This is a genomic window from Bacillus sp. Cr_A10, assembly GCF_029222665.1.
Classification (GTDB): Bacteria; Bacillota; Bacilli; order Bacillales_A; family Planococcaceae; genus Psychrobacillus.
On record NZ_JARHXR010000007.1, the window covers coordinates 1 to 342758 of the forward strand.

General features: G+C 35.3%; 307 protein-coding genes, 5 pseudogenes, 2 riboswitches and 2 other annotated features. Of the genes and pseudogenes, 69 read left to right on the top strand and 243 right to left on the bottom strand.

Annotation, left to right across the window (positions count from 1 at the left end; translation table 11 throughout):
- Positions 1-755: 755 nt before the first annotated feature.
- The 5 genes from ctaF to cyoE form a co-directional block, all read right to left on the bottom strand.
- Positions 756-1088, bottom strand: a complete 333-nt coding sequence (gene ctaF, locus P2Q73_RS04155) for a cytochrome c oxidase subunit IVB (protein ID WP_056827416.1) — start codon at positions 1086-1088, stop codon at positions 756-758.
- Position 1089: 1 nt separating this feature from the next.
- Positions 1090-1716: a cytochrome (ubi)quinol oxidase subunit III gene (locus P2Q73_RS04160; RefSeq protein ID WP_053590130.1), complete on the bottom strand. Its 627-nt coding sequence runs from the start codon at positions 1714-1716 to the stop codon at positions 1090-1092.
- Between the two features lie 2 nt (positions 1717-1718).
- The gene (locus P2Q73_RS04165) at positions 1719-3581 is read right to left on the bottom strand and encodes a cytochrome c oxidase subunit I (RefSeq protein ID WP_056827418.1); all 1863 of its coding nucleotides are present in this window, start codon (positions 3579-3581) and stop codon (positions 1719-1721) included.
- A gap of 32 nt (positions 3582-3613) precedes the next feature.
- Positions 3614-4696, bottom strand: coding sequence for a cytochrome c oxidase subunit II (gene coxB, locus P2Q73_RS04170; protein ID WP_056827420.1), 1083 nt, complete (start codon positions 4694-4696; stop codon positions 3614-3616).
- A gap of 100 nt (positions 4697-4796) precedes the next feature.
- Complete coding sequence (gene cyoE / locus P2Q73_RS04175) at positions 4797-5720, bottom strand: heme o synthase (protein WP_053590133.1); 924 nt, start codon at positions 5718-5720, stop codon at positions 4797-4799.
- Between the two features lie 331 nt (positions 5721-6051).
- Here cyoE and P2Q73_RS04180 point away from each other — a divergent pair, with 331 nt between their 5' ends.
- Entirely contained in the window at positions 6052-6957 is a 906-nt protein-coding gene (locus P2Q73_RS04180) for a COX15/CtaA family protein (protein WP_481747138.1), read from the top strand.
- A gap of 737 nt (positions 6958-7694) precedes the next feature.
- Here P2Q73_RS04180 and pyc read toward each other — a convergent pair.
- From pyc to P2Q73_RS04195, 3 genes are all read right to left on the bottom strand, one after another.
- Entirely contained in the window at positions 7695-11138 is a 3444-nt protein-coding gene (pyc, locus tag P2Q73_RS04185) for a pyruvate carboxylase (RefSeq protein ID WP_275784270.1), read from the bottom strand.
- A gap of 16 nt (positions 11139-11154) precedes the next feature.
- On the bottom strand, positions 11155-12321 hold the full coding sequence (locus P2Q73_RS04190) for an FtsW/RodA/SpoVE family cell cycle protein (protein ID WP_053590136.1): 1167 nt from the start codon (positions 12319-12321) through the stop codon (positions 11155-11157).
- Between the two features lie 101 nt (positions 12322-12422).
- The gene (locus P2Q73_RS04195; RefSeq protein ID WP_053590137.1) at positions 12423-12704 is read right to left on the bottom strand and encodes an Fpa/YlaN family protein; all 282 of its coding nucleotides are present in this window, start codon (positions 12702-12704) and stop codon (positions 12423-12425) included.
- A gap of 178 nt (positions 12705-12882) precedes the next feature.
- On the opposite strand from P2Q73_RS04195, the gene P2Q73_RS04200 reads away from it, so the two are divergent.
- On the top strand, positions 12883-13380 hold the full coding sequence (locus P2Q73_RS04200; protein WP_053590138.1) for a hypothetical protein: 498 nt from the start codon (positions 12883-12885) through the stop codon (positions 13378-13380).
- A gap of 11 nt (positions 13381-13391) precedes the next feature.
- Positions 13392-13595, top strand: coding sequence for a YlaI family protein (locus tag P2Q73_RS04205; protein ID WP_053590139.1), 204 nt, complete (start codon positions 13392-13394; stop codon positions 13593-13595).
- Between the two features lie 25 nt (positions 13596-13620).
- On the opposite strand, the gene P2Q73_RS04210 is transcribed toward P2Q73_RS04205, so the two are convergent.
- Both P2Q73_RS04210 and typA read right to left on the bottom strand, forming a co-directional pair.
- Positions 13621-13947 carry a YlaH-like family protein gene (locus P2Q73_RS04210; RefSeq protein WP_231687550.1) on the bottom strand — a complete coding sequence of 109 codons (327 nt, stop codon included), beginning with the start codon at positions 13945-13947 and terminating at the stop codon, positions 13621-13623.
- A gap of 21 nt (positions 13948-13968) precedes the next feature.
- Entirely contained in the window at positions 13969-15816 is a 1848-nt protein-coding gene (gene typA, locus P2Q73_RS04215; protein WP_053590140.1) for a translational GTPase TypA, read from the bottom strand.
- A gap of 106 nt (positions 15817-15922) precedes the next feature.
- Here typA and P2Q73_RS04220 point away from each other — a divergent pair, with 106 nt between their 5' ends.
- Complete coding sequence (locus P2Q73_RS04220; RefSeq protein ID WP_056827425.1) at positions 15923-16108, top strand: YlaF family protein; 186 nt, start codon at positions 15923-15925, stop codon at positions 16106-16108.
- Between the two features lie 35 nt (positions 16109-16143).
- Here P2Q73_RS04220 and P2Q73_RS04225 read toward each other — a convergent pair whose 3' ends face one another.
- A complete protein-coding gene (locus tag P2Q73_RS04225; protein ID WP_275784285.1) occupies positions 16144-16935 on the bottom strand; it encodes an inositol monophosphatase family protein in 792 nt (263 codons plus the stop codon).
- 103 nt (positions 16936-17038) lie between these two features.
- Positions 17039-17236: a hypothetical protein gene (locus P2Q73_RS04230; protein WP_053590142.1), complete on the bottom strand. Its 198-nt coding sequence runs from the start codon at positions 17234-17236 to the stop codon at positions 17039-17041.
- Between the two features lie 158 nt (positions 17237-17394).
- Here P2Q73_RS04230 and P2Q73_RS04235 point away from each other — a divergent pair, with 158 nt between their 5' ends.
- Entirely contained in the window at positions 17395-18042 is a 648-nt protein-coding gene (locus tag P2Q73_RS04235; RefSeq protein WP_056827427.1) for a YktB family protein, read from the top strand.
- Between the two features lie 80 nt (positions 18043-18122).
- On the opposite strand, the gene P2Q73_RS04240 is transcribed toward P2Q73_RS04235, so the two are convergent.
- Positions 18123-18392: a UPF0223 family protein gene (locus tag P2Q73_RS04240; protein WP_053590144.1), complete on the bottom strand. Its 270-nt coding sequence runs from the start codon at positions 18390-18392 to the stop codon at positions 18123-18125.
- Positions 18393-18404: 12 nt separating this feature from the next.
- Entirely contained in the window at positions 18405-19364 is a 960-nt protein-coding gene (locus tag P2Q73_RS04245) for an NAD(P)H-dependent flavin oxidoreductase (RefSeq protein WP_275784292.1), read from the bottom strand.
- Between the two features lie 202 nt (positions 19365-19566).
- On the opposite strand from P2Q73_RS04245, the gene P2Q73_RS04250 reads away from it, so the two are divergent.
- Entirely contained in the window at positions 19567-21036 is a 1470-nt protein-coding gene (locus tag P2Q73_RS04250; protein ID WP_056827430.1) for an aminotransferase class I/II-fold pyridoxal phosphate-dependent enzyme, read from the top strand.
- Between the two features lie 55 nt (positions 21037-21091).
- On the opposite strand, the gene P2Q73_RS04255 is transcribed toward P2Q73_RS04250, so the two are convergent.
- The 4 genes from P2Q73_RS04255 to P2Q73_RS04270 form a co-directional block, all read right to left on the bottom strand.
- Positions 21092-21766 carry an LrgB family protein gene (locus P2Q73_RS04255; protein ID WP_056827432.1) on the bottom strand — a complete coding sequence of 225 codons (675 nt, stop codon included), beginning with the start codon at positions 21764-21766 and terminating at the stop codon, positions 21092-21094.
- Positions 21767-22150, bottom strand: a complete 384-nt coding sequence (locus P2Q73_RS04260; RefSeq protein WP_256363910.1) for a CidA/LrgA family protein — start codon at positions 22148-22150, stop codon at positions 21767-21769.
- Positions 22151-22268: 118 nt separating this feature from the next.
- Positions 22269-23084, bottom strand: a complete 816-nt coding sequence (locus P2Q73_RS04265) for a polysaccharide deacetylase family protein (protein ID WP_275784297.1) — start codon at positions 23082-23084, stop codon at positions 22269-22271.
- 87 nt (positions 23085-23171) lie between these two features.
- Positions 23172-26219 carry an efflux RND transporter permease subunit gene (locus P2Q73_RS04270; protein ID WP_275784300.1) on the bottom strand — a complete coding sequence of 1016 codons (3048 nt, stop codon included), beginning with the start codon at positions 26217-26219 and terminating at the stop codon, positions 23172-23174.
- A gap of 104 nt (positions 26220-26323) precedes the next feature.
- On the opposite strand from P2Q73_RS04270, the gene P2Q73_RS04275 reads away from it, so the two are divergent.
- Complete coding sequence (locus tag P2Q73_RS04275; protein WP_053590150.1) at positions 26324-26950, top strand: TetR/AcrR family transcriptional regulator; 627 nt, start codon at positions 26324-26326, stop codon at positions 26948-26950.
- Positions 26951-26996: 46 nt separating this feature from the next.
- On the opposite strand, the gene P2Q73_RS04280 is transcribed toward P2Q73_RS04275, so the two are convergent.
- The 6 genes from P2Q73_RS04280 to P2Q73_RS04305 form a co-directional block, all read right to left on the bottom strand.
- The gene (locus P2Q73_RS04280; protein ID WP_275784305.1) at positions 26997-27782 is read right to left on the bottom strand and encodes an SDR family NAD(P)-dependent oxidoreductase; all 786 of its coding nucleotides are present in this window, start codon (positions 27780-27782) and stop codon (positions 26997-26999) included.
- 429 nt (positions 27783-28211) lie between these two features.
- Positions 28212-29624 carry a dihydrolipoyl dehydrogenase gene (lpdA, locus tag P2Q73_RS04285; protein ID WP_053590152.1) on the bottom strand — a complete coding sequence of 471 codons (1413 nt, stop codon included), beginning with the start codon at positions 29622-29624 and terminating at the stop codon, positions 28212-28214.
- Positions 29625-29627: 3 nt separating this feature from the next.
- Positions 29628-30983 (bottom strand): dihydrolipoamide acetyltransferase family protein, encoded by a 1356-nt coding sequence (locus P2Q73_RS04290; RefSeq protein WP_275784308.1) that lies wholly within the window; start codon positions 30981-30983, stop codon positions 29628-29630.
- 31 nt (positions 30984-31014) lie between these two features.
- The gene (locus P2Q73_RS04295; RefSeq protein WP_275784311.1) at positions 31015-31992 is read right to left on the bottom strand and encodes an alpha-ketoacid dehydrogenase subunit beta; all 978 of its coding nucleotides are present in this window, start codon (positions 31990-31992) and stop codon (positions 31015-31017) included.
- Positions 31993-31995: 3 nt separating this feature from the next.
- The gene (gene pdhA, locus P2Q73_RS04300; RefSeq protein ID WP_056827444.1) at positions 31996-33108 is read right to left on the bottom strand and encodes a pyruvate dehydrogenase (acetyl-transferring) E1 component subunit alpha; all 1113 of its coding nucleotides are present in this window, start codon (positions 33106-33108) and stop codon (positions 31996-31998) included.
- A gap of 257 nt (positions 33109-33365) precedes the next feature.
- The gene (locus P2Q73_RS04305; RefSeq protein ID WP_275784314.1) at positions 33366-34013 is read right to left on the bottom strand and encodes a YkyA family protein; all 648 of its coding nucleotides are present in this window, start codon (positions 34011-34013) and stop codon (positions 33366-33368) included.
- Between the two features lie 133 nt (positions 34014-34146).
- Between P2Q73_RS04305 and def the strand changes: the two genes are divergently transcribed.
- Entirely contained in the window at positions 34147-34704 is a 558-nt protein-coding gene (gene def, locus P2Q73_RS04310; protein WP_053590157.1) for a peptide deformylase, read from the top strand.
- A 667-nt stretch (positions 34705-35371) separates the two neighbouring features.
- Here the strand turns inward: def and P2Q73_RS04315 are convergent.
- Positions 35372-36307, bottom strand: coding sequence for a carbohydrate kinase family protein (locus P2Q73_RS04315; protein ID WP_275784319.1), 936 nt, complete (start codon positions 36305-36307; stop codon positions 35372-35374).
- 16 nt (positions 36308-36323) lie between these two features.
- Positions 36324-37100: a Cof-type HAD-IIB family hydrolase gene (locus tag P2Q73_RS04320; RefSeq protein ID WP_275784322.1), complete on the bottom strand. Its 777-nt coding sequence runs from the start codon at positions 37098-37100 to the stop codon at positions 36324-36326.
- Positions 37101-37383: 283 nt separating this feature from the next.
- On the opposite strand from P2Q73_RS04320, the gene P2Q73_RS04325 reads away from it, so the two are divergent.
- From P2Q73_RS04325 to P2Q73_RS04335, 3 genes are all read left to right on the top strand, one after another.
- On the top strand, positions 37384-37593 hold the full coding sequence (locus P2Q73_RS04325; protein ID WP_275784325.1) for a DNA-dependent RNA polymerase subunit epsilon: 210 nt from the start codon (positions 37384-37386) through the stop codon (positions 37591-37593).
- Between the two features lie 3 nt (positions 37594-37596).
- A complete protein-coding gene (gene rnjA, locus P2Q73_RS04330; protein ID WP_053590162.1) occupies positions 37597-39264 on the top strand; it encodes a ribonuclease J1 in 1668 nt (555 codons plus the stop codon).
- Positions 39265-39392: 128 nt separating this feature from the next.
- Positions 39393-40019, top strand: a complete 627-nt coding sequence (locus P2Q73_RS04335; protein ID WP_056827455.1) for a LysE family transporter — start codon at positions 39393-39395, stop codon at positions 40017-40019.
- Here P2Q73_RS04335 and P2Q73_RS04340 read toward each other — a convergent pair.
- The 3 genes from P2Q73_RS04340 to P2Q73_RS04350 form a co-directional block, all read right to left on the bottom strand.
- Entirely contained in the window at positions 40004-41353 is a 1350-nt protein-coding gene (locus P2Q73_RS04340) for an amino acid permease (protein WP_056827456.1), read from the bottom strand. The two genes, P2Q73_RS04335 and P2Q73_RS04340, sit on opposite strands and share 16 nt — an antisense overlap.
- A 208-nt stretch (positions 41354-41561) precedes the next feature.
- A complete protein-coding gene (locus P2Q73_RS04345) occupies positions 41562-42221 on the bottom strand; it encodes a potassium channel family protein (protein ID WP_053590165.1) in 660 nt (219 codons plus the stop codon).
- A 72-nt stretch (positions 42222-42293) separates the two neighbouring features.
- Positions 42294-42737 (bottom strand): TlpA family protein disulfide reductase, encoded by a 444-nt coding sequence (locus tag P2Q73_RS04350; RefSeq protein ID WP_056827459.1) that lies wholly within the window; start codon positions 42735-42737, stop codon positions 42294-42296.
- A 194-nt stretch (positions 42738-42931) separates the two neighbouring features.
- On the opposite strand from P2Q73_RS04350, the gene P2Q73_RS04355 reads away from it, so the two are divergent.
- From P2Q73_RS04355 to P2Q73_RS04380, 6 genes are all read left to right on the top strand, one after another.
- A complete protein-coding gene (locus P2Q73_RS04355; protein ID WP_056827461.1) occupies positions 42932-43474 on the top strand; it encodes a helix-turn-helix domain-containing protein in 543 nt (180 codons plus the stop codon).
- 18 nt (positions 43475-43492) lie between these two features.
- Positions 43493-44599: an ABC transporter ATP-binding protein gene (locus tag P2Q73_RS04360; RefSeq protein WP_053590168.1), complete on the top strand. Its 1107-nt coding sequence runs from the start codon at positions 43493-43495 to the stop codon at positions 44597-44599.
- The gene (locus P2Q73_RS04365) at positions 44589-45413 is read left to right on the top strand and encodes an ABC transporter permease (RefSeq protein ID WP_056827463.1); all 825 of its coding nucleotides are present in this window, start codon (positions 44589-44591) and stop codon (positions 45411-45413) included. Before P2Q73_RS04360 ends, P2Q73_RS04365 begins: the two co-directional genes overlap by 11 nt.
- Positions 45397-46200 carry an ABC transporter permease gene (locus P2Q73_RS04370; protein ID WP_275784337.1) on the top strand — a complete coding sequence of 268 codons (804 nt, stop codon included), beginning with the start codon at positions 45397-45399 and terminating at the stop codon, positions 46198-46200. The genes P2Q73_RS04365 and P2Q73_RS04370 overlap by 17 nt, the downstream gene beginning before the upstream one ends.
- On the top strand, positions 46197-47270 hold the full coding sequence (locus P2Q73_RS04375; RefSeq protein WP_053590171.1) for an ABC transporter substrate-binding protein: 1074 nt from the start codon (positions 46197-46199) through the stop codon (positions 47268-47270). Before P2Q73_RS04370 ends, P2Q73_RS04375 begins: the two co-directional genes overlap by 4 nt.
- A 152-nt stretch (positions 47271-47422) precedes the next feature.
- The gene (locus tag P2Q73_RS04380; protein WP_275784343.1) at positions 47423-48607 is read left to right on the top strand and encodes an MFS transporter; all 1185 of its coding nucleotides are present in this window, start codon (positions 47423-47425) and stop codon (positions 48605-48607) included.
- A 42-nt stretch (positions 48608-48649) separates the two neighbouring features.
- On the opposite strand, the gene P2Q73_RS04385 is transcribed toward P2Q73_RS04380, so the two are convergent.
- The 13 genes from P2Q73_RS04385 to P2Q73_RS04445 all read right to left on the bottom strand — a co-directional run bounded on the left by P2Q73_RS04385 (position 48650) and on the right by P2Q73_RS04445 (position 66982).
- Positions 48650-51247: a VWA domain-containing protein gene (locus P2Q73_RS04385; protein WP_275784346.1), complete on the bottom strand. Its 2598-nt coding sequence runs from the start codon at positions 51245-51247 to the stop codon at positions 48650-48652.
- On the bottom strand, positions 51231-52988 hold the full coding sequence (locus P2Q73_RS04390) for a vWA domain-containing protein (protein WP_275784349.1): 1758 nt from the start codon (positions 52986-52988) through the stop codon (positions 51231-51233). Before P2Q73_RS04390 ends, P2Q73_RS04385 begins: the two co-directional genes overlap by 17 nt.
- Positions 52989-52999: 11 nt before the next feature.
- A complete protein-coding gene (locus tag P2Q73_RS04395) occupies positions 53000-53875 on the bottom strand; it encodes a DUF58 domain-containing protein (RefSeq protein WP_275784351.1) in 876 nt (291 codons plus the stop codon).
- Positions 53872-54864: an AAA family ATPase gene (locus P2Q73_RS04400; protein WP_275784353.1), complete on the bottom strand. Its 993-nt coding sequence runs from the start codon at positions 54862-54864 to the stop codon at positions 53872-53874. The genes P2Q73_RS04395 and P2Q73_RS04400 overlap by 4 nt, the downstream gene beginning before the upstream one ends.
- 12 nt (positions 54865-54876) lie before the next feature.
- Positions 54877-56319 (bottom strand): hypothetical protein, encoded by a 1443-nt coding sequence (locus P2Q73_RS04405; protein ID WP_275784357.1) that lies wholly within the window; start codon positions 56317-56319, stop codon positions 54877-54879.
- Positions 56320-56332: 13 nt separating this feature from the next.
- Positions 56333-57175, bottom strand: coding sequence for an ABC transporter permease (locus P2Q73_RS04410; RefSeq protein WP_275784359.1), 843 nt, complete (start codon positions 57173-57175; stop codon positions 56333-56335).
- Complete coding sequence (locus P2Q73_RS04415; RefSeq protein ID WP_053590179.1) at positions 57176-58105, bottom strand: ABC transporter ATP-binding protein; 930 nt, start codon at positions 58103-58105, stop codon at positions 57176-57178.
- Positions 58102-60507 carry a DUF7408 domain-containing protein gene (locus P2Q73_RS04420; protein ID WP_275784362.1) on the bottom strand — a complete coding sequence of 802 codons (2406 nt, stop codon included), beginning with the start codon at positions 60505-60507 and terminating at the stop codon, positions 58102-58104. The genes P2Q73_RS04415 and P2Q73_RS04420 overlap by 4 nt, the downstream gene beginning before the upstream one ends.
- 84 nt (positions 60508-60591) lie before the next feature.
- Positions 60592-61470, bottom strand: a complete 879-nt coding sequence (locus P2Q73_RS04425) for a LysR family transcriptional regulator (RefSeq protein ID WP_275784364.1) — start codon at positions 61468-61470, stop codon at positions 60592-60594.
- A 3-nt stretch (positions 61471-61473) separates the two neighbouring features.
- A complete protein-coding gene (locus P2Q73_RS04430; RefSeq protein ID WP_275784366.1) occupies positions 61474-62946 on the bottom strand; it encodes an MDR family MFS transporter in 1473 nt (490 codons plus the stop codon).
- Between the two features lie 61 nt (positions 62947-63007).
- Entirely contained in the window at positions 63008-63460 is a 453-nt protein-coding gene (cbpB, locus tag P2Q73_RS04435; RefSeq protein ID WP_053590183.1) for a cyclic-di-AMP-binding protein CbpB, read from the bottom strand.
- 608 nt (positions 63461-64068) lie between these two features.
- A complete protein-coding gene (gene fadH / locus P2Q73_RS04440; protein ID WP_275784371.1) occupies positions 64069-64836 on the bottom strand; it encodes a 2,4-dienoyl-CoA reductase in 768 nt (255 codons plus the stop codon).
- A gap of 88 nt (positions 64837-64924) precedes the next feature.
- The gene (locus tag P2Q73_RS04445) at positions 64925-66982 is read right to left on the bottom strand and encodes a sensor domain-containing protein (protein ID WP_275784374.1); all 2058 of its coding nucleotides are present in this window, start codon (positions 66980-66982) and stop codon (positions 64925-64927) included.
- Between the two features lie 204 nt (positions 66983-67186).
- On the opposite strand from P2Q73_RS04445, the gene P2Q73_RS04450 reads away from it, so the two are divergent.
- Complete coding sequence (locus P2Q73_RS04450; RefSeq protein ID WP_082355233.1) at positions 67187-67651, top strand: YkyB family protein; 465 nt, start codon at positions 67187-67189, stop codon at positions 67649-67651.
- 175 nt (positions 67652-67826) lie between these two features.
- Here the strand turns inward: P2Q73_RS04450 and P2Q73_RS04455 are convergent, their stop codons facing one another.
- From P2Q73_RS04455 to P2Q73_RS04485, 7 genes are all read right to left on the bottom strand, one after another.
- Positions 67827-68732 (bottom strand): chemotaxis protein, encoded by a 906-nt coding sequence (locus tag P2Q73_RS04455; protein WP_056833374.1) that lies wholly within the window; start codon positions 68730-68732, stop codon positions 67827-67829.
- A 129-nt stretch (positions 68733-68861) separates the two neighbouring features.
- On the bottom strand, positions 68862-69731 hold the full coding sequence (locus P2Q73_RS04460; protein ID WP_275784382.1) for an NAD(P)-dependent oxidoreductase: 870 nt from the start codon (positions 69729-69731) through the stop codon (positions 68862-68864).
- Between the two features lie 138 nt (positions 69732-69869).
- Positions 69870-71111, bottom strand: coding sequence for a hypothetical protein (locus P2Q73_RS04465; protein WP_275784384.1), 1242 nt, complete (start codon positions 71109-71111; stop codon positions 69870-69872).
- Positions 71104-72264 carry a DUF58 domain-containing protein gene (locus P2Q73_RS04470; protein ID WP_275784386.1) on the bottom strand — a complete coding sequence of 387 codons (1161 nt, stop codon included), beginning with the start codon at positions 72262-72264 and terminating at the stop codon, positions 71104-71106. The genes P2Q73_RS04465 and P2Q73_RS04470 overlap by 8 nt, the downstream gene beginning before the upstream one ends.
- Positions 72261-73199: an AAA family ATPase gene (locus P2Q73_RS04475; protein ID WP_275784388.1), complete on the bottom strand. Its 939-nt coding sequence runs from the start codon at positions 73197-73199 to the stop codon at positions 72261-72263. The genes P2Q73_RS04470 and P2Q73_RS04475 overlap by 4 nt, the downstream gene beginning before the upstream one ends.
- A 27-nt stretch (positions 73200-73226) precedes the next feature.
- The gene (locus P2Q73_RS04480; protein WP_082460677.1) at positions 73227-73397 is read right to left on the bottom strand and encodes an aspartyl-phosphate phosphatase Spo0E family protein; all 171 of its coding nucleotides are present in this window, start codon (positions 73395-73397) and stop codon (positions 73227-73229) included.
- A 94-nt stretch (positions 73398-73491) separates the two neighbouring features.
- A complete protein-coding gene (locus P2Q73_RS04485) occupies positions 73492-73680 on the bottom strand; it encodes a hypothetical protein (RefSeq protein WP_056827494.1) in 189 nt (62 codons plus the stop codon).
- 126 nt (positions 73681-73806) lie between these two features.
- Here P2Q73_RS04485 and P2Q73_RS04490 point away from each other — a divergent pair, with 126 nt between their 5' ends.
- From P2Q73_RS04490 to P2Q73_RS04500, 3 genes are all read left to right on the top strand, one after another.
- Positions 73807-73995 carry a YkvS family protein gene (locus P2Q73_RS04490; RefSeq protein ID WP_053590192.1) on the top strand — a complete coding sequence of 63 codons (189 nt, stop codon included), beginning with the start codon at positions 73807-73809 and terminating at the stop codon, positions 73993-73995.
- A gap of 62 nt (positions 73996-74057) precedes the next feature.
- A complete protein-coding gene (locus P2Q73_RS04495; RefSeq protein ID WP_082460679.1) occupies positions 74058-74669 on the top strand; it encodes a CPBP family intramembrane glutamic endopeptidase in 612 nt (203 codons plus the stop codon).
- 80 nt (positions 74670-74749) lie between these two features.
- Positions 74750-75352: a hypothetical protein gene (locus P2Q73_RS04500; protein ID WP_275784398.1), complete on the top strand. Its 603-nt coding sequence runs from the start codon at positions 74750-74752 to the stop codon at positions 75350-75352.
- 41 nt (positions 75353-75393) lie between these two features.
- Here the strand turns inward: P2Q73_RS04500 and P2Q73_RS04505 are convergent, their stop codons facing one another.
- Entirely contained in the window at positions 75394-75840 is a 447-nt protein-coding gene (locus tag P2Q73_RS04505) for a MarR family winged helix-turn-helix transcriptional regulator (RefSeq protein ID WP_056827499.1), read from the bottom strand.
- Between the two features lie 56 nt (positions 75841-75896).
- Positions 75897-76982: an ATP-binding protein gene (locus tag P2Q73_RS04510; protein ID WP_275784401.1), complete on the bottom strand. Its 1086-nt coding sequence runs from the start codon at positions 76980-76982 to the stop codon at positions 75897-75899.
- Positions 76983-77178: 196 nt separating this feature from the next.
- Between P2Q73_RS04510 and P2Q73_RS04515 the strand changes: the two genes are divergently transcribed.
- Positions 77179-78939, top strand: a complete 1761-nt coding sequence (locus tag P2Q73_RS04515; protein WP_056827502.1) for a B12-binding domain-containing radical SAM protein — start codon at positions 77179-77181, stop codon at positions 78937-78939.
- Positions 78940-78959: 20 nt separating this feature from the next.
- Here the strand turns inward: P2Q73_RS04515 and P2Q73_RS04520 are convergent, their stop codons facing one another.
- The 8 genes from P2Q73_RS04520 to P2Q73_RS04555 all read right to left on the bottom strand — a co-directional run bounded on the left by P2Q73_RS04520 (position 78960) and on the right by P2Q73_RS04555 (position 93405).
- Positions 78960-80312, bottom strand: coding sequence for a TrkH family potassium uptake protein (locus tag P2Q73_RS04520; protein WP_053590199.1), 1353 nt, complete (start codon positions 80310-80312; stop codon positions 78960-78962).
- A 106-nt stretch (positions 80313-80418) separates the two neighbouring features.
- On the bottom strand, positions 80419-81186 hold the full coding sequence (locus P2Q73_RS04525; RefSeq protein WP_275784407.1) for a TerC family protein: 768 nt from the start codon (positions 81184-81186) through the stop codon (positions 80419-80421).
- Positions 81187-81345, bottom strand: a riboswitch (yybP-ykoY riboswitch). It abuts the gene before it with no gap.
- Between the two features lie 62 nt (positions 81346-81407).
- Positions 81408-82496, bottom strand: coding sequence for an SDR family oxidoreductase (locus P2Q73_RS04530; protein WP_275784410.1), 1089 nt, complete (start codon positions 82494-82496; stop codon positions 81408-81410).
- 506 nt (positions 82497-83002) lie between these two features.
- Positions 83003-86068 carry an efflux RND transporter permease subunit gene (locus P2Q73_RS04535; protein ID WP_275784413.1) on the bottom strand — a complete coding sequence of 1022 codons (3066 nt, stop codon included), beginning with the start codon at positions 86066-86068 and terminating at the stop codon, positions 83003-83005.
- Between the two features lie 345 nt (positions 86069-86413).
- Positions 86414-87988 carry a peptide chain release factor 3 gene (locus P2Q73_RS04540; protein ID WP_275784416.1) on the bottom strand — a complete coding sequence of 525 codons (1575 nt, stop codon included), beginning with the start codon at positions 87986-87988 and terminating at the stop codon, positions 86414-86416.
- Positions 87989-88155: 167 nt separating this feature from the next.
- Positions 88156-89205: a M42 family metallopeptidase gene (locus tag P2Q73_RS04545; protein ID WP_275784418.1), complete on the bottom strand. Its 1050-nt coding sequence runs from the start codon at positions 89203-89205 to the stop codon at positions 88156-88158.
- Between the two features lie 388 nt (positions 89206-89593).
- Positions 89594-91786, bottom strand: coding sequence for a sensor domain-containing protein (locus tag P2Q73_RS04550; RefSeq protein WP_275784420.1), 2193 nt, complete (start codon positions 91784-91786; stop codon positions 89594-89596).
- Between the two features lie 230 nt (positions 91787-92016).
- Positions 92017-93405 carry an aldehyde dehydrogenase gene (locus tag P2Q73_RS04555; RefSeq protein WP_275784423.1) on the bottom strand — a complete coding sequence of 463 codons (1389 nt, stop codon included), beginning with the start codon at positions 93403-93405 and terminating at the stop codon, positions 92017-92019.
- A 314-nt stretch (positions 93406-93719) separates the two neighbouring features.
- On the opposite strand from P2Q73_RS04555, the gene P2Q73_RS04560 reads away from it, so the two are divergent.
- The gene (locus tag P2Q73_RS04560) at positions 93720-93863 is read left to right on the top strand and encodes a hypothetical protein (RefSeq protein ID WP_172794281.1); all 144 of its coding nucleotides are present in this window, start codon (positions 93720-93722) and stop codon (positions 93861-93863) included.
- A 56-nt stretch (positions 93864-93919) separates the two neighbouring features.
- On the opposite strand, the gene P2Q73_RS04565 is transcribed toward P2Q73_RS04560, so the two are convergent.
- Positions 93920-94762, bottom strand: a complete 843-nt coding sequence (locus tag P2Q73_RS04565; protein WP_275784428.1) for a DNA-3-methyladenine glycosylase family protein — start codon at positions 94760-94762, stop codon at positions 93920-93922.
- A 46-nt stretch (positions 94763-94808) separates the two neighbouring features.
- Between P2Q73_RS04565 and P2Q73_RS04570 the strand changes: the two genes are divergently transcribed.
- Positions 94809-95534: a thermonuclease family protein gene (locus P2Q73_RS04570; protein WP_275784432.1), complete on the top strand. Its 726-nt coding sequence runs from the start codon at positions 94809-94811 to the stop codon at positions 95532-95534.
- A gap of 492 nt (positions 95535-96026) precedes the next feature.
- Here P2Q73_RS04570 and P2Q73_RS04575 read toward each other — a convergent pair whose 3' ends face one another.
- Positions 96027-96614 (bottom strand): phosphatidylglycerophosphatase A family protein, encoded by a 588-nt coding sequence (locus P2Q73_RS04575; protein ID WP_053590209.1) that lies wholly within the window; start codon positions 96612-96614, stop codon positions 96027-96029.
- 167 nt (positions 96615-96781) lie between these two features.
- On the opposite strand from P2Q73_RS04575, the gene P2Q73_RS04580 reads away from it, so the two are divergent.
- The 3 genes from P2Q73_RS04580 to P2Q73_RS04590 are packed head-to-tail and all read left to right on the top strand — an operon-like array spanning position 96782 to position 98524.
- Positions 96782-97504 carry an alpha/beta hydrolase gene (locus P2Q73_RS04580; protein WP_275784436.1) on the top strand — a complete coding sequence of 241 codons (723 nt, stop codon included), beginning with the start codon at positions 96782-96784 and terminating at the stop codon, positions 97502-97504.
- A gap of 60 nt (positions 97505-97564) precedes the next feature.
- On the top strand, positions 97565-98080 hold the full coding sequence (locus P2Q73_RS04585; RefSeq protein WP_053590211.1) for a YjcG family protein: 516 nt from the start codon (positions 97565-97567) through the stop codon (positions 98078-98080).
- A gap of 3 nt (positions 98081-98083) precedes the next feature.
- Positions 98084-98524, top strand: coding sequence for a GNAT family N-acetyltransferase (locus tag P2Q73_RS04590; RefSeq protein ID WP_056827521.1), 441 nt, complete (start codon positions 98084-98086; stop codon positions 98522-98524).
- Positions 98525-98970: 446 nt separating this feature from the next.
- Here P2Q73_RS04590 and P2Q73_RS04595 read toward each other — a convergent pair whose 3' ends face one another.
- From P2Q73_RS04595 to P2Q73_RS04645, 11 genes are all read right to left on the bottom strand, one after another.
- Positions 98971-100329, bottom strand: a complete 1359-nt coding sequence (locus tag P2Q73_RS04595) for an arsenic transporter (RefSeq protein ID WP_275784441.1) — start codon at positions 100327-100329, stop codon at positions 98971-98973.
- A 275-nt stretch (positions 100330-100604) separates the two neighbouring features.
- Positions 100605-101282 carry a hypothetical protein gene (locus tag P2Q73_RS04600; protein WP_056827525.1) on the bottom strand — a complete coding sequence of 226 codons (678 nt, stop codon included), beginning with the start codon at positions 101280-101282 and terminating at the stop codon, positions 100605-100607.
- Positions 101283-101486: 204 nt separating this feature from the next.
- On the bottom strand, positions 101487-103178 hold the full coding sequence (locus tag P2Q73_RS04605) for a hypothetical protein (protein ID WP_275784444.1): 1692 nt from the start codon (positions 103176-103178) through the stop codon (positions 101487-101489).
- Positions 103179-103246: 68 nt separating this feature from the next.
- On the bottom strand, positions 103247-103723 hold the full coding sequence (locus P2Q73_RS04610) for a hypothetical protein (protein ID WP_053590216.1): 477 nt from the start codon (positions 103721-103723) through the stop codon (positions 103247-103249).
- A gap of 235 nt (positions 103724-103958) precedes the next feature.
- On the bottom strand, positions 103959-104273 hold the full coding sequence (locus tag P2Q73_RS04615) for a hypothetical protein (RefSeq protein WP_275784448.1): 315 nt from the start codon (positions 104271-104273) through the stop codon (positions 103959-103961).
- Between the two features lie 84 nt (positions 104274-104357).
- Positions 104358-104603, bottom strand: a complete 246-nt coding sequence (locus P2Q73_RS04620) for a stage VI sporulation protein F (protein ID WP_082355238.1) — start codon at positions 104601-104603, stop codon at positions 104358-104360.
- A gap of 31 nt (positions 104604-104634) precedes the next feature.
- Positions 104635-104778, bottom strand: coding sequence for a YjcZ family sporulation protein (locus P2Q73_RS04625; protein ID WP_082355239.1), 144 nt, complete (start codon positions 104776-104778; stop codon positions 104635-104637).
- Positions 104779-104846: 68 nt separating this feature from the next.
- Entirely contained in the window at positions 104847-105212 is a 366-nt protein-coding gene (gene spoVAE / locus P2Q73_RS04630) for a stage V sporulation protein AE (protein ID WP_056827533.1), read from the bottom strand.
- 2 nt (positions 105213-105214) lie between these two features.
- The gene (locus P2Q73_RS04635; RefSeq protein ID WP_056827535.1) at positions 105215-106222 is read right to left on the bottom strand and encodes a beta-ketoacyl-[acyl-carrier-protein] synthase family protein; all 1008 of its coding nucleotides are present in this window, start codon (positions 106220-106222) and stop codon (positions 105215-105217) included.
- On the bottom strand, positions 106216-106671 hold the full coding sequence (spoVAC, locus tag P2Q73_RS04640) for a stage V sporulation protein AC (protein WP_053590220.1): 456 nt from the start codon (positions 106669-106671) through the stop codon (positions 106216-106218). The genes P2Q73_RS04635 and spoVAC overlap by 7 nt, the downstream gene beginning before the upstream one ends.
- Positions 106671-107063 carry a YhcN/YlaJ family sporulation lipoprotein gene (locus P2Q73_RS04645; RefSeq protein WP_275784453.1) on the bottom strand — a complete coding sequence of 131 codons (393 nt, stop codon included), beginning with the start codon at positions 107061-107063 and terminating at the stop codon, positions 106671-106673. The genes spoVAC and P2Q73_RS04645 overlap by 1 nt, the downstream gene beginning before the upstream one ends.
- 129 nt (positions 107064-107192) lie before the next feature.
- Here P2Q73_RS04645 and P2Q73_RS04650 point away from each other — a divergent pair, with 129 nt between their 5' ends.
- The gene (locus P2Q73_RS04650; RefSeq protein ID WP_275784455.1) at positions 107193-107708 is read left to right on the top strand and encodes a CotY/CotZ family spore coat protein; all 516 of its coding nucleotides are present in this window, start codon (positions 107193-107195) and stop codon (positions 107706-107708) included.
- 101 nt (positions 107709-107809) lie between these two features.
- Here the strand turns inward: P2Q73_RS04650 and P2Q73_RS04655 are convergent, their stop codons facing one another.
- The 6 genes from P2Q73_RS04655 to P2Q73_RS04680 all read right to left on the bottom strand — a co-directional run bounded on the left by P2Q73_RS04655 (position 107810) and on the right by P2Q73_RS04680 (position 112597).
- The gene (locus P2Q73_RS04655) at positions 107810-108199 is read right to left on the bottom strand and encodes a hypothetical protein (RefSeq protein WP_275784457.1); all 390 of its coding nucleotides are present in this window, start codon (positions 108197-108199) and stop codon (positions 107810-107812) included.
- 60 nt (positions 108200-108259) lie between these two features.
- Positions 108260-109606, bottom strand: coding sequence for a magnesium transporter (gene mgtE / locus P2Q73_RS04660; RefSeq protein WP_275784802.1), 1347 nt, complete (start codon positions 109604-109606; stop codon positions 108260-108262).
- 199 nt (positions 109607-109805) lie between these two features.
- The gene (locus P2Q73_RS04665) at positions 109806-110705 is read right to left on the bottom strand and encodes an RluA family pseudouridine synthase (protein ID WP_275784459.1); all 900 of its coding nucleotides are present in this window, start codon (positions 110703-110705) and stop codon (positions 109806-109808) included.
- Positions 110702-111508 carry an NAD kinase gene (locus P2Q73_RS04670; protein ID WP_275784461.1) on the bottom strand — a complete coding sequence of 269 codons (807 nt, stop codon included), beginning with the start codon at positions 111506-111508 and terminating at the stop codon, positions 110702-110704. The genes P2Q73_RS04665 and P2Q73_RS04670 overlap by 4 nt, the downstream gene beginning before the upstream one ends.
- On the bottom strand, positions 111508-112185 hold the full coding sequence (gene yjbM, locus P2Q73_RS04675) for a GTP diphosphokinase (protein WP_053590227.1): 678 nt from the start codon (positions 112183-112185) through the stop codon (positions 111508-111510). The genes P2Q73_RS04670 and yjbM overlap by 1 nt, the downstream gene beginning before the upstream one ends.
- 28 nt (positions 112186-112213) lie before the next feature.
- A complete protein-coding gene (locus P2Q73_RS04680) occupies positions 112214-112597 on the bottom strand; it encodes a UPF0738 family protein (RefSeq protein ID WP_053590228.1) in 384 nt (127 codons plus the stop codon).
- A gap of 98 nt (positions 112598-112695) precedes the next feature.
- On the opposite strand from P2Q73_RS04680, the gene P2Q73_RS04685 reads away from it, so the two are divergent.
- The 4 genes from P2Q73_RS04685 to P2Q73_RS04700 all read left to right on the top strand — a co-directional run bounded on the left by P2Q73_RS04685 (position 112696) and on the right by P2Q73_RS04700 (position 115292).
- Positions 112696-113271 carry a CYTH domain-containing protein gene (locus P2Q73_RS04685; RefSeq protein WP_056827543.1) on the top strand — a complete coding sequence of 192 codons (576 nt, stop codon included), beginning with the start codon at positions 112696-112698 and terminating at the stop codon, positions 113269-113271.
- A gap of 6 nt (positions 113272-113277) precedes the next feature.
- Complete coding sequence (locus tag P2Q73_RS04690; RefSeq protein WP_275784465.1) at positions 113278-113925, top strand: lytic transglycosylase domain-containing protein; 648 nt, start codon at positions 113278-113280, stop codon at positions 113923-113925.
- Between the two features lie 156 nt (positions 113926-114081).
- On the top strand, positions 114082-114480 hold the full coding sequence (locus tag P2Q73_RS04695; RefSeq protein ID WP_056827547.1) for a globin domain-containing protein: 399 nt from the start codon (positions 114082-114084) through the stop codon (positions 114478-114480).
- The gene (locus tag P2Q73_RS04700; RefSeq protein WP_275784468.1) at positions 114477-115292 is read left to right on the top strand and encodes a DsbA family protein; all 816 of its coding nucleotides are present in this window, start codon (positions 114477-114479) and stop codon (positions 115290-115292) included. Before P2Q73_RS04695 ends, P2Q73_RS04700 begins: the two co-directional genes overlap by 4 nt.
- Before the next feature lie 1226 nt (positions 115293-116518).
- Here the strand turns inward: P2Q73_RS04700 and pepF are convergent.
- The 10 genes from pepF to P2Q73_RS04750 form a co-directional block, all read right to left on the bottom strand.
- Positions 116519-118339 (bottom strand): oligoendopeptidase F, encoded by a 1821-nt coding sequence (pepF, locus tag P2Q73_RS04705; RefSeq protein WP_275784470.1) that lies wholly within the window; start codon positions 118337-118339, stop codon positions 116519-116521.
- A gap of 62 nt (positions 118340-118401) precedes the next feature.
- A complete protein-coding gene (locus tag P2Q73_RS04710) occupies positions 118402-119556 on the bottom strand; it encodes a competence protein CoiA (RefSeq protein WP_275784473.1) in 1155 nt (384 codons plus the stop codon).
- 120 nt (positions 119557-119676) lie between these two features.
- Positions 119677-120345 carry an adaptor protein MecA gene (gene mecA / locus P2Q73_RS04715; RefSeq protein ID WP_053590236.1) on the bottom strand — a complete coding sequence of 223 codons (669 nt, stop codon included), beginning with the start codon at positions 120343-120345 and terminating at the stop codon, positions 119677-119679.
- 280 nt (positions 120346-120625) lie between these two features.
- Positions 120626-121021: a transcriptional regulator SpxA gene (spxA, locus tag P2Q73_RS04720; protein ID WP_053590237.1), complete on the bottom strand. Its 396-nt coding sequence runs from the start codon at positions 121019-121021 to the stop codon at positions 120626-120628.
- A gap of 391 nt (positions 121022-121412) precedes the next feature.
- The gene (locus P2Q73_RS04725; RefSeq protein WP_056827555.1) at positions 121413-122624 is read right to left on the bottom strand and encodes a putative glycoside hydrolase; all 1212 of its coding nucleotides are present in this window, start codon (positions 122622-122624) and stop codon (positions 121413-121415) included.
- A gap of 115 nt (positions 122625-122739) precedes the next feature.
- On the bottom strand, positions 122740-123681 hold the full coding sequence (locus P2Q73_RS04730) for an ABC transporter ATP-binding protein (RefSeq protein WP_275784477.1): 942 nt from the start codon (positions 123679-123681) through the stop codon (positions 122740-122742).
- The gene (locus tag P2Q73_RS04735) at positions 123681-124745 is read right to left on the bottom strand and encodes an ABC transporter ATP-binding protein (protein ID WP_056827556.1); all 1065 of its coding nucleotides are present in this window, start codon (positions 124743-124745) and stop codon (positions 123681-123683) included. The genes P2Q73_RS04730 and P2Q73_RS04735 overlap by 1 nt, the downstream gene beginning before the upstream one ends.
- Positions 124746-124761: 16 nt before the next feature.
- Positions 124762-125781 (bottom strand): oligopeptide ABC transporter permease, encoded by a 1020-nt coding sequence (opp3C, locus tag P2Q73_RS04740; RefSeq protein WP_056827557.1) that lies wholly within the window; start codon positions 125779-125781, stop codon positions 124762-124764.
- Positions 125781-126713, bottom strand: a complete 933-nt coding sequence (gene opp3b / locus P2Q73_RS04745) for an oligopeptide ABC transporter permease (protein WP_053590242.1) — start codon at positions 126711-126713, stop codon at positions 125781-125783. Before opp3b ends, opp3C begins: the two co-directional genes overlap by 1 nt.
- Positions 126714-126923: 210 nt before the next feature.
- The gene (locus tag P2Q73_RS04750; RefSeq protein ID WP_275784480.1) at positions 126924-128627 is read right to left on the bottom strand and encodes a peptide ABC transporter substrate-binding protein; all 1704 of its coding nucleotides are present in this window, start codon (positions 128625-128627) and stop codon (positions 126924-126926) included.
- A 336-nt stretch (positions 128628-128963) separates the two neighbouring features.
- On the opposite strand from P2Q73_RS04750, the gene P2Q73_RS04755 reads away from it, so the two are divergent.
- Together P2Q73_RS04755 and trpS are read left to right on the top strand one after the other, a co-directional pair.
- Positions 128964-129209 (top strand): DUF3899 domain-containing protein, encoded by a 246-nt coding sequence (locus P2Q73_RS04755; protein WP_231687572.1) that lies wholly within the window; start codon positions 128964-128966, stop codon positions 129207-129209.
- 52 nt (positions 129210-129261) lie between these two features.
- Positions 129262-129477 (top strand) — a binding site (T-box leader).
- A gap of 45 nt (positions 129478-129522) precedes the next feature.
- Positions 129523-130509: a tryptophan--tRNA ligase gene (trpS, locus tag P2Q73_RS04760; RefSeq protein WP_275784482.1), complete on the top strand. Its 987-nt coding sequence runs from the start codon at positions 129523-129525 to the stop codon at positions 130507-130509.
- A 274-nt stretch (positions 130510-130783) separates the two neighbouring features.
- On the opposite strand, the gene P2Q73_RS04765 is transcribed toward trpS, so the two are convergent.
- The 7 genes from P2Q73_RS04765 to P2Q73_RS04795 form a co-directional block, all read right to left on the bottom strand.
- Positions 130784-132637 (bottom strand): oligopeptide ABC transporter substrate-binding protein, encoded by a 1854-nt coding sequence (locus P2Q73_RS04765; protein ID WP_056827560.1) that lies wholly within the window; start codon positions 132635-132637, stop codon positions 130784-130786.
- Positions 132638-132716: 79 nt separating this feature from the next.
- A complete protein-coding gene (locus P2Q73_RS04770) occupies positions 132717-133616 on the bottom strand; it encodes an ABC transporter permease (protein ID WP_053590247.1) in 900 nt (299 codons plus the stop codon).
- A 29-nt stretch (positions 133617-133645) separates the two neighbouring features.
- Positions 133646-134608 (bottom strand): oligopeptide ABC transporter permease, encoded by a 963-nt coding sequence (gene opp4B / locus P2Q73_RS04775; RefSeq protein ID WP_056827561.1) that lies wholly within the window; start codon positions 134606-134608, stop codon positions 133646-133648.
- 1 nt (position 134609) lies between these two features.
- Positions 134610-135557, bottom strand: coding sequence for an ATP-binding cassette domain-containing protein (locus P2Q73_RS04780; protein WP_053590249.1), 948 nt, complete (start codon positions 135555-135557; stop codon positions 134610-134612).
- Positions 135554-136561: an ABC transporter ATP-binding protein gene (locus P2Q73_RS04785; protein WP_216598623.1), complete on the bottom strand. Its 1008-nt coding sequence runs from the start codon at positions 136559-136561 to the stop codon at positions 135554-135556. The genes P2Q73_RS04780 and P2Q73_RS04785 overlap by 4 nt, the downstream gene beginning before the upstream one ends.
- Positions 136562-137085: 524 nt before the next feature.
- Entirely contained in the window at positions 137086-138318 is a 1233-nt protein-coding gene (gene fabF, locus P2Q73_RS04790; protein ID WP_275784487.1) for a beta-ketoacyl-ACP synthase II, read from the bottom strand.
- A gap of 28 nt (positions 138319-138346) precedes the next feature.
- A complete protein-coding gene (locus P2Q73_RS04795; protein ID WP_275784490.1) occupies positions 138347-139282 on the bottom strand; it encodes a beta-ketoacyl-ACP synthase III in 936 nt (311 codons plus the stop codon).
- 162 nt (positions 139283-139444) lie between these two features.
- Here P2Q73_RS04795 and P2Q73_RS04800 point away from each other — a divergent pair, with 162 nt between their 5' ends.
- Complete coding sequence (locus tag P2Q73_RS04800; RefSeq protein WP_053590253.1) at positions 139445-139636, top strand: YjzD family protein; 192 nt, start codon at positions 139445-139447, stop codon at positions 139634-139636.
- Positions 139637-139930: 294 nt separating this feature from the next.
- Here P2Q73_RS04800 and P2Q73_RS04805 read toward each other — a convergent pair whose 3' ends face one another.
- The gene (locus P2Q73_RS04805) at positions 139931-142057 is read right to left on the bottom strand and encodes an ATP-dependent Clp protease ATP-binding subunit (protein WP_275784493.1); all 2127 of its coding nucleotides are present in this window, start codon (positions 142055-142057) and stop codon (positions 139931-139933) included.
- Positions 142058-142210: 153 nt separating this feature from the next.
- On the opposite strand from P2Q73_RS04805, the gene P2Q73_RS04810 reads away from it, so the two are divergent.
- Positions 142211-142906: a Crp/Fnr family transcriptional regulator gene (locus tag P2Q73_RS04810; RefSeq protein ID WP_056827566.1), complete on the top strand. Its 696-nt coding sequence runs from the start codon at positions 142211-142213 to the stop codon at positions 142904-142906.
- 622 nt (positions 142907-143528) lie between these two features.
- Here P2Q73_RS04810 and P2Q73_RS04815 read toward each other — a convergent pair.
- Positions 143529-143837 (bottom strand): metal-sulfur cluster assembly factor, encoded by a 309-nt coding sequence (locus P2Q73_RS04815; protein ID WP_053590255.1) that lies wholly within the window; start codon positions 143835-143837, stop codon positions 143529-143531.
- A 50-nt stretch (positions 143838-143887) separates the two neighbouring features.
- Positions 143888-144646, bottom strand: a complete 759-nt coding sequence (locus P2Q73_RS04820; RefSeq protein ID WP_275784496.1) for a prolyl oligopeptidase family serine peptidase — start codon at positions 144644-144646, stop codon at positions 143888-143890.
- Positions 144647-144778: 132 nt separating this feature from the next.
- Between P2Q73_RS04820 and P2Q73_RS04825 the strand changes: the two genes are divergently transcribed.
- The 3 genes from P2Q73_RS04825 (at position 144779) to P2Q73_RS04835 (ending at position 147105) form a co-directional block, all read left to right on the top strand.
- Positions 144779-145591 carry a Cof-type HAD-IIB family hydrolase gene (locus P2Q73_RS04825; protein WP_056827568.1) on the top strand — a complete coding sequence of 271 codons (813 nt, stop codon included), beginning with the start codon at positions 144779-144781 and terminating at the stop codon, positions 145589-145591.
- A gap of 16 nt (positions 145592-145607) precedes the next feature.
- Positions 145608-146459, top strand: coding sequence for a DegV family protein (locus P2Q73_RS04830; protein ID WP_056827569.1), 852 nt, complete (start codon positions 145608-145610; stop codon positions 146457-146459).
- A gap of 133 nt (positions 146460-146592) precedes the next feature.
- On the top strand, positions 146593-147105 hold the full coding sequence (locus tag P2Q73_RS04835) for a DUF3231 family protein (protein WP_275784804.1): 513 nt from the start codon (positions 146593-146595) through the stop codon (positions 147103-147105).
- Positions 147106-147159: 54 nt separating this feature from the next.
- On the opposite strand, the gene P2Q73_RS04840 is transcribed toward P2Q73_RS04835, so the two are convergent.
- The 9 genes from P2Q73_RS04840 to P2Q73_RS04880 all read right to left on the bottom strand — a co-directional run bounded on the left by P2Q73_RS04840 (position 147160) and on the right by P2Q73_RS04880 (position 160900).
- Complete coding sequence (locus P2Q73_RS04840) at positions 147160-148596, bottom strand: alpha-amylase family glycosyl hydrolase (RefSeq protein ID WP_082460694.1); 1437 nt, start codon at positions 148594-148596, stop codon at positions 147160-147162.
- Positions 148597-149013: 417 nt separating this feature from the next.
- The gene (locus tag P2Q73_RS04845; RefSeq protein WP_056827571.1) at positions 149014-149199 is read right to left on the bottom strand and encodes a hypothetical protein; all 186 of its coding nucleotides are present in this window, start codon (positions 149197-149199) and stop codon (positions 149014-149016) included.
- 42 nt (positions 149200-149241) lie between these two features.
- Positions 149242-149604, bottom strand: coding sequence for a DUF1516 family protein (locus P2Q73_RS04850; protein ID WP_053590260.1), 363 nt, complete (start codon positions 149602-149604; stop codon positions 149242-149244).
- A gap of 54 nt (positions 149605-149658) precedes the next feature.
- Entirely contained in the window at positions 149659-150555 is an 897-nt protein-coding gene (locus tag P2Q73_RS04855; RefSeq protein WP_275784501.1) for a fumarylacetoacetate hydrolase family protein, read from the bottom strand.
- A gap of 227 nt (positions 150556-150782) precedes the next feature.
- Positions 150783-151955, bottom strand: a complete 1173-nt coding sequence (locus tag P2Q73_RS04860; RefSeq protein WP_275784503.1) for a DUF418 domain-containing protein — start codon at positions 151953-151955, stop codon at positions 150783-150785.
- Positions 151956-151966: 11 nt separating this feature from the next.
- Positions 151967-155668 carry a helicase-exonuclease AddAB subunit AddA gene (gene addA, locus P2Q73_RS04865; protein WP_275784806.1) on the bottom strand — a complete coding sequence of 1234 codons (3702 nt, stop codon included), beginning with the start codon at positions 155666-155668 and terminating at the stop codon, positions 151967-151969.
- 1 nt (position 155669) lies between these two features.
- Positions 155670-159164 (bottom strand): helicase-exonuclease AddAB subunit AddB, encoded by a 3495-nt coding sequence (gene addB, locus P2Q73_RS04870; RefSeq protein ID WP_275784505.1) that lies wholly within the window; start codon positions 159162-159164, stop codon positions 155670-155672.
- 550 nt (positions 159165-159714) lie between these two features.
- Positions 159715-160266, bottom strand: coding sequence for a signal peptidase I (lepB, locus tag P2Q73_RS04875; protein WP_275784508.1), 552 nt, complete (start codon positions 160264-160266; stop codon positions 159715-159717).
- Positions 160259-160900: a TVP38/TMEM64 family protein gene (locus P2Q73_RS04880; protein ID WP_275784510.1), complete on the bottom strand. Its 642-nt coding sequence runs from the start codon at positions 160898-160900 to the stop codon at positions 160259-160261. Before P2Q73_RS04880 ends, lepB begins: the two co-directional genes overlap by 8 nt.
- Before the next feature lie 114 nt (positions 160901-161014).
- Between P2Q73_RS04880 and P2Q73_RS04885 the strand changes: the two genes are divergently transcribed.
- From P2Q73_RS04885 to P2Q73_RS04895, 3 genes are all read left to right on the top strand, one after another.
- Positions 161015-161743, top strand: a complete 729-nt coding sequence (locus P2Q73_RS04885; RefSeq protein ID WP_056827576.1) for an AzlC family ABC transporter permease — start codon at positions 161015-161017, stop codon at positions 161741-161743.
- 4 nt (positions 161744-161747) lie between these two features.
- Positions 161748-162056: an AzlD domain-containing protein gene (locus P2Q73_RS04890; RefSeq protein ID WP_275784513.1), complete on the top strand. Its 309-nt coding sequence runs from the start codon at positions 161748-161750 to the stop codon at positions 162054-162056.
- A gap of 75 nt (positions 162057-162131) precedes the next feature.
- Positions 162132-162238, top strand: a riboswitch (SAM riboswitch).
- A gap of 109 nt (positions 162239-162347) precedes the next feature.
- Positions 162348-163583, top strand: a complete 1236-nt coding sequence (locus tag P2Q73_RS04895; RefSeq protein WP_275784514.1) for a M20 family metallopeptidase — start codon at positions 162348-162350, stop codon at positions 163581-163583.
- 206 nt (positions 163584-163789) lie between these two features.
- On the opposite strand, the gene P2Q73_RS04900 is transcribed toward P2Q73_RS04895, so the two are convergent.
- From P2Q73_RS04900 to P2Q73_RS04975, 16 genes are all read right to left on the bottom strand, one after another.
- On the bottom strand, positions 163790-164047 hold the full coding sequence (locus P2Q73_RS04900; protein ID WP_053590268.1) for a CsbA family protein: 258 nt from the start codon (positions 164045-164047) through the stop codon (positions 163790-163792).
- Positions 164048-164056: 9 nt separating this feature from the next.
- Positions 164057-165229, bottom strand: a complete 1173-nt coding sequence (locus tag P2Q73_RS04905; RefSeq protein ID WP_275784518.1) for a PDZ domain-containing protein — start codon at positions 165227-165229, stop codon at positions 164057-164059.
- 75 nt (positions 165230-165304) lie between these two features.
- Positions 165305-166732: a S41 family peptidase gene (locus P2Q73_RS04910; RefSeq protein ID WP_275784520.1), complete on the bottom strand. Its 1428-nt coding sequence runs from the start codon at positions 166730-166732 to the stop codon at positions 165305-165307.
- A 71-nt stretch (positions 166733-166803) separates the two neighbouring features.
- The gene (locus tag P2Q73_RS04915; protein ID WP_275784522.1) at positions 166804-167382 is read right to left on the bottom strand and encodes a peroxiredoxin family protein; all 579 of its coding nucleotides are present in this window, start codon (positions 167380-167382) and stop codon (positions 166804-166806) included.
- A gap of 226 nt (positions 167383-167608) precedes the next feature.
- Positions 167609-168916, bottom strand: coding sequence for a murein hydrolase activator EnvC family protein (locus tag P2Q73_RS04920; RefSeq protein ID WP_056827583.1), 1308 nt, complete (start codon positions 168914-168916; stop codon positions 167609-167611).
- Between the two features lie 44 nt (positions 168917-168960).
- The gene (ftsX, locus tag P2Q73_RS04925; protein ID WP_056827585.1) at positions 168961-169848 is read right to left on the bottom strand and encodes a permease-like cell division protein FtsX; all 888 of its coding nucleotides are present in this window, start codon (positions 169846-169848) and stop codon (positions 168961-168963) included.
- The gene (gene ftsE / locus P2Q73_RS04930) at positions 169838-170524 is read right to left on the bottom strand and encodes a cell division ATP-binding protein FtsE (protein ID WP_053590273.1); all 687 of its coding nucleotides are present in this window, start codon (positions 170522-170524) and stop codon (positions 169838-169840) included. Before ftsE ends, ftsX begins: the two co-directional genes overlap by 11 nt.
- A gap of 301 nt (positions 170525-170825) precedes the next feature.
- Positions 170826-171176, bottom strand: coding sequence for a cytochrome c551 (gene cccB, locus P2Q73_RS04935; RefSeq protein ID WP_275784527.1), 351 nt, complete (start codon positions 171174-171176; stop codon positions 170826-170828).
- Positions 171177-171226: 50 nt separating this feature from the next.
- Positions 171227-172096 carry a YitT family protein gene (locus P2Q73_RS04940; RefSeq protein ID WP_275784529.1) on the bottom strand — a complete coding sequence of 290 codons (870 nt, stop codon included), beginning with the start codon at positions 172094-172096 and terminating at the stop codon, positions 171227-171229.
- A gap of 456 nt (positions 172097-172552) precedes the next feature.
- Positions 172553-174016, bottom strand: coding sequence for a methyl-accepting chemotaxis protein (locus tag P2Q73_RS04945; RefSeq protein WP_056827593.1), 1464 nt, complete (start codon positions 174014-174016; stop codon positions 172553-172555).
- An 85-nt stretch (positions 174017-174101) separates the two neighbouring features.
- Positions 174102-175203, bottom strand: a protein-coding gene (gene prfB, locus P2Q73_RS04950) for a peptide chain release factor 2 (RefSeq protein WP_156350728.1) whose coding sequence is annotated in 2 segments (ribosomal slippage) — positions 174102-175130 and positions 175132-175203 — 1101 coding nt in all. Because the reading frame shifts where the segments join, the coding sequence is not laid out codon by codon here.
- 109 nt (positions 175204-175312) lie between these two features.
- Entirely contained in the window at positions 175313-177823 is a 2511-nt protein-coding gene (gene secA / locus P2Q73_RS04955) for a preprotein translocase subunit SecA (RefSeq protein ID WP_053590277.1), read from the bottom strand.
- Between the two features lie 289 nt (positions 177824-178112).
- Entirely contained in the window at positions 178113-178670 is a 558-nt protein-coding gene (gene hpf / locus P2Q73_RS04960; RefSeq protein ID WP_053590278.1) for a ribosome hibernation-promoting factor, HPF/YfiA family, read from the bottom strand.
- Positions 178671-178778: 108 nt separating this feature from the next.
- Positions 178779-179159: a PilZ domain-containing protein gene (locus P2Q73_RS04965; RefSeq protein WP_275784536.1), complete on the bottom strand. Its 381-nt coding sequence runs from the start codon at positions 179157-179159 to the stop codon at positions 178779-178781.
- Positions 179160-179306: 147 nt separating this feature from the next.
- Complete coding sequence (locus P2Q73_RS04970; RefSeq protein ID WP_056827597.1) at positions 179307-179801, bottom strand: C40 family peptidase; 495 nt, start codon at positions 179799-179801, stop codon at positions 179307-179309.
- 221 nt (positions 179802-180022) lie between these two features.
- Entirely contained in the window at positions 180023-181711 is a 1689-nt protein-coding gene (locus tag P2Q73_RS04975; protein WP_275784539.1) for a methyl-accepting chemotaxis protein, read from the bottom strand.
- 157 nt (positions 181712-181868) lie between these two features.
- Here P2Q73_RS04975 and P2Q73_RS04980 point away from each other — a divergent pair.
- Positions 181869-182659, top strand: a pseudogene (locus tag P2Q73_RS04980) (SDR family oxidoreductase).
- A gap of 154 nt (positions 182660-182813) precedes the next feature.
- Here the strand turns inward: P2Q73_RS04980 and P2Q73_RS04985 are convergent.
- The 21 genes and pseudogenes from P2Q73_RS04985 to P2Q73_RS05075 all read right to left on the bottom strand — a co-directional run bounded on the left by P2Q73_RS04985 (position 182814) and on the right by P2Q73_RS05075 (position 205231).
- Complete coding sequence (locus P2Q73_RS04985; protein ID WP_275784542.1) at positions 182814-183662, bottom strand: VOC family protein; 849 nt, start codon at positions 183660-183662, stop codon at positions 182814-182816.
- Positions 183663-183935: 273 nt separating this feature from the next.
- Positions 183936-184832, bottom strand: a complete 897-nt coding sequence (locus tag P2Q73_RS04990) for a threonine ammonia-lyase (protein WP_481747136.1) — start codon at positions 184830-184832, stop codon at positions 183936-183938.
- Positions 184833-184979: 147 nt separating this feature from the next.
- Complete coding sequence (leuD, locus tag P2Q73_RS04995) at positions 184980-185564, bottom strand: 3-isopropylmalate dehydratase small subunit (RefSeq protein WP_275784544.1); 585 nt, start codon at positions 185562-185564, stop codon at positions 184980-184982.
- 12 nt (positions 185565-185576) lie between these two features.
- A complete protein-coding gene (leuC, locus tag P2Q73_RS05000; protein ID WP_275784546.1) occupies positions 185577-186986 on the bottom strand; it encodes a 3-isopropylmalate dehydratase large subunit in 1410 nt (469 codons plus the stop codon).
- 19 nt (positions 186987-187005) lie between these two features.
- A complete protein-coding gene (leuB, locus tag P2Q73_RS05005; RefSeq protein WP_275784550.1) occupies positions 187006-188106 on the bottom strand; it encodes a 3-isopropylmalate dehydrogenase in 1101 nt (366 codons plus the stop codon).
- Between the two features lie 18 nt (positions 188107-188124).
- Positions 188125-189669: a 2-isopropylmalate synthase gene (locus P2Q73_RS05010; protein WP_275784552.1), complete on the bottom strand. Its 1545-nt coding sequence runs from the start codon at positions 189667-189669 to the stop codon at positions 188125-188127.
- On the bottom strand, positions 189656-190690 hold the full coding sequence (gene ilvC, locus P2Q73_RS05015; protein WP_275784555.1) for a ketol-acid reductoisomerase: 1035 nt from the start codon (positions 190688-190690) through the stop codon (positions 189656-189658). Before ilvC ends, P2Q73_RS05010 begins: the two co-directional genes overlap by 14 nt.
- 98 nt (positions 190691-190788) lie before the next feature.
- Complete coding sequence (gene ilvN, locus P2Q73_RS05020) at positions 190789-191301, bottom strand: acetolactate synthase small subunit (protein ID WP_053590288.1); 513 nt, start codon at positions 191299-191301, stop codon at positions 190789-190791.
- Positions 191298-193001 carry an acetolactate synthase large subunit gene (ilvB, locus tag P2Q73_RS05025; protein ID WP_275784810.1) on the bottom strand — a complete coding sequence of 568 codons (1704 nt, stop codon included), beginning with the start codon at positions 192999-193001 and terminating at the stop codon, positions 191298-191300. Before ilvB ends, ilvN begins: the two co-directional genes overlap by 4 nt.
- Before the next feature lie 295 nt (positions 193002-193296).
- Positions 193297-193553: a binding site (T-box leader), on the bottom strand.
- A gap of 10 nt (positions 193554-193563) precedes the next feature.
- Positions 193564-195231, bottom strand: coding sequence for a dihydroxy-acid dehydratase (ilvD, locus tag P2Q73_RS05030; RefSeq protein ID WP_056827614.1), 1668 nt, complete (start codon positions 195229-195231; stop codon positions 193564-193566).
- Positions 195232-195586: 355 nt separating this feature from the next.
- Positions 195587-196018, bottom strand: a complete 432-nt coding sequence (locus tag P2Q73_RS05035; RefSeq protein ID WP_082460801.1) for a hypothetical protein — start codon at positions 196016-196018, stop codon at positions 195587-195589.
- A 282-nt stretch (positions 196019-196300) separates the two neighbouring features.
- Entirely contained in the window at positions 196301-196888 is a 588-nt protein-coding gene (locus P2Q73_RS20370) for a methyl-accepting chemotaxis protein (RefSeq protein ID WP_481747139.1), read from the bottom strand.
- A gap of 354 nt (positions 196889-197242) precedes the next feature.
- Positions 197243-197983, bottom strand: a pseudogene (locus tag P2Q73_RS20375) (HAMP domain-containing protein); the annotation flags it as partial.
- Positions 197984-198137: 154 nt separating this feature from the next.
- Positions 198138-199106, bottom strand: a complete 969-nt coding sequence (locus P2Q73_RS20380; RefSeq protein WP_481747140.1) for a methyl-accepting chemotaxis protein — start codon at positions 199104-199106, stop codon at positions 198138-198140.
- A pseudogene (locus tag P2Q73_RS20385) lies at positions 199083-199829 on the bottom strand (MCP four helix bundle domain-containing protein); the annotation flags it as partial. The gene P2Q73_RS20380 and the pseudogene P2Q73_RS20385, both read right to left, overlap by 24 nt.
- Before the next feature lie 22 nt (positions 199830-199851).
- Positions 199852-200601 carry a C40 family peptidase gene (locus P2Q73_RS05050; protein WP_275784565.1) on the bottom strand — a complete coding sequence of 250 codons (750 nt, stop codon included), beginning with the start codon at positions 200599-200601 and terminating at the stop codon, positions 199852-199854.
- Positions 200602-200848: 247 nt separating this feature from the next.
- The gene (locus P2Q73_RS05055) at positions 200849-201508 is read right to left on the bottom strand and encodes a GTP pyrophosphokinase (protein WP_053590294.1); all 660 of its coding nucleotides are present in this window, start codon (positions 201506-201508) and stop codon (positions 200849-200851) included.
- A 468-nt stretch (positions 201509-201976) separates the two neighbouring features.
- Positions 201977-202327, bottom strand: coding sequence for a flagellar protein FliT (fliT, locus tag P2Q73_RS05060; protein WP_275784570.1), 351 nt, complete (start codon positions 202325-202327; stop codon positions 201977-201979).
- The gene (gene fliS, locus P2Q73_RS05065; protein ID WP_056827629.1) at positions 202327-202725 is read right to left on the bottom strand and encodes a flagellar export chaperone FliS; all 399 of its coding nucleotides are present in this window, start codon (positions 202723-202725) and stop codon (positions 202327-202329) included. Before fliS ends, fliT begins: the two co-directional genes overlap by 1 nt.
- A 39-nt stretch (positions 202726-202764) precedes the next feature.
- The gene (gene fliD, locus P2Q73_RS05070) at positions 202765-204837 is read right to left on the bottom strand and encodes a flagellar filament capping protein FliD (RefSeq protein WP_275784573.1); all 2073 of its coding nucleotides are present in this window, start codon (positions 204835-204837) and stop codon (positions 202765-202767) included.
- A 13-nt stretch (positions 204838-204850) separates the two neighbouring features.
- Entirely contained in the window at positions 204851-205231 is a 381-nt protein-coding gene (locus P2Q73_RS05075) for a flagellar protein FlaG (RefSeq protein ID WP_275784576.1), read from the bottom strand.
- Between the two features lie 134 nt (positions 205232-205365).
- Here P2Q73_RS05075 and P2Q73_RS05080 point away from each other — a divergent pair, with 134 nt between their 5' ends.
- Positions 205366-206184 carry a flagellin N-terminal helical domain-containing protein gene (locus tag P2Q73_RS05080; RefSeq protein ID WP_275784579.1) on the top strand — a complete coding sequence of 273 codons (819 nt, stop codon included), beginning with the start codon at positions 205366-205368 and terminating at the stop codon, positions 206182-206184.
- Positions 206185-206515: 331 nt separating this feature from the next.
- Here the strand turns inward: P2Q73_RS05080 and pseI are convergent, their stop codons facing one another.
- The 25 genes from pseI to P2Q73_RS05205 form a co-directional block, all read right to left on the bottom strand.
- Positions 206516-207574: a pseudaminic acid synthase gene (gene pseI / locus P2Q73_RS05085; RefSeq protein WP_275784582.1), complete on the bottom strand. Its 1059-nt coding sequence runs from the start codon at positions 207572-207574 to the stop codon at positions 206516-206518.
- Positions 207571-208128, bottom strand: a complete 558-nt coding sequence (gene pseH, locus P2Q73_RS05090; RefSeq protein WP_275784585.1) for a UDP-4-amino-4,6-dideoxy-N-acetyl-beta-L-altrosamine N-acetyltransferase — start codon at positions 208126-208128, stop codon at positions 207571-207573. The genes pseI and pseH (P2Q73_RS05090) overlap by 4 nt, the downstream gene beginning before the upstream one ends.
- A gap of 123 nt (positions 208129-208251) precedes the next feature.
- Entirely contained in the window at positions 208252-208965 is a 714-nt protein-coding gene (locus P2Q73_RS05095; protein WP_275784587.1) for an SDR family oxidoreductase, read from the bottom strand.
- Positions 208966-208978: 13 nt separating this feature from the next.
- Complete coding sequence (gene pseH, locus P2Q73_RS05100) at positions 208979-209530, bottom strand: UDP-4-amino-4,6-dideoxy-N-acetyl-beta-L-altrosamine N-acetyltransferase (protein ID WP_275784813.1); 552 nt, start codon at positions 209528-209530, stop codon at positions 208979-208981.
- Positions 209531-209574: 44 nt separating this feature from the next.
- Positions 209575-210660 carry a UDP-2,4-diacetamido-2,4,6-trideoxy-beta-L-altropyranose hydrolase gene (gene pseG, locus P2Q73_RS05105; protein ID WP_275784589.1) on the bottom strand — a complete coding sequence of 362 codons (1086 nt, stop codon included), beginning with the start codon at positions 210658-210660 and terminating at the stop codon, positions 209575-209577.
- A gap of 12 nt (positions 210661-210672) precedes the next feature.
- Positions 210673-211416 carry a glycosyltransferase family protein gene (locus P2Q73_RS05110; protein ID WP_275784592.1) on the bottom strand — a complete coding sequence of 248 codons (744 nt, stop codon included), beginning with the start codon at positions 211414-211416 and terminating at the stop codon, positions 210673-210675.
- Positions 211409-212545 carry a UDP-4-amino-4,6-dideoxy-N-acetyl-beta-L-altrosamine transaminase gene (gene pseC / locus P2Q73_RS05115; protein WP_275784595.1) on the bottom strand — a complete coding sequence of 379 codons (1137 nt, stop codon included), beginning with the start codon at positions 212543-212545 and terminating at the stop codon, positions 211409-211411. The genes P2Q73_RS05110 and pseC overlap by 8 nt, the downstream gene beginning before the upstream one ends.
- A 35-nt stretch (positions 212546-212580) precedes the next feature.
- Positions 212581-213549 (bottom strand): UDP-N-acetylglucosamine 4,6-dehydratase (inverting), encoded by a 969-nt coding sequence (gene pseB, locus P2Q73_RS05120; RefSeq protein ID WP_275784598.1) that lies wholly within the window; start codon positions 213547-213549, stop codon positions 212581-212583.
- 17 nt (positions 213550-213566) lie between these two features.
- Positions 213567-215153: a glycosyltransferase family protein gene (locus P2Q73_RS05125; protein ID WP_275784600.1), complete on the bottom strand. Its 1587-nt coding sequence runs from the start codon at positions 215151-215153 to the stop codon at positions 213567-213569.
- 45 nt (positions 215154-215198) lie between these two features.
- Entirely contained in the window at positions 215199-216446 is a 1248-nt protein-coding gene (locus P2Q73_RS05130) for a motility associated factor glycosyltransferase family protein (RefSeq protein ID WP_275784603.1), read from the bottom strand.
- Positions 216443-216793: a hypothetical protein gene (locus tag P2Q73_RS05135; protein ID WP_275784606.1), complete on the bottom strand. Its 351-nt coding sequence runs from the start codon at positions 216791-216793 to the stop codon at positions 216443-216445. Before P2Q73_RS05135 ends, P2Q73_RS05130 begins: the two co-directional genes overlap by 4 nt.
- Complete coding sequence (locus P2Q73_RS05140; RefSeq protein WP_275784608.1) at positions 216786-218507, bottom strand: motility associated factor glycosyltransferase family protein; 1722 nt, start codon at positions 218505-218507, stop codon at positions 216786-216788. Before P2Q73_RS05140 ends, P2Q73_RS05135 begins: the two co-directional genes overlap by 8 nt.
- Before the next feature lie 100 nt (positions 218508-218607).
- A complete protein-coding gene (locus tag P2Q73_RS05145; RefSeq protein ID WP_275784610.1) occupies positions 218608-219420 on the bottom strand; it encodes a flagellin N-terminal helical domain-containing protein in 813 nt (270 codons plus the stop codon).
- Between the two features lie 134 nt (positions 219421-219554).
- Entirely contained in the window at positions 219555-219779 is a 225-nt protein-coding gene (csrA, locus tag P2Q73_RS05150) for a carbon storage regulator CsrA (RefSeq protein ID WP_275784612.1), read from the bottom strand.
- Positions 219779-220213 carry a flagellar assembly protein FliW gene (gene fliW, locus P2Q73_RS05155; protein ID WP_275784615.1) on the bottom strand — a complete coding sequence of 145 codons (435 nt, stop codon included), beginning with the start codon at positions 220211-220213 and terminating at the stop codon, positions 219779-219781. Before fliW ends, csrA begins: the two co-directional genes overlap by 1 nt.
- A 12-nt stretch (positions 220214-220225) precedes the next feature.
- The gene (locus P2Q73_RS05160) at positions 220226-220780 is read right to left on the bottom strand and encodes a DUF6470 family protein (protein WP_275784618.1); all 555 of its coding nucleotides are present in this window, start codon (positions 220778-220780) and stop codon (positions 220226-220228) included.
- 53 nt (positions 220781-220833) lie between these two features.
- Complete coding sequence (flgL, locus tag P2Q73_RS05165) at positions 220834-221760, bottom strand: flagellar hook-associated protein FlgL (protein ID WP_275784620.1); 927 nt, start codon at positions 221758-221760, stop codon at positions 220834-220836.
- 20 nt (positions 221761-221780) lie between these two features.
- Positions 221781-223298, bottom strand: a complete 1518-nt coding sequence (flgK, locus tag P2Q73_RS05170; protein ID WP_275784623.1) for a flagellar hook-associated protein FlgK — start codon at positions 223296-223298, stop codon at positions 221781-221783.
- Between the two features lie 12 nt (positions 223299-223310).
- Positions 223311-223805: a flagellar protein FlgN gene (locus P2Q73_RS05175; RefSeq protein WP_056827671.1), complete on the bottom strand. Its 495-nt coding sequence runs from the start codon at positions 223803-223805 to the stop codon at positions 223311-223313.
- A 15-nt stretch (positions 223806-223820) separates the two neighbouring features.
- Positions 223821-224084: a flagellar biosynthesis anti-sigma factor FlgM gene (gene flgM, locus P2Q73_RS05180; protein ID WP_275784629.1), complete on the bottom strand. Its 264-nt coding sequence runs from the start codon at positions 224082-224084 to the stop codon at positions 223821-223823.
- A gap of 126 nt (positions 224085-224210) precedes the next feature.
- Positions 224211-224627 carry a TIGR03826 family flagellar region protein gene (locus tag P2Q73_RS05185; RefSeq protein WP_275784633.1) on the bottom strand — a complete coding sequence of 139 codons (417 nt, stop codon included), beginning with the start codon at positions 224625-224627 and terminating at the stop codon, positions 224211-224213.
- A gap of 266 nt (positions 224628-224893) precedes the next feature.
- Positions 224894-225517 (bottom strand): ComF family protein, encoded by a 624-nt coding sequence (locus P2Q73_RS05190; protein ID WP_275784635.1) that lies wholly within the window; start codon positions 225515-225517, stop codon positions 224894-224896.
- The gene (locus P2Q73_RS05195; RefSeq protein ID WP_345798829.1) at positions 225514-226566 is read right to left on the bottom strand and encodes an ATP-dependent helicase ComFA; all 1053 of its coding nucleotides are present in this window, start codon (positions 226564-226566) and stop codon (positions 225514-225516) included. Before P2Q73_RS05195 ends, P2Q73_RS05190 begins: the two co-directional genes overlap by 4 nt.
- Positions 226567-226863: 297 nt before the next feature.
- The gene (locus P2Q73_RS05200) at positions 226864-227709 is read right to left on the bottom strand and encodes a DegV family protein (protein WP_275784639.1); all 846 of its coding nucleotides are present in this window, start codon (positions 227707-227709) and stop codon (positions 226864-226866) included.
- A gap of 108 nt (positions 227710-227817) precedes the next feature.
- On the bottom strand, positions 227818-228396 hold the full coding sequence (locus P2Q73_RS05205) for a Cif family virulence factor (RefSeq protein ID WP_275784642.1): 579 nt from the start codon (positions 228394-228396) through the stop codon (positions 227818-227820).
- Positions 228397-228526: 130 nt separating this feature from the next.
- Between P2Q73_RS05205 and P2Q73_RS05210 the strand changes: the two genes are divergently transcribed.
- From P2Q73_RS05210 to P2Q73_RS05215, 3 genes are all read left to right on the top strand, one after another.
- Positions 228527-228778: a hypothetical protein gene (locus P2Q73_RS05210; protein ID WP_275784645.1), complete on the top strand. Its 252-nt coding sequence runs from the start codon at positions 228527-228529 to the stop codon at positions 228776-228778.
- Positions 228765-228845, top strand: a complete 81-nt coding sequence (locus P2Q73_RS20390; protein ID WP_481747141.1) for a hypothetical protein — start codon at positions 228765-228767, stop codon at positions 228843-228845. The genes P2Q73_RS05210 and P2Q73_RS20390 overlap by 14 nt, the downstream gene beginning before the upstream one ends.
- Positions 228846-228951: 106 nt before the next feature.
- Positions 228952-229440, top strand: coding sequence for a hypothetical protein (locus P2Q73_RS05215; protein ID WP_275784648.1), 489 nt, complete (start codon positions 228952-228954; stop codon positions 229438-229440).
- Positions 229441-229493: 53 nt separating this feature from the next.
- On the opposite strand, the gene P2Q73_RS05220 is transcribed toward P2Q73_RS05215, so the two are convergent.
- From P2Q73_RS05220 to P2Q73_RS05230, 3 genes are read right to left on the bottom strand one after another with little or no spacing between them, the layout of a single operon-like run.
- On the bottom strand, positions 229494-229661 hold the full coding sequence (locus tag P2Q73_RS05220; protein WP_275784650.1) for a hypothetical protein: 168 nt from the start codon (positions 229659-229661) through the stop codon (positions 229494-229496).
- 49 nt (positions 229662-229710) lie between these two features.
- On the bottom strand, positions 229711-230385 hold the full coding sequence (locus P2Q73_RS05225; protein ID WP_053590324.1) for a response regulator: 675 nt from the start codon (positions 230383-230385) through the stop codon (positions 229711-229713).
- Positions 230386-230417: 32 nt separating this feature from the next.
- Entirely contained in the window at positions 230418-231563 is a 1146-nt protein-coding gene (locus tag P2Q73_RS05230) for a sensor histidine kinase (protein WP_056827685.1), read from the bottom strand.
- Between the two features lie 140 nt (positions 231564-231703).
- Between P2Q73_RS05230 and P2Q73_RS05235 the strand changes: the two genes are divergently transcribed.
- Together P2Q73_RS05235 and P2Q73_RS05240 are read left to right on the top strand one after the other, a co-directional pair.
- Entirely contained in the window at positions 231704-232339 is a 636-nt protein-coding gene (locus P2Q73_RS05235) for a YigZ family protein (RefSeq protein WP_056827687.1), read from the top strand.
- Between the two features lie 30 nt (positions 232340-232369).
- Positions 232370-233539, top strand: a complete 1170-nt coding sequence (locus tag P2Q73_RS05240) for a CAP domain-containing protein (RefSeq protein WP_275784654.1) — start codon at positions 232370-232372, stop codon at positions 233537-233539.
- Between the two features lie 266 nt (positions 233540-233805).
- On the opposite strand, the gene P2Q73_RS05245 is transcribed toward P2Q73_RS05240, so the two are convergent.
- The 21 genes from P2Q73_RS05245 to P2Q73_RS05345 form a co-directional block, all read right to left on the bottom strand.
- Positions 233806-235341, bottom strand: coding sequence for a SpoIID/LytB domain-containing protein (locus tag P2Q73_RS05245; protein ID WP_275784657.1), 1536 nt, complete (start codon positions 235339-235341; stop codon positions 233806-233808).
- Between the two features lies 1 nt (position 235342).
- Entirely contained in the window at positions 235343-236041 is a 699-nt protein-coding gene (locus P2Q73_RS05250) for an SH3 domain-containing protein (protein WP_275784659.1), read from the bottom strand.
- A 17-nt stretch (positions 236042-236058) separates the two neighbouring features.
- Positions 236059-238842 (bottom strand): N-acetylmuramoyl-L-alanine amidase, encoded by a 2784-nt coding sequence (locus P2Q73_RS05255; RefSeq protein ID WP_275784661.1) that lies wholly within the window; start codon positions 238840-238842, stop codon positions 236059-236061.
- A 944-nt stretch (positions 238843-239786) separates the two neighbouring features.
- Entirely contained in the window at positions 239787-240833 is a 1047-nt protein-coding gene (locus tag P2Q73_RS05260) for an LCP family protein (protein ID WP_275784663.1), read from the bottom strand.
- Positions 240834-240916: 83 nt separating this feature from the next.
- Positions 240917-242134: a glycosyltransferase family 4 protein gene (locus tag P2Q73_RS05265; RefSeq protein ID WP_275784665.1), complete on the bottom strand. Its 1218-nt coding sequence runs from the start codon at positions 242132-242134 to the stop codon at positions 240917-240919.
- 13 nt (positions 242135-242147) lie between these two features.
- Positions 242148-243011 carry a UTP--glucose-1-phosphate uridylyltransferase GalU gene (galU, locus tag P2Q73_RS05270; RefSeq protein WP_275784667.1) on the bottom strand — a complete coding sequence of 288 codons (864 nt, stop codon included), beginning with the start codon at positions 243009-243011 and terminating at the stop codon, positions 242148-242150.
- Between the two features lie 47 nt (positions 243012-243058).
- The gene (locus tag P2Q73_RS05275) at positions 243059-244123 is read right to left on the bottom strand and encodes a glycosyltransferase (protein ID WP_275784669.1); all 1065 of its coding nucleotides are present in this window, start codon (positions 244121-244123) and stop codon (positions 243059-243061) included.
- On the bottom strand, positions 244120-245235 hold the full coding sequence (locus tag P2Q73_RS05280; protein WP_275784671.1) for a glycosyltransferase: 1116 nt from the start codon (positions 245233-245235) through the stop codon (positions 244120-244122). The genes P2Q73_RS05275 and P2Q73_RS05280 overlap by 4 nt, the downstream gene beginning before the upstream one ends.
- A complete protein-coding gene (locus P2Q73_RS05285) occupies positions 245232-246527 on the bottom strand; it encodes an O-antigen polymerase (protein ID WP_275784673.1) in 1296 nt (431 codons plus the stop codon). The genes P2Q73_RS05280 and P2Q73_RS05285 overlap by 4 nt, the downstream gene beginning before the upstream one ends.
- 235 nt (positions 246528-246762) lie before the next feature.
- A complete protein-coding gene (gene wecB, locus P2Q73_RS05290) occupies positions 246763-247827 on the bottom strand; it encodes a non-hydrolyzing UDP-N-acetylglucosamine 2-epimerase (RefSeq protein WP_275784675.1) in 1065 nt (354 codons plus the stop codon).
- Positions 247824-249422 (bottom strand): asparagine synthase C-terminal domain-containing protein, encoded by a 1599-nt coding sequence (locus tag P2Q73_RS05295; RefSeq protein ID WP_275784677.1) that lies wholly within the window; start codon positions 249420-249422, stop codon positions 247824-247826. Before P2Q73_RS05295 ends, wecB begins: the two co-directional genes overlap by 4 nt.
- Positions 249423-249435: 13 nt before the next feature.
- Positions 249436-250851: a lipopolysaccharide biosynthesis protein gene (locus P2Q73_RS05300; RefSeq protein ID WP_056827709.1), complete on the bottom strand. Its 1416-nt coding sequence runs from the start codon at positions 250849-250851 to the stop codon at positions 249436-249438.
- A complete protein-coding gene (locus P2Q73_RS05305; RefSeq protein ID WP_053590339.1) occupies positions 250852-251583 on the bottom strand; it encodes an acyltransferase in 732 nt (243 codons plus the stop codon). It lies immediately after the preceding gene.
- Between the two features lie 12 nt (positions 251584-251595).
- Entirely contained in the window at positions 251596-252912 is a 1317-nt protein-coding gene (locus P2Q73_RS05310) for a nucleotide sugar dehydrogenase (protein ID WP_056827714.1), read from the bottom strand.
- Between the two features lie 98 nt (positions 252913-253010).
- The gene (locus P2Q73_RS05315; RefSeq protein WP_275784680.1) at positions 253011-254024 is read right to left on the bottom strand and encodes a Gfo/Idh/MocA family protein; all 1014 of its coding nucleotides are present in this window, start codon (positions 254022-254024) and stop codon (positions 253011-253013) included.
- Complete coding sequence (locus P2Q73_RS05320; protein WP_275784682.1) at positions 254021-254758, bottom strand: hypothetical protein; 738 nt, start codon at positions 254756-254758, stop codon at positions 254021-254023. Before P2Q73_RS05320 ends, P2Q73_RS05315 begins: the two co-directional genes overlap by 4 nt.
- A gap of 84 nt (positions 254759-254842) precedes the next feature.
- The gene (locus tag P2Q73_RS05325) at positions 254843-255955 is read right to left on the bottom strand and encodes a DegT/DnrJ/EryC1/StrS family aminotransferase (RefSeq protein WP_053590343.1); all 1113 of its coding nucleotides are present in this window, start codon (positions 255953-255955) and stop codon (positions 254843-254845) included.
- Between the two features lie 213 nt (positions 255956-256168).
- A complete protein-coding gene (locus P2Q73_RS05330; protein ID WP_056827721.1) occupies positions 256169-257233 on the bottom strand; it encodes a glycosyltransferase family 4 protein in 1065 nt (354 codons plus the stop codon).
- 258 nt (positions 257234-257491) lie between these two features.
- Positions 257492-257905, bottom strand: coding sequence for a hypothetical protein (locus tag P2Q73_RS05335; RefSeq protein WP_053590345.1), 414 nt, complete (start codon positions 257903-257905; stop codon positions 257492-257494).
- Between the two features lie 117 nt (positions 257906-258022).
- Positions 258023-260521 (bottom strand): phosphodiester glycosidase family protein, encoded by a 2499-nt coding sequence (locus P2Q73_RS05340; protein ID WP_275784685.1) that lies wholly within the window; start codon positions 260519-260521, stop codon positions 258023-258025.
- Between the two features lie 16 nt (positions 260522-260537).
- The gene (locus P2Q73_RS05345; RefSeq protein ID WP_275784688.1) at positions 260538-262793 is read right to left on the bottom strand and encodes a hypothetical protein; all 2256 of its coding nucleotides are present in this window, start codon (positions 262791-262793) and stop codon (positions 260538-260540) included.
- Between the two features lie 165 nt (positions 262794-262958).
- Between P2Q73_RS05345 and secA (P2Q73_RS05350) the strand changes: the two genes are divergently transcribed.
- Positions 262959-265328, top strand: a complete 2370-nt coding sequence (secA, locus tag P2Q73_RS05350; protein ID WP_275784690.1) for a preprotein translocase subunit SecA — start codon at positions 262959-262961, stop codon at positions 265326-265328.
- A gap of 38 nt (positions 265329-265366) precedes the next feature.
- Here the strand turns inward: secA (P2Q73_RS05350) and P2Q73_RS05355 are convergent, their stop codons facing one another.
- Complete coding sequence (locus P2Q73_RS05355; RefSeq protein WP_275784693.1) at positions 265367-267310, bottom strand: WD40 repeat domain-containing protein; 1944 nt, start codon at positions 267308-267310, stop codon at positions 265367-265369.
- 199 nt (positions 267311-267509) lie between these two features.
- Between P2Q73_RS05355 and P2Q73_RS05360 the strand changes: the two genes are divergently transcribed.
- Together P2Q73_RS05360 and P2Q73_RS05365 are read left to right on the top strand one after the other, a co-directional pair.
- The gene (locus P2Q73_RS05360; protein WP_275784696.1) at positions 267510-268418 is read left to right on the top strand and encodes an LCP family glycopolymer transferase; all 909 of its coding nucleotides are present in this window, start codon (positions 267510-267512) and stop codon (positions 268416-268418) included.
- 633 nt (positions 268419-269051) lie between these two features.
- Positions 269052-269386 (top strand): annotated as a pseudogene (locus P2Q73_RS05365) (IS5/IS1182 family transposase); the annotation flags it as partial.
- 165 nt (positions 269387-269551) lie between these two features.
- Here P2Q73_RS05365 and P2Q73_RS05370 read toward each other — a convergent pair.
- The 6 genes from P2Q73_RS05370 to P2Q73_RS05395 all read right to left on the bottom strand — a co-directional run bounded on the left by P2Q73_RS05370 (position 269552) and on the right by P2Q73_RS05395 (position 275427).
- Positions 269552-270625, bottom strand: a complete 1074-nt coding sequence (locus P2Q73_RS05370; protein ID WP_275784699.1) for a hypothetical protein — start codon at positions 270623-270625, stop codon at positions 269552-269554.
- Positions 270626-270746: 121 nt separating this feature from the next.
- Positions 270747-271907, bottom strand: coding sequence for an aminotransferase class I/II-fold pyridoxal phosphate-dependent enzyme (locus P2Q73_RS05375; RefSeq protein WP_275784701.1), 1161 nt, complete (start codon positions 271905-271907; stop codon positions 270747-270749).
- Positions 271908-271934: 27 nt separating this feature from the next.
- Positions 271935-273218, bottom strand: a complete 1284-nt coding sequence (locus P2Q73_RS05380) for a TRAP transporter large permease (RefSeq protein WP_056827736.1) — start codon at positions 273216-273218, stop codon at positions 271935-271937.
- Positions 273215-273724, bottom strand: coding sequence for a TRAP transporter small permease (locus P2Q73_RS05385; protein WP_275784705.1), 510 nt, complete (start codon positions 273722-273724; stop codon positions 273215-273217). The genes P2Q73_RS05380 and P2Q73_RS05385 overlap by 4 nt, the downstream gene beginning before the upstream one ends.
- A gap of 12 nt (positions 273725-273736) precedes the next feature.
- Positions 273737-274762, bottom strand: a complete 1026-nt coding sequence (locus P2Q73_RS05390) for a DctP family TRAP transporter solute-binding subunit (protein ID WP_275784708.1) — start codon at positions 274760-274762, stop codon at positions 273737-273739.
- Positions 274759-275427: a GntR family transcriptional regulator gene (locus P2Q73_RS05395; protein WP_275784711.1), complete on the bottom strand. Its 669-nt coding sequence runs from the start codon at positions 275425-275427 to the stop codon at positions 274759-274761. The genes P2Q73_RS05390 and P2Q73_RS05395 overlap by 4 nt, the downstream gene beginning before the upstream one ends.
- Positions 275428-275528: 101 nt before the next feature.
- Here P2Q73_RS05395 and P2Q73_RS05400 point away from each other — a divergent pair, with 101 nt between their 5' ends.
- On the top strand, positions 275529-276884 hold the full coding sequence (locus P2Q73_RS05400; protein ID WP_056827742.1) for an FAD-binding oxidoreductase: 1356 nt from the start codon (positions 275529-275531) through the stop codon (positions 276882-276884).
- A 298-nt stretch (positions 276885-277182) separates the two neighbouring features.
- Here the strand turns inward: P2Q73_RS05400 and P2Q73_RS05405 are convergent, their stop codons facing one another.
- On the bottom strand, positions 277183-277611 hold the full coding sequence (locus P2Q73_RS05405) for a VOC family protein (RefSeq protein WP_275784717.1): 429 nt from the start codon (positions 277609-277611) through the stop codon (positions 277183-277185).
- 116 nt (positions 277612-277727) lie between these two features.
- Entirely contained in the window at positions 277728-278711 is a 984-nt protein-coding gene (gene guaC / locus P2Q73_RS05410) for a GMP reductase (protein ID WP_275784720.1), read from the bottom strand.
- 387 nt (positions 278712-279098) lie between these two features.
- Here guaC and P2Q73_RS20325 point away from each other — a divergent pair.
- Positions 279099-279593: pseudogene (locus P2Q73_RS20325) on the top strand (thioredoxin domain-containing protein); the annotation flags it as partial.
- Positions 279594-280517: 924 nt separating this feature from the next.
- Positions 280518-281093: a glycoside hydrolase family 47 protein gene (locus P2Q73_RS20330; protein ID WP_345798831.1), complete on the top strand. Its 576-nt coding sequence runs from the start codon at positions 280518-280520 to the stop codon at positions 281091-281093.
- Between the two features lie 20 nt (positions 281094-281113).
- On the opposite strand, the gene P2Q73_RS05420 is transcribed toward P2Q73_RS20330, so the two are convergent.
- A complete protein-coding gene (locus P2Q73_RS05420; RefSeq protein WP_056827751.1) occupies positions 281114-281335 on the bottom strand; it encodes a hypothetical protein in 222 nt (73 codons plus the stop codon).
- 230 nt (positions 281336-281565) lie between these two features.
- Here P2Q73_RS05420 and P2Q73_RS05425 point away from each other — a divergent pair, with 230 nt between their 5' ends.
- The 3 genes from P2Q73_RS05425 (at position 281566) to menC (ending at position 284138) form a co-directional block, all read left to right on the top strand.
- Entirely contained in the window at positions 281566-281709 is a 144-nt protein-coding gene (locus tag P2Q73_RS05425; RefSeq protein WP_275784728.1) for a hypothetical protein, read from the top strand.
- 96 nt (positions 281710-281805) lie between these two features.
- A complete protein-coding gene (locus tag P2Q73_RS05430) occupies positions 281806-282939 on the top strand; it encodes a M20 peptidase aminoacylase family protein (protein ID WP_275784731.1) in 1134 nt (377 codons plus the stop codon).
- 89 nt (positions 282940-283028) lie between these two features.
- A complete protein-coding gene (gene menC / locus P2Q73_RS05435) occupies positions 283029-284138 on the top strand; it encodes an o-succinylbenzoate synthase (RefSeq protein ID WP_275784734.1) in 1110 nt (369 codons plus the stop codon).
- Between the two features lie 49 nt (positions 284139-284187).
- Here menC and P2Q73_RS05440 read toward each other — a convergent pair whose 3' ends face one another.
- Together P2Q73_RS05440 and P2Q73_RS05445 are read right to left on the bottom strand one after the other, a co-directional pair.
- A complete protein-coding gene (locus tag P2Q73_RS05440) occupies positions 284188-284958 on the bottom strand; it encodes a hypothetical protein (RefSeq protein ID WP_275784736.1) in 771 nt (256 codons plus the stop codon).
- A 162-nt stretch (positions 284959-285120) separates the two neighbouring features.
- The gene (locus P2Q73_RS05445) at positions 285121-287433 is read right to left on the bottom strand and encodes a 5'-nucleotidase C-terminal domain-containing protein (RefSeq protein WP_275784738.1); all 2313 of its coding nucleotides are present in this window, start codon (positions 287431-287433) and stop codon (positions 285121-285123) included.
- 282 nt (positions 287434-287715) lie between these two features.
- On the opposite strand from P2Q73_RS05445, the gene P2Q73_RS05450 reads away from it, so the two are divergent.
- Positions 287716-288696: a proline dehydrogenase family protein gene (locus P2Q73_RS05450; protein ID WP_082460719.1), complete on the top strand. Its 981-nt coding sequence runs from the start codon at positions 287716-287718 to the stop codon at positions 288694-288696.
- 420 nt (positions 288697-289116) lie between these two features.
- On the opposite strand, the gene P2Q73_RS05455 is transcribed toward P2Q73_RS05450, so the two are convergent.
- From P2Q73_RS05455 to P2Q73_RS05465, 3 genes are read right to left on the bottom strand one after another with little or no spacing between them, the layout of a single operon-like run.
- The gene (locus tag P2Q73_RS05455; protein ID WP_275784739.1) at positions 289117-290232 is read right to left on the bottom strand and encodes a PepSY domain-containing protein; all 1116 of its coding nucleotides are present in this window, start codon (positions 290230-290232) and stop codon (positions 289117-289119) included.
- A gap of 38 nt (positions 290233-290270) precedes the next feature.
- The gene (locus P2Q73_RS05460; protein ID WP_275784741.1) at positions 290271-291632 is read right to left on the bottom strand and encodes a sensor histidine kinase; all 1362 of its coding nucleotides are present in this window, start codon (positions 291630-291632) and stop codon (positions 290271-290273) included.
- Positions 291622-292329, bottom strand: a complete 708-nt coding sequence (locus P2Q73_RS05465; RefSeq protein ID WP_275784743.1) for a response regulator transcription factor — start codon at positions 292327-292329, stop codon at positions 291622-291624. Before P2Q73_RS05465 ends, P2Q73_RS05460 begins: the two co-directional genes overlap by 11 nt.
- Positions 292330-292650: 321 nt before the next feature.
- Here P2Q73_RS05465 and P2Q73_RS05470 point away from each other — a divergent pair, with 321 nt between their 5' ends.
- The gene (locus P2Q73_RS05470) at positions 292651-293256 is read left to right on the top strand and encodes a transposase (RefSeq protein ID WP_275784745.1); all 606 of its coding nucleotides are present in this window, start codon (positions 292651-292653) and stop codon (positions 293254-293256) included.
- Positions 293257-293270: 14 nt separating this feature from the next.
- Here P2Q73_RS05470 and P2Q73_RS05475 read toward each other — a convergent pair whose 3' ends face one another.
- A complete protein-coding gene (locus tag P2Q73_RS05475; RefSeq protein WP_275784747.1) occupies positions 293271-294065 on the bottom strand; it encodes a gamma-glutamyl-gamma-aminobutyrate hydrolase family protein in 795 nt (264 codons plus the stop codon).
- A gap of 42 nt (positions 294066-294107) precedes the next feature.
- Positions 294108-295184 (bottom strand): branched-chain amino acid aminotransferase, encoded by a 1077-nt coding sequence (locus tag P2Q73_RS05480; protein WP_053590370.1) that lies wholly within the window; start codon positions 295182-295184, stop codon positions 294108-294110.
- A gap of 265 nt (positions 295185-295449) precedes the next feature.
- On the opposite strand from P2Q73_RS05480, the gene P2Q73_RS05485 reads away from it, so the two are divergent.
- Entirely contained in the window at positions 295450-297087 is a 1638-nt protein-coding gene (locus P2Q73_RS05485; RefSeq protein ID WP_275784750.1) for a hypothetical protein, read from the top strand.
- An 81-nt stretch (positions 297088-297168) separates the two neighbouring features.
- Positions 297169-298617, top strand: a complete 1449-nt coding sequence (locus P2Q73_RS05490) for an S-layer homology domain-containing protein (RefSeq protein WP_275784751.1) — start codon at positions 297169-297171, stop codon at positions 298615-298617.
- A 100-nt stretch (positions 298618-298717) separates the two neighbouring features.
- Here P2Q73_RS05490 and P2Q73_RS05495 read toward each other — a convergent pair whose 3' ends face one another.
- Positions 298718-300061 (bottom strand): GntP family permease, encoded by a 1344-nt coding sequence (locus tag P2Q73_RS05495; RefSeq protein WP_275784753.1) that lies wholly within the window; start codon positions 300059-300061, stop codon positions 298718-298720.
- 15 nt (positions 300062-300076) lie between these two features.
- Entirely contained in the window at positions 300077-301207 is a 1131-nt protein-coding gene (locus P2Q73_RS05500) for a glycerate kinase (RefSeq protein ID WP_275784755.1), read from the bottom strand.
- Between the two features lie 127 nt (positions 301208-301334).
- Here P2Q73_RS05500 and P2Q73_RS05505 point away from each other — a divergent pair, with 127 nt between their 5' ends.
- A complete protein-coding gene (locus tag P2Q73_RS05505) occupies positions 301335-302426 on the top strand; it encodes a CdaR family transcriptional regulator (protein ID WP_056827781.1) in 1092 nt (363 codons plus the stop codon).
- A gap of 49 nt (positions 302427-302475) precedes the next feature.
- Here the strand turns inward: P2Q73_RS05505 and P2Q73_RS05510 are convergent, their stop codons facing one another.
- Positions 302476-302961, bottom strand: a complete 486-nt coding sequence (locus tag P2Q73_RS05510) for a C40 family peptidase (protein ID WP_056827783.1) — start codon at positions 302959-302961, stop codon at positions 302476-302478.
- A 494-nt stretch (positions 302962-303455) separates the two neighbouring features.
- Between P2Q73_RS05510 and P2Q73_RS05515 the strand changes: the two genes are divergently transcribed.
- Positions 303456-305162: a methyl-accepting chemotaxis protein gene (locus P2Q73_RS05515; protein ID WP_056827785.1), complete on the top strand. Its 1707-nt coding sequence runs from the start codon at positions 303456-303458 to the stop codon at positions 305160-305162.
- A gap of 224 nt (positions 305163-305386) precedes the next feature.
- Here P2Q73_RS05515 and gdhA read toward each other — a convergent pair whose 3' ends face one another.
- The 5 genes from gdhA to P2Q73_RS05540 form a co-directional block, all read right to left on the bottom strand.
- Positions 305387-306769 carry an NADP-specific glutamate dehydrogenase gene (gene gdhA, locus P2Q73_RS05520; protein WP_275784757.1) on the bottom strand — a complete coding sequence of 461 codons (1383 nt, stop codon included), beginning with the start codon at positions 306767-306769 and terminating at the stop codon, positions 305387-305389.
- A 296-nt stretch (positions 306770-307065) separates the two neighbouring features.
- The gene (locus P2Q73_RS05525; protein WP_275784759.1) at positions 307066-308664 is read right to left on the bottom strand and encodes a M20/M25/M40 family metallo-hydrolase; all 1599 of its coding nucleotides are present in this window, start codon (positions 308662-308664) and stop codon (positions 307066-307068) included.
- 70 nt (positions 308665-308734) lie between these two features.
- Entirely contained in the window at positions 308735-310081 is a 1347-nt protein-coding gene (locus tag P2Q73_RS05530) for an amino acid permease (protein ID WP_275784815.1), read from the bottom strand.
- A gap of 80 nt (positions 310082-310161) precedes the next feature.
- Positions 310162-310929 carry a dimethylarginine dimethylaminohydrolase family protein gene (locus P2Q73_RS05535; RefSeq protein WP_275784761.1) on the bottom strand — a complete coding sequence of 256 codons (768 nt, stop codon included), beginning with the start codon at positions 310927-310929 and terminating at the stop codon, positions 310162-310164.
- A gap of 15 nt (positions 310930-310944) precedes the next feature.
- Positions 310945-311817 carry a dimethylarginine dimethylaminohydrolase family protein gene (locus tag P2Q73_RS05540; RefSeq protein WP_481747137.1) on the bottom strand — a complete coding sequence of 291 codons (873 nt, stop codon included), beginning with the start codon at positions 311815-311817 and terminating at the stop codon, positions 310945-310947.
- Positions 311818-311954: 137 nt separating this feature from the next.
- Between P2Q73_RS05540 and P2Q73_RS05545 the strand changes: the two genes are divergently transcribed.
- Complete coding sequence (locus tag P2Q73_RS05545) at positions 311955-312692, top strand: IclR family transcriptional regulator (RefSeq protein ID WP_275784762.1); 738 nt, start codon at positions 311955-311957, stop codon at positions 312690-312692.
- Between the two features lie 141 nt (positions 312693-312833).
- Here P2Q73_RS05545 and P2Q73_RS05550 read toward each other — a convergent pair whose 3' ends face one another.
- From P2Q73_RS05550 to P2Q73_RS05625, 16 genes are all read right to left on the bottom strand, one after another.
- Entirely contained in the window at positions 312834-313280 is a 447-nt protein-coding gene (locus tag P2Q73_RS05550) for a HEAT repeat domain-containing protein (protein ID WP_275784764.1), read from the bottom strand.
- 141 nt (positions 313281-313421) lie between these two features.
- On the bottom strand, positions 313422-314228 hold the full coding sequence (locus tag P2Q73_RS05555; RefSeq protein ID WP_053590384.1) for a hypothetical protein: 807 nt from the start codon (positions 314226-314228) through the stop codon (positions 313422-313424).
- Positions 314229-314427: 199 nt separating this feature from the next.
- Positions 314428-315117: a hypothetical protein gene (locus P2Q73_RS05560; RefSeq protein ID WP_053590385.1), complete on the bottom strand. Its 690-nt coding sequence runs from the start codon at positions 315115-315117 to the stop codon at positions 314428-314430.
- Positions 315118-315162: 45 nt separating this feature from the next.
- Positions 315163-316614, bottom strand: a complete 1452-nt coding sequence (locus P2Q73_RS05565) for a ribonuclease YeeF family protein (protein WP_275784765.1) — start codon at positions 316612-316614, stop codon at positions 315163-315165.
- Between the two features lie 117 nt (positions 316615-316731).
- Positions 316732-317178 (bottom strand): DUF5085 family protein, encoded by a 447-nt coding sequence (locus P2Q73_RS05570; protein ID WP_056827804.1) that lies wholly within the window; start codon positions 317176-317178, stop codon positions 316732-316734.
- Complete coding sequence (locus P2Q73_RS05575) at positions 317175-317633, bottom strand: DUF5085 family protein (protein ID WP_275784768.1); 459 nt, start codon at positions 317631-317633, stop codon at positions 317175-317177. Before P2Q73_RS05575 ends, P2Q73_RS05570 begins: the two co-directional genes overlap by 4 nt.
- Before the next feature lie 382 nt (positions 317634-318015).
- Entirely contained in the window at positions 318016-318780 is a 765-nt protein-coding gene (locus P2Q73_RS05580; RefSeq protein WP_275784770.1) for a hypothetical protein, read from the bottom strand.
- Positions 318781-318800: 20 nt separating this feature from the next.
- Entirely contained in the window at positions 318801-320372 is a 1572-nt protein-coding gene (locus tag P2Q73_RS05585) for a ribonuclease YeeF family protein (protein ID WP_275784771.1), read from the bottom strand.
- Entirely contained in the window at positions 320369-320671 is a 303-nt protein-coding gene (locus P2Q73_RS05590; RefSeq protein ID WP_275784773.1) for a YwqI/YxiC family protein, read from the bottom strand. The genes P2Q73_RS05585 and P2Q73_RS05590 overlap by 4 nt, the downstream gene beginning before the upstream one ends.
- Before the next feature lie 18 nt (positions 320672-320689).
- Positions 320690-321043 carry a YwqH-like family protein gene (locus P2Q73_RS05595; protein ID WP_275784775.1) on the bottom strand — a complete coding sequence of 118 codons (354 nt, stop codon included), beginning with the start codon at positions 321041-321043 and terminating at the stop codon, positions 320690-320692.
- A gap of 24 nt (positions 321044-321067) precedes the next feature.
- The gene (locus P2Q73_RS05600; protein WP_275784777.1) at positions 321068-321583 is read right to left on the bottom strand and encodes a type VII secretion EssA family protein; all 516 of its coding nucleotides are present in this window, start codon (positions 321581-321583) and stop codon (positions 321068-321070) included.
- Positions 321573-324419, bottom strand: a complete 2847-nt coding sequence (esaA, locus tag P2Q73_RS05605) for a type VII secretion protein EsaA (protein WP_275784779.1) — start codon at positions 324417-324419, stop codon at positions 321573-321575. The genes P2Q73_RS05600 and esaA overlap by 11 nt, the downstream gene beginning before the upstream one ends.
- Positions 324416-328897, bottom strand: a complete 4482-nt coding sequence (gene essC, locus P2Q73_RS05610; RefSeq protein WP_275784780.1) for a type VII secretion protein EssC — start codon at positions 328895-328897, stop codon at positions 324416-324418. Before essC ends, esaA begins: the two co-directional genes overlap by 4 nt.
- Positions 328898-328934: 37 nt before the next feature.
- Positions 328935-330110 (bottom strand): type VII secretion protein EssB, encoded by a 1176-nt coding sequence (gene essB / locus P2Q73_RS05615; RefSeq protein ID WP_275784781.1) that lies wholly within the window; start codon positions 330108-330110, stop codon positions 328935-328937.
- A 13-nt stretch (positions 330111-330123) separates the two neighbouring features.
- Positions 330124-330363 carry an ESX secretion system protein YukD gene (gene yukD / locus P2Q73_RS05620; RefSeq protein WP_053590396.1) on the bottom strand — a complete coding sequence of 80 codons (240 nt, stop codon included), beginning with the start codon at positions 330361-330363 and terminating at the stop codon, positions 330124-330126.
- A gap of 367 nt (positions 330364-330730) precedes the next feature.
- A complete protein-coding gene (locus P2Q73_RS05625; RefSeq protein ID WP_053590397.1) occupies positions 330731-331024 on the bottom strand; it encodes a WXG100 family type VII secretion target in 294 nt (97 codons plus the stop codon).
- Positions 331025-331896: 872 nt separating this feature from the next.
- On the opposite strand from P2Q73_RS05625, the gene P2Q73_RS05630 reads away from it, so the two are divergent.
- A complete protein-coding gene (locus P2Q73_RS05630; protein WP_053590398.1) occupies positions 331897-332097 on the top strand; it encodes a hypothetical protein in 201 nt (66 codons plus the stop codon).
- Between the two features lie 59 nt (positions 332098-332156).
- Here P2Q73_RS05630 and P2Q73_RS05635 read toward each other — a convergent pair whose 3' ends face one another.
- The 4 genes from P2Q73_RS05635 to P2Q73_RS05650 form a co-directional block, all read right to left on the bottom strand.
- Positions 332157-333656: a class I adenylate-forming enzyme family protein gene (locus tag P2Q73_RS05635; protein WP_275784786.1), complete on the bottom strand. Its 1500-nt coding sequence runs from the start codon at positions 333654-333656 to the stop codon at positions 332157-332159.
- Positions 333657-333876: 220 nt separating this feature from the next.
- A complete protein-coding gene (locus P2Q73_RS05640; RefSeq protein WP_275784788.1) occupies positions 333877-335571 on the bottom strand; it encodes a choice-of-anchor I family protein in 1695 nt (564 codons plus the stop codon).
- 198 nt (positions 335572-335769) lie between these two features.
- Positions 335770-336384, bottom strand: coding sequence for a TetR/AcrR family transcriptional regulator (locus P2Q73_RS05645; protein WP_275784789.1), 615 nt, complete (start codon positions 336382-336384; stop codon positions 335770-335772).
- 238 nt (positions 336385-336622) lie between these two features.
- Entirely contained in the window at positions 336623-338380 is a 1758-nt protein-coding gene (locus P2Q73_RS05650) for a mechanosensitive ion channel (protein ID WP_275784790.1), read from the bottom strand.
- Between the two features lie 133 nt (positions 338381-338513).
- On the opposite strand from P2Q73_RS05650, the gene P2Q73_RS05655 reads away from it, so the two are divergent.
- Entirely contained in the window at positions 338514-338819 is a 306-nt protein-coding gene (locus P2Q73_RS05655) for a DUF3243 domain-containing protein (RefSeq protein ID WP_275784792.1), read from the top strand.
- 40 nt (positions 338820-338859) lie between these two features.
- Here P2Q73_RS05655 and P2Q73_RS05660 read toward each other — a convergent pair whose 3' ends face one another.
- From P2Q73_RS05660 to P2Q73_RS05670, 3 genes are all read right to left on the bottom strand, one after another.
- Positions 338860-339672 (bottom strand): STAS domain-containing protein, encoded by an 813-nt coding sequence (locus P2Q73_RS05660; RefSeq protein ID WP_275784794.1) that lies wholly within the window; start codon positions 339670-339672, stop codon positions 338860-338862.
- A gap of 26 nt (positions 339673-339698) precedes the next feature.
- Positions 339699-340031: a bacillithiol system redox-active protein YtxJ gene (gene ytxJ / locus P2Q73_RS05665; protein ID WP_056827836.1), complete on the bottom strand. Its 333-nt coding sequence runs from the start codon at positions 340029-340031 to the stop codon at positions 339699-339701.
- A gap of 94 nt (positions 340032-340125) precedes the next feature.
- On the bottom strand, positions 340126-340383 hold the full coding sequence (locus P2Q73_RS05670) for a hypothetical protein (RefSeq protein ID WP_275784796.1): 258 nt from the start codon (positions 340381-340383) through the stop codon (positions 340126-340128).
- Positions 340384-340466: 83 nt separating this feature from the next.
- Between P2Q73_RS05670 and P2Q73_RS05675 the strand changes: the two genes are divergently transcribed.
- Positions 340467-340964 carry a YusW family protein gene (locus P2Q73_RS05675; protein WP_275784798.1) on the top strand — a complete coding sequence of 166 codons (498 nt, stop codon included), beginning with the start codon at positions 340467-340469 and terminating at the stop codon, positions 340962-340964.
- Between the two features lie 140 nt (positions 340965-341104).
- Here the strand turns inward: P2Q73_RS05675 and P2Q73_RS05680 are convergent, their stop codons facing one another.
- Both P2Q73_RS05680 and P2Q73_RS05685 read right to left on the bottom strand, forming a co-directional pair.
- Positions 341105-341599 carry a divergent PAP2 family protein gene (locus P2Q73_RS05680; protein WP_056827842.1) on the bottom strand — a complete coding sequence of 165 codons (495 nt, stop codon included), beginning with the start codon at positions 341597-341599 and terminating at the stop codon, positions 341105-341107.
- 95 nt (positions 341600-341694) lie between these two features.
- Positions 341695-342354 carry a Dph6-related ATP pyrophosphatase gene (locus P2Q73_RS05685; RefSeq protein ID WP_275784800.1) on the bottom strand — a complete coding sequence of 220 codons (660 nt, stop codon included), beginning with the start codon at positions 342352-342354 and terminating at the stop codon, positions 341695-341697.
- Between the two features lie 159 nt (positions 342355-342513).
- Here P2Q73_RS05685 and P2Q73_RS05690 point away from each other — a divergent pair, with 159 nt between their 5' ends.
- A complete protein-coding gene (locus P2Q73_RS05690; RefSeq protein WP_275784819.1) occupies positions 342514-342756 on the top strand; it encodes a DUF5658 family protein in 243 nt (80 codons plus the stop codon).
- The last annotated feature ends 2 nt before the right edge of the window (positions 342757-342758 follow it).

Genomic DNA, 342758 nt, shown 5'->3' on the forward strand with positions numbered 1-342758 from the left:
AGCTCGTCTCAAAAAACAATGCTCCTGCGCAAAGCTCGTCGTAAAAAACAATGCTCCTGCGCAAAGCTCGTCGCAAAAAAACAATGCTCCTGCGCAAGCTCGTCGCAAAAATTAATTTCACTACGCTCAGTCCAGGGTCTTCACCTCATGCACCTGCCGCTTCGCTTTCGGTGCAGAAAACATTTGCTATTCCGGCTGGAGTCGCCGCCTTCACTACAATTAACTCTTATCCGCTTTACAATTAGGAAATCATTATGAAATTAATAGTGGAAGTTTTTATCACTTACATTCTTTCAATTAATATTTATAAAAAATCGTTGAAAAAGGCGACACTCCTGCGGAAATAGTGTTAGCCGAAGACCCCGCAGTTGAGGGGAACGCAATCTAAGTTCACCGCATCCTGGTCCTGCGCAAAGCTCGTCGCAAAATAACTTTTGCGGCAACGATTGCATGACCAACATCGTGTTGGCTTAGGAGGCTAAGGCAACGCCCGCGGAAAGGGAACCATTTCAACGATTTTCTTATTTATTGGACGATATTATGTAGTAAATTCAAATTCTATAGATTTTTTCAGTGCCCTCGCTACGCTCCTACTGGGTCCTGTCTTTCTCGTTTTTCGGCAGGAATCGAGCAGAGGGTTCTCCAAACTAATCCATATTTTTTTTTAACGTGTTTGCCCGAATGGTTCTGCGCTCGCTTTCTAAAAGTGATTATAAAAAAACGAGACTAAGCATAAACTTAGTCTCGTTTTAATATTACCACCAAATAATCGTTAAGAATGTAAGGAGCATTGTAAAGCCAATAGTGGCTGCTGTATATAAGAAGAACGTTGTAACAGCATGACCCTTTTCACTCATATGCATGAAATAATAAAGTTGCAATACTACTTGAATTGCAGCCAACAATAAAATTATTGGAACAATATAGTATTTTGAAAAACCTGCAGCAACTGAAGTAAATGAAACAAGTGTCAAGAAAATCATTATTGCAAATGTTGTTACTTGAGCACGCATATCTTCTCTTCTCTTGCGGCGAGTATATTCATACTCTGTTTGTGATTTCACATATACGTGAGCGTCGTTTGACATATTAACCAACAACTCCCATCAAGTATACTACTGTAAAGATGAATACCCACACAACATCGATGAAGTGCCAGTATAAAGAAGCAGTATAGTATTTTGGTGCATTATACAAGCTAAAACCACGTTTAGCATTACGGATAATCAATAAGATAATCCAGCCTAAACCGATTACAACGTGAAGACCATGCGTTCCTACCAATGTAAAGAACGCTGATGAAAACGCACTTTGTCCATAAGTAAATCCGATGTGTACATAATGATAAAACTCATAAATCTCTAATGCTAAGAATCCGAAACCAAGTAATACAGTAATCGCTAACCAAGTTTGCATTCCTCTAAAATTATGGTTCTTCATGTGGTACATTGCGTACACACTTGTTAGAGAAGATGTAAGAAGTAACATCGTCATAACAAAGGCAAGTGGTAATTCATATAAAGATTGAGTTGAAAACTCCATACCACTTGGCCCTTTGTTTTTAAGAGCCAAATAAGTAGCAAACAAACTAGCGAATAGTACAGTTTCTCCACCTAGAAACAGCCAGAAACCTACGAATTTGTTTTTACCTTCTAAGGTTACTTGCTCTGGATGATCTGGCCAAGATTGTGGGGTGTACTTCGTATTAAAGTCCATTATTAATTACCCCCTTTTTCATTCATTAAATCTTCTTTGTGAATATGGAAACCATGGTCATCTTTTAATGAACGTACTGCCATTGAAAGTAATGTAATTGCTAATCCAAGAACGATAACTGGAACTGCCCATGATTTTTCACCATTGTAAAGAGCACCGAATGCTGCTACGAATAATCCAAGTGACATTACAAAAGGAATAAATGAGTTATTTGGCATATGAATATCAGATAGTGGCTCTGCATATGTCATACCTTCTTTATTACCCTCTTGTTTTTCAATCCAGAAAGTATCAAGTCCACGAACAAGTGGAGTTTGTTTAAAGTTATAAAAAGGAACTGGTTGTGGAATAGCCCATTCTAATGTACGGCCATCTTCCCAAGGATCTCTTCCAACAGGAACATTCTTAACAACTGTAATGATAATATTGATTACTAAAATGATTACACCAATTGCCATGAAAATCGCACCGATTGAACTGATTAGGTTGAATAGATCCCAACCTTGATTTGCTCCATAAGTGAAAACACGACGTGGCATACCCATTAGACCTAAGAAATGTTGAATAAAGAAAGTAAGATGGAAACCGATAAAGAAGAACCAGAATGTCCATACACCAAGTTTTTCACTTAACATTTGGTTAAACATTAAAGGCCAATATAAGTGCAATGCTGCTAAGATTGCCAGTACTACCCCACCAACGATTACATAGTGGAAATGGGCAACGATAAAGTATGAATCGTGTAACTGATAGTCAAGAGGTGCTGCAGCTTGCATAACACCAGTAACCCCACCTGCTACGAATGAAGGAATGAATCCTAATGCATAAAGCATTGGAGTAGTTACTTTAATACTACCTCCCCAGATCGTAAGAAGCCAGTTAAAGATTTTCATACCTGTTGGCACAGCAATAGCCATTGTAGCAACAGCAAAAATCGCATTAGCTGTTGGTCCTAATCCAACTGTAAACATATGGTGAGCCCAAACCATGAATCCTAAGAATCCAATTAATACTGTAGCAAATACCATGGATGAGTAACCAAATAAACGTTTACGTGAGAATATTGCAAAGATTTCTGAGAAAATACCGAATGCAGGCAATATTAAGATATATACTTCAGGATGCCCAAATATCCAGAATAAATGCTCCCAAATAATTGTATTACCACCCATTGTATGGTCAAAGAAGTTTGCTCCAAACATACGGTCAAAGATTAAGAAAAATAATCCAATTGTTAAAGGTGGGAAAGCGAATAATATTAACGCACTTGCAACAAATGTAGTCCAAGTCATTAATGGCATACGCATGTATGTCATACCAGGAGCTCTCATATTAATAATTGTTACAAGAAAGTTAATACCGGCTATATATGTACCGGCACCGGATATTTGAAGTCCTAGTGCATAAAAGTCAATCCCATGACCTTCGGATGCTAGCGATAGAGATGCATAAGAAGTCCATCCAGCATCAGGTGCTCCACCCATAAACCAAGATAGGTTAAGGAAGATACCACCAAAAAGGAATAACCAAAAACCAAGTGCATTTAAGAATGGGAATGCAACGTCACGTGCACCAATTTGTAAAGGCACAACAGCATTCATATATCCAAATAATATTGGCATGGCTGCTAGAAAGATCATTGTTGTACCATGCATTGTAATAATTTCGTTAAATAAACCAGCACTTACAAAATCATTGTCCGGTTTTGCCAATTGTATACGAATAAGCATTGCCTCGATACCACCGATTACAAAAAACAATCCGCCGGCAGCGAGGTAAAGGACAGCGATTTTTTTATGGTCAACCGTTGTTAAATAGTCCCATAAAGTTGCGCCAAAGCCTTTTTTCTTAGCGATTGAACTCACAACTTTAACCTCCTTTATTTTTATCTATTGATTTACTTTTCAATAGATAATCCCATTAAATATTCCGCAAGAGCATCTAATTGCTCTTCACTAAATTTGTTGCCATTGTTGATTGCTTCAGGCTGTGGCATTAGGTTGCCTGGTTTGTGACTTTGTGGATCATTGATCCAAGCTTTTAAGTTTTCTTCGTTATGCTCCATGAATCCTGCAACACGGTTACGGTCTCCAAATGCAGCTAAGTTAGGACCTACTCCACCACCAGTACCTGCAGCAGAAGTTGCATGACAAGCGATACAACTTGTGTTAAAGATTTCTTCACCAGATTTAGCAAGTTCGCCTTCAGCAGTAGGTTCTGTTGTTTTAGCAGACTCTACCCATGCGTTAAAATCTTCTCTTTCCATAGTTTTAACTTTGAAATCCATCAAAGCATGTGAAGGACCACAAAGTTCAGCACATTTACCATAGAAAACGCCTTGTTCTAATCCAGCAGAAGCTTCATCAAATTCTAAATAGAATTGGTTTACATTTTCCACGTTTGTATCCATTTTACCACCAGCTGATGGAATCCAGAATGAGTGCTTAACATCTGCAGCTTTTAAATTAAAGTACACTTTTTCATCAGTAGGAACTACTAATTCCTGAGAAGTAACTACACCTAAATCTGGGTATTCAAACTCCCACCAGTATAATTTTGCTGTAACATTTACAGTAACTGCTGTTTTGTTACCTTCCTCATCTACTTTTTCCATTCCTGCGACATCCGCATGCTTATAAGTTAAATAAACAGTTGGAACAGCAAGTACTAATAATAGAAGAATAGGAATAACTGTCCAAATAATTTCTAGAGTATGACTTCCTTCCACTTGCTTTGGAATGACGTTTTCTCCTACTTTTTTACGACGGAATTTCACTAGTGCAAGAACATAAATAATTACTACTACTATAATAACTAAAGCCATAATAGCAGATGACAGTAATAGTAAGTTAAATTGATCCCTTCCGACTTGTCCTGCAGGTGTAAGCGTAGATAGATATTCTTCGCCACAACCCGATAGAAAAATCGTAAGAGCTGCTAACAGTGAAAAAAGTCGCCATTTTTTAAGCCCTTTCATCATAGCTAAATCAAACCCCTCTTTCATAGTTGTATTCATGTGCAGTTGGACTGTGGTTCTGTTCTATATGAATTCTTATTGATTAAAGAAAGAATTCCAGTAGTTAAATAAAGATAGAGAAGATTATCATTGATACGAACAGGATGGTCATATAGTTTAATGAATAAACAAACATACGAGTAGCCCATTTCAAATCGTCTTCAGCTCGGAAACCTTTAATAGCAAGTATGAGCCAACCTATATTAAGAGCTGTAGCTAATACGATGAAGAATGTTCCAAGTTCCATTAGCAAAAATGGTAATGGGAATAAGAATATTACCCATAAAAGCATAGAACGCTTCGTACGTTCAAATCCTTTTACAACTGGAAGCATTGGAATATTAGCTGCTCTGTATTCCTCTGTTCGTTTCATAGCTAGTGCATAAAAGTGCGGTGGTTGCCACACGAACATTATTAAGAACAGAGCTAGAGCTCCAAGGCTTAAACCAGGTTCTACTGCTCCCCATCCAATTAAAGGTGGAATTGCACCAGAAATACTGCCGACTACTGTGTTACTCACATGTTTTCTTTTTGACCACATGGAATAAAGAACTACATAACTAATGATACCAGCAAGTCCCCAAACTCCCGCAGAAGTTGAAGCCATAAATAACAAAATTTCACCTACAACTAACAAAGTAAGAGAAGTTATCAGCACGGCCGTAGGATTAAACCTTCCAGTAACAGTTGGTCTTGCTCTTTTACTCTTCATAATAGGATCTATATCACGATCAATATAGTTATTCATCGCACCTGATCCAGCGATAATTAAAGCCGCCCCAAATAGTGTGTAGAACAACAAATCTAATTCATGAAGAAAATTTCGGTTAGTAAATTGAAAAGCTAACCAAATACCAGTAAACGTCGTTATTAGATTTGAATTTACAATCCCAATCTTAATAAGTGCAAGAAAGTCTTTAATGAATGACGCTGTTTCTGGATTTTTGTCAGTCTCGGTATTCGCGGTAATTGATTGACTATTCGACATGCTGCCCCCTCCTTTCAAAGTTGTAAGCATATTCCGCTATCTTTTACTATATCGAAAATCATCTCTAATTTCTATAGCGAAATATGTTTTTCGACTTATAAGTATTAAAAGATTCTCCTAAACAATACAACAATATTAATAGTAAATCATTTCTTTTTATTATTTGTGAAGGTTAAGGCACGAATTTATGAACAATTTGTGAAATGGCATTATCATACCCTATTCATTAAATGATAAACATTGTATTTTCTTCTATGTTTCGATATTATCAAAAGGCAGATACCGTCTTTTTAAGACGATCAAGATACATAAAGTAGGTGGCATATTGCACATTCACAAAAGTTTAAAATGGTTGGCTGTGGCCTCTACAGTTGGTATGCTTCTCATTCTATTAGGTGGAGCTCTTGTAACCAAAACCGACAGTGGAATGGGTTGCGGTAGACATTGGCCAGGCTGTAATGGACAACTAATACCTGATGAAATAACGACAGAAGTACTTATTGAATTTTCACACAGACTTGTTACAGGTGCTGTTGGAATACTTATTGTAGCTTTGGCAGTTTGGGCATGGCGTGCATTGGGAAATGTTCGCGAAACAAAGTTTTTATCATTTATGGCAATTTTCTTTTTGGTTCTACAAGCTTTAATTGGAGCAGCACAAGTTAAGTGGGGTCAAGGCGATTTCATTCTAGCACTACATTTTGGAATATCACTCATTTCTTTTGCAGCAGTCTTATTATTGACCTTACTGGTCTTTGAAGTTGATAGAAAATTTGACACAGATAAAATTAGAATTGGTAAAACTTTAAAGTTTCATACAATCGGAGTCACATTATATTCATATATAGTAGTTTATACTGGTGCATTAGTAAGGCACACAGAGGCAAGTTTGGTTTGTAAAGATTGGCCTTTATGTAGAAATGACGAGTTTACACTACCTACCAATTTATATGAGTGGGTTCAGATGGGGCATCGTGCTGCAGCTGGCTTGATAATCATATGGATATTGATTATTGCTATTCATGTAATTAAGAACTATAAAGATCAACGTGCTCTTTATTGGGGCTGGATTATTGCATTAATTCTTGTTCTGTTACAAGGTTCTACTGGTATGCTAGTAGTATTAACTAAACTTAATCTTTATATCGCATTATTGCATTCTTTATTTGTTTCATTACTTTTCGGATTGCTCTGCTATATGATTTTACTTTTATCTAGAAGTCGGATGAAAAAATAATAAGCCGATTCACCTTTGTCCTTATTTGATCATTAACTGTTCGCTAGTGACAATTAAAGATACTAAACCAATTCCTATGAGCGTGGAGAGAAGAGACGTTGTCCTTCTCTCCACGCTTTTTTGGTATATCTCGTTAAGATTAGCTACTAGTCTAAACTTTAATATAATTGATATTTCCTAATAGAGATTAAGAGTTGGAAACGTATGTGCACTTGCCGCACGCTACGTCTAAGCCTCCGTTGAATGAATCGCTCATCTGTCGCTATCACAACCTTTCCGGGAAATCATTTTTCGCCTCTTGCGATGAGTAACGCGCACATCTTGGATGCATCAGTTTAAATTGAAACAATCCATTAAAAAGATAAGCCTACTCAGGATTATTGATTAACAACCATATAACAGAATCTACTTTATTATTAGAGAAGATACTGGTATTCGCGCATTGCCAGCCATATGAAACAGAGAAATACGCTAGTGCATACAGCGGCACTTGCGGACGTGCGGCCAGCGCGAATGCCAATAAAGAGTAGATTCCCCTTTCACCTAAGCCCAATGATTCCGCTCCATAGAAATTAGAAATTCGTATATGCGCTTGCCGCACGCTACCCAGTATGAATCTCTCCTTTGTCGCTCTCACATCCTTCGCGCTCTTGCGACGTCTAAGTCGTTTATGCTGGAAATAGTTTTACTCACATCAAAAAGACTGTTTGACAATTTATATCAAACAGTCTTTATAATTATTCTTTTTCTATTTCAATTAATAAATCACCAGTGGAAATAGCTTCTCCTGCGACTACATGAATCTCTTTAATTACTCCGTTGAAAGGTGCTTGAACTGTTGTTTCCATCTTCATTGCTTCCGTAATAAGTAAGTGTTGCCCTCTTTTCACTTTACTTCCAATCGAAACAGCTACTTTTAGTACAGTACCTGGCATAGTTGCACCTATATGTTGCTCATTAGTTACATCTACTTTCGGTCGAGACAAATGACTAACTTCGATTGTCAGATCTTGAATGGAAACTTCACGTGGCTGACCATTCAATTCAAAGTAGATAATTCTGTTGCCATCGTGAGTTGGCTCACTAATAGAAACCAATTTAATCATTAAAGTCTTTCCTACTTCAATCTCTACTTCGATTTCTTCTCCAAGCTTCATGCCATATAAGAAAGTGGGTGTATCTAGTACTGAAACATCTCCGAAGTTCTTTTCTGTAGTAGCATATTTATCGAATACTTTAGGATAAAGCGTATATGCTAAAATTTCTTGACTCGTTACAGGGCGTCCTAGTTTATTGAATAATTCTTCTCTCACTGCTTTAAAATCAATAGGCTCCAGTAATTCTCCAGGTCTTACTGTAATTGCCTGACGATCCTTTAATATTACTTCTTGCAGTTCTTTTGGGAACCCACCGTACGGCTGACCAATATACCCTTCAAAAAACTCGATAACAGAGTCAGGGAAATCAATCGTTTTTCCTCGTGTTATCACTGAAATTTCATCCAGATTATTTTGTACCATGAACAGCGCCATATCCCCAACAATTTTAGATGAAGGCGTAACTTTTACCACGTCTCCAAAGAGTAAGTTAACTCGAGAATACATCTCTTTTACTTCTTCCCAGCGTTCGCCTAGTCCTACACCCTTTGCTTGTTGTTGAAGATTACTATATTGTCCTCCTGGCATTTCATGTACATAAATCTCTGTATGCGGACTCATCATTCCACTTTCAAAATCTTGATAGTATTTACGTACATCTTCCCAATAATAGGATAACTTTTCAAAAGCATTTATATCACCGATAACTTCTCTGTTGCTCCCTTTTAACGCATAACTCAATGTACTTGCGCTCGGTTGAGATGTCAAACCAGCCATCGCACCTAAAGCCGTATCTACAATATCTACTCCAGCTTCTATAGCTTTTGCATACATATAAATTCCGTTTCCACTTGTATCATGTGTATGCAGATGAATTGGTAGATCCACTGTGCTTTTAAGTTCACTAATCAATCTAAAAGCCGCTTCTGGCTTTAATAGACCCGCCATGTCCTTAATCGCCAAAATATGCGCTCCTGCGGCTTCTAACTCTTTTGCCATATTTTTATAGTACTGCACCGTATATTTGGCACGTGAGTCATCTAAAATGTCTCCTGTGTAGCATATAGCCGCCTCAGCTATCTTTCCAGATTGTCGAGTAGCATCTATTGCAACTTCCATCCCTTTGATCCAGTTCAGGCTATCAAAAATTCGGAATACATCTATACCTGCTTCTGCCGACTCTTGAATAAACTCTCGAATGACATTATCCGGATAGTTTTTATATCCAACAGCATTTGCCCCTCGGAATAACATTTGAAAAAGAACATTTGGAATCATTTGTCGCATTTTTAGTAAACGATCCCATGGATTCTCTTTTAAGAAACGGTAGGCAACGTCAAACGTAGCTCCTCCCCACATTTCAAAAGAAAACAAGTCATGCATCCCATGGGCTGATTCTGTTGCTATTTCAAACATATCGTACGATCGAACACGCGTCGCGAGAAGTGACTGATGGGCATCCCTAAAAGTTGTGTCTGTTAGTAATACACCTTTTTGTTCCTTCACCCAGTTGACTACCCCTTCTGGGCCATGTTGCTCTAAAATTTGTTTTGTTCCAATTGTAGGTATTGTTGTTAAGTCAACTTTTGGTTTTCTTGCATTACTAAAAATAGGTTTAGATTTTTTCTTCTCCACACCAGGAAAACCATTAACAGAAACATTACCAATATAATTTAATAGCTTTGTTCCACGGTCTTTCCTATTAGGGAATAAAAATAGTTCAGGAGTTGAATCAATAAAACTTGTATTAAATTTTCCTGAAAGGAAGCTTGGATGCTTTACAACATTTTCTAAAAAAGGAATATTAGTTTTTATCCCTCTTATTCTGAATTCCTGCAAATTTCTGTCCATTTTAGCTGCAGCTTCTTTAAATGTCATGCCCCAAGTCGAAACCTTCACTAACAATGAATCATAATAAGGAGTGATAACAGCTCCTTGAAACCCGTTTCCAGCATCTAAGCGTACACCAAAACCACCACCTGACCGATAAACCATAAGCTTTCCTGTATCAGGCATAAAATTATTCAATGGGTCTTCTGTTGTTACACGTGACTGAATCGCAAAACCAAAGAGTGGAATATTATCCTGACTCGGAATTCCCATTTCTTCACTGTTTAAAGCTAAACCATCAGCGATTTTGATTTGTGCATGTACAATATCAACACCAGTAATCATTTCTGTTATCGTATGTTCTACTTGTATACGAGGATTTACTTCAATAAAATAAAAATCATTTTCCGTTACTAAAAATTCAACTGTTCCTGCATTTATGTAAGATACATTTTTCATCAACTGAACTGCAGCTTGGCAAATGCTATCTCGTAATTCGGAACTCAAAGAATTAGAAGGAGCAATCTCTACCACCTTTTGATGTCTTCTTTGAATCGAACAGTCCCGTTCATACAAATGGATGAGATTACCTTGATTATCTCCAAGAATTTGGACTTCTATATGTTTTGGCTGATCAATGAATTTTTCTACGTACACTTCATCTGATCCAAATGCCGCCTTTGCTTCTGATTTTGCACGTTCATATGCACTATCCAATTCCTCTTCTGTTTGAACGACACGCATTCCACGTCCTCCGCCACCAAGAGAAGCTTTAATCATTAGCGGATAGCCATGTGCTTTACCAAACGCACGAACATCTTCCAAATTTTCTACTGGACCATCGCTTCCTGGAATAACAGGTATACCAGCCTTCACAGCCTGATCACGTGCTTTAACTTTGTCTCCAAACATATCGAGATGCTCTGATGTAGGTCCAATAAAGATGATGCCTTCTTCCTCACAACGTCTTGCAAAGTCAACATTCTCTGAAAGAAAACCATATCCTGGATGAATAGCATCAGCATTACTTTTTTTCGCTATTCGGATAATATCTTCTATATCCAAGTAAGCGTCAATTGGTTTTTTTCCATCTCCAACCAAGTAAGATTCATCTGATTTAAATCGATGAAAAGAGCCAATATCTTCTCTTGAATAAATAGCTACTGTACGTAGATTTAACTCTGTACAAGCCCGGAAAATTCGAATCGCTATTTCCCCTCTGTTAGCGACTACTATTTTATTGATTTTTTTCATCCCTACACCCCTTATCTTATCCTTTGGTTTTCTCATACTTTACAAACATTGAGACATTCATCAGTATCCCCATTGCTGCGGATAACAATATAATGGAGGTCCCCCCGTAACTGATAAACGGTAAAGGCACTCCGGTAAGTGGGATTATTCCCAGCATGCCACCTAAGTTAACAAATGTTTGAAATCCTATAATACTACCAATTCCAGCAGCTATCATACGAGCCTGAGGATCTTTTGTAGTGATGGCAATCATTATTGCCTTAAATACAAGAAAAAACAGTCCTAATAAAACGATTAATACCCCTATAATCCCAAGTTCCTCGGCAATAATTGCCATTATAAAATCCGTATGTGGTTCCGGAAGATATCCAAATTTCTGATTCGAGTTCCCCAACCCTAAACCTTTTAAACCACCAGAACCTATCGCAATATAACCATTTACAATCTGATAGCCATAGCCTTGTTCATAATCAAAAGGATTAAAGAAAGCTTCTAGTCTGCCTCTTCTATGTGGAGTCAATAAAGTATCCTTCATCAAGTAAATCGCAACGAGACCTAATGTAATTACCATACCAATTAATCCAATAATTTTGGAAAATGACTTAAATTTTATTCCACTAGCAGCAATTACAGAAATTGCAACAAAGCTAATTATCATTGTATTTCCTACATCTGTTTCCATCATAATTGACACAAATACAAAAAATAACACGATGAGAGGCGGCCCAACAGATTCGTTTAGTTTATCTAATGTTCCATTTTCATATTTCTTCGTAAATATCCCTGCAAAATATAAAACTATTACAATTTTCGCAACTTCTGATGGTTGAATATTACCAAAACCTAAGTGAATCCAACTCTGTGAACCACTTTCCCCACCCGAACCAATAAAATGCACTAAAAATAAAAGCGTAAACATCACGAGTAGCATTAACTGCATTACAACTTTATTTTTATAATGTTTATACGGAAAAAAAGCAGTCAGGAAGAAAACTGGAATACAAAGTAATAAGTTTAGCTTTTGCTTGTTAAAAAAATAGTCGGGTTCCCAACCATAATTAAGAACCGACCAACCAAAACTAGCACTATATATCATTACTAAACCAAATAGGCAAAGTAACAAATAAACAAAGAATAACGGATAATCAAAGTTTTTTACATAACGTTTAATATACGGAATCATTTTAAAACCTCTATTTCATAATTTAAAACTATTATTTTAATATAACAAATAAATATTTCTAGAAAAAAAACTCAAACAGTATTTTTGTTTGAGTTTTATAATTATTTTTCTGTATGGATCTCATGTAAAATTGATAACTCTTTTTCAAGTGAAGCTATAATTTCTTTTCCTTCACTTTTCTCTAAAAGCCCTAGCTTTACCGCAAAGTCAATTTCACGTGACAAACCAAACATTTGAGTGTCCAGAACCTCTTCATAGAGAGGGCATTGAGGCATCGTTAAGTTATCCATCTGCACTTTTATAAGTTGTGCAATCTTTTCCGCATCTTTTTTCAAAAGCTCTAATGCTTTATCTTGATACGAAATTTGTATATTAGTATCCATGAGGACGCCCCCATTATTATAATTTCTAATTGTTTTACCTCCCTAAAGTGTATCTTTTGCGTAAGAAAAATGCAAGTGTTCTCTCATCTTACATTTTGATATAATTAATTATTCTTTGAGACTTTTCGATTTAAAGGTATACTTATATAGATTAGATAGTCTAGAGGAGGCAATTGTTTTGGAACAAATTATTCCTATTAAGGGTGCAGTAAAATTTAATATTACTTTAGATCCTACCGTATGGATTTTTGATGATCGTAGAATCGATTTGGATGATTTCTTTTCTGGTAAGTACGAATATAAAGATGAGTTAGAGGAGTATACAAAAGTTACTTCTGCTCATTGGTCTCGAGAAATCATTGAAGGCTCAACTAACCCACCGACATTAAAAACTGAAAAAAAATACGAGCGCACAAAAGTATTAACAAGTACTTTTGGTATTGACCTAAAGCAATTCATTTTAAATGCTGAGCCTTTAAATGATGCTACTACACTTGTTGTGGAAACTACTGATAGTGAACATACATTTTCTTTAAAAGAACTAGACTCCCTCTTATTGAAGTTTAGCCATAAAGGAAAGCCACTACGAGAAGATGGTCCTGTTCACATACTAAAAAAAGATGGATCCAATATCAATAACCCCATCAATAATATTACAGCATTTCGTATAGAATAGGAGGTAGCTTTATGAAGGTACAATGTGCCATTTGCGACCGAATTGACGAGCTTCCAAATGACTTGCCATTAGCGAAGAAATTAAGAAATCGACCTATTCACACTTATATGTGTCCAACCTGCCATGACAGAATAGAAGAAAAAACACTTGACCGATTAGCGACCGGCAAATTTATTTTTTACAAAACTTCAAAGCTTATTGAAAATGAATTTTAACTAGAAAAGAAAAAGCTCGACTACACTAAGTAGTCGAGCTTTTTCTTTTCTCAAGTCGTAAGCGAATTTTATAAATAATGAGGATTAATGCTGCAACAATTAGCCCTTCTACAACAGGAAGGAAAAAAGCTAAAAATGTTAGCATCAAACATCCGATAAATAAAAACGCATAAATGACTATATTTTGACCAATACGTAATTTTTTTGCAAATCCTAGCTTATAAACAAGGACGGATAGCAAGAAAATCACTAAAAATAATACATAACCCGCTATATCGTAGGATGGCATTGCCTCGTAAATATATCTTGCAATACTAGACATTCTACCAAATACGAATTGCTTTTCCTCCAAGGTTTTTCACCCTTTCAGTTCCTATTCCAGTTCTGCATTTTTCTTTTTCTTTGCGACACGTTCGCGTTCATTTTTATCTAAAATTTGTTTACGTAAACGAATTGATTGAGGAGTAATTTCTAGATACTCATCTTCGCCTAAATATTCTATCGCTTCTTCAAGAGTTAAAATACGAGGTTTTTTAATCACGTTTGTTTGATCTTTGTTAGCTGAACGAATATTCGTTTTTTGTTTCATTTTTGTAATATTAACAGTGATATCAGCATCACGAGTATTCTCTCCGACAACCATACCTTCGTAAATTTCAGTACCTGGTTCCACGAATAATGTACCACGATCTTCTATTTGCATCATTCCATAAGTTGATGCTTTACCAGTTTCCATTGAAACAAGTACTCCTTGGTGACGTCCACCAACACGTCCTGAAACTACTGGTTGATAACTATCAAAAGTGTGGTTAATGATACCAAATCCTTTAGTCAGAGACATAAATTCAGTAGTATACCCGATTAATCCACGAGCAGGAACCATGAAGATCAAACGAACTTGACCATTACCATTGTTGACCATGTCAATCATTTCACCTTTACGAGTACCCATAGATTCGATAATTGAACCTACACTATCTTCTGGCACATCAATTTGAACACGCTCAACAGGTTCGCATTTTACACCATCAATTTCTCTAATAATTACTTTCGGTTTGGAAACTTGTAATTCATATCCTTCACGACGCATATTTTCGATTAAAATCGATAAGTGAAGCTCACCACGACCAGAAACTGTCCAAGCATCAGGAGAGTCTGTATCTTCAACTCGTAATGATACATCTGTTTGTAATTGAGCACGTAAACGTTCTTCTATTTTACGTGAAGTAACCCATTTACCTTCACGACCAGCGAATGGTGAGTTATTTACTAAGAATGTCATTTGTAGAGTTGGTTCATCGATACGTAATGGTGTTAAAGCTTCAGGATGGTCTGTAGGACAAACTGTCTCACCTACATTAATTTCTTCCATACCAGATACCGCAATTAAATCTCCTGCTTTAGCTGACTGGATTTCTTCACGCTTTAATCCAAAGAAACCGAAAATTTTTGTTACACGGTAATTTTTCACCGAGCCATCTAGTTTCATAAGAGAAATTTGTTGCCCTACTTCAATTGTTCCGCGGAATACACGACCAATACCAATACGTCCTACATAATCATTATAGTCAAGTAAAGCTACTTGGAATTGTAGTGGTTCGTCTGAGTTATCAATCGGTGCTGGAATTGCTTCGACAATCATGTCGAATAGACATTTCATGTTTTCTTCTTGGTTAGCAGGGTCTGGATCTAATGAAGCAGTACCGTTTACACCAGAAGCATATACAACTGGGAATTCTAATTGATCTTCATCTGCACCTAATTCTATTAATAGTTCTAAAACTTCATCTACTACTTCTAGTGGACGAGCAGAATCTTTATCTACTTTGTTAACTACAACGATTGGTGTTAATTTTTGTTCTAATGCTTTTTTCAATACGAAACGCGTTTGAGGCATACACCCCTCATATGCATCGACAACTAGTAAAACGCCGTCTACCATTTTTAAGATACGTTCTACCTCACCGCCGAAATCAGCATGTCCAGGTGTATCCAGGATATTGATGCGAGAACCATTATAATCTACTGCTGTATTTTTAGCTAAAATCGTAATACCGCGTTCACGCTCAATATCATTCGAGTCCATTGCACGTTCTTCAACGTGTTCATTTGAACGAAATGTACCAGATTGTTTTAATAATTGATCGACTAGTGTCGTTTTTCCATGGTCAACGTGTGCTATAATTGCAATGTTTCGTAAATCTTGACGAATTTTTGTCATATTTCCACTCCATATTCTTTTTTTCGCGTCCATAACTGTGTTATTATAGCACAAGTGAAACTAAAGTAATAATATTTTTTATCATTATTTTTTGGAGGTAATCATTTTGGGCAACATTAAATGGATTTTTGTTCTATTTTCTCTTGGTGCAATATTATCTATGGCTTTTGTTGGAATTGCGATTGCACTTAGAAGTATCCCATTAGTAATACTAGGACTTGTCTTACTTTGCGTGGTTATGGGATATGGTTTTAAAACAAAGAAAAAAATGAGAGATCAAGGTCTACTATAATAAATCGTCGACAAGAGTTTTCTTGCCGACGATTTTTATTTTAATTTTATATAATTTGTTACTAATTCCTTATGAAGACCCGGCTTTGCAATTAAAAAAGTATTTTGTGTCAATAAATTTATTGGTTTATCTGCCAAATCCGTAACAATCGCCCCCACCTCTTTTGCAACGACCATTCCACCTGCTATATCCCATGGTGATAGCCGCATCGACATATAGGCATCCAGTTTTCCAGTTACAATATAGGCTATTTCCAATGCAGCTGACCCGTAAGATCTAGTTCCACGTACTGTTTGTAAAAGCTTAATCATCCCATCATGTTCAATGTATTTATTTGGTACTACCCAACTGGCATTAATTCCAATAATGGATTGTTCAATCCTTGCTTTCTCTACGTTTGGTATTCGTAAATCATTATAATATGCTCCTTCACCAAGCGATGCAGATATTAAATCATCTTCCATCACATTATAAATATAGCCAAGTAGCCCTACTCCATCCTTATAAATACCTAGTGAAATAGCAAAGTTCTTTTTTTGATGAATAAAATTCATTGTTCCATCTATTGGATCCAACATCCAGACATACCCATTTAAATCTTGAATATCGTCACCAAATCCTTCTTCTCCAAAGATTCGATGTTCAGGAAAATCCTTTTTTATATGGCTTATAAAAAATTGTTCCGTTTCTTTATCAATATTTGTAACCAAATCGTTTGCTTCGGATTTTGTTTCAATAATAAGCTCAGTAGTAAAAGATGCTTGTATTCTACCCGCAGCTTCTTTAATGAGCGACTTAGCATATTTATCTAACTTATGTATATCCACTGCTCCCACCCTTTCTTCCCATCTACTATTCAGTATAAAGAAAAAAACACCGGCTGTCTTTTAAATAGCAGGTGTTTTTTATCTGGTATCCGAAATTATATCATCAGTTGAGCGCATTAAGTTCTCCTAACTGTTGATGTATTTCTTTAAGTCTTTCCTTTGACTTATTAATGTCATCTTCACTCTCATCTGTCATGGCATCAAAAAGAGTCGCCAATTCATAATCCAATTCCAATTTCAAAGTTTGAATTTTTTCTTTTTCCAAGTCATTTTTACGAATAATGTGAACAACCTGTCTCATAACTAACACCCCTTCTCTTTTGAGTTGTTTCGTAATATTCGGAACTTTTTTAATAATTTATGCTGACTATAAATTATTGGCAACTTTAAAATCCTACTTACAAGATTTTTACCCATATTTGCTATAAAATAAACATAGGAATTGAAAGGAGTTATAAAATGAGCAATCAATTTTGGGAAAGTAAAGATTTTAATGTATTTCAAATAGATGGGTTAGAAAATAGAATGGAAGCACTCATCTCAAATATAAGACCAAAGTTTGAATTATTAGGTGAACGTTATAGCCTCTATTTTTCTGGTGTTCTTGGTGATGAATATTTTGCCCATGTTGCAAAACATGCAAGGCGTTCCGTCAATCCTCCAAAGGACAGTTGGGTAGCATTTTCTCCTTATAAACGAGGATATAAAGCTTTACCTCATTTTCAAATAGGACTTTGGGGAAGCCATTTATTTATTATTGTGGCTGTTATTTATGAAGCCCCAGATAAAGTTGCTATTGCTGAACGCTTATTAAAGAAAAAAGCGTTGTTCAATAAACTTCCTAAGGATTTTATTGTATCGGGAGATCATATGAAGCAGGATGCTATACCTTTAAAGGAAGCCAAGAAAACGGAACTTGAGCAATTATTGACTCGCCTTCGTGATGTAAAAAAAGGAGAGTTTCTAGTGGGTAGACATATCCCTAGGGAAGAAGCAGTTAAACTAACGGAAGAAGAATTTTTGCGAATAGTGGAAGATACTTTTGAGCAGCTTTTACCTATTTATAAAACAATGACAAATATGAAAGTAGCACGCGCTACTAAATAATTTGATAATTAGCCCCTTTTTTAAAGGGGCTTGTTTATTTTTAACTGGATGGAAAACATTTTACATAAAGTCTGTTTACATTAACCTTTTATAATGGTGCTATCATCTTTTTCTTTCATTTGTTTTATGATGGGATAACTTGCATATCCACTTTCTTTTTCAAAATCACGAAAATACGTTTTTTCTTCTGCAATAGAAGGGACTATTTCTTTAAAACGACGATACTTTTTCAATAATTCCTCTCGTTTTATACCCTTTTCATAAGCTTTTTCAATTGCCTCGAAAAACTGAACGACATCAACTATTTCTTCTGTCGACCAGTCAATGGAGAATGGATATGTATATTCCATTTCCTCAACCTCCTATAATGACCATTTTTTCCTTATTTCTGTAGCATCTGAAACCATTTGTTGAAATAATTCTTGTACAGAAGGGATGTTATTTATCAATCCGACCCCTTGACCAGCCCATCCAAATCCTTTTTCAGCGTTACCTTCATAAATGAATTGTTTGTTTGCCTCACCACTAATATAGTCCTTTAAAGCATCATATGTCGGATTTTCCTTTTCAATACTCAGAATCGTTTGGGTCCAACTACCTTTAAGCGCTCTAGCTGGAGCTCCGATCGACCTTTTAATAACTACTGTGTCTGTTTCTCCACTTTCTAATATGGCATTTTTATATACAGGAGATGCATGTACACACTCCTTAGTAGCGATGAAACGAGTACCCATTTCGATTCCCTCAGCCCCTAATGCATGTGCTGCCATCCAACCTCGTCCGTCTGCTATTCCACCAGATGCTATTACCGGAATCGATACTGCGTCTACAACCTGTGGGATTAGTACCATAGAACCTATATCATCTCTTCCAAGGTGCCCCCCACCTTCTTGTCCGACTACCATTACTGCATCAGCACCAAGCTGCTCCGCTTTTTGTGCTTGTCTTTTTGCCGCTACCAATACTAATTTTTTAATGGACGTTTTTTCCAAAGCCTCTAATATTGGAGCAGGATTTCCACCAGTCATTGAAATAACAGGAACGTTTTCATCAATTGCCACTTGCAGCATATGTTCATAAGGTCGTCCTGTTTGTCCAATAGCAAAATTTACTCCAAATGGTTTATCTGTTAACTCTCTTACTTTTTTAATTTCCTCTCTTAATTCTTCTGGTGTTTTTAAGCTCATTGCCGTCACTTGACCGAGTCCACCTGCATTTGATACTGCCGCACATAAGTCCGAATATGCCAAGTAGGCAAGTCCACCTTGAATAATTGGATATTCTATCCCTAGTAGATCTGTTACATTTGTTTGAAAATTCATCCTATTCCCTCCCTTGATTTTAAGTGTAAAATAATTAATCACTTGAATCAATTCACAAATATTTTTATAGTAATAGAATTAACGAAGTGCTATAATTCATTTGTTTTAAAAAAAGTGTTTGAAGTTGTTGTATTATGTCAAAATTTGTAGTAATTAATGTCATTAAACTAGACAAAAAATAATATTAGAGGTGGTATGAGCGTTGTCACAATTAGAAACTCCTTTGTTCGATGCATTATTGAAGCATCGTAACCGTCATCCTATCCAGTTTCATATTCCTGGGCATAAAAAAGGGAAAGGGATGGATCCTGCATTTCGAGAGTTTGTTGGAGATAATGTACTTTCCATAGATTTAATCAATATTGCTCCTTTAGATGACTTACACTCTCCTAAAGGTGCTATAAAAAAAGCACAACATTTGGCTGCTGAAGCCTTCGGAGCAGATCATACATTTTTCTCTGTCCAAGGTACGAGTGGTGCCATTATGACGATGATTCTTACTATTTGTGGTCCTGGAGATAAATTACTAGTCCCACGAAATGTTCATAAATCTATTATGTCAGCAATCGTTTTTGCAGGAGCAATACCTATTTTTATCCATCCAGAAGTTGATAAAGTGTTAGGAATTTCTCATGGGATATCTGCTGAATCTGTTGAAAAAGCGCTACAAGAACACCCGGATGCAAAAGGTTTACTTGTTATTAATCCAACTTATTTCGGATTTGCGGCTGACTTAAAAAAAATTGTAGACATCTCACATAAACATGGGATTCCTGTAGTTGTAGATGAGGCACATGGTGTCCATATTCATTTCCATCCTTCCTTACCAATTTCAGCTATGCAAGCAGGAGCAGATATGGCAGCTACATCTGTACACAAATTGGGCGGTTCGATGACACAAAGCTCTGTGTTAAACGTAAGAGAAGGTTTAGTTTCAGCAAAACGAGTACAATCCATTATTTCAATGCTTACGACAACTTCGACTTCCTATCCACTTCTAGCGTCATTAGACACTGCTAGACGCCAATTAGCGATTCATGGGGAGGATTTAATAGGAGAGGTCATAAGGCTTGCTAAAGATACACGTAAGCGTATTAATGTAATACCACATTTGCATTGTGCAGGAGAAGAAATTTTACAAACTTCCGCTACCTTTGATATGGATCCAACAAAATTATTAATAAGTGTAAAAAACTTGGGTATAACTGGTTATGCTGCAGAATCTTGGTTAAGAGAAAATGCAAATATAGAAGTTGAACTTTCCGATTTATATAATATTCTATGCTTATTTACTATTGGAGATACGAAGAAAGAAGCAAACATCTTAGTCAATGCACTCACTAGAATGGTAGCGGCATTTGAATCTGAAGCTGTTATTGTGGAGCCATCGGTTTCTTTACCAGATATACCAGGTTTAGCGATGTCCCCACGCGATGCTTTTTATGCGAAAACGGAATCCATTCCTTTAGTTAAAGCAAGTGGGCGTATTTCTGCAGAGTTCGTAATGGTTTATCCACCTGGAATTCCTATTTTTATTCCCGGGGAAATAATTACGCAAGGGAATATCGATTATATTCAAATGAACATAGAAGCAGGGCTACCTGTACAAGGCCCCGAAGATGATACGTTAGAGATGATTCATGTGATTAGAGAACAACAAGCAATAAAATAAACACAAAAAAAACAGTCTTGCCTGAGCAATAAGATCTCATTGGCAAGACTGTTTTTTATATGATTAAAGCAAATAGTGGACATATAAAAGCACCTAACACCGCACTTAGCGTCATTGATACGGAACCCATCGACAAGACCTGTTCCCCGTATTCTGATAGTTTAGCCACACCAAATCCGTGTGAAGCACCGCCTATAGAGACTCCTCTACTAATCGCTTTTTCTATATGACAAATTTTAAAGATAAAAGGTCCTAATAACGAACCTGTTAATCCTGCAACTATTACGAATACAGCAGTCAAAGCTGGATTTCCATCTATTGATTGACTTATTTGCATAGCTACAGGAGTTGTAATCGATTTTGATAGCAATGAAAGTATTAATTCATCGTCTAATCTTAATAATTTTGCAAATAATATTATACTAATAAGTCCTGAAAACATGGCCACAATAATACTAGTCATTATAGGGAACTTATATTTTTTTATAATGCCTCTTTGCATATATAGTGGATATGCAAGACTTACAACAGCTGGACCTAACATCGCATCTATCCACTTAGCTCCATGCATATATTGTTCATAAGGAATGGAAAGAGAGCTTAATAGAATAATTAATATAATCGTAGTTGTTAACACCGGGAATAAAAAAGGAGATGAAAAACGCATATATATCTTAGTCATAAGGTAATATATTAATATAGTGCCCAATATTATAGCGATTACATCCATTTACTCTTCCTCCTTTACTGCTTGCTTAGTCTCCAAGTATTGCCCTACTCTTCCAGAAATGATTATCGTAATAATAGTACTTATAATAACAGATAATATAAGCAACAAACCTTGGAAAGACAAAAGTTCTGGATAATTCATTACACCAACTGTGGCTGGTACAAAAAATAAGGTCAATACACTAAGTAAAAAACCAGCTCCATCTTTTATTAATGAAATTGGTATTAGTTTAAAATATAAACCGGCAAACAGTAATATCAAACCTATAATACTACCTGGAAACTTAATATGTAATGACTGTACAATAACTGTTCCTAAAAAAGAAAACATATATAAGATAAGAATTTGAAATACAACTCGTAAGTATTTAAATATATATATCAATTTAAAGCTCCTAACAATTAGTAATATGCAATATTTTACTCCTTTACGTTCCATCGGTCTATTAGAACAAAAAAACATCTGGGAGAATATATGTATCACCCAAATGTTTTAAAGATTTTTATTCGATTCCTTTAATAGAATGTGGGTCAATCAGGTCATAACCTTTTGCTCTAAAACCTTCCACAATACTAGGCAACGCACCTGCTGTCCATGAACGATCATGCATCAACAAGTTTGCACCATCAGTCAAATATTCTGTATTCAACATGATTTCTGTAAGGCTATCTGCATCCATATATTGTTTTTCCCAGTCATAGCCATACGTCCAGTTCATGAGTAGCATACCTTCACTTTGGACCAAGGATCTACTGTAATCTGTATTAACACCAAAAGGAGCTCTGAAAAATTTAGGCTTCTCTCCAGTTACTGCCTCCACTGTCTCATTTACTCTAATTATTTCTTCTCTTTGCTCTTCCTCTGAGCTATTTTTTAAATTTACATGTGTCTGCGTGTGATTGCCTATAGAAAAGCCCATATCATAGATCGCTTTTAAATTAGCTTTTTCTTCATCTGTTTCAATAAAATGTCCATTAACAAAAAAGATGGCAGGCGCATTCAATTCTTTCAATGTTTTCGCCATTTCTAAAGCATTTTTATCTGGTGCATCATCAATTGTTAATAAAACAGCCTTCGGATTAGCAGCTCCAATAGGTTTCAATGTCCAGTTTGCTTCGTTTAATTCATAAAGTATTTCCGGTACCTCTTCTACAGGTTCCTCTTCTTGTTTTTCTGTATCTTGTACAGTCTCTTCGTCAGCTGTTACTTCAATCTTTTCTTCGCTTTCTTTTTTTACTGTCGGTTCTTCCTTTTCTGCTCTACAAGCTGAAAGTACAAGAATCAATGCTGCAAGTATTACCCATTTTGTAAGTTTCAATATGATCACCCTGCCCTTCCATATGTATTTTACCACTAAAAAAAGGATGTTGTGTAGAGTATTTCCACACAACATCCTTCAAACTATTTAGCTATTTAAACCTTTCTTTCTTCTAAATTTTGCAAAAAACTCATATACCATTGGTACAAAAATTAGAGTAAGTAAAGTCGAACTTGTTAAACCACCTATAACCGTAACTCCTAGACCTTTTGAAATAAGTCCGCTACCTTCTGCTCCTATTGCAAGTGGAATTAAAGCTCCTATAGTTGCAAGAGCAGTCATTAGAATAGGGCGTAATCTTGTCGCTCCAGCTTCTAAAATAGCTTCTCTTGTAGGGTGGCCTTCATTTTCTTTATGAATAACACGGTCGATCAATACTATGGCATTTGTTACAACAATACCTATTAACATTAGCAACCCTAACATTGCAGACACACTTAATGTTTCTCCCGCAATAGCTAATCCTACTAATGCACCAATAGTCGTAAATGGAAGAGAGAATAGAATTGCAAACGGAGCAAGCCCTCCACCAAATGTGATGACTAAAATTAAGTAGACGATAGCAATTGCCGCTAGCATCGCCAATCCTAACTGTGTAAACGCTTCTGTAATGTCTTCTGTAACTCCAGAAGTATTAATTTCTACTCCTGCCGGTACATCTAATTTGTCAATTTCTGCTTGAATATCTTGAGATGTTTTAGCTACATCCTTAGCAGTTAATGTTCCTGATACACTCGCGAAAACTTTTCCTTCACGGCGATTTACAGTATCTGCACTTGTTCCTTCTTTCACTTGGACTAATTCAGAAATAGGCACCTCAATTCCAACTGGAGTCGCAACTGTTTCGTCTAATAAATCTTCCAACGAAGTCTGTTTTTCCTTTTGTTGATCAATGTATACATCCACTGTTTGTTCATCTTTTGTAATGGTTGTTAATACTTCTCGTTGGACATTTGGGTTTAACTTCATTCCAATTTGCGCTGTCGTTAAACCATATTGCGTTAACTTTTCTTTATCAACAACAAAAGTATACTCAGTGTATGATTTTGATAAACTTGTATCTACATCTTTTAAGTCTTTCTCGTCTTCCATAATAGCTGCGATATCTTCTACTACTGGTTGAATAGCCTCTTTGTTTTTACCGTATACAAAATAACTAATTTGATTACTCGATCCACTAGTTGAGAAATCTTGAGATTTCCATTCTCCTTTAACCTCAAATTCCTCAATTTCTTTCATTACATTCTCTTTTACTTTTGCAAATTCTTCCGTTTCTGGGTCGAATGTAACGAACATCAAAGAACCATTACTAGCTCCTGGAGCCATTGGATTTGCGCCACCGATAGATACTTGAACAATATCTACTTGTTCTTTATCTAGGAAATAATTTTCTACTTGTTCTACACTCGCACTAATATCATTAGCAGTTTCCCCAGCATCAGGCGTATAAGTTACATACATCATCTTTTGCTCTTCTTCAGGTAAGAAACTTACTCCCACTACTGGTATTAGGAATAAACTTGCTACTAGAGCTGCAACCGCTGCAATGGATGTAATCAGCTTATGATTTAATGCACCATTCAATATTTTTTTATATCCGGCTGCAAGCTTACCTTGCGACTCTTTATGAGCCATCTTTCCATTTTCCATATTCTTTCTAAATAATGTATGAGCTAGCATTGGAACAATTGTAATTGCCACCAATAAGGAAGCAAGCAATGCAAATACCATTGTTAATGCAAATGGTAAAAATAATTCCCCTACCATACCACTAACTAACCCAAGTGGTAGGAATACCGCTATTGTTACTAAAGTTGAGGATGTTATTGGAATAAACATCTCTTTTGTTGCTTCACGAATTAAATCTTTCCCTCTTAGTTTTTCTCCAGGAAGGTTCATTCGTCTGAAAATATTTTCTACAACTACGATTGAATCATCAATTACACGAGCAATAGCAACTGTCATTGCTCCGAGTGTCATCATATTTAATGTAATATCCATTTGGTTTAATAATATAAACGCAATTAATATAGACAATGGAATGGAAATAATCGAGATAATTGTAGACTTAAAGTTTCTTAAGAACAATAGGATGACAATTATTGCAAATAATGCTCCAAATAATGCTTTGCTGACCATTGTTTCTACTGAAGCCTCTATTGGTTCACCTTGATCTAATGTTATTTGAACATCTATGCCATCAAAATCTTTTTTTAACTCAGGAATCATATCTTTTACAGCGTTTGCTACCTCAACGGTATTTGCTTCTTGCGCTTTTACTATTTGAATGGCAATTGCTTCTTGCCCATTTGTACGTGAGATAGATTCTGCTTTTCCTATAAATTCGATTTTAGCTATTTCTTGTAAGGTTACTGTAGACATTCCTGTAGGACTAACTACTGGAATTTTTAGATTTTCTAAGTCTTCTAATGTAGCTACCTTTCCATCAACTACAACCGATTGTTCCTCTTTTTCAAATTGGAATAATCCTAAAGGCATCGTTATGTTAGTACCTTGCACAATTCCTTTAACTGTAGCTTCATCAAGTCCAAGTTGAGCCAATTTCTCTTGGTCGAAAACTAAACTTACTTCTTCTACTTGTTGACCTGAAACAGCAGCAGAAGAAACACCTTCAATACCTTCAATTTGTGGAACTATAATATTTTCTACGTCATCTGTAAGTGCCTCTAAATCTTTTTCACTATTAGAAACACTTAAAGCGATAATAGGAAATGCATTTATACTAATTCTAGCAACCGAAGGATCTTGAACACTTTCGGGTACTTTTGCATTAGTTAATGCTTCTTTTACTTCCGCTTCCGCTTCTTTCATATCAATTCCGTACTCATATTCAATTTGTAGGGATGATGCATTTTGATACGAAGTGGAACTTACCGTTTTAACACCTGATAAATTACTTACTGCTTTTTCAAATGGCTCTGATACATCTTTTGCCACTTGTTCTGGTGTTGCGCCAGGGTAAACAGTAGTAACGGTTACTACTGGAATTGTAATATCAGGAATAGTTTCAAGTTTCATTTGTGTTCCTGCATAAATACCTGTCGCCGTAATGATTAACGTTAATAACCATACCGCAAGTTTATTTTTCATAACAAAGTTAATGATGGAATTCATTATTTTCCCCCGTATAGATATATTTTGACCAGTCAGTCACATTACTTTATAATAGTAATTGACCAGTCGGTCATTCGTCAACTAATAAGGAAGTAGGGGTTCATTTGCCTGACAAAAAAGTTTTAATAATTGAAAAAGCGGTAGAGCTCTTTGCTAAAAACGGTTTTGAGTCTACTTCTGTTCAAGAAATTACAGAAGCTTGCGGTATTTCAAAAGGTGCATTCTATTTACACTTTAAATCAAAAGAAAGTTTACTTTTTAGCATCTTTGAAATTTTTATTGATAGAGCAATTCAAAAGATCTCAAGCGTTTTTGAAATGGAAATATCACCGAAAGATAAACTAGAACTTTTTTTATGTATCCAATTTGAAGAAATTGAACAATACTCTGACTTCATCTTGATGCTCTTAAGAGAACAAACTAAACCAGATGAGACCGAATTGTTTGTCCTTATGCAAAAGATGGATCACCAACTTAATAACGCATTGAATACACTATTAATTGAAGTCTATGGAGAAGACATCAATAAGCACGTTGCTGATATGACCGTCATAATAAAAGGAATTATTAAAGGCTATATTGAATTAATTGTCTTATCTAATCAAAATTTTAATTTGAAAAAATTGTCAAACTTTCTTCTACATCGAATTGATTCAATAGTATTAGGGTTAACAAACCCTTTTTTAGAAGAAGATTTGTTATTAAACATTTGCTATAAAAAAACTACTTGAAGATGAACTTTTCATCTGACAAGTAGTTTTATTTTGCAAATAACAATTACATAGCTGCACCAGATCCACCATCAATGTTGACGGAAGTTCCAGTTACATACGATGCTGCATCAGATACTAAAAAAGTGATGACATTAGCAGCCTCAGATGTATCCCCAATTCTCTGAAGAGGAATAGTAGGTCCTACAACACTTTTGGAATATTCATCCCAACTTAAATCTGGTGCTTCATTTTTCCAACGCTTCTCAATTTGCTCACTTCTTATTAATCCGATGCATACTGTGTTTACACGAATATTATCTTTTCCTAAATCTTTGCTCATTGCTTTTGTTAATGCCATACCAGCAGCACGGCTAACAGTTGTTGGTAGAGAAGATGCAGGAGGAGTTTTTCCTAATACGGCTGTTACATTCACAATAGCCCCTCCACCTACTTCACGCATAAATGGAATCGCTGCTTTAGATGTGTGAATGGCACCAAAAAGCTTTAAATCCAAATCTGTTTGCCATAATGCAGTTTCAACAGATTCAAAAGGATTTGCTGAAGAAGTACCCGCATTATTAATAAGAATATCAAGACGACCGTAATGATCCACTGTTTTCTGAATGATGTTCTTGCATTGTTCTTCTTTTGTAATGTCAGCAGGAACAACCAAAACCTCTTCTCCAGTTATTTGCTGGATGAAATCGGCAGCTTCTTGTAAACTTTCTTCACCTCGTGCACAAAGAGTCACTTTTGCTCCTTCTTTCACTAATTGTAAAGCTGTATGTAATCCAATGCCCTTACTAGATCCAGTAACAATTGCTACTTTACCTGTTAATCCTAAATCCATAAAATCATCTCCTTATTTTTATTACATTTCTTCTACCATAGTAACATCCTTTTAATAATTTGTTTGAAAATTACTACTATAATATCATATAAGAAAATGCTGGCTCCCTTTAAAAGCTATTCTTCTTTCAATCGTTTCCTAAGTGTTTAGGTCAGACTTTTCTTTTTAAGAGATTAGGATTTTTGTCCATTTGAAACTTTTGTAGACTCGTTGATAGGATACTAAAAAATAGATTCTATGCTTTCCTATTGTGAGGTCCCTTCTACTCTATGTTTTGGTGACTGTTTAATATTTACAACCTTCACGGAAATAAACGTAATGTTCAAAGCAACCCTAATACAATAATGATAAAAAGAGTGATCATAGACATTTCAACTAACATGAAAAAACCACTCAAAGCAAGGTTGCTTTGAGTGGTTCCGAAATAAATTATTTTGAAATGATATGAATTGGGTGACCCATAACAACTTCAGCAGCTTCCATTGCTATTTCACCTAATGTTGGATGTGCGTGAATAGTCATTGCGATATCTTCAACTGTCATTCCAGCCTCAATAGCTAAACCTAGCTCAGCAATCATATCAGAAGCTCCTTGACCTACAATTTGAGCTCCAAGAAGTAATCCATCTTCTTTACGAGAAACAAGTTTTACGAAACCTTCTGCAGCATTGAGTGCAAGTGCACGACCATTTGCACCGAATGGGAATTTCCCAGCAGCTACATCATATCCTTGTTCTTTAGCTTGCGCCTCGTTTAAACCTACTGTAGCCATTTCTGGATCTGTAAAGCAAACTGCAGGAATCGCTAAATAATCTACAACAGATGATTGACCAGCAATAGCTTCAGCAGCTACTTTACCTTCGTAAGAAGCTTTGTGTGCAAGTTGAGGTCCTGCTACGATATCACCGATTGCATAGATATTACTAATGCTAGTACGGCATTGTTTATCTACTTCTAGTAATCCGCGTTCACCGAACTTAATGCCAATTTCTTCTAGACCCATTTCGTCTGTATTAGGACGACGACCTACTGTTACTAATACATAATCAGCTTCGACTTTTTTCTCTTCTCCGCCTGCTTCATAAGTTACAACAACACCATTTTCAGTTTCTTCTACACCTTTAGCAGATGCTTTAACTGAAATCTCGACACCTTTTTTCTTAAGGCCTTTTTTAACGATTGTTGTCATTTGCTTTTCGAAGCCAGCTAAAATGTCATCGCCGCCTTCAATAATTGTTACTTTTGAACCTAGGTTAGCATATGCAGAACCTAATTCGGTACCAATATATCCTCCACCAATTACAACTAAGTTCTCTGGAATCTCAGGTAAACTTAAAGCACCAGTTGAGTTAAGTACACGTTTTGAATATTTGAATGTTGGGATTTCAACTGGGCGAGAACCAGTAGCAATAATCGCATTTTTAAATGTATACGTTTGAGCAGATTTTTCGTCCATAACACGAACAGTGTTAGCGTCTACAAAATATGCTTCACCCATTACTACTTCGATATTGTTACCTTTTAATAACCCAGAAACACCGCTTGTTAATTTTTTTACTACGCTATCTTTGAAAGCTTGTGCTTTAGAAAAGTCAATTTTCACATCAGTAGCAGTAATACCCATGTCGTCCGCATGTTTTGCTTGTTCAAAACGGTGACCAACAGAAATTAATGCCTTTGATGGAATACAACCAACGTTTAAACAAACTCCACCAATATATTCTTTTTCTACTACTAAAACTTTTTGTCCAGTTTGTGCTGCACGAATTGCAGCTACATATCCACCAGGGCCTGAACCAATTACTAAAGTATCTGTTTCAATCGGAAAATCTCCTACAACCATTTTTTACGCCTCCATTAATAATAATTCTGGACTGCTTAGCAAACGTTTAATATGGTTCAACGCATGTTGAGCAGTCGCACCATCGATCATTCGATGATCAAAGCTCAATGATAATGCTAACACAGGAGCAGCTACAATTTCACCATTTTTTATTACAGGTTTTTCTGAAATTCGACCAATTCCAAGTATTGCTACCTCTGGATGGTTAATAACTGGAGTAAACCATTGTCCACCAGCAGAGCCAATATTCGTTATAGAGCAGGAAGCACCTTTCATTTCAGAAGGTGAAAGTTTTCCTTCACGTGCCTTACCAGCAAGTGAATTAATTTCATCCGAAATAGCAAATACAGATTTTCTATCCGCATGTTTAATGACTGGAACAAGCAATCCTTTTTCAGTATCAGCTGCAATTCCAATATTAAAGTAATGCTTTTGAATTACTTCACTTGTTTCATCATCATAAGAAGTATTTAATTGCGGGAACTCACGTAATGTACTTACTAATGCTTTCACCACATATGGTAAGTAAGTTAACTTGATATTTTTTTCCGCTGCAATATCCTTAAACTTCTTGCGATGAGCAACAAGTTCCGTCACATCCACCTCATCCATTAAAGTTACATGAGGAGCAGTATGTTTTGAATGAACCATTGCTTTAGCGATTGCTTTTCGAATACCAGAGATTTTCTCGCGAGTTTCAGGGAATTCTCCTTCTATAGAAACTGGTGCAGATGTTTTTACTTCTGCTTTTGTTTCTTTTGATATTTCTTCCCCTTGTACATTACTTGAAACCTCTACAGATTTCTGATCACCAGATAAGAATGATTCAATATCCTCTTTTAGTATTCGTCCATTTTTTCCTGTTCCAGAGACATCTGCAATATTCACTTCATTATCACGAGCAAACTTACGAACAGATGGCATTGCAATCACACGTTTGTCGCCTTTTGGATCCACTCTTGGCTGTTCTGTTGTTTCTGTTGATTTCTCAGATTTTTCAGGAGCCTTTGTTTCTTCTTTATCTATAGATTGACCAGCCTCAGCTGTAGATTGTACTTGTGCTTCGGTTTTCTCGTTTGCCGCTTCGTTATCATGCCCTTTAAAATGTAGATCCTCATATCCAGGAGCATCTAATCGTATAAGCACATCTCCAACGACTGCAACTGTACCTTCGCTTACTAATACTTCCGTAACTTTCCCTTTTACAGGAGAAGGAATTTCTACTACAGCTTTATCGTTTTGGACTTCGCATAAAATATCATCTTCTGCTACTTCGTCTCCTACTTTGACAAACCATTTAACGATTTCGCCTTCATGTATACCTTCACCGATATCCGGTAATCGAAATTCAAATGCCACAGTATTCACCCTTTCTTTTAAATGCTATTTATTAAAACGTTAAGACTTTTTTAGCTGTTTCTACTATATCCTTTACTCCAGGTAACCAAACTGTTTCTGCTTGAGAAAATGGAAATACTGTATCAGGAGCAGCAACTCTTAGCACAGGCGCTTCTAAGCTTAAAATAGCTCTTTCTGTGATTTCAGCTACTACGTTTGCAGCGATACCAGCTTGTCTTTGAGCTTCTTGAACGACTATTGCACGTCCTGTTTTTTCAATAGAAGCAATAATTGTTTCAATATCAAGAGGTTGAACTGTACGTAAATCTACAACTTCTACAGAGTGACCTTCTTTTTCTAGCTCTTCCGCAGCTTTAATACTTTCATGTACCATTGCTCCATAAGTGATGATAGATAAATCTGTACCTTCACGTTTAACATCCGCTTTACCTAGTGGAATTGTATATTCTTCTTCTGGAACCTCACCACGGAATGAGCGGTACAATTTCATATGCTCTAGATAAATAACAGGGTCATTATCTCGAATAGCCGAAATCAATAATCCTTTTGCATCATAAGGTGTAGAAGGAATAACTACTTTTACCCCTGGAGTAGATGTCATTAATAGTTCTAAGCTATCTGCATGCATTTCTGGTGTGTGCACACCTCCACCAAATGGTGAACGAATTGTAACAGGGGCATTAAAAGATCCTCCTGTACGGAAACGCATACGAGATAGTTGTCCACTAATAGAATCCATTACTTCATAAACGAATCCAAAGAATTGAATTTCAGGAACAGGTCTGAAACCTTGAAGTGCTAGACCAACTGCAAGACCACCGATCCCAGACTCTGCTAGAGGTGTATCAAATACTCGATCTTCTCCAAACTCTTTTTGTAGACCTTCAGTTGCACGGAATACTCCTCCGTTAACGCCTACGTCTTCACCGAAGACTAGAACGTTTTCATCATTTTTAAGCTCAGTACGGAGTGCGTCCGTAATTGCTTGAATCATCGTCAATTGTGCCATCGGTTACTTCGACTCCTTCTCTGTATAGTAAGCTAATTGCTCATCTAAGTTATATGGGTTTTCTTCATACATAATATTAATTAAATCAGTAACTTTTTGTTTTGGTGCACTGTCTGCTTTTTTAATAGCTTCTTTAATTTCCTCTTTAGCTTTTTCGATTACTTCTGCTTCTTTTTCTTCATTCCATAGTCCTTTTCCTTCTAAGAATGTACGGAAACGAACAAGTGGATCTTTCTTTTCCCAAGCAGAATCTGTTTCAGACGTACGGTAACGAGTTGGATCATCTCCAGCCATAGTGTGTGGACCGTAACGGTAACAAAGTGTTTCAATTAGAGTTGGACCTTCTCCTCTAATCGCACGTTCTCTAGCATCTTTTGTCGCTACATAAACAGCTAAAGGATCCATTCCATCTACTAACACACTTGGAATACCTGCGGCAATACCTTTTTGTGCAATAGTTTTTGCTGCTGTTTGTAATTCACGTGGAGTAGAAATAGCATATTGGTTATTTTGAACAATAAATACTGCCGGTGAGCGAAAAGCTCCTGCAAAGTTAATTCCTTCATAGAAATCACCTTGTGAAGATCCACCGTCACCTGTATAAGTAATGGCAATCGCTTTTTTACCACGTTTTTGCATTCCAAGTGCTACCCCAGCAGCTTGGATAAATTGCGCACCAATAATAATTTGTGGTGGGAAAACGTTTACACCTTCTGGTATTTGATTTCCCATGAAGTGTCCACGAGAGAACAAGAAAGCTTGCCATAATGGTAAACCATGCCATACGATTTGTGGCACATCTCGGTACCCAGGTAAGATAAAATCTTCTTTTTCAAGTGCAAATTGGGAAGCTAGTTGGGAAGCTTCTTGCCCTGCAGTTGGAGCATAAAATCCTAAACGTCCTTGACGGTTTAAAGAGATGGATCGTTGATCTAGAATTCTCGTATACACCATACGGCTCATTAACTCTACTAATTCTTCATCGGATAGGTTAGGGTTTGCTTCTTCGTTAACGATTGTCCCTTCTTCGTTTAAAATCTGGAACAATTCAAACTTTTCTTCAATCTCTTGAAGCGTTTTCTTTGGATCTAACTGCGGTAATTTTTTTGCAGCCATAATAGCAACTCTCCTTTTCTTCTGTATTAAAATTTCTTATAAGACATAGTGATACAACAATATTTCATTTTTAGTATACTCAAGTTTAAATCTACGGTCAATCATATAAAACTAGGGTTTGTTTTTGCAAGAAAATTTAAAACCTTTCAAACTGTATCACTAACTATTTTTGTCTGTATTATATCAGTTTACTAATGTAACAGTTATATATAATACAAAAGGCTATCCTAATGTTTCCCATTAGAATAGCCTACTGTTTACTTTTTTTCTTCTTGCAAGGAAGTAAATATATCTTCCTTCACTTTGTTTAACTGTGTAGTAAGCTCATTAAACTTCTCTACCGCTTTCTTGACCACTTCATTCTGTTTATTCACTTCTGCAACTTTGTTTTGAATTGTTTTTACTTCTGCTTCTTCAGTAATTAGTAAGTTATATAATTCTTCTTGCAAGCTAGCAAGAGAATTATACTCTTCAGTTAAAGCATCATAGGCTGCATATCTATTTTTTAATGCTTCTTCCATTTTTTCTAAATTTGCTTTTTCAGATTCATCTTTTGTTTCGGATATTAGTGTTTGTAATTGTTTCAATTTTTCAGATGCTTTAGTAATGGAAGCTGCTTCTTTTTCTACTAAAACTAACCGTTCTTCCAAAAGTTTAGAAGTTTCACCTACTTGTTTTGTAAGCTCTTCTTTTTGGTCTTTAGTTAATTCCATCATACTTTGAAAATTAGCTTGCTCTTTTTTTTCGATTGCTATTAACTCTGATTGTACAGCTCTATAATCAGATTCAGATTCATATAATTCAGTTAAGATGTTAGATAACTTTTCTTCTGTTTGTTGACCAAAAGAGCATGCAGACAGAAATAAGATAGAGCATAGAATAACTAGATATTTCATTTTTTTCATAAAGCAACCTCCTATATTCTTAACACTATAATTGTTCTTACCTTTAAATTCAACAGACCAATCGGCTCTTTTTGTTTAGTTAATGACCTTTTTTCGATATAATAGCTATATGAATATGGAAAGGACGATTCAAATGATACTTATGAACGACATTATAAGAGATGGTCATCCCACTCTTCGTAAAAAAACTTCTGAAATGACTTTCCCTTTATCAGCAGAAGATCAAAAACTTGCAGCAGACTTATTAGAATATGTTATAAACAGCCAAGATGAAGAAATGGTTGAAAAATATAAGCTAAGACCAGGAATAGGCATAGCTGCACCACAAGTGAATGCTGAAAAAAGAATGTTTGCATTACACTTAACAGATGAAGAAGACAATATTGTTAGCTTTGTTGCCGTAAATCCAAAAATTATTAGTCATTCAGTTGAAAAAACCTATATTTCTGCAGGCGAGGGCTGCTTGTCAGTAGATGAAGTAATTGAAGGTTATGTTCCTAGATATGCAAGAATTACAGCAACTGGTTTTTATCCAGATGGTAAACCGTTTAAAAAACGTTTAAAAGGATTACCGGCAATTGCTTTCCAACATGAGTTAGATCATTTAAATGGAATTATGTTTTATGATCATATTAATAAAATGAACCCTTATGCAGAAATACCCGATTCTACACCTTATGATCGTGGATAATAAAATAAGCGCCTCCTTGGCACCTCTCTAGCTGTTGAAAAACTCAAAAAAGAGTTGTTACAGTTACGCTGAGGGCACTGAAAAAGTATATAGAATTTGACTTTACTAAATAATGTCGTCCTATAAATAAGAAAATTGTTGAAACGGCTCCCTTTCCGCGGGCGTTGCCTTAGCCTCCTTGGCCAACACGATGTTGGTCATGCAATCGTTGCCGCAGGAGTGACGCCTTTTTCAACGATTTTCTATAAATACTAATTGAAAAAATTTAAGTGATATAAACTTACTCTATTAATAGCGTGATGGCTTTTTAATTGAAAAGCGGATAATAGTTGATTGGAGTGGAAGGTGGAGACTCCAGCCGGGATAGCAAATGTTTTTTCTGCACCGAAAGCGAAGCGGCAGGTGCATGAGCTGAAGACCCTGGACTGAGCGTCGCGAGGGAAGCGGCTGAAGCCATGCCGGCGGAACGCGTCCGCCTGGAACGGAAATCAACGGGTCCGAAATAAAAATCTAGTATGTGAAAAACCTGTCTTTCAACTACTGTCTCTTCTGCCTCTCTTTCCCGCAGGAGTCGAGTGGACGCTTCTCCAAAATAACAAAACGCTATATTTTTCAATTTGTCTTTAATCTAAGAGGCGCCTAAAAAGGCACCTCTTTTATTTTATTGTTAACTTAATTCTTCTATTCTCGGCATTGCCGATAATGCGCCAAATTTTGTCGCACAAATTGCACCTAGCTTGTTGCCGAATGATACATATTCCTTCCATACATTTATAGTAGTAGGGGCTCCATAAAGATGAATCTGTCTTAATATCCCTGCCATAAATGCATCACCAGCACCGGTTGTATCTACAGGGTCGACTTTGAGAACTGGAATGTGAATTATCTGTTCATTCATCACAATATAAGCTCCCTCTTCTCCCATTGTAATAAGAATTGTTGGTATGGAGTAATACTGCAACTTTTCAATACCCGCTTCGAGCGTATCTGTTCCTGTTAAGAAAAAAAGCTCTTCTTCTGTTAATTTTAATAAATTTACATCTGTGAAAAAAGAAATAATTGTATCTCTACATTTTTCTTCATTTTCCCATCTTAATGGTCTAATATTGGCATCAAATGATAAGAAAGTTCCTGTCTCTTTCAATGTAGCTACTATTTCTTTTGTAGTATTAAAGGCAACGGGGTGAAATAAAGTTCCCGAACAAAAATGAAAAAGAGAAGCATTTTGAAAAGCTGATTGTTCTAACGTACAGTATTCTACTTGAACATTTGGCGTTTCATCTACATACTTATAAAAAATTCGGTCATTGTCAGTGGTCAAATGAACATATACTCCACTCACTCTTTTTTCTGGAATGATTTTTGCGTAAGTAAGATCTACACCTTCTCCCGCTAGTTCAGTTCTAACAAACTCTGATGTTTCATCTTCGCCAGTCACCGTTATAAAAGACGCTGGAGCTCCTAATCTAGAGATGCCAGCTGCGACATTTACAGTAGCCCCCCCTAAAAACTTCGTGAATTGTGTATTGCTTGAATCATTTGCAATATAATCGACAAATGCATCCCCGTATATTAGTACATGTTTATTTTGCATGTTTTTCATGTATATCTCCTTATTACTATTGTATAAGTTCTAACTTCTTCATAGCATTTATTAAACCATTTTCAGAAACATGCTCAGTGACAATTGTCGCACGATCCTTTAATGCATCTACAGAATTTCCCATTGCAACGCCTATCCCAACAAAATCGAGCATTTCTATATCATTGAATCCATCTCCGAAAGCAATACTATCATCTGGAGATTTCCCTATATGTTTAAGCAATAATTCAATACCTTTAGCTTTTGAAACTCCTTTTGGTAGAACATCACAAGATACTCGATGCCAACGAACAAATTTTAAGTTTGGAAATGCATTTTCATATTCCTTTTGTTCTTCTAAGCTACAAAATATTAAAGCTTGATGGATGTCATTTGTTAAAAAGAAGTTTTCTTCTGTTCGAGGTAGCGCCATTTTTAAAGATGAAATACTTTCAAATACATCTTCATGGTCAGGTATATTCGATACAAATTCCTTACTATCCATATAAACTACCGGTTGCTCCCTATTTTGAGCAAAATCTGTTAACTGTTGCAACTCTTCTTTTTCTAGTACTCCTTTATAGATCGTTTCGCCTTTATACTGCACGATTTGGCCATTATAGCAAACAAAGGAGTCTAGGTTTAACTGGTCTAAAACAAATTTAGCTGTAAATGGAGCTCTTCCTGTAGCAATTATAATTTCATGCCCGTTCGATTTTGCTTCATTAATAGCTTCTATTACACCTGTGGGGATATTTTTATCACCATCTAGAATCGTTCCATCAATATCAAAAAATAAAATTTTATTTTTCATAAAAATAATCCTCTTTTCATTATGCAAATAGTTTGACTTTTCTGCGAAAATCCTTTACAATTTTTCCATTCTTGTATATAATGTAGTACAAGGAGTGGGTGGCCATGTTGAAACGCCTGAAAAGGAAACTGTTGAGACGGCTCGGTGGAATGCTCAGAGAAAAAACGATAGCATAGATTTTTATGCCCTTCAAATTTTGGAGGGCTTTTCTTTATTTTAAATAAGCGTCATGATAATATAAAGAGAATTGATTTATTTTGAACGTGAAAAAGGAGAGTATAAAATGATTTATAAAGTTTATTATCAAGAAAATGCACTAGAAGTACCAGTTCGCGAAAACACTAAGAGCCTATATGTAGAAGCAGAATCAGAACGTGAGGTTCGTTCTCTTCTGAAAGATCGAAAGTATAATATTGAATTAATTCAATTGCTTGAAGGTAGTCATTTAGAATACGAACAAGCAAGTACGAATTTCAATGTTGAGAAGATATAATCTATGAAATTTGTAAAGAATGATCAAACTGCGGTTTTCGCCCTCGGCGGACTAGGCGAAATCGGCAAAAATACTTATGGCGTTCAATTTCAAGATGAAATAATTTTGATTGATGCTGGAATCAAGTTTCCAGAAGATGATTTATTAGGAATTGACTATGTTATTCCTGACTACACGTATTTAGTAAAAAATGTGGATAAAATTAAAGGCCTTTTTATCACACATGGTCATGAGGATCACATCGGTGGAATTCCTTATTTATTGAAGCAACTCAACGTTCCTGTTTATGGCGGAAAGTTAGCCCTCGGCCTACTACGCAATAAATTAGAAGAACATGGTTTACTTCGTCAAACTAAAATGAATGTTATTGAAGAAAACGATGTCATTAAGTTTAGAAAAACTGCAGTTAGTTTTTTTAGAACAACACATAGTATTCCAGATGCGTTCGGTATTGTAGTAAAAACCCCTCCAGGTAATATCGTTCACACGGGAGATTTTAAATTTGATTTCACACCTGTTGGTGAACCAGCAAACTTAACGAAAATGGCTGAAATCGGTAGTGACGGAGTGTTGTGTTTACTTTCCGATAGTACAAATGCAGAAGTCCCTAACTTTACAATGTCTGAACGTAAAGTAGGCGAAAGTATGGATTCTATCTTTAGAAAAGTAAATGGTCGTATTATATTTGCTACTTTTGCATCTAATATTCATAGACTTCAGCAAGTAACAGATGCTGCTGTACATCATAATCGTAAAATCGCTGTATTTGGTAGAAGTATGGACAATGCAATCACGATTGGGCGTGAGCTTGGATATATCACTGCTCCTAAGGAAACTTTTGTTGACGTTAGTACATTAAATCGATTACCAGCAAATGAAGTACTTATTTTATGTACGGGTAGCCAAGGTGAACCAATGGCAGCTCTTTCACGAATAGCAAATGGCACTCATCGTCAAATTCAAATCCAGCCTGGAGATACTGTAGTATTTTCTTCCTCTCCTATTCCTGGAAATAGATCAAGTGTAAATCGCACGATTAACTTACTTTATCGTGCAGGAGCAGAAGTAATTCATGGATCTTTAAATAATATTCATACGTCTGGTCATGGTTCACAAGAAGAGCAAAAGCTTATGCTACGCCTGATGAAACCAAAATTCTTCATGCCAATACACGGTGAGTATCGTATGTTAAAAATCCATTCGGAACTTGCTATCGATTGTGATGTACTTCAAGAAAATACATTTATCATGGAAAATGGAGATGTACTTGCATTGAGTGCAAACGAAGCACATGTAGCTGGTAGAATTCCTTCTGGTGATGTATACATCGATGGTAGTGGGATAGGTGACATTGGCAATATCGTACTTAGAGATCGTCGTATTTTATCTGAAGAGGGATTAGTTATTGTCGTTGTCAGCGCAGATATGGAAAAGAAAAAAATTGTTTCTGGACCAGATATTATTTCACGAGGATTCGTTTATATGCGTGAATCGGGGACGATGATTAACGAGGCTCAACAAATGTTAAACAAGCACTTACGATTAACAATTCAGGACAAGCCTGCTGAATGGTCTGAATTAAAAAATGAGATTACAGACGTTCTAAGTCCTTATTTATATGAAAAAACAAAAAGACGACCAATGATTTTACCAATTATCATGGAAGTTTAGTATGTATGCTTAAACCTCAGATTTCTATAATCTGAGGTTTTTTATTGAATAATTTTGTTTGCATTTAGTTGTACAAGACACTCCAAATGAATAAGATACAAGATATCTATTTCGATGGAGGACATACAATGAATTCAATTTTCACTTACATCTTGTTAGGAATTTCTTTAGCGGCACCAGTTGGACCTGTTAATGCGGCACAATTAGATACAGGAATCAAAAATGGTTTTTTTCATGCATTCATTTTTGGTTTTGGTGCATTAACAGCGGACATCCTCTATATGATTATGGTTTATTTTGGGGTTGGGCAATTCATAGATTCACCTTACATAAAAATATTTTTATGGACTTTCGGGTGTTTCGTTCTAACTTATACAGGCATAGAAAATTTACTAACCCTAAACAAAATTAAAATTAACATGTCATCTGGAAAGCGCATTCGTCTTAGGCAGGCATTACTGTCCGGATTCCTAATTTCCCTGTTGAATCCTCTAACGATTCTTTTTTGGTTGGGAATATACGGTTCTATCCTTGCGCAAACATCCGTCTCTCTCCAGGACGATCAATTAATTATTTTTAGCTTAGCAATTATAGTTGGAGTAATTTTGTGGGATACGATTATAGCTTTTCTTTCAAGTGGTGCAAGAAAGTACCTATCAACTAGGTTTCTTATTCTTATCTCCTTACTCTCTTCCCTATCGATGATTGCATTTGGTATATATTTTGGCATTCAAGCTTATCACACACTCTTTTGAGACTCTTCCTTTTCCCAGCGCTTACGTAACACTAAAATGACTAGTGCAATTACAGATATGAACACTAAACTGATAAAAAAACCTGGTCGACTTGTAGAATGAACAAGTGATCCGCTTACTGCAGCGACTACAAGAATTATGCCGATAGTTCTTTTTACTTTATCCGCATTAGTCAGCTCAATCAATTTGTGATAAAACATTAACATAAATAACCAGTTATAAAGCAACATTAATGCTGCAGCAGTCGTTATATATTCATACACTTTATTAGGTAACACTAAAGAAGTTACAATAGATATTACAAGTCCTAAGGAAGTTAATGCAATAGCAGGTAAAGGCATTTTGAATTTTTTTTTCGTTTGTTTACTGAATATTGCTGGAGCATCTCCCTCTTCCGATAGCGTCGTAAGGATTGTGGTGACCGAAAATAAGGAAGCAGACATTGTTGAAAACCCAGCAATAATAATAGCCGCAGTAAAAACGTGGGGAAAAAAATCTAAATTAAAATCCGCTAAAGCAGTAACAAAGGGACTTTTCTTATCTTTAAATTCTGTATAGGGAACGAGCAATAGCGCCAAAGTAAGTGAAATTACATAAATTAAGCCAAGAAGAGCTAACATTACTTTCCCTGATTTTGGTGCATCTTCTTTCTTTTTTAGATGAATAGCCATAACACCCATTACTTCTATTCCACCATGAGCGAAAAAGGCAAATAAAAGTGCACTCCAAAATCCAAAGACTCCTTTTGGAAATAATTCACCCATGGTTTTTGGAATATCTCCTTTTGGATTTCCATCAATAACACCTGTTAGAGCTAAGATAGCAATAACAATAAACATAAAGATTGCTGCAATTTTCATAATAGCAAATATACTTTCTACTTTTCCAAATGCTTTTGCTCCTATAAAAAGCACGATAAGTCCACAAATGGCGTATATTAAAGCAAAAATCCACAAACGAACACCTGGGAACCAAAGCTTTGTCAAAAGTGAAATTGCAGTCAACTGACTACCTATTATTAATATTTCAGAACACCAATAAACCCATCCACTACTAAATCCTGCCCAACGACCATATGCTTTTTTTGCGTATGTTCGAAATGTCCCCTTTTGTGGATCTTTAGCAGACATTTTCGCAAGAGCTTCAAACACAATGTATGTCGCAGTGGCTGCCAATATAAAAGCAAAAATAACGGATGGTCCGGTCATTTGAATGGCAATACTTGATGCCAAGAAAAAACCTGTCCCAATTATACAACCAACCCCGATTAAGGATAGTTGCCACCAAGAAAGATGCCCCTCACTATTATTTTTTTCAGACGTTTGTTTTGCCACAATTTCCACCTCCTTGTAATAGTCTTTCACAAGGAATTGTAATTATGATGTTTTTGTTTTTGTAAAAAAATGGTTCTGGAATGTATGAAAAAGATTGAAATATTTTATCTCTTTATAAGAAAGCTCTTGTGGGAGATTATTTAGAGGTTCCGTGCGCAAATAAAAAAGCCCACATTTGGGCTTATATTTTGGTATTTACAGCTTTTCATTAAGATAAAACTTTTTTCTCAAAACGATTAATATCGACATCTGCTCCAATAATGATGAGTACATCATTTAATTGAAGCTGCTCATCTGGAGGTGGTGAAACAAAAATATCATTTCCCCTTTTGACAGCAACAATATTTATTCCGTATTTTGCACGAATATCTAAATCGATAATAGAATGACCTGCTATTTTTTCATTTACCTTTATTTCCATAATTGAATGTTTGTCAGATAGTTCAAGATAATCGAGAACATTACTAGATATTATATTATTTGCAATTCTAATACCCATGTCTCGCTCTGGATGAACAACTTGATCTGCCCCTATTTTGCGAAGTACTTTTTCATGGTAATCATTTTGTGCTTTTACAGTAATTTTTTTGACACCTATCTCTTTAAGCATTAGTGTTGTAAGAATACTGGATTGAATATCATCTCCAATAGCAACAATTACATGTTCAAAATTCCGAATACCAAGAGATTTTAAAGCTGCTTCGTCTGTGGTATCTGCTACAACGGCTTGTGTTGCAATTGCTGCAAATTCATCTACACGCTCTGGTACTATATCGATTGCCATTACATCTGCACCTTGAGTAATCAGTTCTCGTACAATACTTCCTCCAAAACGACCTAATCCTATAACTACGAATTCCTTTTGCACGCCAATACCTCCCTACCATTCGACTGCACTTAGTTTACCATATGGAATCAAATAGTAGATAGATTTATCGTCCTATTTTTCTTTCATTAAAAGAGTCAATCGTTTTTCAAGCATATGCATCCCGTTCTCACCAGATTGGACATGTCTTAACAAACCATTTTTATCAAATAAATAAAAGGAAGGAACAATTCTATTTTGAAATGCTTTGGTAACAATTAATTGATGGTCTAAGCAAACGGGATGGCTCATGTTCCATTTCTTAGTAAGAACTTGAATTAACTGTTCATCTATATCCTCTTGTTTTCTTGGCATATGCACACTAACGATTTTAAATTTTCCATTGTATAACACTTTCCATTTATTGATTTTTTCCACTGAGGTCTTACATAAATTACAGCTTACTGACCAAAAATGGACAAGAAGGGGTACTTCACCTATCAATTGCTCCTTTGTCTGTTTGCCATTCATCCACTTTAAATCCCGAGATAAATCAGGTAACTCCTCTCTTAGCTTCAATTACTTCTCTCCTTTTTTGTATAAGTCCAAAGCTATTGTATGCAAATGAAAGTAAATTGACTGTTCCTTTTATAGGAGTACTAACAATTTTTTGATATTAATAAAATAAGTTGTTAAAGTAAACTTTAAGTTGTGTTAAAATAAACTTTGTTTAAAATAGGAATTCATTTTCGCTTAAGAAGGAGTTTCTTTATATGCAAATAGGGAAAAAAATAAAGAGGTTGCGTTTAAAAAAAGGACTAACACAAGAAGAACTTGGAGAAAGAACAGACCTTAGTAAAGGTTTTATATCTCAATTAGAAAGAGATATAAATTCGCCGTCTATTGAGACCCTTTTTTCCATATTAAGTGTGTTAGGAACAAAACCGAAAGATTTTTTTGACGATGAATACGCAAGGACAAAGGTGGTTTTCACGCAAGATGAACAGACTATTTATGAAGATGAAGATAAGAACTATGAACTAAGATGGCTTATTTCTGAATCCAATGATAATGAAATGGAGCCTGTTTATCTTAAGTTTGGAGTTGACGGTCAATTTAAACAATTTGAGCCTTCACTTTCTGAGACTTTTATTTATGTATTACAAGGAAGAGTTAAACTTACTTTAGGAAAGCAACAATACATAGCTTCAAAAGGAGAATCTATTTACTTTGAAGCGTCTGATCATCATCTGCTTGAAAATAATTCTACTGAAGAAGCACACGTTATTTACGTAGTTACAAATTCATATTTATAGAAGTTATGGAGGGATTTTATGTCGGAAACAACAATCATTCGTTTCGAGAATGTTACAAAATTCTACGATTCAGACACTACAGTACTTGATAATATTAACTTGGAATTAGAACGTGGAAAGTTTTATACTCTTCTAGGACCATCTGGTTGTGGGAAAACAACAATATTGAGATTAATAGCAGGATTTATGCAGCCTTCCAGTGGAAACATTTATTTCAATGGGAAACTAATTAATAACGTTCCTGCAAATGAACGTCAAGTAAATACCGTATTCCAAGACTATGCATTGTTTCCACATTTAAATGTGTTTGAAAATGTTGCATTTGGTCTTCGTATTAAAAAGTTAGGAAAAAAAGAAATAGAACAAAAAGTATTTGAGGCACTTAAATTTGTTAATTTGACAGGATATGAAAATAGAGAAATCGTTGAAATGTCTGGTGGGCAAAGACAGCGTGTTGCAATAGCTCGTGCAATCGTCAATGATCCTGAAATAATTTTACTAGACGAGCCTCTATCAGCTCTTGACTTGAAACTTCGCTCTGAAATGCAATACGAGCTTCGTGAATTACAACAACGGTTAGGAAAAACTTTTATTTTTGTGACACATGACCAAGAAGAAGCACTTGCAATGTCTGATGAAATTTTCGTATTAAATGCAGGTCACATTGAACAAAGCGGTACTCCTATGGACATTTATGATGAACCAATTAATCGCTACGTAGCTGATTTTATTGGGGAATCTAATATTGTATCTGGAACGATGGTTGCGGATTTTCAAGTTCGAATTGGTGGAAAAGTATTTGAGTGTGTCGATCAGGGGTTAAATACAAACGAAAAAGTTGATATTGTAATCCGTCCAGAAGATTTAGAAATCACAGAAGTTGAAAAAGGAAAAATGAAAGTAAAAGTAGATACTCAGCTATTTAGAGGGGTTCACTATGAACTTTCAACTTACGATGATGAGGGAAATGAATGGCTTGTTCACTCAACCAAAAAAGCAGAAGTCGGTGAATTTATCGGTTTAGATTTTGATCCAGAATCTATTCATGTAATGCGTCTCAATGAAACAGAAGAAGAATTCGACAAACGTTTAGAATCTTACGGAGAAGAACAGTATGCAAACTAAAAATACGAAAACTTTATATTTAGTACCGTATTTTGCTTGGATTCTATTATTTGTAATAGCTCCAATAGCATTGATTGCTTATTATTCTTTCTTTGACTTAAACGGTAACTTTACGCTTACAAATTATCAAAATTTCTTTACTTCTGTTTATTTAAAATTGACCATTAGCTCTTTCTGGTATGCTTTTTTAATTACATTGTTTTCTTTACTAATTGCTTACCCTACAGCTTATTTTTTAACAAAAACAAAACATAAACAATTATGGCTATTATTAATCATTATTCCGTCTTGGATAAACTTACTTCTAAAAACATATGCTTTCATTGGAATTTTTGGTTTATATGGACCTATAAATGCATTTTTAAATGTATTTGGAATCGGAGAGCAGCAAATATTATTTACTGATTTTAGTTTTATTTTTGTCTCAGTCTATATTTTTATTCCTTTTATGATTCTACCTATCTTTAATGCATTGGATAAGTTAAATCCATCCTTAGTTGATGCTGGTAGAGATTTAGGTGCATCAAGTTGGACGACCTTTACAAAAGTGATTTTCCCATTAACGACGAATGGTGTGAAAGCTGGTATTCAAGCAGTATTTATCCCTTCCCTTTCCCTCTTCATGATTACACGTTTAATCGCTGGGAACAAGGTAATTACACTAGGTACAGCTATTGAACAACAATTTTTAGTTACACAAAACTGGGGAATGGGTGCAACAATTGCAGTATTCCTAATTATATTCATGGTAATAATAATGATAATTACAGGCCAAAGAGATAAGGGGGCTAATTTACATGGAAAAAACAAGTAAGTCAGCAAAGCTATATTTAGCCCTCGTATTTATTGTTTTATACGCACCGATTTTTTATCTAATCTTTTATTCTTTTAATAGTGGCGGTACGATGAATTCTTTTGAGTCATTTACATGGGAACATTATGGAGCTGTCTTTTCTGACACTCGACTGATTATGATACTTATTAATACTATAATTGTTGCATTACTTTCTGCATTAATAGCAACGATTATTGGTGTGTTTGGTTCCCTTGGTATTGTCTATATGAGAAATAAATCTATCCGTAATTCCATTTTATCTTTAAATAATGTATTAATTGTAAGTCCAGATGTTGTTATTGGTGCTTCCTTCTTAATCTTGTTTACAATGGTCGGTGTTAAATTGGGATTTGCTTCTGTGTTAATTTCTCATATCGCATTTAGTATTCCTATTGTTGTACTTATGGTTCTTCCAAAGCTACAAGAGATGAACAGCTCTTTAATCGATGCTGCAGCTGACCTTGGAGCGACGAACAAAGATATATTATCTCGAGTGATTATTCCATTTATCAAACCGGGAATATTTGCGGGATTTTTTATGGCATTAACCTATTCACTAGATGATTTTGCAGTGACTTTTTTCGTTACAGGGAATGGTTTCAGTACGCTTTCTGTTGAAATTTACTCCATGGCACGTGCTGGTATAACCTTAACGATTAATGCGCTATCTGGTATCATTTTTGTAGTTACTTTGTTCCTAGTAGTTGGTTATTACTTTATTAGTCAACGTGGTAAAAACCCTGTTGGAATGGGGGTAAGAAAATGAAGAATATTATAAGAGCTACAGTAGCAATAATCGTTGTATGTATTTTATTATTTCTTGTTAATGACTATTTAAATAAAAGCTCAGGAAAAGCTGGGAATGATACCGTTACTATTTATAACTGGGGAGAATATATTGACCCAGAGTTAATCGCACAATTTGAGGAAGAATCCGGATATCGGGTCGTATATGAAACGTTCGATTCGAATGAAGCTATGATGACTAAAATTGAGCAAGGTGGGACTTCCTACGATATTGCTGTCCCCTCTGAATATGCAATAGAAAAAATGAAAGAAAATAATTTACTATTACCAATTGACCATTCCAAAATACCGAATTTAAAAAATATTGATCCATATTTTTTAGACTTGTCCTTTGATCCTAAAAATGAATTTTCTATTCCTTATTTTTGGGGAACTGTAGGAATCGTTTATAATCCGAGCTTGCTCGATGGACAAACCTTTGAAAGTTGGGAAGCACTCTGGGATCCATCTTTAAAAGGAGAAATTCTATTAGTAGACGGTGCCAGAGAAGTTATTGGAATGGGCTTGAATAGTTTAGGCTATTCTTTAAACTCAACAAACGAAAACGAGTTGCAAGAAGCTACAGATAAGTTGAAAAAACTTACACCTAATGTAAAAGCTATTATTGGAGATGAAGTAACTCAACTAATGGTTAATGAGGAAGCTGCTGTGGCACTTACTTGGTCAGGACAAGCTGCTGATATGATGTGGGAAAATGAAGAACTTGACTATGCAGTTCCACAAGAAGGATCCAATTTATGGTTCGATAATATGGTTATACCGAAAACTGCTGCTAATGTGGAAGGAGCCCATGCATTTATTAACTTTATGTTAGATGCTGAAATTTCTGCTCAAAACGCAGATTATGTAGGTTACTCTACACCAAACGTTGCAGCAGTTTCCTTAATGGATGAAGAAGTTACCTCGGATGAACGTTTCTATCCTCCAGAGGAACAACGAGACAATTTAGAAGTTTATAATAATCTCGGTCTTGAATTACTCGGTAAGTACAATGAATTATTTTTAGAGTTTAAAATGAGTACAAACTAAAAACCTAGAACCGTCTATTAATAGACGGTTCTAGGTTTTTAATTATCTAAATATAAAATTAACAATAATTCGTGTTGCGAAAGTTTTTATTATGATAAGAATGTGATAGAATCGATAGACGTATATAAGTATTTTTAGAAAGTAGGAAACGTATGAAAAAGAAATCAAATCAATATGCCCTTTACATATTAATGTTTAATATGTTTATAGCGATGGCAGGAATCGGTTTAGTTATTCCAGTTATGCCTCAATATCTTGAAACATTTGGTGTAGCAGGACAAGCACTCGGATTTATTATTGCTTCCTTTGCATTAGGTCAGTTTTTATTTTCTCCTTTAGCTGGAGATTTATCTGATTCACTGGGACGCAAGAAACTAATCATAGTTGGCCTAGTTATCTTTTCTGCTTCACAATTATGGTTCGGAATGGCTACTCATGAGTGGATGCTTTATTGTGCACGTTTTGTTAGTGGGATTGGAGGAGCCTTTTTAATTCCTGCAACGATGGCATTTGTTGCAGATATCACCTCTCTTGAAGAACGAGGAAAAGGAATGGGACTCCTTGGTGCTTCTATGTCTCTTGGATTTATGATTGGTCCAGCAATAGGAGGATTTTTAGCTAACGTTAGCTTAACTTTCCCATTCTATATGGCTGCCCTAGCAGCAATCCTATCTGCCATTGTATCTTTTTTCATTTTGCCGGATATTAAAAATGCTGTTTCGGCAAATCCTCCTGAAGAGAAAAAACGACAAGATATTTTTGTTCAAATGAAGAACTCTGTTAAAACACCTTATTTTATGATGCTTATCATCATCTTTGTTTTCTCATTTGGTATTGCCAATTTCCAAACGACCTTCTCATTATACGTAGATCATAAATACAATTATACTCCACAAGACATAGCAGTCGTATTAACAGTTGGTGGATTTATAGGTGTAATTGTTCAAACAGTCGTTGTCGATAAGTTGTTCAAGCGTTTCGGAGAAATAAATGTTATCTTAATCAATTTAGTAGTAGCTGCCTCTGCTTTATTACTATTCTTCCTAGTAGATGCTTTCTGGCTTGTATTAACAGTGGCTTCTATATTTTCTACTGCAACTACTCTTATTCGACCAGCGGTCAATACGGTTGTTTCAAAATTGGCCGGGCATGAACAAGGATTTGCTGCAGGAATGAATAATGCTTATATGAGTTTAGGAAATATGATAGGTCCAGCACTAGCGGGAATCTTTTTTGATATAAATATCAATTTTCCATTTGTCATAGGTTCAGTCATATTATTATTTTCATGGGGTTTAACTCTAGTTTGGATTAAGAAAAGGAATCCCGTAATATAACACAAAAGCTGCCAGTGAATTTCTTATCACTAGCAGCTTTTTTTATCGTTTCTTTTTCTCTTTTACAAGTTTTTCAACATTACTTGTCGAAGTCACGTTCGGTATTTTTTCTTTTCTTTTCAATTTATAGAATGGAGCTATAAGTTGTCTAAAACCAAACCTTCTAATCGTAATATCTATAAAAAACAAAATAATCGCAGCAAGTACAAGCATTTGTTGAATCGATTGTTTTTCAGAGCTTTTTATCTCTATAGGTCGAAATACATCAGATGCTTCTGTAAGCAGCTTGCCCCCTGTTTGACTTGCAATCTGCTCCAGCAAATTTGAATTTGCCTTCTGCACCTTATATTCTGCACTATATGGTATCGATATGCCTGCTTGGTATAAGGCATCTTGTTCATTTGAAACACGGAAAAATACAAGACCAGGATCACTTTCAACTGTCACTCTTGATTTTCCAGGTGCTATCGGTTCTGACGTAACAGGTAGTTCTTCTCCTTTTTCATTGACTGCAGTTACTTCAATAAACGAAGACTTCCCAGTAGGATCCGCTACAGAATAACTACCATCACTTGATTTTTGAATCGTGAAAGGTACCTCACTATATGCAGGTAAAAGTCGAGAAACTGCTGTGTTCCAAAAATCACCCCAATTATTCCAATTTGCGAAATCACCACTCCACTCTCCTATGGAATCAGATGTAAAAGCAATTGTTCTTCCTAACCCATACATCCATTCTGCTAGAACAGGATCTTCTTTTTCACTTTCCGCAATAATAGATGCTGTTTGTTTAGGAGTAGTCGCGATATACGCGTTCATTTGTGGTACACCATCGGCAAATAAACTCGTCCATGCTGCATCTCCATAAATGGTGGGATAAAACGGATTATCTTCAATATACGTGCGGGAGATCATGGCCGTTTCGGTAGACATTATGGCTGGAATAGTAGATTCATCTGCCACATCATAAAAAGATCCACCACCGATTTCAGCAATATTTTCCAATAATGCTCTGTCTGCATCCTGCCCAACTGCAACAGTAGACACTGTTATTAAATCCTGCGATCCTTCCTCAATTAATGCCTCGTAATCGTTTGAAGTAGCTGACTGTCCATCTGTTAATAAAATGATATGCTTTCTTTGCAGTTTTAAAGGAGATAGGCGTTCATAAGCTAAAGCTAAACTCGAATATATTTCTGTGCCCCCGCCTACCCCTACAGATAAAATAGTGTCTAAGGCTTCTTCTTTATTCTCTAAAGATGCTGTCTCTATAATTTCCCAAGGACGATCATCGAATGCTATGAATCCAAGCGTATCTCCTTCACGTAACATTTCTACTGAACGGGCTGCTGCTTCTTTCGCATATTCGAATTTTGAGCCACTCATACTTCCAGAACGATCCATAACAATTACTAATCCAAGAGAAGGCAATTGATGCTTACCTTTAATCTCCATCTCCACTGGAAGTAACTTTTCAATAGGAGTTTTAAAGTATCCACCTAAGCCAAAGCTATTTTTGCCGCCAACCATCATAAACCCTACACCGAAATTCTTCACTGCCTGTTCGATGACGGTCATTTTTTGCTCTCCCACAACATGCCCAGGAACACTATCAAAAATAATTGCATCATACGCCAAATAATTGGATAGATCGAACGGAAGCTCGGTAGAATCAATCACGTCCGTCTTGATAGCAGCTTGATCGATAACTGATGCAATATTAGAGTTATTTCTTTCATGTGTCACGATTAGTAGTTGTGGTGAACTTTCAACATTCGTGACACTTGTCAGTTTATTATTTTCAATTAAACCATCCCCCGCAATGACTACTTGAACCTCATACTTTAAAAGGCCCTCCCCAGCAGATGAATTTCGAAAAGTATACGTATTTGTACCTTGTTCAAGCGTTAAATGCTGATTTGATATTAACTCATCATTTTGATAAAGAAGTATTTCTCCTTTTGTATTAGTAGTGGATTCTAATTCGACGTTTAACTGTTGTTGCTCTCCTTCAAACGCAACGGGTGGCGTCTCAAAAGAGGTTATTGCAACATCTTCTGTAGCTATCCTATTCAGTTGAACTACGTCAATCGTTACATTTCCTCCAGTAATTTTAACTAACTCATCTGTAACAGAACCAGTAGTTTCGATACCGTCTGTGAAAAGAACAATACGTGTAGCTTTGTTGGGCTCCACAATACCCGTAGATAGTTGTAATGCTCTTGCTATATCTGTATCACCTGGATCTTTCATTGGCGCAAAAACAGGTAAATTTACTTCTCCACTCGTCAATGCGACTTCTGATTGAAAGTCTTCTGCAAATGTATAAACGCCTACAAGATGAGAATCCTTTCGGGTAGACATGCTTTTTTCAATCCATTCTGCCACTTGTTGATCAGTTCCTTGAACAGAAGCCGAACGATCGACTAAAAACAAAACTTGTTCTTCTTTAATAGGTAATAATAGATATGGATTTGTTAACCCTAGGATTAAACAGAAGATAGCAAGTAGACGTATAAAAAATACTACTTTTGCTTCTTTTCGAAAACTATTTTTATCTCTTCTCCATGTCCAAATTAAGTAAATCAAAATTGGAATAAATAATAGTAGCCATAGTGGTTGATCAACTCGTAAATCCACGTCGTCTTTGCACCTCCCACTCTAGGACAAATAGTAACAATAAAACAATTAATAGGTAAGGAACAAATGAATGTTGACTAAAGTTTTCCTTCGATTCTATTTGTTGTCCACTTAATGTATAAGTCTCTCCTTTTTGAATTTCTTTTTCTTTTTGAGATAGAGCAACTGAAATATTTTTTTCTTTTTCATCTGAACGGAGTACATATAAACCTGGTTTCTTAGGTGCTATAAATGCACCCCCGTTTTCAATGGAATATTCATACTCATCAGCCATCGTATAAAGCTCCCACTCATTGCTTGCACTTCCAAGCGACAAGGCTTTGCGTTCATTCGGTGAAAAAGTCCCTAAATAAGTATTACCGGCAGATAGCTGCTCTTTCACACTCCACATAAACAGAGGAAACGATGGACTCAGAGGCCAATCAGTCATTTGAATATCAGAAAGAACAACAATATCTCCTCTTGGAGAAACTTGAATGAATGGTTCTTCTCCCACTGTTGCAATTGTCGTATATCCTTCTATAGGTGGATATACACTATTCACATATATATCTGTTAGATTAGCAAAAGAAAAAAGAGGATGTTCCAATGTTTCTACAACACCATTAACTTCTATTGGTGTAACATCATTTCTACCAATAAAAAAAGATGGAAGCTCTAACTGTTCCATTAATCCGAATTGATTTGTTACGACAATACCTTCTTCTTTTAACAAACCTACTTGTTCAGGAGGTATGCTGCTTACTTCTATATCTAACGATTGAAAAGCAGTTCTAACGAGGGAATGCAAAGAACTATCAATAAATACTTTTGATAATTGGTCTTGCATAAAGACAGTCATGGAATCATCAAGAGAATAATGATCCTTTATATTTAGGTTTGCTTTTAATAAGGACGATTCTTTAAGGTCATTAAATGATAAAGTAACTGTTTCATTTGGAGGTATGGTAATCTTTTCTTTTACCATTTCTGTCTGTTCATTTGACAGTGTCAATTCAGTTACTTCTTCTTTATTTGACTGGTTTTCAACCTGAATTAAAGCGGAGATTCCAGTATTCGTTTTGGTAGCGCCAAATCTCTTCAAAGATACATTTCTTACATCCTTTGTTTGTCCAACTACATTCCAACTTACTTGCTCATATTGTAAAGGCAACGATTGCTTGTCAAGTTGATCGGTAAATATGTAAACAGAGGTCGCTTTGTTATGAAAAAATGATTGAGCAAAGTCTAATGATTTCGACATACTTTCTTCTTCATAGCTTACTTCTATATCGTTTATAATATTTTTAATTTCATTCAAGTTCGTTTCTTGGCGAGCGATAACTTCCGGTTGATTGCCAGTAGTTATTATTGTTAATGGTTTACCTGAAAGCTGTTCCAAAAGTGTTAACATATCCTTTTTATGTTGCTCAAAAAGAGATGTACCATTTGTATTCACTTCCATCGTTGCAGATGTGTCTACAATAAACAAAGCTTGTTCTCCAGCCAATGATTTTGTTTTCCAAAAAGGTTGTAGTAAGGCAATAACCAATAAAATCATTGCGAGCATCTGCAAATAAAATAAAGCATTTCGTTGTAAATGCTTCAAATAAGGAGATGCCTTTGTTTCCTTCATAGCTTCATTCCAAAAGAGAGTGGACGAAACATTCTGTTTCGCATATTTTTTACGAAAGAAATAATAAAGTAAAACCGCTAACGGAAAAATTACTGTCCATAAAAACCCTAACTGATTAAAACCCAAATAATTTCACCTCACTGTACCCAGTTTGCACGTAATAGTTGATGAAACATAGTTTGTGAAATACCATCTTCTGCATTAACCTGAAGCAGTTTTACCCCGAATTTTCTACATAACAATTCTAAAGCTTGCTGATGTAATTTTCTTTCTCGCTCATATGCTTCCAATACGCTGGTAGACATAGATATATTTAATTGATGAGTAGTTTCCACATCTTCTAATTGCACATCACCTGTATAAGTTGGCTTTAGCTCGTCTTCCGTTACTACTTGTAAAATACGTATGTCACCTGCGAATTTCGGTAATTTTTGAAGTAATTTTTCCCAAGATTCTATGGTTTCTAAGCAATCTGAAATAATAAAAAGAACAGTACTGTCCTTTGGTAGAAAAGAAATGACATTGTCAGTGAACGACTTTGTTATCATAGGTTCTTTTAAATCAGAAATTATTTGAGTAAATGCCTTTCGATATGTTGCCCCTTTTCGTCTAAATGGTGGTTTCTTATCATCTGTTACTGCAGTGAAAGATAAACGATCATCACGCTGCAAAACGAGAATTCCAATGGATATAGCTAGTTGTTTTGCAAACGTCCATTTCATTTTATCCCCCATAGATTTGGTGGAATCAAGTATTATATGTACTCGCATTTCTTGTTCATCTAGAAATCGTTTAATAAAATACTTTTCTGTTCGAGCGTATACATTCCAATCTATTTGGCGTACATCATCTCCAGGGCTATACTCTCGAAAATCTGAAAAATCGAGAGAAGCTCCAAATCGTTGGGAGCGATGGGAACCTTTATGTTGACCACGCAGTTTGGATTTGGTTGCTAAAGAAAGTCTACTCAGTTTACCAGCCCAATCTTTTGGTACTAATGGCTCTGTACTCATATTGTTTGCCCTTGTTTAATAGTTTGTAAGATTAATTCCACCATTTCGTCAGCAGTTTTACCTTCTGCTTCTCCTTCATAATTCAATAACAAACGATGTCTTAGAACAGGTCTTGCCACTGACTTTATATCCGCAATGGACACATGATATCGGCCGGCTACTAACGCACGTGCTTTTGCAAGCTTTATAAGGCTTTGTAAACCACGTGGTCCACTTCCGTATTGTACGTATTGTGCAATTTCAGGGACAATTGCCGCTTCTGGATGCGTAGCTGCAATAATATCAACGGCATATTCCAGCATATCATCTGCGATTAAAACTTCTTTCACCATTTGTTGTGCATATACAATATCTTTTGCATTCATTATTTTATTTAGTTCAATGGAATTACCACCTGTTGTCCGTTTTGTAATTTCGATTAGTTCTTCTTTTGTTGGATACGAAACAAGAATTTTACAAAGAAAACGATCCATTTGTGCCTCTGGTAAAGGATATGTCCCTTCCATTTCGATTGGATTTTGTGTAGCTAATACAAAGAAAGGTCGATCCATCTGTTTCGTATCTCCGAGTATTGTCACGGTTTTTTCTCCCATTGCTTCTAAAAGTGCACTTTGCGTTTTTGGTGTAGCACGGTTAATTTCATCTGCTAACACCATTTGACTAAATATTGGGCCTTTTTGAAAGGTGAATTGCTGTTTTCCATTTTCTAAACGTTCAATCATACTTGTTCCTGTAATATCTGAGGGCATTAAATCTGGTGTAAATTGAATTCGAGAGAAAGACAAATCGAGTACTTCAGAAATTGTTCTAATAAGCATTGTTTTACCGAGACCAGGTAGCCCTTCTAAAAGAGCATGACCATCAGCTAAAACACAATAAATTGCAAACTCAACTGCCTCTTTTTGACCCACAATAAATTGACCTATTTCTGTCTTAACTTCTTCTAAACGTTTACTCATATTCAAATAATCTTCTGTAGTAAAAGTCATAAGTATCCTCCATTAATCACTATTTTCAACTGTAGAGAAATAATCTTGAACAATTCGTTGTAAATCAGATGGTAATTGCATTCTCTCCGAGCTTTTTAAGTAAGAGTCAGCGTATTCATTTACCACTTCTTCATATGGTTTAACGGATCCCCGAGTTACAGGTACCTCACCAGATTGTTCACTTGCTGCTTCCCCCTCACCAAGTTTTCCACTATCGACGCTAGTTTCGCCATTTCCACCAATTCTTGATGGGATAGAAAGGAGGTCTCTTCCTCCGGAACCTTTACCTGCACCAGACCCTTGACCTTGACCTTGACCTTGACCTTGGCCCTGTCCTTGACCCTGTCCTTGGCCCTGTCCCTGTCCTTGGCCCTGACCTTGACCTTGGCCCTGTCCTTGACCTTGGCCCTGTCCTTGGCCTTGGCCTTGGCCCTGTCCTTGTCCTTGGCCCTGTCCCTGTCCTTGGCCTTGGCCCTTTTGTTCTGTTCCTTTATTTTCACTTGCACCTTCTTGTTCCTCGTTGCCATTCCCTGATTTTCCGGAAGTATTCGTGCTATTGTTATTTGAACTCGAGTTTCCTTGAGCTATTTCATTTGTGCTAAAGGGGAATGTCTTACCCATTTTACTTAAAGCTGTTTGAGAGGATGCCGCACTTTTTGCTAGAGTATCATTTACATCTTCCAAAGAGGCAAGCTCTTTTTGTTCTTCCGCTGATAGAGATGTTTCGGTTGTTTCCCCATTTTCCGAGAGCTCTTTCTTCTTCTCTAGCTTTTGTTCTTTCAAGGCCAATTCTTTTTGTTTTTTTACTACTTCGCGCAATGCTTCTTCCGCTGTATCTACTTCTTTCAATTTTTCCTTTAATTCCTTCAAATCTTTTTTCACAGACTTTACCATTTCTTTTTTCTCTAATTTATTTACTTCTTTCTTCATTTCATTTACAACTTGATTTTCCTTTTCTATATCCTTCGCTTCTAGCTGTGTTGCAGAAGGAAATGCAAATAGGACTAATGCAAATGCAAGCGCTAGAACGAATCCTGTTATCCATTTAGGTTGAATATAAGATTTTTTTCGTTTCTTAAATGCCTCTAAAGCTTCTTTACTATCACTTTCTGCTTTATTGACAAGCCCTGTAATAAGTTCGGTTTTCTGTTGAAGAAAGGATAAAGCAGTAATCAAAATATTGTCTGGGAAGAAAGAATCTAACCTTTCTAATGCCTCCTGTTTTGTAGGTCTTTTCCAAAAAGCATATAAAAAAACTATTAGGAAAGTAAGAAATCCAATAATTATAGAAGAGCGTAAATAATACGGAAAGACAAATAAGCGAGAAACAAATAGAACAGACGAGGCACATGTAAATCCATAAAATAAGGCTGCTTGGAAATATCTCGTATAATGCTCTAATGAAAGGCTTCGTCTAGCTTTTTGAACTAGACGAATAAGCTTTTGTTGGCTCATCAAAGGGTCCTCCCTATTTTGATCGTTTCATATTTACACGTAATTTCTTCACTGCGATAAAAAGAGATAATATCGTGATTACCACATAAAAAATGGTATAACCTGCCCATATTGGGAACTCGATCTTTGTTGTTTCCGTAATAAAGCTATCCGATCCAGGTGAAATAAGTGTAAGCATTAGCACTACAGGGTTAATACTTGCAAAAAAGTGACCGATAGGCGATGAAGTCAACGAACCGGTTGCCATACTATTCATTCCTGTAATGACAAGATAAATAAAACCAGTAACAGCTGTTAAAAAAATCATCGTTCCATACGTCGCAATCATCGCTACAATTGTTTTTCGAATAATTGTAGAGAACATGATTCCTATTCCACCTATTGTAATCATCGTAAGAAAATAAAATAAGAAAATAATTCCTAATTGACCTGGAGAAACTCCTCCAAAGAGAAATACTAAGCTATAAATTGGTAACCCTGCCAATACCATTAAGAGAAGAAATGCAATGGACGATGTTAGCTTCCCAAATATAATTTGTAAGGATGTCTGTGAAGTTGTTAATAATATATTCAGCGTTTGTTTCTCTCGCTCTGTACTAATAGCACCTGCTGTCAGTCCTGGTGTTATAAATAGAATTAGCCCTAACTGGATATAAGTTAGCATGGAAAAAAGGAAGAAGCTTTCCTCCGGACGAAAGTATCCTGTTCCTGTAAAAGAAGTGGTAAGCATTATAAAACCAAATACAAAAATACACATCGCAATTAAATAAAAAAGTATTCCCATAAAGCTTTTAAGAGAACGAAAGCGTAATTTAATCTCTTTTACTAACACTGGATTATATAAAGCCTGTTTCACTTATTTCACCCCTTTCGTGATTTCCATAAAGACATCCTCAAGATCTGTTTCGGTTTCTGAGAACGAAATAATACGTAAATTATTATCCAACGCTTTTTTCAACAAAGTAATTTGATCGTCCTCTGTACCTCTATAATGGAACGTTAAACTATTTTTCTCCAAATGCTGTTCTACTTTGAAAGCGAAAGGATCCTCTTCAAAAAAGGAAGCTGCATTGTCAAGTAAACCTTTTACTTTTACAGTAATCTGCCTTTCTCCAGCAAGTTGTGCCTGTATTTCAGCTACCGATCCGTGAGCAATCAGTTTTCCACCATCAATGACCCCAATTTCATCACACATTTCCGCTAGCTCTGGCAAAATATGCGAGGATATCAATATTGTCTTTCCCATCCCTTTTAGCTGTCTTAGTATATCTCGCATTTCTACGCGTGCACGTGGGTCTAACCCGGATGCCGGCTCATCCAAGATCAAAACTTTAGGGTCATGAATGAGTGCTCTTGCTAAACATAAACGTTGTTTCATCCCACGTGATAACAAATCCACATATTCATAGCGCTTATGTGATAAGTTAACTAGTTCAAGTAATTGTGGAATTAATGTTTTTCTATCATCATCTGATAATCCGTAGCTAGCACCATAAAAATCTAAATATTCATTTGCTTTTAACTGATCATAAACTCCAAAAAAGTCAGGCATATATCCGATTTGCTTTCTTACTTCATGTGCTTCCGTCTTAACACTTTTCCCATTAACAAATGCATCCCCAGCAGTCGGTTGTAACAGCGTTGCCAAAATAGAAAAAGTAGTAGATTTACCTGCACCATTCGCACCTACAAACCCAAATACTGTACCTTCATCCAATGTAAGATTTAAGTCATTTAATGCATAAAAAGAGCCATATTTTTTCGTTAATCCTTTAATCTCAATCATTGCTTAACCTCCCCTTTTAAACGAACTTCTGGAAGTCTTGAATAGGTATCCCCTTGAATCGCTTTTTTGGTAAGTTTATAATGCACTTCGCCATTTTTATTAATATAACTTTGTATATTATCAGTTACTGTGTATCTACTTTCATCTATAGCTTCATAAGCTTGAGTGTCATTATTCCATATTTCTATATTTTGCGAATTTCGATCAGTATTAGCTATTTGGAGTTGTGTCCACAATACTTTATCTGTTGGGATAGTATCTGGTGCTTTCCAATAAACATTATATTCTCCATCTTGTAAGTGCCACTCTAAATTACTATTTTCAACCGGTTCCATATACTTACCATATTGCTCTGTGTTGACGTTCACGGTGAAAGTATTAGCTGGTAATACAAATTCTCCTGCGAAGATTGTTTCTGCTTTAAATGGTTGAATGATAAGATGTAGTGCGGACATTTCCACCTTTTTATCTTTTAATTCAATTGGTATTAAATTATCTTCTGAAAAAGCTGTTATTGCTGGACTGGTGCCTAGTTGGCTAAACATTTGGCTGGTAGAAAATAACGATTGCTTTCTTTGCTCTAATAAATTGTCATTATTCCTAGAAGGCATACCAAAATTCCTATTAAAATATGGATTAGAAGTCGGAGTTAACATGACAGTACCTAATTCTTTGTTTACGTCCATTCTTTCTCCTGGTTGAAGATCTCCCAATGAAATTAATTTACTTCCAGACCAAACCGACACTTCTTTAAGTGCAAAAGGAAAATTATTTTGTACAGTCCCTATTAATTTACTTGACTCTACTCGTAAATCTACTCCAAAATTACCTACTTCTTGTAATTGTGTATTTCCGAGAAAAGTAGAAACTGACCAATATCCTACATCGCGAAATGTCAGCTCACTATTTGTCGCATGTTTTTCTAAAATGACTTCTTCATGTACGTTAGGAGACTGCCCAGTAAACGCATTCATACTTCTTTGAGCAATCATAGTTGTTGTGGAAGGGGCAGAGAATGCAAATTCTCCACTCTTATTACTTAATAAAGATTCGGAATAATATCCATTCAAACTATTATCTTCATTAACATATAAAAAAGAAGATTGTTGAACTTGTGGACGAGCTATTCTATCTCTCGCACCATATCCAAATATGGCCGCTGAAGCAATAATAGCAGTAAGAGGAATTATTCCCCATGCATACTCTCTTTTATCTTTTCTTTTCAATAAAATATATAAAAGCGGTCCGACTAAAATCATGTAAAAGACAACAATCCCAATCATTAACGGAGTTGAAACTTTAAAGGAGCTAAACAAGGAATTCGTACTACCTAATTCATAAACAAGTTGATCCTTACTGTTATATCCATACATATTCGAATTCTTCTTGACTTTTACTGACTGCATAACAGTAGTCAGTAAGTCGCTATATGCTGGATCCTTTGCTAACGGTTCATCGCCAAGGGAAAATGTCGTTTGAATGATGGATCCACTACCTAAAGTTTTTTTGGCTGCAATGGTAGTTCCATCCAAATTTAATAACTCAATAGCTCCCTCATTTAAAGAGGCCTCATAAACTTTTAAATCATTTGATAGTTTATTGTTTGCTGTTAACGCACTTACTTTGTCTGCTGACAAAGTAACTGTACTTGCTTGGAGATTCAAAGGCAAATTGCTTCCTAGCTTCCCAAGTTCAGCAGCTGTATTGTCTGATGCACCTACAATTACATTTCCACCAACATTCACATAGTCTACTATTGCTTGTTGTTGCTTTTCCTCTAGATCCGCAAGAACAAATTCATCAATGACAATATAATCTGCCATTTCCCAAGCTGCTGCTTCTGTTGGGAATGTAAAGTTACTTAATTGGGCAACATGTACTACTTCTCCACTTAATTGTCCCTGTTGCTTTATTTGACTAAGTACTTTTAGACGATCTGCACTATTTGTTAATGTAAGATAAAAATTACTTGCTGGATCTGTGAAGCTCGCTCTTAAATTTTTGGTTCCTTTAAAATCAATCGACTTACCTTTTTCCCATCCGCCTTCAAAGAAATGTATCAATTGTGCATTAGACCCTTGATACATATAGTCCTCTGTTAATCCCGATGCTGCTATTTGAATGGTCTTTGTCTCACCAGCTCCAATTTCAAATGGAACTGCCTGCGCATTTCCTAGATTATATGATTCAACAATATCTAGAACTATATCACCTGAAAATGCATCCCCTTTGTTCTCGACGGTAATGGTAATAGGCAATCCTTCCCCATACTTTGCTTTACCATTAAAGCCTGCTGTTGCTTTAACTTGTAAGTTAGGAGCCGCCAAGGCATCAATCGTCGGAAATAATGTTAAGTATATAAAAAGTGCTGATATAACCAACGCAAACTTTCGGATAAGCATACTTTGTCCCCCTTTTTCTTTATATGTATTAGTACGTTAATTACAGACAGAGGTTCCTTCAAAAAAATGAAAAGGAAGTTCTTCTCAATTATTGAAACTCTCCGCATGTTTGTATACAATCTCCACAAAAGCTTCTACTTGTGGAAGTTCAAAAGAGGCATCATAGCCGATCAGCCATGTATCTCGAGTCAATTCAAATTGTTCTTCTTGGTTTGTTAAAGGGATTTTATGTACATCTTCTTGTCCATTTAGCGTAATGGATGGAAGAATAGCATAACCTATCCCATTTACAGCCATTTGCTTGCAAGTTTCAATTTGATCTACAATAATTTGTCTTTTCGGATTGGTAGAAAAGTGTTTTTGCCACCATAATTGTATTTCTTGATAATAATTTGAATCACTTTTAAATTGAATAAATGGTTTCTCTGTCGTTAAAACATCGTCTATGGATGTCATCTCTTTATCCACTAAATAAAGTGTATCTCGGAACAAATGTGTCTTCTTCCCTTTCCAATCAGATTGACCACGAACTATACCAATATGTGCTTCACCGTCATAAATTGACTTAACAATCTCCGAACTCCATCCTGTGAGTAGGGAAATTTTAGCTTCTGGGTATGTTTGAACAAAATCTTTTAATACTTTCGGTAGCCAATTCTGTCCTACTATAGAGGCACATGCTATTTTTAATGTTCCATGCACTTTAGAGGATAAGGACTGAATACTTTCCATTACTTCTTCTCTTTGTTGAATCGTGTTATTGGCAAACTCTATTACTAATTCTCCTTCTGGTGTAGGAGTCAGACCTTTTTGAGAGCGTAAAAACAGTTTTGCATTCCAATCTTTTTCTATCGTTTGTAAACGTAAAGAAAGTGCCGGCTGTGACAAAAAAAGGCGCTCAGCAGCTTTACGCATATTTAATTCTTCCGCCAATACTTTAATAATTTGAAAATCAGAAGTCATAATTTATACCCCTTTCTTTTTTGGTATTCCAAATACCAGGATGAAACTAATAATCGCAATAATAAATGATGCTATAAACACAGCATGTAACGCATTATCTAGACCTGCTTGCAAAAAGGACAATTCCTCTACTGAAAAAACGTTTCTTTCTTCTGCATCTAGCAATTGATCTATAATACTCAAATCTTCAGTAGACCCATTATGTTTTAAGTATTTACCTAATGTTACATTAACAATTGTACCCAAGAGCGCAGCACCTACCGTGTTGCCAAAGTTACGCATAAATAGATTGCTTGCTGTTGCCACACCTCTCAATTCTTGTCCAACAGCACCCTGAATAGTAACGATAAAAGAAGTGCTAGTTAGTCCCATACCTATACCTACTAAGAAACTACAACAAGCAATAACAATAGGGTTAAGAGTTGGATTAATAAAAATAAACGAAAAGGTACCAATCATTAAAAATAATGTACCTACAAATGACAGTTTAGAAGCTCCGTGTTTCGTTAATAATCGACCAGCTATGGTTGATGCTATTGGCCATCCAATTGAAACTGCTGTTAGTGTAAATCCAGCAACAATAGTCTTTTGTTCCATTACCCCAGTAACATACATCGGTATATAACTAGATAAACCAATTAATATAACCCCTGTGAAAAAAGAAATTAGATTGGCAAATAATATCGTTTTATTTCTCCATATAGAAAATGGCATAAAAGGATCACTTGCTCTTTTTTCCACTTTTATAAAGAAGTAAAGTCCGACAATAACTACTAGTATCAAGCTTAAACTAGTAAGTGATTTCCATGGGAACGATTGACCACCCTCCACTAGCCAAAATAATAAGGACGAAAGGAGAGCAGTTAATAAGATAGCTCCTTTATAATCCACAGTCGTATCTTTTCTTGGACTTGTTTCATGTAAAAACAATCCAATGCCTATCATGGCAATTAGACCTAAAGGTATATTCACCCAGAACACAAATTGCCAGCCAATTGTTTCAACCAATATACCCCCTATAGCAGGTCCGGACACAGCAGATATACCCCAAACGCTTGACAAGTAGCCTTGAATCTTCGCCCGTTCCTCTCCTTGATACACATCTCCAATAATAATAGTTGCAATTGGTTGGACAGCACCAGCACCTAAACCCTGAATTAGTCGGTAAATAATAAGCTGCTCCATAGTAGTTGCGAATCCACATAACAATGATCCACTTAAAAATAAACTAACTCCAATAAAAAAGACTACTTTTCGTCCAAAAATATCAGCAAGCTTGCCATATATTAAAACAGTAATTGTACTCATTAATAAATAGGCCGAAAACACCCAACTATACCTAGAAAACCCACCTAAATCAGAAGTAATGCTCGGCATTGCAGTTGCTACAATAGTTGCTTCCACGGCTCCCATAAACATTGCTAACATTACGGATATCAGAACAAAAGGCCGTTTGGTCACTTTAGATTTCATCATAAACCCCTCACTTCAAAAAAAAGAAGACCTTCATAAAAGGCCTTCACTAATCGTAAAACAATTATACTTCAGATTCTTGCGTTTGGTATAAATACTTTTTCATTTGCTTCAATATCACTCTTCTAGTTAAGATTCCCAAAAACGTACGCTCATCATCGACCACACAAACATATGGATTATTTACAAGTAAGTCTAACCCTTTTTGAAATTTTTCTTTAATATGAATGACTGGTAAATCTGTCTTCATTATATCGTCCACTTTTAAGGAAGGTAGTCTTTCGTATTCAATATGTTCTAACCCTAAAATTTCATCTGTAATTTGCTGTGTGCTTATTAATCCTTGTAGTCTGTATTTCACATCCAATACGGGGATTGAAGAATATCCTGTTTTTGTTAAGACTAACAGCGCATGCTCTGCATTATTTCCTAATTGAACATGTGCTACTTTTTCTGCTGAAATAATATATCCCTCAATTGGAATTTGTAAAAAGTCTTTACTGCTCACCGTAATCATCGCCTTCTACTCCTTTGTTTGTTTTCATCATTTGAAAACATAACCTATAAAACTATGATAGCATATGCGAGGAATAAAAAACTATGAAATCGCTTTCAATCAAGTATAATTTTTTCTTTTCCATTGTTACTCAAAAATCATGGGTTAGTCAGCTTAATAGAATATTTATTAGCAAATTAGAGCAGAGAAAACCGATGTGCTCCTGCCTCCGATACATATGAGCCTTCATAGGATGAGTCGCTCTCCTGCGGTCTGAAAAGGTGCACATCCTTAATACAACTTACATAAAAGAATCGTTTTCTTTCATATTTTTATATATAAAAAAAGTAAAACACGGATGCTCGCTTGCCGCACGCTACGCATGAGACTCCGCAGGATGAGTCGCTCCTTTGTAGCTCCCACATCCTTTACGGGATCTTATTCTTCGCTCTCCTGCGGCTTTTAAGGCGCTCATGCTGGAAACACCCACTGTAATACAGTATAGTTTCCATAATATATTGTATTTAGTATTACATGAGACAACAAATAGTTATTACGACTTGGTATACATGGTGTATAGTGACGTGCGACTAGCGTGAATGCCTATAGTTTAGTGTGATAATTTGGAATCAAAATGGATGCTGATTTAACCATTGTCCGCCATCTAAAGTTACGATTTCTCCGTTCATATAAGAAGCCTTCTCTGACATAATGAACGCAGCAAGCTCCGCTATTTCTTCAGGCTGGCCTAGTCTTCGTAAAGGAACAGACTGAAGTGTTCTTTTCGCTGCCTCTTCAGATTCCCAAAGCTTACCCGCTCCCCCTGTACGTTCTATTGGACCTGGTGCAATTCCATTCACTCGAATCCCATACTTCGTGCCCCATTCAACAGCCAACGTACGAGTTAGAGACATTACACCGGCTTTTGCAGCAGCTGAATGAGCTACTCCAGCACCGGCACCCCAAGCATATGTCGCAAGCATATTTAATATTGAACCTTTTCTACCTTTTTCAATCCAATAGTTTCCTACTGCACTCGAACAATAGAAAGTTCCATTCAATACAATATCAATTACAGCTTTCCATCCATTTGGAGAAAGCTTCTCTGTTTCTACAATAAAATTTCCTGCAGCATTATTTACTAATCCATCAATTTGTCCATACGTATTATCTGTAAAAGATACCATTGCACCAACATGTTCCGGGTTACGGACATCCATCTGAAATATAGAAATCGTACTTCCGATAGATTCAATTTCTTCTTTTGCTTTTTCCAGTTTTTCTAAATCACGTCCAGTAATAACAACATTTGCTCCTTCTGAAACAAACTTCTTTGCCATATACTTTCCCATACCATTTGATCCACCTGTAACAATTATCGTTTTACCATTCAACATAAAAAACACCCCTTTTTGGAATTGAATGAACATTCACTCATATTTTATCATAATAATATAGAAAAAGCGTAAATCTCTAAAAAGAAATTTACGCTTTTTCTATTTTCATATAGGACTCATTAATCGCTTCAATCGGTACTGGTCGACTAAAAAAATATCCTTGTGCTTTTTGACATTTTGCAGCTTTTAATATTTCTACTTGTTTGTCCTTTTCCACACCTTCTGCCACAACTTCCATGCCTAGGCTATGCGCTAACTGGATAATAGTATTGGCAATAGCTGCATTTTTATCATCAGTTTCCATGTCCTTAATAAAAGATTGATCTATCTTAATAATATCAATTGGGTATTTTTTAAGGTAACTCAAGGATGAATAACCTGTACCAAAATCATCAATTGAAATGACAATACCAATCTCCTTCAATTCTTTTAACATTATTAACGTATCTTGTAAATGAGTCATGGCACTTTCAGTAATTTCTACTTCTAATGATGAAGGAGTAATTTGATATTTATTTATTTTTTCCCTAATTTTTATCGCAAAATTTTCTTGCTTGAACTGCTTTGGTGAAATATTTACCGCAATTCGAACTGGACGATATCCTTTTTCCTGCCAATATTTCAACTGTTTACAGGCTTCTTCTAATACCCAATCGCCTATTTGCATAATCATACCGGATTCCTCAGCAAGAGGAATAAATTGCATAGGTGACACGTATCCAAATTTTCTATTATTCCACCGTAGTAACGCTTCGAAAGAATTTATTTCCCCAGTGACTAAATTCACTTGAGGCTGAAAATGAATCGTAAGTTCATCTTTTTCAATAGCTCTTCTTAAATGTGATTCCATGAGAGCCTCATTTGGAAAAGATAAGTTCATTTGATCTTGGAAAAAACGATAATGTGCTCTTCCTCTATCTTTTGCAACGTATAATGCTTGGTCTGCTTTGATAAGTAATTCGTCTAAATTTTTTCCATCAAACGGATACATAGATATACCAATTGATGCAGTAACAAAATACTCTTGATGATCTAAGTATATAGGTTTTGATAACTCTGCTAAAATAGTTTCTGCAAAAACACTTGTTTGGTCCCTAGTTTTCCCTTTTAAGATATAAACAAACTCATCGCCACTTTGTCTATATAAATTATTTTTTTTATCAATATACAAACCAAGCCGATCAGCAATTTTCTTTAACAATTCATCCCCTGAATTATATCCCAGTGATTCATTTATCAACTTAAATCTATCTAAGTCTATACGAATAATTGAAATTTGACTTTCATTTTTTTCAGCTTGTTCTAAATTCTCTCGTAAATGCTCTTTTAATGCCCGACGGTTCCATAAGCCCGTTAAATGATCATGGTATGCTAAATAAAATAATTGGTCCTTTTCATCTACTGCAGCTGTCATATCTCGTATGAAAAGATGAAAACCGTGTATTTCTCCTAGTATTTCGTTAGGAATAGCCTTTAAATATACAGTTATGTAATGACCTTTTTCATGCAGTATTAAACAGTTATGCATTTCAGTAGGGTAACCACTTAACGTTTGTTTCATCATTAATTGAAAATTCCTTAAAGAATTTTCTTCGATAAAATGCTCCACTGGTTTATTTTTTACAAATTCTGTTTCATATCCTAGTTCTTTTAATGCAATAGAATTTGAATACGTTATTGTTCCATTTTCATTGACAAAGAAAACAGAATCCAAATTATTACTTACTAAAGATAAATATTTTTCCTTCGCTTCTATTAAAGCCCTTTTTTCAACTTCTTCATTCGATTTATTGTGCATAGTTAATCCAAATATTTTTTTCTTTTCATCAATTTGTTTTATGGAAATATCAAAAATGTATTCTACCTTTTCGAATACAATGGATTGTTGAAGGAACAGTTTTTCGTTTGTGTCCGAAACCAAATTAAAAAGACTTTGCATTTGTTTAGAAATAACCTCAGAAAGGAATTCATTTTTAGATTGTAATGTATGGGTAAAAAAACTTGCTCCAGAGTTATTTGTATATATGAGTGAGAAATTCTCACGTTCATCCATTCTTATTATGAAAGTAAATATTAAAGAATTTTCATTTATTATATCTACTATATAATTTTTTACAGCAAGTGCTATTTCTGCTGAATTATTCATTTAATCCTCCAATATATACATCAAAAATTTATATGCCCTCTGTATTTTAAAGTACTTTACTATATTTTATCGACCAATTTTTATTTATGTTTAATTTACCAATCGATATATTTTCATATGATATATTCATTGATTTTTGTATACAATTAAGCTGGAAATTGGTATGATTAAAGTATCTATATGAATAAGCGGAGGAGGGATGTTATGACTAATACAACCGATGATAAACGTATCGCTACAGCTATTTATACTGTTAATCGACATGCTAAAACCGCAATTGACAACAAGCCGCTATACGAATTAAAGAAGTTAGCACTCCATAAAATGTTAACCGAAAACAAGGCAAAAAAAATTGGACTACACTTTGTTCGAAACCCTAGATTCAGTCAGCAACAATCCTCAGTATTAATACAATGTGCAGACTATTATTTTCATGTAATTCCAGTAAAAGAGGATTTTAAGAACTTGCCACACCTCGGCCATCTTGATGAAACCTATAGAAATCCAATACGTAAAATGAATTTACGGTTAGCAAAACAATTACTAACGGAATATATAGGACCTCAGTCTATAAAAGACATAAAAAAAACCTCTAATCGAATTCCTTTATATCCTAACAAATATGCAAATACTTTTAAGAAACCATCAAAATCTTATTTAGATCAATAATAATGAAATCTTGCAATTATACATAATAAGCTAGCATGGTAAACATGCTAGCTTTTTTGTGGCAATAGGTATTTATTGTTGTATTTAATTTAAGGCACTATTACACTTACAAAATGGATATAAGCTGCAGCACCTGATGGAAAGCAATTAGATATGTATAATCTACTTATCCTTTTTATAATATAAATTGATCTATTTTTAGAACTAATTCTGCTATTTCCGGTTTACTAATTTGATCTTCAGCACCTACTTGGTCCCCTTTATGGCGGAGATCATCGGTAATTAAACTAGAGAATATTAAAACAGGAAGCTTACCTAAATTACTGTTTTCTTTAATTTTTCTTGTTAAGGTATGTCCATCCATTTGGGGCATTTCTATATCCGTGACAACTAATTGAACATGCTCCGATACATCTGGTGATACTTTTTCCAAGCTTTCTAAATAAGCAAGCGTGTCTATTCCATTTTCAAAAAATTCAATGTTTACGTAACCTGCTTCACTTAATGTGTCATTCAATAACTTTCTTAGAAGCGGTGAATCTTCTGCAACTACAATTTTCTTATTAGAACGTTCACGATTTCCAAGTTTTTTTACTGATTCTACATTAATTCCTGATTCTGGATTAATATCTACGATGATTCGTTCAAAATCAAGCAATAGAATCATTTCCTCATTTCGCTTAATTACCCCAATCACATGAGAAGCGCTACCTTGATATATATCCGAAGGTTTTTCTATTTGGTTCCAAGATATACGATGAATCTGTGTCACATTATCGACATGAAAAACAACTCTTTGTTTGTTAAACTCCGCCACTATATATTTTTCCTGTTCATTTTTAGGTCCTACAGGCAATGCTAGAACCTTTGCCATACTTACAACTGGAAGAACCTCTCCTCGTAATTGCACAATGCCCTCCACATGTGGGTGTGCATGAGGTATAAAAGTAACTTGGATTGGCTGAATAATTTCCTTAACTTTAATAACGTTTATACCAAACTTATTTGAACCAACTTGAAACTCAACGATTTCTAATTCATTCGTTCCACTTTCAAGTAAAATACCTTTTTGCTCATTCATATGACTCGTCCCTTCATCTACAAATCTTTAAATAGATTGTACCATAGAGTAGTTAATAGTTCCTATACCATTTGTATTATTTTAATTCTCTATATGAAGAAGAAGTTTGGCCTTATTAAAAATTTGATATCAAACGTACGCTTTCATTAAAGTATGAGTACCATTATTTTCATAGCCTTGTTCGACTAGTTCTTCATACATAGACTTCGCAAGTTGCAATCCAGGAAGCTGTAGATTCATTTTTTCTGCTTCATCTAATGCAATCTTCATATCTTTTACAAAATGTTTAATATAGAATCCAGGTTCAAAATTCTCCGCAATCATTCTTGGCGCTAAATTGCTTAATGACCACGATCCTGCTGCTCCCGTTGAAATGGATCGTAAAACTTCTTCTAAATCCAAACCAGCTTTTTTACCATAAGCGAGTGCTTCACAAACCCCAATCATGCCTGTAGCGATTGTAATTTGATTACACATTTTTGTATGCTGACCAGCACCAGAAGGGCCTTGGTATATTACTGTTTCCCCAAATAAGCTTAAAACAGGTAGTACTTTTTCGAACGTAGCTCTTTCCCCACCGCACATAATAGAAAGCTTACCTAATTGCGCTCCTACATCTCCTCCAGAAACAGGAGCATCTAATGAGTGCATTCCTTTTTCTTTCGCCTCTTTTTCTATTTTTTGTGCTAGTGTTGGTGTTGAAGTTGTCATATCGATCATAATAAGTCCCTTGTTATCTGCTCTTAATATCCCTTGTTCACCTAAGTATACTTCCTCTACATCATATGGGTATCCAACCATTGTAAAAACAATTTGTGAAGTGCTAGCTATTTCCCATGGAGTGCTTGCCCAAGTTGATCCTAACTCAATCAGTTCTTCTGCTTTTTCTCTTGTTCTCGTATAAATATTTACTTCATGACCAGCCTTTAATAAATGCTTTACTAGACTTTTCCCCATTACACCTGTTCCAATAAAACCAATTTTCAGTTTATTATCCACTTTGATTCCCCCAGTAATATTTAATAAGTATAGTGTACCAAAAAAAGAGGACCATCCAAATAATTTGGATGGTCCTTAAAAAGGGGGAAATGAGAATGTTGCTGTGTTCTTTATTACTATGCCCCGTATTTCATAGTTTTAAACATCTTTATAAATAAAAAATTTATTTTTTATTTCATTTAATGTTTTAATAAATACTTCTGCTTTTGGTGTAGCAATTGTATGCCCACCGTACCTTACTTCCTCATAAATTTGAAAAAATTCATCATTAACTTTCCAACCCATTTTATTAAACCACTCTCTTACTGTCTCATCCCGTTTTCTACCTAAGTCAAATGAATTCGATTCAACTTCAAACTGTAAATATCTTTCTCGTAATAGAGACGTTTCAACTTTGTAAATGGTTTTTAATTGGCTCTTTTTCTTTTCTTGTTCATCATTCATTTCTTCATTCTCATATTGGATATAAACTTGCTCCAATTCTAACTTCTCGGGTTTATTTTTTAATAAATATCGAACTAATAATATACATGCAATAGTTACTATGCCAAATAGAATCCATTCAAATGGGAAATTCGTAATCATTTCTTCCTTTATAGGTTCTCTTAGCTTGTTTTCGCTTTGCTCCCCAACCTGTAAGCGTTCGCTCTCTTCTATTTCTTTAATCTGTAATCCACCTATGAAATTTTCTAGATATTCTATTAGAGGTCTAAATGGTATTATTAAAATACTAAAAATAAATACTAACAGGATATCTATCCCTTTTCTAATGATCGGGGCAATAAAATAAAAACAAACAGATAGACCAGCTAAACAAACGATACTAACTAGATAGAAAACAAAAATTTTTGCTTTCGAAATGGAATTAGACTTGTCTGTATTCACTAAGATAGAGAATACTCTTATGCCCATGAACAGTGCTATTCCGGTTAAAAACACAGTATAAAGAAGATACTGATAGTTTTCATGCCCCAAAATAAAACTAACAAAATGGACTAAGAGAAAAGTTGCAAAAAATATAAGCATAAAGCTGCTATCTAAATGGTACCCATTTTGAGATGTATTAAATCTTGCGTGAAGTCTCCATATTGAAATCAATACTCCTATCAAAAATAACCAAAAAGGAGATCCGAAAAGGAAAAGCAACAACAAGATCAATGAAGGGAGAATAAAAGGTACAACCATACTTGGACCCGTTTTTCTAAACACTAATAGGGAAACGACTGAAATGATTACTTGTAGACCAATCCAAATAATAGGTAACGATATAGCCGTTTGATTTTGTATCAATACAAAAATCAAAGCAACGATCCATATATCTCTCAAATAGTTTCCAAACGACTGAACTTGAATATTGATCATTCGGGTAGACTTATACATGAGAAGCCTCCCTTTGAATTATATCCGTTACGTACAAAACGTTTGACCGTTGTTCCCATTGACTTAAAAATGGTAAAAACTGTTCTAGATTATGTGTCATAATATAAACAGCAACTGGAAGTTCTTCCTTCATATTTATGTACGCAATCATCTTATCAAATGGAACTAGACTGTCGCTCCAAGATAATACGGATAGTAGTTCTAAAGCTCGTATCCTATGCGTATCCCCACTTCCTATTGGTAAATATACAAAAGGGAATTTCCCATATGTTCGTATATTTATTGCAAAAGAGAAAGGTATATCTTCTTTATAACAAGCGTCTATATAGGAAGCTAACCACTCAATTTTTTCTTCAAAATCTGCCACTACCCCATGCTTGTTCTTTATATTTAAGACAAAAAGGATAGATACATTCGCTACCTTAGTAAATACTTTCGTTTGTAATTCTTGCATTTTAGCACTAGCTTTCCAATGTATATGATGAAATTGGTCTCCAGGTTCATATTGTCTTGTTCCAACTGGAAAATAAGGATCATCATATAAAGAAGAATTCAATTGTAAGTGACCTTGTTTTACATTAGATGGATGTAGCTTCTCATTGATGGGATATATTTTGGGGAATACAATTGCATCTATTAATATAAATGGCTTAAAATCAAGCAAAACTGATCCGTCGATTAAAGGATGTGGAACTTGAATTTCGATTTGGTTTATCCTAGCAAGCCCTCTATGGTCACCTGTTATGGGGATTTTTATCGTTACTCGCTTGTTAAAACCTATAGAGAAAGGAGCTTTCACTTCGTGTAAACCTGCAATAGTTCTATTGGTGATACCATATGGGGTTATAGAATCTTGAAAAGATATTAATAGAGTTCCGTTCCAAATTGGTAACCCTTTGTTTTGAAAAGTTAATACCAGATTAGAAGTCGATCCTATTAATAAACGAACTCTCTTTTTTTCATTAATTAGAACTAATTTCTCTCCGACCTTTTTAAAATAAATCATTTGCAAAAAAACTATAAATAGCATTAAAGTTAAAACAACTAATAATAGATATTGTTTGAGGAGAAGAGTGATCATACATATAACGATGAGAAAATCTAAGAATAATTTTGTATTTCTCATACCAAAATCCTGACGTATCCAATTCATCGAGAAATAGCCTCAACCGGAACTTCAATTTCACTGACTAGTTCTCTCATTATGTCTGCTAGATTATGAATTAGCATTCCTTGAGGAGAAAGTTTCATGCGATGAAGGCAGACGGGGTCAATCACTTTTTTTACATCATCTGGAGTAACATACATTCTACCTTTAATAAAAGCATGAGCTTTAGCTGCTTGAAGTAATGCAAGAGAAGCACGACTACTTAACCCTAATTCAATAAATTGGTGATTTCTAGTACCATTTACAATTTGGACTATGTAAGTCATGATGTCGTCATGCACAGCTACTTCCTTTACTTGCTCAGCCCATAGTTCAATTTGTTCTAATGTCACTACTTTTTTTGATCTTACTTCCCCTGGTAAACGTCCAAATGTTTGTAATATAACTTTTTCTTGTTCCATAGATGGATAGTCAATCGTTAGTTTAAATAGAAAACGATCTAATTGTGCAGCAGGAAGTGGAAAAGTACCCTGCTGAGACTCTACTGGATTTTGAGTTGCGATAACCATAAAAGGGGATAACAAATTAATTGTTTCTCCATCAATTGTTACTTGTTTCTCTTCCATGGCCTCCAGTAAACTTGATTGAGTTCTCGGTGTTGCACGGTTTATCTCGTCTGCGAGTAGGATATTACTCATCACGGGTCCTATTCTTAGAATAAATTCTTGCTTTTGAGGATGAAAAAAACTAATTCCAGTTATATCTGAAGGTAATACATCTGGTGTAAACTGTATTCTTTTAAATTCTCCATGAATAGCTTCGGCAAAAGACTTAGCCATCATAGTTTTTCCAGAACCTGGTACACTTTCTAAAAGCACATGCCCCCCACATAGTAATCCCATCAGCATCAATTCAATTTCTCTTTCCCGTCCAATTATAGATTGGTTTAGTTCCTTTTGTAGTACTAAGATACTATTCATGAACAATTTCTCCCTTAAATAACTAATCTATTTTTTATATTGTATATTTTGGCTTTCTTCATATTGAAATATATTTAATAGCAAATCAAGCTCTTTACTTAATCGAATAGTATCTTGATCTTGCATTCCCTTTTCTATAGCTGTTTGGATCATCTTTTCCCTTGTAAATTCCACTTGTTTCAAAATAGATTCTACCATTTAGAACAACCCCTTTTACAAAATATATATTTTCATTTCAATATACCTTTTGCTTTAAGTGTTTAAACAAAAACATTTCGACAATTCACGACAATCAACTTCTTGGTGTTAGTAAATACGTATAAATGACATGACCACCTTGTTTAGCTTTTCCTGAAAAATGTTTAAAATCTTCTCTTTTTAATAATACTTCTCGAAATGGAAGAAATTCCTCTTTTGTTATTTCTAATGTATTTATAGTACCATTTTTTAGCATATTTAGCTTCTCTTCAAAAGATTCCATATAGCTCGTTCCTTTCTTTTTATTAATCGATGTATATTTTGCCGCTTTCGGATTAAAATACTTTACGAATACCTTTTTTTAGGGCAAACTGTAATGTATTAAGTTCTAAAAGGGGAGGGACAATCTGTGAAAGTTGCAGAAGTTGGTAATATAATAGAATTTAGAGATGGTCTCCAAGGTATTGTTGAAAAAGTCAATGAGAACTCTGTAATCGTTGATTTAACATATATGGAGAACTTTAATGAACTTGAAATGGAAGAAAAAACCGTAGTCAACCACAAGCGTTATAAAATATTATATAGTAATGAAGACTAAACGTCATGCCGTTCCTCGATTAGAAGAACGGTATTTTAAATAATTTTTAGGATGTGCTTTTATTGAACAGAAAAATACCCTTATTGGGTTTAATCATAACCTTACTTTTAGCTTATACCTTTACATGGATCACATTTTCTAATGAAAAGGTATTTTGGTACTTTTACACTTTTACGGTCCTTTTTCTCATGTCGATTGCATTTTTTTACGCTAAGATAGATGATAAGATCAAAACAATTGAATATATTCTTTATGGTGTAGGATTTGGATTTTTGATGTATGCAATAATTGCAGGAGGATATAAATTACTTGAGTGGATTCCAGGTATATCGACCACAAGTGTCAACCAATTTTTTGGGAACTTTGCGCCTACTTCCATTTGGCATTTTCTATTGCTTTTGTTCATTATAGCACCTGGTGAAGAATTTTTTTGGAGAGGGTATATACAGCAACAATTGAAGCGGTGGATGACTCCTTCAAAAGCTATTATTGCTAGTTCAGTACTATCTAGCCTTTCTTTTATATTTAGCGGTTTTTGGCTAGGTATGTTAGGCGCTTTCATTTGTGGTCTCATTCTGGGAATTTTATATGAATGGAAAAAAAGTATGCCCCTTATTATTTTAGCCCATATCATTTTGTTAGTCTTGTTATTTTTAGTGTTCCCTATTGTCTGAAACAATTATTAATCAGTTACGTCTAATAATATGTATAAATAAAGAAGTATAACTTATTTTTTTAAAGGAGCTGGAAAATCATGAAAAAGTTTTATTCTTTATTGTCTGTTATGCTACTTACAGTTTTAATTTCTGCTTGTGGTACAACAACTAATGAATCTGAAAACACTAACGATCTACCTACTACTGAAGCAACTGAAAATGGACAATCACAAAATAATTCAACTAGTTCCACTGAGCCGCAACAAGTACTTGAAGGTACTACTACAGAAAGCGAAAGCCAAAACTACTCCATCACAGTTGCAGAAGGTTTTGAACTGACTGGAGAAGAACCGAACAAGGATTTACTTTTCAATAAAGAAAATGATTTACAGTCGATGAGAATTGAAACCTTTAATAAGGAAGAAGTCAATTTAGAAGAAACTACAAACAATTTAATGGAAACACTAAAGGCTTCCAATGAGGAAGGAACATTAGAAGAAATTACAGATGAAAATCAACTGCCTGCTAGTGATACTATTCAGCAAGCAAAAGGTTTCCAAATAGATACTCCAGATGGAAAAGTTACGGGATATACTTTTGAAACAGACGGATTGATAGTAAAACTTACTATATTTGATACAGCTGATACTCCTACATTAGAAACTTTCATACAAATGGCAGGAACAATAAAAAGTAAATAAAAAAAAGCTTCTGATTAGTAGTTAATCAGAAGCTTTTTTTATTAATACGACAAATTTTTAATGGATAAACCAAGTTTTTTTACAAGGTCGATAACTTCTAGTTTTTCTTCCTCTGAAAGAGCTCCCATTAATTCAACCAGTTGTTTCTCGTGTCTTGGGAAAAGTTCGTCCATGAATGCATTTCCTTCATTTGTAATTTCTGCAAAAGTCACTCGACGATCAGAATCACAAGAAACACGACTAATATAACCTCTTTTTTCTAACTTGTCTACTACATATGTAATAGAGCCACTTGCCAAAAGGATTTTGTTCCCAATTTGCTGAAGTGGTTGTCTCCCCTTATGATATAAGAGTTCCAATACTGCAAATTCAGTCGGGTTTAAACCATTTTCTTGAAAGAAATGATTCGTACTTTCATGAATTACTTTATGAGCACGTGACAACACAATAAATAACTTTAATGCACTGTTCGATTGTTCATTTGTCATTCTCGTCATCCTCACCTAAATAAAATACACTAAACACTATTATATAGGTCAGGTGATTAGATTGTCAAAATATGTTTGTTCTCATTATGAAGAGGAAGCAGAAATGTAAAAGTAGTTCCTTTTCCTACTGTACTACTTACTTCAATATTTCCTCCATGTTCACCAATTACTTTGTTAATATGTGCCAACCCTAAACCTGTCCCATAAGTTTTAGTTGTATAAAAAGGATCAAAAATCTTTTCTAGAACTTTTTCTTCTATACCATGTCCTTGATCTTCAATGGAAACACACACATAGGGTTTATCACCCATGTCCGAAATATTTATATATATATTTCCTCCATTTGACATTGCCTCTATTGCATTTTTTATCGTATTTATAAATACTTGCTTTAATAAATTTCGATCACCTAATATTTTTCGAGTATGGTCAATCTCAAAATTGATAGTAGCATTTATGTTTTGCATCAATGCTTGAGGAGCCATAAAATTAACTACTTCAAGAATTAGATTCTTTATCTCAAAGTTTGTAAATATAGGAGTAGTAGGCTTAGAAACTTCTAAGAATTCCGTTAAAATCTCTTCCATTCTATTAATTTCATCATTAATAACGGATAAATACCTTTTTCCATCATCATTTGCAGTAGAATACAATAATTGGGTAAATCCTTTTAATGACGTCATTGGATTGCGTATTTCATGTGCAATACTTGCTGCCAATTGCCCCAGAGTGCTAAGAGATTCTGTGTGGTCTAATCTCTTTTTCATTCTCATTTTTTCGGATTCATCATGAACTTCCGTTAAGTAAAGGTCTGCATCCTTTTGTTTTGAAACTCTAATTCTTATATATTTTAATTCACCCCTGAAGGTTTGTATTTCACAAAAAAACTCCGCCTGCCCTTTATGGTGAAGTTCTTGTATAAACTCTTTTTTATTTTCAAGGTTAGCTTTTAGCATTTTCAAAATATGAAATGCATTCATCCCACTTAACTCATTTCTATCGGTTTGTAGAATATTCTCTACTTTTGAATTTACTTCTAGAATTATTCCTTCTTGATTAATGAAAATAAGCCCTCCAGAATAAAGCTGAAAAACATGTTCAAATCTTTGCTTATATTTAGCTTCAACTACCACAAACGTCACCCATCCTCTCCTAACGATTAAAAAATCATCCCAAAAAGGGGTATTTACAGTATGTAAAAAAGAAGCATTTAAAATATTTGTTAATTCTGATTATTCCACAAATTTTTTTATAATGAAATGATTCCTTTTACCTATATTGTCGACAACAACAATCATTGTTGTTACAATAGAAATAAGTAAAAAGGAGTTATTAACAATGAATATAATCTTAACAACACTAAATGCAAAATACATTCATACTAATTTGGCACTTCGCTGCTTAAAATCCTATGCAGAACCAGAATATTCCCCCCTTATCACTGAATACACCATTAAAGACCCCACATTTAACATTGTCGCGGATTTATATCAGAAAAAACCCGATATTGTAGGTTTTAGCTGCTATATTTGGAATATCGAAGAAACGTTAAAAGTTATTAAAATTCTCAAGACTGTGGATCCAAAAATTACTATTGTTTTAGGTGGTCCGGAAGTTTCTTACGACACAAATATTTGGTTACGACAAGTAAAAGAAATAGATTATATTGTCGTTGGTGAAGGAGAAATTTCTTTTAAGGAACTGTTAAATTTCCTACACGGTAAACAGTCTCTTGAAAACATACCTGGTGTAGCATATGTACAAGACGACAAATTTATTCTAAATCCGCTACCAAAAAAATTAGATTTAAGAGAATCTCCTTCACCATTTCGCTTTGAAGAAGATTTACCCACTCTGTCTAAGCGAATAGTTTATATTGAAACAAGTCGTGGTTGTCCTTTCTCCTGTCAATTTTGTTTATCTTCAATTGAGGTAGGTGTTAGATACTTCAATAGAGATAAAGTGAAGGAAGATATTCGCTTTTTAATGGCAAATGGAGCGAAAACAATAAAGTTTGTGGATCGAACTTTTAATATAAGTAGAAGCTACGCAATGGAAATGTTCCAATTTTTAATAGATGAACATTTACCTGGAGTAGTCTTTCAGTTTGAAATAACTGCTGATATTATGAGGCCAGAAGTAATTCAATTTTTAAATGATAATGCACCAGCAGGGCTTTTCCGATTTGAAATTGGCGTCCAATCAACAAATGATTTAACGAACGAACTTGTCAAACGTAGACAAAACTTTGAGAAGTTAAAACGTACAGTTACAATGGTTAAGAGTGGAGGCAAAATTGATCAGCATTTGGATCTAATTGCCGGTCTGCCAGAAGAAGATTATGATTCCTTTAGAAATACTTTCAATGAAGTATTTGAAATGCGCCCAGAGGAATTACAGTTAGGATTTTTAAAGTTGCTACGTGGGACTGGATTACGTGTGGAAGCAAAAAAATACGGTTATGTTTATGTAGATCAAGCGCCGTATGAAATCTTTTCTAATAATGTGTTAACTTTTGACGATATCCTTCGCATAAAACAAGTGGAAGATGTTTTAGAGAAATATTGGAATGCGCATAGGATGGATCGAACACTTGAATACTTGTTCGATCAAATTTTTGATACTCCATTTGATTTCTTCCAACAATTTGGTACCTTTTGGGAGGAAAGAAATTGGTCGAAAATTGGTCATCAATTAGAGGATTTATTCATTAGATTGAATACCTTTTTAATGGGAATTGAAAACTTATCGTTACCAGTTGTTCAAAGTGTTATGAAACTAGATTATTTATCTAAACAAAAATTCCAACCACGCAAACCTTGGTGGTCAAACGACATTGCTAAAGAAGAACAATCCTATCTATATAAACAACTTCTGTTAAATCCATCTATTGCAGGGGATGAATTTGCATCACTTCAGATGAACGAACGTGAATTATATAAACAAACTTTTATAACACCAATCTCTATTTGTGTTGACTCATATTTGCAGGGAATAATAAAAGAAAGAGAAGGATACTTACTTACTACTTTTGGAAAAGGTCCAACCCCACATTTCTTTTTTATCGAACAAAAACAACAAAGCCAATTAATCCTTTAACGGATTAATTGGCTTTTCTATTATCCGATAATCACTCGCTCTTTCGGGTAATGATATTTACTTTTATTACTCTTTCCACCTAATGTATATAAAAATGAGATCAGACCAACTCGTCCAATAAACATTAATATCATAATTGTTACCTTCCCAATAATTGATAGATCTCCAGTAATACCAAGCGACATTCCACAAGTACCGAAAGCAGAGGTTATTTCAAATAGTAAAGATGTAATTGGAATATCCGGTTCAGTTATAGAAAGTAGAATAGTTGCGGCAAACACCATACCTAGAGCTAAAATTATTACTGCATATGCTCGAAAAATATCAATTAAATGAATTTCACGATGAAAAATTTGAATATTGTCTTTACCTCTTGAAAAATTGATTAAAAATAATAGTGCAATGGCAAAAGTTGTCGTACGTATCCCGCCACCTACTGAGCTTGGGGATGCACCAATGAACATCAAAACACTAATTAAAAAATTTGTACCTTCTTGGAATAATGTAATATCTACTGTTGTTAAACCTGCTGAACGAGATGAAACAGAATGGAAGAAAGCTGTAAAAAACTTTTCATGCCAAGCCATTCCTTTCATTGAATTAAACATTTCAAGTAAAAGAATCATTAGTGTACCAAACATCAGAAGAATTGCATATGTGATTGTTGTCAGCTTTGTAAATAATGAAAAACGAAAATTTTTATTTTTGTTTGAAAGAAATTCTTTTACTTCAATTAAAACTGGGAACCCAATTGCTCCAAAAACAATTAACATGCTAGTAATTATTTGAACAAAGTAATCATGATGATACGGTATTAAAGATTCACCTGTTATATCGAACCCTGCATTGGTTGTGGCCGAAACAGACGTAAAGATCCCATGTACCATCGCTTCCTTGAATGTATCATAATATTGTGTGAAATATAAAGTTAATATAACTGCTCCTATAAGTTGAATTAACAATAAAATTTTAACAATTTCTTTTATTAAGTTCACTACACCTGATAATTTAGGCTGATTATGATCAACCATTATTAACTGTCTTTCGCGAAGCCCAATTTTTTTTCCCGAAACTAACCAAATAAATGTCCCTAACGACATAATTCCAATTCCACCTAATTGGAGAATCAGTAATAACATAAAGTATCCAAATACACTATATGTTTCAAGAATATTAATCGCTGTTAAACCAGTGACACTAACTGCACTTACTGCGGTAAATAAACTATCAATAAAATCCACATGAACCCCTGGCCTATGAACACCTGGTAAATTTAGAAGAATTACTGATACAGCAATAGCAATAAAATAATACGTTACGATTACTTGAGCTGGAGTAAATTTAAACTTTTGTTTAACTTGAAATGTTCTCATAAATAGTTTCCTTTCAATAAGCACATGCCTGTTTTCTCATTGTAAGAAAAAAAAGCATAAAAAGATAGCACTAACCACTATCTTTTCATACTTTTACAATTTATTACTACGCATCTTCTTTTTTGTTTTTAACTACTCCGAATATATATCCTAATAGAGCTATACCCAGCAAGACTGTCCAGAAAGTAATTTCCCATGGTGCAGAGTGTGGGAAATCATGAGGTAGAATTCCAACTTTGTCATGAGACATTGTCAATACTGCTAATTTTACCCCTACCCAACCAACAATTAAAAATGCTGCTGTTTCAAGTGAAGGGTACTTTTCAAGTAATTGAACAAATTTGTGCGCTGCAAATCGCATAATGATTAGACCAATGACACCACCTGCGAACATAACGGAGAATTGACCAGCATTTATACCACCTATATCAAAGTCGCCTACGTACGGTAAAGTAACTGCAATTGCTACTGCTGCAAGCATAGAGTCTATTGCAAAAGCAATATCTGCAAGCTCAACTTTTAATACTGTCATCCAAAATCCAGAACCTTTTTTTGGTTCCATTCCTTCTACATCGATATGTGGACCTGGTTTTTTGCGTTGATCATAAATATGTTTTATCGAAATGAATAGTAAGTAAGCTGCTCCTATTGCTTGAACTTGCCAAATATTCACTAAGAATGTAATCATGAATAATGCTAAAAATCTAAAGACAAAAGCACCTAATAACCCGTAAAATAACGCTTTTTTCTGTTGTTCTTTTGGTAAGTGTTTTACCATTACAGCCATCACGACTGCATTATCAGCTGCAAGTAAACCTTCTAGACCTACTAAAACTAGCAAGACCCATGCATACTCTAAAAAAACTGTTTCCATAAATATCCTCCTTTTTTGCAAATAAAAAGACCCATGCCTATTAAAAGGCAAAGGTCTTGCTAAGCAATTTTAAAAATTACTATCATAACCGATGGCTTACGCCATGTAATGACGATTATGAAATAGGTTTCCCTATAGCTACTCCCCTTTGACATATGTCAAAAGTATATCCATTTATGTTATTCATTATAACGATTACAAATTAATTTGTAAAGGTAAATCTACTTTATTTGAATGTGATACAATTTGTCGTCTTTATGTCCGTTATAAAATCCAATCATAGATGGGATAGATTCGATAAAATCTGGGCATGTAATGTTTCCTTTTTTTAATATACTATCAGCTACAGTAGTATCAAAGGAAGCATCCCATGTTAAATAATCTAATGTTTCCTTTTCTACTTGTAATAGCTTTCTAACTAGATATAAAGAAACAGATGCTTTTGCAAGAAATAATGGTATTCTCCCTTTTGGATATTTCCCTGTTATTTCTTTTACAAATGCACGATACACTTCTTCAACTGGATATGGTTTTGGATCAGTCAAATGCAACGTTTTTGAAAGGGCATCCTCACTAAAACAGCTATATATGGAAGCTTTTGTTATATAATCACTAGGTACAACATTAATAAAAGAATGTGACTTTCCTAAGTAAGGTAACACGGGCAACCATTTTAGATTAGTAATCATATTAATAAAGAAATATGGCCCATCAAATTTAATTGTTTCCCCCGTCACAGAATTGCCCCTTACAATTCCAGGTCTGATTATAGTGACAGGAACGGACTCTTTTAGTTGTTCTACTAGCAATTCCGCCTCATATTTTGTTTCTTCATAATAATTTTTAAAACCATCTGGTCTAATAAGCTCTGTTTCTAATAGTTTCCCTTCTCTTTTACCTGCAACATAGGCTGTACTAAAGTATATATATCTCTTTAGATTAGGAAATTGCACAACTACTTTATTAAACATGTCTGTTCCATGAACATTCACTTTCCAAGCGATATCTTTTGGAACTGCTAAATCATAAATTGCTGCTAAATGCCAGATATACTCTACTTTTTCTCGTAGCATGTTTAATGTTTCATTTTTCAATCCGGCATTAGGTTCTGTAATATCTCCTTCCACAATAATGATCTGTTGATTTGGTATTTCATCTTTATAGATTTCTGCTATCATTTCTTTCGCTTTATCTACTTGAACTGGAAGAACGAGTACGTAAATAGATGAAAAAGCTTTTTGAAGGCGAAGCTCTTTTATAATATTTTTAGCTAAAAAACCAGGAAAACCGGTTATTAGTGCGTTCGACATTTAGACCCACCCCTTGTATAAATATTAAAAAATGAGCCATCGAGAAGACCCTTCGTTTCTTAGAGAAGACACGAACACGGATGTGCGCTCGCCACACGCTACGCATGAGCCTCTGCAGGATGAGTCGCTCCTTTGCCGCCTCCCTCATCCTTTACGGGGTCTCATTCTTCGCGCTTCTGCGGCGTGTAAGGCGCACATCCTGGAATCATCGGATGAACTAAAAACAATTTAATGAAAGTTAAGCCTACATCCTGTTTTCAAGATTATTGATTAACACTTCATTTGAGTACTTTATTCCTTATCAAGCAGAATACACTGGCATTCGCCCTTGTCAGCCGCATGACGTGCAGTATGAGACAGCGAAGTTTACTTTGCGACGAGCTTTGCGCAGGAGCACAAATGCGCTTGAGCATACAGCGGCTCATGCGGACGTGCGGCCAGCGCGAATGTCTATAGTTAGAGATGTATCCTTCCGAGACTATGCATAAGTAGTACTTTAATTTGGCCTAATCTTGAGTTGTCGCACGTTTTCTTGTTTCTTTATCAAACAAACTATAAATTACCGGAACAACATATAAAGTTAAAAAAGTAGAACTAATTAATCCTCCAATTACTGTAATGCCCATTGGTTGATTGATTTCTGTTCCTTCCCCAATACCTAGCGCAAGTGGTACTAACCCTAAGATGGTCGTTAACGCAGTCATGAGAATAGGTCTTACACGATCTCGTACCGAGGTTGTTATAGCTTCGTATGATGCCATCCCCTCTGCTTTTCGCTGATTAATATATTCTACCAATACAATTCCGTTATTAACTACAATTCCTACTAAGATAAGAATCCCTATTACTGCTGAAATACTTATTGGTGTATTTGTTGTAAATAATCCAAAGAATATTCCAATGACAATTAGGGGTACTGTAAACATAATAACAAATGGATACTTGTATGATTCAAACTGGGCAGCCATTACAATGAATACTAAAACAACTGCCAATAAAACCGCCAAGATCATATCGTTTGTTGCATTATCTAATAATTCCCGATCTCCACCAAATGAAATAGAAACATTGTTTGGCAATTGTGCTCTTTCAATTGCAGCATCTACTGAATCAGACATTTCCCCTAATGAAATATTAGAATCATATTTAACAGTAAATGCAACTGCCCCCGCTTGATTCACTCTTCGGATTGTTAAAGGTCCCTCTGCAACCTCTATATGTGCTACATCCTGTAAGGAAATATATAGACCAGATGGTGTTCTAAATTTTAATTGCTTTAGTTGGTCTACGCTATTTCGATAATCTTCATCATAATTAACATATACACCATACACTTCTTCTTGCTCTGAAATAATCTGTGTTGCTATAACTCCTCTTGTTATATTATTGACGGTTTGGGCTATTTGAGCTGGAGCAAGGCCATATTCAGTAGCTGCATCTCTCTTCACCGTCATTTGGACTTCATCAATTGTCTCCGTTAAATCATTTCTTATTTTTGTTATTCCATTTATCTTTTCTATTTCTTTTGTCACTTTATTTACCGCATTATTTAACTGTTCTTTATTTGCTGAAGTTATTGTAAAAGATAGTGAGTTTGGTGCTGATCCAGCAGCCGTTTGTAGATTAAAGTTTACTTCTACATTTTCTCCAACTGCTTCTATCACCTTAGGTTGAACTTCATCTACAAAAGTAAAAATGGAACGCTCTCTTTGATCTAATGGTATTAGCTTAACGGATATTTCCGCCAAATTAGATCGGGAAGTCCCTCTTGACTGTCCCTCTTGATTGCCGCCTACAAAGCTTACATATACTTCTACATCTTTTTCCTTTTGTAATTGTTCCTCAATTTTTTTTACTACTTCGTCTGTTGCAGCTATTGAAGAACCATTTTCTAACCTAACGGCGATCGTAACAAACCCTTCATCTGTTGCAGGTAAAAATTCTGTTCCCGTACGGAATAAACCAACAGTTGATATTACTAACAAGATTACCGTAATGGAAAGGATAATCGCTCGATGAGACAATGCCCATCCTACAGAACGCTCAAAGTTGTTGTATGCTTTCGACCGTCTTCTTTTTGCCTCCAGATTTCCCTTTGGCTTCTTCAGCATTCTACTTGCCATCATGGGAATAACTGTTATCGCAACTACTAAGGAAGCAAATAAACTAAAGGATATAGTGAGAGCAAACTCTGTAAAAATTTGACCTATTAATCCAGAAAGAAAGACAACAGGCACAAACACGGCGACAGTTGTTAGTGTGGAAGCAGTAATTGCTCCTATGACTTCTTTTGTTCCAACATAAGTGGCTTCCTTAGGATCTTTACCTAACCCTAAATGCCTTTCAATATTCTCTATTACTACAATGGAATTATCGACGAGCATACCAATACCAAGCGCTAACGCACCTAGCGTCATAATGTTTAAGGAGAAGCCTGCAAAATACATTAAAACAAATGTCACTATGACAGAATAAGGAATTGCAACACCGACAATAATTGGGCTTCTTATACCTTTTAAAAAGACAAATAATATTAACATTGCGAGAATACCGCCACTTATAAGAGTGGTGCCAATATTATCGATTGCAACCTGTATGTAATCTCCTTGGTCGAATAATAGATTTGCTTTAACTCCGTTAAATTCTTTTTTCGATAGCTGCTCCTCTAATGCTTGCTGAAAAGCTTTGGATACATTAGCCGTATTTGCACTTGATTCTTGGAAAACAGATAGTAAAACTGCTGGTTCATTATTCGCTCTTGTTTCAGTGTTTAAATCCTGTTCGGTCAACTCTACAGTAGCAACATCTGCAATAGTTACTTTTTTCCCATCAAGTGGATTAACTGTAATCACTAAATTTTTGATATCGTCTATACTCGTTAATGTACTAACTATTCTAGTTGTAAGTGTTTTTTTATCATTTGTTTCCACTGGATTTCCAGGAAAAGAAATATTATTTGCTTGTATAAGTTGAACAATATCGTTTTGTGTTAGTCCTTTTTCTTCTAATGCAATTGGATTTAATAATATTTGTACTTCTTCCACGAGTGAGCCAGATATATTAACATTAGCTACTCCATCAGTACTGATCAATTCTTTTTCTAATTTTTCTGCGATTAAGCGAATATCGCCGTCAGCATTTGTCCCACTTAGTGACAACTGAATGATCGGAAATTGTGCAGGGTCAAACTTTAAAAACTGTGGTTTTAATGCGCCTTCCGGCATGGTAGTTAAATCAATACGTTGCAAAATATCTAATTCAATATCATCCATATCCGTAGACCATTCAAACTCTAATAAAATGAAATTTGCGCCTTCTTGAGATGTGCTCTTTACTGACTTGATTCCGGGTAAAGTACTTAACGAGTCCTCTAATGGTTTCGTAATCTTTTCATTTACTTCTACCGAGCTTGCCCCTGGATAACTTGTTACTACTACAGCAACTGGAGGATTTAAGTCGGGAATTAAAGTTACTGGAATTTTAAAGAATGAAACTCCTCCAAGTATAATAATAAGAAACATGATAACTGTGGTAAATACTGGTCTTTTTATGGAGAAATCACTTATTTTCATTTTTTAGGGACCACCTTCTATTTTGCTAATACTATCATATGCCCTACAAAGGCAGAGTTCAAATTTATAATAAACAAAATCTTTACGGAAAATGCGTTTGTTGTCTAGTTTTGGAATATGGAGGGAGGGTTGTGCGATTTAGAATATATATATTGCTTTTCAATGAAATTATATCGTGATTATACAAGTTACCGTGGTATATTTTCTTGAAGGATTATTCGTGACTTCCGTCGCTTTCCTGCGATTATTCGAGATATAACTTTTAGAGAATAGTAGAGAATAGATTCTTTCATATCCATCAAAAAAAGAGGTCACTTTAGTTAAAAAGTGCCTCCCTCTACGATATTAAAGAAGATTATACAATTTAATATGTTCGTATTTATCTTGGAACCATCTAGTAGCGAACTCGTTTTCAAATAAGAAAACATAGTTGTCATAGCGATCTCTCACAAGCATACTTCTAGGACCTGTCATGGATTCTTTTACATCTTCTTCATTTTCAATCCAACGTGCTACTTTAGATCCAATTGGTTCCATCCGAACTTCCACATTGTATTCATTTCTCATACGGTGCTCAAACACTTCAAATTGGAGCTGTCCAACTGCTCCTAAAATGACTTCTTCTGTATGAAGCGTTTTATAGTATTGAATTGCTCCCTCTTGTACAAGTTGGAGGATTCCTTTATGAAAATGCTTGGATTTCAACACGTTTTTAGCTGTTACTTTTACAAATAGTTCCGGGGTAAATTGAGGAAGTTTTTCATAATTAAATCCTTTTTTCCCTCCGACTACTGTATCACCTATTTGATAGTTTCCTACATCGTAAAGTCCAATAATATCACCAGCTACTGCTGTTTCAACAGTTTCTCGGTCATCAGCTAAAAATTGTGTGGACTGCGTCACTTTGAAGTTTTTACCAGTACGAGCTAGTGTTACATTCATACCTCTCTCAAACTTTCCAGATACGATTCGGACGAATGCGATACGATCTCGGTGAGCAGGATTCATATTAGCTTGAATTTTAAAGATGAAACCAGAGAAATCTTCGTTAATAGGATTAACCTCTTCCCCGTTATCCGTTTTACGCGGCTGTGGAGTAGGGGCAAATTGTAAGTAAGTCTCTAAAAATGTTTGTACACCAAAATTGGTTAATGCACTACCGAAGAATACAGGAGTTAAATCTCCTGAAAGGACTTTTTCTTTGTCGAAGTCATTTCCTGCTTCATCTAACAACATGATGTCTTCCATGGCCTGTGTATAATAAGAAGTTTGTTTCATCGAATGATCAACAGCAAGCTCCCCATCGTCATCTAATGGAAGGTATCGTTGGTCATCTTCCACCCGGAATTGTTCAATGCGTTTGTTATATCGATCGTAAATTCCTAAAAATTCTTTTCCCATGCCTATCGGCCAGTTCATTGCGTAAGATTGGATTCCTAAAACTTCCTCTAATTCTTCCATAAGCTCTAGAGGCTCTTTCCCTTGTCGGTCAAGCTTATTTATAAAAGTGAAAATCGGAATTCCTCTCATTCGACAAACTTTAAATAGTTTTAAAGTTTGTGCTTCAATCCCTTTTGCTGCATCGACAATCATAACCGCACTGTCAACAGCCATTAGCGTTCGATACGTATCTTCACTGAAATCCTGATGTCCTGGTGTATCGAGAATATTAATACGACAATTATTAAAGTCAAATTGCATGACAGAAGATGTAACTGAAATACCACGTTGTTTTTCGATTTCCATCCAGTCAGATGTTGCAAATTTTCCAGATTTCTTCCCTTTTACAGTTCCCGCGTCACGTATAGCTCCACCGAAATATAAAAGCTTTTCGGTAATAGTCGTTTTACCAGCATCCGGATGGGAAATAATCGCAAAGGTTCTTCGTTTTAATATTTCATCTTTTAATTGTAAGTCCATATATTTTGTATCTCCTTCTTATTTACTTTTTTATCATATGGATTTGAGCGTGAAAATACAAGTAAAAAAGAACCAGTCAACGGTTTTTCTGCATATTTTATCGCAGAATTAGTTGCTGATTCTAATCATTTTAAGAAACAGGTATTTAATTTATCTCTAAATAATTCTTACAATAGTTTTGAGTTTACATATGCAAATAAAAGTTTAGCAGTTTGTTCTAATGATTCCACATGCGTACGCTCATAGGCATGTGATGCCTCAATACCTGGTCCGAATAATGCATGCTTTACGTCAAATCCAGCTCGGATGGCAGCAGAAGCATCAGAGCCATAGTGTGGATAAATATCTAATTTATAATCAATATTTTCATGTTTAGCTAGATCTACTAGTTGTCTCGTTAACTCATAATGGTATGGACCAGAAGAGTCTTTCGCACAAATAGAAACAGTATATTCATCTGAAGCTTGCCCATCACCTATTGCTCCCATGTCAACTGCAATATATTCAGTAACTTGTTCTGGTATATTCGAGTTTCCTCCATAACCAATTTCCTCATTATTTGAGATATAAAAGTGAGTAGTGTTAGGGAGTGTCACTTTATTTTCTTGAATGTATTTAATCAATTGAAGTAACAACGCTGTGCTCGCTTTATCATCTAAATGGCGTGATTTTATAAACCCGGATTCTGTTTCTTCAAAACGAGGATCAAAAGAAACAAAATCACCAACTTCAATACCTAACTTACGTGTTTCTTTCGCATTTGTCACTTTTTCATCTATACGAACTTCTATATTATTTTCATCTCGTGGTAATCCACTAGCATTCTTATATACATGAACAGTAGTTTGGTGCATAAGAATCGTTCCACGTATTCTTTTACCATCCGCAGTATGAATTGTACAATACTCACCTTCTACAGCATTCCAATTGAAGCCACCTACCATTGCAAGTTTTAATCTTCCACTCGACTTAACTTCTTTCACCATAGCTCCAAGTGTATCGGTGTGCGCAGTAAGCAAACGATGCTTGTAGTCATCTTCTCCAGTTATAGTAGCAATTAAAGCACCTTTATTTGTTCGTTGGTAAGTAACTTGTAAATCCGCTAATATTTTCTCCATAAAATCCATTATCTCTTTTGTATAACCGGATGGACTTGGTATTTCGACTAATTGCTTTAACAATGCAATAGTTTCTTCTTTCTCAAATATAAATGACATATATATCCTCCTTATTCACTCATTTATTTTAACAAAATTAATTATTTTCTTACACGACCAATTAAACACCTATTTTTGTTGTATGTACGTTCTATTTTATCGCACCATTTTGAGGAATTTTGTATTCTTACATTCAGTATACCATTTTAGATATTATTAAGTGTAAAGCATTACAAAGGAAGAGGAATCTATCCACTTCATAGATTATTAACTTAAAAGACTGCTTTGTTGATTCACTGTTGGCGGACGCTTTTCGCTGTCGGTCCGTTAACCAACTAAATTTTTCCCTGAGCTTACAACGAAGTGCTAGCAAAATCTTTTGTTTGCGACGTGCTTTCCGAAGATGCAACGATGAATGCTATCGTTCGTCAAGAGTTTGAAAGGACTGCTAATGAAGCAGTCCTCTTAGTTGAAAGTTTGGAATTTCCTCTGAATGTAACGGTTTAGAATAATAAAACCCTTGAACTGTATGGCAATCATGTAATTTAAGAAAATCAATTACCTCTTTTGTTTCTACTCCCTCCGCAACAACCTCTAATCCCAAGCTATGACCAATGCGGATAATGGATTCAACAATAACTTCGTCTCTATTTTCAACAATTCGATTCATAAACATACGGTCGATTTTCAGTGTATGAATCGGTAAATTACTTAGATATCGAAAATTTGAAAAACCAGAACCAAAATCATCCATCGCAATTTTAATACCAAGATCTTTCAAATCAATTAATAGTTTTGTTAAACGTTCAATATTTTTCATTAATACATTTTCCGTAACTTCAAGTTCTAGATAATGTGCTGGTAATCCTGTTTCTTTCAATATTAATTGGATATTTTGAAAAAAATCATTTTGTTCCAGTTCAGCAGGGCTTATATTTACCGATAAGGTATGAAACGATATCCCCATTTTTATCCATTCTACCGCTTGCTTACAGGCTTCTCTCAGCACATATTTACCAATAGGAATTATTAGTCCTGTTTCTTCTGCAAAAGGTATAAAATCATTAGGAGGAATCATTTCTTTTCCTTTTTTATTCCATCTAATCAACGCTTCAAAACCATGAACCGTCTCTGTTTTTAAATTGATTTTCGGTTGATAAACTAATATAAACTCTTTTTTCTCAAGACCTGTTCGTATGTCGCTTTCTAATTGAACTTTATTCACAAAACCTTCTACATGTGCTTGATCAAATACTACTACATTTCTCTTTCCACTTTCTTTTGAAACATTTAATGCTAAGTCTGCAGATCGATGTAATGTTTGATAGGATGTACCGTGGTTTGGATAAAAGGAAATTCCTACTGAACAAGATATATATACTTCCATTTCATCAATTAAGAATGGTTGCTCCATTTCTTGTATTAGTAATTCTGCACAACGAAATGGTGTATCTATTAGTTGATCATCGTCTAAAAGAAGAACAAATTCATCTCCGCCAATTCGATATAAAAGTCCTTCTCCTTTTTTCTGAATATATTTCTTTATTCTCGTAGTAACTTTTTTCAATAATTTATCCCCTGTGACGTGTCCTAGGGAATCATTAATATTTTTAAATCGATCTAAATCCATATATAAAAAGCTGAAAGGCTTATTTTCATTAATCTTTTTAATTACATCTCTTTCCAAAGCTGCCGCATTAAAGGTATTGGTTAAATGGTCAAAATAAGCAATTTCTGCTAATTTTTTTCTAGTATACTCTAACTCGGTAATATCGTTACCAAAACCTACTACAGCTGTAACTTTTCCTTTACGTTCGTAAGGTGAAAGTGTTATATAGATGCATTTTTCATCAAACCATTCTTTATACGATACCTCTTCTCCTTTAAACACATATTGGAGGTGACCTACTAATCTTTCGGTCATTTCTTCGGAAAAATATGCATCAATAGGTGTAGATAGTAATAAATTCTTTTCCAAAAATGTATCTCTTGAGGGTTGAACAGGCTCTAATCCTCGTTTAGATAAATATTCATGGGCTATTTTTCCGCTCAATAAAGAAAAACCATAATTTCCGAAAGCATCGAGTTTTACTTGGAACACTAAGTTATTTACATAATTCGCTACAGTTGCAAAGGAAGATACTAAAGAAGATTGTAACAATTTTTCCTTCTCTTTTTCTGATGTTATATCAGTTCGGATACTCAAGAAATAAGATTCTTTTTCATTTAATTCAACAGGTAGAATATATGTTTTTACCCAATATAATTCACCATTTTTTCTTCGATTACATATTTCGCCTTCCCAAACTTCACCACTTAAGATTGTATTCCATATTTTTCGAAAGAAAGAAGCAGGGTGTACGTTGGAGTTCACAACTTTATGCGTTTTTCCAACTAATTCTGATTTTGCATAACCAGATATCTCTACAAATCGATCATTCACATATAGAATTTGACCAGATCTATTTGTCACTGCTACTATCATTGTTTCGTTTAGGGCATAATCCATTAGTTCCATCTTAAAGAAAGCATCTTCTAGTTGCTCCTGAAGGATCATATCTTCAGCTAAAGACTCATTAAAAATCGCCTTTTTAACTGTATATAGCAGTTCATCTGATTTTGTATCGAAAATAGATCCCATAATTTCCTCTTTCTCCTTCTGATGAATTAGTTATATTGTCTCTGATAATTTACTATCGTTAGATATTTATGTTTAGTTCATCATAAGGAATAAGTAATGGTTTTCTTTTAATTTAACACATATCATCCTAAAAAACTCTATAAATTTTAATATACACTTGCTTCTTTTATTAAAAAGTCCAAAATTTCAAAAAAACATCCACAGATTTGTAACAATCGTGGATGTTTTTATTATTTTAAAAGACTTCTGACAAGCTTCACTTTATTTTTATAAGGAGGAAATACTAGGTCAATTGGTAATTTCGTATTCTTTTTAATAATAGACTTTTGATGTGTAAACAAAGTAAAACTTGCCTTGCCATGGTATGCATGTACTCCTGAGTTACCTACCCCACCAAAAGGTAAAAAAGCATTTCCAGCATGGGTAATTGTATCATTAATACAACCTCCGCCAAATGAAAACTCCTCTAAAAAATAATTTTGAGCCCGCTCATGCTCACTAAACATATATGCTGCAAGAGGCTTAGGCAATGTACGTATTTGTCGAATTATCGCTGGTAAATTGTTGTAGGAAATGATAGGTAAAATGGGACCAAATATTTCATCTTCCATAGAAGGACTTGAAAAACTAACGCCATCTAATAAAGTTGGTTCTATATATAAATCATCTTTATCGGTACTTCCACCAAAAATAATATGATTCTTTTCTTCATCTAGTATTTTTTTCAAGCGATCAAATTGAGTTGCATTTATAATTCGCCCTAAATCGACACTATTTTGGATATTTTCTCCGTAAAATTGATGAATAGATTGTTTTAAAAGTTCAACAAACTTTTCTTTTACACTTTCTTCTACCAAAACATAATCAGGAGCAATACATGTTTGACCTAAATTAACTAATTTTCCCCATATTATCCTCTTTGCTGCCACTTCCAGATTTGCAGTATGATCTACTATTACTGGGCTTTTACCGCCAAGCTCAAGAGCTATAGGCGTTAAACGTTCTGAAGCAGCCTTCATGACAATTTTGCCCACTTTAACACTACCCGTGAAAAAAATGAAATCGAATGGAGCGTGGATTAATAATGAAGTTTCTTCTTTTTCCCCTTCTAAAACTCGTATATAGCCAGGATCAAATGTCTCTTCTATAATCTTCTTAATGACTTCAGCAGTATAGGGTGTGGATTCAGAGGGTTTGATAATTGCACAATTTCCCCCACAAATGGCTCCCAAAAGTGGTTCCATCACTAATTGAAATGGATAGTTAAATGGAGCAATAATCAGGACAGTTCCATAAGGGTCATTTACTATAAAGCTTTTTGATGGCATTAATGCTAATGGGGTTTTTACTTGCATCGGTTCCATCCATTTTTCCAAGTTTTTTTTCATATAAGATATATTGTCATATACAAGTCCTATTTCAGTTGTATATGCTTCAAATTCACTTTTACGTAAATCATTATATAAAGCTTTAATAACTTCCTTCTCATATTTTTTTATTGAGTTTTTAAGCTTGTCAAGTTGTTCTAACCTAAAATTAGCTGATCTTGTTTTACGAGAATAAAAAAAATTTTGATGTTCCTCTAAAATATTTTCCAATTGCTGGGCAGTAAAATTCATCATAACATCTCCTTTTTTCATTCAAAACCATATATACTAAACGTTCTATATTAGAATCATACAATTATTTTCTAGTCTAGGAAAGAATATCACATATAAGTTTTTTTCTGATATACATGATTCTTATCAAAGGTGGAAATACTCTTTTATGTAGAGAAAATTCTTTCCTTACACTTTCCACTCCATTAGTCTATAAGTCTTGCTTTGGTTGTGTGATATTTGATTCATTTTCTAATTAAAAAGTTTGTTAACCAAACTTTTTAGGGTATGTATTGGTCAAATGGACAAACAGAAAATTAAAGGAGGAAATAGAAATGACAATAACAGAAACTTGGTGGGAAACCATTTTTACTGGAGCAATTGCAATGGGGATTAATAAGGAACGTATAGATGAATTGGATGAGGAATCGTTTTTATACTTCAAGGAAGTACAAGACGAACTGGAGAGCAATAATTGAATATTGTATTCACATAGAATCAGCTTCCTTCTTATTATATAAAGGAAGCTGATTTTTTATTCAATATTTCTCCATAAGTATAAAGAAGCATAGCTTAAATAAGGTGACCAAGATTCAAAATGAATAATAATTTCTTCTTTCGAAGGCTTTTTCTCCATATTCCACATTTGTTTTAATGAGTTTTGAAGTCCTATATCTCCTACTGGAAAAAGATTCTCTCTACCAAGGCCAAAAAGCAAAAAACTTTCTGCTGTCCAAGGACCTATCCCTCGATAGGAAGTCAATTTTTTCATAATCGTCTCATCAGTCTCATTAACGAAGGTATTCAATTTTAACTCCTCTGTTGCAATTGCTTTCGAAATACCAATTATATATTCCGCTTTTCTTGTACTAAATTGCATACCTCTTAGTGTGTCCACTTCTAGTTTTGCTATTTTATCAGCAGTAGGGTAGATCCATACACCATCTATCTGTTCACCAAATGTTTGCACAAATCTAGTTGTTAATGTTCTTGCAAAAGAAAGATTTAATTGTTGATGAATAATGCTTTTTATTATATTTTCGTATAAAGAAAAATCCGTAATGATAGGAGTACCTTCAAATTTTAAGAATAAATCCTTCAGATTTGTTTTTATAAAATGTGCATGAACTGCATCTAGACTGCGATCAAAATGAAAAATGGACAATATACGTTGAAGCTGTTCATCCGATTCTATTCCGGTTAGTATAAACTTCGGCTCTCGATGTGATCCAATACTTTTTACAGTAATAATGGAATGATCTAATGGAACTCTAACTATTTGATTGGCTAAATCTACAGAATTTAGAGGGTCTAATGATAATCTGCTGATTGCTTCATCAAAACGATAAGCAAATGGTAACTCTATTATATGTGTCAACAGTATCTCTCCTTTATTTATATGCTAAACTAATGACGGTGATAAAATGAAAAAGTTATTATTATTAATAATTATTTCTTTGCTTTTTGGTTGTGAGGAAATTCCATCTAACGGTATTACTAAAACAAGTGGCTCTATTGATCAAATTCCAGTTGAATTACTTGAAGTAATTGACGGAGATACAATTAAAGTAAATTATAAGGGAAATACCGAAACAATTCGATATTTACTTATTGACACACCTGAAATAAATCATAAACAACTTGGAAAACAGCCTTTTAGTGAAGAAGCAAAGAATCGTAACAAAGAAATACTAAGCAACGGAAATTTAACAATTGAATTCGACGTAGGAAATCGATTGGATAATTACGGTCGCATGCTTGCCTATATTTACATAGATGGAGTAAGTGTTCAAGAAACTCTTTTAGAAGAAGGTTTAGCACGTGTTGCTTACGTATTTCCGCCAAATACAAGGTATTTAGACGACTTTGAAAAAGCATCTAATATTGCGGAGAAAGGGAAAGTTGGAGTATGGGAAACCCCCAACTATGTTACTTCACGTGGTTTTGATTCTTCTGTGTTAGTCGAAGATACGGATTCTTCCAGAGAGCCAATTGGTAAATGTTTGATTAAAGGAAACATTAGCAAAGAAGGCAAGAAAATTTTTCATGTTCCTAGTGGAAATAATTATGATGTAACTAAACCGGAAGAATGGTTTTGCACAGAAGAGGAAGCAATTAAAGCAGGCTTTAGTAAAGCTAGAGAATATTAAAGCGCTTATATTATAAGTTAGTTGTGTGTTTTTACAGATAATAGGAGAAGCACAAAGTCGCGTCCGAAGATACAATTCGGACGCGACTCTGTTATTTTATTTGTTATTGTTGATAATGACCCTGGCAGCTTTGTTGTTCAAATTTTGCATTTTTAAAAGACTTTATAGAAACGAATGGTACTGTATCTCTGATATTTTTCAGGGTGTGCACCTTACACCTGCAGGCAGCACGAAGGGCACCTGCAATTACTTAAATTTAGAGGTTCAGACAAAAAACGAGTATGTGAATGAAATGACGTTCACATACTCGCTAAAAAAATATCTTGATTAGTTTTTCAGTGCCCTCAGTAGCACGAAGAAAGTCCCCAATTCAGTAGCGACTCCTCCGCGGAGGCACATGCTTAGAGAGCGACAAGCGGAAGTTCGGTCAGCACTAATGCCTATCGATTAGTACAGTGCCCTTTCATTCTTTAAATATCTATAATGGACTATTTAAGTTCGAGATCCTTTAACCTTTGTTTCTGGTGCAGTTTCTTCTGGAGGGATATCCTCAAATGTTTCGTTTGCCTCTGCTAAATCACGTGTTCGATGTGCTAAACGAGAAGCCGCGCTTGCAGCAATGCTGGCAACTATATCATCTAAAAATGTATGGATAGTGCCTGTCTCTGCTTTTGTGTCCAATTTTGAAATAATACCGATTTTATTTTTATCTAAATGACCAAAAGTTGTCACTGCAATACTTCCATACGTATACACTGCTCCCAGAGCAATCGTTTCATCTATACCAAATAACCCTTCGTCTGCTTCTACAATCTGTTGCAATGGCTCCGATAATAACTTTTTCTCAGCTAGTTCATCTAGTTCAATCCCTACTAAAATGGCATGCTGCATTTCTCTTTTCTTTAAAACACTTTTAATCGACTCGATACAATGCTCAATTGTTAGACCTTTATTGTATGGAAATTGCATTTCATAAACGATTTTAGCAATCTCTTCGATTGTCACACCTCTACGAAGTAATGCATCATTTGCAGCTTTCTCAACAGTCCGTGAATGTACTTTTGATGTCTGTCTGTCCAATTTAATTAACCCCTTTATTTATCTGATTTATTTTGAACTCAGCGCTGTCCCATATTCATAACCATCGAAATAATAATCTTTCAAATTTTCTAGTTGTTGTTCATTATACCTCTCTTCATGTATATGTTACAATTTCTATACAACATGATTATTGTAGGAGGTTCTTTATGAATAAAGGAGTTGTAAAAGATCTAACACTTTTTAGTGAATCTTTACAAGAAGAAATGCAGTTACTTATATACTTACCACCAAATTATTCGCCATTATATAAATACAGTGTACTTATTGCAAATGACGGTAAAGACTATTTTCAATTGGGAAGAATTTCTCGAGTGGCTGACGAACTGTATGAAGAAAATGAAATTGAAAACCTTATTATTGTTGGTATTCCATATAAAAATGTGAAAGATCGTAGAGCAAAATATCATCCAGACGGAGAAAAGCATAAAGCGTACATACGTTTTTTAGCGCATGAACTCGTTCCTTATATTGATGCCAATTATCCTACCTATCAAATGGGTTTAGGCAGAGCACTAATCGGTGATTCACTTGCTGCTACAGTATCCTTACTTACGGCTTTACAATATCCTAATACATTTGGCAAAGTTATTTTACATTCTCCTCTAGTAAATGAGTATGTATTGAATCAAGTTGAAAAACATAAAGAAATACATGCATTTTCACTTTATCATATCATTGGCTTGGAAGAGACAGATGTTAAAACAGGAGATGGACTAATCACAGACTTTGTCACACCAAATAGATCTTTGCATAATTTATTCATAAAAAAAGGATTTACGACATTTTATGACGAATTAGATGGAAACCACACTTGGAAGCTTTGGCAACCAGATATAAGGCGTTCACTAAAAAACAATTTCGGCTTGTAAATATTTTTTTGTTATAATGATAAGGTGATCTGTTACAAAAATTCGAGGAGGTAATGAAAAATGAAATACGGAATAGTTGCTTTCCCATCAAAAAAAGTGCAAGATTTTGCTAATTCTTATAGGAAACGTTATGACCCGCACTACGCACTTATAACACCACATATGACGATTAAAGGTGTATTTGAAGCAGACGAAAAGGAAATTAAAACAGTGGCTGAACAAGTAGCTCAAGTGGTTAGTAAGCATAAGCCATTTACATTAAAGACTTCTAAAGTGAGTTCTTTTGCTCCTGTAACAAATGCTATTTACTTTAAAGTAGAGCCTACAAATGAGCTATTAGCACTTCATGAGGATTTAAATGCTATTGAATATAACGATGAAGCAAATTATACGTTTGTACCTCACATTACTATTGCTCAAAAAATGAATTCTAGTGAACATGACGACATTTATCCGCAGTTAAAAATGATTGGTGCGGAATTTGAAGAAGAAATTGATCGACTTCATTTACTTTATCAATTAGAAGACGGTTCTTGGACTGTTTATGAAACATTTAGATTGTCTGGAGCTGAATAATCCTTGGTTTATGCAAAATTAGTTGAAACAGAAAAAGAATATCAAGATGCCATACTCATTAGAAGAAAAGTTTTTGTAGAAGAACAAGATGTGCCGCTTCACATGGAATTAGATGAATATGATCAAACCGCTACTCACTTTGTGGCATATGATGGAGAAACACCTTTTGGTGCAGGAAGAATTCGTACAGTTGAATCTTCTATTGGAAAAGTAGAACGTGTCTGTATACTCCCTAAATACCGAGGAAAAAATTATGGTAACTTGATGATGCAATGTATGGAAGAATACGCGCAATCGAAAGAATACGATAAACTAAAACTAAATGCACAAAGTCATGCTGTACCATTTTATGAGAAAAGAAATTACATGATTACATCTCCAGAATTTTTAGAAGCAGGAATTCCTCATCGTGCAATGGAGAAGAAACTAATTAAAAACAATTAATTTTAAAGCGGGATGATTATTCATCCTGCTTTTTTATGGATTTGATTACAATAATCAGTAGCATTTTCACCTAGTTTCACATATACATATTAAGAACGATTAAACAATAAAACTGTGTATTTAAATTGATGCTCATTGAAAGTATATATAAATTCCACTGCTTTTTCTTGAATCTTTGGGCTTTGCTATAATACAAATTCTGATTGATCGAATGCCTTAACTACAAATTTAATATTCACTCATATAGATTCTTTTTAAACGCATCTAATCAATGTTTTGAAAGGATCTTTTTTCATTGAACAAAGAGATTAGCAGGAAACTTTTTTAGAATTTCCTGCTTTTCTACTTTATATTGCCCCTCCGATAACGTGTTCTTTTAGAGTTAATCCCTAGGATTAAAATAAAATTATTAGTAAATACAGTCTCCAACCTTCCAATTTAAGATTTTAATTAGAAAATATCATTTGTACCCAGAAAAATAAAAGAGCAAGCGTTACAATAGTCGTTATTGGTATAACGATAATCGTTACGCTTAGATAATCTTTCCAAGTAACTTTAATTTTATTTTTTCTTAAAATATGCATCCAAATAAGGGAAGCGAGTGTACCGATAGGTAATAATAACGATCCCATATCACTACCAATGATATTGGCAAGATAAATTGTCTTAAGGGTGATTGCATCCAGTCCCATTTCTGTTAATGAAATTGTTCCAATCATTAAAGCTGGGTGGTTATTAAACAAGTTCGAAAGCACTGATACAAGGCCCCCCATGATAAAACTTGCTTGAAATAATCCTTGATTTACAATTGGTTCAAACCACTGAACTAACAATGCTGTTAACCCTACATTATTCAAGCCATATATTATCACATACATGGAAAAAGCAAAAATTAGAATATGCCAAGGAGTCTTTTTCAAAATATCTACTGGGTTCGTACGTAAATGATACCATCTCCAAATAAGTAGTATTACAGAGCCGAGAACTGCAACGACTTCAATTGGTACGTTTATATAAGATGCAACGAATAGTAGACAACGCATGATAAACACAAATAGTAATAACTTTAACATAAATTTAGTGCGCTTGCGCTTTGTTTCTACAGGGATTTTCGTTTTTAAAGGATGAAAATTCTCTGTAAAAAATGTTTCTTCTATATCTATAGCGGAATCTGGTAATCTTCTCGGCAAATTTTTTCTCACTACTAAATACATCAAGTAAGACATAAATAATAAACCTAATGTAGCGGGCACAAACATCATCGCTGTATGCATCCAAAGTGTCATATGAACTATCTCTAGAGCGATCAAATTAACGATATTGCTTACACCTATTGGGGCACTAGAAGCTGTTGCGATAAGTGCTCCACTTAATAAATAAGGAATCTGTTGTGATGGTTTTAGTCGTAAATTTTTCAAGAGCAATATTAGAATTGGGGTGGTTATTAAAATACTTCCATCGTTATTAAATAATAAAGTCATTAAAAAACAAAGCAACTGAATATACCAGTATAAACGGTGACCAGAACCCCTTGCTAAATTCGCCAGTCTTGCAGCTGTCCAGTTAAAAAATCCAAAACTTTCTAATATTACTGCCATAACTATTGTTGCTATTATAGTAATGGATGCGCCGCCAATTTTATTGAGAATGTCCATAATGTCCGCATGAGAAACGATACCTACAACTAATATAATCGCTGCTCCTATAGATGCTGGCCATGCCTCATTCAGTCCTTTAGGTCTCCAAAAAATGACTAGCATAGTAGTTAGGAACACCAAACTGGCGACTCCAACATGAAAACTCATACATATCCCATTTCCTCTCGTTGTTTGTTTGTCCGTTCCTTGTATGTATATTCACCTCGTCCTACTAAGATAGAGGTGTATGTCCTTATTGAAAAAAAACTAATTTTTTGTCTAATAAAAATAAAAAAATTGTCTATCCATAATTGGTTAGACAATTTTTTATGTATACGGAGCATATATTTTTTTCAAGAAGCATGAAACATTTCATGCTTCTATAGTTTTTGTATTTCTTTATTGTTCTCTTCATAAATCAAGTACTTTAGTCTATCCATCGTTTACACCTGGTGAAGAGTTTTAATATGATCCAGGTTTAGATAGATAGGAACTATTCTAGCAGTTTTCATCTCAATAATCTGTTTTTCCACATTGTTTATTTTACCAACATGACTATGTTTACCTCCAATGTTTAGGACGACAATCGAACTTTTCAACTTTTCAACTTGAGCTTCAAACGTGTTCTCTAAAGAATCTTTGTCCGTTTGCAAGTTGCCTTCTTCTTTAATCTGGCCATAAGGGTTTTCATTTTTAACATAGGGTATTAACCACTTCAGATGATTAATAGCAATGTACATCTTTTTATAAATAGGTGAATAAAATTCAAAATAGTCATTTTTAATATGTGTAATATAACCATGTAGAGACTGATCATCTGTTATATAAATCTCCACATATTTTCCTTTTGCTTGTAATAGTACCTCATTATAAGATAACTCATCTTCAGTTTCTCCAGAGAATATGCTAGGAGAAACTGTCGGGGGCTGTATTTCGTATTCCTCATTACTACCAATATCTAAACTCTGGATATGATGTAAAGGGATGTACATAAAATCTGCTCCATTAAAAAGAACCACTATGTCGCTGCCTAAATCAATCAAAGTACCATTAATTTGCTTCTTCCCCGAAACTTCGATTTGAACAACTTCATTGATTAGACTTTGAATAATTTTATTCAAGGTCACATCTCCTTTTATTTTATTATAATAACTATAGATAAAGATTGAACAAACAAACGATTATGTCTATTGGAAAAACATGAAATGATATTTTAGCCAGCAACACATATAGTTTTAATGCATCTTGGTTTACTAATACTCAAAATATCGCCAATTAAGTTCTTAGACATATTTTTTTCGCCGTTCATAAATTAATATTCTTAATCAAAAATCTCTTATTTGACGATACATCTTTGCAGCATGCCTCATCAATGAATAAAATTGATTTTCTAACACTGCTTTTTCTTCTTTTAGACTTTCCGATACATAAGAATTCTTTAATTCTTCAAACTCTGGTTTATTGTTTAAATGATAATCTAAAGTTGGGTACCGTACAGAACGATATTCCTGGTTAGCTGAATTATTCTCTGCATGTTTCATTAATGCATAGTATTGTTTAAGCAACATCGCTTTTTTTTCTATGGGACTTATTGGATCTGCAGTAAAAAATACTTCAGAATGCTCTGGTGCAATAACCAATTTACCATGCTCCTCTGTTGTATTATTTTCATGCATCTCTTCAACAAATGATTTTTCATGGTCTGAAGCTAAATCTACAACAACTGAACTTGTTTTATGAGTAGGAGATTCGCTTTCTACATTTTTTTTGGGGGGAATAGTAATTGAATTTTGGTCTAGATTCATTTTACTCCATGCAGTTAAAAGTATTCTTTTTTCCTTGTTTTGAATCTCAGGTTCTTTAGAAATAATTTGTTCTTCATTAATAACGCTACTCCTTGAATTGTAAGGATCTAAATAATCTGCTTCTAGGTCTTCTCTATTCGGAAGATTTTGCGTTTCTTCTTGATTTAATGAAATCTTCAGTTTATCTATTAATTCCATTGTTTCTTGAACCTCAACTTCTTGACTTGTATCCACATGGTTCTCATTTTCGTTATACATATTTAATAATTCATCATCTTGCACAGATAACACTTGATTGGTTTTTATTTCTAGTACATCATTATTGGAGTCAATATTATCAACTAAATGAGATACCGATTTTAACAGTTCTGAATTGTTTTCTTTCATCGTTGAATTGAAGCCTAAAGCTGAGTAATGTAATTCAGAAATTAAATTTCTTAGATTTTTCGCTTCGTTTTGGTCATCGTTATTGGATTTGATACTCCATTCTTTTGTTAAAGGAATATCTTCTACACTATGCAAACTTAGAACATCTGGAACTTCATTAATAGCTTTATTTTTCTCTTCCTTCTGCTCTTCCATAATAGGCACTTTAACAAATTCTTCATAATTATTGTATGTTTTAAAACGTTCAGCGAGAATTTGTTCCTGATGCTCATCTTTTTGCTGCTTTTCATTCATTGCGACGTTTGTAAATTGTATTAGTTCAGCATTTACACTAGAAACGGTGTCTTGAATAACTAATTCATTACTGATTCCTGTGGATTGCTCATTAATTTTATTTATCTCCATCTTGGATATACCTTTATGAATACTTGATATATAAGATTTTGGGATATAGTATAGATCCTGATTATTTATTAAAATGATATGATCTTCCACAATGCTCGTTAGTACTCCAACTAGCGCCTGATTACTCAAACTATTAATGGTAACCCAGTTGTATTTCAATACTTTCAAAACATCTGTTAAATCATTGCTTTCTGGATAGGAATCAGTTTTGGGGTAGACGCTATAGTCCTTAGCATTCTTAGATATAGCTCCAATATGTTCAAATGCGAAATAGAATACGTTTCCATTGACATCAACAGCAAGGTGATCTTGTTTGACTTCTAATAAAATACCTTCTACAAATTTACTGTTTCGTAAATACAAACCAATCTTCATATTAATAAGGGCGCATAAAACTTTTTTAATATTATCCTCTTGCAAGATAGAGCGCCTCCTTCATAGAATATTCGTCGCTTCGGATCAACAGAAGCGACGAAAACATCATTTATTTATTCACTATCTTTTTTTGATTCATTTTTATTTTCTGCTTCATCTTCTTTTGGAAGTTTTACTCCGTAGCTAATGTTTCGGATATGGAATAAAGAAATCCGGATTATTTCTTCGTTTGAGACAATCGTTATATAATCATCATCGACATAGTCCATTACTCCTTCTAACGTTTCAGGTCCACCACGATTAATTTTTACCCATCGAAGTGTTAAATTTCTTAAAACGCCTTTGAAGTCATCCGCTTGTATGAATTCAAAATCCTCTGGTACTTCAATATTAACTTGATCCTGATTTTTCGTATTAATTGTTAAGCTTTTAATATGTTGTGTATTGTAATAAATGATTCCATCGTTATCTGTAAGTAGAGTTAAGTGATCATCTTGAACTGCAAGTAGTTTTCCTATACGAGATTCCGGACCACCTCTATCTACTTTTACTACTCTATCTACTAGTGAAAGTATCATCTTCTTATTCATATTTTCTAACCTCCTTTTATAGTATCCTAATATTTATATGTATCTTGGGTCAGCTAAGCATTGGCCAAACGCCCATTTTATTTTAATTGTACAAACTATCAGTAAAAATAATTATTCAACCTAATAATCCATTTTTTATATAGATTAGTGCAGAAAAAAAATGCCGATTTTAAATCGGCATTTAAATTTAATCACTTTATACATTTAATTATTTATTTATTTATTTATTAATTTATTAAATATACAAATTAATTGAATTTCCCTTACCACTTATTTGTGCAATTTTTGGAGATAAATTTACTGGATTGGGTTGGATAAAAGATTTAAATAAAGGCGGATTAGTTGGATACTTATCAAACGATGATGATTTCTCATCATTATCTTCATTTTCTTTAAGTACCTGTTCCTGGTCCTCAAGATGTTCATCAAAAGTTGATTTCATCTTTACTCCATTAATATTGCTTACATAAGCAAAATTATAATCATCCATCGACATACGATTAGCATAAATTTGCGACTGAATTGGTTGAACTGGTATGATGTATCCCATTTCCTCCACCTCCGATTTATTTATCACTCTATACCCTATGTCTCCAAGTATTAAACCTATTACTCTTAAAATCTTTTCTTACTATTACAACAACTTTTCGATATCAGATAAACTTAACGAATTTCCACTTTTTAAAATGGAATTCGTCAGTTCATCTTCTAGCTGTTGAGAAACTGGTTTATTTGCTAGCTTGCCAACTTTGCGTACAATTTTACGAACTTGTTTTTCATCCGTAAAATCAGCATGCGAGATGGCATTGGCAAGCGTAAAAAGATCTTCCATCGAAACACCAGTTTTATTTTCTATTGCTTTAAAAAATGAATTTTGCACTAATTTTCCTCCTCACATTAATTATTTATGATTAATGGAGAAAGCTTGCTCCTACAATTATTAATAAGATAAATAAAACAACGATCAATACAAAAGTTGAGCTTTTATTTCCGCCATAGCCTCCGCCATAACCGCCGCCGTAACCAGGGTATCCTCCACCACAGTAGCCGTACATAATCTTTCCCTCCTCTCCTCTTCAACATATAGTATGCAAAGGCAAGAAAAAGAAAAAGGGCTAATCAACTAGTAGTGAGTTTTCTGTTTTTGAAAAATAAACGCTCCAATAATTCCAAATAAAATAGCAGAACTAATCCCTGAGCTTGTAACCTCAAACATCCCTGTAACTACTCCTATTAGTCCGTGCTTTTCTGCTTCTGCTAAAGCACCGTGTGTTAGTGAATTACCGAAAGATGTTATTGGAACAGTAGCACCTGCTCCTGCAAAATCAATTAACGGCTCATATAATCCAAATCCATCTAAAATAGAGCCACTAACTACAAGGGTACATAACGTATGTGCTGGGGTAAGCTTAAAAACATCCATTAATATTTGTCCAACTACACAAATTAGACCTCCGACAATAAATGAAACTAATAATGATGAAATCATTTTTATCCTCTTTTCTCCATACGACATTCAATGGCATGAGCAATACAAGGGATTGTTTCACCTTGTTGAAAAGTTAATGGCGATAATAATGCGCCAGTTGCGACTAGTAATACCCGTTTGTATACACCGCTTTTTAATTGATTAAATACATAACTGAAATAAACAGCAGCAGAGCATCCTGCACCACTTGCTCCTGCCTTAAAAAATTCATCTTCACCATAAAATTGTGCACCAGCGTCTTGTAGGATTACTCCACTATTTTCATCTTGAAACATTTCCTTTAATATAGACAAACCTATTTTCCCTAAATCACCGGTCATAATTACGTCATAATCTGCCATCCTACTATTTGTATTCGTTAAATGCCTTTCAATTGTATCTCTTGCGGCTGGTGCCATTGCAGCTCCCATAAAAAGTGGGTTCTTTTGTCCACCATCCACTACTCTTCCAATGGTGGCGTGCGTAATAATAGGGGCATTTTTTGCATGCTTTTGTAGTAGTGCAAAACCTGCTGCAGTGACAGTCCATTGAGATGTTCCAGGTCTTTGTGCTCCATATTCAAGAGGATATCTAAACTGTCTCTCCACGCTCGGATGATGGCTAGAGGCACCAGCAAGTACAGATTTTGCATTTCCTGATTCCAGTAGAAGACTTCCCAAAATAACTGATTCTACAGAACTTGCGCATGCGGAAAAAACACCTAAAAATGGAATCGCTAACTCGCGAGCAGCAAAATTAGTAGGGGAAAGTTGATTTACTAGGTCTCCTCCAATAAATACATCTACATTTTCAAGCTTTTCATGCCCTTTTCTCAAAGTTTCTTTACAAGCTTTTTCGATAAAATGGGTATGAGCTTGTTCAAATGTTTCACCTTTTTCATTCTCTAAAAGAAGAACTTCATCAAATGATTCAGCAAAAGTACTCTTCTTTTCCGTAGGACCTACCACAACACCCGTACTTGCTATACTTGGATTTTCTTTAAATTGTATTGTCCCAGACTTTATTACCATGAGAGCACTCCCATTTTAACTAAAATTGTTTTAATCAAGGCTACTATAAAAGCGGAAAGTACACCAAAAACAATAACAGAGCCGGCTAGTTTAAACATATTTCCACCGACACCTAATACGTACCCTTCTGTTTTGTGTTCTAAAGAAGCAGATATTACAGCATTTCCAAAGCCAGTTACTGGAACAGCCGATCCCGCTCCACCTATTTGAGCAATCTTTTTATATAGTCCTGTACCCGTTAGGATCATTGCAATAAAAACCAAAGTTGCTACAGTTGGGTTTCCTGCTGTTTTTTCTGTAAATGGAAAAAAACGAATATAAAAAAAAGTAATAAGCTGTCCAATAGCACAAATAATGCCCCCAACTAAAAACGCTTTTAACATATTCATAAAAAGTGGTGTTTTCGGTGTTTGATTATCTACTATTTTTTCGAATTGTTTTTGATCCATTATGTCTCTTCCTTTGATAAAGATTTTATTTCTTCAATTGATTTGGTTAGCTTTTCGGATTTTAATTTCTGGTCAATTATTTTTTCAATTTCCCATTTTACTTTTAAATCACCTGTGACTAGCACTTCTTTCTCCGGAAATTTTTTCTCTAATTCTTTTGTTATTTTTTTTTCTATTTTTTCTTTATTAAACCTACTCATTGTTTTTATGTCGATTGCCACTAACACATTATTATTGTCAGTAACACTCTGAAATCCTTTGACCGAATCATGGTGTTTTATTTCTTCCTCTATCTCAGGTGAAGTATTAGAAGGATAAACGATGTGCACAGATTCATCAGAACATGCACTTAAGAGAAAAAACAGCAGAAGGACAGTAATAATTTTATGCATAGGATTCATGGCCCCTTTTCGAGTAGTATGAGCATGAGAAAAAGAAATATACGAAGAGCATTTGAGATATTTGCCCTAACCTTTATGAAGAAGCTACATAAGTTAGATAGAGAAGAGGAGGTGAAATCAATGGGTTGTGGAAGAGTTGAAGATATTGCAGATGTAAGAAGAAATGAAGGCTGTGTTTGTGACGTTGTTCGTGCAATCAAAGATATTCAAGATCAAGCAACACGTGACGATTGTCCAGGATGTCCAACAAGTTGTTTCTTAGAACCACTAGGTGGTATCGTTAGTCCAGCACGTAACCAAGCGGACACACGTGTATTTATGCTTTTGAATAAAGACGGTACTCCATTCAAAGCATTTTTCCGAGATAGAGATAGATGCGATAATGATTGTTTCTCCGTATTTTTCCGAGTGGAAGATATTTTTGATACATGCTGCGCAACATTACGCGTATTAGAACCGCTAGATAGAGAAAGAAATGAAGTTGATTTGTTAAATGAAGATGGTACAAAAATCGACTTAAGACAAATTTGTAAAGTTCGTAATTGGAGATTGACTGGTAGCTGTGTAACAGTCGATTTAAATTGTTTCTGTGCAATCGAATGTATAGCGGACGTATTTTTAGATGTATGTGACTGATTAGTTTCCTCCTCGCAATGTCTACTCCGTTCGGGATATCCCGAACGGTTTTATCGTTTATACAGAAAAAAAAACTACCCTTCATAGGATAGTTTTTTTGTTCATTTCATTTCTACGCCACGCCACACTATTTTTTCTACTTTATTTACAGGGTAAGTAACAATTTCACCTTCTCCAATTATTAAAGTCACTACATCATCATCTACATCTGCTACCTCACCTTGAAGGTATATACCACCTTCCATATGAAACACTAGTGGCCGATAAGCCTTCCGTTGAAACGGCTTAGAAAGAAAGTGCAATTTTTCTAATATAGCAAGTGTTTTTTTTGACATTGTTGTTCTAATTTCGTATATGGAAGTACTTTCATCTTGGACTTCTTCTACAGCATCCATTTGGACTTCCACCGGTACGCTAACTTTAACGTTTGGTGGTAAATGGAATACAGGCGGTGCTTTTATAAATAATAAAGGATCATTGAAAGAGTTCACAGACACATCCTTTTTTGCTTTAATTTATGCTTCATTAGATGAAATGGTGAAAATACCTTCTCACGATAAGGAGGAAATAAATAATGTAGCAAGTCCAAGATAGATTAAAATACTTACTACGTCATTAATCGTAGTAATAAACGGACCAGATGCAACAGCAGGATCGATTTTCATTCGATGGATTAGCAAAGGAATAAATGAACCTCCAAGTGTAGCGACAAAAATAGACCCAAAAATTGCAGCTCCAACTAGTAATCCTATTAATAAGTCATGTTTCCAAAAGAAAACTATGCCTACCACTATCAAACCACATAATAGACCAGTTATTAGTCCCGTTCCAGCTTCCCTTAGTAATATTTTAAATTTGCTTTCTTCTTCAATATCTCCTGTTGCAATACCTCTAATCGCAACAGCTAATGCTTGTGTTCCACTATTACCTGCAGTACCTGCTATTAGCGGAATAAAAACAGCAAGCAAAGCAACCTGTTCCAAAGTTTCTGTAAAAATACTCATTAAATTTGCAGTCATCATACCTAAAAATAATAATACGATAAGCCAAGGTAATCTCTTCTTAGCAGCAGTGAAAGGACTTTTGTCAAATGTATCCATATCAGAAACTCCGGCAAGTTTAGAATAATCGTCAGAAGCTTCTTCATCTAATACATCTATGACATCATCGACAGTAATAATTCCAAGTAGATGTTGTTCAAAATCTACTACCGGTACTGCAAGAAAATCATAATCTTTTATAGTACGAGCAACCTCTTCTTGATCTTCACTTACTAAAACACTAACGACACGTTCATTCATTATTTCTTTAATTAATGTATCTTCATCAGCTATGATTAAATCACGAAGAGATATAACCCCTGTTAATTTATGGAAATCATTAACAACAAATAAATAATAAATTGTTTCGGCGTTTGGAGCCTCATTTCGCAAAATTGTCATCGCTGATCTACATGTAGATGATTCTGGAATTGCTACATATTCAGTAGTCATGATAGAACCCGCAGTATATTCTTCATAATGGAGAAGCTCTTTAATTTCTTGTGCAGATTCTTCGTCCATAATACTTAAATAACTAGCTACTTGGTCTTTCCCTAATTCGTTCAAGACGTCAACAGCATTATCTGCATACATATAAGAGAGCATGTCTGCAGCGTATGTGGTGTCCATTTCTTTTAAATAAAATTCATATTGTTCCTCTTCGAACTTAGTCGCTTCAAAAATTTCCGCCAATTCCTTTGGAGAGAGATAGTGATATATTTTCTTCCTTATTTCAGGCTCCACCTTCTCAAAAAATAACGATTGATCATATGGGTGAAGTTGCATAAATTCATCCCTGAACTCATCCATTAAATCATTTGAGAGAATGTCAATTAACTGGGATTCTTCTAATGCAATTGGATTCAATTCTTCTTTCACATTTCTCACTCCTTTCTGCGGTTATCCTTATTCATTGTATGAGGTTTAACGATATTAAGCAACATCCGTAAAGTATGTTTTATAAAATTATTCCCTGGGAAATTATCTTAAAACTAATTTAATATATAATAAAACAAATCCCTCCATAATACCTTTTAGACAGGTAAAATAAAGGGATTTATAATAAAATTTGATACATATCTTTAGGGAAAGGCGCTTCTATAAGAAGATTTTCTTTTGTAAAGGGATGAATTAACTTTATCGACTTTGCATGTAACGCTTGTCGATCAATTAGAAATCGACTCCCTCCATACAAATCATCGCCAATCAATGGATGACCAATTGACATCATATGTACTCGAATTTGATGTGTTCGCCCAGTATGAAGATTTAATCGCACATGGGTAATATTTTCTTCTTGAAATGTAAAACGCTTAATTACTTGGACCGTTGTTTTTGCATACTTACCTTCTGAAGTAATGATTCGTTCAATGATACTCCCATTTTTACGACCTATTGGTGCTTCAATTGTAAAAGAATCTTCCATCACATGTCCATGCACAATCGCTTCATATGTCCTATAAATCGAACCTATTTTTTGCATTTCACTTAACAAATGATGAGCATGTCTATGCTTAGCAATACAAATAATTCCTGAAGTATCCTTATCTAATCTTGTAACAATATGAACTGTAGAAGCAATTCCTTTTGAATGATAATAGCCTGCAACTTTATTGGCTATCGTTCCATTTGGATGCTCTCTAGAAGGAATTGTACTTATTCCTGCTTCTTTTAAAATTATTAGTATATGATCATCTTCAAAAAGAATTGGAAAGTCACCAATTTCAGGGATAAGTCCCTCACTTTTTTTCTCTTCTGGAAAAATAAGGGGTACAACATCTCCAACTTTTAGTTCATGTCTTACAGTCTTTTCTTCCCCATTAACTAAAATTTTTCCACCTTCATATTTAATACTCGTCAAAGCTTTTTTTGAAATACCATACTTTCTGATTGCATCTCTAAGTAGTATATGATCTTCCTTCATTGTAAATGTTAGCGTTAATTTTGTGTTTTTCATTCTTTCAAATCACTATCAATAAACGAATCATGCACACGTTGCCAAAATGGAAATGAACGAAAACGAGCAAAACGTATTTTTTCATTGGCAACTCGATACATAATAGATTGAACATCTTTATGCAAAAGTTGCAAATGATCTACTGTTACCATAAAATCTGGACCTTTTACTGGTTTTAATAAACACGAATGATGCTTCGGTAATACAAGGGGTGAACCAACCGTACGGAAAACACGGTTATTAATAGAAGCAATTTCTGCTAATTGCATCGCCTCTAACGATGGATGAACGATAGCACCACCAAGTGCTTTGTTATATGCCGTACTTCCAGATGGAGTAGACATACACAATCCATCACCTCTAAAACGTTCGAAGTGCATACCGTTTAGCTCTACGTCCATTACTAAAGTAACGTCAGGAGATTTTACGGTTGATTCATTCACCGCTAAATAAACCGAGCTATCTTCTTCATGACGATAGTTAATCGTAACTTCCAGTAATGGATATTCTATTACATCGTATTCTTTCTTAGCAATACTAATAACTAACTTTTCAATTTCAACCGGTTTCCAATCCGCGTAAAATCCTAAATGTCCAGTATGAATACCAACAAAAGCTACGGAAGATGTTAAGTGCTTATACTTATGAAAAGCATGTAATAATGTTCCGTCACCACCAATGGATAAAACGATATCAGGATTTTCTTCATCAAATGAAAGACCGAAATCCACTAGATACAATTTTGCATCTTCCATTAACTTATTGGAAAGATCATCATTTCGAGACTGTATGAAAAATTTCATTATTCACGAGACCTCTCTTCTGTTTGGTTTAGATGTAGTTTTGGATTGGACAATTCTTTTATTTCGCTAAAATACTTTTGAGCTTCTTGAATTTCTCCTCTGATTAAGGACATTTCTTCATCTAAGCGAAAGGCCGCTTCTGCTGCGTATTGTAATCTTTTTTTAATTTCTTCAGGAAATACGCCTTTGTATTTATAGTTTAAAGAATGCTCAATAGATGCCCAAAAATTCATTGCAAGCGTACGAATTTGAATTTCAGCTAATATGTTTATTTCTCCATGGATTGTTTGAACTGGGTATTCAATTATCATGTGATACGATCTATATCCACTTTGTTTTTTATGAGAAATATAGTCTCGTTCTTCTACAATTGTTAAGTCATTCCGTGCACGTAATAAATTAACGACAGTTTCAATATCATCTACAAATTGACACATCATCCTGACCCCTGCAATATCGGGTATTTCTTTCGCTAATACATCAGAAGGCACGAATACAATTCCTTTTTCTAACGATTTATCATATATACTTGCTAATGGTTTAACCCGTCCAGTTACAAATTCAATCGGGGAGTTTATATTTTCTATTTCATATTGTGTACGCATTCCCTTTAGCTTAATTTTCAGCTCTGAAACTGCTTGCTTGTACGGCTCTAAAAAACGTTCCCACTGCCCCATAAGCGTGACCTCCACTCCACATGACTTTCTATGCTTTAAGAATCTCGTTAAATGCTTCCTCTACCGCACTTGAAAATTCAACACCATAGTTTTCATTTCCTTCGATATTGAAAATGAGCATCTCAAGTTCTTCTCGAAACATATCTAACACTAATTCATCCTCACCATATTGCAAAGTTGGATCTTTTGTTGCTTTTAATGTAGTAACTAAAAGCGGCCATACATCTTGTCCAAACTTAACATAATGATATCCTGTTTCATCTTCTAGTAAATAAACAAATGCTAACGAATCTGAATCCGTTATCATTTGACCGCCTGCTTTTATTTGTGGATTTATTGGATTGTCATCTAAAATAAATCTGATATCATTTTCTAATTGCACACCACTGTGCACATTATAAGTAATAGGCAAAGTATATCTTCCTCTCTATCCATTCTTCCCCTATTTTATCATATTGAATGTCGTTGCAAAGCGTCTATAATAGAAATAATAAGAAAGGTTGTGAATTCATGCATACTGAAAAAGAAATCGAATTTAAAAACTTATTGACTAAAGATGAATTCGAACAAATGCTCGCTCATTTTCAAGTAGACTCAGATGATTTCTATACACAAACTAATTACTATTTTGATACCTCAAGTAATTATTTTAAAGAAAAGAAAATGGGCTTTCGTTTGCGAGTGATGGACAATAAAAATGAACTCACATTAAAAGTTCCTGAGAAAGAGCATATTATGAACGAAACAACATATCTACTAACGGATAGTGAAAAAGAAGAGATTTTGCAGAACCTCCATTTTCCAGATATTCCAATTATAAATCAAATAAAGAATGAAGGAACTCTCACTTGCATAGGAAGTATGCAAACTAATCGGGCTAATAAAACCTTTGAAAATGGAATGCTCTTTTTTGATCATTCACTTTATAGTCAAACAGAAGATTTTGAAGTAGAATATGAGTGTGATAATGTCGAAAATGGAAAAAAAGTATTTGTAAATTTATTGGAATCGCTTCAGATACCCATAAGAAGTGCCGATAAAAAGATTGCACGACTAATAAACTATAATCATACCTTGAAAGGTTGACACCTTGTGGATATACAATCATTAAAAACATTATTAGAAATTAATGCTATGCAAACCCTAGGATCAGTACAAAGTTCTCAAAACTCTAGTAATTCTTCCTTGTTTTCAGACCTACTTGGAGAAGTACTTCAAGATAGCGGAAGTACTGCGAATTCCAATACTGCTAACTCTCTTTTTTATAATGGGAATGCTCCAGTATTTATTCCATCAAGTATTTCTATTCAAAATGACAGTCTAGCAACAACTTTATCGTCTTTCACATCACAAGGCGTTGCTTCTTCTAATTATGATGAAATTATTCAACAAGCTGCTTCAAAATACAATTTACCTGAAAAGCTTATTTCATCCGTCATTAAACAAGAATCGAATTTTAACGCCAATGCTGTAAGTACGGCAGGTGCTTCTGGATTAATGCAATTAATGCCTGGTACTGCAAAATATTTAGGAGTAACTAACATTTTGGATCCTTTAGACAACATAATGGGAGGCGCAAAATATTTACGTCAGATGCTTAACCAATTTGATGGGAATATTGAAACTGCTCTTGCTGCATATAATGCCGGACCAGGAGCTGTTAAGAAATATGATGGTATTCCACCATATAAAGAGACGCAAAACTACGTAAAAAAAGTGATGAATTACTTCCAAGCTTAATTCGCCACTTTACTGACCCCTACATGATGCATAATGAAACGACCTCATTTAGTGGTCGTTTTTTTATGGCTCTAACTTTAGAGACAGTCTAATTGTTTGAGATATTTGATGCAGATTGATAGAATATAAATAGAGCTAAGCAAAGGAGTCAGAAAGATGACAGAAAAACCAATTCTTCCTTTTGATGAAATCGGAGCAGAAAAATTATCAGAGTTAGTCGATGCATTCTATAGTAATGTAGCAAAACATCCTAAGCTGAAGCCAATCTTCCCAAATGATTTAACAGAAACTGCAAGAAAACAGAAACAATTTTTAACTCAATATTTAGGTGGCCCTAATTTATATACTGAAGAACACGGACATCCTATGATGAAGATGCGCCATAATCCGTTTCCAATCACACCCGAACGTGCAGAAGCCTGGCTTGCTTGTATGAGTGATGCAATGGATAAAGTGGGTCTAGAAGGAAAGTTCCGTGATAATTTTTTTAGAAGACTTGTACTTACTGCCAACCACATGGTCAATCAAATGAGTCATGAGGAGGAAAAAATGTGACAAGAATACAAATTCCGGCTGAAACGATTGCACATTCTTTAATAAACAAGCCAATTGAAATGTATATTTTTCTTGATCCTCTTTGTTCAGCTTGTTGGGATTTGCAACCAATCATTCGGAAATTGCAAGTGGAATATGGACAGTATTTTACAGTTCGCACAGTACTAAGTACTCAAATTAGTAAATTGAACACTGTTTGCAAAAAACCAAAGGAACAGATACTAAAAACAGAATATGATGTATCTGAAATAGAGCACCCTGTTTTCCCTACAATTGCAGTTAAAGCTGCAGAGTTTCAAGGAAAAAAAGCAGCAATACGTTATTTTAATAAACTACAAGAACATCTCTTTCTAAAAACTAGAAACGTAACCTCCTTCTCTGTGCTTCAAGATTTAGCAAATGAGGTTAAAATTGATGTGAAGGAATTTACAAATGATTTTCAGTCAAAAGAATGTGCTCGTTCTTTTCAAAATGATTTATCGATAACAAGTGAAATGGAAGTAACTTCTTTTCCAAGTATCGTTTTCTTCAACGAAAATATAGAAGACGAAGGCATTAAAGTGTCCGGCATTTATCCTTATGAAATTTATGTACAAATATTATCGGAAATGCTTTATGAAGAACCTAAGAAACAACAACCGCCGACCCTAGAAAAGTTATTTGACTGGTTCCACTCAATATCAACTAGTGAAATAGCTTGCTATTATAATATATCTGAACAACAAGCCGAGCGTGAAATGAAAAAACGTCTATTATTACAAGAGGTGGAAAGAGTTTTCATAGAGGGCAACGTTTTGTGGCAATTAAAATAAATAAAAGCAGTCTAACATTTCAGTGTAATTAAACTAGAATGTTAGACTGCTTTTTAAATTGGTCTATAATTCTTGTTAGGAGCATGAAAAAAGAACAAGAGGTGCGTAGGAGAGGTGCAACCACCGCGAACAGTACAAGCTGAAAATCCATCCCCCCCCCGAAACGTAGCAAAAATCAAAGCCTTCGCAAAAAAGAGTGCTGTGAAATTGTCTAACCAAAATCACTACACCTCAACATCTGACTTAGATTCTTTAAATTATAATTTGTACTTTAGACTTACATAAAAATAAAGGGAAAAGAAAAAGCCCATTCCTCCAATTGAGGAAAAGGCCTTTTCTTTTTACAAAGGGGATGGGAGAAATGTTCACGTTCAAACAAAGGGGTGTATGTTATCTTGTGATTTATTTCACACTCTTACTTTAACATGTCATTTTTAAAAATACAATATATTAGATACTCTTTTCACAAAATCGTCATACATAGGACGTCTAACCTTTATTAATTACTTAAACAATACCTTTATCCGCATTGGTCATCACAACCAGCACCTGCCAAATACACGGATGTGCGCTTGCTGTACAGTACGCATCCGCCCCGTAGGATAAGTCGCTCCTTCGTCCAATCCCTTATTACTTTACGAGACTCCATTCTGCTCATTCCAGTGGCGTGTTTGGCGCACATCCTGATAACTTCTGAAAGATGACCATTTTAATTAGGATAATATACGTAGGATCCCTTATTCAGAAAAGTAACCTTGTGACATAATCCCAATCACAACTCCCCTACCGTATAAAACAAATAAATGAATGTTCCATTGCCGCACAGCAACGCAAGAGCCTACGTAAGATGATTCCCCCTTGCGTTCTGAAATACACGCATCAGATAACATTCGATTAAATAGATACAATTCAATGAAAGAAGTATGCCAAATTCAGTTTTTCAGTAATATTTATTAACATTCTTGCTGAGCCATCTGATTGTATACGTGGACCGACCGATTATTGAGACAAACCATCCGATTATTGAGACAAGCCGTCCGATTCGACCGAATAAGCATTTTTTCTGACCGGATAGAAAAAATTGTGTCCGGATAAGCGTAAATATGACCGGATAAAAAACTTTGTACCCGGATAAATTACTATCTGTCTGTTCAACATCTTTTCTACATTAAAAATGGACTAATTATAAAAAAAAGACCGACATAAAAAATGTCAGTCTTTCGATCTTATTCTCCTAAAAGCAGCTGCTCTAGTTCATTTAGTTTTTCTTCGAACACACGACATGCTTCCTCAATTGGAGCAGCGGTATTCATATCTACCCCAGCCTTTTTCAACACTTCAATTGGATAATCTGAGCATCCAGCTTTTAAAAATTCATTAATATAGCGATCAACTGCTGGCTTGCCCTCTGTCAGTATTTGATTGCTAAGCGCAGTAGCAGCACTTAATCCTGTTGCATATTGATACACATAATAATTGTAGTAGAAATGTGGAATACGTGCCCATTCTAGTCCAATTTGCTCATCAATAATAATTTCATCACCAAAATACTTTTTATTTAAATTGTAATATTCCTCTGTCAGCTTATCTGCAGTAAGGGCTTCTCCGTCTTGATCTAGTTTGTGAATGATGTGTTCAAATTCAGCAAACATTGTTTGACGGAAAACTGTCCCACGGAAACCTTCTAACCAATGATTTAATAAATATATACGTTTTTTAGGATCTTCAATTGTTTTCAACAAGTAATCATTTAACAATGCTTCATTACTTGTTGATGCAACCTCTGCAACGAATATAGAATAATCTCCATAAACATATGGTTGATTTGCTCGAGTATAATAACTGTGTATACTATGTCCAAACTCATGTGCTAACGTGAATAAATTATTCACGTTATTTTGCCAGTTCATTAATATATATGGATTTGTTCCATACGAACCCGAAGAATATGCTCCTGACCGTTTTCCCTTCGTTTCTACAACGTCCACCCAACGATTTTCCAATCCTTTTTTCACTAGGGATACATACTCTTCCCCTAGGGGTTCAAAGCTCTTTAGCATTGTATTGCATGCTTCTTCATACGTATACTCCATATCTACCTCTTTAACAAGTGGTGTATATAAATCCCACATATGAAGTTCATCTACACCTAACACTTTCTTCCGTAATCCTACATATTTATGAAGTAAATGCACATTTTTATTGATCGTACCTACTAGATTATCGTATACACTTTCCGGAATATGATTTTGGGACATTGCAGCTTCACGAGCAGACGCATAATTTCTAATCTTTGCGTTTACATTATCCCCTTTCACATTACCACTTAAAGTGGAGGCAAAAGTATTACGAAACTTACCATAGGTGTCATACATCGCTTTGAATGCATCCTCGCGTACTCTTCCATCTTCACTTTCTAATAAGCGAGTATATCTGCCGTGTGTAAGTTGTATTTCATTACCATCTTCATCTTTTATAAATGGAAATTCTAAATCAGCATTATTTAATTTACCAAATGTATCGGCAGATGCACCAGCAATTTCGGAATATTGAGCAAGGAGTGCTTCTTGTTCTTGTGAAAGAATGTGAGGGCGTTCCTTATTAATTTCTTCTAACAACTGGTTGTATAATTTCAAGTCATTATTCTGTGATAAATAACTCGAAATGATTGTTTCATCTATAGATAATATTTCAGGAACTAAGAAAGACAATTCAGTGGAAACCTTTACAAAAAGGGATTTGATACGGCTCTCCATTGCTTGATAAGTGCTATTTGTTGTATCTTGATCATGACGCATATGTGCATACGTATATAGTTTGCGTAAACGTTCCGTTAGTTCATCTCTATATTTTAAAACAGCTAATAGTGCGTCTGCTCCATTATTAATGGTTCCTTTGTATGAAGCTGCTTGTTTAGATAGCTCTGAAACTTCCTTGAACTCCTTTTCCCATACATCATTAGAAGCAAAAATATCTTCTAATTTCCATGTTAAATGCTCATCAACTTCTTCTCGTGATAAGATTTTGTTTTTTGTTTCTGCAGTCATGATGAACTCCCCTTCCATTTGCTTCGAATTTCGAATCACTTTTTATTTTCTCAATTTTCTAGTTAATATGCAAGAAAATCAATGTACAATAGTTTAACCATTTTAGGAAAATTGATATGACCATCATAACCATCTTCCCCAATTTTAAGCATACTTTCATTTAAAATATTTATATAAGCTTTTACCGCTAGTAGCTTTTGTTCATCTCCCGCTAGTCCAAATGGTCGGATTCGAATAAATTCCTTAGCATGCGAAACGTTGGCAGAGTCAATTGGTACATTTATTTCTTTTAAATAATCAAGAAGTTGAATTTGCCATTCCACTGCATGGACACCAAATACTTCTGCATAGGCAGTTGGAATTCCAATAAACAACGGGAGTTTTAATGGAGATATTCCCCATCTATAACATACTTGTAAAAAGGCAGATTGGATTCCTCTTCTATTATAGTAATACAAGTGATTAATATGCTTGAACCTATGGTTTTGATATAGATAAAGATATTTTTGAAATTCTTCCATTGATATGCGCTTTAAAACCGCAAATGGCCATGTTTGATCGTTTATAGATAATTTTTTCGTTTTGATAATATAAGTATTTGCTTTAATGTGAAGCATATTTGAAATATATTGAAATTGTTTTGTACGGGGACAGTAGGTGATAATGGTTTTTCCATCAGTAGGATATCTAACAAAGAAGTGTTTTTTAAATGCGGATAACTTCATAATACCAATGTCATTAATAGGGAACTCAGTCATAGGGGGAGTTCTTAGTATCCATAATGGTGTTATGGATTGTTTCTTATAGCCTTTTGACCGATCAATTACAAGAGAGGTAGGTAATTGACTACATTGAAATTCAATTGCGATGGACTGCTTGTTGTCTTTGATTAAAATATCAGGTCTCTGTTTAATTGAAGGCATATATCCCTCTAAATAAGCTTGTACTTTTTTCTGTTGAAAAAATGAAAACAATTGAAGTTTACCGTTTAGATGATCTTCGGTTTCTCCTTCAGAAAATGAGCTGACACAATCCGACCTACTTCTGTGAGCAAAATGCGGGATATTAATTTGTCCATTTTTTAATATGACTTCTTCTCTGCATTGTAGACAATAAAAAGTTGTATGCTTCTTACATTCCGATAGATGTTCTTTTGTATAGTGCGCTGGCACAAAAATCTTTCCATGTTTTGTAATTGCGGTAAGAAATTTAAACACCTCCTTACTCAAAGTTACGAATATTCAGATAAAAAGTCAAGTCCATACAATATTTTGTATTGTACAGACTTTAGTAGAAAAATAGTTCTCAAATAAAAAAAACCTTCTATTACAGAAGGTTTAAAAATGTTTGTTTAGTTCTTGAAATGCATCGTTTGCTATTATTTCTTTCCCGTATTCTTGAATTATATGAATTGTTTTATTTGTTTTATTAGCAAATTCTGATATAACACTTAGCGTATCCAGAATAGATACCAGTTCATTCATATCAAAGTTAAAGTGTACATTCAAGTAATATTTATCTTCATAATAATATAACGAAGACTGGGTTATTTTTTTATCCATTTTTTTAGCCAGAGGGAGCAAGTCATCAAAATTTTCAAATACAAACGTATAATCTGATGGTAATTCTTCTAAATCGTCCATATAGTTTGGAAAGTCTTCAAACTCATGGGGACCTATAGAACTTGATACACCGTTTTTGAAAATTTTTCCTGATTGATCTTCCAATTCAAAACTTGATTCTGATCGGTCATTTCCTTTAGTCATTTCCGTTCGAGTAACAATTACTTCCAAACCTTTTTCCATCGCATGAACTTGAATCCATAATGGACCATCTAAATCGTCAAAATGATCATCATCATGAACCTCATCCATCATCTCCCAAAAAAGCTGCTCGCTCTTATCTTTGTTAAACCATATTTCATCTCGGCTGAAGCCTCTTTCTTCAATGTCGATGTATGAAATGTATACTTTGAAAGTGTTATCATTGATACGCTCGATATCCATTTAACACATCTCCTTTCGCTTCTGACCGTTTCTTGCTGCAATGTCTACTACTATTGTATGTTGTTTAATAAAAAAAGAAAAGGATTCATGCTCACCTTTTCATAATAATAAGTAGACTATCTGCATTGTAAGAAAATTTAGGTAACAATGCAAGTACTAAAATAAAAACGCAAGACAATTTTCAGGCAAATGCCTAAATTGTCTAGCGTCTGTTCATTTTATAATTAGAATTAAGTTAATAAGATAAATGGTAATTACCTTAAAATAATACAGATTGCTATTAGTTTACAAGTCGTTGAGCTTCAAGCAATTGATACGCTCGAACTTTTCTCGGCAAAAATCGACGAATTTCGTCTTCGTTGTATCCAACTTGTAATCGTTTTTCATCTAAAATGATTGGACGGCGTAATAATCCAGGATACTCTTGAATTAACTCATATAGACGTTGAAGAGGTAAGCTTTCCACATCAACATTTAATTTTTGGAATATTTTAGAACGAGTTGAGATAATTTCATCAGTCCCATCCTCTGTCATTCGTAAAATCTCTTTTATTTCACTTATGCTAAGTGGTTCAGAAAAAATGTTACGCTCTGTATAAGGAATATCATGCTCTTCTAACCATGCTTTTGCTTTTCTACAAGAAGTACAACTTGGTGAAGTAAATAATGTAACCATCAATAAAAACACTTCCTTTCAATTAGTGATTGTGTTATATGAAGTAGATTATAATTAGTTTAATGTAAGAACTTTACTTTTAAAGTATACACCAATTTTATATTAATTAAAATATGTTTATAAAAATTTTTTTACTATTTATATACCTAGACACAAATTCGTTGAAAATATAAGCTCTTCTTGCTATTAAAGGACAAATTACTCTATGTTTACCTTATACCCATTTCTTTTCTTATTTAAACCTACTTAAAAATATTTTTTGATATTATTCTCAATTAGAAAAGTCAAATTGAAAATGCCTGTTATACTTAATAGTACGTTTTTGATGAAAAAAGGTTTCAAAAAATAAAAAAAACACAAGATTTTCATCTTGTGTTTCTTCATAAATGCTTCAATTTGGTGTGTAATCCACCCCTGGAGAATACTTATTGCCAGCATTCCAAAGTAAAAATTCTTTAATACCTGCTTCATTTAACGCTTTAATTTGTGCTTCTACTTCTTCCTTACCATACGTTTGATAATTGCCAGCACCTAAATAAGAAGCAGTAAAATCTTGTAGCCAAGGTCGTGATATTGGTGGATTTTTCAGTTCTCCCAATTTAGCATTCTCTACCTTAGCATATTCCTGAACTAATCGATAAGGTTCGAGATCTGGTTTAGCAATCCCAAAATAAGATGTCCAATGACTTGGATATATCATAGATGAAATGACATCTACGTTTGCCGATATTTTAGAAAAGTTTTGTCCAATGCCTGGTGCTTCAGGAAGTGTTGCAGAATAACCAAAAATATCTACAGATACTTGTGCTCCGTATGGTTCCAATTTTTCCTTAGCATAGGCAACAAAATCTGTAACAGCTTGTACTCGTCTTTGAACAGGATCAAGCTCTGAAGTTTCATAGTCCCCCATATTGTATTTGAGCGTGCTATCTCTTTTTTCAAATCCCTCAGGGAAACGTACGTAGTCGAATTGAATTTCTTTAAAACCCATTTTAGCAGCTTCAATTGCAATTTGGACGTTATGATCCCATACTTCTTGTAAAAATGGATTAACGAATGCTTCACCTCTTCCATTTTTCCACACAGAATCACCTTCCACAAACGACCATTCCGGTTTCATTTCAGCGAGCTCTGTATCTTTAAAAACTACTACTCGAGCAATCGGATAAATTTGTTTCTCTTCCATTGTTTTCAACATTGCTTGAGGGTCCTTTATGTATGGTTTACCAATTTCATATTTTGCTAAAGATGAATCCTCCTTTGGTATGTATGTTAAATTTCCAAAGTCATCTTTTATATCTATTACCATAGCGTTTAGTTCAGTGGAGTCCATAAGTTTTACTAAATCGTTAAATCTAGAACCACCTGCGGAATGACCAGTCACATATACCCCTCTTACTGCATCTGGATATGCAAATTTAAGCCCTGAATCATATATGAATAACTTGGAAGTGGAAACGAGAGACTCGTCAATTGCTTGAAAGCTATATTCTTTAGATGAAAAGCTTTCCGAGAACAAATTGCCTTCGGCTGACACAGAAGTAGGAATAATAAGTGTAGTTGCAATGCCAAATGTTGTTAACAATCTTAAAGAATTCTTCATATGTTATAGACTTCCTTTCTGCTTTATTTATTCATTCTATCAGTAGTACTTATAGATTGAAAGAATATATATAATAAAAAACGGCCATTCCAATTAGAATGACCGTTTAAACAAACTATAAACGTGCGCTTGCAGCTGCCTTTAATGCCACATATTCTTTTTCTGAGCAATAAACAAAATGCCCAGGTGTAATTTCACGCATAGCTACTTCTTCTCCGTCTTGATAGTTATGAGAAGAAGGATCATATGATTTACGAACACGAGTGCGTTCATAATCAGGATCCGGAAGCGGAATAGCGGATAATAAAGATTGAGTATATGGATGTAGAGGATTGTTATATAAATCCTCCGCAGGAGCTAGCTCGACCAGTTTACCAAAATACATTACACCAATTCTGTCTGAAATGTATTTAACCATCGATAAGTCATGGGCTATAAACAAATACGTCAATCCTTTTTCTTTTTGCAATTCCTTTAATAAGTTGACAACCTGCGCTTGAATAGAAACATCAAGAGCTGAGATAGGCTCATCAGCAATAATAAACTCAGGATTAACTGCAAGTGCTCTTGCAATTCCTAATCGTTGACGTTGACCTCCGGAAAACTCATGTGCATAGCGGTCAGCATGTTCACGATTTAAACCTACTGTCTCTAATAATTCCACAACGCGTTCTTTACGTTCTTTTGAGTTTTTCACTAGACCATGAATATCTAAACCTTCTGCGATAATATCCAATACTTTCATACGTGGATTTAATGAAGCATAAGGGTCTTGGAAAATCATTTGCATTTTGCGATTAAATATTTTTAAATCTTGTTTAGATTTTTTATCGTGAACATTTACACCATCATAAATTACTTCGCCATCTGTTGCATCGTAAAGACGAATGATAGTACGACCTGTTGTAGATTTTCCACAACCCGATTCTCCAACAAGACCTAGTGTTTCACCCTTATAAATATCAAAGCTTATATCATCTACCGCTCGAACTTCGTTTGGCTTACCTGGATTGAAATATTGCTTTAAATTTTTAATTTCTAGTAATTTTTCAGCCATTAGTAAGTACCTCCTTCAGTTCCATTATAATAGCGGCTTCCCGGGAATTTTTTCATTCGCTCCACAATTGATACAGGTGGTTCTACTTGAGGCGCGTCTGGATGTAATAACCAAGTTGCTGCATAATGTGTATCACTTACTTTAAAGAATGGTGGCGCTTCTTCTAAATCGATTTTCAATGCATAGTCACTACGTAATGCAAAGGCATCTCCTTTTGGTGGATACAATAAATCCGGAGGAGTTCCTGGTATTGCATACAGTTTTTCTTCCGTCACATCTAGAGAAGGCATCGAACTTAATAGTCCCCATGTATATGGATGTTGTGGATTATAGAAAAGTTCATCAACCGTCCCAATCTCTACGATTCGCCCACCGTACATAACTGCCACTCTATCTGCTACGTTCGCTACAACACCTAAATCATGTGTAATGAATATAATTGATGTGTCAATTTTCTTCTGAAGATCTTTCATTAACTCTAAAATCTGTGCTTGAATAGTAACGTCCAGTGCAGTAGTAGGCTCATCTGCAATAAGTATTTGTGGATTACAAGCCAAAGCTATTGCAATAACAATACGTTGACGTTGCCCTCCAGAAAATTGATGAGGATACTGTTTAATACGTGCTTCTGGTTTCGGCATTCCTACTAAACGTAATAAGTCTACCGCTATTTTACGAGCCTCGGTCTTACTAACTTTTTGATGTTTCAAAATAGGCTCCATAATTTGTTTGCCTATTGTCATAGTAGGATTCAAAGAAGTCATAGGATCTTGGAAGATCATTGAGATATCTTTCCCGCGAATCTTCTGCATTTCTTTATCCGTTAATTTAGTTAAGTCTTTCCCGTTAAAAAGAATTTGACCATTTTTAAATTCTGAACTATGTTCAGGTAATAAGCGCATAATTGCTTTTGTTGTAACTGACTTTCCAGAACCAGACTCTCCAACAATTGCAAGAGTTTCCCCTTTTAATAAGTCGAAATTAACGCCTCGAATAGCTTTAACTTCTCCTGCAAAAGTATGGAAGGAAAGCTCCAAGTCTTTTACTTCTAATATTTTTTCCATCTCGGCTTTCCTCCTTTTAGTCTTTCATCTTCGGATCAAACGCATCACGTAAACCATCACCCAATAAGTTAAAAGCAACCATCAGTAAGCTTAAAATTAACGCAGGGTACAATAAAATATGTGGTTGGAATTTAATTAACTTGTAACCGTCATTTATAAGTGTCCCCAAAGATGCTTCAGGAGGTTGTAAACCTAAACCAATAAAGCTTAAAAAGGCTTCAAAGAAAATGGCAGTTGGAATAGTAAACATCGTATTAATAATAATAACACCCATAATATTAGGTAATATATGCTTGGTAATGATTCTACCGTTGCTTGCACCTAGAGTACGGGATGCAAGGACAAATTCCTGGTTTTTGAATTTTAAAACTTGACCACGCACGATACGAGACATTCCGGTCCATCCTGTTAAAGTAATAGCGATAATGATCGCTGTTACACCAGGTTCCATGAACAGAAGCATTAAAATGATAATTACTAAACTTGGAATACCAATAAGGATTTCCACAATGCGTTGCATAACATCATCTATACGACCACCATAATATCCGGAGATACCACCGTAAGCAACACCAATTACAACATCAATCAAAGCGGCAACGAATGCTATGAATAACGAAATTTGTGTCCCTTCCCATACACGAGAAAAAGAATCGCGCCCAAGACCATCTGTACCAAACCAATAGTACGTATCTACTTTTTTCATTTCATATAAATCTACTTCTTTACCTGCTAGAGTACCAACACCGTCAAATATCCCTAGTTTTTCAAGCCCTGGAACTTTAGGTGGTAAGTTCGCATGTGTAATTGTTTGAGTTTCGGCATCATGTGGACTAATCATTGGCCCAACAAAAGACATGATAATGATAAATACCAAAATAAAAATACTAACAATCGCAGCTTTATTTTTGCGTAATCTCAACCAAGCATCTTGCCAAAAACTAACACTAGGTTTAGAAATTCGCTCAGCATGGGTACTATCAAGATGAACCCTTTCAAAAGCATCAGCAGGTAGGTTTTTTAAATCTTGAGTCATTATTTATTACCTCCTGATAAACGAATTCGTGGATCAATAATTCCATATAGAATATCTACTATGAATATTACGACAATTAAGAACGCAGAGAAGAACAATGTTGTTCCCATTATTATAGAGAAGTCATTGGACATAATAGACTTAACAAATTGCTCACCAATACCTGGAATCGCAAATATTTGTTCAATAACAAGAGAACCGGTAAGTAGTCCTGCTGCTAATGGTCCTAATACTGTTACTAGTGGAATTAATGCATTTCTAAAAGCATGCTTAAAAGCAATTTCAAAACCACTAGCACCTTTAGATTTAGCTAAAGTTATATAATCCGAACTTAATACTTCAATCATTTCAGTTCGGATGAAACGAGAAGCTGTTGCAAGTGGTCCCATAGCTAGAGCTATTGAAGGAAGTACACTCGACATCCAACCATCTTTCCATAAAGCCACAGGGAATATTTCCCATTTAACACCTAACCAATATTGAAGAAAAGTCGCAAAAACGAAAGATGGAATAGAGATCCCGATAATAGCTATTAATGTACTACCGTAATCCCAAATTGTATTTTGTCGTAGTGCAGCAATCATACCTAACATTATTCCAATAGCAACACCTAATATTAAACCTTGTGAACCAAGAATAAAAGATGGTCCTAAACGATTTGTTATTAAGTCAGTGACACTTGCATTTTTAAATTGGAAAGAGTTACCTAAATCACCTTTAGCTAAGTTTAGCATGTATTTACCGTACTGCACTGCTACTGGTTGATCTAATCCATATTTCGCTTCTACTATCGCAAGTTGTGAAGGGGATAGTTTTGAAGCAGAGCTAATCGGGGAACCTGGAAGCGCCTTCATTAAGAAAAACGTTGCCGTTGCAATCAAGAAAAACGTAATCAAGGCATAAACCACTCGTCGAAAAACATATTTGGCCATCTTAGCACCTCCTAAATAAAATATTTTTTAATAGATTTGATTAATCTATTAATATATAAACAGATAAGACTAGTAATTGTCAAAGTCGAAAAAAAAAATAAAATATTTGGTTAATTCTGACTCATTTAAAAAGAGAGTATATGATCCAAAAGGACACCATATACTCTCTAATTATGAGATTTTTAAAACTCTAATATTCTTAGATGATTATTAGTTTTTACCTTCAATGTAAGCCCATTTGTAGCTATAGTCTCCACCGAATGGGTGAGCAATTATACCTTTAACATATGGTTTTTGAAGGAACATTAATCCACGTTGGTAAATTGGTCCAATACCGAAATCTTTTTCAATTAGAAGTTTTTCAGCATCAGCCAATGCTTGCCAACGAGCAGCTGCATCTAAAGCTAATTCGTTGTTAGCAGAGTTTACTAATTTATCATATTCTGGGTTAGAGTATGACATTTTGTTATTTCCGCCACCAGTTAACCACAAGTTCATGAATGTATAAGGATCTTGATAATCTGGTCCCCATCCTGCAACTTGAATCTCGTAATCTTGGTTTGTATCAAGATCTAAACGAACGTTAAAAGGAACTTCTTTAAGAGTAACAGTTAAACCTGGTAAATTAGTTTCAAGTTGAGACTTGAAGTACTCATCCATTTTTTTAGAAAGTTCAGTGTCTCCACCAAGAATTTCGATAGAAAGTTCTTTAACACCTAGTTCTGCTAAACCTTTTTCCCATGCTGCTTGAGCTTCTTCTACATTAAATGTAGCCATGTCACCGTTTACATCACGGAAATCATTACCATCTTCATCAAAAGTAAAGTCTTTAGGTACTAAATAGTTAGCTGGAACTGAACCGTTAGCTAAAACAACAGTAGCTAAATCTTCTTTGTTGAAAGCTTTTGTAATTGCTTCACGAATATTTACGTTAGCAAGTGGAGTTTTTTCTCCATTACGTTCTTGATTGTATTTGAAATAGAACACAGAAGTTTCTGATTCTTTTAATAGTTCTGGGTCAGCAGCGTATTGCATTGCATATTCTCCAGAAAGACCTGCACGATCTTTTTCACCATTTGTATAAAGGTTAACTGCAGTAGCAGGTTCTTTAACTACGTCATAATTGATTTCAGTAAGTTTTACAGTATCTTTATCCCAGTATTGCTCATTTTTAAGTAATTGCCAAGATAAACCTGTTCCGTCCCAGTTAGCAAGTGTAAATGGACCGTTGTATAAAAGTGATTCTGAGTTTTTCGCATAGTTTTCACCTTGCGATGTAACGAACTCTTCTTTTTGTGGTAAGAATGTTCCAAATGACATAAGTGATAAGAAATAAGGAGTTGGTTTTTCAAGAGTTACTTCTAACGTTTTTTCGTCAAGAGCTTTAACACCTAATTCAGTGTACTCAACCGTTCCTTCAGAAATTTCAGTAGCGTTTTTAATAACTCCACCCATCATGTATGGACCATATTCAGATGCAGTATCTGGGTTCATAGCACGTTTCCATGCAAATTCGAAGTCATTTGCAGTAACTGGAGAGCCGTCAGACCAATTAGCATCACGTAATTTGAACGTATAAACTAAGCCGTCTTCAGAAACTGTTGGTTCACCATCAGCGATGGCAGGTACAGCAACGTTTTCTTGATTCAAACGATATAAACCTTCATTTACATTGTTTAGAAGATCAAATCCAACTGCATCAGTTACTAAAGCTGAATCCATTGTTGGAATTTCTGCTGTCATGATTAAGTTAAGTACTTGTTCTTCATCTACAGCTACTTCTTCTGTTGTTGCTGGATCTTCTTCTTTTTCTGTAGTTTTAGTAGTACCTTCTTCTTTGTCGCCACAAGCAGCAAGGAAAATACTAAGAACTAACAGAAGGCTAAAAAGCCATAAAAACTTGCTATTCTTCAAAAGAATAACCTCCTTTAAATAGTCAGAAAAAATTCATTACATTAATTATTATACATTTTCAGAAAGACTTGTACAGGTTTTTCGGAAAATTTTTTACATTATTGTAACAAAATCATTACATTGTCCTAACAATTGTGAATCTTTGGTAAAAGATTTGCGAGTTTTTTACAACTATTTCTCTAAAATTTTGATTAATTCTATTAAATCTTCTATAATCAAATCTTGTAGAGGTGAAATATGAAGACAAAAATTGTTTACTTTTTAGGATTACAACTCCTAATTTTCATTCTTATTATCATAGTATATGGAAAATTAAACCTAGTTTCATATGCCAATATGTCTTTCTATGTTGGAGGAACCATAACGTTTTTTGGATTTCTGACATATGTTGTATCAGGAGGTTTTTTTGACTTCTTTACAGAAAGCACAAGGAAAGTATTCACTCCTAAACATTTTAAAAAGCATGCCAGTGAAATGCGGTTACCATCAGAAATTTTCTCCTTTCCACACAAGCCTATTATCGCTTTAGGATTGTCTAGCTTATTCTGTATGTGTATAGCTCTGTTCGTTTATTATAGTTAAGTTTTCAGCTTGATTTTTGAGTTTCTTCTATACTATAATGTTCAAAACACTATAATATGCTTTGACGAAGAAAAGTATATTTGACTTGTATGTTTAGAGAGTCTGCGGTTGGTGCAAGCAGAACGTACATCAAATTGAATGGGCTTCTGAGCAGTATATGTGAACTTGAAGTAGCATATACCGTCCCCTTCACGTTACGAAGAAGAGTGGCTAATTTACTTTTAGCAAACTGGGTGGTACCACGGATTATACATCATTCGTCCCTTTTTTTAGGGATGTATGATGTTTTTTTATTTTAAGGAGGAAGAAGAAAATGAAAAAGTTATTTTCAGGTGTGCAGCCAACAGGAACCATTACTCTAGGTAATTACATTGGTGCGTTCAGACAATTTATTGCACTCCAAGATGATTATGATTGTGTATTTTGTATCGTCGATCAACATGCGATCACTGTTGCCCAAGATCCACAAGAATTAAGCAAACATATCCGTTCACTTGCGGCATTGTATCTTGCCGTAGGGATCGATCCAGAAAAATCAACATTATTCATACAATCAGAAGTTCCTGCACATGCACAAGCAGGTTGGATTATGCAATGCATTTCTTATATTGGTGAATTAGAAAGAATGACACAGTTTAAAGATAAATCCGATGGAAAAGATGCTGTATCAGCTGCGTTATTAACATACCCACCATTAATGGCTGCAGATATTCTTTTGTATCAAACAAATATTGTCCCAGTTGGAGATGACCAAAAACAACATGTCGAATTAACTCGTGATTTGGCAGAACGATTTAACAAACGTTATGGTGAAATTCTAACTATCCCTGAAATACAATTACCGAAAAGTGGTGCTCGTATTAAGTCACTTCAAGACCCATTAAAGAAAATGAGTAAATCTGATCCAAATCAAAAAGCAACCATTCGTATTCTTGATACACCAAAAGAAATTGAAAAGAAAATAAAAAGTTCTGTAACTGATTCTGAAGGAATTGTTGCATTTGACCCGGAAAACAAACCTGGCGTTTCAAACCTATTATCAATTGAATCCGCATTAACTGATGTTTCAATTGAATCGCTTGTACAAAAATATAATGGTAAAGGATATGGAGACTTTAAAGCATCAGTTTCTCAAGTCATCATCGACCATTTTGCTCCAATTCAAGCCCGCTACGAAGAGTTATTAAACTCTTCAGAACTAGATGATATCTTAGACCGTGGAGCCGATAAAGCAAATAAGCTTGCAAGAGAAACACTTTCTAAGATGGAATCCGCAATGGGCCTTGGTAGAAAACGATAATCGTTAAGGAAATAAGCGAAAAGCAAAAAATGATAAAGTCATTTGTTTGGAAAATATACATGATGACAGAACTGAAAGAGTATCCTAGAGATAAAAAGTTTAGATAAAGTACTAAATTGGAACAGGTGATTATTGCTATTCCATAACTGATTAAAAAAAGTAAAAGTCTAATTTTTATCACTCCTTCTTAAACCATATGAAAAACCGTTCCTAAACTTTCGTATAGGAACGGTTTTTTATATTTTCGTATGCAGCCTTCTACGCTTTTCAAGAATTATTTTGTAGACTTAACACCTGTATCTGATACAAGTTCGATCAGTTGTAATTCAGTTGGGGTAGCATAGTCAATACTGTAGTTTTTCACACGTTTATTAACTGGCACTAACTCATAACGATACATAGTTGGAATAACTGGTGCTTGCTCTGCCATATATTCTTGCCATGCACGGAATTCTTTTGCACGGTATTCAGGATCGAATGCCTCTGGTGAGTCGATATTAGTCAATGTTTGCTCTAAGAAATCTGAAGAGTAACGGCTAAAGTTATATTGAGCAGTTTTTGAGTATAATCCTGCTGGAGATGGGTTTGTACCTGTACCCCATGCAGCCATGAAAATGTCGATTTCAGGATCATCTGCTTCAACTTTATCATAGAAGCTGTTAAATTCGATTGTACGACCTGTAGTCAATGTTACGTTTAAGCCAACATCTTTCCAGTTTTGTAAATAGAATTGAGTGATATCTTCTGCAATATCATCGCCAGCCATTGTAGCAAATTTAATTTCTAATGGTTTACCTGCTTTATCTTCACGGATACCATCGCCATTTGTATCTTTATATCCAGCTTCATCTAGTAATGCATTAGCTTTGTCTGGATCATATTTATATCCTTCTAAAGTAGCGTCATAGAAAGATTCAAATACAGGTGGAATTAAAGAGTTAGCACGTTCACGTAAACCTCCATAGAATACTTCTGCAACTTGTTCAACATCGATTGCGTAACCCATTGCTTGACGTAATTTCACGTCTCCCATTTTAGAACCTTCAATATCAGTTACTACTGTGCTATTTTCAAAATCGTATTTACCAAGTTTGAATCCAAGGTAAGAATAGTAAAGCTCTTGACGTCCTAGTACATCGATATTATCAAAGTCTTTGATTTCTTCCATTTTAGAAGCACTGAAGCTTGAAGCAATATCGTATTCACCTTGTTGAATTGCTACAGAAATAGAACTTGTTGGTACTACTTTAACAAGTACGCCATCTAATTTTGGTTTACCTTTCCAGTAGTTTTCGTTAGCAACAAATTGTACTGATTCACCAGGTACGATTTTATCAAATTTGAATGCACCTAGAGTTACTGGATTTTTACGAACTGCATCTGATTCTACTAATTCTGCTACAGGAATGTCTTTGATGATGTGACTTGGCTCAGCATAAAACCATAGGCCATCTCCACCACTAAAGATTGCAGGTGATAATTTATTAAATGAAATTTCTAAAGTAGTTTCATCTACTTTCTTAAGACCAGAAATTGTGTCTGCTTTACCATCATGGTACTCAACAGCACCAACAATGTTTTGGAAATCTGCGTCATAACGAACACCAGTATAATCTTTATGACCAATAATTAAGTAAGGTTGAATTAAGTCTTCAATTTTAAGAGGTTCTCCATCAGACCATTTAACACCTTCTTGAATTTTAAGTGTTACTTTGTTGTTATCTTGGTCAACTGTCATTTTAGCGATACCTTTATCATTAATTAAGAAATCACCATCAGTTTCAAAAAGTACGTTACTTGAATATGCTAAAATATCTGCATCATAAGCATCTTCGTATAATACATATGAAAAAATTCCTTGGAAAGGCTCATCTTTTGCCATAGCCACTTTAAGTGTACCGCCGCTAATTGCGTCACCATCATTTTTTACTTCTAGTGGAAATTTTGCTGAATCATCAGCTGCTGGCTCTTCCCCTTCTTCTGTATCTTCTTCTTTACCATCTTCAGTTTTTGAAGTGTCTTCTGTTTTTGTACCTTCAGAGCCTTCTTTTGTATCCTGATTACATGCACCAAGGACTAGCATAAAAGCTAAAAGAACTGCAAGTAAAGCCCAAAGCTTTTTATTCATTCTGTTTCCTCCTTTTTATTCTCTTTAATTTATATATCAAACGTTAAACGTCTAATACCACTACATACTTTGGTTGGGTTTAGCCTAGTCGTTGCTTTGCATCAGCTGAGCGGCGTAATGCTTGACCTACATAGTTGATTCCAAGCATCATTAACAATATAAATAATGATGCAGGTAACCAAACCCACCATTTTTCTTGCAATACAAGCGGATTATTTGCATAGCTTACAAGTGTTCCTAAGCTTGGTGTTTGTGGCGGTAATCCAAATCCAAGAAATGATAATCCTGTTTCTATACCAACATTACCAGCAAAATTTAAAGTTAATTCAACAATTAATATAGAACTTAGGTTTGGCATGATCTCTTTAAAAATGATAAAGACTCCTCGCGTACCCATTGTTTTTGATGCGTTTACATAATCTCGCCTACTCTCCGAAAGAGCTTTACTTCGAACTAGGCGAGCTGTAGATGTCCACAAAAATATACTCATGATTAGAATGAACACGGTCACTGTGTATTTAGGGACAATCGTAACAAAAACAATAATCAACATTAAGGAAGGAATAGTAATAAAGAAATCAATGATACGCATAAAAATGTTATCAATCCAGCCACCGAAATAACCACATACCAGACCAATAATTACTCCAATAACACCTGTGATCAGTGTAATCGAGATAGCAATCGCAATACTATTTCTAGCTCCAATAACTAACTGTCCCAGAATATCTTTGCCGCCCTGGTCAGCTCCTAAAAAGAATTTGTCTCCTGGTGCAGCATATTTATCTCTTAGGCTTACACGCATTAAAGTTTCTTGGTCAATAAGCCAAGCCCATATAAAAACTCCGATAATTACAACGATGAGTGATATCAGTGAAAACATTGCTAATTTATCTTTTTTAAACTCTCTAAAAATCACTTGTATACCTGTTGGAGGAGAGTTTAATTCTATTAATTTGTCATCTGCTAATTTTTCCATATTATTCACCTCTCCTTAACATAATTCGCCTATTCTATCCTAATTCTTGGGTCAACAATACTCATGATAATATCGGACAGTAGACTACCTAATAATGTTAAGAAGCCGTATAACATAACAAGCGCAGTAATTACACTGTAATCACGTGATTGAATAGATGAAATAAACAACTGTCCCATGCCTGGATAACCGAAGATTGTTTCAATAAAAATCGAACCACCCAATAATCCGGTAATTGTGAATCCGAAGAAAGCTGCAATAGGAAGTAAAGAATTTCTAAAAATATGTCTAGAATATACTTTACTTATCGGAATTCCCTTACTTCTTGCAGTACGCACATAATCCAAGGCCTTAGCGTCAATAATTTCAGAACGTAAATATTGAATAACACTAGTTGTACCTAGTATCGCTGTCGTAATAGCAGGTAAGAGCATGTGATAAAGCTTACTCCAAAAGTATCCAAAGGTCCCTGTATCATATTTAATATCTACACTACCTACTGTTGGAAACCAGTGAAGCTGATAGCCAAAAATAAATAAGAAGATTAATGCTAGAACGAATGTCGGAATCGCATAAGTAACAAAACTATACAATACGACCGTTTTGTCTAAAAAGGTATCTTGGTAACGGCCAGCTAAAACCCCTAAAGGAATAGCTAGTAAATATAACAAAATGACACTTACTAAAGATAACCAAAATGTATTTAATGCCCGTTCTCCTATTAAAGTAGAAACCCCAATTTTATACGTGTAACTTTTTCCAAAATCTCCTTGTACAGCGTTGGTAATCCATGTAGTATACTGTACGTACCATGGATCATTTAAACCTGCTTTTTCGCGAAGTTCCTCAATCCGAGCTGGATCTGTATCTGGTGTAATCATCCCAGTAAAGGGATCACCAGGCATAAATTTTGCCATAAAAAATATTAATAAACTTAAGACTAGTAACTGTGGAATCATGATTAATACTCGTCTTACGATTGTTTTCCACATATTAAATGCCCCCCTTTTCATGAGCATTCATCGCTACTTGATGTGATTCGTTTAATTGTTTTAAATCATATACTTTCCCATTTTCATCGTAATAACTTCTATGGTTTACAACGTAATCTGATTCAACTTTAATTCTTTCTCTTTTTCGTATGTCTCGCCCTATCGGATTTACATCTGGTATTGCAGATAATAAACGCTTTGTATAAATATGTTGAGGATTATTATAAATATCATTTCGATTTCCAGACTCAACAAAACGTCCTTTATACATAATTGATATATGGTCGCACATATGTTTCACTACACCTAAGTCATGTGATATAAACAAATAGCTAAGTCCAAATTCCTGTTGGATATCTTTCATAAAGTTAAGAACTTGAGCCTGCACGGAAAGATCAAGGGCGGAAACTGGTTCATCTGCTATGATCAATTTAGGATTACATGAGATCGCTCGCGCTATACCGATTCTTTGCTTTTGTCCTCCCGAAAACTCATGTGGATATTTTAATTTCACATCTTCACTCATACCAACTATCGCTAGAAGTTCGTTGATTTTACGTTTTTCTTCATCTGGAGATAATTTCAAAAAATTTCGAATTGGTTCCGCAATAATGTCTTGAACTCGTTTCCTAGGATTTAAACTAGAGTGTGCATCTTGAAATATCATTTGAATATCTCGATTATAGGAAGAATTTAGACTTCGACGCTTATGCGTCACGTTCTCTCCCTCATATATAATCTCACCGGAGGTAATTTTTTCTAATCCAATAATCGCTTTACCAGTAGTTGATTTACCACAACCAGATTCACCAACTAATCCATAGGCTTTTCCTTTTTCAAATTCCAAGTTGATCCCATCTACTGCATAGACATTGTCTATTACTGTATTAAAAAATCCACCTCTAATAGGATAATGGACTTGTAAATCATTGATTTTCATAAAGCTCATCTTGCTATACCTCCCTCTTCACCTTCAAAGTGAAAGTGTTTCCAGCAAGTACATCTAACTAAATGACCTGGAGAAATTTCATGAAGTGTTGGATTTTCTTCATGAGCTATCGCTGGAATCCATGGGATTCGTGCAGAAAACCTACATCCATTACGTGGAAGTTTCATTAGAGATGGCACCATTCCTTGAATAACTTGTAGCCTTTCATTTTCACTGTTCATTTGCGGTATTGAGTTGAATAATGATCTTGTGTACGGATGTTGTGGATTTGAGAATAATTCATGCACAGGTGCTTCTTCAATAATTTGACCTGCATACATAACCGCAACGCGATCGGCTACTTCTGCTACAACACCTAAATCATGAGTAATTAAAATAATTCCTGATTCTGTTTCTGCTTGTAAATCTTTTAAGAGATCCAGTATTTGTGCTTGAATCGTAACATCTAATGCAGTTGTCGGTTCATCGGCAATTATTACTTTTGGTTTACATGAAATGGCAATTGCAATAATAACCCTTTGTCTCATTCCACCAGAAAGCTGATGAGGAAATTGTCTAGCAACACGCTCAGGGTTAGGAATCCCAACTTGGTTAAGTAATTCAATTACTCGTTTATCCCGAACCTCTTTTGTCATTTTTGTATGAAATATTAAACTTTCTTCAATTTGTTCTCCAATTCGCATAAGAGGATTTAATGCTGATAATGGATCTTGGAAGATCATCCCTATCTCTTCGCCTCTTACTTTATTAAATTGTTCTTCATCAAGGGTCGCTAGGTTCACTCCGTTGTAATTAATCTCACCTTGTACTCTAGTTTTTATGTGGTCATGAAGCCCTATAATCGATGTTGCTAATGTACTTTTCCCACATCCGGATTCTCCAACAATTGCAAGAATCTCATTTTTCTTTAATGTAATCGATACGCCATCAACTGCATCATAATATGTATCTTTGATTCTAAAACCAGTGTGTAAGTCATTAATCTTTAAAAGTTCACCAGTCATAATTATCATTAAGCTCCTTTCGATGTAGGCAACCTTCTGCTTTTAGCTCCTGATTTATTCTATGGAATTTTTCGTTAACTAATGAAATGGATTTTTTAACTGTATACACAACCCTAAATTTCAATTTTTCTGTTAATTCAACTCTTAAGTGTAAATTCTATTACAGGTTTGTTACAATCGCAATACATTTTTTTAATTATTTCATTAATTTACTCTTTTTTGAAAATGTAAAATTATCTACTAATTCAATCTTATCAACAGTTTTTATTACATTTTATTAATGTAAAAAATTTTTAAATAGAATAAATAGCAATGTTACATTCTACAAATTTCGACATGGAATTGGTAAAAATAATGAGCTCACTTTAATGATTCAACCTGCTAAACAGTTGAAACAAATGCAATTTCTTTAGTCAAAACAAAAAGAGTATTTTCCATTTTTTCTTGGAAAATACTCTCTTTTTTAGATATTTTTTTGTAAATAAAAACCATTTATTATTATAAATTTTTATTAAATTTAATAATTATTTTTTGAAAAGTATAGATGCATTATGACCACCAAAGCCTAAAGAATTGCTCATTGCGTATTGAATATTTGCTTCTCTAGCTTCATTTGGCACATAGTCTAAATCACATTCTGGATCAGGTGTTTCTAAATTCATCGTTGGTGGCAATATTCCTTCTTTTAAAGCTAACACAGTAAATATCGCTTCAACCCCACCAGCTGCCCCAAGCAAATGGCCTGTCATAGATTTAGTAGAACTCATTGCTAATTTGTATGCATGTTCACCGAAAACAGATTTCACAGCCATCGTTTCGAATTGATCATTATATGGTGTACTCGTACCATGCGCATTAATATAATCAACTTGTTCAGGAGTAACTCCAGCATCTTCAAGTGCTTGTTGCATAGCACGAGCTGCCCCTTCTCCTTCTGGCGCTGGAGCAGTTATATGATGTGCATCACCAGTTGATCCATATCCAATAATTTCAGCATATATTTTTGCTCCGCGTGCTACTGCATGCTCATACTCTTCTAAAATGATAATTCCAGCACCTTCACCAATAACAAATCCATCACGGTTTGCATCAAATGGTCTAGAAGCAGTTTGTGGATCTGTATTTAATGTAAGTGCCGTGTTTGAACAAAATCCAGCTACAGACATATGTGTAATTGGGGATTCTGCACCGCCTGTTATCATTACATCTGCATCTCCACGTTCTATAACTTTAAATGCATCTCCAATAGAGTTTGTACCCGATGCACACGCAGTTACAGTACAGGAATTAACAGCTTTTGCTCCAAAATGAATTGAAACTTGACCTGCTGCCATATCCGGAATCATCATAGGTACAAAAAATGGGCTAACACGTCGAGCACCTTTTTCTAAAAATACACGGAACTGTGCTTCGTATGTTTCCATACCACCAATACCAGAACCAATCCAAACCCCAGTTCGAAGGCCTAATTCCTCCGTAATTGTTAAATTAGCATCTTCTACAGCCATGATAGATGCTGCAAGCGCATAGTGTGTAAAGCGATCCATTTTACGTGCATCTTTTTTCTCAATATATTTCTCAATATCAAAGTCTTTTACTTCAGCTGCTACTTTTGCTGGGAACTGACTTGCGTCAAGTCGTGTAAGCATTCCTACACCAGATTTACCTTCTTTAATACCAGACCAAGTTGTTTCTATATCATTTCCAAGCGGAGTAACTGCCCCAATTCCTGTTACTACTACTCTACGTTTCGTCATGAATATTCATCCTTCCGAAGTTCATTTATTATTTTCCCCACTTTAATGTAATAGCACCCCAAGTTAATCCGCCACCAAAACCTACCATCACTATGATATCGTCATCTTTTATTTTCCCATTGTTAACTTCATCTTTTAATGACAGTGGAATAGATGCTGATGATGTATTTCCATACTTATGGATTGTTTTAGACATTTTTTCAACAGGGAGTCCTAATCTTTCTCTTGAAGCATCCATTATACGAATATTTGCTTGGTGTGGTATTAACATATCGATGTCTTCTTTTGTTAAACCGGCTTTCTCTGTTACATTAACTGCAGACTCACCCATTTGTCTAACGGCAAACTTAAATACTTCTCTACCATTCATAGCAAGATAAGGTCCATCTTGGTATAAATGCTTACCACCACTACCATCTGCGCCAAGCTCGAATGACAAGATTCCTCGTCCTTCTGATACTTTACTCACAACTGCAGCTCCTGCTCCATCACCAAATAACACAGCTGTATTACGATCTTCCCAATCTGTTATCTTAGAAAGTTTTTCAACTCCTACTACTAACACATGTGAATATGCATTAGATTCTACGAATTGTTTTGCAGTAACCAACCCATATATAAATCCTGCACAAGCTGCAGACAGATCCATTGCCGCTGCATTTGTTGCACCTAGCTGATATTGCAACATGGAGGAAACACTTGGAAACGGTTGATCAGGTGTAACTGTTGCAACAAGAATAAGACCAATTTGCTCAGGAGATATTCCAGCATTCTCGATTGCTTCTTTTGCTGCTTTATACGCTAAATGAGAAGTGTTTTCTTCCTCTCCTGCAATTCTTCTTTCTTCTATACCAGTTCTAGTTCTAATCCATTCATCGGAAGTATCTACTTTTTTCTCAAGGTCTGCATTAGTTAAAATATGCTCAGGTGAATAAGTTCCTAAACCAATTATTCCAGCATTCACGAAAGTTCCCCTTTTCTTATAATCTATTATTAGTACCTGGTAATAATAATACCGAATATATGAACATTTTTCAACAACATAGTTTGAAATCGTAAATATTCTTTTGAATTAGGAAGGGTTATGATATGATTAACGTAGTAAAAATAGCTTGAGGTGAATGAAATGAAATATATTATGACACTTGTATGGTCCGTAATACTAGTTTCTATGTTAAATTACGTAGTAAGCTCTGTACAAAACGTAGAATTTGATCTTAACAACGGCTTAATCATGTCAATCCCGGTTGCAATTTTGGTTATCCTTATTTCTGCAATCCTTCCAAATGATCCAGTAGCAACACCAGAACATCATTAAGAAAAGCACAATAGTGCTTACCGTGTTTTTTTAGAGGAGGCTCGTGACTGTTTCACGAGCCTCCTCTTTTTTCGGTAGGTTTATGGCTATTATCTATCCGTAACCCTCTAAAAAAACATAAGAATCAGTTAAAGGATATGAATTTCTATTTATTTTGTATGCTCCCGAAGATTCAAATTCGGAGCTATATTGCTACTAGACTATGGTGGTGTGCGGCAGCGCAATTCCAGGTTGTATGCGTTATAATGTCTTTAAACCAATAAAAACAGCTCCCAAAGTATGGGAGCTGTTTTCTTATTTAATCATTAATTGATTATCTTCAATGGTCGCTACAATTGTACTTCCTGGAAGAACCGTACCAGCGATTAATAATTTTGCAACAGCAGTTTCTAAATTTCTTTGTATAAAACGTTTCAGCGGTCTTGCTCCGAAAGCTGCGTCTGTACCTTCTTCCACGATCCACTTAATCACTTCATGATTTACTTGTAAATTGATCTCTTGTTCTTGAACACGATTTTGTAGCTGTTTTACATATTTTTCAGTGATTTTTTCAAAATGATGAATAGTTAAAGAATGGAACATGATAATGTCATCTAAGCGGTTTAATAACTCAGGTTTAAAATGGTCCCTTAAAGCTGCCATTACATGACTTTCTTCTTCTTCCCCGATGACTCCAGTCGTATTTCCAAGATATTGTGAACCAATATTAGAAGTTAGGATAACTACCGTATTTGTAAAGTTAACTATTCTTCCTTGGCTATCTGTAATACGTCCATCATCCATTAGTTGTAATAATATATTCGCGACATCTGGATGAGCTTTTTCTATTTCATCTAATAGTACGACAGAGTATGGATTTCGACGAACTGCTTCAGTTAATTGGCCACCTTCTTCGTACCCAATATATCCTGGAGGTGCTCCAACTAAACGAGAAACACTATGTTTCTCCATATATTCAGACATATCGATACGTATAAAATGCTCTTCCGAATCAAACAGGTTCGCAGCCAACGATTTAGCAAGTTCCGTTTTCCCTACACCTGTTGGACCTAAAAATAAGAAGGAACCAATTGGCTTTTTAGGATCCTTTATACCGGCTCTTGCACGCCAAACCGCTTCAGTTACTAATTGCACTGCTTGATCTTGTCCAACAACTCTTTCACCAAGTGTCTCTTTTAAACGAAGGAGTTTTTCTCTTTCTCCTTCGACCAATTTCGTTACTGGAATTCCTGTCCATCTTGATACAATAGAAGCAATTTCTTCTGAAGTGACTTCTTCACGTAACAAGCGAACATCAGATTGATCATTAATTTGTTGTTCATATTGTTGCAATTCTTTTTCTAATGAAGGTATTTTCCCATGCCGTAGCTCAGCTGCCTTGTTCAAATCATATTTATTTTCTGCTTCTTCCAGTTCTCTTCTAAATCGATCTAGTTCTTCTCTTTTTTGTTGAATGACCTGAATAGATTCTTTTTCCTCTTTCCATTTGTTTCGCATGTCACTTGTAGATTGTTCTAATTCCAATAGGTCTTGGCGTAACTGTTCAAGTCTTTTTTGACTTGCAGCATCTTTTTCTTTCATTAAGGCTTGTTCTTCAATTTGAAGCTGCATCATTTTTCGTGTCACTTCATCTAGCTCTTGGGGCATTGAATCAATTTCTGTTCGAATCATTGCACATGCTTCATCTACTAAATCGATTGCTTTGTCGGGTAAAAAACGTTCTGTAATGTATCTATTTGATAATTCCGCAGCAGCTACAATAGCTCTATCATGAATGCGCACACCATGATGTAATTCAAAGCGCTCTTTCAATCCACGTAAAATGGATACTGTATCTTCGACAGAAGGCTCTCGAACAAGCACTTGTTGAAATCTTCTTTCAAGTGCCGGATCCTTTTCAATATACAGGCGGTATTCATCTAAAGTGGTTGCTCCGATACAATGTAATTCTCCACGAGCAAGCATTGGTTTTAGCATGTTCCCCGCATCCATTGCACCGTCAGATTTTCCAGCACCTACTATTGTATGGATTTCATCTATAAATAATATAATTTGTCCATCACTTTCTTTAACTTGCTTTAAAACAGCTTGTAAACGCTCTTCAAATTCTCCACGATATTTTGCACCTGCTATTAAAGAACTCATATCTAGCTCAAAAATTTCTTTTTCTTTTAGTCCTTCCGGTACATCTTTTCGTACAATTCGTTGCGCCAAACCTTCCACGATTGCAGTTTTTCCAACACCTGGCTCTCCAATTAGGACAGGATTATTTTTTGTTTTTCTAGATAATATACGAATAACATCCCGTATTTCTTGATCTCTTCCGATAACAGGGTCCATTTTCCCTTCTTTTACTGCGGTAACTAAATTGCGTCCATAAGTTTCTAATGGACTTTTTTCATCCTGTTGTTTCATTTGCATACCCAACCATCTCCTTTTGAAATAGTTTGACCTTTTTTGACTAATGTAATTATAATATTTTCTTTTATTATTTGTAAAGAAAAGCGATTTTACCTATGTATATAGGGTTAATATGCTATTATTGTTATACAGATGGAAAGGTTGTGATTATTAATGAGCGAGAATACTCCTTTGTTTGAAGGTATAAATTCATTATTTGACCAATTTGGTTCCATTATGAAAATTGAAAAGGATCGCCCTATTTTTAATGAAGGAGAAAGATCCGATGAAGTGTATTATATCGTTTCTGGATATGTTAGAATTACGAAGGATTCGGAGAGTGGGCGAATATTTACGTTAAAAATTACCGGACCTGAAAGTATTATCGGTGAAACATCCGTTTTTTGTGAAACTGTATATCATGCAGTATCTGCACACGCTATCGAGCCAACGCAAATATATGCTCTTTCAAGAACACAACTGGAAAATTTTTTAACGTCTTCCCCTCCCCTTATGAAAGAATGGATGAAAATTGTACAAATAAATCATTTAAAGAATGAAACGAGATTTAGAGATTTATTGTTACACGGAAAAAAAGGAGCACTCTTTTCTACTTTAATACGACTTTCCAATACGTATGGAATTCCTCAAAAAGATGGAAGTATCGTTATTGAACATCACTTAACTAATCAAGAATTAGCAAATTTTTGTGCAACTAGTCGAGAAGTTGTGAATCGAATGTTAAATGATTTAAAAAAATCAGGAATTGTTACTTTTAAAAAAGGTATTATAACCATTCACGATTTGGACTATTTACGTAAAGAAATTGAATGCGATAACTGTCCATTACACATATGCAGAATAGATTAAAATCAGCTGTCCAATAAGTCCCTAAAGTACTCCTGCGGGAAAGCGAGACAGTCCGAGACTCCGCAAGGAGCGTAGTGAGGTCATTGAAAAAGTCTATAGAAATTTGACTTTACTAAATAATGTCGTCTGATAAATAAGAAAATCGTTGAAACGGCTCCCTTTCCGCGGGCGTTGCCTTAGCCTCCTCGCTTTGCTGCGGGGTCTTCGGCTAACGCTATTCCCGCAGGAGTGTCGCCTTTTTCAACGATTTTCAAAAAATACTAATTGAAAAAATTTAAGTGATAAAAATTTGCTATATTAATGGCATGATGGTTTTCTAATTGAAAAGCGGATAATAGTATTGATTGGAGTGGAAGGCGGCGACTCCAGCCGGAATAGCATGAGCTGAAGACCCTGGACTGAGTGTAGCGAGGGAAGCGGCTGAAGCCATGCCGGCGGAACGCGTCCGCCTGGAACGGAAATTAACGGGTCCAAAATAAAAATCGAGTATGTGAACAACTTGTCGTTCACTTACTGTTATGAAATCTCATATAATATAACGCACTTTTTAAATATAAGCTCCAAAGAAAGAGGCTGCCCTAAAAAGTCATTATTATGACTTTCTGGACAGCTCCTTTTCTTATTATCTTATTCCCAACGCAATTTTAGCATATCGAGACATATTTTCTTTTGACCATGGTGGATTGAAAACTATATTTACTTCTGTTTCTTTTACTTCAGGTAATTCGCCAAGTGCTGTTTTTACTTGATCCACAATCATTGGACCCATTGGGCATCCAATGGAGGTAAGAGTCATTGTTACGGTTGCAAGCCCCTCATCTGTCAAATCAACATCATATACTAAACCCAAATTGACAATATCAATACCGAGCTCAGGGTCAATAACGTTTTCTAGTGCACCCATCATACTGTCTTTCATATCTTGATCCATTTTTATAAAACCTCCCTGACACTTTATTTCATCATAACAAACTACGGTCTTTAAGCCAAATTGTTTGCTAGCCATTTCGTTACTTCAAGTAATCCTTTTCGGGTAACTGCATGCCCGGCTGATTTATCTTTTATAAATACTAAATTTTCATTTCCAAATTGTTTTACATAAGATTCAATAAAATATGCAGTCGGTTCAAAAGGAACCACCTGGTCTTTTACTCCGTGCCAAAAGAATAGGGGTTTATTTTCTAGATTCTTCATATGTATAGAAGCATCGAAAGTAGATAATGTTTGGAACATATTATCTTTTTCTTCCGAATTCAAAGGAATTTTAAATCCCTTTTGTTCAAATTGTTCGATTTGAGCCTTTGCTAATTGAACATATCCAGGTGTACCCATCATTATTGCTGCAGCATCAATCCATGGATAAGCTGTTAAGCATCCGAGTGTTGTAATACCTCCCATGGACGTGCCAGCAATCCCTATTTTTTGTTCGTTCCCATAGCCTCTATTATTTAATTCCTGTTTTAATTTTCCTACTTCTTCTATAGAAGTCAAAACAGTTTCCCAGAAGCGGAGACTTATTTCTACTTGATCTAAATTTTCATCTCTTTCGCCATGTAAATGTGCATCTGGCAATATCACTCGACAACCTGCATTTACTAATTGGTAAGCATAATGTAAATTATGCTCCTTTGCACTTTCAAAACCATGTAAAAAGATTATAATTGGAGAATTAATCTTCGTCTGTTCGTTATATATATGAAGTAGAGGTATATTTCCCCAAGTTTCCGATTGTACAATCATTTAAGAACCGCCTCCCCTATTTAATATTATATTAACAAAGTAAATTGGAATTTACAAAAGAGCCGTTATTTCATTTTGACGTTTATTCAAGAAAAAGATACACTTTACAATAGAAGGAAAGGAGAATTTTATATGCAACGTCACTTAATTGTGTTGGATTTAGATGGTACTTTACTAACAGATGAAAAAATAATATCAGATAAAACTAAAAAAACGATTTTACAAGCCAAAAACGAAGGTCATGAAGTAATGATTGCTACAGGAAGACCATATAGATCAAGTGAAATGTACTATAAAGAATTAGGATTAAATACTCCAATCGTTAATTTCAATGGTGCATTTGTTCATCATCCGATGGACACTTCTTGGAACACTGTACATAAACCAATTGATTTGAATGTTGTAAAAGAAGTAGTAGAGGCAGTTCAAAACTATTCGATAAAAAATATGCTGGCAGAAGTATTAGACGATGTATACTTACATCATCATGACGAAAAAATGATATCTGCGTTCGCTCTTGGTAATCCACATATTACAACGGGGGATTTACGTACCTTTTTAAAAACTGATCCTACAAGTTTATTGATTCACGCTGAAGACGATTCTGTCGACTTAGTACGTAAACATCTACAAGATGTACACGCAGAGGTAATCGATCAGCGTCGTTGGGGCGCACCTTGGGACGTAATTGAAATTATTCGTAACGGTTTAAACAAGGCTGTTGGATTAAAACATGTTTCTGAGTATTTAAATATTCCAAAAGAAAATATCATCGCATTTGGGGATGAGGACAATGATCTGGAAATGATTGAATATGCAGGGGTTGGTGTTGCGATGGGAAATGCTATATCCCCACTTCAGAATATTGCAAATGAAATTACATTAACGAATAATGAAGATGGTATCGCAGAATTTTTAAAAGATAGATTAAAATTAAATATTTAAAATTAGGGGGATGGAAATGAGATTATTTGCTGATAGTGCAAGTGATTTACCAAAATCTTTTTATGAGCTACATAATGTTGTATTAGCACCGCTTAGAGTGCATATTGATGATCAAGAATATGAAGATGTGATTGGTATTGATTCGAATGAGGTGTATGCAGCAATTCGCGCTGGGAAACAGCCAAAAACCTCACAAGCCTCACCTGAACTTTTTCTAAGACTATTTGAAGAACTTGCAAAATCGGGTGAAGAAGGATTATACATTGCGTTCTCTTCAGAGTTATCTGGAACATATAGTACAGCAGTGATGATGCGTGAGCAGTTGTTAGAAACATATCCAGAGTTAAAATTAACTATTATTGACTCAAAATGTGCATCTCTCGGTTATGGACTCCTAGTAAAAGAAGCAGTGCGATTGAGAGATGAGGGCTTAGACCTATCAATGGTAGAAGAAAAAATTAGGTTTACAGCTAAACATATGGAGCATCTCTTTACAGTAGAAGACTTAGATTATATGGCACGAGGTGGAAGAGTTTCCAAAGCAAGTGCTTTTATTGGTGGACTTCTTAATATTAAACCTCTTCTTCATGTGGAGGATGGTAAACTTGTACCAATTGAAAAAATTCGCGGACGTAAAAAAGTTATTAAGCGAATGATCGAAGTAATGGGTGAACGTGGTGAGACATTAGCTGCACAAACTATTGCAATTAGTCACTCAGATGACGAAGCAACAGCACTTGAACTAAAACAGTTAATAGAAGAACAGTTCCATCCAAAAAGTATTGAAATTCATCGCATTGGTTCTACTATTGGAGCTCATGTTGGTCCCGGTACATTGGCCTTATTCTTTTTAAACAAACTATCATAATAATTATTTTGACGAGATTCTAATTTATTTGGAATCTCGTCTTTTTCTTTCTTTCGAATAGTTTTGCTGATTCTTCACATAATAAACAAACGTGAAGAAATTCATGAATCTTTTTTCAATAAGGAGTGTAAAAATAGGTATTTTAAGTGGTAATCCTAAAGATGAACCATTACATTACGGTGAGGTATTCGGAATTTGGACAAATCTTGCTACCAACAACGGGTTAATAGCAGCCTACCAAACATTTTATAATCATACCGGTGATGATGACCTAAAAAAGTTAGTCGAAGAAGCTATTCAGGGTATGGAAGAGGAAAACAAGCAATTAGATAGAATACTAAAAGTAAATGCAATTGGTCTTCCCCCAGCTCCTCCAGCTCGCCCAGTTGCACGATTGGAAGACATTCCTGTAGGAGCTAGATTCAATGATCCAGAAATAAGTGCTTCATTAGCTATGAATGTTGCTGCTGGATTAGTTGCTTGTAGCCAGGCAATGGGAATGTCTATTAGAGAAGATATAGGAATGATGTATGGACAATTCCATGCAAATAAAGCTCAATTTGGAGCTAAAGTACTTAGACTAAACAAAAGTAAAGGTTGGTTAGTTCCACCTCCTTTACATGTAAACTTCCCAGAAAACAATTAAAGTAGTGAAATATAAAAGAAGTAGACATCATTAAATCTAGTCTACTTCTTTTTTTTATTTGCTATCCAATTTTCGTTGTTTTCCTTTTTTCCATACAATAACTAAAAACGCTATAAATAATAAATAGGCAATTGCCATAGCTATTATATAAGAAGTATTTAAACCTTTACGATCTGTTACTTGGTATAATTCCACAATTTCCCGATCCAGCACTAATCGATAATCCCCATTCTTAGCAGGACGAACTAAATCTTTCTCGAAGATACCTCGTAGCTCTACATTTTCTCCAACGACATCACTTGATAAATCAATTCGTTGAGTACTACTTGTATTGTTAACAACTACTATAAATGTTTCTTCATCTGAATATCGCTTAAATACTAAATAACCATCCTCATTTTTTAGTAGCTCTGTTTTTCCTGTCCGAAGTGTTTCTGACTTGTTCCGAATAGAGTTTATATCTTTGAAATACTCCATTATATCTTCATCCACGCGGAAATTCATAATTTGATGACTTTCTTGTTCAGTTTGACCGTTCATAGCGATTTCAGTACCATAGCTCATATAAGGAACTCCAGGCATTGTAAGAATTGCCCCAATTGCTGTTTTAATACGAGTTGGCGGAAACATATTTTCAAGGGCACTATAATAAGTGAACCGTTCAGTGTTTAAGTGATCAATCATTAACAAATCGTTATACTCCGTAGAAGCAATTCCTTCTGACGGCATATCCGTATTTTTAAAAGCGTCTCTAAAGTTTATAAGCAAATCTTCCGAGTACTTCGTATCAAAATTTGCATCTGATTCTTCCAATGAAATAGCATAGATCGAACTATCAACTTCCTTTATTGCTGAAATCATATCGTTTATAAAAGAAGTCGGAGCACCATCTAATTGAGAAAACTTCACCCCATCAATATTATATTGTTGCGTAAAGTCTACAATCGTATCAATTAATGCCTTCTGAACTTCTGTATTGTTCAAGTCTACTTGCATAACGCCATCTTCTGCTTTTAGAATCCAATCCTTTTTAGCAGGGTCTGCATTCCAAATATGATTCTCACTGAAATTGTTTAAAGGAAATTCTATCATAATTTTCATTTCTTTTTTATGTGCTGACTTTATTAATTGTTGAAATTCCTCTTGGGTACCAAATCTTTGCTCAAGCTCATTGAAATCTAGCACACGCTTACCATCATATCTTTCCGTCGCAAAAACTGGACCAATTGAAATAATGGTAAAACCCATATCTTTAATATGGTCCATTTTTTCCATTACACCAAGAAAGTCTCCACCTGCAAAAGCATTTGGATCTTTTGGATTCACATTTAAATCATTTGTTGAAGTTTTATTAAAATAGCGATCCACATAAAGATCATAAATACTTTCATTATGTATAGAATTTGTTTCTTCAGCATTTATATTTTGAGATGTTGTTACCATTAAACCAAACATTAATATTCCGGTAACAAGCAACTTTTTAACATTCAAGTAAAGTCCTCCTCTGTTTAGAAAATCAGTAGACACCTTAAGCAGCAACTAGTATTCAAGATTTATTATTGCAATTTCTCACCAATGCTGTATTTAGCTCATTTGTATGTGAAGCTTGATGATTAAAATATATCAACGTTATTTTATCAAAGCTAAGTTTTAATCGCTATTGTTTATACGTATAAGTCCAAAATTTAAACAATAATTCGTCCAAACTGTGTCTTAAAATAGCAATAATTACTCTACACTCTCAAATTATGCTGTGGCATTTAAGGAAGAAATGATTCAGTAACCTAAATTCTGTTACGCTTATTATTCCTCCGCTTTTCACAAATGTACAAGGGACGTGACTACGTCACGTCCCTCCCATTAAGTAATCTAGTTAATTACCACTAATAGCCACTACCAATATGTCATCTACTCTTTATTAACTAAATGAATAATACTTTCGTGAGTGTGATCTAATTCACTTCCTACTTTATCACCCATTTTTTGTTGTTTCGAGATAAAATAGGAAGCGATAACGAATAAAAGCATAAGTAGTATGACAAATAATAGTAAGGACATACCTAGCATTTTTCCGCCCACTTCCTTCTCTTTCATTACATGAAAAGGAGCTTCCTATATATGAAAGCTCCTTCTTTTTTATGCTAGAAAGTTTATGCCCATTGGTAATTTAAATCCTAGGAAAAGCGCGATGAAGAAAAATACAAAGACCAAGACAAGAAACGTTGTGTAAGGTTTTTCTTTTTTCTTTTTCGCTAATGTCATTTCCATCATTCCAATGACAAGTAACCCTGCTATAAATTTTAGTCCATACAGCATTCCTTGACCATAGTCCATACCTTTCATAAATAGCGCAATACCAGTTAATAAAATTAATAAATAATCTAAACGCAAAATCATTTGAACCACTTTTGGATTAGCTACTGCTAATGCAACGAAGAACAAGATTAGTGCTAGTACCCATGTTGTAATGTGTAAGTGTGTTGATGCTAAGAAATCCATTATTTCACCTCGACAATTTATTTACATTTCTATCTTACCATTTTTGCCGATTTTTTACTCGAATTTGTTTACTAGAGTTCCAATTCCTTCGATAGAAATTTTCACAATATCGCCTGATTTTAAAAATTTAGGAGGATTATAACCATTGCCAACCCCTGAAGGAGTTCCTGTTAAAATAATATCCCCTGGCTCTAGGGTAACTGTTTTAGAGATGTCAGAAATAATTTGTTCCACTGAATATACCATATCCGAGGTTTTTCCATTTTGACGAATTTCATCATTTACTTTCGTTACAACCGTTAGCTCTTGCGGATTTGGAATTTCATCTTTTGTTACAACATATGGTCCAATCGGGCATGAGCCTTCCAAACTTTTCCCCAAGAAATATTGTTGATGATTTTTTTGAATATCTCGTGCTGTAAGATCGTTGGCAATTGTATAACCAAATATATAATCAAATGCAAGCTTAGTCGGAATATCTTTTCCTTTTTTCCCAATGACAATAGCTAGCTCACCTTCGTAATCATAAGAGGAAGTTTTATCAGCATGTACAGAAAGAGTTTGTTCATCAGCAGCAATTGCCGTTGGCGCTTTAGTGAAAACAACAAACGTATTTGCTTCTCCACCCATTTCTTTTGCATGATCCGCATAGTTTTTACCAACTGCCATAATATTTTTTGGTGTCCGTGGAATAGGAGATAACCACTCGATTTCTGTAAATTGACGTTTAAAGCCGTCTGGATTTTCATTTTGCATAGCTGCTTCTACTAGCTTTCTAATTTGTTCCATAAAATCTATCCCAAGACTAACACCTTCGACAATTGTCTTAGGGAAACTTGGTAACACTTGAAGGGTCTCTTGAATACTTAGTACATCCCAAACTGCTTCTTCTTTTTTTACTTTTGGTCCGAAGTAAATTTTATCATTTAATCGGTATGATAATAGTTTCATTATGTTGACACTCCTTCAAATAGTTTTGAATCATATTCCTAGTCTATTACAAATTTACTTTGTTTTCATCTTTTTGTGACAAATTAATAAGAAATGCGCAAGCGCATATGTCTGCCCTGAAAGGCAAATGCGAAATTGCGAGGAGGCAGTTCCTCAGCCACCGCAGTTATTTAACATTTGATCCGAGGGGCAAGGCGCTGGAGTCTGGACAGTAACAAAATAGAAATTTATTCTTTCTGATTTGATTTGTAAGTCATTTTTCTCCATAATGCTTCCACTGGACCTTGCTTATATTTCATAAACCATAGTTCGGCAAATACAAGCTGTAAGAGATATATGCCAATAGCCATCCAAGTACCTGTTTGAATGTCAATTCTTCCATATAAACCAAACCCATAAGAATAAAATATAGTTGTTGCAATGATCGATTGCATTAAATAGATGGTCATTGACATTCTACCTGCTTTTGCAAAAGGTGAGAATAACTTTTGCATTGCGGGAATTGTGCATAAAAGTGCAAGAATCCCACCATATGCAATTGCTTGCAATGGTCCGCCAAATGTATCTTGTACAGACATAGTAAACAGATTTGCCTCTTTCATAAAAGGTATCCATTTAATAACAGTACCACCTATCAGTGTCATAAGGATGGTCACAATCCAAAATACTTTCAATTCACGTGCACGTTCAATTAATTTTAGTTTTGCAGCGGCTGCCCCGATTAACAAAAACGGTACAATCGTAAAAAACATAACTAAAATGATTAATCCATATTGTGTCATATATAACCAATCTGCTAAACGTTGATCAAAAATTTCCAACCAAGAGCCTTGTGAGAACGCTTCTATAGAGGATTCAATTTCTTGAATTCCTGTAAAAATAATAAGACTATCCGAATCGAATTTTCCCATCCAATATAACAAACCATTTAATAAGCCATTCGGAATTATGAACAATACTGCACTGATGATAAATAACCAAATAGACTTTAATCGAATTACCAATATAAGGACAAATCCTGCAAGTGCGTAGGTGATTAATATATCCCCTGACCAAATAAGGAATGCGTGAATACATCCGATTAAAAGTAGCACAGACAGCCTACGAGCTGCTAACTTTGCAAAGGAAGTTCCACGTTCCTGTGATTTCATAAACTGCATGGATAGTCCGTAACCAAATAACATAGCAAATAACGGATATACACTGCCTTGCACAAAAATATCAATCCATTTATACGTTTCATAATCTCCAGGTAGATGAAACCAAGTATAAGGATTAATGTAGATATATGGAGAATGAAAGAACAACATATTCACAATGAAAATACCAAGTAGCGCAAACCCTCTCATTACATCAATCGAAATTACTCGTTCTTTCACTTCTGTTGGACGAATCAACAATTTTTTTCCCCCTATAAATTAACTGTTTTGTTTATATCAAATAAATAAAGTATTTTTTCCTTTATCTCTATTTTCATGATTGCTTCTATTGCTTGTGCATATAAAGATAATTGGATATTGTAACGATTTTTCATTTCTTCAAGTAGGATAGTATCATTAGATACTAACTGCTGGACACGATCTGTCTTATAATCTAATAACACCCAGCGTCCATCTTCTTCTTGAAAGAGACAGTCTACTACCCCTTGAATAATTTGACTATCGCCATCCTCATCTTCTAATGCATAAGTAAAAGGAAACTCGCGCATAATTTCTTTCGCATGTATTAATCTATTTGCTATTTCTGAGTGAAAGAATGGAACCATTTTCTTTGGATTGATGGCAGCTTGCTCAGCTCTTGTAAGAATTTCTCTTTGACCAAGTGTCTCCACAAATTCTTGTATTTGTTCTGCACTTTTTACATTGGTTAAATCTACATTTTGCATAAATGCGTGCACAGCTGTTCCTACTTCTGCTCCCGTCAATTTTTCTTCTTTTTGAAGGAAAAATGGTCTTTTTGCAACTCGATTCGTTTTGCCAAGTGTATTACCCATTTGGAAGTAATCTTCCTCTTCTCTTTCTTCTAACAGTTGTATCTTTTTAATTTCACTAACTGTTTGTTTAGAACGCTTATGTGTAGAAAGTTCAAAAGGATAAGCAGTTTCAAAACGATGCTGAATTGTCGGCAATATAGATGATATGTCTTTGTTCAAAAGTGTATCCAACGACACTTTTTCGGATGCTTCTACTTCTGAGCGAATCTTTAACTCATCTATACATTTAGTGACAAAGTTCCACTTTGAGTCACTTTCAACTATATTTACTTCATTTATGTCAGCAATTTGATTATAGTCCGCATGCCTTGCTACAGCAGGACCTATCCAGTCTAAATAACTTTTTGCCTTAGCCCGTATATATCCCGGTAGCATTTCTCCAGGTAAAATCGATTGAGCATCCTCCCATTTTGTTAGGGTCTTAGCCAAATCTTTTATAGTAGCTATTAGGAATAAATGCTCTTTAGCTCGAGTCATTGCTACATACAATACACGCATCTCTTCAGCTTTTAACTCCATTTGCTTCTTTTCTTTCATCGCCAAGAATGGTAATGAAGTAAAGGAAATACGTTTGTCAGGATCAATTGCTTTTACAGCGAGACCAAACGATTGATCAAATAAATAATTCTCATTAAAGTCCATCTGGTTAAAGGGTCTTCCCATTCCTCCTAAAAAGACAATTGGAAATTCTAATCCTTTTGAAGAATGAATCGTCATCATTCGAACGACATTCTCCTTTTCACTAATAGCTCGAGCTGCTCCTAAGTCATCTCCACGCTTCCTCATTCGATCGATAAAACGTAAAAATCGAAAGAGACCTCTAAATGAAGTCTTTTCATAATCCACTGCACGATCATGAAGGACACGCAAATTCGCTTGCCGCTGCTTTCCATTTGGCATGGAGCCAACAATTTCATAGTAATTGGTATCTAAATAAATGCGCCATATCAAGTCTGCTAGCGATCCTCTTCTACTTAAGTTTCTCCAATCTTCAAACTGGAGTAAAAATCGTTGTAGTTTCTCTTCTGTTTCAATAGAAATACCATCTTTCCCTGTTGACACAAAGACCTTTAGAGCTTCATAAAAAGGTTCTTTTGGAGCAGCCAACCGAATTAAAGCAAGCTCTGTCTCCGTTAATCCTACAAATGGAGAGCGAAGTACGGATGCTAGTGAAATATCTTGGTATGGATTATCAATCGTCCGAAGTGTATGTAACATTATCAGCACTTCTATTGCTTCAAAATAACCTTTGGAAAGCTCAGCATATAACGGAATTCCCGCTTCTTTGAATTGATCTGTTACTTCCTGTGACCATGTCATAGAACGCATTAAAATAACAATATCACTATATTGTACGGGACGATTTTTTTTCTTCCAAGGATCAAAAACAGTTGCACCAGAATCCATTAAATCATTAATTTTAGAGATAATATAACGTGCTTCAGCTTGCGATTTCTTTAAATCTTCTTCGGCAATCGCTACTTCGTCTTCTCCATCCTCCTCATCAACTTCCGCGCTTCCATCTTCTACTTCATACAGAAGAGCAAGTTCAACTGCAGCTTCTGCTTCATCATAAGGAGCCTGTGGTTTTAAAGAAGCTGAGTCATCATAATTGATCTCCCCAACACTTTCCCCCATAACTTGCTGGAAAATATAATTCGTTGCATGGAGTACTTCTTTTCTACTTCGGAAATTTGCATTTAAATCTATTTTTACTCCAGAATTAAGAGGAAGTGAATCAAAAGCTAAATATTTCCCTAAAAACAGCATTGGCTCTGCTAATCGGAAGCGGTAGATGGATTGTTTCACATCACCAACCATGAACATATTTCCCGTTTGCTCATTACCGCTTTTTACTAACTGTAAGATTGTTTCTTGAAGTCTATTTGTATCTTGATATTCATCTACCAATACTTCTTTAAAACGGGATTGATACTCTTTTGCAATTGCAGATGGCCCAATCTCCCCATTTTCTTGACGTTCGCTTAATATTTCTAAAGCATAATGCTCTAAATCGGAAAAGTCGACAAGTCCTTTGTCATCTTTAGCTGCAGTGTAACGTTCTCCGTATGTGATTGCCAACTCAACGAGCGTTTTTAATTGAGGAGCCATCAATCTCATTTCATCTAATAAACGTTCAGGTGTTCTAGCGAAGTAATCTTCTTTTAAATCATTTACAATTTTCTTCACTTTATTTCGTTTTTCAGCGGCTTGTTTTTTTAATGCTTCGTCACAAGAATCTTTTCTGATAGTTGCAGCTTTTCCCCAGGAAACGTTTTGAAAATAGTAGTACACATCTTTCCATGAGCCAATTTTCATTAATGATATCGCTTCATTTATCATTCCTTGATCATTCATCGCTGTTTCAGCAAGAGGAGCAGGTCCATTTGGCAAATTCGCTAGTTTACGAATTTCTTCCGTTACAGCAATAGCCGATTCTAATTGATGAACAATGGAGAGCTTCAAAGGTTCAATAAAGGATAACTCATCTATCGTAATCAACTCATCTAATGTATATGCTTTTGGTATTTCTTGTAACCACTTTTTTGGTTCTGGATGTACTCTCGCATAGGTATATAACTTCTCAATCATTAATTCAATGGACTGGTCATCTCGGTCAGATGTAAAGCTATCTGATAATCGATACATGGCTTCTGGATTGTCTACATGATATGCCTCTTCCAATACTTCCGCTAGAATGTCATCACGCATTAAGGCTGCTTCTGTTTCGTTAGCAATGCGAAAACCTGGATCAATATCTAGCATATAGGAATATTGACGTACTATATTTAAACAGAACGAATGAAGCGTTGAAATTTGGGCTTTATTTAATAGGCTAAGTTGTTTGCGCAAATGAGTCGATGATGGGTCTTCAGCAATAGCTTTTTCTAAAGCTTCTCCCATTCGATGACGCATTTCCGCAGCTGAAGCATTTGTAAAAGTCACAACAAGTAATTCGTCCACATTAATCGGGTTTTCTTTTGCAATCACTTTTTGAATAAGTCGGTCAATCAACACAGCTGTTTTCCCTGAACCTGCGGCAGCAGAGACAAGCACATCAGAACCACTAGCCCAAATAGCCTTCCATTGCTCTGGTGTCCATGTTAATTCTGCTGGCATATTAGGAATGTTCACTAGTCCCCATCTCCTCTCTAATTTTTTCAGCCACCACGTCAGGTTGCTCTACTTTAAGCAATCGTACTGGTTGTTCTGGATCTTGTGGGTCAAATTGACAAACACTCTGATACGAACAATATTGGCATGGCATTTTATCCTTGAGACGGTATGGATATACACGTGTATCCCCTGCATTCATACCATTTCCAGCCTGTTCATGTTTTTTACGCACAAATGATTGAAGTAGTTTCATATTTTCTGTATCTACTACTTTTGATGAGGATTTGGATAAGTTCCCATCTTTATTTATTCGAACTGGAATAACCTTTGAAAAGCCATCCATTTGCTCATCCATTTCCATAATGACTTCTGAATCGTCTATTAATAAGCCATTCATTTTATATGATTTATAAATTGCTTCTTCCAACTCAGCTTCTGCCATCTCTTTTTTAGATTGAATAAAAGGATTATGAAGATGTACATATAGCACTCCAGCAGGCTCAGCATCCTCTTGTAGCCAACTTGGTGCATTCGCGATTGCAACATCTAAATAGGTTAACATCTGCAGTGATAAACCATGATACACTTCGTTCAAATCAATCCCTTTTTTAGAAGATTTATAATCGACAATTCGCACAAACATATTCCCATTTATGTTTGCAGCATCCACTCGGTCAATTCTGCCTCGTAATTGCATTTTTCGTCTATTTTTTAGTGGTATTTCTAATGCGGGCAATGCTTCTCCAGGACCGAATCCTGCTTCAACAGATATAGGAACGAAGCTAGAAACATTCGAGTGTTTACTTAATGCAATAAGTGTAGAAGCTACAATTTGCTCTAATTTTCGTTGAATATATCGATATCGATTTGTACTTAACAAAAGCTGATGGACAAATACCGGTACGATGTGATCTACTGCTTGTTTAGCAAGCTTCATACATTGGGATTTTGATAAATCTCCCCACATAATATTTAAACGGTTTGTTTCATCTGATATCCATTTTAATGCCGCATGAAACAAATCACCCATTGCCGGCGGCTCCAAATGATATTCAGCCCGCTCCTCTAACTTCAATCCATATGATGCATAATGGGCAAATGGACAGCTGTAATATTTTTCTACTCTTGAAACGCTCGAAATAATTGTTTCTCCATAAAGAGCAGATGTCATATCCTGTGAAAGTCTTTCGGTTTTATTCCCATGTATCATAGGCCGTGTTATTCGTTTCATTAGTTTAGACCAATACGGATCATCCATATAATAGCTATACACTGCTTGCCAAACTTCCGATAACTTGCCTGTATTCAGTGCTTCACGCAACTGCATGACAACATACGGTAACGTAGTACGTGGATGACTAATGGTTGATAGATCAACAACAGCATTCGTTGAATCACTTGGATCCATAACTGCTAACTCTATCTCAAGATTATCAATCATTTGCTGAAGCTTCTTAATATACATGGAAGGAAGCAATGCCTTTCCTTCGCTATCTGCTATTGGATACGATACAAATAAATAGTTGGATGCTCCAGTAAAAGCTTTGTAGACTAAGTAATTTTCATCTAGCAAGCGCATTTTAGAACTTGGTGCAAGTTCAAATCCGATATGATTAAACCACTCCCGATCCATATCGGAAAGTAGTCCTTCATGATCCATACGTTTTGGATAGATCCCATCGTTTACACCGATAACAAAGGTAGCCTTCATATTCACAACTCGTCCTATGTCAACACTTGCAACGACTACTTGATCTAAGGTAGGAGGTATCCTTGAAAAGGCTAATTGATCAAAGCCTTCATCTAATATTTTGGAGGCCTCCTCCAGTGACATCTCTTTTTCTCCGAACATTAAAACGAATTGGTCTAACACATCCACCCATTCATTCCACGCCTGCTCATGTTCTGTAGCAAGCAATAATTGACCTTCTTCCTCTTCTGCCTGCTTTAATACTTGTAATTTATCGTAAACTTGTAATGTCTCCATAAAAGTATATAAAGCTGTAGCAATATCGATGCCGGTATTACTAACTGTCAATTGTTCGGAAAGAACCTTCAAAGGATTAACCACTATATCTCTCACAGCATGAATATCTGCTTGAGTACTTAATTCTTCATCTGTTTGTACTTTTGAATAAAATTCAAGACCTCGATACTTTTTATAAATCCAGCGTTTTTCATCAAACCATCTATCTCCGTATATTCCAAAAGATAAGACGAAATTCTCTAATCGATCTGCTCGCTCTCTCCATTCCCTTTTAGAAGCATTTAAAGGGAAAAATAAATCAGTTTTAATCGCTCTAAACATAGACTCATATTTCCAATCCGAGCGAATTATTTCCAAGGCAGATCTACTAAGTTCAATAAGTGGATGGTGTAGCATTGGTTTCTTACGACTAATAAAAACCGGAATATCATATTGAGCAAAAATAGTTTCTATTAGTCCCTCATAAGTTTCCGAATCTCTATGTAGAATAGCCATCTCTTTATATCGAACATCATTTTGCTGCATGAGAACACGAATATTCCTCGCAATGGCATGAATCTCTGCTCGTCGATTTGCAGCTTCTATTACATGAAGATTTCCTTCTGTCCCAATTACTTGTGGTGGAAGCTGGTCAAAATTTGCTTCTAAATGGGCTAATTCTACCGTTTCAAAACGTTTTTGTTCTGTTTGGTGCTCTGTCGGTTCAATTTCTACATTTTCTTTGTTTGCGATATCTAACAACTTTTGACAAGTATTAGCCGGTTGGAAAAACAAGGATTGCTCATCAAGAGCATCAGCTAGTGACTCCATTGGTAAAGAAATCGTAAGACGTTTTGTTTTTTTCATCAGCTCTTGGATTATTTCTAGTTCCCTAGGAGTAAACGAAGTGAATCCATCAATATAAATTTCGGAGGTTGCGAGAAGCGAAGAATCTTTAATTTTTTGCGCTAGCAACATCAAGTATCCTTCTCCGTCAATATAGCTCGTGCCTAACTTTTGCTCCATAAGTTCAAGCAACATGACTAGGTCTGATGATTTATCAATCAATGTTTGAGGTGCTTGTACATTTTCTAAATCATTTAACACATTAGACATTGTGTCATAATTTAAACAATAACGGTTGAATTCCTTTAAAAGCACCTCAATTTGATCGGTAAATCCTCTTTTTGTAGCTGCACGGTTAAACAACTTAAATTGTTCTTTATTTTCCTCTAGTAAACTGCGAATTAGCATACGATAACCAAATCCGCTAATTTCCTCTTTTGCGATTCCACCAGTTTCTTGTAGTACTCGCCAAGCTAATCGTTTAAAAGTCGTTACTTGTGCACGTATTAACCCTGGAAGTCCTGAATCAGCTGCAAGTGAATATTCACTAGAAAAAGACATTTGGTCCGGCACTATATAAAATAATGGTTCTCCGATAGAATCCTTTTGTAATATATCAATGATTTCTTGTTGCATAAACTTTGTTTTACCCGAACCAGTTCGTCCAGTTACAATTCGTAAAGACATAAGTGCACCTTCTTTCTTTAAATAATGTGCTAAATAGAATGTGTTTCAAAATCTTATAGTGCAGATGCACGGATGTACGCTTGCCGCACGCTTCGCATGAGCCTCCGCAGGATGAGTCGCTCCTTCGTAGCTCCCACATCCCTTACGTGGTCTCCTTCTTCGCGCTCTAGCGGCGTGTAAGGCGCACATCTTAAAAGTTTTTTCTAAACACTAAGAAGTAATCAGGAGCTGCATTCAAAACAATTTATTATAGAATAGACTTCGACTTTTTCAATAGGGGTCACTGGCATTTACGCCTTGCCAGCCGCATGACGTGCCGTATGAGACAGATGTATGCGCCTTGGGCATACAGCGGCTCATGCGGACGTGCGGCCAGCGTGAATGCCAATAGTTGTTGATGTATCTGTTCAAAGATTTCAATTGGTTAAAAATAATCAGTAATTATTAACAGAGTCTAAAATAATAAAAAAAATTTCTTACCGCTTAGAAAATTAAAAAAACCGAATAATCTCTTACTACTATTGTACAAAACATACAGTAGAGTGTGAAATTATTCGGAGTCAAAATTTAAAGTTGCTCTGGAAAACGGCCAATATCTTATTTTTACTTCTCCAATGACTTCTTCTTGATCTATAAATTGGAAATAACGACTATCTAAACTGGATATCCGATTATCTCCTAACACAAATAACTTGTTTGAAGGAACTTTATTACTTCCAGTCAACTCTTCTAAATCGAAGTCTTCGGTAAAATTTTCTTCCGAATTCTGATATGCAGGATAAGACGCAAGAAATTTTTCTTCTACTTTTTTATTATTTACGTACAATTTATCATTTTCATACTTGATAGTATCACCTGGTAAACCAATGACACGTTTTACATAGTCTTCTTTTTGGTCGCTATGAAAGATCACAATATCCATGCGGTCTATATCAGAAAGCTTACTCACAAATACTTTATCTTTGTCATGAAGTGTAGGCATCATTGATTCCCCGACTACTTCATAGTTCGTTAAAATGAAAGAACGAACAATAAATACTACTAAAATTCCAATGAAAATGGCCACTAACCATTCCAGCAATTCTTTTTGTGTATTACTCAAATCTTTTCTCCTTTTTATTTCGTCTTTCATCGCGAATTGATCTAAAATCTGCATCTACTTTCTTATCAATTTTTTTCTCCACAGCTTTTCCAACAAACCATAGTATAACCATTATTCCAATCATTATTGCTGTTCTTAAGGGTTGTGTAATGAGCGCTTTAATATCGGAACCAATAAAGCTTACCACTAATATCATAATTAGTTTCCCTAAGACAACTGTCCATAAATACGTATTTTTTTTCATATTAGATAGACCCGCAACTATATTCACAAGTGCGGAGGGTGTAAATGGAAAACAAATAAGTAAAAATAATGGTCCGAAACCGTTTCTCTCTACCCATAATATTAATTTTTGAATCTTTTCATGCCTTGTAATAAAACCTAAAACTCTAGCTCGTCCATATTTTCTAATAACTAAAAATACGGTATAAGCACCTGCAACCGAACCTGCCCAAGATAATAAAAATCCAAACAAAATTCCGTAGGCAGTCACATTCGCCACGATAAAAACTACTAAAGGTAGAAACGGCAAAAATGCTTCAAGAAAAGGTAGTAATAGCCCAAATAGTGGTCCAAGTGCTCGGTAATCTTGTGTTAAATTAGATAAAGTTTCGAATGATAACCAACTTGGCATGGTAACTCTCCTCTTCTATGTATATTTATACTCTTCCCAATTTTCAACTATATAAAACTTTATAGATATAGTATAATTTGTTCACTATCATAATTGAAGGTGGTGAAATTCGACATGAATAATAATTCATTCGTAAAGGGTTTAAAAGCCGGTACGAGTATTGCTATCGGCTATTTTCCAGTTGCATTAACATTTGGTTTATTGGCAAAAACCACTGGACTTTCCATTATTGAAGCAACAGCAATGAGTATTTTTGTTTACGCCGGCGCTGCTCAGTATATGTCACTGACGCTTATAGCAAAAGGTGTTGATCCTATTTTAATCGTTTTAAATACATTTGTCGTGAACATTCGACACTTTTTAATGACGGCTGCACTCAATGAAAAGATGCATAGTGAAAAAAGATGGGTCAAAGGAATATATGCATTTGGGATTACAGATGAATCTTTTTCCGTATTAGCAACTCAAAAGGATGAAAAAATACATACTTCTTTTGCATTTGGTGTTGCGCTTATCGCATATGGTAGTTGGGTTGTATTTACAGCGGTTGGACATGTTATAGGTGCCAATCTACCAGCATTTTTACAAGCGGCCATGTCGATTGCTCTATATGCAATGTTCGTTGGTCTTCTAGTACCCTCTATGCGAGGAAACCGCAAAGTAGTCATGCTGGCCCTCATTGCAGCTATTATAAACGGATTTTTTTACTGGACAGAATTATTATCGACAGGATGGGCTATTTTAGTCGCTACCCTAGCATCCTCTATTTTTGTAGAAATTATATATGCCAATCATCAAAAGAGGACTAGACTACGAGGAAAAAACTTAGCGAAAGGAGCATAATGGAATGGAAGCATGGTATTGGTGGATGCTATTAGGAATGGCTATTGTTACCTATATTCCGCGAGCATTTCCCTTAACTTTTTTAGAAGGTAAAGAATTACCTCCTGTTGTTTCAGGAGTATTACGTAATATTCCATTTGCAGTATTAGGAGCATTAATTTTCCCAGCTATTTTATATGTTCAAGAAGGTAATCTATTATTTGGAATTATTGGAGCCATTGTGGCATTCGCACTTGCCATTATTTTTTCAAATGTAATGGTTGTAGTATTAGGAACAATTGGTGTTTTAGCTGTATATAGTCTTATCTTTTAAATACTACTTGACTGCTAGGAATAAATTACTTAATATTGGAATTAGTTCTTATAAAATTTACATAAAAATATCACTTTCTTATCGAGAGAAACTGAGGGACAGGCCCAATGACGTTTCGGCAGCAGATTCAGAATGAAAACTGTGCCAATTCCTGCAAGCAATTTATGCTTGAAAGATGAGAAAAGAAGGTTTTTCGATCATACGAAGAGCTCTCTTTTTCTTATCATACAAGATAAGATTAGGAGGGTTCTTTTTTGTTATGAATAATAAATGTAAAAGGAGCAGATATAAGTGAGTTTCCTAGTAGAAAAAAGAGACTATCTCCATAAATTAATAGAAGACAACAAGAATGTATATATTCAAATAAGTCATCAAATACATGAAAACCCTGAGATCGGAAACGAAGAATTTTTTGCTAGTTCTACGCTAATTGATTTATTAGAAAGTGCAAATTTTCAAGTCGAAAAAGGAATAGCAGGGCATGAAACGTCTTTCTATGCGATTAAGGATAGCGGTATCGAGGGACCTACTGTTTCTTTTTTAGCAGAATACGACGCTTTACCTTCAATTGGACATGCCGACGGACATAACATTATTGGTACGGCAAGTGTGGCTGCTAGCATCTCTCTAGCAGAAATGCTTAACGAAACCGGTGGAAGAATAATCGTCCTTGGTACTCCCGCAGCAGAAGGTGGATCAAAAGGAAGTTCAAAAGGAAACTTTGTAAGGCTCGGTTATCTAGAAGATGTAGATGTGGCTTTAATAATTAGCCCTTCAAGCAAAACTACTTTAAGTTGCGAAACACTTGCTCTGGAATCATTAGATTTTCATTTTATTGGACAAGCTACTCACCCAACAGCAGCTTCTAATAAAACAATAAATGCATTGGAAGCTGTCGTTCAGTTTTTCAACGGAATCCATGCGCTTCGTTCACAATTACCATCTGATGTTAGCATACATGGAATTATTACGCATGGAGGTGACTCACCGAACATTATCCCTTACTTTGCCTCTGCTCGTATTCATGTCAGCGCAAAGAATTGGAAAAAAACAGAGGAAATCTCCGAAAAAGTTCGATTCCTTGCTAACGGAGCAACACTTGTAACAGGAACTTCTGTAAAAATCGAACGTTTTCAAAATGAGGTGCAAGATTTTGTAGTAAATTCAGTGTTAGATGAGGTTATTCATTCGGAATTTGAAGCTATTGGAGAAGTAGTATACACAGAAAGTAAACATTACAATGACTCTACGGATGCTGGAAATATTAGCTACGTAGTACCAACTGCAAGACCATCCATTAAAATTGGACCAGATGATTTAGTCGCCCATACAATAGAATTCCGTGAAGCTGCCAAATCTAAAGCTGCGGATGAAGCACTAATCAAGGGAGCTAAAGTCTTAGCTACAACCGGTTATCGAATATTAACAGATGCAAAACTACTTCATCAAATCAGAAAAGAATTTAATGCATCCTTAGCTCGTAAAGCAAAAGCAGATGGTATGGGCGTTTGCGATTTGAAAGATTAATATTGTAATTTATATTCTTTATCTTTCGGATTATGAAGTGTGTTTCGACAACATAAAGATTAGTCGGATATGCGTTTGCTATACAATACGCATAAGCTTCCGCTGGATGAGTTGCTCTTTTCACTACGGTAGCCTGAAAACACCAGATAAAAATAAAACAATTCAATGAAAGACAATACATTCCAAAAGAAAAAATCCACCTCTTCTTAAGAGGTGGATTTTTTCTTTTTGTCTCGACTTTTCATATGTGTTGCGTACCAAAAACCTAAAGTCAATGATGCTGCATCAATAATATAAATCCACCATCTATGCGTGTAACCAGCATAGACAGATGCGGCAAATAGAGCAACGGTCAATAATAATGCCACATAATGATTAAAGGTAACACGTGTAAAAAGAATAACAAGCAATGCTGGAGTAAAAATGGCTAATGTAACTTGAGTTGATATTGATAAAGTTTCCATAGTCATCTCCTATCTTACTAATATTAAGCCTAGACGATAGTGATCATGTCTAAACAAAATATGTTGGCGTAAACGAAGTTCTCCGCTAATATCTAGTACTTCTAAGCGACAATGTGCAGCATTTATTTGAACTGCTTCATAAAACTCTTGTTCATTTGTTACTTTTTGTCCGTTTACTTTGACAATTTTCTCACCGATTAATAGACCCATTTTCTCTGCTGGTGAGTCAGCAAGGACTCCGGCTATCATAACACCGTCCGATTGCGGGGAGATAGCAAACGTTCCTGCCATTTCTTTTTTATAAGCTATGTAAGAAATGACTAATCTTACAATGGCTCCGAGAATCAATGCAAGTCCACTTATTAAAGGCATAAAATAGCCAACTGCCGCTACTACAGCCACGATAATTCCTAATTGCCAAACTTTTTTTCCAAGGCTAGGGAAAAATTCTACAGCAAGTGTTTTTCTGCTCTTTTGCTGGAATCCTATAACAAATGGAAATAAAATCAATGAGAATGTCGATTCTCCAAGTGTAAATTGCGGCCAATATGGAATATAAGAAGAAATCGCATCACCTGGAATGACTAATAAAATAGGTAGTATCCACAACCGTTTTGTAACATATTCAATTGCTTCAATTCCTCTTGGTGTTTTTACTAGTTTAGGAGAAGCATTTTGTGCTCCGTGTTTTTGTATAAGAATTCCTTCTATGATTAATAGTAACCCTGCTAAGACTGCGATGGTCACGATAGATTTTTGGAAAAAATCCATACCAGTTAAATTCCACGGAATAATATTAAATGACCAATCATACAGATTCATAATATATAACGTAACAGCTCCTAATGCCATTGCATAAATTGCAGAACCAAGCTGGTACATAAATAATAAAACAAACAAGATCATCCATGCGCTATAAACAAATAACCAAGAATTTGGTACGACTAGTCCTATCCCTACACTAATAATGGAAAGAATAATTGCCCAAACATAACCATCAAATAAATGCTTGGCTTCTGTCCACCCCCATAGAATTCTAGTACGGAAATGCTTTCTCTCTCTCTTGACACGAAAATAACCAATTAATATGGAGAAAAGAAGCGTAATATAAATTGCTGGGTGAAGGAAAAAACGTCCAATTCCTTTCGCCAATTCGATAATTATTTCTTCCACGATACGCATCCCCCTCTATTACAATACTCGTTCTATTATTGTAACAAACGAGGAGGCCTTTGCGTATAGGATTTTGGAATAATCTTATTTTTTCATTTCATGAACCAAATAACTGATACCCATTTGTAGCTGCTTATCATTTTCTTTTCTAGTTTTGTATTCCATCAGTGTTTTAGAAAGAGACTGGAATAGTGCATCATCTATATCGGAACTAGGCTCTAAACTTCTCTCTTGTCGATACTTTTCTACTCCATCCATCGTATCTTCATCAAAATAACCATCTTTGCGTCCAATATTATATCCTAAAGCACCCAGTACATTTTGAACATACTTTATTTCCTCTCCGAAATCTCCAACTCGGAATTCTCCGTGAGGATATTTAATATCCATTGTATATAGTTCCTCTGGCTCAACCTCCAAATCAGCTTGAATTCCTTTATGGTGAATCCATTCTTGTTTTGGTGTTAACCATTTATGAGTAGATATTTTTAATTTACCACCATTTGATAATGGATGAGATTCTTGTACAGTTCCCTTCCCGTAGCTTGTTTCACCAACAATCATCGCACGATTATTATCTTTTAAAGCACCAGCTAATACTTCACTAGCAGAGGCACTACCTCCATTTTGCAGTAAAACAGCTGGTATTTTATTTAGATAAGGCTTTTCCTTATTTTCTGTATTCAACATTTCTAAAACTCCATTTGCATCTTGCATATAAGCGAATGTTTTTCCATTTTCGAGTAGGGTACTGACAATGGAAGACACACTATATAAATATCCACCTGGGTTTCCTCTTACATCGATCAGAAGACCATCTATTCCCCGATCTACTAATGCCTTTGTTTGTTTAGCCCATTCTTCTCCTGTTTTTTCTCCAAAAATAGAGATGGTCACAATACCAATTGAAAAATCCTCGACTTCATAAACTTCACTAGATACGGTGTGCATCGCAATTACTTCTCGCTTCATATGTAACTCTACATGGCGTTCTTCACTTGAACGATAAACAGTCATCTTAAGACTAGTTCCTTTTTCGCCACTTAACAATTTTACAAGTTCAGCCATGGACTTACCATCCAGTCTTTCTCCATTCACTCGAACAATCTCATCTTGTGGCTTTAACCCAGCCCTATAAGCAGGAGAATCTTTAAGAGGGGAGACAACTACGAATTTTCCACCTGATAGTGTTATTTCTACTCCTATCCCAACTCTTTCTTCGGCTAGTGAAGACTCTTGGGCTACCGCTTCTTCTTTAGTCAAATAACTGCTATGAGGATCTTCTAATGCCTCTGCCATCCCTCGAATTGCACCTTCCACAAGTATATTTTCTTTTTTGGCGAATACGGCCTCTTTTCTAATTAATTGAAAGGCTTCATCGATGACTTGATTGTTACTAATAGACGTAGTAGTTGTTGATTGATCATTCGCTGGTTTTACCATCCAAAAATAAAAGATTCCTAGTAAGATAACAAACAAAATAACATATAAAAAAATCCGACTTTTGCGCAAGCTATACCTCCTACTTTTCCACTAATATATGTGAGAAATGAAGAGTTTAATACTTGCCCAAAAATCGGAATTTATTTTAAATTACCTACTAAGTCTGTAAGCATTTGTTCGTCCATTGGACCAACGATTTTATTTTGGATTGTTCCAGTCGTATCAATCATATATGTAGTAGGAATTGTAATAGCTTGATACGTTTCACCTACTATTCCCTCTTCATCAAGAGGTATGGGAAAACTTAGAGCGTAATCTTCTTGAAAAGCTTGCACTTTATCAAGTCCAGAATCTGAGCTAGTCAAATTAACCGCCAAGATTTCTACATTTTCTTGTTCAGCCTTATCCTCGTAATAGTTTTGCATATGTGGCATTTCAGCTTTACAAGGTGGACACCAAGTAGCCCAAAAGTTTAATACTACCTTTTTCCCTTTATAATCGGACAATGTCACTTCTTTACCATCAAGTGTCATAAGTGTAAAGTCTGGTGCAGCATCCCCTTTTCCGGTACCATCATTTGCTGGATTGGTTGCAAGATCAGAACCTAATTGCTCATTTGAAATTGCTTCAGTTCTATCCGTATTACTTTTTACAAAGGTAATCGTTGCAATAGCCACTAAACTCGCAATTATCAATAACCCAAATATCTTTTTTTTCACTTTTGTTCCTCCACTCAATTTGTTAGGCGTACAAGAGTTTAAGAATTCTATCGCTCCTATTATACGCATAAATGAAGTCAAATACTAATTAATTGTTCAAATCGATTTTACCTATGGAGGAATAAGAAAAACTCGAATTCCATCTTCTAATATTGTTTTCAATCGTTTCCGGAGGTACTTTGGACAGATATTCAATCAAAATAAAAAAAACGGCCGAAGCCGTTTTTTATAAGGAAATATATCTAAGTGGGTTAACTGAGTTTGCTGTCATACCTTCCCAGTTCCCTATATGAATTTCAAAATGTAAATGAGGGCCAGTGGAGTTACCAGTAGTACCGATTGCTCCAATATGCTCGCCTTTCGATACAACTTGTCCAACACTTACGTTAATTTTGCTTAAATGTGCATATAAGGAAGTGAATGTTTGACCATCAATTGAATGTGTCACCATAATAACATTTCCGTATGTGCTCAGTGGTGACGCATAAGAAACTACTCCATCAGCAGCAGATACAACAGGTGTACCTGTTGAGTTAGCAAAATCTACACCATAATGCATTTTACCTTTACCATAAATAGGATGTATACGATAACCGTATCCTGAAGTGAACGTTCCGTTTGCAGGTTTTGTCCATGCCCCAGAAGACACTTCCGGAATCGCTACGGAAGAACCACTTGATGATTGCTGACGTTTTCTTTCTTCAGCAGCTTTACGTTTCTTTTCTTCTGCAATCTTTCTAGCTCTTTCTGCTTGACGCTTTTGTTCTGCCACAATTTTATTTTGTACATCTGCACTTATATTTAATACTTCTTCATATTCCGTTTCCATCACTTGTTTTTGTTCAAGTAATTTCGATTGTTCTGCCTCTAATTGGTCCACTAAAGTTCCTTTAGAAGCTTTTTGTTTATCAAGAGAAGCTTTTAAATTTACGAGCTTATTTTTACTTTCTTCTTGCTCTTCTAACTTTTTCTCTAAACTAGCTCTTTCTTCTTCTAATTGTTTTTTATCATCTGCTTGTTCTTTTAAAATAGTACGATCCGCTTCCATCAATGTATTTACTGCTGAAAAACGGTCGATGAAATCAACGAAGCTATTAGCACCAAGCAATACGTCTAAATAGCTTACTGAACCACCACTAACTTGTACTGCACGGATACGTTCTTTTAAAAGCTTGTCACGTTCTTCAATTTTTCGTTCTAATTCTACAATAGAAGCCTTTAATTTTTCAATTTCATCAGTAGTGAGCTTAATCTCATTTAAAACATTAGAGATGTTCTTTTCAGTATCTAAAATTTCCGTGTCTAATGCCTGAATCTGAGCCATGATTTGGTCGATTTTAGACTCATTTTGATTTATTTTACCTTCTGTTTCTTTAATGTTTGAGTTAATAGATTCTTTCTTTTGCTCTAACTCTTTTTGTTGACCTTTTAAATCATTTAAAGAATTCGCTAGTGCACTCGGTCCTGTGAATAAAAGTGCTCCAGATGTTGCTATCGCTAAAACTCGTAGCGTCCACTTAGACTGTTTTCTCAAAACTTCTTGCTCCCTTCAAGCTTCCTTCTTATCTTATCTAACTCTTAAACCCGTAAAAACTTACGAACTGACATAAAACTACCCCAGATTCCGATTAAGACACCCATTAATAATATCAAGGCATTGACTTGATAAATGAATGGTGAAAAATCGAGTAGTTCAAATAAATTACCCTGTGCCAATTTAGGCCCTAGGACATTGTAAATATTATAGTAGAGTATTGTTATCAGTGTAATCGGAATAATAGCTCCTAATATACCAAGCCACATACCCTCTAAAATAAATGGAATTCGAATAAACCAGTTAGTAGCACCTACGAGCTTCATTATTTCAATGTCACGTCGTCTAGCAACAATGGTAATACGAATAGTATTAGAGATTAAGAACATCGCAGTAAATAACAATGCTAAAATTAACACTAATCCTATATTTCTACTTGTATTTAAGAAAGAAAAGAGTTTTTCAATTTTTCCTTCTCCATACTTCACTTCGAATGTGTTATCTAATTTATCAAGTTTCTTCGCAACCGCTGCTGTTTCTTGTGGATTTTCCGCTTTAGCATAAAACACATTATGTAATGGGTTTTGCTGTTCAAATAATCGTAAGTCTTCCCCAAAATCTAACACTAACTTGTTTAGTTCGTCTTCTTTTGGCGAAAAAGCAACTTCGGCTATTCCTGATGTATTTTTAATCTCTTCTTCTAATTTTGTAATAGCAGCTTCATCCGCTGTTAACTCTACGATTACTTTAATTTCAACATCTTTTTCAAGATCATCAGCAACTTTATTTAAATTCATCATAATCATGACGAAAACACCAACAAGTAATAAAGTTACTGTTACTGCACTAACCGAGGCAAAAGTCATCCAACCATTACGGCTTATACTCTTAAGGCTATCTCTGAAGTGTCTTCCTGCTGTTCTAGCTTTCATAACCGTAATCTCCTCCGTATACATCTCGGGTGATTAATCCACCCTCAACTGCGATAACACGGTGTCTTAATGTATTCACAATTTCTCTATTATGAGTTGCCATAATAATTGTTGTTCCACGTGAATTTATTTCTTCAAAAATATTCATGATCTCCCAAGAAGTATCAGGATCTAAATTTCCTGTCGGTTCATCCGCAATTACTAATTTAGGGGTATTCACAATGGAACGAGCAATCGACACACGTTGTTGCTCCCCACCTGAAAGCTCTGTTGGAAACATTCTAGCTTTATGTTTCAAACCAACAAGCTCAAGAACATCCATTACTTTTTTGCGAATAACTTTAGGTGTTTCTTCAATTACTTCTAATGCAAATGCAACATTTTCATACACATTTAAACGAGGTAGTAATTTAAAGTCTTGGAAGACTACCCCAATTTGTCTTCTTAAATATGGAACTTTACTATTTTTTAGAGTAGCTAAGTTAACTCCATTAATAATAATATCCCCTGAAGTTGGTCTTTCTTCTCGATACATCATTTTGATGAATGTCGATTTTCCTGCACCACTTGGCCCGACAACATAAACAAATTCACCTTGCTTAATTTCTACATCAATCCCATTTGCTGCAACAATACCGTTCGGATATTTTTTGTAGACTTTTACCATTTCTATCATTTTTAAACCACCTAATTATTTTGCTTTGTAAAATACGACATGCCTATTATAACATTAGATGCCTTTTCTTTTGTTACAGTTTCATTTCAATTTATAGGTAAATTTATGCAGTTTTGACACATTTCTTTGTTTCCTTTTTACGAATTAGGAGGATTTTCGTACATACAAATTACCTAATAATTTAACATTCTACATTTCTCTTCTCTTTTCCTTCTTTATTAACAAAAAAAATCAATTGCTTAAAAAAGCAATTGATTTTTGTAAAAAACATTAAATTGTTGACAGAAAACAGAACATATAATTATTTCTTCTCAGCTAACCATGCCGCAACAGCTTCTGCGTCTTCTCCGGTAACAAGACCACCTGGCATTGCACCTCTACCGTTTTCAATTACATTTAAAATTTCATCATTAGATAAACGAGATCCTACATCATTAAGTGCTGGGAAGTTTCCTTGTCCCTCTAAGTTTCCGCCATGACAGCTTGTACATTTTGCATTTACAATTTTTTCGGGATCAACAGATGCGGTTTCAGTTTCAGTTTCAGTTTCAGTTGTACCTGTGTCGGCTGGTTCTGCTTCTTCATCTCCGCCGCCACATGCTGCTAAGAATAAACCAGCACCAAGAATTGCAGCTAATAATTTTTTATTCATGTTTTTTCCTCCCTTAACTAATATTGCTTTGCATTCTTAGTATACCAAAGTTAGTTCCTTTTAAAACCTTCCCCTAGCACCTCGTATGCACTTGAAACAATCACAAAGGCATGTGGGTCATGGGTTTTGACAATTTGTTTCAGTTTTGTGAATTCGGTTTGATAGGCAACTACTAACAAAATTGGTCGTTCTTCCTCAGTGTATCCCCCAATTGCAGGAAGTTTTGTCACCCCTCTATCTATTTCTTTATATATAGCATCCCTTATTTCCTCTTGTTTATTCGTAATAATGTAAATCATTTTAGATTGACTAAATCCAAGTTGAACTAAATCAATGGTCTTCGTCGTTACAAACAGTCCAATCAATGCATAAAGTGCTTTTTCAATATCAAAAACGATGGCAGCACTAAGTACAATTAAACCATCAATTAATAACACACTTGTTCCAAGAGAAAATCCAGTATACTTTGTAATAATTTGAGCTGCTAAATCAGTACCTCCTGTAGATGCACCACCTCGAAACACGATTCCTAATCCAAGACCTACCGTGATTCCTCCAAACAAAGCACCTAACAGTGGATTCGTTGTCCATGGTTCCCAACTAGAAGATAATAAAACAACTGCTGGAAGTGTAAGAGTTCCTACTAAAGATTTGATGCCGAACTTAGCACCAAGAAAAAATAGACCAGCAATAAATAACGGGATATTAAATGAATATTGAACAATTCCTGGCTCCCAGCCAAAAACGCCTTTTAAAATGGTACTTATCCCACTTACTCCACCCGAAGCAACTTGGTTTGGTAATAAAAAAACATTAAATCCAATTGCAATAATCGCCGCACCAATTATGACATATAAATAATCTCTTCCTTGTTCCCATAAAGGCGGAAGCTCTTTGTGTATTCTTTGATTTGTAGACATATTTTATCCTCTTTCGTTTCAAAATACTTATATAACCCGAACTAGTATAACAACTGATGAGGACTTTGTGAACTTCAGCAAAGTGACGCGATAAATGAATAAAGTGATTGATTGTTTCGATGGAATTATTCAGCGTTCTCGTGTTTCTATCATTATCTTAAGTATTAGCACTATGTTAGACGATATACGGCCGTTTCCTTCTTAACCAAAAAAGATGCCAACATGTTGGGCATCCCTAAGATTTTTTAAAAATAAGATAGATCATGTTTCCGAAGCTTACCGCTCGCTTTCCGCGGGCGAGCGCCGAGCCGCTTCGTCGCTACGCTCGGCCCCGCCTGCGGAAAGCGTCCGCCAGGAGCGGAATTTTTATCATTATTTTAATTGAAAAAAGACTGTAGACAAACTCAAATCCTTAGAGTTTGTCTACAGTCTGCCCAACGTGATGGGCATCTTCTCTCATTTCTTAATTGATTGTGTTTCTTCGTATGTTTCGTCGATATATTTTGCAATTGTCTTTTGTTCGTCCGTAATATTAACTAAAGTCGCATTAAGCTCTTCTACCGCAGCAGTACTTTCTTCTATGATAGCTGCAAATTCGTTCGTACTCGTTTGGATAGCTTCACTATTTTCAGCAATCGCATCCACATCTTTTAAAAATTTTGATAGTTCATTTTGTAAAGATTGCATTGTCTCAAATAACTCGTTGAATGACTTATTCGACTTATCTGCCGTTTGTACTTGGGAATAAATTTGAGTAACACCTAATTCTAATTTACCCAATGCTGCTTCATTATATTTATTTACTTCGTTTAAGTTTGTATCTATTTTTTCTAGAGACTGATCTGTCACTCCAGCTAATTTCCTTATTTCTTCTGCAACTACTGCAAAACCTTTTCCTTGTTCTCCAGCTCTCGCAGCTTCAATAGATGCGTTTAATGCTAATAGATTGGTTTGCTCGGTTATTTTTCTAATAGTACTCGCAAATTCATTTGTTTCATTGATTTTATTGGAAAGATCGTTGAATGTTTTATTCAACTCAACAAAAAATACTGTAAATTGATCTATCTCATTTTTCATCTTATTCATTACTACGGATCCATCGGCTGCATTTTTTTCGGCTATTTCTGCTTGACGGACAATTGCGTTTAAATGACCAACCATTTCTTTTACAGAATCTGTTGTAGCCTCTGTATTCTTTACAATATCTACTACATGATCTGCTTGTCGTTGAGAGCCAATGCTTACTTCATCTACTGCCTGAAGCATCTCTTGCTGCGAATAGATAGAAGCATGTGTACTATTGCGTATTTGTTCTAAATTAGTTGTAATGATTGTCACGGCGGTTTGGAGATGTTGTTTATGTAATTCCTCGTCTTTTGCTTTCATTTCCGCATTACCTACTAAATTCTCAACATTAGTAAATAATGCTTTACTTTGCCTAACTTGTAGAAAAATACCTAAAGCCATTATAAATTGTACAAAAAAGACATTAATCGTTTTACCTTCAAAAATACCAGTTGTATCAAATAAAACATTTACGATCATTGCAAGAACAGAAAAAATATAGCCAAATAAAAATACTCCCTGGTTGTTGTGTAAGCTGCTTAATATTAGTACAAAAAGTGCTAAAACAATTGAAGCGATACTGACTTCATAAAAATAAGATGTTCCCGTCGAAGTGATTGCACCTGAAATAATGACAATATACGGAAAAATAATTGCTAATTTGTTTGTTAATCTAGTAAGAAAATAAATCGCGACAGTTAAAATTAGTGGTACCCCAATGGAGATAATAACAGCGTTGTCTTGCTTTAACAAAATTTGCGCAATGAGACCTAAAGTTCCTGCCAGTCCATAAGCTAAAAATAAAATGAAGTTTTTCTTTTGTAAATCCTGTTTCTTAATGTCTACGATATTCATCCCGCTATCCTCCAAAATATTCAAATTAAAGACAAAAAAATACTCCAATGTTACCTAATTATAACATCGAAGTATGATTCGTCTATTAATTTATTTTTGATCGTAAATAGGCATGAATAAATTGGTCTAGTTCTCCATCCACTACAGCGTGAACGTTACCACTCTCTTCATTTGTACGATGATCTTTTACCATTGAATATGGGTGGAATACATAAGATCGAATTTGACTTCCCCATCCGATTTCCTTTTGTTCTCCACGGATTTCAGCAAGTTGTGCTTCTTGCTCTTCAATTTTCAATTGGTACAATTTAGATTTCAATAATTTCATTGCGTGTTCACGGTTTTTAATCTGTGAACGTTCGGTTTGACAAGTAACAACTGTGTTGGTTGGTAAATGTGTAATACGAACTGCAGAATCGGTAGTATTGATATGCTGACCACCTGCACCAGTGGCACGATAAGTATCAATTTTCAAATCTTCATTACGAATCTCAATTTCGATTTCGTCATTAAACTCTGGCATTACTTCACATGAAACAAAAGATGTATGTCTACGGCCTGATGAGTCAAAAGGTGAAATACGTACAAGACGGTGTACACCCTTTTCTGCTTTTAAATAGCCATATGCATTATGTCCTTTTATTAGCAACGTAACCGATTTAATACCTGCTTCATCACCTGGTAAATAATCAATTGTTTCAACTTTAAAGCCATGTTTATCTGCCCAGCGCTGGTACATACGAAGTAAAATCGAACCCCAGTCTTGTGACTCTGTTCCACCAGCTCCTGGATGCAACTCTAGAATAGCATTATGCTTATCATATTCTTCACTTAATAGCATTTGCAATTCAAAGTCTCCAAGTTTACTACTGAAATCTTTTAGTTCAACACCAAGCTCTTCTTGTAATTCTTCATCTGGTTCTTCTTTAATTAATTCAAGCGTCATTTCTAGATTTTCTTGTGTGGATACAAGGTCTTTGTATTGTTCTACGATCCCTTTTAATCCATTCATCTCATTGATTACTTTCTGAGCACCTTGGGAGTCATCCCAAAAGTCCGGAAAAGTCATCATTTCTTCTAATTCTTGTATACGAACCTCTTTATTTTCTAAGTCAAAGAGACCCCCTAAAGTCTTCCAATTTACCTGCTGTTCGATCTAATTCATTTCGTATCGCTGCTATTTCCACCATTTTATATTGCCTCCGACTTTCTTAAATTCTCTTACATTTACTCAAATTTCAAGCGCCTAGTCACTTTACGTAAAAAAGCAGACATAGACGCTTGAGTTATCGTTTATTACTGTACAGCTCCGTGACAGTTTTTAAACTTCTTCCCGCTTCCACAAGGACATAAATCATTTCGCCCGACCGCCGCTTCATTGCGAACAGGTTTTTTCTTTACAGCTTCTCCATCTTCTTTCGGATTCACTGCTTGACCTTTTGCTACTTCTTCGCGCTCGAGGTTATTGCGAATTTCTGCTTTCATTGCATATTTTGCAACGTCCTCTTGAATCGCTTCCACCATTGCCTCAAACATCGCAAAACCTTCACTTTGGTACTCACGTAGTGGATCGTTTTGTCCATAAGCTCGTAAGTGAATACCTTGACGAAGCTGATCCATTGCATCGATATGATCGATCCATTTCGAATCTATCGAACGTAGTAACACTACTTTTTCGAATTCACGCATACGTTCAGCAGATAGATCTTCCTCTTTTGCATCATAGAAACGAATTACTTCTTCTTTAAGTTTATCGATGATTTCTTCCGAAGATAAACCCTCTAAACTTTGTTGTGAAATAATACCTTCTGGCAATAAATTCGCATTGATATAGTCTTCAATTCCTTTTAAATTCCACTCCGCTTTATTTTCAGAGTTTGTAAAGGATCCGACTAAGCGTTCAATTACTCCGAAAATCATTGATTCCACTAGTGCACGCATATTCTCTGTTTCTAATACTTCATTACGCTCTTTGTAGATGATCTCACGTTGCTGACGTAATACGTCATCATATTGCAATAGTCGTTTTCGTGAATCAAAGTTATTACCTTCTACACGTTTTTGCGCTGATTCTACTGCGCGAGAAACCATCTTAGATTGGATTGGTTGTGAATCATCCATGCCAAGCTTCGACATCATATTACGCATATTATCTGAACCAAAACGACGCATCAACTCGTCTTCCATTGATAGATAGAACTGCGTAATACCTGGATCTCCTTGACGCCCAGAACGTCCACGAAGCTGATTATCAATACGTCTAGACTCATGGCGTTCAGTACCGATAACTGCCAATCCACCGACTTCAATAACACCTTCGCCAAGTTTAATATCTGTACCACGACCAGCCATGTTCGTAGCAATTGTTACAGAGCCCATATGACCAGCTGTTGCAATTATTTCTGCTTCATGTTCATGATTTTTCGCATTTAATACATTATGCTTAATACCGTGTTTTGTTAACAAATTGGAAATAATTTCAGATGTTTCAATGGCTACAGTACCAATCAAAACAGGTTGGCCATTTTTATTTCTTTCGGCAATATCAGCTGCAACAGCTTCAAACTTGCCATTCATCGATGCGTATATTAAGTCTGCACGGTCGTCTCTCATAATTGGGCGATTCGTTGGAATAGCAATAACGTTCATATTGTAAATATTACGGAATTCCTCTTCCTCTGTTTTCGCTGTACCAGTCATACCTGATAATTTGTCGTACATACGGAAGAAATTTTGGAATGTGATGGTTGCCATTGTCATCGATTCATTTTGAATTTCTAAGCCTTCTTTTGCTTCGATTGCTTGATGAAGACCATCACTATAACGACGTCCTTTCATTAGACGTCCAGTAAATGAGTCAACGATAACTACTTCTTCATCTTGAACTACATAATCTACATCTAGGTGCATAGAGACATGTGCTTTTAATGATTGATTGACTGCGTGATTTAAACGAACATGTGTTAAATCAAACAAGTTTTCAATACCAAATGCTTTTTCTACTTTTTCAACACCAGTATCTGTTAACGTCACACCTTTTGTTGATTCTTCATACGTATAGTCTGTTTCTTTCGTTAAAGTCCGAACGAAAGCATTAGCTTGTTTATAAAGAAGAGCTGCCTTATTTGCTTGTCCAGAAATAATTAATGGCGTTCTTGCTTCATCAATTAAGATGGAGTCAACTTCATCTATTACTGCATAATGAAGTGGACGTTGAACTTTATCTTCCTTGTACAACACCATATTATCGCGTAAGTAGTCAAAACCTAGTTCATTATTAGTAGAGTATGTTATATCGCAAGCGTATGCTTCACGTTTTTCTTCTTTAGACAATGAATTTAAATTTAAGCCAACTGTCATCCCTAAAAACTCAAACAGTTGTCCCATTTCCGTCGCATCACGACTTGATAAGTATTCGTTGACAGTTACAACGTGTGAGCCAAGTCCAGGAATGGCATTTAAATATACAGACATAGTAGAAGTAAGTGTTTTCCCTTCCCCTGTTTTCATCTCTGCAATATTTCCTTCATGAAGCGCAACAGAACCCATGATTTGCACGCGGAAAGGATACAATCCTAGAACACGTCTTGCACCTTCACGTACTACAGCAAATGCTTCTGGCAATAATCCATCTAATGTTTCTCCGTTTGCATAGCGTGTACGAAATTCGTCGGTTTTAGCACGTAATTCATCATCAGTCTTTGCTTCCATTTCTCCAGCTAAGGCTTCTACTTTATCAGCGACTTTTTCTAGTCGTTTAAGGTCACGTTTATTTAAATCGAATACTTTATTTAATACACCAAGCATCTATTTTTCACTTCCCATTTAGTCTTACTCCCCATTTTACCATTCGTTACATAGTGGTGCAAACAACATGTCGGTTCACAAAGAGGTTGTTTGCGCTAAAATTGGAGGAGTAAAGATTTTCTTTCACCTTTATATTAACATAAAAAAACTCTCCTCTTGCATGGAGGAGAGTTAGGATATTATCTAACTGGATGAAATCGCTTGTCGTTCGAAGTGCAAACGTTCTTGTTTGCGACGAGTAACCGCAGGTGCAAGTAACGAAGCATGAAAGCATTTGTAAACAGTCAGATTAGTTTGTTTCAATTAAACCGTACTTACCATCTTTCCGTTTATACACAATGTTAGTTCCATTGGATTCTGCATCTGTAAAGATATAGAAATTATGGCCTAACATATTCATTTGCAATACAGCTTCTTCATGGTCCATCGGTTTAAGATCAAATTGCTTTGTACGAACAATATTGTATTCATCTTCTTCATTCTGTTCCACTGATGTATCAGGAGAGTCCACGCTAGCAAAATATGCTGCTACCCCTTCGCGTTCACGGAATTTACGGTTTACTTTTGTTTTGTACTTACGAATTTGACGTTCTAATTTATCAACTATTAAATCAATTGCTGCATACATATCCGCGTTTCGCTCTTCTGCACGAAGAGTTAGATTTTTCATAGGAATAGTTACTTCAACCTTCGTCTGCTTATCATTATACACTTTCAGATTTACATTGGCAGTAGCTTGGATCTCTTCGTTAAAGTATCGGGCAACTTTCTCAACTTTCCCTTCGACATATTCTCGAATTGCAGGAGTCACCTCAATATTTTCTCCACGAATGTTAAAGTTCAACATGTAAACTCCTCCTTTAATATAACGCTTATATTATTTTTCTACATACACCTTAAAATATCCTTCTTTTAAAAAGAAATTTTTAAGTTTTGTCGAACTTTGGAATAAGCTTTACTTCTTAAGTTCCAGTTCTTTTTTACGTCTGCTTTTTAGTTCACTGATGATTAAACTTTCACTAACCTCGTCGCCCATTAGCCTTATACCATATTCAAATCCTTCTTTTTGACGACGAGACCATATAAATTCACCAACAATCTGGATAGGCTCCTCATCTAATTGAAATTGGAGTTCCACATGGTTTAATTTATCAATGGCTATTAACAGCTCCGAATACATCTTTACCCCTTTTGGGCTAATATCAATCATTTTACAATTACCTTTTTTAGAAATTTCTTCAGGCGATGTTTCACTTGCGTCTTTTATTAATCGAAAAGTTGCCTTAAATGGTTCTTCGAACGTATACCTAAAATATTCGTTTCGTTTATAGAGCAATTTATTCACCCCTTTGACAAAATCTTATTACAAAATCTTTCCTTTATTATGGCGAAGGAAAAGTATATTTTCAAATAAATGTGATTTTACCCAAAATAAAAAAATACTCTACCGTAAATTATACGATAGAGCAATTATTTATATGTTTTATTTGTTTACAGCTACAGTTACTTCTGCCACTCGTTTAGCACCAACATAGCGTTTTCCCCAATAATATGGGTCACTCAACTTATCAACTTTTACACCTTTTGATGAGGAAGAATGAATAAATTTACCATCTCCTATGTATATACCAACATGTGAAACACCTTTGCCAGAAGTGTTAAAGAATACTAAATCACCCGATTTTAAATCCTCTTTACTAACTTTATCCCCTGAACTATGCATACCAGCAGAAGTTCTTGGAAGGTCGATTCCTAAATCATCAAAAACATAATTTACAAATCCGGAACAATCAAATCCAGCTTTAGTTGTCCCACCACCACGATATTTTATTCCTATTAAGTTTTTAGCTGTTGCTACTAGTTCATCTGAATTTACTGCAGTTGAAGCTTCAGTATTTCCTGCGAATGGTGCTGTAACTAAAAGTGTAGATAATAAGCATATAGTAATGATCTTTTTAGATGTGGATTTGAAATTCATGTTGTTCCCCCATGCGGCTAAAGTTTTCTGAAAAATTAACTAAATTCATCTTACCACTAAATATTCCATTTTAATTTTACATTTGTGTAACAATTGTGTTACAAAATTCTTTGTTTGTTAGTCCTAAAATCACAACTACAATAACCATAAGTCCTAAATAATATTGGATTTATCAAATAAAAAAGCCTAAAAAGTCATTTTGATGACCTTTTAGGCTTTTGTTACATTGCAAAACGAGAAGTAGATTCCTCTAATATAGTAGCTTGTTCACTAACTTCATTTATAAGTTCTGATAAGGATTCTATCGTTTGAACATTAGACGTAAGCAATTGTACCGTTCGCTCCATATGAGCCGTATTTTCTTCAATGGATTCAGTTAGTGCAAAAATTAGCTTCTCTGATGTATTTTTTTCTTGCTCAATTGTAATAATAGAGTCGGCCATATGCTCGTTTTGATTTTTTGATTCGCGAATAAAAGATACTATTTCATCTAATTTCTCATGTAATAATAGAAATGTCGCCGCATTATGCTTAGAAGTGGACAATCCTTCAGAAAATACTTTTTCCATTTCATTTCCTTGTAATGTAATCGAAGTAGAAATTTCATGAATCGTATTTGCTGTAGTAGAGACTTCATCAGCTAGTTTTTTCACTTCTTCAGCAACAACTGCAAATCCTTTACCATGTATCCCTGAACGTGCTGCTTCAATTCCAGCATTCAGTGCAAGTAAATTCGTTTGTTTTGAAATGGTTTGTACGATAGTAGTCATACGAGCAATTTCTTCCGTTCTTTCTTGTAATAGCTTTCGCTCTTTATCTGCCGCTTTAAATAAAGCACGTAATCTTCCAGCTTCAATTGCTGCTTTTTTCATTGTATCCGCACTTTCATCCGCTATTTGCACAGCTATTGATGCATGGTTATTCAATTCCACTGCTTTGTCAGTAACTTCTCCAAAAGTACGTGAGAATTCTTCTAAAAATGCTCTTATTCCAATAGAAGCATCTTTTTGTTCTATCATATTGTTAGTAGTTTCATGGATTGCTGTTTGCACAGTGTCAGTACTTGCCACCGTTTCATGCGAATAGTCTTTTAATATTGTACTATCTTTGCTTAGTTTTTCTGCAATTTGTTTAATGATATGTACCATGTCTTTCAAGTTCGTTTGCATTTCATTCATTGCAACAGAAACTTCACCAATCTCATCTTTTGTAGATATAGTGAGAGGTTTTATTTGTAAATTTCCAGTTGCTATTTCTTTCGCAGTGGAAGCTACTTTCACTAATTGTTCTTTTATTTGTCTATTTGTTAAGAATAACAAAGCTGCAGATAATACCCCAGCGATTAAGAAGGATGCGATAACCACTAAAATCATACTTTGTTGGCTTTGGTTCATTTGATGAATAATTGATTGTCGATTTTCCGATTCCAGCCTTCTTGTCTCATTGAGCATTTCTGTTAGTTGTAGTTGTTCCTCATTCATTGCCTTTAGTTGTCTACGCTTCGCTACATTATCCTTCTTTTCAACTGATTTTTTTAAGTTATTTTCATACGTCGTATACATGCCATTTAACGTTTTCGAAAAAGCATCCCAGTCTAAGTGTTGAATTTTTTCACGACTTGTTTGTGTAAGCTCTTCAAGACTTGCTTTTCTCGTTTCGTAGCCTTCTTCAAATTCTGGTAATGGATCTCCTGCATAATGCGAAATAGCAATATACAAACTCGCTACTTCAGCCTTCATAATATCAGCTTTTTCGACATTATGTGAGGAGATTTCCAACTGGTCTGATAATTCTTGATTATGTATAACTTGTATAATCAATATCACCGCCATCGTACCAAATAAGAAAAAAGAACTAAAAATAGCTATTAAATACTTCATACGCAATGGAATACTAGACCACTTTTTCATAGGTATTCAGACCTCCTACTGAAAAATATAGCACGGGGATTACCTCAAAAGTATGCAATCTAGCAATCTTTACAATACTTTTACAAAAGAGTTTAGAAGTCAAATCTGAATATTCTATATAGGATAGAGTAATTACACAGTGAAAGGAAGTATGAATATGAATTTAGGACTAACCGATAAACGTGTCATCGTTATGGCATCCAGTAAAGGACTAGGCAAAGCGACGGCACTTCAATTTGCAAGAGAAGGCTCGAAAGTACTCATTTCAAGTCGAAACGAAGATGAACTTAAAAAATGCTTCCGAGGAAATAAAACAGGTAAGTAACAATAATAATGTCTATTTTTCTGTATGCGATGTAACGTAGGAAAACGACATCAATCGTCTCTTTGAGACAGCTAACGCTAAACTTGGCGGGGTGGATATTCTTATAAATAATGCAGGTGGGCCTACTCCTGGTGGCTTTGGTCAAGTAAATGATGACGATTGGAAAGCCTCGTTCGAAAAAAATCTACTAAGCTATATTCGCACTATTCGATTAGCCCTCCCCTTCATGAAAGAACAAAATTTCGGCAGAATCGTCAATATTTCTTCCTCCTCTACAAAAGAAGTGCTAGACGGTCTTATCTTGTCGAATACATTCAGATTAGGGATGGTTGGACTTTCCAAAAGTATTGCTCGTGAATACGCAGCAAACAATATATTAATCAACACTGTCGGACCAGGTCGAATACAAACTGACCGTGTCACAGAGCTAGATCAAATAGCAGCAGACAAGAAAAATGTAACATTGGAGGAGATCCGAGAGGGGTATGAGCAAGTGATTCCCATTGGAAGATACGGCGAGCCAGAAGAGTTTGCAAAAGTCATCGTATTTTTGTGTTCAGAAGCGAATACATATATGACAGGGCAAAATCGTGATTGATGGAGGTATGCTGAAGGCGTTGTGAGGGAGAAGATTAGAAATAACAGTTAGTTGCTATTAAGTGGACAATGTTTGCTTTACATGTAAATTGGCTGCCAATTATTTGCTAACTTGAAGGAATAGATTACCTTTATACAGAAAAAGAGTGACTTCATCTAAATGAAGTCACTCTTTTGCTATTATTTAACGATTAATTTGATTTTGTTTTGGGAGGGATCTTTTGTGATAAAAATTCCGTTTTCTTCAACTACATCGATATTGTTTGTTTTTAAATTTTCGACGGTTGTATTTAAGACTTCCTTGCTTGGATAAACCAATGAAAATGCTTCAAGACCGACTACGTTTTCTCCAGCTGGCGGTGCACCTACCCCAGCCCATGTGTTTAGTCCGATATGGTGATGGTATTTACCAGTGGACATGAAGAGTGCTCCTGGATAATTAGGTGTAACAACCTCAAATCCTAACAATTTATAAAACTTCTCTGTTTCACCTAATTCACTAACGTGTAAGTGAATATGTCCCATTACAGTACCTTCCGGTAAACCTTCCCACTTAGTACTCGCTCCAGCAGCTAAAATGCCTTGTGCATCTATTTGAAGCGTATCCATCGCTACAAATTCACCGTTCCATGTCCACTCAGTATCTGGACGGTCACTATAAATTTCGATGCCGTTTCCATCTGGATCATTTAAATACAATGCTTCACTCACTAAATGATCTCCTGCTCCAACTCGTTCATTAATTTCAATAAGATGCTTTAATACTGCACCCAAATCTGCACGAGTAGGTAATAATAGTGCAAAGTGATACAAACCAGTTGTTTTTTGTGTTTTAGGTAAACTATTTGCTCTTTGTTCAAGAGAAAGAAGAGCCGTTTTACCATCAGCTGTTAATAGTGCTTTATTTTCTTGCTTCTCTAGTATTTTAAAACCAATTATTTCTTGATAATAACTAAGTGAACGTTCTAAATCTGATACTTTTAATTCTACTAATTCTACGAAAGTGTAAGGTTTATTTTGATATTTCATTTCTATTACCCCTAACATTAGTTACTTATAGTAAGTTATTATATTTTAGTTAGTTAATAAAGTCAAGTAACTTAATCGATAAATTTTGATATGTAGGGAATGGATGCTGTTACTCGCTACTTTCTCATCTTTACTCGCTATATAATAATTAGTATTCGCAACATTGAACTCTTTACTCACAAGTTCACAAGTTTAACCACGATACCTCACTCTGACTAGATTTCCAAACCATAAAAAAACCGCTAGATGATTTAACTAGCGGTTTCAATATTTTTATTTTGCCATTGGGACTTGAATGGACATTTGCTGACATTCGGTTAGTTTGTCAATGTCGAAATTTCCTCCACTCACGATTACTCCAACGTTACCAGCGGAGGATGGAATGTGGTGACTCAACACTGCCGCTACTGCTGCGGCTCCTGCACCTTCTATGAGCGTTTTTTCGCGTTCTAGCATAAAGAGAATTGCAGATGCAATCTCCTGCTCCGTCACTGTGATGATGTCGTCCACAAGGGAATGAATAATGTTCATTGTTAGCTTTCCAGGGACTTTCACGTTTATGCCCTCAGCAATCGTTTTGCCTTGGTATGGTAGTAAAGCTGCATTCTTTCCTTTATAAGCAACTGCAATTGCAGCTGAATTGATGGACTGAACACCAATGACACGAATATCTGGGCGAGACGATTTTACTGCAAGCAATGTGCCTGCAAGTAATCCCCCTCCCCCAGCAGGTACGACAATCGTGTCAAGTTCCGGTCGTTGTTGCAGCATTTCCATCGCTACCGTTGCCTGGCCTTCTATTACGGCTAAATCGTCAAATGGATGAATGAATGTTGCTCCAGTTCGAAGCTGTTCTTCTCTAGCTGCAACATATGCCTCATCAAAATTTTGTCCCACAAGCTTGACCGTTGCCCCATAACCTTTAGTGGCATCCACTTTTGCTACTGGAGTTCCGATTGGCATGTAAATCGTTACAGGCACATTTCTCGCTTTTCCAGCGTAAGCGACACCTTGCGCATGATTTCCTGCTGAAGCTGCGATTAATCCTTTTGCACATTCAGCTTCCGTAAGCTGTGAAACTTTATTCATTGCTCCTCGAATTTTAAATGAACCCGTTTTTTGCAAGTTTTCCATTTTTAGAAATACTTTTCTTCCACTGATTTCATTCAAAGTAGTCGACTTTTTACATGGTGTCCGATGAACGAACTCTGCTACTTTTTCAGTTGCCCGATATAAACCTACAGTGTCGTATGAATTCCCAACAAAACCATCTCCTAGTTTACTAATTTTAATAAAACAGATTACGCATTGTCAGTCTTAGACCGCCTTATGCTTTTTTAATTCGTAAGCTTTAATATGATCTTCGTATTGGAAGGTCAATGAAATTTCATCCCAACCATTTAAAAGCATTTTCTTTTGGTATGGATCGATATCGAATGAATAAACTACACCGTCTGCACCAGTAACTGTTTGTGCTTCTAAGTTTACTTCTACGTTGTATTCTTCATTACTTAAAAGTGCTTCTACCTCATCTACGGACAATTTTATAGGAAGAAGTCCATTTTTCATGCAGTTATTGTAGAAAATATCCGCGAAACTTGGAGCAATAACTACACGGAAGCCGTAATCTAAAATGGACCAAGGTGCATGCTCACGTGAAGATCCACATCCAAAGTTCTCATGTGCTACTAATATAGTAGATTCTTTATAACGCTCGTCATTTAAAACGAAATTTTGGATTGGATTTCCTTGTGAGTCAAAGCGCCAGTGGTAAAATAAATATTTGCCGAATCCTGTACGTTCAATTCTTTTTAAAAATTCTTTCGAAATGATTTGGTCCGTATCTACATTTTTTTGATTTAAAGGTGTTATAACACTTTTGATTTCATTAATAGGCTCCATGGGTTTTCCTCCTTACGCATTCACTAGTTGAAATTTGCGAATATCTACAATATGACCTTCGATAGCTGCAGCAGCTGCCATTGCAGGACTCATTAGATGAGTTCTCGACCCAGCACCTTGACGACCTTCAAAGTTTCGGTTAGATGTAGATGCACAATGTTCACCAGCTGGTACAACATCGTCATTCATCGCTAGACACATACTGCAACCAGATTCGCGCCATTCAAATCCTGCATCAAGGAATATTTTGTCGATGCCTTCTTGTTCTGCTTGTTTTTTCACTGTTTTTGATCCTGGGACGACGATTGCCTTCACATTCGGATGTACTTGACGGCCTTCAATCACATTGGCTGCTGCACGTAAATCGCTTAGGCGAGCATTTGTACAAGAACCGATAAATACATTGCTAATTTGAATTTCCTCTAAAGGCATTCCCTCTTGGAGACCCATATATGCTAGTGCTTTTTCATGCGCTTGTTGATCACTTGTTTCCGAAAAATCTTTTGTAAATGGAATGTGCATAGAAACACCTGAGCCCATCGAAGGATTAGTTCCCCATGTTACAAAAGGTTCGATTTCATCTGCAGAGATTTCTACTGTTTTATCGTAAGTTGCCCCTTTGTCTGTAGCTAGAGCTATCCAACGAGCTGCTTCTTTTTCAAATGCTTCACCTGTTGGAACATGCTCACGTCCTCTAAGGAATTCAACCGTTGTTTCATCTGGGCTAATCAAACCTGCGCGTGCTCCTGCTTCAATTGACATATTACAAATGGTCATGCGCTCTTCCATCGACAATTTACGAATTGCCTCACCTGTATATTCCACGATATATCCAGTACCCATATCGATACCGAATTTTGAAATAATCGCTAGAATAATATCTTTAGCAGCCACGCCAAACCCAAGTTCACCTGTTACTTTGATTTCCATTGTTTTCGGTTTCGCTTGCCATAGTGTTTGCGTGGATAGAACATGCTCTACTTCACTTGTACCAATACCAAAGGCAATGGCACCAAAGGCACCATGAGTTGATGTATGACTATCCCCACATACTATTGTTTTACCTGGTTGTGTTAGACCAAGCTCTGGACCAATAATATGGACAATCCCTTGATCGGGATGATCCATATTGGCAAGAGGGACACCAAACTCTTCACAGTTTTGTTGAAGCGTGCTAATTTGTTTACGTGCAATAACATCCTTAATCTGCTCTCTGTTTCGTGTTGGAACGTTATGATCCATCGTTGCGAAGCAAAGATCCGGACGACGAACCTTACGATTATTTAGTCGTAGCCCTTCAAAAGCCTGAGGAGATGTCACTTCATGGAGCAAGTGTAAATCGATATAGAGAAGGTCTGGTTTACCCTCTTCCTCGTATACAATGTGTTCATCCCAAATTTTCTCAATAATCGTTTTTGCCATTTAGTCCCTCTCCTTTTGGTTAGACATAAGAAAACATTATGCTTTCAGATACAAATTCTGAGTCTAACTCTTCTAATACTTTTGCTGTCCATTCTGTTGTAGAAAGCGCTCGTTTTCCTTCTACTTGTAAATCACCTGTAAGATTTCCATCATTTAATACATTAAACACTGCTTCTTCCACTGCTGCTGCTTCTGTTTCAAGTTGGAATGCTTCACGAAGCATCATTGCCACAGAAAGAATCGTTGCCGCTGGATTCGCTTTGTTTTGCCCTGCAATATCAGGAGCTGATCCGTGAACTGGTTCATATAAACCGAAGCCATCCTCACGTGTACTTGCTGATGGTAGCATTCCTAGAGAACCAGTAATTACAGATGCCTCATCACTTAAAATATCACCAAACATATTTTCCGTAACGATGACATCGAAAGCTCCTGGCTTTGTAATTAATTTCATTGCTGTTGAATCAACAAGCATATGCTCTACATCTACGTCTGGATATCCTTGTTTTTTCTCTTCTACGATTTCACGCCATAATTTACTAGAATCAAGGACATTTGCTTTATCAACGGATGCTAGTTTACCTTTGCGACTTCTAGCAATTTGGAAAGCTGTATCGATGATACGTTCAATTTCCTTTCTTGTATAAACAAGCGTGTCAAGCGCATAGTCGTTTGTTTTCTTACGTGGTTCAGCGAAATACAGACCGCCTGTTAATTCACGAACGATTACTAAATCCACATCCTTTGCAACTTCTTTCTTAAGTGGAGATGCATCAAGTAATGCTGGAATAGCTTTTACAGGACGAATATTTGCATATAAACCGAAATGCTTACGGATTGCTAATAATCCTTTTTCAGGGCGTAAATGAGATGGATTCTGATCCCATTTCGGCCCACCTACTGCGCCTAAAAGGATGGCATCACTTTGACTACATGCATCAATTGTTTCTTGTGGAAGAGGATTTTCCTTCGCATCAATCGCCGCACCACCAATCAGCGCATATTGCAGATTAAACGTATGATTGAAGCGATGAGCAACTGCTTGAAGCACCTTTACGGCTGCTTGTGTTACTTCTGGACCAATTCCATCTCCCGGTAATACCGTTATCGTTTTTTCCATCCCATTCACTCCCATTTTTTATTGTGGTACTGCTATTTGCTCTTGATAGTGTGATTTAACTAATTGACGGTTTATAGCGTTCAAATATGCTTTTGCAGATGCTTCCAATACATCCTGAGATGCATTGCGCCCTGATGAAATAACACCATTAAAGCTTAGGTTAACGATTGCTTCGCCAAGTGCATCTCTTCCTTTAGAGACAGAAGATACACGATAATCAATAATATGAACTTCTCCGTTCACTAGCTTTTCTAATGTATTGAATATAGCTTCTACCGAACCAGCTCCAGTGGAAGAAACTACTTCCACTTCACCAGATGGTGTTTTAGCTTGAACCGTAGCAGTTGGAATATTAGAAGTACCGTACTGTACCTGTACGCTTTCTAATTCATAGACTTCCACTTCAGAAGTTTGTACTTGTTGATCTGTCAATAAAACAAATAAATCTTCCTCGGTAATCTCTTTTTTACTATCTGCTAATTTTTTAAATGCAACAAATGCAGCATTTAGCTTTTCATCACTTAATTGGAAGCCCATCTGTATTGCGCGATCAGAGAATGCATGACGACCAGAATGTTTACCAAGTACTAGTTCAGTTGCTACATCACCAATCAATTCTGGTGTAATAATTTCATATGTTTCTGGGTTTTTCAGCATACCATCTTGATGAATTCCTGATTCATGTGCAAATGCATTCTTCCCAACAACCGCTTTGTTTGGTTGGATCACAACCCCAGTTAACTTACTTACAAGCTGACTTGTACGTTTAGTTTCTTTTAAAACAATACCGGAATCTGCTTTGTAGTAATCATTTCGAATATGTAGTGCAACCGCAACTTCTTCAAGCGCTGCATTGCCTGCACGTTCTCCAATTCCGTTGATTGTACCTTCAACTTGTGTAGCGCCATTTTCAATGGCTGCAAGTGTGTTGGCAACTGCTAATCCTAGATCATCATGACAGTGAGCAGAAAGCTTCACTTTTTCAATACCAGTCACGTTTTCACTCAAGTATCTGAATAAAGCCCCATATTCAATTGGAGAAGCATATCCTACAGTATCAGGGATATTAATCGTAGTAGCTCCGGCTTTAATTACTTCATTCATAATTCGTACTAGGAAATCACGGTCTGAACGTGTTGCATCTTCCGCTGACCACTGAACAAGTGGAAAATATTTTCTCGCAAGCTTTACGGATTCTACTGCAATTTCAATAACTTGCTCAGGTGTTTTGTTCAGCTTATATTGCATATGAATCGGGGATGTCGCGATAAATGTGTGTAGATGTGGCTGTACTCCACCTTTTAAAGCCTCCCAAGAAGTTTCAATATCACTTTTAATCGAACGAGCTAACCCTGTTACCGTTGAGTTTTTCACTGTGTCAGCAATTAGTTTAACTGCCTCAAAGTCTCCAGGAGAAGAAGCAGGAAACCCTGCCTCTATGATAGAAACTCCAAATTTCTCAAGCTGACGAGCTATTTCTAACTTTTCTCGCGTGTTTAGGTTAATCCCTGCGGATTGCTCCCCATCACGTAGCGTTGTGTCGAAAATATCAATTTTGACCACTCGTCACCACTTCTTTCTTGATTTGTTTTTTTCCTTCATTGATGAAAGGCATCATTTCACGAAGTTTTGCTCCAACAACTTCAATTTGATGTTCAGATTCTGCTTTTTTGATTGCGTTATATTTTGGACGATCTGTTTCGTTTTCTTTAATCCATTCTCTTGCAAATGTTCCATCTTGAATGTCCGTTAATACGTCTTTCATACGATCTTTTACAGAAGCATCAATGATGCGTGGACCTGAAACGAAGTCTCCCCACTCAGCTGTATCCGAGATGGAAGAACGCATTGTTGCCATTCCACCTTCGTACATTAAATCAACAATCAGTTTTAATTCGTGTAATGTTTCAAAGTAAGCAAGCTCTGGTTGATATCCTGCTTCTACTAAAGTTTCAAAACCAGCTTTTACTATTGCAGTTGTACTACCACAAAGTACTGCTTGTTCTCCGAATAGATCTGTTTCTGTTTCTTCTTTGAATGTTGTTTCCAATACTCCAGCACGAGCAGCTCCAATTCCTTTTGCATATGCTAGAGCTAGATCTTTTGCTTGACCAGTTGCATCTTGATATACAGCGAATAAACCTGGTACCCCCGCTCCTGCTTCGTATGTTCTACGCACTAAATGACCTGGACCTTTTGGTGCTACAAGGAATACATCCACATCAGCTGGAGGTACGATTTGATCAAAATGTACGTTGAATCCGTGAGCGAATACTAATGATTTTCCAGCAGTTAATGCAGGCTGTATCTCTGCTTCATAAACAGCTTTTTGTCTTTCATCTGGTAATAAAATCATGATAACGTCTGCTTTTTCAGCTGCTTCTTTTACAGAATAAACTTCTAATCCGTCTTCTTTTGCTTGATCGAATGATTTTCCTGCACGAATACCAACAACTACGTTAAAACCTGAATCCTTTAAGTTTTGTGCATGTGCATGACCTTGTGATCCGTAACCGATGATTGCAATTGTTTTTTCCTGTAAAAGTCCTTCGTTGATATCTCCGTTGTAATACATTTTAGCCATTATAATTTCCTCCTCGAATTTGGGTTTTTATATTATTTAAAAGTTTATATACTGTATAACTAAGTATCAGACAAGCTTTGTTCACCAGTATTGCATTTTTACAGTATGGATAATTGTGGTGTGTTTGTTTTTTGGGTTTCACGAACAAACGCTGTAACACCTGTTCTTGTAAGCTCTTTAATACCATATGGTTTGAGCAGATCAATGAAAGCATCAATCTTTTCTGGGTTACCGGTTACTTGAAAGGTAACAACGTTTTTCCCCGTGTCGATTGTATAAGCTCGGAATGGTTCAATAATACTGTTTATCTCTGCTCTTACAGCAGGTGGCGCTACGACTTTCACGAGTGCCAACTCTCTCACAACAATTGATTTTTCTGTAATATCATTAACTTTCAACACATCTACTTGTTTTTGAAGCTGTTTTAAAAGCTGTTCTAGTTTTTGTTCATCTTGTACGTTTACGACAAACGTCATTTTAGAGATTTGCGGTTGTTCCGTATGCCCCACTGTAATACTTTCAATATTGAATTGACGCTTCATGAGTAGGCCAGTAACACGGTTTAAAACACCACTTTGATTGATCACTGTTACCGTAATAATTCTTTTCATTCTGGCTTCACTCCAATCATTTCATGTAGCCCTTTACCTGGAGCAACCATTGGATAGACACTTTCTTTTTGAACAACTCGACAATCAATTAGGACTGGCTCATCTGATGCAAGTGCTTCTTTTAATTGAACTTTTGCATCTTCATATGTTTCGATTTTGTAGCCTTTAATATCATAAGCAGCTGCTAATTTTACGAAATCAGGCTGAACTGGGATGAGAGATTGCGAGAAACGCTCTCCATGGAATGTCTCTTGCCATTGGCGTACCATTCCGAGTGCTTGATTGTTTAAGATAATAACTTTTACTGGGATTCTCATCTCTTGTAGTAGAGACAGTTCCTGAAGTGTCATTTGGAAACCTGCATCACCAACGATGGAAATTACTTTTGCTTCTGGTTTAGCAAGCTGTGCACCAATTGCTGCTGGGAAACCAAATCCCATTGTTCCAAGTCCACCAGATGTTACCCAGTTATGCGGATGATTGAATTTATAATACTGTGCAGTCCACATTTGATGCTGTCCTACATCAGTAGTTACAACTGCATCTCCATTTGTATACTCATGTACAAGCTCTAACACTTGCTGTGGTAAGAGCCCTCTTTCCTCACTCGCTTGATAATGAAATGGATATTCTGTTAGTGAAACACGTAAACTCTCTAACCACGTAGCAGTATTTCCATTTGACACATCTTGTGCAAGCAGTGCCTCCAAAGCTTCCTTTGCATCCGCAACAATTGGGATTTCTGTAGGAACGTTTTTCCCAATCTCCGCTGGATCTATATCGATATGAACCACTTTTGCATTCGGTGCAAAGTAGTTTAAGTTTCCTGTTAGACGGTCATCAAATCTTGCGCCTACATTAATCAGTAAGTCACATGTTTGAATTGCCATATTGGCTGTGTAAGTTCCATGCATCCCTGCCATTCCTAAAAACAACTCATGATCGCCTTCTATACTTCCAAGTCCTAGGAGTGTATTGGTTACAGGGATTTGATACTTCTCGGCAAACGCTGCTAATTGGTCTGATGCTTTGGCGAATAATACACCTGCACCTGCAAGTATCAATGGTTGTTTTGCAGTAGAAATAGCTTGGGCTGCCTTCTGTATTTGTAAAAAGTTAGGCGTTGTCGTCGGTTGATATCCTGGAAGATTTACTTCTAGGTTTACATCCTCTGATGAAACAAACATGCCTGTTGCCATATTTTTTGGAATATCTACGACGACTGGTCCTGGACGACCTGTGGAAGCAATATGAAAAGCTTCGTTAATAATTCTTGGTAAATCTGCTACATCTTTCACTTGGTAATTATGCTTTGTAATTGGTTGTGTAATCCCAATGATGTCCGCTTCTTGAAAAGCATCTGTTCCAATAACAGTAGTAGCAACTTGACCTGTGAAAACAACGAGTGGAATGGAGTCCATCATAGCATCAGCAATACCTGTCACTAAGTTCGTTGCACCTGGTCCAGAAGTAGCAATAACTACCCCTACTTTCCCTGATACTCTTGCATATCCTTCAGCTGCATGGATTGCACCTTGCTCGTGACGAGCTAGAATATGTTTGATAGGATTTCTGTATAATGCATCATAAATCGGTAAAACTGCACCACCTGGATAACCAAATACTACTTCAACCTGATGTTTTTTTAGTGTTTCGATTAAAACATCCGCTCCATCTAATTGCTTCGGAGCTGCAGGCATTTGAGCTTCTTCATAGGTTTGTTCTGCTTCTTCTACACTCAACTTCATCATAATTTCCTCCTTTTTCAAATCGTCCAGTCCAACAAATTAGCATCTACATCTAGACTTCAGCGCCTAGCTCCTCGAGGTCAAATGTGAAACTTCTTCGTCCATCAAGATGGACTGTGAAGTTCCTCATTTGCTCCTGCGCATAGCTCGTCGCAGAAGAACGTTGCTTGTCGGAGCTAAACAGGCGCTTCCGCTTTAGAAAAAAAGAAAAGAATTTCTCCCACACAAAAAAACTATAGTTCTTTTGTATAGGGATGAAATTCTTTTCATGGTACCACCCTAGTTCGCAGCGCAACCGCTACCTCGCAGACAACCGACAAATTGCCGACCATCCATTTTTAACGAGAGTAGCTAATTTACTACACCCGGAAGTATCTAATTGGTTTCCCGTTCAACACTTCACTCCGAGGGGATGTCGCTAAAGGTTGTATTGCCGGGTCCCAGCACCACCGGCTCTCTGTGAATACAAGATTCCTTTAACTTTTACCTCATCATAGATTTAATCAATATTCGTTTAGATTTTCATTACTCCACCTGTACTCGCAGATGTTACAAGTTTCGAATATCTTGCTAAATAACCCTTTTTAATTTTTGGTTCAAATGGTTGTAAGTTTGATCTTCTTGTAGCTAATTCTTCTTCATTAACCTTTAACTCTATTGTTCTATTTGTTAGATCAATAGCGATAATGTCATCATTTTCAACTAATGCAATCGGTCCACCTTCGGCTGCTTCTGGAGAAATATGTCCAATGGAAATTCCTCTTGATGCACCTGAGAAACGTCCGTCCGTAATGAGTGCCACTTTAGTTCCTAATCCACGACCTTGAATCGCTGATGTTGGAGCAAGCATTTCTGGCATACCAGGTCCACCTTTTGGACCTTCGTAGCGGATAACGACTACATGGCCTTCTTGAACAATCCCGTTATCTATCGCTTCTTGTGCTGCTTCTTGTGAATCGAACACAATTGCTTTTCCAGTAAATTCTTTAATGGAAGGATCAACTGCTCCTACTTTAATCACTCCACCATCTGGAGCAATGTTTCCAAACAACACGGACAAGCCGCCTACTGGACTATATGGATTTTCTTTTCTGCGTATGACTTGATCATTTTTAATTTCTGCATCCTTCACGTTCTCATAGAGAGATTGACCAGTTATCGTCATTCGATCTGGATGAACAGCACCAGGAATCTCGCAAAGTTCTTTTATAATTGCACTAACTCCTCCTGCAAGATGTACGTCGTGCATAGAGTAATCAGAGGCAGGCATAATTTTCGATAAATAAGGAATCCGTTTTGCTACTTCATTTATTTCTTTCACGTCATATTCGATTTCAGCTTCATGCGCGATTGCCAGTGTGTGGAGAACTGTATTTGTTGAACCACCCATTGCCATATCTAGTGCAAACGCATCATCGATTGTTTCTTTTGTAATCAAATCTCTTGGCTTTACATCTTCTTTAATCATTCGTACAAGATGTTTAGCCGCTTCCTTAATAAGTCGGTGACGTTCCTCGGAAGTTGCAATAATTGTACCGTTACCTGGAGGAGTCATCCCTAACATTTCCATTAAAGAGTTCATAGAGTTAGCTGTGAACATTCCCGAACAAGAACCACATGTAGGACATGCATTTTGTTCAATATCGAGAAGTTGTTCTGCAGTCATCGCACCGGATTTATAAGAACCAACTCCTTCAAAAACGGATGTTAATGAAAGTTGTTTCCCGTCAGCTGATGTTCCAGCCTCCATTGGTCCACCTGAAACAAAAACAGATGGGACATTTGTTCTGACTGCTGCCATTAACATTCCTGGTGTGATCTTGTCACAGTTTGGAATGTAAAACACTCCATCAAACCAATGCGCGTTAATAACTGTTTCGGCAGAATCCGCGATAAGCTCTCGACTCGGAAGTGAATATCTCATTCCGATGTGACCCATTGCAATCCCATCATCAACACCAATCGTGTTAAATTCAAATGGAATTCCACCTGCTTCGCGAATTGCTTCTTTGACGACCTCAGCAAATTTATTTAAATGCATATGGCCTGGAATAATATCAATATAGGAGTTACAAACACCGATAAACGGTTTATCTAAATCTCTTGTTTTTACCCCAGTAGCATAAAGCAAACTACGATGCGGGGCACGATCAACGCCTTTTTTTATCATGTCACTTCTCAATATAATCGACTCCTATATCACTGCTAATCTAGCAACTAGCATTGAAGCTTTTGCTTTTGTTTGATTGTGAATTTTCTCACAATATTTAATATATTGTTGATATCATAACTCCTTTAAAATGGCGCGTCAACACCCTTTTTGAAAATTGTCAGTTATTTTTGAATATTCATTAATTATGAAATCGCTTACATCTGCGATATATCGCATTTTATATTCAGAAAAAAATATTTGTGAACAATTTGTTAAATTGACGTGGACGTGGAAGTTCTATGCTGAAGTGGTCTCAAGTAGAACCGAGTACGAAAGATTAAAGCAAAATAAAAAAGACCCTCTCTCAATATTGAGAAAGAGTCAATCACCATAAATTAGGTTTTACAACCATAAACCAGAGCATGATTAACAGCAAGAGTATATATTGCCATACAGAACTGTTTAATCTTTTAATAAGCGTACTGGAATCAATAACTCCAACTTGAAATTGTCGAATCTTTGGCTTAAATGCCTTTGCAAGAAACACGATAGAACTAATCATAACAACAATTGTCATGACTACCCACGATGTCGACCATGGCCAATTTCCTTGCCACATAAGTAGAACTCCAGAAACGACTAAAACATGACCAGCATGCTTAACTATCCGAATCGAAGCTTGAAAAACTTCTATTTGGGAATGAAGGACTTCACCGCTCTTATCATGCATTCGATTTAATAAAGGAAATAAAACAAAAAAAGGACCAATAGAAAGAATTGCACTAAGTACATGGATAAAAACAATGGATTCGTACATATAATCACCTACGTATATTATACTTTATCCACTTACAATAATTTGTGTCTAGATGAGGAATGTTTTATATATGGAATATACTGTTCTTATTCGCTATATTGAAAAGTAATCTTCGAAACTTTTTACTTTCTCGCTATATTTACTCACTTATTCGCAACTTTCTAATCCGTATTAGCAATATTTACTTGTTACGTGCAACATTCTGCAGCGTATTCGCAATATTGACATATTAGAAAGACTCTATTTCGCAATACGAAATAGAGTCTTTTCTTATTAAAGAGATTATAGTTTAAAATGACTTACTTCACTTTGAAGTTTTTCTGCGAGATTTGCCAATGATTGTGCACTCGAAGAAATCTCTTCATTTGCAGCTAACTGCTCTTCTGTAGCAGCACTTGTATCACTCGCAACATCTGCTGCATTAGTCGCTAGAGTTTGTACTTGTTGCGCACTTTCTGTTACGGATTCAGCCATTGCTTGAATTTGCTCAATTGCTGCAGAAACAGTTTCAACTTTAAATACAACTTCTCCAACGCTTGACTCTATTTCATTAAAAACATTAAGCGATTCCGTAGTTTTCGAAAGCCCTTCTTCTACTTTACCACCACCAGTTGTGATAGCTTTAAGAGCATCACCAGAAGCAGATTGGATCAACTGAACCATCGATTCAATTTCGGAAGCTGAGTTTTTCGATTGCTCAGCAAGTTTACGAACCTCTTCCGCTACCACAGCAAAACCTTTTCCATATTCCCCTGCACGCGCTGCTTCAATTGCAGCATTTAGAGCAAGAAGATTTGTTTGCTCCGATATATCTGTAATTAGCGCAGTAATCGATTGAATTTCATCGGAATGCTTCGCCATGTTTTTCATAATTTCTGTTGTTTCATTAAATGTTGTATGAATTGTATCCATTTGAGTCGCAACATCTGTGACAACCGCTGATCCTTTTGTCACTAGATTTTTAACCCCATCCGTTGCTTGAAGCATCTCTTCATTACTTTGCGAAATTTGTCCAACACCTTGTTGCAATTCCATCATAGAATTTACAGAGCTTTCTAAATGCTTCACTTGTTCTTCGCTGGCTGCCATTTGCCCTTCAGCTGATTTCGCAACCATTTGTGAAGAAGCTAAACTTTCCTCAGAACTTGCAGACAGTTCTTCAGCGTTCGCAGCCAATTGCATAGAAGAGTCTCGAACACTTGACACAATGCGTTGTAAATCGCTCGACATTTTATTGAAAGTTGTCGCCATAACTCCAACTTCGTCTTTATTTTTAATTTTGATAGGTTCTACTAATAAATTCCCGTTTGCAATTTCCTCTAAACCAGAAGTAACCTTTTGAATTGGTTTAGAAATGCTTTTACTAATGAAATAAGAAATAAGTAATGCAATAACAACGCTAAGTATCGTAATGATAATTACAAAATTATTAGAGGTTGCTTGATATTGATTTAACTCAGCTCTTGTTTGTTCCATATCAGCAATTTGAATTTCCTTTAATTCAGCTAAAATTGCTAGCACTTCATCGTTTAATTCAGTAGATTGGCTAGCATATTGTTCAAATGGTTGATTGCTCTTTTTCGACGAAATTATCTTATTATTTGATTCAAATAACGCCTCTGTTTGAGTGCGAAGATCCTCTAATAACTTTAATGACTTCTCATCCTTCACACTCTCAATAAGTGTTTTTGCCGCGGCTGACCCATTTATAATTTCCTCATCAAACTTACCAATTGCATCTTCTTTTCCAAACATGACAAACTCTAAAACAGCAGTTGCCATATCTTTTTGGATGACTTCAATCTGACCTACTAGTACAACTTTCTTCACATTATTATCAAGCAAAGACTGGTATTTATCAGTAATAATAGATGATGCTAAAATAGATAATACGCTGATTAATACTAATAAAAGTAACACTGCTGAAAACCCGAACCACAATTTTTTTGATATTGTTAATTTCATTTTCTTACTCCCTTTTTCTCATATTCCTTCTCCAAATGATTCTTAAGTAGCTATATTATTATACATAAATAAAGGTACTTTGTCATAATATAGAATTTATTTGTCGAAAAAAAAGCCCTAAATCTAATAAAAGATTTAGGGTAATTGGTATACGTTAGATCTTAAAATGACTGACATTATTTTGCAAAGCCTCAGCAAGATCTGCTAATGACTGTGCATTGGCAGTGATTTCTTCATTTGCGGCAAGCTGCTCTTCAGTAGCTGCACTTGTATCATTTGCCCCATCCGCAGCAAGTGCTGCTAGACGTTGAACTTCAAGTGAACCTTCTGAAACCGATTTTGCCATTTCCTGAATTTGCTCTATTGCAGCGGAAACTGACTCAACTTTGACTCCAACTTCACCCACAGCAGATTCAATATCTTTAAATACATCTAGTGATTCAGTTGTTTTGGAAATCCCTGCTTCCACTTTACCACCACCGTCCGTGATTGCTTGAACTGCTTCACTAGATGCCTCCTGAATCATTTGTACCATGGAAGCAATCTCGGTTGCAGAATTCTTTGATTGCTCCGCTAATTTTCTTACTTCTTCGGCAACTACCGCAAAACCTTTTCCATATTCTCCTGCACGTGCTGCTTCGATTGCTGCATTCAATGCTAATAAATTCGTTTGTTCCGAAATATCTGTTATTAACGCAGTTACATTTTGTATTTCATCTGAATGCTTTGCCATGTTATTCATAATAACTGTCGTATCTTTGAAGGTTGTATGAATTGTGTTCATTTGTTCAGCAACATCTGAAACTACATCAGATCCTTTATTAACAAGCACTCGAACTTCGTCTGTTGCTTTTAACATCTCTTCATTACTTGTAGAAATTTGCTCAACCCCTTGTGATAATTCAGCCATCGCGTGAACCGAAGAATCCATATGGCGTACTTGCTGTTCACTAGTGGCCATTTGCTCCTCAGCAGACTTCGCCACCATTTGTGAGGATGCTAAGCTTTCTTCAGCGCTTGCAGTCAGCTCCTCAGCATTAGCTGCGAGCTGCATAGATGAATCTCTAACACCTGATACAATTTCAAGTAAATCTTTCGACATTGTATTGAAGGCTACTGCCATTTCTCCTACTTCGTCCTTATTTTTAATCATGATTGGCTCTAAACGTAAATTACCATCCGCAATCTGAACAAGTCCTGCAGTTACTTTCTTAACAGGTTTGGAAATACTTCTACTAATGAAATACGCTAGTGCAAGTCCTAAAATAACACTGATAATAGGTACTACTATAGTTAGTGTATTAATCATTGATTCAAATTTTTTCAATTCTTCTCTAGTTTTAACCATATCATTTTCAAGAAATTGCTCAATTTCGCTTAAAATGAAAATCATGTCATTGCTTGTTGCTTTACTATCAGCAGTATATTTATTGATTACCGCAGTATCCTTCTTCTGCTTTGCAGCAATCAAATCCTCATTTTTCGCAAAAAAAGCATTCTCTTTTTTCTTCAACTCTGATATCATCTCTTTTGTTTCCGGAGAAAATAATCTACCTTCTAGCTCAAGAATTAAAGAATTTTCTAATTCTGAATTAGATCTTATATTTTCCAGTGATTCATCCGTATTAAATAATAAATAATCCATCATGCTACGCGAAATATCTTTTTGAGCAATCTCAATATCTTTTATAAGATCCACTTTTTCTACCCGATCATCTAACAAAAACTGATATTTAGCACCTATTTCATCCATAGAAATATGTATCATAACAGAAACTCCAGCTAGTAATATCAAGACGGCAGAAAACCCTAACCACATTTTCTTAGCTATTGTCATTTTCATCATAAAGCTCCTAATCTCTCCAAAATTATTCACTCACCATATGAAATCTATTAAATGAAACAAAATGTTCCTTCCAATAGGAAGAATCTAAATTAGCAATCTCAACACCTTTAGAACCAGCATGTATAAACTCATTGTTGCCTAAATAAATTCCCATATGTGAAATTCCCGCTTTATATGTATTCTCAAAAAACACTAAATCGCCTACTACTGGGTTATCAATAGCTGAGCTTTTTGCAAAATAACTCTCGCTGCTTTGTCTAGTGATTGTCAGCCCTGCTTGTGAGTGAACAAAATAGATAAATCCACTACAATCAAATCCATCCATCGTATTTCCTGCATATAAATATGGAATACCAACCATACGTTTTGCAAAGTCTACCACTAAATCATATGTAGCTTGTCCATCTGAAGAAAGGGATTTGACATCATTTAGTATTGGAGCTGGGTTAGTAATAAGTTCCTCCGCCTTCACCTGGACATCTTTAGCAGGATTTTCTTTAGGAGTTGTTACAGGCTTTGCAGATGCTACCGCTTGAGTAGCTTTAGTAGTTGTATTAGCTACTTTAGGTTTTTGTACGATTAACTTCTGCTTCACATAAATACTGTCTTTCTTTAGCTTGTTCCAAGTACGTAGATCGTTCACTGTCACTTTGTACACTTTAGCAATCTTTGTCAACGAATCACCTTTTTTCACTTCATATAAAGCATTAGCACTTGCAGAAGTCGTAAATGTAAATAATAAGACCGAGACTATTAGCACCTTCTTAAACATATTAACCCTCCTTCTAATTTACTAGTAATTTAATAATACCATTATTTACATACTTAAACATTATAATTTTTATAAAATTAATTGCCTGGGAAATAAATAATCTTAGAAGCGATTAAGGAAGAAAAAAAACATGTTGTATAAATTATCATTTTATTTAGCTAGTTAAAGGTAAAGCTTAAGAACAATAATAAAAAAAACATAAAAAACAGAGAAAATCTAACAAGTAGATTGTCTCTGTTTTCATTATTTATCCATTTGAATCTGTTTCACTAGATAGTAGTTGAAGTCTTAATTTAGACATTTCTTTGTCCAGTAACGAGGAGGCATTGGATAGCTCAATTAATTGTTTTTGAGCTTCTTCCGGTATCGATTCACCTTGATATTTATAGTTGAGTTTATGTTCTGTTGATGCCCAAAAATCCATAGCGGATGTTCGGATTTGGATTTCCGCGGGAACCCATATCACTTCATTAGATAAGATGACTTGCGTTTCTACAACAAGATGAAGGCTTTTGTAGCCACTCTTTTTAGGTTCTTTAATATAGTCTTTTACTCTAATCATGCGAATATCTTCACGCTGTTCGATATGTTCCTTCAGCAAATATACATCATCAATAAAGCTAGTGACAATTCGTACTCCAGCAATATCTCGTATTTCTTGTTTAATAGATTCTTGAGTCAGCGCTATTTCTTTATTTTCAATCTTCTCAACCAATGACATAATAGTTTTCATGCGTGTTTTCATATGCTCAATAGGAGAGTATCCGTGTTTCGATTTCCATTCAAGATCAATAATATTGAAATCACTCTTCAACTCATATAATGCCATCTCATATGGGATGAAAAAGCCTTTCCAGTTTTTTAAAACCTTTTGCACTAAATCGATCTTATGTGTCTCTTGATACATATTAAACACTCCTTGATAAAATAACACTTTATTATTCTGTCATCATATCACAGGTGGTATGAATCGGAAAGATATATGAGAAATGACTAGCCAGGGGATGAAATGGAAGAACGTTTGAGTTCCCCCTTTTTCACTTATTAAGTTTAATAGTCTTTAATACAAATAAACAACATTATTTACTCTCCATCAACTTGTAGTTTTTATCTATTTATGCTGATTTATTAAGTGTATCCGAAGGATTACCTTTTCTTCTTGAATGGAAGTTATAATGAAATCTAATATTTTGCTTGTGGAAGATGACTTGGCAATTAAAGAAATGGTTGAAAGTTATTTAACAGACAGCTTCTTATGTAGAAGATGTACTAGGAATGCTGGGTACATTTGATAATCAGCATTCTCAAGGAATGCTACGACTACTAGCTTAGAGAAACTAAAACACCGACTTTCTTAAACGAAAGTCGGTGTTTTTCATTTCTTATTATCAAAATACATACCATCAATTGTTTGTGTTGCTGCGTAAGGATTACTGTAAGAACCCTCATGACGTTTTTTTTGTTGGAGATCTTTTAAATCTCCTTTAACTAGATTCATTATTTTATCTAATCGCTCATTTATTCCTCGATCTAATTCCAGTAATTGCTCATACAAAGAATTTGTAGATAAATCAGTTTCAGCTAGTGCATGTATTGCTTCTCCACGTGCATCGAGTAACTCATTAACTTTTTCTATAAACTCTGTACGTTCATTCTCTGAAGGATTTTTTGTTAAGTGAGCAAATAGCTTTTCAGATGCGTCTAGAAAATTTTCTACCTCACCCATTATGCTTGATCTCCAGTAAATTGTTTTTGACGATTGATTTGAATAACTTGTTTCCATGTGTCTCTGAATTCCGTCACGTAACCTTCTACTTCTTCAATCACTTCCACTGAGTTTTGAATATTGGCTTCTATAAGTCGATGATTCATATACTCGTACATTTGCATCATGGATTTAGAGATTTCAATATTCATATTCAATGTCACCATAAGCTCTTGAATAATTTTTTGAGCCTTTTGCAAATTAACATTTTTTTCTTGGATATTTTTATCAGTGATAGCGGTTTTAGCTTTTCCTAAAAACTTTAAACAACCATTATAAAGCATTAATGTTAATTCACCTGGCGATGCAGTGCTCACACTATTATTTTTATAAGCTTGGTGTACCGATTGTGCTGACAATATAACACAACTCCTTTTATTTTAAATCCCAAAAATCCTTTATTGGCCAGTTGATTGTCCCATTAAGAAAGCAGACTGCTGGTTAGCTTTAGATATTGCTTGCTCCATTGCAGTGAATTGTCTCCAGTAGCGTGACTCAATATCTTCTAGTCTACGTTGAAAGTTTGAAATACGTGAATTCGTATCAATCAAACTTTTTCCGATAGAATATTGTTGGTCAGTAGAACTAGCTTTCCCTGCTTTTTTCTCAATATTTAGAGTGAAATCTTTCATAGAATCACGCAGCCGCTGAACTATTCCTCTAGTGTCTTCTGAAGAATCAGTAGCCTTTTCTCCTGACTGGGTAAGTGTTTTTACCACTTGATCTGGATTTTCAGTTAATGCTTTTCGCAGCTTTTCTTCATTGATAACTAGTTTACCACCATCAGAGTATGAATTTGAAGTAGTTACTCCCATTTCAGCAAGTGTGTCAATTATATTATCCTCGTTTCCAACACGACCGTAAATAGCATTCCGCATTTCAGACAAGCCACCACTTACAATAGAATCACTTCTAAGTAACCCACTTTTTGCTTTTTCATCCCAAAGCTCCTGCTCTTTCTCGGACATGTCTTTTCGCTGTTCATCTGTTAAAGGAGGAAAATCACGATATTTTTTTTCTTTAAGAGAAGTATTCATGCCTCCAATAAGTTCATTATATTTTTCGACAAACTCTTTTACTTTATCAACCATTGCATTAATGTCTGAACTGGCTGTTAAATTAATTGTAGGAACAGACGTGTCTGGACTAGTATTATTATTTTGTTGTACTGCCAAATTATATTCTTCAATCTTTTGGTCTCTTAGAGCCTCTTTTGCTGTTAAATCATTTGTAGTTCTCGTAACATCTAAATTAGCAATATCTAGACTTACGTTCTTAACAGCTACATCTTTCAATGCAGTAAAATCTTCATTACTCATTCCCTGTAATGCTACTCTATCTTCAGCAGATAGGCTTTTCAACATTTTTTTAGATTCGTCAGTAATAGTTAAACTATCAATATCTGCATCTTCAGTAGCAGTTAGATTCTTAAATTCAAGAAAATGTTCTTCACTAAGATTTGCTAAAGTATTTTTTAAAGCACTGTTATCCTTAACAGTATCTGAGTATAACGTCTGTTGGTCCAAAGTTAAACCATTAAATGCCGAATCATATTCAGATTGCTTTAATGATTGATTATTAAGTGCTGCATCCTTTGCTGTTTGAGCATTTGCAACATCTTGGATTGCTTGATCTTTTGCAATTTCTAATCGAGCCACTTGTTCCTCAAGAGTATTTTTTACATTAAAAGTGGATTTAAGTGTTACATTGTATCCGGAAATTGTAAAAGTATTACTAGAACGTTCCGTAGTAATGCCATTCACTTGGAAAACTGCATTAGTACCTCCTGTAGCTAAATCGGTTGAATTAGACATTCCTAATGCAGAAAAGACATTATTCCCACCAGTAACTTGTACCTCTGCTCCACCTTTAATATCTCCTGTATTTTTTGCGGTAATTGATAGCTTACCATTTTCAAATAACGCCGACACTCCAGCACTACTATTGTTTATTTTTGAAATAACTTGATCAATAGTATCTGTAGCTTTAATTTCAATATTTGTAGCTTCTTTGGCTAATGTACCGTTTGATTGTATCGCTTTAAGAGAGATGGTAGTGTCCCCTGAAATACCACTAAGTTCACTCATTTTTGTAGAACCTGTTGCTGTTCCACCTGTTGAAGTCGAAATAGTATTTCCTATTTGTCTTGCAGCAGTCGCTAATTGTGAAACTCCTTCAATTGAAAGATTACTAGATGCTCCACCAGTAGCGGTTGCACTTACAAGATTAGAATTTGAACTTTCTACTGTTTTTTTATTAAAGTTGCTAGACAAAGAAAAATTGTCAAATAAATAAGTATCAAAGCTCTTTAACTTTGTATTGATTGAACGGTAAGAATCGCGTTGCCATTCAAATGTAGTTCTCTTTTGAAATAATTTGTCTAGTGGTATACGCTCCGCTTTCATTAAATCTCCAACAATCTGGTCTATATCCATTCCTGAGGCTAATCCGCCTATTCTCATACCTGCCATTTATAATTACCTCCTAAATTTTCTCGTCTACAATCATTCCTAAAAATTTTTGCATCGTGTAAAATGCATCTAACAATTTACGAGGAGGCACTTCTCGAATGACCTCATCCGTCTCCGCATCCACTACTTCTACATAATAGCGATCTAAGCCATCATGCATAACAAATTTGGAATTACGATTTTGAACCGTCATAAATTCATTTAATGCATCTACTGCTTTTTGCACCTTATCTTTTGGAAAACTTTCTTTTTCATTTGCTTTTTGTTCCGATTGCATTATTTGTTTTAAAGAATTTTCCCCTATATTTAGGTTTTCTACCTCTTGAATTGGTGCTTGTTTAGATTGTGGAGCAACTACAACATCTTTTGCTTGTGCTTGAGCTGTTATACGCATACCAAAACTTTCCCCCTATGCTCACAATGTTCTTACTTACACTATCGGTCTTTTTTTAAAAATTTTCAGTTCCTAGCAAAATTTTCATCTATTCTGTCGATAATATAGAAGAAATACAAATAATTCACATGGAGGTGAATGGATTGAAACTACAGAACCAGGCATGGATAGCCTTCTCAACAAATCGCTATCAGAAAAATGATACAGCAATAACCAGAACTCTTGAAAAGCTTTCAGGTGGAGATAAATTAACTCGTGCCGCTAATAATGCATCAGGATTATCTATCTCTGAAACATTACGTGGACAAATTCGAGGTTTAGCAAGGGCTCAGCAGAATATGCAGGACGGCATTTCTGTTTTAGAGTCCACAGACGCAGGACTTCAACACGTAAGTAGTGCGCTACAAAGAATACGAGAACTTGCTGTTCAAACATCTACCGATACTGTAACTGATGACGATCGTGCTGCAGCACAAAAGGAATTAGACCAACTGCTTAACTCTATCGATGACACCTCTGAGAAAATGGAATTTAATACACAAAATATTCTTGGAGATGTACGGCCGCTATACATACATGTCGGTGCAAATGCTGGTCAAACATTGCGTATTGATACCGTGAATGTTAGTACTGCTTCTTTAGGGATAGAAATTGCTAAACTTTCTACTAGAGATGAGGCAGAAGATTTAATTGCAAAAGTTGATAATGCATTATCTACAATATCTAATCACTTAGCTAATACAGGTTCCGATTATGAAGCTCTATCCCACCATAAGGAGAATGTTTCTAATATGGAATTGAGCTTACAAAAAACGGAATCTCTAATTCGTGATCCAGATATGGCTTTTGAAATGATGGAGTTTGTTAAACAAGGTATCCGTCAAAAAGGTGATGAGTTACTGATTAAGCAAACGAATCAAGGAGTAAGTGATATATTGAGGTTGTTTAAATAGTCAAAAAACCGTTGAAGTTCAGATTCCTTCAACGGTTTTCTTATACTTAGTTAATTTTACTAATACTGCCATATCTTTCGTAGTAGAATATCAGTTCTCTTTTATGAAAGTTGAATAGTATGTTTGTTTAATAAAATACTCTGATTATAAAAATAAATTTTTGCCTTTTAACCTATGCTTAATTATTAATTTACCATGTTCACTTGGAATGTCTCAGGAATTTTAATACTTTGACTTATAGCCATTACATTCTCCAGCTCTGGTTTTATTATTTATCAATGTATAGAGATTAACTATAAAGGTAAATATCATTTTAATCTATTCAAATCGTTTAACCATTAAAAACATCTTCAAAAGTAAGCGGGTTTCCCGCTCTATAATCTTTCATAGCAATTGTATTAAGTACTTTTTCATAATACTTCGGTTCTAATCCATATCCTGGGCGCACAATTTTAATATTATTTTTTGTGAATCTCTCACCGGCATTGATATCTTTAGATACATAAATGGAACGTCTAAATTTTAGTGAAGCTTTTTCTTTTTCAGTAGGACCATAAGTAACATTTCCAATTGCTTGCCAAGCACGTTCTGTTTCAACAACTAGTGCCCTCATCTCATCTGGCTCCATTGAAAAAGCAGAGTCAACTCCTCCATCTGCCCTTGAAAGTGTGAAATGTTTCTCGATTACAGTTGCACCTAGAGCAATACTTGCCACCGAAACACCGATTCCCATTGTATGATCTGATAATCCTACTTGTACATCAAATAATTCCCTCATATGGGGAATTGTTGAAATGTTTGTATTTTCGGGTGTAGCTGGGTATGTACTGGTACACTTTAATAAAATCAATTCTTTACAACCAGAATCTCTAGCTGTTCTAACTAAATCGTCTAGCTCCGCTACCGTCGCCATCCCAGTTGATACAATCATTGGTTTCCCAGTAGATGCTACTTTCTTAATTAGTGGTAAATCTGTATTTTCAAAAGAAGCAATTTTGTATAGCGGAACATTTAACTCTTCCAAAAAGTCAACAGCAGTATCATCAAATGGCGTACTAAATGCAATCATGCCAAGTTCACGCGCACGGTCAAAAATTGGTTTATGCCATTCCCAAGGGGTATATGCTTGATGATATAACTGATAGAGATTCTGCCCATCCCAAAGGCTTTCATTATCTTCGATTTTAAAATCTGCATTTTCAATATTCAATGTCATAGTATCTGCTGTATATGTTTGTATCTTAAGAGCATGTGCTCCTGAAGCAGCCGCAGCTTCTACTATTTCGAGTGCTCTTTTTAATGATTGATTATGATTTCCTGACATTTCAGCAATGATAAATGGTATATGATTACTACCTACCTGTCTATTTTCAATCTGAATGCTTTTCATAAAAACCTTCCTTCTAGAAATTTCAATATTTCATTTTTTTTGTCGTCCCATTCTTCCTTCAATATAACAAATATGTATAAATCTTTATAAACATTATTCATCAATAGATGTTCTCGTAAAATCCCTTCATTGGTAAAACCAAGTTTATAATGAAATCGTAGACTTTTTTCATTAAAGCTAAGCACTTCAGCAGTTAGTTTTTTTATTTTAAGGTTTTCAAAAATGTAATTTAACGATGTGTAACCTAGTATAGTACCCATACCTGACGGCGCTGTTAATTCTCCAACATAAAACCCCCACTTGCACTTTTGATTCTTACAATCTATATCATATACATTTAGTACACCGTATGGAATATCATCAAAATAAAAGATTTTAGTTATGGATTTATGATTATCTTTGTAGTCGTTATACCAAGAAATATGTTGATTCCAAGTTATTATCTCACTGTTTATCATTACATTTCTTATAGATTGTTGGTTTCTCCATTTAAAAATTATAAAAAGATCCTCATCAGTAATACTCTTCAATCTTATTCGTTCTTCTAGATTCATTAAAATATTCCCCAAGCTTTTTACTATATTCTTATTTTTACTATATTCTTATTTTTACTAGGCACTTTTTCATTAAACTATTTATTTATTGTATTCTTGTTTAAGAGATATCAAATAATTTTTCTACATTAAATGTCCACCATTTACTCTTATTACTTCGCCTGTGATATAGGAAGAGAAAACTGGTGAAAGTAAAAAAACGACACTCCATGCGATTTCCTCGGGTTTGGCAAATCTACCTAATGGAATATCTTTAATAATTTTTTCGGCTACTTTTTCTGGTATAATTTCCGTCATTTTAGTTTGTGTAAAACCTGGTGCCACTACATTAGATCGTACATTATTTCGAGCCCCTTCTTTTGCAATACTCTTTGCAAGTCCAATCAGTCCAGCTTTACTAGCAGCATAATTTGTTTGTCCAAAATTTCCACTTTCACCAACAATAGAACTTACAAATACAATTGAGCCTTCTTTTCTTTCATATAGTTTATTTATAATAGGTCGTGTTGTATTATATGCACCTGTTAAGTTTACATCAATTACGTTATCCCATTGTTCTTTTGTACTTTTATGGTAAAAAGAATCTTTTGTTATCCCTGCATTACAAACTACACCATAAATTGGCCCTAATTCTTCTTCAATTTTTTTATAAGCTTCCTCCATTTGTTCAAATATAGAGACATTTGCTTTAATCTGCAAACTTTTAGAACTACCTGCTCCATCAATATTGATATATGCCACACGAGCTTTTAATAATTCTAGCTTTTCAACAACAGCTTTTCCTATACCTCTATTTCCACCTGTTACTACTATCACTTTATTCTCTAGATTAAACAATTCTATAACCTCCTTAATAACTTTCAATTGTGATTTTTTGGTATTCTAATTTATTTTTAAATTTTTTCCAATTTTCTTTAAAATTCGCCATACAAATTACATTATAATATTTCCCATTTTTACAAATATGATCAACTAATTTACCCTCAATTTTAGCTCCAAATTTTTCATGTATTTTCACTACTGTTTCGTTAAATTCGAATACTTCACAACAAAGCTTATTTAAATTAAGAACTTCAAAAATATAATCATTTATATTACATTCTAATACTCTAGCTAATCCCTTACCTCTTGCTTCCATGCTGCCTAAATAATACGCCCAACTGGCCTTTTTATTCACAAGGTCAATATTAGTTATACTCAATAGCCCGACATCTTTATTACCATTTAGTTGAATAATCCAGTACTTTTCTCTTTTGTTATTGTTCATTATCTTTTCATACCACATTTTTTGTGACTCAATAGATAATTGAGGATCAGTATACATGTATTTTGTAACCTCGGGAGACATTCTCCATTCCATTATCAATGAAAGATCCTCAATTTTTATTTTTCTCAATTTCACTTCCAAACTTCCACACTCCTTCAAAAAAACACTAATAATGAATTTTAAGTATTACATGTTTTGACTATTTCCTTTACTAATGAATTATTTAAAATGTGCCTTGTTTCCATTAATTCTCCACATTTATTAGACAGGTCTAAGATTATTTGAGGTTCTTTAATAAGTTTTTCGATAGTCATTGATATATTTAAACTTTTTACAAAACTGGACTTACCTAATAAAATTGATGCGCCCATTTTTGCAACATCCATACTTACTTGTTCTTGATTATCCGCTACTATTATGGTTAGTGTTGGTAACTTTAGGATACATCTTTCCCAAGTTGCTCCCCCACCTGCTCCAATAGCTAAATCTGCTTTTGTCATTAGTTCTGCCATATTATTTACTTGACAGTAAAAATTAGTTCTTGGTATTTCAGAACATAACTTTTCTATTAATATTTTTTGAGGATTTGTTGTACCAACTACAACATCTGTATTAAAAGTATAAGTATGAGCAAGCATCTTAATTGCATGTAATGTTTTCTCTGTTTCATTAGTTGGATCAGTTCCCCCGAAGAATACAAGGATATTTTTAACTTTACTATTACGTGGAGGCATTTTAGATATCCAGTATAGGAACTCTTCTCTTAGCAATACATATTTAGGGCCAAGTAATAGTTTACAATTGCTCGGTACCAGTTCGTCATACCTATTGTCTAAATCTAAATAAAAGTTTTGATCGAGTAATAAATCACAATCATGTTTTCTATTTGCTAAATCATCAATCACCATAATTTTCTTTGTAAATGAACGTATTTGTTGTTCCCATTTAATATCAATTGAATAATGATCTACGATTATCATATCAATTGACTGTTTCATAACTTTAATCACAGAAATAGTTTCATTGACATCCTCTAACCAATGATCAGTAGACCATTCCCAATGTGTAATTCTTTCAATTGATGATAATTCAAATACTTCGAAGCCTTGAGAGCGAATAAATTCATTCAGATTTCCATATAAATCACGAGTAATAAAAGTAACCTTTATATCATTCTTTTTTAATTGCTTAGCTAATGTCAAACATCTCATAACATGCCCTGAACCAATTTGTATTGACGCATCAGTTCTAATGATTACTTGCAATGTTACCCCGCCTTATATTTTTTTTTGTTCAATATGTGCATTTAATTTTACCCAATCGGGATGTTTTTCTAGTAAATTTATTATATCCTCCATATAAAACATTTTGTTAGGTTGATATAATTCAGTCAAAATTAAGTCAATAAGTCGAAAGTCTTCCAAAGTATCTACTGTCCAGCGATTATTTCCGTAGTCTTTCTTATTAGTCAAATGACCGATTCTAAAAATCTCAGGATTAGTATATAAGTATGCAGTTACGTGTTCCCTATCTCTTGCTAATGTTGCAGCTTCATATGCTTTTTTTAAGGCATTAAGAGAAAAGACTTCTGTGTCCAATCCTCTCGGAAAAGTTCTTTCAACAGTATTAGAAACATAATCAAATATTAGTGAATTATCAAGATAGTGTTGAATGGTCTTATCTATAATTATAGGGTCTATGATAGGACAATCTGAAGTAAGTCGCACTATAATATCTGCATCATATTTTTGTGCGGTTTCATAATAACGTGATAATACATCATTTTCTGATCCTCTATAATACTTAATACCATATTCTTCACAAAAATCGATAATAGGTTGATCTGCATCTTCAACAGTCGTAGCAATAATAATTTGATCGATTTTTCTAGATTGTTTCACCCGTTCTAATTGATATTCAAGTAGTGTTTTCCCATTAACTACTTTTAATATCTTGCCAGGCAATCGCGTTGATCCCATTCGTGCTTGAATAATCGCAATTATTTTTTGGGAATCATTCATTTGCCAATACATCCTCTACAGCTTCAATTACATCTTCTACATCTTGATCTGTCATACCTGGGAACAAGGGTAATGAGATGCTATTTTCATACAATTTCTCTGCATTTGGAAGATAGGTCTCCTTGTATCCTATTTCTTGATAGTAAGGTAATTTATGAACAGGTATATAATGTACATTTACCCCAATATTTCTTTTCTGAAGTGATTCGAATATACCTCTTCTATTCTGAGATACTTGAATGATATATAAATGCCAACTTGATTCTCCCTCATTTGATTGATAAGGGATTGTTATGGACTCAATATTCTGAAATGCATTATTATATTTTTTGACAATCTCTTTTCTTCTTTCTAAAAAACTATCAAGTTTTAATAACTGGCTGATTCCTAAAGCAGCTTGAATATCTGTCATCCGGTAGTTATATCCTAAAAATTGCATTTCATAATACCATGGTCCTTGATTATCTTTTAGTAGCTTAGGGTCTCTAGTGATACCATGAGAACGAAACTGGAGTAGTTTTTCATAATACACTTTATTGTTTGTAGTAATCATTCCTCCTTCACCAGTTGTTATATGTTTAACAGGATGAAAACTAAACATTGTCATATCACTTATTGAGCCAATTTTTTTGTTTTTATATCTAGCCCCTAAAGCATGAGCAGCATCTTCAATGACAACTAAATTATTTTGCTTTGCTATTTTATTTATTGACTCTAAATCAACAGGTTGACCAGTAAAATCAACTGGGATGATAGCTTTTGTTTTATTTGTAATTTGTTCTTCTATACTTTTGGGATCAATATTATAAGTACTTGAGTCAATATCTGCAAAAACTACTGTTCCCCCTTGATAAAGAACACAATTGGAACTTGCAGCAAAAGTCATAGGAGTTGTAACAACTTCGTCGCCTTTTCCAATATCTGCCGCAAAACAGGCTCCATGTAATGCTGCTGTTCCATTCGTAAAAGCTACAGCATATTTAGCACCAACGTATTCTGCAATATTTTCCTCAAACTTTTCTATTGCTGGACCTGTAGTTATAAATTCACCCCTTAGTACATTTACTACAGCTTCTATATCTAATTCATCTATCATCTGTTTTCCATAAGGTAAATAAGAATTTCTCATGTTGCATCTCCTTAAAGAAAAAATGCAGTCAATGACTACATTTCTCTCACTAATTCTTTTAATTGTTCAATAGATAACCAATCATTATTAATATTGCTTACATATTTAAATCCTTCAGGAAGCGGCTTACCACCCTTTGTATTCTCTTTAGACCACCAAGGAAATTCTGGCTGGATAACAAAATATTCATTAAATTCAACAGTATGTCGCGCGTCGTCCTTCGTTATCATAGCTTCATGTAACTTTTCCCCAGCACGGATACCAACAATTTTAGTTTCACATTCTGGAGCGATTGCTTTCGCTAAATCAGTAACCTTCATACTAGGAATTTTAGGAATAAAAATTTCTCCTCCATGCATGCGTTCTAAATTATCAATTACAAACTGAACACCTTGATCGAGGGTAATCCAAAAACGTGTCATACGTTCATCTGTAATCGGTAATGTTCCTGTTTCTTTAACTTTCTTAAAAAATGGTACAACACTCCCTCTACTTCCAACTACATTACCATATCTTACTACAGAAAAGCGTGTTTTTTTCTCACCAACATAAGAGTTACCAGCAACGAATAATTTATCTGAAGCGAGTTTAGTTGCTCCGTATAAGTTCACTGGACTACAAGCTTTATCTGTACTTAAAGCAATTACTTTCTCTACACCACAATCAATTGCTGCTTCGATGATATTTTGGGCACCATTTATATTAGTTTTCACTGCTTCAAATGGATTATATTCACATGCCCCTACATGTTTTAATGCTGCCGCATGAATAACTATATCTACCCCATCAAACGCACGATACAATCGATCTTTATCACGCACATCTCCAATAAAAAAGCGAATTCGTGGATCTGTATACTCTTGCGCCATTTCAAATTGTTTTAGCTCATCTCTGCTAAAAACGATAACCTTTTTGACTTCTTGTTCTAATGCTTTTTTAATAAACTTCTTACCAAAAGAACCAGTACCACCAGTTACAAGAACTGTCTTATTTTTTAATATCATTAAAATTCCTTCTCTCATTATAAACTAAATTTATTTACTATTTTCATCATCTCATTAATTCTAATTTCATATGTATGATACTTTCGAACAGTTTCATATCCCTGGTTCTTAATATTGTTTCTTTCTTTTTCATGATTCAAATAGTAATTAATAATATCTTTTAAATCTTGTAAATCTCTATATACTACTAAGTCGGAATCTCGCTTAAACATTCTATTAATATCCAGTTTATTATTTGTTACTAAAAAGGATTCTGAGCCCAATACATCAAATACCCGCATCGGTAAACCAGTTTCTACAAAACATCTTGTAATATTAATATTAATCTTTGAAGCTTTAAAAACTTTTGGCATTTCAAAATAATGTTCTGCATGGCCTTGGTAAGAGTTGATAATATCCTTATCTCCATTATGGTACCAACCTTCATCACCATAAATTTTAAGATTAAAGGTTTCAGATAGTACCTTCATTATTGATGTTCGTTCTAAATATGAATGGTAGCGTCCTAATATAAATGAAAGCTTTTCCTTTGGAGTGAGGTATATTTGTTCGGATCGATGAAGTGTCAATTTTGACTCAGCTTGTATAACTTCCAAAAGTTCATCTGTTACAATATCTTTTAAAATATATTTTTCGTTGTTAACTTGTTGAGAGATTATTTGTTCAATTTTCTTTTTAGTAGTATTAGTTAAGTGATGTTTTATTTTTGTCGAATATTCATTTGATAATCCATTGCTTCCAACAAAAGAAACATCTGCACCAAATTTTAGACTCTCGACCGAGCTTAAATAGATCTGCGTTAATCGTTCTACATTTGCTGCTACTGGCATATAAAATATATTTTTTAATCCTTTTGATGTTAATTCTTGTACAACTTTTTCATCGTAAACAAAATGAAGAGAATTTTTATTCTTATGATTTTCTTTTAAATATAATGTGTAGGCGGGTGTATCAACTGTCCATGATATATAAAAAATTTGTAAATCTTCACATATATTTGCTAAAGTAGGGCTAAAGTTAACTGAAAAAACGTATTTTGGGCTAACTTTAATAATTTCTCTCCTCAAGATTGACACATTAAACCATGCTAATCTATACACAATATAACCTATATTTTCAAAAGCATCTGCACAATCTCTAGCAATTGTTTTATGATCAAATACAATAACTTTTTTATTTGCAAAACTTTTTCTATTAATCTCTTGTAAAACACTTGAATAAAAGGTGATATCACATTCCATTAAATTTAAATTTTGAATAACTTGTATTTTTAAAGATTTAAAATCAATTTCTTTGTAACTTTCTCCTACTAATACATGCACATTGTCTAACAAACTACTGCCACTCAAAGCATGAAAAAATGCCTCATCATTTTCAATTACAAAAATATCCTTATTTGCATTTTTCTTCAAGTAACTTAATTCATAACCTAAGCCCAACCCGAGCATAACAATACAGTCTGCATTTTCATTTATATCAAATGTTTGAAGAATTTTTTCAGGTGAATATTTTGAATATAAATATTTCCAAGTATTATTGATAAAATATTTACACGTTAGGCTTCCATTTCTAGCTTGTTCAATTATTAATTTTTCACTTTTCATAAAAAAACCTCAATTTAATAATAGTTCTTCTATAGTGCTCTGATTTTATTCGCTTAATAGTATTTTAGTAAAATTAATAGTTGGTAACTTCTCTATATTGTAGTAAAAATTTCTATCATCAATATATTGAATTCCTTCAATTTTCGCTCCATTTAATGACATATTAAATATATTTATAGATGAACTTTTTACTTTCCTAGCAATCCATCTATGATAAGTATTTAAATTAGATGTTGTTTTAATATATTCATTGTTATTTGATAAAACTTTTCTAAACTCTAAATTACTTTTTACTTTGATACCAGAGGTTGATTGTTGAGAATGAGTATATTCACCTTTAAATCCCAAATCTTGCCCAAATAAATATATATCATTAAAACCCATATATTCTAATAAAGAGAGACCCGTTGTTGCCACCGATCCTCCTGTTTCAATTAATTCGCTTTCAAATCGCACAATATTTTCTTCTGATAAAGGGTAACCTTCTTGAAAAAGAATAAAACGTTTACCCTGATGGTGCAATGTCATTTCGTTATTTGCCGTAGATAAGTAAAACAATGGACCAGTATAATTTGTGTCTTCTATTTGTTTTACTACCTGAAGCAATGGATCCGTAATGATAATTGCGTCTGGGACTATATTTTGCTTTAATAATACCTTTAAAGCTGAGCCGACACATAATATAAAGCATTTTCGCTTTGCTGCTTTAACTAATTCAATAGATTCATCCAATGATGGCCCAGCAGCAACTAAACAAGCAGACATTTTTTCAAAAACTTTTTTAAAGCCTAGAATAGAAATATCATTATTCAATATATTTTGTCTAAAGTTCTTTTCAAGTAAATCTTTCTTAGATTTATAGCTCATTTGTCTGATTTTAATATCTTCCAGTTGGAAGAAAAGTGGATGTTCCACTCCTATTGCGTTAATCCAAGAATTCGGTATTATTACTTGAAAATTCACTATATCATGCTCAATTTTAGAATGATTAATTATTTCAATATTTTTAGAATTGAGAAGATGCTTATTTAGAGCATAATTATTATAAATTTCCATTTCTCTTGCATCTAAAACGATAACTATAATCTTTTTATTTGGATAGATATTAGCAAGAGCCTCTAAATGATACCCAATACCTAAACCTACTAATAAATATCCAACTGCAGCGGGTTCTAGTTCATTTTCAATAAACTTTTGAGCATCACTTTTTGGATTATATTTACTATATACGTATTTATTATTTAGTTTTAAAGTATATTCGCCATTTCTAGCAAACTCGATTTCAAAATTCATTTTATCTCACTTAAATCATAAAATGAACATTCTTCAAAAAAAGGCTTAATCTCGTATTCAAACATATCTGCCACAATAACATAATCTTGTATTTCTAATCCACTATTAATTTCATTTAAATATTCATTTATTTTTTCTGGATTAATTGGATTTAAAAAAGAATTCTTTTCGAGTAGTAAATTAGCGTCGACCAACCAAGTAGCTCCCTCACTAAATTGAAGTATTCCTTGAAAAGCCTCACTTAAATTATCTTGTCTAATATCATCCGCTACTTTTTGGCAACCATTAGGTAATTTTTTTAAGTAATCATTATAGCTTTCCATTGTTTCTTTTATTAATTTATCCATAATTTTCATCCTTTATATCTTTAGTAATTTTTAATATTAATTGATTGGTATATTCATTAGTTAAGTCGACCGCTTCAATTAATCCAGTGTATAATTCTTTGTTTTGACTAAAAACTCTATTATATTTCTCTTCAGAAGTTTCATTTGGCAACGGTAGATAGTTGTTTTGTATATTTAAAGTAAGTGGCTCAAATATACTAACAAATGACACTTCTTCACATAACTTTTTCAATTTTTCATCATTATTATTCAACCTTTTAAGAACCTTCGTAGAAAAATTTGTTGCTGATTTATTTAAAGATAGAACTTTTAGGCTATCCATTAAAATCTGTTGAATCGATTTATATTTACTTACTTCTATCTCCATTTTTTCAATAAGATGCAATTGTTTATTTAAATGAGTTTGAACTGGATTAACATCCTCTAATATTTTATCCTTTTTAGAATTAGTATTAATATATTCATCACAAAAGTCTCTAAAAGAAATCTGAGAAAATCCTTTTAATAATATGCCACCTTCAGTGCAATTAAATATCTTCCTATCTTTTTCAGCCAAAGATCTTAACTTTTCAAAGCTATTTTTCATGGAAAAGAAAACATAATCAGTTAAAACTTCCTCTCCATAATATCCTTCAGTAGAAAAAATCCCTCTTTTTTTCTTAAAGTCCTCATCTATTTCAAAAAAGTTTTTATTATATTCAGCATGCGTTTTATTGTCTGTATATGCTAAATCCTGTCCAATTAGAGCGATAGGTCCATTTGAGATATAATTTGCTATTGTAAATGCATAATTAGCAACCGACCCTCCTCCTAGTAAAGAGGGATATTCCATATCAGTTAAATGAGTTAAATGTTTTTTTACTATTGAACTTCCTGTAGTATCAAATATATAAGCATCACATACAAAACTCTCACGTATACTATAATGACTATAAAAACTATAGATATATTTTGTGTCATTAAGATTTAAATCTTTAAAATGATAATAATTATTCTCTGAACCATCAACCGAAACAACAAAATCAGGTTGAATATTATTTTTTAATAAAGTATTTATAGTTGAACCTGCAGCAATAATAATTGCGTAATTGCTTATTTCTTTTAATAATGGCAACTGTTTCGTAAGTGAAGGCCCCCCAGAAGCAATTATTACAGGGAGATTATATTTATCTTTTAATGTTAATAATGATTTATCTCTTGTTGTATTATACAAATTATATATATAATTTCTCTGCCAAATTTCTGCAAAGGAACGTACTGTATTCTCACTCACCCTATTAAGGTTAATTCTATCTTTCGTCATTTTTAACAAGTCTCTATATTGTTCTTCCATTAATTTATCATAATTTGGAGATGAAATAATTTGTATTCGTCTATTAAATTTATTAATTTTACTTTCCAGAAGCATTATAAATTTTTCATCATAAATTTCACTAATTATTTCGATTTCTGGATTATCACTAAACATTTTTGCTAAAGGATCTATTATCAATAGTTCATCTTGTTCATTAAATTTCTCTTTTAATTTATTTGCAAAATGTCCAAGCCCATACCCAAATAAAATATGCAAATTATTAGGTTTATATTTTTTTTCGATGAATTGTTCCGCTTCCTTTAAAGGATCATATTTACTATGTAAAAAAAAACCATTTACTTTCACTGTCATTATCCCTGATTTTGTTAATATTCTTTCTATTTTAAAGTCTTTATTCATAAATACACCTCCCTTTTATTATCGGTTTATATTCGAATAAATAAAGGTAAAAAAAAAGCCGAGCTTCAAAAAAATGAAGTTCAGCCTTTTTTAAATTAAATTATTGAAGTAATTGTAGAACACCTTGTGGTTGTTGGTTAGCTTGAGCTAGCATAGATTGAGCTGCTTGAGTCAAGATATTATTTTTAGTAAATGCCATCATTTCTTTAGCCATATCTACGTCACGAATACGAGATTCAGCAGCAGTTAAGTTTTCAGATGTAGCACCAAGGTTGTTAATAGTGTGTTCTAAACGGTTTTGAACAGCACCTAAAGATGAACGCTGTGTTGATACTGTTTCAATAGCTTTATTAATTGTAGTAATTGCATCATCAGCACCAGATTGGTTTGTTAATTTAAGTGCGTTTACACTTAAAGCGCCAGCGTCCATTGTTGCAATTGTAAGTGTAATTGATTGACCAGAATTGGCACCAATATGGAACGTTTTCCCACTGAAACCACCACCCAATAAGTTCTGAGTATTAAATTCAGTATTATCAGCAATACGAGTAATTTCTGAAGCTAATGCATTGATTTCCGATTGGATTGCAACACGGTCAGCAGTTACGTTTGTATCATTTGAAGATTGAACTGCTAATTCACGCATACGTTGAAGGATAGAGTGTGTTTCGTTAAGAGCACCTTCAGCTGTTTGAATTAAAGAGATTGAATCTTGAGCGTTTTTAGAAGCCATATCTAAACCGCGGATTTGTCCACGCATTTTTTCAGAGATAGCAAGACCAGCAGCGTCGTCTCCAGCGCGGTTGATTTTGTAACCTGAAGATAATTTCTCAAGGTTTTTAGAAGATTGTGATTGGTTAGCTGTTAAGTTTCTGTGTGTATTTAAAGCTGAAATATTGTGTTGAATTCTCATTGTGAGATTCCTCCTTGAATTTTGGTTTTTTAGTTCCACATCCATGTGGAATGTGTTTGGCAGTATAAGGTCGGCCGCCCATTTCTGCCTTACATAATAAGTATCGTACTTATTTAGAAATGTTTAATAGTTTTTTAAAGATTTTTTTTAGAAATTTGTTCTAAAATTGATTTAGTTACTTTTAAGGATTCTTTATTTTGATTTTGAATGCTTTCATATACTTCAGAACGATAGACCTTGATTTTTTTTGGAGCAACGATTCCTACCTTTACCTGATCTCCATCTATACTCAAAATTTTAAGTTCTATCTGATCACCAATCATTATGGATTCATCTTTTTTTCGTGAAAGTACAAGCATTAGAGTTTGCTCCCTTCGATAGGGAATCGTAATGGATATATATTTCCATCTTGTAATACTAGTTGTTTAGCAATCTTTTGTTTGTGATTGATTAATACTGGGGCTTGTAAGTTTAATGTCGAATTATTAAAAGGTTCTTTTAAAGTAACAATTGAATAGGTGATTAAATCTTCTGGTGTCTCTATTTTCAATTCTTCTTTGTCTTCTTCCATAACATCGAATGCATAGTCTTGCTTAAAGACAAATGGCAGAGCTATAACGAAGCCTATCTCTTGTTGTTTGATAGATTGTAGAATAGCAAAAGGAGAATCTTTTTCTAATGGCAGAATAACAAATTCTGTTATATCTTCAAATCCCGGCAATCCGTAAGGAAAATGAATAATTTCCTTATCTTCAATTGTAACTTCTCCTAGAAATTTAGTTTCAATATTCATAGTTAGCTCCTTTTAGACAATTACGTCTATTTCTATTGAAGGGTACTGCATCATATAGCCCGATACTTTACCTTGTGTATAGTTGTGAATTGGTTTATTAACAGTAGCGCTAATTTGAGCTTTATTTGTTTGCACATTTATGTCTATACTAGCTGGAGTATAAGTGGTTTTGACAGATCCAATAGATGGAACAAATTTAATACCAAGTGCTTTTTTTTGAGGAATTACCTTAGAGGCAGCAATTGCTTGTATAGCATTACCACCATTCTCAATACTAGCTAGTTGTTCGCCTTCTCTAGCACGTCTAGCAATACCCGAAAGGACTGCTTGCCTTCCTTTTTGTGCATAATTTCTACTAAATTCTAGTGGTGCTATTAATCCTAAGTCTCTTCTTGCTTGAGAAGAGTCAATATGAAGCTGACCGTCTGTAGTTCGAATAGATACTTCAGCTGCTGGTTGTCTAATTTGTAAATCAGCTTTAGGTTGTTCAATATGCTGGCTTGGTTTCTCGATATTTAAACCAAGTTGACCTTTTGTTGTTTGTATTTGAATTTGTGGAATTCTCATAGTCAACATCCTTTAAAGAAAGCGTTTGAACGAGTTGTCCAAACGCTTTTTTATTATCTTAAAAAATCTATTAATGATGGTTGGATAATGCGAGCACCAACTGAAAGGGCAGCACTGTGAATTGATTCTTGAGTTATTAATTCAGTAATGGCCTTTTCATAATCAATGTCTTCATTATTTGATAACTGTTTTGTTACAATTACTTCTTGTGTTCCAAGTCTATTTTCCATCATTTCCACTCTATTTTGACGAGCACCAATATCAGCACGTGCTCCTAAAACAAGATTTTGATTATCACTTATAGTAGATAGATAGGGACCAAAGTCAGATCCCGCCTTTGTAGGATCTTTCAAATCAGCTTCTAAGTTTATCATCATTTCATCGATCTTACTAAAAATATCATAACCATTAGTGTTTACAGTAATTTGAACACCATCATATACTTCAATATTTACAGAAGATTCATAGCTAGTTATAGTTGAATCCGTTGGATATGTGCTTCCTCCTGGCGGAACAATGTTCTCTCCAGCCAAGGTTGTGTCTGTAAATAAAGGTTCTAACGTTTTTGTTCCACTAAAGATATACTTGTCACCAACCTTAGTATTTCCCATGTCACGTATTTGACCTTTTATTTGAGTAATTTCTTTTTCAATTTTTGTTCGATCTTCTGGAGTTATTGTATCAGTTGATGCTTGTGTAACGAGTTCTTGTACCCGTCTTAAGGCAATTCCTACTTTATCTAATGCATCATCAGAGCTATCTAACCAGTTGTTTACCTCTCCAAGATTACGCTGATATTGTTCTACTTTACCTATATCAGTACGATAACCAATACCTTTTATCGCTACTACCGGATCTTGTGAAGGTCTGGTAATCTTTTTTCCAGAGTTTAACTGTTCTTGCAGTGTTCCCATTTTATTATAGCTATTTGATAAGTTACGAAGCATGTTATTTGAAAGCATTGATTGGGTTACGCGCATGTTTGTTTAGTACCCCCTAGTTATAATCCAACACGGCCCATGCCGTTGATAATTTTGTCAAGTGTCTCATCAATCACCGTAATCATACGTGCATTTGCGTTATATGCTTGCTGAAATGTGATCATATTTGTCATTTCTTCATCTAAAGAGACGGAACTAAAAGAGGCACGATTATTCTCGACTGTTAATTTGATAGTCGCTGAATTGTATTGAAGTCGTGCAGCTTGCTCTCCATCTACTCCCATTTGACCTATAATGGATTGATAAAAAGTTTGAACAGTAGCACCGCCTAGGCCAGTAAGTGAATTAAATTTCATATTAGATAGTAGTAATGAATTTCCGCCATTACCTTCTTCATCTGGCGAGGATGAAGCATTGATAAGGCCAGGATCAGTTTCAAAAATGTCTCGAACTTTAATATCACTTGCTCCATTTGTAAATTCAAAGAAATCATTTTCCTTCGTTTTTCCAGGTAATGGATTCCCGTTTGCATGAATCTTATTGAATTCTTCAGCAAATGCTTTCGCCATTTTATCAAGATTCGTAAGCATTTCTGGATAATATCCAGTAGTAGTACCACCATTTGTATATCCATACGAATCAATTAAAGAAAGCAATTTACCCTTACTCTTTTCTAAATCGCTATAATTAATCGGTGGTCCTCCAGCCGCATTACCATTCGCAGCTACAGTAAACTGTGTAAAAGGTTCAAAATTAGTATTATCATTCATACCTACTGCTGTTATTGAAGCAGCGTCTTTTCCGTCAACTACTTCCACTAATCCGCCATTCGTTTTAATGGAAACTTTAACTGTGCCCTCTGCAATAGGCAGTGAGTTCCCACCAGATTTAGTATATTCCACTTCAATCGGGAAGTACTGAGAAAGTTCATCTAAAAGTACATCGCGAGAATCATACAAATCATTCGGCATATATCCATTAGGTTCAATTTGTTGAATTTGTTCATTAATAGATGCGATTTGCTTCAAAATGGAATTTACATCCTTAGTTGATACGAGAATTTCATTTTTTAAATTCCCTTGGATATCTGAAAGTTGCTTATGCATATAGTTAAAAGATTCTGCAACCGCAATTCCACGTTGTACGACTACTTTACGAGTACCTGCATTTTCAGGATTTGTACTTAAATCTTGAAGTGATTTCCAAAATTGATTTAATGATTCATTCAAACCAAATTCAGATGGCTCAGACATAATATCTTCCATTTGGGTGATTGCTTGAGATCTTGATTCCCAATAGCCCAACTTGTTAGACTCTTGTCTATATTGACGATCAATGAAAGCATCCCTAATCCGTTGAACAGATTGAGCTTGTACACCTGTCCCAATGTGGCCTGGTGTTTTAGGGGCGTTTAGCCCTGTGCCTGGATAGCCGAGTGTAGCTTCCATATTCACGCGTTGGCGTGAGTAGCCTAATGTGTTGGCATTGGAGATATTGTGTCCAGTTGTGTATAGAGCTGATTGTTGAGTGAATAGTCCTCGTTTACTTGCTTCTAGTCCCATAAATGTGGAGCGCATGGGTTGGCCTCCTTATGCTTGTGAATCGAAGTATGTTTTGTCTTTTGAGGGACCACGTACTTCAGATTTCGAATAGTTTATTTGATCTGGTTTTGGGCGTAGCATATCCAATGTTAAATTAACAAATTGAAGTGATTGAAGTGTAAGTTTCTGGTTTAGGTCGTTTTGGTATTTTAGAGTCTCTAGCGTAAGAAGTAGTTTGTTTCTCGCTGCTCCTAATTGCTCTTTTTCTTCGTTAGTGTTGGTATTTTCTAAGACATGTGCAACAGTTGGGTTGTCAATCGGAGCAATTCCTTTTGCTCGAAGGTAATCCGTTACCTCTAATTGGCGCTGTTGTTCAAGCTGAGAAATTCCTGCTACGTGTGCCTGCTCGTCCTTGAGCAGTTGGTTTAGACTGTCCATGTCCCCAGTTTTAATTGCTTCTGTTTTTTTATATGCAATTTCTAGTAAACTTTTATGTAGCATTTCAAGTTTCGTTAGAGCTTGCAATATCTTTTCAATGGACATTCCTATTGTCTCCTTTTAGATACGGTAATAATTGAGGATGTTTGATGCAAGTTGTTTTGCATCTACTTTATATGTCCCAGCATCTATTCGCGCTTTTATTGCTTGAACGCGTTCAGCCTGTTCTACCTCTACTGGAGATTTAGTTTGCATGCTTTTCGCTACAGAAGAAATTTCTAATTGATCCGTAGATGCTTTGGAAGCATTTTGTACTTTTTCAGTTTGTTGTTGATTGCGTTTATATGGGTTTACTTGATTTAAACCAATGTTTGATATTTTCATATCTGTGTCCTCCCCTTTTCATTTACGAAGTATATATACCTTATTTCGGTTAGAACAGGGATGTTTTTAGAGTCTTTTGTACGAAATAGCTTAACACCTATAGTTTAGGTATTAATAACTAATACCTTATTTCCTTTTGCCATCCATATGATAGGTACCATTGTCTTGATTGGCAACTTTATCTCGAAATTCTTTTGCTGCATCAAATTGACGGAGTCCTGATTTAAGTTCTTCCGTACAGCTTTTGCATAGTTTTCCTTGGTTCGTAATTCTACCACAATTGTCACATGGATACCCAAGGTTTGGGAACATCGCTGGTTGCAAGCGATTTTTACGTACCCATTTGTGTAGAAGTGCTTCTTCCACACCAGTTGCCTCTACTATTCTTTCAATTGTTGCGGCACGGTTTTCACGCTTGCGCAAGAAGCGGTAAACTACCTCATATTGTTTTTCTTCATTCATTGCACAGTTGTTACATACTTCTCTAATTCCTGTATAGTTAAAAAATTCTCCGCAAGTTGGACAATTTTTAAGTTCTCCCATGATGGATTCCCTCCAAGTTCAATTTTTACAAATTAGACAGTTTAACTTCCTTATTTGATTACTGTCTAGTCTTCAGGCGCCAGCCGCTCTAGGTCAAATGCCGTTTTGCTCCTGCGCAAGCTCGTCGCAGAAAATCATTTCTGCGGTGGCTGAAGAACTGCCTCCTCGTAAATCGACATTTGCTCCTGCGCAAGCTCGTCGCACCAAAGGCGTGTGCTTGTCGCAGCTAAACAGGCGCCTTTCGCTTTTCTTTTTATATCGGCAGATTATCCCTTTATTAAAGTAATTGCTTCTATTTTACTTGCACCGGCTTCCTTCAAAACCTTAGCTGCATGATGCATCGTAGTACCGGTTGTGTAAATATCATCGAATAAAACATAGGTTTTCGCTTCTACCTTGCCAGTTACTTCGAAAAGGGGACTTGCCTCCAGTCTTTCCTTTTTTGATTTCTTTCCTTGTTCAGCTGTTTCAGTTTTAGCAAGTAGGTGCTGAAATGGAAGCCCTGCACAAATTAATAGTTCGTCCACTTGGGCGAATGTTCTTGTTAGTAGCTTTACTGGATGCATGGGGATTGGTACTACAATTCCTTCCCTTTTCTCGAATAAAAGACGAATCTCTTCAGCAAATACATTGGCTAATGCAACATCTTGTAAAAATTTATACTGGTGCAAATAGCTTTTCATTGCTTCGTTGTATGAATAAAGAGCTGTCACTGAATTTAGTGCTCCCTCGTAGGGAGTACCTTCAAAATCAGAAAGGTCGAATCGGTCATCGGCTTTTTCAAATTTACTTAAACATCTTTTACAAGAAGCGGCTTCTATTTCATATAGAATCAATTTGCTCCATGTAGGGGGTGATTGAAAGATGCTTCCACATAGTAAACAATTCATGCTTCATTCCACCTTTCGATTGACTCTTTTGCTTTGTCCATTTCATGTGTAATTCCGTGATGGAAAAAGACAATGTCACCATTTGGATACTGAAAAGAACGACCGACTCTTCCACTTATTTGGATAAGTGCACTAGAAGTAAAGATTTGTTGCTCCGCTCCAACTACTGCTACATGTACATTTTCTATTGTTATGCCTCTTTCTAAAATAGTGGTTGTTAGTAGTCCTGGTATTTTCTTTTCTCGAAGTTGCATAACAATCTCTTTTCGCTCAGGATGTTCTGCATGAACTCTAGGTAAAACTCCTGGAAAGTTTTCGAGCATTTCAATTGTTGGTAGAAAGACAAGAAACGGAATATTATTTTTTGTTTTTTCTTCGATCCATTGTTGCAATTTAGTTGGAACTTTCCCCTTTTTCAATTGTCTTGCGTAGCCCCAGAGTCCGCTGAACCTTGGAACAGGTAAATTATGTCCATGATATCTTTTGGAAAGAATAGATTGGTTGGTAGTTTTCAAGGATTTGGTAGGAGTGGCTGTTACATAATGGATGGCTGCATTCTTTTTTGCCGCTTTTGTGACTGCTCGCCTTAGGGTTTCATCAGCGTAATACGGAAAGGCATCTGCTTCATCTACAAACACAACATCGAATGCATTTTCAAAACGGTAAAGCTGATGGGTTGTTGCGAGTATTAAATCGGCAAACCCTTCTTGGTTGGGGGCTCCACCATATAATGCGTGGATTGTTGTTTTAGGGAAGACTTTTTGAAAGCGTGGGAATAATTCTAATATCACATCTGTACGAGGTGCTGCGACGCATACTCGTTTTCCTTCTTGTAAACTAGCAAATATAGATGGAAATAGTAGTTCTGTTTTACCTGCTCCGCAAACTGCATGTAATAAGTGGGATTGGTTTTGACGGACACTTGCCAGGAGCTCTTCACTTGCCTTTTGTTGAAGGAATGTAAGTCGGCCTTTCCAGTCAAACTCATGCTCGTTCGCGCCGCGTGCATGCTCTTTGCTCCAAAGAAGTAACTCTGAACAACTACTCACCCGCCCCATCCGAATACAGTGGCGGCAATAAATGCATTTTTTATTACAACGAGCACATTGAAATGTGTGAAATAAGTTTGGATTTGAGTTGTGGCATCTGTTACATACATAATTCTTTAATTGCCAAAATAGAAAATTGCTTTGGTTCGTGTGGATCCCGGGTTTGAGGTGGATGTGGCCACTGTCGATGTGGGCATCGATGGCTTCGCTTGGAAATGGGGTGTGTTCGCGAAGCCATATGCGGCCAGTGAGAAATTGTTGTAATTGTTTGTTCATGGGCATCTTCCTAACTTTTTGCTAGTCGATTTTCACCCATCCTAGACCCATCGAGCCCTCACCAAGGTGAGTTCCAATTACAGGTCCAAAGTAGCTGATTGTAAATTGAACGTTGGGAAGAAGTGCTTCTAACTCGTTTTTCCAAGCGATGGCTTCTTGTTCGTTGTTTGCATGGATGATAGTTGCTTGCAGTTTTGCATATTTGTTTGCGTCCTCTTGAAGCATGTCTGCAATACGTTTCATCGCTTTTTTGCGTGTGCGGACTTTTTCATAAGGCACGATGACTTTGTTTTCAAAGTGAAGGATTGGCTTCACTTGAAGAACAGAGCCTATGACACGTTCGAAACCGTTTAAGCGACCACCTCGATGTAGATGGTCGAGGTTGTCCACCATGAAGTACGCACGAGTTGTTTCTTTCATTACATTTAGTTCGTTTAGAATTTCGTTTGGATGGACACCTGCTTGTGCCATCTCAGCAGCACGAAGAACATAAAAGCCTTGAACCATGCAGGAAATTTCTGAGTCAAATGTGTACACTTCAATTTCTTCAACCATCTCACCAGCTTGCTTTGCTCCTGCAAGCGTACCGCTGATACCGCTCGATAGATGGATGGAAATGACTGCGTCGTATTCTTTCGAAAGTTCTTCAAAGGTTTTAACAAAGTCTCCGAGTGCTGGTTGCGACGTTTTGGGAAGCGCACGCTCGTTTCGGATTTTATCATAAAACTCTATTGTATTAATGTCTATTTCTTCTCGATATGTTTCATTTCCGAAGACCACGCTAAGTGGAACCATGCGAATGTTGAGTTTATCGCGAATTTCTTTTGGGATATAGGCTGTGCTGTCCGTTACTACTACCGTTTTCATGTAAAAAATCACACTCCTATTATTTAGTGTACTGAATGTCAAGGGTAAATGAAAGCACAAAAATACCCTCGACATGATATTTGTCATATCGAGAGTATGTTAAATGTATTATTCAGATGATTCGCCTATAAAATAGACGCTTGTGACAAGCCATTTGCCATCTTCTTTTGCGAAAACTGTTACTTGACGACCATCACGATCGAGCTTTGCTCCAGTACTTGGTTGTGATAGTGCGATGTTAATGTTCGCAAATACTTGCGCTTGGGATTTATCGTATTTGATGATTGTCGTGTTTTCAGCTTTTCGAATCGTATCATACTCCGTGAATGTTTCTTGTACTACTGTTTTTTCATCTGCATAGTTAAAACCTTCTGGATTTTTGGAAATGGTATTCATGTAGCGGTTAATATCTTCTACATTAAATGCTTCCATGTATTCATTGAATGCTTCGAGGATAGCGGTTTTTTCTTCTTCTGGGACATTTGTCGCTTCTTCTATATTCCCTCCGGCCATTTCAAAACCAACTTCTTCCGCTGCTTTATCTTTTGCACCGTGATCCGTTACCGATTGTGCATCCGTGGGCGCATTATTCGCAGAGCCACTATTTGTTGCTTCTTCCTCATTGCTATTGCATGCAGCTAGCGTGAACACGGTTGCTGCGAGTATAAGTGCGTGCATAAATTTCATCTAGTTCTCTCCTCCTGCTGAGGTTATTTTGTCATATCTAGGACGAAAACTCAATTAATTAGTTCCGTGAGAGATAGGTAGAAAATTATGGTAATGGTATGTATAGTATAGGTACATAGGAGGTGGTTCTTTGGAAAGACATTTAGCATTGTTGAAAAGATTGCGTGTTGATAGTGGAATGAAGGAATTTATTCGTAATGAAATTAGGAAAAAAGAAGCTGGAATCAGAGGTGAGGAACGACTCTTAAGGAAGCTTAAGGAGTTGAGGTTACCTGGCCCATTTCGAATATTTTCTGATGTGGGATTGCATATAGATGATTTGGAGGGTGCAAATCGATTGTATTGTTGTGACGGACAGTTGCTGTATCGTGATAGAGTCTAAAAATATGAGTGGAAATTTAAATTTTGATATAGACACTGAGGAATTTTATAGAATAGAAGAGTATTGAAAAATCTTTTCCGAATCCATATTATCAATTAATGCGTAATATTCGTTTTATGAAAGAATTCTTAAACAAGTCGTTCCCTGAACTTAAAGTATCTGGAGCCATCGTCATGACATCAAAATCATGTCGAATCCGAAATAAGCCATCGCATTATCCTCTATTTAAATTAGAAAGCATTATCGAAAAAATCATACACTTGAATATTAATTCCCCTTCCCTTCTGTTAGATTTTGAGTCCATTGAAAAACTGATTCAAAAGAAACAATCCGCTTTTGTGTATTCGCCCCTATGCGAGCATTATCATATTTCTCCAAACGACATAATTCAAGGAGTTGAGTGTCCCAGTTGTGGTGTTATTGGAATGGAGCGTATTTCTACAACCTGGACTTGTTTAGCCTGTAATAAAAATAATCGATATGCCCATATTTCCGCTGTAGAAGAATATTTTTGGCTAATCAAGAAAGAAATTACTAATAAAGATTTTCGCAAATTTTGTGGAGTTAAATCTATTCACTCTGCATCTCGGATGCTTAACGCTATGAATTTACAAGCATGTGGATCAGGTCCCGCTAGATATTTTATAAGTAAAGATAGTTGAAGAGCGATTAATTATTATTGCGCTATATAAGGTTTGTTATTCGCTATATAACCTTAATTAGTCGCAACATCTACTCGCTTACTCGCTATATTTTGGTCCATATGCGCAATATTTTTGTTATACGCAACATTAGCAACGTAACTCGCAATATATCCACTGTTATTCGCAACATTTATTAGATTTCTCGCTACATTCTCATGAATAGGAGCAATATTTTTCACGTAAATAAAAAAACCTCTCACTAATTCGCGAGAGGTTTCCCATTTTTTATTATCGTACTTCGACCCAACCGTTTTTGATGCCGGTTACTACGGCTTGGGTACGGTCGTTTACGTTCATTTTTTGTAGAATGCTGGATACGTGGTTTTTTACGGTTTTTTCAGAGATGAAAAGTGTTTCACCAATTGTACGGTTACTTTGTCCATCTGTTAACAGTTGTAGCACTTCGCATTCACGTTTCGTAAGTAAGTGGAATGGACGGCGAATTTCTGTTTGATGGAAGTTTCCTTTATTTTCACGTTCGCTTAGGCGACGGAATTCAGCAACTAGATTGCGAGTTACCTTTGGATGTAAGTATGAACCGCCTTGTGCTACTACTTTGATAGCAGAGACAATTGCGTTAGCATCCATTTCTTTTAGCATGTAACCAAGAGCACCAGTTTTAAGCGCATGTGTTACATAAGATTCGTCGTCATGGATAGATAGCATTATAACTTTAGCTTCCGGATATTTTTCAAGTAATTCAGCAGTTGCATCAACACCATTTTTAGTTGGCATATTAATATCCATTAATACAACGTCTGGAATATGTTGTTCATATAAACGAAGAACGTCGCTACCGTCATCTCCTTCTGCAATTACGTCAAAAGAATCTTCAAAATCTAAAATACGCTTTACGCCTTCTCTAAAAAGTTGGTGGTCATCTATTATTATAATTTTTGTCATCGTCATTTCCTCCTATAAAAACACTGTAGTTATTATTCCTCATTTATCGGAATACTAAACAAAATGGTTGCTCCCTTTCCTGGAGATGATATTATTTTCATCGTTCCATCGAGTAAATCCACTCGCTCTCGCATACCAATTAATCCAAATGATTTTTCTTTTGCTTCATTTGGATCGAAGCCTTTTCCATTATCTTTGACGATAATATTTATTTTTTGTTTCAACCATTCTACTTTTACCCAAGCCTCTTTAAACTTTCCGTGCTTAATACCGTTAGTTAAGGACTCTTGGATTAGTCGGAAAATGGCTACTTCAAAATTTGGTTGGAGACGTTGTTCTTCTCCATATGATTGAAAATGTATCATACACGTTGGATTGTATTCTTGAATTGTTGATATATACTTTTTAAGCGTAGGAACCAATCCTAAATCATCTAGTGCCATTGGGCGAAGATCATAAATTATTCGACGAACTTCTGAAAGTGCATTTCGAACCATATCTTTCAGTTCATTGATCTCTTTCATCGCTTCGTCTCCGCCACGCTGCTGATATGTAAGATTAATTAAATCTGTTCTAAGTAACACATTCGCAAGCATTTGGGCTGGACCGTCGTGTATTTCACGAGAAAGTCTTTTGCGCTCTTCCTCTTGTGCTTCGATAATTTTCAGGGTGAAATCTTGTTTGATTTTTGCGTTTTCAAGTGCAACTCCCACATCTTTTAAGTCAGAAGTTAAATAATTCATTACTATATTTACTTGATTGACTAGTTGATCCGCACGTTCGATCATTTCCAGTAAGCCCTGTAATCTGCGTTCTAATTCATCTCTTCTAAGACGAAGTTGTCTTTCCTCTGTTCTTTTTATCAGTAGGTTAATTTGAATCTCATTGGCAGTTTCATAAGCATTCCGAATTTGAGGTTCGTCGTACGTTTCAAAGTTTTTAGATACTTCTGCTAGGCGATTTCTAGCTAAACGTGATTTCGATTCTAGTAAATCCCCTTCAATAATAACGGTTTCAATGTTACCTCGAATTATTTCTAATTCAACTTTCATTTCTTCGAAGCTTTGACGACTCTGTTCGCTTATAATGAATATATCCTTTTTTGAATGATCCATTACTTCTACCATTCGATCGAAAATAACATCTAACGATTTTGTATCAAAATTCTTATTCGTCATCTGTTTTTCTCCTTTGTTTTTTGCAAATGAGTCTTCATTCATTACGGGTGACAAACCCTATTATAGCACTAAGTGACTAAAAATAAATTAAAATTAGTTTACAACTATATTTCAAATTACTCAAGGAGGACCCAAAAAACATGAGAAATGATTATCATACAGTCAAAGGCTATGGGGAAAGTGAGATTATCATCCAAAAATCACGCTTCCTTACTTATGTGAATCGAGCTGAGACTGAGGAGGAAGCGCAAGATTTTATTAATTCTATCAAAGTAAAGCATAAAGATGCTACTCATAACTGTTCTGCTTATATTATTGGGGAACACGATAACATCCAAAAAGCCAATGATGATGGGGAACCTAGTGGAACTGCAGGGGTGCCAATGCTTGAAGTTCTAAAGAAGCAAGGTATTAAAGATACTGTCGTAGTTGTTACTCGGTATTTCGGTGGTATTAAACTAGGTGGCGGCGGTCTAATTCGAGCATATGGAAAAGCTACTACAGAAGGAGTTACAGCAGCAAAAGTGGTAGAGCGTAAGCTACATCATCTGATGAAAGTATCAATTGACTACAATTGGTTAGGTAAAGTCGAAAATGAAGTGCGCAATTCAGAATATCCTTTAAAAGATATTAACTATGCAGATTCTGTAGAAGTCCATGTGTATGTAAAAGCAGAGGATGAATCCAATTTCTCTGATTGGATGACTGAAATGACAAATGGACAATGTAAAATAGAAATTGTCGAAAAAGAATTTTTGGAATTTGAAGTAAATTGATTTATACTTTTTACTAAGGGCGGTGGAAATATGAAGAAATTGATTTTTTTACTAATGTTCTTAATTAGTTTAAGTATAGCTCCAATCTCTACTAATGCGGCAAATTGTCCAGGGGTTGTGTATTGGGACGGTGTCGAGCTAAAAGCTGGTCAAATAGGCAGAGTCATCATTCAAAAACCTACTACTATTTATAAAAATAATAATGGAGTTTTCGAAGCTTCACGAAAAGTAAAAAAGGGAGAAGTTTTTCGAATTTATGCAAATAAAGGATCTTATTATCACCTAGGTGGCGGCCTAGTTATCAAAAACGATGCCACTATTTTGTATCAAACACCATCAAAAGAAAAATTGAGATTACTTAATTGCAAGCAAACTACTCCTACTTCTATGGTCATTGGTGACAGTATTACTTCTGTAACTTCTAAATTAGGAGGCGCAAAGAAATCGATAACCAATGAATTTGATGCATCAACGACTATTTATCACAAAAACTATAATAACTTCTATGCAATTAGTTACTTAAACAATAAAATAGCTTCACTTTATACAAAAGACAAAAACTATCAATTTAATGGTATTTCAATAGCTAGTACTGTTAGTCAACTAGAAAGCAAATTAGGAAAAGCATACGAAACAACTGGTAACACCTATCCAATTGAAATTATTACATATGATTTTCCTAAATATGAAGCCAATTTTTTTATTGATGTGCATAATGACAATAAGATCTCTGCAATCTACTTAATAGATCGTCAGTTAATAAAGCGAAACGCAAATCTCTATCCAAAAAAATCTAGTACACTAGAAAAAAGTTATGAGACACTCTTATACGAAATAACGAATGCTGAAAGAAAGGCAAAAGGCGTTTCAATACTACAATATTCTACCGATATTTCGAATGTTGCTCGTGGCCACAGTGTCGATATGGGTAAACATGATTATTTTAACCATGATAACTTAAATGGGGAATCGCCTTTTGACAGGCTAGCAAATGGTGGAATTCTGTTTAGAAATGCAGGAGAAAATATTGCAATGGGATACACGAACCCATACTTTGCCCATGAAGCATTGATGAATTCATTAGGTCATCGTAAAAATATCGTTAGTACTAACTATACGCAACATGGCGTAGGCGTGTTTTTTGCAGACTGGGCGTACGGATCGATACCTTACTATACTGAAAATTTTATTAAACCTTGAGTAAGAAGCTGTCTCTTTTGGAGGCAGCTTTTTTGTTTGTCGCTTTTGGTTGATGATTGGTCGCTTTCGACGATGAATTTGTCGCTTTCCATGCATAGTTTGTCGCTTACACTTGTTGAATGGTCTCGTTCAGCCATTAAATGTTATTTTGTTGTATTTAATTCCAGTCGATAGACAAAAACTAATACTAAGCCTCAGATCAGAGTCAATTAGTCTCGTTTTTTATCCATATAAAAAGGTGACCAATCTATTGGTCACCTGATTACTTAGTATTTTTCTATTGTTACGCCTTGATAATAGTGTTTTAGGATACGATCGTATGTCCAGCCTGCTTCTGCACGTGCTTTCGCACCATATTGGCTCATGCCGATTCGGTGGCCGTAGCCTTTTCCGTTTACAGTAACAGATTGGATTCCAGAGGTTGTCGCTGTTGTAGAGACAATTCCTTCATTCGTTTGTACCCCAACTGGACCACTTGAAATCGTTTCTGTTCCTGTTGCAGTTTGTACAGACATACCGTTTAATGATGTTACTGCTGAAGAACCGTTAGCTCCTTGCACAGCAATATCAGTACCTCCGGTTGGTTTAGTAAATGAAATATCAAACCAATTGGATTTTAAAGATGCATTATTTGCATCTAAAAATACGTTACGCATTACTGTTTCATTACCTTCAATTGTTTTTTCACCAGCGGAAGTCACAGCAGTTACAGCGGAAACTTCTCCGTTGGATCCTGTTTTAGCAAGCTTCACATCTAGTAATTGATCAGTAGAAGGATTAAATCCAAATTTCTTAAGAATATTCGATGCTGGTATACTTACAGACCAATTACTATATGGAGATTTTTCAATTGAATCATCTACCGATACAAAGTGCGGTACTTGTGTTGAATTCCATACTTCACCGATATTCGCTGTTCTACCACCGCTTGTAGAGTAAAAATATGCCTGTACTAGTTTACCACCTGATTTAATAACCAATCCGTTAGTTGCTTCTACAGCAGCATTTGTATTTTTATGCTCAGAGGTATATCCTTTGTACATTTGGTCTTTCGTTGTACTACTTAAAATACCAGACTTACTTAATGAATAACTTCTCGCTGCTACTGATTGAGCTTTTAGGGCTTCGATATGCCATAATGCGGGTGATTCATTTGGAATAACACCTTTTAAATAATTCTCTAAATCAAGTCTATTTGCAATTTGTACATTTGCACCTGATTTAACAATATTAAAACTACCACGGTATTGTGTACCATTAGGCGTCTTACCAAGTGGTTGATTTACGACAGATCCTACAGTTGCATTAGTCGAAGGAATCCAGGAAGAAACACCTTGATCATCTCTAATGGAGTACCATAGCTCTCCATTTGCATTTGTAAATTCGTTTACTACATATGCACCTTGGAAAGGTTTATACGCTTTTACTACCTCATAATCTGCAGTAGCACCTTTTCTACCTTCTACATCGGCTGTAAACACAACCATCTTTTCATTGCCCGATAAAGCATGTAAAGCAAATCCATTCGCTGAATACATGGCTGATCCAACTTGATAAATGGAAACTTCCCCATTTACTTGAGAAAAAGTAATAGGTGTATTTGGTAGAGCGTAAAACATTTCGTTCGTTGTTAAATTTTGTAGTTTATAAATTCCTGTCAAATTGAGCGAAGTGGAAGATGCATTATGCACTTCTACACGCACTTGCTTAGAATAGCTTTCTTGTGTATACGCGAATGCCGTATTAGATGTAGCTAATGTAAGTAAAGCGATAGATAAAACGGTCAATCCTTTTTTGAACATCTTACTTCACCTCAGTTAGCGTACTTAGCACCCAACCTTTATTACCTTTTGCGGTTTGCACATTGTACCAAGTTTCACCAGAAGCATTTTTGAAAGAACCTAAATATTTTAATGATGTACCTTGTGCAACTAGTTCAATAGAAGCGTAATTTGTAGTTGCACCTTTTCTTACATTCACAGCTTGTTTAGTTATTACATTTGTGGGTATATAATTAGTAGGCTTTGTTGTTGAAACGTCACCTGAGAATACCCAGCCTTTTACAGTAGCTGAAATTTCAACACGGTACCATATTCCAGAAGCAGAATTATGTTGGTCAATAACTGTTAGTCCTTTATTTGCTCCAAAAGTAGCTATAACTTTATAGTCACGACTTGCTCCGCTATGCACATTTACACTATTAGTAGTTGTATAGACTACTGATGGTAATTCACCAGGTACTGTAGGAGTAGTCGGTGGTGTCACTGCTCCTCCACCTTCAGCAACCGCTTTTTGTAATTGTTCGATTAAAACTTTTTGTTCTGCAACTTGTTTTTCAAGTGATGTTACTTTTGTTTGTATTGGATTTAACTGTGCTTGTACCCATTCAACTGAAGCTAACAATAAGTTAGAGTCTGCTTTTGTTGATGTTGGAATATTGATAGAGATAAGTAAGCTTAAACCAAGTACTGCACCAATAGTTGCTAATAATTTCTTTTTCATTTTTACCTTCCTCTCAATTACTGATTAAAATAGTTTTCTAATCCTTTACGAATTCCGATTGCCGCATTTTTTTGAAACTTAGCTGTTTTTAATTGTGCTTCTTCAGTTGGATTAGAGATAAATGCTAACTCTACTAAAACGGAAGGTAACTCATTCATACGATTTACATAGAAAGATTCTTGTTTTACGCCTCTATTATACGTTCCGATAGCTTTTACAAGATCGGTTTGAACACTTTTTGCAAGTGTATAACTTTTTGGTCCATTAAAGTTTACTGAAGCATTGTAATATGTCGTTGTTCCTCTTGAAGTAGCAGCGAAAGCATCTGCATGAATACTAATAAAAGCATCATAATCAGATTTATTTGCAATATCAGTACGTTGTTTCAACTCTAGGAAAACATCTGTACTTCTTGTTAGTACGACTTCAGCACCTGCAGCCTCTAATTCAGCCTTTAAAGCTTTTGCTGTTGCCAAAGTAACATCTTTTTCTTTTGTCTTATTCGGGCCTACAGCACCAGGATCTTTAGCGCCGTGTCCAGCGTCTAAAATAATTTTCTTCCCAGCTAGTCCTTTAGGAACTATTTTAATCGTTAGTTCTTTATCATAGTCACGGATTGTGTAAGTATAACTAGGGTTGAAAGTTATTGTTAAAACTGATGTACCTCCAGAAACCTTTTCTACTTTCATACTGTCTACGCCAGTAACCTTCGATTTTATCTCATTAATTTGTGATAGATTACCAGATACCTTTAAAACATTTTTAGATGGAATTGAATAAGAAATATTAAATTTAGATGGTTTGGACCATACAAGATAGTTTTGACCATTACGTACTTCTGTTCTTCCATTTGTCAAAGAAACTGGAGATGCATCTGATAAAACCGACGCTTGAATCCAACCACGTTTTTGGTTTTGTGTTTCAATATTCACCCAGCCATTTAATGTGCGTAATACGCGAACAGGTGAGCTTATATAAATAGTATCAACTTTTTTGGCAGTAGCACTTGCACCATTATAAACAGTAGATGTTTTAGTGCCGTATTTTGTAGGAATGTTAACATTTACTTCAAAATCTGGGATCCATCCTACTTGTCCACTTGCTGTACTAATCTGAAGCCAAACAGTACCATCGGTCACTTTCTGACTTAAGATTGTGAAAGAAGTGTTTTTGGCTAATCCTACGATGACTTTAGAATTGAAAGAGCTATCTGCATAAACTAGGGCATTATAACGCTGAATTACCCCACTGTCTCCATAATCCGGTACATCAACAGATGAGTCTTCTAAAGTAATAACAGATTGATGTAACCATGCATCACCACTAGTAGTACTTACTTTAAACCACTTTTCACCTGCAGTATCCACAGCATATTCCGGTGAAAGGAATGAGTCATTCATTTTTGATTGTGTAACAACTTCAAAGTTTAATCCTGGGCCTGAACGCATATTTGCAACCGCAACGGAGACTTTTAAATGCGTGTCTTCTATTACATGTTCATTTCCATCCACTGGTGGAGTTTCATCTTCTCCTGGAGTTGATGAAACACTTTCAAATGCAGATGCTGCAATCCATCCTTTTTTACCTGCTGCATATGTTACTTGATACCATTTTTCTTTTGCTGCATTTGTAAACTCTTGATGTATAGGTAATTTAGTTCCTACATTTATCGTAGCAACTGTTTTATAGCTATTTGTAGCACCAGAATGTACAGTAGATTTTCTAAGAACTGTTTTATTTGCAATAGATGTATCTTCAAAAGCAGATGAGCTGATCCATCCTTTTTTTCCTGGAGCATAAGTTACCTGCATCCATTTTTCCTTGTAAGCATTTGTGAACTCTTCGTGGACCACTAGTGTCGTTCCTGGTTTCGCAGTAGAGACAACCGTATAATTTTTAGTTGCTCCTTTATGAATTGTCGTTTGATTAACAACTTTTTTCGAAGTAGCAGTTTGTCCCGCAGTTGCTTTCAAAGCAAATAAATCAGATGTTACCCAACCTTTTTTACCTTTATATTCTACATTGAACCAAACTTCTTTATTCGCATTCGTGAATGCATTAAGTATCTTCAATGAAGTGCCTGCTGGAATAGTTTCAACTACTTTATAAGATGTAGTTGCACCACTTCTCATATTAGAAGCACTTTTACCGATAACTTGAGTTGTTCCTACGTAACTAGTTCCATTAGTGATTGAACTACTTTTTACTGCAGTCGTTGGAGCTTGTCCAACTGCAGTATTCAACGTAAATAAATCGGACTTCACCCAACCTTTTTTACCTTTAAATTCTACATTAAACCAAACTTCCTTTTGAGCATTCGTAAAAGAATCTAATACTTCTAATGAAGTGCCTGCTGGAATCGTAGCAACTACTTTATAAGATGTTGTGGCACCACTTCTCATTTCCGAAGCACTTTTACCGATAACTTGAGTAGTTCCTACAAAGTCCGACTCAGTAGTTGTTACAGTAGTCGTTTCTACTTGTAAATAGTCACTAATAATCCAACCTTCTGTAGAATTAAAAGAAACTTTGTACCATATCTCGCCTTTACTATTTTTTTCAGTTGCAAGAATGGAAACAATTTGGTCAGTATTTACTTTCGTAATACTATTAAACTCGGTTCCTGCTCCAATTCTAATATTGACATTATCTTCGGTAAGTATTGCTTTTTTCCCGATAAGTTGATTAGATGCGACAATTTCATTCGAAGCAGCATATGTGGAGAGTGGAGTGCTCACGAGAACATTCATTGGCAAAAGGACAGAAGTTGCTAAAACAGAAGATGCAATTACTTTTTTCATTTGTTCCTCCTTGAAACGTGTATTTCTTCCATTTTAATAGACAAAATTAGATAAAACAATCCAACGAATGTAATTAAAACCATTGTAACAAGACTGTAATATAACTTTAGGTAATAAAAATTACCTAAATAATGGTTGTTTAAGACCTATTTGCTAAAAAATAATAAAAAATTGGCGAATAATGTCATGTTCATAATGAAGAGTAAAGTGGCATAAACAAAGCCCACAGAAAGGTTTTTCAACTTTCTTATAAATAAGTTCCTTCTCTAAAACAACTAGGTGTTTTTGAAGAAAGATTGGTAGTATAAACTTGTATTCTAGCTGCTATTTTTGGATTCTATTAGAACTGATAAGATTACACTTATCCAACATAAGGATTTCATTTTTATTACAAGACGTATCGTATGATGTATAAACGAGGCTTCTTCCAAGTGGTAGACAATACGATAAAACTGGTAGTATTCTTCTGCCCGGTTTATAGCGGTAGCACCGAAGTGGTTAGATGAAGTACAAGTTCTTGTGATTGCTATAAGAACGCAATGGATTGCCCCTAATCCAACAACAGTATCTCTTTTTATTATCAAGAATTGCTTTTGATAGGAAACAATAGCGAGGCGCCTTCCAAGTGGTAGCCGAAGCGATAAGACTGGCAGTGCTCTTCTGCCCGGCTTATCGGGGGAGGCATCCACATAGCGCCGAAGCGTTTTAGTAGAAGTAACGGTTCTTATGGTTGCTTTCATATATAAATGGTCGCTTTAAGCCCACAATTGATTGCCCTTTTCTAACATTTTTATTATTTATAATTGCTTTGATAGGTATCAACAGCGAGCTACGTCTTCCCAGTGGTAGTCGAAGCGTGTTAGTGGGAATTTCACGTTTAGTAAATATTAATAAAACATATTATTCTACAACAAAAAAACGAGTGGTCATTGCGACCACTCGTTTCATTTGCCTATTGATAAATCATTTACTTGCGTTGTTTTATTATTTGTTTCACTTGATGCATTTTGTCCAAAGTCATCTAAATTAAGTTTGAGTTGATTTTTTACCTCTTCCAGAGAGTCTTCTCTTGGAATGAAATAATAATACCCACTACTTGTATCGTTATCGCCTTCAATTTGTAACTGCTCAATTGGAGATGACTTAATCTTTTGATACATTTTAATAAGACCGAAGTATTCAGAAGTTGGAATGTTCGTCTTTACATTGTTTCCGACATCACCGATCATGTCGTCAATTTTTGTAATATTACTTATGCTTGTGCCTTTGTTAATGATCTCTTCGATGACCTGCTTCTGACGAAGATTACGTCCCATATCACCTTGAGGATCTTTTTTACGCATACGTACATAAGCAAGCGCTTCATTTCCATTTAAATACATTGGACCTTCTGTGTACGTCTTCCATTTTAAACTACCTGTAAGCTGAGCCTTAAATGTAAATGGAACCTCTACATCTACTCCCCCTACAGTATCAACGATGTCTTCAAACCCCTGGAAGTCGGTTGAAACATAATAATCAATAGGAATATCAAGCAATTCTTCTACTGTATTAACAGTATAGTTTATACCACCATTCGCATACGAATGATTTATTTTATCTTTGTAGCCGAGATCCGGGATATAAACTTTCATATCTCGAGGAAGGCTTACCATAGATATTTTTTCAGTCTTTGGATTGATGGTTGCCACGATGAGTACATCTGCTCGACCATATTTTGCTTCTTCTTGATTTTCAATCCCTGCTAATAAAATTGTAAATGCGGAGTCTTCAGCTTTCGCATTTTCAAATTTCTTTGTTGTATCATCTTTTGCTTCTTTTTCACTATCAAGAGGTTCATACATTTTAGAGGTTGCATTTTTTGTCTCAAGAGATAAATTAATAGCAAAAACGATGACAGACGACAACAATAGCATACAAACGGTTAATACTGTATATAAAACTTTTCTTTTGGTCTTTGATTTACGTTTTGTTCGACGTGAAGTAGCCATTTTCTTTCCCTACTTTACTTATAAAATATAATCTAACCAATTATACATAAATTTCATCGTCATGTATATTGAAAAGACTATTACTATTTAGTAAGGTTGTGCAAAAGATCTTTGACAATAGATGACCAGCTATATTCATTAATTGCTAGTTTCCGACCATTCTCCTGCATTTCCCTTCTTTCTTCTTCTTTTAATTCGACAAACTCAAACATCGTAGTAGCAATAGAATCGACGTTTTCAGGCATTGCAACTAAACCAATACCATTTTTTGATACAATTTCTGCACTTTCCCCTTTACCACAATACAGAACAGGTACACCTGAAGAAGCCGCTGGGAAAATTTTAGACGGGCGAGCACCTTCAAATAACTCTAAATCCCGTAATGGAACTATACTAACGTCTGTAACAGAAAATAGTTTTGGCATTTCTTTTAAAGGAAGATGTCCTAAAAATGTCATATTCAAAAGACCAAGTTCTTCTTTAAGCTGATGTAGTTTTTCTTCCTCAGGTCCAGCACCTGCAATTAAGAAATGTACGTCTGGAGCAATATCCTGCATTTTTTTAGCAGCATGTAAAATAAACTCCAAACCTTGTGCATATCCTAAGTTTCCACCATAAGAAAATACAAATTTATCTTGTAAATTAAACTTTTCAACATATTCCGGATTTCTTTCTGCAGGTTGAAAGAAATTTGTATTTACGCCATTTGGTAATACAAATACTTTGTCCGAAGGCTGCGAATGATTCATAATATACGATCTAATACCATCAGTTGCTGTTGCTATTTTCCAGGAATGTTTATAAAGGAAGGATTCTAAAATCTCCGCAAGTTTGATAAAAAACTTGTTTTTAACGAGTCCTAGCTTCACTGCTGATTCTGGCCAAACATCTGCCACATTAAATACAAACTTCGCACCTTTTAGTTTCGCACTCAATAAACCAGTCAATCCTAAAAAGATGGGAGGAGAGTTTACTATGATGACATCTACTTTTCCAGCTTTCATTAAACCGTAAAATGAGCTAAATGTAAATGAAAAATAAGAAACTAAGCGCTTCCAAAATGTTCCCTTTTTAGATGGATAAATCCATGTACGATGTACTGGAATACCGTCCCATTTTTCAAATTCATATTTTTTTCCCTTATATTCATCCGGAATTATACCGTGTGGATGATGAGGAAAAGCAGTCACTACTTGGATATCATGCCCTTGAGCTAGCAGTTCTTTACTTACCTCATATACACGGATTTGCGGAGCACCTGTTTCAGGTGGAAAGTGTTGACACAAATATACAATACGCATAGCTATCACCGTTTTATTCTTTCAATTTATTCTTCAAATAAGCAAGTAACGGTTCTTTTAAATCGTCACGCTTCAATGCAAAGTCAAATGTTGCTTGTAAAAATCCAAATTTATCTCCAACGTCATATCGTTTTCCTTCGAATATGTAAGAGTAAATAGATTCTTTTGTTAGTAATGAATCAATTGCATCAGTTAACTGAATTTCACCTTTTGCATCTGGTTGTACTTTTTCCAACTCTTCAAAAATACCTGGTGTTAAAATATAGCGTCCAACGATTGCTTGGTTGGATGGTGCATTTTCGATAGCAGGTTTTTCAACTAATCGTTTAACTGAAAATAAATCGTTTTCTGCTTCACTGTAGTCTACAATTCCGTACTTATTAACATCTTCTGTCGGCACTTCATTAACACCAAGAATACTGCTTTCCACCTGTTCATACTTATTAATCATTTGTTTTAATGCAGGAACTTCTGCATCAATAATGTCATCTGGAAGTAAAACAGCAAATGGTTCATTACCGATAAACTTTTTCGTGCACAGAATAGCATGTCCTAATCCAAGTGGCTCTTTTTGACGCATATAATGTATGTCCACTAAGTTAGAAATGTTTTCTACTGTTTCAAGTAACTCTAGTTTACCTGTTTTTTTCAAAAGCAATTCCAATTCAATCGATTTATCAAAATGATCTTCCATCGATTTTTTATTGCGACCGGTCACAATAATAATATCTTCAATTCCAGAAGCGATTGCTTCTTCAATAATATATTGTAAATTTGGTTTATCTACAATTGGTAGCATTTCTTTTGGCAATGCTTTTGTTGCAGGAAGGAAACGAGTTCCAAATCCTGCTGCAGGAATAACCGCTTTTTTAATCATGTTCATTCCCCTTTTCATTTATCAGTCAGTATTGAATCACTGTCTGATCAATATTTTTTATATAAAGAAAGCATATAATGCGCATTATCTATCCAGCTATAATTTTCTTTTACATGTTCCACTCCAGCTTTACCCATCGAAGCTCTTAGGTCACTATTTCTAGCTAGCTTTTTAAATGCTGCTGCTAGCTGATCTGGACTGTTTTTATCCGTTACGATCCCAGTTACGTCTTGAACGACTACTTCTGGCAAGCCTCCAACATTGGAAACAACAACCGGTACACCACAGGCCATTGCCTCAACTGCTGCTACACCGAAGCTTTCACTATCCTCTGTAGAAGGAACAGCAAAGATAGACATTTTACGAATGACATTAGGTACTTCCGTATTCGGTACTTTTCCAGTGAAGGTTGTAACCTCATCAATACCTAAATCTTTTGCAATTTGCTCATATTCAGCTCTTTGAGGGCCGTCTCCTGTAATAATAAGCTCAGAATTCGGAAATTCCTTATGGAACAACGCAAAGCCTCTTACTAAATCGGCAATACCATATTTGTCTTCTAGAGCTTTAACTGTCCCAACAATAATTTTTTCGTCCGCTTCAGCTACTTCATCAGAAGGGTAAAATTGTTCAATATCTACACCAAAAGGAGTTACTTCTACTGGACGATTTGTATATAGATTAGTTTCTTTCGCCATAACACGACTTGTAGAACAAATCGCAGTTGCTTTACTTAACGTAAATTCGATTAGCATTTTATTTAATCTGCCTTTTTTAGGGAATACAAAAATATCTTTTCCCCACACTGACACAAAATACTTTTTATAGTTAACCATCGCACCTAGTAAGCCGTAGCTTGATACAAAGTGTGAGTGTAAAATATCTGGATTCCAATCATTTAGCATCTTTTTCAAGGCTGGTGCTGCTGCCAAGTAGGAAGCTTTACCAGGTAATACTTTTGGTAAAATTTCTGTAGGTATTAGTTTAGCATTGTCTTCAGAGTAATGATCTTTAAATGTATACACTTTTACTTCAATACCTTGTGACTGATAAAACAAAGCCCATTTTTGTGTATGAATTGATTTACTTGGAGCTAATAATGCTATTTTCATTTTATGCCTCCTATCAGCGCATGCGCCGCTTGTTCGGCACGTTCATTCCATGCATGCTTCTGTAAAAACGATTGTTGAATATTTCTTTTATATGTTGAAAAATGTGGTTTGATTGATTGCATTCCTTGAACGAGTCCTTCTGCATCGTCGGTCGTAATAACTCCATATGGACCTGACTGGATAAAGTCTTCTTGTGCGGAACAATTTGTTGCGATAATTGGTAGACCTGCGGTTAAATATTCCACTAGTTTTATCGGAACAGCAAAATCATTGTAGATTGATCTTTTTCGAGGAATAAAGGCAAAGTCTACTTCTTCATATACTTGTTGTAGTTCTGCACCACTAACATGCTTTAACGAAATATAATCTTTGTTTATCTTTTCTTTATCTTCTTTACTTAATTGACCAAACTCATCTTCACGACAAACAATTATTAATTCACCTAATACACTGTCTTTATTTAACAGATTGTAAGCATCTACTAGAGTTGACAATCCATAATCCTCATTGTTAATCCCACCAACATAGATTCCCTTAAACGGTTGTTGAATCTCATTTGTATTTACACGAATTTCAGCAAACCGTCCACCTGGTGGAAGTGCCATTTTTTCAGTGCGTATATTTACATACTGCCCCATTGCATCGCTTGGTAAAAAAATTGTATGCACATATTTTTCGTAAAACTTTTCTTCCATTTTATAAATAGTTTGCATGACGAATTTTTTCAACCCTTTTAATGAATAAAGTTCGTCAAACTTCCAATAGACATCTCGATAAAAAACACCGATCGGAACATTAAGGTTCTTCAATGTTTGAAATACATCTTTATCTATTTTCCAATCCTGTGGTTTATGACCTGGATCGGTTAGCCAAAGAGGTATTGTTTGGTTTTCCGAATAGCAAAACAATGTTTGCTCGTGTTTTTTCTCTTCAACAATCTTTTTCCAAAGCGCACGTCTTTCTTTACTAGTTCCAGATATAACTATCATTTCAAGTTCATACTTTTTTGCATAAGCTTCAAATGCCTTCATCATTTCAACTGGTCGTAATGCAGAGCCACTTTTCGGGTTGGAAGCGACTGTAAAAGGATAATAGATAATTATATTCTTCATGCCTTCACTCTTTTCTTCTTCACTTTGCTCATCAGAAAACTCCATATTACCGTAAAGTATTGTTCTAAAATATATAATCCAGCTAAAACAACTGTCGTCATAATCCAAATAGGGTTAAATAAGAAATCGGAAACCCCACCGACAAGAGTTCTTGGAATATTAATTGTAAAATATACAAATAATGCGATGACAACTGGTGTTTTTCTTAGTCGCAAAAAGAGCATATAAATGATTTGAATGATTCCCGCAACATAAATAATTGCGGCGATGACACCAAAATATCCATACATAGCAAAAGCTTCTGCTAAGAATATTGTATTTAATACTCCACCAGTTCCTTTATCCACATTCTCTGGAAAAACGTTCTCCATCATCATTCGAGCAGAACGAACCTGTTCCATATCAAAAAGGCCGATGATAAAAGAAGGAAGTCCTTTTGCTTCTAATAAAGATAGTGAATGAGAGAATGTATCTAAATGCAAAAAGAACGGTGAAATTTGCGCCAAGATTATTCTTCCGATCGGACCAGTATTATAAGCTAAAAAGCTTTCTACCTCTGTCACTCCTTGTATTGAAATATACATAACGACTAACAGTACCGTACCTGCTAATAGGTATCCACTTATCTTTTTCCAATTAAGTTTTAAGCTATTTGAAAAAACTCTCGTAAGTATTAACATGATGACATAAAAGAAAATAGGAGATTTCGCTAAATCATATGTAGTTATTAATACGGAAGATACGAAGAGCGTAAAGAATAGTGCCTTCCAAAATAATTCTCTTGTTTGAATTGCATATACATACGCAATGATCGATAGTATTGGCGTTAAAGCGATAGCAAAGATATTCCGGATGTACACGTTTCCACTAAACCCTCTTGATGCATCAATACGCATCTTAGCAAGATCCTCTGTATTTCCCTTTAATAGTTCAAAAATAGGGACTGAATGCGTTTTTAATAAAGTATAAGCAACAGCTAAAAAAGATATTGCAGCAAGAGCAGTAAATGCAAGTTGAAATATTCTCTTATTCTTATCTACACTTGTACGAACGGGTTCATGTAGGTATCGTTCAAATTCTAATTGTGCATTAAAACCAAAAAGTCTCCCTACAACTAGCTGCGTAAGTGGGAACAAAATCATTAATATCGTCAATAAAACAAATCCAATGATCCGATATTCCTCATGGTCCATTCTTTTGATCATATAATAATCATCTATTCCTAATGCGATTAATAATCCGCCAATATAACTGGAGATAAGGAATGAATAATAATATATTATAGAAATCATATTTGGCTTTACAAGAGAAAGGCTTCCAGAAACCTTTTGGAAAAGGTATGTGGAAGCCACCACAGTAAAGAGCCATATGCTAAAAATTAACAATGCTCACACCTACTTTAATTTCATCAATTACTCCTCAGGGCAATTGCACATAGATTTTTAACGGGCTCGCTCAATAAGTTCCCCATCAAAAATCTGTTGCATCCGCTTGAGGCTATAACTCAATTCAGCTTAGGTTGCTGAATTAAGCTGTATATTCCTTTAGTAAAGCTAACACTTTTTCAGCTGTTTTTCCATCTCCAAAAACAGGAGTGTAAGATGGAGTCACTTGCTTTTGTACAGCTTCAACTATTTTAGTCGTATCTGTACCAGTAAGGATATTCGCGTCTTCTATTAGTGTTTCAACCCACTCAGTTTGATCTCGTACTGTCACACATGGAACTTCGGCAAAATATGCTTCTTTTTGAACACCACCAGAATCAGTTACTATTTTTTTCGCGTTCATTTCTAATGAAAGCATATCTAAATAACCAACTGGTTCAATTACTTGTAAGTTAGGAATTTGGTCCAATTGGAATCCATAATCCTCTAGTTTTTTCTTCGTGCGCGGATGGATCGGCCAAACTTTATTGTCAGGAATTTGACTAAATGCATCTAAAATTGATTTCATACGATCAACATCATCCGTATTTTCAGCACGGTGAATCGTAATGAGTAAATAATCTTTTGCTTGTAACTTTTCACGCTCTAAAATAGAGGAAGTAGATTCCGCAAGTGTTTTATTGTATAAAACTGCGTCATACATAACATCACCAATATTATAAACGCCATTCGTAATGTTTTCGTTTGTTAAGTTTTGGATAGCAGTATCTGTCGGGCAAAGAAGCAAGCTCGACACATGATCTGTTAAGATACGGTTTACTTCTTCTGGCATTTTCATATTAAAGCTTCTAAGACCTGCTTCGATATGCACGATGGGAATATGAAGTTTTGCCGCAGCAAGTGCACCTGCAAGTGTTGAGTTAGTATCCCCATATACAAGTACAAAATCCGGTGTTTCTGTTAAAATAATATCTTCAATTTTAGCAAGCATTTCGCCAGTCTGCTTTCCGTGATTTCCAGAACCAATACCTAAATGATAATCTGGTTTAGGAATATTCAACTCGTCAAAGAAGATATCAGACATATTTGCATCATAGTGTTGACCCGTATGCACGATAAGCTCAGTAACCTCTTCTCGTAACACACGTGAAACAGGAGCTGCTTTTATAAATTGTGGTCTTGCCCCTAAAATGGTAAGAACTTTCATTTTGTAATCTCCTTTATCATTTGAATCATATCTTTTACGATAAACGAATTAATATTGTATGGATGCTCGTATTTTTGACCATCTCTTTTAAACGTTAGTGATTTGACGTATTGTTTATACGTTGGATAGATTCCATACCACTCCATTGGTTCATCAAAATATTTTCGATAAAGATTTTTCATTCGATATATCTTGCGCAATAAAGGATAGAGTAATCCATATTTATTTCTCATTGAATTTTCAGGACCTGGCTTTTCTGGTAATGGATAATAATCCGGATACATTTTGTGCAATGTGTAATCGTACAAATATTTTTTATACTTCAAATCAACTGGAACCTTACTGAAAAAGTGAATCAATCGGTCATCCCACAATGGAATCGACCATCCTTGTCCAAAGTATTCATAAACTCTAACAGAGTTTATAATAAACTTTGATTGTCTTTCTCTCCAGTTCCACTCATCAATAATAGAAGTCACACGCTCATTCGTGTAATTTGAGTAAACTTCTATATCTTTTATGAGCCCTTTACCAATAGTAGTCGAAGCATAGGTTTTCTCACCTGAAAGCTCCCATAATCGGAAGTGTTTATTCATAATAAAGGTTTGAATTTCACTTACTTCAAAATCTTTATTCACAATCGATTCGTATGGTAAATGTCCACCAGCCAAGTAATCTAATGAGTGTCCTGGTAAAAATACGGCATCCTTTAGATTTTCCTCTTGAACTAGAAGCTTCGTACTTGGAAAGTCTTGAAGATGCGCTACAGAAACTCCGTTACTGGAATACACAACATAGTCTTTCCAATCTGGTGATCGATACATTTCTTCCCACATCTTTTTATCATAAGCGAAATATTTCCACTTAAGGCCTAGACGATCCGCAATTTGCTTACTCACTGTGGATTCTCCATTACCGGGTCGACCATATGTAAAGGTAGTAATAGAATCTTTCAACCCTCTTTCCACCAACATAAGAGCGATCAATCTTGAATCATATCCACCACTTAGTGGAATGACAATTTGTTTACCTTGTAATCTATCTGCCAAATCGTCAAACAATGAATGAAACACATGTTCAAGCTCTTCTGCAAATGAATCAATGGATTCTGGCTCTTTCTCCAACACATACGAATAATAATAAGTTTGTTTCGCTTGATCCGTCAATGTGACTGTTGACACGGCAGGCACTTGGTACCATTTTTCATACAAAGTCTTATCTCTAAAAACAAAACCTGTTACAAGAAACTCCTCTTCCGATTCTTTTCTCATTTTCATGCCTTCATGAGGCTCGATAAAGTCTTGGACTATCCAGTTTCCTTCTTTATCTGTTGAATAAAAAAGTGGAATGGATCGTTTCATATCCGTAACAAGCGTTGTTTTTTTTTCATTCGTAAAAGTTAAAGCATATTCTCCGTTCCATCGAGCAAACTCCATGGAAAAAAGATCATCATTGTTAAATAGGCTCGCAAAATTTTCATGGGTGACATATTGATTTTCATAGTAGAAATAACCTCTAAAAAAACCTTCATACCCCACACCTTTAATAGGATAAAAATCTTTATGCCTAAGGTTAGTTATACATTTTTTCGACATGTCTTTTCCCCCATTACTTTCTGTTCACAAAATATTTATCCATTCGAACAAGTAGTATTAAGATAATAAATACTATCCATACTCCTACAATTAACCAGCTATTTAAATCTTCTAATTGCACATATACAATGCTAAGTGTTGCCGCTATTAACCAAAATATTGTCCAAGCCATTTTAAATCCTGAGAATGGCACATAGTAAAGCTTTTGACTTTTGCGGAACACTATAAATAATGCTAAACAATATGATCCTACATACGAAATAACAGTACCCCATATTGAAAAAATCGGTACGAATATAAAATTTAATATTAACGAAACAACTGCCGCGATTCCAAATGCGATAGAAATATGTTTCGTTTGTTTCGTGTAAAATATCCCTGTCGAGACAATCATATAATAAAAACTTAAAAATGTAGCGATAGAGATTGGTGCTACATATTGAAACGCAATTCTAAATTTCTCTGGCATAACCATAATAATCCATGGCATAGCAGTAGCTAATAGTAAAACTCCTAAACTACCTATCAATAAGAATGCGGCATATAAAGTAGAAAATAACTTTGGACTACTTTCTTTATCTTTTAGCGACATTGAAAATGGTCTCCAAGCTAGTTGTATTCCACTAGTCAGTAAAGTAATGAATGTAGCAAATTTAATAGCTGTACCGTAAATCCCTACATCAGATATTGTTGCATATGCTGTTAAAAAGTAATTATTTGCATTTGCGATTATCCAAAAAGCTAAAGATGCAGGAACCAAAGGAGCGGCATAAACTAAGATTTTCTTTAAAATATTCCAATCAAACAATGGGCGTAAGTATACTCTTACTGGTCTTATTAAAACTAAAACAATAATTCCTACACTTATCAATCGCGCTAATAGTATACCTTCAAGTGAAGTCCAAACGAACATTAAGAAGAGAATAGAAACGATGGCTATCAAAAGCATCTTTCCAACAGTTGTGGCTACCACTCTCTTAGTATGAAATTCATATCTTAAAATCGTTAATACGAGTGTCACTATAGTGTCTAAGCAAAGTGTTCCAAGTGCAATGTAGAATAATTGAGAGTAACCCTCTGAGTCCAATAGTATCGAAGAAAGCCATTCTCCACCAATTAAAAATACGACGAATAATAAGATAACCATCGATAATCGGAAAGTCATGACAGAACGAACATATTTTTCACGTGTTTCTTTATCTTTATACTCAAAATAATAATATGCTAAAGCCGAATCCGTACCAAATATCACTAAGAAAGTAAGCATGGATACATTGGTATCGACAAGCTGAAGCAACCCAATTTGCGATGTATCATCTAAATAATGGGCATATAAAGGAAACAAAATAAAAGCAATGAGCTTCGTTCCTACATTCATAAATGCGTAAAGGAGCGAATCCGCTCCTAAACGTTTTAGCTGAGAAAACACTTAGAGAAGTTCCTCCTCAGGTACATTTTTCAAGAATTTTGCAGGGAAACCTTTAATGACAGTTTTTTCTTCCGTATCTTTTGTAACAATTGCTCCAGCAGCAACAAACGTTTCTTCTGCAATTGTAATTCCAGGAAGAATAATAGATGCTCCACCAACGCGAGCTCCTCTTTTTACAGTTGCACCTTTAATTTTATCAAAACGTGCTTCTGTTCTACCCATAAAGTTATCATTTGTTGTCGTCACACATGGTGCGATGAATACTCGATCTTCTAAAGTAGAATGTGCTGTAATATAAGAATTCGATTGAATTTTAGTACGGTCACCAATTTTCACGAAGTTTTCTACTGTAACATTACGACCGATTATAACAAATGAGCCAACTTCAACATCTTCACGTACAGTTGCAAGGTCAGCGATTAGTGTACTTTCACCAATCACTGCACCTCTATATATAATTGTATTAGCGCCAACAGTACATTCTTTTCCAAGTTGTAGAGGCGGAATTTCTTTTGTAATTTGCATCGTGCTAGTTTTAGCAGGTTTCGGTTGTTTTCCTACTACAGCTCCATCATCAATTGTTGTACCATCACCGATAATTGAGCCAGCATGAATCGTTACACGATTACCTACTCGAACGTTGTTACCAATTTTCGCGCCTTCTTCAATGACTGAGAAATAACCAACGGTTGTATTTTCGCCAAGTTCAGCAGTTTCATGTATAAAGTTCATGATCACAGCTCCTTATAGTTTGATATAACGATTTGGAGTTTCAATACCTTTAAATGCATTACGAGTATCAAAAATTACTTTTGATCTTTTCGCGATGTTTTCATAATCAAAAGCAGTATGATCCGTTGCTAAGACTACGATATCTGCCTCATCTAGAAGTTCATCCGTTAATTCAGTCGTTTCTAAAACTTGACCATTTACTCTGAACTTCCCTACATGCGGGTCAACCGTTTTGAACTCTGCACCATGGTGTAATAACAATTCAACCAATTTTAATGATGGAGATTCGCGCATATCATCAATATCTTTTTTATAAGCAACTCCAAGCAATAATACTTTTGCGTTACGCAGTGCTTTACCTTCATCGTTTAATATTTGCATTGCTCGAGTGATAACATAGTCTGGCATAGAGTTATTAATTTCACCAGCTAATTCGATTAATCTAGTGTGGTAGTTATATTCTCTAGCTTTCCATGTTAAATAGAAAGGATCGATTGGAATACAGTGTCCACCTAGTCCAGGACCTGGGTAAAACGCCATGAAGCCATATGGTTTTGTTTTTGCAGCATCAATAACTTCCCAAACGTCAATTCCCATTTTTTCACATAAAATAGCCATTTCGTTTGCAAGGGCAATATTAATATGACGGAAGGTATTTTCAAAAATCTTTTCCATTTCAGCAATTGCTGGGCTGGATACTTTATGAACATCCCCATCTAAAACACTGCTATAAAGTGCAGCTGCTACATTTGTACATTTTTCCGTTATACCACCAACAACTTTTGGTGTATTTTTTGTATTAAAGCTTTTATTACCTGGATCAATACGTTCTGGAGAATAAGCGATAAAAATATCTTCTCCAACTGTAAATCCTTTTTCTTCTAATGCTTTTCTAATAATTTCTTCTGTTGTACCAGGATACGTTGTTGATTCTAGAACAACTAAAGTACCTTTTTTAGCATATTTAGCAATTTCATTCACTGAGCTTTCAACGTAAGAAGTATCAGGTTGTTGGTAAATATCTAATGGAGTTGGTACACAAATTGCTACGGCATCTACCGAGCTAATAGAACCATAATCAGAAGATGCTTTTAAGTGACCTGACTCTACCATATCTTTTAAATCATTATCTACAACGTCTCCAATATAGTTAATACCTTCATTAACTTGTTGTACTTTTGATTCTTGTACATCAAATCCGATTACATTGTAACCAGCTTTTGCTTTTTCAACAGCAAGTGGTAATCCTACGTAACCTAATCCGACAACACCAATTGTAGCAGTGTGATTTTCAATTTTTGTTAATAGTTCTTCATAGTATGTAGACATAATTGTCTCTCCTTTATTATCAATAAGAATGGAAAACTTGTTTTTTCATATGCACCATTATTAATGTGGTATCTGCAACATTCTAACGCTTCTTTGTATTAAGAGAAAGTAATACGTTTTCCTGTTTCGGATGATTCAATAATAGCTTCGATCAAACGAACTGGATTATATCCGTCTAAACCACTTACAGCTGGCTCACGATTTTCATTTATTGCAGCTACCATATCCTCAATAATACAATCATGTCCTTTTTTACCCCAAGGATCGTTTTGTATACTTGACTTTAATGATTCTACTTCCTCATCTTTATAACCTTCTACATCCCACGTTTCAATATATAAAGCATTTTTCCCACTAACTTTCACACTAGCAGTTTCTCCAAAAATTGAAAGGGATTCTTCAAGGTTTTGAGGATAGATGGTTGTAGCAGCTTCTATCACGCCAAGTGCACCACTTTCAAATTCGACAATTCCAGTAGCAACGTCTTCTGTTTCGATATCACGGAATCTTGTTGCGACCAAACCTTGAACCGATTTCACTGGGCCCATAAACCATAAAAGCAAATCCAGATTATGTATTGCTTGATTCATTAGAACGCCACCGTCAAATTTTTTCGTTCCTCTCCACGGAGCTTGATCGTAATATTCTTGTCCTCTGTTCCATCGAACAGTTGCATTTGCATGGCTTACCTTACCAAAACCATTAGCATCCATCAGTTTACGAACTTCCATAATTGCTGGACGGTATCTATTTGGGTGAACAATTGCAAGTTTTACACCCTCAGAGTTTGCTACGTCCATCATCTCTTTCGCATCTGCTGAATTTAAAGCCATCGGTTTTTCTGTAATTATATGTTTTTTATACTTTGCAACAATCTTAGTCAAATTAGCGTGAAGACCAGATGGCACACAAATATTCACTACGTCAATTTGAGGGTTGTCCGCAAGCATTTTATCTAAGTCAGTATATTTTAATACGTTTTCATCATCTATTATTAGTCTATCTGGGTTTGTATCACAAATGGCAAATAAGTTTGCGCCTTCTGTATTGCGAATAGCAGCTATATGTTTATCTGCGATGAAACCCATACCTACAATTGCAAATTGAATCATGCTCTTTTACTCCCTCTTGCTTCTAAAATGTATTTCCATAAAGATAAAATAAAGATAGTCAATAATAACCCTAAGACTAATCCTGCAATCGCACCTTCTAAACCATAAGATTTAGTTTTTACAACGGATGTTTTTGCCAACTCAGGATGTTCGAATGCAATAATATCATTTCTTACACGTTGCTCTGTAGCCATTGCATTAGTTAAATCCATCTCAGCAGCACTTAACAAAGTTGTGTAATTATTTATAACAGTGAGATTATCAGTGCCCGCCAAAGCAGTTTTATATGCTTCAATTGTTGCGTTTAAAGTTTTTACACGTTCTGACTGTGCAGATGCATACGTTTCGGTACCTGCAATAATTTTATCATCTTGTTTCATTAAGGCTTCTAACAATTGATCATTAAATTGGTTAAGCTCTTTTGTTACTGTTTCTTCGTTATCACCATAGACTTCTGTCTTAATATAACTTCTAGTTGGAACAAATACTTCTGATTTCCCTGAGAAATGTTGACCATATTTAGCCATAATATGGTCTGGATTTGTTAAAGCCTCTAGTTTCACTGAACCAGTGAATACTGTACTTTTACCAACATAATCACCATCTTTCGGAATAAGCATTGAACCAAAATAGCCTAAAATAGCTACAATTAATGGGATAATGATAAACCATACTTTCTTTCTCCAAAAAAATTCTAATGAATCGTATAAACGATAGCTTTTATTTTCCGTCATTTCACTTCTCCTTCAAAAAACATCTAAATATAGGCAGGTAGAGGGAAACGTGTTAACGTTCCCCTCTACCAAATTGCCGTTTTATTATTTCGCAAAAAACTCAGCAATCTTCTCTACAACGTATTGTTGTTGTTCCTCTTTTAATTCTGGGAACATCGGTAAAGAAAGTGCTTGATCTGCAGCTTTTTCTGCTTTAGGGAAATCCCCTTTTTTATAGCCTAAGCTTTCAAAAACAGGTTGAACATGCAATGGTAGAGGGTAATAAATCATCGTTGCAACACCGTTTTCTTTTAAATAAGCTTGTAATTCATCACGGCGTTCAGTCAATATTGTGTATTGATGAAATACGTGATAAAACCCTTCTGCTATTACAGGTGTTTGAACATGTTCAGACACTTTTTCATTTAGTAAGTTTGTGTAGAATTCTGCATGCTCTCTGCGTTGTTCACCCCATTTATCTAAATGAGGGAATTTCACATTTAAAACAGCAGCTTGTATCTCGTCTAAACGGCTATTATACCCAAGAACGCTATGATAGTATTTTGGTTTACTACCATGCACACGAATTACTCTACTTTTTTCAGCGATATCATCGTTATTTGTAACGACCATTCCACCATCACCATATGCACCAAGGTTTTTAGTCGGGAAGAAACTATATGTAGCTGCATCTCCTAATTGACCAACAGAATATTCGCCTTGTTTAGCTCCAATTGCTTGAGCTCCATCTTCAACTACAATTAGATTATGTTTATCAGCGATTTCACGAATGCGCACCATATCTGCCATTTGACCATATAGATGTACTGGAATAATCGCTTTTGTTCTATCTGTAATATGTTTTTCAATTTCTGCAGGATCAAGATTAAACGTTACTGGATCAATATCAGCATAAACTGGAGTTGCTCCAGCTCTTACAATTGCTCCACCTGTTGCAAAAAATGTAAAAGGTGTTGTAATTACTTCATCTCCAGCACCAATTCCAGCAGCTTGTAGAGCAATATGTATTGCATCACTACCATTTCCACAACCTATACCATGAGAAACATTACTATACTTAGCGATATCCGCTTCCAGTTTCTTCACGTTATCACCTAGAATAAATTGTGAACTACTCATAACACTATCTAATGCTTCCAATACTTCACTTTTTAAAGATGCATATTGCTCAGATAAATCTAACATTGGTACTTTCATTTCGTTTACACCAACCTATCATTAAATTAATTATATATGTGAAAAGCACAAAATCCCTTATAAAGGTAATTCCCTTTGTCTGATTGAAAACGCTTGTCATTCGAGGCAACCTAAGTTCGCGACATCCCTGTCGCAACGGTTGCATGACCCACATCGAGTGGGCCCACGCGCTGCCTCAATACAACAATAAAACGCTTCTCATCAGTCAAAAAGCTAGTTGCGCTTATACCCAACAACCTTCCGGAACACAGAAATAATTGGTCGATAATCTTCGTTAACAAGACCAATTTTTTCTGCAATAATTTCAAACGCGATCAAGATAAAGACAAGGATAAAAATTGCCCATCTTAATGTTAACGTTTCAAAAGTAATGGCAGCGATACTAAATATCAAACCAAATCCGTATATTACTAATACCGTATCTCGATGTGTTAAACCAAGCGCTAATAATCGATGATGCAAATGTGATTTATCTGCAACCGATATCGGCTTTCTATTTACAAGTCTGCGTATGATGGCAAACGATGTATCAAAAATTGGTACTCCTAAAATCATAACTGGTACAACAAAGCTAAACAATGTCACACTTTTGTACAATCCTAATAACGATAGAATAGCGATAGCATATCCTAAAAACATAGATCCTGTATCACCCATAAAGATTTTCGCTGGGTAAAAGTTGTGAAAAAGAAATCCAAGTGTACTACCTAACAATATTAAGGAAAGAGTTAATATTAACATTTTATCTGCTGAAAATGCCAGAAATGCAATACTAGCAAATACAATAGAAGAGATACCTGCTGATAACCCATCTAAACCATCAATCAAGTTGATTGCATTTGTAATTGCCAAAATCCAAAATAATGTAACGACATATGAGAATATCCCAAGATCAAATACACCTAAAAATGGGATATTTAACACTTCAATTGTTAGACCACTTCCCATTACTGCACAAGCAGCAAGAATCTGGCCTAATAATTTTATTTTCGCAGAAATTTCATATTTATCATCTATTATTCCCAAAACAATGATAATCAATGCACCAACCATAATACCAGTTATTTTTGCTTCATATAATCCTGCCACAAAATATCCAACTGTAACTGCAATGAATATTGCGAGTCCACCTAATCTTGGCATCACGTTTTGATGAACCTTCCGTTTGTTAGGTTTATCTACAGCTCCAATTTTATGTGCCAGTTTTATAACGAGTGGAGTAACAGCGATAGCAGTTACCAGGGATACGATAAAAGCAAGAAGTAATTTTATATCCAAAAATATCATCCTTGTCTTTTTATTTAAGTTTCCTTTTTATTTCTACTCAACCAATAGACGAATCAGCAACATGAAAGTTTCCTCAATTAATGATTATACTATAAAAATAGAGTTGTAACCAAGTTTAATATAAATAAAGAAAAGACTGACTTTTCGCTTCATTATAAGCGATAATCAGTCTTTTCTATACACTCCATATAAAGGTGAATCATTTTACTTACTTACTTTACTCCTCAGTAACTAGCATATTTGCTGTTCTCATGAGAAATCTGGCCAATTTACTTGAAACTCGTCTCCATCAATTTGCTCAAGCGTACGATACTTAAATGGTAGCAATTCATCCATTTCTAATTCTTCCATTGCGTTTTCAAGAGGGTATAATTGAAAACTATCATCATCTTCTACAATTAAATAAGCACCTGCAACTTGTCCCTTTTCTTTAATGTTGATTCGTATAAAAGCAGGAAAATACAAATCGTTTTTGGACTGAATAATAGAAGATGCAAGAATTACATTTTTACCATCTTGCACTACATTGTCTTGATCAATTTTTTCAAACACTTTTAGAGCCCATGCTTGGCGTTTGTAATAACCAATTACTTTTGGTGCATGTTCTTCTGCCGATGAACTAGGTGAATTTTTACCCACCTTATTTTTTTCTTCCGAAGCCATGTATTTCCCTCCACAGTTAGCCAAAATCCATACTAATTACGTTAGCACAAATCCAATTTCTTGGCAACAGCTACTACTTTTTACTTATAACAATAGGATAGGTTATTGGTTACAAAGTCAGTCCTTATAAATGGATTGAATATCATCAATAATTATTTCACCATTTGATTTATTTGCATTTTCTGTTTGCATGTATCGAATTGGAAGATCCATTTTTAGTGGATAAGACAAACCTGTCGGTAGGATTGCTTCTACAAATCTCCAGTCTGTCCAATTTACATTTTTATCAAAGTCAAGATGTACTACTTTTCCAGATGCATCTTCAAGTTGCGCTCTCAACCAGTTACCTTTTCCATCACCTTTAACCCACATACCGATTTTTTTAGCAGGAGTACTGATTGTTAATTTAGTTTTTGCGTTAACGTATGCTCCGGAAGTTCCTGAAGTATTCGTAAAATCATAAACTAGTTTAATAGCCTTCGTACCGTCTCTATCATTCTTAGCTTCCTGAACAGAAACAGATTTCACACGGTCTCCTGTTGCTTCATAATTAAAAATACCTTTATTAAAAGATTCTAATATAGTTGGAGCAACATTACCTACAATTACAGGAATCGTAATAGATTTTGTTCCATACTTCACTGTAATTGTACCAACACCATCTTTATTTTGAGCAGTAAACTTTCCATTAGATTGTACCGTTCCGACAGTCGAAGTCCAGTTAAATGCAGATGCTTCTGTTAAGACTGCTTGTCCATTTTTCATTCCTTTTGCAGAAAGTTGTACCGTTTGCCCTTTTTGTAATTCTAAGAAACTATTAGACGGAACAATACTATCTAGAGTATTTGTTACTTTGATTTTGATGTTCGTTGTTTTTCCATCATAAGTTACTACTCCTGAATAAGTTCCTGGAGTCGCTGATACTACTTGTTTCCCACCACTTGATTTTAAAATGGATGAAGTAACTTTTCCATTCCCAGATACCGCCACCGGATTCATGTATTGATCGATTCCTTTTACAGGAACAGATAACTCTGTGTATGCAGCTCCTTGGAATACCTCCATTACATTGGATGCTGGTGTGATTGTATATAAAGGACCTGTTTTATATTTACTAATAAATAATAAACTGTTTGATACCGCTCGCTCATTTCCATCGGATGGTTTATTATCAACAGTTACTTTGCTATCACCAAGATTTCTTGTAACTTGAGTAGAAGAACCACCGCCATCAAAGGTCATGGCATAATTTGCACCTAAATCTTTCATCAATTTAGCCGTGTTTTGTAACGTTAAACCTTTACTTTCAGTTGTTCTTCCATCTATAACTGTTGTAAATATACTTCCGTCTTTTCTGACACCAACAGCTGTTCGCGGTGCTACTCCTGCAACTTTAATCGTTTGGATCGTACCGTTTTTCACTAAATGATAACGTCCACTCACAGCTTCTCTTACTTCGTTCCATTCAGCTGGAGTAAATGCTGTTTGGATCTCAATTTTATCTCCAACTTGCACATTTTGTAAGAATTGACTTGCAAAGTTATGTCCAGATAAAATGATCTCTCCTTTATTTAAAGGAGCATTTCCTACTCCAGTAATATTCTCAATTACTGTTCCAGTTAAAACTTCCTGTCCATTTAATTTACCTGACTCTACTTTCACTCTAATTTCTGTACCAAGCTCATTCGTATTGGTTGTTGCTGCAAAATCTCTTGTATAAACTACTAAATGATTTGCTAATCTCTTTCTATTAACAGAGTTAATAGCATAGGATTGACCGTTTACAGAAACATTCATCGATACTTTGGGAGCACCAATAATCGCTTTATTGTCTCCTTTAATACCTAAAACTGCTAATTCATTTATGTTTGTTTGTGGAGTGGAAACAATGGAACCATCCATCATCATCAAATCAATAGGCTGACCTTGCTTATCAAAATAATCAGCGTTCACTCCTGCAACAACATGGTAAGAATCATTTTGTTCCACACTATTTGCTTGGGAAGAAGTTGTTTCAAGACCAATTAATTGGTCTTTAGCAAGTTCCGTTTTAAATCCGATATTAGATGTTTTGCCATCATATTCAATCATAAATACGTTTTGTGCACCAATCGCACCATCTATATCGAAGTACTTTTTACGTATTCCTGGTGCAAGTTGAGTTACGGATTGACTCAAGACTTTACCACCTGTAAGGGTAGGTGTAGCTTCAGTTGGGAATAAATTTGATGAATTACCTGGCACTGTATTTCCTTGTGCATTTGCCAACTCTTTTAATTTTGCTTTGGAAGGCGTTTTGTACTCTACATAGCCCGCCATTTTCGTAATGTACATATTACCGCCAAGTCCGTATTGTCCGCCATATAAGTTATCATAACGGTACACTCGATACTGCTCGCCTACTTTTAAAACTCTTTCAAACACCAAACCATTTGAAGTACGTTTCCAAAGGTTGATCGGTTTTACTACTTTAATTTTCCCGACTTGACCAGGAACCATTAAAATACCGTCCCAATAAACTTTGGTAGTTGTTTGTGCTTCTGCTTGGCTTGGTTGGAAAATTGCACCCGTGACGATAGCAAAAATAATAAAAAAGTATAGCAATTTTTGTTTCATTTAATTGGAATTCTCCTTATTCTTGTTGTTTTTTATCGCGATTTTTTTCAATTGTATATTTCCAAAGATTACTGCCATCGTAATAATAAAGGTTTCCATTCATGTCCTTCTCAAGTCCATAAACCCCTTTGTCCTTCAGCCATTCTACTTCTAATTTATCTTTAGCAACTTTAAAGAGTTTTCCTTCTACACTTCCATAGATATATCCGTCATTACTATCAATTATTTGAGCATTACGGAATCTACCAGAAATTAAAGGGAGTAACTCAACATACTTAATCTCTGTAAATTCATCTGTATAAACAAATAATTTACCATCTGCCATTCCCCAAATTTTATTATTGCTATCAACAATTAAACTTGTAATCATACTAGAATCAAAAGGTAATTGTATATACTTTTTGTAATCCGGATTGCTTCTATTAAAGTAAAACAACCTTGCTCCTCTTGGATTTACTTGTTGATTCGCATGGATAGAAGTTCCCCCGTACACTTCTGTTCCTCTACTTGCCAGTGAAACGATACTTTGGTTGTATATAAAGTTTTCGTATATATCAAATTTCTCTGTTACAGTATCATAGAAAGCAAGAGCTCCACCACCAACACTAGCATCTGGCAATGTTCCAAATATAATTTCTTTTCCATCATTATATGGTGTTACAGCCGTTGTTCTTTCTTGACCGTATTGGTTCATTCGGATAACCTCTTTTGGATTTGCAGTATCCCATGGTTTTGAACGATCATAAATTAGTACTCTAGCTAGTGGATATGCACCGATGTATAGCTTATTGTTAATATCAAACATTGTTTCAATTTGACTAATATTTCGGTACAATTCTTTGTTCCCTGTTGCTACATCATATACTCCAAGCCCGCCTGACATATAACCATTAGCAAATATTTTTGTCCCATCTGAGCTTGAAGCTAATGTATATAATTCTACTGGCTGCTCAGGTAATTCAAATTGAAGATATTTTATCTCTGATGTTTGTGGGTTGTACTCGAATAGTTGACCTAAATTATCGACCATACCAGAAAGAATCCACCCCTTTGATCCCTCTTCTATTGGTACTTCTTCCACTGGTTTTTCTATGTTAGATTCTTCAGTAATCGGCTTATCCACAATTGGTTGCTTTAAAGCTGGCTCAGTGCCAATTGATGTAATTGATGAAGATACATTTAATTGTTCCTCTGTAACTACTTCATCTTCTGTTTCTTTTAAGATGAAATCTAAATTAATTGCTTCCGTCCCTTTTGGTAAATATAAACCAAGTTCTGTATGCACTTTTGTTTCAAAATCGTACTTCATTAATTGTTGGGCTTTTGTGTAATATAAGGATTTTCCATCAGGAGACAATGTAGAAACTGTTTTTGAATTCAATTCAAACTCATCCACAATTTTTAAGGTTTTTCTATCAAATACTACGGCAACATTGGATGGATATAATCTTGCAACTACAAAATCATCTGTTAAAATTAGATCTTGCGCATATTTTTCAGACATATATTTTGATGGTAAAAAAGAAGTGAAATTTTTTGCTTTAGGCTTTTTCACTAATAAATCCATTGACGAACCGATCGAAACAAATATTTCTCCTGTTTCTTCATCTGCTACAATTGCTTTAACAAATTCTTTTCTTTTACGAATTTGCCCAAACTCTTCTATTTCTTTTGTCTCCGTGTCATAAGCAACGAGTGAACCACCATAAGCAGATCCTGCATAAACTTTATTGCCAGAAACGATTAAATCTTGAATAGAAGTATCACTTTTATTGGAAAAAATACTTCCATGCTTTTCAAATTCCTCTGTGTTTGGATCATAACTATAGAGCACACTTGCTACAGATCCACCAATCCAAAGCTTTCCGTTCTCATCAACGTCCAATCCCCAGGCGCTTTTTGAATCTTCTAATGTAAATGTATGTACTATTTCTTTCGTTTCATAGTCTACAACTACTAACGCTGCTGGAGATCCGTGCATGATGTAATAAATAAAGTAGTCTCCCTCATTATTTGCTGCAATTTTAGATGAAATTGCGGAAGATTTATAAATTAATGGACCTAAGTTTTCATACCCTTCCTCTACTACTACTTCTTCTTCCACTGGCTCTATCTCTACAACATCTTCTAACCATTCTTCTGAATTATCTACTTCCACAACTTCTTCTGTATTTATTTGTTCTTCAGTCTTCGTAAGCTCTTCTGCACTTACAATATTTCCTGTTGGCGTTGCTATCATAGCGGCAATAATTGGTAAATAAACTTTCTTCAAATTGTAATTCCCCCTTATTTTATATAATAATATTAACATCATTTGGTAACTTTTTAAACTTATTCTTGTAATATAATTGAAATAATAGCAATTCAACTAGAAAATGCTAGCTTCATTTTTTCGTGATATAATAGATGTTGGAATAAAAAAGTAGGGAGAATGAAAATGTTACATTCTATTAAAAAAATGATTTCAGGCGAAGTCATTGAACTTAAACAGCTAAAAAAAATAGTTTCTAAAATAAATACTTTAGAAGATTCTTTTACAAATAAAACAGACGCGGAACTGAGAGCTTATTCTGACCTGTTTCGGGATCAATTAAATATGGGAGTTTCACCAGAAGAATTAATTGTGGAAGCATTCGCGGTTGTTCGAGAGGCATCCAAACGCGTACTAAATAAGCGCCATTATGACTCACAGCTAATGGGTGGTGCAGTTTTAACTCAATCTCAAATAGCACAAATGCAGACAGGAGAAGGAAAAACCTTAGTTGCTACCCTTCCTGCCTATGTTATGGCTCTATTTGGAAAAGGAACTCATATTATTACAGCAAACGAATACTTGGCAAGTCGAGATTACGAACAAATGAAGCCTTTGTTTGAGTTTTTAGGTTTGACCGTTGGACTTAATGTTTCAGGTATAGAAACGTATGAAAAGCAAGCTGCTTACAATTGCGATATTACTTATGGGACTGGAACAGAATTTGGTTTTGATTATTTAAGGGACCATATGGTTCAAGGCGTAGACCAATTAGTTCAAAGACCATTGTTTTATGCTTTGATCGATGAAGTGGATAGTATATTAATAGATGAAGCGAGAACTCCTTTAATTATTGCGGGGAAATCGAATGCAAGTTTAAACTTATTTCCAATAATGCATCTTGTCATCGACTCTTTCCAAAATGATGATGATTATAAGTATTATCCTGAAACAAAACAAATCGTGTTGCTCGATAATGGCGCAGACCGTTTAGAGGCGGCTTTCGGCATTGATAATGTATACGATAGCGAGCACCGTGAATTTATGCATATTGCAATGCAGACCCTTCGAGCTAAAGTTGTTATGCGCAAAGATGTAGATTATATTGTCAAAGATGATAAGATTATGATTGTCGATCCATATACAGGTCGTATTATGGAAGGCCGTACATTTAGTGATGGGTTACACCAAGCAATCGAAGCAAAAGAAAAGGTTACGGTGAAAGAAGAGAATAATACGCAAGCTTCTGTTATGATTCAGCACTACTTTAGATTATATAAACATGTATCTGGTATGACAGGAAGTGCCGTTCCTTCTCGTGATGAATTTTGGGAAACGTACAATTTAAGAGTGACTGAAATTCCTACGAATAAACCAAATAAACGTGTAGACATGGACACACTTGTATACTTAACTGCTAAAGATAAAATGAAAAAAATTGTAGAAGAAACACAAAAATACCATGAGACAGGACGCCCGGTATTAATAGGTACAACTTCTATTGAACAATCTGAAAAATATTCTGCTCACCTATATGAATTGGGCATTGAACATTCTATTTTAAATGCAAAAACAGTAGAAGACGAAGCAGAAATAATCGCAAGTGCAGGACAAATGAATAAAATTATGTTAGCAACGAATATGGCTGGACGTGGAACAGATATTATGTTGGGTGAGGGTGTCGCAGAGCTAGGTGGACTACATATTATCGGTACCGAACTCCACAGTAGTGCCCGTATCGACATGCAGCTTCGTGGACGTGGAGGTCGTCAAGGTGATCCGGGTAGCACTCAATTTATCGTTTCACTTGAAGATGAGCTTTTCCATTACTACGATGAAGAAGAGTTTGATAAGTATAAAGGTAAAGTGAAAACGGATGAGACCGGCTTAATCCTTTCACCTAATCCTACGAAGTTTGTATATAATGTACAAAAGGTTATTGAAGGTATGCATTTCTCCAGTCGATCTCATCTATTAAAATTGGATGATATTAATAACGATCAACAAAAGGTTATGTATAACTACCGAGAAAAAGCATTAAAAGTAGAAAATATGCAATTGCTTATTGAAAATGCAATGCAAGAAAGATTTTATGGATTAGTTGAAGAAATCCCAGAATTGAATTTAGATGTAACTACTAATTCAACTATCTTAAATGAAATTATTGATGAAATAAAAATAATAAATATGTTGACTTTAAAAGATGAAAATATTTTTGAATCGATAAAAACTGAAAACAAAGAGCAATTAACAAAAACGCTTGAGGACGTATACAATACTGCCTTAGAAGTCCTTCATAATACAGATAAAGATGACGAGAATTGGAGCGATATCCAATCCATCTACTTAGAAACATTGGATCGATCTTGGATTACTCACTTAGACAATCTGTATCATTTAAGAGAAGGTATTAGTATTAGAGGTTATTCCCAAGAGGATCCATATCGACTGTATTCTTTTGATGCTCTTCATATGTTTAATGAAATGCTTCACTCTTTCTTCCGAGATGTTATTCGATATTATTTACAACTGAATGCAACAAAAGTAGAAGAATAAAGTAAAGGTCAGTACCAATATTCGGTACTGACCTTTTATTATTTGTTATATCTCCAAATATCTCCTGCCGTTGTAAAATAGATGTTACCGTCAGCCCCTAGTGCCACCCCGTTTGATTGTTGTGTACCCAACAACTCTAGCTTAAAAGATGTGGAATGAATACGAAATAGTTTATTTTCAATAGTTCCATAGATGAACCCATCTTTTCCATCCACTAAAGATCCATTTCTAATTTGTCCACTTGTACGGCTTGCGACAGGTATAGTCTTAGAATTTTTCGTCTTTGAATTATATACAAATACTGTTCCATCTGCCGCTCCCCAAATAGTAGATGAGGGGCCAGTGATCATTGCAGAAATAAGTCTAGGCTTTGCGATTGGGGAAGGTAACTCCTCTGGCTTCGCATTAATATTGTTTACTGGAATTCTAAAAAATTTAGCAATACCGATTCCACCAGATTTACTATTCGCAAATGTAGAAGTTCCTCCATAAAAATAACCATTTGAATAAGTTAATGCCACAATACTTTGATTTGGAAAAGGTGCTTTTCGATTAACTACTTTTTTCGTATTCAAATTATAATAGCTTAAGCTTCCGGATACTGTTCCTTGTTTTGGATGCGACCCTACCGCAAGGATTTTTTCTTTAGGTGCTATCGCTAATGAAATCGGTCTATTTTGTCCCATCTGTGAAACAGAAAAAACCGTTTTTCCATGCGGATTCGTTTCGGGATGATAATACATGACGTCCCCTGCAGGGTAAACACCCAAATACATTCCCCCGTTGTAAGAAGTCATACCCTCTACTTGTCCAATACTAGTAATTTGTGTTTTATTTTTCGTAATGGGATTTAAGATAGAGACCTGGCCAGAAACATAGCCACTTGTGAATATATTCCCCTTACCATCTGAACTAATCGTATGAATTGGTACACTTTGTTTTGGTAGATTCAATTTTGAAATTTCAACCTTATTTTTTGTTTGATTATATAAAAGGTGAGTTCCTGTATTTCCTAATAGTCCAGTTAGCATTGTGTCTCCTGATGGTAATTTTACAAAATCCATTGAGACAGCTTCAGTCCCTGCTAAATTAATCTTCATATCTTTTGTAATACTTGATTTCGTATTAAATTGATATAAGCTGGTGGATGAATTAGTCATATACGAATAATAGACATTTCCATCTAAAGGAGAAGAAACTCCTCGTGAGCCAACTGCTAATTCTTTCATAAATTTGTTTGTTTTCGCATCAAAAACTAATACTTTTTTACTTGGACTGAGCTTGGCAAAAATAAGCCCTTCTGCAAAATCTAAGTCATAGACATCACTTTCAGTTTTATATTTAGCAGGTAAAATTTCGGTCTTTTTATTCGTTTTTAAATCCCAAACAATTAGGGAAGCTTTAGAACCAGCTCCAACGAATAACCTATTGCTTCCTGTTTGGAAAGCTAGACTTCGTGCATTTTTTTGAATTCCTGTTGCTGCTCCTATTGTTGAGAACTTTCCATTTTGAAATTTAAATACTTTTCCATTAGGAGCTGTGCTTCCATAAATCGCATTCCCTACTACTTCTAAATCTAAGATAGATGTATGACTACTATCTGGTGTTCCATGATTTATTAATTTCTTGTTCGTGGGATTATAACTATATAAAGCTGCGGTTGGCGTCCCACCAATCCATGCGTGTCCATTCTTGTCTATCGTAATTGCCCAAGCTGCAGTTGATTTGGGTAATTTAACTTGATCCATTAATTCCTTTGAAGGAAGCTTATACACTGCAAGAACTGCGGGCTCACCTTGAAGAATTACATATTGATACGGAACACCATTTACATTTGAAGCTGCTCCACTCATCGCAACCGTTCGCTCAAAAGGAGTATATACTTTATCAAACCCTCCCTTTGTCGCTGTCACCTCTAAACTTGTTGATAAAAGCAAAAATATTATTCCAATGCTTAGCATAAATTTTCCGATTCTCTTCATAACTTCCCCCGTTTATCTTTCTATTTATCTCGTCCATTTTTATCAAATCTTAATAGGAAGTAGAGAGAGCAAGGGTATTATAAGCATATGTTTAATAAATTTTATGAATATCCATACTAAGCGTATGATTTTATAATAATTTAAGACTCTATTACATACTAATAACAATACATTTACGCCTAAAAGAAACGGGGATTCTATGTCAAAGAAGAAAGTTATCTGGATTTCACTTATTACATGTTTTTTAATAGGGGGAGTCGTCTATGCAAGCAGTATTTATAATGATGTTTCCACAACAATACAAACCATCCACGAGCCAGAAATACGAAAGATTTCCGAGTTAAGAACTACTGAAGTTGAACTAGTTAAAAAGGAACCATTTTCTTTGCTCCTCCTGGGGGTCGATGAAAGAGAGGGAGACAAAGGACGTTCGGATACTATGATCGTTTTAACAGTTAACCCAACGACAAATTCAACGAAGATGATTAGCATTCCACGGGATACATATACCGAAATTATCGGCAAAGCTAAGCTAGACAAAATTAACCATGCGTATGCTTTCGGTGGAATTGAAATGTCATTAGATACAATTGAGAACCTTTTAAATATCCCAGTTGACTATATATTACAAGTAAACATGGAGAGCTTTCTAGAAATTGTTGATATCATTGGGGGAGTTAATGTAGATAACCCAATTGCTTTTCAAGAAGGTGGATATACATTCAATGAAGGAATCATTCATTTAGACGGTGAGCAGGCACTTACATATGTACGCATGCGAAAGGATGATCCTCAAGGTGATTTTGGAAGACAAGCTAGACAAAAACAAGTACTTCAAGCCATTTTAAAAGAAGGAGCAACTGTTAATAACTTATGGAAATACAAGGAGTTCTTAGCATCCATTCAAGAGAATATTCGGACCAATATGACCTTTGAACAAATGATCGATATACAAAAAGGATACAAAAATGCGTTAAATCAAATCGAAACTTTATCTTTTGAAAAGGGTGAAGGCACACGGATAGATGGTATTTGGTACTATGTGATGGATGAGCAAGAATTGAATAATGTGACTCTCCAGTTAAAGAAACATTTAGAAATTGAATGACCTAACCGTCAGCTTATCCGATAATAGCGACAAACTTATAAAAATCCCAAAAGTCTAAACGCTGACTTTTGGGATTTCTTTATTCATTTATACTTTTCTTTAAACCAATCACACATCACCATCGCATCACCTATTTTACGCAAGGACCAAGTGTTAGATTTTACTTAGAAATCAATATGCGGCTTACTTTCTACTTCCAGTGCAATAACACTCTCATATACACGGGTCGGTTTTTGTGGCAAGGACTTGGCTTCAAATGTTTGTAGCGACTCATGGAAGCCGGCAAGTGTTCTTTACCTACATCTCATCCTTTCAGGACTATATATTTAGAATAACATTAACGTTCTCATAAACTTCAACACATAAAATAAAACCCTAATATATTTAGGGTCCAGACTGTAGACAAACTCAAAGAAATTTGAAATTGTCTATAATCTTTTTTTATTTACAATACATAGTATGAAATCGTCGATTTCCGTTTCAGGCGCTACGCTTTCCACGGGCACGGCCTCAGCCTTCTCCCTCGCTACGCTCAGTCCGGGTGCTTCGGCTCGTGCTGTTCCCGTAGGAGTCTTCGCGCCTTCCACTCCAATCGACTAGTGTAGGCTAATTTAAAAAGTGTTGAGTTTTTAAATCTTTTACCGCATCTTAAGGGAGATTATGAACCGTGGTTTATCAGAAGACCATGTATTCATTGATTCAGCTCATGTGAAGGCGAGTGGCAATAAATACAAGTATGACAAGAAAATCGTAAGGAAAGAAACACTTGCCTACGAGGAAAAGCTTCAAGAAGAGCTTAATCTAGATCATGAAGAAAACGGAAAAAAGCCGTTTTCCCTGGAGAAGTTCGGCGTGATGAAATGAAGAAAATCAAGTAGAGTTCGACAAATCCTGAGAGTGGGTACTATGTGATAGATGAGAGTACACAACAATTCGCCTACCCTTTCCATGCGGCGACAGACGAAAAAGAATTGGACATGGCTAGCTGCCTAATGCGAGATGAGAACGTTTCGTAGAGACGACTAACTCATAAAATTCAGGGGAAATTTGAACTCAAATACCTACAATATTGACAAGTACCCCGAGAGAAGAACTCTCGGGGTACCCTGTCTACAGTCTTAATTTTAGTAAACTTAGTAAGCATCATATATATCGAAATACTTCCAAGCATTGTTCTCTTTTATCATTAAATAAACACTAGTTAGAGTATCTGTTTCAGTTCCCTCTGTCATTCGATCCGTTACTTCTACATATGCATATCCATCGAGAATAGATAACACGTTTACATCTAGCAATTCAAATTTCATATTAAATTGATCAAATGCATCTTGGATGTCTTTTTTCAAATATTCATAATCTGGATAGGCTTCATTATATAAATTAAATACTCCATCTACATCTTCTTTATTAATAAGATCATTAGTAGTTGCGAAAAATTGTTTCAGTTCTTTCTCTTGTGCTAAGAAACTAGCATCGTTTCGAATGGTTAAGCTATATATATCAAAAAGAGTATAGTAAATTTCATCCTCAACAATTTTATCTAAACTGTTAAATAATTGATTCACTTGATTTTCAACTACTACTTGATTCGCGTTTTGTCCTACTAATGTATTTAACTTTCTCAAATCACTTTTTGCTGTAATCGTGTATTTCGCATCATCCAGTACTTTTTCAGCAGGTGCCTTAAAAGTAGCAAGGAAAGCATCCCGTGTTGATTTGCCATAAACTTTATATAATAATTTCGCTTGCTTTCTTATTTCTGCAGACAGCTCATGATATGTTTTTTCAGTAGAATCTGCAGTTGGTTCATCTCTGTACTGTTGTTGAAACTTTTTCGTCAAGGCTGCGATTTTATTACCGGATGTAATGGCATCTACATACCCCATTGTACGTTCATAATGAATACCAACGTTATCTTCTAATCTTTGCTCTAGCTTTTGTTTTTCAGAGCCACTCGATGCTGAAATTTCTTTTTTCGCCTGTAAATAAGCTGACTTTGTTGCATTAAACACCTTCATATCCGGTGTTTTTATAACCTTTGTTGTCTCATACGATATTTGCCATTTAAGCTCTCCCGCATGCTTTTCAGCAGTTTTTACAGCTGTTTCTGCTTTTGATAGTGAAGCAGCAGAAGCGTTTGAATATGGAATGAACATTGCAGAACCTAAAATCCCTAAAGCTAATGAATACGAAAGTATTTTTTTCATAAAAGTCTCCATTTCTTTCTTAATTGAAAGGCGTATTTCACTATTACAATTTCATACAATTTATTCTATTTTAACTTAGGGAAAAGTAGAACACAATCCTTCTTCAAGTTTTACACAATAACTACTTTAGAATAGTTTGAATAAATTTTTCTAGACGGTTTAAACCTTCTTCAAGCACAGCCATAGAGTATGCATATGATATACGAATATACCCCTCTCCATAAGGTGTAAATGTACTCCCTGGAACAACTGCAACTCCACCCTCTTGGAGTAACTTAGTTGCAAAATCAAATGAGTTCATACCGAACGCTTCAATAGAAGGGAAAATATAAAATGCTCCATTAGGTTTTTCAACTGGTAACCCAATTTTATTTAAACGTTCATATACATAGTCACGTCTTTTCACATACTCCACATTCATTTCAATTGGTGTGTCTTTTGAATTTGTTAGTGCTTCAATCGCAGCATGTTGAGCAGGTAAAGAAGCGCAAATTGAGTTGTATGCATGTACCAACATTACTTGTTTCATAATTGTAGCTGGTCCCATTAAGAATCCAACCCGCCATCCAGTCATGGAATGAGATTTCGAAACACCATGAATATAAAAAAGTTTATGTTGAAGCTCTTTATATGCCGCAAATGAATGATGTTCACCCGAGAAAGTATTTTCACTATATATTTCATCAGTCAGGATAAAGACTTCTTTTCCCTTCAGCATTTGTACTAATTCATCCATTGTTTCCTTTTGTATGATAACACCAGTAGGATTGGAAGGATTATTAAACAAAATTGCTTTTGTTTTTTCTGTAATAAGTCTCTCTAAATTTTTCGCTGATGGCTGAAACCCCGTTTCCGTCGTATCCAAATAGACTACTTTTGCACCACATAATTCAATTACCGGTACATAACCTGAATAGATTGGGGCTGGTAAAATTACCTCATCACCCTCCTCTAAAATCGTCCGGAAAATCGAGTCAATTGCTTCACTAGCTCCATTTGTAATTACAATTTCATTTTGAGGATCATAAGAGAATCCGTATTTATTCGAGAAAAAGGTATTGACTGCTACTCTAAGTTCTAGTAATCCTGCATTATGAGAATATCCAGTCAAATTCTGTTCAATTGCTCGAATCCCCGCCTCTTTTACTGCGACTGGTGTTGGAAAATCTGGTTGCCCAATTGTTAAATTAATAGCGTTCGGAAAGTTTACCAGTTGATTAGAAAACTGCCGAATTCCTGGTACTGTTAGTGTTTTAGCACGTGGATTTATGCTCAAAGACATACTACTTCATCCTTCTTTCACTTTATATTACTTAAAAAAACTTGGTAGCCATAAAGATAAACTTGGAATAAATGTAATAACGATTAAACAAATAATCATTGAGAATAGAAACGGTATAATCGCCATGACTATTTTTTCAAACTTTACATTCCCTACACTTGAGGCTACAAATAAGTTTACACCAAGTGGCGGTGTGATAAAACCAATCGCTAAGTTAGAGACTAAAATAACGCCAAAATGTATTGGATCAATGCCCACTGCAACAACAATAGGTAATAATATTGGTGTTAAAATTACAAGCGCAGATATAGTATCTATGAACATACCAACTATTAATAGTATGATATTAATCGCTATTAAAATGACAATTGGATTAGTAGATAATTCTGTTAAGAAAGTTGAAATATCATTCGGAACTTGTTCTAATGTCATAAAGTAAGCAAAGGAAACAGAAAGTCCAATAATAATCATTGTTGTTGCATTAATGACAACTGCTTCTCGAAAACATTCATAGACAGTTTTCCATGTAAGTTCTTTATATACATATAGTCCTACTATTAAAGAATAAACTACTGCTACTACCGCAGCTTCTGTTGGAGAGAAAAATCCCCCATATATACCACCTAATATGATAACCGGAATAAGTAATGCCCATTTTGCATCAAAAGTAGCTTTTAAAACATCCTTAAATGAAAAAATTGCATTTTGTTCTGAAGTATACCCTCTCTTTTTCGCAATTATATAAGCTGTTATCATTAGAGCAATTCCAATTAGAATTCCTGGAAGAATACCCGCTAAGAACATACTTCCTACAGATACACTCCCTATTACTCCATATAATACGAAAGGAATAGAAGGTGGAATAATAACACCTATAGAGCCAGCAGATGCAGAAACTGCAGCCGCGAATCCTCCATCGTATCTCTTCTTTTTCATTTCAGGAATCATAAAACCACCGATTGCGGCAACTGTTGCTGGACCTGAACCGGATATTGCCGCAAAAAACATCGAAGCAACAACAGTCACTAAAGAAAGTCCACCTACAATCCAACCTACCATTGCTGCAGCCATATCTAGTAAACGTTTGGAAACCCCGCCTTTACTCATCAGCACCCCCGCGAGCATGAAAAAAGGAATTGCCAATAAAGGAAATGAATCAAGAGAAGTAAATGCTTTTTGTGCAATAATCCCAAGGGGTAATGTAGAACCAAAATAAATGGCAACTAGAGCTGAAATTCCAAGAGAAATGGCAATCGGCACACCGACTAATAAGCAAATGAATAACGTTCCAAATAATAATGCTACTGTCATGCGATTATCTCCTCATCTGCTGGTTTGTCATAGTTTCCTTTCCATACCTCCACTAGTTGTACAATTAATCGAATAGCCATTCCTAAACCCCCAAGTGGGATAGCTAAGTAAGCAATCCAAACTGGAATTTGCATAGCAGGTGCTAGTTGGCCATGTTCAATACTACTTAACACTAGTTCTGTTCCAAATACTGCCAAAAAAAGTGCCATAACAAACCATATGAGAATTGAAATTGTTTCTAGTACTTGACGAAAAGTTCCATGGAAGCGTGTAACAAACGCTTCCACTCTTATATGTTGTCGTAATTTTACGGCATAGCTTGCGCCGATCCAAACTTGAAAAATATGAATATACCTTGCCATTTCCTCTGTCCAACTAGGAGCAGATTCAAAAACTTTTCTACCAACTACTTGTCCAAAAATTAAGGCAACCATAATAACAAGTGACCAAACAAGGAGGATTTCTTCAAACTTTGCAAATTTCTTTAACATAAAAATTTTTCCCATCCCTTCCCCTTATTATTGATTGTTTGCATCCTCAGCCATTTTAACTAAATCTTCACCAATTTCTGAAACGTATTTATCGTAAACAGATTTCGTTGCATCTTTAAATTCTTCACGTTCTTCTGGAGTTAGTTCATTCACTTCCATTCCTGATTCTTTCAGTTTGTTTAAGAAATCTACGTCTTGTTCTTGAGCAAGCTTACGTTGTTCTGTTCGATATTCTTCAGAAGTCTTTACAACCAACTGTTGAAGATCTTCTGGTAATGAATTGAAAAATTCATTATTCATCAACAAAATAGTTGCGGCATAGACATGTGAAGTAATTGTTAAGTAGTTTTGTACTTCATAAAACTTGTTTGTGTAATAGAGAGAAATCGGTGATTCCATTGCATCATATGTTTTTTGCTGAAGTGCTGTATATAGCTCACCAAATGCAAATGGGGATGCGTTTGCACCAAATGCTTTAAATGTATCTGTATGCACTGGGTTTTCAAGTGTACGATATTTCAATCCTTTTAAGTCCGCTACTCCATGAATCGGACCGTTATTGTTAGACATATGACGGAATCCATTCTCAGCAAAAACAAGTCCCTTTAAATCATTGTTTTCCAATTCTCCAAGTAACTGTTCACCAAGAGCTCCATCCAACGCTCGGTATGCCGCGTCATGATCATTAAACAAAAATGGTAAATCGAATACCATAAATTTTTTATTGAATGATGCAAGAGGTGCTACGGCTGGAATGGTCATTTCAATATTTCCAAGTTGAACTGCTTCAATCGCTTCTCGGTCTGAAGCATATAGTTGTCCATTTGGATATAACTCAACTTTTAATCGACCATCTGATTCTTTTTCAAGCTTTTCTTTAAAAGTTTCAGCCGCAATATGAGAGGATTGCTCTTCAGAGACTAAGTACGCAATTCGAATTGTGTAAGAACCTTCGGACTCCCCTGTACTAGATGTAGTTACTGTTTCTGTAGGTCTTCCACATGCGGATAGTGTTATAACAATAATCAGTAATAATGCGAATAATTTTTTCATTTCATTTCCCCCTGAGTACAATATGATAAAAATCTTTTTTCTACATTATCTAGGTGACTTGTCATAAGTTGTTTAGCTAAATCTTTTTGATGATTTTGAAGTGCTTTTAATATCTTTGTATGCTCGTGGTAAGCTTCCTCCGCACTCACTTGTAACGTATTGGAAAGAATCAGAAATGCTCGATTAACTCCAGCATTAGAATCATGTATAAGCTCCACTAGCTTCTTATTGTCTCCAATACTTGCAAGAATTAAATGAAACTCTCGGTCTAAATCGATAAATGAATGAAAATCATTACGATTTATCGATTCTAATTGTTCTTCCAAATTGTTTTGTAAATCATACAGTATTTTTTCAGAGACTTTATCTGTATTTTTATCGATATTGTAAATTTCTAAAAGTCTTCTAATTTCCATATAATGTAGCCCATCAACGATTGAAAAAGTAGCTACAGTTGCTGGCTTTGCTTTATTTAACTGTATAAGCCCTTCTGCTGCTAACCTCTTTAATGCTTCACGAATTGGAGTACGACTGATTCCTAGATCCATTGCCAATTTTTCTTCTGGTAGCTCTTCGTTTTGTTCAAGCTTTCCGGCGATGATTGAATCTTTTATACTCTTAAATGCTTGATCTGCAAGAGTTTCTTTTGGAAGTATCTTTTTCAAATGTCCCCCTCCTTCCTGTATACTGTATACAAGCATAATATATTATGCTACTATTCTTGTAAACAAAAATTTTAGAATTATTAGAAAGTTAGGTGTTTTTAATGATGTTGAATAGTTTGATTGAAAAACTAGGAAACAAAAAAGTGAGTCAAAGTGAATCAGAGTTATATCGCCACAGTAGAGATGAATCTTCACATCCCCGGGTAGAACCAGATTTTGTGTTTTTCCCAGAAAATGTGGAGGATGTTGTGAAAGTACTTCAATTAGCAAATGAATATGATGTTCCAGTAACGCCATATGGTGCTGGTTCTGGCTTAGAGGGCCAAGCTATTCCAATTAATAAAGGGATTTCAGTGAACTTCGATCAAATGAATAAAGTAGTGGAGTTTTTCCCAGAAGATTTGATGATTACAGTAGAACCTGGAATGACACGTCTTCAGCTAAATGAGTATGTAAATAAACATGGACTATACTTCCCAATTGACCCAGGTGCTGATGCTTCTATAGGAGGTATGGTTGCCACCAATGCAAGTGGTACTACAGCAGTACGTTATGGTTCGATGCGGGACCAAGTATTGGACTTAGAAGTAGTTCTAGCAAATGGAAGTATTATACATACTGGTTCAAAAGCGAAAAAATCATCTTCTGGTTATCATTTAAATGGAATTTTCACTGGTTCTGAAGGAACTCTAGGTATCATAACGAAGGTTACAGTTAAACTGCATGGTATTCCCGAAAAAGTTTTAGCTGCACGTTGCACATTTGAAACTCCCGGTGAATGTGCAGAAGCTGCTCAAGCTGTTCTATCAAGTGGTATTCAAATAATGCGTATGGAACTAGTGGACTCTGAAAGCATAAAACAAGTAAATGAATACGGAAATTATACATTTCCAGAAGCACACTCCCTTTTCTTTGAATTTGCTGGCTCACCGAATATCGTGGAAGAAGAAGCTACAGTTGTAGAAGAACTGATGAAAGAATTTGGCTGTAAAAACTGGGAACGCGCAAATTCTTCGAAAGAACGTACAGAACTCTGGAAAGCACGTCATGAAATGGCATATGCATATAAGCATATAAAAGGGAAAGTATCTACGGGATCGGATTCATGTGTTCCTATTTCAAAACTCGCTGAAATGGTTGTATTTGGTCGTAAAATACTAGAAGAAAGCGGACTAATAGGAGGAGTATTTGGACACGTTGGCGATGGTAACTTCCATACGCTTGTTATGTATGATCCACATAATTCAGTAGAAGTTGAAAAAGCAGAATATACAAATTCACAAATTGCGTTGAAAGCGATCGAACTTGGTGGTACATGCACAGGTGAACATGGGGTAGGTCTAGGGAAAATGAAATACCAAGTTGCCGAGCATGGGGAAGCTGTTGAATTAATGAAATCAGTTAAAGCGTTATTTGACCCAAAAGGCATTCTAAATCCTGGAAAAATATTTTATTAATAATAAGAAAAACGCTTATCGAACGCTTTAAAGCAATACGTGTGAGACATTTCATTTGGAAATTTATTAAATTTCCTACTACTGATTAATGCCAGGAAAAATGCGTCCATATAAATTTTTTCCGTCCACATAAAAAGTTTTCTGTCCGCATAAAATCTTTTCTGTCCACATAAAAAGTTTTCTGTCCGTCAGTAAACTTTTGAACACTAAGTTTACGGTAGTTGAATTATATAAACTTTCATTATCTATTAAAAAAGGACTGTACAACAAATTACGTTGTTGTACAGTCCTTGCTATTCTATTGAGGCATTTGATCGTTTTCGAGGCTTAGTTGCCATTCGATACCGAACTTGTCCTTCACGGATCCGTAGCATTTACTCCAGAAAGTTTCTTGGAGCTCCATTCCTACTTTTCCGCCTTCTTTAAGTGCTTCAAATGCTGATCTAATTTCATTTTCATCTCTACTTACAACTGCTAAGCTAATATTATTGCCTTCAATGAAAGGAGAACCAGGAAAAACATCAGAAAACATGACATTGCTTCCACTAATATTTAGTCGAGTATGCATAACTAAATCTTTTGCTTCCTCTGGTAGCGTGTAATCGGGACTTGGTGGTGCTTCACCGAAAGTCATTATTTGTGGCTTTTCTGTTTTAAAAACTTCTGCGTAAAACTCTGCAGCTTCACGACAATTTCCATTAAAATTAAGATATACATCAACAGCCATTTGATACACTCCTCTACTTTTTAATGTTATTCATGTATTAATGAATGACAAGATTATTGTAGCATTTGTCTGTTTGAAAAAATATATACCTCTGTTAATTTTATGAAAAAAATTGTTTAATAAACTTTATCACCATTAAAAATTGAATTTTTAACGATAACATAATCTACATTTCGGATAGCTTCTAGTTTATTTCCACCAGCATAAGAAATAGAAGATTGAAGATCTTGCTCCATTTCTCTCAATGTATCTTCAAGTGGCCCTTTGTGTTCTACATACATTTTTTTGCCTTCTACATTTTTCTTTTCGCCTTTTTGGAATTCAGAAGCAGAACCGAAATATTCTTTATAGAGCTTTCCATCTTTTTCGATTGTTTTTCCTGGAGACTCTTCGTGACCGGCAAATAGTGATCCAATCATTACCATAGATGCACCAAAGCGTACAGATTTAGCGATATCACCATGCGTACGGATTCCTCCATCAGCAATAATCGGCTTGCTTGCAGCCTTTGCACACCAACGTAGTGCTGCTAGTTGCCAACCACCCGTTCCAAAGCCTGTTTTAATCTTCGTAATACATACTTTACCTGGACCAATTCCTACTTTAGTTGCGTCGGCACCAGCATTTTCTAATTCTCTAACCGCTTCTGGTGTTCCAACATTACCAGCAATAACAAAGCTGGCTGGTATATGTTTTTTAATATGCTGAATCATATTGATTACTGCATTCGAGTGTCCATGTGCAATATCAATTGTTATAAATTCAGGTACTATTTGTTCCTCTGCTAATTGCTCAATAAATGAATATTCTTCTTCTTTAACACCTACACTAATTGATGCGATTAGTCCTCGAGATTGCATATCTTTAATAAAAGAAATCCGTTTTTCTGGTTCAAAACGGTGCATGATATAGAAATAACCATTTTCAGCTAAATAATTAGCGATTTTATCGTCAATAATAGTCTGCATATTTGCAGGTACGACAGGCAGCTTAAATGTATGTCCACCTAAAGTAACAGTTGTATCACATTCAGAACGGCTATTAACTACACATTTCGCCGGAATTAATTGAATATCTTCATAATCAAATACATTATCCATGCTTAACACTCCTAAATACGAATATTAATTATACGGATGAACTAAAATGTTCGTCCATCGGATAATTTACAGCAAATTCATGTAAATGTCAAAGGTTTTAAATTAATAAAGGCCAATTAGTTCGATTCCTTATTAACTTATTACATCCGTGACATAAATTTCTCTTTAAAAGGGTAAAGGTGAAATATAGAAATGAAGGATTCTATTCTTGACGGACAAGCAGACAAAAAAATTATTCCATTTAATTAATAAGATACTTATAACATACGGTTATTTTCAACTATAAGAATTACATCGTTCAAAGACATCAAGATGCATAGGAATACCATTCAGTTTTTAGTGGTAACCTATTAGAAAAAAAATCTTCCTAGAGAAGGTGGTTTCAAAATGACTACTAATAAAAATACTTCCAATCGATTACTCGCTGAAAAATCACCTTACTTATTACAACACGCACATAACCCTGTAGATTGGTTTCCATGGGGTAAAGAAGCTTTTGATAAAGCGAAACGCGAAAACAAACCAGTATTCGTAAGCATCGGCTATAGTACTTGCCATTGGTGTCACGTGATGGAAAGAGAATCATTTGAAGATCAAGAGGTTTCAGAGCTATTAAATAAGTACTTTGTTTCTATAAAAGTAGACCGAGAAGAGCGTCCTGATATTGATTCCATCTATATGAATGTATGTCAGATGCTTACTGGTCAAGGTGGGTGGCCACTTCATGTGTTTTTGACAGCAGATCAAAAGCCTTTCCATGCTGGAACTTACTATCCGAAAGAAAGTAAACATGGGCGTACAGGAATGCTCGACCTTTTACCACAAGTTTATAATATTTATATAAATGAACAATCCCGAGTTGTTCATATTAGCAATAAACTTACGGAGGCCTTAAATGAAGGTCCTCCATCAAATGAGAGCTCTATTCCACCTAATACAATTGATCAAGCCTATCAACAGTTAACTGGCAATTTTGATACCCAATATGGTGGTTTTGGAAATGAGCCTAAGTTTCCCTCCCCGACCAAGTTATTATTCTTATTGCGATATTATTATGCAAATAAAGATGATAATGCTTTAAATATGGTGGAAGCAACCCTTGATGGAATTGCACGTGGAGGGATATACGATCATATTGGATATGGTTTTGCTCGATATTCCACAGATGAAATGTGGCTTGTTCCGCATTTTGAAAAAATGCTATATGACCAAGCGTTACTGTTGCTTGCCTATACGGAAACCTATCAAATTACGGAAATTCCTCAATATAAAGAAATTGTTTACAACACTATTGAATTTATCGAACGGGAGATGACTCATCCAGATGGAGGTTTTTATTCGGCAATTGATGCGGATAGTGAAGGTGCTGAAGGTACTTATTATATTTGGTCGTTATCAGAAGTATTGGATATATTGGGTGAGCACGAAGGAAATCTTTTTGCAAAAGCATATGATCTTACTGAGGAAGGGAACTTTGAAGGTAAAAATATCCCAAATTTAATTTATTCTGATGCAAAATCCTTAGTAGAGGAATACGATATTTCTTTGGATGAGTTAGAAGAGCGTTTGGAAGCATCCCGTCAGCTACTATTTAATAAACGTCAAACTCGGGTATATTCTCATCTGGATGATAAAATACTTACTTCTTGGAATGGACTACTTATTGCAGCTCTCGCAAAAGCTGGTGCTACCTTTGCAGAATCAAGATTTATTGACCTTGCAGCTAAAGGATTACATTTTATAGAACAACATTTAATGAAAGAGAATTTGCTATATGCACGCTACAGGGATGGCGAAGCGAAGCATATGGCTTACTTAGATGATTATTGTAATATCATTTGGGCATTAATCGAATTACATCAAGCAACTGGGAACGAAGAATATATTGGGAAAGCAACAAAGTTAGCAACTACCCTTTATACCTATTTTGAAGACAAGGAAAATGGAGGTTTCTATTTCACAAATAAAGAAGCAGAAAAGTTAGTTATACGTGAAAAGTCGGCATTAGATGATGCAACACCTTCAGCGAATGGTACAGCAGCGATGCAGCTTTGGCGATTAGCAAAAATTACAGAAGATATGGAGCTACTGAAAAAAGTGGAACACATTTTTTCCGCATTTACAGACGATGCTTTACAATACCCATCTGCCGTTCTTTCCATATTAAATGCACAACAGGGCTATCTTGTCCAAGCCCGTGAAATAAAAGTAAATGGCAGTCCTGCCATAGAAATATTACATCACTTACACAAAACTTTTCGACCGTATGATATCTGGACACACGATAAGAGTGCTCACTCCCTTTCGGTTCAAATTTGCCAAAATAATATTTGCCACAATCCACAAACTGATTTGGATCTAATTTTAAAAGATTTATCATAAATAGGTTAAAGGCACTTTAATTAGTGCCTTTTAACTTTTCCGTTATACTCCAAATGGATTTCCTTTCTCCCATCCATATATGCTTCTATCAATTTAATTCGTTCACTTAATTCGAGTATAGCCTGCATAATTTGATGCTGCTCCATTTTGTTAATATTCGAATACAGTTCCATATATTCTACGGATTCTCCTACTCTTCTTAGACTCTGATTCATAGCCTGTACAAAATACTCAATTTTCACCTGGCATACCCCCATTCCTATATATACGTACTATATTAGATCGTTTTAGAGTTGTTTCAAGTGTCAGAATTATTCGTATTTTTTATCTATGCCATTTTGAATGGTTATAATCAATTACTTTTCATTTTTGCTTATGTTTAATCAATCAAAATTTTATTTTCAGACTATATTAGTAAATAAATAGGCCGTTTCTAAATATACTAGACGTAAAGGGTTGAGGAGGAGAATGGTTGTATCCTAATTATGTTGATTCGGAAGAAATGGCCATGAGACAGAATTTAGATTTAATTGCTTCCCTTAATATGATTGCAGAAGGAAGTCCAGTTCATCTCCTTGATGAACAAGAGCTGATACAAGAAGACAATAAGATTTAGTTCCCCACATTTGTGGGGTTTTTTAAATAGATTTATAATCGGTCTTTTCCACCGATAAGTAAATAGACGAATAATTTAGAAGAAAGGAAATTAAACATGAATAACGTGCTAGAAGATATAAGGCCAATTGTGGAATCGGTTTTTCACCACCTGCATAACAATCCGGAGGTTAGTTGGAAAGAAGTTGAAACGACAAATTATTTAGTTGATTTGTTAGTTAACGAGGGGTTTGATGTAACGACTTTCGATGATTCCACTGGACTTCTTGTTACTATCGGAAATGGTAAGCCATGCGTAGGACTGAGAACAGATATGGACGCCCTTTGGCAGGAAGTTAATGGTGTATTCCAGGCAAATCATTCTTGTGGTCATGATGCACATATGACGATGGCAGTTGGTACACTGCTATTATTAAAAAAACTAGCTGTACCCAAGCAAGGAACTTTGAAAGTTTTGTTTCAACCAGCTGAAGAAAAAGGAACGGGAGCCCTTTCGTTTATTGACAGAGGATTGGTTGATGATATGGACTTTTTATATGGCGTTCACCTTCGGCCAATTCAAGAATTAGAAAAAGGTTACTGTTCACCAGCCATAATCCATGGTGCCGCAAAGCTTTTGATCGGGAAAATCCACGGATTAGAAGCACACGCCGCTCGACCGCATCTTGGTATAAATGCTATTGAAGTTGGTGCACAAATTGTACATGCAATTCAGGCAATCTACTTAGATCCGATGGAGTCTTATTCGGCAAAGCTCACAAGATTTCAAGCCGGAGGAGAATCGGGAAATATTATTCCTGGGAATGCTGAATTCAGTATAGACTTAAGAGCGCAATCCAATATAGCAATGGATGAGCTGATTGCAAAAGTGGAGAACGCTATTCTCTCTATTGCAGCACTTCATCAGATTACAATCGACTTCCATATAGAAACGGAAATTGTTGCTGCAGAGGTAGATGCAACAGCAGTCGAAATAATGAAAGAGGCAATTATTCATACAATTGGAGAAGATAATTGTGTACCCCCTATTGTGACACCTGGTGGTGAGGATTTTCATTATTATCCTGTAAAAAGACCTACTATAAAAGCGACAATGCTCGGACTTGGCTGTGATTTAGCTCCAGGATTACATCACCCAAATATGAGCTTCAAGCATGAGTCAATCTTCACTGGTATTGAAATACTTGCCCAAACAATCAGGAACACATTTCAAAAAGAAATGAATGAATGAATCCGATGGAGATGATAAATGGATTACAAATGGTACAATATTAATCGTTAATGATATTTACCATGCACTGATTTCAAAGGAGTAATAATATGATCATTAAAGAAATTAATTTACGCAAAATGAACATGACGATGAAGTCACCCTTTAGTACTAGTTTTGGTTCGATGCAAGTAAAAGAATTTCTTTTATTAGAAGTAACAGACGAACTTGGAAACACAGGTTGGGGTGAATCGACTGCTTTTTCGGCTCCTTGGTATAACGAAGAAACCGTTGAAACGAACCTTCACATCATTAAGGACTTTTTGATTCCACTTGTATTAAACAGAAACTTTGTGCATCCAGATGAAGTAAGCGAATTATTTGCTCCTCTTCGCAAAAATAATATGGCGAAAGCAGCAGTTGAAGGAGCAATTTGGGATTTGTATGCTAAAAGAAATAAATTAACACTCGCAGAGGCACTTGGTGGCACTGCAGAAAAAATTGAAGTTGGAATTAGTATAGGGATTCAGAAAAGTACTGATGAATTAGTCGAGCTGGTGGGGACCTATATAAAAGAAGGATATAAACGTATAAAGGTAAAGATTAAACCAGGAAATGATATAGAAATTATTCGCGCATTACGAGGTGCTTATCCAGATGTTCCACTTATGGCAGATGCGAATTCTTCTTACACTTTAAAGGATATAGCGTTATTACAACAGTTAGATGAATTCAATTTAATGATGATTGAGCAACCACTTGCCTCAGACGATATTATTGATCATGCAAAACTACAAATAGAATTGAAAACGCCTATTTGTCTAGATGAAAGTATTCATTCCATGGAAGATGCTCGTAAAGCAATCGAGCTTGGAAGCACCAAAATTATTAATATTAAGATTGGACGCGTCGGTGGTTTAACCGAATCGAGAAAAATCCATGATTATTGCATGGATAAAGGGGTTCCTGTATGGTGTGGTGGAATGCTCGAAGCTGGCATAGGGCGCGCACATAATATAGCACTTACAACACTTCCAAACTTTCTTCTACCAGGTGACACATCAGGCTCTTCTCGTTATTGGGAGGAAGACATTATTAAGCCTGAAGTAGTAGCAGAGGATGGCTATATTAATGTGCCAAAAGCTTATGGCATTGGTTATGAGCCAAATCTAGATGTAATGAATCGTTATACAGTAGAGCAATTTCATTTTAAAGGTTAATTGGGCAGACAAAAAAGTTCAGATTCAATAGAATCCGAACTTTTTGTTGTTAATTAATTTCTAACCTATTCGTGTTTGTTGCTAATAAATTATTTAATTTGTTTTCAGTAGCATTTACTTGTGCTACTAAATCTTGTAGAAGAGGACTATTTTCTACCCCTTCCAAATTGTTCACTAATACTTTAATTTTCTTCATTTTAAAGCTTAAATTTTTTGTATCTCCTTTATCCAATGAGTCATTCACATTTTCTAAAGCTATATAGATGGTAATCGGCAGAACTAGTTCAGAACGCTTTTCTTGCGCAGGAAGTTTATAAGTTGAAATTAATGCATCACGATTTTGTTTTCCATCAACTTTATAAAATATGGACGTTCCTCTTCTTAACTCTTTAGAAAGTAAATGAAAATATTTTTCAAGTGCTTCCCAATCTTTTGCTGCTTTTGCAGATTCTATTGCTGAAATTAAAGGTAATATGGTGTTTTTACCATATACATTTGCTTGTTCATAGGAAACTAAAGGGAATGACTTTTTTATTTCTTCCTTTCTGTTTACTTTTGATTTGTCTATTTGGTCGGCTTTTATTTTGTTTTCATTATAATCTTTATCTCTACTTTTATCGTCAAAGTGTCGTTTGTCTCTTTCTTGATTTTTAAATTTTTCCATCATTTGATGTGACTGTTTCCAATCTCCTGAATGATTTCTTTCCCAGTCTCTATCTCTCCCATCGTCTCCTTGAGCATTTCCGACTAATGGACCTCCGATCAAAGATACCGATAACAGCGTAGTTGCTGCAGTAACTATTAATGCCTTTTTCTTCATACAAGAATTCCTCCTCTTTCTTTTGGAAAGTAAGTACTGTCTTCTGTATTAAGATTTAATTTTGGTTCCTTATTCTAAATACCCTCCATTTAATAGACTAAACATTTTAAATATACAAAAAATCCTCTCCCTATTGCTAGAGAGAGGAATTTTTTTATGGGTTTATTTTTTTACGTCTACAATACGGCCTTCTACTTCATTCTTAACTGTTTTCATTGATTGAAGTTGTTCTTGAAGATTTTCCCAATCAGATAGACCTAAATCTGTTACGCGGCCTTCTTCATAAGCTTTTTTGAATACATCATAGCCATCTCCGCCTTTTGCAGTGAATGCATTTGTAGCTATGACATATTTTTCATTATCTTTAAGTTCTACAAGAGTACCGTCAGCAGCTTTATATTTAATAGAAACAACACGTTCTCCAGCAGGTTTAGAGGAGTCAAATTCCACTTTTGCTCCAGAAACATGTAAGAAGCCACCATTTTCTTTTGGATAAGATTTGAAACTAATTTCAAAAGCCGCTTTTAATTCGGCACCGGTTACTTCCATTGTTGCTAGAGTATTACCGTAAGGAAGAACTGTAATTACTTCCCCAACTGTAATTGGACCAGCATCAATTGAAGCACGAATTCCTCCACCGTTTTGTAGTGCCATAATTACTTTATCATTATACTTCTTCGCTTTTGAAAGCATTCCGTCTGTAATAATATTTCCAAGTGCTGTCTCGTTTTTACGAACGCTCGGATCCGCGTCTTCTTTTACACGAGGATTTGTTAGTTCACTTTCTGCTACTGCACCAATTTCTTTTACTTTAATTTCTTCAATTTTTTCAGAGTAAGTCTTTAATAATGCAGCAGCTGTTGGATCTTCTGTTTGATCTTTAATTGGAATTAATTCTCCAGCATGACTAACTACTTTACCCTCTTTATCGAAGTTTACATCTAAAGTACCCAAGAAATCACTATACTGATAAGCTTGGACGATTACTGTAGGATCTTTTTCAGCACCATTTTTATCTTTGTTTACTACTACTGGCTTGTCTAATTGTGTATGGCTATGCCCACCAACGATTACGTCAATCCCATTTACAGCAGCTGCTAGAAGTAAATCGTTATCAAATTCCGAACTATCATCGTAACCAATATGTGTAACAGCAACTACTTTATTAACACCTTGTTTTTCAAATTCATCTACCATTGTTTGAGCTGCTTTGATGTAATCAGTAAATGTCACATCTTTCGGACTAGAAATATTAGCAGTTTCAGCAGTAGTTAAGCCGAATAAACCAACTTTTTGTCCATCAACTTCTTTAATAATACCGCTGTAAATTTGACCATCTTTCGGGTCAGAGGTTACGTTTACATTAAACAAACCTTTTAAATTTAAATCTTTGGAGAAGTCTGCATTTGCACTAACGAATGGGAAGTTAGATTTTTGAATAAATTCGCTAAGTGCTTTATGACCTTCTGGAGTCGATCCTAAATCAAACTCATGGTTACCAAAAGTCATTACATCATAATCCATTAGTTTCATTAGTTCTAAATCTGCTTGACCTTTGAACTCATTGAAATAAAGGGTGCCAGTGAATACATCACCAGCATCGATCAATAGTGAAGATGGTTTTTCAGCTCGTACTTCTTTAATTACAGTTAAACGTTTTGGTGCTTGTTGTGTGTTTGCATGTGTATCATTTACATGCATAAGAGATAATGTAAATCCAGGGTTAACTTCTGCATTTACTTTTTCAACGAACGCAAGTAGTTCTTTTACTGCTGGAAGCTTTTGTTCACTTGGTAATCTCTCTAGTAATGGTTGAATGGATTCAAGAACTTTTGCAGCTGCTTCCTCTTTACCTGCTGCAAAAAGCGCCTGTGCTTGAGTAGCTTTCATATAAACTGTTACCGGAACCATTAATTCTGAACGTTTTAGATCAGCAGGTTCTTTATATCGATCTAATAGTAGATCGCGAGCAGCTTTCCCGGAAAAACGATATAGGATTGCAGTTCTCGTTTTTAATTGAGCTGATAGTTTATGATATTCTTTTTCAAGTTTTGCCCAGTCTTTAGCAGACTCTGCCTTTTTAATTTCGTTCATTATTGGTGTTAAATATTTATCTGCATAGTTATATGCATCAATATAAGGAACAAGTCCTTTCGTTACTCTTTCTTGGTACAGTTCATCTAAACTTTTCAGTAGTGAAGATTTATTTTTAGCATTGGATTTGATGATTTCATTTCTTGCCTTTTGATAATTTGCTTTTGCAGTGTTTAATGCTTTATATGCATCAGCACTTGCCACTAGTTTACCTGACTGTGCAGGTACCACGTATGAATATGAGGCATTTTTAATGTCTTTTCTTGCATTGTCCACTATATTCTGTAGAGAATTAGCTGCAAATGTAACACTTGAAGATGCAAATAATGACGTTGCTATAACTGCCGCAACTGCTGACTTTTTGACCTTACTGTTTTTCATAACTTACCTCCTAGTTAATGATGAAACAATTAATCTATCAGTAGATTTATATGTACCCACTAGTTCTAAATTAACTTAATTACCAATATATCGCAAGTAAAAATTCTGATAATTTTGAGTGAAGGATTTGTAAAGAAATGAAAGGATTGTTCGGAAATTAAACAAATATCTCCATTTTTCCCTAGGAATTTTTTACATATGACATTTTCTACTCCCTTTTAATGATTACTCTTATGATTCTGTGGTATAATAAAGCATCAAAACAGAGATGGGAGTATCATTATGTTAAGAGATTTTTTTATCGCATTATCTGAAAATCAACTATTAAATGGAGCAGCAAAAAAATATGGTCTAAAAATGGGTGCACAGCATGTAGTTGCTGGTACAAATGTGGAAGAAACAATTGAGAGCATTAAAAAACTAAATGCAGTCGGAATCTCTTGTACTGTTGATAATTTAGGCGAATTTGTATTTAAAAAAGAAGAAGCTTTAGAAGCAAAAAACCAAATTATTGCTGTTATTGAAGCAATCGAGGAGAACAAAGTAGACGCTCATATTTCATTGAAGCCTTCTCAGCTTGGCTTAGATATTGACTATGATTTCGCTTTAGAAAACTTAAAAGAAATCGTGGCAATTGCGCATAAATATGGAACATTCATCAATATTGATATGGAATCATATAAACACTTGCAACCATCTTTTGACATCTTGGACGAGCTTTCAAAAGAATACGATAATGTAGGTACAGTAATTCAAGCGTATTTCTATCGAGCAGCAGAAGACATTCAAAAGTATAAAAATTTCCGCCTTCGTATTGTAAAAGGTGCATATAAAGAGCCAGAAGAATATGCATACCAAGCAAAAGAAGACATTGACAAAAACTATATTGAATTAATTGAATGGCATTTATTGAACGGTAAATTTACTTCTATCGCAACACACGATCATAATGTAATTAACCATGTAAAACAATTTATTAAAGATAACAATATTCCGAATGACAAATTTGAATTCCAAATGCTTTACGGATTCCGTACAGATATGCAATTAGAACTTGCTAAAGAAGGCTATAACTTCTGCACATACGTTCCATTCGGTCAAGATTGGTACGGTTACTTCATGCGTCGTTTAGCTGAACGTCCACAAAACTTGAACCTTGTTGTAAAACAAGTATTCAACAAAAACACAAACACGTTGCTCGGAATCGCAGCTGGTGCATTCGCACTTGGAAGAATGACAAAACGCAATAAAAACAGACGCTAATAACCAAAAACACTGCACCGCCATAAAATATGGCAGTGCAGTGTTTTTATTTTATTGGAAAAATGTTATTTACATGGTTACAGGAGTGTTACTGGTGCCAGGCACCAGTAATACTCCTGTAATAAAAAAACACCTCATTCTACGGGGAATGGTAGAATGAGGTGTTTTAGTATATCCCTTGTTATCGCTCAAGGTTTATTTTATTTAAATCGCCGTAAATTTTATGCCTTCTACTTCGTTTTCTTCGCTCTGTGAAAACTGTTTTATCGCTGTTTATTTCCCCAATTATACTGAAGTTTTTTGAACTTGCTCCTTCTAAACAAGTTCATCAACTTTACTTACTATTCACTTGTTAACTTAATAGTAAACCAATTAAATGAGAATACGCAGAGAGTATTATTAGAAATTGATGAGAATTTCTTATTCCCATGTGACCGTAAGAATTTTCCCTGATATTGCATGTACTTGGATAGTAGCCTTTGTCTGTTTTGCTTTCGTCGTATCTTTTGAATCACTCTCAGGTAAAGTTGCTTTCATTACAATTAAATAATATCCGCCTTCATTTGTTTTTACGAATGAACTACTTTCTACTGTACCCTTCACTTGTTGTTGAGCAGTTTTTATCGCTTGATCCTCAGAAATCAAAACAGTAGTAGGTTTTTCCGGCTTTGATTCAGCTTCTGGTTTTTTCGCTTCCGTTTGAACTGACTGTGACGGTGGTGCCACTACTTGGGTATCCCCCACTTTTGTCTCTTCAGTCTTAGAAGATTCTGGTTTAGTAGTCGTTTCTTCCTTTGCCACTTCTGTTTTACTTGTTTCTGGTTTAGTAACTTCTGTTTTGATAGATTCCGTTTTTGCAACTTCCTCTTTCGGCTTTTCTTCTTTTGTTTCTTCTGTCTTAGAGGCTTCTGGTTTTAAAACATCTTTTAAAGCATCTTTTATTACTTCTTTTATTGGTTTTTCTTCCTTTACAACAATAGAAGGCTTGTCCTCTATTTTTATTTGAGAAGACAAAACACCCTTCGGAGTAATAGTTTCAGCTAATATTGATTTTTCTTTTGTATCTAATATTGTACTAGAACTTTTAGGTTTCTCATTAATGATAATTTTCGTAGGTGGCTTTACTATATCCACCTGCGTCACAGAATTAGTAGTATCATCTATTTTTAATAATGGTTCTTCTAAAATTTCAAGAGTTTTTTCTGATGTAACATCTATCGACTCTTCCTTTTTGTCATTTGCGTTCTCTACGACAAACTCATCTGTTTCCTCAAGAGAATAAACATCTCCAGTAACTGCGTTCATCTCCACCACATACACAGAACCGCTTTTTGTAATTAAAGCCTTGTAAACATCTTGTTTCATCGTTACACCCGCAACTTCTGCATCAAACATTCGCTCAAGATGGGAGCGGGCTTCATTTTCAGATATCGACTGTTTATTATTTTCGTTGATTACTAGAAAAACTACGATTCCACCAGCGACTATAATTGCACTAAAAACAGGTACGAATCCTTTTCTTTTGAAAAATTTCACTCACACTTCCCCCCTCAAACCATCATACTTCACGAACATTAGAATTCGATGAGAATTTGGCTTTTCGGAATAAAAATATGAATTGTTGTTCCAAATCCTACTACGCTCTCAATTGTTAGCTCCGCAGAAATTCTTGTAGCAATATCTTTTGCAATTGCCATGCCCAGACCAGTTCCACCTGTTTTTCTATTTCTATCTTCATCTACACGGTAAAAACGGTCATATATACGTTCTAAATCTTTTTTAGGAATTCCATTTCCATAATCCATAATAGAAATAATGGTTCCTTCTTCATTTTCGGTAATAATCGTTTTAATTTCTTTTTCACTATATTTTCGAGCATTATCTAAAATAATGAAAAGCAGCTGTCTTAATTGTTCTAAATCGGTGTTTGCATAGATAGGACCTTCCCCTTTTAACAAAAACTTCCGATTATATGCAGTGCGCATAGAATGCAATGTAGTTTCAACCAATTCAAACACATCAACCGTTTCAAAGTTGCGCACGGATTGCTCATTGCTCTTTGCAAGTAAAAGCATTTGAGAAATCATTTCTTTCATTCTACTCGTCTCATTAATAATTGCTTGAACGGATTCGTTGGCAATTTCTGTGTTATTAAAGCCATGTCGAGAGAGCAATTTCGCATAGCTCTCAATAACTGTCAATGGCGTTTTCAATTCATGAGACGCATCTGAAACAAATTGTTCCTGTTTGTTATAATTTTGTTCCAACTGCTCCATCATTTCGTTGAATGTAATGCCCATTTGCGTCATTTCATCCTTACCATTTGGTGGAACAATTATTTTTTCGTATTTTCCAGAAAGTCGACTTTGAGACATAGTATTTATTAACTTTTCGATTGGATTTGTTATAATTTTCCCAAGAGTAATACTGGAAATGGTCATTAGAAGCATACCTGTTAACGTAACGCCAAGTAATATTAGTCTTAAAAATTCTAAGTTATTATCAACGTCATCTAACAGTTTTAATGTCTGCACTTCATTTACTTTTCCATCAACCCAAATTACTGGTTTGCTTATAGTTAGAACAGGTGTCCCTTTAAAAGTTCCTATCGAGTATCGTTCCCCCGCTTCAAACTCCGGCACATAGTTATTTACATCATCCAATGTTTGTACAAATAATTGCATTTCACCTTCATTATTTTTCACACTTATAGCACCTTTTACAGGAATAAAAGCACGCAAAATGGTGGCAGCATCATCTTCTTTTTCCATCTTACTTAGTGCAGTAATCAATTCGTCTGCATCCGAATTTAGTTGCTTATATTCAGTATCATATGCCATTTTTTCAAATATAAAATAGATTCCTATATTCATTAAAGTTAAAATTATTAATGTTAAAAACGTGGAAAATAGGTGAATTTTTGTTTTAAGCTTCATGCTTAGACTCCTTCAAAACATATCCAACCCCACGAATAGTTTGAATTAGAGAGGACTTCTGATTCTCTTCGATTTTTTTTCGAACATATCTTATGTATACGTCAACCACATTTGTATCTCCATAGTAATCAAACCCCCATACCGCATCTAATAGCTGTTCCCTCGTTAACACTTGGTTAGGGTGTTTCATCATATAGAGCAATAGATCATATTCTCGAGGTGTTAAATTAATAGATTGCCCATTTCGAGTAATCTCTCTCGTATGTTCATTTAATATCAGTGACTCAAATATATGTATGTTTTCGTCCTTCAAAGGGAGAACAGGTGCAGTTTTAGAAAAGCGAATAGCAGAGCGAACGCGAGCTAGCAGTTCCTCTATCTCGAAAGGCTTCGTCACATAATCATTCGCACCAAGATCAAGACCCGTCACCTTATCCTCTAAATCACTTTTAGCAGTGAGGAGAATCACAGGTGTATCCGATTCTGTCGCTCGAATTCTTCTAAGAACATCGAGTCCCTTCAATCCTGGCAGCATCAAATCAAGCAGAATCAGATTCCACGCTTTCTCTCGATATTTTATTAACCCATCAGTACCGGTGTAAGCTAATTCTACCGCGTAGCCTTCGAATTCTAGCTCTAGTTGCAAAACACGTGCAATATTCTCTTCGTCTTCAATAATCAATATTTGCTCCTTCATTGCTTTCCCTCCCCCACTTTTCTTCCATTTTATCACACAACACACTTCTCCGGTCATCCTACAATAAGGATGCACAATGAGGAGAATGTGTGTTACAGGAGTGTTACTGGTGCCAGGCACTAGTAACACCTCTGTAACAAGAGTACTTTTTTCAACAAGGTTTTAAAATTTTATTTTGGATGTCTATTCATTAGCAAAAATTCATTCTTGGATAATTAACTCTATCAAAATTAAATAGTTGCTGAAAGATGCAAATTATGACAATTGTTCTAATTTTAGTTTTGTTATATGGTGTAGGAAACTTAAGGAGGGTGTTATCCAATGGGCAGAATGAGAAGAATTTGGCAACCAGAGATTTATTATCATGTGACGATGAGAGGGAACAACCGTCAAAATATATTTTTGAATGATGGGGATTTTGCTCTTTTTTTCCGTGCACTTGATTACACTTATGCTAAATATCCTTTTACAATTATTGCGTATTGCTTAATGAACAATCACTATCATTTATTGATTCGGTCTCCAGTCGAGCCGTTGTCCAATGTCATGGCTATATTAAATAAAAGGTACTCGGAATTTTATAAAAGAAAATACAATTATTTCGGGCAGCTCTATGAAACACGTTACTATGCAAGCATGGTATCGGACCCGATTAGCCTATTGAATGTAAGTAGCTATATTCACCAAAATCCACTAAATACAACAAGAGAACTAGTAGGAAAAATGGAAGACTACAATTATAGTTCATATAAATACTATTATCATCAAATAAAATCGGCACACCCTTTTTTAAATACAGACTTACTTCCTTCATTAATACCATCTTATCCTGAAATACAACCTTCAGATTACTGTACTTATTGTGAGAATTTCAGAATTCATTTAGAAGAAAAAAAATCCCCTCTTCATCAACTAATGCTGACTTAAGAGAGGATGTTTAGTTACGCAATAATTTCAGTTTCTTCTACTACAGACAGTAGAGGATTGTTAACATTACATGCTTGCACGAAAGCTGTGAAAATCGGACGAATCGAGGCTACTTGGCCCTCCATCATTTCAGGATGCCATTGTACAGCAACTACAAAGCGAGAATCTTCCCATTCCATCCCCTCGACAATTCCATCAGGAGCAGTCATCGTTGTTTTAAATCCTTTACCTAATTCTTTCACTGCCTGATGGTGAAAGCTATTTACACCAATTTCTTCAACTTGGTAAATATCGAAAAGCATAGATTCTTTTTCAATTTTCACCGGATGAAAGGCATGATGTCTCACCGCTTTAGGTACAGAGTGATTAATTCCTTCTGGTTTTTGAGATGACAAATCCTGATATAGAGTTCCTCCTGTTGCAACTGTTAATAATTGCATCCCTCGGCAGATTCCTAGTACAGGCAATGTCGTTTCAAATAAAACCTTTTGAGCAAGCCTCACTTCATGAATATCACGTTTCGGCTCAATCATTCCTAATCCGAAGCGTGGATATTCCCCATATAAGTTTGGATCTATATCTGACCCACCTGAGAATAATACACCATCCAATTTTTCTAAAAGTGGAGTTAACGTTTCAATATCCTCTGTTATAGGCAATATAACGGGTATTCCACCAGCGCGTTCAATTGCAACGATATAGTCATCCGCAAGTAATTGCCATTCTTGATGTTTAGCACCAATACCTGCTTCCAATCCTGCTGTATCATTTGATAAATAGTTAGCACAAATACCTATTAGTGGTTTCATTTTTATTCCTCCGCCCATACACTTACAAAAAGCTTGTTTATTTTATGCGTTTAATTCTACTACCCAACCAAATGGATCTTCCATACTTCCTTTTTGAATAGCAGTTAATGAATCATAAAGTTTTTTAGATAGTTCCCCAGTTTCGCCGTTATTTACATAAAACAGCTCGCCTTTCCAACGAAGTTCACCAATTGGAGAAATCACCGCCGCAGTTCCTGTTCCAAACGCTTCATCTAACTTACCATTAAGGTATGCTTCTCGAATTTCTTCCATTGAAACTCGACGTTCAGTTACTGGAACACCCCAATGTTTTAACAACTGGATAATCGATTTTCGCGTGATACCATCTAAAATACTACCGTTTAAAGCAGGTGTTACGACTTCTCCATTAATTTTGAAGAACACATTCATGCTTCCTACTTCTTCTATATATTTTCGTTCAATTCCATCTAACCAAAGAACTTGAGAATATCCCTCGCGATCTGCGACTTCTTGTGCTTTTAAACTAGATGCATAGTTTCCTGCAGTTTTCGCAGTTCCAGTTCCTCCTGCAACAGCTCGAACATATTCACTTTCTACTAAAATCTTAACAGGGTGAATCCCCTCTTTATAATAAGAACCTACAGGTGACATGATAATGATGAAGCTATATGTTAGTGCAGCTGATACACCTAAATGAGGCTCTGTTGCAATCATAAAAGGTCGAATGTATAAGGAAGTCCCTGGCTCATTTGGAATCCATTCTTTATCTATCTCAATTAATTGCTTTAACGCTTCAATTGCATCTTCTTCATTAATTTTAGGCATGCTTAGTCTTTCACATGAGTGATTCATTCGTTTCATATTCTCTTCCGGACGGAATAAACGAATTATGCCATCTTTTGATAAATAAGCTTTCATGCCTTCAAAAACAGTTTGACCATAATGCAAAATAGTTGCAGATGGATCTAAAGTTAATGGCTGATAAGGGATAATTCGATGATCATGCCAGCCTACTCCTTCCGTATAATCTGCGATAAACATATGATCAGTAAAGGTTCTACCGAAAAGAAGCTGATCAGCTGGCAACTTTTCTTTCGTGTTCTCATTTAGTGTAATTTGAATTTTTAGATTACTCATGACGTACTTTTCCCCTATCAATTATAAAATTAGTAAATTGCAACTTCTTTCGGTGTGCAATATATTATATGCAATTATACTACTTTTACGAAAATTAGAAATACCTTTTCTTCATTATTTTCAAAAAAATCTTTTAATCTATTGACTATTTGTATCCCTAGTCTTTTGATACTGATAGAAATCTCATATATTTGTAACAATTTCCTAGATATTGCCGATATATTTGGTATGTACACTTACTACCAAATAGATAGGAGGCATCATTTTGCATAAGTTTTTACCATACATATTAACTATTTTTATTTTATTACTTACATGCATGTCATTACCTTCTTTAGCAAATGCATCTACCCTCGTGGATGGACATTTTGTCGATGCGACTTATGAAGAGGTTGTTTTAGAGGATAAAACAATCGAAAAGAAGTTAACGAAAGTTACTTTAATCAACGACACAGGTAAAACGATTACCTTAAATATCGATAAGTATACACCTCTATTTATCAATTCTACTTCTACAACAATGGACGCTTTTAAAGAAGGTATGTGGGTCCAAGCGACTGTTGAATTACGAAAAGTGAAAGAACTCAGAGGCTTTGCTGATATTCCTCAAGGTGAATCTAATGCGATAGGTGAGTTTCTGACAGGTACCGTTAATGAAATTGATAGAAACGGAAAATTTATTGCGATTAATTTAAAGAACAAGCAAACGAAGCGATTTTATTTGGACCAACACACACAAGTATTTAAAGACACGAAACTTGTTGATTTGAGCGTTCTCTTTGAAGGAGATCGAGTAAAATTAAACCTCTCTGATTATGATGCAGATACACTTTCATCAATCGAAGTAATAGTGGAAGGCATTCAAGTAGAGAATCTTTATAAAGGAACAATTCAACAAATTGATGCGAATCAGAAAAAACTAGTTATGAAAGAGGAAAAGGTATTTAAAAACTGGAACTGGCAATCTTCAAATACTGCTAATCCAAAAACAATTTCATCTCGATCTTTTACTGCAAAAACTCCTATATTTGTTGGTAATAAAAAAATAGATCCTTCTCAACTTCGTTACTATGTAAACAATGAAGTTTATTATGTAACAATTAGCCAATTCGGCAAAGAAGTAGTCCAAAAAATAATTATTAAACAATCGAATGAGCGTACAATTCATGAAAACTTATATTCTGTTGATACCGCTTCACAAAAAATTAGACTATCCAGTACCGGAAACATTCCATACCACAACGGGACAATTATCATTCGCAATGGACGTTTAGTGGACGCAAGTGCATTGACTCAAAGCGGTAATGCATATGTAATAACAAACGGTGGTACGTCTCATCAATATGCAAATATTATTCATATGACAAATGACGGCTTCCAAAGTTCTAGCTTGTCCAATCATGAAATTTATTTCGGACAAATTAATAGTGTTGGATCCAATAAGTTATTTGTTACTAACGTAAACCAGTTGTCTAATAATTATTGGTACTCTACTTCTTTAACTAATCTGAGTTTCAGTACTGATACGATAGTCGTCGAAGACTATAATAGTGCAACGAAAGACTTTACAAATAGCACAAGTAAATATGCTTATTTCTATGTAAAAGATAATCATGTAGTCGCAGCTCATATAATAGGAAGTGGAAGTCCCGCATCATTTGTTTCTGTTGGGCGTTACGAGGTAAATTCCTACTCTTATTACAACTATATTGACTTGATCGACGTAAGCCAATGGAGCAATGGTAACTGGACAAATGTGAATCCGCTTTATAATTTAGACGTTAGCCAAACTACTTTCATTAAAGAAGGAAAAGTTATCTCTGCTAGCGATATAAAAGTAAACAATAGATTATATATTCTTCACGACTCATACTTGAAAGCTCGAATAATTTTAGTCGATTAAGGGATGATAGGACATGTTTTAGAATTTCAAATCATGTCCTTCGTTTCATAAACTACTCGAAAAGAGGTAAGGAATTAAACAATGAAAAAATTTACTATCAATCTACTAGCCTTATTGTTATTACTAACTATGTTAACCCCTTCTGCGAGCGCAAAAGCACCTGACTTTAATGGTGGTGTTCTTGATGAATATGAATATGAAGAGGTATTTTTCTTAGGAAATTCTCCTGTTACTTTTTCTGGAAAAGCGACAGTTACCGAAAAAGAAAATAAAAACCAATTAACTTCTACATATAAATTTACATTATCAAATATTTATGGAGACAAATTAACACGTAGCGTTGTATATGTTTCCGATTTAAAAAGCTATGAAACAAAAGGCCAAACTACTTCGAATAAGAAAGTAAAAAGTTATTCAGAAAAAGTTACGATGAACGATTCGAACAAAACAACATTTACCTTGGATGATTATCAATTTTCACAAGGATCTGTCATTGATAATCGACCAGCAACAGATTATTATTCAGGAAATGTTATTGCACGTAAAATTTATATAAGAACTGCTAAAGTCGGTAAAATAACAGAGAAAAAAGAAGTAACAGTATATATGAGTGGTCGTGATGTTGGGTATAAAAATTTCTGGGGGTCTACTGATACTCAATTTATTGACTATGAAATCGTTACTCCTGAGGGAACCTCATTTGTTACTAGCAAAGTTTCTGATAGCAAATCAAGAGTGCTAGAGTACGAACCGCATACTCCTTCTCTTTCAAGTTTTGTGGGAGGACATTCCGTGATTAGCTCTTCTAATATGGTCTCTGAATACACGTTTAATATGCCTTATCGCTATTCTGGTCCAACTACTGGAACAATCTATTTAAATAAAGAAAAAACACCAAAAGTAGAGCGTTTAATTGTTCCGAAATTTCGCGACATCGCAAAACATTGGTCAAAACCAAACATTGAAAAACTTTATTCATTGGGTATTTTCGACGAATCAAGTAACTTCTTTTCTCCAGATGCAGCAATGAAAAAAGACCAATTTACAGTAAGCGTTGCAAAAGCTGTAGATTTGCGTGTATTAGAAGAAAAGCCAACAAAGAAAAATACAGTTAAAAAAGCTTTATTTGAAGACCTAGACCCAAAAGATCCTAACTATGTATATATAGAAAGCGCATTAAACAATGGAATTGTAAGCCCTGTAAACGCTAAGAAATTCGGTGCGAAAAACTCCATCACTCGAGCTGAGGCAGTTACTATTATAGTTCGCTCACTAGGCCTAGAGGGTCGTGCACCTAGCCCAGGATATAAAACAAACTTTATCGATGACCATAAGATACCGAAAGAAGCAAAAGACAGCATCTATGTAGCAAGTGAATTAGGTCTAATCGACCCTGATAGAAAAAATCGCATTAACGCAAATGAAGTATTAACTAGAGGTAAAGCATCCCAACTTTTAGTACGTTATTTAAACTTCTTAGAATCTGACTTAAAACAAAATTATCGCGACGACATGCTTTACTTCGACTAGAAAACAAAAAAATCCCCTTCCAAAACCTAAACAGGTTGGAGGGGATTTTTGTTTCAGAATTGTTACTGGTGCCAGGCACTCGTAACATTTTTGTCATTCTTCAGACAAATATTAACCAAAGAATCATTGTTACTATTATTGTAGTGATTCCTTGCAGTAAGGTAGCCATTGTTTGCGCTTTGTATGCATCCGTTACTTTCATTCCACTAAATTGTGTTACTACCCAGAAGTAACTGTCGTTTACATGGCTTACCGTCATTGCACCAGCTCCAATGGCCATTACCACTAGGGCTAGTGGAAGTGCTCCTTCAATTCCTAGTGTAGGAAGCATTGGTGCTATTAAGGATGATGTTATAACAAGTGCAGCGGTGGATGAGCCTTGAGCCGTTTTTAGTGCTGCTGCAATAAGGAATGGAACTAATAAGAATAATGCACCATTTGCTAGAGCCCCTAAATCCATTTGTTGTAATTGATCAGCAACACCAGAATTTTTAATTACTGTTCCGAACGATCCACCTGCACCAGTGATTAATAAAATAGGTGCCGCTTCTTTAAGACTCTCTCCAATCCATCCAGATAAAGTTGTTTCACTGATTTCAGGTAGTAATAAAAATGATGCCAATACTCCGAATAATAATGCTACTGTTGGAGCTCCTAAAAACTGAAGAAAATGTGTGAATCCTGAGTCACTGCCGGTTAGTGCAGCTACTGAACCGATCCCTATTAATATAATTGGTAACACGATAGGTAGAAACGATTTAAATGTAGAAGGCATCTTGCCAAAGGATTTAATTACTTCTTCATAATCCAGCGCTTCTTCATGATCTGCATCTACTTCAATTTTAGATCCTACTTTTATTGCCCAAAAATAACCTACAATCACTGCTGGTATAGCTACTAATAAACCAACTAGAATAATAGTTCCTAAATAGTCAGAAGCTCCAATGTTTCCTGCAGCTGCTATCGGTCCAGGAGTTGGTGGAACTAGTGTATGAGTCGCAAATAAACCTGTTGAAAGTGCGATCGCCATCGATGCAACCTTTACTTTTGCACGTTTTGCTAAAGACTTTTTTAAGCTAGAAAGAATAATAAAACCAGAATCACAAAATACCGGAATAGAAACGATATAACCGATAATTGACATTGCTAGCTGTGGACGCTTCTCTCCTAAAATACGAAGCACCACTTCTGCCATACGATAAGCTGCACCTGACTTCTCTAAAATAACCCCTATGATTGTCCCTGCAACAATTACAATACCAATGCTCGTCATCAATCCGCCGAATCCGGTATTTACATTTTCGACTACAGTCAGTAGTGGCATTCCAGAAGCGATTCCTACGAAAAACGCACTCATCAATAAAGCTAAAAATGGATGAAGCTTGAAAACCGCAGTTGCTACTACAACTAATACAACACCAAGTAAAATAACCAAAAATAACATTTTTACACCCCTTTTTTATTTTTCTAAAATGGATTGCATCATTTCTTTTGTTCTCAATCGTAAATATTGAGCAGCATTACAAATGGATTCTTCTTGTGAAATAGTCCCATCTGCTACACTTGAGAGTTTATAAAAATAAGAACTTAATGCTGAAACGCTTGCTTGTTCAATAAAACCAGAAAGCAAGATTACTGGAATACCCGTTGTCTTAGCGGCATTCGCGATTCCAATTGGTGCCTTGCCTGAAAGTGTTTGAAGATCAGATTTACCCTCCCCAGTAATGATAAAATCTGCTCCAACAATTTGTTGAAAAAAATCAATTGCTTCCATGACTACTTCAATACCTGGTTTTAATTCAATTGGGAAAAATGCTATAAAAGCACCTCCCAATCCTCCAGCTGCACCAGCTCCCTGCTGCTTATGTAGAGAAATTCCCGTTAAATCTTCAATTCTATTTGCTAGATTTAATAAATTCTGATCAAGCTTTTCCACTAAATTAGGTGTAACACCTTTTTGAGGACCGAAAATAGCAGTCGCACCATTAGGTCCAACTAGTGGATTATCTACGTCGCAAGCAAGTATAAAATGCGAATTCTGAATGCGCTTATCAAAATTAGTAGCATCTATTTCAACTAAATCCCTTAGTCCGTCAGCTCCTGGCTTAATTTCTGATCCATCTTTATTCAGAAATTTCATTCCTAGCGCTTGTAGCATACCAGTTCCACCATCGTTTGTTGCACTTCCACCTAAACCAACAACAAATTTTCGAAATCCATTATCTAGTGCATGTAATATTAATTCACCAGTGCCGAATGTGGAAGCAATGAGAGGATTTTTTTCATGCTCCTTTAAAAGCGTTAAGCCAGAAGCTTTAGCCATTTCAATCACACAAGTTTCTCCATCTCCTAGAACACCGTATTCTACTTGAACAAGACGACCTATTGGATCGTGTACTTCCAAATGAACGGTTTTTCCATTTGTTGCGATAATTAGCGGCTCTAATGTGCCTTCTCCACCGTCTGCTACAGGTAGTAATACAGTTTCAATAGTTGGATCAATTTCTTTTATTCCCTCCGCTATCTCAAAAGCAGCTTGCGTTGCTGTTAAGGAACCTTTGAAAGAATCAGGACTCACAATTACTTTCACGTAAACACCTCCTTTTATTTAAGCGCTTACATAAAATTATAGTGTTCAATTTCTAGATTTACATTATACTTGAAGTATAAATTTACTGTACTATAACAATTAAAAATTTATACATCACGGAGGTTCTATGATTACTAAACAGCTTGCAAATCAAATAGTTGAGCAAACGATGCTTCGACTACATAGAAATATTAATGTCATGCAAACAAATGGAATCATCCTTGCTTCAGGGGATGAATTACGTGTAGATAGTATTCATGAGGGAGCTGTAATAGTTGCTGAAACGAAGAAGGTACTGTGGATAACGGAAGAGAACAAACACTTATTTCCAAAAACAAAGCCAGGAATTAATTTGCCTATATTTTTTCAGAATGAACTAGTTGGGGTTATAGGGATTACTGGAGATCCTAGTGAAATCGAAGAGATTGCAACCCTCGTCCAGCTTACGACGGAAATGATGGTCCATCAAGCACTTATCGTTTCCGAAAGAGAATATAAGCGAAAAATGCAAGAAATGGTATTTGAAGAGCTGATGAGTGGTCAGCCTCTTCAAAAAGTAATTTATGAAAGAATTAACAAAATAGGATTTGTTAATAGTGCCCCTTTTTATGCAATGATGTTAGAAATTAATCCAGAGTCTAAATCCTATCAATCGATCCTACAAGGAATTGAGTACTACTTTCAAAACGACTCAATTCTTGTAGGCCATTATCAATTAAATGAACATTTTATTCTTATATCTGGTCTTGAAGAAAATTTATTTAAAAAGAAAATATCCGCACTTGCCTCTAAGCTGAAAAAGTATGATGTATTACCAATTGGAGTAGGACAAGTTGTACGCTCTATAGAAGAAGTTCATATTGCATATCAAACAGCCAAAACTGCTCTAAAGCACGGACTTCCGGATAAAAACATCGTCTATTTTGAGGATGTTGAATTATTTTCCTTACTAAAAAAACATGATAGCCGTGAAGCAAAGCAATTTACAAGTCGTATATTAAGTGGTTTAAATGAAAAGTTACTCCTAACATTGCAAGAATACTTTAATTGCAACCAACAACTCGCTGTTTGCGCGGATACTTTGGTCATTCATCGTCATACTTTGGCATATCGACTCAAAAAAATTGGCGAACTAACTGGTTACAATCCAACCGTTTTTCAAGACGCCATCATCCTACAAATTGCTTTGTGGTGTCTTGATCCAAATAGAAAAAGATAAACAAAAAACCGTTTCAGCATAATTCGCTGAAACGGTACTATTTATATGATTATTTTTTCGCTACTGAAACGTTTGCAACTTTTTTAGCGCCAACGTATTTTTTTCCCCAATAATATGGGTCATTAATTTTGTCGATTCTAACACCTTTAGAAGAAGAAGCGTGAATAAATTTTCCACTACCTATGTATATCCCTGCATGAGAGACACCTTTTCCAGTTGTGTTAAAGAAAACTAAATCTCCTACTGCTAAATTGGCTTTTTTCACTGCTTTACCTGTACTATACATACCAGCTGCTGTTCTAGGTAACTTAACACCTTGTTGTTTGTACACAAAACCAATGAAACCAGAGCAATCAAATCCTGCCTTCGTTGTTCCACCATAACGATATTTAATTCCTATTAGACTTTTCGCACTTGATACGATTTGTGTCGATGCTACAGAGCTTGCTGCTTCTGTATTTCCTGCAAATGTTCCCGCGGCTAAAACTACAGTTAAACTAAAGATAGTGATGATTTTTTTAAACAAAGAAGTCAAAATTTATGTTCCTCCAGAAGATGTATACTCGAAAAAAATTCTAACTAAAACTTTCTGAAAATTTCTCTATACCCATATTATCACGAACTAAACATTTGTGAGTTTACAGTTGTGTAACAAATCTATTACATAGATTTGTTTGAGATTCCTAAATTATATTACTTCTATATTAATTACCATTGTATATAAAGTTTTACGATCAGCTAATTTATTTCACAATTCGTCGAAATATCCCAACTAAACAATGCAAAAAATTCGCTTTTCTCGACAATCCCCCTATTTAAAACTATCCCCTAGCTTAATTCGAGTTTTATTTCAGGTGCCAGGCACCAGTAATATTTTTGTAACAATTCATTTATTCGTTTTTTTAATAGAATAGTCACATAATCGTTTGAATTCGGTTGAATGACATGTATCTTTTATACCTGTTTATATGGTATAAATAGTTTATATAGGTTGATAGGAATTACCTAGGAACAGGGGAGAATTTAATATTGAAATCGAAGAATACTTTAACAGTACAATTGGGCTCGATCATTGTCGGCATAATTATTGCCGTACTAATAATTACGTCTATCGCTACTTATATTACCGCATACGATAAGTTGTATGAAGCTGCTGGTGTTGAGGCATATGGTTGTGCCAATATTACAACAGGTTTAATTGATAGCAATAATGTTGCACTAATGCTAAAAGGTGATACTTCAACAATGGATGCTGTTGGGAAACAGTTAAACTGGACTACCGCGCACAAAGATATATTCGAATCACAATATATTATTGATTTAGAAGGTAATCTATTAGCTCTCGATGATAACTTAAAAGAAGATGGATTTAAAGTTGGGGATAAGTTTTATATAGACCAAGAGGCAGTAAATAATCTGCTTGAAATGGGTCATCCAACTTATTCTGAAATCTATGACTTCGGAGGGATGAAACGTCTATCCGGGTATGCTCCGATTTATGAAAACCATGATCCTTCGGGCAAGATTGTAGCAATAAGTGTCATTGATTTTGATGGTTCGATTGTAGGTGAGCGCACATGGGATGTTGTGAGCAAAGGAATCTTAATTAGTTTGATCCCAATGATCTTAGCATCATTATTTACTTTATTTTTGATTAGAAGGAAAACAAAACCACTATCTGCATTAATCGTGCATGCTGGGGAAATTGCAAAAGGAAACCTTTCTGTGAAAGATACAAGCTTTCATAGTAAAGACGAAGTTGGTTATTTAAGTCATACGCTCAATACACTTGCTGGAAATCTTCGGAATATGTTAGGAACAATTCAAGCGACTTCTCTAAACTTAACTAAAAATGCCGAAGACACATCTGCTTCTCTGAATGAAATGAAGGATGCTGCACACCAAATAACTATCAATATGAGCGAAACAGCAGCTTCTGTATCAGATGGAACGATTACGGCAGAGCAATCTTCAAGTATCTTGCAAAAATTAGCGGAAGGATTACAAGATTCTAAAGAAAATGCCGATGCAAGCGTAATGAATTCAAAAACAACGATGAATACGGCCAAAGAAGGCTTAACTCGTGCAAGTGAAATCAGTCATGACATGAATAAAATTAAAACTGCTTCAATTGAAACTGGCGAAACCATTCAACGTTTAAATGAAGCAACAACAAGAATACAACAAATTACAGGTTCTATCGCAGCTATTGCAGCCCAAACAAATTTACTTGCCCTTAATGCTTCAATTGAAGCTGCTCGAGCTGGTGAACAAGGTAAAGGATTCGCAGTTGTTGCAGAGGAAGTGCGAAAACTAGCAGAACAATCGAACGAAGAAGTTAATCAAGTTGAAAAAATTGTAAAAGATATTACAGAAAGTATTCAACAAGTAGTTGCTTCCACGGAAGAAAGCACGAGATTGATTGAAACTGGATCTAATACAGTTAAAGAAACTTCCCAATCATTAAGTGATATTTCGTCAGCAGTCGCTAAAACAGTTGATGAAATTTCCATGATATCCTCAATGACAACAAACGAGGCAGAAAACTCTAAACGTGTTGTCGAATTGATTAATCAATTAACCGAATCTATTCGAGAAATAGAAGAGGTTACTACATCGATTTCTGCTGCAACAGAGCAAACTTCCGCATCTATTGATGAAGTTGCAAACCGATCCATGGAGACAAGCCATATGGCACAGGAACTTCAAAAAATAGTCGGTCAGTTTAAATTATAAGCAAATTTGGAAGCCGTTCTTTTAACTAGAGCGGCTTCTTTTTTTTATGACAAAGGTGTTACTGGTGCCAGGCACCGAAACAATCATGAATAACATGAATGTTTAAACAAACACGATTGTTCGAACAATGAAGTAAATTTCAATTTAATTTAATTTAATTTAGGGTTTCGGTACCTGGAAAATAAAAACCGCTCCAGGTCTATTACCTGGAACGGTACATTTAATTAGTGTACACCATGCGCTACCATAGCATCTGCTACTTTCAAGAAACCTGCAATATTTGCTCCAACAACTAGGTTACCGGGATAACCAAAATCGTTAGCAGCATTATGACAGCTTTCGTAAATATTTCTCATTACCACTTTTAACTTTTCATCGACTTCTTCAACTGTCCAAGACAATCGCATGCTATTTTGGGACATTTCCATTGCAGAAACCGCCACACCACCAGCATTTGCTGCTTTTGCCGGTCCAAATAAAACACCTTTTGCCAGGAATGCTAGAACTGCTCCTTCTGTACAAGGCATATTCGCACCTTCTCCAACAGCAATTACACCATTTCCGATGAGAATGTCAGCGTCTTTTTCTTCCATTTCATTTTGCGTGGCACAAGGCAATGCAATATCACAAGGGACTTTCCAAATTTCAGTACAACCTTCAACATAAGTTGCTTTCTTATGAAATTTTAAATATTCTTGAATTCTTTTATTATCAAATTCTTTTAACTGCTTTACTGTTTCAACATCAATGCCGTTCGGATCATAGATATAACCATTGGAATCACTACATGCTAATACTTTAGAACCGAGTTCAATTGCTTTTTCCATTGCATATGTAGCAACGTTACCAGAACCCGAAACGATGACGGTCTTCCCATTAAAACTATCGCCTTTTTCTTTCAACATTTCTTCTACAAAATAAACACAGCCGTATCCTGTTGCCTCTTTTCTACCTAGACTACCACCATGATTCGGATCTTTGCCAGTGAAAACTCCAGCCTCGTAACCGCCTTTTAAGCGATTATATTGACCGAACATATAGCCAATTTCTCTTTTTCCAACACCGATATCCCCTGCTGGAACATCCATATCAGCCCCAATATATTTACTTAACTCTGTTATAAAGCTTTGAGTAAACCGCATAATCTCACGGTTGGATTTTCCTTTTGGATCAAAGTCGGAACCACCTTTACCTCCACCAATCGGTTGACCAGTCAATGCATTTTTAAATGTCTGTTCAAAAGCAAGAAACTTCATGATGCTACTATTAACAGTCGGATGAAAACGAATCCCACCTTTATATGGCCCAAGACTATTGTTAAACTGGACACGAAAACCTCTGTTAACTTGAACCTTTCCCGTATCATCTTCCCATGCAACACGGAAAGAAATAACTCTGTCTGGCTCTGTTATACGTTCTAAAATACCATTATTTATAAACTCAGGGTGCTTTAAAAATACTGGACGAAGAGAATCAAAAATTTCTCTTGTTGCCTGTAAAAATTCTTTTTCACCTGGGTTACGTTTCTTTACTAACTCGTATACTTCATGCACATAATCATTTGATTTACTTTTTAATTCATCCCTTACCTCTCTTGCAATTTCCATCTCTCATCTTCTCCTGTCATCCATTAGCATATGCTTATTATCTCGAAAGCTCATAATATATTCAATATAATTATAAACAAATTCACATAAATATGCATTTTCTTTGATCTCCTATCAATAGTATATTCACCTTTTTAGTCTCCGATTTGTTACAAAAGTGTTACTGGTGCCAGACACCAGTAACACCTCCTTAACATCCCAACTTCCAACTCCCAAGTCTCGATCTCGGCATCGTATCAACGACATTTATAACAAAAAAAATGACTCCATTTTAGAAAAAAGGAGTCATTTCAATATTAGTATAGACTTTTAATAAGTGTTTCTAACATAACAGGCATTTCGACGAATGCGCTGTCTACGTGTAGACGCTCTGTCTTTTGATGTGCATCTTTCCCAAAAGGTCCTAAATTTAAAACAGGTCCATTTAGCTTAGCCATGTCTTCGAATGGGATGCTGTACGTGTCACCCCAAACAGGTGTATTACTTTCAAAGGCAGTCCATCCATTTCCATCATCTTCATAATTCACATAGCTTAAATCACAAATACCATTGAAATAGTGGATTTGTTCAATTTTATTGTTAAATGATAGTGCCGAGTTTTTCATTAGCTCTACTGCATCTTTTACTAACTGATTGTTAGATGTATTGACTGCTGGATAGTATGGCGGTGTGAATAGGATAACCGTTGCAGGAGCAAGCTCTTGACATTGGATCATCAGGTTGTCGACGATACGTAGTGATTTTTCACGATCGTCCCACTCCTCATGCTGAAGTGCATCCTCTTTTAAGCGATTTACTTCTTCTGCACCCAGTTTTTTATTTGCATACGCAAGAAGTTCTTCATAGCGAAGTACCTTTGCTTTCCCTACTCCACTTACTTGTTCACGTTCACAAATTACCTTATAGTCTGTGTTCAATGCGTCCATTGCTTCATTTGCCACTTGTTCGAATAAATCCATAACTTCTGAAGCAGTACGCTTTAACAAAAACACATTATACAATGCTACTGCACGATAAGGCGTTTGTGTCGAATAAGACAGTTTTAAATCTTTTTGTTGCAATGAAACAGGAAGAGGTGTACTTTCTCCGAGATCCGTCTCACGGAACAAAGAATTATACTCCATACGCTGCGTCAAATACGAAGCGATGTAGTTTGCTGTCATTCCTTTCATCGGCTCCCCAACATGCGTCTCTTTTCCGTAAAATAAAGCAGCAGGCATAATTTTTCCAATTGTTCCAGAGTAAATATATTCCTCAATATCAGTTGGCTTTTGAGAAAAACATGGCTCACTATTTAGAAATAGTTTATAAGACAAATCAAATTCTTCTCGAATTGCCACTAACTGTGGAACTACTGCTCGCATTCCTGCAGAGTTTACTTCCTCATCTGGAACCGTAGTTAACACAAGATTTATTGGCCATTGTTCCACACTTGCTTTTTCAATAAGCTGCATATGAAGAGCTAATCCCATTTTCATATCCATCGTGCCTCGACCAAACAAATACTTTCCTGTCTCCAAATCGATACGAGCAGATTCTGGTAAATCAGCTGGATTTTCCATTAGCTTTTTCGTTAATTCCTCTGGAAAATATGCAAGCGGTTCTAAAGCGCCGTACTCTTCCGTTTGAACCGTGTCGAAGTGACTAATAAGTACTACTGTCTCCGTCGCCTCAGGATGTTTATATAAAGCAGTAACAGCAAATCTCCCTAAACCAGAGTCGTGCAACTGTAGGTGACTCGGACGCTCTTTAAAATAATCTAATTCTCTCAACTTATCTATCACTTTCGGAGCAAACTTTGTTTCACCTTCCGTCAGCGTTATACTATCCCAGCTTACGAGTTCGCATAACAAAGCTCGTAGTGTTTCTGGTGTTTGCCACAATAATTGGTTCATTTCAAATTTCTCCCCCACAAAGTTCTTATGCAAGACACTGATTTATTTACAATAAAATGTCATTTTCTTCTTATGCTGACTTTTTATCCTTCTTTTCTAGTCTCAATTTATAGAATACCATACAAGCTATAAAGAAGCCTACACCATAATAAAGTCCTACTCGTTGTGTTGGGTCAAATGCCAAAAACGCGAGAATCATTAAACAAAATGCAATACAGAAAATCGGGACAAAAGGATAGAAAGGTACTTTAAAACTCAAGTTCTCTAAAACTCCACCATCTCTCAAATATCTATGTCGGAACATCAATTGGGAGGTTGCAATTCCCATCCAAGAAATAGTAACAGATATCCCTGCTATAGACATTAATAGTACAAACACTGTATCCGCTTCCATAACACTTGTTAATAATGATAATAACGAGAACAATATCGTGAATAAAAGTGCATTAAATGGCACTTTACGTTTTGATAGACTTCCAAATATTTTAGGGGCCATACCTTCATTTGCCATTGACCATAACAGACGTGTAGAAGCATATAAACAAGAATTTCCTACTGATAGAATTGCAGTTAAAATGACAAAGTTCATAATGTCGCCTGCAAATGGAATTCCTGCAATATTCATTAATGTTACGAATGGACTTTCAAGTAGTCCCAATTCTGATGCCGGGAAAATAGCAGACAATACGATAATAGAAGCTATATAAAACACGACAATACGGACAAGGATAGTTCGAATCGCCTTTGGAATATTTTTTTCCGGGTTTTCTGTTTCACCAGCAGCAATTCCAACTAACTCAGATCCTTGGTAAGAGAATATTACGTTCATCATTGTTACAAAAACGATCGCAATTCCTGCTGGGAACAATCCTGAAGGTGCTAAATTTGTAAACATTGGTGTCGCTCTATCTTCAAGTGGAATGATTCCAAAGATTGCACCCAACCCAATGATTATAAATAAAATTACCGCTACCACTTTAATACCTGCAAACCAAAACTCTGCTTCCGCAAACACTTTTGTTGTTAAGGCATTGAGGGCAAATAATATAATCACAAAAACAGCACACCATATCCAAACTGGAACATCAGGGAACCAGTGCTTCATGAGAATTCCTGCTGCGGTAAACTCCACTCCGGCCGTTGCAGCAGAACCTACAAAGTACATCCAACCTAGAGAAAACCCAGCAGAAGGACTAATAAATCGAGTTGCATAGGTTTGGAAAGAACCTGTTACCGGCATATAAACGGCAAGTTCACCTAGACAAGTCATGACCATATACAAAATCAAACCGCCAAATAAGTAACCAACAATGGCTCCGCCAGGACCAGCTTGATTAATCGTATAACCAGCATTTAAGAATAATCCTGTTCCAATTACTCCACCAAGAGAAAGCATAAATAAATGTCGGCTTTTCATAGAACGGTTTAATTGATTATGTTGTGATGGATCCCCAATATTTGACACAATAAACTCCCCTTTTCCCCTTATCTATCTAATTAAAATCTTAAAGATAAACAGCTAAGTCCACCGTCTTGCTTACGAACCTCTGACATATCTAACTCTATTGTTTCATAACCCGCTTCATTAATTTGACGTTTTGTCTCTTCATATCCCTTTGGAATAATGACAAAATCATTTACACGAATACAGTTTGCAGAGTACTCATCTTGTGAGCTAATAACAATCTTTTCATATGAATCAAACGCAGGATGGTCAACAAATTCTCCTGCAACAACCATTTTGTTATTTCCTAAGTAAGCGATTCCAGTTTTTAAGTGGAAGAACTTTTTTAGTTGAATAATAGTTGCCTCAAAACCTTCTCCTTCAAGAATTTCTTTTAATTGGCGAGCCCCTTCTTCATTTGTACGTTCGGAGATTCCGATATAAAAGCTATTATCTGCTTGAAGAATATCCCCACCATCAAGCGTCCCAGGTGCTTTGATATAATAAAACTTCTCATAAAAATCTTTTAAAACGCTTTCAATTTCAACAATCTCTCCATTACGAGATTCTGCACCAGGATTTGTAATAACAGCAAAATCTGATGTAAGTACCGCTGCATCTTCTACGAATGTAGAATCAGGAAATTCTTCACTCGGTGAAAGAAGTGTTACTTCCACTCCGCACTTTTTCAGCGCTTCTACATAAGCCTCGTGTTGTACTAGTAATTTATCGTAATCTGGTGTTCCTAAATCTGATGTAGTTAATCCCCCTACATAGCTCTTTCCAGGTGTTTTTGCAATTACATTTTTAAAAATACTCATTTTAATTTCCTCCTTTTAATTTCTGATAACAGGACTAGTTAGACATGTTGGACCACCAGTTCCTAAAACACTAATTTCGTGTCCTTTGTATTCATAAACAGTTGCGCCAGCATCTAAAAGCTGTTTCTTTGTTGATTGATTACCTTCCACAAGGACACACACGCGAGGTGCAAGTGCCAATACGTTACAACCAAGATTGTCGTATTCCTCTTTTGGTACCTCAATTAATTGAATTCCTCGCTCGATCAATAATTGTCTGAAAAATACGGGCATTAGCGGCGAATATACAACTGCCAAGTCTTTATCGACCATGCTAATAAATGACATAAGATGCAGACACTCTTCAACCCCTAGATCGTGAGGAAGTTGTACTATGATAAACTCATCCACAAATGGAGCCGTTATTTCTTTTAATTGGCGTATTGCTTCATCATTTGTACGATAGCCACGTCCAACTACTAGTGTTTTATCATCTAACCAAACGATGTCACCACCATCACATACAGCTTCACCTGTTAACTCTCCAATAATAGGAATCTCTTTATCTGTCAGAAACTCTTTATAAACAGTAGCTTCTGGTTGTCTTAGTTTCTTTCCTGATTTCAATATAATAGCTCCAGCAGGTGTGAATTTTACTGGATCATGTGCATAAATAGAATCGAGACCAACTTTCTCAGATGCTGGTAGATAATCTATTAGTGCTACATGCTTTTCTAAAATTTCAATAAAACCTTTATACTCACGAACCGCTTCTTCAAAATCAGGCTCCTGTAAGTAATTGAAGACTTTCCATTGATTTGCCAAATGATCTTGACTAATAAAAGCTTCGTTAGGATGTTTTACAATTACACGTTGTAATGATTTAAACATTGATGAATTATAATGCACTGCTTCTCCTCCTTTTCCGTTGAACGGAAAACTATTCCGTAGAATGGAAAGTTTTATATTTCAAATATAATTGCTCTATGTTACAATGTCAATATATTTTGAAAACTAATATTTATATAAATTAGGCGGTGCTTTTTATGCAATCCATTATTCGAGCAATGACCGTAGCACAGGTTTTGGCAACTCATACAACAGAAAAAGGAATGTCCATCTCAGATCTTTCCAAAGAGTGTGAACTCCCTCTTAGTACGATGCACAGACTGTTACAAGCTATGATTAAACAAGGTTTGGTTGAACAGGACGCACAATCCAAAATGTATCGACTTGGGATTGTATGGTTAGAATACGGACTCAAAGTTTACGACTCCTTTGATTACGTAAGCAAAATTAGACCAGAAATAGAATGGTTGTCCAAAGAAGTAGAGGAAAGTGTCTACCTAAGCAAACCGCTCGGGACGGAAGCAATGATTGTAGAGAGAATCGATAGCGAAAACAATCCAATCCGTATTTATGATCAATTGGGATTACGCATACCAATGAATATTGGCGCTGCCAATAAAGCAATGCTAGCTGCTATGCCAGCAGCCCAAACAGAAAACATACTGTCTCAGCTCCTACCAACAGACAAAATGTACGAAATGCTTATAACACTGGAGCAAATAAAAAAACAAGGCTATGCAACCAGCCACTCAGAAAGAACAGAAGGCACTTCCTCCATTGCCGTTTCCATAAAAGACAGCTTTGGACAAGTCATTGGAGCTATTAGTATTGGAGTAGTCAGCTTCAACCTGACCGAAGAACGACTCGAACTTTTAATAAACAAAGCAATGGAAGCTGGGAAAAGAATCTCCCATCGACTAGTTTCTAGCAACTAATAAAAATCCCAAAAGTCATCTCATAGACTTTTGGGATTTCTTTTGTTTTTAAATCTCTTAGGGCAGTTACAAAAAAAAAGTGTTACAAGTACGTTACTGGTGCCAGGCACCCGTAATATAGTTGTAACACTAGTTCTATGATTACTTGTTATTGCTTTTTGTGCTAATGTTAGCCCATTCATTTTTCAGCCAGTCCAAACCTTTTTCGCCTTCGTAAGCGTCGTAAACGTCATTACGCATTCTTTTCAGTTTGTCTAGAAATTGTTCAAATGTATGGTCGGCAGGTAAACTTTTCTTCACACGTAGGAAAACTTTATTTGCACCTTTGATCACTTCGAATTTTTTACGTTCTGGTACCTCAACGTCTTCACCAAACTCTAAAAGAATACGGTAAGCCTCTTCTTGAACTTTATAAACAGGATCATTTGCTACTCTAGAGTTTAGTATATCAATAACCTGACTTGTGTTATATTTCCCTAATTCCTCTACAGCATCATAACGTGCTCTCCAGCTAGAAGTTCTATTTGCTGCCTTTTTAAGCTCCTCATAATTCTCAGGTAACTCATTTTTTATAATTTTTTTACTCAAATACTCCAAACTCCTTCTTTGAATCAGTAGAAATTAATTCTAACTTTCTTTCTCCATTATATACTACAGAAAGCATTTCTCCTATTATGTGAAGGAGTCATATCTTCTACTCAAACAAAAATCTATACAATAGGAAATACTTTATGAATTCTTCACAGGTTCCTTCTTCTCTTTTACTCTTCTCAGTACATTCAAAATGCCCGCGACTATTTCTATATTTGTACTTGGTTTTCCTTCGAGGAACTCCATTTCATTTTTACGAATCATGTTGAAAGTCCAATTTTGATTAGGTGAAGTTAGTACATGTAATCCCTCAATAGACCAATTATTGTTTTCTCGATAAAAAATCATGAGCCGGTTGTTATGTAATCTATTTTGAAAAGATTGTTTTAAAATATTAACTAATGTTCCCGTATCCTGATTTTCATATAAGGAGACTAGTTTGTTCTCATTTATTATTTTTCCATTTTTCACCCATTCGCGATACTCTCTAGTAGGAATAAGGATTTTGTTGTTTGTTTTAGGTAGAATTTTGTTTCCTTCCACGCCCATCAGCATGCGAGGATAAATCACTTCATTCCAGGTAGAATCTGGAGTTCCATGCGTGTAAAGAGTATAAGCATTATCTTCATTTTTCGAACATTCGACTACATTTGTATTACCAAAATAAAATAAGCTCTTACTTTCAACATCTCTTAAAATCTCTACGACCATGTTTGTTCTAGACATAATCCAGAGAGCATTGCCAAACCCTTCTTCTAGCTTAACTTCTCCATCTACGAAATCTAAAAGTTTAAGCTTATGGAGCTTTTTATAAGTTCTTTCCCATTCCTTTTCAACTTCCTGTTTCGAAAGATATTGGAAAGGATCAGCAAAACCAATCAATGTTTTAGTATTCAATGTCTGCATCATCACGAAAATATCATTTACTGTAAACGTAGGAATCATCTACTCTTCCCCCTTTTCTTCCGTTTTTTTCTCTCAAAACTATTTCACTCTTCGGTAAAACCAAGCTAAGGATAGCGAAGAATATAATGGATAGAATTAATTACCCTAAAATATAACTTACGCCTTCGATAACCGACCAAGCAACAGGTATTGTAATCATACCTTACCGTCTTATTTCACTAAATAATAGCAATTTACATTATTTGTTTTTTCTTATCTTTTTCTTCTTCAAATATCGTTCATCCCTAGAACATCCAAATTGTGGATACACCTGTTTTACCAACTCCATATTTTTATCGATAAAATAGTACCTATGAATATAGACAGAAAAATAAGCAGTTAAAATAGATAATAAAGAAATTAGCACTATTAACAGTGTATAGAATGCAGAATCAGTAAATATAAACGAGAGTATGAATTGACCTAAAATATACCCTAGTGCACCAATGAAGCCCCAAGCGACATTTATACTTCTTTTTTGTTGTAATTTGTGATACGTTCCCGAATAAAGTGCAATCAAGTTTAAAACGTTTACTCCTACTAACAAGGCAATAAATAAACATAAACTAATAATATAAGGAGTATTTCCTTCAACTCCAATATTAAGATATAACATTTTTACTATGAGTAAAAAATATACATACGTATTTACTAAACCATAAACACCAAAAAATAAATAATAAGACTTTTCATACTTATATGGATTAATTAAATAGATAATAGCCCAAATTTGAATTATTGCAATTGGTACAATGGCTGCAATAAAAAAAGGAAGTGAAAAAGGTTCCGATATAATTGGTAACAACCCAATTAAATATAAAAATATGCTAAAAAACACGATAATATTTTTTTTATTCATTTCTGGTGTTTGAAATTTTAAATAAGACAATGTTACATCGTCAATTTTATTTTGTACTATTTTCTTCTCCCCCTATCATTTAAACCAAGAAGCAACTCCATCAATAATACCTTTCGTGCCTATTTTAATGGCGTCACCGATAGAATCAGATTTACCATCATTATTGACGTCCATAATTTTAATTTCACTCAAAACTGCAGTTACCATTGTACCTACAATAAGACCAGTCACTGCTCCTACTGCTACCCCAACTGGACCACCAGCAACTCCTGCCATTGCACCAATCTGAACACCTGCCCATGCGGAAGCCGCCATGGAAGCACCTGCAACAGCGACATCTCCTGTCACATTACCTGCAATTTCACTAGCTGATTCATTATTTTGAATTCCATGTACAATATCTCCGCCTGCCGTTGCAAATACAGTGATGTATCCGAGTTTATTTCCTGCAAAACGGAACGTTTCTCTAACATTGGTCATCGGATCCACTCGTCTTAAAATTTTCGTATAATTCGTTGCATTTGCTCCAGTGTATGTTTTCTTTTTTACACCTATCAGTTCTGGCCTTTCTACATGGATTACGAGTTTAGGCTTTCCTTGTTTTGTATATTTTGTTTCACTCCAGATTCCAAAACCTTTAGATGCCAATCGCAATTCTTTCGCTGCTTCGTAGCCAGCAGCAGTAAATCCACCCAAATTGGCAATAGCATTGATTGGCTTTTGCTCCCAATCGTTAATATCCAGACCAACCGTTGTCATTATACCTTCCCAAAGGTTCTTTTCTGTATTACTAGGAGAGGATATTTCCACTTCATTTTCTTTCACTCGCAGGTCATCAGCAAGCAAATTAATTTGATGTTGAAGATAAAACTTCCCAATTGGAGTAGAATCCTGCACATAGTTCCAATCTGCGCTAGGAAACTGAATGTCAGTTAGGCCTTCTGACATTAAGTACTCTATATCTGTTAACCACAATTCCATATTTAAAATAGCAGCCTCGATTATAGCTAAAGCATTTGTTTGCGTACTATCAAACTCATGTAAATCGGTTACTGTATTATCTCGCTTTTTCCGAGCATTCGTTACTCCATCCTGAACACCACTATCATCTAAATGTGGAAGGGCTACGATATCCGCTACTTGGTTCATAATGGCATTTGATTCCTCTGTCAAATTACTAGTGACTTGTGAAATTTCTGTGAGCCCTTCTTCCACTTCGCCTTCCAAAAAGCTCTCTCGAATAAATCCATTCGGATTAGATTCCAAAGCAGTAAGCGCATCACCCATTTGCTTAAGCTTACGATCAAACTCTTCTTTAAACGTTAGAAAAAAATGTAGAAAAGGTAAATGAGCATCATTATAAAATGAACGAATGGCATCACCACCTTGCCCCTTCAAGGAGTCTTGAAGCGCAACAAGCCCATTAACCGCGGTTTGTATTTTTTGCATTTCCCCTTCTAAACGCGTAAGCATTTGTATATTCTTCTGTAACCCTTCATCAAACGGTCTAACATCTAATATTTTCATGAATACACCATCCTACAATTTTAATATATAATCACTAGACAATATATTTCGTAAATGTTACAAGAATGTTACTGGTGCCAGGCACCAGTAACATTCTTCTAAACATCTCACATTTTTTTATAGTACGCCTAAGCTCATTTCGGCGTAGGTTCGATTGGAGTTTGTTTTTTTGAATTGAACGAATACGGGGGTTTTTTGGGTCATGTTGTGCTCTTTCATATAATCGAAGAGCTCCCAATACTTCACTTGAGATTGTACATCAAAGTCATTTATAATCCTGGTGCTTAATAGATTATTGACGTAAAAATAGCTCCGGAAATTTACTTCCTCTTCTTTTGGAATAGAAAATTGACTTTCTGCTATTGGTAAAAATAATTCGGCAGTCATGACTTCTGATGTTGGATCGCTAATGATTGTAAAAAATATTGGACCAGTTGGATGATAGCCGTGATCGGTTAAAATCGTATCAAAGTCTTTTAGTGCAATATCGATTTCTTCAGGTAAAAAGTTATAGAGTTTAGATGCGACATTTCGGTAAGCAATTTGATGGTTTTCAGCAATCATCCTTCATCACCCTGTCCTTTTATCGGTACATACAAATCAATAATATATTCACCGTAAACTTCTAGTAATACGCAATAATATGTATCTTCTACTTCTATTTGATTAGCTCGTGCATATGATTTCACTTTTTCATAAGCAGCATAAAAATCTATTTCTTGGTCTGCTTGACGTAGTAATAACGCTCTATCCAATACGAAAGATTCTTGAAATTTAAAATCCGTTTCATCACTTAAAACGACCGGACTACTGATTGGCAAGTAGTATGTGAAACGTCCAAATTTTTCGTCTGTTCGATTTTGTTCAAATGAAAATAATACAGGGCCGTTTTTGTACACATCTTTATTAAGCGTAAATTCCTCTATCTCATAAACGCCATTTTGCCAATCTTCTTTTTTCTGCTCCACCTCATATGTCAACACATTGTCAAACACTAATGAATACATTCCGATCCCCATCTTTTATCCACCCTTTCTTATAAAGATTCTCTTTTATTTAAATAATCTCGCTCATTAAAATTAAAGCTTTTGAAGCGCTGCTTACAATATAAAATAACAAGCTGTTTCGGAAGTATGAAAAGCATGACAAAAAATGTGAGAATTCCACCGCCAATAAGGATACTGCTAATCAGATCATCAATTGCAGACCTACGAGCAATGTATTAAATAATAAAAACAATACCTAAACCTCAAAAGTCATTGCTGGAATATAAGAATTAGTTTCAAATCGACCTCGTATTTCTAAATTTCCTGGACTTTGTCTTCCAGATTCAAGAGGTCCTCTAAGTACTTCATTAATCCTCTTCCTTTAGTTTCCCTAGCATGGAAAGCACTCTCCACTTCAATTGAATTGCTGCTTGTTTATATAACCGCGCTCATTAAAATTAAAGCTTTTAAATCGATGCTTACAATACCAAATAACGAGCTGCTCGGGAAGTATGAAAAGCATGACAAAAAATGTGAGAATACCACCGACAATAAGAATCATCATATTCAAATCATCGATGGCTGAATTTCGAGCAATGTATTGAATAATAAAAACAATACCAATACCTGCAATCGTCGCTGCTGGAATATAAGATGTAGTCTCAAATCGACCTCGTATTTCTCCCTTTTTGGAGCCTTTACGATAATGGCCTTTTTGCAAAAGAATATAAAAACGGATAAAGGTAGCTAAAAACACCAGTAATCCTATAAATAAAATAATAAATGTGAAATTTAGAAGAGATTCAGGAGTAGCTATTAATCCTTCCCCTTCTTTTCCAATTAAAAATAACGCCATTATTAGAAATGGAATAGAAGACATATTTTGCGTAACGATGATCGATAGCAAATACTGCATTTTCTCACTACGTTTATATACCGCAGGAATTGCATAAATCAAAGATAATCCTATTAATACAACCGTTATCCAAAAATGTACTGTAAGTATTTCATCCTTATATGGGTAAATAGTGGAATCAGCGGCCATAAAATATTCAAGGGCATATAGCAATGCTTGTAAAAAAATACCGATAATTAGAACAAAAGCTAAATTTCCAGGACTTTGTCTACCGGATTCTATCGGACCTCTTAATACTTCAAAGTCTTCTTCTTTAAGTTTCACTCTAATCACTTCTTTCTTTATTAGTGGAACCATCCTTTTACATGATCCATTACTGATTTATCTTCTTTACCAAATTTAGTATTTAATGCAACATTAGCAAGTATACCAAGGCCCACACCTACCGCTGTTCCAACACCTGGAATTGGGATGGCAACGGTGAAAGCTGCAGTAAATGCGGTTTGAACCGCTCCTCCAACTGCAACATCAATCGTTGTATCCAAAGCTGCACGAGCATGTGCTTCTCCACCATCTAATCCTGCATCTACTGCAGTTGAATAATTACTGTAATAACTTAATCCTGCTCCTATTGGACCAAGTGCTTTTCCTGCCCCTTTAAGCGGCCCACTTGATACCATTCCTTTGACATCGACAAGATCTGTAAATGCTTTTCCAGTTCCTTTAAGTGTTGCAGCCCCAACGGTTTTAGCTTTTTGAACATTTGTTGCTTGGTCATTCCAGTAAGCAAGTGAAGGATGATTTTTCAATGCCGCATCCCCAGTACCTGACCAACCACTTTGTCCAGGCTTCTTCGAACCATATTTAAGCGTAACTGTATTGTTTGCTGCAATTTCATAATGCTTTGGCGACCATTTTTTATTTCCTTTCGGAACATTACGCATTAATTCTTTAAATGCTTTAGAATCTAAATCTACACCCAGATGCCTCATTGCTTTACCCGTTGCATTGATTCTATACGAGTACGTGCCAGTTTTTGGATTAAATACTCTTGAGGTGCTCAATCCACCTTCTTTACCAGCTACATACATTCCAAATGCAGAGACACCACCTGTTATAGCAGTATTTGCTCTTTTGGCCATATCGACTGCAGTTTTCAACTCTTTCACTTGAGGATTTGCTGACGACACATTTCCTGGATCTTCTTCTTTCCCTTCTGCATCTACGTTGTCCATGTCTCCTACTCGACTCTCAAGCTCAGTTTTTAATGGGTGACTTTGCGTATATTCTGCCCAACGATCAGCCGGGAAGTCAATATCCGTCAAGCCGTCGTTCATCATTCCTTCTAGATCAATTAACCATAGTTCCATCATGAGCAAATCAGCTTCTACCTGCGACAATGCATTTGTTTGAGTCGAATCAAATTCATTTAGATCCGTAACGGTATCATCTCGCTTCTTCCGAGCATTTTTTACGCCGTCTTGGACACCACTATCATTCAAATGTGGAAGAGCAACAATATCAGCTACCTGGTCCATGATGGCATTTGATTCATCTGTCAGATTACTAGTGACCTGAGAAATTTCAGTAAGTCCTTCTTCCACTTCACCTTCTAAAAAGCTTTGACGAATAAAACCGTTTTGATCTGGCTCTAAAGCATCCAGTGCAGACTTCATCTGAGTAAGCGTACTATCGAAGTTAGATTTAAATGTAGTGAAAAACTGTAAGAAAGGGATATGGCAATCATTATAAAATGCTCTAATTGCATTCCCCCCTTCTCCCTTTAAAGAATTTTCTAATGCAACAAGACCTTCGATAGAGCTCTTAATAGAATTCATCTCCGTATCAAGTCTAGTGAGGAGTGTAATATTTCGCTTTAAGCCTTCATGAAAGGGGTTAACGTCTAATACTTTCATTGCATCACCTGCTTTGGTCCATCAATTGTACATTGCATAGCCGTTGAAATGTTTTGATCGGTCTCATTCATAAATTCCACAGAACTGGTCGTCGTTTGAATATTGGTAGTTAAAATAGTTTGATATTTTGTCAATAGCTGTTCAAGTTTCGTGGAAAGCTCCGTTAATTTAGTAACAACATCTAGTGTATTACCGGTAATAGGTGGCTCTGCTGTGGGTACAAGCGAATCCTTCGCATTTGTCATTTCTGCTAATTGAACTTCCACGTCTGCATACACAATTTTCACTTCTGTTGACATAAAAAATCCCTCCCTTCTTTATTTAGATGCCTTTTCCCGTGCTTCCTCGGCTAATAATTCCGCAATTATTTGCTGAATAGAAGCAATTTCTGCTTGTAGTGATGCAATTTTAGCAGCAATCGCACTAAATACAGCTGCGAACTGGGCTCCAGCTATCTCTAAAAAAGAAGTATGGATTCCGGCTTCCCGAATTTCATCGAAACTAGTGGCAAGTGTCCCATGCCAAGTAGTTGTTGTAAGCTCTGGTTCAAGACATTTATGTTCATTTTCGTTGAATTGAGCCTGCTTATCTGATAGTGATGACTGACATTCGTTCAGTCTTCTTATCTCCTCTTGTTTCTTGTGAAGAAGTGCATAATAATATCCTAACAAACCTGTTCCCCCTCTCCCGAGTGTTTATGAACGTATTGATTTATTTGTAGTAGGAGTGTTCACCATTTTGGGTATAAACACCATGAATAACGTAACAATACCTACTGCGATGATTGCGAGTAATATCATCGTTCGTGTCTTATTACCTGCTGGTTCCTCCATATTTAACGAGATGCCAGATTGCTCTTTTTCCCCTTTGCTTCCATTTGAGAAGAGCTTTAAATCAGAAGTTTTTGCTGAAACTGTGCTTATCTCGCCTCGTTCTGAAGTTTGAAATAAATAGGACGTATCCTCTCGATTAGGAAGTTGACGTCTTCCATCAAAATAAATATTAAATTGCTTTTCTGGAATGGTATTTTTCATTTCTGTCTTTTTACCATCATGCAAATAATCGGTATTTTTCTTGAACTTCAATTTCTCATAAATAACAGGTTCTAATTCTTTACTAGATTTTTCTTCGTTTGCATGCACAGTTGTCTGTGCTAATAACCAGCTGATCATTAGCACACAAAACAGTAGGGTAACTTGTTTAAAGCTCATAGGCTTCAGCTGCCTTGGCAGATTCCACTTTTTTATTTTTATTCATAAAATAAGAAACGGTTAACATGATTATTGCAATAACGGCTGTTATGATCGCTCCAGCTATAAAACTTGTTTCAGGCTCATATTTAATGGACATATAAACAGTAGATAGAACATCTGGAAGTTTAATGTCTGGAACAGCAAGGATAAGAAGTGGAATGATGTATAAACACATCAAAGCGACACTTGCTATCCAACCTGCAGATTGACCAAATTCAAGAGCAGCTCGAATAATGGAAGCACCCGCCAACAACAAAAGTATCGTGAATATTGTCCACTCAACTGCTCGTTGATCGTTTAGAATATACATGTTGATGCTGTATAGACTTATAATCAGTCCGACTAGTATAGAAAGTATTGCAGTTAATCCTAATCGTAGACCGATTGGACCATCCTTCATTTGATACGTAAAGTATCCTATCAGTAGACTGCTAATAAGCAAAATGATAAAAAGAATAACTGGTGGAACTTTTTTTCCTTCATCTGATAAGGTTGCTTCCCCTTTAACTTCTAACGGATTCACGAAGTGATTGAACACATATCCATTCTCTTGACCATCCACATACGTATTCGCAAGAAATTCTTGAATGTCCCCATCAAAATCGGACATAGCATCCACGTTTGTTTCCCACTTGTTGCTGAATTCATTGGAAGTATCCTTAAGACCATCGGCTTTCACATGTAAATCATTGGCGTAATTCACTAAACTATTTTGTTTCTGTGATAAAGCTTGAATCATCTCACTTAAGCTAAGGAGTTGATTGCTTACATTTTGTTGTCCTGCCACTACTTCTCCTTCCGTAACTGTTGCTGAAGGTTCGGCTGTTCCCATCGTGGAAGGCGTTTGAATTTGCTGAAGAAGCAAATTCGCTTGCTGATCAATAGAATCTAAATCAGCCACTAAGGAAGCATGTTGCTGTTCTGCTGTTTCCTTATATCCAGTCATCATCGCAGCAAAAGTAGTACTTAAATCAGTCATACCGAGCTGAGTTGCCGGGATTCCATCACTCACAGAAGTCCAACTTTCAAGCTCTAGTTCATTCATATCCACCACATTTTTCAATAGAGCGGTTAATATTTCATCCTTTAGAAGTGCGTCTTTATTCGTACTTCCCCCACCTTCATTAAGTGTAAACTCAAATTGTTCCAAGGTAGCATAATAGGAAAGCAACGAATTCAATTCTGTATTCGCCGCACCCTTTGTAAATAATTCTTCCAATCTAGTTTTCTGATCAGCCGATAAACGATCATGCTTTAGAAGAGACTCTTCCTTTTGCTTAATAATGGCTCCAATTTTTGCAGTATCTGCAGGATAGGAATTTAAAATTTGTTGAACAGATTCATATTCTCTGTACACAGAATTGTAGCTTTCTAGCAAGCTTGCATAATCACTTGATGCTTTTACATAATCAGCTGCTCCTGATTGCTTTGCATTTGTCCAAACTGTTTCCTTTTCGGAAATAACTGTTTGAACAGAAGTTAATTCAGCTTGAAGTTGCTCCAGCTCTCCTAGCAATGTAGAGGTTGGGTCTGTTTCAGCTACTTTTACTTTCAAGGAAGTAAGTGCTGATAATATTTTGTTAACCTTCGCACGTTCCTCTTCCATGTTTGGTAGCACAGTATCAGTTATTACAGTTGCTTTACGTGCCATTTCCTCTTGAATCGTTGTTAGAAGTTGTGGATTAGTACCGATATTTTCAATACCTAGTACTCCAGTTCCACTTTTTCCTGCTGCAATACCTTTTTCTAGATTGCTAAGAATTGTATTGTTATATCGATCAATTGCTGTACCTTGAACAACTAGGAGGTCTGCAAGCTGTCGATCAACCTCACTCTTACGCAATTCAGATAATGCATTGAATTTTTCTTTATTCTCATCTATAATGCCATTTACTTTTGCTATTTCTTCATTCAATCTATCGTTGTTTTCTTCTAGTTGTTGTACTGATTTATTAAATTGCTCTGTTTGAGCTGCTGCAGCAGCATGAATTTTTGCAAGACTGTCGTTTTGAACTTGCTGAAGTATTTCTTTTTGTGTATCTTGAAATTGTTTATATTGTTGTACATATGTGATAAAACCATTCATTTGCTGACCAAAAGAATCAGCATTTTGAATACGAGAATTATAGCCATTATTGGCAGAACTAATTTGGGAAAGTAGTCCTTGCATTTGCTCTTTTTGTCTTTTCATTTCTTCTGCCAATGTTTCGGACTCAGGTTTATAATAGCCTGCCATTGCAGTTAAAAATTCTGTTTCTTTCCCTAAAATATTCTTAAATTCTTTCTTAATATGATTCATTTCCTGTGCAACATAGCTCCAGTAGAGTGTGGAGATTTTTTCGTTCACCCTATTAGTAGCTGATTCAATTTCATACAGGACCTTTTCTTTACGAACGCCAGTTTTCTGTCGTTGAACTTGATAAGAGAATTCCGCTTTCTTTGGATTTTGCTGATCATAAGACATAATATTTTCAGAGAAATTAGAAGGAATGTATACAATTGCTTCATACTGGTTGGATTTCAATCCATTCTCTGCTGCCCCGCGTCCCATCACTTCCCATTTATATGGGGAACCATCCGCCAAAATGGAAACAACCTCCACTCCCATATCAACATTTTCATCTTCTTTCGATAGACCCTGGTCTTCGTTAACAATTGCGATTACTCGCTTATTGGGCGTATTTAAATCTAAAATATTTACACCCATTAGTTGAAAAAATAAGATGGGAAGAGCTAAGATGAGCAATATTCCCGCAATCAGTTTCCACATTTTACTTTTATCCGTCGTTTTCATTGAACGATCTTCCTCTCAATCTTGCATAACGGGGTTAGAACTTTTGTAGCATTCCCGTTTAAAATATAATGTGCAAATCCTAGCGGAAGTTCCGCTTCTTTTCGTTCGTATGCCAATGTATATAATGTCTGCTCTGATTTCTTCATAAATAGAAGTGCTTGTCGGACTAGCTTCAATTCATTTGTAAATGCATCATATCCTTTCGTGATTTCAGCGTTATTACCAGAAACAATGACATTAAATCCTAAATGTGAATACTTTTTCATCAGCTTGGAGAGTCGATCTTGAATACCAGGATCTGCAAGCTGTAAAAATCTTGTGTAGCCATCGATAATGAAATAAGAAAGCACTATCTTTGGTGTTCCGTTTCCTTGTTGTAAACTTTCTAAATACTCTTTTTCTACATTCACGTAATATTGTTCGATATGTGTGACCCAGTTAACAAGAGCTTCTTTCGTTTCTAAATAATTTACTTTTGATTCCTCTGAAAACATGGACAATCCACGATCGAAACTATCAAATACTGCAATAAAGCCTGTTTCCTGCTCTTCTAAGTTTTGAATAATCCATTTCAACGCATTCGTTTTTCCTCTTTGAACTTGCCCGACAAGAAGGCAATGACGATTTTTTTGGAAATTAATTGTCACTGGACGAACCGTTTCTTCATTTAATCCAATTGAAACAATTCCATTTTCTTTTTTACGATCGATATAAACAGGAAAGCTGATGGATGTTAATTCGAAAGGTAGCATCGGTATTGGTTTAGGAAGTTCATACTCGCTATATTTAGCTATTAAAGATTGAACTTTGGATTTAATTGCTTCCAATACGTCAAAATCATCTACACCACTTGCAGGCAAGAAAATTTGTGCAAATTTGACATCCTCTTTTTTAACAATAGCTCTTCCAGGGAATGGTTCCAAATCAAATGGAACTCGACCTACAATTCCATAAGCTTCACTCGTATCAAATAAATAATGAATAATTTTTGTTTTTAAGTTATTCATTAGTGACTGTCTTACAGATTGCACTCTTGTTGCCGTAATCAATAAATAAATTCCCAGAGATTGCCCGTCTCGTGCGAATTGGATTAACTGTGCTTCCAATTCTTCCATCTCTTCGCGGACAATATCATAATTATCCACAACGATATAAATTAGCGGTAATGGCTTTGCAGTCAGATTATTGTACATATGAATATTACTAACTTCTGCTTGTTGGAACGCTATTTTCCTTTCGGAGATTTCTTTTTTCATTAATTTTATTAACTTTTCACGTTTTAACTCTTCGTCAATCGTGAAATAATCCGCTGTGTGGGGAAGCTGTCGAAGCGGTAGCAACGAACCGTTCCCATAATCTAACATATAAAAATGCGCTTCACTCGGAGTTAACCTACTACTAATCCCTAATAGCATCGTTAATAAAGTGTACGACTTTCCATATCCAGAAGAACCAAAAATACCTACGTTTCCATCCTTTTTCCAGTCATAAGCAATTGGTGTTTGACTCTGTTTCTCCGGCTCATCCATTATTCCAATTGGAAAAGCCAGCTTTGTAGTTAATTCTTCTTTTGGACTTTCTATTCTTAATGCGAGTGGAGGCAACCAAGGACTAGCTAGCTTCTGAATGGACAAATCCTCTTGAATTTTTGCTATTTTTGTAGTGACAGCTTCCATTTCTGTTAGACTGCTCTTTTTCCTGCTCACATTCGTTTCAATACCAGAAAGCGGATATAGACCAAGATCGGTTACTATAGCTACATCGTCTTCTCCTTCAAGCGTTTCTTCCATATAAGGTGACCCGCTCCAGGCAGATTGGAACAATTCATATACTTCGTTATTCCCTACCTGTAAATATCCACGACCTGTAACAGTGATTGTTGCAGAATCCCCGTTTTTTAATATTTCTTTACTATCGGATGCATCCTGTACTTTCAATGCAACACGGAAACGTGCATTACTCCAGATCTGTTCATCAATGATTCCACCCGGCTTTTGAGTTGCCAAAATCAGATGGACTCCTAGACTTCGGCCAATACGTGCTGTACTTACCAGCTCACGAATAAATTCAGGTTCCTCGCTTTTCAACTCGGCAAATTCATCTGAAATTAAAAACAGATGTGGCAAGGGCTCATTCGCCTTTCCTTCTTTATAAAGTGTCGTGTAATCATCAATATGTGCGACACTGAACTGATCAAACAGACGCTGTCTACGCTTCAGCTCACTATTAATAGAAGCAAGTGCACGCATACTAAAGTTTTTACTACCCTCAATATTTGTGATCGTACCTAAAAGATGAGGAATATTTTTAAATGGCTGTGCCATCCCCCCACCTTTATAGTCAATCAGTAAAAACGCCACTTCATGCGGATGAAAATGAACGGCCAGCGATAGAATATATGTTTGAAGAAATTCACTTTTACCCGATCCTGTTGTACCAGCTAATAAACCATGAGGTCCATGTGCTTTTTCATGAAGATTTAAATGGACAAGTTCTTTTTTTCCTTTGAAACCAATTGGGACAGCAAGAGATTTAGCTGATTCATTGGTCTTCCAATTTCTGCTTATCGGTACATCTTCTACATCTTTCACTCCGAACATTTCCAAAAAGCTGACGGAGTTTGGTATAGAGTTTTTCATGCCTATTTGATGATTAAGCGTTTTTAGGGTACGAGCAAAACGTTCATTCGTCTCCTGTTCGTATTGATCCAAATGAAAAGGTTTTTCTAGTGCCTTTCCAGCGTCGATTAAAATATCTCCTTCTCGTTCATTTACATAGCGGACTAGTGTATGAACATTTTCGGTCATTCTCTCTTGTGCAGTTTCGGCAAAAATGACGGATATACCAAGATCCTTATTATTTTTGCGTTCTAAATATTCGAGTATGACATGCTCTGCTAGTAAGGAATAATCAGTAATGATGAAAATGAGATGTGGAGCAAATTTTATTTTCCCTTTCATTTCATCGGCATCACGTTCTCGTATTATTTCATAAAGCGACGACAGCAACTGATCGCGTGTCTCCTCATTATGAATCAAACCCTTTGCATGCATATGAGGTAACGTAAAATGTGGCAACCACTTTATCCACTCGATATCTTTGTATTCTTTATTGTTGAAAACGTAAACGAATCTTACATCGTGGTAACTATGAGAAAATGCGAGTTGCCCAATAATTTGCTGCAGCTCTCGTTTAATAACCGATTCTTTCCCAATCAGACCTAATATCCCCTCTGATAAGTGTGTTGTAATGGGTGCATTCGGGAGTTCTTTATAAACTTTTTCCATTCGTTGCGCCTGTTCGAGAAGGTCATCTACTTCTCTATTCGCTAAATCACCGGATGACAGAGAAATTTCATAGCTTGCAGGAACTTCACCAGTTCCTAGTCTAAATTCCAAAAAGTCATGACTGTCTAATGTTCTTTCCCAGATTCGACCAGACAACTGCTTCGTCATTTGTTTCATTTCTTCAAAAGACGGGAAATGATACTCTAATACAAATTTTTGTTTTTCAGAAAGCTCATAAAGCTCTTGACGCATATTATTCAAGTAAGCAGTATATACTCGTCGCCTTTTCTCCGCATTCAACTTTCGTTTTTTTCGATCTTTAAAGTATTGAACCGTCGATGTGATTAAAACCAATACAAACAAAGTAACGGAAATAATAATATAAGTCCCTCTTGGAATAAAAATTGCAACAACACCCATTACGATTAACATAACGAGTGGCAGAGCGATAATTAGCCAAAGACTTCGACCATTATCATCGCTTTCCTGAGTAGGAAACGATAAGGAAACCTTTTCTTTTGGTAATTCATATATCATCCGAGGTGTCCGTCTATACTCAGGGTATATATTTAGTATTTCGGATTTAGGTACGTCTATCTCGGGAAGAATAGTTTCATATTTTACCGAAGAAACGACTTCCAACATATCCTTTTCAACAAGTTTCATTTCCATAAACGCCCACTGTATGACGTCACCCATTTGGAGAACATGATTAGATTCGGAACGTTTTCCGTTTACATATAAAGGACAATTAAATTCTTTCTTAACAATCCAACCAGCTTCAATTTTATTTAGCGAAAAATGTCCAAACTCCACTTCTGGAAACTGGACTTCTTGTCTTTGGAAAGTTGCATTCTCTAGTTGATAACTAAACGATATTTCATTTTCATAATCGATAAAGTAGGTCTTAGATGTAATAGGTGAGTAGGATATATATAAACGAAGAACCCGTTCTCGTTGTTCAATGGTGATGCCCTTCGCTATACTTATATCTCCTATTTTTTTATTGCCATCATGGACGTAATACTTATTGTCTTCTTTCTTAACTGTTATTGGCCCATGAGTAAAAGGGTAGGACAATATCGTGAGATCATGCTCAATACCAGGTCCGATTGTGAGGGATGATAAATCATTTCCCTCCCAATTTAACCGTTGATAATCATCCCCATAAAAAACCCATAACTGCAACACTTAGTACACCTTCTTTCAATCCGTTGTTATTTTCCACTTAGTTATCGGATTCCTCTTCTTCTTCCATCAGTTTTTCATATTCTTCTACTTCTCTATCTATTTCCTCTACAAGTGTTTGAATTTCTTCTCCTGAAAGATCTTGATCTGCTTTTATTTCCTCTCTTCTCTTCAATAATCCATAAGTAATTAGCTCTCCATCTTCCATGGCACGTGCTATATCAACTGCATTCTCCGCTTCTCCTCGACCTATGTAAATCCAATACTTCAAATAATCTACATCAGTTTGAAGAGTTATGTTAGAAAGCACATTCTTTTTCTGTTCCTCGTCTAATCGCTCATTTGTAACGGTAGAATAGGCAAGTTCATAAAGAACGACATACGGCATGGACTTGACACTATATGGACTCAGTTCGGTAACAACTTGACTGTAATTTTGACCTAGAAAATATTCATGGCCAAGGGTATATGCTTCGTTTTTGGGTTTTTCATGAATGAAATAAATAATAGTAAAAATGATTGCAGGGAGTAGTAAAACCCCAAATCCGATAGATAAGCCCTTTGTAATTTTCCACTTTTTGCGTGGCAACCTAACATTTTCTTTTTCTATAATTTCTAGCTGGTCAAGCTGTTCACTAATATAGTTCAGTAATGACTGGCTGTCTTGCATCGACATGATGGATGAACCGATTTCTTTTAACTCTAGAATCTCCGAATACTTTAAGTACTCTTCAAATGTGAAGGATCCATCAATAGCAGCTGCTGCAACTGCTTTCGTCTCTAACCAAATGCGTTCTTCATTTTTTTCAAATGGGGGAAGGCTGCCTTGCACTCCATAATAAATGAAGAGAGGCTCCATTCCTCTGCTATATACAGTATTTTCTGGGCAGACAATGAGATTGAGGCGTGGATATGGGTGGGAATGAACCTTCTCAACAAGCTGATAGGCGAACATCCATCGAGATTTTTCATCTTCCTTATGGATTTCACTAAATCGTTTAAAGTTACTAGGAATTTCTGCTTGAATAATCAATTCGTCATCTGTTATGACTATGTCTTTCGTAATTTGGGGATTAACTTCTTTCAGAAATATAATCTCAGAAGTCCTTTTAAAACCAACTCGTTCCTTCTGGAATACAAAAGTGGTTTTATTTTCTTCTTGATTTATTTCTGCTCCTATCCGATTTTTCAAATATGTATGTATGTTAGTCGCCATTTATATTGCTCCTTCAAATGATTTCAATACGATCACCGGTCGTAATTCCACACGCTTCCATCGTCAGATGCCCTGGGTAGATTTTATCCTTATTAACTACTCGAACCCAATGCCCTTCACGCGGAGTACTGGAAATTGAATTTGCTTGCCATGCGATATCAATCATTTTTTTCATCGTATAATAATTGGAAAGCCTTAAATCGATTACATTACTTTCATAATTCGAAAGATCTACCGTAATCTCTATATACATAGTTTGTACCTCCTAAAAAAGCGACTGTCGTTTATTGATGGTGATGTGAAATGAAAATTGGAACAATCTATATTCTTAAGGAAAAAGCGTCTTCCAATGAGGAACACGCTCTCAGACTGTTGACAAACGCTCGCATTCTTCGTTACTTGCTCCTGTGGTTACTCGTCGCAAACAAGAGCGTTTGCACTTCTTTGTAAGCTCATGAACTAATAAGTTCTATTCGCTTCCGCATCGTGCTGCGTGTCTCGAATGACAAGCGTTTTCAAGACAGTCTGAAGTGACACCTTCGAAATTTGATTTTGTCAACGTGAAAGCGTCTTCCAATGAGGAACACGCTCTTTATTTAACCCAACTAAAAAGGAACCACTTATCCGCGAATTTGTCCTGCAATTTGTTGGTCTGCGTCTTGAAGCGCTTGACCAGCACGGCTTAATTGAACTCCAACTTCACTTAAAAGCTCACGCATTTCATTAAAATGCGGTTTTAATCTTTCATATTGCTCAGCAAACGCTGCACTTGAAGCACCTTCCCAAATAGATTGAAGCTCCCCGATCATTCCATCTAGACGACCAATTTGAGAAGCTACTTCACTTGATTCATGGTTGTAACGTCCAGCCATAGCATCAAGCTCAGCGGGTGTTACGCGAATAATTCCTGACATTCCATACATCTCCCTTGTTATATAATTTAGTAAAATTTATAAAATAACTGCCTTCAAAAGTAATCATCTGTTCTCAGATACTAGAACAAATAAATCACCTTTTACTTACAGATATTCCTGACCTTGTGCTTTCTATGAAACCACCAAAATATTAGGAGTAACTTCCGACTATTCAAAAATACTCAATTAGCGAAGTGCCCTCTATATGTGTTGAAAACATTGCACTACTTATGAATTACCAACTTTTGACTTACATCCACATTACTTTCATCCCCCATATAAATAAGAGATAAACCTAAATTGAAAAATAAATTTATTATTTTTGTAATAGTTGTAATGGAAATTACTAGAAATATATTTTCCTAAGTTTTCCTTAATATTATAAATAACACTCTATTTTCTCTCCGTCAAAAAAATTTAAAGAGTCATATTTTTCACATAGAACTATCATCACACAGACTATTGTCACTAAACTTAAAATATTTAATTTATCTATTAAATATTTTTCATTTCTATCTTTTATATATCCAAAAATATCATATATATATAATTAATAATTACTTTTATTACTTTAGGTTTATTTTTCAAAGGTCTGCACCCAACAAATATCTCATTATAAAGATACTTGGAACTGTAATTTTTTATGAAAAAATAAAGTTACAGAATTATTACTGGTGCCAGGCACCTGTAATAATTCATATTATTGCTTTGCAGTAGGTATTTTATGTTGGGGCAAATTTACTCATAAAATTATTAATTGAATAGTAACAACATCGTTAAATTATTATTTTTTAGGTAATATTAATTAAAAAGGAATCATTGATAATGGTTCAAATTACATGATATACTTCATTTGTAAAGGAGTGGAAATATTGAGAGAAATAAGTGGACTTAAAAAGTACAAATTCTATCTTGTTTTTCAAGGTGGAAAAGAGTTAGCTTTTGAAACAAATACAGATATCAGAACTGCAAAAAGAGAATTTGTTAACGGGAATATTTTTGTTACTACTGAAAATAAATACACAATCAATATTTCCCAGTTAAAAAGCTTAAAAGTTAAAATTCTGCAATAAAAATAAAGAAAAAGCATTTCATTCATAAAGGAATGAAATGCTTTTTTATTTTCTCGTAACTATCCTTCACTTCTCAATGCATTTTTTAGGACTTTTCCGCTTGCGTTTCTAGGGAGACTATCGATTATAACTACTTCTGCAGGTAATTTAAATTTTGCCAGTTGTTTTGAACTAAAAGATAAAACATCTTCTTCCGTTAATGTTTGACCTTGTTTTATTACAACGAAAGCTTTTGGTACCTCACCATAAATCCTATGGGGCACCCCCACTACTGCTGCTTCAAGAACTTCGGGAATTTGATATAACACTTCTTCTACTTCTACAGGATAAACATTTTCCCCTCCTCGAATGATCATGTCTTTTTTACGATCTACTATATAAAGTAACCCATCCTCATCAAATCTACCTAAGTCTCCACTATATAACCATCCATTTTGAATCGCTTGTCTGGTTTCCTCTTCATTTTTTAAATATCCCTTCATTACTTGTGGACCCTTTACTACAATTTCCCCAACTTGGCCGACAGGGAGCTGTTCGCCAAATTCATTCACTACTTGCACCTCTGTCTGAGGTAATGCCTCTCCAACTGAGCCAACCTTATCTAAAGCAAAATGGTCTTTCAAGGTGGTAGCAGCGGGAGAGTTTTCTGTTTGCCCATAAAGGTTTTGCACCTTGACATTAGGATAGAACGATTTCACTTTTCGAACGAGCTCATACGGCATTGGGGCAGCTCCATATGTAAAGAGTCGTAGATGAGGAAGCTCTAATTCAGACATTTTAGGTGTATTCAATAAAATCATATACATCGCCGGTACCCCAAAGAAAATAGTTATTTCTTCTTTCTCCATTGTATTGAGTGCTTTCTCAGGTGAGAAAGCTTCTTCAATGACAATAGTCCCCCCTGCATAAATGACAGGAATACAGAAAACATGACTAGCCGCACAATGAAATAAAGGAGTTACAATTTGAACACGATCAGTGTCCTTATACCCTACCGCTTCGCCCCAAATCTCTGCTGCCGCTTTTACATTAGCAGCTGTCAACATAACCCCTTTTGGTTTACCAGTTGTTCCTGACGTATAAAAAATAACTGCCGTATCCTCTGGATGAATAGGCGTATCATTAAATGGAATGGTTTCATCCATTAAAACAGCTTGGAAACTATCATCTTCTCCAACTCTTAAATAATCTTCAAATTGTTCAAACGTATCTTTAATTTCCTCTAAAACAGAATTGAAAGAAACATCATATATTAGTACCCTTGCTTCGGAATGTTTAAAAATATAATCCACCTCTGGAGCGGTTAGCTTCGTATTCACTGGCAATACCGTAAATCCCCCAAGCTGACATGCATAGTAACAAGTTAAAAAGTAATCGGAGTTATTCAAATAAACAGCTATAATGTCCTCTTTTTTATATCCTTTTTCTTGAAAATACCCTGCTAAACGCTTAGCTTGTTCAAAAAACTTTGCATATGTCGTTTCTCTTCCTTCAAACTTCGTAATTACTTTTTCAGGCTGATTTGAAGCATGTAGTGCCAACTTTTCAGAAACAAACATTTCCCAAACCCCTTTGTCGTTTAATGTGAATCGCTTGATAATTATCTGAAAATTAAATCATTTAAAACTATTATACTTCCAACCATGTAAAAATAAAAGTATGGAGATCGAGCCTTTGTTTCGAGAGTATTACTGGTGCCTGGCACCAGTAACACTTCTGCAACATAAAAAAGCCCCAAATATTTTAGTTATTTTGGGGCCGTTTTTTCTACTATTCTATTTACTTTTCGTTCTTTTTATCTTGCTTCTCTTTTAATAGAAGTTTTTTATTTAGCATATCTGCTTTTAATTCATATACAGCTACGGTGCCCGATACTTCATGGGTAGCAGCAAGAAGTGCATTTCCTGTTGGACTTTTTTCTGCGGATATAAAACGAAGTCCCTCAGGTGAAACATCCCCTTTAATATCCTCACTGTAATCTCTGCTTGAAATCAGACGAACAAATTCTGGTTCAAACGGATTGGATAAGTCATACAACATGATACCACTCACACGCTCCAAAGCGATAAAGGCATATTTCGTCCCATTCACTTCACCACTTACTACAGTTTCCGGTTCCGGCCCTTTTGCAGAGCTTCTTTTATCGTATGCAATTTCTTCATTATCTGTATTAAATACTTCCGGCATAGCTTTTGCTGTTATTTTTTCAAATTCATTTCCACTATCATATACAAGTTCCATTGATTCAGCGTCGAAAATAGAGAAACTCCGACCACCAAATGAATATAAAGCATCGTATGTTCCATCCGCTTCTAATCCATTTTCCATCGTGACTTTTGTTTTTTTCAAGTCATTTAAAAGGCCATCTTCTACCATTTTATCTAACTCTTCTTGCGTAAATCCGGCATAATTTTCAGCTCTCAATTTTATCTTATCTGCGATGTCACCAATTTCAGCTTCCTCGGAGTATGCCTCATAGTCTCTTGCATCTCCTTCATTCGGAGTTAAAATATATGTTTTTCCTCCTGAAGTAAAAGTATCAATCGCATCAGGCATATATAAACCTAGTAGTGGCAGTCGCTCAATGACTGTTTTTCCATCACGCTTACCATCAAGTTCATTTCCAGTAACAGAATGATCCTTTACTCCAAGTCCTTTCACGTGAAGAATTTTTCCTTCTACTAAATCTACAGTTGCAATTGCATTATTCTCTTGCATCGAAATATAAGCAAGTTTACTATCTTCAGATACCGTCACATATTCCGGCTCTAACTGTTGCATTGTCGTTCCTTTTGAACTTACTCGTACCTTGTCATCTAGATGTACACCATGAAAAGATAACGTATTTGCCTTAAATTTATCTGCTGTCATCGTCACATCTATTATGGAAACAGTTCCTTCTGGATCCGCTTTATAATCTGTACTTGGCTCTCCTTCATTAGCAACAATCGCTTTCGATCCATCAGGTGTGAAAGTCACCATGTCAGGTAAAGAACCAACCTGCACTTTATTTAAATATTTTCCCGCTTTGGTAATAAAAACGATGTACCCTGGATCGGTTTTCGGATTAGCCACAGCCGAAATTGCAACCAAATCCTTCGTCGGATGTGCTGCGATGCTTGTAATATCATCTACATTCTTAATTCCAAAATCCTTTAAAAGAATACGTTTTTCTAATTTTAACTCAGTATACTTTTCTGACTTAAGTGATTTAAATGAAAGAATATCAATGCCTGATTTTGCACCATTCGTTACGAAAGCCTTTTTCGAGGTTTCATCATAAGCTAAGATTTCCGTACCACCTATTCCAGATTCGCTATCATATTGACCAATCTGGGAAATCTTTAAATTATCTGCTCGATACTCAAAATAAGGACTTTGATCTTTGGCTAATACATTATAAGACTGACTTCCTGCCAATAAAATACTTGCTGCCGTAACTCCAGTGATTAACTTTGTTTTAAAATTCAACATTCATTCCCCCTAAATAATTTTTCTTTTAGAGATTCATTGTAACCACCTACTATTAATCTAGCGTTAATAAATTGTGTTATTTCTGTATGTCAAAACAATTTCTGGTGCCAGGCACCCGTAATATACCTGTAATAATAGATAACAAAAAGTCTTGAACTTGGTAAGCAAATGAAAAAACGCACTTTCATCATAGGATCTCTATGACAATAGTGCGTTCTTATTAGCTATTTTTTTAATGCCAGAAAAATATATATCTACTAGAACCTTTGCAAGATCATCTGGGGTACTACGACCAGTTAATATCTCATGGAGAGTTAACCTTTCAATAGACCCTACAAGGCTCTCTGCTACTATGTTCATCGGATAATCTTGAGAAAAATATCCCAGTTTTTTTTCTGCTTCCAAATTTTCCGTCACATGTTTAACCATATTCATTTTCAACTCCCTGGCTGACTCAGCTTCAAAAAAACCAATTTGGGTCAACAAAGGATTTTCTGAGAAAAAGGTAAACATTTTGATTAATCCGGACCGTATTTCTTTTTTTAATGAACTATCTTCTATGTTTTCCTCTAAGAGGCTTTCGGATGTTAAAATTCTAAGCTGTTTTTGAAAGGATTCTGTAATTTCCTGAAAAATAGCTTCTTTACTTTTAAAATACAAATAAAAAGTAGGCTGTGTGACTTTTGCTTTTTTTACAATTTCACTTATTTTCGTATCATGGTAACCATACTCAGCAAACTGTTCAATTGCTATATCAAGGAGTAGGCGTTTAGTCACTGCCCCATCAGAATCTACTTTTCGACCTCTTGCCATACAAAAACACCTCGACTTACATCTCTTTTTCACATTCTCATCATTTAAGTATATAAGACTCTAACAAAATCGTAAATTCTTTACTACAATAATTTACGAAAATCGAATTAGTTTTGAATTGTTAAGATATTGTTACTGGTGCCTGGCACCAGTAACAAATTTGAAAGAATTCCTCACTCCCAGATATATTGAAGAAAAGCTCTGGCATTTTATTGACCAGAGCTTTTTCATTTTTGCTTTATTTATTTGTATCAGGTCGATCATTTGTTGGAGGAAGATCGTCATAAGGATACAAGTCATCGGTAGATGGAATATTGTACCCCGTATCTCCAGGCTCCACTCCGGTGTTGTTTGATTTTCCAATCCCACTATCGTTAACTGGATTGACTTCATCTACATGTGGTCTTGTTCCTTTTAGACTCTTTTCAGCCTGTGTACGTCCTTTGAAATTCTCTTTGAATGATTCTTTCATTGTTTCTTTTTGAACTTTATAATTTTCCTTCGTTACTTCAGCGTTTTCTAAACTTCTTTCCATTTTACTTAAGTATCGAGCAGCATGCTCTTTTCCGCCGAGGCCAAAAGCTAGACCAAATGCCAACGCAACGCCACCTAATATTAAAATAAACGCTGAGTTAATAATAGAAGCAGCAATTCCTAATTGATCTAAAGCCATGAAGAATGCAAATGCTAAGATAGCATATTTTGCAACATAGCGTAAGAAATGCGGTGTTCCTGATGCATGTTTCATTAAACTTCCAACAAGTTTTTCAACTAAGTTCGCTAACCAAAATCCTACCGCTAAAATTATAATTGCAGCAATAACGGATGGTAAATAAGCGAAAATGCCAGTAGCTAAAACAACCATAAAGTCTAGCTCTAATAACTGAAGTGCTTCCACAACAAACAATAAGATTATCACTACTTGAACGATTGTTCCAAGCAATGCTGCAAATGAAGGAGCAGCTCCCGATGTCGAATTGAATCCCATTTTACCAAAGATTGAATTTACGCCAAGTTTTTCAAGCAATGAAACGACAATATCCTTCACCCATCTTGCGGCTACAATACCTACTAAGACTAGTAATATTGCAATCGCAATTTTAGGAAGCATTGCCATAATGTCGTTTAACATAGCAACTGCCGGTTCTGAAATTCCGTCTATATCTAAAATATCCAATGCAGAAATAGTAACAGGAATCATAATTAAAACAAATGCAATAATTCCTACAACTTTTGAAACGCTCGTCCCTTCAAAGAATGATGAAAGCTTCAGCTTATGAGCTAAACGATCGGCACCTGCAGATTGTAAAAACTTCTCTATTAAATTACTAACAAGTTTCGCAACAAACCAACCAATCGCAAAAATGATAGCAGCAGATATTAACTTAGGAATAAAGTTAAAAAAACTAGCAACCATTCCTTCAAAAGGTCCGCTCAATCCATCTATTCCAAGAGCACTTAATACAGCAGGAATAAATAGCAAGAAAATTAGATAGTATGCAACATTAGCTGCTGTATCTGTCCATTTTGCTTGGTCTTCCTCTTTCGCTTTTACTCCCGTCTTTTCAACATACTTGTTTAAATTAAGCTTGTTGCCAGCAGCTTGAATAACTTTTTTCACGACTGTTGCTAACACCCAAGCAAATAATAAAATCAATCCAGCTTTCAAAATATTCAAGAAAGCTCCTGTTAAACCTGAATACATCGAAACAAATGGTGTCGCTATAGAATTCAAGTTCAAAATATTAAAGAACAAAACAAATGCTAACAATAAAACGATAATAAAAACTACTTTACTTATTACCTTTTCAACTGTCCACTTGGATTTTGTATTACCGAGTTTTTCATTGACATGAAACTTTCGCAATACTTTATATGTCACATTTTCTAAAAATTTTGCTATAAAAAAACCAATTAGTAATACCAATAAAGCTAATAAAAGCTCAGGTAAAAATGAAAGAGTACTTCTCCAATAAAAATCATCGTCAAATCTCATATAACCTGTCATCTCCTTTTTTATACATCATTCATAATTCATCACAATATTTAGCTACCCTTGTAAATTATTGTTTAAACTTCGGAAAAAAAGGCTAAACACGATGTAATAAATGAAAGGGAGTGTAAACAAGATGGATAATATTCAAGGAAAAATACAGGAAGAAATGAATAATGCTAACCCTGAAAAGAAAGAAGAAATCTTATCAAGTTTTTCAACCTTTAAATCTTATTTAGGAGACAAAGTGGCAAAAGGAGAAAGCCTTGGTCTTAGTGAAGAACAATTAGCAAAGACAGCCGAAATGGTTGCGAATTACTTAGCCAACAATGAAGAACCAAGAAATAGAGAAGAGAATCTATTAAAAGAATTATGGAAATCTGGAAATCAAGAACAACAACACGGACTAGCTCATATGCTAGTGAATATGGTAAAACAATAATAAAAAATCCAGTCCCTCCTAAAAAGAGAGACTGGATTTTTTATTGTCCATTTTTGATACTATCAATTGCATGTTTCACGCTACCGTATGTATGAAAGGAAGTAAAGTCTATACCTCCATGGACAACAGCCATTGATATTTGAGGACGCATTCCAGTTAACATTAAATTAATTCCAAGTAAATCTAGTACGTTATGAATAACAAAAATATTCTGAGCAACTTCCTTATCAATTGTAAGAATTCCTGAAAAATCGATAATTAAATGCTCGACGTCTAAACTTGGAATGGTAGGCACAACATGATTTAATAAATGCTGTACCCTCGGGTAATCCAACACTCCAATTAAAGGTAATACGGCAATTCCTTTTTGAATTGGAACAATAGGTGCGGACAGTTTATTTATTTCTTTTTGTCGCTCATGCATTAAATCATCTCGGTATGTCTCATAAGCTAAAAGAGTTTCGGTTAGACTAACATCCATTAAATAACAAATCCGATTATTAATCATCGCCACTTCTTTAGTTGCCAATCCATGATCAATGGATATTTGAGTAATATAGTCTAAATACAATAAACGATTTTTAGCATAAGGCTTAATAAGTGTTGAAAAACGACCAAAAGCAGCTGCTTGTTGTTCTCCTGAGTTTTTACTCCACTTAATTAACTCCTCAGCTGCCTTTTCATCCGTCTCTTTAAAAGATTTTGCTAATAACACTAAAAACTCAACATTTTGTTGTATAGACTGTTCCAGCAGCTCATCTGATATTTCAAATTCGACATTTTTAAGCGCCATATCCGTAATTTCACGAATAATCTTCTCCGCATTATCAATTAAGTATTGTTCTACCTTCAATATGGCTTCCATACTCCTACACTTCCCTAAATAGTTTCCACTGCTTTTGTTAATTCTTTGCTAGTAATTTTGCGATGAGAAGCATGCCAAACCGCTTTCCCATCCCGAATCAAAAATGCTTGAGGAGATTCATGACGAATACCCAAATCACTTTCAATTCCATTCGACACTTCTCTACTTTCAATCACTTTTACTAAATACGTATCAATCGGTGAATCAAAAGAATTGAACTCTCCATAAGCAAATGCACTTATTGGACAAGTCGTGCTATGCTTAAAAAGCAGAAATGGCTTTTCATTGGAATTCTGCAAAAGCTCCTCCCATTCATTTACCGAAACAACCTCTTTATAAGTCGACATCAAACTCATCCTCCTAAAAAAATTATATTATATTCCCCACTATATATCCTATTATAACGCATTAAGACAAAAACACTCATACAAATCTTACTTACTAAAATTCTACATCGGTTATTTCAAACTTATATTTCCACAATATTTTCTGCTTATTTTCAAGGTTTGTTTCTTCTTTTTTTCTTCTTTGTTTTTCTTTTTTTCTTCTTTTTTTCTTCTTTTTTTCTTCTTTTTTTCTTCTTTTTTTCTTCTTTTTTTCTTCTTTTTTTCTTCTTTGTTTTTCTTTTTTTCTTCTTTGTTTATCTTTATTTCTGGTGCCAGGCACCCGTAACACTTTTGTAACATTGGATTTTGTCATGATCATACTGTTTATATTCAATTAATATTGGATATTTATTAGTAAGGGCTTTTAAAGTTCTGAGAGGAGAGTTTATTTATCAGATGAAGAAATACTCTTTAACAACAACGACATTTTTGACGGCGACACTTTTACTTGGAGCTTGTGGAACGAACAATAATGAGGAAAGAGTGGAAGAAAAAACACCTAATGGTACAGTATCCAACCCGCAACAAGATGAAACTGTAAATCAATTACAGACCGATGAGAATTCTCAAAAAGAAATAAGCTTTCAATATTTTAATTTAAATATAGGCACGACTGAAAACGAAAATATCATACATGCAGAAGTTGATATAAAAGATTCGAAAGCAGATGCCATATATAAAAATATACTTGCTTCTACAGATTTAAAAGGTGATGCTGCTTATGCATTGTTAGAGCCTATTTTTGTAGAGTTGGAGCTAACAAAAGACATGAGAGAGGAAGAAGTAATCAATCGCGTCACAGAACAATTTAGAAAAAACGAATTCACCAATTTTGAATTAGAAATTGAATTTAAAGATGGAGACAATAAAAAGTACTCAAAATCAGTAGAATAACAAAAAAAACAAGAAGAGCATGAATTCGTATAGTTAGAATCATGCTCTTTCTTTGTGACAAAGTGGTTACTGGTGCCAGGCACCGGTAATAATACTGAAACAAAAAACCTCACAAGCCTATAGACTTATGAGGTCCTTACTTATCGACGTATTCCTTTTCGCTCATCACGTTCATTTTCAAGTTTTGCACAAAGTAAACCATAAGCTGTTCCTAACAGCGCACCGGCTGCAACTTCAACAGGTTGATGCCCAAGTAGTTCATTCAATTCCTCTTCCCGTTGAATGTATTCGAAACTTGGAAAGTTCCCCGATAAAGTTGCTATATTATCTTCCAAATCATTTACCAACTGTGCAATTTCTCCGGTATGTCTTCTTATACCTTGTGCATCGTACATTACGATAACACCGAACACAACTGCAAGAGCAGTTTCCGTATGGCGTGTTCCTTTATTCGCAGCAACATAAGCAGCTAGTGCGGATACCCCTGCAGAGTGAGAACTTGGCATTCCACCTGTCGTTAATGCTTGCTTCAAATCCCATTTACCAGTTAATTTTTTGTGTGTTAATATCTTTAATCCTTGCGCAATTCCTATCGCGGATAACGCAGTAATTATTCCTTTATTCATTTTCGTCATGAGCTACCTCCAACATAGATCGTGATAATATGTATTTTCTTCATTACGATACCCTATTAAGTAAAAAATAATCGAAAAATAGACAAAAAAAGTTTTTATCCTTTCAATATTACCGGTGAAAATACATAGTCCCCTTTTTCAATTGGATTACCTATTTCAATCGGAACCCTCTCTGAAAAAATCGGACCATCCACAACGATTGTATGAAACTCTCCATTTTCTCCACACGAATCAATACCGGCTGCTTCCAACTCATCAACAATTTCTTTCGTAAAGCGTGATCCGACGTAGTTTGCAGGCATCATTTTCATATTTACTACCACAATATAAGCCTCAAAGTTAGCATCCAACAATTCTTTCACAATTGATTTACGTGGCTCCTGCCATAAAGGATGTACAGCAACTATATCTGATTTTGCACATGTTTTCTGCACCCATTCTAAATGCCCTTCTAAATCAATGTCACCGAATACTCCATGTGTAATTCCTTCGGATCGACATTCATTCATTGCCTCGATAAAGCGTTCCTCATACGAATTCCAACTTGCCCCTTTTATTAAGAAAGGCACACCTAGACGATTTGCTTGGGCTTGTACCACCTCATAAGGTAGCGCATGCGATTTAGAAATCTCTCCATCCTCTTCAAACATCGTTAGTATCTTTTTCGGAACCATCCCGCTTTTTAATGCCCGATAAAAAGCCATCGCAGAATCCTTCCCACCACTCCAAGAAGAAACAAACGAAACATTTTTCATGTTAATCTCCACCCTTTGAATAAATAAGATTTCAACTTCTGAATAATAACCCAACCAATAACGTATAATTCAACACCAATTTCCGCATAATAAAACTAACTGTGGAAATACTTGGATAAATATGGAAGGAAGAATTAAAAAATCTATGAACTTGATACCATTTTCACCGACTATGGTATTAGAAACAACCATATATCAGAAGCAAATCCACTAATGAAACTCTTATACGATACTAGTATTGTTGGATTTTATTTCATAAAAATTTCTCTTCCTCTTCTATTAATATACATTATGACTAAAGTGCAACCCAAAAGATATATCCGACTTTTATTAGTCGTAGCTCTTCTCATCTATAGTGGTGTCTTATTCCAACATTTTTTCTGGATATCAATGCTTGTCTAAAT

Bases quoted from the DNA above. Each gene is read 5' to 3' on its own strand.
- P2Q73_RS04230 (WP_053590142.1), bottom strand. From the start codon at position 17,236: ATGAGACAGGTTGTTCACATTATTCGTAAAAATGACTTGGAAAAAGAA.
- P2Q73_RS05525 (WP_275784759.1), bottom strand. From the start codon at position 308,664: ATGAACCAATTATTGTGGCAAACACCAGAAACACTACGAGCTTTGTTA.
- P2Q73_RS05600 (WP_275784777.1), bottom strand. From the start codon at position 321,583: ATGAGCTTTAAACAAGTTACCCTACTGTTTTGTGTGCTAATGATCAGC.
- fliW (WP_275784615.1), bottom strand. From the start codon at position 220,213: ATGAATATTGAAACTAAATTTCTAGGAGAAGTTACAATTGAAGATAAG.
- P2Q73_RS05340 (WP_275784685.1), bottom strand. From the start codon at position 260,521: ATGAAACAAAAATTGCTATACTTTTTTATTATTTTTGCTATCGTCACG.
- P2Q73_RS05310 (WP_056827714.1), bottom strand. From the start codon at position 252,912: ATGTCTACATACTATGAAGAACTATTAACAAAAATTGAAAATCACACT.
- P2Q73_RS05075 (WP_275784576.1), bottom strand. From the start codon at position 205,231: ATGCGTATAACAGCTCAAGCACAAGCAAAAGATGTTGTAGTTGCTCCA.
- P2Q73_RS04560 (WP_172794281.1), top strand. From the start codon at position 93,720: ATGACAATAACAGAAACTTGGTGGGAAACCATTTTTACTGGAGCAATT.
- P2Q73_RS05245 (WP_275784657.1), bottom strand. From the start codon at position 235,341: ATGTTCAAAAAAGGATTGACCGTTTTATCTATCGCTTTACTTACATTA.
- P2Q73_RS04850 (WP_053590260.1), bottom strand. From the start codon at position 149,604: ATGGATTTCTTAGCATCAACACACTTACACATTACAACATGGGTACTA.
- P2Q73_RS04245 (WP_275784292.1), bottom strand. From the start codon at position 19,364: ATGAATTTTCAAACAAATGTAACAGATCTACTAGGGATAGAATATCCA.
- yjbM (WP_053590227.1), bottom strand. From the start codon at position 112,185: ATGGGGCAGTGGGAACGTTTTTTAGAGCCGTACAAGCAAGCAGTTTCA.
- P2Q73_RS20330 (WP_345798831.1), top strand. From the start codon at position 280,518: ATGGCTTACTTAGATGATTATTGTAATATCATTTGGGCATTAATCGAA.
- P2Q73_RS05460 (WP_275784741.1), bottom strand. From the start codon at position 291,632: ATGAAGCTTAAAACAAAAATTCACCTATTTTCCACGTTTTTAACATTA.
- P2Q73_RS04845 (WP_056827571.1), bottom strand. From the start codon at position 149,199: ATGAAAGAGAAGGAAGTGGGCGGAAAAATGCTAGGTATGTCCTTACTA.
- pepF (WP_275784470.1), bottom strand. From the start codon at position 118,339: ATGACTGCAGAAACAAAAAACAAAATCTTATCACGAGAAGAAGTTGAT.
- secA (WP_053590277.1), bottom strand. From the start codon at position 177,823: ATGCTTGGTGTATTAAATAAAGTATTCGATTTAAATAAACGTGACCTT.
- P2Q73_RS05530 (WP_275784815.1), bottom strand. From the start codon at position 310,081: ATGAAAAGCCGACATTTATTTATGCTTTCTCTTGGTGGAGTAATTGGA.
- fadH (WP_275784371.1), bottom strand. From the start codon at position 64,836: ATGTTGAATGGTAAAACGATAATTGTTACAGGTGGATCAAATGGTATG.
- rnjA (WP_053590162.1), top strand. From the start codon at position 37,597: ATGAAATTTGTAAAGAATGATCAAACTGCGGTTTTCGCCCTCGGCGGA.
- P2Q73_RS05190 (WP_275784635.1), bottom strand. From the start codon at position 225,517: ATGAATTGTTTACTATGTGGAAGCATCTTTCAATCACCCCCTACATGG.
- P2Q73_RS04415 (WP_053590179.1), bottom strand. From the start codon at position 58,105: ATGATTGAGATTAAAGGATTAACGAAAAAATATGGCTCTTTTTATGCA.
- P2Q73_RS04970 (WP_056827597.1), bottom strand. From the start codon at position 179,801: ATGAATTTCAAATCCACATCTAAAAAGATCATTACTATATGCTTATTA.
- P2Q73_RS04420 (WP_275784362.1), bottom strand. From the start codon at position 60,507: ATGCTTATCCGAAAGTTTGCGTTGGTTATATCAGCACTTTTTATATAC.
- P2Q73_RS05625 (WP_053590397.1), bottom strand. From the start codon at position 331,024: ATGTCAGGAATTATTCGCGTAACACCCGCTGAGCTTGATGCTATGGCT.
- P2Q73_RS05055 (WP_053590294.1), bottom strand. From the start codon at position 201,508: ATGTATCAAGAGACACATAAGATCGATTTAGTGCAAAAGGTTTTAAAA.
- P2Q73_RS04900 (WP_053590268.1), bottom strand. From the start codon at position 164,047: ATGGAAACTTTATCAATATCAACTCAAGTTACATTAGCCATTTTTACT.
- P2Q73_RS04295 (WP_275784311.1), bottom strand. From the start codon at position 31,992: ATGGCACAATTGACGATGATTCAAGCAATTACGGACGCACTCCGTACT.
- P2Q73_RS05635 (WP_275784786.1), bottom strand. From the start codon at position 333,656: ATGTTTGTTTCTGAAAAGTTGGCACTACATGCTTCAAATCAGCCTGAA.
- P2Q73_RS04945 (WP_056827593.1), bottom strand. From the start codon at position 174,016: ATGAATATCGTAGACATTAAGAAACAGGATTTACAAAAGAAAAACTTC.
- leuC (WP_275784546.1), bottom strand. From the start codon at position 186,986: ATGGCAAAAACGATTATTGAGAAAATTTGGGATGAACACATTGTATAC.
- addA (WP_275784806.1), bottom strand. From the start codon at position 155,668: ATGCCAGCAGAATTAACATGGACACCAGAGCAATGGAAGGCTATTTGG.
- P2Q73_RS04885 (WP_056827576.1), top strand. From the start codon at position 161,015: ATGAATAATAATTCATTCGTAAAGGGTTTAAAAGCCGGTACGAGTATT.
- P2Q73_RS04480 (WP_082460677.1), bottom strand. From the start codon at position 73,397: ATGGTAGAATCTATTTTGAAACAAGTGGAATTTACAAGGGAAAAGATG.
- P2Q73_RS04670 (WP_275784461.1), bottom strand. From the start codon at position 111,508: ATGAAATTTTTCATACAGTCTCGAAATGATGATCTTTCCAATAAGTTA.
- P2Q73_RS05140 (WP_275784608.1), bottom strand. From the start codon at position 218,507: ATGAATAAAGACTTTAAAATAGAAAGAATATTAACAAAATCAGGGATA.
- P2Q73_RS05380 (WP_056827736.1), bottom strand. From the start codon at position 273,218: ATGACAGTAGCATTATTATTTGGAACGTTATTCATTTGCTTATTAGTC.
- P2Q73_RS04685 (WP_056827543.1), top strand. From the start codon at position 112,696: ATGCATACTGAAAAAGAAATCGAATTTAAAAACTTATTGACTAAAGAT.
- P2Q73_RS04545 (WP_275784418.1), bottom strand. From the start codon at position 89,205: ATGTCATTTATATTTGAGAAAGAAGAAACTATTGCATTGTTAAAGCAA.
- P2Q73_RS05375 (WP_275784701.1), bottom strand. From the start codon at position 271,907: ATGTCTTTGAGCATAAATCCACGTGCTAAAACACTAACAGTACCAGGA.
- opp3b (WP_053590242.1), bottom strand. From the start codon at position 126,713: ATGGCCAAATATGTTTTTCGACGAGTGGTTTATGCCTTGATTACGTTT.
- P2Q73_RS04855 (WP_275784501.1), bottom strand. From the start codon at position 150,555: ATGAAACTATTATCATACCGATTAAATGATAAAATTTACTTCGGACCA.
- trpS (WP_275784482.1), top strand. From the start codon at position 129,523: ATGAAAAAGTTATTTTCAGGTGTGCAGCCAACAGGAACCATTACTCTA.
- P2Q73_RS05280 (WP_275784671.1), bottom strand. From the start codon at position 245,235: ATGAAGAATATAATTATCTATTATCCTTTTACAGTCGCTTCCAACCCG.
- guaC (WP_275784720.1), bottom strand. From the start codon at position 278,711: ATGGATAATGTATTTGATTATGAAGATATTCAATTAATTCCGGCGAAA.
- cyoE (WP_053590133.1), bottom strand. From the start codon at position 5,720: ATGTCGAATAGTCAATCAATTACCGCGAATACCGAGACTGACAAAAAT.
- P2Q73_RS05640 (WP_275784788.1), bottom strand. From the start codon at position 335,571: ATGTTGAATTTTAAAACAAAGTTAATCACTGGAGTTACGGCAGCAAGT.
- P2Q73_RS05495 (WP_275784753.1), bottom strand. From the start codon at position 300,061: ATGTTATTTTTGGTTATTTTACTTGGTGTTGTATTAGTTGTAGTAGCA.
- ilvN (WP_053590288.1), bottom strand. From the start codon at position 191,301: ATGAAAAGAATTATTACGGTAACAGTGATCAATCAAAGTGGTGTTTTA.
- ftsE (WP_053590273.1), bottom strand. From the start codon at position 170,524: ATGATAGAAATGGTAAAAGTCTACAAAAAATATCCGAACGGTATTGTT.
- P2Q73_RS04380 (WP_275784343.1), top strand. From the start codon at position 47,423: ATGAAAAAGAAATCAAATCAATATGCCCTTTACATATTAATGTTTAAT.
- P2Q73_RS04270 (WP_275784300.1), bottom strand. From the start codon at position 26,219: ATGAATTCCATCATTAACTTTGTTATGAAAAATAAACTTGCGGTATGG.
- P2Q73_RS05110 (WP_275784592.1), bottom strand. From the start codon at position 211,416: ATGAATGATTCCCAAAAAATAATTGCGATTATTCAAGCACGAATGGGA.
- P2Q73_RS05255 (WP_275784661.1), bottom strand. From the start codon at position 238,842: ATGAAAAAAGTAATTGCATCTTCTGTTTTAGCAACTTCTGTCCTTTTG.
- pdhA (WP_056827444.1), bottom strand. From the start codon at position 33,108: ATGGCTGCAAAAAAATTACCGCAGTTAGATCCAAAGAAAACGCTTCAA.
- P2Q73_RS04615 (WP_275784448.1), bottom strand. From the start codon at position 104,273: ATGGGATACATCATACCAGTTCAACCAATTCAGTCGCAAATTTATGCT.
- P2Q73_RS05125 (WP_275784600.1), bottom strand. From the start codon at position 215,153: ATGAAAAGTGAAAAATTAATAATTGAACAAGCTAGAAATGGAAGCCTA.
- esaA (WP_275784779.1), bottom strand. From the start codon at position 324,419: ATGAAAACGACGGATAAAAGTAAAATGTGGAAACTGATTGCGGGAATA.
- P2Q73_RS05470 (WP_275784745.1), top strand. From the start codon at position 292,651: ATGGGCAGAATGAGAAGAATTTGGCAACCAGAGATTTATTATCATGTG.
- spoVAE (WP_056827533.1), bottom strand. From the start codon at position 105,212: ATGATTTCATCATTATTAGTTTCATTTATTGTCGGAGGTCTAATTTGT.
- P2Q73_RS04780 (WP_053590249.1), bottom strand. From the start codon at position 135,557: ATGAGCTTTATGAAAATCAATGATTTACAAGTCCATTATCCTATTAGA.
- P2Q73_RS04880 (WP_275784510.1), bottom strand. From the start codon at position 160,900: ATGCCAAGTTGGTTATCATTCGAAACTTTATCTAATTTAACACAAGAT.
- P2Q73_RS04770 (WP_053590247.1), bottom strand. From the start codon at position 133,616: ATGGAAAAATTAGCAGATGACAAATTAATAGAATTAAACTCTCCTCCA.
- P2Q73_RS05575 (WP_275784768.1), bottom strand. From the start codon at position 317,633: ATGGGGATCGGAATGTATTCATTAGTGTTTGACAATGTGTTGACATAT.
- P2Q73_RS04530 (WP_275784410.1), bottom strand. From the start codon at position 82,496: ATGTCGAACGCACTAATAACCGGTTTTCCTGGTTTTTTAGCTAAAAAT.
- P2Q73_RS04280 (WP_275784305.1), bottom strand. From the start codon at position 27,782: ATGGATTTAGGATTAACAGGTAAAGTAGCAATTGTTACTGGATCTAGT.
- P2Q73_RS04360 (WP_053590168.1), top strand. From the start codon at position 43,493: ATGTCGGAAACAACAATCATTCGTTTCGAGAATGTTACAAAATTCTAC.
- P2Q73_RS04205 (WP_053590139.1), top strand. From the start codon at position 13,392: ATGAAGGTACAATGTGCCATTTGCGACCGAATTGACGAGCTTCCAAAT.
- essB (WP_275784781.1), bottom strand. From the start codon at position 330,110: ATGGCGACTAACATACATACATATTTGAAAAATCGGATAGGAGCAGAA.
- P2Q73_RS05360 (WP_275784696.1), top strand. From the start codon at position 267,510: ATGTCAAAGAAGAAAGTTATCTGGATTTCACTTATTACATGTTTTTTA.
- P2Q73_RS05680 (WP_056827842.1), bottom strand. From the start codon at position 341,599: ATGACGAAAATGAATAAAGGAATAATTACTGCGTTATCCGCGATAGGA.
- flgM (WP_275784629.1), bottom strand. From the start codon at position 224,084: ATGAAAATATCAAACATTGGTTTAAATCAAGTAAACCCATATAAACGC.
- P2Q73_RS04785 (WP_216598623.1), bottom strand. From the start codon at position 136,561: ATGACTGGTGAACTTTTAAAGATTAATGACTTACACACTGGTTTTAGA.
- P2Q73_RS05265 (WP_275784665.1), bottom strand. From the start codon at position 242,134: ATGCGTATTGTATATTTGTGTCAACACTTTCCACCTGAAACAGGTGCT.
- P2Q73_RS04730 (WP_275784477.1), bottom strand. From the start codon at position 123,681: ATGGCTGAAAAATTACTAGAAATTAAAAATTTAAAGCAATATTTCAAT.
- P2Q73_RS04815 (WP_053590255.1), bottom strand. From the start codon at position 143,837: ATGGATCAAGATATGAAAGACAGTATGATGGGTGCACTAGAAAACGTT.
- yukD (WP_053590396.1), bottom strand. From the start codon at position 330,363: ATGTATATAGAGATTACGGTAGATCTTTCGAATTATGAAAGTAATGTA.
- P2Q73_RS05475 (WP_275784747.1), bottom strand. From the start codon at position 294,065: ATGAAACCACTAATAGGTATTTGTGCTAACTATTTATCAAATGATACA.
- P2Q73_RS04425 (WP_275784364.1), bottom strand. From the start codon at position 61,470: ATGACTTCTGATTTTCAAATTATTAAAGTATTGGCGGAAGAATTAAAT.
- P2Q73_RS04665 (WP_275784459.1), bottom strand. From the start codon at position 110,705: ATGAAAAACACAAAATTAACGCTAACATTTACAATGAAGGAAGATCAT.
- pyc (WP_275784270.1), bottom strand. From the start codon at position 11,138: ATGAAAAAAATCAATAAAATAGTAGTCGCTAACAGAGGGGAAATAGCG.
- ilvB (WP_275784810.1), bottom strand. From the start codon at position 193,001: ATGCCTGCAGCTCCGAAGCAATTAGATGGAGCGGATGTTTTAATCGAA.
- pseI (WP_275784582.1), bottom strand. From the start codon at position 207,574: ATGAAAAGCATTCAGATTGAAAATAGACAGGTAGGTAGTAATCATATA.
- P2Q73_RS04375 (WP_053590171.1), top strand. From the start codon at position 46,197: ATGAAGAATATTATAAGAGCTACAGTAGCAATAATCGTTGTATGTATT.
- P2Q73_RS05590 (WP_275784773.1), bottom strand. From the start codon at position 320,671: ATGTCAACAGAAGTGAAAATTGTGTATGCAGACGTGGAAGTTCAATTA.
- P2Q73_RS04365 (WP_056827463.1), top strand. From the start codon at position 44,589: ATGCAAACTAAAAATACGAAAACTTTATATTTAGTACCGTATTTTGCT.
- flgL (WP_275784620.1), bottom strand. From the start codon at position 221,760: ATGCGCGTAACCCAATCAATGCTTTCAAATAACATGCTTCGTAACTTA.
- def (WP_053590157.1), top strand. From the start codon at position 34,147: ATGATACTTATGAACGACATTATAAGAGATGGTCATCCCACTCTTCGT.
- P2Q73_RS05315 (WP_275784680.1), bottom strand. From the start codon at position 254,024: ATGATTCAATTTGCAATTGTAGGTATGGGTTTCATCGCAGATAAACAT.
- P2Q73_RS05050 (WP_275784565.1), bottom strand. From the start codon at position 200,601: ATGTTTAAGAAGGTGCTAATAGTCTCGGTCTTATTATTTACATTTACG.
- P2Q73_RS05655 (WP_275784792.1), top strand. From the start codon at position 338,514: ATGGATAATATTCAAGGAAAAATACAGGAAGAAATGAATAATGCTAAC.
- P2Q73_RS04195 (WP_053590137.1), bottom strand. From the start codon at position 12,704: ATGGATACTAATATACAAATTTCGTATCAAGATAAAGCATTAGAGCTT.
- P2Q73_RS05160 (WP_275784618.1), bottom strand. From the start codon at position 220,780: ATGAGAATTCCACAAATTCAAATACAAACAACAAAAGGTCAACTTGGT.
- P2Q73_RS04465 (WP_275784384.1), bottom strand. From the start codon at position 71,111: ATGTATAAGTCTACCCGAATGATCAATATTCAAGTTCAGTCGTTTGGA.
- P2Q73_RS04985 (WP_275784542.1), bottom strand. From the start codon at position 183,662: ATGAAATATCAAAATAAACCTTACACTTTCGTAGAATTAGTAGAATTA.
- P2Q73_RS04400 (WP_275784353.1), bottom strand. From the start codon at position 54,864: ATGACTTTTACTACAGAAGATTATTTGAATATGAGTAAACGTTTAGAA.
- P2Q73_RS05545 (WP_275784762.1), top strand. From the start codon at position 311,955: ATGCAATCCATTATTCGAGCAATGACCGTAGCACAGGTTTTGGCAACT.
- opp3C (WP_056827557.1), bottom strand. From the start codon at position 125,781: ATGACTCAAGATTTAAAAAACCTACCTGCTGATGCTTTTGAAAGGGTT.
- P2Q73_RS05215 (WP_275784648.1), top strand. From the start codon at position 228,952: ATGACATCAAAATCATGTCGAATCCGAAATAAGCCATCGCATTATCCT.
- pseC (WP_275784595.1), bottom strand. From the start codon at position 212,545: ATGAGAAATTCTTATTTACCTTATGGAAAACAGATGATAGATGAATTA.
- P2Q73_RS04825 (WP_056827568.1), top strand. From the start codon at position 144,779: ATGCAACGTCACTTAATTGTGTTGGATTTAGATGGTACTTTACTAACA.
- P2Q73_RS04940 (WP_275784529.1), bottom strand. From the start codon at position 172,096: ATGTCTACAAATCAAAGAATACACAAAGAGCTTCCGCCTTTATGGGAA.
- P2Q73_RS05185 (WP_275784633.1), bottom strand. From the start codon at position 224,627: ATGGGAGAACTTAAAAATTGTCCAACTTGCGGAGAATTTTTTAACTAT.
- P2Q73_RS05405 (WP_275784717.1), bottom strand. From the start codon at position 277,611: ATGGCTGTTGATGTATATCTTAATTTTAATGGAAATTGTCGTGAAGCT.
- cbpB (WP_053590183.1), bottom strand. From the start codon at position 63,460: ATGATTACGGTGAGCAGTAAAGACTTTTTACAAATTCCAATTGAGGGA.
- P2Q73_RS05505 (WP_056827781.1), top strand. From the start codon at position 301,335: ATGATTACTAAACAGCTTGCAAATCAAATAGTTGAGCAAACGATGCTT.
- P2Q73_RS04505 (WP_056827499.1), bottom strand. From the start codon at position 75,840: ATGACAAATGAACAATCGAACAGTGCATTAAAGTTATTTATTGTGTTG.
- ytxJ (WP_056827836.1), bottom strand. From the start codon at position 340,031: ATGTCGACTTATAAAGAGGTTGTTTCGGTAAATGAATGGGAGGAGCTT.
- P2Q73_RS05465 (WP_275784743.1), bottom strand. From the start codon at position 292,329: ATGAAGGAGCAAATATTGATTATTGAAGACGAAGAGAATATTGCACGT.
- P2Q73_RS04595 (WP_275784441.1), bottom strand. From the start codon at position 100,329: ATGAGTTTTCATGTTGGAGTCGCCAGTTTGGTGTTCCTAACTACTATG.
- P2Q73_RS05385 (WP_275784705.1), bottom strand. From the start codon at position 273,724: ATGGGAAAAATTTTTATGTTAAAGAAATTTGCAAAGTTTGAAGAAATC.
- P2Q73_RS05430 (WP_275784731.1), top strand. From the start codon at position 281,806: ATGAATAACGTGCTAGAAGATATAAGGCCAATTGTGGAATCGGTTTTT.
- P2Q73_RS04500 (WP_275784398.1), top strand. From the start codon at position 74,750: ATGAAAAAGTTTTATTCTTTATTGTCTGTTATGCTACTTACAGTTTTA.
- P2Q73_RS04355 (WP_056827461.1), top strand. From the start codon at position 42,932: ATGCAAATAGGGAAAAAAATAAAGAGGTTGCGTTTAAAAAAAGGACTA.
- P2Q73_RS04580 (WP_275784436.1), top strand. From the start codon at position 96,782: ATGAATAAAGGAGTTGTAAAAGATCTAACACTTTTTAGTGAATCTTTA.
- spoVAC (WP_053590220.1), bottom strand. From the start codon at position 106,671: ATGGATCAAAAACAATTCGAAAAAATAGTAGATAATCAAACACCGAAA.
- P2Q73_RS04585 (WP_053590211.1), top strand. From the start codon at position 97,565: ATGAAATACGGAATAGTTGCTTTCCCATCAAAAAAAGTGCAAGATTTT.
- P2Q73_RS04905 (WP_275784518.1), bottom strand. From the start codon at position 165,229: ATGCGTATCGTGGAAGAAATAATTATCGAATTGGCGAAAGGAATTGGA.
- P2Q73_RS04520 (WP_053590199.1), bottom strand. From the start codon at position 80,312: ATGAGAACATTTCAAGTTAAACAAAAGTTTAAATTTACTCCAGCTCAA.
- spxA (WP_053590237.1), bottom strand. From the start codon at position 121,021: ATGGTTACATTATTTACTTCACCAAGTTGTACTTCTTGTAGAAAAGCA.
- P2Q73_RS04325 (WP_275784325.1), top strand. From the start codon at position 37,384: ATGATTTATAAAGTTTATTATCAAGAAAATGCACTAGAAGTACCAGTT.
- P2Q73_RS05035 (WP_082460801.1), bottom strand. From the start codon at position 196,018: ATGTACGAATCCATTGTTTTTATCCATGTACTTAGTGCAATTCTTTCT.
- P2Q73_RS05235 (WP_056827687.1), top strand. From the start codon at position 231,704: ATGAGAAATGATTATCATACAGTCAAAGGCTATGGGGAAAGTGAGATT.
- P2Q73_RS04450 (WP_082355233.1), top strand. From the start codon at position 67,187: ATGACTAATACAACCGATGATAAACGTATCGCTACAGCTATTTATACT.
- P2Q73_RS05335 (WP_053590345.1), bottom strand. From the start codon at position 257,905: ATGGCTTCGGAAGAAAAAAATAAGGTGGGTAAAAATTCACCTAGTTCA.
- P2Q73_RS04820 (WP_275784496.1), bottom strand. From the start codon at position 144,646: ATGATTGTACAATCGGAAACTTGGGGAAATATACCTCTACTTCATATA.
- P2Q73_RS04395 (WP_275784351.1), bottom strand. From the start codon at position 53,875: ATGAGTACAGAGCCATTAGTACCAAAAGATTGGGCTGGTAAACTGAGT.
- P2Q73_RS05450 (WP_082460719.1), top strand. From the start codon at position 287,716: ATGTTAAGAGATTTTTTTATCGCATTATCTGAAAATCAACTATTAAAT.
- P2Q73_RS04485 (WP_056827494.1), bottom strand. From the start codon at position 73,680: ATGGAATCTTTTGAAGAGAAGCTAAATATGCTAAAAAATGGTACTATA.
- P2Q73_RS04765 (WP_056827560.1), bottom strand. From the start codon at position 132,637: ATGAATAAAAAGCTTTGGGCTTTACTTGCAGTTCTTTTAGCTTTTATG.
- P2Q73_RS04475 (WP_275784388.1), bottom strand. From the start codon at position 73,199: ATGAATAGTATCTTAGTACTACAAAAGGAACTAAACCAATCTATAATT.
- P2Q73_RS04735 (WP_056827556.1), bottom strand. From the start codon at position 124,745: ATGGAAAAAATATTAGAAGTAAAAGACTTGGAGCTTTCCTTCCATACT.
- P2Q73_RS05570 (WP_056827804.1), bottom strand. From the start codon at position 317,178: ATGATTGCTGAAAACCATCAAATTGCTTACCGAAATGTCGCATCTAAA.
- P2Q73_RS05200 (WP_275784639.1), bottom strand. From the start codon at position 227,709: ATGAAAACGGTAGTAGTAACGGACAGCACAGCCTATATCCCAAAAGAA.
- P2Q73_RS04890 (WP_275784513.1), top strand. From the start codon at position 161,748: ATGGAAGCATGGTATTGGTGGATGCTATTAGGAATGGCTATTGTTACC.
- pseB (WP_275784598.1), bottom strand. From the start codon at position 213,549: ATGATATTAAAAAATAAGACAGTTCTTGTAACTGGTGGTACTGGTTCT.
- wecB (WP_275784675.1), bottom strand. From the start codon at position 247,827: ATGAAAGTTCTTACCATTTTAGGGGCAAGACCACAATTTATAAAAGCA.
- P2Q73_RS04550 (WP_275784420.1), bottom strand. From the start codon at position 91,786: ATGGGATCTATTTTCGATACAAAATCAGATGAACTGCTATATACAGTT.
- P2Q73_RS04625 (WP_082355239.1), bottom strand. From the start codon at position 104,778: ATGTACGGCTACTGTGGTGGAGGATACCCTGGTTACGGCGGCGGTTAT.
- P2Q73_RS05285 (WP_275784673.1), bottom strand. From the start codon at position 246,527: ATGATTTCTATAATATATTATTATTCATTCCTTATCTCCAGTTATATT.
- lpdA (WP_053590152.1), bottom strand. From the start codon at position 29,624: ATGGTTGTAGGAGATTTTCCGATTGAAACAGATACTTTAGTAATTGGT.
- P2Q73_RS05400 (WP_056827742.1), top strand. From the start codon at position 275,529: ATGATGTTGAATAGTTTGATTGAAAAACTAGGAAACAAAAAAGTGAGT.
- P2Q73_RS04540 (WP_275784416.1), bottom strand. From the start codon at position 87,988: ATGGACTTACAATTAAAAGATGAAATATTAAAACGAAGAACCTTTGCG.
- P2Q73_RS04160 (WP_053590130.1), bottom strand. From the start codon at position 1,716: ATGGACTTTAATACGAAGTACACCCCACAATCTTGGCCAGATCATCCA.
- P2Q73_RS04515 (WP_056827502.1), top strand. From the start codon at position 77,179: ATGAATATAATCTTAACAACACTAAATGCAAAATACATTCATACTAAT.
- pseH (WP_275784585.1), bottom strand. From the start codon at position 208,128: ATGAATCTAGAAGAACGAATAAGATTGAAGAGTATTACTGATGAGGAT.
- secA (WP_275784690.1), top strand. From the start codon at position 262,959: ATGTTACATTCTATTAAAAAAATGATTTCAGGCGAAGTCATTGAACTT.
- P2Q73_RS04535 (WP_275784413.1), bottom strand. From the start codon at position 86,068: ATGAAAATAAGTGATTTCTCCATAAAAAGACCAGTATTTACCACAGTT.
- P2Q73_RS05585 (WP_275784771.1), bottom strand. From the start codon at position 320,372: ATGAAAGTATTAGACGTTAACCCCTTTCATGAAGGCTTAAAGCGAAAT.
- leuD (WP_275784544.1), bottom strand. From the start codon at position 185,564: ATGGAGCCTATTAATGAAATCAAAAGTGTTATAACACCTTTAAATCAA.
- P2Q73_RS04335 (WP_056827455.1), top strand. From the start codon at position 39,393: ATGAATTCAATTTTCACTTACATCTTGTTAGGAATTTCTTTAGCGGCA.
- P2Q73_RS04190 (WP_053590136.1), bottom strand. From the start codon at position 12,321: ATGATTCCGTATATTAAACGTTATGTAAAAAACTTTGATTATCCGTTA.
- P2Q73_RS04645 (WP_275784453.1), bottom strand. From the start codon at position 107,063: ATGCATAAAATTATTACTGTCCTTCTGCTGTTTTTTCTCTTAAGTGCA.
- P2Q73_RS04370 (WP_275784337.1), top strand. From the start codon at position 45,397: ATGGAAAAAACAAGTAAGTCAGCAAAGCTATATTTAGCCCTCGTATTT.
- P2Q73_RS04525 (WP_275784407.1), bottom strand. From the start codon at position 81,186: ATGGAAACAGTTTTTTTAGAGTATGCATGGGTCTTGCTAGTTTTAGTA.
- P2Q73_RS04830 (WP_056827569.1), top strand. From the start codon at position 145,608: ATGAGATTATTTGCTGATAGTGCAAGTGATTTACCAAAATCTTTTTAT.
- P2Q73_RS05230 (WP_056827685.1), bottom strand. From the start codon at position 231,563: ATGACGAATAAGAATTTTGATACAAAATCGTTAGATGTTATTTTCGAT.
- galU (WP_275784667.1), bottom strand. From the start codon at position 243,011: ATGATTAAAAAAGCGGTTATTCCTGCAGCAGGATTTGGAACTCGTTTC.
- P2Q73_RS04455 (WP_056833374.1), bottom strand. From the start codon at position 68,732: ATGAATGAGCAAAAAGGTATTTTACTTGAAAGTGGAACGAATGAATTA.
- P2Q73_RS05135 (WP_275784606.1), bottom strand. From the start codon at position 216,793: ATGGATAAATTAATAAAAGAAACAATGGAAAGCTATAATGATTACTTA.
- P2Q73_RS04555 (WP_275784423.1), bottom strand. From the start codon at position 93,405: ATGAATTTTACTGCCCAGCAATTGGAAAATATTTTAGAGGAACATCAA.
- P2Q73_RS05275 (WP_275784669.1), bottom strand. From the start codon at position 244,123: ATGAAAATAGCATTATTAGCTCCAAGTAAATCAATTCATACACAAAAA.
- P2Q73_RS05355 (WP_275784693.1), bottom strand. From the start codon at position 267,310: ATGAAGAGAATCGGAAAATTTATGCTAAGCATTGGAATAATATTTTTG.
- P2Q73_RS04800 (WP_053590253.1), top strand. From the start codon at position 139,445: ATGAAATATATTATGACACTTGTATGGTCCGTAATACTAGTTTCTATG.
- P2Q73_RS05685 (WP_275784800.1), bottom strand. From the start codon at position 342,354: ATGAAAAATGTTTCGTTTGTTTCTTCTTGGAGTGGTGGGAAGGATTCT.
- P2Q73_RS05670 (WP_275784796.1), bottom strand. From the start codon at position 340,383: ATGACAAAATCCAATGTTACAAAAGTGTTACGGGTGCCTGGCACCAGA.
- P2Q73_RS04305 (WP_275784314.1), bottom strand. From the start codon at position 34,013: ATGAAAAAAATGAAATATCTAGTTATTCTATGCTCTATCTTATTTCTG.
- P2Q73_RS04695 (WP_056827547.1), top strand. From the start codon at position 114,082: ATGACAGAAAAACCAATTCTTCCTTTTGATGAAATCGGAGCAGAAAAA.
- P2Q73_RS05490 (WP_275784751.1), top strand. From the start codon at position 297,169: ATGAAAAAATTTACTATCAATCTACTAGCCTTATTGTTATTACTAACT.
- P2Q73_RS04805 (WP_275784493.1), bottom strand. From the start codon at position 142,057: ATGCAAATGAAACAACAGGATGAAAAAAGTCCATTAGAAACTTATGGA.
- opp4B (WP_056827561.1), bottom strand. From the start codon at position 134,608: ATGTGGAAAACAATCGTAAGACGAGTATTAATCATGATTCCACAGTTA.
- P2Q73_RS05675 (WP_275784798.1), top strand. From the start codon at position 340,467: ATGAAGAAATACTCTTTAACAACAACGACATTTTTGACGGCGACACTT.
- ilvC (WP_275784555.1), bottom strand. From the start codon at position 190,690: ATGGCTAAAATGTATTACAACGGAGATATCAACGAAGGACTTTTACAG.
- P2Q73_RS04315 (WP_275784319.1), bottom strand. From the start codon at position 36,307: ATGAAAAACATGCAAAATAAACATGTACTAATATACGGGGATGCATTT.
- P2Q73_RS05305 (WP_053590339.1), bottom strand. From the start codon at position 251,583: ATGAACTTTATACATGAAACTGCTGAACTTGGCGAAAATACAACCGTT.
- cccB (WP_275784527.1), bottom strand. From the start codon at position 171,176: ATGAATAAAAAATTATTAGCTGCAATTCTTGGTGCTGGTTTATTCTTA.
- P2Q73_RS04570 (WP_275784432.1), top strand. From the start codon at position 94,809: ATGAAAAAGTTATTATTATTAATAATTATTTCTTTGCTTTTTGGTTGT.
- P2Q73_RS05535 (WP_275784761.1), bottom strand. From the start codon at position 310,929: ATGAGTATTTTTAAAAATGTAATTGCAAAAACACCTGGAAAGAGCTAT.
- P2Q73_RS05650 (WP_275784790.1), bottom strand. From the start codon at position 338,380: ATGAGATTTGACGATGATTTTTATTGGAGAAGTACTCTTTCATTTTTA.
- mecA (WP_053590236.1), bottom strand. From the start codon at position 120,345: ATGGATATCGAGCGTATCAATGATAACACTTTCAAAGTATACATTTCA.
- P2Q73_RS04430 (WP_275784366.1), bottom strand. From the start codon at position 62,946: ATGATGAAATCTAAAGTGACCAAACGGCCTTTTGTTCTGATATCCGTA.
- ctaF (WP_056827416.1), bottom strand. From the start codon at position 1,088: ATGTCAAACGACGCTCACGTATATGTGAAATCACAAACAGAGTATGAA.
- ftsX (WP_056827585.1), bottom strand. From the start codon at position 169,848: ATGAAAGCTAGAACAGCAGGAAGACACTTCAGAGATAGCCTTAAGAGT.
- P2Q73_RS05645 (WP_275784789.1), bottom strand. From the start codon at position 336,384: ATGGCAAGAGGTCGAAAAGTAGATTCTGATGGGGCAGTGACTAAACGC.
- P2Q73_RS05145 (WP_275784610.1), bottom strand. From the start codon at position 219,420: ATGAGAATTCAACACAATATTTCAGCTTTAAATACACACAGAAACTTA.
- P2Q73_RS05225 (WP_053590324.1), bottom strand. From the start codon at position 230,385: ATGACAAAAATTATAATAATAGATGACCACCAACTTTTTAGAGAAGGC.
- P2Q73_RS05240 (WP_275784654.1), top strand. From the start codon at position 232,370: ATGAAGAAATTGATTTTTTTACTAATGTTCTTAATTAGTTTAAGTATA.
- P2Q73_RS04240 (WP_053590144.1), bottom strand. From the start codon at position 18,392: ATGGAATATACATATCCATTCTCCATTGACTGGTCGACAGAAGAAATA.
- P2Q73_RS05260 (WP_275784663.1), bottom strand. From the start codon at position 240,833: ATGGCTACTTCACGTCGAACAAAACGTAAATCAAAGACCAAAAGAAAA.
- P2Q73_RS05175 (WP_056827671.1), bottom strand. From the start codon at position 223,805: ATGTCCATTGAAAAGATATTGCAAGCTCTAACGAAACTTGAAATGCTA.
- P2Q73_RS04470 (WP_275784386.1), bottom strand. From the start codon at position 72,264: ATGAATTGGATACGTCAGGATTTTGGTATGAGAAATACAAAATTATTC.
- hpf (WP_053590278.1), bottom strand. From the start codon at position 178,670: ATGTTGAACTTTAACATTCGTGGAGAAAATATTGAGGTGACTCCTGCA.
- typA (WP_053590140.1), bottom strand. From the start codon at position 15,816: ATGACAAAAATTCGTCAAGATTTACGAAACATTGCAATTATAGCACAC.
- P2Q73_RS05130 (WP_275784603.1), bottom strand. From the start codon at position 216,446: ATGAATTTTGAAATCGAGTTTGCTAGAAATGGCGAATATACTTTAAAA.
- P2Q73_RS05480 (WP_053590370.1), bottom strand. From the start codon at position 295,184: ATGAGTAATCTAAAAATTCAAATTACACTAAATGAGAACACGAAAGAA.
- P2Q73_RS05555 (WP_053590384.1), bottom strand. From the start codon at position 314,228: ATGATTCCTACGTTTACAGTAAATGATATTTTCGTGATGATGCAGACA.
- P2Q73_RS05390 (WP_275784708.1), bottom strand. From the start codon at position 274,762: ATGAAAAAATTATTCGCATTATTACTGATTATTGTTATAACACTATCC.
- P2Q73_RS05320 (WP_275784682.1), bottom strand. From the start codon at position 254,758: ATGACGGAAAATAAAAGCTATCGTTTATACGATTCATTAGAATTTTTT.
- leuB (WP_275784550.1), bottom strand. From the start codon at position 188,106: ATGGAAAAAACGATAACGGTATTACCGGGAGATGGAATTGGTCCAGAA.
- P2Q73_RS05370 (WP_275784699.1), bottom strand. From the start codon at position 270,625: ATGAAAAAAATACTTTCGTATTCATTAGCTTTAGGGATTTTAGGTTCT.
- P2Q73_RS05250 (WP_275784659.1), bottom strand. From the start codon at position 236,041: ATGAAAAAGAAATTATTAGCAACTATTGGTGCAGTACTTGGTTTAAGC.
- coxB (WP_056827420.1), bottom strand. From the start codon at position 4,696: ATGATGAAAGGGCTTAAAAAATGGCGACTTTTTTCACTGTTAGCAGCT.
- P2Q73_RS04810 (WP_056827566.1), top strand. From the start codon at position 142,211: ATGAGCGAGAATACTCCTTTGTTTGAAGGTATAAATTCATTATTTGAC.
- fliT (WP_275784570.1), bottom strand. From the start codon at position 202,327: ATGGGTGAGGTAGAAAATTTTCTAGACGCATCTGAAAAGCTATTTGCT.
- P2Q73_RS04445 (WP_275784374.1), bottom strand. From the start codon at position 66,982: ATGAATAATTCAGCAGAAATAGCACTTGCTGTAAAAAATTATATAGTA.
- P2Q73_RS20370 (WP_481747139.1), bottom strand. From the start codon at position 196,888: ATGAAAAACATGGCGAAGCATTCCGATGAAATTCAATCGATTACTGCG.
- P2Q73_RS04255 (WP_056827432.1), bottom strand. From the start codon at position 21,766: ATGGATGTAATCGCTATAATATTGGGCACTATATTAATATATTACCTT.
- P2Q73_RS04635 (WP_056827535.1), bottom strand. From the start codon at position 106,222: ATGGTAATAAAGTCTGGGACAATACAATTTAAAGAAAATCCAAGTATA.
- fabF (WP_275784487.1), bottom strand. From the start codon at position 138,318: ATGACGAAACGTAGAGTAGTAGTAACAGGAATTGGGGCAGTTACTCCG.
- P2Q73_RS04650 (WP_275784455.1), top strand. From the start codon at position 107,193: ATGGGTTGTGGAAGAGTTGAAGATATTGCAGATGTAAGAAGAAATGAA.
- fliD (WP_275784573.1), bottom strand. From the start codon at position 204,837: ATGGCAGGTATGAGAATAGGCGGATTAGCCTCAGGAATGGATATAGAC.
- flgK (WP_275784623.1), bottom strand. From the start codon at position 223,298: ATGCGCTCCACATTTATGGGACTAGAAGCAAGTAAACGAGGACTATTC.
- P2Q73_RS04975 (WP_275784539.1), bottom strand. From the start codon at position 181,711: ATGAAAAAGTGGTCTAGTATTCCATTGCGTATGAAGTATTTAATAGCT.
- P2Q73_RS04235 (WP_056827427.1), top strand. From the start codon at position 17,395: ATGAGCAATCAATTTTGGGAAAGTAAAGATTTTAATGTATTTCAAATA.
- P2Q73_RS04320 (WP_275784322.1), bottom strand. From the start codon at position 37,100: ATGAAAAATAAAATTTTATTTTTTGATATTGATGGAACGATTCTAGAT.
- addB (WP_275784505.1), bottom strand. From the start codon at position 159,164: ATGTCTTTACGAATTGTAACTGGACGAACTGGTTCGGGTAAAACAAAG.
- csrA (WP_275784612.1), bottom strand. From the start codon at position 219,779: ATGCTTGTACTTTCACGAAAAAAAGATGAATCCATAATGATTGGTGAT.
- P2Q73_RS05205 (WP_275784642.1), bottom strand. From the start codon at position 228,396: ATGAAATTTATGCACGCACTTATACTCGCAGCAACCGTGTTCACGCTA.
- P2Q73_RS04725 (WP_056827555.1), bottom strand. From the start codon at position 122,624: ATGAAGAATTCTTTAAGATTGTTAACAACATTTGGCATTGCAACTACA.
- P2Q73_RS05295 (WP_275784677.1), bottom strand. From the start codon at position 249,422: ATGTCGAAAAAATGTATAACTAACCTTAGGCATAAAGATTTTTATCCT.
- P2Q73_RS05325 (WP_053590343.1), bottom strand. From the start codon at position 255,955: ATGAAAGTACCAATGTTAGATTTATCTGAGCAATATGCATCTTTAAAA.
- P2Q73_RS20380 (WP_481747140.1), bottom strand. From the start codon at position 199,106: ATGGCAGTAGCCTTCAATACAATGTCGAAAGATTTACTTGAAATTGTA.
- P2Q73_RS05565 (WP_275784765.1), bottom strand. From the start codon at position 316,614: ATGAAAATATTAGATGTTAGACCGTTTGATGAAGGGTTACAGAAGAAT.
- P2Q73_RS04755 (WP_231687572.1), top strand. From the start codon at position 128,964: ATGTCTTTCTATGTTGGAGGAACCATAACGTTTTTTGGATTTCTGACA.
- P2Q73_RS04405 (WP_275784357.1), bottom strand. From the start codon at position 56,319: ATGAGCCAACAAAAGCTTATTCGTCTAGTTCAAAAAGCTAGACGAAGC.
- menC (WP_275784734.1), top strand. From the start codon at position 283,029: ATGATCATTAAAGAAATTAATTTACGCAAAATGAACATGACGATGAAG.
- P2Q73_RS05440 (WP_275784736.1), bottom strand. From the start codon at position 284,958: ATGAAGAAAAAGGCATTAATAGTTACTGCAGCAACTACGCTGTTATCG.
- gdhA (WP_275784757.1), bottom strand. From the start codon at position 306,769: ATGGAAATTGCAAGAGAGGTAAGGGATGAATTAAAAAGTAAATCAAAT.
- P2Q73_RS04610 (WP_053590216.1), bottom strand. From the start codon at position 103,723: ATGAATAAGAAGATGATACTTTCACTAGTAGATAGAGTAGTAAAAGTA.
- P2Q73_RS05445 (WP_275784738.1), bottom strand. From the start codon at position 287,433: ATGAAAAACAGTAAGGTCAAAAAGTCAGCAGTTGCGGCAGTTATAGCA.